The 452,645-nt window shown below is 64.2% G+C and carries 442 protein-coding genes, 11 tRNA genes and 3 pseudogenes (2 of these 456 cut by a window edge); 194 read left to right on the forward strand and 262 right to left on the reverse strand.

The features are described from left to right. The 3 genes in view from plsX to MIN45_RS00840 are tightly spaced (at most 55 nt apart) and all read right to left on the reverse strand, a layout consistent with a single transcriptional unit that may run on beyond the window. Positions 1-852, reverse strand: the 5' portion of a protein-coding gene (gene plsX / locus MIN45_RS00830; RefSeq protein WP_286292741.1) for a phosphate acyltransferase PlsX. It extends 219 nt beyond the left edge of the window; only the first 852 of its 1,071 coding nucleotides appear in the window; it begins with the start codon at positions 850-852; its stop codon lies off the left edge, out of view. Between the two features lie 55 nt (positions 853-907). Beyond that, the gene (gene rpmF, locus MIN45_RS00835) at positions 908-1,102 is read right to left on the reverse strand and encodes a 50S ribosomal protein L32 (RefSeq protein ID WP_286292742.1); all 195 of its coding nucleotides are present in this window, start codon (positions 1,100-1,102) and stop codon (positions 908-910) included. 2 nt (positions 1,103-1,104) lie between these two features. Then, positions 1,105-1,623 carry a YceD family protein gene (locus MIN45_RS00840; protein WP_286292743.1) on the reverse strand — a complete coding sequence of 173 codons (519 nt, stop codon included), beginning with the start codon at positions 1,621-1,623 and terminating at the stop codon, positions 1,105-1,107. 76 nt (positions 1,624-1,699) lie between these two features. Here MIN45_RS00840 and MIN45_RS00845 point away from each other — a divergent pair, with 76 nt between their 5' ends. Continuing rightward, positions 1,700-2,284 (forward strand): Maf family protein, encoded by a 585-nt coding sequence (locus MIN45_RS00845; protein ID WP_286292744.1) that lies wholly within the window; start codon positions 1,700-1,702, stop codon positions 2,282-2,284. Further along, positions 2,281-2,790 carry a Smr/MutS family protein gene (locus tag MIN45_RS00850; protein WP_286292745.1) on the forward strand — a complete coding sequence of 170 codons (510 nt, stop codon included), beginning with the start codon at positions 2,281-2,283 and terminating at the stop codon, positions 2,788-2,790. Before MIN45_RS00845 ends, MIN45_RS00850 begins: the two co-directional genes overlap by 4 nt. Here MIN45_RS00850 and MIN45_RS00855 read toward each other — a convergent pair. The 8 genes from MIN45_RS00855 to MIN45_RS00890 all read right to left on the reverse strand — a co-directional run bounded on the left by MIN45_RS00855 (position 2,763) and on the right by MIN45_RS00890 (position 9,965). Further along, positions 2,763-3,572, reverse strand: coding sequence for an undecaprenyl-diphosphate phosphatase (locus MIN45_RS00855; protein WP_286292746.1), 810 nt, complete (start codon positions 3,570-3,572; stop codon positions 2,763-2,765). The genes MIN45_RS00850 and MIN45_RS00855 overlap by 28 nt on opposite strands. After that, positions 3,569-4,594, reverse strand: a complete 1,026-nt coding sequence (gene truD / locus MIN45_RS00860; protein WP_286292747.1) for a tRNA pseudouridine(13) synthase TruD — start codon at positions 4,592-4,594, stop codon at positions 3,569-3,571. Before truD ends, MIN45_RS00855 begins: the two co-directional genes overlap by 4 nt. Beyond that, on the reverse strand, positions 4,591-5,070 hold the full coding sequence (gene ispF / locus MIN45_RS00865) for a 2-C-methyl-D-erythritol 2,4-cyclodiphosphate synthase (protein ID WP_286292749.1): 480 nt from the start codon (positions 5,068-5,070) through the stop codon (positions 4,591-4,593). Before ispF ends, truD begins: the two co-directional genes overlap by 4 nt. Next, positions 5,067-5,759, reverse strand: coding sequence for a 2-C-methyl-D-erythritol 4-phosphate cytidylyltransferase (ispD, locus tag MIN45_RS00870; protein ID WP_286292750.1), 693 nt, complete (start codon positions 5,757-5,759; stop codon positions 5,067-5,069). The genes ispF and ispD overlap by 4 nt, the downstream gene beginning before the upstream one ends. Before the next feature lie 165 nt (positions 5,760-5,924). Next, the gene (locus tag MIN45_RS00875) at positions 5,925-6,197 is read right to left on the reverse strand and encodes an FtsB family cell division protein (protein WP_286292751.1); all 273 of its coding nucleotides are present in this window, start codon (positions 6,195-6,197) and stop codon (positions 5,925-5,927) included. Then, positions 6,194-7,474 carry a phosphopyruvate hydratase gene (gene eno / locus MIN45_RS00880; protein ID WP_286292752.1) on the reverse strand — a complete coding sequence of 427 codons (1,281 nt, stop codon included), beginning with the start codon at positions 7,472-7,474 and terminating at the stop codon, positions 6,194-6,196. Before eno ends, MIN45_RS00875 begins: the two co-directional genes overlap by 4 nt. Positions 7,475-7,497: 23 nt before the next feature. Then, positions 7,498-8,331, reverse strand: coding sequence for a 3-deoxy-8-phosphooctulonate synthase (gene kdsA, locus MIN45_RS00885; protein ID WP_286294081.1), 834 nt, complete (start codon positions 8,329-8,331; stop codon positions 7,498-7,500). Beyond that, entirely contained in the window at positions 8,328-9,965 is a 1,638-nt protein-coding gene (locus tag MIN45_RS00890) for a CTP synthase (protein WP_286292754.1), read from the reverse strand. The genes kdsA and MIN45_RS00890 overlap by 4 nt, the downstream gene beginning before the upstream one ends. 106 nt (positions 9,966-10,071) lie before the next feature. On the opposite strand from MIN45_RS00890, the gene hflD reads away from it, so the two are divergent. The 6 genes from hflD to mutM are packed head-to-tail and all read left to right on the forward strand — an operon-like array spanning position 10,072 to position 15,387. Continuing rightward, positions 10,072-10,701, forward strand: a complete 630-nt coding sequence (gene hflD / locus MIN45_RS00895; protein WP_286292756.1) for a high frequency lysogenization protein HflD — start codon at positions 10,072-10,074, stop codon at positions 10,699-10,701. Beyond that, positions 10,691-11,614 carry an ABC transporter ATP-binding protein gene (locus MIN45_RS00900; protein WP_286292757.1) on the forward strand — a complete coding sequence of 308 codons (924 nt, stop codon included), beginning with the start codon at positions 10,691-10,693 and terminating at the stop codon, positions 11,612-11,614. Before hflD ends, MIN45_RS00900 begins: the two co-directional genes overlap by 11 nt. After that, positions 11,611-12,366, forward strand: a complete 756-nt coding sequence (locus tag MIN45_RS00905; protein WP_286292758.1) for an ABC transporter permease — start codon at positions 11,611-11,613, stop codon at positions 12,364-12,366. Before MIN45_RS00900 ends, MIN45_RS00905 begins: the two co-directional genes overlap by 4 nt. Next, complete coding sequence (locus MIN45_RS00910) at positions 12,363-13,730, forward strand: GldG family protein (protein ID WP_286292759.1); 1,368 nt, start codon at positions 12,363-12,365, stop codon at positions 13,728-13,730. The genes MIN45_RS00905 and MIN45_RS00910 overlap by 4 nt, the downstream gene beginning before the upstream one ends. Then, positions 13,730-14,575, forward strand: a complete 846-nt coding sequence (locus tag MIN45_RS00915; protein WP_286292760.1) for a DUF4340 domain-containing protein — start codon at positions 13,730-13,732, stop codon at positions 14,573-14,575. Before MIN45_RS00910 ends, MIN45_RS00915 begins: the two co-directional genes overlap by 1 nt. Then, entirely contained in the window at positions 14,575-15,387 is an 813-nt protein-coding gene (gene mutM / locus MIN45_RS00920) for a bifunctional DNA-formamidopyrimidine glycosylase/DNA-(apurinic or apyrimidinic site) lyase (RefSeq protein ID WP_286292761.1), read from the forward strand. The genes MIN45_RS00915 and mutM overlap by 1 nt, the downstream gene beginning before the upstream one ends. Here the strand turns inward: mutM and MIN45_RS00925 are convergent. The 6 genes from MIN45_RS00925 to MIN45_RS00950 all read right to left on the reverse strand — a co-directional run bounded on the left by MIN45_RS00925 (position 15,384) and on the right by MIN45_RS00950 (position 21,041). Then, a complete protein-coding gene (locus tag MIN45_RS00925) occupies positions 15,384-16,220 on the reverse strand; it encodes a hypothetical protein (RefSeq protein WP_286292763.1) in 837 nt (278 codons plus the stop codon). The two genes, mutM and MIN45_RS00925, sit on opposite strands and share 4 nt — an antisense overlap. A 127-nt stretch (positions 16,221-16,347) precedes the next feature. Continuing rightward, complete coding sequence (locus MIN45_RS00930; RefSeq protein WP_286292764.1) at positions 16,348-17,562, reverse strand: NAD(P)/FAD-dependent oxidoreductase; 1,215 nt, start codon at positions 17,560-17,562, stop codon at positions 16,348-16,350. Positions 17,563-17,686: 124 nt separating this feature from the next. After that, the gene (locus MIN45_RS00935) at positions 17,687-18,223 is read right to left on the reverse strand and encodes a response regulator transcription factor (protein ID WP_286292765.1); all 537 of its coding nucleotides are present in this window, start codon (positions 18,221-18,223) and stop codon (positions 17,687-17,689) included. Then, on the reverse strand, positions 18,216-19,544 hold the full coding sequence (locus MIN45_RS00940; protein ID WP_286292767.1) for an ATP-binding protein: 1,329 nt from the start codon (positions 19,542-19,544) through the stop codon (positions 18,216-18,218). The genes MIN45_RS00935 and MIN45_RS00940 overlap by 8 nt, the downstream gene beginning before the upstream one ends. Before the next feature lie 352 nt (positions 19,545-19,896). Then, positions 19,897-20,382, reverse strand: coding sequence for a GlcG/HbpS family heme-binding protein (locus tag MIN45_RS00945; protein ID WP_286292768.1), 486 nt, complete (start codon positions 20,380-20,382; stop codon positions 19,897-19,899). After that, the gene (locus MIN45_RS00950; RefSeq protein WP_286292769.1) at positions 20,379-21,041 is read right to left on the reverse strand and encodes a class II aldolase/adducin family protein; all 663 of its coding nucleotides are present in this window, start codon (positions 21,039-21,041) and stop codon (positions 20,379-20,381) included. Before MIN45_RS00950 ends, MIN45_RS00945 begins: the two co-directional genes overlap by 4 nt. Before the next feature lie 56 nt (positions 21,042-21,097). Between MIN45_RS00950 and MIN45_RS00955 the strand changes: the two genes are divergently transcribed. The 9 genes from MIN45_RS00955 (at position 21,098) to MIN45_RS00995 (ending at position 29,728) form a co-directional block, all read left to right on the forward strand. Continuing rightward, positions 21,098-21,184: transfer RNA gene (locus tag MIN45_RS00955), tRNA-Leu, on the forward strand. Between the two features lie 88 nt (positions 21,185-21,272). Beyond that, positions 21,273-22,580: a trigger factor gene (gene tig / locus MIN45_RS00960; RefSeq protein ID WP_286292771.1), complete on the forward strand. Its 1,308-nt coding sequence runs from the start codon at positions 21,273-21,275 to the stop codon at positions 22,578-22,580. Positions 22,581-22,585: 5 nt separating this feature from the next. Beyond that, positions 22,586-23,212 (forward strand): ATP-dependent Clp endopeptidase proteolytic subunit ClpP, encoded by a 627-nt coding sequence (gene clpP, locus MIN45_RS00965; RefSeq protein ID WP_286292773.1) that lies wholly within the window; start codon positions 22,586-22,588, stop codon positions 23,210-23,212. 105 nt (positions 23,213-23,317) lie between these two features. Then, positions 23,318-24,592, forward strand: coding sequence for an ATP-dependent Clp protease ATP-binding subunit ClpX (gene clpX / locus MIN45_RS00970; RefSeq protein WP_286292775.1), 1,275 nt, complete (start codon positions 23,318-23,320; stop codon positions 24,590-24,592). Between the two features lie 169 nt (positions 24,593-24,761). Further along, a complete protein-coding gene (gene lon / locus MIN45_RS00975) occupies positions 24,762-27,158 on the forward strand; it encodes an endopeptidase La (protein WP_286292776.1) in 2,397 nt (798 codons plus the stop codon). A gap of 122 nt (positions 27,159-27,280) precedes the next feature. After that, complete coding sequence (locus MIN45_RS00980; protein WP_286294082.1) at positions 27,281-27,604, forward strand: HU family DNA-binding protein; 324 nt, start codon at positions 27,281-27,283, stop codon at positions 27,602-27,604. A 14-nt stretch (positions 27,605-27,618) separates the two neighbouring features. After that, positions 27,619-27,694: transfer RNA gene (locus MIN45_RS00985), tRNA-Val, on the forward strand. Positions 27,695-27,700: 6 nt separating this feature from the next. Continuing rightward, positions 27,701-27,777, forward strand: a tRNA-Asp gene (locus MIN45_RS00990). Between the two features lie 70 nt (positions 27,778-27,847). After that, positions 27,848-29,728: a SurA N-terminal domain-containing protein gene (locus tag MIN45_RS00995; RefSeq protein ID WP_286292777.1), complete on the forward strand. Its 1,881-nt coding sequence runs from the start codon at positions 27,848-27,850 to the stop codon at positions 29,726-29,728. An 8-nt stretch (positions 29,729-29,736) separates the two neighbouring features. Here MIN45_RS00995 and xerD read toward each other — a convergent pair whose 3' ends face one another. The 10 genes from xerD to MIN45_RS01045 form a co-directional block, all read right to left on the reverse strand. Beyond that, the gene (gene xerD / locus MIN45_RS01000) at positions 29,737-30,624 is read right to left on the reverse strand and encodes a site-specific tyrosine recombinase XerD (RefSeq protein WP_286292778.1); all 888 of its coding nucleotides are present in this window, start codon (positions 30,622-30,624) and stop codon (positions 29,737-29,739) included. Next, a complete protein-coding gene (locus MIN45_RS01005) occupies positions 30,617-31,087 on the reverse strand; it encodes a methylated-DNA--[protein]-cysteine S-methyltransferase (RefSeq protein ID WP_286292779.1) in 471 nt (156 codons plus the stop codon). Before MIN45_RS01005 ends, xerD begins: the two co-directional genes overlap by 8 nt. A 52-nt stretch (positions 31,088-31,139) precedes the next feature. Next, positions 31,140-31,496 (reverse strand): 50S ribosomal protein L19, encoded by a 357-nt coding sequence (gene rplS / locus MIN45_RS01010; protein WP_286292780.1) that lies wholly within the window; start codon positions 31,494-31,496, stop codon positions 31,140-31,142. Beyond that, positions 31,480-32,247, reverse strand: a complete 768-nt coding sequence (trmD, locus tag MIN45_RS01015) for a tRNA (guanosine(37)-N1)-methyltransferase TrmD (RefSeq protein ID WP_286292781.1) — start codon at positions 32,245-32,247, stop codon at positions 31,480-31,482. The genes rplS and trmD overlap by 17 nt, the downstream gene beginning before the upstream one ends. A gap of 15 nt (positions 32,248-32,262) precedes the next feature. Next, entirely contained in the window at positions 32,263-32,781 is a 519-nt protein-coding gene (rimM, locus tag MIN45_RS01020) for a ribosome maturation factor RimM (protein ID WP_286292782.1), read from the reverse strand. Next, the gene (gene rpsP, locus MIN45_RS01025) at positions 32,778-33,044 is read right to left on the reverse strand and encodes a 30S ribosomal protein S16 (protein WP_286292783.1); all 267 of its coding nucleotides are present in this window, start codon (positions 33,042-33,044) and stop codon (positions 32,778-32,780) included. The genes rimM and rpsP overlap by 4 nt, the downstream gene beginning before the upstream one ends. 110 nt (positions 33,045-33,154) lie before the next feature. Then, positions 33,155-33,349: a rubredoxin gene (gene rd, locus MIN45_RS01030; RefSeq protein ID WP_286292785.1), complete on the reverse strand. Its 195-nt coding sequence runs from the start codon at positions 33,347-33,349 to the stop codon at positions 33,155-33,157. A gap of 42 nt (positions 33,350-33,391) precedes the next feature. Further along, on the reverse strand, positions 33,392-37,093 hold the full coding sequence (locus tag MIN45_RS01035) for an FAD-dependent oxidoreductase (RefSeq protein WP_286292789.1): 3,702 nt from the start codon (positions 37,091-37,093) through the stop codon (positions 33,392-33,394). A 108-nt stretch (positions 37,094-37,201) separates the two neighbouring features. Beyond that, a complete protein-coding gene (locus MIN45_RS01040) occupies positions 37,202-37,579 on the reverse strand; it encodes a DnaJ family domain-containing protein (RefSeq protein ID WP_286292792.1) in 378 nt (125 codons plus the stop codon). Between the two features lie 7 nt (positions 37,580-37,586). Next, positions 37,587-38,609 carry a tryptophan--tRNA ligase gene (locus MIN45_RS01045; RefSeq protein WP_286292794.1) on the reverse strand — a complete coding sequence of 341 codons (1,023 nt, stop codon included), beginning with the start codon at positions 38,607-38,609 and terminating at the stop codon, positions 37,587-37,589. Positions 38,610-38,720: 111 nt separating this feature from the next. Between MIN45_RS01045 and MIN45_RS01050 the strand changes: the two genes are divergently transcribed. From MIN45_RS01050 to MIN45_RS01065, 4 genes are all read left to right on the forward strand, one after another. Continuing rightward, the gene (locus tag MIN45_RS01050; protein ID WP_286292797.1) at positions 38,721-39,206 is read left to right on the forward strand and encodes a hypothetical protein; all 486 of its coding nucleotides are present in this window, start codon (positions 38,721-38,723) and stop codon (positions 39,204-39,206) included. Positions 39,207-39,212: 6 nt separating this feature from the next. Further along, on the forward strand, positions 39,213-41,090 hold the full coding sequence (gene speA, locus MIN45_RS01055; RefSeq protein ID WP_286292800.1) for a biosynthetic arginine decarboxylase: 1,878 nt from the start codon (positions 39,213-39,215) through the stop codon (positions 41,088-41,090). Between the two features lie 8 nt (positions 41,091-41,098). Beyond that, positions 41,099-41,977: an NAD(P)-dependent oxidoreductase gene (locus tag MIN45_RS01060; RefSeq protein ID WP_286294084.1), complete on the forward strand. Its 879-nt coding sequence runs from the start codon at positions 41,099-41,101 to the stop codon at positions 41,975-41,977. Between the two features lie 132 nt (positions 41,978-42,109). Continuing rightward, on the forward strand, positions 42,110-42,934 hold the full coding sequence (locus MIN45_RS01065; RefSeq protein ID WP_286292801.1) for a hypothetical protein: 825 nt from the start codon (positions 42,110-42,112) through the stop codon (positions 42,932-42,934). Between the two features lie 39 nt (positions 42,935-42,973). On the opposite strand, the gene nirK is transcribed toward MIN45_RS01065, so the two are convergent. Continuing rightward, on the reverse strand, positions 42,974-44,119 hold the full coding sequence (gene nirK / locus MIN45_RS01070; protein ID WP_286292803.1) for a copper-containing nitrite reductase: 1,146 nt from the start codon (positions 44,117-44,119) through the stop codon (positions 42,974-42,976). Between the two features lie 86 nt (positions 44,120-44,205). After that, entirely contained in the window at positions 44,206-46,251 is a 2,046-nt protein-coding gene (locus tag MIN45_RS01075) for a putative bifunctional diguanylate cyclase/phosphodiesterase (protein ID WP_286292804.1), read from the reverse strand. Positions 46,252-46,356: 105 nt separating this feature from the next. On the opposite strand from MIN45_RS01075, the gene MIN45_RS01080 reads away from it, so the two are divergent. Next, positions 46,357-47,103 carry a phosphate-starvation-inducible PsiE family protein gene (locus MIN45_RS01080; protein WP_479691240.1) on the forward strand — a complete coding sequence of 249 codons (747 nt, stop codon included), beginning with the start codon at positions 46,357-46,359 and terminating at the stop codon, positions 47,101-47,103. A 44-nt stretch (positions 47,104-47,147) separates the two neighbouring features. Here the strand turns inward: MIN45_RS01080 and MIN45_RS12465 are convergent. Then, positions 47,148-47,357, reverse strand: a pseudogene (locus MIN45_RS12465) (SixA phosphatase family protein); the annotation flags it as partial. Then, on the reverse strand, positions 47,344-48,222 hold the full coding sequence (locus MIN45_RS01090) for a F0F1 ATP synthase subunit gamma (RefSeq protein ID WP_286292806.1): 879 nt from the start codon (positions 48,220-48,222) through the stop codon (positions 47,344-47,346). The pseudogene MIN45_RS12465 and the gene MIN45_RS01090, both read right to left, overlap by 14 nt. Positions 48,223-48,323: 101 nt before the next feature. Between MIN45_RS01090 and MIN45_RS01095 the strand changes: the two genes are divergently transcribed. Then, positions 48,324-50,063: a methyl-accepting chemotaxis protein gene (locus MIN45_RS01095; protein ID WP_286292807.1), complete on the forward strand. Its 1,740-nt coding sequence runs from the start codon at positions 48,324-48,326 to the stop codon at positions 50,061-50,063. Here MIN45_RS01095 and MIN45_RS01100 read toward each other — a convergent pair. The 8 genes from MIN45_RS01100 to atpD are packed head-to-tail and all read right to left on the reverse strand — an operon-like array spanning position 50,044 to position 55,610. Further along, complete coding sequence (locus MIN45_RS01100) at positions 50,044-51,558, reverse strand: F0F1 ATP synthase subunit alpha (protein WP_286292808.1); 1,515 nt, start codon at positions 51,556-51,558, stop codon at positions 50,044-50,046. The two genes, MIN45_RS01095 and MIN45_RS01100, sit on opposite strands and share 20 nt — an antisense overlap. Beyond that, the gene (locus MIN45_RS01105) at positions 51,555-52,298 is read right to left on the reverse strand and encodes a F0F1 ATP synthase subunit B family protein (protein WP_286292811.1); all 744 of its coding nucleotides are present in this window, start codon (positions 52,296-52,298) and stop codon (positions 51,555-51,557) included. Before MIN45_RS01105 ends, MIN45_RS01100 begins: the two co-directional genes overlap by 4 nt. Before the next feature lie 8 nt (positions 52,299-52,306). Continuing rightward, positions 52,307-52,582 (reverse strand): F0F1 ATP synthase subunit C, encoded by a 276-nt coding sequence (locus tag MIN45_RS01110; protein WP_286292813.1) that lies wholly within the window; start codon positions 52,580-52,582, stop codon positions 52,307-52,309. Next, complete coding sequence (locus MIN45_RS01115; protein WP_286292816.1) at positions 52,579-53,286, reverse strand: F0F1 ATP synthase subunit A; 708 nt, start codon at positions 53,284-53,286, stop codon at positions 52,579-52,581. The genes MIN45_RS01110 and MIN45_RS01115 overlap by 4 nt, the downstream gene beginning before the upstream one ends. Next, on the reverse strand, positions 53,270-53,554 hold the full coding sequence (locus MIN45_RS01120; protein ID WP_286292818.1) for an ATP synthase subunit I: 285 nt from the start codon (positions 53,552-53,554) through the stop codon (positions 53,270-53,272). The genes MIN45_RS01115 and MIN45_RS01120 overlap by 17 nt, the downstream gene beginning before the upstream one ends. Continuing rightward, the gene (locus MIN45_RS01125) at positions 53,547-53,861 is read right to left on the reverse strand and encodes an AtpZ/AtpI family protein (RefSeq protein WP_286292820.1); all 315 of its coding nucleotides are present in this window, start codon (positions 53,859-53,861) and stop codon (positions 53,547-53,549) included. Before MIN45_RS01125 ends, MIN45_RS01120 begins: the two co-directional genes overlap by 8 nt. Further along, complete coding sequence (locus tag MIN45_RS01130; protein ID WP_286292822.1) at positions 53,858-54,250, reverse strand: F0F1 ATP synthase subunit epsilon; 393 nt, start codon at positions 54,248-54,250, stop codon at positions 53,858-53,860. The genes MIN45_RS01125 and MIN45_RS01130 overlap by 4 nt, the downstream gene beginning before the upstream one ends. Continuing rightward, on the reverse strand, positions 54,225-55,610 hold the full coding sequence (atpD, locus tag MIN45_RS01135) for a F0F1 ATP synthase subunit beta (protein WP_286292824.1): 1,386 nt from the start codon (positions 55,608-55,610) through the stop codon (positions 54,225-54,227). The genes MIN45_RS01130 and atpD overlap by 26 nt, the downstream gene beginning before the upstream one ends. Positions 55,611-55,732: 122 nt before the next feature. Here atpD and MIN45_RS01140 point away from each other — a divergent pair, with 122 nt between their 5' ends. The 3 genes from MIN45_RS01140 (at position 55,733) to MIN45_RS01150 (ending at position 58,210) form a co-directional block, all read left to right on the forward strand. Beyond that, positions 55,733-56,980 carry an RNA-guided endonuclease InsQ/TnpB family protein gene (locus tag MIN45_RS01140; protein ID WP_286292825.1) on the forward strand — a complete coding sequence of 416 codons (1,248 nt, stop codon included), beginning with the start codon at positions 55,733-55,735 and terminating at the stop codon, positions 56,978-56,980. Positions 56,981-57,069: 89 nt separating this feature from the next. Continuing rightward, positions 57,070-57,633, forward strand: coding sequence for a hypothetical protein (locus MIN45_RS01145; protein ID WP_286292826.1), 564 nt, complete (start codon positions 57,070-57,072; stop codon positions 57,631-57,633). A gap of 13 nt (positions 57,634-57,646) precedes the next feature. Continuing rightward, on the forward strand, positions 57,647-58,210 hold the full coding sequence (locus tag MIN45_RS01150) for a hypothetical protein (protein WP_286292827.1): 564 nt from the start codon (positions 57,647-57,649) through the stop codon (positions 58,208-58,210). Here MIN45_RS01150 and MIN45_RS01155 read toward each other — a convergent pair. Together MIN45_RS01155 and MIN45_RS01160 are read right to left on the reverse strand one after the other, a co-directional pair. Further along, positions 58,195-58,854: a TMEM165/GDT1 family protein gene (locus MIN45_RS01155; RefSeq protein WP_286292828.1), complete on the reverse strand. Its 660-nt coding sequence runs from the start codon at positions 58,852-58,854 to the stop codon at positions 58,195-58,197. The two genes, MIN45_RS01150 and MIN45_RS01155, sit on opposite strands and share 16 nt — an antisense overlap. 6 nt (positions 58,855-58,860) lie before the next feature. Next, complete coding sequence (locus tag MIN45_RS01160) at positions 58,861-59,805, reverse strand: ZIP family metal transporter (protein WP_286292830.1); 945 nt, start codon at positions 59,803-59,805, stop codon at positions 58,861-58,863. Positions 59,806-60,065: 260 nt separating this feature from the next. Between MIN45_RS01160 and MIN45_RS01165 the strand changes: the two genes are divergently transcribed. Further along, positions 60,066-60,404: a DUF3135 domain-containing protein gene (locus MIN45_RS01165; protein ID WP_286292831.1), complete on the forward strand. Its 339-nt coding sequence runs from the start codon at positions 60,066-60,068 to the stop codon at positions 60,402-60,404. Here MIN45_RS01165 and dnaE read toward each other — a convergent pair. From dnaE to MIN45_RS01220, 11 genes are all read right to left on the reverse strand, one after another. Beyond that, positions 60,395-63,868 (reverse strand): DNA polymerase III subunit alpha, encoded by a 3,474-nt coding sequence (dnaE, locus tag MIN45_RS01170; RefSeq protein ID WP_286294087.1) that lies wholly within the window; start codon positions 63,866-63,868, stop codon positions 60,395-60,397. The genes MIN45_RS01165 and dnaE overlap by 10 nt on opposite strands. Before the next feature lies 1 nt (position 63,869). After that, entirely contained in the window at positions 63,870-64,436 is a 567-nt protein-coding gene (gene rnhB, locus MIN45_RS01175) for a ribonuclease HII (protein WP_286292833.1), read from the reverse strand. 5 nt (positions 64,437-64,441) lie between these two features. After that, the gene (gene fabZ, locus MIN45_RS01180; RefSeq protein WP_286292834.1) at positions 64,442-64,885 is read right to left on the reverse strand and encodes a 3-hydroxyacyl-ACP dehydratase FabZ; all 444 of its coding nucleotides are present in this window, start codon (positions 64,883-64,885) and stop codon (positions 64,442-64,444) included. 23 nt (positions 64,886-64,908) lie between these two features. Then, positions 64,909-65,415 (reverse strand): OmpH/Skp family outer membrane protein, encoded by a 507-nt coding sequence (locus tag MIN45_RS01185; protein ID WP_286292835.1) that lies wholly within the window; start codon positions 65,413-65,415, stop codon positions 64,909-64,911. Between the two features lie 37 nt (positions 65,416-65,452). Beyond that, positions 65,453-67,732 (reverse strand): outer membrane protein assembly factor BamA, encoded by a 2,280-nt coding sequence (gene bamA / locus MIN45_RS01190; protein WP_286292836.1) that lies wholly within the window; start codon positions 67,730-67,732, stop codon positions 65,453-65,455. Positions 67,733-67,757: 25 nt separating this feature from the next. Continuing rightward, positions 67,758-68,471 (reverse strand): phosphate signaling complex protein PhoU, encoded by a 714-nt coding sequence (gene phoU, locus MIN45_RS01195; protein WP_286292837.1) that lies wholly within the window; start codon positions 68,469-68,471, stop codon positions 67,758-67,760. Between the two features lie 58 nt (positions 68,472-68,529). Next, positions 68,530-71,280, reverse strand: a complete 2,751-nt coding sequence (gene prsT / locus MIN45_RS01200; RefSeq protein ID WP_286292839.1) for an XrtA/PEP-CTERM system TPR-repeat protein PrsT — start codon at positions 71,278-71,280, stop codon at positions 68,530-68,532. Next, a complete protein-coding gene (gene prsR / locus MIN45_RS01205) occupies positions 71,280-72,635 on the reverse strand; it encodes a PEP-CTERM-box response regulator transcription factor (protein WP_286292840.1) in 1,356 nt (451 codons plus the stop codon). Before prsR ends, prsT begins: the two co-directional genes overlap by 1 nt. Next, positions 72,632-74,713 (reverse strand): XrtA/PEP-CTERM system histidine kinase PrsK, encoded by a 2,082-nt coding sequence (gene prsK, locus MIN45_RS01210; RefSeq protein WP_286292841.1) that lies wholly within the window; start codon positions 74,711-74,713, stop codon positions 72,632-72,634. Before prsK ends, prsR begins: the two co-directional genes overlap by 4 nt. Position 74,714: 1 nt before the next feature. After that, complete coding sequence (locus MIN45_RS01215; RefSeq protein WP_286292842.1) at positions 74,715-76,106, reverse strand: TIGR03013 family XrtA/PEP-CTERM system glycosyltransferase; 1,392 nt, start codon at positions 76,104-76,106, stop codon at positions 74,715-74,717. Positions 76,107-76,200: 94 nt separating this feature from the next. Next, entirely contained in the window at positions 76,201-76,659 is a 459-nt protein-coding gene (locus MIN45_RS01220; protein ID WP_286292843.1) for a Crp/Fnr family transcriptional regulator, read from the reverse strand. Positions 76,660-76,742: 83 nt separating this feature from the next. Here MIN45_RS01220 and tviB point away from each other — a divergent pair, with 83 nt between their 5' ends. Genes tviB through bioD form a run of 5 tightly spaced genes read left to right on the forward strand, consistent with a single transcriptional unit; the run spans position 76,743 to position 81,392 of the window. Next, positions 76,743-78,020: a Vi polysaccharide biosynthesis UDP-N-acetylglucosamine C-6 dehydrogenase TviB gene (tviB, locus tag MIN45_RS01225; protein ID WP_286292845.1), complete on the forward strand. Its 1,278-nt coding sequence runs from the start codon at positions 76,743-76,745 to the stop codon at positions 78,018-78,020. Then, entirely contained in the window at positions 78,017-79,027 is a 1,011-nt protein-coding gene (locus MIN45_RS01230; RefSeq protein ID WP_286292846.1) for an NAD-dependent epimerase, read from the forward strand. The genes tviB and MIN45_RS01230 overlap by 4 nt, the downstream gene beginning before the upstream one ends. Continuing rightward, on the forward strand, positions 79,024-79,536 hold the full coding sequence (gene mobB / locus MIN45_RS01235; RefSeq protein WP_286292847.1) for a molybdopterin-guanine dinucleotide biosynthesis protein B: 513 nt from the start codon (positions 79,024-79,026) through the stop codon (positions 79,534-79,536). The genes MIN45_RS01230 and mobB overlap by 4 nt, the downstream gene beginning before the upstream one ends. Beyond that, positions 79,520-80,764, forward strand: coding sequence for a molybdopterin molybdotransferase MoeA (gene moeA, locus MIN45_RS01240; protein WP_286292848.1), 1,245 nt, complete (start codon positions 79,520-79,522; stop codon positions 80,762-80,764). Before mobB ends, moeA begins: the two co-directional genes overlap by 17 nt. Continuing rightward, complete coding sequence (gene bioD / locus MIN45_RS01245; RefSeq protein WP_286292849.1) at positions 80,757-81,392, forward strand: dethiobiotin synthase; 636 nt, start codon at positions 80,757-80,759, stop codon at positions 81,390-81,392. The genes moeA and bioD overlap by 8 nt, the downstream gene beginning before the upstream one ends. 88 nt (positions 81,393-81,480) lie before the next feature. On the opposite strand, the gene MIN45_RS01250 is transcribed toward bioD, so the two are convergent. From MIN45_RS01250 to MIN45_RS01265, 4 genes are read right to left on the reverse strand one after another with little or no spacing between them, the layout of a single operon-like run. Then, positions 81,481-82,485, reverse strand: a complete 1,005-nt coding sequence (locus MIN45_RS01250) for an NAD(P)H-dependent glycerol-3-phosphate dehydrogenase (RefSeq protein ID WP_286292850.1) — start codon at positions 82,483-82,485, stop codon at positions 81,481-81,483. An 8-nt stretch (positions 82,486-82,493) separates the two neighbouring features. Beyond that, positions 82,494-82,949 (reverse strand): protein-export chaperone SecB, encoded by a 456-nt coding sequence (gene secB / locus MIN45_RS01255; protein ID WP_286292851.1) that lies wholly within the window; start codon positions 82,947-82,949, stop codon positions 82,494-82,496. A gap of 9 nt (positions 82,950-82,958) precedes the next feature. Beyond that, positions 82,959-83,411, reverse strand: a complete 453-nt coding sequence (locus MIN45_RS01260; RefSeq protein WP_286292852.1) for a rhodanese-like domain-containing protein — start codon at positions 83,409-83,411, stop codon at positions 82,959-82,961. Positions 83,412-83,436: 25 nt separating this feature from the next. After that, on the reverse strand, positions 83,437-83,760 hold the full coding sequence (locus tag MIN45_RS01265; RefSeq protein ID WP_286292853.1) for an ArsR/SmtB family transcription factor: 324 nt from the start codon (positions 83,758-83,760) through the stop codon (positions 83,437-83,439). 95 nt (positions 83,761-83,855) lie between these two features. On the opposite strand from MIN45_RS01265, the gene MIN45_RS01270 reads away from it, so the two are divergent. Then, on the forward strand, positions 83,856-84,980 hold the full coding sequence (locus MIN45_RS01270) for a murein hydrolase activator EnvC family protein (RefSeq protein ID WP_286292854.1): 1,125 nt from the start codon (positions 83,856-83,858) through the stop codon (positions 84,978-84,980). Positions 84,981-85,072: 92 nt separating this feature from the next. Then, entirely contained in the window at positions 85,073-86,383 is a 1,311-nt protein-coding gene (locus MIN45_RS01275) for a S41 family peptidase (RefSeq protein ID WP_286292855.1), read from the forward strand. Positions 86,384-86,460: 77 nt separating this feature from the next. On the opposite strand, the gene MIN45_RS01280 is transcribed toward MIN45_RS01275, so the two are convergent. After that, complete coding sequence (locus MIN45_RS01280) at positions 86,461-86,955, reverse strand: DUF934 domain-containing protein (RefSeq protein WP_286292856.1); 495 nt, start codon at positions 86,953-86,955, stop codon at positions 86,461-86,463. After that, positions 86,942-88,591: a nitrite/sulfite reductase gene (locus MIN45_RS01285; RefSeq protein WP_286292857.1), complete on the reverse strand. Its 1,650-nt coding sequence runs from the start codon at positions 88,589-88,591 to the stop codon at positions 86,942-86,944. Before MIN45_RS01285 ends, MIN45_RS01280 begins: the two co-directional genes overlap by 14 nt. A 220-nt stretch (positions 88,592-88,811) precedes the next feature. Between MIN45_RS01285 and nhaD the strand changes: the two genes are divergently transcribed. Beyond that, complete coding sequence (nhaD, locus tag MIN45_RS01290) at positions 88,812-90,182, forward strand: sodium:proton antiporter NhaD (RefSeq protein WP_286292858.1); 1,371 nt, start codon at positions 88,812-88,814, stop codon at positions 90,180-90,182. Positions 90,183-90,231: 49 nt separating this feature from the next. Here nhaD and MIN45_RS01295 read toward each other — a convergent pair whose 3' ends face one another. Together MIN45_RS01295 and MIN45_RS01300 are read right to left on the reverse strand one after the other, a co-directional pair. Continuing rightward, the gene (locus tag MIN45_RS01295) at positions 90,232-91,461 is read right to left on the reverse strand and encodes an AmpG family muropeptide MFS transporter (RefSeq protein ID WP_286292860.1); all 1,230 of its coding nucleotides are present in this window, start codon (positions 91,459-91,461) and stop codon (positions 90,232-90,234) included. Continuing rightward, entirely contained in the window at positions 91,445-92,221 is a 777-nt protein-coding gene (locus MIN45_RS01300; protein WP_286292862.1) for an exodeoxyribonuclease III, read from the reverse strand. The genes MIN45_RS01295 and MIN45_RS01300 overlap by 17 nt, the downstream gene beginning before the upstream one ends. 88 nt (positions 92,222-92,309) lie before the next feature. On the opposite strand from MIN45_RS01300, the gene pilB reads away from it, so the two are divergent. From pilB to MIN45_RS01335, 7 genes are read left to right on the forward strand one after another with little or no spacing between them, the layout of a single operon-like run. Further along, positions 92,310-94,034 carry a type IV-A pilus assembly ATPase PilB gene (gene pilB, locus MIN45_RS01305; protein ID WP_286292863.1) on the forward strand — a complete coding sequence of 575 codons (1,725 nt, stop codon included), beginning with the start codon at positions 92,310-92,312 and terminating at the stop codon, positions 94,032-94,034. Positions 94,035-94,037: 3 nt separating this feature from the next. Beyond that, positions 94,038-95,270, forward strand: coding sequence for a type II secretion system F family protein (locus MIN45_RS01310; RefSeq protein ID WP_286292865.1), 1,233 nt, complete (start codon positions 94,038-94,040; stop codon positions 95,268-95,270). Then, positions 95,270-96,136 (forward strand): prepilin peptidase, encoded by an 867-nt coding sequence (locus tag MIN45_RS01315; protein WP_422732668.1) that lies wholly within the window; start codon positions 95,270-95,272, stop codon positions 96,134-96,136. Before MIN45_RS01310 ends, MIN45_RS01315 begins: the two co-directional genes overlap by 1 nt. Continuing rightward, on the forward strand, positions 96,137-96,742 hold the full coding sequence (gene coaE, locus MIN45_RS01320) for a dephospho-CoA kinase (protein ID WP_286292866.1): 606 nt from the start codon (positions 96,137-96,139) through the stop codon (positions 96,740-96,742). Positions 96,743-96,746: 4 nt separating this feature from the next. Further along, positions 96,747-97,895, forward strand: a complete 1,149-nt coding sequence (gene hemW / locus MIN45_RS01325; protein WP_286292867.1) for a radical SAM family heme chaperone HemW — start codon at positions 96,747-96,749, stop codon at positions 97,893-97,895. Between the two features lie 47 nt (positions 97,896-97,942). After that, positions 97,943-98,584, forward strand: coding sequence for an orotate phosphoribosyltransferase (gene pyrE / locus MIN45_RS01330; protein WP_286292869.1), 642 nt, complete (start codon positions 97,943-97,945; stop codon positions 98,582-98,584). A gap of 30 nt (positions 98,585-98,614) precedes the next feature. Next, on the forward strand, positions 98,615-99,655 hold the full coding sequence (locus tag MIN45_RS01335) for a DUF4124 domain-containing protein (RefSeq protein WP_286292871.1): 1,041 nt from the start codon (positions 98,615-98,617) through the stop codon (positions 99,653-99,655). On the opposite strand, the gene argB is transcribed toward MIN45_RS01335, so the two are convergent. Genes argB through coaBC form a run of 4 tightly spaced genes read right to left on the reverse strand, consistent with a single transcriptional unit; the run spans position 99,599 to position 104,569 of the window. Further along, positions 99,599-100,510: an acetylglutamate kinase gene (argB, locus tag MIN45_RS01340; protein ID WP_286292873.1), complete on the reverse strand. Its 912-nt coding sequence runs from the start codon at positions 100,508-100,510 to the stop codon at positions 99,599-99,601. The two genes, MIN45_RS01335 and argB, sit on opposite strands and share 57 nt — an antisense overlap. Then, positions 100,511-102,919: a phosphomannomutase/phosphoglucomutase gene (locus MIN45_RS01345; protein WP_286292874.1), complete on the reverse strand. Its 2,409-nt coding sequence runs from the start codon at positions 102,917-102,919 to the stop codon at positions 100,511-100,513. Positions 102,920-102,921: 2 nt separating this feature from the next. Then, positions 102,922-103,380 (reverse strand): dUTP diphosphatase, encoded by a 459-nt coding sequence (gene dut / locus MIN45_RS01350; protein ID WP_286292875.1) that lies wholly within the window; start codon positions 103,378-103,380, stop codon positions 102,922-102,924. Beyond that, positions 103,346-104,569 carry a bifunctional phosphopantothenoylcysteine decarboxylase/phosphopantothenate--cysteine ligase CoaBC gene (gene coaBC, locus MIN45_RS01355; protein ID WP_286292876.1) on the reverse strand — a complete coding sequence of 408 codons (1,224 nt, stop codon included), beginning with the start codon at positions 104,567-104,569 and terminating at the stop codon, positions 103,346-103,348. Before coaBC ends, dut begins: the two co-directional genes overlap by 35 nt. A gap of 15 nt (positions 104,570-104,584) precedes the next feature. Between coaBC and radC the strand changes: the two genes are divergently transcribed. Next, the gene (radC, locus tag MIN45_RS01360) at positions 104,585-105,262 is read left to right on the forward strand and encodes a RadC family protein (protein WP_286292877.1); all 678 of its coding nucleotides are present in this window, start codon (positions 104,585-104,587) and stop codon (positions 105,260-105,262) included. Here the strand turns inward: radC and MIN45_RS01365 are convergent. Continuing rightward, positions 105,259-106,152, reverse strand: coding sequence for a phosphoribosylaminoimidazolesuccinocarboxamide synthase (locus MIN45_RS01365; RefSeq protein WP_286292878.1), 894 nt, complete (start codon positions 106,150-106,152; stop codon positions 105,259-105,261). The two genes, radC and MIN45_RS01365, sit on opposite strands and share 4 nt — an antisense overlap. A 65-nt stretch (positions 106,153-106,217) precedes the next feature. Here MIN45_RS01365 and djlA point away from each other — a divergent pair, with 65 nt between their 5' ends. Genes djlA through MIN45_RS01380 form a run of 3 tightly spaced genes read left to right on the forward strand, consistent with a single transcriptional unit; the run spans position 106,218 to position 109,124 of the window. Then, entirely contained in the window at positions 106,218-107,054 is an 837-nt protein-coding gene (djlA, locus tag MIN45_RS01370) for a co-chaperone DjlA (protein WP_286292880.1), read from the forward strand. A gap of 43 nt (positions 107,055-107,097) precedes the next feature. Further along, a complete protein-coding gene (locus MIN45_RS01375) occupies positions 107,098-107,427 on the forward strand; it encodes a DUF6763 family protein (RefSeq protein ID WP_286292883.1) in 330 nt (109 codons plus the stop codon). Next, a complete protein-coding gene (locus MIN45_RS01380) occupies positions 107,424-109,124 on the forward strand; it encodes an alpha-amylase family glycosyl hydrolase (RefSeq protein WP_286292884.1) in 1,701 nt (566 codons plus the stop codon). The genes MIN45_RS01375 and MIN45_RS01380 overlap by 4 nt, the downstream gene beginning before the upstream one ends. On the opposite strand, the gene MIN45_RS01385 is transcribed toward MIN45_RS01380, so the two are convergent. From MIN45_RS01385 to MIN45_RS01400, 4 genes are read right to left on the reverse strand one after another with little or no spacing between them, the layout of a single operon-like run. Then, positions 109,121-110,332 carry a glycosyltransferase family protein gene (locus tag MIN45_RS01385; RefSeq protein ID WP_286292886.1) on the reverse strand — a complete coding sequence of 404 codons (1,212 nt, stop codon included), beginning with the start codon at positions 110,330-110,332 and terminating at the stop codon, positions 109,121-109,123. The genes MIN45_RS01380 and MIN45_RS01385 overlap by 4 nt on opposite strands. Positions 110,333-110,361: 29 nt before the next feature. Beyond that, a complete protein-coding gene (locus MIN45_RS01390; RefSeq protein WP_286292887.1) occupies positions 110,362-110,925 on the reverse strand; it encodes a Uma2 family endonuclease in 564 nt (187 codons plus the stop codon). Continuing rightward, entirely contained in the window at positions 110,888-113,767 is a 2,880-nt protein-coding gene (gene uvrA, locus MIN45_RS01395; protein ID WP_286292888.1) for an excinuclease ABC subunit UvrA, read from the reverse strand. Before uvrA ends, MIN45_RS01390 begins: the two co-directional genes overlap by 38 nt. 6 nt (positions 113,768-113,773) lie before the next feature. After that, positions 113,774-114,364, reverse strand: coding sequence for a HupE/UreJ family protein (locus MIN45_RS01400; RefSeq protein ID WP_286292889.1), 591 nt, complete (start codon positions 114,362-114,364; stop codon positions 113,774-113,776). A gap of 121 nt (positions 114,365-114,485) precedes the next feature. Here MIN45_RS01400 and MIN45_RS01405 point away from each other — a divergent pair, with 121 nt between their 5' ends. From MIN45_RS01405 to trhA, 3 genes are read left to right on the forward strand one after another with little or no spacing between them, the layout of a single operon-like run. Then, positions 114,486-115,877, forward strand: a complete 1,392-nt coding sequence (locus tag MIN45_RS01405; protein ID WP_286292890.1) for an MFS transporter — start codon at positions 114,486-114,488, stop codon at positions 115,875-115,877. Between the two features lie 3 nt (positions 115,878-115,880). Further along, positions 115,881-116,369: a single-stranded DNA-binding protein gene (gene ssb, locus MIN45_RS01410; RefSeq protein WP_286292891.1), complete on the forward strand. Its 489-nt coding sequence runs from the start codon at positions 115,881-115,883 to the stop codon at positions 116,367-116,369. An 18-nt stretch (positions 116,370-116,387) separates the two neighbouring features. Further along, positions 116,388-117,080 carry a PAQR family membrane homeostasis protein TrhA gene (trhA, locus tag MIN45_RS01415; protein WP_286292892.1) on the forward strand — a complete coding sequence of 231 codons (693 nt, stop codon included), beginning with the start codon at positions 116,388-116,390 and terminating at the stop codon, positions 117,078-117,080. Here trhA and MIN45_RS01420 read toward each other — a convergent pair. Genes MIN45_RS01420 through sucC form a run of 3 tightly spaced genes read right to left on the reverse strand, consistent with a single transcriptional unit; the run spans position 117,047 to position 120,707 of the window. Then, positions 117,047-118,672, reverse strand: coding sequence for an NAD+ synthase (locus MIN45_RS01420; RefSeq protein WP_286292894.1), 1,626 nt, complete (start codon positions 118,670-118,672; stop codon positions 117,047-117,049). The genes trhA and MIN45_RS01420 overlap by 34 nt on opposite strands. Then, complete coding sequence (gene sucD / locus MIN45_RS01425; protein WP_286292895.1) at positions 118,669-119,538, reverse strand: succinate--CoA ligase subunit alpha; 870 nt, start codon at positions 119,536-119,538, stop codon at positions 118,669-118,671. The genes MIN45_RS01420 and sucD overlap by 4 nt, the downstream gene beginning before the upstream one ends. Continuing rightward, complete coding sequence (gene sucC, locus MIN45_RS01430; protein ID WP_286292897.1) at positions 119,535-120,707, reverse strand: ADP-forming succinate--CoA ligase subunit beta; 1,173 nt, start codon at positions 120,705-120,707, stop codon at positions 119,535-119,537. Before sucC ends, sucD begins: the two co-directional genes overlap by 4 nt. 65 nt (positions 120,708-120,772) lie before the next feature. Between sucC and MIN45_RS01435 the strand changes: the two genes are divergently transcribed. The 3 genes from MIN45_RS01435 to MIN45_RS01445 all read left to right on the forward strand — a co-directional run bounded on the left by MIN45_RS01435 (position 120,773) and on the right by MIN45_RS01445 (position 124,092). After that, positions 120,773-122,377 (forward strand): two-component system sensor histidine kinase NtrB, encoded by a 1,605-nt coding sequence (locus tag MIN45_RS01435; RefSeq protein ID WP_286292899.1) that lies wholly within the window; start codon positions 120,773-120,775, stop codon positions 122,375-122,377. Beyond that, a complete protein-coding gene (locus MIN45_RS01440; RefSeq protein WP_286292901.1) occupies positions 122,374-123,735 on the forward strand; it encodes a sigma-54-dependent transcriptional regulator in 1,362 nt (453 codons plus the stop codon). Before MIN45_RS01435 ends, MIN45_RS01440 begins: the two co-directional genes overlap by 4 nt. A 96-nt stretch (positions 123,736-123,831) precedes the next feature. After that, positions 123,832-124,092, forward strand: coding sequence for a ComEA family DNA-binding protein (locus MIN45_RS01445; protein ID WP_286292904.1), 261 nt, complete (start codon positions 123,832-123,834; stop codon positions 124,090-124,092). A 45-nt stretch (positions 124,093-124,137) separates the two neighbouring features. On the opposite strand, the gene MIN45_RS01450 is transcribed toward MIN45_RS01445, so the two are convergent. The 12 genes from MIN45_RS01450 to MIN45_RS01505 form a co-directional block, all read right to left on the reverse strand. Next, positions 124,138-124,467, reverse strand: coding sequence for an integration host factor subunit alpha (locus MIN45_RS01450; protein ID WP_286292907.1), 330 nt, complete (start codon positions 124,465-124,467; stop codon positions 124,138-124,140). A 4-nt stretch (positions 124,468-124,471) separates the two neighbouring features. Further along, complete coding sequence (gene pheT, locus MIN45_RS01455) at positions 124,472-126,862, reverse strand: phenylalanine--tRNA ligase subunit beta (protein ID WP_286292909.1); 2,391 nt, start codon at positions 126,860-126,862, stop codon at positions 124,472-124,474. A 13-nt stretch (positions 126,863-126,875) separates the two neighbouring features. Then, the gene (pheS, locus tag MIN45_RS01460) at positions 126,876-127,883 is read right to left on the reverse strand and encodes a phenylalanine--tRNA ligase subunit alpha (RefSeq protein ID WP_422732678.1); all 1,008 of its coding nucleotides are present in this window, start codon (positions 127,881-127,883) and stop codon (positions 126,876-126,878) included. An 18-nt stretch (positions 127,884-127,901) separates the two neighbouring features. Further along, entirely contained in the window at positions 127,902-128,255 is a 354-nt protein-coding gene (gene rplT / locus MIN45_RS01465) for a 50S ribosomal protein L20 (protein WP_286292911.1), read from the reverse strand. Positions 128,256-128,296: 41 nt separating this feature from the next. Further along, positions 128,297-128,494 (reverse strand): 50S ribosomal protein L35, encoded by a 198-nt coding sequence (rpmI, locus tag MIN45_RS01470; protein ID WP_286292912.1) that lies wholly within the window; start codon positions 128,492-128,494, stop codon positions 128,297-128,299. A 31-nt stretch (positions 128,495-128,525) separates the two neighbouring features. Next, positions 128,526-129,050, reverse strand: a complete 525-nt coding sequence (gene infC / locus MIN45_RS01475; protein WP_286294091.1) for a translation initiation factor IF-3 — start codon at positions 129,048-129,050, stop codon at positions 128,526-128,528. A gap of 12 nt (positions 129,051-129,062) precedes the next feature. Further along, positions 129,063-131,003, reverse strand: a complete 1,941-nt coding sequence (gene thrS, locus MIN45_RS01480; protein ID WP_286292913.1) for a threonine--tRNA ligase — start codon at positions 131,001-131,003, stop codon at positions 129,063-129,065. Between the two features lie 60 nt (positions 131,004-131,063). Continuing rightward, positions 131,064-131,140, reverse strand: a tRNA-Val gene (locus MIN45_RS01485). Positions 131,141-131,192: 52 nt separating this feature from the next. Continuing rightward, positions 131,193-131,699 carry a hypothetical protein gene (locus MIN45_RS01490; protein WP_286294092.1) on the reverse strand — a complete coding sequence of 169 codons (507 nt, stop codon included), beginning with the start codon at positions 131,697-131,699 and terminating at the stop codon, positions 131,193-131,195. Continuing rightward, positions 131,699-132,241: an FMN-binding protein gene (locus MIN45_RS01495; protein WP_286292914.1), complete on the reverse strand. Its 543-nt coding sequence runs from the start codon at positions 132,239-132,241 to the stop codon at positions 131,699-131,701. Before MIN45_RS01495 ends, MIN45_RS01490 begins: the two co-directional genes overlap by 1 nt. Positions 132,242-132,253: 12 nt before the next feature. Then, on the reverse strand, positions 132,254-133,624 hold the full coding sequence (locus tag MIN45_RS01500) for a porin family protein (RefSeq protein ID WP_286292916.1): 1,371 nt from the start codon (positions 133,622-133,624) through the stop codon (positions 132,254-132,256). Positions 133,625-133,740: 116 nt separating this feature from the next. Further along, positions 133,741-134,232 (reverse strand): DUF5063 domain-containing protein, encoded by a 492-nt coding sequence (locus MIN45_RS01505; RefSeq protein WP_337250349.1) that lies wholly within the window; start codon positions 134,230-134,232, stop codon positions 133,741-133,743. A gap of 51 nt (positions 134,233-134,283) precedes the next feature. Here MIN45_RS01505 and thiD point away from each other — a divergent pair, with 51 nt between their 5' ends. The 4 genes from thiD to MIN45_RS01525 are packed head-to-tail and all read left to right on the forward strand — an operon-like array spanning position 134,284 to position 136,392. Beyond that, the gene (thiD, locus tag MIN45_RS01510) at positions 134,284-135,048 is read left to right on the forward strand and encodes a bifunctional hydroxymethylpyrimidine kinase/phosphomethylpyrimidine kinase (protein ID WP_337250350.1); all 765 of its coding nucleotides are present in this window, start codon (positions 134,284-134,286) and stop codon (positions 135,046-135,048) included. 2 nt (positions 135,049-135,050) lie between these two features. Continuing rightward, entirely contained in the window at positions 135,051-135,680 is a 630-nt protein-coding gene (gene thiE, locus MIN45_RS01515) for a thiamine phosphate synthase (RefSeq protein ID WP_286292922.1), read from the forward strand. Continuing rightward, positions 135,677-136,099 (forward strand): thiosulfate oxidation carrier protein SoxY, encoded by a 423-nt coding sequence (locus MIN45_RS01520; protein WP_286292924.1) that lies wholly within the window; start codon positions 135,677-135,679, stop codon positions 136,097-136,099. Before thiE ends, MIN45_RS01520 begins: the two co-directional genes overlap by 4 nt. Beyond that, entirely contained in the window at positions 136,099-136,392 is a 294-nt protein-coding gene (locus MIN45_RS01525; protein ID WP_286292925.1) for a thiosulfate oxidation carrier complex protein SoxZ, read from the forward strand. Before MIN45_RS01520 ends, MIN45_RS01525 begins: the two co-directional genes overlap by 1 nt. Before the next feature lies 1 nt (position 136,393). On the opposite strand, the gene rsfS is transcribed toward MIN45_RS01525, so the two are convergent. The 5 genes from rsfS to MIN45_RS01550 are packed head-to-tail and all read right to left on the reverse strand — an operon-like array spanning position 136,394 to position 140,151. After that, a complete protein-coding gene (gene rsfS / locus MIN45_RS01530; protein ID WP_286292926.1) occupies positions 136,394-136,741 on the reverse strand; it encodes a ribosome silencing factor in 348 nt (115 codons plus the stop codon). Continuing rightward, on the reverse strand, positions 136,738-137,370 hold the full coding sequence (gene nadD, locus MIN45_RS01535; RefSeq protein ID WP_286292928.1) for a nicotinate-nucleotide adenylyltransferase: 633 nt from the start codon (positions 137,368-137,370) through the stop codon (positions 136,738-136,740). The genes rsfS and nadD overlap by 4 nt, the downstream gene beginning before the upstream one ends. After that, entirely contained in the window at positions 137,371-138,633 is a 1,263-nt protein-coding gene (locus MIN45_RS01540; protein WP_286292930.1) for a glutamate-5-semialdehyde dehydrogenase, read from the reverse strand. It abuts the gene before it with no gap. Beyond that, complete coding sequence (gene holA, locus MIN45_RS01545) at positions 138,630-139,670, reverse strand: DNA polymerase III subunit delta (RefSeq protein WP_286292933.1); 1,041 nt, start codon at positions 139,668-139,670, stop codon at positions 138,630-138,632. The genes MIN45_RS01540 and holA overlap by 4 nt, the downstream gene beginning before the upstream one ends. Beyond that, entirely contained in the window at positions 139,660-140,151 is a 492-nt protein-coding gene (locus tag MIN45_RS01550) for an LPS-assembly lipoprotein LptE (RefSeq protein WP_286294094.1), read from the reverse strand. The genes holA and MIN45_RS01550 overlap by 11 nt, the downstream gene beginning before the upstream one ends. Positions 140,152-140,220: 69 nt before the next feature. Between MIN45_RS01550 and glyQ the strand changes: the two genes are divergently transcribed. The 4 genes from glyQ (at position 140,221) to MIN45_RS01570 (ending at position 144,704) form a co-directional block, all read left to right on the forward strand. After that, positions 140,221-141,123: a glycine--tRNA ligase subunit alpha gene (glyQ, locus tag MIN45_RS01555; RefSeq protein WP_286292935.1), complete on the forward strand. Its 903-nt coding sequence runs from the start codon at positions 140,221-140,223 to the stop codon at positions 141,121-141,123. 151 nt (positions 141,124-141,274) lie between these two features. Beyond that, positions 141,275-143,353, forward strand: a complete 2,079-nt coding sequence (glyS, locus tag MIN45_RS01560; RefSeq protein ID WP_286292937.1) for a glycine--tRNA ligase subunit beta — start codon at positions 141,275-141,277, stop codon at positions 143,351-143,353. Continuing rightward, positions 143,350-144,084 carry a lysophospholipid acyltransferase family protein gene (locus tag MIN45_RS01565; protein ID WP_286292939.1) on the forward strand — a complete coding sequence of 245 codons (735 nt, stop codon included), beginning with the start codon at positions 143,350-143,352 and terminating at the stop codon, positions 144,082-144,084. Before glyS ends, MIN45_RS01565 begins: the two co-directional genes overlap by 4 nt. Next, positions 144,081-144,704, forward strand: a complete 624-nt coding sequence (locus tag MIN45_RS01570) for a hypothetical protein (protein ID WP_286292940.1) — start codon at positions 144,081-144,083, stop codon at positions 144,702-144,704. The genes MIN45_RS01565 and MIN45_RS01570 overlap by 4 nt, the downstream gene beginning before the upstream one ends. Here MIN45_RS01570 and MIN45_RS01575 read toward each other — a convergent pair. Both MIN45_RS01575 and MIN45_RS01580 read right to left on the reverse strand, forming a co-directional pair. Beyond that, positions 144,686-145,246, reverse strand: a complete 561-nt coding sequence (locus MIN45_RS01575; RefSeq protein WP_286292942.1) for a Uma2 family endonuclease — start codon at positions 145,244-145,246, stop codon at positions 144,686-144,688. The two genes, MIN45_RS01570 and MIN45_RS01575, sit on opposite strands and share 19 nt — an antisense overlap. Positions 145,247-145,257: 11 nt before the next feature. Beyond that, the gene (locus MIN45_RS01580; protein WP_286292945.1) at positions 145,258-145,503 is read right to left on the reverse strand and encodes a hypothetical protein; all 246 of its coding nucleotides are present in this window, start codon (positions 145,501-145,503) and stop codon (positions 145,258-145,260) included. A 65-nt stretch (positions 145,504-145,568) separates the two neighbouring features. Here MIN45_RS01580 and moaB point away from each other — a divergent pair, with 65 nt between their 5' ends. Further along, positions 145,569-146,084 (forward strand): molybdenum cofactor biosynthesis protein B, encoded by a 516-nt coding sequence (moaB, locus tag MIN45_RS01585; protein ID WP_286292947.1) that lies wholly within the window; start codon positions 145,569-145,571, stop codon positions 146,082-146,084. Between the two features lie 20 nt (positions 146,085-146,104). Continuing rightward, positions 146,105-146,788 carry an NnrU family protein gene (locus MIN45_RS01590; protein WP_286292949.1) on the forward strand — a complete coding sequence of 228 codons (684 nt, stop codon included), beginning with the start codon at positions 146,105-146,107 and terminating at the stop codon, positions 146,786-146,788. An 84-nt stretch (positions 146,789-146,872) separates the two neighbouring features. On the opposite strand, the gene MIN45_RS01595 is transcribed toward MIN45_RS01590, so the two are convergent. Next, positions 146,873-147,994: an RNA-guided endonuclease InsQ/TnpB family protein gene (locus MIN45_RS01595; RefSeq protein WP_286292951.1), complete on the reverse strand. Its 1,122-nt coding sequence runs from the start codon at positions 147,992-147,994 to the stop codon at positions 146,873-146,875. Positions 147,995-148,095: 101 nt separating this feature from the next. On the opposite strand from MIN45_RS01595, the gene MIN45_RS01600 reads away from it, so the two are divergent. The 3 genes from MIN45_RS01600 to MIN45_RS01610 are packed head-to-tail and all read left to right on the forward strand — an operon-like array spanning position 148,096 to position 151,547. Beyond that, the gene (locus MIN45_RS01600) at positions 148,096-148,467 is read left to right on the forward strand and encodes a DUF423 domain-containing protein (RefSeq protein ID WP_286292953.1); all 372 of its coding nucleotides are present in this window, start codon (positions 148,096-148,098) and stop codon (positions 148,465-148,467) included. Continuing rightward, positions 148,460-151,093, forward strand: a complete 2,634-nt coding sequence (gene pepN, locus MIN45_RS01605; protein ID WP_286292954.1) for an aminopeptidase N — start codon at positions 148,460-148,462, stop codon at positions 151,091-151,093. Before MIN45_RS01600 ends, pepN begins: the two co-directional genes overlap by 8 nt. Before the next feature lie 4 nt (positions 151,094-151,097). Further along, a complete protein-coding gene (locus MIN45_RS01610; protein WP_286292956.1) occupies positions 151,098-151,547 on the forward strand; it encodes a phosphate-starvation-inducible PsiE family protein in 450 nt (149 codons plus the stop codon). 59 nt (positions 151,548-151,606) lie between these two features. Here MIN45_RS01610 and MIN45_RS01615 read toward each other — a convergent pair whose 3' ends face one another. Next, the gene (locus tag MIN45_RS01615; RefSeq protein ID WP_286292957.1) at positions 151,607-152,758 is read right to left on the reverse strand and encodes an endo alpha-1,4 polygalactosaminidase; all 1,152 of its coding nucleotides are present in this window, start codon (positions 152,756-152,758) and stop codon (positions 151,607-151,609) included. A 176-nt stretch (positions 152,759-152,934) separates the two neighbouring features. Here MIN45_RS01615 and MIN45_RS01620 point away from each other — a divergent pair, with 176 nt between their 5' ends. The 4 genes from MIN45_RS01620 (at position 152,935) to pstB (ending at position 157,568) form a co-directional block, all read left to right on the forward strand. Beyond that, positions 152,935-153,981 carry a PstS family phosphate ABC transporter substrate-binding protein gene (locus MIN45_RS01620; RefSeq protein WP_286292958.1) on the forward strand — a complete coding sequence of 349 codons (1,047 nt, stop codon included), beginning with the start codon at positions 152,935-152,937 and terminating at the stop codon, positions 153,979-153,981. A 95-nt stretch (positions 153,982-154,076) separates the two neighbouring features. Continuing rightward, on the forward strand, positions 154,077-155,459 hold the full coding sequence (gene pstC / locus MIN45_RS01625; protein ID WP_286292960.1) for a phosphate ABC transporter permease subunit PstC: 1,383 nt from the start codon (positions 154,077-154,079) through the stop codon (positions 155,457-155,459). Next, the gene (pstA, locus tag MIN45_RS01630) at positions 155,452-156,723 is read left to right on the forward strand and encodes a phosphate ABC transporter permease PstA (protein WP_286292961.1); all 1,272 of its coding nucleotides are present in this window, start codon (positions 155,452-155,454) and stop codon (positions 156,721-156,723) included. Before pstC ends, pstA begins: the two co-directional genes overlap by 8 nt. An 11-nt stretch (positions 156,724-156,734) precedes the next feature. Continuing rightward, positions 156,735-157,568, forward strand: a complete 834-nt coding sequence (gene pstB, locus MIN45_RS01635) for a phosphate ABC transporter ATP-binding protein PstB (RefSeq protein ID WP_286292963.1) — start codon at positions 156,735-156,737, stop codon at positions 157,566-157,568. 56 nt (positions 157,569-157,624) lie between these two features. Here pstB and MIN45_RS01640 read toward each other — a convergent pair whose 3' ends face one another. From MIN45_RS01640 to mshL, 10 genes are all read right to left on the reverse strand, one after another. After that, positions 157,625-158,284 carry a PilZ domain-containing protein gene (locus MIN45_RS01640; RefSeq protein WP_286292964.1) on the reverse strand — a complete coding sequence of 220 codons (660 nt, stop codon included), beginning with the start codon at positions 158,282-158,284 and terminating at the stop codon, positions 157,625-157,627. Next, positions 158,281-158,955 (reverse strand): prepilin-type N-terminal cleavage/methylation domain-containing protein, encoded by a 675-nt coding sequence (locus MIN45_RS01645; protein ID WP_286292965.1) that lies wholly within the window; start codon positions 158,953-158,955, stop codon positions 158,281-158,283. Before MIN45_RS01645 ends, MIN45_RS01640 begins: the two co-directional genes overlap by 4 nt. Beyond that, positions 158,927-159,496 (reverse strand): type II secretion system protein, encoded by a 570-nt coding sequence (locus tag MIN45_RS01650; RefSeq protein ID WP_286292966.1) that lies wholly within the window; start codon positions 159,494-159,496, stop codon positions 158,927-158,929. Before MIN45_RS01650 ends, MIN45_RS01645 begins: the two co-directional genes overlap by 29 nt. Further along, positions 159,489-159,833 carry a hypothetical protein gene (locus MIN45_RS01655; protein ID WP_286292967.1) on the reverse strand — a complete coding sequence of 115 codons (345 nt, stop codon included), beginning with the start codon at positions 159,831-159,833 and terminating at the stop codon, positions 159,489-159,491. The genes MIN45_RS01650 and MIN45_RS01655 overlap by 8 nt, the downstream gene beginning before the upstream one ends. Beyond that, positions 159,811-160,392 carry a hypothetical protein gene (locus tag MIN45_RS01660; RefSeq protein WP_286292968.1) on the reverse strand — a complete coding sequence of 194 codons (582 nt, stop codon included), beginning with the start codon at positions 160,390-160,392 and terminating at the stop codon, positions 159,811-159,813. Before MIN45_RS01660 ends, MIN45_RS01655 begins: the two co-directional genes overlap by 23 nt. Positions 160,393-160,414: 22 nt before the next feature. After that, on the reverse strand, positions 160,415-161,725 hold the full coding sequence (locus MIN45_RS01665) for a hypothetical protein (protein ID WP_286292970.1): 1,311 nt from the start codon (positions 161,723-161,725) through the stop codon (positions 160,415-160,417). Between the two features lie 122 nt (positions 161,726-161,847). Further along, positions 161,848-163,056 (reverse strand): type II secretion system F family protein, encoded by a 1,209-nt coding sequence (locus MIN45_RS01670; protein WP_286292972.1) that lies wholly within the window; start codon positions 163,054-163,056, stop codon positions 161,848-161,850. A 1-nt stretch (position 163,057) separates the two neighbouring features. After that, the gene (locus tag MIN45_RS01675) at positions 163,058-164,755 is read right to left on the reverse strand and encodes a GspE/PulE family protein (protein ID WP_286292973.1); all 1,698 of its coding nucleotides are present in this window, start codon (positions 164,753-164,755) and stop codon (positions 163,058-163,060) included. Next, positions 164,752-165,471, reverse strand: a complete 720-nt coding sequence (locus MIN45_RS01680) for a tetratricopeptide repeat protein (protein ID WP_286292974.1) — start codon at positions 165,469-165,471, stop codon at positions 164,752-164,754. Before MIN45_RS01680 ends, MIN45_RS01675 begins: the two co-directional genes overlap by 4 nt. Continuing rightward, the gene (mshL, locus tag MIN45_RS01685) at positions 165,468-167,036 is read right to left on the reverse strand and encodes a pilus (MSHA type) biogenesis protein MshL (protein ID WP_286292975.1); all 1,569 of its coding nucleotides are present in this window, start codon (positions 167,034-167,036) and stop codon (positions 165,468-165,470) included. The genes MIN45_RS01680 and mshL overlap by 4 nt, the downstream gene beginning before the upstream one ends. 107 nt (positions 167,037-167,143) lie before the next feature. Here mshL and MIN45_RS01690 point away from each other — a divergent pair, with 107 nt between their 5' ends. From MIN45_RS01690 to MIN45_RS01705, 4 genes are all read left to right on the forward strand, one after another. Further along, complete coding sequence (locus MIN45_RS01690) at positions 167,144-167,773, forward strand: DUF2959 domain-containing protein (protein ID WP_286292976.1); 630 nt, start codon at positions 167,144-167,146, stop codon at positions 167,771-167,773. A 70-nt stretch (positions 167,774-167,843) separates the two neighbouring features. Next, on the forward strand, positions 167,844-169,547 hold the full coding sequence (locus MIN45_RS01695) for a VWA domain-containing protein (RefSeq protein ID WP_286292978.1): 1,704 nt from the start codon (positions 167,844-167,846) through the stop codon (positions 169,545-169,547). Between the two features lie 2 nt (positions 169,548-169,549). After that, on the forward strand, positions 169,550-170,221 hold the full coding sequence (locus MIN45_RS01700) for a hypothetical protein (protein ID WP_286292980.1): 672 nt from the start codon (positions 169,550-169,552) through the stop codon (positions 170,219-170,221). Beyond that, positions 170,218-170,874, forward strand: coding sequence for a hypothetical protein (locus tag MIN45_RS01705; protein ID WP_286292981.1), 657 nt, complete (start codon positions 170,218-170,220; stop codon positions 170,872-170,874). The genes MIN45_RS01700 and MIN45_RS01705 overlap by 4 nt, the downstream gene beginning before the upstream one ends. Here the strand turns inward: MIN45_RS01705 and ubiB are convergent. The 8 genes from ubiB to MIN45_RS01745 form a co-directional block, all read right to left on the reverse strand. Continuing rightward, positions 170,850-172,487 carry a ubiquinone biosynthesis regulatory protein kinase UbiB gene (gene ubiB / locus MIN45_RS01710; protein WP_286292982.1) on the reverse strand — a complete coding sequence of 546 codons (1,638 nt, stop codon included), beginning with the start codon at positions 172,485-172,487 and terminating at the stop codon, positions 170,850-170,852. The genes MIN45_RS01705 and ubiB overlap by 25 nt on opposite strands. Continuing rightward, positions 172,484-173,086 carry a ubiquinone biosynthesis accessory factor UbiJ gene (locus MIN45_RS01715; RefSeq protein WP_286292983.1) on the reverse strand — a complete coding sequence of 201 codons (603 nt, stop codon included), beginning with the start codon at positions 173,084-173,086 and terminating at the stop codon, positions 172,484-172,486. The genes ubiB and MIN45_RS01715 overlap by 4 nt, the downstream gene beginning before the upstream one ends. A gap of 138 nt (positions 173,087-173,224) precedes the next feature. Then, entirely contained in the window at positions 173,225-173,977 is a 753-nt protein-coding gene (gene ubiE / locus MIN45_RS01720; RefSeq protein ID WP_286292984.1) for a bifunctional demethylmenaquinone methyltransferase/2-methoxy-6-polyprenyl-1,4-benzoquinol methylase UbiE, read from the reverse strand. A 15-nt stretch (positions 173,978-173,992) separates the two neighbouring features. Further along, the gene (locus MIN45_RS01725) at positions 173,993-174,337 is read right to left on the reverse strand and encodes a DUF2442 domain-containing protein (protein ID WP_337250352.1); all 345 of its coding nucleotides are present in this window, start codon (positions 174,335-174,337) and stop codon (positions 173,993-173,995) included. Further along, a complete protein-coding gene (locus tag MIN45_RS01730) occupies positions 174,259-174,507 on the reverse strand; it encodes a DUF4160 domain-containing protein (RefSeq protein WP_286292986.1) in 249 nt (82 codons plus the stop codon). The genes MIN45_RS01725 and MIN45_RS01730 overlap by 79 nt, the downstream gene beginning before the upstream one ends. A gap of 2 nt (positions 174,508-174,509) precedes the next feature. Continuing rightward, positions 174,510-175,829: an ATP-dependent protease ATPase subunit HslU gene (gene hslU / locus MIN45_RS01735; RefSeq protein WP_286294096.1), complete on the reverse strand. Its 1,320-nt coding sequence runs from the start codon at positions 175,827-175,829 to the stop codon at positions 174,510-174,512. Between the two features lie 2 nt (positions 175,830-175,831). Beyond that, complete coding sequence (gene hslV, locus MIN45_RS01740; RefSeq protein ID WP_286292988.1) at positions 175,832-176,377, reverse strand: ATP-dependent protease subunit HslV; 546 nt, start codon at positions 176,375-176,377, stop codon at positions 175,832-175,834. 52 nt (positions 176,378-176,429) lie between these two features. After that, complete coding sequence (locus MIN45_RS01745) at positions 176,430-177,254, reverse strand: glycosyltransferase family protein (protein ID WP_286292990.1); 825 nt, start codon at positions 177,252-177,254, stop codon at positions 176,430-176,432. Between the two features lie 139 nt (positions 177,255-177,393). Here MIN45_RS01745 and glf point away from each other — a divergent pair, with 139 nt between their 5' ends. From glf to MIN45_RS01760, 3 genes are read left to right on the forward strand one after another with little or no spacing between them, the layout of a single operon-like run. Continuing rightward, on the forward strand, positions 177,394-178,560 hold the full coding sequence (gene glf, locus MIN45_RS01750; protein ID WP_286292992.1) for a UDP-galactopyranose mutase: 1,167 nt from the start codon (positions 177,394-177,396) through the stop codon (positions 178,558-178,560). Then, a complete protein-coding gene (locus tag MIN45_RS01755) occupies positions 178,557-179,450 on the forward strand; it encodes a glycosyltransferase family 2 protein (RefSeq protein WP_286292994.1) in 894 nt (297 codons plus the stop codon). Before glf ends, MIN45_RS01755 begins: the two co-directional genes overlap by 4 nt. 9 nt (positions 179,451-179,459) lie before the next feature. Beyond that, a complete protein-coding gene (locus MIN45_RS01760; RefSeq protein WP_286292995.1) occupies positions 179,460-180,851 on the forward strand; it encodes a glycosyltransferase family 2 protein in 1,392 nt (463 codons plus the stop codon). Here MIN45_RS01760 and MIN45_RS01765 read toward each other — a convergent pair. From MIN45_RS01765 to MIN45_RS01780, 4 genes are all read right to left on the reverse strand, one after another. Next, positions 180,831-182,498, reverse strand: coding sequence for a glycosyltransferase (locus MIN45_RS01765; RefSeq protein WP_286292996.1), 1,668 nt, complete (start codon positions 182,496-182,498; stop codon positions 180,831-180,833). The genes MIN45_RS01760 and MIN45_RS01765 overlap by 21 nt on opposite strands. A 103-nt stretch (positions 182,499-182,601) precedes the next feature. Then, positions 182,602-184,491, reverse strand: a complete 1,890-nt coding sequence (locus MIN45_RS01770; protein WP_286292997.1) for an LTA synthase family protein — start codon at positions 184,489-184,491, stop codon at positions 182,602-182,604. After that, on the reverse strand, positions 184,488-187,991 hold the full coding sequence (locus MIN45_RS01775; protein ID WP_286292998.1) for a glycosyltransferase: 3,504 nt from the start codon (positions 187,989-187,991) through the stop codon (positions 184,488-184,490). Before MIN45_RS01775 ends, MIN45_RS01770 begins: the two co-directional genes overlap by 4 nt. A 4-nt stretch (positions 187,992-187,995) precedes the next feature. Next, complete coding sequence (locus MIN45_RS01780; RefSeq protein WP_286292999.1) at positions 187,996-189,126, reverse strand: class I SAM-dependent methyltransferase; 1,131 nt, start codon at positions 189,124-189,126, stop codon at positions 187,996-187,998. On the opposite strand from MIN45_RS01780, the gene MIN45_RS01785 reads away from it, so the two are divergent. After that, positions 189,125-190,183, forward strand: a complete 1,059-nt coding sequence (locus MIN45_RS01785) for a glycosyltransferase family 2 protein (protein WP_286293000.1) — start codon at positions 189,125-189,127, stop codon at positions 190,181-190,183. The genes MIN45_RS01780 and MIN45_RS01785 overlap by 2 nt on opposite strands. 152 nt (positions 190,184-190,335) lie before the next feature. Here the strand turns inward: MIN45_RS01785 and MIN45_RS01790 are convergent, their stop codons facing one another. From MIN45_RS01790 to MIN45_RS01820, 7 genes are all read right to left on the reverse strand, one after another. Next, positions 190,336-191,343 (reverse strand): GNAT family N-acetyltransferase, encoded by a 1,008-nt coding sequence (locus MIN45_RS01790; protein WP_286293001.1) that lies wholly within the window; start codon positions 191,341-191,343, stop codon positions 190,336-190,338. Beyond that, positions 191,333-192,067 (reverse strand): PIG-L deacetylase family protein, encoded by a 735-nt coding sequence (locus tag MIN45_RS01795; RefSeq protein WP_286293002.1) that lies wholly within the window; start codon positions 192,065-192,067, stop codon positions 191,333-191,335. Before MIN45_RS01795 ends, MIN45_RS01790 begins: the two co-directional genes overlap by 11 nt. Before the next feature lie 22 nt (positions 192,068-192,089). Then, entirely contained in the window at positions 192,090-193,289 is a 1,200-nt protein-coding gene (locus MIN45_RS01800; RefSeq protein WP_286294097.1) for an ABC transporter ATP-binding protein, read from the reverse strand. Positions 193,290-193,294: 5 nt separating this feature from the next. Beyond that, the gene (locus MIN45_RS01805) at positions 193,295-194,104 is read right to left on the reverse strand and encodes an ABC transporter permease (protein WP_286293003.1); all 810 of its coding nucleotides are present in this window, start codon (positions 194,102-194,104) and stop codon (positions 193,295-193,297) included. After that, positions 194,104-195,036, reverse strand: coding sequence for a peptidylprolyl isomerase (locus MIN45_RS01810; protein ID WP_286293004.1), 933 nt, complete (start codon positions 195,034-195,036; stop codon positions 194,104-194,106). Before MIN45_RS01810 ends, MIN45_RS01805 begins: the two co-directional genes overlap by 1 nt. Positions 195,037-195,150: 114 nt before the next feature. Next, positions 195,151-196,842, reverse strand: a complete 1,692-nt coding sequence (locus MIN45_RS01815) for a hypothetical protein (RefSeq protein ID WP_286293005.1) — start codon at positions 196,840-196,842, stop codon at positions 195,151-195,153. Positions 196,843-197,149: 307 nt separating this feature from the next. Further along, on the reverse strand, positions 197,150-197,431 hold the full coding sequence (locus MIN45_RS01820) for a hypothetical protein (protein ID WP_286293006.1): 282 nt from the start codon (positions 197,429-197,431) through the stop codon (positions 197,150-197,152). A gap of 451 nt (positions 197,432-197,882) precedes the next feature. Here MIN45_RS01820 and rph point away from each other — a divergent pair, with 451 nt between their 5' ends. Further along, positions 197,883-198,611 (forward strand): ribonuclease PH, encoded by a 729-nt coding sequence (gene rph, locus MIN45_RS01825; protein WP_286293007.1) that lies wholly within the window; start codon positions 197,883-197,885, stop codon positions 198,609-198,611. Beyond that, positions 198,608-199,207, forward strand: coding sequence for an RdgB/HAM1 family non-canonical purine NTP pyrophosphatase (rdgB, locus tag MIN45_RS01830; protein ID WP_286293008.1), 600 nt, complete (start codon positions 198,608-198,610; stop codon positions 199,205-199,207). The genes rph and rdgB overlap by 4 nt, the downstream gene beginning before the upstream one ends. Here the strand turns inward: rdgB and MIN45_RS01835 are convergent. From MIN45_RS01835 to uvrD, 5 genes are all read right to left on the reverse strand, one after another. Continuing rightward, entirely contained in the window at positions 199,204-199,764 is a 561-nt protein-coding gene (locus MIN45_RS01835; protein ID WP_286293009.1) for a Uma2 family endonuclease, read from the reverse strand. The genes rdgB and MIN45_RS01835 overlap by 4 nt on opposite strands. Before the next feature lie 13 nt (positions 199,765-199,777). Next, complete coding sequence (locus MIN45_RS01840; RefSeq protein ID WP_286293010.1) at positions 199,778-200,281, reverse strand: metal-dependent hydrolase; 504 nt, start codon at positions 200,279-200,281, stop codon at positions 199,778-199,780. After that, complete coding sequence (locus MIN45_RS01845) at positions 200,281-201,738, reverse strand: NAD-dependent succinate-semialdehyde dehydrogenase (protein WP_286293011.1); 1,458 nt, start codon at positions 201,736-201,738, stop codon at positions 200,281-200,283. The genes MIN45_RS01840 and MIN45_RS01845 overlap by 1 nt, the downstream gene beginning before the upstream one ends. Further along, positions 201,735-201,899, reverse strand: coding sequence for a hypothetical protein (locus MIN45_RS01850; RefSeq protein WP_286293012.1), 165 nt, complete (start codon positions 201,897-201,899; stop codon positions 201,735-201,737). Before MIN45_RS01850 ends, MIN45_RS01845 begins: the two co-directional genes overlap by 4 nt. 69 nt (positions 201,900-201,968) lie before the next feature. Then, positions 201,969-204,119, reverse strand: coding sequence for a DNA helicase II (gene uvrD, locus MIN45_RS01855; RefSeq protein WP_286293013.1), 2,151 nt, complete (start codon positions 204,117-204,119; stop codon positions 201,969-201,971). Between the two features lie 83 nt (positions 204,120-204,202). On the opposite strand from uvrD, the gene MIN45_RS01860 reads away from it, so the two are divergent. After that, positions 204,203-204,535 carry a YgaP family membrane protein gene (locus tag MIN45_RS01860; RefSeq protein ID WP_286293014.1) on the forward strand — a complete coding sequence of 111 codons (333 nt, stop codon included), beginning with the start codon at positions 204,203-204,205 and terminating at the stop codon, positions 204,533-204,535. Between the two features lie 90 nt (positions 204,536-204,625). After that, on the forward strand, positions 204,626-205,042 hold the full coding sequence (locus MIN45_RS01865) for a CBS domain-containing protein (protein ID WP_286293015.1): 417 nt from the start codon (positions 204,626-204,628) through the stop codon (positions 205,040-205,042). On the opposite strand, the gene MIN45_RS01870 is transcribed toward MIN45_RS01865, so the two are convergent. Next, entirely contained in the window at positions 205,024-205,461 is a 438-nt protein-coding gene (locus MIN45_RS01870) for an FxsA family protein (protein ID WP_286293016.1), read from the reverse strand. The genes MIN45_RS01865 and MIN45_RS01870 overlap by 19 nt on opposite strands. Positions 205,462-205,514: 53 nt before the next feature. Here MIN45_RS01870 and cutA point away from each other — a divergent pair, with 53 nt between their 5' ends. The 7 genes from cutA (at position 205,515) to MIN45_RS01905 (ending at position 211,795) form a co-directional block, all read left to right on the forward strand. Next, positions 205,515-205,841 carry a divalent-cation tolerance protein CutA gene (gene cutA, locus MIN45_RS01875; protein WP_286293018.1) on the forward strand — a complete coding sequence of 109 codons (327 nt, stop codon included), beginning with the start codon at positions 205,515-205,517 and terminating at the stop codon, positions 205,839-205,841. After that, positions 205,823-207,634 carry a protein-disulfide reductase DsbD gene (gene dsbD, locus MIN45_RS01880; RefSeq protein ID WP_286293019.1) on the forward strand — a complete coding sequence of 604 codons (1,812 nt, stop codon included), beginning with the start codon at positions 205,823-205,825 and terminating at the stop codon, positions 207,632-207,634. The genes cutA and dsbD overlap by 19 nt, the downstream gene beginning before the upstream one ends. A gap of 227 nt (positions 207,635-207,861) precedes the next feature. Beyond that, a complete protein-coding gene (aroQ, locus tag MIN45_RS01885; RefSeq protein WP_286293021.1) occupies positions 207,862-208,305 on the forward strand; it encodes a type II 3-dehydroquinate dehydratase in 444 nt (147 codons plus the stop codon). Positions 208,306-208,309: 4 nt separating this feature from the next. Then, positions 208,310-208,777 carry an acetyl-CoA carboxylase biotin carboxyl carrier protein gene (gene accB / locus MIN45_RS01890; protein ID WP_286293023.1) on the forward strand — a complete coding sequence of 156 codons (468 nt, stop codon included), beginning with the start codon at positions 208,310-208,312 and terminating at the stop codon, positions 208,775-208,777. A 16-nt stretch (positions 208,778-208,793) separates the two neighbouring features. After that, positions 208,794-210,140 (forward strand): acetyl-CoA carboxylase biotin carboxylase subunit, encoded by a 1,347-nt coding sequence (accC, locus tag MIN45_RS01895; RefSeq protein WP_286293024.1) that lies wholly within the window; start codon positions 208,794-208,796, stop codon positions 210,138-210,140. A gap of 156 nt (positions 210,141-210,296) precedes the next feature. Continuing rightward, positions 210,297-211,166 (forward strand): 50S ribosomal protein L11 methyltransferase, encoded by an 870-nt coding sequence (gene prmA / locus MIN45_RS01900; protein WP_286293025.1) that lies wholly within the window; start codon positions 210,297-210,299, stop codon positions 211,164-211,166. Positions 211,167-211,288: 122 nt separating this feature from the next. Next, positions 211,289-211,795 carry a DUF3426 domain-containing protein gene (locus MIN45_RS01905; protein ID WP_286293028.1) on the forward strand — a complete coding sequence of 169 codons (507 nt, stop codon included), beginning with the start codon at positions 211,289-211,291 and terminating at the stop codon, positions 211,793-211,795. Positions 211,796-212,005: 210 nt separating this feature from the next. Here the strand turns inward: MIN45_RS01905 and MIN45_RS01910 are convergent. Together MIN45_RS01910 and MIN45_RS01915 are read right to left on the reverse strand one after the other, a co-directional pair. Beyond that, a tRNA-Ser gene (locus MIN45_RS01910) sits at positions 212,006-212,096 on the reverse strand. Positions 212,097-212,138: 42 nt separating this feature from the next. Then, positions 212,139-213,761, reverse strand: coding sequence for a L,D-transpeptidase family protein (locus MIN45_RS01915; RefSeq protein WP_286293029.1), 1,623 nt, complete (start codon positions 213,759-213,761; stop codon positions 212,139-212,141). 53 nt (positions 213,762-213,814) lie between these two features. Here MIN45_RS01915 and mepK point away from each other — a divergent pair, with 53 nt between their 5' ends. Beyond that, positions 213,815-214,381, forward strand: coding sequence for a peptidoglycan L,D-endopeptidase MepK (gene mepK, locus MIN45_RS01920; protein ID WP_479691241.1), 567 nt, complete (start codon positions 213,815-213,817; stop codon positions 214,379-214,381). A gap of 13 nt (positions 214,382-214,394) precedes the next feature. Here mepK and MIN45_RS01925 read toward each other — a convergent pair whose 3' ends face one another. The 5 genes from MIN45_RS01925 to metH all read right to left on the reverse strand — a co-directional run bounded on the left by MIN45_RS01925 (position 214,395) and on the right by metH (position 220,154). Then, positions 214,395-214,850 (reverse strand): NfeD family protein, encoded by a 456-nt coding sequence (locus MIN45_RS01925; protein ID WP_286293031.1) that lies wholly within the window; start codon positions 214,848-214,850, stop codon positions 214,395-214,397. Beyond that, positions 214,847-215,797: an SPFH domain-containing protein gene (locus MIN45_RS01930; protein ID WP_286293033.1), complete on the reverse strand. Its 951-nt coding sequence runs from the start codon at positions 215,795-215,797 to the stop codon at positions 214,847-214,849. Before MIN45_RS01930 ends, MIN45_RS01925 begins: the two co-directional genes overlap by 4 nt. A gap of 86 nt (positions 215,798-215,883) precedes the next feature. Continuing rightward, a complete protein-coding gene (locus MIN45_RS01935; protein ID WP_286293035.1) occupies positions 215,884-216,072 on the reverse strand; it encodes a hypothetical protein in 189 nt (62 codons plus the stop codon). Then, a complete protein-coding gene (locus MIN45_RS01940; protein WP_286293037.1) occupies positions 216,072-216,332 on the reverse strand; it encodes a cupin domain-containing protein in 261 nt (86 codons plus the stop codon). The genes MIN45_RS01935 and MIN45_RS01940 overlap by 1 nt, the downstream gene beginning before the upstream one ends. A gap of 153 nt (positions 216,333-216,485) precedes the next feature. After that, entirely contained in the window at positions 216,486-220,154 is a 3,669-nt protein-coding gene (gene metH / locus MIN45_RS01945; protein ID WP_286293040.1) for a methionine synthase, read from the reverse strand. A 142-nt stretch (positions 220,155-220,296) separates the two neighbouring features. Between metH and MIN45_RS01950 the strand changes: the two genes are divergently transcribed. Next, positions 220,297-220,734 carry a hypothetical protein gene (locus tag MIN45_RS01950; protein ID WP_286293042.1) on the forward strand — a complete coding sequence of 146 codons (438 nt, stop codon included), beginning with the start codon at positions 220,297-220,299 and terminating at the stop codon, positions 220,732-220,734. A gap of 27 nt (positions 220,735-220,761) precedes the next feature. Then, entirely contained in the window at positions 220,762-221,358 is a 597-nt protein-coding gene (locus tag MIN45_RS01955; protein ID WP_286293045.1) for a hypothetical protein, read from the forward strand. A 268-nt stretch (positions 221,359-221,626) separates the two neighbouring features. Here the strand turns inward: MIN45_RS01955 and rplI are convergent, their stop codons facing one another. The 23 genes from rplI to MIN45_RS02070 form a co-directional block, all read right to left on the reverse strand. Continuing rightward, the gene (gene rplI, locus MIN45_RS01960; protein WP_286293046.1) at positions 221,627-222,076 is read right to left on the reverse strand and encodes a 50S ribosomal protein L9; all 450 of its coding nucleotides are present in this window, start codon (positions 222,074-222,076) and stop codon (positions 221,627-221,629) included. Between the two features lie 26 nt (positions 222,077-222,102). Then, a complete protein-coding gene (locus MIN45_RS01965) occupies positions 222,103-223,002 on the reverse strand; it encodes a DUF2232 domain-containing protein (protein WP_286293047.1) in 900 nt (299 codons plus the stop codon). Positions 223,003-223,022: 20 nt separating this feature from the next. After that, positions 223,023-223,250: a 30S ribosomal protein S18 gene (gene rpsR, locus MIN45_RS01970; RefSeq protein ID WP_286293048.1), complete on the reverse strand. Its 228-nt coding sequence runs from the start codon at positions 223,248-223,250 to the stop codon at positions 223,023-223,025. Positions 223,251-223,269: 19 nt separating this feature from the next. Beyond that, positions 223,270-223,689 (reverse strand): 30S ribosomal protein S6, encoded by a 420-nt coding sequence (rpsF, locus tag MIN45_RS01975; protein WP_286293049.1) that lies wholly within the window; start codon positions 223,687-223,689, stop codon positions 223,270-223,272. A gap of 191 nt (positions 223,690-223,880) precedes the next feature. Further along, the gene (gene manA / locus MIN45_RS01980) at positions 223,881-225,116 is read right to left on the reverse strand and encodes a mannose-6-phosphate isomerase, class I (protein WP_286293051.1); all 1,236 of its coding nucleotides are present in this window, start codon (positions 225,114-225,116) and stop codon (positions 223,881-223,883) included. 51 nt (positions 225,117-225,167) lie between these two features. Then, entirely contained in the window at positions 225,168-226,334 is a 1,167-nt protein-coding gene (gene ftsZ / locus MIN45_RS01985) for a cell division protein FtsZ (protein ID WP_286293054.1), read from the reverse strand. Positions 226,335-226,381: 47 nt separating this feature from the next. Next, positions 226,382-227,617 (reverse strand): cell division protein FtsA, encoded by a 1,236-nt coding sequence (gene ftsA / locus MIN45_RS01990; RefSeq protein ID WP_286293057.1) that lies wholly within the window; start codon positions 227,615-227,617, stop codon positions 226,382-226,384. Beyond that, positions 227,610-228,329, reverse strand: coding sequence for a cell division protein FtsQ/DivIB (locus MIN45_RS01995; protein ID WP_286293058.1), 720 nt, complete (start codon positions 228,327-228,329; stop codon positions 227,610-227,612). The genes ftsA and MIN45_RS01995 overlap by 8 nt, the downstream gene beginning before the upstream one ends. Further along, positions 228,316-229,239 carry a D-alanine--D-alanine ligase gene (locus tag MIN45_RS02000; protein WP_286293060.1) on the reverse strand — a complete coding sequence of 308 codons (924 nt, stop codon included), beginning with the start codon at positions 229,237-229,239 and terminating at the stop codon, positions 228,316-228,318. Before MIN45_RS02000 ends, MIN45_RS01995 begins: the two co-directional genes overlap by 14 nt. Then, positions 229,236-230,141, reverse strand: coding sequence for a UDP-N-acetylmuramate dehydrogenase (murB, locus tag MIN45_RS02005; protein WP_286293061.1), 906 nt, complete (start codon positions 230,139-230,141; stop codon positions 229,236-229,238). The genes MIN45_RS02000 and murB overlap by 4 nt, the downstream gene beginning before the upstream one ends. Further along, complete coding sequence (gene murC, locus MIN45_RS02010) at positions 230,138-231,517, reverse strand: UDP-N-acetylmuramate--L-alanine ligase (RefSeq protein ID WP_286294098.1); 1,380 nt, start codon at positions 231,515-231,517, stop codon at positions 230,138-230,140. The genes murB and murC overlap by 4 nt, the downstream gene beginning before the upstream one ends. Before the next feature lie 43 nt (positions 231,518-231,560). Beyond that, positions 231,561-232,637: an undecaprenyldiphospho-muramoylpentapeptide beta-N-acetylglucosaminyltransferase gene (murG, locus tag MIN45_RS02015; protein WP_286293062.1), complete on the reverse strand. Its 1,077-nt coding sequence runs from the start codon at positions 232,635-232,637 to the stop codon at positions 231,561-231,563. Continuing rightward, positions 232,625-233,788, reverse strand: coding sequence for a putative lipid II flippase FtsW (gene ftsW / locus MIN45_RS02020; RefSeq protein WP_286293063.1), 1,164 nt, complete (start codon positions 233,786-233,788; stop codon positions 232,625-232,627). The genes murG and ftsW overlap by 13 nt, the downstream gene beginning before the upstream one ends. Further along, positions 233,770-235,119: a UDP-N-acetylmuramoyl-L-alanine--D-glutamate ligase gene (gene murD, locus MIN45_RS02025; protein WP_286293064.1), complete on the reverse strand. Its 1,350-nt coding sequence runs from the start codon at positions 235,117-235,119 to the stop codon at positions 233,770-233,772. The genes ftsW and murD overlap by 19 nt, the downstream gene beginning before the upstream one ends. 6 nt (positions 235,120-235,125) lie before the next feature. Then, positions 235,126-236,202 carry a phospho-N-acetylmuramoyl-pentapeptide-transferase gene (mraY, locus tag MIN45_RS02030; protein ID WP_286293065.1) on the reverse strand — a complete coding sequence of 359 codons (1,077 nt, stop codon included), beginning with the start codon at positions 236,200-236,202 and terminating at the stop codon, positions 235,126-235,128. Continuing rightward, positions 236,202-237,551, reverse strand: a complete 1,350-nt coding sequence (locus MIN45_RS02035) for a UDP-N-acetylmuramoyl-tripeptide--D-alanyl-D-alanine ligase (protein WP_286293066.1) — start codon at positions 237,549-237,551, stop codon at positions 236,202-236,204. Before MIN45_RS02035 ends, mraY begins: the two co-directional genes overlap by 1 nt. Beyond that, complete coding sequence (locus tag MIN45_RS02040) at positions 237,542-238,981, reverse strand: UDP-N-acetylmuramoyl-L-alanyl-D-glutamate--2,6-diaminopimelate ligase (protein ID WP_286293067.1); 1,440 nt, start codon at positions 238,979-238,981, stop codon at positions 237,542-237,544. Before MIN45_RS02040 ends, MIN45_RS02035 begins: the two co-directional genes overlap by 10 nt. Continuing rightward, entirely contained in the window at positions 238,981-240,696 is a 1,716-nt protein-coding gene (locus MIN45_RS02045) for a peptidoglycan D,D-transpeptidase FtsI family protein (protein WP_286293069.1), read from the reverse strand. The genes MIN45_RS02040 and MIN45_RS02045 overlap by 1 nt, the downstream gene beginning before the upstream one ends. Beyond that, positions 240,693-240,968 carry a cell division protein FtsL gene (gene ftsL / locus MIN45_RS02050; RefSeq protein ID WP_286293071.1) on the reverse strand — a complete coding sequence of 92 codons (276 nt, stop codon included), beginning with the start codon at positions 240,966-240,968 and terminating at the stop codon, positions 240,693-240,695. Before ftsL ends, MIN45_RS02045 begins: the two co-directional genes overlap by 4 nt. After that, the gene (rsmH, locus tag MIN45_RS02055; protein WP_286293072.1) at positions 240,965-241,885 is read right to left on the reverse strand and encodes a 16S rRNA (cytosine(1402)-N(4))-methyltransferase RsmH; all 921 of its coding nucleotides are present in this window, start codon (positions 241,883-241,885) and stop codon (positions 240,965-240,967) included. Before rsmH ends, ftsL begins: the two co-directional genes overlap by 4 nt. 11 nt (positions 241,886-241,896) lie before the next feature. After that, complete coding sequence (mraZ, locus tag MIN45_RS02060; protein WP_286293074.1) at positions 241,897-242,355, reverse strand: division/cell wall cluster transcriptional repressor MraZ; 459 nt, start codon at positions 242,353-242,355, stop codon at positions 241,897-241,899. Positions 242,356-242,557: 202 nt separating this feature from the next. After that, the gene (locus MIN45_RS02065) at positions 242,558-243,151 is read right to left on the reverse strand and encodes a CPBP family intramembrane glutamic endopeptidase (protein ID WP_286293075.1); all 594 of its coding nucleotides are present in this window, start codon (positions 243,149-243,151) and stop codon (positions 242,558-242,560) included. Further along, complete coding sequence (locus MIN45_RS02070; protein ID WP_286293076.1) at positions 243,136-243,984, reverse strand: SPOR domain-containing protein; 849 nt, start codon at positions 243,982-243,984, stop codon at positions 243,136-243,138. The genes MIN45_RS02065 and MIN45_RS02070 overlap by 16 nt, the downstream gene beginning before the upstream one ends. Positions 243,985-244,139: 155 nt before the next feature. Between MIN45_RS02070 and MIN45_RS02075 the strand changes: the two genes are divergently transcribed. From MIN45_RS02075 to glnA, 5 genes are all read left to right on the forward strand, one after another. Then, the gene (locus tag MIN45_RS02075; protein WP_286293077.1) at positions 244,140-245,684 is read left to right on the forward strand and encodes a gamma-glutamyltransferase family protein; all 1,545 of its coding nucleotides are present in this window, start codon (positions 244,140-244,142) and stop codon (positions 245,682-245,684) included. Between the two features lie 44 nt (positions 245,685-245,728). After that, positions 245,729-246,772 carry a tRNA (5-methylaminomethyl-2-thiouridylate)-methyltransferase gene (locus MIN45_RS02080; protein ID WP_286293078.1) on the forward strand — a complete coding sequence of 348 codons (1,044 nt, stop codon included), beginning with the start codon at positions 245,729-245,731 and terminating at the stop codon, positions 246,770-246,772. Next, on the forward strand, positions 246,769-246,999 hold the full coding sequence (locus MIN45_RS02085) for a sulfurtransferase TusA family protein (RefSeq protein ID WP_286293079.1): 231 nt from the start codon (positions 246,769-246,771) through the stop codon (positions 246,997-246,999). Before MIN45_RS02080 ends, MIN45_RS02085 begins: the two co-directional genes overlap by 4 nt. Before the next feature lie 301 nt (positions 247,000-247,300). After that, positions 247,301-248,500, forward strand: a complete 1,200-nt coding sequence (locus MIN45_RS02090; RefSeq protein WP_286293080.1) for a cation diffusion facilitator family transporter — start codon at positions 247,301-247,303, stop codon at positions 248,498-248,500. A gap of 103 nt (positions 248,501-248,603) precedes the next feature. Then, positions 248,604-250,013: a glutamate--ammonia ligase gene (gene glnA, locus MIN45_RS02095; RefSeq protein WP_286293081.1), complete on the forward strand. Its 1,410-nt coding sequence runs from the start codon at positions 248,604-248,606 to the stop codon at positions 250,011-250,013. A 55-nt stretch (positions 250,014-250,068) separates the two neighbouring features. Here the strand turns inward: glnA and MIN45_RS02100 are convergent, their stop codons facing one another. Together MIN45_RS02100 and MIN45_RS02105 are read right to left on the reverse strand one after the other, a co-directional pair. After that, the gene (locus tag MIN45_RS02100; protein WP_286293082.1) at positions 250,069-251,088 is read right to left on the reverse strand and encodes a sensor domain-containing diguanylate cyclase; all 1,020 of its coding nucleotides are present in this window, start codon (positions 251,086-251,088) and stop codon (positions 250,069-250,071) included. Then, entirely contained in the window at positions 251,085-252,044 is a 960-nt protein-coding gene (locus tag MIN45_RS02105; protein WP_286293083.1) for a helix-turn-helix transcriptional regulator, read from the reverse strand. Before MIN45_RS02105 ends, MIN45_RS02100 begins: the two co-directional genes overlap by 4 nt. 171 nt (positions 252,045-252,215) lie before the next feature. Between MIN45_RS02105 and MIN45_RS02110 the strand changes: the two genes are divergently transcribed. Further along, the gene (locus tag MIN45_RS02110; protein ID WP_286293084.1) at positions 252,216-252,842 is read left to right on the forward strand and encodes a TRAP transporter TatT component family protein; all 627 of its coding nucleotides are present in this window, start codon (positions 252,216-252,218) and stop codon (positions 252,840-252,842) included. Positions 252,843-252,913: 71 nt separating this feature from the next. Here MIN45_RS02110 and MIN45_RS02115 read toward each other — a convergent pair whose 3' ends face one another. From MIN45_RS02115 to glnK, 3 genes are all read right to left on the reverse strand, one after another. Beyond that, positions 252,914-254,194, reverse strand: a complete 1,281-nt coding sequence (locus tag MIN45_RS02115) for a porin (protein WP_286293085.1) — start codon at positions 254,192-254,194, stop codon at positions 252,914-252,916. An 82-nt stretch (positions 254,195-254,276) separates the two neighbouring features. Next, the gene (locus tag MIN45_RS02120) at positions 254,277-255,527 is read right to left on the reverse strand and encodes an ammonium transporter (RefSeq protein WP_286293086.1); all 1,251 of its coding nucleotides are present in this window, start codon (positions 255,525-255,527) and stop codon (positions 254,277-254,279) included. A gap of 48 nt (positions 255,528-255,575) precedes the next feature. Then, complete coding sequence (gene glnK / locus MIN45_RS02125; protein ID WP_286294099.1) at positions 255,576-255,914, reverse strand: P-II family nitrogen regulator; 339 nt, start codon at positions 255,912-255,914, stop codon at positions 255,576-255,578. A gap of 191 nt (positions 255,915-256,105) precedes the next feature. Between glnK and glnL the strand changes: the two genes are divergently transcribed. From glnL to MIN45_RS02150, 5 genes are all read left to right on the forward strand, one after another. Further along, positions 256,106-257,173 (forward strand): nitrogen regulation protein NR(II), encoded by a 1,068-nt coding sequence (glnL, locus tag MIN45_RS02130; RefSeq protein ID WP_286293087.1) that lies wholly within the window; start codon positions 256,106-256,108, stop codon positions 257,171-257,173. After that, positions 257,163-258,578 (forward strand): nitrogen regulation protein NR(I), encoded by a 1,416-nt coding sequence (gene ntrC / locus MIN45_RS02135; protein ID WP_286293088.1) that lies wholly within the window; start codon positions 257,163-257,165, stop codon positions 258,576-258,578. The genes glnL and ntrC overlap by 11 nt, the downstream gene beginning before the upstream one ends. Positions 258,579-258,716: 138 nt before the next feature. Next, the gene (gene nirB, locus MIN45_RS02140; RefSeq protein ID WP_286293089.1) at positions 258,717-261,269 is read left to right on the forward strand and encodes a nitrite reductase large subunit NirB; all 2,553 of its coding nucleotides are present in this window, start codon (positions 258,717-258,719) and stop codon (positions 261,267-261,269) included. A 3-nt stretch (positions 261,270-261,272) separates the two neighbouring features. Further along, complete coding sequence (gene nirD, locus MIN45_RS02145) at positions 261,273-261,638, forward strand: nitrite reductase small subunit NirD (protein ID WP_286293090.1); 366 nt, start codon at positions 261,273-261,275, stop codon at positions 261,636-261,638. Then, positions 261,635-262,549: a PhzF family phenazine biosynthesis protein gene (locus MIN45_RS02150; RefSeq protein WP_286293091.1), complete on the forward strand. Its 915-nt coding sequence runs from the start codon at positions 261,635-261,637 to the stop codon at positions 262,547-262,549. The genes nirD and MIN45_RS02150 overlap by 4 nt, the downstream gene beginning before the upstream one ends. A gap of 44 nt (positions 262,550-262,593) precedes the next feature. Here MIN45_RS02150 and MIN45_RS02155 read toward each other — a convergent pair whose 3' ends face one another. Beyond that, complete coding sequence (locus MIN45_RS02155; RefSeq protein ID WP_286293092.1) at positions 262,594-265,218, reverse strand: nitrate reductase; 2,625 nt, start codon at positions 265,216-265,218, stop codon at positions 262,594-262,596. A 247-nt stretch (positions 265,219-265,465) separates the two neighbouring features. Here MIN45_RS02155 and MIN45_RS02160 point away from each other — a divergent pair, with 247 nt between their 5' ends. The 4 genes from MIN45_RS02160 to MIN45_RS02175 all read left to right on the forward strand — a co-directional run bounded on the left by MIN45_RS02160 (position 265,466) and on the right by MIN45_RS02175 (position 269,549). Further along, complete coding sequence (locus MIN45_RS02160) at positions 265,466-266,923, forward strand: NarK family nitrate/nitrite MFS transporter (RefSeq protein ID WP_286293093.1); 1,458 nt, start codon at positions 265,466-265,468, stop codon at positions 266,921-266,923. A 56-nt stretch (positions 266,924-266,979) separates the two neighbouring features. Continuing rightward, positions 266,980-268,671 carry a bifunctional protein-serine/threonine kinase/phosphatase gene (locus MIN45_RS02165; protein WP_286293094.1) on the forward strand — a complete coding sequence of 564 codons (1,692 nt, stop codon included), beginning with the start codon at positions 266,980-266,982 and terminating at the stop codon, positions 268,669-268,671. 307 nt (positions 268,672-268,978) lie between these two features. Then, positions 268,979-269,146, forward strand: coding sequence for a hypothetical protein (locus MIN45_RS02170; protein WP_286293095.1), 168 nt, complete (start codon positions 268,979-268,981; stop codon positions 269,144-269,146). Positions 269,147-269,156: 10 nt separating this feature from the next. Next, positions 269,157-269,549, forward strand: coding sequence for a cupredoxin domain-containing protein (locus MIN45_RS02175; RefSeq protein WP_286293096.1), 393 nt, complete (start codon positions 269,157-269,159; stop codon positions 269,547-269,549). A 48-nt stretch (positions 269,550-269,597) separates the two neighbouring features. On the opposite strand, the gene MIN45_RS02180 is transcribed toward MIN45_RS02175, so the two are convergent. Both MIN45_RS02180 and MIN45_RS02185 read right to left on the reverse strand, forming a co-directional pair. Continuing rightward, positions 269,598-269,671: transfer RNA gene (locus tag MIN45_RS02180), tRNA-Cys, on the reverse strand. A gap of 48 nt (positions 269,672-269,719) precedes the next feature. After that, a tRNA-Gly gene (locus MIN45_RS02185) sits at positions 269,720-269,795 on the reverse strand. A 67-nt stretch (positions 269,796-269,862) separates the two neighbouring features. Here MIN45_RS02185 and MIN45_RS02190 point away from each other — a divergent pair. The 3 genes from MIN45_RS02190 (at position 269,863) to MIN45_RS02200 (ending at position 273,287) form a co-directional block, all read left to right on the forward strand. Further along, a complete protein-coding gene (locus MIN45_RS02190) occupies positions 269,863-270,399 on the forward strand; it encodes an O-acetyl-ADP-ribose deacetylase (protein WP_286293097.1) in 537 nt (178 codons plus the stop codon). A gap of 145 nt (positions 270,400-270,544) precedes the next feature. Continuing rightward, positions 270,545-271,945 (forward strand): RNA-guided endonuclease TnpB family protein, encoded by a 1,401-nt coding sequence (locus MIN45_RS02195; RefSeq protein WP_286293098.1) that lies wholly within the window; start codon positions 270,545-270,547, stop codon positions 271,943-271,945. 16 nt (positions 271,946-271,961) lie between these two features. Further along, positions 271,962-273,287, forward strand: coding sequence for a M18 family aminopeptidase (locus MIN45_RS02200; protein ID WP_286293099.1), 1,326 nt, complete (start codon positions 271,962-271,964; stop codon positions 273,285-273,287). 2 nt (positions 273,288-273,289) lie between these two features. Here MIN45_RS02200 and MIN45_RS02205 read toward each other — a convergent pair whose 3' ends face one another. From MIN45_RS02205 to gatC, 11 genes are read right to left on the reverse strand one after another with little or no spacing between them, the layout of a single operon-like run. Continuing rightward, the gene (locus MIN45_RS02205; RefSeq protein WP_286293100.1) at positions 273,290-273,691 is read right to left on the reverse strand and encodes a GIY-YIG nuclease family protein; all 402 of its coding nucleotides are present in this window, start codon (positions 273,689-273,691) and stop codon (positions 273,290-273,292) included. 8 nt (positions 273,692-273,699) lie between these two features. After that, positions 273,700-274,977 carry a phosphoribosylamine--glycine ligase gene (gene purD, locus MIN45_RS02210; RefSeq protein WP_286293101.1) on the reverse strand — a complete coding sequence of 426 codons (1,278 nt, stop codon included), beginning with the start codon at positions 274,975-274,977 and terminating at the stop codon, positions 273,700-273,702. Positions 274,978-274,998: 21 nt separating this feature from the next. Then, complete coding sequence (locus MIN45_RS02215) at positions 274,999-275,427, reverse strand: YMGG-like glycine zipper-containing protein (RefSeq protein ID WP_286293103.1); 429 nt, start codon at positions 275,425-275,427, stop codon at positions 274,999-275,001. Continuing rightward, positions 275,414-276,070 (reverse strand): GxxExxY protein, encoded by a 657-nt coding sequence (locus tag MIN45_RS02220; protein WP_286293104.1) that lies wholly within the window; start codon positions 276,068-276,070, stop codon positions 275,414-275,416. The genes MIN45_RS02215 and MIN45_RS02220 overlap by 14 nt, the downstream gene beginning before the upstream one ends. After that, positions 276,070-277,773, reverse strand: a complete 1,704-nt coding sequence (locus tag MIN45_RS02225; RefSeq protein WP_286293105.1) for an Hsp70 family protein — start codon at positions 277,771-277,773, stop codon at positions 276,070-276,072. Before MIN45_RS02225 ends, MIN45_RS02220 begins: the two co-directional genes overlap by 1 nt. A gap of 3 nt (positions 277,774-277,776) precedes the next feature. Next, positions 277,777-278,391 carry a nucleotide exchange factor GrpE gene (locus tag MIN45_RS02230; RefSeq protein WP_286293106.1) on the reverse strand — a complete coding sequence of 205 codons (615 nt, stop codon included), beginning with the start codon at positions 278,389-278,391 and terminating at the stop codon, positions 277,777-277,779. Further along, complete coding sequence (locus tag MIN45_RS02235; RefSeq protein ID WP_286293107.1) at positions 278,378-278,683, reverse strand: DnaJ domain-containing protein; 306 nt, start codon at positions 278,681-278,683, stop codon at positions 278,378-278,380. Before MIN45_RS02235 ends, MIN45_RS02230 begins: the two co-directional genes overlap by 14 nt. 12 nt (positions 278,684-278,695) lie before the next feature. Next, positions 278,696-280,465 (reverse strand): tetratricopeptide repeat protein, encoded by a 1,770-nt coding sequence (locus MIN45_RS02240; protein WP_286293109.1) that lies wholly within the window; start codon positions 280,463-280,465, stop codon positions 278,696-278,698. A 1-nt stretch (position 280,466) separates the two neighbouring features. Then, on the reverse strand, positions 280,467-281,903 hold the full coding sequence (gene gatB, locus MIN45_RS02245) for an Asp-tRNA(Asn)/Glu-tRNA(Gln) amidotransferase subunit GatB (protein WP_286293111.1): 1,437 nt from the start codon (positions 281,901-281,903) through the stop codon (positions 280,467-280,469). 24 nt (positions 281,904-281,927) lie between these two features. Continuing rightward, positions 281,928-283,379 (reverse strand): Asp-tRNA(Asn)/Glu-tRNA(Gln) amidotransferase subunit GatA, encoded by a 1,452-nt coding sequence (gatA, locus tag MIN45_RS02250; RefSeq protein ID WP_286293112.1) that lies wholly within the window; start codon positions 283,377-283,379, stop codon positions 281,928-281,930. 23 nt (positions 283,380-283,402) lie between these two features. Next, positions 283,403-283,690, reverse strand: coding sequence for an Asp-tRNA(Asn)/Glu-tRNA(Gln) amidotransferase subunit GatC (gene gatC, locus MIN45_RS02255; RefSeq protein ID WP_286293113.1), 288 nt, complete (start codon positions 283,688-283,690; stop codon positions 283,403-283,405). 114 nt (positions 283,691-283,804) lie between these two features. Between gatC and MIN45_RS02260 the strand changes: the two genes are divergently transcribed. From MIN45_RS02260 to MIN45_RS02320, 13 genes are read left to right on the forward strand one after another with little or no spacing between them, the layout of a single operon-like run. Then, positions 283,805-284,848 (forward strand): rod shape-determining protein, encoded by a 1,044-nt coding sequence (locus MIN45_RS02260; RefSeq protein WP_286293114.1) that lies wholly within the window; start codon positions 283,805-283,807, stop codon positions 284,846-284,848. A 12-nt stretch (positions 284,849-284,860) separates the two neighbouring features. Beyond that, positions 284,861-285,733 carry a rod shape-determining protein MreC gene (gene mreC, locus MIN45_RS02265; RefSeq protein ID WP_286293116.1) on the forward strand — a complete coding sequence of 291 codons (873 nt, stop codon included), beginning with the start codon at positions 284,861-284,863 and terminating at the stop codon, positions 285,731-285,733. Next, positions 285,717-286,205: a rod shape-determining protein MreD gene (gene mreD / locus MIN45_RS02270; protein WP_286293117.1), complete on the forward strand. Its 489-nt coding sequence runs from the start codon at positions 285,717-285,719 to the stop codon at positions 286,203-286,205. Before mreC ends, mreD begins: the two co-directional genes overlap by 17 nt. 1 nt (position 286,206) lies before the next feature. Further along, positions 286,207-288,042: a penicillin-binding protein 2 gene (mrdA, locus tag MIN45_RS02275; RefSeq protein WP_286293118.1), complete on the forward strand. Its 1,836-nt coding sequence runs from the start codon at positions 286,207-286,209 to the stop codon at positions 288,040-288,042. Next, positions 288,039-289,157 (forward strand): rod shape-determining protein RodA, encoded by a 1,119-nt coding sequence (gene rodA, locus MIN45_RS02280; RefSeq protein WP_286293119.1) that lies wholly within the window; start codon positions 288,039-288,041, stop codon positions 289,155-289,157. Before mrdA ends, rodA begins: the two co-directional genes overlap by 4 nt. Further along, positions 289,157-290,137 (forward strand): lytic murein transglycosylase B, encoded by a 981-nt coding sequence (gene mltB, locus MIN45_RS02285; protein WP_286293120.1) that lies wholly within the window; start codon positions 289,157-289,159, stop codon positions 290,135-290,137. Before rodA ends, mltB begins: the two co-directional genes overlap by 1 nt. After that, positions 290,134-290,874: a septal ring lytic transglycosylase RlpA family protein gene (locus MIN45_RS02290; RefSeq protein ID WP_286293121.1), complete on the forward strand. Its 741-nt coding sequence runs from the start codon at positions 290,134-290,136 to the stop codon at positions 290,872-290,874. The genes mltB and MIN45_RS02290 overlap by 4 nt, the downstream gene beginning before the upstream one ends. Before the next feature lie 17 nt (positions 290,875-290,891). Then, on the forward strand, positions 290,892-292,052 hold the full coding sequence (locus MIN45_RS02295; protein WP_286293122.1) for a D-alanyl-D-alanine carboxypeptidase family protein: 1,161 nt from the start codon (positions 290,892-290,894) through the stop codon (positions 292,050-292,052). Beyond that, positions 292,045-292,893, forward strand: a complete 849-nt coding sequence (locus MIN45_RS02300) for a D-amino acid aminotransferase (RefSeq protein WP_286293123.1) — start codon at positions 292,045-292,047, stop codon at positions 292,891-292,893. Before MIN45_RS02295 ends, MIN45_RS02300 begins: the two co-directional genes overlap by 8 nt. Further along, positions 292,890-293,153, forward strand: coding sequence for a YbeD family protein (locus MIN45_RS02305; RefSeq protein ID WP_286293124.1), 264 nt, complete (start codon positions 292,890-292,892; stop codon positions 293,151-293,153). The genes MIN45_RS02300 and MIN45_RS02305 overlap by 4 nt, the downstream gene beginning before the upstream one ends. Further along, positions 293,150-293,821 (forward strand): lipoyl(octanoyl) transferase LipB, encoded by a 672-nt coding sequence (gene lipB, locus MIN45_RS02310; protein ID WP_286293125.1) that lies wholly within the window; start codon positions 293,150-293,152, stop codon positions 293,819-293,821. Before MIN45_RS02305 ends, lipB begins: the two co-directional genes overlap by 4 nt. Continuing rightward, positions 293,805-294,800, forward strand: a complete 996-nt coding sequence (gene lipA, locus MIN45_RS02315; protein WP_286293126.1) for a lipoyl synthase — start codon at positions 293,805-293,807, stop codon at positions 294,798-294,800. The genes lipB and lipA overlap by 17 nt, the downstream gene beginning before the upstream one ends. Beyond that, positions 294,797-295,654 (forward strand): NAD(P)-dependent oxidoreductase, encoded by an 858-nt coding sequence (locus MIN45_RS02320; RefSeq protein ID WP_286293128.1) that lies wholly within the window; start codon positions 294,797-294,799, stop codon positions 295,652-295,654. The genes lipA and MIN45_RS02320 overlap by 4 nt, the downstream gene beginning before the upstream one ends. Here the strand turns inward: MIN45_RS02320 and MIN45_RS02325 are convergent, their stop codons facing one another. From MIN45_RS02325 to MIN45_RS02340, 4 genes are read right to left on the reverse strand one after another with little or no spacing between them, the layout of a single operon-like run. Continuing rightward, entirely contained in the window at positions 295,655-296,230 is a 576-nt protein-coding gene (locus MIN45_RS02325) for a DUF2780 domain-containing protein (RefSeq protein ID WP_286293130.1), read from the reverse strand. It abuts the gene before it with no gap. 35 nt (positions 296,231-296,265) lie between these two features. Further along, positions 296,266-296,466: a hypothetical protein gene (locus MIN45_RS02330; RefSeq protein ID WP_286293132.1), complete on the reverse strand. Its 201-nt coding sequence runs from the start codon at positions 296,464-296,466 to the stop codon at positions 296,266-296,268. Continuing rightward, the gene (locus MIN45_RS02335) at positions 296,463-296,981 is read right to left on the reverse strand and encodes a SprT-like domain-containing protein (RefSeq protein ID WP_286293133.1); all 519 of its coding nucleotides are present in this window, start codon (positions 296,979-296,981) and stop codon (positions 296,463-296,465) included. Before MIN45_RS02335 ends, MIN45_RS02330 begins: the two co-directional genes overlap by 4 nt. Positions 296,982-296,984: 3 nt before the next feature. Next, positions 296,985-297,434 (reverse strand): DciA family protein, encoded by a 450-nt coding sequence (locus MIN45_RS02340; RefSeq protein ID WP_286293134.1) that lies wholly within the window; start codon positions 297,432-297,434, stop codon positions 296,985-296,987. A 133-nt stretch (positions 297,435-297,567) separates the two neighbouring features. On the opposite strand from MIN45_RS02340, the gene secA reads away from it, so the two are divergent. The 4 genes from secA to MIN45_RS02360 all read left to right on the forward strand — a co-directional run bounded on the left by secA (position 297,568) and on the right by MIN45_RS02360 (position 303,902). Next, complete coding sequence (gene secA / locus MIN45_RS02345) at positions 297,568-300,318, forward strand: preprotein translocase subunit SecA (RefSeq protein WP_286293135.1); 2,751 nt, start codon at positions 297,568-297,570, stop codon at positions 300,316-300,318. After that, positions 300,318-301,538 (forward strand): bifunctional glutamate N-acetyltransferase/amino-acid acetyltransferase ArgJ, encoded by a 1,221-nt coding sequence (argJ, locus tag MIN45_RS02350; RefSeq protein WP_286293136.1) that lies wholly within the window; start codon positions 300,318-300,320, stop codon positions 301,536-301,538. The genes secA and argJ overlap by 1 nt, the downstream gene beginning before the upstream one ends. After that, entirely contained in the window at positions 301,507-302,481 is a 975-nt protein-coding gene (locus tag MIN45_RS02355) for a Nudix family hydrolase (RefSeq protein ID WP_286293137.1), read from the forward strand. The genes argJ and MIN45_RS02355 overlap by 32 nt, the downstream gene beginning before the upstream one ends. Before the next feature lie 116 nt (positions 302,482-302,597). Then, the gene (locus tag MIN45_RS02360; RefSeq protein WP_286293138.1) at positions 302,598-303,902 is read left to right on the forward strand and encodes an HDOD domain-containing protein; all 1,305 of its coding nucleotides are present in this window, start codon (positions 302,598-302,600) and stop codon (positions 303,900-303,902) included. A 10-nt stretch (positions 303,903-303,912) separates the two neighbouring features. Here MIN45_RS02360 and MIN45_RS02365 read toward each other — a convergent pair whose 3' ends face one another. The 3 genes from MIN45_RS02365 to MIN45_RS02375 form a co-directional block, all read right to left on the reverse strand. Continuing rightward, on the reverse strand, positions 303,913-304,713 hold the full coding sequence (locus tag MIN45_RS02365; RefSeq protein WP_286293139.1) for a lytic transglycosylase domain-containing protein: 801 nt from the start codon (positions 304,711-304,713) through the stop codon (positions 303,913-303,915). A 103-nt stretch (positions 304,714-304,816) separates the two neighbouring features. Continuing rightward, positions 304,817-305,431 carry a guanylate kinase gene (gene gmk / locus MIN45_RS02370; protein WP_286293140.1) on the reverse strand — a complete coding sequence of 205 codons (615 nt, stop codon included), beginning with the start codon at positions 305,429-305,431 and terminating at the stop codon, positions 304,817-304,819. Positions 305,432-305,433: 2 nt separating this feature from the next. Next, positions 305,434-306,300, reverse strand: coding sequence for a YicC/YloC family endoribonuclease (locus MIN45_RS02375; protein WP_286293142.1), 867 nt, complete (start codon positions 306,298-306,300; stop codon positions 305,434-305,436). Between the two features lie 53 nt (positions 306,301-306,353). On the opposite strand from MIN45_RS02375, the gene MIN45_RS02380 reads away from it, so the two are divergent. After that, positions 306,354-307,259: a serine/threonine protein kinase gene (locus MIN45_RS02380; protein ID WP_286293143.1), complete on the forward strand. Its 906-nt coding sequence runs from the start codon at positions 306,354-306,356 to the stop codon at positions 307,257-307,259. Positions 307,260-307,279: 20 nt separating this feature from the next. On the opposite strand, the gene MIN45_RS02385 is transcribed toward MIN45_RS02380, so the two are convergent. The 7 genes from MIN45_RS02385 to hfq form a co-directional block, all read right to left on the reverse strand. Next, a complete protein-coding gene (locus MIN45_RS02385) occupies positions 307,280-307,720 on the reverse strand; it encodes a RipA family octameric membrane protein (protein ID WP_286293146.1) in 441 nt (146 codons plus the stop codon). Positions 307,721-307,752: 32 nt separating this feature from the next. Beyond that, positions 307,753-309,045, reverse strand: coding sequence for an adenylosuccinate synthase (locus MIN45_RS02390; RefSeq protein ID WP_286294100.1), 1,293 nt, complete (start codon positions 309,043-309,045; stop codon positions 307,753-307,755). Between the two features lie 14 nt (positions 309,046-309,059). After that, the gene (locus MIN45_RS02395) at positions 309,060-310,247 is read right to left on the reverse strand and encodes an ATP phosphoribosyltransferase regulatory subunit (RefSeq protein ID WP_286293148.1); all 1,188 of its coding nucleotides are present in this window, start codon (positions 310,245-310,247) and stop codon (positions 309,060-309,062) included. 77 nt (positions 310,248-310,324) lie between these two features. Continuing rightward, a complete protein-coding gene (gene hflC / locus MIN45_RS02400) occupies positions 310,325-311,200 on the reverse strand; it encodes a protease modulator HflC (protein WP_286293149.1) in 876 nt (291 codons plus the stop codon). After that, complete coding sequence (hflK, locus tag MIN45_RS02405; protein ID WP_286293150.1) at positions 311,200-312,363, reverse strand: FtsH protease activity modulator HflK; 1,164 nt, start codon at positions 312,361-312,363, stop codon at positions 311,200-311,202. Before hflK ends, hflC begins: the two co-directional genes overlap by 1 nt. Before the next feature lie 65 nt (positions 312,364-312,428). Further along, the gene (gene hflX / locus MIN45_RS02410; RefSeq protein ID WP_286293151.1) at positions 312,429-313,715 is read right to left on the reverse strand and encodes a ribosome rescue GTPase HflX; all 1,287 of its coding nucleotides are present in this window, start codon (positions 313,713-313,715) and stop codon (positions 312,429-312,431) included. Between the two features lie 26 nt (positions 313,716-313,741). Beyond that, positions 313,742-313,990, reverse strand: coding sequence for an RNA chaperone Hfq (gene hfq, locus MIN45_RS02415; RefSeq protein WP_286293152.1), 249 nt, complete (start codon positions 313,988-313,990; stop codon positions 313,742-313,744). A gap of 153 nt (positions 313,991-314,143) precedes the next feature. Here hfq and ispH point away from each other — a divergent pair, with 153 nt between their 5' ends. Further along, entirely contained in the window at positions 314,144-315,088 is a 945-nt protein-coding gene (gene ispH, locus MIN45_RS02420; protein WP_286293153.1) for a 4-hydroxy-3-methylbut-2-enyl diphosphate reductase, read from the forward strand. On the opposite strand, the gene MIN45_RS02425 is transcribed toward ispH, so the two are convergent. Continuing rightward, complete coding sequence (locus MIN45_RS02425) at positions 315,085-316,851, reverse strand: potassium channel family protein (protein ID WP_286293154.1); 1,767 nt, start codon at positions 316,849-316,851, stop codon at positions 315,085-315,087. The two genes, ispH and MIN45_RS02425, sit on opposite strands and share 4 nt — an antisense overlap. Before the next feature lie 6 nt (positions 316,852-316,857). After that, positions 316,858-317,241: a DUF6394 family protein gene (locus MIN45_RS02430; protein ID WP_286293155.1), complete on the reverse strand. Its 384-nt coding sequence runs from the start codon at positions 317,239-317,241 to the stop codon at positions 316,858-316,860. Between the two features lie 138 nt (positions 317,242-317,379). On the opposite strand from MIN45_RS02430, the gene MIN45_RS02435 reads away from it, so the two are divergent. Both MIN45_RS02435 and xseA read left to right on the forward strand, forming a co-directional pair. Beyond that, on the forward strand, positions 317,380-317,775 hold the full coding sequence (locus MIN45_RS02435) for an RNA-binding S4 domain-containing protein (protein ID WP_286293156.1): 396 nt from the start codon (positions 317,380-317,382) through the stop codon (positions 317,773-317,775). Beyond that, complete coding sequence (gene xseA, locus MIN45_RS02440; RefSeq protein WP_286293157.1) at positions 317,775-319,133, forward strand: exodeoxyribonuclease VII large subunit; 1,359 nt, start codon at positions 317,775-317,777, stop codon at positions 319,131-319,133. Before MIN45_RS02435 ends, xseA begins: the two co-directional genes overlap by 1 nt. A gap of 51 nt (positions 319,134-319,184) precedes the next feature. Here xseA and MIN45_RS02445 read toward each other — a convergent pair whose 3' ends face one another. The 3 genes from MIN45_RS02445 to MIN45_RS02455 form a co-directional block, all read right to left on the reverse strand. Next, positions 319,185-319,787, reverse strand: coding sequence for a c-type cytochrome (locus MIN45_RS02445; RefSeq protein WP_286293158.1), 603 nt, complete (start codon positions 319,785-319,787; stop codon positions 319,185-319,187). 42 nt (positions 319,788-319,829) lie between these two features. Further along, positions 319,830-320,804 carry a malate dehydrogenase gene (locus tag MIN45_RS02450; RefSeq protein WP_286293159.1) on the reverse strand — a complete coding sequence of 325 codons (975 nt, stop codon included), beginning with the start codon at positions 320,802-320,804 and terminating at the stop codon, positions 319,830-319,832. Positions 320,805-320,890: 86 nt separating this feature from the next. Beyond that, positions 320,891-322,072: a DesA family fatty acid desaturase gene (locus MIN45_RS02455; RefSeq protein ID WP_286293160.1), complete on the reverse strand. Its 1,182-nt coding sequence runs from the start codon at positions 322,070-322,072 to the stop codon at positions 320,891-320,893. On the opposite strand from MIN45_RS02455, the gene MIN45_RS02460 reads away from it, so the two are divergent. Next, positions 322,071-322,238 carry a hypothetical protein gene (locus MIN45_RS02460; RefSeq protein ID WP_286293161.1) on the forward strand — a complete coding sequence of 56 codons (168 nt, stop codon included), beginning with the start codon at positions 322,071-322,073 and terminating at the stop codon, positions 322,236-322,238. The two genes, MIN45_RS02455 and MIN45_RS02460, sit on opposite strands and share 2 nt — an antisense overlap. A gap of 1 nt (position 322,239) precedes the next feature. Continuing rightward, positions 322,240-322,374, forward strand: a complete 135-nt coding sequence (locus MIN45_RS02465) for a hypothetical protein (protein ID WP_286293162.1) — start codon at positions 322,240-322,242, stop codon at positions 322,372-322,374. 17 nt (positions 322,375-322,391) lie between these two features. Here the strand turns inward: MIN45_RS02465 and MIN45_RS02470 are convergent, their stop codons facing one another. Together MIN45_RS02470 and argS are read right to left on the reverse strand one after the other, a co-directional pair. Next, positions 322,392-322,961 carry an SPOR domain-containing protein gene (locus MIN45_RS02470; RefSeq protein ID WP_286293163.1) on the reverse strand — a complete coding sequence of 190 codons (570 nt, stop codon included), beginning with the start codon at positions 322,959-322,961 and terminating at the stop codon, positions 322,392-322,394. After that, positions 322,962-324,719 (reverse strand): arginine--tRNA ligase, encoded by a 1,758-nt coding sequence (gene argS / locus MIN45_RS02475; protein WP_286293164.1) that lies wholly within the window; start codon positions 324,717-324,719, stop codon positions 322,962-322,964. Between the two features lie 272 nt (positions 324,720-324,991). Here argS and MIN45_RS02480 point away from each other — a divergent pair, with 272 nt between their 5' ends. From MIN45_RS02480 to MIN45_RS02525, 10 genes are all read left to right on the forward strand, one after another. Further along, entirely contained in the window at positions 324,992-325,306 is a 315-nt protein-coding gene (locus MIN45_RS02480) for a hypothetical protein (RefSeq protein ID WP_286293165.1), read from the forward strand. 54 nt (positions 325,307-325,360) lie between these two features. Further along, a complete protein-coding gene (locus MIN45_RS02485) occupies positions 325,361-325,804 on the forward strand; it encodes a hypothetical protein (RefSeq protein WP_286293166.1) in 444 nt (147 codons plus the stop codon). Between the two features lie 15 nt (positions 325,805-325,819). Further along, positions 325,820-326,170: a hypothetical protein gene (locus MIN45_RS02490; RefSeq protein WP_286293167.1), complete on the forward strand. Its 351-nt coding sequence runs from the start codon at positions 325,820-325,822 to the stop codon at positions 326,168-326,170. Between the two features lie 19 nt (positions 326,171-326,189). Further along, positions 326,190-327,866: a DUF4384 domain-containing protein gene (locus MIN45_RS02495; RefSeq protein WP_286293168.1), complete on the forward strand. Its 1,677-nt coding sequence runs from the start codon at positions 326,190-326,192 to the stop codon at positions 327,864-327,866. After that, positions 327,863-328,168 carry a hypothetical protein gene (locus MIN45_RS02500; protein ID WP_286293169.1) on the forward strand — a complete coding sequence of 102 codons (306 nt, stop codon included), beginning with the start codon at positions 327,863-327,865 and terminating at the stop codon, positions 328,166-328,168. Before MIN45_RS02495 ends, MIN45_RS02500 begins: the two co-directional genes overlap by 4 nt. 20 nt (positions 328,169-328,188) lie before the next feature. Then, positions 328,189-328,749: an OmpA family protein gene (locus MIN45_RS02505; protein WP_286293170.1), complete on the forward strand. Its 561-nt coding sequence runs from the start codon at positions 328,189-328,191 to the stop codon at positions 328,747-328,749. 1 nt (position 328,750) lies between these two features. Beyond that, entirely contained in the window at positions 328,751-329,446 is a 696-nt protein-coding gene (locus MIN45_RS02510) for a head GIN domain-containing protein (protein WP_286293171.1), read from the forward strand. Next, entirely contained in the window at positions 329,427-329,894 is a 468-nt protein-coding gene (locus MIN45_RS02515) for a hypothetical protein (RefSeq protein ID WP_286293172.1), read from the forward strand. The genes MIN45_RS02510 and MIN45_RS02515 overlap by 20 nt, the downstream gene beginning before the upstream one ends. Continuing rightward, on the forward strand, positions 329,891-331,048 hold the full coding sequence (locus MIN45_RS02520; RefSeq protein WP_286293173.1) for an O-antigen ligase family protein: 1,158 nt from the start codon (positions 329,891-329,893) through the stop codon (positions 331,046-331,048). The genes MIN45_RS02515 and MIN45_RS02520 overlap by 4 nt, the downstream gene beginning before the upstream one ends. Before the next feature lie 297 nt (positions 331,049-331,345). Next, on the forward strand, positions 331,346-332,560 hold the full coding sequence (locus MIN45_RS02525; protein WP_286293174.1) for an autotransporter outer membrane beta-barrel domain-containing protein: 1,215 nt from the start codon (positions 331,346-331,348) through the stop codon (positions 332,558-332,560). A gap of 52 nt (positions 332,561-332,612) precedes the next feature. Here MIN45_RS02525 and MIN45_RS02530 read toward each other — a convergent pair whose 3' ends face one another. After that, a complete protein-coding gene (locus MIN45_RS02530) occupies positions 332,613-335,426 on the reverse strand; it encodes a caspase family protein (RefSeq protein WP_286293175.1) in 2,814 nt (937 codons plus the stop codon). 26 nt (positions 335,427-335,452) lie between these two features. Here MIN45_RS02530 and MIN45_RS02535 point away from each other — a divergent pair, with 26 nt between their 5' ends. From MIN45_RS02535 to MIN45_RS02550, 4 genes are read left to right on the forward strand one after another with little or no spacing between them, the layout of a single operon-like run. Further along, complete coding sequence (locus MIN45_RS02535; protein ID WP_286293176.1) at positions 335,453-336,439, forward strand: alpha/beta fold hydrolase; 987 nt, start codon at positions 335,453-335,455, stop codon at positions 336,437-336,439. 7 nt (positions 336,440-336,446) lie between these two features. Beyond that, entirely contained in the window at positions 336,447-337,268 is an 822-nt protein-coding gene (locus MIN45_RS02540) for a sigma-70 RNA polymerase sigma factor region 4 domain-containing protein (RefSeq protein ID WP_286293177.1), read from the forward strand. A 40-nt stretch (positions 337,269-337,308) separates the two neighbouring features. Next, on the forward strand, positions 337,309-338,166 hold the full coding sequence (locus tag MIN45_RS02545; protein WP_286293178.1) for an anti-sigma factor: 858 nt from the start codon (positions 337,309-337,311) through the stop codon (positions 338,164-338,166). Then, entirely contained in the window at positions 338,163-339,944 is a 1,782-nt protein-coding gene (locus MIN45_RS02550; protein WP_286293179.1) for a M48 family metalloprotease, read from the forward strand. The genes MIN45_RS02545 and MIN45_RS02550 overlap by 4 nt, the downstream gene beginning before the upstream one ends. A 29-nt stretch (positions 339,945-339,973) precedes the next feature. Here MIN45_RS02550 and MIN45_RS12410 read toward each other — a convergent pair whose 3' ends face one another. The 3 genes from MIN45_RS12410 to MIN45_RS02565 form a co-directional block, all read right to left on the reverse strand. Continuing rightward, positions 339,974-340,216 (reverse strand): DDE-type integrase/transposase/recombinase, encoded by a 243-nt coding sequence (locus MIN45_RS12410; RefSeq protein ID WP_422732669.1) that lies wholly within the window; start codon positions 340,214-340,216, stop codon positions 339,974-339,976. A gap of 560 nt (positions 340,217-340,776) precedes the next feature. After that, positions 340,777-341,229 (reverse strand): hypothetical protein, encoded by a 453-nt coding sequence (locus MIN45_RS02560; RefSeq protein WP_286293180.1) that lies wholly within the window; start codon positions 341,227-341,229, stop codon positions 340,777-340,779. Between the two features lie 79 nt (positions 341,230-341,308). Beyond that, on the reverse strand, positions 341,309-342,256 hold the full coding sequence (locus MIN45_RS02565; RefSeq protein ID WP_286293181.1) for an HNH endonuclease signature motif containing protein: 948 nt from the start codon (positions 342,254-342,256) through the stop codon (positions 341,309-341,311). A gap of 103 nt (positions 342,257-342,359) precedes the next feature. Here MIN45_RS02565 and MIN45_RS02570 point away from each other — a divergent pair, with 103 nt between their 5' ends. Beyond that, complete coding sequence (locus tag MIN45_RS02570; RefSeq protein WP_286293182.1) at positions 342,360-343,739, forward strand: integron integrase; 1,380 nt, start codon at positions 342,360-342,362, stop codon at positions 343,737-343,739. 3 nt (positions 343,740-343,742) lie between these two features. Next, positions 343,743-344,510, forward strand: a complete 768-nt coding sequence (locus tag MIN45_RS02575; protein WP_286293183.1) for a Nif3-like dinuclear metal center hexameric protein — start codon at positions 343,743-343,745, stop codon at positions 344,508-344,510. Positions 344,511-344,555: 45 nt separating this feature from the next. On the opposite strand, the gene pntB is transcribed toward MIN45_RS02575, so the two are convergent. From pntB to MIN45_RS02590, 3 genes are all read right to left on the reverse strand, one after another. After that, entirely contained in the window at positions 344,556-345,950 is a 1,395-nt protein-coding gene (pntB, locus tag MIN45_RS02580) for a Re/Si-specific NAD(P)(+) transhydrogenase subunit beta (protein ID WP_286293184.1), read from the reverse strand. A gap of 12 nt (positions 345,951-345,962) precedes the next feature. Continuing rightward, positions 345,963-347,534 (reverse strand): Re/Si-specific NAD(P)(+) transhydrogenase subunit alpha, encoded by a 1,572-nt coding sequence (locus tag MIN45_RS02585; RefSeq protein ID WP_286293185.1) that lies wholly within the window; start codon positions 347,532-347,534, stop codon positions 345,963-345,965. Positions 347,535-347,713: 179 nt separating this feature from the next. Beyond that, a complete protein-coding gene (locus tag MIN45_RS02590) occupies positions 347,714-348,790 on the reverse strand; it encodes a mitochondrial fission ELM1 family protein (protein ID WP_286293186.1) in 1,077 nt (358 codons plus the stop codon). Positions 348,791-348,974: 184 nt separating this feature from the next. On the opposite strand from MIN45_RS02590, the gene MIN45_RS02595 reads away from it, so the two are divergent. Genes MIN45_RS02595 through MIN45_RS02605 form a run of 3 tightly spaced genes read left to right on the forward strand, consistent with a single transcriptional unit; the run spans position 348,975 to position 355,024 of the window. Continuing rightward, positions 348,975-349,886 (forward strand): sulfotransferase domain-containing protein, encoded by a 912-nt coding sequence (locus MIN45_RS02595; protein WP_286293187.1) that lies wholly within the window; start codon positions 348,975-348,977, stop codon positions 349,884-349,886. Between the two features lie 4 nt (positions 349,887-349,890). Next, entirely contained in the window at positions 349,891-350,853 is a 963-nt protein-coding gene (locus MIN45_RS02600; protein ID WP_286293188.1) for a hypothetical protein, read from the forward strand. Between the two features lie 46 nt (positions 350,854-350,899). Continuing rightward, entirely contained in the window at positions 350,900-355,024 is a 4,125-nt protein-coding gene (locus MIN45_RS02605) for a DEAD/DEAH box helicase (RefSeq protein ID WP_286293189.1), read from the forward strand. Here MIN45_RS02605 and MIN45_RS02610 read toward each other — a convergent pair. From MIN45_RS02610 to aroB, 4 genes are read right to left on the reverse strand one after another with little or no spacing between them, the layout of a single operon-like run. Then, positions 355,021-356,487 carry an SLC13 family permease gene (locus MIN45_RS02610; protein WP_286293190.1) on the reverse strand — a complete coding sequence of 489 codons (1,467 nt, stop codon included), beginning with the start codon at positions 356,485-356,487 and terminating at the stop codon, positions 355,021-355,023. The two genes, MIN45_RS02605 and MIN45_RS02610, sit on opposite strands and share 4 nt — an antisense overlap. Beyond that, positions 356,484-357,542: a uroporphyrinogen decarboxylase gene (gene hemE, locus MIN45_RS02615; RefSeq protein WP_286293191.1), complete on the reverse strand. Its 1,059-nt coding sequence runs from the start codon at positions 357,540-357,542 to the stop codon at positions 356,484-356,486. The genes MIN45_RS02610 and hemE overlap by 4 nt, the downstream gene beginning before the upstream one ends. Before the next feature lie 15 nt (positions 357,543-357,557). Next, a complete protein-coding gene (locus MIN45_RS02620) occupies positions 357,558-358,952 on the reverse strand; it encodes an SPOR domain-containing protein (RefSeq protein ID WP_286293192.1) in 1,395 nt (464 codons plus the stop codon). Beyond that, positions 358,927-360,015 (reverse strand): 3-dehydroquinate synthase, encoded by a 1,089-nt coding sequence (aroB, locus tag MIN45_RS02625; RefSeq protein WP_286293193.1) that lies wholly within the window; start codon positions 360,013-360,015, stop codon positions 358,927-358,929. Before aroB ends, MIN45_RS02620 begins: the two co-directional genes overlap by 26 nt. 101 nt (positions 360,016-360,116) lie before the next feature. On the opposite strand from aroB, the gene MIN45_RS02630 reads away from it, so the two are divergent. Together MIN45_RS02630 and MIN45_RS02635 are read left to right on the forward strand one after the other, a co-directional pair. Next, positions 360,117-360,263, forward strand: a complete 147-nt coding sequence (locus MIN45_RS02630; protein ID WP_286293195.1) for a helix-turn-helix domain-containing protein — start codon at positions 360,117-360,119, stop codon at positions 360,261-360,263. A 20-nt stretch (positions 360,264-360,283) separates the two neighbouring features. Next, complete coding sequence (locus MIN45_RS02635; RefSeq protein ID WP_286293196.1) at positions 360,284-360,592, forward strand: zinc ribbon domain-containing protein; 309 nt, start codon at positions 360,284-360,286, stop codon at positions 360,590-360,592. An 80-nt stretch (positions 360,593-360,672) separates the two neighbouring features. Here the strand turns inward: MIN45_RS02635 and aroK are convergent, their stop codons facing one another. Together aroK and MIN45_RS02645 are read right to left on the reverse strand one after the other, a co-directional pair. Further along, positions 360,673-361,194 carry a shikimate kinase AroK gene (gene aroK / locus MIN45_RS02640; protein WP_286293197.1) on the reverse strand — a complete coding sequence of 174 codons (522 nt, stop codon included), beginning with the start codon at positions 361,192-361,194 and terminating at the stop codon, positions 360,673-360,675. A gap of 83 nt (positions 361,195-361,277) precedes the next feature. Next, on the reverse strand, positions 361,278-361,727 hold the full coding sequence (locus MIN45_RS02645) for a hypothetical protein (protein WP_286293198.1): 450 nt from the start codon (positions 361,725-361,727) through the stop codon (positions 361,278-361,280). A 178-nt stretch (positions 361,728-361,905) separates the two neighbouring features. Here MIN45_RS02645 and MIN45_RS02650 point away from each other — a divergent pair, with 178 nt between their 5' ends. The 5 genes from MIN45_RS02650 (at position 361,906) to mtoX (ending at position 365,204) form a co-directional block, all read left to right on the forward strand. Further along, the gene (locus MIN45_RS02650) at positions 361,906-362,679 is read left to right on the forward strand and encodes a hypothetical protein (protein ID WP_286293199.1); all 774 of its coding nucleotides are present in this window, start codon (positions 361,906-361,908) and stop codon (positions 362,677-362,679) included. Between the two features lie 68 nt (positions 362,680-362,747). Next, complete coding sequence (locus MIN45_RS02655; RefSeq protein WP_286293200.1) at positions 362,748-363,392, forward strand: TetR/AcrR family transcriptional regulator; 645 nt, start codon at positions 362,748-362,750, stop codon at positions 363,390-363,392. Positions 363,393-363,405: 13 nt separating this feature from the next. Beyond that, positions 363,406-363,681 (forward strand): DUF4242 domain-containing protein, encoded by a 276-nt coding sequence (locus MIN45_RS02660; protein ID WP_286293201.1) that lies wholly within the window; start codon positions 363,406-363,408, stop codon positions 363,679-363,681. A gap of 3 nt (positions 363,682-363,684) precedes the next feature. After that, positions 363,685-363,867 carry a (4Fe-4S)-binding protein gene (locus tag MIN45_RS02665; protein WP_286293202.1) on the forward strand — a complete coding sequence of 61 codons (183 nt, stop codon included), beginning with the start codon at positions 363,685-363,687 and terminating at the stop codon, positions 363,865-363,867. 44 nt (positions 363,868-363,911) lie between these two features. Further along, complete coding sequence (gene mtoX / locus MIN45_RS02670) at positions 363,912-365,204, forward strand: methanethiol oxidase (RefSeq protein ID WP_286293203.1); 1,293 nt, start codon at positions 363,912-363,914, stop codon at positions 365,202-365,204. A gap of 22 nt (positions 365,205-365,226) precedes the next feature. On the opposite strand, the gene MIN45_RS02675 is transcribed toward mtoX, so the two are convergent. The 7 genes from MIN45_RS02675 to MIN45_RS02705 form a co-directional block, all read right to left on the reverse strand. Continuing rightward, positions 365,227-365,652 (reverse strand): YqaA family protein, encoded by a 426-nt coding sequence (locus MIN45_RS02675; RefSeq protein WP_286293204.1) that lies wholly within the window; start codon positions 365,650-365,652, stop codon positions 365,227-365,229. Positions 365,653-365,712: 60 nt separating this feature from the next. Continuing rightward, positions 365,713-366,540: a multicopper oxidase domain-containing protein gene (locus MIN45_RS02680; RefSeq protein WP_286293205.1), complete on the reverse strand. Its 828-nt coding sequence runs from the start codon at positions 366,538-366,540 to the stop codon at positions 365,713-365,715. A gap of 1 nt (position 366,541) precedes the next feature. Then, positions 366,542-368,245, reverse strand: coding sequence for a multicopper oxidase domain-containing protein (locus tag MIN45_RS02685; RefSeq protein ID WP_286293207.1), 1,704 nt, complete (start codon positions 368,243-368,245; stop codon positions 366,542-366,544). Positions 368,246-368,264: 19 nt separating this feature from the next. Next, positions 368,265-368,879, reverse strand: coding sequence for a hypothetical protein (locus MIN45_RS02690; protein WP_286293210.1), 615 nt, complete (start codon positions 368,877-368,879; stop codon positions 368,265-368,267). 181 nt (positions 368,880-369,060) lie between these two features. Beyond that, positions 369,061-369,134: transfer RNA gene (locus MIN45_RS02695), tRNA-Met, on the reverse strand. Between the two features lie 52 nt (positions 369,135-369,186). Next, complete coding sequence (locus tag MIN45_RS02700; protein ID WP_286293213.1) at positions 369,187-370,011, reverse strand: thermonuclease family protein; 825 nt, start codon at positions 370,009-370,011, stop codon at positions 369,187-369,189. A gap of 4 nt (positions 370,012-370,015) precedes the next feature. Beyond that, on the reverse strand, positions 370,016-370,369 hold the full coding sequence (locus tag MIN45_RS02705) for a hypothetical protein (RefSeq protein WP_286293215.1): 354 nt from the start codon (positions 370,367-370,369) through the stop codon (positions 370,016-370,018). 163 nt (positions 370,370-370,532) lie between these two features. Between MIN45_RS02705 and MIN45_RS02710 the strand changes: the two genes are divergently transcribed. After that, positions 370,533-372,026, forward strand: coding sequence for a putative bifunctional diguanylate cyclase/phosphodiesterase (locus MIN45_RS02710; RefSeq protein ID WP_286293216.1), 1,494 nt, complete (start codon positions 370,533-370,535; stop codon positions 372,024-372,026). On the opposite strand, the gene MIN45_RS02715 is transcribed toward MIN45_RS02710, so the two are convergent. Together MIN45_RS02715 and MIN45_RS02720 are read right to left on the reverse strand one after the other, a co-directional pair. After that, positions 372,001-372,786, reverse strand: coding sequence for an enoyl-ACP reductase FabI (locus tag MIN45_RS02715; protein WP_286293218.1), 786 nt, complete (start codon positions 372,784-372,786; stop codon positions 372,001-372,003). The genes MIN45_RS02710 and MIN45_RS02715 overlap by 26 nt on opposite strands. Before the next feature lie 43 nt (positions 372,787-372,829). Then, positions 372,830-373,768, reverse strand: a complete 939-nt coding sequence (locus tag MIN45_RS02720) for an AEC family transporter (RefSeq protein WP_286293220.1) — start codon at positions 373,766-373,768, stop codon at positions 372,830-372,832. 54 nt (positions 373,769-373,822) lie between these two features. On the opposite strand from MIN45_RS02720, the gene pyrF reads away from it, so the two are divergent. Further along, positions 373,823-374,536 carry an orotidine-5'-phosphate decarboxylase gene (gene pyrF, locus MIN45_RS02725; RefSeq protein ID WP_286293222.1) on the forward strand — a complete coding sequence of 238 codons (714 nt, stop codon included), beginning with the start codon at positions 373,823-373,825 and terminating at the stop codon, positions 374,534-374,536. A gap of 49 nt (positions 374,537-374,585) precedes the next feature. On the opposite strand, the gene MIN45_RS02730 is transcribed toward pyrF, so the two are convergent. Further along, the gene (locus tag MIN45_RS02730; RefSeq protein ID WP_286293224.1) at positions 374,586-376,763 is read right to left on the reverse strand and encodes a TonB-dependent receptor; all 2,178 of its coding nucleotides are present in this window, start codon (positions 376,761-376,763) and stop codon (positions 374,586-374,588) included. Positions 376,764-377,022: 259 nt separating this feature from the next. On the opposite strand from MIN45_RS02730, the pseudogene MIN45_RS02735 reads away from it, so the two are divergent. Together MIN45_RS02735 and MIN45_RS02740 are read left to right on the forward strand one after the other, a co-directional pair. After that, positions 377,023-377,631, forward strand: a pseudogene (locus tag MIN45_RS02735) (sulfite exporter TauE/SafE family protein); the annotation flags it as partial. A 78-nt stretch (positions 377,632-377,709) separates the two neighbouring features. Beyond that, entirely contained in the window at positions 377,710-378,663 is a 954-nt protein-coding gene (locus MIN45_RS02740; RefSeq protein ID WP_286294101.1) for a sigma-54 interaction domain-containing protein, read from the forward strand. A 59-nt stretch (positions 378,664-378,722) separates the two neighbouring features. Here MIN45_RS02740 and MIN45_RS02745 read toward each other — a convergent pair whose 3' ends face one another. From MIN45_RS02745 to MIN45_RS02800, 12 genes are all read right to left on the reverse strand, one after another. Beyond that, a complete protein-coding gene (locus MIN45_RS02745; RefSeq protein ID WP_286293226.1) occupies positions 378,723-379,943 on the reverse strand; it encodes an argininosuccinate synthase in 1,221 nt (406 codons plus the stop codon). Between the two features lie 93 nt (positions 379,944-380,036). After that, positions 380,037-380,288, reverse strand: coding sequence for a hypothetical protein (locus MIN45_RS02750; protein ID WP_286293228.1), 252 nt, complete (start codon positions 380,286-380,288; stop codon positions 380,037-380,039). Between the two features lie 80 nt (positions 380,289-380,368). Then, positions 380,369-381,655, reverse strand: a complete 1,287-nt coding sequence (locus MIN45_RS02755) for a flagellar hook-length control protein FliK (protein ID WP_286293229.1) — start codon at positions 381,653-381,655, stop codon at positions 380,369-380,371. Between the two features lie 53 nt (positions 381,656-381,708). Further along, complete coding sequence (gene fliJ, locus MIN45_RS02760) at positions 381,709-382,155, reverse strand: flagellar export protein FliJ (RefSeq protein WP_286293231.1); 447 nt, start codon at positions 382,153-382,155, stop codon at positions 381,709-381,711. Beyond that, positions 382,152-383,504, reverse strand: a complete 1,353-nt coding sequence (fliI, locus tag MIN45_RS02765) for a flagellar protein export ATPase FliI (protein WP_286293232.1) — start codon at positions 383,502-383,504, stop codon at positions 382,152-382,154. Before fliI ends, fliJ begins: the two co-directional genes overlap by 4 nt. Continuing rightward, complete coding sequence (fliH, locus tag MIN45_RS02770; protein WP_286293233.1) at positions 383,501-384,328, reverse strand: flagellar assembly protein FliH; 828 nt, start codon at positions 384,326-384,328, stop codon at positions 383,501-383,503. Before fliH ends, fliI begins: the two co-directional genes overlap by 4 nt. Continuing rightward, the gene (gene fliG / locus MIN45_RS02775; protein ID WP_286293234.1) at positions 384,315-385,316 is read right to left on the reverse strand and encodes a flagellar motor switch protein FliG; all 1,002 of its coding nucleotides are present in this window, start codon (positions 385,314-385,316) and stop codon (positions 384,315-384,317) included. Before fliG ends, fliH begins: the two co-directional genes overlap by 14 nt. After that, positions 385,303-387,081: a flagellar basal-body MS-ring/collar protein FliF gene (fliF, locus tag MIN45_RS02780; protein WP_286293235.1), complete on the reverse strand. Its 1,779-nt coding sequence runs from the start codon at positions 387,079-387,081 to the stop codon at positions 385,303-385,305. Before fliF ends, fliG begins: the two co-directional genes overlap by 14 nt. A 28-nt stretch (positions 387,082-387,109) precedes the next feature. Beyond that, positions 387,110-387,424 carry a flagellar hook-basal body complex protein FliE gene (fliE, locus tag MIN45_RS02785; protein WP_286293236.1) on the reverse strand — a complete coding sequence of 105 codons (315 nt, stop codon included), beginning with the start codon at positions 387,422-387,424 and terminating at the stop codon, positions 387,110-387,112. Between the two features lie 99 nt (positions 387,425-387,523). Beyond that, positions 387,524-388,852 (reverse strand): sigma-54-dependent transcriptional regulator, encoded by a 1,329-nt coding sequence (locus MIN45_RS02790; protein ID WP_286293237.1) that lies wholly within the window; start codon positions 388,850-388,852, stop codon positions 387,524-387,526. 20 nt (positions 388,853-388,872) lie between these two features. Beyond that, positions 388,873-390,087 carry a sensor histidine kinase gene (locus tag MIN45_RS02795; RefSeq protein WP_286293240.1) on the reverse strand — a complete coding sequence of 405 codons (1,215 nt, stop codon included), beginning with the start codon at positions 390,085-390,087 and terminating at the stop codon, positions 388,873-388,875. Between the two features lie 97 nt (positions 390,088-390,184). Continuing rightward, the gene (locus MIN45_RS02800; protein WP_286293242.1) at positions 390,185-391,561 is read right to left on the reverse strand and encodes a sigma-54-dependent Fis family transcriptional regulator; all 1,377 of its coding nucleotides are present in this window, start codon (positions 391,559-391,561) and stop codon (positions 390,185-390,187) included. A gap of 239 nt (positions 391,562-391,800) precedes the next feature. On the opposite strand from MIN45_RS02800, the gene MIN45_RS02805 reads away from it, so the two are divergent. The 3 genes from MIN45_RS02805 to MIN45_RS02815 all read left to right on the forward strand — a co-directional run bounded on the left by MIN45_RS02805 (position 391,801) and on the right by MIN45_RS02815 (position 394,050). Then, the gene (locus tag MIN45_RS02805; RefSeq protein ID WP_286293243.1) at positions 391,801-393,045 is read left to right on the forward strand and encodes an HlyC/CorC family transporter; all 1,245 of its coding nucleotides are present in this window, start codon (positions 391,801-391,803) and stop codon (positions 393,043-393,045) included. Positions 393,046-393,122: 77 nt separating this feature from the next. Further along, positions 393,123-393,704 (forward strand): FHA domain-containing protein, encoded by a 582-nt coding sequence (locus tag MIN45_RS02810; protein WP_286293244.1) that lies wholly within the window; start codon positions 393,123-393,125, stop codon positions 393,702-393,704. After that, positions 393,694-394,050: a PilZ domain-containing protein gene (locus MIN45_RS02815; RefSeq protein ID WP_286293245.1), complete on the forward strand. Its 357-nt coding sequence runs from the start codon at positions 393,694-393,696 to the stop codon at positions 394,048-394,050. The genes MIN45_RS02810 and MIN45_RS02815 overlap by 11 nt, the downstream gene beginning before the upstream one ends. Here the strand turns inward: MIN45_RS02815 and MIN45_RS02820 are convergent. Beyond that, complete coding sequence (locus MIN45_RS02820; protein WP_286293246.1) at positions 394,022-395,296, reverse strand: multifunctional CCA addition/repair protein; 1,275 nt, start codon at positions 395,294-395,296, stop codon at positions 394,022-394,024. The two genes, MIN45_RS02815 and MIN45_RS02820, sit on opposite strands and share 29 nt — an antisense overlap. A gap of 75 nt (positions 395,297-395,371) precedes the next feature. On the opposite strand from MIN45_RS02820, the gene MIN45_RS02825 reads away from it, so the two are divergent. From MIN45_RS02825 to MIN45_RS02835, 3 genes are read left to right on the forward strand one after another with little or no spacing between them, the layout of a single operon-like run. Then, entirely contained in the window at positions 395,372-395,581 is a 210-nt protein-coding gene (locus MIN45_RS02825; protein WP_286293247.1) for a putative signal transducing protein, read from the forward strand. Position 395,582: 1 nt separating this feature from the next. Then, complete coding sequence (locus tag MIN45_RS02830; protein ID WP_286293248.1) at positions 395,583-397,322, forward strand: autotransporter assembly complex protein TamA; 1,740 nt, start codon at positions 395,583-395,585, stop codon at positions 397,320-397,322. After that, positions 397,319-400,573: a translocation/assembly module TamB domain-containing protein gene (locus MIN45_RS02835; RefSeq protein ID WP_286293249.1), complete on the forward strand. Its 3,255-nt coding sequence runs from the start codon at positions 397,319-397,321 to the stop codon at positions 400,571-400,573. The genes MIN45_RS02830 and MIN45_RS02835 overlap by 4 nt, the downstream gene beginning before the upstream one ends. A gap of 134 nt (positions 400,574-400,707) precedes the next feature. Here MIN45_RS02835 and MIN45_RS02840 read toward each other — a convergent pair whose 3' ends face one another. Beyond that, complete coding sequence (locus MIN45_RS02840; protein WP_337250361.1) at positions 400,708-402,042, reverse strand: IS4 family transposase; 1,335 nt, start codon at positions 402,040-402,042, stop codon at positions 400,708-400,710. Positions 402,043-402,372: 330 nt separating this feature from the next. Between MIN45_RS02840 and dapA the strand changes: the two genes are divergently transcribed. Genes dapA through purL form a run of 3 tightly spaced genes read left to right on the forward strand, consistent with a single transcriptional unit; the run spans position 402,373 to position 407,694 of the window. Next, positions 402,373-403,248, forward strand: coding sequence for a 4-hydroxy-tetrahydrodipicolinate synthase (dapA, locus tag MIN45_RS02845; RefSeq protein ID WP_286293252.1), 876 nt, complete (start codon positions 402,373-402,375; stop codon positions 403,246-403,248). A 4-nt stretch (positions 403,249-403,252) separates the two neighbouring features. Beyond that, positions 403,253-403,831 (forward strand): outer membrane protein assembly factor BamC, encoded by a 579-nt coding sequence (gene bamC, locus MIN45_RS02850; protein WP_286293254.1) that lies wholly within the window; start codon positions 403,253-403,255, stop codon positions 403,829-403,831. Next, positions 403,828-407,694: a phosphoribosylformylglycinamidine synthase gene (purL, locus tag MIN45_RS02855; RefSeq protein WP_286293255.1), complete on the forward strand. Its 3,867-nt coding sequence runs from the start codon at positions 403,828-403,830 to the stop codon at positions 407,692-407,694. The genes bamC and purL overlap by 4 nt, the downstream gene beginning before the upstream one ends. 135 nt (positions 407,695-407,829) lie before the next feature. Here the strand turns inward: purL and amoB are convergent, their stop codons facing one another. The 9 genes from amoB to tusD form a co-directional block, all read right to left on the reverse strand. Next, positions 407,830-409,074 carry a bacterial ammonia monooxygenase, subunit AmoB gene (gene amoB / locus MIN45_RS02860; protein ID WP_286292489.1) on the reverse strand — a complete coding sequence of 415 codons (1,245 nt, stop codon included), beginning with the start codon at positions 409,072-409,074 and terminating at the stop codon, positions 407,830-407,832. A 49-nt stretch (positions 409,075-409,123) separates the two neighbouring features. Beyond that, positions 409,124-409,867 carry a bacterial ammonia monooxygenase, subunit AmoA gene (gene amoA, locus MIN45_RS02865; protein ID WP_286292490.1) on the reverse strand — a complete coding sequence of 248 codons (744 nt, stop codon included), beginning with the start codon at positions 409,865-409,867 and terminating at the stop codon, positions 409,124-409,126. 134 nt (positions 409,868-410,001) lie between these two features. Beyond that, positions 410,002-410,823: a bacterial ammonia monooxygenase, subunit AmoC gene (gene amoC / locus MIN45_RS02870; RefSeq protein WP_286292491.1), complete on the reverse strand. Its 822-nt coding sequence runs from the start codon at positions 410,821-410,823 to the stop codon at positions 410,002-410,004. A gap of 196 nt (positions 410,824-411,019) precedes the next feature. Next, the gene (locus MIN45_RS02875) at positions 411,020-412,690 is read right to left on the reverse strand and encodes a formate--tetrahydrofolate ligase (protein ID WP_286293256.1); all 1,671 of its coding nucleotides are present in this window, start codon (positions 412,688-412,690) and stop codon (positions 411,020-411,022) included. A gap of 140 nt (positions 412,691-412,830) precedes the next feature. Further along, positions 412,831-413,178 (reverse strand): DUF5335 domain-containing protein, encoded by a 348-nt coding sequence (locus MIN45_RS02880; RefSeq protein WP_286293257.1) that lies wholly within the window; start codon positions 413,176-413,178, stop codon positions 412,831-412,833. A gap of 68 nt (positions 413,179-413,246) precedes the next feature. Then, positions 413,247-413,579 (reverse strand): TusE/DsrC/DsvC family sulfur relay protein, encoded by a 333-nt coding sequence (locus tag MIN45_RS02885; protein ID WP_286293259.1) that lies wholly within the window; start codon positions 413,577-413,579, stop codon positions 413,247-413,249. Further along, positions 413,573-413,857, reverse strand: coding sequence for a sulfurtransferase complex subunit TusB (gene tusB, locus MIN45_RS02890; RefSeq protein ID WP_286293261.1), 285 nt, complete (start codon positions 413,855-413,857; stop codon positions 413,573-413,575). The genes MIN45_RS02885 and tusB overlap by 7 nt, the downstream gene beginning before the upstream one ends. A gap of 1 nt (position 413,858) precedes the next feature. Next, positions 413,859-414,212 carry a sulfurtransferase complex subunit TusC gene (tusC, locus tag MIN45_RS02895; RefSeq protein WP_286293263.1) on the reverse strand — a complete coding sequence of 118 codons (354 nt, stop codon included), beginning with the start codon at positions 414,210-414,212 and terminating at the stop codon, positions 413,859-413,861. Beyond that, a complete protein-coding gene (tusD, locus tag MIN45_RS02900; protein WP_286293264.1) occupies positions 414,212-414,619 on the reverse strand; it encodes a sulfurtransferase complex subunit TusD in 408 nt (135 codons plus the stop codon). Before tusD ends, tusC begins: the two co-directional genes overlap by 1 nt. Positions 414,620-414,648: 29 nt before the next feature. Here tusD and MIN45_RS02905 point away from each other — a divergent pair, with 29 nt between their 5' ends. Continuing rightward, positions 414,649-416,064, forward strand: a complete 1,416-nt coding sequence (locus tag MIN45_RS02905; RefSeq protein WP_286293265.1) for a beta-barrel assembly-enhancing protease — start codon at positions 414,649-414,651, stop codon at positions 416,062-416,064. Here the strand turns inward: MIN45_RS02905 and MIN45_RS02910 are convergent. The 3 genes from MIN45_RS02910 to MIN45_RS02920 form a co-directional block, all read right to left on the reverse strand. Then, positions 416,061-417,278: an FAD-dependent monooxygenase gene (locus MIN45_RS02910; protein ID WP_286293266.1), complete on the reverse strand. Its 1,218-nt coding sequence runs from the start codon at positions 417,276-417,278 to the stop codon at positions 416,061-416,063. The genes MIN45_RS02905 and MIN45_RS02910 overlap by 4 nt on opposite strands. Before the next feature lie 156 nt (positions 417,279-417,434). Beyond that, positions 417,435-417,710: an RNA recognition motif domain-containing protein gene (locus tag MIN45_RS02915; protein WP_286293267.1), complete on the reverse strand. Its 276-nt coding sequence runs from the start codon at positions 417,708-417,710 to the stop codon at positions 417,435-417,437. Between the two features lie 322 nt (positions 417,711-418,032). Beyond that, positions 418,033-418,518, reverse strand: coding sequence for a DnaJ domain-containing protein (locus tag MIN45_RS02920; protein WP_286293268.1), 486 nt, complete (start codon positions 418,516-418,518; stop codon positions 418,033-418,035). 42 nt (positions 418,519-418,560) lie between these two features. On the opposite strand from MIN45_RS02920, the gene MIN45_RS02925 reads away from it, so the two are divergent. The 7 genes from MIN45_RS02925 (at position 418,561) to MIN45_RS02955 (ending at position 426,339) form a co-directional block, all read left to right on the forward strand. After that, positions 418,561-420,723, forward strand: a complete 2,163-nt coding sequence (locus MIN45_RS02925) for an ABC transporter substrate-binding protein (RefSeq protein WP_286293270.1) — start codon at positions 418,561-418,563, stop codon at positions 420,721-420,723. A gap of 48 nt (positions 420,724-420,771) precedes the next feature. Next, on the forward strand, positions 420,772-421,023 hold the full coding sequence (locus tag MIN45_RS02930) for an antitoxin (RefSeq protein WP_286293271.1): 252 nt from the start codon (positions 420,772-420,774) through the stop codon (positions 421,021-421,023). Positions 421,024-421,030: 7 nt separating this feature from the next. Then, positions 421,031-421,426, forward strand: coding sequence for a PIN domain-containing protein (locus MIN45_RS02935; RefSeq protein ID WP_286293273.1), 396 nt, complete (start codon positions 421,031-421,033; stop codon positions 421,424-421,426). Then, entirely contained in the window at positions 421,423-422,400 is a 978-nt protein-coding gene (locus MIN45_RS02940; RefSeq protein ID WP_286293275.1) for an ABC transporter permease, read from the forward strand. Before MIN45_RS02935 ends, MIN45_RS02940 begins: the two co-directional genes overlap by 4 nt. Next, positions 422,397-423,728, forward strand: a complete 1,332-nt coding sequence (locus tag MIN45_RS02945; protein ID WP_286293276.1) for an ABC transporter permease — start codon at positions 422,397-422,399, stop codon at positions 423,726-423,728. Before MIN45_RS02940 ends, MIN45_RS02945 begins: the two co-directional genes overlap by 4 nt. Before the next feature lie 164 nt (positions 423,729-423,892). Beyond that, positions 423,893-424,723 carry a phosphoserine phosphatase SerB gene (gene serB, locus MIN45_RS02950; RefSeq protein ID WP_286293277.1) on the forward strand — a complete coding sequence of 277 codons (831 nt, stop codon included), beginning with the start codon at positions 423,893-423,895 and terminating at the stop codon, positions 424,721-424,723. Beyond that, entirely contained in the window at positions 424,720-426,339 is a 1,620-nt protein-coding gene (locus tag MIN45_RS02955; protein ID WP_286293279.1) for an ABC transporter ATP-binding protein, read from the forward strand. The genes serB and MIN45_RS02955 overlap by 4 nt, the downstream gene beginning before the upstream one ends. Here the strand turns inward: MIN45_RS02955 and MIN45_RS02960 are convergent. The 3 genes from MIN45_RS02960 to MIN45_RS02970 all read right to left on the reverse strand — a co-directional run bounded on the left by MIN45_RS02960 (position 426,322) and on the right by MIN45_RS02970 (position 431,041). Further along, a complete protein-coding gene (locus tag MIN45_RS02960; RefSeq protein WP_286293280.1) occupies positions 426,322-427,203 on the reverse strand; it encodes an ANTAR domain-containing protein in 882 nt (293 codons plus the stop codon). The two genes, MIN45_RS02955 and MIN45_RS02960, sit on opposite strands and share 18 nt — an antisense overlap. Further along, the gene (locus tag MIN45_RS02965) at positions 427,196-429,433 is read right to left on the reverse strand and encodes an ATP-binding protein (protein WP_286293281.1); all 2,238 of its coding nucleotides are present in this window, start codon (positions 429,431-429,433) and stop codon (positions 427,196-427,198) included. The genes MIN45_RS02960 and MIN45_RS02965 overlap by 8 nt, the downstream gene beginning before the upstream one ends. Before the next feature lie 66 nt (positions 429,434-429,499). Continuing rightward, entirely contained in the window at positions 429,500-431,041 is a 1,542-nt protein-coding gene (locus MIN45_RS02970; RefSeq protein WP_286293282.1) for a LysM peptidoglycan-binding domain-containing protein, read from the reverse strand. Between the two features lie 82 nt (positions 431,042-431,123). Between MIN45_RS02970 and MIN45_RS02975 the strand changes: the two genes are divergently transcribed. The 10 genes from MIN45_RS02975 to asd all read left to right on the forward strand — a co-directional run bounded on the left by MIN45_RS02975 (position 431,124) and on the right by asd (position 437,982). Then, positions 431,124-431,864 carry a methyltransferase domain-containing protein gene (locus MIN45_RS02975; RefSeq protein ID WP_286293284.1) on the forward strand — a complete coding sequence of 247 codons (741 nt, stop codon included), beginning with the start codon at positions 431,124-431,126 and terminating at the stop codon, positions 431,862-431,864. Then, on the forward strand, positions 431,851-432,333 hold the full coding sequence (gene rnhA, locus MIN45_RS02980) for a ribonuclease HI (RefSeq protein ID WP_286293285.1): 483 nt from the start codon (positions 431,851-431,853) through the stop codon (positions 432,331-432,333). Before MIN45_RS02975 ends, rnhA begins: the two co-directional genes overlap by 14 nt. Further along, the gene (gene dnaQ / locus MIN45_RS02985) at positions 432,314-433,021 is read left to right on the forward strand and encodes a DNA polymerase III subunit epsilon (protein ID WP_286293286.1); all 708 of its coding nucleotides are present in this window, start codon (positions 432,314-432,316) and stop codon (positions 433,019-433,021) included. Before rnhA ends, dnaQ begins: the two co-directional genes overlap by 20 nt. Positions 433,022-433,066: 45 nt before the next feature. Next, positions 433,067-433,154, forward strand: a tRNA-Ser gene (locus MIN45_RS02990). A 27-nt stretch (positions 433,155-433,181) separates the two neighbouring features. Further along, on the forward strand, positions 433,182-433,823 hold the full coding sequence (locus tag MIN45_RS02995) for a response regulator (RefSeq protein WP_286293287.1): 642 nt from the start codon (positions 433,182-433,184) through the stop codon (positions 433,821-433,823). A gap of 16 nt (positions 433,824-433,839) precedes the next feature. After that, a tRNA-Leu gene (locus tag MIN45_RS03000) sits at positions 433,840-433,926 on the forward strand. Between the two features lie 34 nt (positions 433,927-433,960). Next, positions 433,961-435,145, forward strand: coding sequence for an aminotransferase class V-fold PLP-dependent enzyme (locus tag MIN45_RS03005; protein WP_286293288.1), 1,185 nt, complete (start codon positions 433,961-433,963; stop codon positions 435,143-435,145). A gap of 64 nt (positions 435,146-435,209) precedes the next feature. After that, positions 435,210-436,175, forward strand: coding sequence for a 2-hydroxyacid dehydrogenase (locus MIN45_RS03010; protein WP_286293289.1), 966 nt, complete (start codon positions 435,210-435,212; stop codon positions 436,173-436,175). 5 nt (positions 436,176-436,180) lie between these two features. Further along, positions 436,181-437,134 carry a hypothetical protein gene (locus tag MIN45_RS03015; protein ID WP_286293290.1) on the forward strand — a complete coding sequence of 318 codons (954 nt, stop codon included), beginning with the start codon at positions 436,181-436,183 and terminating at the stop codon, positions 437,132-437,134. Then, positions 437,131-437,982: an archaetidylserine decarboxylase gene (gene asd, locus MIN45_RS03020; RefSeq protein WP_286293291.1), complete on the forward strand. Its 852-nt coding sequence runs from the start codon at positions 437,131-437,133 to the stop codon at positions 437,980-437,982. The genes MIN45_RS03015 and asd overlap by 4 nt, the downstream gene beginning before the upstream one ends. 56 nt (positions 437,983-438,038) lie before the next feature. On the opposite strand, the gene MIN45_RS03025 is transcribed toward asd, so the two are convergent. From MIN45_RS03025 to pncC, 11 genes and pseudogenes are all read right to left on the reverse strand, one after another. Then, entirely contained in the window at positions 438,039-439,346 is a 1,308-nt protein-coding gene (locus MIN45_RS03025; RefSeq protein ID WP_286293293.1) for an OprO/OprP family phosphate-selective porin, read from the reverse strand. A 183-nt stretch (positions 439,347-439,529) separates the two neighbouring features. Next, positions 439,530-439,620: transfer RNA gene (locus tag MIN45_RS03030), tRNA-Ser, on the reverse strand. Between the two features lie 95 nt (positions 439,621-439,715). Then, positions 439,716-439,895: pseudogene (csrA, locus tag MIN45_RS03035) on the reverse strand (carbon storage regulator CsrA); the annotation flags it as partial. A 107-nt stretch (positions 439,896-440,002) separates the two neighbouring features. Continuing rightward, complete coding sequence (locus tag MIN45_RS03040) at positions 440,003-441,226, reverse strand: aspartate kinase (protein ID WP_286293294.1); 1,224 nt, start codon at positions 441,224-441,226, stop codon at positions 440,003-440,005. 9 nt (positions 441,227-441,235) lie between these two features. Beyond that, entirely contained in the window at positions 441,236-441,463 is a 228-nt protein-coding gene (locus MIN45_RS03045) for a type II toxin-antitoxin system HicA family toxin (protein ID WP_286293295.1), read from the reverse strand. Next, positions 441,460-441,663, reverse strand: coding sequence for a type II toxin-antitoxin system HicB family antitoxin (locus MIN45_RS03050; RefSeq protein ID WP_286293297.1), 204 nt, complete (start codon positions 441,661-441,663; stop codon positions 441,460-441,462). Before MIN45_RS03050 ends, MIN45_RS03045 begins: the two co-directional genes overlap by 4 nt. Beyond that, positions 441,660-444,266, reverse strand: coding sequence for an alanine--tRNA ligase (gene alaS, locus MIN45_RS03055; protein ID WP_286293299.1), 2,607 nt, complete (start codon positions 444,264-444,266; stop codon positions 441,660-441,662). The genes MIN45_RS03050 and alaS overlap by 4 nt, the downstream gene beginning before the upstream one ends. Beyond that, positions 444,263-444,715, reverse strand: a complete 453-nt coding sequence (locus MIN45_RS03060) for a regulatory protein RecX (protein WP_422732679.1) — start codon at positions 444,713-444,715, stop codon at positions 444,263-444,265. The genes alaS and MIN45_RS03060 overlap by 4 nt, the downstream gene beginning before the upstream one ends. Next, the gene (recA, locus tag MIN45_RS03065; protein WP_286294106.1) at positions 444,712-445,749 is read right to left on the reverse strand and encodes a recombinase RecA; all 1,038 of its coding nucleotides are present in this window, start codon (positions 445,747-445,749) and stop codon (positions 444,712-444,714) included. Before recA ends, MIN45_RS03060 begins: the two co-directional genes overlap by 4 nt. A gap of 32 nt (positions 445,750-445,781) precedes the next feature. Beyond that, positions 445,782-446,336, reverse strand: a complete 555-nt coding sequence (gene thpR / locus MIN45_RS03070; RefSeq protein WP_286293303.1) for an RNA 2',3'-cyclic phosphodiesterase — start codon at positions 446,334-446,336, stop codon at positions 445,782-445,784. Then, positions 446,317-446,802, reverse strand: coding sequence for a nicotinamide-nucleotide amidase (gene pncC / locus MIN45_RS03075; RefSeq protein ID WP_286293305.1), 486 nt, complete (start codon positions 446,800-446,802; stop codon positions 446,317-446,319). Before pncC ends, thpR begins: the two co-directional genes overlap by 20 nt. 73 nt (positions 446,803-446,875) lie before the next feature. On the opposite strand from pncC, the gene MIN45_RS03080 reads away from it, so the two are divergent. The 3 genes from MIN45_RS03080 to mutS all read left to right on the forward strand — a co-directional run bounded on the left by MIN45_RS03080 (position 446,876) and on the right by mutS (position 450,530). Further along, a complete protein-coding gene (locus MIN45_RS03080) occupies positions 446,876-447,250 on the forward strand; it encodes a hypothetical protein (protein WP_286293307.1) in 375 nt (124 codons plus the stop codon). Positions 447,251-447,318: 68 nt separating this feature from the next. Next, positions 447,319-447,927 (forward strand): hypothetical protein, encoded by a 609-nt coding sequence (locus tag MIN45_RS03085; RefSeq protein WP_286293308.1) that lies wholly within the window; start codon positions 447,319-447,321, stop codon positions 447,925-447,927. Positions 447,928-447,953: 26 nt separating this feature from the next. Then, entirely contained in the window at positions 447,954-450,530 is a 2,577-nt protein-coding gene (gene mutS / locus MIN45_RS03090) for a DNA mismatch repair protein MutS (protein WP_286293309.1), read from the forward strand. Between the two features lie 21 nt (positions 450,531-450,551). Here the strand turns inward: mutS and MIN45_RS03095 are convergent, their stop codons facing one another. Further along, positions 450,552-451,175 (reverse strand): hypothetical protein, encoded by a 624-nt coding sequence (locus MIN45_RS03095; protein ID WP_286293310.1) that lies wholly within the window; start codon positions 451,173-451,175, stop codon positions 450,552-450,554. A 143-nt stretch (positions 451,176-451,318) separates the two neighbouring features. Here MIN45_RS03095 and MIN45_RS03100 point away from each other — a divergent pair, with 143 nt between their 5' ends. Both MIN45_RS03100 and MIN45_RS03105 read left to right on the forward strand, forming a co-directional pair. Further along, positions 451,319-451,846, forward strand: coding sequence for a PAS domain-containing protein (locus MIN45_RS03100; protein ID WP_286293311.1), 528 nt, complete (start codon positions 451,319-451,321; stop codon positions 451,844-451,846). Between the two features lie 10 nt (positions 451,847-451,856). Beyond that, positions 451,857-452,645, forward strand: the 5' portion of a protein-coding gene (locus tag MIN45_RS03105) for a methyl-accepting chemotaxis protein (protein WP_286293313.1). Its footprint extends 732 nt past the window's final position; the window shows 789 of its 1,521 coding nt (coding positions 1-789); its start codon is at positions 451,857-451,859; the stop codon falls past the right edge of the window.

Here is a 452,645-nt window from a genome sequence, read left to right on the forward strand (position 1 = left end):
CCGCGGGTCGAAACGTTGCTTGAAGCCACGCAATACCGGCAGCGCCATCAGCCCCACCAGCCGGGCGTAGAGGTTCTTCTGAAAACCCTCCCTGAGCGCCTGGCCCAGCAGCCGCGCCAGCCCCTCGATGGTCTTGAGGGCGACGTTGCCGACGAAACCGTCGGTCACCACGATGTCCACCTGGCCGGTGAAGATGTCGTCGCCTTCCACGTAACCGATGAAGTTGAGATAGGAGCTGGAAAGCAGACGGGCGGCCTGCTTCACCTGTTCGTTGCCCTTGATCTCCTCCTCGCCGATGTTGAGGAGTCCGACCCGGGGGGAATCGACGTTCTCCACCGCCCGTACCAGCTCGTAGCCCATGACGGCGAACTGGTACAGATGTTCGGCGCTGCAATCGACGTTCGCCCCCATGTCGAGGATATGAGTACAGCCATTGGCCGCCGGCAGGGTGACGATGATGGCGGGGCGGTCGATGCCGGGAATCGTCTTCAGCACGAACCGCGCCGTGGCCATCAGGGCGCCGGTGTTGCCGGCGCTGACACAGGCGTCGGCCTCACCGTCGCGCACCAGATTGAGGGCGACGCGCATGGAGGAATCCCGCTTGTTGCGAAGCGCCCGGGAGGGAAGATCGTCCATTGCCACCACCTCGGAGGCATGGTGGATCCGCAGGCGGGGGTGGTCCGACCGGCCGTGGGCGGCCAGGCTTTCCCGCAACACGGCGTCCTGACCCACGAGGATCAGCTGCAGCTGCGGGTACTGGCGCAGGCAATCGAGCGCCGCGGGCACGGTCACCTCAGGACCGTGATCGCCGCCCATGGCGTCGATGGCGATCACAGGCGCCTGTTTAGACATGAACGAACCCCCTCCCTGACCGCTTCATCATCGTGACCGTGTTTTCCCGCCGAGCTTATTCTTCTTCCACCTCTTCCTGTCTGACCGCGATCACCTGGCGGCCGCGGTAGTAGCCATCGGGACTGACGTGATGGCGCCGGTGGGTTTCCCCGGTCAGCGGATCCTGGGACAGTGCCGGGTTCTTCAGGCTGTCGTGGGCGCGGCGCATGCCGCGCTTGGAACGGGTCTTGCGATTCTGTGGTACCGCCATCTCTAACCTCTCTGTCGGTCTTGCTTTGTCTTCAACCGGGCCAATGCCGCGAACGGATCGTCGGCCGCCACTGCTTCCTCCACACCGGCATCCGCCGAACAGGTCTTGGCAGGCTGGCAATGGGCGTGCTTGGGGATGTCGGGAATCGCCAGGATCAGCTCGTCCTCGACGATGTCGGAGAAGGGAATCCGATCTTCCTCCAGCAACAGCGGCTCGAACGCCTCCGGAAGCCGGTCACCCTCTTCGATGGAAGTGACCACGCCCAGACTGACCGGACTGTCCACGGCGATCCGAAGCGGCGCCAGACAGCGCTGGCAAATCACTTCCAGTTCGCCACGCACAAAACCGGTGACGGCCGCCACCCGGTCCCGGCGCTCGAAACGCAGATCCACCGTCACCACCTCGTCGGGATTGGTGATCATCCCTACCAACCGGGGCAGCCGAGCCAGCGGCAACCTACCCACCCAGCGACGCCCTTTGGCGACACACTGAAGCGGGTCGATCAATTCCGGCAAACGCATTGGCATAATTTGGGAATGATACCGATTTTGGCAAAAACCTGTCAAAATAATATCTTTAGTCCACCTGGATGAAACGATGCCGCCGCTGGTCCTCGCCTCCGGTTCCCCCTATCGCCGCAGCTTGCTGGCCAGGCTCGGGCTGCCCTTCGAATGGGCCGCTCCGGAAATCGACGAAACCCCACACTTCAACGAGGCCCCCGAGCAGCTGGCGAGCCGGCTGGCGGCCGCCAAGGCCCGGGCCCTGGCGGCGCAGTTTCCCGAACACCTCATCATCGGTTCCGATCAGGTCGGCCTGCTCGGGGGCCGCAAACTCAGCAAGCCCGGCGATTTCGAAACCGCCCGGGAACAGCTGCTGGCCGCCGCCGGCCGCACCCTGAGCTTTCACACCGGCGTCAGTGTCCTCAACAGCCGCAGCGGCCGTCAGTTAAGTGCGGTGGATACCTGCCGGGTCCATCTGCGGCCGCTGACCGCCGCCCAGATCGAAAATTACCTGCGCCGCGAGCAGCCTTACGACTGTGTCGGCGCCTTCAAGTCCGAAGGGCTCGGCATCGCGCTGATCGCCCGCATCGAAGGCGATGACCCCAATACCCTGGTGGGCCTGCCGCTGATCCAGCTGATCTCCCTGCTGCAACGCTTCGGCATCGACGTGCTGGCGGCATGAATATCGACGACGAAGACATCGAACTGTTCCGCCGTGCGGTGGCCGGCATCGAGCCGCTGCCAGCCGGCAAGCGGGGCCGGGCCGTGCCGGTGACCAAACCGGCAAGCCGCCGGCAACCGTCTCCAGAAGCGGGGACGGAGGCGGAACCGGCCCTGTCTCTGGGCGACACCCTGCGCTATCTGCGCCCGGGCGGCGACCAACGCCTGCTGAAACGCCTGCGGCAGGGCCGTATCCCGCCACGGGCCGAACTGGATCTCCACGGCTGCACCCGCACCCAGGCCAAGCCGCTGCTGGATCATTTCCTGGCCGAATGCCTGGCGGACCGCATCCGCTGCGCCCTCATCGTCCACGGCAAGGGCTGGCGCTCCCCGGACTTCAAACCGGTGCTGAAAAGCGCCCTTGACCAATGGCTGCGCCAGCATCCCCAGGTGACCGCCTTCTGCAGCGCCAGGCCGAAAGACGGCGGCAGCGGCGCCCTCTACGTGCTGCTGGGCCAGAAGAAGTAGAGCAGCACGCCGCCGAGCAGCAGCCGGTAGAGGACGAACGGCATCATGCCGACCCGTTCGAGCAGACGCAGAAACCAGCCGATGCAACCGTAGGCCGCCAGTGCCGAGGTGGCGACCCCGAGCAGCAGCAGATCCCAGTCCACCGTATCGCCGGACTGGATGAGATCCACCGTTTTCACCCCACCGGCCAGGAGGATGACCGGAATCGACAGCAGAAATGAGAAACGCGCGGCACTGAGGCGGTCGTAGCCCAGAAACAGGGCCCCGGTGATGGTGATGCCGGAACGGGAGGTGCCGGGGATCAGGGCGACCGCCTGGAACACGCCGACGATCAGGGCGTCGCGCCAGGTCAGCCGGTCCAGACTGCGCCGCCCCCGGTGCCAGCGTTCGGCGATTCCCAAAAGCAGTCCGAAGACGAGGGTGGCGGCGGCGATCACTTGCGGGGTGCGTAGATACGCTTCGATCCCGTCCTTGAGCAGCAGCCCCGCCAGCCCGACCGGCACGGTGCCGATGAGAACGCCCCACCCCAATACCGCATTGGGGTTGGAACGGCGCGTCTTCAGCGCACGCAGCCAGTCCGAGGCGATGGCCGCGACCTCGCGCCGAAAGTAGACCAGCACTGCGATCAGGGTGCCCACATGCACCGCCACATCGAAGGCCAACCCCTGATCGGCCCATCCCAGCAGCCTGGGCACGAGAATCAGATGGGCCGAACTGGAAATCGGCAGAAATTCGGTCAAGCCTTGGAGCAGCGCCAGCCAGAAGGCATGGGTACAGGTCACGGTATCTCCTCCCCGGTTTCGATCAGTTCATGAACCAGCCCGGTAGCGTAACTGCCGGCCGGCAGGGTAAACGACAGCCGCAACGCCGCCGGTTCCTCCCATTCCCAGCGCAAATCCCGCACCCGCACCCGCAGGGGCCGCCGCTGCATCTTGGCCTCCCGCACCAGCGCCGCGGCCAGATCCGGCCACAGGGAAACGGCCCGGTGCTCCCAGGCGCCCGCCTCTCCGACGGCGCCCTCCCCCTCGCCCCACAGGGGACCTGTGGGATGCAGCGCCAGGCGGGCCATCCGCGCTTCGATTTCGGCATCGATCCCTTCAGCCCGGAAAAAGGCGCCGCCGCCGTCGAACATGAGCAGGTCGCCGGGCAGCGCCCGGTCCCAGCATCCGGCCTCGACCCGCAGGGCCAGCACCTGGTTGAAGATCACCGCCCGCGCCGCCGACAGATACAGGCCCCGGTGGTGGCGGCTGCGGACCTTCTCTCCCTGCAGCATCGCCACCGCCCTTGCCAGATTGCCGCCCCCGTGACCGAAGCGCTGGGGGCCGAAGTAATTGGGCATTCCCCGGCGGGCGATCTGTTGCAAGCGGGCTTCGAACGCGGCCCTGTCGCCATCGAAGCCCTGCAATCGCAGGCGGAAACGATTACCCTGCAAAGCGCCTTTGCGCAGCCGCCGGCGGTTGCGGGTCCAGCGCAGCACCGCAAAACCGTCCCCCCGGCAGCCGTCCCACGGCAATTCCCGTCTGCCCGGCAAGTGGACGCAGAACCACTGCCAGGTCAGCGCGTGACGGTCCTTGAGACCGGCATAGGACACCTGCCGCCGCGGCACACCGGCGAAACGGGCCAGTTCCATGGCCACGTCCTCGGTGTTGCGGCCGCGCTTTTCCACCCACAGGAAAACGTGTTCCCCTTCCCCTGAAGGCGTGAACCCCAGGATTTCCTCCACCTGGAAATCCTCCGCCGCCTGCTTGACCTGGGCCCGGCCCAAAGGCGGCCCGAAGGTGCGGGGACAGGTGGGCGGTTTCAACGGCCTGCCAGCAACGCCACCGCCTGGGCGGAAATTCCCTCCCCCCGGCCCTCGAAGCCCATCTTCTCGGTGGTGGTGGCCTTGACATTGACCGCCTCCGCCTCCAGCCCCAGATCGGCGGCGATGTTGGCCTGCATCTCGGGGATGTGGGGCACCAGCCTGGGGGCCTGGCAGACGATGGTGAGATCCACGTTGACCGGCCGCCAGCCCTTTTCCGCCAGCAGCGCGCGCACCCGCCGCAACAACAGGCGGCTGTCCACCCCCTTGTACGCGGCGTCGGTATCGGGAAAGTGACGGCCGATGTCGCCCAGGGCCGCCGCCCCCAGCAGGGCGTCGCACAGGGCGTGGAGAGCCACGTCGCCGTCGGAATGGGCCGCCAGGCCCCTGTCGAAGGGAATCCTGACGCCGCCGAGGGTGACGTGATCGCCGGGCTGGAAGCGGTGGGCGTCGTAACCTTGTCCGACTCGGAAGTTCATGTCTGTTGCCTCAGATAGAACTCGGCCAGAGGCAGATCCTCCGGCCGGGTGATCTTGATGTTGCCTGGATGGCCCTCGACGATCTTAGGGCGGCGCCCGGCCCATTCCACCGCGCTGGCCTCGTCGGTGATCGTCGCCCCGGCCGCCAGCGCCCGTTCCAGGGACTCGGTCAGCGGCCGGTAGCGGAACAGTTGCGGCGTCAGGGCGCGCCAGATGCGGCTGCGGTCCACGGTGGCGACGATGTCGCGACCCTCGACCTCCTTCAGGGTATCCACCGACGGCAACGCCAGGATGCCGCCGACCGGATCGCCCTCCAGCTCGGCCAGCAGCTTCTCCACATCGTCCGGGCGCAGGCAGGGACGGGCAGCGTCGTGGACCATGACCCAGTCGTCAGGCCGCGCTTCTGCCGCCAACGCCCGCAACCCGGCCAGCACCGAGTCGGCCCGCTCGGCCCCACCGATCGCGGTCATCACCCTGGGATCGAAGGCCGCCGGCAAGGCAGGCCAGCGCGGGTCGTCCGCCGCCAGGGCGACGACGATGCGCTCGACCGCCGCCACCGCCAGCAGGCGTTCGATCGTATGCTGCAGCACCGGCTTGCCAAGCAGGGTCAGATACTGTTTGGGAATCGCCGCCCCCATCCGTTTGCCGCTGCCGGCAGCGGGAATGACGGCGAAACAGCGAGCCTTCATGTCTCTTTCACGAATCCGTTGCTATGGGCGCCGTGGCAACCCTGCGATGGTCGTGGGAGACGGATTCCGGGGACGCCATGAACCCATCCCTGGGGGCTCGGTACTCGGCCATCCAGGCCAAGTACGCCCCTCCATCCGTTTCCCACGACCATCCTCCCGCAAGGCTCACTGCGGCACCACCATGACATAGATCTCGCCGCGCCGGATCATCCCCAGATCGCGCCGGGCCCGTTCTTCCACCGCGGCCAGATTGTGCTTGAGATCCTGCACTTCCGCCTCCAGGGCGCGGTTGCCCTCCTCCTGCTCGGCCACCTGGGATCGCAGCGCGCTCACCCGGGCTTGGAGACGGCGGTTCTCGACGAAGCCGCCGTCCCCGAACCACAGCCGGTACTGCAGAGCCAGCAGCAGCCCGGCGAGGATCAGAAGCGCCGCTCTCACCGCAAGTGCGGGAAGGCGCTGCGCCCCGGATAGACCGCCTTGTCCCCCAGCTCCTCCTCGATCTTGAGCAGGCGGTTGTATTTGGCGATACGGTCGGAACGCGACAGGGAACCGGTCTTGATCTGGCCGGTGCCCCAGGCCACCGCCAGGTCGGCGATGGTGACATCCTCGGTTTCTCCGCTGCGGTGGGAAATCACCGCGGTGTAGTCGGCATCGTGGGCCATACGCACCGCTTCCAGGGTTTCGGTCAGGGTGCCGATCTGGTTCACCTTGATGAGGATGGAATTGGCGATGCCCTTGTCGATGCCTTCCTGCAGGATGGCGGGATTGGTGACGAACAGGTCGTCGCCCACCAGCTGGATCCTGCCGGCTAGCTTGTCGGTGAGGATCTTCCAACCGGCCCAGTCGTCCTCGGCCATGCCGTCCTCGATGGAGATGATGGGATAACGCGCGACCCAGTCGGCCAGATAGTCGGCAAAACCTTGGGAATCATAGCTTCGGCCCTCCGATTCCAGCACGTACTTGCCGTCCCGGTAGAATTCCGAGCTGGCCACGTCCAGCCCCAGCATGATGTCCTCGCCGGCCTTGTAACCGGCCTTGTCGATGGCCTCCAGGATCACCTGCAGGGCCTCCTCGTTGGAGGACAGGTTGGGGGCGAAGCCGCCCTCGTCGCCGACGGCGGTGTTGTAGCCTTTCGCCTTCAGCACGCTTTTGAGGTGGTGGAACACCTCGGCGCCGTAACGCAGGGCTTCGCGGAAGCTGGGCGCCCCCACCGGCAGGATCATGAACTCCTGGAAATCGACGTTATTGTCGGCATGGGCGCCGCCGTTGATGATATTCATCATCGGCACCGGCAGGCGGAATTCGTTGTCCTTGAGATAGACGTACAGCGGCACGTTGCCGTCGAGGGCGGCGGCATGGGCGGCGGCCAGGGATACCGCCAGGATGGCGTTGGCCCCCAGGCGGCCCTTGTTGTCGCTGCCGTCCAGTTCGATCATCCTGCGGTCCAGGGCGGCCTGGTCGGCGGCGTCCATCCCCACCAGGGCGTCCTTGATCTCGCCGTTGACGTTGGCGACCGCCTTGAGCACCCCCTTGCCCAGATAGCGCTTGGGATCGCCATCGCGCAGCTCCACCGCTTCGCGGGCACCCGTGGAAGCCCCGGAAGGCACCTTGGCGCAGCCGATGACGCCGGAGGCCAGCTTCACCTCGGCCTCGACGGTGGGATTGCCGCGGGAATCGAGAATCTCTCGGGCGTGAATGTCTACGATTTTGGCCATGTCGTCTCCTTGTTGTGTCGGAATCAAACCTGTTCTTCGAGCCACTCGCCCTGTTTGACCGTACGGTCGAGGGCCATGAGGGTTTCCAGCAGCGCCTCGATGCGGTCCAGGGGCCAGGCGTTGGGACCGTCGCTGAGGGCCTTGTCCGGATCGGGATGGGTTTCCATGAACACCCCGGCCACCCCCACGGCCACCGCCGCCCGCGCCAGCACCGGCACGAACTCGCGCTGGCCGCCGGAGGCGGTCCCCTGACCGCCCGGCAGCTGCACCGAATGGGTGGCGTCGAACACCACGGGACACCCGGTCTCGCGCATCACCGCCAGCGAACGCATGTCCACCACCAGGTTGTTGTAGCCGAAGGTGTAGCCGCGCTCGCACACCAGGATGCGGTCGTTTCCCACCGCCTTGGCCTTGGCGACCACGTGCTTCATGTCCCAGGGGGCCAGGAACTGGCCTTTCTTGATGTTGACCGGCAGTCCCTGGCGGGCCACGTTCTGGATGAAGTCGGTCTGGCGGCACAGGAAGGCCGGGGTCTGGAGCACGTCCACCACCGCGGCCACCTCCGCCAGCGGGGTGTATTCGTGCACGTCGGTGAGCACCGGCACGCCGATCTGCCGCTTCACTTCGGCGAGGATTTCCAGCCCCTTTTCCAGCCCCGGACCGCGGAAGCTGTCCTTGGAGGAGCGGTTGGCCTTGTCGAAGGAGGACTTGTAGATGAAGGGAACACCCAAGCGGGCGGTGATTTCCTTCAGACGCCCGGCGGTGTCCAGGGCCAGCTGCTCGCTTTCGATCACGCAGGGGCCGGCGATGAGAAACAGGGGGCGGTCGAGCCCCGCTTCGAAACCACAGAGATTCATACGCATGCGGTCCTCTCTTGCTGCGCCAGGGCCGCCCGGACAAAGCCGATGAACAAGGGATGCCCCCGACGCGGGGTGGAAGTGAATTCGGGATGGAACTGGCAACCGAGGAACCAGGGATGATCGGGGATCTCGACAATCTCCACCAGCCTGCCGTCCTCCGACACGCCGGACACCTTGAGCCCGGCCCGTTCCAGGGGCTCCCGGTAGGCGTTGTTGAATTCGTAGCGGTGGCGGTGACGCTCACGGATCAGATCCCGGCCATAGAGGCGATGGGCCAGCGTCCCGGGCTGCAGGCGGCAGGGCTGGGCACCGAGGCGCATGGTGCCGCCAAGGTCGGTGTGGGTGTCGCGACGCTCGACACGCCCGGTGGCGTCCTGCCATTCGGTGATGAGGGCAATGACCGGATGGGGCGTGCTGGGATCGAATTCGGTGCTGTGGGCGCCTTCGAGTCCGGCCACGTGGCGGGCGTATTCGATCACCGCCACCTGCATCCCCAGGCAGATCCCCAGATAAGGGATTTTCTGCTCCCGGGCGAAGCGGGCGGTGGCGATCTTGCCCTCGACCCCGCGCTGGCCGAAGCCGCCGGGCACCAGAATGGCGTCGCACCCCTCCAGCACTTCCGTCCCCCGGGATTCCACGTCTTCGGAATCCACGTAACGGATCACCACCTGGGTGCGGGTGTGGATGCCGGCGTGCACCAGAGCCTCGTGCAGGGATTTGTAGGCGTCCACGTGGTCCACGTATTTGCCGACGATGGCGACCGTGACCTTGTGCGCCGGGTTCTCAAGGGCCCGCATCACTTCTTCCCAGGCCGACAGATCGGCAGGATCAGCCTGGAGCCGGAGTTTGTCGAGGACGATCTCGTCCAGGCGCTGGTCATGGAGCAGCAAGGGGATGCGGTAGATGGAATCGGCGTCCACCGCCGAAATCACCGCCTCCTCCGGCACGCTGGTGAACAACGCGATCTTCTTGCGCTCGCTGCGCGGCAGCCCCTTTTCGCTGCGGCACAGCAGCACGTCCGGCTGGATGCCGATGGCGCGCAGTTCCTTGACCGAATGCTGGGTCGGCTTGGTTTTCAATTCCCCGGCCGAGCGCACGTAGGGCACCAGGGTCAGGTGAACGAACACCGACCGTCCCGGCCCCAGTTCCATCCCCAGCTGGCGGATCGCCTCCAGGAAGGGCTGGGACTCGATGTCGCCCACGGTGCCGCCGATCTCGATCAGGGCCACGTCGTACCCTTCGGCGCTGGCCTGGATGGCGGCTTTGATCTCGTCGGTGATGTGGGGGATGACCTGGACCGTCCCGCCCAGATAGTCGCCGCGGCGCTCCTTGCGGATCACGCTCTCGTAGATACGGCCGGTGGTCCAGTTGTTCCGGCGCCCCATGGTGGTGGAGACGAAACGCTCGTAATGGCCCAGATCCAGGTCGGTTTCGGCCCCATCCTCGGTGACGAACACCTCGCCGTGCTGGTAGGGGCTCATGGTACCCGGATCGACGTTGATGTAGGGGTCGAACTTGGCCAGGGTCACCTTCAGGCCCCTGGCCTCGAGAATGGCCGCCAGCGACGAGGCAGCGATGCCCTTGCCCAGGGAGGACACCACCCCGCCGGTGATGAAGATGTATCTGGTCATGAATGTCCCAAGCGCGAACAAACGAGGTATTTTACCCGCTGGCACCGGCGGCGTCACGGCTTGACAATCTTGCTTCCACCACCGTCGAACGGGTATCTTATTGGCCATGCTGCAATCCACCCGCAATCAAGCCATCGCCCTGGCCGGCCTGAGCCAGGCCATCGATCTGGTCCAGCAGGTCGCAAAGACCGGCGAGCCCGACGAGGGCGCGATGGCTACCAGCATCGCCAGCGCCCTTAAGATCGATGCCGCCAGTGTCGAGGACGTCTACGGCGGACTGAAGAATCTGCACCCCGGGCTGGAAGTGCTGCGCCGCCAGCTGGGCGCCCAGGGCCAGATCGACCCCGAACACGCCCGTTACAGCGCCCAGCTCATGCTGCTGCAGGGCAAGCTGAGCGCCGATGCCGAGGCCCAGAAAGGGGTGCGGGCCGGTGTCGAACGGGCCGCCGCCATCGCCGGCGACCAGGATGTGCCCGACGAGACGGTGCTGGAGATCCTTGCCGACACCTACCATCAGAACATCAGCCCCCTGGGGCCGAGGATCATCGTCACCGGAGAGCGCCGGCACCTGAGCGAACGCAGCAATGCCTACCGCATCCGCGCTCTGCTGCTGGCGGGGGTGCGATCCGCCCTGCTCTGGCGCCAGTGCGGCGGCGCCCGCTGGAAGCTCCTGTTCAACCGCAAGCGCCTGCTCCACGAAGTCGATTCTCTGCTGCAGGAAATCGATGCTGATTGAAGCCAGCCATCTTTACCGCTTCTACGGCAACACCTGCGCCGTGGCCGACCTGTCCCTGACCCTGGAGAAAGGGGAGATCCTCGGCTTTCTCGGCCCCAACGGTGCCGGCAAGTCCACCACCATGCAGATGCTGTGCGGCACCCTGGCCCCCAGCGCCGGGGAGATCCGCATCAACGGCATCGACCTGCTCGACCGCCCCAAGGAGGCCAAGCACCATCTGGGCTACCTGCCGGAGCTCCCGCCCCTGTACCGGGAGCTGACGGTGGACGAATACCTGAACTACTGCGGCCGTCTCCACGGCCTGCGCGGCGCCGCGCTGATCCGCGCCCGGGACGAAGCCAAGGCCCGCTGCGGCTTGGCGGAGGTGGGCGGACGCCTGATCGGCAACCTGTCCAAAGGTTACCAGCAGCGGGTCGGCATCGCCCAGGCGATCCTGCATTCGCCGCCGGTGGTGGTGCTGGACGAGCCCACCGTCGGCCTCGACCCGATCCAGATCCGCGAGATCCGCAGCCTGATCCGTGACCTGGGGCGCGAGCACGCGGTGCTGCTGTCCACCCACATTCTCCCGGAGGTGCAGGCGGTTTGCAGCCGGGTGATGATCGTCCATCAGGGCAAGGTGGCCCTCAACGCCCCCATCGACGAACTGGAACGTCACATGCGCGCCTCCAGCCTCGTCCTGGTGACCGAAGCCCCGGCGGATCCGGCTGCCCTGCAGGCTGTCGAGGGCGTCCACGACGTCCGCCCCCTGGAAGGCGGCCACCGTTACGAGGTCTTCCACGACAAGGACCGCAACCCCGCCCCGGCCCTTGCCGCTTTGGTGGTGGAAAAGGGCTGGGGGCTTTTGGAGCTAACGCCGGTGCGCCATTCCATCGAGGAAATCTTCGTGGACATCACCCGGCAGGAGGCCGCATGAACACCCTGGTCATCGCCGCCCGCGAACTGCGCAGCCTGTTCCTGTCGCCGCTGGCCTGGTCGATCCTGGCGGTGGTGCAGTTCCTGCTCGCCTATCTGTTCCTGGCCCAGCTGGAATACTTTCAGCAGATCCAGCCCCGTCTGGCGATGCTGCACGAGGCCCCGGGGGTCACCGACCTGGTGGTCGTCCCCCTCTACGGCAACGCCGGGGTGATCCTGCTGCTGGTCACTCCCCTGCTGACCATGCGCCTGATCGCCGAGGAACGCCGCAACCGCACCTTGAGCCTGTTGCTGGGCGCCCCGGTCTCGGTCACCGAGATCATCCTCGGCAAATATCTGGGAATCCTCGGCCTTTTGGGGGTCATGGTCCTGCTGACCACACTGATGCCCCTGTCGCTGGCCTTCGGCACCCATTTGGACTGGGGCAAGCTGGCCGCTTGCGTCCTGGCCCTGAGCCTGTTGCTGGCCACCTTCGCCGCCATCGGCCTGTATCTGTCCACCCTGGCGAGCCAGCCCACGGTGGCGGCGGTGGGCAGTTTCGGCGCCCTGCTGCTGCTGTGGATCATCGACTGGAGCGCCGCCATCGGCACCGAGAAGGGTGAACTGCTCAGCGCCCTGTCGCTGCTGCACCACTACGAGAACCTGCTCAAGGGGCTGGTGAGCAGTGCCGACCTCAGCTATTTCGCCTTGCTGATCGCCGCCTTCCTGACCCTCAGCGTCCGCCGTCTCGACTACGATCGGCTGCAGAAATGAAGCTCGACCGCCATCTCCACCAGCAAATCCGCCTGCAGAACTGGCTGTTCACTATTTTGTTCCTGGTGCTGATCGGCCTGCTGGGCTGGCTGTCGCAGCATTACGCGACCGCGTGGGACTGGACCGCCAGCGGCCGCCACACCCTGTCCGAGGCCAGCCGCAAGGTGCTCGACACTCTGAAGGGGCCGGTGACCATCACCGCCTACGCCCGGGAGGAGAACCAGGAGGTGCGTGAGCGCATCCGCGACCTGGTCACCCCCTACCAGCGCCGCAAGCCGGATCTGACTCTGGTGTTCGTCAATCCGGACCTTCATCCCGACAAGGTGCGGGAGCTGGGCATCACCATGGACGGTGAGCTGGTGATCGAATACCAAGGGCGCCAGGAAAAACTCACCGATCTCAGCGAAGCCGGCCTCACCAACGCCCTGCTGCGCCTGGCCAGCAGCGAGCAGCGCACCCTGGTGTTCGTCACCGGCCACGGCGAGCGCGATCCCCTCGGGGACGCCAACTTCGACCTGGGCCAGTTCGGCCACGCCCTGCAGCAGCGCGGCTTCAAGATCGAAACCTGGAATCCGGTCCAGCATCCCAAGCTGCCGGAGGGCGTCACCGCCCTGGTCATCGCCAGCCCCCAGACCGCCTACCTGCCCGGCGAGGTGAAGCTGCTGCGCGATTACCTGGAGAAAGGCGGCAACCTCTGGTGGCTGCTGGAACCCGGCGACCTCAAGGGGCTCGAACCCCTCGCCGAACAACTGGGGATCGAGCCCCTGCCCGGCACCATCGTCGATCCCAGCGGCCAGATCCTGGGCATCGCCGATCCCACCTTCGTGCTGGTGGCGCAGTATCCGCCGCATCCGATCACCCGCAACCTGCGCAACCTCAGCCTGTTCCCGGGGGCGCGGGCGCTGGAGAGCGGCGGCGAATCCGCGTTCCACCCCACCCCCTTCCTCGAAACGCTGCCGCGCACCTGGACCGAGACCGGCCCCCTGGAAGGAGAGATCCGCTTCGATCCCGACCAGGGCGAGCGCGAGGGCCCCCTGACCCTGGGCCTGACCCTGACCCGTGAATTCCAGCGTGAGGGCGAGAAGGAACCGGTGCGCCAGCGCATCGTGGTCGTCGGCGACGGGGACTTTCTCACCAACACCTATCTGGGCAACGGCGCCAACCAGGACCTGGGGCTGAACACGGTCCAATGGCTGACCCATCAGGACCGTTTCATCGACATCCCCGCCCACACCGCCCCGGACACCCAACTGAACCTCTCGCCCCTGGCGCTGACCCTGATCGCCTTCGGCTTCCTGCTTCTGCTGCCGGTAGGGCTGCTGGCCTGCGGCGGCATTCTCTGGTGGCGGCGCAGGAGGGCCTGATGCGCCACGGCTGGCTCACCATCGCGGCACTGTTCCTGCTCGTCGCCGGGCTCGGCGGCTGGGTGTGGTGGCTGCAACACCAACCGCAGGAGAAGAGCAAACCGGCGCTGGCCGACATCGATCCTGAAACCGTCCGCCACATCACCGTCCGCCACAGGGAGACGGAAATCGTATTCGAACGCAGCGACGGCGGCTGGCGGATGCGCCAACCCTACGAAGCCCGGGTCGACAGCTACCGTATCGAGCAGGTGCTGGCGCTGCCCAAGACCGAAAGCCAGGCCAGCTACCCGGTCAGCGGGGATGGTTTGCGCAAGTTCGGCCTCGAGCCCCCGCGGGCGGAAGTGGTGCTGGAGAAGGTGCCTTTCCGCTTCGGCAATCAGAATCCCATCGACTTTCGCCGCTACGTCCAGACCGCCGACGGCCGGGTCCATCTGATCGAAGACACCCTGTTCCATCTGCTGACCTCCCCCCCCACCGACTGGATCGACACCCGCCTGCTGCCCGAAGGCGAACTGCAGGAACTCGTGCTGCCCGGCTGGCACCTGTCCCGGACCAAGACGGGCGGCTGGCGCGCCGAACCGGAACTGGCCCCGGAGCGCCTGCAGCACTGGATCGATGAATGGCGGCTGGCCCGCGCCATCCAGATCACCCCCTTCGAAGGCCCGGTGCCCGCAGACAAAGCGGAAATCCGGATCCGGTCGGTGGGCCGGGAGATCCGCTTCCTGGTGCTGCAACGGGAGCCGGAGCTGATTCTGCTGCACCCGGAGCGGAAGCTGCGTTACCACTTCTACGGCCGGATCGGCCACCGGCTGCTGCAACCGCCGGAACCGGCATCCAAGGACTGATGCCGGAACTGCCGGAGGTCGAAACCACTCGGCGTGGTCTCGAGCCTCACCTGTGCGGGCGTCGCATCGTTTCCGCCCAGGTGCGCCAGCCGCGGCTGCGCTGGCCGGTTCCGGAAGATCTGGCCGGGCAGGTCTGCGGCCGGACCGTCCGGGCGCTGAAGCGGCGGGGCAAATACCTGCTGTTGCAGCTGGAAACCGGTCACCTGATCGTTCATCTGGGCATGTCCGGCAGCCTGCGCCTGACCGACACATCCACCTTCGGCAGACACGATCACGTCATTTTCACCCTGGACGATGACCGCCGTTTGGTGCTGCGCGATCCGCGCCGCTTCGGCGCGGTGCTGTGGTGGCCGGGCCCGGTTGAAGCGTACCCGCTGCTTCGGGATCTGGGGCCGGAACCGCTGGGTGCGGACTTCGACGGCGCCTGGCTTTATCGCCGTTCCCGCGGCAGCCGGCGCGCGGTCAAGCAATTCCTCATGGACCAGCACGTCGTGGTGGGGATCGGCAACATCTACGCCAACGAGGCGCTGTTCGCTGCCGGCATCGACCCCCGCCGCCCGGCCGGCCGCATCGGCCGCCGGCGTTACGACCGTCTCGCCGCGGCGGTCAAGGCGGTCCTGGAACGGGCCATCGACCAGGGAGGGACGACCCTGCGGGATTTCGTCAACGACAAAGGCCAGCCGGGTTACTTCCAGCTGGCCTTGCAGGTATACGGGCGCGAGGGGCAATCCTGTCCCTGTTGTCACACGCCCATCGAGCGCATCACGCTGGGGCAGCGGGCCACGTATCTGTGCCCGCGCTGCCAGCGCTAGAGGTTCAGCTCCTCCTCCAAATCGAGCGGTTCCTCCCCGGACGGCGCCGTCTCCTTGGAGGACCCGACGCCCGGCACTTCGATGCCCTCCTCCATTTCTTCCAGCTTGTCCTCAAAGCGGGAGCCGGTATCGATGCTGACCGAGGCCCGCGGGGACAGGGTCAGCTTCTGGCCCACGGCGGCGAACTGAAAACTCAGTTTGGCCTTGAGGGTCCGGGGACCGGCGATCAGATACCGTTTCTTGGCCTTGTTGTCGAACAGGGCCGAATCCATCGCTTCTCCCACGGTGTACTCGAAAGGCCCGGCGATCGTATCCTCACCGCCACCCTGGATGAACAGCCCCTCGTAACGAAGCCGGCTGCCGGTGGCCACACCGACCCCGTCGGCAGTGGCGAAGAAACCGCCGATCTTGGCCCGCGCCATGACCCGCCCGTTGGGTCCCGGGGGGAAGGTGTGCTGAAATTCGATCACCACTTCCGGCTGCAGGGAAACCGGTTTTTGCGCCTCGTCACCGGTTTCGGCAAGCGGTCGGGTTTCGGCTTCTTCCACCGGAGAAACCGCCGCTGTGGCCTCCGGTTGCGCCAAAGCCACGAAAGTCACGTTGTGGATGCTGAGAATGTCTCGCTTGGCATCGCTGTAGCAGACCTGCGGCACTTTGCCTACTTCGCTGGCTTCGATCCTGACACCGGGATACTCACCGGCGATTTCGATGCAGGTCTGACTGTCTTCCTCCGGCACCAGACGCTGCCCTTGAATCACCACTTCAAAGCCGTTCCCGGCCAGGCTCCAGCCCAATACCAGCAGCGCCCCCGTACGGGCGACGAATCTCGACATAGCGACAATCCCCCAACTTTATTCGTTAGTCCGTTCGAAAACTATAGCCGATGCCGCCTGGATCCGCACCCCCAAACGCAGATGCCGGGCATGATCCCGGCATCTGCAATCCCCTTTATGAGATTTCTCAGGCCAAGGGCCACATCGGCGTGTCGCCACCCTTGAGGAGCACGTTCCAGTAGTACCAGGGCAGGAAGTACTTTTTGAACCAGTACATGCTGCGGCGTTCCTTGCTCTGGTCGATGGGGAAGGTCTCCTTGGGCTTGAGGTTGTAGTCGAACTCCGCCAGCACCAGCTTGCCGTAACCGGTGATCAGGGGGCAGGAGGCATACCCGTCGTAGGCGGCGATGCCCTGCCCGCCTTCGAGATCGGTGACCAGATTGCTGACCACCACGTAGGTCTGGCTGCGGGCGGCGGCGGCGGTCTTGGAGTTGGGGGTGTTGGTGCAGTCGCCCAAGCCGTAGACGTTGGCGTATTTGACATGGCGCAAGGTGTGCTTGTCCACGTCGACCCAGCCACCTTCGCCTGCCAGGGGCGAGTCCTTCAGGAAGGCCGGCGCCCGCATCGGCGGGGTGACGTGGAGAAAATCGAAAGCGTGGGTCTGGCGGTCGCCGCTGGCCACGTGCTCGAAGGTCGCTTCCTTCTTCTCCGGATCGACGGCCACCAGATGGTGCTGGAAGTGGGTTTCGATCGCCTTGCGCTTCAGCACCTCGTTCAAGGTCTTGGAATAACGCTTGACCGGGAAAATGCCGGGGGCGGCGGCGAAGAACATCAACTTGGTCTTGCCGCGCACGTTGCGTTTGCGCCAGGCGTCGTCGGCCAGATAGGTGATCTTCTGCGCCGCACCGGGACATTTGAAGGGCGGCTTCGGCTGGGTGAAGATGGCCGTCCCGCCGCCAAAGCCCTTGATCGCCTCCCACACCCGCGGCGCCAGGTCGAAGTCGTAGATGGACTGGGCGACGTTGGCATTGAGGGCCTCCTGCAGGCCGGGAACCGCATCCCAGGCGATCTCGATGCCCGCGGCGATCACCAGGTATTCGTATCCGACCGTCTTGCCCGTGGCGGTGGTCAGACGGTTGTTGTCCGGATCGAAGCTCGACACCGCCTCCTGGATCCAGACCACCCCCTCGGGCACGACTTCCTTCATCGGCCGCCAAGTGGCCTTGGGTTTCATCTCCCCGGCACCGACCAAGGTCCAGCCGGGCTGGTAGTAATGCACGTCCTTGGGCTCGAGGACGGCCACGTCCAGGGTTTCGTCGTATTTCTTCAGATGGGATGCGACCGCCAGCCCGGCGGTGCCGCCGCCGACGATGACGATCTGATGGGAAAGGGTATCCGCCATATTTTCAAGCCTCCAGATTCTTGTTTTCGATACCGAAGCAATCGGCCGTATTATCTATGCTTTTACGCTATCTGCATAGAACGATAAGCGATCAAAAACGACGCCGCTTATTCCGCTCCCATGGTCATTCCCGCACCGGACGCTTGTCAAGCTTGCGTTGTAGGGTGCGGCGGTGCATCCCCAGAGCGCGGGCGGCGGCGGAAATGTTGCCGCCGTGTTCCATCAGCACCTTCTGCAGATATTCCCACTCCATGCGTTTGACCGACAGCGGCTTTTCCTTGATCTCCACACTGGGATCGCCGGATTCCTTGTACAGCGCAGCGACGATCTCGTCGGCATCCGCCGGCTTGGTCAGGTAATGGACGGCACCCAGCTTGATGGCCTCCACCGCAGTGGCGATGCTGGCGTAGCCGGTAAGCATGACGATCCGGGTGTTGATGTCCAGCGCCTTGAGCTTCTGCACCAGGACCAGGCCGGAATCGTGGCCGATACGCAGGTCGATGACGGCGTATTCCGGCGTCAGGCGGGTCGCCTGGGCCAGCCCCTCCTCCAGGGTGCGGGCAACGATCACCTGGAAGCCGCGCTTGCCCAGGGCCCGTTCCAGCACCTCGCAGAACACCTCGTCGTCATCCACGAGCAACAGTCGCGGCAGGTCAGTCATGGGAATCCTCCTCGACCGGCGTCAACAAAGGCAGGCGGATCCGGGTGCAGGTGCCCTGATCCGGCATGGGTTCCATCAGGATCTCGCCACCGAGGCGCTCGACCGTGGCATAGGCCAAAAACAGCCCGACCCCCAGACCGCGTTTCTTCGAGGCCACCGGCCGCCGCCCCAGCACCTCCCGCAGATCGGGGGTGATACCGGGGCCGCGGTCGATGATCGCCAAATCGAGCCAGGCGTGGTTCCAACGGGCCTGCAGCAGCACCGGCTCGGTCGAAACCTCGGCGGCGTTGTTGAGGATGTTCAGCAATGCATGGGTCAGCGTCTGCTCGGCGAGCAGCGCCGCCTTTTCGGGACCGCCTTCGAGCTGGAGTTTCAACCGGGCGCCGGGACGCTGCTGACGCCATTGTCCCACCAGGTATTCGAGATACCGGCGCACCTGCTCCCGGTGGCCTCCTTCGGCGCGGGCGTGGCCGGCCGAGGCGGACATGACCGCCAGGGCGTTCTTGCAGCGTTCGATCTGGTCCTTGAAGATCAGCAACCGCTGGCGCAGGGACCGGTCTTCCGGGCGATCGTAGTCCTCCAACAACTCCTGCAGCAGGATCGCCATGGTCCCCAGCGGGGTGCCCATCTCGTGGGCGGCGCCGGCCGCCAGGGTCCCCAAAGCGATGACCTGTTCGTCCCGCAGCGCCTGCTCGCGGATCTCCGCCAGGCGCCGTTCCCGTTCCCGCAGGGTATTGGCCATCTCCACCACGAAATAGGCCACCAGCCCGGCGCTGAAGACGAACCCCACCCAGGTGCCGAAGGCGTGCAGCTCGAAACGCCGGCCCTCGATCTCCTCCGGCGGCAGCAGCCGGGTGTCCCTGACCTCCATCACCGGCAGCGACGGCAGCGGGTGGAAATGGAAGATCAGCAGGGTATAGCAGCCGCAGGTCAGCAGCATCATCAACCAGGTGAACTGCTGGGGCAGGACCGTGGCGGTGATGATCAGCGGCAGAAGCAGAAACCAGGCCATGGGATTGGTGGCTCCGCCGGCGAAGTACAACAGGCCGGTGATGCCCATGGCGTCGAGACACAGATGGCCGAAAAGCTCCCACTCGGTCACCGGCCTTTCGTGCTGGAGACGGAACCAGGTCAGGCAGTTGAGCGCCACGGTCATGGCGATGATGCCCATGAGCGAATCGGTTTCCAGGGGGACGCCGACACCGAAGAGGGTCACCAGAATGATGAGAAGCTCGGCGACGATCAGCAGATTGCGCAGCAGAAACAGGGAATGCAGGTTGCGGCGTGCGGCGTCGGCCGAATCAAGCGGCAGCTGAAACATGACAGCGCTTTTGGTTCATAAAGATGAGAGGGCGGGGGTGCGACAATTTGTCACATTCCCAAACCCGGCCATAACCACTATCCTTTAACTCGACGGTAATGCTCATTACCTCCTGTCTCGCTTGTCTCGGCAGACAGTCTATTTCCTCCTCTTGATGCAGGGAGCCTGCTCCCTGCAGATTTCTTTTTTCCGGATGTGGTCTTCCTGCGACAATTTGTCGCATTCCCAACGACTTCATGGATTGCTATGATGCAATCGTGTTCGGTTATGACCGGACTTGCATTGCATGACAGTAGTGCGATACTCCTCCTCTTTGACAGCAGGGCGTTTCACCCTGCTGTTTTTTTATGCCTCAGTCTCGGCCGCGCAGGGCCCGCAGCCCTACCCGGGCGCAGGCTACGTCCAGCATCGCCCCTGGCGCCCCGCCGACACCGATGGCACCGACCACTTCCTTGTCTTCCCTGATCGGCAGGCCGCCGCCGAGCAGCAGAATTTTCTCGTTCATGGCTCCAAGCGCCTGGATCTTGGGATTCTTGGCCACCCGCTCCACCAGCTCGTGGGTGGGATGGCGCAGGGTCAAGGCGGTATAGGCCTTGCGCCAGCTGCTGTCGATGGTATGGGGTCCGGCCTGCTCGTCCCGCAGCAGCGCCAGCAAGTTTCCGTGACGGTCCACCACCGCCACCGACACGGCATAGCCTTTGCCCCGGCAGGCGCGCTGCGCCGCCTGGGCGGCCTTCTGCGCGCCTTCCAGGGTGATGCTTTTCTGTTCGACGGTCTCAACTGCCTGAACGTTCACGAAAAACGCCACGCCCAACAGCCCCAGCAAACATTTCTTCATCGCTCACCTCCTATTTCCAGTGTCAATGCCCGAGCCAGAACCGTCGTCAGCAAGGTCCCAGCCCGGGACAACGAGATACCATAGGCCAGAATACCATCCTCGTGGCCGGCCATTACGATGACCCCGGCCTGGGGCCGGCATCGCACCCGGGCCATGACCGCCCGGGCCAGCGCCGGGGTTCCGTAACCGGCCGTCGGCGGGGTAAGCCCCAACCCCAACGCCTCGCCGCAGTGCCAGATTTCCGGGCTGTGGCCATGGAAGACCGCCGTCACCTGCGGGGCGGCCCGATACACGGCCGCATGGGTCAGGGCCTCCGAGGAAGGCGGATGGACACCGCAGGCGACGATGCGGTTGGCCTCGATCTCCGCCGCCGTGACCAGGCAATAGTCCTCGACGCCGAGGCGGTCCCGGCCGCCGGTCTGGGTCGCGCTGATGACGAAGCCGCCGGGAACCCGCTGGCTGACGTTGCCGAACGCCAGGCCGCCATAGCGCGCCGGATCCTGACCGATCATGCCGAGACGGCGCAGGATCCGGCGCCAGGACTCCAGGCGGGGATAACCGGGCCACCGAGGCGCCCGGCCACGGCTGAAGTCCAGGCGGTAGCGGATGACGCCTTCGCCCAGAACCGCGTCCGCCGCCGGTAAGGACTTGACTGGCATGGGAAATCCGCTAAGCTAGCAGGCTGCCAGCCGGAAGCCGGACGGCACGTACCCTTGCGAATGTGGCGGAATTGGTAGACGCGCTGGATTTAGGTTCCAGTGGGCATAGTCCCGTGAGAGTTCGAGTCTCTCCATTCGCACCAATCATCCAACAGCCTCTGACGCCCCGCAGCATTTCGAATTTTCCACGCAATTTCCAACCAACCCGATCCATTCCGAGGTACATCCATTATGCAGATTTCCGTCGAAAACACATCCGACATCGGCCGCAAACTGACCATCGAGGTTCCCGAGGAAAAAGTGCAGGCCGAGGTCGACACCCGCCTGAAATCCCTGGCCCGGCGGGTGAAAGTGGACGGTTTTCGACCGGGCAAGGTTCCGCCCCGCATCGTCCGCCAGCGTTTCGGCAAACAGGTCCGCGAGGAAGTTGTCTACGATCTGATCGGCGCCAGCCTGCGTGAAGCCATCGAGGCCCAGGAACTCAAGATCGCCGGCGAACCCAAGATCACCCCCACGGAACTGGCCGAAGGCAAGGGCCTCAAATTCGAGGCCGAGCTCGAGGTCTATCCGGAGATCGAACTGGCCGCCATCGAGGAACTGGAGATCGCCAAGCCGGTCTGCGAGATCACCGAAGCCGACGTGGAGGCGATGATCGAAAAGCTGCGGGAGCAGAAAAAGACCTGGGAGACCGTGGACCGGCCGGCCCAGGAAGGCGACAAGGTCACCCTCACCTTCGAGGCTCTGCGTGACGGTGAACCGGTCGGCGAGGGCAAGGTCGAGCACTTCGAGGTCGAACTGGGCGCCGGCAAGATGATTCCCGGCTTCGAGGACAAGTTGATCGGCGCCAGGGCCGGCGACCACCTGGAATTCGAGCTGACCTTCCCGGAGGACTACCACGACGAGGATCTGGCCGGCAAGACCGTGCTGTTCAAAGTCGACGTGGAGAAGGTCGAGGAAGGGCGGCTGCCGGAAGTCGATGCCGAATTCGTCAAGGAATACGGCGTCGAAAGCGGCGATGTGGAGGAATTCCGCCGCGAGGTGCGCGCCAACCTGGAGCGGCAGCTGCACACCGCCCTGAAGGAAAGGATCAAGGAACGGGTGCTGGACGCCTTGTTCGAGAAGAATCCGATCCCGGTGCCGGAAGGGTTGGTCAAACAGGAAATGCAGCGCGCGCTGCAACCGCTGGCCGAAGCCCTGAAGCAGAATCCACAGCTGCTCGAGCAGCTGCCCCTGGACAATCTCAGGGAAAGCGCCAGGAAACGGGTCGCTCTGGGGCTGCTGCTGGCGGAGGTGATCCGCGCCAACGATTTGAAGGCCGACCCGGAAAAGGTTCGTGAGGCGGTCGAGGAACTGGCGCAAAGTTATGAGGATCCGCAAGCGGTGGTCGAATGGTTTTACGACAACTCGGAACAACTGGCCCAGATCGAAAGTCAGGTACTGGAAGAGCGTGCCATCGAATGGATTCTGGAACACGCCAAGGTCACCGAAGAACCGGTGAAGTTCCAGGATCTCATCAATCAGCAACAACAGGCAGCCTGATCTCCATGCAACATCCATCCAATCCCATCCTCGACCAGCTCATCCCCATGGTGATCGAACAGACGCCGCGGGGTGAGCGGGCCTTCGACATCTATTCACGTCTGCTCAAGGAACGGGTGATCTTCCTGGTCGGTCCGGTGGAGGACCACATGGCCAACCTGGTGGTCGCCCAGCTGCTGTTCCTGGAGTCGGAAAACCCCGACAAGGACATCCATCTCTACATCAACTCTCCGGGCGGGGTGGTCACCGCCGGGCTTGCCATCTACGACACCATGCAGTTCATCAAGCCCGACGTCAGTACCATGTGCATGGGCCAGGCCGCCAGCATGGGCGCCCTGCTGCTGGCGGGCGGCGCCGCAGGCAAGCGCTACGCCCTGCCCCATTCGCGGGTGATGATCCACCAACCGCTGGGCGGCTTCCAGGGTCAGGCCAGCGACATCGACATCCACGCCCGCGAGATCCTGCAGACCCGCGACCGTCTCAACCGCATCCTGGCCAAACACACCGGCCAACCGCTGGAGAAGATCCAGCAGGACACCGACCGCGATTACTTCATGAGCGGCCAGGAAGCCTTGGAATACGGCCTGATCGACAGAGTGCTGACCTCCCGGGCCAGGCTCCAGGAGGAATGACGGCGGGGGTTTGGAAATTTTCCGCATTCGGGTATATGCTGATACCATCCGACCCCAACGTGGCGTGCGGGATTTCCGGTTTTTCATTCTTTTTCGAGGTAACCCATGAGCGACGCCAAGCGCGGTAAAGATCGAGAGGGCAAGTTGCTGTATTGCTCCTTCTGCGGCAAGAGCCAGCACGAGGTCCGCAAACTGATCGCCGGCCCGTCCGTGTTCATCTGCGATGAATGCGTGGACCTGTGCAACGACATCATCCGCGAAGAACTACAGGAGAATCCGGAGGACAGCGGCGACCGCCTACCCAAGCCGAAGGAAATCAAGGCGGTGCTGGACGAATACGTGATCGGCCAGGAGGAGGCCAAGAAAGTCCTGTCGGTGGCGGTCTACAACCACTACAAGCGGTTGCGCACCCAGACCGGCCGCAAGGACGAGGTCGAGCTGTCCAAGAGCAACATCCTCCTCATCGGTCCCACCGGCTCCGGCAAGACCCTGCTGGCGGAAACCCTGGCGCGCCTGCTCGACGTCCCTTTCACCATCGCCGACGCCACCACCCTCACCGAGGCCGGCTACGTGGGCGAGGACGTGGAGAACATCATCCAGAAGCTGCTGCAGAAGTGCGACTACGACGTGGAACGGGCCGAGTCGGGCATCGTTTACATCGACGAGATCGACAAGATCTCCCGCAAGGCGGACAACCCCTCCATCACCCGGGACGTGTCCGGGGAAGGGGTGCAGCAGGCGCTGTTGAAACTGATCGAGGGCACCGTCGCTTCGGTGCCGCCCCAGGGCGGGCGCAAGCACCCGCAGCAGGAGTTCCTCCAGGTCGATACCTCCAACATCCTGTTCATTTGTGGCGGCGCCTTCGCCGGGCTGGAGCGGATCATCCGCCAGCGCTCGGAGAAAGGCGGCATCGGCTTTTCCGCCGAAGTCAAGAGCAAGGAGGATTCCCGCAGCGTCGGTGAGATACTGTCCGAGGTCGAGGCCGAGGACCTGATCCGTTACGGCCTGATCCCCGAGTTCGTCGGCCGCCTGCCGGTGGTCGCCACCCTGCGGGAACTGGACGAAGACGCCCTGGTGCGCATCCTCACCGAGCCCAAGAACGCCCTGGTCAAGCAGTACAAGAAGCTGTTCGAGATGGAGGGCTGCGAACTGGAGATCCGCGAGGACGCCCTGCACGCCATCGCCCGCAAGGCCATGGAGCGCAAGACCGGCGCCCGCGGCCTGCGCACCATTCTCGAAGCGGTGCTGCTCGACATCATGTACGAACTGCCCTCGAGCGACAACATCACCAAGGTGGTGATCGACGAGAGCGTCATCAACGGTGATTCCAAGCCCTACCTCATCTACGAAAACGACAAGCAGCGGGCCTCGGCCCAGTAAAACGGTCATCCTGCGCCGGACCCGCCCGGGTCCGGCCCCACCCGCCGGAACCCGGCGCCGCTTTTCCCGATCCAAGCGGAAACTTGTATTTCTCCGGCCGATTGCCCATATTTAACGTAAACGGCCTGATTTCCCCTCATCTTCCACTACCATTCGGAAACGTACCCGTATGACCACATCCCAATTCATTCCTGTCCTGCCTCTGCGCGACGTGGTGGTCTATCCCCACATGGTCATCCCGCTTTTCGTCGGCCGCAAAAAGTCCATCGAGGCCCTCGACGCGGCCATGCGCACCAATAAGCAGATCTTCCTGGTGGCACAAAAGGACGCCGAACAGGACGATCCCGGCTTCGACGACATCTACCGCATCGGCACCTTGGCCACCATCCTGCAGCTGCTGAAGCTGCCCGACGGCACCGTCAAGGTGCTGGTGGAAGGCAACCAGCGAAGCCGGGCGGAAAGCTACGAGGAGATCGACGGCACCTTCGTCGCCCACGCCCTCCCGCTCCACGACCACTGCAGCTGCAGCGATCAGGAGCTGGACGTGCTGATGCGCACCGCGGTCAGTACCTTCGAGCAGTACGTCAAGCTCAACAAGCGCATTCCCCCGGAAGTGCTCAATTCCCTGAGCGGCATCGACGAGCCGGGACGGCTGGCGGACACCATCGCCGCCCACATGAACCTCAAGCTGGAGGAAAAGCAGGCCATCCTGGAAACCGCGGACGTGGCCGAACGCCTGGAGAAGCTGATCCTGCAGATGGAAAGCGAGGTGGACATCCTCGAGATGGAGCAGCGCATCCGCGGCCGGGTCAAGCAGCAGATGGAGAAGAACCAGCGCGAATACTATCTCAACGAGCAGATGAAGGCGATCCAGAAGGAACTGGGCGAGCTGGACGATGCACCGAACGAAATCGAGGAATTGGCCCAGAAGATCGCCAAGGCCGGCATGCCCAAGGAGGCGCGGGAAAAGGCCGAGGCCGAGCTCAACAAGCTCAGGATGATGTCGCCCATGTCGGCGGAAGCCACGGTGGTGCGCAACTACATCGACTGGATGGTCAGCCTGCCCTGGAAGAAGCGCACCAAGGTCAGCGACGATCTGAAAAAGGCCGAAGAGATCCTCGACGCCGACCACTACGGCCTGGAAAAGGTCAAGGAACGGATCCTGGAGTACTTGGCTGTGCAACAGCGGGTCAGGAAGATGAAAGGCCCGATCCTGTGCTTGGTGGGCCCGCCCGGGGTCGGCAAGACCTCCCTGGGGCGCTCGATCGCCAAGGCCACCCACCGCAAGTACGTGCGCATGGCCCTGGGAGGGGTGCGCGACGAGGCCGAAATCCGCGGCCATCGCCGCACCTACATCGGCTCGATGCCAGGCAAGATCGTCCAGAATCTGGCCAAGGTCAAGTCGCGCAATCCGGTGTTCATGCTCGACGAGATCGACAAGATGGCCATGGATTTCCGCGGCGATCCGGCCTCGGCCCTGCTGGAAGTCCTCGATCCGGAGCAGAACAACGCCTTCAACGACCATTATCTGGAGGTGGATTTCGATCTCTCCGACGTGATGTTCATCGCTACCGCCAACACCCTGAACATCCCGCCGGCCCTGCTCGACCGCATGGAGGTCATCCGCCTGCCCGGCTACACCGAGGACGAGAAGCTGGCCATCGCCAAGCGCTACCTGGTCCCCAAGCAGGTCAAGCAGAACGGCCTCGAGGAGGACGAAATCCATTTCAGCGACGGCGCCATCCTCGACATCATCCGCCATTACACCCGCGAAGCCGGGGTACGTAACCTGGAACGGGAAATCGCCGGGATCTGCCGCAAGGTGGTCAAGAACCTGCAGGCCAAACCGGCCAAGGGACCGGTACGGATCACCGCCCGCAACCTGGAGAAATATCTGGGCGTGCCCCGCTACCGCTACGGCCGCGCCGAGGAATCCAACCAGGTGGGGCAGGTCACGGGGCTGGCCTGGACCGAGGTCGGCGGCGAACTGCTCACCATCGAAGCGGTGGCGGTTCCCGGCAAGGGCAAGCAGATCTACACCGGCAAGCTCGGCGACGTGATGCAGGAGTCGATCCAGGCGGCCATCACCGTGGTCCGCAGCCGCGCCGAAGTGCTGGGCATCGATCCGGACTTCTATCACACCAAGGACATGCACATCCACGTCCCCGAAGGGGCGACGCCCAAAGACGGCCCCAGCGCCGGCATCGGCATGTGCACCGCCCTGGTCTCGGCCCTGACCGGCATCCCGGTGCGCTGCGACGTGGCCATGACCGGCGAGATCACCCTGCGCGGCGAGGTCCTGCCCATCGGCGGCCTGAAGGAAAAGCTGCTGGCGGCTCACCGCGGCGGCATCCGCACCGTCGTCATCCCCCGGGAGAACGAAAAGGACTTGGCGGAGATTCCGGCCAACATCAAGCAGAATCTTGAGATCGTGCCGGTGCGCTGGATCGACGAGGTACTGACCAAAGCCTTGGAATACCAGCCCACGCCGCTGGAACCCAAGGTCGAAGCCCCGCAGGCCAAGACTAAAGGCAAGCGTAATCCCAAAACGGTGACGGCTCACTGAAAGCGCCGCGACGGAAAACGTCCGCTGGTGGCCATGGACGGCCGCTGAGGCGTTAATCCATGCGGGTCCGCGCTTGACGGGCTATGGGCAGGCTGCTATAAATCCTCGGCAGCGCAAGCCCTATCGCTGATCGCACGCAATCGTTCGCTAAATTTTCATCTCAAGGGGGATCCATGAACAAATCCGAATTGATCGACGCCGTTGCCGACAAGGCCAATCTGACCAAGGCCGACGCCGCCCGCGCCGTGGACGCTTTCATCGATACCGTCACCGAAGCGCTGAAGAAAGGGGACAGCGTCACCCTGATCGGCTTTGGCACCTTCACCATCAAGGAACGGGCCGAGCGCCAGGGCCGCAATCCGCGCACCGGCGAACCGATGATCATCAAGGCGGCAAAAATTCCTGCATTTAAGCCTGGCAAAACGCTGAAAGATGCAGTACAATAATTAACTCGTTGAGGGGGTGCTTAGCTCAGCTGGGAGAGCATCGCCCTTACAAGGCGAGGGTCGCAGGTTCAATCCCTGCAGCACCCACCAGTTCCCGGAGCGGTAGTTCAGCTGGTTAGAATACCGGCCTGTCACGCCGGGGGTCGCGGGTTCGAGTCCCGTCCGCTCCGCCATATTATTCTTCAAGCCCCGCTTAACCGCGGGGTTTTTTGTATCCGTCGTTTGGACCCAAGGATTAAACCGATGCTGCAAACGATCCGAGACCGCGCCCAAGGCATCTTTGCCTGGATCATCCTGATTCTCATCATCGTCCCCTTCGCTCTTTGGGGCATCCAGAACTACTTCGACACCGGCCGGGAGAAACCCATCGCCGTGGTCGGCGACCGGGAGTTCTTCGAACGCGACCTCCTGCGCCTGTACGAGAACCAGTACGCCCGTTTTGCCGATCAGTATCCGGAGGAAGAACTGAAAAAACAGGCCCTCGAACGCCTCATCGATGACGAGGTGCTGTTCCAGGCCGCGGTGGAGAAAAAACTGGCGGTCAGCGACGCCCAGGTGGCCCGGTTCATCCGCGGCCTGCCCTTCTTCCAGACCGACGGCCGCTTCGACGAGGAAAAATACCACCGCCTGCTGGCCGGCCAGGGCCTGACCACCACCGCCTTCGTCGCCCAGGTGCGCCGCACCCTGCTGATGGAACAGCTGCGCCGCAGCATCACCGATTCCGCCTTCGCCACCGAAGCCGAGGCCAGACGCTTCTACCAGCTGCAGAATCAACAGCGCAAGATCGCCTATCTGATCCTGCCTTCGTCCGAGGAAGGGATCGAGGTCGGGGATGCCGAAATCCAGACCTATTACGACGCCCACCGCGACCAGTTCCGCACTCCCGAAAAGGTGGCGGTCGAATACGTCAAACTGTCCATCGACGACATCGCCAAGACCATCCAGCCCACAGAGGATGAACTGCGCCAGTACTACGAGGAACAGCAACAGGCCTTCGCCACGCCGGAAGAGCGCCGCATCCGCCACATCCTGATCACGGTCAAACCGGATGCCTCCCCGGAGGAGAAACAAAAGGCCCTGGAGAAGGCCAAGGCCGTACGCCAACGGCTGCTCCAGGGCGAGGATTTCGCGCAAGTGGCCAAGGAAGTTTCCGACGATCCCGGCTCCAAGGCCAAAGGCGGGGATCTGGGCTTCGCGCGCAAGGGGCTGATGGAGAAGAACTTCGAGGAAGCCGCTTTCTCCCTGCCCAAGGGGGAGATTTCCGAACCGGTGGAAACCCCCTTCGGTTATCACCTGATCCAGGTGACCGAAATCAAGCCGGCCAGGGTCAAGCCCTTCGAAGCGGTCAAAGACGAGATCGCCCAGGCGATCAAGCGCCAGCAGGCGGAAGCCAAGTTCTATGAACTGGGAGAACAATTGGCCCAGCTCGCCTACGAAAATCCCCAGAGCCTGGAACCGGCCGCAGAAGCCCTGGGGCTGAAGATCCAAACCACGCCCCCGTTCACCCGCGATCAAGGGGAAGGCATCGCCGCCAATCCCAAAGTGCGCGCCACCGCCTTCAGCGCGGAGGTGCTCGAAGGCAACAACAGCGAGCCTGTCGAACTGGACGACGGCACCGTCGTGGTCCTGCGGGTCAGGGAACACCAACCGGCCCAGCCGCTGCCTTTGGAAAAGGTGCGCGACCGGATCGTCACCGAACTGAAACGCCAAAAGGCCCGCCAACGGCTGGCGCAGCAGGCCGAAGCGTGGCTGGCGCGTCTGCAGCAGGGGGAAACCCTGGCGCAACTGGCCGCTCAGGCCAAGGCGGAGGTGAAGACCGCCACCGTCCGCCGCAACGCCCCGCCGCCTGAACTGGCGCCGGTGGTCACCGAGCTGTTCAAGGCGTCGAAACCCGGCACCGCCAAGCCCAGCTTCGTCCGTGCCGAGCTTCCCGACGGTCGCCAGACGCTGGTGCAGATCCTCGAAGTAAAGGCGGGCGACTACGCTGCCCTGTCTCCGCAGGAGCAGAAGGCGCTGCGGACCAATCTGGCCCGCCTGTTCGGTCTCATGACCTTCAAGGAATACCTGCAGCAGCTGCGCGACCAAGCCAAGATCCGCATCCACTGGCCGCAAGACCAGGAATGACTCGCAGGCTAGCCCCGGGGATGGAAACGCTCGTGCAGCGCCTTCAGGCGCGCCTGGGCCACGTGGGTATAGATCTGAGTGGTGGACAGGCTGCTGTGACCCAACAGCAGCTGCACCACCCGCAGATCGGCCCCGTGGTCGAGTAGGTGGGTGGCAAAGGCATGGCGCAGGGTATGGGGTGACAAGGGTTTGTCGATGCCGGCCTTGCGGGCGTAGCGTTTGATCAGCTGCCAGAAGGCCTGACGGGTCATGGCCCCACCGCGGTGGGTGACGAACACCGCCTCCGCCGACCGCCCCTTGAGGATCAGCGGCCGCCCCTCCTGCAGGTACCGCACCAGCCAGGCCAGCGCCTCCTCCCCCAGCGGCACCAGCCGCTCCTTGTCGCCCTTGCCGAAAACGCGCACCAGCCCCTGCTGCAGATCCATCTGCTCGAAACGCAGCCCTGTCAGTTCCGACACCCGCAGCCCCGTGGCGTACAGGACTTCCAGCATACAGCGATCCCGGAGTCCCAGGGGATCGCTCACGTCCGGCGCCTCCAACAGCCGCTCCACCTCGGCCTCGCTCAGGGAAGCCGGCAGGCTGCGCCCCAGATAGGGAGATTCGATCCCGGCACAGGGATCGGCCTCCAGCAGACGTTCGCGCACCAGATAGCGGTAGAATTTGCGCAGGCTCGACAACAGGCGGGCGCTGGTCCGGCGGCTGGCACCGTCGTGGAGACGCTGGCTCAGATAGGCGGCGATGTCGCCCTGGCTCGCCTCAGGCAAGGGCTTGTCGAGCCAGGCGGCGAACCGTTTCAGATCGCTGCGGTAAGCCGCCAGGGTGTTGGCGCTCAGCCCCTCCTCCAGCCACAGGGCATCGACGAAACGCTGGATCAGTGCTACATTGTCTTCAGCCATGCCAACCCTCGTGCGCGAGCAGCCACTTTTTGATTTCAAGGCGCGGACCCCGCGTGGCGCCACAATAGCCCCCTAGCCCGGTGGCGGCGACCACCCGATGACAGGGCACCGCCACCGGACAGGGGTTGGCCCGACAGGCGGCCGCCACCGCCCGGGGCGAAGTCTGCAGCTGTGCCGCCAACGTGCCGTAGGTGCGCACCTGGCCGGCGGGAATTCCCAGCAGCGCGCCCCAGACCCGATGCTGAAAGGGGGTACCGGTCAACCGCAGGGGAAAGTCGAAACCACAGGTGGGATCGATTTCGAAGTAATACCGCAGCGCCCGCAAGACACGATGGACCGAGGTGGCATCCACATTCCTTTCCCTGAAGTCCGCCTGCAACCGCCACGACAGGCCGGTCACGGCACCGCCCTCCACCTGGACTTGCAGCAGACCGCAGGGGGTCTGGAGAAGGAAAGCCGTCACCTACGAAAAACGGGCGCGTGAGGCGCCCGTTTTCACCTGATCGATCCGGCTTCTAGATCTTTTCCTTGATGCGGGCTGCCTTGCCACGCCGTTCCCGCAGGTAGTACAGCTTGGCGCGGCGCACCTTGCCGCGGCGCTTGACGCTGATTTCCTGCACCAGCGGGCTGTAGAGCGGGAAGACCCGCTCGACCCCTTCGCCGTGGGAGACCTTGCGCACCGTGAAGGCGGAATTGAGGCCGCGGTTGCGTTTGGCGATCACCACCCCTTCGAAGGCTTGCAGCCGTTCCCGGTTGCCTTCCTTCACCTTCACCTGCACCACCACGGTGTCACCGGGACCGAATTCGGGAATCGGCTTGTTGCCCAGCTTCTCGCGCTGTTCCTGTTCCAGTTGTTCAATGATGTTGCTCATCGTCGTCCCCTTGGGTTGTCATCTCTGTCTTGAATTCTTCCAAAAGCTGCCGCCGGGTTTCGTCCAGTTCCAGGCGCGCCAGCAGATCGGGCCGCCGCAGCCAGGTCCGCCCCAGAGCCTGCTTGAGGCGCCAGCGGGCGATGGCCCGGTGGTCGCCGCTGAGCAATACCTGCGGCACCCGCCGGCCGTTGATCTCCTCCGGACGGGTGTAGTGGGGATGATCCAGCAACCCCGCCACGTGGGAATCCTGCCGCGCCGACTCCTCGTGGTGCAGCACCCCCGGCAGCAGGCGGGTCACCGCATCGATCACCACCAGCGCCGCCAGCTCACCGCCGGAGAGGACATAGTCGCCGATCGACCATTCCTCGTCGATCTCGCTCTCCACCAGGCGCTCGTCGATCCCCTCGTAACGCCCGGCCACCAGGATCATCCGAGGCCGCCGGGAGAACGTCTCGACAGCGGCCTGATCCAGCTTCCGCCCCTGGGGCGAAAGGTAGATCACCCGGGCCGGCCGGGCGTCGGCCTCCCGCGCCGCGCGGATGGCCGCGCGCAGCGGCTCGACCTTCATCACCATCCCCGGCCCGCCCCCGTAGGGACGGTCGTCCACGGTGCGGTGGCGGTCGCGGGTGAAATCGCGCGGATTCCAGGTCACCAGCTCCGCCTGCCCCCGTTCCAGCGCCCGCCCGGTGACGCCGTAGCGGCTCGCCCCCGCGACCATCTCCGGAAACAGGGTGACGACGTCGAAACGCATCGGTCCGCTTCCGGGTCAGTAATCCGGATCCCAGTCCGCCTCGATCACGCCGGCTTCCAGGTCCACCCGGCGGATGACCCGATCGCGAATCCAGGGAACCAGGATTTCCCGGCCTTCCGGCCCCTCCAGCACCAGAACGTCGTTGGCGCCGGTTTCCATCAGGCGGATTACCCGCCCGAGCACCCGGCCCTCCACATCCCGCACTTCCAGGCCGATGAGGTCGTGCCAGTAGTATTCACCTGCCGGCAACGGCGGCAACTGGCTACGGGCCACGAAAATCCCGGCCCCGCGCAGGGCTTCGGCCTGTTCTCGGCTCTCGACGCCCTCGAGGCGAGCCACCACCGTCTTTCCCTGACGCCGGCCTTCCAGCGGCCTGACCTGGCGGGTTTCACCGCGGTAGCGCAGGCGCCAGGGGGAATAGGACAAAATGTTTTCGCGCGGCTGGGTGTGGGAATAGACCTTCACCCAGCCGCGCACACCGAACACACCGGAGATCTCTCCGAGGAGGATCTCCCGATCCGTCGCCGTCCTCAAACCTCCTGCTGGGCGCTTTGCATCTTGCGCCATTCCTTGAGCAGGCTCTTGACCCGGTCGGTCAGCTGGGCACCCTGATTCTGCCAGTACGCCAGCCGTTCCATGTCCAACCGCAGGCGGTCGTCACCGCCCTCGGCCAACGGGTTGAAATAGCCAAGCCGCTCGATGTGGCGGCCATCGCGCTTGGCCCGCTTGTCAGCCACCACCACGTGGTAGAAGGGCCGTTTCTTCGCGCCGCCGCGCGCCAGACGAATCGTCACCATAAATCGCTGTCTCTCTCGTTAGTTCCGAAGGTTGAATCAAACTGTCAAGTCCCAGGTCAATCGGCATATTTTACCGATTTGGCCAAACAAGTTAAGCCTTTTCTGGAGACTTACTCTTCCAGCGGTTCGAAATCGTCCTTGGTCACGCCGCATTCCGGGCAGACCCAATCGTCGGGAATGTCCTCGAAACGGGTTCCCGGCGGCAGGCCGCTGTCGGGGTCGCCCTCGGCTTCGTCATAGATGTAGCCGCAGACCACACAGACGTATTTCTTGTATTCCACTTGCAGGGTCACTTCGCTCTTCATCGCCACTTCACTCGGTCGTTGGGAACGAAGATTCGACCCGGATCAATCGGCCGGGTTCTCCAGCACATAATCCAGCCACAGGTCGGTAAGCTTTTCCTGCACCGTGTTCTGGCGCAGGCGGGCGTGGAGGTGGTCGAAGTCCACCCGGTCCAGCGCCTGATCCTGGTTGTAGCAGGAATAGACGAAGTATTCCCTGCCGCTTTCCGGGTCCACGTGGCGGCACAGGCACTGGCCGCAGACACCCTTGAGCATGCACTGCATCGGCGAGTTGATGGAACCGATGGCGGTGTGCTGCTTCTTCAGGTACGGAGCCAGCACGCCGTAACGGGCCTCCTTGACCGCCTTCATCATGCGGTCGGAACCGATGACGATCAGATGGTCCACGTCGTCGAAGTGGATCGGCGTCGCTCCCAGCTCACCCTTGGCGTAAGCCAGCATGGCTTCGACGATGTTGCCTTTGAAGGTCTTGTCCTGGGGCCGGGTGGGACGGATCGGCTCGTTACCGGGCAGGTCGTCCACCGCCCAGACGATGACGTCGGAGGCTTCCTCGATTTCCCGCACCTTGAACACATCCGAAGACCTGCGGTAACCGGCGAAGTACAGCACCTGGTTGCCCGCCGCCTTCAGGGCCTTGCCGATGGAGAACAGCACCGCGTTGCCCAGACCGCCGCCCACCAGCAGCACCGTGCGCCCGGAGGGAATCTCGGTGGGGGCGCCGGTCACCCCCATCACCACCAGGGAATCGCCCGGCTGCCACAGGCCGCAGAGTTTGGAGGAGCTGCCCATCTCCAGCACGATCAGGGACACGATGCCCCGCTCCTTGTCCACCCAGGCGCCGGTCAGGGCCAGACCCTCGGACGCCAGACGGGTGCCATGGCGCAGCGGCGCCTGGGACTCGAAGTTCTGGATGCGGTAGAACTGGCCCGGGGCGAAGTGCTTGGCCGCCATCGGCGCCTTGACCACGATCTCGACGATGTTGGAGGTCAGGCGGATCACCTCGACGATGTGGGCCAACAACAGATCGTCCAGTTTGGCGCGGAACCCGGCCCAGAGCCGGTCGCGCTCGGGCTGGGCGGCCGGATCGAGCGTTTCCAGCTCCTTCTGAAACAGGCGCACGATGTGGGGATAGCTGTCCTTGGCCGAGGCCATCGCCCGCACCACGTTCCCGGCGTAGATCGGATTGTTGTCGCCGTAGAAGGTGATGAACTTGCCGTAACGCTGGTAGGAAGTGAAGGGCGCCGGCCGGCTGATCTTGGGCCAGAGGAAATCGTCTTCCACCGGCTCGAGGTCCGGGACGTGATCGACCCATTCCGGCACGAAGGGCTTGTAGAACTTGCCCTGCATCTCGAAGGTGCCGGGATGCTCCTCCTCGTATAGAGTGTTGGGCGAGGTGCCGGCGGCGACCATCAGACTGCGCAGCGGCACTTCCACCACCTCGTCGGTGGCCTGCCAGCGGCCGTCGACCTCGGCCATCTTCTGGAATCTGACCGCCTTGAGGTGGCCGTATTGGTCCTGCACCGCCTCCAGCGGGCTCATGCCCTCGGCCAGCAGGATGCCCTCCTCCAGGGCCTCGCGGATCTCCTCGTGGTTCTCGCGGTAGGCGGGCGAGTTACGCATGCCGCGGCGGTAGAACACCGTCACCCCGCCCCACCGGTTCAGCAGCGGCAGGAAATCCGGTTTCTCGCCTTCGGCCTCGGCGCGCCGGCGCTCGGCGCGAACGGCGCGACCGTGCTCCAGAAACTCGTCGAGGATCTGCAATTCCTCCTCGTCGTAACGGCTGCGCACGGCCTCCTCGCCCCGTGCCGCCACCAATTTTTCGTAGCGCTGCAGAATCTTCTCCACCTGCACCGGATAGTAGGCCATAAGCTCGGTGGCGGTATCGATGGCGGTCAGCCCCCCGCCGATGACCCCTGCCGGCAGACGCACCTGCAGGTTGGCCAGGGAGGAGAATTTGGCCGCCCCGGACAGCTGCAGCGCCATGAGGAAGTCGGAGGCCTTGCGGATGCCGCGGATCAGGTTGTTCTTGAGGGGAATGATGGTGGGCTTGCCGGCCCCGGCGGCGATGGCGATGTGGTCGAAACCCAGGTCCCAGGCCTCGTTGATGGTCAGGGTGCCGCCGAAGCGCACCCCGCCGTAGCAGCGGAAGGTGCGGCGCCGCGCCAGGCTCAGATAGATCACCTTGAGGAAGTTCTTGTCCCAGCGCACGGTGATGCCGTACTCAGCCACCCCACCGAAGCCGAGCATCACCCGGTCGGCCAGGTCCTCGTAGAGCGTATCGAAATCCTCGATCGGCTGCGGCGGGGTTTCCAGATCCCCCACCAGTTCCCTGGGCAAGGGCTCGATCTTGAGGCCGTCGACGCCGACCACCCCGAAACCCTCGTTGGCCAGATAGTGGGCCAGGGTATAACCGGCCGGCCCCATCCCCACCACCAGCACGTTCTTGCCGTTGTAGGGCAGCTGGTAGGGACGCCTGACGTTGAGCGGGTTCCAGCGGGTCAACAGGTCGTAGATCTCGAAACCGTAGGGGAGGTGGAGAACGTCGGTGAGGACGTTGGTCTCGATCTCGGGAATGTTGACCGGCTCGGTCTTCTGATAGATGCAGCCCTTCATGCACTCGTTGCAGATGCGGTGGCCGGTGCCGGGGCACATGGGGTTGTCCACCATGATCAGGGCCAAAGCGCCGATGTCGTCCCCCTGGCGCTTGACCCAGTGCATCTCGGAAATCTTCTCCTCCAGCGGGCAGCCGGTGACCGGGTTGCCGAAGGGGCCGGTCTTGTAACCGCCCTTCTTCTTGTCGCGCATCCCCTTGGAGCAGGAGTCGGTGTCGCGTTCGTGGCAGTAGATGCAGTGGTCCACCTCGTAGAGCACCGGGCGCAGGTTGCGGTAACGGTTGTCGGTGAGGTGGAAACCGTCGCGGCGGCGATAATGGCCTTCCGGCGTGGCCCAGGCCCGATAGGCGCCCTTGTCCACGAGCGCGTGAGGGACCAGATGATTGACGTCGGTGCGGGCCGGAGTCCTGAAGCTGATCCAACCGGCCACTTCCCGTTGCAGCTCGGGATGACGGGCGGCGGCGAAAGTCCAGCGCAGCACCAGATCGTAGAGGGATGCGACCAAAGCCGCATCTTCCTGTCGCAACGCCTCGGCGAACAACCGTGCGGCCTCGGGATGGGATTGGATACGCCGGCGCAGGGCGGCGGCTCGATCTTCCAGCGGGCTGAGATCACCGCTTTCCGCCAACCGCGCGGCTTCCTCGCTCAGATCCTGAAGCTGGAGCGCCAGCCCGGCCACGGCCCGCTCACGGTCCTTCAGATCGTCGCTCAGGGCCTCCAGCAACGCCTGGAAACGGTCCCGGAGGGCGGCGACGTCCCAGTCCTCCGGCTTCTCGCGCTTGAAGCGCTTGGGTGCGGCTTTGGTGACGATGGCATCGCGGTAGCGCAGCACGGTGCGTACCTCTTCCACCACCTTTTCCATCTGCCGCCTGCGGGCGTCCTCGATGTGGAACAGGCGGGCGACAAAATCCCCCAGGTAAGGGGCCATGCGCACCAGCAGGTCGGAAACCTTCTCCGGCGCCATGCCCTCCCCCCGACAAGCGCGGTATTCGTCGAACTCGCGCAGCAGCCCCGGATCGCGCGCCTCCACGTGACGGTCGAACGCGGCGACGAGATCCTCAAGACGATGGGGGTCGTAGAGATCGGCGTAGGTGAAGCCTTCGATGCCCAGCTGCCAGCTTGCGTGCTCTGCCATGTCACTCCTTCAAGTCGGTTATAGAACCGCCCCACAGAAATGGAGGGCGCTAATCAAACGATCAATTATAACGCGTAGGGCGGCCAACGGCTTCGACGACACGGAAATTCAACGTTCATCCCCGTTGCCCAGGCGCTCGGCCAGCGCCTGCAGATAGCGCTCCTGCAATAGCAGATCGTCTCCGCGCAGCTCCCCGAGCCGTTGCAGGAGCAGCTTCAGGCGGCGGCGGGCGTCGGCGGCGAGGGATTCACTGGCCAGCCCCTCGGCCAGAAGGCGGTGGACATCGGCGATCTCACGGCGCAGCTGCACTTCCTCCGGGACGTAACCGGCGTTCTTGAGGATCCGGTAGGCCATACGCAATTCCGGCGGCACCCCGGGCAGATCCTCCGCCGGCAGCGGCCTGCCGGCGCCGGGAAGATCGTCGAACGCACCCTGGGCCATGGCCTCCTGAATGCGCTCCTCGGCAAGCCGGTCCCAGAACCGCATGATCGCCTCAGGCCAGCGGCGCGATGCCCACCGCCTCACGGATCTCGCGCATGAAGGGACGGGCCACCTCCCGCGCCCGCTCGCCGCCCTGGCGCAGCACCTGTTCGATCCGCTCCGGATGCTGGATCAGCTCTTCGTAGCGGGTCCGGGCCTCCTTGATGTGCGCGTTGATGTATTCGAACAGCAGCTGTTTCATCTCGCCCCAGGCGATGCCTTCTTGATAGCGTTTGCGCAGCGCCTCGACCTCCTCCTTGGTGGCAAAGGCCTGGTAGATGCTGAACAGGGTGCAGGTGTCCGGATCCTTGGGCGCCTCCGGCGGCAGGGAGTTGGTCTTGATCTTCATGATCAGCTTGCGCAGGCGCTTTTCCGGAGCGAAGATGGGAATGGTGTTGTCGTAGCTCTTGCTCATCTTGCGCCCGTCCAGCCCCAGCAGCACCGCGGTTTCCTCCTGGATCACCGCCTCGGGCAGCACGAAATGGCGGCCGTAGATGTGATTGAAACGGGCGGCGATGTCCCGGGCCATCTCGATATGCTGGATCTGGTCCCTGCCCACCGGCACCTTCCTGGCCTTGAACAACAGGATGTCGGCGGCCATGAGGATCGGATAGCAGTACAATCCCATGGTGATGCCCTTGTCCGGGTCTTTCTCCCCCCTGTCGAGGTTCTCCTGCACCGCCGCCTTGTAGGCGTGGGCCCGGTTCATCAGCCCTTTGGCGGTGACACAGCTGAGAATCCAGGCCAGCTCGGTGATCTCCGGCACGTCCGACTGGCGGTAGAACACGGCGTTGTCGGTGTCGAGCCCCAATGCCAGCCAGGTGGCGGCGATCTCCAGGGTGGACTGGCGGATCCGCGCCGGTTCCTGGCATTTGATCAGGGCGTGGTAGTCGGCGAGGAAATAGAACGGCTTGACGTTGGGATCACGGCTGGCCTCGATGGCCGGCCGGATGGCGCCCACGTAGTTGCCCAGGTGGGGGGTGCCGGTGGTGGTGATGCCGGTGAGGACGATTTCCTTTTCGCGTGTGTCGGTCATGATGGCCTCGGTTGCAAACGATCCGGCCTATTATAACCGCCGCCCGCAGTGCACGAATCCCCTATCCGGCGGTCTGATATAATCGTTCAGACGCTCAACACTTTCACCGCCATGGCGCTCGCTCACGAAGACCTCGAACAGATCCGCAAGCTGATCCGCGAGGAAGTCGATGCCCGGATTTCCCCGGTCCAGGCCACCGTCAGGTACGACTTGGAACTGCGCGAACGGCTGGTGCGGCTGGAAGAGGAGCTCAAACATCAGCGGGAACTGATGGAGCAGGGCTTCCGGCTGATGGAACAGCGTTTCGCCCAGATCGACAAGCGCTTCGAACAGATCGAGAGGCGTCTCGACCAAGTCGACAAGCGTTTTGAACAGGTCGAGAAGCGCTTCGAGCAAATCGAGAAGCGGATGGAGCTCATGGAAAACCGCATGGAGCTCATGGAGAAGCGTATGGAACTCATGGAAAACCGCATGGATTCGCTGGAACGGCGTATGGAAAGCTGGGAAGCCCGCTTCGAACGCTTCATGCGCTGGTCCTTCGCCACTACCCTCACCGTCGGCGGCCTGGTGGTCGCGGCGATCAAATACCTTCCCTGAGCCTCCATGGACTGGAGCCTGCGGGACACCCGCGAGACCTACGCCCTCCCTCACTGGAGTGACGGCTATTTCGACATCGACGACAAGGGACGCCTGACCGCCCGGCCCTGGCGCGACCCGGCCCGCGGCGAGATTCCCCTGGCGGAGGTGGCCGCCGCCGCCGAGCGCGAGGGGCTGGCCCTGCCGGTGCTGGTGCGCTTCACCGACATCCTTCGCGACCGGGTGCTCCGGCTGTCGCAGGCCTTTGCCACCGCCTGCAGCGAGTACGGCTTTCAGGGAACCTACACCCCCGTCTATCCCATCAAGGTCAACCAGCAGCGAAGCGTGGTGGAGGCGATCCTCCACGCCCCGGTCCCCCGCATCGGCCTCGAGGCCGGCAGCAAACCGGAACTGCTGGCCCTGCTGGCGCTGGCCCCCCGGGGCACGCAGGTCATCTGCAACGGCTACAAGGACCGCGCCTACGTCCGTCTGGCCCTCATCGGCCGCCGGCTGGGACTGGACGTGCACATCGTGGTGGAAAAGTCTTCCGAGCTGGACCTGATCCTGGCCGAAAGCGAAGCCTTGGGCATCGAACCGCGCCTGGGGGTGCGGCTGCGGCTGGCCTCGGTCACCTCCGGCAAATGGCAGAACAGCGGCGGCGAGAAGGCCAAGTTCGGACTCCCCCCCGCCGGCGTGCTGGCCCTGGTGGAAACGTTGCAGGGCCACGGCCGGCTGGACTGGCTCACCCTGATGCATTTCCACGTCGGCTCCCAGGTCACCGACATCCACGAGCTCAAGAAGGCCCTGCGCGAGGCCGGGCGTTATTACGCCGAGCTGCGCCGTCTCGGCGTTCCCGTCACCTGCGTCGATGGCGGCGGCGGTCTGGGCGTCGACTACGAAGGCACGCGCTCCAACGACTTCTGCTCGGTCAATTACACCCTGGAGGAATACGCCCACACTCTGGTACGGGCTTTCACCGAGATCTGCGCCGAGGCGCATCTGCCCCACCCCGATCTCGTCACCGAATCGGGCCGGGCGCTGACCGCCCATCACGCGGTGCTGATCACCGACGTCACCGAGGTGGAGACGGTTCCCGCCACGCCGCCGCCGGCCACCGGCGACACCCCGGCGGTGCTGGCGGACCTGCGCCGCGCCCTCGACCGCCTCGACCACGGCGGCCCGGTGGCCACCTTCCACGACGCCTGGTTCGACCTCCAGGAGGCCCGCACCCTCTATACCCAGGGCAAGCTCACCCTGGCCCAGCTGGCCGAGGCCGAACAGCTCAGCCAGATCGTCGCCCGGCGGGTGCGCGAGCGCCTCGACATCCGCCTGCGCGCCCACCGCGACCTCCTCGACCACCTCAACGACCGCCTCGCCGACAAGGTCTTCTGCAACTTCTCGGTGTTCCAGTCCCTGCCCGACGCCTGGGCCATCGGCCAGATCTTCCCGGTGGTGCCCCTGCAGCGCCTGGACGAGCCGCCGACGCGCCGCGGCCGCATCATGGACCTGACCTGCGATTCCGACGGCACCCTGAACGGCTACGTGGACCGCCAGAGCGTCGAGACCACCCTGGCCCTGCACGCCATCGCCCCTGGCGAACGCTACCTGCTCGGCTTCTTCCTGGTGGGCGCCTACCAGGAAATCCTCGGCGACATGCACAACCTGTTCGGGGACACCCACTCGGTCAACGTGGAACTGGACGACGACGGCCGCTGGCACCTGAAGGAACCGCTGCGCGGCGATCTGGCCTGCGACCTGCTCCGCTACGTCCACATCCAGCCCGAAGCCCTGCAACGGGCCTTCCGCAAGAAGCTGGCCGAGGCCGAACTGCCCCCAGCCCAACGCCGCGCCTTCGAAAACGAACTGGTTTCCGGTCTCAACGGCTACACCTACCTGGAGGATTGAGGATGACGCTGCGAACCGGTTTCATCGGCCTCGGCGCCATGGGCGCCCCCATGGCCCGCAATCTGGCCCGGGCCGGGCTGCTGACCGCGGTGTGGAACCGCACCCCGGCCAAGGCGGCCGAACTGGCGAAGGAACTGGACGTGACCGTGGCCGCCGATCCGGCTGATCTGGCCCACCGCTGCGACGCGGTCTGCCTGTGCGTCTCCGCCGACGCCGACGTGCTCGAAACCATCGACGCCCTGCTGCCGGGGCTGCGACCGGGCACGGTGGTGATCGACCACTCCACCGTCAGCAGCGAAACCGCTCGTCTGGCGGCGGCGAAGATCCGCGCCGTCGGCGGCGATTTTCTCGACGCCCCGGTTTCCGGCGGCGTCGAGGGGGCCCGGGCCGGCACCCTGGCGGTCATGGTGGGCGGCGAGGCGAACACCCTGGAAAAAGCCCGCCCGGTGCTGGAGGCGGTCGGCGGCCGCATCGCCCACATGGGCGACGTGGGCGCGGGACAGGCCACCAAGGCGGTCAACCAGGTGCTGTGCGCCGGCATCAACCAGGCCGTGTGCGAGGCCCTGGCCTTCGGGCGCGCCCTGGGCCTGAACCTGGACAAGGTCATCGACGTGATCTCCAAGGGCGCGGCGGGTAACTGGTTCCTGGAAAAACGCGGCCCGACCATGATCCAAGGCAGCTTCGAGCCCGGCTTCAAGCTGTCCCTGCACCACAAGGACCTCCAGATCTGCCGGGAGATGGCCCGGCACCGAGGTGCGGAGGTGCCTTTGGTGGAAAAAACCCTGGCGGACTATCGCCGCCTGATGGCCGAGGGTCACGGCGAGGAAGATATTTCCGCCCTGCTACGATTGTGGTATCAGCCTGACGGAAATTGTCAGAAAAATTGACAACCCGCCGGCCTCAAAGCACCTGATATAAAATAAATCAATATGCTACTAAAATTGGCGCAATTTATGCTTTAACATAGCTGTAGGGATAGAGGGCACTCAGAAACTCAGGATGAAGTTCTAGGAGTGCCAATGAAACATTACTACCTGATCCCCGGACTGACCGCGTTGCTTTTGTTGACGCAAACGCCGGTACAGGCCATCACAATCGATGGCGATCTGAACGACTGGATCGCCACCCCCCAGGGCGAAGCCAGCGACTGGCAGCCGCTACGCAATACGACCTCCTACACGATCGAGGATCAAAACACCTCTTACCTGAATCCAGGCTACGGCGGCCAAAATTACGATGCCGAAGCCATCTATGTGGAAATCGACGGCGGCACGCTGTACATCGCCATCGTGACCGGGTTGAGCCCGAATTCCAGCGCATGGCCCGCCGGCGACATCGCCATCGATTTCGGTGACGACGACAGCTTCGAATACGGCATCGTGGTCCTGGGAGATACGAGCAATCCTCGCGGCGGGCTGGGCTCAGCCGGCGAGATATATCAGGTCACCGAATGGAACTACGGACTCTGGACCGCCCCTGCCAACTACGATCCATCCGGCAGCTCATTGTACAAATCCGCACATCCGACGACTGTCAAATCGGGGGAACACGAAGGGACTGCCAGAATGGTTTATCAGAAGGCCCTTTATAATGACAACGAGATCACCCAGTTAGGCAAATTCGCTGGCGATCATTATGTGATCGAAACCGCTATCGACGTTTCGGTCTTCGACCCCTCGCTGTGGGGACAGAAGTTCAACGTTCATTGGACGATGGCCTGCGCCAACGACTGGATCGAAGTCGATCCGGTTCCAGAACCACCGGTAGCCCTCTTGTTTGGCGCCGGCCTCGGCTTGCTGGGATGGTCCCGCTATCAAAGCAAAAGACGCGCCCACCGATCGTAATCGCCGGAAGCGGTGATCTCCACCGACATCCAGGTAGAACTAGTGCATCCGCTTCAACCGCACCGGTCCCACGTCCAGGATTTCGGAATCCGCCTCGGGGGTTGCCAACAGCGGCAGCGGCGCGTAAACGGCCGGGTCCTCCGGCCCCTCTACTTTCAGGATGCCCCAAGCGCCGCGGTCGATACGGCTGAGGGCGTGGTCCACCAACACGTAGTCGCCCGGTACGTCCAGGTGCAGTTCCACCATCGAAGCCCCGCCAGCGGGAATCAACGTGGTCTGGACGTTGCGCAGGACCGGTTCGGTGGCGGCCTCGGGCCACACCTTGCTGAAAATCTCGCCGATGATGTGGAACGAGGAAATCTTCGCCACCCCGCCGTTGCCCAGGAAGATGCGGATCCTCTCTCCCACTTTGGCTTTGAGCGGATGCGCCACCAGGGCCCCGACCCGGCCATTGAAGATGATGTACTCGGGCCGTTCCTCGAACATCTTGCGGCCGTCGAAGGGCTGGAACCCCTTCGCCCCGATGACCCCCTTGGTGTACAGCTCGCCCTGCATCACGTAGAACTCATGGTCCACCGGCGGCAGCCCCCCTTCCGGTTCCACCAGGATCAGGCCGTACATGCCGTTTGCGATATGGGTGGGCGGATTGCCGGCGGCGCAGTGATAGACGTACAACCCGGGATTGAGGGCCTTGAAACGAAAGCCTTTGGTTTCCCCCGGCTTCACCTTGGTCAGCACCGCACCACCCCCCGGGCCCGTGACGGCATGGAGGTCGATGTTATGCGCGTGGCTGCTGCTTTTGTCGTTGCGCAGGGTCAGTTCGACGGTATCTCCCACCCGCACACGGATGAAGGGACCGGGAACAGTGTCGTTGAAGGTCCAGTAGTGGAAGCGGATGCCAGGAGCGATTTCCGAAACGACCTCCCGCGCCACCAGATCGACCCTGACGGTCTTGGGTGGACGATCACCCACCGGAGGCGGCAGGTCGTCCGGGCGCCTGGCGACGTCGGCGACGGTTTCGTAATCCTCGGGGTGGATGGCCTTGTGGAGATGGAAACTGTCGCCGGGGCCGAAAGTGACCAGTTCCTCCCCGCCATGCGGCGCCCCCATGTCCCCGTGACCAGTGCCGGCCCACGCGCTTCCCGCCAACAGCCACCCCAAAAGCAAACCGATCGTCTTTGTCATGTTCTTTTCCTCCTCTGCAACCTAAGAGGTTTCAATTTAGCACCGCCGCAAAGGAAACGGCATGACCTCGATCAAACGAACCACCATCAATCACAAGTTCTGAAGGGCTCCCGACACAACAGCCTCTCGAATTCGGCGGCCGGCTGGGGACGGCTGAAACGGAATCCCTGGACGCTGTCACACCCCAGACGGCAGAGAAACTGCAGCTGGGCCTCGGTTTCCACCCCCTCGGCCACCACCTGCAGGCCGAACACCTGTCCCAGCTCGATCACCGCCTTGACGATGGCCTCGTCGTTGGGATCGCCGGGCACGTCGCGCACGAAACTGCGGTCCACCTTGAGCATGGAAACCGGCAGCTGCTTGAGATAGGCCAGGCTGGAGTAGCCGGTCCCGAAATCGTCGATGGCGAAGTTCACCCCCAGACTCCGGAGCCATTGCAGGGTCGCCATGATTTCGTCGGTGTGCTGCAGCAGGACCGATTCGGTCAACTCCAGCTCCAGCCAGCGGGGATCGATCCCGGTGTCGGCCAGCACGCGGACGATACGGTCGCGGAAATCCGGGCGGCGGAAATCCATCGCCGACAGGTTGACCGCCACCGGAATCTCCCCCAACCCCCGGCGCTGCCATTCAAGGTTTTGGCGACAGACCTCCTCCAGTACCCACTGGTCGATGGGGACGATCAGACCGATCTCCTCCGCCAGCGGGATGAAATCCCCTGGAGAAATCCAGCCGTCCTCGGGATGGCGCCAGCGCAGCAGCGCCTCGGCGCCGCAGATGCGGCCGTCGGCAAGACGGACCCGGGGTTGATACCAGAGCTCGAACTCCCCCTGTTCCAGCGCCTGCCGCAGACGGTTTTCCAGCCGCAGGCGGGCCCGCACCCGGGCGTTCATCGCCGGGGTGAAGAAGCGATAGGTGTCACGCCCGGCTTCCTTGGCATGGTACATGGCGACGTCGGCGTGCTTGACCAGGGTGTCGATGTCCCCGCCGTCATCCGGATACAGCGCCACACCGATGCTGAAAGAAGCCCGCACCTGCTGGCCCTGTAGCGCGATGGGCTCGGCCAGGGCGGTCTGGATCTTTTCGATGACCGAAACGATATGATCCAATCGGCGAACATGAGGCAGGACGATGGCGAACTCGTCGCCCCCCTGGCGGCTGACCGTGTCGTCTTCCCGCAAACAGTTCCGCAGGCGGCGGGCGATCTCCTGCAGAAAGCGGTCGCCGACCCCGTGGCCGAGAGAATCGTTGACGTGTTTGAAATTGTCCAGGTCCAGATAGAGCAGCGCCACCTGCCGGCCTTCCCGGTGGGCCTCGCCGATCGCCTGCTGCAGCCGGTCGCGGAGCAGCACCCGGTTGGGGAGCAGGGTCAGAGGGTCGTGATAGGCGAGGAATTCGACCTGGGCGTAGGCGTCCTTCAGGGAGCTGATGTCGGTGAAGATGGCGACGAAGTTCTGAACCTGACCCTGTTCGTCGTGGATCACGCTGATCGACAGCCATTCGTGGTATTCCCGCCCATCCTTGCGACGGTTGATGATCTCTCCTTCCCAGTGGCCGGTGGTCTTGAGCGCCCGCCACATCTGCTGGTAGAAGGCACGATCGTGGCGGCCCGAGGACAGGAAACGGGGATTGCGCCCCAGCACCTCTTTGGCGCCGTAGCCGGTGATGCGGGTGAAGGCCGGGTTGACGGCGACGATGCGGTTGTCGCGGTCGGTGATCAGGATCGCCTCGTTGCTGTGTTCGAACAGTTCGCCGTAAAGCCGTAGCTTGTTTTCCCGCTCCCGGGCCGTGGACAGGTCCACCACCTGAACCACGAAATGCGAAACGCTGCCGTCGGGGTGACGCACCGCCGCCACCGCCACCCGAACCTCGATCAAATGCCCCTGCTTGTGGCGGTAACGCTTTTCGTAGATCGCCGTGTCCATTTCCCCCCTGTGGACAGCATCCAGAAACCGGCGCGTGATGGCCTGGTCTTCCTCGGGGGTGACGTCGTAGACGTCCATCTGCAGCAACTCGCGCTCCTCGTAGCCCAGCATCCGGCAATAGGCAGGATTGGCCGCCAGCCAGCGCCCCTCGGGCGACCCCAAAGCCAGACCGTGCGGGGCGTGTTCGAAAATCCAGTCCACCTCTTTCATCGGAACTTGCGTCTCGCCATGTACACCCCCAAAAACAAAACAGACCACAATGTGTCAGCAGTTATGATTTTAGCCGGATAGACAAGTTCATCAGGATAGTGCTCTATGCCGAAACGATCCGACAGACGCAGCCTGAGCGATTTCCTTTTCGAAACCCGCGCCGAGGAATGGCAGGCGCTGGGTTTCTATGCCCGTTTCGAGCAGGTGGTGGCGGTCACCGTCACCGTCATCATCTCGGTGGTGATCGTCTTCGCCCTGCTGGCGCTGGTTCGCGAAGTGGTCGCCGGCCTCGTCTTCGGAGGGCTGGAGCCGCTGAATCAGGAGGCGCTCAAACGCCTGTTCGGTATGATCATGACGGTGCTGATCGCGATGGAGTTCAAGCATTCCATCATCAAGGTCGCCGGGCGCCGGGAGAGCATCATCCGGGTACGGACGGTGGTGCTCATCGCCCTGATGGCCCTGGCGCGGAAGTTCATCATTCTGGATGCGGAAAAGATGTCCGCCGCCACCCTGGCGGCCCTGTCGCTCGCCCTGCTGGCCTTAAGCGTCGCCTACTGGCTGATCCGGGAACAAGACCTGCGCCTGGCTCAAAGGTCCTCGGGCAAGTCCCGGGGCCGGACCCGCTCCAGGAACCGCCCCTTCCCGGGTCCAAGATCCGCCCACCCCCCGGAAACCGCCAGCCGCAGCAAAGCGGCGGTGGGAAGCAGCTTCTTCCCCGGCAACGCCAGCGGCCCGCACAAGGCAAGCGCCAGTTCCTCCAGACCGGGATTGTGGCCCACCACCAACACCCTGCGGGCGGTTTCCAGGCAGGACCGCAGCACCGCCAGCAAATCCGACACCGAAGCCTCGTAGAGGCGGGGCTCCCAGCGAATCACGCCGGGATCAATCCCCAGCTCCCAGCAGACCGCCTCGGCGGTCTGGCGCGCGCGGCGGGCCGGGGAGGCGAGAATCCGGTCCGGGATCCATCCCTGGCGCCGCATCCACCGCCCCATGCGCGGCGCATCCCGCTCGCCGCGGCGGTTCAGGGGGCGCTCGAAATCACCGGGCGCGTCCGTATCCCAGGCGGACTTGGCATGGCGCAGCAGCCAAAGCTCACGTATCGGCATCGCGCTTCTCCGTTTGCAACAGGGCTTCGAAGCCGGCTACCACTTCCAGCAACTCGGCGGTGATCTGTTCCTGGCGCTGTTGCTGATAGGCGCTTTGCAGCCGTTCCAAATGCCGGCGGATGTTCCTTTCCGCCTGCTGCATGGCCAGCAGCCGCAGCCCGTGCTCACCGGCTAGCGATTCGGCGCAGGCGCGGTACAGGGATACGAACAAATACTGGCGCACCAGGCCGCCCAGCAGAACCGATACCGGCGCCGAGAAGGCCGGCAGGGACCGCCCCGGCCAGGGATGGCGGCCCAGATGGCGGAAAAAACTTTCCTCCAAAGGCAAAAGGCGCAGCTGCACCGGTACTGGACGCCCCCGACCACGGGGGCGCTGGTGAAACAGGTCCACCGTCGTCACCCCCTCCCGGTGCCAGGACTCGATCTTCTCCAGGATCTGGCGCACCGTGGCGGTGATAGCCGCGACCGAGCCCGGCACGAAAAAACACTCTTCCACGGCGATCCCCCGCGCCTCCAGGGCGCTCTCCGCCCGGGCGCCCACCACCAGGATACGGGCCTCCCCCGCCAGGGCCGCCTCGGCGAACGCCACCAGGTTTTCATTGAAGCGGCCACACAGCCCCTGGTCCGAGCCGAAGACCAGCGCCGCCCGTCTGCCCTCCCGGTAGCGCCAGCGCGGCAGCCCACCGCGGCGGATGAGGCCACTCAATCCCAGCTCCACAGTATGGGCATAGTGCGACAGGGCTGCCGCCGCCTGCTCGTACTGGTGAATGCTCACCGCCGCCAGCACCTTCATGGTACGAACGATGTCCGCCAGACGGCTGCCGACCTCGATGGCCCGCTGCAAAGTTTCCAAAGTCTGCGTCACTTTTTCGTCCGGCCGGAGGCAAAAATTCCAGAATGGGCTAAGGTTAATTTGAGAGCCATCACAAAAACCTGTCAACAAAAATCGATAGTCCGGAGAGTCTCATGTTTCTCAAGCAGTCCATCGGCATACGCCTGTTTAAGATCGTGTTTGCCGCCTTCGTGCTCGTCGCCTGCCTGCTGCTGGTCCTGTACTGGCAGCAGCAGCGCCGGGCCGCGATCGCCCAACAGGTGGACGCGGCCCGCAAGGTGGTGACGATGGCCGAATCGGTGCGCCACCGGGTCAGCCGCCTGTGGGACCTGGAAGTCATCACCCCGGAGAAATTGCGCGAATTCGACGCCATCGCCAACCCCCAGGAACGCCGCCGGAAAATCCTGGCCACGGTGCCGGTGGTGGTGGCCTGGAAGGTGATCCAGGACAAGGTCGCCAGGGAAGGATTCGAACTGCGCACCCCCCGGCCCAACGCCCGCAACCCGAAAAACGAACCTACCCCGCTGGAACGCCAGGCGTTGGAATACTTCGCCAGCCATCCCAATGCCGACGAATATGTGGTGTTCGACGACGAAGCCAACGCCGTACGCTATTTCCGACCGGTCCGGCTGGAACAGCAGTGCATGATCTGCCACGGCGACCCGGCCACCTCCCAAGCGTTGTGGGGCCGCAGCGACGGTCGTGACATTCTCGGCTATCCCATGGACGGCAAGCGCCCCGGCGATCTACACGGCAGCTTCGAAATCGTCGCCTCCCTGGACGAGGCGATGGCCGCGGTGCGCAACAACATGCTCAAGGCGGGTCTAGGCATGACGCTGGCCATCGGCCTGTTCGGCTGGGTTTTCTACCGCCTCACCCAGCACATGATCAGCCGTCCCCTGCAGGCCATGGGCGATCAGCTCCAGGCCATCGGCGACGGCGATCTGACGGTGCAGCTGGACGTCAACAGCGAAGACGAAGTCGGCGCCATGGCCCGCCACATCAACGCCTTCTCCAGCCGCATCCGCCAGCTGGTCAACGATCTTCAGGCCACCATCTCCCACCTGAACCGGGCCGCCGGCGAAATGGCGGGGATCGCCCAGGAAACCGAGGCCAAGGCGGAGAAACAGCACCGAAACACCGAGCACACCACCGCCTCCATCCAGGAGCTGAGCGCTTCGATCCAGGAGGTGGCCCAGACCACCTCGGAGGCGGAAGCCCGCGCCCGGGAAACCGATGCCGAAGCCAAGCAGGGCCACGAGGTGGTCACCGCCGCCACCGGGCAGATCCGGGCGTTGGCCGGGGAGATCGACCAAGTCACCGAGGAGCTCCACAAGCTGGAGGCGGACAGCAAGAACATCGGCGAGGTGCTGGAAATCATCCGCGGCATCGCCGACCAGACCAACCTGCTGGCCCTCAACGCCGCCATCGAGGCCGCCCGCGCCGGCGAGCAAGGCCGCGGTTTCGCGGTGGTGGCCGAGGAGGTCCGCACCCTGGCCAGCCGCACCCAGGAGTCCACCGCCCAGATCCAGGAAACCATCGACGAGCTGCGCAACCGGGCCCGCTCGGCGGTGGAGATGATCGAGCACAGCCGCGAAAGCGCCCACCAGGGCGCCGAGCGTACCGAAGCGGTGGACGAGGCCCTGAGCAACATCATCGCCATGGTGGAAGCCACCGGGGCGCTCAACACCCAGATCGCCACCACCATCGAACAGCAGAGCGCGGTGAGCGAGACCATCAACCGGAGCGTGGACGAAATCAACCAAGGCAGCCTCGAGGTCTGTCAGAAAATGGAGGAAACCCTGCAGGCCACCGAGCAACTGCGGCAGACCGCCGCCCGTCTGGAGGAGGCCGTCAACCGCTTCCGGACCTGAGCGGTGCGATCGCCTGCTGCGCCAGCTGCAACAGATGCTGGCGCAGCCCTTCCGTCAGCGGCTCGCCGGCCTCGATGCGGCGGGCCGTTTCCTTCTGCGCCTGGACGGCGGCGCGAATGCGACGCTCGGCCGGCCGCGCCGCCTCCAGGGGCAAATCGTCGAACAACCCGGCATTGAGCGCCAGCAGCACCGTCAGCTGTTCCAGCGGCGTCAGCAGGTCGCCCTCCTCCTGTTTGAGAATCTCCCGCACCCGCCGCCCCCGCTCGATGGCCAGGCGGGTGCGTTCGTCCAGCCGGGTGCCGAAGCGGGCGAAGGTTTCCAGTTCCTCGTACTGGGCGTAGGCCAGCTTCAGCTCGCCCACCACGGCCCGGTAGGCCGGCAGCTGGGCCTTGCCCCCCACCCGCGACACCGAGCGGCCCACGTCCACCGCCGGCAGTTCGCCGCGCTGGAACTTCTGCGGTGACAGGTAAAGCTGGCCGTCGGTGATGGAGATCAGGTTGGTGGGAATGTAGGCGGAAAGGTTCTGGGCCTGGGTTTCGGCGATGGGCAGGGCGGTGAGGCTGCCGCCGTCCTTGAGATGGGTGGCCCGTTCCAGCAGGCGGGCGTGGAGGTAGAACACGTCGCCGGGATAGGCCTCCCGCCCCGGCGGCCGCCGCAGCAGCAGCGACAGCGCCCGGTAGGCGTCGGCGTGGCGGCTGAGGTCGTCGTAGATCACCAGCACGTCGCGGCCCTGGGCCATGAACCACTCGCCGATGGCGGTGGCGGCGTAGGGAGCCAGGTATTGCAGCCCGGAGGGGGTCTCACCGCCGGCGTTGACCACCACGCAGTATTTCATCGCGTCCCGCTCCCGCAGCCGGGCGATGGCGCGGGCCACCGTCTGGGCCCGCTGGCCGATGGCGCAGTAGATGCAGATGACGTCCTGGTCGTGCTGATTGAGCAGGGTATCCAGGGCGAGGGTGGTCTTGCCGGTCTGGCGATCGCCGAGGATCAGCTCGCGCTGGCCGCGGCCGATGGGAACGAGGGCGTCGATCACCTTGATGCCGGTCAGCAGCGGCGCCGTCACCGGCGCCCGGGCCAGGATCGGCGGCGCCTCGCGCTCCACCGGCCAGCGTTCGCCGGCCTCGAGGGGGCGGCCGTCGTCCAGGGGCCTTCCCAGGGGATCGAGTACTCGTCCCAGCACCCGGGGCCCGACCGGCACATCCAGCACCCGGCCGCTGCGGCGCACCGGCATCCCGGCCTGAACCGCGGTTTCCGGATCCAGCAGCACCACCCCGACCGCGGCGGGATCGAGGTCGAAGGCTACCCCGGCGGCGCTGCGGCCGCAATGCACCACCTCCATCGCCTTGACGCCGGGCAGCCCCTGGACCTGGGCCACGCCGAGCTCGATGTGCCGCAGCCAGCCGATCTCCTCAGGCTCAAGCCGGAACCGGAAGGCCTCGATCTGCGCCCGCAGCCGGTCACCGTGCTGGCGCAGCAGCTCCCGCAGTTCGCTCATGACGGCAACGTTTGCAAAAAGCGCTGCAGTTCGGCCTCCAGCTGCTCCAGCCAGGCCGCGAGATTCCAGGACCACACGCGTTCCCCGGCTTCCAGGGCGATGCCCAGGATCAGCGCCTCACGCTCGACGAACCGCACCTGGACATCGGGGTTGAAACGCCGCAACGCGGTTTCGATGCGGCGGCGCAGGTCCGCATCCAGGGGCTGGGCCGTGGCGACGGTCCACTGGCGGGAGCCGGACTCGGTCAGCAGGCGTTGCAGCTCCGGCGAGGTTTCCAGCCGTTCCAGGAACGTCTCCACCAGGCAGGCTTCCAGACGACGGCCGGCCAGCTCCGCAAAGGCCTTGCGTCCCAGGGCGATGAGCTGCTCCCCCAGCAACCGCTCGAGATCGCGGGCCAGCTGCTGCTGCTCCCGCGCCAGCGCCTCGAGCCACTGGCGCCGCTTTGCCTCCACTTCCAGGCGGGCCTGATCGAGCAGTGCCTGGCGCTCGCGTTCGGCTTCCTGCCTGGCCTGCTCCAGCAGCTGCCGGCTCTGCTGCTCCACTTCCTCGAGACGGTGGCGGTAGGTGGCGATGAGGCGCTCGGCCTGGGCCTTGAGGTGACGGGCCTCCTGCAACTGGCGTTCGATGTGGGCCTGACGCGCGGCCATGGCGGTGACGATGGGGCGATAGAGGAAACGCTTGAGCAGCGCGGCGAGGACGAGAAAGTTGACGATCTGAGCGACGACCGTCAGCCAGTCCACCTGCATCCTCAAGGCCCGGTGGACAGGAAGTGATCCCAGTAGGGATTGGCGAACAGCAGGATCATGCTGATGACGAAGCAGTAGATGGCGGTGGACTCCACCATCGCCAGACCCACGAACAGGGTCCGGGTGATGGTGTTGGCCTCGTCCGGCTGCTGGGCGATGGCGAGCAGGGCCTGGGCCACCGCCCGCCCCTCCCCCAGTGCCGGCCCGATGGCCCCCAGGCCCATGGTGAGCCCGGCGGTGAAGATGGAAACCATGGCGATCAGCGTTTCGGCGTTCAAGGCGATTCCTCCCGTGTTCGCAGCCGGGCCAGGCGTTCCTGCTGCACCCGGCAGCCCGAAGCGATATAGACCAGGGCCAGAATAGCGAAAATGTAGGCCTGAATGAAGCCGGTCAGCAGCCCCAGAAGCTGCATCACCACCGGAAAGAAGAACGGCACCAGGGTGATCAGCACCGCCCCGATCACCGCCCCGCTCATGAGGTTGCCGTACAGGCGCACCGCCAGGGCCAGGGTGCGGGAGAACTCGCCGATGACGTTGAAGGGCAGCATCAGCGGATGAGGTTCCAGGTACTGGCGCAGATAGGCCTTCAGCCCCACCTCGCGAATCCCGAACCAGGGCACGGCGACGAACACGCACAGGGCCAGGGCGGTGGTGGTGGACAGGGAGGCGGTGGGCGGCAGGTAACCGGGCACCGGCGCCAGCAGATTCGACAGGGCGATGAACAGAAACAGGGTGCCGACGAACCACAGATACCGGTCCGGGTCCTGATGGGTCACCTCCCGGATCTGGTTGCGGATCACCTCCACCAGCGCCTCCAGGAAATTCTGCCAGCGCCCGGGCCGGAGCGTCGGACGGATGCGGCGGGTCGCCAGCCACGATCCTGTCACCAACAGCACCATCACCCCCCAGGTGTAGAGGAGGGTGGCGCTCAATTTGAAAGGGCCGTACTGCCAGAAGACGATTTGATCAGGATTGAATGGCATCATGTCTCCGCTGCCGCCACACCAGAAAAAACCGCATCGCCACAAAACCCGCCAGGACGGCCGCCAGCCGCCGCCAGTCCCCGGCCATGAGGCCGGCCATCACGCCAATGGTGACGGCCGTGCGCACCGCAAAGCTGACCAGCATAGTCAGCACCGGATGGTGGGCCGCCGGCAGGCGTTTCACCGTCCACCACAGACCGCCGTAGAAGAACGCGCCCAACCCCAGCCCGGCGGCGAACAGCGCCGGCCACAGCCAAGATTCAGTCATCGCGGCGGCTCTCCCGCCTAATCCACTGCCAGGCGTTGTAACAGCCCAAAGCGACGCCAAGGAACAAAAACGTCAGGGTCCAGGAGGGGGGGCCGGGAAACCTGCGGTCGAGCCACCAGCCCAGGGCGATCCCCAGCAGGGTCGGAATCGCCACCGACCAGCCCACCAGCCCGAACATCCCCAGGCCGAACCACAAACCGCGGCGACCTTCACGCTCGGCCTTGAGGCGGCGCCGGACCTTCTTGTCCACCTCGCGCAGCAGGCGCGCTTCGTCTTCCGGGGGATCGGGTCTGGAAGCGTCGCTCATTGCAACACCGTTTTGAGCTGGCCGTATTGCCTCAGAATGCCGGCCTCCAGACGCGCCAGGGCGCTGCGCGTCGCCTGTTCGGCCTCGTTGAGCTGGCGAATCTCCTGCGCCAGCGCCGCCTGCAGGATTTCCAGCCGGTCTCCGGCCACCGCCTTGAAGGTGGACACCCGCACCTCGAAGCCGCATTTGACCAGCACACCCTCGTCCACGGCCACGTAAGCGGTTCTGCCGGCCGGGGTGACGTAACTCAGCACCCCCGGCACCAGGGGGGCGATGAAGTCCACGTGACGGGGCTCAAGGCAGAAATGGCCGTCGACCGCCTCGGCCCGCACCTTGACGGTCTCGGCCTCCAGCAGCACCCGCTCAGGCAGCAGCACGTAAAGCTTCATCGATGCGTCCGATCATGTACAGCGCCTGTTCCGGCACGTCCTCCAAGGCGTCGTCGAGGATGCGCTCGCAGCCGTCGAGGGTGTCCTCCAAGTCTACCATCACCCCCGGCCTGCCGGTGAAGTGCTCGGTGGTGAAGAAGGGCTGGGTGAGGAAACGCTCCAGACGCCGGGCGCGGTTGACGGTGCGGCGGTCGGCCTCCGACAGCTCCTCCAGCCCCAGCATGGCGATGATGTCCTGCAGCTCCCGGTATTCCGCCAGCACCCGCCGCACCTCGCGGGCAATGCGGTAATGACGCTCACCGACGATGTGGGGATGGAGCAGCCTGGAGCTGGACTGGAGCGGATCCACCGCCGGGTAGAACCCCTGGGCGGCGCGCTGGCGCGACAGCACCACCGAGGCCGACAGATGGGCGAAGGTGGCGGCGGCGGCCGGATCGGTGAAATCGTCGGCGGGAACGTACACCGCCTGGATCGAGGTCATGCTGCCGTGGACCGTGGAACAGATGCGGTCCTCCAGTTCCGCCAGCTCCCGGGCCAGGGTGGGCTGGTAGCCGACCCGCGAGGGAATCCGCCCCAAAAGCCCCGACACCTCGGTGCCGGCCTGGATGAAGCGGAAGATGTTGTCGATGAGCAGCAGCACGTCCTGGCGGCGCTCGTCACGGAACCATTCGGCGATGGTGAGGGCGCTGTGACCGACGCGGAAACGCACCCCCGGCGGCTCGTTCATCTGTCCGAACACCAGCACCGTGTTGCCGAGCACGCCGGTTTCGGCCATGGTGCGGTGCAGCTCCTCGGCCTCGCGGCAGCGTTCGCCGATACCGCAGAAGACGCTGGCGCCCCGATAGCGCCCCATCATGTTGTGGATCAGCTCGGTGATCACCACCGTCTTTCCCACCCCGGCCCCGCCGAACAGGCCGGCGGTGCCGCCGCGCTCCAGGGGCACCAGCAGGTCGATGATCTTGATGCCGGTGAAGAACTGCTCCGGCCTGACCCGGCGCTGCGCCAGCGGCGCCGGGGTCCGGTGGATGATGCGCCGTTCATCGCTGTCCACCCGTCCCCGGCCGTCGAGGGGGCGGCCGAAGACGTCGAGCATCCTTCCCAGCACCGCCTCCCCCACCGGCACCCGGATCGGCCCGCCCCGGTCGCGCACTGGATCCCCCCGTTCCAGCCCCTGGGTGTTGGCGAAGGCGATGCAGCGGGCTTGATGCGGGTCCAGGTGGATGGCGACCTCCAGCGGCACACCGGGCGCGGCACCGGCCTCCAGCCACTGCCGCAGCGGCGGCACCCCGTCCGGGAAAGCCACCTCCACCACGCTGCCGCGCACGGCGGTCACGGTTCCTGTCGCTTCGGGTGCTGTCATCGTCTTCGGCTCCAGTGCTACCAAGGTTGCGCCGCAGTGCGTAACCTTACATCGCGCAGCGATTTAGGTGGTGGTGAAGCGGCGCTATCGCCCGTCAGGGCGATCAGTATACAATTCAAGCCATGGCCCATCGTAAAGTCACCTATCGGTTGTATCCCACCCCGCGCCAGATCGAGGCGCTGGAGCGGCAGCGCTGGGTCCATTGCCTGCTGTGGAACACGGCGCTGGACGAACGCCGCAGGGCCTGGCAGGAAGATCGGGTTTCCCTCTCCTTTTCGGACCAGTGCAAGGCATTGACCGGATGGCGGGCGCAATCGTCCTTGCTGCGGTCGGTCAACGCCCAGTCCGAACAGGTGACGTTAAAGCGTTTAGGTTTGGCCTTCCAACACTTCTTCCGCCGGGTGAAGCGCGGTGAGACGCCGGGGTTTCCCCGCTTCAAGCCGCTGCATCGTTTCAAAGGATGGGGTTACAAGACCCACGGAGATGGCTGGCGGCTGCTTTCCGGTCCTGGGATGAAGCACGGCAAGTTGCGCCTGTCGGGGGTGGGCGAGATGCGCATCCGGGGCAAGGCCCGGACGGTCGGTGAACCCAAAACCTGCGAGATTATGCACCGCCGCGGCAAATGGTACGCCTCGGTCACGGTCGAATGCGAGCCTGAACGGCAGGGCGGGAAGCGGATTGGCGGTCTGGACTGGGGTTTGGAGACGTTCGCCACCATCGCCTCATCGGAAGGGGTGGAACGGATCGAAAATCCCCGGCATTTGCAGAGCTCCCTGGAGCAAATCCGCACCGTGCAAAAACGCATCTCCCGCAAGGAGGAAGCGGCGAAACAGGCCAGCGGCAAATTGAAAGGCTTTCCCATCTCCAAGCGTTTGAGGAAGGAATACGCCCTTTTGGGCAGGTTGCATGAAAAGGTGGCCAACCAGCGCCGGGATTTTCTCCACCAGACCAGCGCCCGGCTGATCGCCACCTTTGCGGTTTTGGGGCTGGAGGCATTGAACATCCGGCGCATGACGGCAAAGGGAGGGTCGTACAAACGCGGTTTGAACCGCAGCATTCTCGATGCCGCAGGCGGCATGCTCCATCAGATGCTCGGGTACAAAGCGGAAGAGGCTGGTGCCTTAGCGATGGAAGCAGACCCCCGGCGGCTCAAACCCAGCCAGCGTTGTCACCGCTGCGGCAGGCTGGAGAAAAAGCCCCTGTCGCAGCGCTGGCATGATTGTCCTTGTGGGGCGTCTTGTTCACGCGATGAGAACGCCGCCAGGGTGCTTATGGCCTGGGTCATGGAACAGATTGGCGGCCGGGAACCGGCCGAGGCGTGGAGGGAGGTAAGACCGGCAAGCCCTTTGGGCGAACCGGCGCTCCCGTAGAAGCGCGAAACTCCCGCCATACCGTTAAGCTGGCGGGAGTAGTTCATCATGCCCTTTCGAATCATAACAACAAGATCCGGAGGTTGCCCATGGAAAACGACCGTCTCACCCTGGCCGCGATCCTGGCTTTGGTGCGCGCCACCCTCACCCTCCTGCTGGCTTCGCTGGTGTCGCGCCTGGCGCCCCAGGCCGGTTTCGGCCCCAAGCTGATCACCGCGATGCTGACGCTCATCAGCTTTCTGCTGTTCGCCTACATTTTCACCACCTTCCGGCGTCTGCTCGCCGAGCGCTGCCGCTTCCACGGCGGCGACCTGTTCATCGCCGGCCTCATCGGCCTCAACGGCCTCGCCGCCGCGTTGACCGTGGGCGGCCTGTTCGTCCCCGGCCTGGCCGACACCTTCGCGCTCAAACTGGTGTCGGTGGCCTTCGGGCTGCTGCTGAGCGGCTTCGCCCTGCAGCTGCTGCTGCGCCTCGACGATCCGCTGTTCGGCCTGCGCAAGCTCTACGCGGGCCTGCTGACCGTGGCCGGCCTGGGGATCGCCTCCCTGAAGCTGGCCGGCGTCGGGGTCATTTTCGGCGCCGTGGCCGACATCCTGCTGGCGGTGATCTTCGTCCGCGCCGGCAGCCGGGCCACCGATCCGTCCGAAACCTGAGAGGAGGAATCCCATGAAACACGACCGTCTCATGCTCGCCGCCATTCTCGCCTTCATCCATGCCGTGACCAGCCGCTTCTTCGTGGCCTTCACCCGGGAGATCACCCGGGCTGACGCCGGCCCACTGCTGACCGCGGCGCTCCTGGCCCTGGTCAACTTCGTGCTGTTCGTTTTCCTGATGACCACCTTCAAGCGCCTGCTCAACGAGCGCTACCAGTTCACCGACGCGGATCTGCCCATCCTGGCGCTCATCGGCCTGCAACTGGTCGGCATCGTCCTGGTGCTGTTGCCCCTGGCCGGCATCGGTTACGGTTCATTCCTCTGGATCATGCGGCTGATGGGGATCGTTTCCGGCCTGGCCTGGCTGGGGCTGGCCTGGCGGCTGTGGAACCTGCCGCCCGAAACCATCAAGATGCTGCGGCCCTATACGGTGGCGATCGCCGCCATGGGGATCAGCTACGCCTCGGTGGTCCTGGTGGGGCTGGGCTCGCTGCTGGGCATCGTGGCCGACATCCTCCTGGGGGTGATCTTCATCCAGGAAACCGGCAAACCGGAACCGGGTCAGATCGAGGCCTGAAACGCCTCCCAGCATTGCCGCAACCAGGCGCCGATCCGCGCCCAGGGCTGGGTGTGCAGCAGGACCAGCGTCGCCAGGATCAGAAAGACGATCCCGCCGAGGCGGTGGATCCAGGTGAGCGACAGATAACGCAGCAGGGTGCGGCCAGCCGCCACTCCCAGGGCCGAAGTCGCCGCCAGGGCGGCGGTGGCGCCGGCCCACACCGCCTGGGGCGGCGAGGCGAGGCTGAGACCGGCGACGGCGAGCTGGGTCTTGTCGCCGAATTCGGCCATGAAGATGAGGGCGAAGGTAGTGAAGAAGATGCCGTGGCCGCTGCGTGCGGCCACCACCTCGTCCCCGTCCGCTTCCTCGCCGGCCGTCAGGGCGTGAATCCCGAAACCGGCAAACAGCAGCCCCACGGCCAGCCCCACCAGCCACCGCGGCAGCCAACCCGCCACGGTAGCGCCGAAGACAACCGCCAGAGCGTCGAGCAGGGCGAAGGCCACCACCGCCCCCAGCAGCACCGGCCAGGGCCGGTGGCGGGCGGCCAGGGTCATGCACACCAGCTGGCTCTTGTCGCCGAATTCGGCCAGGAACACCAGCGCGAACGCGGCCGCTGCCGCCAGCGTCTCCGACCGCCCCCAGGTCAGCCAGTCCGCTTCCACCAAGCCTCAGCCCAGGGTGCTTTCCAGCACCGTCATGACCGCGAAACCGATCAGAACGCCGAAGGTGGCGATGGAGGAACGTTCCTTAGCGTGCATTTCGGGAATGATTTCGTAGGCGATGACGTAGAGCATGGCCCCGGCGGCGAATCCCATCGCCAGGGGCAGCAGGGTGTGGAACACCGTCACCAGGGTCACCCCCAGAAAGCCGCCGACCGGCTCCACCAGGCCGGAGATCAGGGCGATCGCCACCGCCTTCCAGGGCTTGTAACCGATGGTGAGCAGCGGCAGGGCCACCGCCAGCCCCTCGGGAATGTTCTGGGCGCCGATGGCGATGGCCAGCAAGGTGCCGTTGTTCCAATCGCCACTGCCGAAGCTGACCCCCACCGACAGGCCCTCGGGGAAATTGTGCAGGGTGATGGCGGCGACGAACAGCCATACCCGCCGCAGGGTCGCGCCGGTTTCCTGGTCCGCGGCGAACAGCTCGTGGGGAATGGTGCGGTCGGCCCAGTCCAGAAACCAGGCCCCCAGCAGCATGCCGGCGATGACGAGGTAAACCCCCTTGCCGGGCCACAGTTCATTGCCGAATTCCACTCCCGGCTCCACCAGGGAATAGGCGGTCGCCGACAGCATGATGCCCGCCGCCATGCCCATCATAAAGTTGACGGTGCGAAAGGAGATTTCCCGGAACAGCACCGCCGGCAACGCCCCGAGCACCGTGGCCAGCCCGGCGAGGAAACTGGCGAAGAAGCCCACCACCACGGTGATCCCGAAGACGAGGTAGAGCAACCCGAAGACCACGATCTGGCTGAGCGCGAACACGCCGGCGGCAGCGGCGATCTGCCCGGCCAGGGGCCAGGATCGGACCCGGCGGTACCACGGCTGGGCTTCCAACCCGTACCGCCAGGTTTCCAAGTGATGTTCCCACCGCTGCTGCAGGGCTGTCCAGTTCATCGACGCCTCCTCGCTGATTCGGGTTTGGATTTCGCTAAAAGCATACCCGATGTGGGATTTGGGATCGAATCCTAGGAAACGACGGACGCAAATTCCCATACTGTCCAGCGCCGTTGTCAGAATTTTTTACCATACCGCCCGCACGCCCGCTCCACGACGCCGGGCCGAGGCGGCAAAATTTTGATCCTATTGACAAATTCGCGCATCGGCACGAAAGTCGCTTCCACCGCTTGCAGGAAGACCACGACTGGAAGGGAAACATGCGACCGCGACCCCAGGATCAGGATTTCGACTTCGAGGCTTGGATGCGACTGGCCCGGAGCGATCCGGAGGGTTTCGAAGCCCGCCGCCGCCAGCTGATCGAGGCCCACATCGCCGCCCGCCCCCCAGAGGACCGGGAACGCCTGCGCCGCCTACAGTGGCGCATCGACCGGGAGATTCAGCGTCACGGGAATCCGCTGGGAGCCTGCGTTCATCTGCATCGGTGGATGTTCGACAGCCTCGCCCGTCAGCAGCAGGCCCTTGAAACCCTGCTGAACGGCGCCTCCGCCACACCCCGGCAAACCGCCCGGGTGGTTCCCCTGCGACCTCAGCGGTAACGCAGCGACACCGCCTCCGCCCCCCAGAGCCGGCGCAGTTCCTGGAGCAAGTCGTCGCTCGGGCTGACCTGCCACGCCTGACCGAGACGTAAACAGGCCCGGGCCTCGGCGTTGGCGTAGTCGATGAACAGGGGGCAACGGCCGCCCCGGTGCTTCTCCAGTACCGCGGCCAGGCAGGCGACCGCCTCGCGGGGATCGACAACCTCAGGCCAGCGCAGCCACAATCCCTTGGCGAAATGGGCCCGGGCGTCGGCCACGGTCCAGAGCTGTTCGGCCACCAGCCGCAGCTGACCGCTGTAATCGTCGCGGCCGAGCTCGCCCTTGACCACCAAGATGGCGTCCTTGGCCAGCCATTCCTGGCACCCTTCCAGCACCTCGCTGAAGATCGCCGCTTCCAGCCGCCCCTGCCCATCCTCCAATGTGAGGAAAGCCATCCGCTTGCCCTGCTTGTTCTGACGGGTACGGATCTCGGCCACCAACCCGGCAACCACCGCCTCGACACTGGCGGCGCCGGGCTGATTGAAGCGTTCCTCGAGCGGTCCCAAGGGGGCGGTGACGAAGTGGGCCAGCTCCTCGCGGTATTCATCCAGGGGATGGCCGCTGAGATAGAAGCCGAGGACCGTCTTTTCCTCGCTCAATTGCCGGCGCAACGGCCAGGGCGGCACCGGCGTGGTGGCCGAAGGCACCACCGGCATATCCTCCGCCCCCCCGCCGAGGCCGAACAGGTCGTTCTGCCCCAGGGCGGCGCTGCGGTGGTACTGCTCGGCCGCTTGCAGGGCGGCCCCCAGATCTTCCAGCAGCTGGGCGCGATGGTCGCCAAGATGATCCAGGGCCCCGGCGCGGATCAGGGCTTCCAGCACCCGGCGGTTGGCTTTGCGCAGATCGATGCGGCGGCAGAAGTCGTACAGGTCCTTGAAGGGACCGGCCTGCCTGCGGGCGGCGAGGATGTCCTCGATGGCCGCCTGCCCCACGCCCTTGACCGCCCCGAGGCCGTAGCGGATGGCGCCGTCGTCCTGGACGCTGAAGCGATAGTCGGAGTGGTTGACGTCCGGCGGCAGCAGGGTCAATCCCAGTTGGCGGCATTCCTCCACGAAACCCACCAGCTTGTCGGTGTTGTCCATGTCCGAAGACAGCACCGCGGCCATGAAGGCCGCCGGATAATGGGCCTTGAGCCAGGCGGTCTGGTACGACACCCAGGCGTAGGCGGCCGAATGGGACTTGTTGAAACCGTAGCCGGCGAACTTCTCCATCAGGTCGAAGATGTACTCGGCGGTTTCCCTGTCCACCCCGCGTTCGGTGGCGCCCTCGACGAAGATGGCGCGCTGCTTGGCCATTTCCTCCGGTTTCTTCTTTCCCATGGCGCGGCGCAACAGGTCGGCGCCGCCCAGGGTGTAGCCGGCCAGGTCGCGGGCGATCTGCATCACCTGTTCCTGGTACAGGATCACGCCGTTGGTGGGCTTGAGGATCGGCTCCAGAGCCGGATGGGGATAGTTGGCCTTGGCGCGGCCGTGCTTGACGTTGATGTAGTCGTCCACCATCCCCGACTGCAACGGGCCGGGACGGAACAGCGCCACCAGGGCGATGATGTCCTCGAAGCAGTCCGGCTGCAGCCGCCGGATCAGATCCTTCATGCCACGCGATTCCAGCTGGAACACCGCGGTGGTGCGGCAGTTTTTCAGCAGCGCGAAGGTTTCGGGATCGTCGCGGGGGATGCGGTCGATATCGAGGGAGGGCTCGCCCCGGGCGGCGCGCTGGCGGTTGACGGTTTCCACCGCCCAGTCGATGATGGTGAGGGTGCGCAGTCCCAGGAAGTCGAACTTGACCAGTCCCGCGGCTTCCACGTCGTCCTTGTCGAACTGGGTGACCACGCCCTCCTCGCCTTCTTCGCGGTACAGCGGGGTGAAGTCGATGAGCTGGGAAGGCGCGATCACCACCCCACCGGCGTGCTTGCCGGCGTTGCGCGCCACCCCTTCCAGGGATTTGGCCAGGTCGATGAGAGCGCGGATCTCCTCGTCCTGTTCGTAGAGCTGGCGCAGCTCCTCGCTTTCCGCCAGGGCCTTGTCGAGGGTCATGCCCAGCTCGAAGGGAATCAGCTTGGCGATGCGGTCCACGAAGCCGTAAGCGTGCCCCAACACCCGGCCGACGTCGCGCACTACCGCCTTGGCGGCCATGGTGCCGAAGGTGATGATCTGGGACACCTTGTCGCGGCCGTATTTCTGCGCCACGTACTCGATCACCCGGTCGCGGCGCTCCATACAAAAATCCACGTCGAAGTCGGGCATGGAGACGCGCTCGGGGTTGAGGAAACGCTCGAAGAGGAGATCGAATTCCAGCGGGTCCAGATCGGTGATCCTCAGGGCGTAGGCCACCAGGGAGCCGGCGCCGGAACCGCGCCCCGGCCCCACCGGAATGCCGTTGGCCTTGGCCCACTGGATGAAGTCGGCGACGATGAGGAAGTAACCGGGGAAACCCATCTGGACGATGACGTCGATCTCGGTCTGCAGCCGCTGCCAGTAGGCGTCGGCCCGGTCCCTGGGAAGCGCGCCGGACTCGAAGCGCCGTTCCAGACCGCGGCGGCTTTCTTCGACGAAGAACTGGTCCAGGGTCATCCCTTCCGGCACCGGAAACAGGGGCAGGCAGGGCTTGCCCAGTTCCAGTTCCAGATTGCAGCGCTTGGCCACTTCCACGGTATTGGCCACCGCTTCGGGCAGGTCGGCGAACAGCGTGGCCATTTCCTCGGGGCTTTTCAGGTACTGCTGCTCGCTGTAACGGCGCGGACGCTTGGGATCGTCCAGGGTCCAGCCCTCGTGGATGCAGACCCGGGCCTCGTGGGCCTCGAAGTCCTCGGGGGTCAGAAAACGTACGTCGTTGGTGGCCACCACCGCCACGTCGCGGGCGGCGGCCAGATGCAGGACCGCCTCCAGATAGTCCTCCTCCTGCGGGCGGCCGGTGCGCTGGATCTCGAGGTAGAAACGGTCACCGAAGGCGGCGAGCCAGCCGTCGAGCGCCCTGGCCGCTTCCCTTTCCTTGCCCGCCAGCAGCCAGCGGCCCACATCCCCTTCCCGGCCGCCGGACAGCGCCAGCAGCCCCTCGGCGTTGGCGAGGATCCAGTCGCGTTCCACCAGCGCCCGTCCCAGGCGCTGACCCTCCAGATAGGCCCGCGACAGCAAGGCGGTGAGGTTGCGGTAGCCGGCGTGGTTCTGCACCAGCAAGGTGAGGCGGTCGGGCTCGCGGGGGTCGTCGGGATTGCGCACCCACAGGTCGGCGCCGACGATGGGTTTGATGCCGCCGGCCTCGGCGGCGCGGTAGAACTTGATGAGGGCGAACAGATTGGCCTGGTCGGTCAATGCCACCGCCGGCATGCCCAACTCGCGGCAGCGGGCGATCAAAGGCTTGATCCGCACCAGGCCGTCGCTGAGGGAATACTCGCTGTGGAGGCGCAGGTGGACGAAGGACGGGGCCATGTCAGTCACGCAGCGTTTCCTTGACGGGACGGAACGAACGCCGGTGCCAGGGGGACGGCCCGAGGTTCCGCAGCGCCTGGCGATGGGCCGCGGTGGGATAGCCCTTGTGGACGGCGATACCGTAACCGGGCACCAGACGGTCGAGCAACTGCATCTCGCGGTCGCGGGCTACCTTGGCCAGAATGGAGGCGGCGGCGATTTCCGGGACGCTGGCGTCCCCGCCGATCACGGTTTCCACCGGCATGGGCAAATCGGGGGCGTGGCGGCCGTCCACCTGGACCGCGGCCGGTCGCAGCGCCAGTCCGGCCACCGCCCGCCGCATCGCCAGCAGGCTGGCCTGGAGGATGTTGAGGCGGTCGATCTCCGAAGGCTCGGCCCGGGCCACGCACCAGGCCAGCGCCCGGGTTTCGATATCGCCCGCCAGGGCCTCGCGCCTTTTGGCCGTCAGCTTCTTGGAATCGGTCAACCCTGCGACGGGCCGGGCCGGATCGAGAATCACGGCAGCGGCGAACACCGCCCCTGCCAGACAGCCGCGCCCGACTTCGTCCACTCCGGCCCGATGGTCCATCGGCGTCAGTGTTCGGCTTCGGCCGCCGCGCACATGATCTCGGCGCTGGCGACGAATTCACCGTCCACTTCGGCGCGGCAGGCGAAAGCCCAGATGTTGCGCTTGTGGCGCAGATACTCCACCTGCAGCTGCAGCTGGTCCCCGGGCACCACCGGCCGTTTGAAGCGAGCCTTGTCCAAACCGACCAGGTAATAGATGAAATTCTTGCCGGCCAGGATGTCCGGCGCGCTTTCCGAGGCCAGAAGCCCTGTAGCCTGCGCCAGCGCCTCCATGATCAGCACCCCCGGCATGATCGGCTCGCCCGGGAAATGGCCCTGGAAGAAAGGCTCGTTGTAGGAAACGTTCTTGATCGCCACCAGGCGTTTGCCCGGTTCGCATTCGATGACCCGGTCCACCAGCAGGAAAGGATAGCGGTGGGGCAGGTAGCTCATGATCTTGTGGATGTCCAAAGGCCCGGTCTCCCTCGATTGGATTATTTCATCTTCGCCAGGCGTCGCTGCACCTTGTCGGTCACGTCCACGCGGTCGCTGGCGTAGACAACCCCGTCGGTCAGCAGGAGATCGTAGCCCTCCTCCTTGGCCAGGGATTTGATGGCCTCGAACACCTGCCGTTGCAGCTTGCCCAGCTCCTCGTTGCGGCGCAGATTGAAGTCCTCGCGGAATTCCTCCTGGGCGCGCTTGAGCTCCCGCTGTTTGGAGAGGATCTCCCGCTCCAGCTTGCGGCGCTCGGCATCGCTCATCACCGCCGCGTCGCGGGACATCTTTTCCTCCAATTTCTTCAGCTCCTTCTGCATCGCCACCAAGCGCTTATCGCGCGGGGCGAATTCCTTCTCCAGACGTTTTTTGGCCGCCTCCGCCTGGGGCGCCTGCTGCAGCACCCGGGCAACGTTGACGAAGCCGATCTTGATTTCCGCCGCCTGCGCCAACGAACTGACACTGAGCAACAGGGCGGTCAGGCCGCCGATCCAGATACGTCGCATCGTTTTACTCCTCAAAGATTGAAACATTCACACATCGTCAGAATCCGGCTCCGAAAGAGAACTGGAACACCTGCTCGTCATCCTGGCTTTTGGCGTTCAAAGGCTGGGCCAGGCTCACCTCCAGAGGGCCGAAGGGTGACAGCCACTGGGCCGAAATGCCCGCGGAATAACGCAGGTCCCCCGGCTTCAGACTGTCTTTGAACACGTTACCGGCATCGAAAAACACGCCCATGCGAAACGCGGAACTGAACTCCTCGCTCAGGAACGGCACCGGAAAGAACAGCTCCGCCCCACCGACGAGCTTGACGTTGCCGCCGAAGGGATTGTTGTTGGAATCCCGCGGACCCAAGGTGTTCTGGCGGAAGCCGCGCACCGATTTTACCCCACCGGCGAAGAAGTGTTCGAAGAAAGGCAGTTCGTCGGTGCCGCCGTAACCGTCGCCGTAGGCGAAATCCCCGTGCAGGGAGAAGATCAGATCCCGGGTCCAGGGGAAGAAATACCGCCCCCGGGCACGGATTTTATAGTATTCCAGATCGACGAAGGGCAGCGAGCCCAGCAGAGACAAGGAGTGACGACCGCCACGGGTAGGAAAAACCGCTTTGTCACGGGTATCGTGCACCCAGGTCATCCCCAGCGTCATGACGCCATAGGTCTCACCATGCTGTTCTATGAAATCGAGGATCTCGTCCGAAGTGTCGCCGCTGGTCTTGAGTTCCGTACGGCTGAAATCCATGTTGGCGTTCAGCCGGTCCCATTCCGACATCGGAATGCCGCCGCTCAAACCCGCCGCCAAGGTGTTGGTGGTGTAATTGGCGATGTTGGCATTGTCGGCGTCGATACTGCGGTAACTGACGTGGAAGCCTGCACCGATGCCATCCAGGGTGAAATAGGGGTCGTAAAGATTGACCCGATAGATGGTCGACACCTGACTGTTGTTGAATTCGAAGCTGACCTGCTTGCCGGTGCCGAGGAAATTGGTCTGGGACACGCTGGCGTTGAAGATCAGCCCCTGCACCTGGGAGAAGCCGATGCCGGCGCTGAGGTTGCCGGAAGGCTGTTCGGTCACTGAGAAATTGAGGTCGATCAGATCCTCCGCCCCCGGCACCTGCGGAGTTTCGACGTTGACCTCCTTGAAGTAGCCCAGGCGCTGGATACGCTGCTTGGACTGTTCGATCTTGGTGGACTGGGCCAGGGCCGCTTCCATCTGGCGCATCTCCCGCCGCACCACCTCGTCCTGGGTGCGGGAATTGCCCTTGATGTGGATCCTGCGTACGTAGACCCGACGACCGGGGTCGACGAAGAAGGTCAGCTTGACGGTCTTTTTGGCCTCGTCGATTTCCGGCACCATGTTGACGTTGGCGAACAGGTAGCCCTCGTCCCCGAGGCGTTTGGTGATGGCGTCGATGGATTCAGTCGCCGCCTTGCGGGAAAACACCTCCCCCGGCCCCAGCTTGAGCAGTGCGGTCAGTTCGTGGGGCGGGACGATCAACTTGCCGGTCAGACGCACCGATTCGAGGCGGTAGACATCGCCTTCCCTGACGTTGATGGTGATATAGATGTCGCGCTTGTCCGGAGTGATGGCCACCTGGGTGGATTCGATCTCGAACTTGAGATAGCCACGGTCCATGTAGAAGGAGCGCAGGCGTTCCAGGTCGGCGGCCAGCTTCTGTTTGGAATACTGGTCGTTCTTGGTGTAGAAGGACAGCCAGCCGGTGGTGCCGAGCTCGAATTGGTCGAGCAAGGTGTCGTCGTCAAAGGCACGGTTGCCGACGATGTTGATGCGCTTGATCTTGGCGACCTTGCCCTCGGCGATCTTGATCAGGATCGCCACCCGGTTGTGGGTGATCGGAGTCACCTCGGTCTTGATCTTGACGCCGTACTTGCCGTGGCTGAAATACTGACGCCGGAGCTCGCTTTCGATCTTTTCCAGCAGGCGGCGGTTGAAGATCCGCCCCTCGGCCAGGCCGACGCTTTCCAGCGCCTTGGTCAAATCCTCGGTCTTGATGTCCTGGTTGCCGACGATCTTGATCGCGGCGATGGAAGGCCGCTCCACCACCTCGATCACCAGCACGTTGCCCTCGCGCGCCAGACGCACGTCCTTGAAGAAACCGGTCTTGAACAAGGCCCGGATCGCGGCGGCGGCCTTCTTCTCGTCGAGGGTCTCGCCCGGCTTGACCGGCAGGTAGTTGAAGACGGTGCCGGCCGCGACCCGCTGCAGGCCCCGGATACGGACGTCCTCCACCACGAAAGGCTCCCACGCCAGCAGGCTGCCGGCCCAAAACCAGACCAGCCAGCCGAATGTGCGCAGGCGCTTCATACCGGAAACGCGACAGGATGAGAGGTTATCGCTGGACTTCCTGTTCCAGCTGCTCGAGGCTGATGTGGCGGACATCCTTGCCCTTGACGTAGTAGATGAGGTATTCGCAGATGTTGCAACTGCGATCGCCGATGCGCTCCAGGGAGCGCGCCGACCACATGATGTCGAGGGCGATGGGGATGTTGCGGGCGTCCTCCATCATGTAGGTGATCTGTTGGCGGACGATGGTTTCGTATTCTTGGTCGACGACCTTGTCTTCCTCCACCACCTTCAGCGCCAGATCCACGTCCATGCGGGCGAAAGCGTCGAGGGCGTCGTGCAGCATGGAACGGACCTGCCGGGCCAGCTGCTCCAATTCGCCGAGCTGGTTCTTGCGCGGCTGGCGGGTACCGAGATCGAGCGCCTGCCGGGCAATGCCGCGAGCCTCGTCACCGATGCGTTCAAGATCGGCGATCATCTTGATGACCGCCAGCACGAGGCGCAGATCGCGGGCGGCAGGCTGGCGCCGCGCCAGGATCTCGGTGCATTTTTCGTCGATCTCCACCTCCATGGCGTTGACCTTGTAATCGTTGGCGATCACCTCCTCGGCCAGGGCCACGTCGTTCTCCAACAGAGACCTGACCGCGTCGGCCACCTGGGATTCCACCATACCCCCCATGACCAGAACCCGGTGGCGCAGACTTTCCAATTCCTGCTCGAACTGCTTGGAGATATGCTGGTGCACCTGTTCCCCTGCCATATGTTTTCCCTGCCCGCGGACAAATAGGCGCCCATTGTATGCTGTTCGAAGGGGATTCTCAATCGACGTTCAGGCGCCTGAGCAGCGCTTCCGCCTGCTTCCGCTCGGGGAAAGCGGGATGGCGCTCGAGCAGACGTTTCAGTTCCAGCTTCGCCTCGTGCGTGCGGCCGGCCGCGGCCAGGGCCTCGGCCCAATGCAGCCGGATGGTCGGAAGGTGTGGCGCCTTCACCGCCGCCTCTTGCAGGATCGGCAGCGCTTCGTCGACGCGCCCCTGGCGTAGATAGACCCAGCCCACCGTGTCCAGGATCTCCGGCCGATCCTGAGCGATCGTCTGCAGGCGGCGGGCGCTTTCCAGCGCTTTGGGATCTCCGCTCTGTTGATACAGCCAGGTCAGATTGTTGCGCGCCACCACGTTCTTCGGGCTGGCGGCCAGCACTTTCTCATAGGCTGCGATCGCCGCCTGCAGCCGGCCGTCGGCCTGCTCCGCCAGTGCCAAGCGCAGCCAGGCACCGGTATCGTCCGGATGTTTGGCGAGCCAGTCCTGCAGGAAGCGGCGCGCCTCATCGGCCTTACCCAGCTGGCGTTTCAGGAAGAAAAGTTGCTGCGCCGTCAGCGGCCCGGGCTGACGCTGGTGGGCTGCTTCCAGAGCTTTCAGAGCTGTTCCGTAGTCCTTTTGCGCCAAGGCCACCTGCCCGGCCCAGAAATGGCCTTCGGCCCGCTCTGGGAAGCGGGATTGCAATTCCTTGGCTGCAGCCAGCGCCTCATCGTAACGTTTCTGTTCGAGCAGCAACCGCAACCGGGCCACTACCGCCGGGATGAAATCCGGCTTGGCTTGCAGGGCCCGTTCCCAGGCGGCCAGGGCCGCCTCGGGCGCATCGTTCCTTTGTTCGGCGACCCCAAGCCAGTACAGGGCCATCGCATTGTCGGAGCGCTTCGCCACCAACCGGCGCAGGGTTGCGGCGGCGCTGGCGGGCTGCCCCGCCGCCAGCTGCCCCTGAGCGGTCAGCAACAGCGCCAGCGGATGATCGGGGTGTTTCTCCAGCACCGGCCGCAACACGCCGACCGCCTCGAGCCCCTGGTTACGAGACAGGTGATAACGGGCCAGCATCACCGCCGGCTCCGGCCGCTGCGGGGCGCTATCGTGGGCCTTCTCCAGATAATCCCGCATCGCTTCGAGATCCTTGCGGGCCTCGGCGACCTGAGCCAGCCCGATCAGAGCCGTGACGTGCTTTGGATGACGCTGGAGGATCGCCCGGTAAAAGGATTCGGCTTCGTCGAGCTCGCCCTGGGAAAGCTTCAGCCGAGCCAGATTCAACCGCGCGGTGACATAATCTGGGAAACGCGCGAGCGCCTCGCGCCACTGGCGCTCGGCCCCGGCCTTGTCCCCCTTGGCCATCAGCACCCCGGCGATCAGATTGACCGGCATCGGATTGTCGGGCATCGCCGCCGCCATCCTTTTGGCCACCGCCAGCGCCTCGTCGTAACGCTTCTGGTGCAGGCGGGTCAGAACCAACATGACGTCGGCCTGGACCAGCTCCGGCTCCAGAGAGACGGCCTGTTCCAGCTCACCCGCCGCCGCTTCCAGATCGCCGCCGCCAATCTGCCCCAGCGCCAGCTGGGTGCGGATGACAGCGATATCCGGCGCCAGTTCCGCGGCCCGCCCCAGCAGCTCGGTGGCGCGATCGAACTTGCGCTGCTGCAGGTAGGCGCTGCCCAGCAACGCCAAAAGCTGGGGATCGTCCGGATGGCGATCGAGGTAGGGTTCCAGCAGGGCGACCGCATCCTCGGGCCGGCCACGTTTCAGCTTCACCGCCCCCAGCACTTTGGCCACCGCCACCTGGTCCGGCTGCCTGGCCCGTACCGCTTCCAGGTATTCCTCCGCCGCCGCCAGTTCGTTCTGGCGGTAGGCGATCAGACCCAGCAACAGCTTACTGGGCAGGTGGGAAGATGCCTGGCTGATCACCCGGGTCAAAGCCTCCTTGGCCTGGTCCAGCCGTCCCTCCCGGAACGCCAGCAATCCCTGGAGATAATGCAGCAGGGGGGCGTTCGCGGCGATCCCGGCGGCCTTTTCCAGATCGGCGGCCGCCTCCCGGGTGCGCCCCAGGGCGATCGCCACCGCAGCCCGTCCCAGCAACGCCTGCACGTTTCCGGGCTGAGCCTCCAGTGCCTGGGTCGCGGCGGCGTGGGCGCCTTCCAGATCGCCCAGCTGACGCTTGGCTTCCATCGCGATCAGGTAGGCGGCAGACGGCGTTTTTTCACCCTGCAGCAACGGCTCGACTTCCTTCAGGGCCCGTTCCGGCTGGCCCTGCGCCAGGGCCAGCCGGGCCAGCCCCAGACGTCCTTCCGGCAACTGCGGCGCCAGCTTGAGGGCGGCGGCGAACTCCCGGCCGGCCGCCTCCAGCTCCCGGCGCTGCAAATGGGCCTCACCCCGCAGGGCGTGGAGTTTGGCCTTGAGCGCCGGCTCTCGGGCCTGGTCCGGCTGGATCCCGTCCAGCACCTTACGGGGCCGGTTCTGCAACAGATAGGCCCTGCCGAGCGGCACCAGCCAGCGTTCCGGCGCCAGACCGCCGTCACGGGCCTTCTCCAGCTCCTTCACCGCCCCGGCGGCGTCTCCCTGGCGCAGGTAGGTCTGCCCCAGCAGCAGCCGGGCCTCGGCGTCCAGGGGATTTTCCCGCAGGTGATTCTTGAGCTGAATCACCGCCGCCCGCAGTTTGCCCTGTTCCAGATAGGCTTGGGCTTCCCGCAGGTAGTTTTCCTCAGCCCAGGCGATCGCAGTGAAAAGACCGGCGGCGACAAGTAAACGGCGCATCACGAAACCTTCAAGTTGTGTCTGTCCAGCAAAGCATACAGGGTCGGGCGAGTCACATCGAGAATCTCCGCCGCTTTGGCGACCTTGCCGTCGGCGGCGCTCAGGGCCGCCGCCAGAGCCTGGCGCTCGGCTTCTTCGCGCGCCTCTTTCAGAGTCAGCAGCCGGCGGGTCGTTTCCGGCGGGCTCAGCTTGAGGTCCTCCGCCCGGATCTTCGGCCCCTGCGCCAGAGCCACGGCGGTCTTGACCCGCCCCTGGAGCTCACGCACGTTGCCGGGCCAATCGTAGGCTTCGAGGGCGGCCAGGGCGGATTCGTCGAAGTCGAGCAGATCGCGTTTCATCTCATGATTGTAACGATGAAGGAAGGCGCGGGCGAGCACGGCGATGTCCTCCCGCCGCTCCCGCAGCGGTGGGAGCTCGATGACGGATTCGTTGATGCGGAAATAGAGATCCTGGCGAAACTTTCCCTGGGCGATCAGCGCCTCCAGATCCTGGTTGGTGGCGCAGACGATGCGCACGTCCACCGGGATCGGCTTGCGCCCGCCGATGCGCTCGATGGTGCGCTCCTGCAGGAAACGCAGCAGCTTGGGCTGGAGGCTGGGGGGCATGTCGCCGATCTCGTCCAGGAACAGGGTACCACCGCCGGCCATCTCGATCTTGCCGATGGTCTGCTTGGCGGCATCGGTGAACGCGCCCTTTTCGTAGCCGAACAGCTCGGCCTCGAGCAGGGTCTCCGGAATCGCAGCGGTGTTGATGGCGATGAACGGCCCTTCCCGACGCCTGCTGAGATTGTGCAACGCCCGCGCCATAACCTCCTTGCCGGTGCCGCTCTCACCCAGCAGTAACACGCTCAGATCGGTGGCCGCCAGCCGCTCCAGCAGCCGGCAGATCTCCACCATCCTGGGACTGGCGGCGATCACGCCGTCCAGCGGGTGATTCACCTGGGACCGGGCAAGCTTGCGGTTCTCCTCCTCCAGCTCGTAGAGGCGCATCGCCCGTTCGACCACGAAGGCCAGCATGTCCGGTTCCACCGGCTTCTGGTAGAAGTCGTAGGCCCCCATGCCGATGGCGCGAACGGCGTTGTCCACCTGATCGTTGCCGGTGATGACGATGACCTTGGTGTTGGGGCTGTGGCGGAGAATGGCCTCCAGGGTGGCGAACCCCTCGCTGACGCCCCCGGGATCGGGCGGCAGACCGAGATCCAGCGTCACCACCGCCGGCGGACGCTTCTTCACCACCGCCAGGGCGGATTCCCGGTCACTGGCGGTGACCACCTTGTAGCGGTCGGCGAAATTCCATTTGAGCTGGCTCTGCAGGCCGGGATCGTCCTCGACGATCAACAAAGTGAAATCGCTCACGTAGGCACCTTCTTGTCGGAATCGATCCTGTTCGCTGACACGGCCAGGGGCAGAACGAAACGGAAACAGGTTCCCTCCCCGGGCGTGCTGCGGACCACCAGGTCCCCTCCCAGCTGGCGGGTGTACTCCCGGCTTTCGTAGGCGCCGATACCCATTCCCGTCAGCCCTTTGGTGGTTTCGAAAGGTTTGAACAGGCGCTGGCGGATGAAGGCCGCGTCCATACCCGGACCGTTGTCTTCCACTTCAATGATAGCCTGCCGTTCCTGCCTTGCCAGTCGCACTCGCACCCAACCGTGCTTTCCGGCCGCCTCCTGGGCGTTCTGGATCACGTGTTCGAACGCCGACGCCAGGCGGTCCGCATCGCCCTCGACCCACAGATCTCCACGGGCTTCGCAGACGAACCGAGGCCGGGGCAACTGCCCGGCCCGGGCCGAAACCACCTCCTCGAGCAGAGGGCGCAGGGCGATCCGTTTGGCCCGCTCGGCCTTCCCCATGCTCTTGAGCTGCTCCAGCAGTCGGCTCATCTTGCCGACGGCGTGTTCGACCGTCGTCATCGCATCGCGAACGAATTCCGGATTGCCGGCATGGCGCTCGGCATTGCGCACCACCAGGGACAGCTGGGCGATCAAATTCTTCAGATCGTGCACCACGAACGCCGACAGGCGGTTGAAACCCTCGAACTGGCGCGCCTCCAGCAACCGGGCGGCGGTTTCCTCCAGGGCCAGGAAGCCGGCGGCCTGGCGGCCGGCGGTCTTGAGCACGTCGATCACTTCCCAGTTGCAGTCCAGGGGGATCAGCGGACGCAGCAACAGCACCACCCCCCACAGTTCGTGGCCATGGAACAGCGGCACCAGTAGCCAGGCGTCGCGACAGTCCGCCAGCCACGGCGGCCGGGACAGTCCTTCATAGAGTTCGGGAAACCGCTGCAGCTCGTCCAGATCGACGACCCATTCCCGCCGTTTCATGAAGGCGATGACAGGATCATCCGCCTCGATCCACGGGATCTCCACCCCGGAACCGCCCCGGTCGGCCCGTTGCAGGTAATGCCCGCTGTCGCTGCGGACCCACAGCGTTCCTCCCGGGCTTTCCACCAATTCCGCCAGCGCCCGAATGACTCGCTCTCCCAGCGGCATGCCGTCGTCGCCCTGGGATAGGGCGGCGGTGATCCGTAGCCATTCCTTGCGATAATCGTAACGGTAATTGAAGAAATGCTTGTTTAGGAAGATCCGCAGCCGTGCCCGCAGCTGGCCGGAGAACAGCAGCACCGCCAGCAGCACCAGGGCCGCGACCAGGAACACCGCCTGCAGCACCCGCCCCCATTCCCCGCCGTAGAGGCGCACGTAGTAGCCGGCGGCCGCCATCGTCAGTAGATACAGGCCGGCCCCGAACAGGGCGGTGGAATGAAAGACCACGTCGCGAGAAACGAAGGCGTCGATCGACCAGTCCGGATTGCGCACCGCCGACACCGCCAGCAGCGGCACCAGTAGGGCACTAATCAATCCGCGCGCCTGCCACAGTTCGGCATTGATGCGCTTGAACAGGAGGGCATCGGCATACAGATAGAATTCGTAGGCGAACAGGGTCCCCAGCGCCAAGCACAGGAACTTGACCGCCCAGCGCCGCTCCGGATGGAGGTTGCGGTACAACTGTTCCAGCAGCACCAGCCCGGTCAACGCCAGCAGCAGCTGGCCCATCAACGGCCATTCCGTCACCTGCCAGGCCCCCAGGAAACCGTCGACCCAGGGGGCGCTCCAGTGATAGGCCAGCAGCGCCCCCCCCAGGGCGTAACTGGCGAAACGCCAGCGGCGCAGCCGGCCGCCGTCGGGGAGAATCTGCCACAGAAACGCCAGCCACAGCAGCAGGTGTGCGGTTTCCAGCGACCATAGCCAGACAAGGGGTACGCTGTGATAGGCCAGCTGCCAGGCGTTCACCGCCGCCCACAGGGCCGTGCCGGCGATGGCCAGCAGCAACAGACCGCCGCGCCGCCGGCCGCGCCACCCGGCCGCCAGCGTCAACCCCAACACCAGATAGGCGGCGGCCCCGATGCCATAGCTGATCGCACCGACCCAGCCGTTCACCTCAGCGCGCCCCCTTGCCCCACAGCACCACCTCCACGGTTCGCAGCAGGATCAGAAAATCGAGGAACAGACTGTAGTTCTTGACGTAATACAGATCGTACTGGAGCTTTTCCAGGGTGTCCGCCTCGTTCTCCGCGTAAGGGTAGCAGACCTGGGCCCAGCCGGTGATGCCGGGCCTGACCCGGTGGCGTTCGGAGTAATAGGGGATGGTCTCGGCGAAGCGCTCGACGAACTCGGGCCGTTCCGGGCGTGGCCCCACGAAGCTCATGTCGCCCCGGAAGACGTTCCACAGCTGTGGCAACTCGTCGATCCGGGTCTTGCGGATGAAGCGCCCCACCCGGGTCACCCGGTCGTCGTTGGCCTTGGCCATTCTGACACCGTCCTTCTCCGCATCCGGGCGCATGCTGCGGAACTTGAGCACCTGGAACAGGCGCCAGTCCTCGCCCACGCGGGTCTGACGATAGAAGACCGGATGCCTGCCGCGGCTCTCGATCTTGATCGCCGCCGCGGTCGCCAGCATCACCGGCCAGGCGACCGCCAGCAACGCCAGGCTGGCGCCGATGTCGAACAGGCGCTTGACGAGCATGCCGCTTTTCATCCGGAAACCGTCGGAGAACACCAACCAGCTGGGATGCAGGCAGTCGATCTTGACGATGCCGGCCTCGCGCTCGAAGAAGGTCAGCAGATCGACGACGTCGAAGCCGCTCATCTTGCAGTCGAGGATCTCGTCCACGGGAAAGCCCCGGCGGCGGTCGTCCGGCGCTACGACGATCTCGTCGATGTCCTCCCGGGCGGCAAATTCCCGCAGCGGCACGTCTAGGCTCACCAGACATTCCGCAGGCACCCGGCAATCCTCCTGCCCCATGCGCACGAAGCCGGCGAAGGTCAGATTGCCGTATGGCAGGCGGCGCCGGAAGTCCAGAATCTTCCTAGCTTTGTCCCCGGCACCCAGGACCAGGATGCGGCGGCGCAGGCGCCGGTTGTCGACCAGACGGTAAAACAAATAGCGCAGCAGCAACGTGGTGGTGAAGGAAACCAGCAAGGCGAAACCGAACACGCCACGGCCGACGAACAACTCGGGGAAAGCGTAAAACACCAGGCTCATCGCCACCGCCGCCAGGAAGATACTGACCCCCAGCCGTAGCACCAGATTGGCGGCGTTCCACTGGGCGGCGCGCTGGTACAACCCGGCCCCCACGTTGCAGACCAACATCGTGGCGGCGAAGAGGAAGGCCACCAGCAGCCAGTCGTCCTCCGGGCGCCAATCGCTGCTACGGAGGAAACGCAGGCTGCCTCCGATGTAGATGGCCCCCAGGTACAACAGGAATTCCACCACCATCAGGCCGAGATAGGCGGTGGAAACGTAATGACGAAAGATGCGTATGGTCGGCATGATGATTGGTTCTTGTCCAGAAAGGTCGCGTGGTGCAGCGGCAGGTAAAGGACTTTTATGCTAACAAAAAACTTAAGCGTAACGGCGAAGAGGCTCAGACCTCATCGTAACCTCGGGACCGCAGCCCCCAGCTGAACAATGACAGCATCTTACTGTCGGTGCGCCGCAGGCGGGCAGCCAGCACCTCGGCCAGATGGCGATAAAAGCGCGCACCTGCTTCCGGGTGGCTTTCCAGATAGGTCAGCAGCACCGCCGCATCGATTTCCGCCACCTCACCGTCGCTCAAGGCGACGACGTCGGCTCCATGGGCCTGACCGTCGATCAAGGCCAGCTCCCCCACCACGTCCCCCACATTCAGAACCTGAAAACCGATGCGCACGACCCGGTCTCCCAGGCTCAGGGAGCCGGTCACCTGCAGCTGTCCCGCCACCACCACGAAGACTTTCCCGCAACGCTCCCCTTCCCTTACAATGACGTCATTGATTCGGAAGACGCGCCGGCGCCAGTGGCGTCCCTCCTGCAGCTCCCCCTGGCGGATCAAGCTTTCCAGCATGGCCATGTCCCGATACAACGAATTTCCGACTACCCTTAAATCATAGCCGCAAACCACCCAGCTCACACGATAGAGGAGGAAACATGCTTTCACTGGACAGGGTCCACATCGGCGTCGTCGGCCTGGGATACGTCGGCCTGCCGTTGGCGGTGGAGTTCGGCCGCCGTTATCCGACCACCGGCTTCGACATCAACCGTGATCGCATCGAGGAACTGCGCCGGGGCATCGACCGCTCCCTGGAAGTGGAGTCGGAAGAACTGCAGCGCGCCGAGCGGCTGCGCTACACCTCCGACCCGGACGACCTGGCCTCCTGCAACGTCTACGTGGTCACCGTCCCCACCCCCATCGACCGCCACAAGCGCCCCGACCTGACCCCGCTGGTCTCGGCCAGCGAAACCGTCGGCCGGGTCCTGGCGCCGGGGGACGTGGTCATCTACGAATCCACCGTCTATCCCGGCGCCACCGAGGAGGTCTGCGTCCCGGTGCTGGAACGGGAATCCGGACTCAGATTCAACCAGGACTTCTTCGCCGGCTACAGCCCCGAGCGCATCAATCCCGGCGACAAGGAACACCGGGTCACCAACATCGTCAAGGTGACCGCTGGCTCGACCCCGGAAGCGGCGGAATTCATCGACCGGCTCTACCGCAGCGTGATCACCGCCGGCACCCACAAGGCCAGCAGCATCAAGGTGGCGGAAGCGGCCAAGGTGATCGAGAACACCCAGCGCGACGTCAACATCGCCCTCATCAACGAGCTGGCGGTGCTGTTCAACAAACTGGGACTGGACACCCTGGAAGTGCTGGAGGCCGCCGGCAGCAAGTGGAATTTTCTGCCTTTCCGGCCGGGACTGGTGGGCGGCCACTGCATCGGCGTCGACCCCTACTACCTGACCCACAAGGCTCAGGAGATCGGCCACCACCCGGAAATCATCCTCGCCGGCCGCCGCATCAACGACTCGATGGGCGAATACGTGGTCGCGCGGGTGGTCAAGCTCATGAACCAGCGCCGCATCCACGTCTGCCAGGCGGACGTGCTGATCCTCGGGGTCACCTTCAAGGAGAACTGCCCCGACATCCGCAACACCCGGGTCATCGACATGGTGCGGGAGCTGGAAACCTACAACGCACGGGTGGCGGTCCACGATCCCTGGGCCCACGCCGACGAGGCCCGGGCGGAACTGGGTATCGAGCTGATCGAACGCCCCGAACCCGGCCGTTACGACGCCATCATCCTCGCCACCGGCCACGACCAGTTCCGGGAAATGGGCGCCGCGGCCATCCGCGCCTTCGGCAAGCCGAACGCGGTGCTGTTCGACGTCAAGGGCATCCTTCCCAAGGATCAGGTGGACGGGCGGCTATGAAGATACTGGTCACCGGCACCGCCGGCTTCATCGGCTCCTTCGTTGCCCACCGCCTGCTCGACCGCGGCGACGAAGTGGTCGGCTTCGACAACGTCAACGACTATTACGACGTCCGCCTCAAGGAGGACCGCCTCGCCCGCCTCAAGGCCCGGGCGGGCTTTACCGAGGTCCGCGCCGATCTGGAGGACCGCCAGGCCGTCGCGGCCGCCTTCCGGAAACACCGGCCACAGCGGGTGGTGCATCTGGCGGCCCAGGCGGGTGTGCGCTATTCCCTGGAGAATCCCCACGCCTACATCGACGCCAATCTGGTGGGATTCTGCAACATCCTCGAGTCCTGCCGCCACGGCGAGGTCGAACACCTGGTCTACGCCTCGTCCAGCTCGGTCTACGGCGCCAACACCGAAATGCCGTTCTCGGTCCACCACAACGTGGACCATCCGGTGAGCCTCTACGCCGCCACCAAGAAGGCCAACGAGCTGATGGCCCACACCTACAGCCATCTGTACGGCCTGCCGACCACCGGCCTGCGATTCTTCACCGTCTACGGCCCCTGGGGGCGGCCGGACATGGCCCTGTTCAAGTTCACCCGCAACATCCTCGAAGGCCGCCCCATCGACGTCTACAACCACGGCCACCACCGGCGGGATTTCACCTACATCGACGACATCGTCGAGGGCGTGGTCCGCACCCTCGATCATGTGGCCGAACCCGATCCGGACTGGTCCGGCGACCGCCCCGATCCGGGCACCAGCCGCGCCCCTTACCGGATCTACAACATCGGCTGCCACAATCCGGTGGAACTGATGCGCTTCATCGAGGTCCTCGAAGACGCCTTGGGCAAAAAGGCGCAGAAGAACTTCCTGCCGATACAGAAGGGTGACGTACCCGCTACCTACGCCGACGTCAGCGATCTGATGCGGGACGTGGGCTACGCCCCTTCGGTGACCATCGAGGAAGGCATTCCCCGGTTCGTGGCCTGGTATCTGGAGTACTACGGCAACCGATGAGTGAGGTTCCCCTGCTGGGACTGGCCGCCTTCAGCGGCACCGGCAAGACCACCCTGCTGACCCGCCTGATCCCCTTGCTGAAGGCCGAGGGACTTAAGGTCGGGCTGATCAAGCACGCCCACCACGCCTTCGACATCGACCACCCCGGCAAGGACAGCTACGAGCTGCGCCGGGCCGGGGCCACGCCGGTGATGGTGGTCTCCCGGCGGCGGCGGGCGATCGTGTACGACTATCCCGACGAGGGCGAGGTGGATCTGTTCTCCCAGCTGGCCTATCTGGATGCCGCCGGCCTCGACCTGATCCTGGTGGAAGGCTTCAAGCGCGCCCCCATCCCCAAGATCGAGCTGCACCGCCCGATCTTAGGAAAACCGCTGCTGTTTCCCGAAGATCCCCATGTCATCGCGGTCGCCAGCGATGCACCCCTGCCCTGTCCCTGTCCGCTGCCGCAACTCGATCTCAACCGGCCACCGCAGATCGCCGCCTTCATCCGCCATGACTTCCTCCGCTGATCCCTGCCGCTCCCCCGGGCTGGTGCCTCTGGCGCAGGCTTTGGAGCAGATATTGAGCGGCATCGCGCCCTTGCCGGGCGACGAATGGGTCCCCGTGCACGATGCCGGCGGCCGCATCCTGGCCTGTGACCTGCAGGCCCCGATGCCGCTGCCCGCCTTCACCAATGCGGCGATGGACGGTTACGCCGTCAGGGCACAGGACCGCGGCCGGCTGAAGGTCATCGGCACCGCCTGGGCGGGCAAAGCGTTTCCGGGCCGGGTCGAGGCGGGCACCTGCGTGCGCATCTTCACCGGCGCCCCCCTGCCGGAAGGGGCCGACGCCGTGGTCATGCAGGAGCAGGTCGCGCGGGAAGGGGATACCGTCATCCTCAGCGCCCCGGTGCGCCCGGGGGAGAACGTACGCCACGCCGGCGAGGACCTCGAACGCGGCGCGGTGCTGCTCTCCAAAGGCAAGCGGCTGCAGGCCGCCGACCTGGGGCTGCTGGCCGCCGCCGGGGTGAGCCAGGTACCGGTGTGCCTGCGGCCCCGGGTCGGCTTCTTTTCCAGCGGCGACGAACTGCGCCCGCTGACCGAAACCCTGCAGCCGGGGCAGATCTACGACAGCAACCGTTACACCCTCGAGGGACTGCTGCGGGAACTGCCCGTCGTCGCCTGCGATCTCGGCGCCCAGCCGGACGATCTCGAACGCCTGGGCGCCTGCCTGCGCCTGGCCGCAGAACACACCGACGTCCTCATCAGCACGGGCGGTGCTTCCGTAGGCGAGGCGGACCTGCTACGGCAGGCCCTGATCCAGGCCGGGGGGGAAATCCACCTCTGGCGCCTGGCCCTCAAACCCGGCAAGCCTTTGATCTTCGGACGAGTGGGCAGGACCTGGTATTTCGGCCTGCCGGGCAATCCGGTGTCGGTACACGTGACCTTCCGCCAGCTCGTCCGCCCGGCCCTGTGGCGCCTGGCCGGCGGCCGGCCGTACCGTACCCTGCGCCTGCAGGTTCCCTGCACCCACCCTCTGAAGAAAGATCCCGGCCGCCTGGAGTTCCAGCGGGGACGGCTGCACTACGGTGACGACGGAAAGCTGGCGGTCACCGCCCTGAGCCGCCAGGGCTCGCACCAACTCGCCGCCCTCAGCCGTGCCAACTGCTACATCGTCCTGCCGGCCGACAGCCGCGGGGTGAACGCCGGGGAGACCGTCACCGTGGAACCGTTCACCACCGATCTGGTCGATGACTGACGGGCTTTTCGTCACCGGCACGGACACCGGCGTCGGCAAGACCTGGGTGGCCTGCCGCCTGTTGCGCCACGTGGTGGGGCGCGGCGTGGCGGTGCAGGTCCGCAAACCGGTGGAAAGCGGCTGCCGCCAGGGGGATGCCGGCCTGGTTCCCGCCGACGCCCTGGCCCTGCAGCGCGCCGCAGGCAGCGACGAACCGCTGGCGGCCATCTGCCCTTACCGCTATGCCGCCGCCGCCTCGCCGCCACGGGCGGCGGCTTTGGCGGGAAAGACTTTGTGTCTGCAGGAACTAATAGCCGCCTGCCGCCCGCACAAGGGGCGCTGGCGCCTGGTGGAAGGTGCCGGCGGCTTCTGTTCCCCCATCGCCGCCGACGGCCTCAACGCCGATCTGGCCGCCGCCCTGGGGCTGGCGGTGCTGGTGGTCGCCCCCGACCGCCTGGGAGCCATCAATCAGGTGTTGCTGACGCTGGAAGCCATCGAACGCCACGGCCTGACGGCAGCCGCCGTCTTCCTCAACGCCATCGAGCCCCCGCCTCCGCAGCTGAACAACGCTGCCGAACTGCGGCAGTGGACCTGTGTGCCGGTCGTCGGCCAGATCCCGGCGCTGGCGGATCTCGTCGTCAGCCGCTAAAGCCGATCAGGGGAAAAAGGGGGCGGGTCATGGGTTTTCGGGGCGTACCCGGCCTGGATGGGCGGGTTTCGAGCGTCCAGGGATGGATTCACAGCGCCTCGGGCTTGGGTTCGCGCAACAGCAGATTGCGCACCGCGGTCTGGGGCGCCACGCCCTCATAGAGCAAGGCATGGACCTGTTCCACGATCGGCATCTCCACCCCATGGTGGCGGGCCAGGTCCCGGATTAGCCGGGCGGTGCCGATGCCTTCGATCTCCTGGCCGATTTCCGCCTTCACGGTTTCGATATCGTGCCCCTGCCCCAGCCCCAGACCGAGACGGCGGTTGCGCGACTGGTCGTCGGTGCAGGTCAGAATCAGATCCCCGACGCCGGCAAGCCCCATCAGGGTCTTGGGCTTGGCCCCCAGGACGTCGCCCAGACGCATCATCTCCGCCAGCCCCCGGGTGACCAGGGCCGCCCGGGCATTGGCGCCGAACCCCATACCGTCGGACACCCCGGCAGCGATCGCCAGGACGTTCTTGACCGCCCCGCCGAGCTGGACGCCCAGCAGATCGTCGTTGGTATAAACCCGGAAGAAAGGATTGCGCAGCAGCGCCGCCACCGCCTCGGCGAAGGCCATGTCCGGGGAGGCGGCGGTGATTGCCGTCGGCAGCCCCTTCATGACCTCGATCGCAAAGGTGGGCCCCGACAGGGCGGCCAGGGAAGCCTCGGGGCCGAAACAGTCACGGGCCACCTGGTGCAGAAAACGGCCGCTGTGCGGGTCCAGGCCCTTGGTTCCCCAGACCAGCCGGTAAGGCGGCTGCAGGCAGGAGCGCAGCTTGGCCAAACAGGCGGCGAAAGCGTGGCTCGGCACCGCCAGCAGCATCAGCTCGCGCCCCGCTGCGGCACGCGCCAGATCCGCCTCACAAACGATGGCGTCGGAAAGCGGCAGGCCGGGCAGATAGCGGTCGTTGCGGCGGGTTTCGGCGATCGCTTCGATGCGCTCGGCGCTGCGGTCCCACAGACTGACGGAAAAGCCGTTGCAGGCGATCAGATGGGCCAGTGCGGTTCCCCAGGAACCGGCCCCGAGCACACAGACCGAGGAGATCGCCATCAGAGCGCTCAGTTGGGCTTGGAAGCCGCCTGCTGCTGGGCCTCTTGCTGCATCTTCTGGGCGTAGATGGCCTCGAAGTTGACCGGCGGCAGCACCATGGGCATGAAACCGCCCTTCAAGGACAGGTCGGACACCACCTCACGGGCGTAGGGAAACAGCACGTTGGGACAGTAGATGCCAAGCAGCGGCCCCATTTCCTCCTGGGCGAATCCCTGGATGGCGAAGATGCCCGCCTGGGCCACTTCCACCAGATAGGCGGTCTTGTCGCCCAGCTTGACGGTGACTGTCACCGTCAGCACCACCTCGAACAAATTTTCCTCCGCCAGCGGCGCAGCGCTGCTGGAGAGGTTGAACTCCACCTCAGGCTCCCATTTCGCCCGGAAGATATCCGGGGAGTTGGGGGTCTCGAAGGAAACGTCCTTGACGTAGATTTTCTGGATCGCAAACTGTTTTTCTTCCGCCATGTAAAATCCTTATTCGCCTTGTTTCGATTTGACCACCGGCAGACCGCCCTCTTCCCAGGCCGTCATACCCCCTTTCATCAGATAGACTTTGGGAAAACCGGCGGCGACCAGCTTCCTGCAGGCCGTGATCGCCCGGTTTCCGGACTGGCAGGTGACGATGACCGGCCGCTCCCGGTATGGGTCCAGTTCTCCCAGTTTCTTGTCCAGATCCCCCACGGGGATCAGCACCGCATCGGCCACGTGCCCCTTGACCCACTCGTGAGGCTCGCGCACGTCGAGAACCACGGCGTCTTCATCGTTGATCAGCAGCACCGCCTGTAGCGGGGTGATCACCTGATACTTGCGCAGCAGACTCTCGACCAGATCCCGGATCAGCAGCACCATCACCACCACGAAAGCGATAACCAGGTACAGATGATTCCCGACGAATTCAAACAGCCGTTCCAAGGTTATTCCGTCCATGTCGTTGTCCGTTTCTCTGTGTCAGTCAATCGATATTGGTGGACCCGTCGTGCTGGCAAAAGACGTCCCGGATCATCTCGATCAGCTTCAGGGTGCGCTGATCGTCGATGCGATAGAAGACGCGATTGGCCCGCTTGTCGAAGGTCAAAAGCCCTTTGTCCCGTAAGACGGCAAGGTGCTGGGAAACGTTGCTCTGAGTCGTCCCCACCTGCGCGACGATCTCCTGCACGCTGGCCGGCCCGCGCCCTAGGATGCATAAGATTTTCAGCCGCAAGGGATGCGACATCGCCTTCAGGCATTTGGCCGCCTTGGCGATGTCCTCCTCCCCGGCGATCAGCGTTTCACTCATTAAAGCCCTCGCGCGCTTCCCCCCCGCTGGGATCGGCGGTTTTCAACACGAATCGGGTATTATAACGATTTCCCCATCCCTGCCCCAGCCAAACCGTGATCGTCCGTCGCCTCCTCCCGGCCCTGCTGGCCCTGTCGCTGCATCCTCCCGGCGGGTGGAGCAAAACGTCCGCCCCGTCGATCCCCGCCCAACGGCTCACCCGGGAAATCCGGCACCTGGCCGACGAGCAGCGCCAGGCGGAAACCGAACTGGCCCGAGCCGAAAAGCAAATCGCCCGGCTCAACCACCGCCTCGGCGAGCTGGAACAGGAACGCCACCGACTGCAACGACGACAACGGCAGCTGCACCGGGAACTGGAAACCCTGCACCAAAAGCTCCGCGACCGGCGCCGCCGGCTGGCAGCCCAGATTCGCGCCGCTTACCTGCTCCAGCGCCACGGCGGCCTGCCGCTGCTTTTCAGCGACCGCAGCCCCGGCGAGATCCAACGACTGCTGGTCTATTACCGCCATCTGACCCAGGCTCAGGCCACCGGCCTGCGACAGCTGCAGACCCAACTGCGCCGCTTGCAGACCCTGGAGGCGCGCAACCGGCGGCTCCTCGCCCGCCTGGAGACGCTGGCGGGCGAACGCCGGGAAACCCTGGCCGCCCTGAAACGACAGCAACAGGCGCGCCGCCAGGCACTCACCGCGCTGCAGCGGCAACTTGCCGACCGCCGCGCCCGCTTGCGCAAGCTCAAGGCGGACCAGAACCGGCTGCAACACCTGGTGCGCTCGGTCAGCCGGACAGCAGAGGCTTCCGCACCCAAGACGGATTTTCTTCATCGCAAGGGCAAGCTGCCGTGGCCGGTCGCCGGCAGACTGGCCGTCCGCTTCGGCGCCAGACGCGGCAGCGGCCGCTGGGAGGGCGTGATCCTGAAAGCGCCTTCAGGCACTCCGGTAAAGGCGGTCCACGCCGGCAAGGTCATCTTCGCCGGCTGGATGCCGGGCTACGGCAACCTGCTGATCATCCGCCACGATCACGGCTTTCTGACGCTGTACGGTTTCACCCGCGAGCTGTACAAGCAAGCCGGCGACCGCGTCGAGGCCGGGGAAACAATCGCCACCGTGGGCAACAGCGGCGGGCGCACCCGTCCCGGCCTCTATTTCTCCATCCGCCGCGGCAGCCGGCCCGTCGATCCGGAACGCTGGTGCCACGGCGCCAGACACGGGCGGAGAGGCTGAAGACGGGGAAAATGTGTCATACTAACAGGCGGTTGAAAACGCCTCTGTCAGGTCTTTCAACCTCGCCAAGAATTCGAATGAAGGAAGCATCGATGCGTAGTACCAAAAGCAACCTGTTCCTGCTGGCCCTGGGCACCTTCCTGGGCATCCTGTTGGGTACCTGCGGCAGCGTTCTGGCCGAGCGCGGCGCCCGCCAGGCCGATACCATCCCCTTCACCGAACTTAGGACCTTCACGGAAGTCTTCAGCCGCATCGAAAGCGACTACGTGGAGCCGGTGGAAGATAAAACGCTGCTGGAGAACGCCATCCGCGGCATGCTCTCAGGGCTCGACCCCCATTCGGCCTATCTGAGCCCGGACGAGTACAAGGAGCTGCGCATCGGCACCACCGGCCAGTTCGGCGGCCTCGGCATCGAAGTGGGCATGGAGAACGGCTTCATCAAGGTCATCTCCCCCATCGACGACACCCCGGCGCAACGGGCCGGCATCAAGGCGGGCGACCTGATCATCCGCCTCGACGACAAGCCGGTCAAGGGCATGACCCTGCAGGAGGCGGTCAAGATCATGCGCGGCAAGCCCGGCACCAAGATCACCCTGACCATCGTCCGCGAAGGGGTGGACAAACCGCTCAAGATCACCCTCACCCGGGCGGTCATCAAGATCAAGAGCGTCAAACACAAACTGCTGCAGCCCGGCTACGGTTACGTGCGCATCACCAGCTTCCAGTCCCGCACCGGGGAACAGCTGCACAAGGCGATCGCCGAGCTGAAAAAGGAGGGGGCGCTCAAAGGGCTGATCCTCGATCTGCGCAACAATCCCGGCGGGGTACTGAACGCCGCGGTGGCAGTCAGCGATGCCTTCCTGGAATCGGGCAAGATCGTCTATACCGACGGCCGGATCGAAGAAGCCAAGATGGAGTTCAAGGCCACCCCGGGCGATCTCATCAAGGACGTGCCGATGGTGGTGCTGATCAACGCCGGTTCGGCCTCGGCTTCGGAAATCGTCGCCGGCGCCCTGCAGGACCATCACCGCGCCATCGTCATGGGACAGAAATCCTTCGGCAAGGGCTCGGTGCAGACCATTCTACCGCTGAGCAACGGCGGTGCCATCAAGCTCACCACGGCGCGTTACTATACCCCGTCGGGACGATCGATCCAGGCCGAAGGCATCGTGCCCGACATCGTTCTGGGCATCGTGCGCCTGGAGCCGGTCAAAGAGGCGGAGGAGTTCAAACCGATCACCGAAGCCAGCCTGAGCCGTCACCTGGAAAACGGCGCCCGGAAGGAAAAGCAGGAAAAGGACGGCCGCAAGGAAAGCGAGGCCCTGCTCAGGGACTACTACCTGCACGAGGCCCTGAACGTCCTCAAGGGCATCAACATCGCCAGGGAAGCCGGCAGGCGGTAACGCAAAAGGGGGGCGATGTCGCCCCCTTTTTTCCGGCCAGGAACCGGATCGGTATACACCGATCCGGTTTTTTATTTTCAGGCCGACAGCCGTCGCTGCTGCATCAGTCCCGGCCCGTCGGCGGCCGGCTGGTATTTCACCGAGAAGGTTTCGAAAGCCTTCAGGGCGTCCTCGAGGGATTCCGGACCCCGGTATTCGAAGGCGTTGACGCCGACCCGGGCCAGATAGAACATCTGGTCGTAGAGGAAATCGCCGCCGACCCGGATCTCCCCCGTGAAGCCGTAGCGCTGCCGCAGCAGACAGGCGATGGAAAAGGCCCGGCCGTCGGCGAAACGCGGCAGCTCCAGCATCACCATCTGGATCCGGGGCAGATCCGGGGCCAGCACGCCGAGTTCCTCCGGCGCCTGGCAGTCGAGACGCACCCCAACCTCGCCCTCGCGCTGCAGCAGCGATTCCCGTTCCACCAGCCAGCGGCTGAAGGGGACGGTCACCTTGCCGTTGGGGGGCACCACCTCGTCGCTCAGATGCACCCAGGCGTCTTCGATGATCTGCCGGTCCTTAATGATTCGCATAGACACGCTCCTTGAACGGGGTCACGCCCACGCGGCGCACGGTGGCCAGAAACGGCTCGTCCTCCAAGCGCAGATCCACGTAGGTCTTGATGAGGGTTTCCACGGTGTCGGCCACCTGATCCTTGGCCACCGCCGGCCCCAGGCGCTCGCCGAGGCTGGCGTCATCGGCCGACGAACCGCCGAGGGTGATCTGATACCACTCCTCGCCTTTCTTGTCGACGCCGAGAATGCCGATGTGGCCGACGCTGTGGTGCCCGCAACCGTTCATGCAGCCGGACAGGTTGACGCGGATATCGCCCAGATCGTAGAGGTAGTCGAGATCCTCGAAGCGCCGATAGATATCCCCGGCCACCGAAATCGAGCTGGCATTGGCCAGGGCGCAGTAGTCCAGCCCCGGACAGCAGATCATGTCGGTGAGCTTGCCGATATTGGGGGTGGCGAGGTCGATCTCCTTGAGCGCCTGCCACAATTCGAACAGATCGGTCTGGCGGACGTCGGCGAAGACCAGATTCTGGGTGTGGGTGGTGCGGGTGACGCCGAAGCTGTAGCGCTCGCACAGATCGGCCACCCGCTCCAGCTGCTCGGAAGTCAGGTCCCCGGGAGCCACCCCGGGCGGCTTGAGGGACAGGAACACCACCCGGTAACCGGGTACTTTGTGCGCTACGGTGTTGTGAGCGTACCAGGCGGAAAATTCCGCCTGCCGGCTGCGCTCGTCTTCCCAGGTCTTTTCCGCCGCGTCGGGATCGTATTGCGGCCTGACGAAGCGGGCTTGATACCAGGCGATGATGTCCTCTTCCAGGGGAAAGGTGCCTTGGATTGCTTGCCATTCCTTCTCCACCGCCTCACGGAAGGCCTCGACCCCCATTTCCTTGACCAGGATCTTGATCCGGGCCTTGAACTTGTTGTCGCGGCGACCGTGGAGATTGTAGACCCGCAGGATGGCCTCCAGATAGGTGAGCAGATCCCGCTTGGGCAGGAACCGCCGGATCACCTTGCCGATGATGGGAGTGCGCCCCAGACCGCCGCCGACGATGACTTCGAAGCCCACCTCACCCACCGCGTTCCTGACCAGGCGCAGGCCGATGTCGTGGACCCGCACCGCCGCCCGGTCACTGGGGGCGCCAGTGACGGCGATCTTGAACTTGCGGGGCAGAAAGGCGAATTCCGGATGCAGGGTAGACCACTGGCGGATGATTTCGCAATAGGGGCGCGGGTCCTCGACCTCGTCGGCGCAGACCCCGGCGAGGGGATCGGAGGTGGTGTTGCGGATACAGTTGCCGCTGGTCTGGATCGCGTGCATCTGGACGCTGGCCAGATCTTCGAGAATCGCCGGCACCTCCTCGACCTTGGGCCAGTTGAGCTGGATGTTCTGGCGGGTGGTGAAGTGGACGTAACCCTTGTCATAAGTACGGGCGATATGGGCGATCATGCGCAGCTGCCGGGCCGCCAGATGGCCGTAGGGCACGGCGATGCGCAGCATCGGCGCATGGCGCTGGATGTAGAGACCGTTCTGCAGCCGCAGGGGCAGATATTGTTCTTCGGTCAGCTTGCCTTCGAAATAGCGGCGGGTCTGGTCGCGGAACTGGGCTGCCCGCTCGTCGACCAGACGCTGATCGTGTTCGTCGTAAGTGTACATGGTTTGGCTGTCCCGCAATCCTGACTGGGACACTCGATTATGCGCGGCTTCGTTATGAAAAAAAACACTGGAAACGGGATATTTCCAAAACGAATCGTAATAACATCCGCTTTGGACTTCCGCCGGGCAGCTAAAATTGCCTATGATATACGGCTTGTTGCGCTTGCGTTCAATTCGTCACCGAACGAAAAAATCCTAACACGTTGAAGGGGGATCCACCTTGATCAGGTTCATACTCGCACTCATCACCCTGCTGGCGGTGCCCGGCATCGCCGCCGCCTCCCAGTGGGAAACCCTGAACATGGTCGCCACCGAACGCGGCCTTTACTGCGTGCTCATCTTCGTCATCGCCTACGTGCTGGTGATGGCGGAAGAGTTCACCGAACTGAAAAAATCCAAACCGGTCATCATCGCCGCCATCATCATCTGGGGGGAAGTGGCCTACATGGCCGCCACCCAGGGACCGGAAAGGGTCGAACAACTGGACGGCGCCATCGTCCACCATCTGGCGGAATATGCGGAGCTGATGCTGTTCCTGCTGGTGGCCATGACCTACATCAACGCCATGGCCGACCGCAACGTCTTCGAGCGTCTGCGTTCCTGGCTGCTGAGCCGCAACTTCGGCTACCGCAAGCTGTTCTGGATCACTGGCGTCATCACCTTTTTCCTGTCCGCGGTGGCCGACAACCTGACCTCGGCGCTGCTGATCGGCGCGGTGGTGCTGGCGGTGGGCAAGGACAACCCCCGCTTCGTCGCCCTGGGGCTCATCAACCTGGTGATCGCCGCCAACGCCGGGGGGGCTTTCAGTCCTTTCGGTGACATCACCACCCTGATGGTATGGCAGGCGGAGAAAGCCACCTTCTTCCAGTTCTTCGAACTGTTCATTCCCTCGGTGGTCAACTATCTCGTTCCGGCCATCGCCATGAGCCTGGCGGTTCCCGACAAGATGCCGGAACAGTCCACCAGCGGGCTGGTGCCCCTGAAGATCGGCGCCTACACCGTCTGCGGCCTGTTCGGCGTCACCATCGCCCTGGCCGTCAGTTTCCACCAGTTTCTCCACCTGCCGCCTTTCATGGGAATGATGCTGGGCTGGGGCATCCTGGCCATCTACGGCTACTGGATCAAGTTCCAGGAACACGATCTTCTTCACGAGCAGCGTTTCGACATTTTCGACATGGTCCGGGATGCCGAATGGGACACCCTGCTGTTCTTCTTCGGCGTCATCTTCTGCGTCGCCGGCCTCGACCACATCGGCTACATGGATCTGGTGGCGGAATGGATGTACGGCGATCTGGGACCGACCGTGGCCAACATTCTGGTCGGTTTCCTGTCCGCCATCGTCGACAACATCCCGGTGATGTTCGCGGTGCTGACCATGGATCCGGAGATGGATCTCTATCAGTGGCTGCTGGTGACCCTGACCGCCGGCGTCGGCGGCTCGATGCTGTCGATCGGCTCTGCCGCCGGGGTGGCGCTGATGGGGATCTCGAAGGGCAAATACACCTTCTTCTCCCATCTGCGCTGGAGCCCGGCGATCATGGCCGGCTATTTCGCCAGCATCGCGGTCCATTACTGGCTCAACGCCCCGTAACCGCTTTCGCAGAAAACCGCCACGAACCCCGGCCAAGCGCCGGGGTTTTTCATGCCAGCCAGCGGCGGAAACGTAGCAGTACCAGCAGGCCCGGCAGCGCGATCAGGGCGCAGAAGAGGAAAAACCCCGGCCATCCCAGCCATTCGGCCAAAAGCCCCGTGGGGGCGGCGACGATCACCCGGGGAATCCCCATCAGGCTCGACAGCAAGGCGTACTGGGTCGCAGTGAAACGGCGGTCGGTCTGACTGGCCATGAAGGCGACGAAGGCGGCGGTTCCCAGTCCGGCCGACAGGTTCTCGAAGGTCACCACCCCCATCAGCCCGATCAGATCGCGCCCCCACCAGGCCAACAGGGCGAAACCGGCGGTGGACAGCGCCTGCAGTACCCCGAAGCCCCATAGGGAGGCGTACAGGCCCAGACGCAGGATCAGCACGCCGCCGATCAGGCCACCGGCGATGGTGGCCCAGAAGCCGAACAGCTTGACCACCGCCCCGATCTCGGTCTTGCTGAATCCCAGATCGAGATAGAAGGGCATGGTCATGTGGCTGGCCATGGTGTCGCCGATCTTGTAGAGCAGGATGAAGGCCAGGATCCAGACCGCATCGTCACGGCGGAAGAACGCCAGGAAAGGCTGAACCACCGCCTCCGCCAGGGTCCTGGGGGCACCGTGGACGCTCTGCGGCTCACGGGCCCACAGCGTGATCACGGCCCCGGTCGCCATCAGCAGACCGCACAGGGCGTAGACTTGGCGGAAACCGATGAAATCGGCCAGGATCAGCCCGCCGCCGGACGTGAGCAGCATTCCCAGACGATAACCGTTGACGTACAACGAAGCCCCCAGCCCCTGTTCCAGATCGGCAAGAGACTCGCGCCGGTAGGCGTCGATGAGGATGTCCTGGCTCGCCGACAGGAAAGCGACCAGCAGGGCGACCAGCACCACTCCCCAGGGCGCATGGGCCGGATCCACCCACCCCAATCCTGCGATGGCCCCGGCCAGGCTCAGCTGCACCAGCAACAGCCAGCCCCGCCGCCGCCCCAACAGCGGCAGGGCGTAGCGGTCGAACAGCGGTGCCCACAGGAACTTGCCGGTATAAGGCAGGCCCACCAGGGCGAACAGGCCGATGGTGGCCAGATCGACCGCGGACTCGCGCATCCACGCCTGCAGCAGGGAACCGGTGAGCAACAGCGGCAGGCCGCTGTAGAAGCCCATGAAAAAGGCCACCACCATGCGGCGGCTCCACAGCACCCGCCAGGGACGGGACTCAGAAGGGGTAGTCATAATCGATGATCAGGGGCGCGTGATCGGAAAAACGCTGTTCCTTGTAGATCTCCACCCGCCGGATCCTGTCCTTCAGGGAAGGGGAGACGATCTGATAGTCGATACGCCAACCCACGTTCTTCTCCCAGGCCCGGCCCCGGTTGGACCACCAGGTGTACTGGTCCGGTTCCTGGTTGAGGACACGGAAGGCGTCCACCCAACCCTCCTGTTCCAGGACCCGGTCCATCCAAGCCCGCTCCTCGGGCAGGAAACCGGAGCGGTTCTGATTGGCGCGCCAGTTCTTGATGTCGATCTTCTTGTGGGCGATGTTGAAGTCGCCACAGAAAATGTAATCGCGGCCGCTGCGGGCGCATTGGCGCAGGAATTCGAGAAACCGTTCCAGAAAACGGAACTTGAACGCCTGCCGTGCCTCCCCGGAAGTGCCGGAGGGAACGTAGACCGAAGCCACGCTCAGGCGTCCGAAGCGGCCTTCCAGATAGCGTCCCTCCACATCCATCTCGGGCCAGCCGAAACCGTAGATGACCTCGTCCGGTTCCTTACGGGCATAAAGGGCCACGCCACCGTAGCCCTTCTTGTTCCGGGCCGGATAGTAATGACAGTGGAACCCCTCGGGCCAGAAGACCGGATCCTGCAGCTGCGGCAGCTGGGCCTTGATCTCCTGGAGGCAGACCAGATCGGCGTTCTGCCCGGCCAGCCAGGTGAAGAAGCCCTTCCGGGCCGCCGCCCGGATGCCGTTGACGTTCAAGGTGATGACGCGCATGGACGCTCCCGGGAAGTGGACAAAGTCACCATATCATCTATAGTTAAAAACACCTAAATCCTGACATATCAGCCCCGGAAACCCAAATATGGCGACAGCGACGGCAACGCCCCCACTCCTCAGCGGCCTGGCCCGGTGTCTGGTCGATGCCGGGCTGCTGACCGAAGAAGCGGCCGGCCAACACCAGGAACAGGCACGCAGGCAGCAGATCCCGTTGAGCGCCTATCTGGTCGCCAACAAGGTCCTCGCGCCGCTGGAAATCGCCCGTACCGCCTCCCAACAGTTCGGGGTCCCCCTGTTCGATCTGAACGCCATGGACATGGCACAGGCCCCGATCGATCTGGTGAGCGACAAGCTGATCCAGAAACACCACGTGTTGCCTCTGTTCCGGCGCGGCAGCCACCTGTTCGTGGCCGTTTCGGACCCGACCAATTTCCAGGGACTGGACGAGATCAAGTTCCACACCGGTCTCAATACCGAAACCGTGGTGGTGGAGGAGGACAAGCTCGCCAAGGCCATCGACGTCGCCCTGGAAGCGGCCGACAGCAGCATGCAGGAGCTCCTCGACGAGGATCTCGACAACCTCCAGGTCACCAGTGAAGAGGAAGAAACCGCCGCGGCCAGCGTCAGCGAATCCGACCTGGAAGACGCCCCCATCGTCCGCTTCGTCAACAAGGTCCTGCTGGATTCCATCAAGAAGGGAGCCTCCGACATCCACCTGGAACCCTACGAAAAGAACTTCCGCATCCGCCTGCGCATCGACGGCATTCTGCACGAGGTCGCCTCCCCCCCTCCCTCCCTGGCGACCCGCATCATCTCCCGCATCAAGGTGATGTCGCGCATGGACATCGCCGAACGCCGCCTGCCCCAGGACGGGCGCATCAAGATGAAGCTGTCGCGCAACAAGGCTATCGATTTCCGTGTCAACACCTGCCCCACGTTGTTCGGGGAGAAGGTGGTGCTGCGTCTCTTGGACCCCACCAGCGCCCAGATCGGCATCGACAAGCTGGGCTTCGAGCCGGAACAGCAGGAACTGTTCCTCAAGGCCATCCACAAACCCTACGGCATGATCCTGGTCACCGGCCCCACCGGCAGCGGCAAGACGGTGACCCTCTACACCGCCCTCAACATCCTCAACACCCCGGACCGCAACATTTCCACCGCCGAAGACCCGGTGGAAATCACCGTCCCCGGCATCAATCAGGTCAACGTCCACCCCAAGGCCGGTCTGACCTTCGCCGAGGCCCTGCGCGCCTTCCTGCGCCAGGACCCGGACATCATCATGGTGGGGGAAATCCGCGACCTGGAAACCGCCGAAATCGCCGTCAAGGCGGCTCAGACCGGCCACATGGTGCTCTCCACCCTGCACACCAACGACGCCCCCCAGACCCTGAACCGCCTGGCCCAGATGGGGGTACCGCCGTTCAACATCGCCTCGTCGATCAACCTGATCCTGGCCCAGCGGCTGGCCCGGCGCCTGTGCGAATACTGCAAGCAGGAAGCCCAACTCCCGCCAGAGGTCTTGGTCAAGGCGGGATTCCGGGAGGACGAGCTGGACGATCTGATTCTCTTCGGCGCCAACCCGGAAGGCTGCGACCACTGCACCAAGGGTTACAAAGGCCGGGTGGGCATCTACCAGGTCATGCCCATCTCCGCCCCGATCCAACGGCTGATCCTCGAAGGTGCCAACGCCATGCAGCTCGCCGATCAGGCCCGTCAGGAAGGGATCAACGACCTGCGCGCTTCGGGCCTCAACAAAGTCCGTGAGGGGATCACCACCCTGGAAGAAATCGACCGTGTGACACAGGAATAAGCCATGGCAGCCAAAGCAGCAGAGAAGGAAACCCTGGAAATCTTCACCTGGGAGGGGCTCGACAGAAACGGCAAGCGCGTCAAGGGCGAGCAGCCCGGCAAGAGCGAAACCCTGGTCAAAGCCCAGCTGCGCCAGCAAGGCATCAAGCCGGTCAGGGTCAGGAAGAAACCCAAACCCCTGTTCGGCACCCGCAAGAAGAAGATCACCACCAAGGACATCGCCGTCTTCAGCCGCCAGCTGGCCACCATGCTCGCCGCCGGGGTGCCGCTGGTGCAGGCGTTCGACATCGTCGGCCGCGGCCATGAGAATCCCGGCATGCAGGAACTGCTGCTGGGGATCAAGGCCGACATCGAGGCCGGCAGCACCCTGACCGAAGCCCTGAGAAAACACCCCCTCTACTTCGACGAGCTGTTCTGCAACCTGGTGGAAGCCGGGGAACGGGCCGGGGTGCTGGAAACCCTGCTGGACAAGATCGCCACCTACAAGGAAAAGACCGAATCCCTCAAGGCCAAGGTGAAAAAGGCCCTGACCTATCCCGCCGCGGTGGTGGTGGTCGCCTGCATCGTCACCGCCATCCTGCTGATCTTCGTGGTGCCGCAGTTCGAGGAGCTGTTCAAGGGCTTCGGCGCCGATCTTCCCGCCTTCACCCAGCTGGTGATCGAAATGTCCCGCTTCATGCAGGCCAACTGGTACTATCTGCTCGGGGCCCTGGTCGCCGCCATCTTCGGTTTCAACTACGTCTACAAGCGCTCCCAGACCTTCCGCCATTTCCTGGACCGGATGTTCCTGAGAATCCCCATCATCGGCCCGCAGATCCTGCACAAGTCCGCCATCGCCCGCTTCGCTCGCACCCTAGCCACCATGTCGGCCGCCGGCGTGCCGTTGGTGGAGGCGCTGGAGTCGGTGGCCGGGGCCGCCGGCAACGCCGTCTACAGCGACGCCATCCTGGAGATCCGCGAGCAGGTCGCCACCGGCCAGCAGCTGCAACAGGCGATGCGCCAGACCAATCTGTTCCCCCACATGGTGGTGCAGATGGTCGCCATCGGGGAGGAATCCGGCTCCATCGACAGCATGCTGTCGAAAGTGGCTGACTTTTACGAAGAAGAAGTGGACAATGCCGTCGACAACCTCAGCAGCCTGATGGAACCGATGATCATGGCCTTCCTCGGCATCGTCGTCGGCGGCCTGGTGGTCGCCATGTATCTGCCGATCTTCAAACTGGGATCCGTCGTCTGATGCTGGCGCTGCTGCAGCAGGTTCCGGCCCTGTTCTACGGCGCCGTCTTCGTTCTCGGCCTGCTGGCGGGCAGTTTCCTCAACGTGGTCATCCACCGCCTGCCGGTGATGCTGGAGCGCCGCTGGCGTCAGGAATGCCGGGCCTTTCTCGGCCTCCAGGAAGAGCCGGTCACGGAGCGCTTCGATCTGGTCCAGCCGGCTTCCCGTTGCCCCCACTGCGGCCATCCGATCCGTGCCTGGGAGAACATCCCCCTGCTCAGCTGGCTGCTGCTGCGGGGCCGTTGCAGCCAGTGCCGGGCACCGATCTCCCTGCGTTATCCCGTGGTCGAGTTGTTGACCGCCCTGCTGTCGCTGGCGGTCGCCTGGCGTTTCGGCGTCTCGCCCCAGACGCTGTGGGGGCTGGCGCTGACCTGGAATCTCGTCGCCCTCAGCGCCATCGACATCGACCACCAGCTGCTCCCCGACGCCATCACCCTGCCCCTGTTGTGGCTGGGGCTGCTGCTCAACGTCGCCGGCCTGTTCACCGATCTGCGTTCGGCGGTCATCGGCGCTGCGGCCGGTTATCTGATCCTGTGGAGCGTGTATCAGGTCTTCCGCCTGCTCACGGGCAAGGAGGGCATGGGGTACGGGGACTTCAAACTGCTCGCCGTCTTCGGCGCCTGGCTCGGCTGGCAGATGCTGCCCCTGATCATCCTGATCTCCTCCCTGGTGGGCGCGATCACCGGCATCGCCCTGATCCTGCTGTTGGAGCGGGACCGCGGCCAGCCCATCCCCTTCGGCCCCTATCTGGCGGTGGCCGGCTGGGTCGCCCTGCTCTGGGGCCGGGAATTGACCCAGTGGTATCTGCGCCTGACCGGCATCGCCTGAATGCTGAAGATCGGCCTGACCGGCGGCATCGGCAGCGGCAAGAGCACCGTGGCCCGGCTGTTTCAACGTCACGGCGTTCCTGTCATCGACACCGACGAGATCGCCCGCGACCTGGTGCGGCCGGGCCGTCCGGCCCTGCGCGCCCTGGTCGATGCCTTCGGCCCCGACATCCTGACCGCAGACGGTGAACTGGACCGGGCCCGCCTACGCGAGATCGCCTTCAACGATCCTGCCGCCAAGGCCCGCCTGGAGGCCATCCTCCACCCCCGCATCTTCTCGGAACTGGAACGCCGCCTGCAGGCGCTCGAAGCCCCTTATGTCATCATCGCCATCCCCCTGCTGGTGGAGACCGGCGCTTGGGGGCGGGTCGATCGGGTTCTGGTGGTGGACTGCCCCGAAGCCCTCCAGATAGAACGGGTCAGACGCCGCGACGGCTGGGACGAGGCGCTGATCCGCCGGGTTCTGGCCAGCCAGGCCGGCCGCCTCGAAAGGCTGGCGGTCGCCGACGACGTCATCGTCAACGACCGGGATCTGGCCCATCTGGCGCGCCAGGTGGCGGAACTCCACCGTCTGTATCTGCGTCTCAGCGGAACGGACGATCCCTGAAGACATGCTGCAGACCCCGCCCCTGAGCCTGTACGTCCACCTGCCCTGGTGCGTGCGCAAATGCCCCTACTGCGACTTCAATTCCCACCCGGTAGCCGGGAAATTGCCGGAGCGCGCCTATGTCGAGGCCCTGCTGGCCGATCTGGACCAGGATCTTGAAACCCTCGAGGTACGGCCGCTGATCGCCATCTTCTTCGGCGGCGGCACCCCCAGCCTGTTCTCCCCGGAAGCCTTCTCCCGCCTGCTGGCGGGCATCCGGGCCCGGCTGCCCTGGGCCGACGACATCGAGATCACCCTCGAGGCCAACCCCGGCACGGTGGAAAGTACCAAATTCGAGGCTTTCCGGGCGCTCGGCGTCAACCGGCTGTCGCTGGGCGTCCAGTCCTTCCAGGACGACAAACTCCAGCGCCTGGGACGGATTCACACGGCCGCAGAGGCCGTCCAGGCGGTGGAGACCGCCCGGCGGGCCGGCTTCGAACGCATCAACCTCGATCTGATGTTCGGCCTCCCCGGACAGACGCCGGCCGACGCGCGCCACGACCTCGACACCGCCCTCGCCCTGGAACCGGCTCACCTGTCGTGGTATCAGCTGACCCTGGAACCCAACACCCTGTTCGCCAAACATCCCCCGCCGCTGCCCGACGACGACCGCCTGTGGACGATCCAGACGGCCGGCCTGGAGCGTCTGGCCCGGGCGGGCTTCGAGCGCTACGAGATTTCAGCCTACGCCCGCCCGGGCCGGCGCTGCCGCCACAACCTCAACTACTGGCGCTTCGGCGACTATCTCGGCATCGGCGCCGGGGCCCACGCCAAGCTGACCTTCGCCGCCGAAAACCGGATCGTCCGCAGCCATAAGATCCGTCACCCGTGGCATTACCTGGAGAAGGCCGGGACGCCCACCCGCCTCGGCGGCCACCAGGACATCGCCCCCGCCGAGCGGCCGCTGGAGTTTCTGATGAACGCCCTGCGGCTGCGGGAGGGCTTTTACCGCGGCGAATTCGAAGCCCGCACCGGCCTGCCCTTCTCCCACCTGGAGCCGGCACTGGCCCCCCTGCTGGAACAGGGCCTGCTCGAGGGCGATGGCGACACGCTCCGCTGCAGCGACACCGGCTGGAATTTTCTCGATACCGTGCTGGCCCGTCTCACCACCTGAGCGATACGCGGTAAGATAGGCGCTCATCAACCCGATTCTCGTCACCGATGTACCCCTATCAACGCCAATTCATCGAGTTCGCCATCCAAGCCGGCGCCCTGCGCTTCGGCCGCTTCCAGCTCAAATCGGGCCGGATCAGCCCCTATTTCTTCAACGCCGGCCTGTTCAACAGCGGTAAGCGCCTGCGCCGGCTCGGCGGTTTCTACGCCGACGCCCTGGAAAACAGCCCCTTGAGCTGCGACATGCTGTACGGACCGGCCTACAAGGGCATTCCCCTCGCCTGCGCCACCGCCATCGCCCTCGCCGAACGTTACGACAAGGATTACCCTTACGCCTTCAACCGCAAGGAGGCCAAGGACCACGGCGAAGGCGGGCTGATCGTCGGGGCCCCGCTGCAGGGCCGGGTATTGATCGTCGACGACGTCATCACCGCCGGCACCTCGGTGCGCGAATCGGTGGAAATCATCCGCCGGGCCGGCGCCGAACCCTGCGGCGTGCTGATCGCCCTCGACCGGGAGGAGCGGACCGACGACGGCCTGTCCGCCATCGCCGCCATCGAACGGGATTACGGCCTGCCGGTGCAGGCCATCGTCACCATGGGCGACGTCATCGCCTGGCTGGCCGAAAGCGGGCGTTTCCAGGCGGAGCTGGAAGCCATCCGCGCTTACCGCCGCGACTACGGCGCTTGATCGGCCGCAGGAAACGGCTACGCTTAAAGTATGCATCGTATCGCCCTGCTCGTCCTCGGCATCGTGTTGGCCGCACCCGCCTTCGGTGGAAAAGACGGCGCCAGGCTCTACCGTTGGGTGGACGCGAACGGCAAGGTCCACTATTCCGATACGATCCCGGCGGAAGCGGCCCGCCAGCGGCGCATCATCTACGACAAGCAGCAGCTGCGCAAACTCGAGGTCGTCGACAGACCCAAAACCCCCGAGGAGCTGGCCCGCGAGGCCCGCCTCGCCCGGCTGCGCCAAGAGGAAAAGCGGCTGCTGGAGGAACAGCTGGCCCGCGACCGCGCCCTGCTGCGCACCTATCGCAGCGAGGAGGACCTGCAGCTCGCACGGCAAGGACAGCTGAACACCATCGACGCCCGCATCCGGGTCCTGAAGACCAACCGCAAGCGCCTCGCCGCCCTGTTGCAGCAGAAGATCCACAAAGCGGCACAAATAGAACGCGACGGCCGCAAGGTTCCCAAGGCGCTGGCCGGGGAAATCGCGGCGATCCGGCAGCAGATCCGCCTGACGGAGGAAAAGATCGCCAGCGAGAGAAAAAGCCGCGAAACCCTGGAACGCAAGTTCACCCAGGCTCTGGAACGCTTCCGCCGCCTGCGCCGGCACTTCCAGGCCGCCGCGGTGGCCACCACCCGTCCTGACAGCCAGCCTTCGGCCAGGCAGCGGATCATCCTCAGCGTCGCTTCCTGCCGCCCCCGCATCGACTGCGAGCGGGCCTGGCAGCTGGCACGCATCTACGTGCAGACCCACGCCACCACGCCCATCTTCATCGACAGCCCCACCCTCATCCACACCCAGGATCCCCGCCAGGACGACGACATCTCCCTGACCGTCGCCCGTATCCGCGGCGAGAAAAAGGACACGCTGTTTCTGGACGTGCGCTGCAAACTCTCCAGCGTCGGCCAGGCACTGTGCCACAGCGACAAGGTCAGACAGCTGCGGGCGGAATTTCCGCCCTTCATCGAAGCGGGCCTAAGCCTTGCCTCCCAGCAGGGTGCCGATGCCCCGGTCGGTGAAAAGTTCCAGTAGCACCGCGTGCTCGATCCGGCCGTCGATGATGTGGACGCTGCGCACGCCGCCGGCGATGGCGTCCAGGGCGCAGCGGATCTTGGGAATCATGCCGCCGGAAATGGTGCCGTCGGCGATCAGCCTCTCCACCTCCGCGGCGGTCAGACCTGTCAGCAGTTCTCCGTCCTTGCCCAGCACCCCGCGGGTGTTGGTCAACAGGATCAGCTTTTCCGCCTGCAGCACCTGTGCGATCTTGCCCGCCACCAGATCGGCGTTGATGTTGTAGGACACCCCGTCCTCCCCGACCCCGATGGGAGCGATGACCGGAATGAAATCGCCGTGGACGAGCATGTCCACCACGGCAGGGTCGATGCGCTCCACCTCGCCGACGTGCCCCAGGTCGATGATCTCCGAAGCCTCCGCCACGGGATCTTTCGGTCTCAGCACGATCTTGCGGGCCCGGATCAGGCCGCCGTCCTTGCCGGTCAGGCCCACGGCATGGCCGCCGTGCTGGTTGAGCAGATTGACGATTTCCTTGTTGACCAGGCCGCCGAGGACCATTTCCACCACGTCCATGGTCTCCCGGTCGGTCACCCGCATACCCTCGACGAAACGGCTGGTCTTGCCCAGGCGTTCCAGCAGGCGGCCGATCTGCGGGCCGCCGCCGTGCACCACCACCGGATTGATACCCACCAGCTTCAGCAGCACCACATCGCGGGCGAAGCTGTGCTTGAGGCTATCGTCCACCATCGCGTTGCCACCGTACTTGATGACGAGGGTCTTGCCCCGGAAACGGCGGATGTAGGGCAAGGCTTCGATCAGAACGTGGGCGATCTGATCGGCGTAGCGTTCGGACAACGGTTTCTGGCTTTCCATTCACTTTTCTCCCTGGTCAAATGGCAACGGCAACGCCAGCTCGAGGGTTTCGAACCAGTCCCGGAACCGTCCCTGGATGCGTTCCAGCGCCGCGGTATCGTCGGCCTCGAAACGGAATTGCAGCGCCGGGCGGGCGTAGGCCGCCCGTACCGCCCCCCAGCCTGTGGCGAAATCGATGCGCACCCCGAAACCGGCATCGACCTTGGCATCGTCGAAGAACCTGTCCGCCGTCTGCTGGAGTAGTTTCAACGTGCGCTCGGTTTCCTCCAGCGATTCCAAAGGGGTCTCCAGATAAGGGGTGACGACGCTCTGGGGCAGTCCGGCGAAGAGCTCGTCCGAGGTCAGGGGATCGGCCGAGAGCACCTCCACCAGCCGGGCGGCGCCATAGATGGCGTCGTCGCTGCCGATCCAGCGTTCCCGGAACCACAGATGGCCGCTGAAGCTGCCCCCCAGCGCCGCCCCGGTTTCCTGCAGTTTGGCCTGCAGCTGGCACGGCAAAGGCAATGCCGTCACCGGCCGGCCGCCGTGCTGGACCACGTAGCGGGAAGCATGGCGGCTGCACTCGGTGTCGAATACGATGTCGCTCCCCGGCTCCCGCGACAGCACGTCCCCCGCCAGCAACATCAGCACCCGGTCGGCGGGCACCCAGCGTCCCTGGGCGTCGACCACCGCCAGGCGGTCGCCGTCGGCGTCGAACGCCAGGCCCAGTTCGGCCTCGCCGTCGGCCGCCACCCGCCGCCCCAGGGCTGTGAGCGCGTCCTGCCGGGCCGGGTCGAACAGCCCCTCGCTGTGGATTTCCTCCACCTCGCACCCCAGGGTGCGCAGCAGGGCAGTCACCGTCTCGCCGACGGTACCGACACCGCGATCGACGATGACCTTGAGCGGCCGGCCGAGCTGGACGTCGTCCATTACCGTGCCGATGTAGTCGGCCAAAAGGTCGCGGTTTTCCACCTGCCCCATCCCGCTGGCGAACCGTCCTTGCGCCAGACGCTGCCGCAGTTCCAAAAGACGCTTGCCGGACCAGGCCTCCCCGGCGATGGTCAGCTTGAGGCCGCCGTATTCCAGCGGGCAGCTCCCGCCCGTGACCACTAGGCCGGAGCGGACGTTGAGGTAATGGCAACCGAAGTGGACCAGGGGGGCGGGAACGGCGCCGAGATCGATGACGTCCCGACCGCTGGCGCACAACCCCTCGACAAGCGCGGCGGCCAACGCCTCGCTGCCCTCGCGCCGGTCCCGCCCCACCACCACGGCCTGCTCGCCCTGGGCCTGGATTTCGGTGCCGATCGCCTGGCCGAGGGCCTGAAACACCTCCACCGGCAGTTCCGCAAGCGGCGCCCTGAGGTCGCAGGGTTGGAAAACGCGCTTTGCGGGAACCTGGATGGTCGTCTCGGACACCTCCACATCCCCGGATCCGGTACTGTCCGCACTCACCTTCACAGCACCGGAATCGGTTCGGGTTTTTCGCTCGACCTCCCGACGTAACGCCTCGTCCTCCTCCTTGAGTTCCGCACGGTCCACAGGAGGCGACAAAAGCAGCAACCGGTCAATCAACGGTTGCAGTTCTTTCGCTTTGAGCGGATAAAATTCCTGCCTTCTCCCCAACCGCCAATCATCGAGGAAGCGCAGCAGCATGGCCACGTCCGCCTGCAACGACCGGCTGATCCGGCGCCATCCGAAATATCCAGTCAACACGATGACCGCCACTGCCGCCGCCCACAAGACCAGCGCGTAAACAGGCCCCGAATCCTTCCCAACCGGCCAATAGACGATCTCCCATTCCGTTCCTGGCACCTGAATCCTGCCCTCCGGCGTCATACCTTTGAGCGCAGCATCGCCACGAAACGCCAGCATCGCCTTGCCCTGCATCAGGGCGTAGGCGCCAGTGGGGGGCGGTGTCAGATCGCGCTGTAGCCATTTCGGGTCCAGCGCCACCAGCAGCACCGCCAGCGCCTGGTCGCCGCTGCGGATCGCGCGGGCGAGAGCCAAATGCCGCTGAGGGGAGCCGAGACCGTGCATCGCCAATGGCGGCGCGGCGCTCACGGCCCGTTGGGCCAGGTCCAGATCGGCGAAACTGAGCACGCCCTGGCCGACATCGGTGCCTACGGGAAGCAGACGCACCCACAAGGCGTCCGGGAGCATCCGTTGCAACCGGGCTTCGATGGCGTCCCAGGGCTGCCCGGCCAGCTCGGTTTCCCAGCGGGGATCGCGCGCCAGGGCATCGACCAGCTGCTGCGTCCCCTCGGCCCGGGCGCCGATCTGGGCGGCGACCGCCTTGGCGTAGGCGGCCCAGTGCGATGCCTGGTCTTCCTGGGCCTGACGCCAGGAGAAGAAATACACCCCGCCCACCGTCAGCGTCAGCGCCAGCACGGCGACGATGAGAAGGACAATCAACCAGCGTGCCAGACCCATGGTCAATGCCGCCCGGTATGCCCGAAACCGCCACTGCCCCGCCGGCTGGGCGTGAACTCGGTCACGGTTTCGAACGCCACCTGCACCACCGGCACGAACACCATCTGGGCGATGCGCTCTCCCACCTCGATGGTGAAAGGCTCGGAACCCCGATTCCAGCATGACACCATCACTTCGCCCTGATAGTCGGAATCGATCAGCCCCACGAGATTGCCGAGAACGATGCCGTGCCTGTGGCCGAGGCCGGAACGGGGCAGCAACACCGCCGCCAGGGAGGGATCGCCGATGTGAATGGCCAGGCCGGTGGGGATCAGGGTGGTTTCCCCGGGCGCCAGGGTCAGCGGCGCCTGCAGGCAGGCTCTCAGATCCAGTCCGGCCGCCCCCTCGGTGGCGTAGTGCGGCAGGGGAATCTCCCGGCCCAGACGGTCATCGAGAATCTTCAGTTCGATTTTCTTGTCCATAACGTTCGCCGATCAAGGTTATCAGTCGCCGGGCCAGCGCCTTCTTGGAGGCCGTACCCAAATCCCGTTCCCCGCCGGGCCAAAACACCCACAGGGTGTTGTCGTCCCGGTCGAATCCCTGGCCGGGACCGACCGGGTTGGCGGCGATCAGGTCCAATCCCTTGCGCGCCAGCTTGTCCCGGGCGTATTCCCGCACCCGTTCGGTTTCGGCGGCGAAACCGACAGTGAAAGGGCGCGGCCGATGGGTGGCGACGGCGGCCAGGATGTCCGGGGTCCGGACCAGCTCCAGCTGCAGCCGGTCGCGGTGCTTCTTGAGCTTCTGCCCCGCTACCGTCACCGGGGCGTAGTCGGCCACCGCCGCCGCGCCGATGAAAACGTCGCAGTCGGCCACCCGCGCCATCACCTGTTCATACATCTGCGCCGCGCTTTCCACCGCCACCACCGCGACACCGGCCGGTGAGGGCAGAGACACCGGACCGCTCACCAGCACCACCTCGGCCCCGGCTTCCCGGGCGGCCTGGGCCAGGGCGTAGCCCATCTTGCCGGAGCTGCGGTTGCTGAGGAAACGCACCGGATCGATGGCCTCTCGGGTCGGGCCGGCGGTGATCAGCACCCGCCGCCCCGCCAGCGGCCCGCCCCGCCAACAGGCTTCGAGGTGTTCGAAAATCTCAGCCGGCTCCAGCATCCGTCCCGGCCCTGCCTCGCCACAGGCCTGAGCACCCTCGGCCGGTCCCCAGATGTCGACGCCCCGCTGCCGCAGCACGGCGACGTTTTCCCGGGTCGCCGGATGCTGCCACATGACCCGGTTCATCGCCGGCGCCACGGCGACGGGCGCTTCGGTCGCCAGGCACAGAGTGGTCAAAAGATCATCGGCCATGCCTATTCTGAGTCTAGCCAGAAAATCGGCGCTCGCCGGGGCGATCACCACCTGTTCGGCCCAGCGCGCCAGTTCGATATGCCCCATGGCCGCCTCCGCCCGGGGGTCGAACAAGCCGGTCCGCACCGGCCGGCCCGACAGAGCTTGCAGGGTCAACGGCGTGATGAAGCGGGTGGCGGCCTCGGTCATCACCACCTGGACCTCGGCGCCGGCCCGCCGCAGCAGGCGCACCAGCTCGGCGGTTTTGTAGGCGGCGATGCCGCCGGTGATACCGAGCAGAATCCGGCGCCGGGACAGTGTTCGAAATTCCATCTATGCTTGCAGACTATGAAAACGATTCGCGACTGGCCCGAGGGCAAGCGCCCCCGGGAGAAACTGCTGCAACGCGGGCCCCAGGCCCTGTCCGACGCCGAGCTGCTGGCGATTTTCCTGCGCACCGGCATCCCGGGCAAGACCGCCGTGGACCTGGCCCGCGAACTTTTGGCCCGCTTCGGCTCCCTGCGCGCCCTGCTGCAGGCCGACGCCAAGACCTTCACCGCCTGCAAGGGACTGGGCAGCGCCAAATACGTGCAACTGCAGGCGGCGCTGGAGATGGCCCGCCGTCATCTGTACGAGAGCCTGCAGCGGGGCAAAGCCCTGACCTCGCCCCAGGTGACCCGCGCCTTTCTGGTGCGCCAGCTGCGCGATCAGCCCTACGAGGTCTTCGCCGCCCTGTTTCTCGACACCCGCCACCGCCTGATCGCCTACGAACCGCTGTTCCGCGGCACCATCGACGGGGCCAGCGTCCATCCCCGCGAGGTGGCGCGCCGCGCCCTGGAACTGAACGCCGCCGCCGTCATCTTCGCCCACAACCACCCCTCCGGCGACCCCAGCCCCAGCGGTGCCGACCGCCAGATCACCGCCCGTCTGGTGCAGGCGCTGGGGCTGTTCGACATCCGCGTGCTCGACCACGTCGTGGTCGGCGACGGGGAAACCTTTTCCTTCGCCGAACACGGCTGGCTTTAGCCCTCCCCCAGCAGACGCCGCTGGGCCTCGCGGTACTTCTCCGCGGTCTTGGCGATGATCTCCGGCGGCAGCCGGGGGGCCGGGGGCCGTTTGTTCCAACCGATGGATTCGACGTAATCGCGCACGAACTGCTTGTCGAAGCTCGGCGGGCTGACGCCGACCCGGTACCGCTCCGCCGGCCAGAAACGGGAAGAATCCGGCGTCAGGGCCTCGTCGATCCAATACAGCTCGCCTTTCTCGTCGAGGCCGAACTCGAACTTGGTGTCGGCGATGATGATGCCGCGCTCCAAGGCGTAGGCGGCCGCCTCGGTGTAGATCCGCAAACTGACCTGGCGCACTTTTTCGGCCGTTTCCCGGCCCAGCAGTTCGACGGTGCGCTCGAAGTCGATGTTCTCGTCGTGGGTGCCGATCTCGGCCTTGGTGGAAGGGGTGTAGATGGGCTCGGGCAGTTTCTCGGCCAGGCGCAGCCCCGGCGGCAGTTCGATGCCGCAGACCCCGCCGGTGCGCTGATAATCCTTCCAGCCGGAACCGATCAGGTAGCCGCGCACGATGGCCTCCACCGGCAGCGGCTTCAGGCGGCGCGCCACCACCGCCCGGGTTTCCACCTGGTCGCGCTCTGCCGCGTCCGGGAGAATGTCCGCCAGCGGCACGTCGAGCAGATGGTTGGGGATCAGGTGCGACAGGCGCTGGAACCAGAAGCTGGACACCGCCGTCAGCACCTGCCCCTTGCCGGGGATCGGATCGGGGAACACCACGTCGAAAGCGGACAGCCGGTCGGTGGTGACGATCAGCAGGCGCTCGGCGTCGATGGCGTAGATGTCGCGGACCTTGCCGCGACCCAGCAGCTCGAGGGACCGGAGATTGGATTCGAACAGGGTCTCGGGGGGCATGGGCGTTTTTTCCTGGTCGGGCAAACGTGTCATAATGCTGATTTTACTGGAGATTGCAAGCACCAATGAGCTGGTTAGGCAAAGTCTTGGGCGGCACCTTCGGCTTCATGCTCGGCGGTCCCCTGGGCGCGCTGCTGGGCGCCGCCGTCGGCCATCAGTTCGACCGCGGCCTGGGCGAGTTCCAATCCCTGCCGCGCATGGACGCAGGACAACAGGAACGCATCCAGATGGCCTTCTTCACCGCCACCTTCTCGGTCATGGGCCACCTGGCCAAGGCCGACGGCCGCGTCACCGAGGAGGAGATCGCCGTCGCCCGTCAGATCATGGACCGCATGGACCTGCCGCCGCATTTGCGGGAAACCGCCATCCGCCTGTTCCGCGAGGGCAAGTCGCCGAACTTTCCCCTCGACGCCACCCTCGACCAGTTCCGCCAGGAAGTGGGGCGGCGCGCGTCGCTGATCCGCCTGTTTCTGGAGATCCAGCTCCAGGCTGCCTACGCCGACGGCCGTCTCCATCCCACCGAGGAGCGCCTGCTGCTGCACATCTGCCAGCGGCTGGGCTTCTCCCGCTTCGAGTTTCAGGCCCTGCGCGCCTTCATCGAAGCCCAGCTGCGTTTCACCCAGGCTTACGCCCAGCATCAGTACCAGCAGCGCCACGGTCACCGTCCGCCCCCCCGGCGCCAGCAGCCCAGTCTGAGCGATGCCTACGCCCTGCTCGGCGTCTCTCCCGATGCCAGCGACGCCGAAATCAAAAAAGCCTACCGCCGCCTCATGAGCCAGCATCATCCCGACAAGCTGGTGGCCAAGGGCCTGCCGGAGGAGATGGTCAGGATCGCCACCGAAAAAACCCAGAAGATCCGCGAAGCCTACGAGATCATCCGCAACCATCGGCAACACCGTTGAGCTGTGCTAGATTAAGCGGAAACCCCTCGATACGGAGGCTGCCATGAACGAACTCGATCCGATCGTCGGCAACTGGTATCTGGATCTGGAAACCGATCAGAAATTCGAGGTCGTCGCCGTCGACGAGGATTCCGGCGCCATCGAAATCCAGTACCACGACGGCAACATCGACGAACTGGACTTCGACGCCTGGCAGGAGCTGAACCTGGAACCCATCGAGCCCCCGGAGGACTGGGCCGCCCCCCTGGACGACGTGGAGCCGGACGACATTCCCTATTCGGAGATGGGTCTGGAGGAGGGCGGCGAGGAATGGGAGGACGGGGACTTCCCTGCCCGCGGCGATGACGACGCCTTCCACGAAGAGCGGGAATGAACGGCCGTTTCCCCTCCGAATACCGCCAGCGCATCCGCAACCGCCTGGCATTCCTCTACGGCGAGGCGCAGGCCGACGCGCTCACCGACCACCTGTTGGAAAAGCTGGCCGGCTTCGCCCCGGAAACCCATCCGGCGCCGCCCTCGCTTTGGCGCGAGCGCGACCTGCTGCTCATCACCTACGGCGACAGCATCCGCAGCCGGGATGAAACGCCGCTGCGCACCCTGCACCGGTTTTTGACCGCGCATCTGGGCGATGCGGTCAGCAGCGTCCACATTCTGCCCTACTTCCCCTACAGCTCCGACGACGGTTTTGCGGTCATCGACTATCTGCGGGTCAATCCCGCACTGGGCGACTGGCCCGACGTGGAGGCCATCGCCCGCGACTTCCGCCTGATGACGGATCTGGTCATCAACCACGTCTCCAGCCGGCACGCCTGGTTCCAGAACTATCTGCGCGACCTGGACCCGGGCCGCGACTATTTCATCGAAGTCGATCCCGGCACCGATCTGTCACAGGTGGTCCGCCCCCGCACCACCCCGCTGCTGACCCGTTTCGAAACCGTGCGCGGCCCGCGCTGGCTCTGGACCACCTTCAGCCCGGACCAGATCGACGTCAACTTCCAGAACCCCAAGGTCCTGTTCGAATACCTGGACATTCTGCTGTACTACCTGGGCAAAGGCTCCCGGATGATCCGCCTCGACGCCATCGCCTACCTGTGGAAGAAGATCGGCACCCCCTGCATCCATCTGCCGGAAACCCACGAGGTGGTCAAGCTGCTGCGGGACGTGGTGGCGCAGGCGGCCCCGGACACCCTGCTCATCACCGAAACCAACGTCCCCCACCGGGAGAACATCAGCTATTTCGGTCAGGGGGACGAGGCCCACGTGGTCTACCAGTTCCCCCTGCCGCCCCTGGTGCTCCACGCCCTCTACACCGGCGATGTCGGCTATCTCAACCATTGGGCGGCGAACCTGGAACCGCCGCCCCCGGGCTGCACCTTCCTCAACTTCCTCGCCTGCCACGACGGCATCGGCCTGCGGCCCCTGGAGGGGATCGTCCCGCCCGAGGAGATCGACCGCCTGGTGGCCGGGATGCAGGAACTGGGCGGGCTGGTTTCCTGGCGCGCTACCCCCGACGGCGGCCGCGCCCCCTACGAGCTCAACATCGCCTGGTTCAGCGCCATGCAGGGCACCGCCAAGGGCCGCGACGGCCTGGCCGTCGAACGGCACCGCTGCGCCCACGCCATCATGCTGGCGCTGCAGGGCATCCCCGCCTTCTACATCCTCAGCCTGCTGGGCACCGAAAACGACCGCGAAGGCGTCGAGCAAACCGGCGCCCCCCGGGCCATCAACCGCCACAAATGGGACCTGGACGCGCTCCAGGCCCGCCTGGCCGATCCCCACTCCCCCCAGGCCCGTGTGTTCACCGAGCTGCGCCGTCTGGCCGGACTACGCCGCCGGCAGCCAGCCTTCCACCCCGACGCCCCGCAGCAGGTCCTCGACCTGGATCCTGCCATCTTCGCCGTCCGCCGCCAGACGGAAAGCCAGACTCTGCTGGCGTTCCACAACGTCACCGCCACCCCCCGCCTGATCCCGCTACCCGGCGGCCAGTGGCACGAGCTGTTGAGCGGCGAACGGGTGGAGGCGGAAATCGCCCTGCCGCCCTATGGGGTAGCTTGGCTGGCGCTGGCCTAGGCGTTGTCCTCCTCGACCGCCTGGTAAAGCCGTTCGAGGAAATCGGGCAGAGCGCTCACCACCCGGTTCCAGCTGGGAATGAAAGGGGTTTCCATCGGGTTTTCCAGAAACTGTTCGCCGGCGAGCCAGATGTGCTGGGCGAACAGTTCCACCATCTGCTCCTCGGCGTGACGGTCGAAAGCCAGGCCGTTGATGCGGGCTTCGCTGTAGTAGCGATCGACGAAATCCAGGGCGATGCGGTAGTAGGTGGCCTTGAGGGCGCGAAAGGTTTCCTGGTGGAGGACACAGCCCATGGTCGCCAGTTTACGGTAGAGCGCCTTGCAGATGTCCATGCTCATCTTCGCCAGGCCGGCCTCCGGATTGTCCTGGGACACCGGCTGGTGCTTGTGGTCGTAGGCGTCGGCGATCTCCACCTGACAAAAATGGCTGTGGGCCTGGTTGCGGTGGACTTCCGACAGCACCCCGATCTCCAGGCCCCAGTCGCTCGGGATGCGGATCTCCCGCACCACGTCCACGCGCATGGAGAACTCCCCCGCCAGGGGATAGCGGAAGCTGTCGAGGAATTCCAGATAGTCCAGCGGGCCGATGACGGTCTTCAGCGCCCGCACCAGGGGCGTCAGCATCAGCCGGGTGACGCGGCCGTGGATGCGGCCGTCGGCGACGCGGTAGTAATAGCCCTTGCAGAAACGGTAGTTGAGGGCCGGATTGGCCACCGGATAGAACAGTCGCGCCGGCATCTCGCGGCTGTAGGTGAGAATGTCGCAATCGTGCAGGGCGATGACGTCGGCCTTGCCGGAGGCGATGACGTAGCCGTAACAGTACCAGACGTTGCGTCCCTTGCCCGGCTCCTGGGGCGCCAGCCCCTGGGAGGCGAGCAGCTGGTCCAGTTCCCGCAGGCGCGGCCCGTCGTGCCACAGGATGCGGTGATGCTGGGGCAGGCGGTCGAAAAATTCCCGGGCGTGGCGGAACTGGTCCTCGTCGGCCCGGTCGAGTCCGATGACGATCTCGTTCAGATACGGCACCTGGGCCAGTTCCTCCAGGATCGCCGGCAGCGCCCGGCCTTCCAGCTCCGAATACAGCGACGGCAACACCAGCGACATGGGCCGGTGGCGGGAGAAGCGGATCAGCTCCTCCTCCAGATCCTCAAGCGGCCGGTCCGACAGACGGTGCAGCGTGGTAACGACGCCGTTCTGAAAGAAATCTCCCATTCACTCCTCCCCGTTACATCCCCAGCCGGTCAAAACACGTCTTCATACAGCTCACCCATGCCGATGGTCAATTCCAGGGCGGCCAGCGGGATCTCCCCGTCGTCGGCGTCGTAGCCGTGCAGCAGCCAGTCGTCACCGAAACGGCGATAGACATCCACCGCGATGCGATTCGGATCGATGAGCCAGTATTCCTGCAGATCGGGCGACTGGCGGTAGCAATGGAACTTGCGGCCGCGGTCGAAAAGCTCGGTGGAAGGGGAGACCACCTCGGCGACGAACAGGGGGTGACGCTTGTAGAGGCGCTCGTCCCGGTCGCGCCGGTCGCAGGTGACGAACACGTCGGGATAGAAGAAGGCGTCGGCGGCATCGATGCGCAGTTTCATGTCCGCCATGAAGGTGCGGCAGGGGGTGCCGCGCAATTTTGCCTTCAGGAAACTGGCCAGATTCAAGGCCACGATGTTATGGCGGTCGGTGCCGCCTACCATGGCCCAGATCTCACCGGCCAAGTATTCGTGCTTGATCTCGAAGCTTTTCTGCTCGAAGTCGAGGTATTCCTCAGCCGTGAGCCTGGATTCTCGCTTGACCGCGGTCATCGCACGCCTCCGCAGACGTTTGCCGCCATTCTAACAGTTTGGGACGGAGAAAACGGCCGGTATGGGAAGCCGGGTTTTCCGCCACCTGCCACGGCGTTCCGGCGGCGATCACCCGGCCGCCGCCGGCCCCGCCCTCCGGGCCCAGATCGACGATCCAGTCGGCGGTCTTGATGACATCAAGGTTGTGCTCGATGACGATCACGGTATTGCCCTGGTCGCGCAGGCGGTGCAGCACCGCAAGGAGCTGGCGGATGTCGTGGAAATGCAGGCCGGTGGTGGGCTCGTCGAGGATGTAGAGGGTGCGGCCGGTGTCGCGCTTGGACAGCTCGCGCGCCAGCTTGACCCGCTGGGCCTCGCCGCCGGAGAGGGTGACGGCGTTCTGCCCCAGGGTGATGTAACCCAGCCCCACGTCCATCAAGGTCCGAAGCTTGCGTGCGATGACCGGCACCGCGTCGAAGAAGCCCAGGGCCTCCTCCACGGTCATTTCCAGAACCTCGTGGATGGTCTTGCCCTTGTAGCGAATCTCCAGGGTTTCGCGGTTGTAGCGCTTCCCCTTGCAAACGTCACAGTGGACGTAGATGTCCGGCAGGAAGTGCATCTCCACCTTGATGACGCCGTCCCCCTTGCAGGCCTCGCAGCGCCCGCCCCTGACGTTGAAGCTGAAGCGCCCCGGGGTGTAGCCGCGGGCGCGGGCTTCGGGGGTGGCGGCGAACAGCTCGCGGATGGGGGTGAAGAGGCCGGTGTAGGTGGCCGGATTGGAACGGGGCGTGCGGCCGATGGGGCTCTGGTCGATGTCCACCACCTTGTCCAGATGCTCGAGGCCGTCGATGCCGTCGCAAGGCGCCGGGGTCAGGTCGGCGCCGTTGAGGCGGCGAGCCACTGCCGGATACAGGGTGTCGTTGACCAGGGTGGACTTGCCGGAACCGGAAACGCCGGTGACACAGGTGAACAGGCCGACGGGGAAGGCCACGTCGATACCTTTGAGATTGTTGCCGCGGGCACCGCGCACCACCAGCTGACGCTTGGGGTCGGGCGGCCTCAGGGAATTCGGCACCTCGATGCGTTCGGCCCCACTCAGATAGCGGCCGGTGAGGGACTCGGGCACGGTGCAGACGGCCTCGGGCGGGCCTTCCGCCACCACCCGTCCCCCGTGAACGCCGGCGCCGGGACCGATGTCCACCACGTGATCGGCGGCGCAGATGGCGTCCTCGTCGTGCTCCACCACGATCACGGTGTTACCCAGATCGCGCAGGTGGATCAGGGTGTCGAGCAGGCGCTGGTTGTCGCGCTGGTGCAGGCCGATAGAGGGCTCGTCGAGGACGTACATCACCCCCACCAGCCCGGCACCGATCTGGCTCGCCAAGCGGATGCGCTGGGCCTCCCCGCCGGAGAGGGTGTCGGCGCTGCGGTCGAGGCTCAGATAGTCGAGGCCGACGTTGACCAGGAACGACAGACGGGTGCGGATCTCCTGGACGATCTTCTCCGCCACCCGGCCGCGCCGCCCCGGCAGGCGCAGATCCTCGAAAAAGGCCAGACAGTCGCGGATCGACAGGGCGGTCAGCTGCGGCAGACTGCGGTCGGCGACGAAGACGTGGCGCGCCGCCAGGCCCAGGCGGGTGCCGCCGCACTCGGGACAGGGCCGCGAGGCCAGATACTTGGCCAGTTCCTCGCGCACCACGTTGGAATCGGTCTCCCGGTAGCGCCGTTCCATGATCGGGATCACCCCCTCGAAGGGATGGCGCTTGACCTTGCCGCGGCTGCCGAAGTAGCGGAATTCGATCACCTCCCCGCCGCTGCCGTGGAGGATCACCCGGCGTACGGCCTCGGGCAGCTGTTCGAACGGCATTTCGAGATCGAACCCGTAGTGGGCCGCCAGGGAGCGCAGCAGGGCGAAGTAGAAGGCGTTGCGCCGGTCCCAGCCGCGGATCGCCCCCGCGGCCAGGCTCAGCTTGGGATTGGGGACGATCTTGTCGGGATCGAAATAGGGCTGCATCCCGAGGCCGTCACAGGCCGGACACGCCCCCTTGGGATTGTTGAAGGAGAAGAGGCGCGGCTCCAGTTCCTCCAGGGCGTAGCCGCATTCGGGACAGGCGTACTGATCGGAGAAGGTCAGCACCTGGGTGGGATCGTCCATACTCACCACGGTGACGATGCCGCCGGTGAGCTTGAGGGCGGTTTCCAGGGATTCGGCCAGCCGCGGGCCCAGATCGTCGCGGATGCGGAAGCGGTCCACCACCACCTCGATGGTGTGTTTTTTGCGCAGGTCCAGCCGGGGCGGGTCGTCCAGGTCGTAGATCTCACCGTCGATGCGGGCCCGGATGAAGCCCTGGCCGCGCAATTCCTCCAGCAACTGCACGTATTCCCCCTTGCGCGCGCGCACCACCGGCGCCAGCAGCATCCACCGGCTTCCCGCCTCCAGGGCGAGGATCGCGTCCACCATCTGGCTGACGGTCTGGGCCTCCAAAGGAAGGCCGTGTTCGGGGCAGCGGGGGGTGCCGGCGCGGGCGAACAGCAGGCGCAGGTAGTCGTAGATTTCCGTCACCGTACCCACGGTGGAACGGGGGTTGTGGGAGGTGGATTTCTGCTCGATGGAGATCGCCGGGCTCAAGCCCTCGATGTGGTCCACGTCGGGCTTTTCCATCATCGACAGAAACTGGCGCGCATAGGCCGACAGCGACTCCACGTAGCGGCGCTGCCCCTCGGCATACAGGGTGTCGAAGGCCAGCGACGACTTGCCCGAGCCGGACAGCCCGGTGATGACGATCAGCTTGTCGCGGGGCAGATCCAGATCGATGTTCTTGAGGTTGTGGGTGCGGGCCCCACGAATGCGGATGTGATCCATACCGGCTCAGAGCATCTCCATCGGCATCAGCAGTTCGTAGAGGATGTGGACCCCGATCCCGGCCACCCCAGCGCCGAGGTAGCGGAGCCACCGGTCCCCGGAAGGCAGGCGCTCGGCGGTCAGGCCGATGGCGACCCCGGTCAGGTGCATGGCGACGGTGCCGGTGACGAAGCCGAGGGTGAACCAGACCGGCTCGGCCACTTCCGGCATCTCGGTGCCGTGGGCATGGCCGTGGAAGATGCCGAAAAAGCCGGCCAGCCCCAATCCCACCGCCACGGGGATGTGGCCGTGGGCCGCCAGGGCGATGCCGAGCAGGATCACCGACAGGGTGATGCCCAGCTCCACGAACGGCCAGTAAATCCCCAGAATGCCCAGGACCCCGCCCAGAATCATGCAGCTGACGAAAGCCGCCGGCACCAGCCAGATCGCCCGCCCACCGAGCTGGGCGCTGAGAATGCCGACGCTGACCATCGCCAGCAGATGGTCCAGCCCCAGAATCGGATGCAGCAGCCCCGAAGTGAAGCCGCTGCCGCCGGCGGCATGGGCCTCGGCCAGCCCCGGCAGCCACAGCAGACAGACGATCGCAGTACGCAGCAAATCCCGTTTCAACACAACCGGTCCCCCTACATCGAAATCGACCATTTTAACAAGACTGTCCCGGACCGGCGCCGTTCCCCTTCTGTTAAAATGACCCGATCCATCGACCAACCGAACACCCATGACCCGAACCGAAAAACGCGCCGCCGTCGGTCTGGCGCTGATCTTCGCCCTGCGGATGCTGGGGCTGTTCATGATCCTGCCGGTGTTCGCCCTGTTTGCCGGCGAGCTGGAAGGCGCCACCCCCAAACTGGTGGGGCTGGCCATCGGCGCCTACGGCTTCACCCAGGCACTGCTGCAGATTCCTTTCGGGCTGCTGTCGGACCACATCGGCCGCAAAACCGTGATCGCCGCCGGCCTGCTGCTGTTCGCTGCCGGCAGCGTGGTGGCCGCCGAGGCCCACGACATCTGGCAGGTGATCGCCGGCCGCGCCCTCCAGGGTAGCGGCGCCATCGCCGCCGCGATCATGGCCCTGGCCGCGGACCTGACCCGGGAGGAACAGCGCACCAAGGTCATGGCCATGATCGGCATGAGCATCGGCCTGGCCTTTGCGGCGTCGATGGTGGCCGGCCCGGTGGTGGGTCACTGGCTGGGATTGTCCGGCCTGTTCTGGAGCACCGCCGCGCTCGCCGTGCTGGGGCTGATCATCCTGGTCACCGTGGTGCCGACACCGACGGTGGTACGCTTCCATCGAGATGCCGAGGTCCAGCCGGCCCGCTTCACCAGCGTGCTGACCCATGCCGACCTGCTACGCCTGGATTTCGGCATCCTGTGCCTGCACGCCATGCTCACCGCCACCTTCATCGCCGTGCCGCTGGCCCTGAAACAGTACGCCGGCCTGCCGCCGCTGCGCCACAGTTATGTCTATCTGCCGGTGATGGCGGCGTCCATCGTGCTGATGGTGCCCCTGGTGATCGCGGCGGAAAAGCGCCACAAGATGAAGGTGGTGTTTCTGACCGCCATCGGCCTCATCGCCCTGGCCCAGCTCGGCCTGCTGCGCTACCACACCGAGCTGGCCGGCATCGTCGCCGGGCTGCTGGTGTTCTTCACCGGCTTCAACTTGCTCGAGGCGCTGCTGCCGTCGCTGATCTCCAAGACCGCGCCGGTGGATCTCAAGGGCACCGCCATGGGGGTGTATTCCAGCAGCCAGTTCTTCGGCGCCTTCCTCGGCGGCGCCCTGGGCGGCTGGGTCCACGAACACTACGGGCTGGCGGCGGTGTTCGCCGCCTGTGCCGCCCTGGCGGGCCTGTGGGGCCTGGTCGCCCTGGGGATGAAACCACCCCGGCCGGTGAGCAGTCTATTGCTGCACGTCGAGGTGAGCGACCGGCGTCAGGCGCAGAAACTGGCCCACAAACTGCGCAAGCTGCCCGGCGTGGTCGAGGCGGTGGTGGTCCCGGAAGAAGGGGTCGCCTATCTGAAGATCGACAAACAGCGGGTGAACCGCGAGCGCCTGGAAGCCCTGGTCGCCCGCTTCGCCCCCTCCTCCCCCGAACCCCAACCGATGGAGAGTTGAACCATGGCCTCAAGAGGCGTCAACAAAGTCATCCTGCTCGGCAACCTGGGCGCCGACCCGGAAACCCGCTACATGCCCAGCGGCGATGCGGTCACCACCCTGCGCGTCGCCACCAGCGAAACCTGGAAGGACAAACAGACCGGCCAGCAACAGGAACGCACCGAGTGGCACCGGGTGGTGCTGTTCGGCCGCCTGGCGGAAATCGCCGCCGAATACCTGAAGAAGGGCCGCCAGGTCTATATCGAGGGCCAGCTGCGCACCCGCAAATGGCAGGGCCAGGACGGCCAGGACCGCTACACCACCGAAATCGTCGCCCGCGAGATGCAGTTGCTCGGCGGCCGCGGCGGCGACAGCGGCAGTGCCTCGTTCCCTGCAGGCGACCACGGCCAGCCCGCCCCGCGTCCCCAGGCCCCGCAGCGGCCGGCGGCGCAACCGGCCCCGAGCGCCCCGCCTGTGGACGACGGCTTCGAGGACGACGACATTCCGTTCTAGGACGGACCGCGCCATCGGATGGATATCCAGCCGGTTCCCGGTTTCACCCATCCGGTCAGCTCCCTCACCCACCTGATCGGCGCCGGGGTTTTCGCCCTACTGGCGGTTCCCCTGTGGCGCCGTTGTGGCGGCTGCCGGCTGTGCCGCATCACCACGGCGGTGTTTTCCTTCACCGTGGTCCTGTTGCTGTCCATGAGCGGCGTCTATCACCTGCTCGCCACCGAAGGGACGGCCCACGAAGTGTTCCTGCGTCTCGATCACGCCGCCATCTTCGCCCTCATCGCCGGCAGCTTCACGCCGCTGCAGCCGCTGTTCTTCCGCAGCGGCTGGGGGCGCTGGGGGGTGTTGGCGCTGGTGTGGAGCCTGGCCATCGCCGGCATCGCGCTGAAGGTGACCTTCTTCGACGCCATCCCGGAAGCCCTGGGGCTGAGCCTGTATCTGGGGCTGGGCTGGCTGGGGCTGGGATCGGGCATCGCGTTAGGGCGGCGTCACGGCTTCCGCTTCATCGCGCCGCTGGTGTGGGGCGGGCTGGCCTACACTCTCGGCGCCGTCGCCGACTTCGCCCGCTGGCCGACGCTGGTGCCGGGCGTGGTCGCCCCCCACGCAGTCATGCACCTGGGGGTTCTGGGCGGGATCGGCTGTTTCTGGTGGTTCTTCTATAGCCGCCTGCCGCAGCGTCACCCGGCCCGGAAACCGTTGGTGATGGGATAGCGCCGGTCACGCCCGAAGGCCCGCGGTGTGATCCGCACCCCGGGCGGGGCCTGGCGGCGCTTGTACTCGTTGCGTTCCACCAGGTTGACCACCCGCCGCACCACCGCTTCGTCGAAGCCGGCGGCGACGATTTCCTCCACCGACAGGTCCTGCTCCACGTACATCTCGAGAATCGGATCGAGCACCGCATACGGCGGCAGGCTGTCCTCGTCCTTCTGATCCGGGGCCAGCTCCGCCGAGGGTGGCCGCACCAGCACCCGCCCGGGGATGATCTCCCCTTCGGCGTTGATGTGCTCGGCCAGGGCGTAGACCTTGAGTTTCATCACGTCCTTGATCGGCGCGAACCCCCCGGCCATGTCGCCATAGAGGGTGGCGTAACCGACGCTCATCTCGCTCTTGTTGCCGGTGGACAGCACCAGGCGGCCGAACTTGTTGGAGATCGCCATCAGGGTGACGCCGCGGCAGCGGGCCTGGATGTTCTCCTCGGTCACATCCCAAGGTCTGCCGGCGAACTCCTTTTCGAGCATTTGCAAAAACGCCTGGAAGGCCGGCTCGATGGGGATGACCCGGTAGTTCACTCCCAGATTGTCGGCCAGGGCGCGGGCATCGGCCAGGCTGATTTCCGAAGTGAAGCGCGAGGGCATCATCACCGCTTCGACGTTCTCCGCCCCCAGGGCTTCGGCCGCCAGGCACAGCACCACCGACGAGTCGATGCCGCCGGACAGGCCCAGCACCGCACCGTTGAAACCGTTCTTGCGGGTGTAATCGCGAATCGCCAGGACGATGGCCCTACGGATGCTGGGGATTTCCCCGGCCACCGGCGTCACCAGCCCCCCCTCCGGCACGACCCGTTCCCCGTCCCAGCGGAACTCGGCCACCTCCAGCGCCTCCTCGAACTCCGGCAGCCGCCGCACCACCCGGCCCTCCCAGTCCATCACGAAGGAGGCGCCGTCGAACACCAGTTCGTCTTGGCCGCCGATCTGGTTCACGTACGCCACCGGCACCCCGGTGGCGGCGATGCGGGCGTGAACCGTGGCTTCGCGCTCGGCGATCTTGCGGACGTGGAAGGGGGAGGCGTTGAGGTTGACGACGAGGCGGGCGCCAGCGCGCACGCTGGCCTCCACCGGGCCGGGATGCCAGATGTCCTCGCAGATCGACAGCCCCACCGGCACGCCTCGGATGAGGCACAGGCCCGGTTCCTGGCCCGGCTGGAAATAGCGTTTTTCGTCGAAGACCCCGTAGTTGGGCAGGCACCGCTTGCGGTAGAGCAGCCGGATCTCGCCGTCGCGCAGAACCGCGGCACTGTTGTACAGCCGCCCGTCGCACCGTTCGGGAAAGCCGACGATCAGCTCGATCCCGCCCACCTGACGGCGGATGCGCTCGAGGCCGTCTCGGCAGGCGCGGAGGAAATCCGCACGCAAAAGCAGATCCTCGGGCGGATAGCCGGACACCGCCAGTTCCGTGAACACCGCCACGTCGGCCTGCAACGCGTCGCGGGCCCGTTCGGCGGCGGCGACGATCTTGGCGACGTTGCCGTCGATGTCCCCCACCAGATAATTGAGCTGGGCCAGCGCCACGCGCAGCCGGGTCATGACAGCGCCTCCTTCATGCGCCGGCCCATGTCCGTGGGAAGATCCACCACGGCGACTCCGGCCCGGCGCAGGGCCGTCACCTTGGCCTCGGCGGTCCCCCGCCCGCCGCTGACGATGGCGCCGGCGTGCCCCATGCGCCGACCGGGGGGCGCGGTGCGGCCGGCGATGTAGGCCACTACCGGCTTGGTGACGTGGTGTCGGATGTATTCGGCCGCCATTTCCTCCTCCTCGCCGCCGATCTCCCCCACCAGGATGATGCCACGGGTTTCCGGGTCGGCTTCGAACAGGGCCAGGGCGTCGATGAAGGTCATGCCGTGGATGGGATCGCCGCCGATGCCGATGCAGGTGCTCTGACCCAGTCCCTCGCGGGTGGTCTGCCACACCGCCTCGTAAGTCAGGGTACCGGAACGGGAGACGATGCCGACGCAGCCGCGGCGGTGGATGAAACCGGGCATGATGCCGATCTTGCATTCGTCCGGGGTGACGATGCCGGGACAGTTGGGACCGATGAGGACGCAGTCGTAGTCCTTCAGCGCCGCCTTGACCCTGAGCATGTGCAGGGTGGGAATGCCCTCGGTGATGCATACCACCAGGCGCAGGCCGCAATCGGCCGCCTCCAGGATGGCGTCGGCGGCGAACGGGGGCGGAACGTAGATGACGCTGGCCTCGGCGCCGGTTTCCCGCACCGCCTCGCGCACGGTGTCGAACACCGGCAGCCCCAGATGGGTCTGACCGCCGCGCCCCGGCGTCACCCCGCCGACCAGCCGGGTGCCGTATTCCAACGCCTGCCGGCTGTGGAAGGTGGCCTGTCTGCCGGTGAACCCCTGACAGATGACCCGGGTGTTGCGATCGACCAGCACGCTCATGACAGTTCTCCTTTGGCCGCGGCGACCACTTTCCGGGCCGCCTCCAGCAGATCGGCGGCGGGGACGATAGCCAGTTGCGCCTCCTGCAGCAGGCGGCGGCCGGTGTCGGCGTTGGTGCCTTCCAGGCGCACCACCACCGGCACGCTGACGTGCACTTCGCGGACCGCGTCGATCACGCCTTCGGCGATCAGATCGCAGCGCACGATGCCGCCGAAGATGTTGACCAGAATGGCCTTGACCTTGGCGTCGGAGAGGATGATCTTGAAGGCCTCGGCGACCCGCTCGGCGGTCACCCCGCCGCCCACGTCGAGGAAATTGGCCGGCTCGCCGCCGCACTGTTTGACCAGGTCCAGGGTCGCCATCGCCAATCCGGCGCCGTTGACCATGCAGCCGATGTCCCCGTCGAGGGCCACGTAGCTGAGGCCGTGTTCGCGGGCGCGGCGCTCCTTCTCGTCCTCCTGGGTAGGATCGCGCAGGGTTTCGATGTCGGGGTGGGCGTACAGGGCATTGTCGTCGAAATTGAGCTTGGCATCGAGCGCCACCAGATCGCCGTCCGCCGTCACCGCCAGCGGATTGAGCTCGATCTGGCTGGCGTCCTTGTCCCGGAACAGCCGCTGCAAACCGTCGAGGATCTGGACGAAGCGGCGGGCCTGGGCGGCGTCGAGCCCCATGGCGAAGGCCATTTCCCGTCCCTGGTAGGGCTGAAAGCCGGCGGCCGGATGGAGGTGGAAGCGCCGGATCGCCTCCGGCTGCCGGCGCGCGACCTCCTCGATGTCCATGCCGCCGGAGGCCGAACCGACCACGCCGATGCGCTCAGCGCTGCGGTCGATCGTCAGGCTGAGATACAGCTCGCGGGCGATGTCGGTGGCCCGCTCCACCAGCACCCGATGGACCGGCAGGCCGCGGGCGTCGGTCTGGGCGGTCACCAGACGCTTGCCGAGCAACCGGGCGGCGGCTTCGGCCACTTCCTCGGGCGTGCGGGCCAGCACCACGCCACCGGCCTTGCCGCGGGCGCCGGCGTGAATCTGGGCCTTGACCAGCCAGGGTCCGGGAGACAGCGATTCGGCCGCCTGCCGCGCCGCCGCCGCGGTTTCGGCCACCTCCCCTGCCGGTACCGGAATGCCATATTCGGCCAACAGGGACTTGGCCTGATATTCGTGGATGTTCATGGCAAGCCGCCTATAATTTGCAAAGTGTCACCATTCTATGCCAACACCCGCATCGAGGCGAGTCCATGACCGACAGCGCCGCCTATCTGCAACCCTGCCCGCACTCGGCCTACCGGATCGAAACCGCGCCGGCCTGGCGGCTGTTGCGCGTGTTCGCCCTGTATCAGCTGACGGCCGCCTCCCTGCTGCCCATCCTCTTCTTCACCCATCGCGGCCCCGCCCATCTGGGTGCCTATGCCCCGGATCTGTTCAGCGCCTTGGCCGCCGTCTATGCCGCCGCCACCTGGTTCAGCCTGCCGCTGTTGTGGCTGCGCCGTCCCGGTTACCGCTGGCAGGCCGCCGGACGTCTGGGACTGGACCTGGTCGTGCTCCCCGGCGTCATCTATGCCTGCGGCGGGCTGGGAAGCGGCTTCGGCATCCTGCTGGCGGTGTCGGTGGCCGCATCAGGGCTGTTGATCGGCGGCCGCTGCGCCCTGGGTTATGCCGCCCTGGCCGCCCTGGCGGTGCTTGGAGTGGAAGGCTACGCCGACTGGCGCGGCGGTTTCGAGGCGAGCCACTACACCTATGCCGCCATGCTCGGTATCGCCTATTTCGCCATCGCCGGCCTGGCCGTCGCCCTGGCCCAGCGGGCCGAAGAGAGCACCGCCCTGGCCGAACGCCGGCAGGTGGACCTGGCCAATCTCCAGCGCCTCAACGCTTTCATCGTCCAGCACCTGCAAGCGGGGATTCTGGTTCTGGACGACCAGCGCCGCCTCCGCCTCACCAATCAGGCCGCCCTGGCGCTGCTGGGGCTGGCGCAGCCGCCCAGGGATGCCAGCGGGCTGCCCGGACTGCTCAGCGCCAGCCTGCGGGAATGGCAGGCCCGGGGCGACCCAGAACACCAGGCCGTGCTGACGACCGATCACGGCCCGCTGCATCTGCGGGCCAGCCGCCTGTCTCTGGAGGGGGAGACCCTGACCCTGGTCTTCCTGGAAGACGACCGCCTGCACCAGAGACGGGTCCAGGAAAGCAAGCTCACCTCCCTGGGCCGCCTCACCGCCGGCATCGCCCATGAAATCCGAAATCCCCTGGGCGCCATCGGCCACGCCGCCCAGCTCCTGGAGGAAAGCCCCCATCTGGATCCCCAGGATCTGCGCTTGGTGGCGATCATCCGCAAGCACGTCCGCCGCGTGGACGAAACCATCGACAATGTCCTGCAGCTCTCGCGGCGCAGCGCGGCCAAACGCCAGCGCCTGGAACTTTGCGCCTGGCTGCAACGCTTCCGCACCGACTTCGAAGAGGAAACCCGCAACCGATCCGTCGAGCTGGAGCTGCCCGATGCGGAGATCTCCGCCCTGGTCGATCCCGGCCAGCTCAAACAGATTCTGAGCAATCTGTGCAGCAACGCGCTCAAATACGGGGGCGGTGCGGTCCGGATACGCCTGACTCAGGAAGGCCGACATCCCTGCATCGAGGTGATCGACCAGGGCCCCGGCATCGCTACCGAACACCTGTCCCAGATCTTCGAACCCTTTTTCACCACCTCCGGCAGCGGCACCGGACTGGGTCTCTACATCGCCCGGGAACTGGCCCAACTCAACCAGGCCCGGCTGGAATACGACAACGGCCCCCAAGGCAGCCGCTTCCGCATTCTTCTCACCCCCATCAACGAGGTCATCCTGGCGCCATGACTCAATCCACCGCCCTTGTCGTCGACGACGAACCGGACATCCTCGAACTGCTGGAACTGACGCTCGCGCGCATGAACGTCCAGGCCCGCTGCGCCGCCACCTTGGAAGAGGCCAAGACCTGGCTCGAGCGGGAATCCTTCCAGCTCTGTCTCACCGACATGCGCCTGCCGGACGGCGACGGCATCGACCTGGTCGCCTACATCCAGGAACGCTTTCCCGACCTGCCGGTGGCGGTCATCACCGCCCACGGCAACATGGAGGCGGCAGTGCGGGCGCTGAAGTGCGGAGCCTTCGACTTCGTTTCCAAACCGGTGGACCTGCAAATCCTGCGCAAACTGGTGGGCAGCGCCATTCAGCTGACCGATGCCCCCAAAGACCGCCGCTCCCGCGACTTGCTGCTGGGGAATTCAGCGCCGATGCGCGACATCCGCGGCAAGATCGCCAGGCTGGCGCGCACCCAGGCGCCAGTGTTCATTCACGGCGAATCCGGCACCGGCAAGGAGCTGGTGGCAAGGCTGATACACGCCAAAAGCCCGCGGGCCGACAAGCCCTTCGTCGCCGTCAACTGCGGCGCCATTCCGGCGGAACTGATGGAAAGCGAGTTCTTCGGTCACAGGAAGGGAAGCTTTTCCGGCGCGGTCGCCGACCACCTAGGTCTGTTCCAGGCCGCCGACGGCGGCACCCTGTTTCTCGACGAGGTCGCAGATCTCCCCCTGCACCTGCAGGTCAAGCTGCTGCGGGCGATCCAGGAAAAGCGCGTCCGCCCGGTCGGCGGCCACGAGGAGATCGCCGTGGACGTACGCATCCTCTCGGCCATCCATAAGAATTTGAAGGCCCTGGTGGACGAGGGCCGCTTCCGCCAGGACCTGTATTACCGCATCAACGTCATCGAACTGACCGTCCCACCCCTGCGTCAGCGCCGCGAGGACATTCCCCTGCTGGCCGACCGCATCCTCACCCACATCGCCCACGTCAACGGCCTGCCTCCCCTGATGCTGACCGAGCGCGCTCTTGAGGCGCTGTGCCGTTACGATTTCCCGGGCAACGTCCGCGAACTGGAGAACATCCTGGAACGGGCCGCCGCCCTGTGCGAGGGGGAAATCCTCGACGCCGACGATCTGCACCTCCCGCCCCCCTCGGCCCCCGTCTCCGGCATCTCCCCGAAGGACGCCCCCCCCCTGCCCGAGGGCCCCTTCTCGCTGGAGGACTATCTGGGGGAAATCGAGCGACGCGCCATCCTCGACGCTCTGACGCAGACCCGCTGGAACCGTTCCAAGGCTGCCCGCCGTCTGGGGATGACGCTGCGGCAACTCAAATACCGGTTGCAGAAATGGGGACTCGACGGCGGGGAGGACTGACACGGCCAAAACGGCCGATGTGTGACAGGCCTCACGGAAGATCCGGATCGCAGCGACTACCTTTCCTCAAGAACCCTATCAGAAAGGAGGAACGCAATGCGTCGAATCATCCCGTCCGTTATGCTCTCGGCCACGCTGCTGCTCGCCAGCCCCTTTGCGCTGGCGGTCAACATCAACAAGGCCGATGCCGCCGCCATCGCCGAGGAACTCAAAGGGGTCGGCAAAACCAAAGCGGAAGCGATCGTCAAGGAGCGGCAAAAGAACGGGCCGTTCAAGAACGGCGAGGATCTCGCAGCCCGGGTCAAGGGGATCGGACCTGCGACCGTGGCGAAGAACAAGGACAGGCTGCAGTTCTAAGGTACGAAAGGGAAGGTGGACCCTCCTCACCTTCCCTTCCCGCCCTCAGAAGTCCTCATCCTCAACCTGTTGCGCGGCGGCAACCCGGTGCGAATAGGATGCGATCCGGCTTTTGAGTTTTTGACCGGCCTTGAAGGTCACCACCCGCCGGGCGCTGACGGGAATTTCCTCCCCCGTCTTGGGATTGCGTCCGGGCCGTTCGTTCTTGTCCCGCAGGTCGAAGTTGCCGAATCCTGACAGTTTCACCGGCGTCCCCGCCTCCAGGGTCCGCTTGAGCTCCTCGAAGAACAGGTCCACCAGCGCCTTGGCTTCCTTGCGGTGCAATCCGATATCCTCGAACAGTTTCTCGACGATGTCGGCTTTGGTCAGGGTCATGGGATCAACTCCTCAGTTTGGCGGCGAAGCGCTGTCGCAAGGTTTCGATCACCCGGGTCACGGTGCGGTCGACCTCCTCGTCGGTCAGGGTGCGTTCCGGATGCTGCAGCACCAGACCGAGGGCGAGACTCTTTTCCCCGGCTTCAAGGCCGGCGCCGTGATAGACATCGAACAGAATCACATCGACCAGCCATTCACCGGCCGCCTCCCGTACCGCCGCCACGACCGCGCCCGCCGGCACTTCCTCCTCGACGACGATGGCGAGATCCCGGCGCACCGAGGGGAAGCGGGAAAGCGGCCGGAAAACGGGAACCTTTCTGTCCTCCAGCACCGCCTGAGCCATTTCGAAGAGGAACACGTTCGTCTCAATACCCAGCATCTCCGCGATCTGCGGATGCAGCATCCCCAGCCAGCCGACCACCCGGCCCGTGGCGGTTTCGACCAAAGCGGCGCTTTGACCGGGATGCAGGGCCGGATGACGGCGGGCCTCGAAAGTGAAATCCCACCGCCCGGTGGCCGAAAGCAGGGCCTCCACATCTCCCTTGAGGTCGTAGAAATCCAGCGGCCGCGCCTTCACCCCCCACTGTTCCGGCCACACCGGGCCGCAGGCGATCACCGCCAGCATCTTTTCCTGCCGGATGTCCTCCCCCTCGCGGTGGAAACGCAAACCAGCCTCGAACAGGCGCACCCGGCTCTGCTGGCGGTTGAGGTTGTGACGCAGGGCCTGCAACAGGCCCGTCCACAGGGTGGTGCGCATCACCGCCATGTCGGCGGACAAGGGATTGGCCAGGACCACCGGCGTCAGATCCGGCGCCAACATCTCCTGCAAAGCGCGATCGACGAAACTGTAGGTGATGGTCTCTCGGTAATCCCGGTCACCCAGCAAGGCCCGCACCCGGGCGAGCGGCAGCCGCCCTTCGGGAACCGGCTGTAGGGTCATGGGCAGGCGGGGCGCGCGCACTGGCAGGTTCTGGTAACCGGCGATCCGGGCCAGCTCCTCGATCAGGTCCGCCTCGATATGGATGTCGAAGCGAAAGCTGGGCGCCGTCACCTGCCATTCATCCTCCGCCGCCGGCGCAATCTCCATCCCTAAACGCCGCAGGATCTCCTCCACTTCGGCGGCCTCGAAGTCCATTCCCAGCAGGCGGGAGATCCGACGCCGGCGCAACCGAATCGGAGACCTCTGCGGCAGATGCTCGGCGGCGAGGACCTCTACCACCGGCCCCGGCTCGCCGCCGGCGATCTCCACGATCAGCCGGGTGGCGTATTCGATCGCCCGCGGTTGCAGTTGCGGATCGACCCCCCGTTCGAAACGGTGAGAGGAATCGGTGTGCAGGCCGTGGCGGCGAGCCTTGCCCATGATCGCCTCGGGGGCGAAGAAGGCGCATTCCAGGAAAATGTCGGCGCTGCCATCGTTCACTGCCGAATCGCGCCCGCCCATGATACCCGCCAGCGCCAGCGGGCGCCGGGCGTCGGCGATCACCAGCTCGTCACCTGTCAGGGTGATTTCCTGATCGTTGAGCAGCGCCAGCTTTTCCCCGGCCTTGGCCTGCCGCACCCGGATGCCGTCTTCGATCCCGGCGGCGTCGAAGGCATGCAAAGGCTGCCCCAGTTCCAACAGCACGTAGTTGGTGATGTCCACCACCGCCCCCAGGCTGCGCAGACCGCTGCGGCGCAGACGTTCCTGCATCCACATCGGCGTCGGCGCCTGGGGGTCGATGCCCTTGATCAGGCGGCCCAGGTAACGGGGGCAAGCGGCCCGGGCTTCCGCCGCCACCTCGACCGGCAGCACATCCCGGTGACAGGCCGGCACCGGCTCGACCGCCCGCAGCCGCCAGTCGATGCGGTTGAGCACCGCCACCTCGCGGGCGACGCCCTCGACGCTGAGACAGTCGGCCCGGTTGGGGGTGAGATCCACTTCGATGACCTGATCGTCGAGCTGCAGCCAAACCCGCAGGTCCTCGCCCACCGGGGCGTCGGCCGGCAGCTCCCACAAGCCTTCGGCAGCTTCGGCCAGCCCCAGCTCCTTGGCCGAACACAGCATGCCGAAGGATTCGACCCCGCGCAGTTTCGACTTGCGAATCTTGAAACCGCCCGGCAGCACCGCGCCGATGGTCGCCAGCGGCGCCCTCATGCCGGGATGGACGTTGGGGGCGCCGCAGACGATCTGCAAGGACTCGCCTCGGCCGACGGAAACCCGGCAGACCCTGAGCCTGTCGGCATTGGGATGAGGCTCGACGGCGACCACTTCGGCGACCACCACGCCGGAGAACGGGGGCGCGGCCGGCTCCACGGCGTCCACCTCCAACCCCGCCATGGTCAGCTGTTCGACCAGGCGTGCGGTATCGACTGGCGGATTGACGTGCTCTCGGAGCCAGGCTTCGCTAAAGCGCATAAGAAATTTGGTCTCAGTGGAATTGTTCGAGGAAACGCAGATCGTTTTCGAAGAACAGGCGCAGATCGCCGATACCGTAGCGCAGCATCGCCAGGCGCTCGACCCCCAGGCCGAAGGCGAAACCGCTGTAGCGTTCGGTGTCGATGCCGACGGCTTCGAACACCTTGGGATGGATCATGCCGCAGCCCATGACCTCGAGCCAGCCGCTCTGACCACAGACCCGGCAGCCTGCGCCGCCGCAGAGGACGCAGCTGATGTCCACCTCGGCGGAGGGCTCGGTGAAAGGGAAATAGGAAGGGCGGAAACGGACCTGAACGTCCTGCTCGAAGAACACCCGCAGAAACTGGTCGAGGGTGCCGCGCAGGTCGGCGAAGCTGACGTCCTCGTCCACCAGAAAACCTTCCACCTGGTGGAACATGGGGGTGTGGGTGAGATCGGAATCGCAGCGGTAGACCCGCCCCGGGGCGATGACCCGGAAAGGCGGCCGCCCCGCTTCCATCACCCGGATCTGCACCGGCGAGGTGTGGGTGCGCAGCAGGGTGTGGGCGTCGATGTAGAAGGTGTCGTGCATCGCCCGCGCCGGGTGATGGGGCGGGATGTTGAGGGCCTCGAAGTTGTGGTAGTCGTCCTCGATTTCCGGCCCCTCGGCGACCTCGAACCCGGCACCGGCGAAGATGCGCTCGATCCGCTCCAGGGTCGCGGTCACAGGATGCAGCCCGCCCAGTCCCGGACCCCGCCCCGGCAGGGTGACGTCGAGGGCCTCGCGGGCCAGCCGGGCTTCCAGCTCGGCCCGCTGTAGTACCTGCCGGCGTTGTTCCAGCGCTTGCTGAAACCGCTCCCGGGCGGCATTGATGACCTTACCGGCCGCCGGCCGCTCCTCCGGCGGCAACCGGCCCAGGTTCTTCATCTGCTGGGTGAACAGGCCCTTCTTGCCCAGATAGCGGACCCGCACCTGTTCCAGCTGGGACAGGTCGGCGGCCTGCTGCACGGCCGCCAGGGATTCGTCGAGCAGGGATTGCAGCGCGTCGCTCACTGCGCCTTAAGCCTGCGCGGCGGCGACTTTCGCCAGTTCGGCGAAGGCTTCCTTGTCGTTGACCGCCATGTCGGCCAGCACCTTGCGGTCGATGGCGATGTCGGCCTTGTGGAGCCCGTTCATGAAGCGGCTGTAGGACAGGCCGTGCTCGCGGGCCGCGGCGTTGATGCGGGTGATCCACAGGGACCGGAACTGGCGCTTGCGCTGCTTGCGGTCGCGATAGGCATACTGGCCGGCCTTGATGACCGCCTGCTTGGCGACCCGGAACACCCGGCTGCGGGCGCCGTAGTAACCTTTGGCCTGTTTGAGAATCTTCTTGTGACGACGACGGGCGATAACTCCGCGCTTGACTCGTGGCATGGCTTCAATCCGCTCCTACGGTTCGGGATGGAGGACTTCGATCAGCTGTAAGGCAACAGCTGTTTGGCTTCGCGCACGTCGGACGGGCTCAGGTAGGCCGGCCGGCGCAGATGGCGCTTGCGCTTGGTGGATTTCTTGGTCAGGATGTGGCGACGGTTGGCATGGTTGCGCTTGAACTTGCCGGAACCGGTCCGGGTAAAGCGCTTGGCCGCCCCACGGTTGGTCTTCAGTTTTGGCATCGTCTGCTCCTTAAAAACGGGATAAACTCACTCACTTCTTTTTCTTCGGCGCCAGCACCATCACCATTTGACGGCCTTCCATCTTGGGATGCTGCTCGACCACCGCGTATTCTTCCAGATCCTTCTCGATCCGCTTCAAAAGCTCCATGCCCAGTTCCCGGTGGGCCATCTCGCGGCCGCGAAAACGCACCGTCACCTTGGCCTTGTCGCCGTCTTCCAGGAACCGGACCAGGTTGCGCAGCTTGATCTGGTAATCCCCCTCGCCGGTCCCGGGGCGGAACTTGACTTCCTTGACCTGGATCTGCTTCTGCTTCTTCCTCGCCGCCTGCAGCTTCTTGCTCTGCTCGAAGCGGTACTTGCCGTAATCCATGATCCGGCACACCGGCGGATCGGCCTGGGGGGCGATCTCCACCAGATCCAGCCCGGCGTCCTCGGCGGCCCGCAAGGCTTCGGCCAACGACACGACGCCGATCTGCTCGCCATCCGCACCGATCAGGCGGACCTTGGGGGCGCGGATATCCCGGTTGCGGCGGGGTTCTGTTACTTTGGTAGCGATGAGGCTCTCTCCTCAGCTGGTTGTTGTTTCTTGTTCATCCACGACGACGGCCTTGGCCGCCACCTGCGCCTGAAGCCAGGCGGCCACATCGTCCAGATTCATGGCGCCCAGATCCTTGCCCTGCTGGGTACGGACGGCCACCTGGCGGGCGGCCATTTCCTTGTCGCCGACGATCAGCAGATAGGGCACCCGGTGCATGGAGTGCTCGCGGATTTTATAGCCGATCTTCTCGTTTCTCAAGTCCGATTCGATCCGAAAACCTTGAGCGGTCAGGAATTTTTCCACCTCCAGGGCGTATTCGCGCTGATTGTCGGTGATGTTGAGCACCACCGCCTGCACCGGCGCCAGCCATAAGGGCAGCAGCCCGGCATAGTGCTCGATGAGAATGCCGATGAAGCGCTCCAGCGACCCCAGGATGGCGCGGTGCAGCATCACCGGCGTCTGCCGCGAGCCGTCCTCGGCCACGTAGCTGGCTCCCAGGCGCCCAGGCATGGAGAAGTCCACCTGGATGGTGCCGAGCTGCCAGACCCGGCCCAGGCAGTCCTTGAGGGCGAACTCGATCTTGGGACCGTAGAAAGCCCCTTCCCCCGGTTGCAGATCCCACGCCAATCCCTTGCGGTTGAGGGCTTCCTCCAGCGCCTTTTCCGCCTTGTCCCAGATCTCGTCGCTGCCGACGCGGTTCTCCGGGCGGGTGGACAGCTTGACCAGAACCTCGTCGAAACCGAAGTCGCGATAGACCTCGAACAGAAGGTCGATGAACCGGGACACCTCGTCCTGGATCTGCGCCTCGGTGCAGAAGATGTGGGCGTCGTCCTGGGTGAAGGCGCGCACCCGCATCAGCCCGTGCAGGGTACCGGAAGGCTCGTTGCGATGGCAGGAACCGAACTCGGCCATGCGCAGCGGCAGGTCGCGGTAGCTCTTCAGACCTTGGTTGTAGATCTGCACGTGGCACGGGCAGTTCATGGGCTTGATGGCGTAGTCGCGGTTCTCCGAGTGGGTGGTGAAGATCATGTCGCCGAACTTGTCCCAATGCCCCGACTTCTCCCACAGGGAGCGGTCCACCACCATCGGTGTCTTCACCTCCTGGTAGCCGTTTCGGCGCAGCTTGTCGCGGATGTACTGCTCGATGGTCTGATAGATGCGCCAGCCCTTGTCGTGCCAGAACACCATCCCCGGCGCCTCTTCCTGGATGTGGAACAGATCGAGCTGTTTGCCGAGGCGGCGGTGGTCGCGCTTCTGGGCTTCCTCCAGGCGGCGCAGGTAATCCTTGAGCTGTTTCTTGTCGGCCCAGGCGGTGCCGTAGACGCGCTGCAACATCTCATTGCGGGCGTCGCCGCGCCAGTAGGCCCCGGCCACCCGGGTCAGCTTGAAAGCCTTGAGCTTGCCGGTGTCGGGCACGTGGGGACCGCGGCACAGGTCGGTGAAATCCCCCTGGGAATAGAGGGAGATGACCTCCCCTTCGGGAATCTCCTCGATGATCCGGGCCTTGTATTCCTCCCCCTGGCGGCGGAAAAACTCGATCGCCTCCTCCCGCGGAACCTCCCGGCGCTCGACCGGCAGGGCGGCCTTGGCCAGCGCCTGCATCTTCTTTTCGATCTTGTCCAGGTCTTCCGGGGTGAAGGGGCGCTCGTAGGCGAAATCGTAGTAGAAGCCATCCTCGATGACCGGCCCGATGGTGACCTGTGCCTCGGGATACAGCTCCTTGACCGCCTGAGCCAGCAGATGGGCGGTGGAATGGCGCACCACCTCCAACCCTTCTTCCTCGCGGGGGGTGACGATCTGCACCCGGGCGTCATGATCGATGACGTGGCTGAGATCGACCAGGCGGCCGTCCACCTTGCCGGCCACGGCGGCCTTGGCCAGGCCCGGACCGATGGCCTCGGCCACTTCTTTGACCGTCACCGGATGGTCGAAAGCCAGTTGTTTTCCGTCGGGCAGCGTAATCGTCGGCATGGCCGTGTCACCACACAAAAAATAAAAGCATCGCCGGGCGATGCTTCTTGTTCGAGAAACTGGTAGGCGCGATTGGATTCGAACCAACGACCCCCACCATGTCAAGGTGGTGCTCTAACCAACTGAGCTACGCGCCTAAAGAGATTAAAAATTATGAATCAAAAACCCAGGTTTGTAAACCCTAAGTTTTCAGCGTTTCCGGTGCCAAGGACGGGGGCGGCCGACAGGCCGCAGCAGCGATCCGCCGATGCACAGCACCAGCAGCAGCAACGCCCCCTCCAGGGCCAGAAAGGTTCCCACCTTCAGCCAGGCGAAGGCCGGATGGACGAAACGCACCAGCCAGCCGGCCGCCTCGTTGGCGACGGCGCTGAAAAACGCGGTGGCGCCCAGGCCGATCTTCAGCCACACCGGCAACTCCGTCATGAGCAGCAGATGCACCAGGGTCATGGCCAGCATCCCCTGGGCGAAGAGATGGAAGTGGCTCACTTCCAGCAGGCTCTGATAGGAACGGGGCGGGCGGAATTCGGCCTCGTTGCCCAGATAGTAGTCCACCACCGATGCCGGACTCAGATCCATGTGGTTGAAGTACATCAACGCGGCGCTGACGGCGAACAGCACCAGATATCCCAGAAACAGCAGGATGCAGGTATGGAGCAAGACCTTGCGGTAGTGCTCGCCGCTGACGAAGAAGCGCATCACTCCCCCTTCCCCGCGATCGCCACCCGGTACAGCGCCAGCACCTTGCGCACGCTGTCCAGCGCCGCCCGGGAACTCAAAGTGGCCCCGCTGATACCGTCTATTCCGGCGCCGAGACGCAGGTCGTCCAGGGGAACGTCCCGCAGCCGGGCGAACCAGCGCTGCGGCGGTTGGTATTCCGGCGGCTCGTGAAAGGCCAGCACCTCGACCTGTTTCAGTTCTCCGTTTGCATCCAGCACGATGAGCAGCGTTTCCGGCTTGGTGCGCACGGTATGGGTTTCGATGGCGGCATAGCCGACGATCCGGCCATCGCGCTTGCCCACATACAAGGTGTACAGACTCGATTCCAGCTTGACCCGGGCCAGGCGTTCGATCGCCCGGCGCTGCGCCTCGGTCAGAAACAGGGTTTTCATTTCGACCGCGACCTCCTTGCCGAAGGCCAGCGCCATCGCTTCCTGCTTGCTGTAATAGACCCGGGCCGGGCTGGCAGCCGAGAAGACTGCCAGCACCAGGCCCAGCCAAAGCGTGACGATACGCCGCATAAAACCCCTGTGTCAGAAAATGAAACCCAGCCCCAGATTGAACTCGTCCGCCACCTCGCCCTGATCGGCATCGATGTTGCGGTAGTCGGCCTTGATGACCACGTTGGGAATCGGCTTGTAGTTTACCCCGATCTGCCATAGACGGCGGTCGAGATTGCCGTTCCGGGTGAAACCACCGGCGACCTCCGCCTGGGTGTCCCAGCGTTCGTAGCGGAAGAAGGGCGCCAAGTACTGGGTCGACCGGGGCAGGATCCAGGGCATGATGTCGTAACCGGCTTCCGCATACCAGCCGAACTGCTCGCGGCCGACCGCCTCGCCCACCGCCCGACTGACCTTGCCGGCATCGCCGATGTGGCTCCAGGCGCCCAGCGCCCGCATTTCCAGGCCGCGGTACTTCCATTGCAGGTGGCCCTCATAGAGTTGGGTCAGCACCGCGGCGCTGCCGATCTCATCCTGGCCGGAATGGCCGATGTAGGCCGAGCCACCCACGGTCAGGCCAGTCAGCTGAGGTACCTGGTAATCGATCCGCCCCACCCAGGCCAGATTTTCCGCCTTGGCCTTGCTCGCCCCCTGGCGGCCGCTGCGAATTCCCCGGGCGGAGAATCCCGTGGCGTCCAGGCCATTGACCACATAGGTGGTATAACTCAGCCCCGGCAGGATTTCTCCGAACAGCCCCAGCCCCATCTCACGCCAGGTGGAGGGAATGATGCGCTGCTCCACCTCCGGGCGGTTGTTGCCGAAGAAGAACGGCGGCTCGTGGATCGGGTTGAGGAATCCCATGGGCATCAACACCATCCCAGCCCGAATGTTGGCATGGGGATCGAGAAAGAGATCGAGGGCGGCGAATTCGACCGACACCTCACCCTTCTCTTCGGAACCCTCTCCGGTGGTCCCATGCTCGAATTCTATCTCGCTGTTGAACAGGATCCAGTCGTTGAACTTGTAGCCGGTGTAAAGCACCAGGCGGACGAAGTCGGCGTTGTCCTTGTTGCCGTTCTGGTCGCCGGTGAAAACCTGGTAGCGCCCTTCGCCGTAGCCGCCGATCGACAGCCCGCGGCCCACCTGATAGACCTTCGAGGCCGCCGGCCCCAAACCGTACATGCTCTTGTACTTGGGCTCCTCAGGAATCACCAGCAGAGTGCGCATCTTTTCCAGCTCCTGGGCCAGGATGCCGGTTTCCCGCTTGAGTTCCTTGACCTCCTCGGGCGTGACCTTCGCTTCGACTTTTTCTTTCTCTGCCAGCTTGGCTTTGAGGGCTTCGATCTCCTTTTGCTGTTGCTGGACGATCTCCCACAACGCCTCAGGCGATGGCATGGGCGCCGCCTGTGCCGTCCCCGCCAGAGCCAGGGCCAAGGCGGCTGTGACCGGGCGTGATGTCTTCATCGCGAACCTCCCTTATCCATTGTCACAAATAAAGCGAGCGCTGATTTTAATTCAAATGATAATTGTTATCAAATTCATTGATTATTGGGTGCGTATTCCAAAAGAGCAGTCATCGGTCAGGCAAAGCGCGGCAACAAGACCTTCAGATGACAGCGGGCGTCATGCAGATGCTCCCGCCAGTGGAGGACGTAACCGGTGTACCACAGCTGCACCGCAGGCAGGGGATCGGCAGGGTCGTCCCGGTACAGCGCCAATCCCCGGCCGAGCTCGAAGTAAATATCGGTCAAGTCGTCGGCCAGGCTGCCGCTATGATCGTCAGGATCGGCCGCATCGTCGCCAGGCAGGGGATAACCGTCCCAGTCTCCGAGAAAGTCCTTGAGGCGGCAGAACATGGCGAAACGAAAATCCAGATCGGGCAGGGCGAAAAACTGGTACGCCAAATCCAACCGCAGCCGGCGCATCTCGGCGTCGAGCTCCTCCAGCTGCGTCCCGATGGTCTGCAGCCAGGGCAGGCGCTGATAATCTTCCATGTGATCGACGGTCCGGCAAAAGGCGCCAACCACGCCCAGGAGCTTGGTATAATCGTTATCCACTGTTTCGGCATCCACCTTAAGCGCGATCTCAATCCAAGTTTAGACGATCCCGTCAGGATCCCCAGCTTGAAACCCACCGTTCTCGCCATTTCCGGCCACGATCCCACCGGTGGCGCCGGCATCCAGGCCGACATCGAGGCCATCGTCAGCCAGGGCTGTCATCCCGGCACGCTCGTCACCTGCCTCACCGCCCAGGACACCCGGAACGTCCACCGCCTCTATCCGCAATCCCCCGCCACCCTGGCGGAACAATGGCAGCGGCTGACCGCGGACATTCGCTTCGACGCGGTCAAGATCGGGCTGCTGGGATCGGCGGAGATCGCCGCCTTGGTGGCCGATAGGCTGCGCCAGGCGCCTGCCGTGACCGTGCTCGACCCCATCCTCAAGGCCGGCGGCGGCTCGGAACTGGCCGACGAGGCGCTGATCGACGTCTTGCTCGGCGAGCTTATCCCGCTGGCTACGGTGCTGACGCCCAACCTCGACGAAGCCCGGCGCCTGACCGGTGAAGCCCTGCCCTCACGCTGCGCCGAGTCCCTGCTGGCACGGGGCTGCCAGGCGGTGCTGATCACCGGGGGCGACGAACCCACACCGTTGATCTACAACACCCTGTATCTCCCCGGCAGCCACAAGACCTTCACCTGGGAGAAGCTGCCCGCCAGCGCCCACGGTTCCGGCTGCACCCTGGCCGCCGCCCTGGCCGCCCTGCTGGCGCGGGGGCTGGAACTGGAAGAAGCGGCCCGCAAGGCCCAGCAATACACCTGGAATGCGATCAAATACGGCTTCCGCCCGGGTCAGGGACAGCCGATTCCCGAGCGTTTGTTCTGGAGCTGAGCATGCCCCTCCTCTTCCCGTCCACCGGCCTCTACGCCATCACCCCCGCCCTTGACGGCGATTTCGACCGCTGGCTGGAACGCATCGAGGCGGCGCTGCAGGGCGGCGCCCACGTCCTCCAGCTGCGGGACAAACAGGCCCGCCTGACACCCGGCCAGGCGGCCGCCGTGGCGGCATTGTGCCGCGAATACGCAATCCCGCTGATCGTCAACGACGACGTGGAACTGGCGCTGAGAATCCGCGCCGACGGCGTCCACCTGGGACGCCACGACGCCCCCCTGGAGCACGCCCGCCAGCGCCTGGGGACAGGTGCGATCGTCGGCGTCTCCTGCTACGCGGCGCTGGAACGGGCCCGTCGGGCCGAGGCCGCCGGAGCCACCTACGTCGCCTTCGGCGCCTTCTTCCCCTCGACTTCCAAACCGGAAGCTGTACCTGCGCCTTTGGCGCTGCTGGCGCGCGCCCGCAGCCGGCTGCGCCTGCCCATCGTCGCCATCGGCGGAATCACGCCGAACAACGCCCGGCAGCTCCTCGAAGCCGGCGCCGACCTGGTCGCCGTCATCGGCGCCCTGTTCACCGCAGCCGACCCCCGGGCCGCGGCACAGGCATTCAACCGGCTCTGGCCCACGCGATGAAGCAACGCTGGAGCCGGCGGCGCTGGCTGCAACTGCTGTTGCTGGGAGGTCTGGGCAGATTGCGGCCGGGATGGAGCGCCGCGACCCCGCTGCCGCAGGCCGTTTACGAGCTGACCTTCGGCGAGGAGGCCAAATTCCATTATGGCGTCGGCCTGTCCCTGCCGCGCCGGGCCGAATCGCGCCAGGCGGTGCCGGTCAGCGTCGACTGCCGGCTGCAGGAAACCGATCTGATCGCCCTGTTCGTCACCCCTTCTCCTACGCCGCTGGCCGCCCGCTTCCTCCTGTCTCCGCGGACCCGCCCGCAGGTACGCACTCACCTGCGCCTGTATCAAGACAGCGAGATCGTCGCCGTCGTCCGCGCCCGCGGGCGCTATTTCCACCAAAGCGCCAAAATCGACGTTTCCCAGGGCTGTCGCTGATGCGCATCGAACATCGCAGCCTGCGGCACCGCGACGGCAGCGTGGAAATCCGGCTGTATTTTCCCGGGCACGCGGCCTGGACCAGCCACGACAAACCACCGTCCCGGTATCTGGCTTATCTGGCGGTGCTGGCAGGGGGAAAACTTCTGGTGGAAAGTCATCTGGGACCGGCCATCGCGCCGGAACCCTTCTTCAGCTTCCGTTTCGATGGGGTCGAACCCGGCAGCCGCCTGCGGATCGAATGGCGCAACAATGCCGGCGAAGGCGGCGCCACGGAGATCGAACTGCCCTGATTCAGGCGTTTTCGCCGGCTTCCTCCTCCACCTGCCAGAGCTTTTCCAGCTGGTAGAAGTCACGGGTTTCCGGCAACATCACGTGGACGATGACGTCCCCCAGGTCCACCAGCACCCAGTCGCGCGAGCGCTCCCCCTCCACGCCGAGGGGCTTGATGCGGTGCTCGGCCAGCTTTTCCACCACGTTGTCGGCCAGGGCGTGAACGTGGCGCTCGGAGGTGCCGGAGGCCACCACCATGTAGTCGGTCACCGAGGTTTTGCCGCGCACGTCCAGCACGGTGACGTCGCGGGCCTTGAGGTCGTCGAGGGCGTCGAGCACCCAGTCGAGAACAGGATCGTCGGGTTTCATGCAAGCTCCGTCGAAGTGGATTCAAGCAGCCTTAAGACCGTATCAGGCAACAGATAACGGGGGCTTTTGCCTTCCTGCAGGCACCGGCGGATGAAGGTACCGGAAATCTCCAGCCGGGTCACCCTCAGGAAATGGATTCGACCCCCGGGAGCGCGCCGCAATTCCCCCGGATCGTCACAGCGGCGCCGCCGGAGCTCCGGCGCCAGCGCCGCCGGCCAGTCGGGTCGGTAGCCCGGCCGGTCCATGACCAGCAGATGGGCCAGCTGCGGGATTTCCCGCCAGTGGTGCCAGCCCGGCAGCCCCAAGAAGGCGTCCAGCCCCAGGATCAGAACCAGCGGCACGTCCCCCAGCTCCGCCCGCAGCGAGTCCAGGGTGTCGATCATGTAGGAGGGACCGGGCCGCTCCAGCTCCCGGGTGTCGAGCACGAAACCGGGCGGGGCGTCGGCCAGAGCCGCTTCCAGAAACCGGCGCCGGTGCGCGGCGGAAAACCGTGGCGGGCGGCGATGGGGCGGCTGGCGGCAGGGAACGAAGCGGAGCTGATCCAGCCCCAGGGCTTCCTGCACCTCCAGGGCGGTGCGCAGATGGCCGTAGTGGACCGGGTCGAAGGTGCCGCCGTAGATCCCGATCATTCAGGTACGGATCTGGCCGTCGCCGAGCACGACGAACTTCTGCGTCGTCAGCCCCTCCAGCCCCACCGGGCCGCGGGCGTGCAGCTTGTCGGTGCTGATGCCGATCTCCGCCCCCAGGCCGTATTCGAAACCGTCGGCGAAGCGGGTGGAGGCGTTGACCATCACCGAACTGGAATCCACCTCGCGCAGGAAACGGCGGGCACGGCCGTAGTCCTCGGTAACGATGGCGTCGGTATGCCCGGAGCCGTAGCGGTTGATGTGGTCGATGGCCTGATCCAGGCCGTCCACCACCCGGATGGCGAGAATCGGCGCCAGGTACTCGGCGCGCCAGTCGTCCTCGGTGGCGGGCCGGCAGTCGATGATCGCCCGGGTGCGCTCACAGCCGCGCAGCTCCACCCCGTGGCGGGTGTATTCTTCGGCCAGGCGCGGCAGCAGCCCGGCTGCGACCGCCTCGTGCACCAGCAGCGTCTCCATGGCGTTGCAGACCCCGTAGCGCTGGGTCTTGGCGTTGACGGCGATGCGGACGGCCTTGCCGGCATCGGCGCGCTCGTCGAGATAGACGTGGCAGACCCCGTCCAGGTGCTTGATGACCGGAATGCGCGATTCGGCGACGATGCGCTCGATCAGGCCCTTGCCGCCGCGGGGGACGATGACGTCCACGTACCGGTCCAACCGCAGCAGTTCCCCTACCGCCGCGCGGTCGGTGGTTTCCACCACCTGGACCGCCGCCTGCGGCAGACCGGCGGCTTCCAGGCCGGTGCGGATGCAGGCCGCCAGGGCCTGATTGGAGTGGATCGCCTCGCTGCCGCCACGGAGGATGCAGGCGTTGCCCGCCTTCAGGCACAGGCCGGCGGCATCGACGGTGACGTTGGGACGGGACTCGTAGATGATGCCGATCACCCCCAGCGGCACCCGCATCCGGCCCACCTGGATACCGGAAGGACGGTACTTGAGATCGCTGATCTCGCCGACCGGATCGGGCAGCGACGCGATCTGGCGCAAGCCCTCGGCCATGGCGGCGATGCGGGCGTCGGTCAGGGTCAGACGGTCGAGCAGCGCCTCGCTCAGGCCGCGTTCGCGCCCGGCGATCAGATCGCGTTGGTTTTCCATCTGGATGCGCTCGCGGCCGGCTTCGATGGCCGAGGCCATCGCCAGCAGGGCGTCATTCTTGGCCCCGGTGGCGGCCCGGGCCACGGCGGTGGATGCCTCGCGGGCCTGACGGCCCACGGTCTGCATGTAGGCGTGAATGTCGTCGATGGTCATGGCTCACTCGCTTCGCTGATCGTTATGGGAATCTCACCACTGGCCAGGATCAGGCACAGATCGCGCAGCCCTTCCCAGGAATCGCCCGCCGCCTGGCCCTTGATGCAGGCGTCGATCCGGGCCGCCAGCCGCAGCGCCCGGTGCAGCAACGCGGGCGCCAGGCGCTGGCAGGCCGCCTCCAGCCGCGGCCGGCGCCGGGCCCATATCCCCAGGCGCCGGCAGCTTTCAGCCACCGGCAGGCCCCGGCGGCGGTCGTCCTGCAAGGCCAGCAGGGTGCGGATTTCACGGGTGACCGACCATAATACCACGGCGGGGACCGTCCCTTCCGCCCGCAAGGTGCTCAGGATGCGGTCACAGCGTCCCGGCTGGCCGGCCAGCCAGGCTTCCGTCAGGTCGAAGACGTCGAAACGGGCGCTGTCGGCGACCATCCGCGCCAGGTCTTCGGCCTCGATGGTCGTCTCGCCGCAGAGGACATGGAGTTTGTCGATCTCCTGGGCCGCCGCCAGCAGGTTGCCCTCGGTACGCAGGGCCAGCAGCTGCAGGGCGTCGCCGCTCAAGCGCAGGCCGCAGGCGGCAGCGCGGCGTTCGAGCCAGGCCAAAAGATCGCGGCCGTGCAGGGTGCGGGTCTGCACCGCCAGGCCGATCCTTTCCAGCTTCTGGAACCATTTGGCCCGCATCGCCGCCGGCGGGGCGTTTTCCAGCACCAGCAGCAGGATCGTGTCCGGCGGCGGCGCGTCGCTGTAGCGCCCCAGCACCCGCGCGCCCTCCTGGCCCACCTTACCCTCCGGAACGCGCACGTCGAGCAGGCGGCTGCTGGCGAACAGCGACAGCGCCTCGGTTTCGGCCGCCAGGTCGTTCCAGTCGAATCCCGGCAGGACGCTGAAGACCCGGCGCTCCCCGATGCCGTGCCGGCGGCAGGCGCGGCGGATGGCGTCGGCGGCTTCGGTCAGCTGCAGCGGCTCGTCGCCGTAGAGCAGATAGACCGGCGCCAGTTCCCGCTTCAGCCGGGAAGCCAGCTGGGGATAGTCAATCCGCATGTTCCAGGGCGCGCTGCAGGCGCCGCAGCAGGGTCCGGGCCGCCTCGCGGCGCATTTCCTCGCGGATCAGGCTTTCCTCCTCGGCCTTGCCGATGGCCTGCAACTGGGTATTGAGATAGATGCGCCGCAGGGTGATGGTCTGAAGCGGCAGCAGCGGTTTGCCGTCTGCCGTGCGGGCTTCGAAGCGGACCTTATAGATCAACTCGAACTCGATGGCCTTGCCGTGCTCGTCCAGGGACACCACTCGGCGGCGCTGGTCGATGCCGTGGATGACCACCACGCTGCCGGCCTGGGACGGATCGCCCGTCAGCCGCCCTTCCACCAGCGCCAGAAACATGGCCAGGTCACGGGCGAAGGGATGATCGAGGCCGATTCCCTGCAGGGCGACGACCCGTTTGTCCGGCGGCAGCTCGACCGCCCCGCGCAAATGGAAACCACACCCCGCCAACAGCAGGACGATGAGCAACGGCATGAGACGCATCACGGCGCAATATCCCACTTCATGGACAAAACCGTATAATACCCGCTTTTAATCGACAGGCCAGCGACCGTGAGCCACCCGCAAACCTTCCAGGAACTGATCCTCGCCCTCCAGGACTACTGGGGCCGTCAGGGCTGCGCCATCCTCCAGCCCATGGACATGGAAGTGGGCGCCGGCACCTTCCACCCCGGCACCTTCCTGCGCGCCATCGGCCCCGAACCCTGGCGCACCGCCTACGTCCAGCCCTCGCGCCGCCCCACCGACGGCCGTTACGGCGAAAACCCTAACCGGCTGCAGCACTATTACCAGTTCCAGGTGCTGCTCAAGCCCTCGCCGCTGGAAATCCAGGACCTGTATCTGCGCTCCCTGGAGAAATTGGGCTTCGATCTCCTGGAGCACGATGTCCGCTTCGTGGAGGACAACTGGGAATCCCCCACCCTCGGAGCCTGGGGCCTGGGCTGGGAGGTGTGGCTCGACGGCATGGAGATCACCCAATTCACCTACTTCCAGCAGGTAGGCGGGCTCGACTGCCGCCCCGTGTCCGGCGAGATCACCTACGGCCTGGAACGCATCGCCATGGTGCTGCAGAACGTCGAAAGCGTCTTCGATCTGATCTGGGCCAGAAACGGCGACCAGGTCATCACCTACGGCGACGTGTTCCACCAGAACGAGGTGGAGATGTCGGCCTACAATTTCGAATACGCCGACGTGGATTTCCTACTGCGTGCCTTCGACCATTACGAGGCCGAATGCAAAAAACTGCTGCAAGCCGAGCTTCCCCTGCCGGCCTACGACCAAGTCCTCAAGGCGTCCCACACCTTCAACCTGCTCGACGCCCGTCACGCCCTGTCGGTGACCGAACGTCAGCGCACCATCCTGCGGGTGCGGGAACTGGCCCGCGGGGTCGCCCACGCCTATTACGAGCGCCGCAAGGCGCTGGGGTTCCCCATGTTGCGGGAAGAAACGGCATGATCACCACGCTTGCTGGCCTTGGGGAAGCAGGTGCAGCACTTCGGGGTGTAAGCGGCCTGGACGGCCGCTTTCAAGCCTCCAGGGAAGGATTCACGGCCTCCCCGAAGTGTTGTACCTGCTTCCACACCCCTTCTGCTATCCGAGGATTGGTATGAACACCCGCGACCTGCTGTTCGAACTGGGCACCGAGGAACTGCCGCCCAAAGCTCTGCACCGCCTGATGACCGCCCTGCGCGACGAAACCGCCTCCCGCCTGGAGCAGGCCGATCTCGCCTTCACCACCATCGACGCCTACGCCGCCCCCCGCCGCCTGGCCCTATTGGTCCACGACCTGGCCGAACGCCAGCCGGACAAGACCGTCGAACGCCGCGGCCCGGCCCTCAAGGCCGCCTTCGACGCCGACGGCAAACCGACTCCGGCGGCGCTGGGCTTCGCCAAAAGCTGCGGCGTCGCCGTCGAGGACCTGGAGACTTTGGAAAACGCCAAGGGTGCCTGGCTGCTGTGCCGCATTCACCAGCCCGGCAAAGCGGCGGCGGAACTGATCCCCGACATCCTGCGCCAGGTTCTGGCCACCCTCCCCATTCCCAAGCGCATGCGCTGGGGAGCCGGCGAGGCCGAGTTCGTGCGTCCGGTTCACTGGGCGGTGCTGCTGTTCGGCGAGGCCGTGATCGAAACGGAGATGCTCGGCGTCGCTACCGGCAACGCCACCCGTGGTCACCGCTTCCACTGCCCCTGGCCGCTGACCGTGACCCAACCGGATCACTACGCCCAGCTGCTGCTCGGGGAAGGCCGGGTGATCGCCGATTTCGGGGAACGCCGTGAGCACATCCGCCAGCAGGCGGAAAAGCTGGCCCGGGAACACGGCGGCTGCGCCCACATCGACCCGAACCTGCTCGACGAAGTCACTGCCCTGGTGGAATGGCCGGTGGGACTGGTGGGCGCGTTCGAGGAGCGCTTCCTCGAACTGCCCAAGGAAGTGCTGATCACGGTGATGCAGTCGCACCAGAAATACTTTCCGGTGTTGGACTCCAGCGGCGCCCTGCTGCCCAGGTTCGTCACTTTCGCCAATCTCGACAGCAGGAACCCGGACACGGTCCGGGCCGGCAACGAGCGCGTCATCCGCCCGCGCCTGAGCGACGCCGAGTTCTTCTGGAACCAGGATCGGAAGATTCCCCTGGAACGGCGCCTGGACAAGCTCGCCGGCATCATTTTCCAGAAGCGCCTGGGCACCCTGCTGGACAAGACCCGGCGGCTGGAGAAACTGGCCGAATGGCTCGCCCCTCACGTGGGTGCCGATCCCGCCAAGGCCCGCCGCGCCGCCCGGCTGGCCAAGACCGACCTGGTCACCGACATGGTGGGGGAATTTCCGGAGCTGCAGGGCATCATGGGGCGTTATTACGCCCAGGCCCAGGGGGAAGACCCGGAAGTCGCCGCCGCCCTGGAAGAGCAGTACCTGCCCCGCTTCGCCGGCGACCGGCTGCCCAAGACCCCGGCCGGACGCACCCTGGCGCTGGCGGACAAGCTCGACACCCTGGTGGGCATCTTCAGCATCGGCCAGGTGCCGACCGGCACCAAGGATCCTTACGCCCTGCGCCGCGCCGCTCTCGGCATCATCCGCATCGTCATCGAAGGTGGGCTGGAACTGGATCTGAAACAGATACTCGGTGAGACGGCCAATCTCTACCGCCACGATTTCGATCCCGAGGCCACCACCGCCCAGGTCTTCGACTTCATCCTCGAGCGCCTGCGCGGCTATCTGGCCGAGCGCGGTTTCCGTCCCGACGAGTTCGAGGCCGTGGCCGCGGTGGCGCCGGCCGGTTTGCTCGACTTCCTGCGCCGCATCGAGGCGGTCCACGCCTTCCGCCGGCTGCCGGAGGCCGAAGCCCTGGCCGCCGCCAACAAGCGTATCCGCAACATTCTGCGCCAGGCACAGCTGCCGCTGGACCAAGCAGGCAACCCGGACCCCGGGCGCTTCGACACCGAGGCCGAGCAGGCCCTTTACCGGGAACTGCTGGCCGCCCGCACCGACGTCGAGCCGCTGCTGGCCAAACACGACTACACCGCCGCCCTCAAGCGCCTGGCCCGGCTGCGCGATGCGGTCGATGCCTTCTTCGACCAGGTGATGGTGATGGTGGAGGACGCTCAGGTGCGCCGCAACCGCCTCGATCTTCTGGCCCAGGTAGCACGCTTGTTCCTACGGATCGCCGACATTTCGAGGCTTCAGGGATGAAAAAACGCCCCACGCCCCTCATCCTCCTTCGCTCGGCCCTGTTCCTGCTGGTCCAAACTGCGATCACCGTGGCGCTGACACCGGTGGTGCTGGCGGTTTCCACCCTGCCCCGCTACGAATACCGCTACCGCCTGGCGCGCCTCTGGGCCGGTTCGATCCTCGCCGCCCTGCGCTGGATCTGCGGCATCGACTGGGACATCCGGGGGCTGGAGAACATTCCGCAGCGAGGTGGCATCGTCCTCAGCAAGCATCAGTCCGCCTGGGAAACCCTGATGCTGTTCCTGCTGTTTCCCCGTGCGGTCTTCGTCCTCAAACAGGAACTTCTGAAGATCCCCTTCTTCGGCTGGTGCCTGGCCCGCTACCATCACATCGCCATCGACCGCAGCAAACCGAAAAAGGCGATGGTGGCGTTGATGAAACAGGGATTGCAACGCCTCAGGGAAGGCCACTGGATCATCATCTTCCCCGAGGGCACCCGGGTCGCGCCCGGGGAGCGGCGCCGCTACGCCGGTTCCGGCGGGGCGCTGGCGGCCCGCGCCAAGACGCCCGTAGTGCCGGTGGCCCACAACGCCGGCGAATTCTGGCCCCGCAACAGCTTCGTCAAATATCCCGGCACCATCACCCTGGTCATCGGCCCGGTGCTGGACGGGGCCGAACTGCCGGCCGAGGAGATCAACCGAAGGGCGGAGGAATGGATCGAGGCGACCATGGAGGAAATCTCCCACCCATGACTCGCATCCAGAAACAGACGCTCCTTTACACGCTGCTGACTGCCATTATCTTCGTCGGCGGTTATTTTTTTCTGCGCGCCGCCTACCATCTGGCCGAACCGATGCCCTTCACCCAGGAAATCGTCCTGGTAGTGCTCGGCACCCTGGCCACCATTCTCATCACCGCCATCCTGCTCAACAAGCAGACCGAGGTGGAGCTGACCAAGGAACAGAACATCAAGTTCCTGGAGCTCAAATCCTCCATTTACATGGATCTGCTCCACTATCTGGAAGGACTGTTCCACCAGCCGCAGGTGACCGAAGACGACGTCGTCCGCCTCCAGTTCCTGACCCACAAACTGGCCATCTCCGCCAGTCCGGGCGTGCTGCAACGCTTCCAGCAGGTGCTGCGGATCTTTGCCGCCGCCGTCCGCGACCACCGCTTCGACCACCGCGAGCGGGACGATCTCCACGAGGCCCTAGCGGAGCTGACCATCGCCATCCGCCGCGACCTGATCGGCGAACTGGATGCGGAAAGCTGCATCAGCGCCCAGGAAATCGAGCGCAGGGTACGGGCCAACAATGCCGCCACGGCGGAGACGTACGACCATTATCAGAACGATTACAAGACATCCAAATAGATCTCCGCCAACGGCAACCGAACATCCACTGAGGCGAGCGCCACAGCCTCGTCCCCGGCTTCATAGACATCCAGTTCCGCCCATCCCCCGCGGCCGCGGCGGTAGACCTCCACCCGGATTTCCTCGGGAGAAACCAGCACGTATTCCCGCAGGCTGGACAGTTTTTGATAATTGAGGCGCTTCTCGCGCCGGTCGATGTTTTCGGTCGAGGGGGACAGCACCTCCACGATCAGCACCGGCTCGCTGAGAAACACCCCCTGGGGCGGCAGCGGCTCACAGCTGACCGCCACATCCGGATAATAAAAGGTATCGGCGGCCTCGACGTGGACCTTCATGTCGCTCATGTAGGCGGTGCAGGGCGTGCCGCGCAGGTGGTTGCGCAGGGCGGCGGCAATGTTGAGGGTCACCACGTTGCGGGCCCGGGTCGCCCCCACCATGGCGAACACCTGGCCGGCGACGTACTCGTGGCGGATGGCGCTGGCTTGTTCCCCGCTCAGGTAGTCCGCCACGGAAACCGTTTCGATCAAGGCATGTTGCGTCATCGCTGGCATCCTCAGGCGAAAAACTGCTTGAGCATCTTCTCCACCATCCCCCAGGTGACGAACGGCGGCTTTCTGGCGACGCTGACCACCAGCACGTCCTCTTCGAAGCGGTAGGTTCCTTCCAACCCCTTGCCGGCGAAGTGCCCCTCCACCTGGTCGGCGACGAAATGGACCGCATTCTCCCGCGCCATGCGGGCAGCCTTGTTGAGAAGGATTTCCGGATGCTCTTTGAGTGGAATCTGGAAGGTGCGTGCCATGATCTCGCGCATGTGGTTGAATTTAACGCTAGCATAATCATTCCCGACCGGAGTGCAACCACGACATGAACGACCGTCCATTCATTCCCCTTGCCATCGCCGTCCTCACCGTCTCCGACACCCGCACCGAGGAAACCGACACCTCCGGCCGGCTGCTGGCAGAACGGCTGCAAAGCGCCGGCCACCGGCTGGCGGAGAAGCGCATCGTCCCCGACGACATCTACCGCATCCGGGCGGCGGTCTCAGGCTGGATCGCCGATCCCGAGGTCAACGCCGTCCTCACCACCGGCGGCACCGGCGTCACCGGCCGCGACGGCACCCCCGAGGCGGTCGCCCCCTTGCTGGACAAGGTGCTCGACGGCTTCGGCGAGGTGTTCCGCATGATTTCCTATCGGCAGATCGGCACCTCCACCATCCAGTCCCGGGCCCTGGCCGGGGTGGCCAACGGCACCTACGTCTTCTGCCTGCCGGGATCGAGGAACGCCTGCGCCACCGCCTGGGACGAGCTGATCCAGGCGCAACTGGACTACCGCACCCGGCCCTGCAATCTGGTAGAGTTGATGGACCGCCTGCACGAATAACACGAATACGGAGGGCCGCCATGCTCCTGTTGATTCTCGCTTCCCTGTTCTTCCTGGGACTTCACTTCGGCGTCGCCGCCACCCCGCTGCGCGACCGGCTCATCGAACGCTTCGGCCCGGTCCCCTACCGCATCGGCTTTGCGGCCTTGGCGCTGCTGGGACTGGTCTTCCTGGTCTATGCCTGGCGCCAGGCGCCTTTCATCAACCTGTGGGGGTCGCCGGCGATCTTCCGCTATCTGGCGGTGGCGCTGATGCCGCTGGCTTTCTTTTGCATCGTCGCCGGCCTCACCACCCCAAACCCCGCGCGCCTGGGACAGGAAAACGCCCTGACCGAGGATTTCCGACCCACCGGCATCCTGCGCATCACCCGCAATCCGGTGCTGTGGGGCATCGCTCTGTGGGCCCTGCTGCACCTGCTCGCCAACGGCGACGTGTCCTCGGTGATCTTCTTCGGCACCTTCCTGGCGCTGGCCGTGGGCGGCAGCTTCGACATCGACCGCAAGCGCCTCAGGCGGTTCGGTGAGCGCTGGCGGCGGTACATGGAACAGACCTCGAACCTGCCGCTCCAGGCCGTCCTCCAGGGCAGGCAGAAGCTGGTCTGGAAGGAGATCGGCGGGTGGCGCATCGCCCTCGCCCTGGTGCTGTACTTCGGCTTCCTCCACGGGCACGCGCGCCTGTTCGGCGTCTCACCCCTGGGGTTGTGATTGACATCCTCCCCGCCCTAAAGGGCGGGGATTCCTGACACCCAAGGCATCAGGATGGTTCACGCTTCACAGACAGCCGCCCAATCAGGCCGGAGCCGGATCAGGTCTTACGCCGTCTCCACGTGCGGTCACGGCCTGCCCGGCCGCCAAAATATTGATGGCCGCGTTAAGGTCGCGGTCCATCACGTTGCCGCAGTCACATTCCATCTGCCGTTTCTCAAGCGGCATGGAGTAAAGCTGACCACAGCGGCAGCACATTTTCGTGCTCGGAAAGAAACGATCCACCTTGACCACCTGCTTGCCGTGCATGATCGCCTTGGCTTCGATGGTTCGAATGTACCCACCAATGGCGGCGTCCTGAAGGCTGCGGGCCAGGTTGTGGTTTTTAACCAAACCGCGCAGGTTCAGGTCCTCCAGGTAGATGACATCGAAGCGATTGACGAGCATCCACGCCAGCTGGTTTTGATGGTCTTTCCGGCAGTTGGCGATCTTTTCGTGGACTTTGGCCACGCGTCTTTTTGCCCTTTCGTAGCACTTGCTACCCTTTTGCTTGCGGGCCAGAAGCCGTTGGACCCTGGCGAGCTTCTTCAGGTAGCGCTTGAGATAGCGGGGGTTGTCGATCTTTTCGCCGTTGGCGAGGGTCGCCAGCTTCTCAAGACCGAAGTCCAGGGCGGTCTCCTTGCCGGTCTTGGGGAGCGGGGCCGGGGTCAAGTCCAGCACCAGCGAGACGAAGTAATGCCCGGATGGTTTGCGGATGAGCGTCACCGTGGTCGGCTCGACCGGCACCCTGCGGGACCATTTGACCTTGAGCCGTCCCAGCTTGGCGATCAAAAGCCTTTGATTGCCGACCTCGAACCGGAAAGCCGAACGGGTGTATTCAGCAGACTGGGTGCCGGTCTTGCGCTTGAAGGACGGATATCCGCTGCGTTTCTCGAAGAAGTTACGGAAGGCGGTTTGTAGATGGCGCAGCGACTGCTGCAAGGGGACCGAGGAGACTTCGCTTAGCCAAGCAAAATCCGGGTCGCGCTTGAGCCGAGTCAAAGCGGCGCTGGTCTGGGAATAGGTCATCCGCTCACCTCTGGTGAAGGCGGCGTTGCGTTCGTGCAGGAAATGGTTGTAGACGAAACGCACGCAGCCGAATGTCCGGGCCAGGAGGCATTCCTGTTCCGGAGTCGGGTAGCAGCGGAAAGTCCAGCGCAACTTCATGGTTTACGTTCTAACTCAGGAGATTGTAAGATGCAACAACTTAACGGAGGCCGCGCTTTCCTCCCCCGCCTGAAGGCGGGGGAGGAAAGCGCGGGAAACAGATGAACCGGCAGCTGTTGGGACTGGCGGCCGGGCTGGCGGGCGTGGCGGTGATGCTGGGGGCTTTCGGCGCTCACGGCCTGCAGGCGCGGGTGTCGGAACATTTCCTGAGCGTGTGGCAGACCGCGGTGCGCTATCAGATGTGGCACGCCCTGGGGCTGGGCCTGATCGCCGTGGCGGAACCGGAACTGCCAGGGCTGCGCTGGAGCGTGCGCTTGATGCTGCTGGGAATCGTGGTATTCTGCGGCACCCTGTATCTTCTGGTGCTCAGCGGCTGGCGCTGGCTGGGGATGATCACCCCCCTCGGCGGCCTGGCGCTGATCGCCGCCTGGTTGTGGTTGGCCTGGCAATGTTGGAGAGGAAACGATGCGTGAAGGGACCCCCAAAGCGATCCGCCTTGAAGACTATCGCCCACCGGCCTACTGGGTGGACCGGGTCGCGCTGGAATTCGATCTCGACGCCGACACCACCCGGGTGCGGGCCCACCTGGAAGTGCGCCGGAATCCGGCATCAAGCGACCCCAATGATCTGATCCTCGACGGCGAGGATCTGGAACTCAGGGCCATCCGCCTCGACGGCCGGCCGCTGGAACCGGACCGCTATCGCCTCGAAGCCGACCGCCTGATCCTGCCCGGGGCGCCCGAACGCTTCCACCTGGAAACCGAGGTACTGATCCACCCGGCGGCCAACACCCGCCTGGAAGGGCTGTACCTCTCCGAAGGGATGCTCTGCACCCAGTGCGAGGCCGAGGGATTCCGCCGCATCACCTGGTTTCCCGACCGCCCCGACGTCATGGCCCGTTACCGGGTCACCCTGAAGGCCGACAAGGCCCGCTATCCGGTGCTGCTGGCCAACGGCAACCTGCTCGATGCGGGAGATCTCGACGACGGCCGCCACTTCGCCGTCTGGGAAGACCCCTTCCCCAAGCCCAGCTATCTGTTCGCCCTGGTGGCCGGAAGGCTGGAGAAACAGACCGACACCTTCATCACGATGTCGGGCCGTGAGGTGCTGCTGGAACTGTACGTCGAATCCCACGATCTGGACAAGTGCGCCCACGCCCTGGACAGCCTCAAACGGGCGATGGCCTGGGACGAGCGGAAATACGGGCGTGAGTACGATCTGGACCGCTACATGATCGTCGCCGTCAGCCATTTCAACATGGGGGCGATGGAGAACAAAGGGCTCAACCTGTTCAACAGCCAGTGCGTCCTCGCCCGCCCGGAAACCGCCACGGACGACGACTTCGAGCACGTTCTCGCCGTGGTCGGCCACGAATACTTCCACAACTGGACCGGCAACCGCATCACCCTCAGGGACTGGTTTCAGCTCTCCCTCAAGGAAGGATTGACAGTCTTCCGCGAGCAGCAGTTCTGCGCCGACGAGGCATCAAAGGCGGTGCGCCGAATCGAGGACGTCGATCTGCTGCGCACCCGCCAGTTTCCCGAGGACGAGGGCCCCCTCGCCCATCCGGTGCGGCCGGATTCGTACATCGAGATCAACAACTTTTACACCATGACGGTGTACGAGAAGGGCGCGGAAGTCGTCCGCATGCTCTGCACCCTGCTGGGATGGGAACGCTTCCGCAAGGGCATGGACCTCTATTTCGAACGCCACGACGGTCAGGCGGTCACCTGCGAGGATTTCCTCAAGGCGATGGAGGATGCAGGCGGCGTCGATCTCTCCCAATTCCTGCGCTGGTACACCCAGGCCGGCACCCCGCATCTGGAGGTAGCCTGCCATTACGACGCCGAAGCCCGCACCTTCCAGCTCGACATCAACCAGTGGTGCCCGCCGACCCCGGGACAGCCGGAGAAGGAACCGTTCCTGATTCCGGTCACCGTCGCCCTGCTCGATCCCGAGGGGCGGGAGCTGCCATTGCAGCTGGAGGGGGAGACCGCCCCTCAGGGAAGCGAACGGGTATTGGCCTTGTCCGAGGCCCATCACGCCTTTCGCTTCGTCAACGTGGACCGGCCGCCGGTGCTGTCGATCCTGCGCGACTTTTCCGCCCCGGTGAAGCTGGTTCTCGACCGGCCTCTGGATCAGTGGCACTTCCTCTGGCGCCATGACACCGACCCCTTCAACCGCTGGGACGCGGGCCAGACCCTGATCTCACAGGTGTTGCTGGCGCAGATCGCACGCAAGGCCGCCGTTCTCGATCCCCGCCTGGTGGAAGGCTTCGCGCCTCTGCTCCAGCAGCCGCTGGCAGACCGCGCCTACACCGCCCTGCTGCTGCGGCTGCCGGAGGAAGACTATCTGGCCGAACAGATGGACGTGATCGACGTGGACGGCATCCACCGGGCACGGGAAACCGCCCGCCGGGAACTGGCCGCCACGCTGCGGGAAGACTGGCTGACCTGCTATCACGCCCACCACCGCCCCGAGGAATGGGCCGACACCTCGACCGCTGCCATCGGCCGGCGGCGGCTGAAGAACACCTGCCTGGCCTATCTGGCATCCCTGGACGATCCGGCCAGCCACGACCTGGCCCTGCAGCAGTACCGCACCGCCCGCTGCATGACCGACCAGCTGGCCGCGCTGCGGGCCATCGTCTTCGACGCCCATCCGGCCAAGGCGGAAACCCTGGCGGATTTCTACGAGCGCTGGCGGCACGAGCCGCTGGTCATCGATAAGTGGTTCGCCCTCCAGGCCGCCGATCCCTCCCCCGGCGCCCTGGAACGGGTCAGGAAATTGCTGGCCCATCCGGATTTCGATCTCAAGAACCCCAACCGGGTGCGCGCGGTGCTGGGGGTGTTCGCGCGCCAGAATCCGGTTCACTTCCACGCCAGGGACGGCGCCGGTTATCAGCTGCTGGCCGACTGGCTGCTGAAACTGGACCGGATCAATCCCCAGGTCGCCGCCCGCCTGGCCCAACCGCTCACCGCCTGGCGCCGCTACGATCCCCAGCGGGTGCGACGGATGCAGCAGGCGCTGGAACGGCTGCGCCAGGCCGACATTTCCAAGGATCTGTTCGAGATCGTCACCAAGGCCCTGGAGGGCTGACGCCGTGCCCAGCCTCCCGCTCAAGGCGTTTTTCCGCTTCACCGACGCGGTGTTCGCGGTGATGCTGGCCTTCCTGTCCCTGGCGATCCTGCTCGGGGTCGGCAAGCTGTTCCTGCACCTGTGGCCGCTCATCAAAAGCGGGGCCATCACCGGCAGCTACATCGACATCATCACCGACGTGCTGTCGCTGTTCGTGATCATCGAACTGGCCCGTTCCCTGGCCGAATACTTCCACGTCCAGCGCCTGCGCCTGACCTTCATCGCCGACGCCGCCATCGTCTCGGTGCTGCGCGACGTGATGATCGGCCTGTTCCAGAAGAGCCTCACCATCGAACTGATCCTGTCCTTGAGTGCTCTGCTGCTGGTGCTGGGGGCGCTTAGAACCTCGGCGGTACTGGTGTTCCAGCGCGAGCGGATGATCGATCGATCTTTGAGAGGCGAGAATAAGTGTTGAACCAAATACCGATGATGGCCAAGTCTCCCTTGAGGCAGGACTTGCATAACGCAATTCGGTCAAATATCTCCGCAGGACAACTTCCAGTCATCCAAATCCCACGTCCTGATCTGCCAAAGGAAACCTAAACGCTGCGCCTCAGGACAGATAGCACGAGCTTGCCACCGTCCTTGTCTGCGCCGGTCAACATACGTGACACCCCATACGGCCTTGCCTGCCGTCACGAAAGGCAGCAAGCGGTCGCACTCATCGTATTCGAAACATTGTTCGTTGAGGGCCCAGTCGAAGTCGGGTTCCAGTTCCTCCACCAGCTCCAAGGCATTCTTCAGCGCCACCGCCAATCCCCGCTCATGGGCCCAACGGGCAAGAAAACGGTTGTAACGAAGCTGATCCTCCCGGGTCAAAGGAAAACCGGAGCTATTGCCGTAAGCATCCACGTTGTCCGGTTCCACTCCGTCACAGCCTTTGGCCTTGGCTAAATCCAAGCGTCGCTGCATGATAGAGGCAAGCACGTCGATCTGACGGACGTCCAACCACCATTCCCCGTACCAACCTTCCAGAGGCTCCCCCTTGACCGAATCAGGAAAAGAGCCGGCATCGGGACGCCAGTTCTCAAAGCTACCGGCACTGAAATAACAGACGACCTTTTTCCCCTCGCGATGCAGCGCTGCGATTGTTGTCGTCGGTGTATCGAACAAATCGATATCGAAGATCTGACTGTCGTCATCTGTATCGAGCTGACCGGTCAATTGCCAGTGCCACGTATCCTGGGGACCAGGACGCCAGATAGGCCCTTGATTCACTGTAGGGGCAGACGACCTAACCATATTCCAATCTGCGTCTAAATCCATAGCTACCGCTACCATGGAGTCTGCTCCCGCCAGATCCGACTTTGCCACCTGCCAATCTATGAACAAATCATTCCCGAAAACCTCCACAACACCGACATATTCCCACTGCCACCCGTCTCCTAGATAGCGGTATAACAATCCGTTTTCCAGCAAGTACTCTGCTCCGATTTCCCCTAGGGGGAAACCCGTCGTGGCATCCGCATCGCTGTCCACATAAACTTGATGATGGCGGGCAACCTCACCCTCCTCTGTAATCGAAAACCGATAGAATGCGCCTATCTGCCTAACCTGGAGCGAAAGGCTGGCAGCCTGAACCGAAGCCACTCCCCAAAGACACAACCACAACCACCGTTGACGCATGATCCTGACCTGCAATGTTGTTAACGCTGCGTGATTAATATTCTAACTTACTGATAAGCAACGGTTGTGATGCATTTCCCAATTTCAAAAGTACCCTGGCATTTCTGTCACAATCCAGTAACAGAAGCGCTTTATCCTGTGTGCTCTCAAGATCGACTGACAGCAGGAGGCAGACGATGAAACTGCTCAAGACCGCAACCGTTGCCGCCGTGGGGCTGCTGGCGGTGCAAGCCCTGGCCGCCGGCCGCGATTACATCTACGTGGTCGGGTCCTCGACCGTCTATCCCTTTACCACCACGGTGGCCGAACACTTCGGCAAGGCGACCGGATTTCCCACCCCTAAGGTGGAGTCCACCGGCACCGGCGGCGGTATGAAGCTGTTCTGCGCCGGCGTCGGCGTCCAGCACCCGGACATCGAGGACGCCTCGCGCCGGATCAAGAAATCCGAATTCGAGCGCTGCCAGAAGAACGGTGTCAAGGACATCGTCGAGGTCAAGATCGGCTACGACGGCATCGTTCTGGCCCACTCGCGCAAGGCGCCGCTCAAGTGGGACCTGACCCGCCGTCAGATCTTCCTGGCCCTAGCCAAGCAGATTCCCAACCCCGAACAACCGGGCAAGCTGATTCCCAACCCCTATCAGAAGTGGAGCCAGATCGACCCCTCCCTGCCTAACATCGCCATCAAGGTTTACGGCCCGCCGCCCACCTCCGGCACCCGTGACGCCTTCGTGGAACTGGCCATGGAAGGCGGCTGCAAGACCTTCGGCTGGATCAAGGCCCTCGAACACGAGGACAAGAAACGTTACAAGGCCATCTGCCACGGCATCCGCGAGGATGGCGCCTACGTGGAGGCGGGCGAGAACGACAACCTGATCGTGCAGAAACTGGAGGCCGATCCCAACACCCTCGGCATCTTCGGCTACAGCTTCCTCGACCAGAACATCGACAAGATCGCCGGCGCCCGGGTGGACGGTGTGGCACCGACCTTCGAGAACATCGCCGAGAGCAAATATCCGGTGTCGCGGCCGCTGTTCATCTACGTGAAGAAGGCCCACGTGGGCCTGATCCCCGGCATTCCCCAGTTCCTGAACGAGTACACCAGTGAAAAGGCCTGGGGCGACGAGGGTTATCTGACTGACAAGGGCCTGATTCCGATGCCCCAGGAAGAACGGGAGAAATACCGCAAGATCGCCCGGGAACTGATCCCGCTCAAGTCACTGTAAACCTCGGCCGTTCCCGTGGGCCCTCGGCGGGGATGCGTCCAGCATTCCCGCTGTTTGCTTTACAATAGCGACTCCCGTTCAACACCATCGCAGCCATGCAACCACAAACCCTGTTCTGGCTTCTTCTGGCGCTGTCCGCCTATGGCTACTATCTTGGCCGCAAGCAGGCGCTGACGGTCAGCGGCGGCAAGATCCGCACGCTCCATTCGCTGCCGGACTATTACGGTTACTACGTCGCCCTCTGGTGCGCCCTGCCGGCGTTGGCGATCCTCAGTCTGTGGCTGTTGCTCGACGACAAACTCATCCTCCAGTGGGTTCTGGCGGAACTGCCGCCAGCCTACCGGAATCTCCCGCAGGACCGCCTCTCCCTGACGGTGAACGTGATCTACAATCTCCTCGCCGGGGAACGTCAGGCCGGCGACGTGGACCCGGCCTTGGTTCAGGCGGCGGAACACTACCGCCAACTCAAAAGCCTGGGATACCAGGCCCTGACGGTGCTGGTCCTGGCCGGCGCCACTGCGGCCCTGACTTGGGCCCGCCGGCGCATCTCCCCCAAGCTTCGGGCCCGCAACCGGGTGGAAACCGTCATCCGCATCGCCCTGCTGCTCAGCTCGGTGCTGGCCATTTTCACCACCATCGGCATCGTCCTGTCGGTGCTGTTCGAAGCGCTGCGCTTCTTCGAAATGGTGTCGCCGCTGGAATTCCTCTTCGGCCTCAAGTGGAGCCCGCAGATCGCCCTCCGCGCCGACCAGGTGGGCGCCTCCGGCAGCTTCGGCTTCATTCCCCTGTTGGTGGGCACCTTGCTGATCACCGCCATCGCCATGGCGGTGGCCGCGCCGCTGGGACTGTTGTCGGCCGTCTATCTGTCGGAATTCGCCCGCACCCGCACCCGCGCCATCGTCAAACCCCTGTTGGAGGTGCTCGCCGGCATCCCCACCGTGGTGTACGGTTTTTTCGCCGCACTGGTGGTCGCCCCCTGGCTGCGAGACTTCGGCGCCCAGCTGGGCCTGACCATCTCCTCGGAAAGCGCTCTGGCCGCCGGTCTGGTGATGGGGATCATGATCATCCCCTTCGTGTCCTCGCTCGCCGACGACGCCCTCACCGCCGTCCCCCGCTCCTTGCGGGAGGGGGCTTACGGCCTGGGGGCGACTCAAGCGGAAACCATCACCGGGGTGTTGCTGCCGGCGGCGCTGCCGGGGATCGTCAGCGGCATGCTGCTGGCGGTGTCGCGCGCCATCGGCGAGACCATGATCGTGGTGATGGCCGCCGGCATGACCGCCAAACTCACCCTCAACCCCCTGGACTCGGTCACCACCATCACGGTGCAGATCGTCTCCCTGCTGGTGGGCGACCAGGAATTCGACAGCCCCAAAACGCTGGCGGCCTTCGCCTTGGGGTTGACCCTGTTCGTCATCACCCTGGGGCTCAACCTCGTCGCCCTTCACGTGGTCAGAAAGTACCGGGAGCAATATGAATAACACCCTGGAAACCGTCCGCGCGGGTCTGGCGCACCGGCGCCGCCGGGAAACCCGCTTCCGCTGGTACGGCCGCATCGCCATTTTCGTTTCCCTGGCCTTCCTGGCCCTGCTGCTGACCAGCATCTTCGCCCGCGGCTACAAGGCCTTCTGGCAGACCGAAATCGCCGTCGATGTCCATCTCGATCCCGGCGAACTGGTGCCCCCGACGCCGGAACACTTGGCCCAGGCCGACCTGACGGGCCTGGTCAAACGCGCCTTGCGGGAAGCGTTTCCGGCAGTGAAAAGCCGGCGTCAGAAGCGCGCCCTCTACCGCCTGGTCAGCTCCGCCGCGCCCTACCAGCTGCGCGACTACGTCCTCGCCCATCCGCAGGCGATCGGCCGCACCGTGCGCCTGTGGCTCCTGGCGGGGGCGGACGTGGACATGTACATGAAAGGCTATTTCGACGCCAGCGCCCCGGAATCCGAGCGCCGTCTCAAGGATTACCAGATCGCCTGGCTGGAAAGGCTGAAACGGGAAAACCGCCTGCGGCTGCGTTTCAACCGCTGGTTCTTCCTCAACGGCGATTCGCGCGAACCGGAACAGGCGGGCATCCAGGTCGCCCTCAGAGGCTCGATCTACATGATGCTGGTCACCTTCGCCCTGTCGTTCCCCCTCGGCATCGCCGCCGCCGTCTATCTGGAGGAATTCGCGCCGCGCAACAACGTCTGGGTGGACCTGATCGAAATCAACATCAACAACCTGGCGGCGGTGCCCTCGATCGTCTTCGGCCTGCTGGGGCTGGCGGTGTTCCTGGGATGGTTCGGTCTGCCGCGTTCCACGCCGCTGGTGGGCGGGCTGACCCTGACCCTGATGACCCTGCCCACGGTCATCATCGCCAGCCGCGCCGCCCTCAAGGCGGTGCCGCCGTCGATCCGCTACGCCGCGCTGGGGATCGGGGCCTCGCCGGTGCAGACGGTGTTTCACCACGTCCTGCCCCTGGCGCTACCGGGCATGCTCACCGGCGCCATCATCGGCATGGCCCGGGCCCTGGGCGAGACCGCGCCGCTGCTGATGATCGGCATGGTGGCCTTCATCGTCGATCCGCCCCGGGGACTGCTCGATCCGGCCACCGCCCTGCCGGTGCAGATCTATCTGTGGGCCGACAGCCCGGAACGGGGCTTCGTGGAGCGCACCTCGGCGGCGATCGTCATCCTGCTGGTGTTTTTGGGTATCATGAACCTGGCCGCCATTCTGCTGCGCAAACGACTGGAACGTCGCTGGTAAGGGAGATTTCAATGAGCACCGTGATCGCCGAACGCCATACCGCCCCGGAAACCGACGGCCACCGCACCGTCGGCGACTACACCATCGCCGATCCGCGCATCGCCTGCCGCAACGTCAACGTCTTCTACGGCGACAAACAGGCGCTGTTCGACATCAACCTCGACATCGGCCAGCGCGAGGTCATCGCCCTCATCGGCCCCTCCGGCTGCGGCAAATCCACTTTCCTGCGCTGTCTCAACCGCATGAACGACATCATCGAGGGCTGCCGGGTCGAAGGCGACATCCGCCTCGACGGTCAGGACATCTACGCCCGGGAGATGGACCCGGTGCTGCTGCGGGCCCAGGTGGGCATGGTGTTCCAAAAGCCCAATCCGTTCCCCAAATCGATCTACGACAACGTCGCCTACGGCCCACGCATCCACGGCCTGGCGAAGAACCGCACCGAACTGGACGAGATCGTCGAAACCTCCCTGAAACGCGCCGGTCTGTGGAAGGAGGTGAAGGAGCGCCTCGACCATCCCGCCACCGGCCTGTCCGGCGGCCAGCAGCAGCGCCTGTGCATCGCCCGCACCATCGCGGTCAATCCCGAGGTGGTGCTGATGGACGAGCCCTGCTCGGCCCTCGATCCCATCGCCACCGCCACCATCGAGCAGCTGATCGACGAACTGAGCGAGCGCTACACCATCGTCATCGTCACCCACTCGATGCAGCAAGCCGCCCGCGTGTCCCAACGCACCGCCTATTTTCACATGGGCAAGCTGATCGAAGTGGGCGAAACCTCGCGAGTCTTCACCAACCCGCGCCATCCCCTGACCGAGGATTACATCACCGGGCGGTTCGGCTGAGGGCCGGTGACACCACGACCCGACATGTCGGTAGCGGAAGTGGTCCGGCCGAAGGCCTAAACCTGCTTCCCCAGCGTCTGGCGCAGATATTCCAACACGTCGAACACGGTGGCGAAATACTGCCCCTGGGCGCTGGCATAGCCGCTGCGGCCCGGCACGGCGGCGATGGTCAGCGGCTCCGGGCCGTCGATGCGCACCGCGCCCTGACGATCCACCAGCACCTGCGCCGGCAGGCGATGGTTCAATTCCGCCAACCGGCCCAGCCAGGCATCGACCGCCTCCCGCAGCAGCCATTGACGGCGCAGCAGCTCGCGTTCCCCGGCGTCACGGCAGCCTGCCAACACCATTTCCTCAGCCATCGAGCGGGCCGCCGCCTTCACTTCCGCCGGGTCTTGTTCGGCCTCGCGCAGCAGTTCTTCCACTTCCGGCGTAACGCTCAAAAACATCGCGCCATAACGCCACAACCCGGCGGCCTGCTGACGCCGGTAACAGATCACTGCCCGGCCTTCCACCTCACAGCCACTGACCCGTAATCTGAAGCCTACCCTGGCGGTGGGCTTCAGATCGTCATGATGGGCGACGAACGCCATGCCGTTCGGGCTCAGATCCTCCAGGCGACACCACTGCTGAGCGGAAGCAGGTTTCCAGCCGCTGCGGTGGACTTCAACCTGCAAGCCCGGCAGAGGAAGCCGAGGATCGTGGCGTTGATCGCTCATAACCTTACACAAGGCACATAGGTCTTTTCCAGGTGGTAAGCCGCGTCTTCGATGCTGACCCGAACATCACCAGAGTTGGCCTTGCCGTCGTCGAGCTTGTTATCCAGAATGGTTGCCACATCCCCGGGAACCCCCTGAAAGCAAAGCACAGGACCACGCATGTTCCAGACGCTATGCTGGATCCCCATCAACCCCCCAAAAGCATGAGTCGGCTGATCCGTGCCCGATCCCGCCAGCAATCCGGCCGCCCGCAGATGCTTCCAGAACAGGCGGGATTCATCGCTTTCATTCGTACTGTTCCACTTCCCATTGATGTAACCATCACCTCCATTTTTTCCGGCATTGAATCTCTTGTCTATCCCCAAATGCTCCGAAGCCTTTTTGTCATCGCCCGGCAAGGCTTTGTAGCGGTCCTGGTAAGCCAGCACCGCCGCGGAGACCTCCTTGACGGCGTTTTGCAGACTGGCGATCTTGGCGTTCTTGACGATCTCCTGGCCTTTCATGACGCCGCCGAGCAGCAATCCGACGACGACCAGCACGATGGCGATTTCCACCAGCGTGAAGCCACCCTGCCCGCCTTTCGTTCCCAAGCTCGTTTTCATCGTACTCACCTCTTTGATTGTCAGAATGACGATTAACGGATCAGCCTCCCTGACCACTTTCTGCTCCATCTTTCGCACACAGCCCTGCCAGAACCGCCCGGTTCTTCAACACGGCGGGGTTCACCCAGGCGACGACGTCGTCGAAGCGCTCCGGCCGGGGGAACGCCTTGACGAAATCGGCGTCCCCGTCGCGGTTTTCCCGCTCGGCTCCGCTGTCGTAGCGGAACCTGCCTTCCGAAACCACGACCGCCGTTACCTGCGCCGCCAAAGCGCCCTTTTCGTCTCTCACCCGAATGTCGTTTCCTGGATCGCAGGGATTGGTCTTGGGCGCGGTCCGGTAGCGCCAGGGACGCCCCCAGGGATCGGTCTCCGGGACGCCCAACGCCTGCCAGGGAAGCGTGTCTTTGCCGACAGGGCCGGGAAGCGTTTCATGGATGAGGGCATAGCCGTACAGCGCTTCGGTGATGACGGCCAGCTGCCGTTTGGCTTCCCGTTCCTTCTGGAACCGGGACTGTTTGGCCAGGGGAACCAGCATCCCCCCCATCATCAGGCCGAACGCCGTCAGCACGATGGCCATCTCCACCAGGGAAAAACCCGTCTGCCTATTCATCCGTCAGATCCTTCACGACCAGGGCGCCGCCAGCCCGCAAACGGGCCGTCTGTCCGGGGCGCAGCCGGAGACGGCGGCCGCGCCACAACAGCGTCTCGGCGCCTGCTTCCAATCTGGGACGCAACGCCGGCTCTCCCTCCCGATAGAGCCGCCCATCGAACCAGAACAACGGCTGCCTGCCTTCCGCCCGTAGCCAGCCGTTGGCGCGCAATCCGACCGCTGCGGCAGCCTCCCCAGCCTCTGGTGAAACAGGAGAGGATTCCAACTGTTGGCGTTGAGCCGGGGTGAAGAACAGCCGTCCCAGCGCCTGCACCTCAGGGGCCGTCTGCAGGATCATCAGGCCCATCATCAGCGTCGTTCTTATCGGTTTCATAACGGGAAAACCCATACCACTCCAACTGGCATCTACCCTCCAGATTGACCGCCAACGGGGCCGGCGGGTCGCTGCGGCGAACGATCCGGCAGGCACGCAGGTCGAAGATCCCGAGATTCGACGATTCCAACGCCTGCCAAAAAGCCAGCAAGATACCTTCATGCACCAGCCCCAGTTGCAAATCGATATCGACGCGCCACAACCGAATGCCTTCTTGCTCTTCAATGGATGCCTGCGGTTTCAGGGTATATTTCAGTACCGGCACCTGCAGTTCCGGCACCAGCGCTTCGACCGTCGCGATCCAGTCCAGACGCCTGCCGCTCCCGCCGCTTCGGGGCCACAAGCGCTGAAATCGCGCCCCGGAGGATTCAACGATGGCCAGAGCTTCGGTCCTTTCTTCCAGGGTATCTTCCAATGATTCCAGCACATGTTGCTGACGCCGCAGCTGGTCTTCGGCCCGCTGTAACCGCCCCCAGGCGCCATAACCCACCATTCCCGCGACCGTCAGTGCTGTCAGCGCCACGACCCAGGGAAACCAGCGTTTCCTACTCCCCTTCATCGGCAGAAACCAGGGAAACTTGAATCTTGAAGGTCGCCATCCCTGCATTTCCTTCCTGCCCGGCACCGATTTCCCCGGACAGGGAAACCCCCTCCGTCAGGGGCGGATCGCTTTCCAGCAACCGGGCGGCGGTCAATCCGGGCTGGCTCGCCAGCGCCTGAAGCAGGTGGTTCAGGCCAAGGGCAAGACGGCGCGGATCTGCGGTGGAAGGATGGGTCAGGGTCAAGATCACGCGCATCTCCTCTTCCTCTTCTTCCTCCCCCTGCTTTTCCGGCTCCCAGACCAGATCGGTCAGCGTCCAGCGGGGAAAGCGGTCCAGCACCTGCGCCAAGGGTTCCAACACGCGCTCCGGCGTGATGCGCTCCTGCCGGAGGCGGTCGTAACGCGTCAGAAAATCCTCTATCTGCCGGGGGGTGAAGCCATCCACCGAAGGAACGGGGGGCATGCGTTCCAGACTGCGCCGCAGCGCCCCCTGCTCGCGCGCCAAACGCGCGGCTTCCTGCGCCAGCGTCTGCGACCGCTCCCAGGCATATCCGGCATAGAGGCCCGATCCCAGCAGCGCCAACAGGGACACGCCATAGGCGCCGGCGGGGAAAAACGCCGCGCCTTGCCGACAGCGATAATAATGGGGTCGCCGCCAGATCTGTCTCCCCAGCAGGCAGGCGGCCGCACCGGGCAGGTCGTTTGCCGCCAGCGGATATTCTTCCACCTGCCAACCGGGGGCTTCGGTGGCTGCAGCGAGTTCCTCAAGCAGGGCCGGCGCGGCCGCAAACTGAATCTTCTTCTCCTCCGGAAGATGCAGCAGGCGGCTCAGATAGCGCCAGGTGCGATCGCTCTCCTCGACGACCTCCTCCACCAGCGCCTCCCGGCGGGAGACCAGGGTCAGGCGGCTGAAGGCAAGCCGTCCGCCCCGGATGAAATCGTGGCGCAAGGCCAGGGCTTCGGCATGGGCATAAACCAGCAGCCGCAACCCCTCGAAACGCTTCGGCAACAGCGCATCTTCCACCAGCTGCGGCAGCGACCAGAGCCCCAAGACCTGCACCCGCCAGTCCGCTAGGCATGCCAACCATCCTTCCAGCACCCGGGAGCCACGAATGGCGGTGAACAACATCTGATCGTCGCGCCGCCCGGAAGACTCTCGCCCCAATTTCTCAGTCCGCACCCAAGCCACATCCTGGAACAGCTGACGCGCCCTGCGCCTGGCCAATGCCTGATGGTCCCTGCCGCCCACATGGGGTAAATGCTCCAGACGGAACTCCTCTTCGATCAGGTCCACCACCAGCCTCAGCTTTCGCACCGATTTCCAAGCAGGGGGACGCCGAGCCGGAGCTTCCCGGCCTTCCCATACGCACGCCCAACGACCCAGGCCGGTCCGATACAACCGCTGACAGTCGTTGCCGAGATACAGCACCCAGGCCATCAGAACTCCAGTTGACTGATGAGATCGTAAATCGGCCCCATCACCGAGAGCATCACCCAGCCCATGAGAGCGCCGATAAGCAGGTTGAGCGTCGGTTCGATCAGGGCTTGCATACGCTCGATGGCTTCGTCCACATTGCGGTGATAGAAATAATCCACATTGGCCAGCGCCTTTCCCAGATCGCCGGTGCGCTCGCCGATCTTGATCAGGCGGATCACCAGACGGGGGAACAGACCGGTATCCTCCAGCGCCTGGCTGACCGCCTCGCCGCGGGCGATCGCCTCCCGGGCCTGGGCCAGTCCCCTGGCCACGCAGGCGTTGCCCACCACGCCGACACACAATTCGAAGCATTCCAGCACCGGCACCCCCGCCTGGAACAGCAGGGCCAGGTAATGCGCGAAGCGGGCCATGACCAACTTTTCCAGCACCGGTCCGAGCAGCGGCAGGCGCAGTTTGAGGGCATCGAACCGGAGACGGGCCGAAGCGCTCCTGGCCAGGATGAAACGCGCCAACACCAGGCACGCTACCGGCACGCCGAGCAACCAGGGCCAGTAGGCCGCCATGGCGTGGGAGACGGCGATCAAAAGCCGGGTATGCCAGGGGATCTCTCCTTCCATCGACAGGATGAAGCCGGTCACCTGGGGAACCACATACACCATCATGAAAGTCACCGCTCCCAGAACGATGAGGCTGGAGAACGCAGGATAGGCGAGCGCCTTCTTGGTGCGGGCGATCATCTCGTCCTGCCATTTGAGGGATTCGGTCAAATGGGCGAGCACCGATCCCAGCTCACCGCTATGTTCCCCGGCACGGATCAGGTCGACGAACAGCGCCGAGAACACCTGAGGATAAGCGGCCAGCGCATCGGAGAAGGCGCTGCCCGCCTCGATTCTCTCCGCCACCCCGCTGACCACGTCACGCAGCTTCCCCGGCGGCAGGGTCTCGGCGTAGTCCCGCAGGGCCTCGAGCACGCCGATACCGGCATTGACCATCTGTTCCAACTGGAAGCAAAAGTGGATCAACTCGCGTCGCCCCACCCGCGCCCTGAAACCCGGAGAACCGCGCCGCTCGCGCACGACCCGGGCGCGGATCAGGGTCAGCCGCCGGGCGCTCAGGCGCGCTTCGAGCATGTCCTCGTTATCGGCCTCCGCCAGACCATGGCAACGGCTGCCTTGGGAATCGACGGCGGTATAGCGGTAACGGGGCATCTCATCCTGCCGGAGTCAGATTGGTCACCCGGCGCACCTCCGCCAGGGAGGTCACCCCTGCGGCCACCTGGCGCAGGCCGTCTTCGGCCAGCGAACGGTAGCCCTTACGCCGGGCGGCCTGTTCGATTTCCGGCATCGACGCCCCTTTGGCCACCAAGGCATCGAGTTCGGCATCGAAGGGAATCGCCTCCATGATCAGAGTACGCCCCCGGTATCCGTGAAATCGACAGTCGGCGCAGCGTCCGGCCTCATAGATGACCCTGGCCTCATCCGGCTCCCAGCCCCAGCGGGCCTGATCCTCCAGGGAAGGGAGCACCGGCCGGCGGCACTTGGCACAAAGCCGCCGCACCAGACGCTGCGCGACGACGCCGATGAGGTTGCCTGCGATCAGCTCGGTGGAAACCCCGATGTCCCGCAGGCGGACCAGCGCCCCCACGGCCGAGTTGGTATGCAGCGTGGAAAACACCTGGTGTCCGGTCATGGCGGCCCGAAGCGCCATGGTAGCGGTCTCCTGATCGCGGATCTCGCCCACCAGGATCACGTCCGGGTCCTGGCGCAACAATGAACGAATCCCGCCGGCGAAATCCAACTTGGCCGCTGAATTCAGGGAAGTCTGCCGCGCCCCGGGCAGCGGATATTCCACCGGATCCTCCAGAGTCATGATGTTGACCCCTTCATTGTTGATGTAAGCGAGCAGGGAATAGAGCGTCGTGGTCTTGCCGCTGCCGGTAGGCCCGGTGAGCAGCAGCAGCCCCTCGGGGCGACCGGCCATGGCTTTCAGGAGCGCCAGGGTATCGGCGGCCACGTCTAGCCGGTCCAGGGGCACGATCCCTTTGCGCTTGTCGAGAATGCGCAGCACCAGGTTTTCGCCATGAAGGGTGGGATGGGTGGCGGCGCGGAAATCGATCTCACGGCCGGCGACGATGAGCTGGATGTGGCCGTCCTGGGGGCTGCGGGTTTCGGCGATATTCATCTGCGCCATCACCTTGAGCCGCACCAGCATGCCCGACCAATAGCGCTTGTGCAGCACCCGCACCTGATGCAGCACCCCGTCGATGCGGTAACGGATACGGAGGAAGCCTTCCTCCGGCTCGAAGTGGATATCGGAGGCGCCCTGGCGCACCGCATCCGCCAGCAGAGCGTCCACCAGGCGCACCAGCGGGTGACTGTAGCGCTCGCCGTCCAGCCCCAGCTCGGTCTCCTGGTCACCGGTTTCCAACTCACGGAGAATGCCGCCAAGGGACAATTCGTAGCCGTAAAAGCGGTCGATCGCCTCTTCCAGTTCGGCTTCTCCGGCCAGCACCGGTTCGATTTCCACCCGTCCTCCCAGAAGCACGCTAAGACGGTCGAGGGTGACGATGTCGAATACGTCCACCATTGCCACCTTGAGCGTGCCCGCCTCGGCGTCATAGGCCATCGGCACCACCCGCAGACGACGAGCGGTTTCCTGGTCTATCAGCTTGAGGGCTTCGGCGTCCGGCACCCAGGTCTTCAAATCGACGCTTTCCTGCCCCAGAGAGCGTCCCAAGTGGTCGCGGATGACCTCTTCCGTGACGAAACCGAGCCGGACGAGGATCTTGCCCAAGGGCTCTCGCCCAGGGCTGTTCTTCTGTTCCAGCAGGGCGATCTCCAGCTGATCGGGCGTGAGGATGCCTTCCTCGATCAGCAATTCCCCCAAGCGCTTCTTCTGTTGGGTCACCGGGCTGCCTCCTCCAATTGGCGCAAGCGCCGGACCGCTACCTCCGGGTCGAAGGCGGCCTTGCGCCGCCGGGCCGACTGCAAGGCTTCGGTGTAGAAACGGCGCGCCAGGCGATACTGTCCCAAGTGATCCAGGCTCACCGCCAGATCGTAGCTGTAATCCGGATGGGTCAGATCGATGCGATGGGCATGGAAGTAGGCTTGCTGGGCCCTTGGCCAGTCGTTGCGGCGAGCATACAAGTCGCCGAGCACGGCGTACAACCAGGCGGTGTCGTTCCGCTCCGAAGCCGACTGTTCCAGTGCCGCCAGCAGAGGCTCATCTTGCGGATGCAATACCGCCAGGCCCGCCAGTGCCAGCAGTTCGCCCGGTCGCAACACGAGCGCCTGGCGATAACCCCGATCGGCCACGTCCCAGCGCCCCAGTTTCAGGGCGGCCGCAGCCAGCCCCAACCAGGCATCGACGGCATCCTGCCGCCACCTGAGGGCTTGGGAAAATGCCCGGTACGCCGTCTTCCAATCCCCCCGCCCATAAGCCGCCCGTCCCTGCCCGACCCAGCAAGCCGCCGTTTCCGCCCGGGGCGAACGCACGATCTTCAAGGTACCAGCACGGATCTCCTCCTCGGCTGCGCTTTCTTCAAGCGGCGGCGGGCAGTCAGCCTGAGCGGGCGATGCCCCCCAAACCACCAACAACAGCAGCAGTACCTTCACCCTGTTCATGGCGCCGAAGTCGCCTTCAGAAATCCGCGGTAATCCTTGAGATCCCCCTTGAGGCTGGCGCTGCGGATCACTGTGGGGCGAATGAAGATCACCAGCTCGGACTTGCGGCTTTGATCGTTCTTGTAACTGAACAACGACCCCACATAGGGAATGTTCGAGAGTCCGATGACGCCCTGGGTCGTGCGGTCGACATCGTCCTGCATCAACCCGCCGATGATACCGATGTGACCGTTATGGAGACGCAGCATCGACTCCATTTCCTGCACCTCGATCCGTGGCACCTGGCTTTCGGTGCCTGCCTGGGCCAGCATGGGGTTCGGATCTTTGACGAAACCCGTAATACGGGAAATGGTGGGACGCACGTGCAACAACACGTTGTCCTGGTCGTCGATGGCCGGGGTGACGCTCATCACGAAACCCACCGGCACCGTATGAGGCGTGGTTTCGGTGGTGGTGACGCTGACCCCCTGGGTCTGATTGGTGTCCACCTCGACGGTGAAATAAACCTGGTTCTCCACCACCCGCAACACCGCCGTCTGATTGTTGACCACCATCAGCTTGGGACTGGAAATGACCCGGGTGTCCCCGAATTCACTCAGCAGTTTGACCGTGGCGGCCAGATCCTTGCCGGCATAGGCGACAGTCAACGCCGGCGGGCCGGAAAGGGCCTGCCCGAGCATGTTCTGGACGATGTCGATCTTGCGCTTGTCGCTGCCCAGTTTGACGTTGACCGCCTCCCAATCGACCCCGGCCTGATAACGGTCGTTGAGACTCACGTCCACCACGGTGGCCTCGATCAACACCTGGCGCTGCGCCCGGCGCAAAACCTGATTCAGATAACGGCGGATCTTGCGGTGCTGGCGGGCGGTGGCCTTGATACTGAGCAGGCCGCTTTCGGGATGGGCGATGATCGGCGCCTGTCCCGGTGCTTTTCCACCGCCCTGCTGCGGCAGCGCGACCCCGAGGATGGCGGCGATGTTGGCCACCAGCCGATCCCAGAAATGATTCTTGGACTGACTGGCCACCTTGGTGGCGGATTCGTTGTCGCTTTCGCCGTCCTGTCCCTCGTCCTCGCTTCCGATCTTGTTGGAAACGCTGACCTGGTTGACGCTATCGCGGACGATGTTCACGTAAGGAACGGGATAGTGCTCGAAATAGGGAGTATCCGGCTCTACCTTGAGATAATTTCCTTGCAGCCGGTAACGCAGACCCAACTGATCAGCGATGCGGGCGAGGATCTGCTCCAGAGTCTGGTCAATGGCATTGAGGGTCACCTGACCTTCCACACCGGGCACCAAGTCCAGATTCAATCGGGCGTCACGCGCCAGGGCAAACAAGAACCGGCGTACCGGCACGTCGGTCACCACCGCGGAAAATCGCCTCGATGGAGGACGTCCCGTCGCTTCCGGCAGCGGCGGCAATGGCGTTACCGGCACCGGCGCCTCACCCGCCGCCACCGCAGGCGACTGCAGATGGCGGGCCGGTTGCGGCCCCAGCGCCTGCTGCCCGGCACAACCGGCCAAAAAACCTGTAAACAGGAACCCGATCACAATTTTGCCTTTCATATCCACAAACGTAGTCCAGTCCCGCAGGTTTGCAAGACGCCTTGCCCGCCTCCCGATCTATGGGCTATAGTCCGGGCTGATCCCTCGTTGTCATCTACGCCACAGCCATGCCTTATCTGTTCCTGCTTTTCCTGCTGACGTCCTGCTCCACCGCCTATTACGGGGCCATGGAGCAGATCGGCTTCCACAAGCGCGACATCCTGGTCCACCGGATCGAAAAGGCCCGGGAGGAGCAGGCGGAGACCAAGGAACAGTTCAAGACCGCACTGGAGAAATTCGCCGCCCTGACCGACTTCCACGGCGGCGACCTGCAAGACAAATACGAGGAACTGAACGCCGCCTACGAGGCCAGCGCGGAGAAGGCCGAGGCGGTCAGGCGGCGCATCGCCGACATCGAGGACGTGGCCGAAGCCCTGTTCGAGGAGTGGGAGGAAGAACTCGGGCAGTACCACAACGCCGCCATGCGGGCCCAAAGCGCCCGTCAGCTGGCGGAAACCAAACACCGCTACCGGCGCCTGATCACGGCGATGAAACGGGCCGCCGCCAAAATGGACCCGGTCCTGGCGATGTTCCACGACCGGGTGCTGTTCCTCAAACACAATCTCAACGCCCGCGCCATCGCCTCCCTGCAGGGAGAGCTGGACCAGATTCAGGACAACGTCGCCAGTCTCATCCGGGAGATGGAACGCGCCATCGCCGAGGCCGACACCTTCATCCGCGCCATGCAGCAAAGCTGAACGGCGGTGTTTCCGCCGCTTTCACCGTTCTAGTCTATGCTTCAGTAAAAAACCGAAGGATGGACCATTCGTGCGTTCGCTTGCCGTACTGCTGCTTCTGCTCTGGTCGGCCGCCGTCTCTGCAGCCGACGAGGTGCGCGTTCTCATCGACGTCTCCGGCAGCATGAAACAGACCGACCCGCAGAACCTGCGGGTCCCGGCCCTCAAGCTGCTGCTGGAGCTGCTGCCGCCGGGGACCCGCGCCGGGGTATGGCTGTTCGCCGACCACCCCGAACCGCTGCTGCCGCCGGCCCTGGTCGATGACGCCTGGAAACGGCAGGCGACCGCCGCCAGCGCCAGGATCCATTCCCGCGGCCGTCACACCGATATCGAGGCCGCCCTGCGAGCCGCCACCGCCGGCTGGGACAAAGCCCCCGAAGACGGCCACCGCCATCTGATCCTGCTCACCGACGGCATGGTGGACGTGGAAGGCGATGCGGCCGCCGACCAGGCCTCCCGTGAGCGCCTGCTGGGCCGGTTGCTGCCCGGACTGCAAAACCGGCAGGTTCACCTCTACACCATCGCCCTGTCCGACCAGGCCGACCATGCGCTGCTCAAACAGCTGGCGGTGGCCACCGACGGCTGGAACGAAACCACCCGCTCGGCCGAACAGTTGCAGCGTGTCTTTCTCAAGATTTTCAGGAAGGCGCTCCCCCGCGATGCCGTACCGCTGGAGGGAAACCGGTTCAAGGTGGACACCAGCGTGCGGGAATACACCTTGCTGGTGTTCCATCAGCCGGACAGCCCGGAAACCGAACTGGTCAAGCCCAGCGGCGAGCGCTGGACCGCCGCCCGACATCCCGACAACGTTCGCTGGCACCGGGAAAGCGGCTACGATCTCGTCACCGTCACCAACCCCATGCCCGGGGAATGGCAGCTGGTGGCCAAGGCCGATCCCGACAACCAGGTCATGATCGTCACCGATCTCAAGCTCAAAGTGCCCCCCCTGCCCAACTACGTGCTCGCCGGGGATTCCCTCTCCCTTGTCGCCGAGCTGACCGAGCACGGCAAACGCATCACAGCGGCCAATTTCCTGCGCCTGGTCGATTTCCAGTTCCGACGGGACGCCGCGGCAGAACCCGTCCCCCTGTTCCCGGGCGAGGAGACGGGCACCTACACCCAGACGGTGACGGATCTGGAATCGGGCACCTACACCCTACAGGTCACCGCCAGCAGCAGGACTTTCGAACGCCGCTGGGAACAGAGCGTGGAGGTCATCGCCAATCCGGTGCGCCTGGAAACCACCCTGCCCCACCGCCCCGGCGAAGACGCCGTGCTGCGCCTGATTCCCGATCCCACGGTGATCGATCTGCACAGCTTTCACGCCACCGCCGTGTTGGGGAACGGCGACAGCCGGCCATTCCAAGCCATCGGCGAAGGCCAGTGGGAAAGCAGGATTCCCGTGGGAGAAACCCCGGTCACCGTCAACCTGCAGGTGGAAGCCACAGACAGCCAGGGACACTCCCTGCCGGTCGCCTTCCCTCCCCTGAGCCTCGAAGTGCAGCCGGAGGAAACCCCCGCCGAAGAGGAAGCCACGGCGGAGGAGGAAATGGACGAGGAAGCCCTGGAAGAAGAACTGCTGGAGGAGGAGACGGAAAGCGGGCGCTGGTGGGCTGCGGCCGCCATCGCCGGCGGCGCCAATCTGACCCTCGCCCTCGTCGGCTTTCTGCTCTGGCGCTGGCTGCAACGCCGGACCAGGAAACGACATGAAGCGCTGCTGCAACGACTGGCCTGAAGATGATCGACACCCAAACCCTGACCCTCGCCTTTCTCGTCGAATCGGTCGCCCTGCTGCTTCTGGTCCTGGGCTGGATCCTGCACACCTGGCTGCGGCACCAGCGCCAGGAAACCGAAGCCGCCCGCCGCCTGATCTCCCAGGTGGAAAAAACCGCACCGGATCATTCCGCCGCCCTGGGGGAGCTGCTGGCGGCCTTCGAACAACTGCCGCAAGACCAGCAGGAGGCGCTAACCGGCGAACTGATCGAGCGCGAGAAAGCCCTTTATCACCAGATCCTCCAGCTTTTTCTCACCCGCGACAGCCGCAGGCTGGGCCAGCTGGAAGGCCGCATCCGCGCCCTCCAGGAGCCCTACCGGCAACTGCTGAAGGAAGTCGCCGCCGCCCCGAAACCCGAGGCCGATCCCCGCCCCCTGCAGGAGGCCCAACGGCGAATCGAAGCGCTTCAGGCAGAGACGCAGCAACTCGCCGACCAGCTGCAGACGGCGCTGGAAACCATCGACGCGCTGTCGTCCGAATACACCCGCATGTTCGCCCCCGACCGCAGCCGCGAGGAGCTGGAGGCCAGCCGCCGGCGCATCGTGGAGATGTTGAAACGCAACGAAGCCAGGACGCAGCCACGACCGGTGACGACAGAGGATGACGACCTGATCATTGAGGTGAGCGAATCATGAACGCAACGACCTGGATTCTGGCGGCCGAGCTGGGCCTGCTGCTGATTCTGGCCCCCGGCGGGCTGCTGTTTCTGACGTTGCGGCGCAAACGACGCCGGGACGCCGCCCTGGAAGCCCTGCTCAACCGGCTCGAAACCACCCTGCCGCAACGCCGCGCCCATTACCAGGCATGGCTGCAGCGGCATCTGGCGCTGGACGAATCCAATGCCGACGCCATCGCCGGCCAGTGGCTCGAAGCGGAAAGGCAATTCTGGCACGCGGCGGTCGCCACCCAACTGCAGCAGGACACCGGGGCGCTCGACCAGCTGCCCGATCCCCTCCACCGCTGTCTCGACCGGTGGCTGGAAAGCCTCTCGCAACATTTGCCCCTCTCTGCCGGAGAAGCAGAGAAAGCGGCGCCTGAAGAAACCATCTCCGAAACGGTGGAAAACGCTGCAGCGCCTCCCCCGGCGGAGGAGCCTTCCCTGGAAGACGACGAAGAAATCGAAGTTTTCTCAGATACGAGCGAACCGCCGGAGGAAACGCCCGCCGTCCCGGACGAACCCGCGCCGGAAGACGAGGCTGAAGCCGATAGCGAAAACGAGCCGCCAGAAACGGAACCCAACCCTGCCATTGCGGCCGAGGTTGATCAGTCCGATCCCCCCTCCCAATAGGCGCGCAGCACCATCACGCCTCCCAGCCCGGCCAACCCCAGGGTCAGGGGCGACAGCAGCCCCACCCCGATGAGCACGCTGGCGGAAATCATCATCGCCCCGCCGCCGATGGCGGCGACGGTGCGGCGCTGCTGGCGACGCTGATGGCGCTGCCAGGACTCCAGCTGGGGCAGTTGCAAAGGCAGCTGGCCATGGCTGGCCTGATCCAGCAGACGCAGGGCCCAGGTGGGCATTTCCGGCAACTGCTCGGCCCACTGCGGCAGCTGCCGCCAGGTCTTGTGCAGCAGGGTACGGGGATGGACACGACGCCTGAACCAGTCCTCCAGGAACGGCTTGGCGGTCTGCCACAGGTCCAGTTCCGGATAGAGCTGGCGTCCCAGGCCCTCGATCTGGAGCAGGGTCTTCTGCAACAGCACCAGCTGGGGCTGGACTTCCATGCGGAAACGGCGCGCGGTCTGGAACAGGCGCAGCAGCAGCTGGCCATAGGAAATCTCCCCCAGGGGTTTGGCGAAAATGGGCTCGCACACCGCCCGGATCGCCCCCTCGAACGCCTCCACCCGCACGTCCGCCGGCACCCAGCCCGAGGCCACGTGCATTTCGGCCACCCGGCGATAGTCACGGTTGAAGAAGGCCAGCAGGTTGGCGGCGAGATAATACTGATCGGCTTCCGACAGGCTGGCGACGATGCCGAAGTCCACCGCCATGTACCTGGCCGGGAAACGGGGATCGACGAACACGTTGCCCGGGTGCATGTCGGCGTGGAAGAAATTGTCGCGGAACACCTGGGTGAAGAAGATCTCCACCCCGCGCTCGGCCAGCAGCTTGAAATCCACCCCCGCTTCTCGCAGCGCACCGACATCGGTGACCGGGATGCCGTGAATGCGCTCGATCACCAGCACCTGCGGCCGGGTCCAGTCGAAATACACCTTGGGAACGTAGAGGATCTCCGAATCCTCGAAATGACGCCGTAGCTCCGCGGCGTTGGCGGCCTCGCGCACCAGATCGAGCTCGTCGTGAAGGGTCTTGTCGAACTCGGCCACCACCGCCCGGGGGCGCAGCCGCCGGGCCTCGGGGATGAAACGTTCCACCAGGGCGGCGAACAGCGCCATCAACGCCACGTCTTCCCGGATGCGGGCTTCGATACCGGGGCGCAGCACCTTGACCACGACCTCCTCCCCGCTGTGGAGCCGGGCGGGATGGACCTGAGCGATGGAGGCCGAGGCCAGCGGGGTTTCATCGAACTCGGCGAAGATCTCGGCGACCGGGCGGCCCAGCTGCGCCTCGACAACGGCGCGCGCCTGACTGCCGGGAAACGGCGGCACGCGGTCCTGGAGCTTTTCCAGTTCGTCGGCGATGTCGTCGGGGAGCAGATCGCGGCGGGTGGACACCGCCTGGCCGAACTTGACGTAGATCGGCCCCAGCTCTTCCAGAACCCGGCGGATGCGCTCGCCACGCGGCCCCCGATGACGGCGGCGCCAGGCATTGGGGGACAGCCAGCGCAGAAAACGCACCGGCCGCAGCCACGGCAGGCCAAGGATCAATTCGTCCAGACCGTAGCGCAGCAGGATGCGCTGGATCTGCAGCAGACGCCAGAAGGAACGCAGCGGATTCACGCCGTCCTTTTCTCCTGCAGACGTCGGATGCGCGCCTCCAGGCGCTCCACGTCATCGCGCAGCGCCCCGATCTGGCGGTACAGGTTTTCCGCTTCCAGCGGCGCCGGCAGGACGCGGGTTTCCTCCTGGAGGAAGTCGGCCAGGTTCCACTGGAAACTGCGCCAGGCATGGCGGTGCCAGGCAACGACGCCCCGCAGCAGGTCGGCAGGCCTTTCCCCGGCCAGGTCGGTAAGCCAGCGTTCCCAATCCAGATCGAGACGGCGCAACAGGTTCTGCAGGCGCTTGGCGGTGTCCATGTCCCCCTCGACCTGCACCGCACCCTGGAACAGGCCGGTTTCCGGGCGCTCGGCCAGCAGCAGGCGCAGGAAACCGAAGGGGGTGCCGCGCAGGATCACCTCGGGATCGCTGGGGGATTCGGCCAACACCAACACGGTTTCATCGGTCGGACTGAAGCAGAAACGCAGCGGAAACGGCCGCAGCTCCACCACGATGATCTTGCCCGCCAGCGGCTCGAGCAGCCGCGAAGCCCTGGGATCGAGCGCCAGCAGCCGGGCGACTGCCGCTTCCAGGGTCTGGGAGGCCAAAGCGCGGGCCAGCATGTCACGCTCTCCCCGGCACGGGTGGCGGGAGCGTGGTCCGGGGGGACGCTGTGAATCCATCCCTGGACGCTCGATATTCGGCCACCCAGGCCGAATACGCCCCCCGGACCACGCTCCCGCCACCCACTACCGCCGACATCAGAACTTGTACCCCCGGTGGATGGCCACCACCCCTTGGGTGAGATTGAAGTATTCGACCCGCTTGAAACCGGCCTTGCTCATCATGCCCTTGAGGGTGTTCTGATCCGGGTGCATACGGATGGATTCGGCCAGATAACGGTAACTGTCGGAATCGCCGGCCACCAGCTTGCCCATCAGCGGCAACAGCTTGAAGGAATAGACGTCGTAAACCTTGCTGAACCATTCGGTGGTAGGCTTGGAGAATTCCAGCACCAGCAGACGGCCGCCGGGTTTGAGCACCCGGTACATGGAAGCCAGAGCCTTGTCCTTGTCGGTGACGTTGCGCAAGCCGAAGGCGATGGTGATGCAGTCGAAGGTGTCGTTTTCGAAGGGCAGACACTGGGCGTCCACCTGAACGTAGCGCACGCCGCGGACGATCCCTTCGTCGGTGAGGCGGTCGCGGCCGCGGCGCAGCATGGCGGCGTTGATGTCAGCCAGCACCACCTCGCCTTTGTCCCCCACCCGGGGGTGGAACAGCCGGGTCAGGTCGCCGGTGCCTCCGGCCAGATCCAGCACCCGCTCGCCGTAACGCACCTGGCTGAGAAAGATGGTCAGGCGCTTCCACAGGCGGTGGATGCCGAAGGACATCAGATCGTTCATCAGATCGTACTGGTCCGCCACCGAATCGAACACGTTGCGGACCAGCCTGGCCTTTTCCGTGACCGGAACCTGGCGGAAGCCGAAGTGGGTGGTTTGCTTGTCGTCGCTCATTCGTTCCTCGATCAATCACGCCGCGTGTTCGCGGCTAGACAGTGGCACGCCATGACGCCACAGTTCGTATTCACTGATATCCGCCTCGTCGTTCCAGCTGACCGCATAGCCACCCGGTTCGATTCGCACCTGCCGGAAAAAATCCGGGTCCTGAAGACGGCGAAAGGCCGGCAGCTCCAACAATGGTCTTACATCGTAAAGACGCACGCTTCCATCGGTGAAAATCACTTTGAGACGGAAATCCTCACAGGGCTCAACGGCCGTGATTCTGGGAATCCTATTCATGGCAACGGAGGCAACTTCTCGAAAGTCTGGCGTTCCCACATGCGTTTCAATGCCATCCGATGCATGCGACCCCATTCCGCGATCAAGCGAACCGCCCGCGACGGCAAATTGCCCTCCATCATCTCCAACGTGTCGATAGTGATCAAACCATGGCGATCACCATAAACAGCGTGAAAATGCGGCGGCGGATGATCCCGAAAATACATTTTGATCACAATGCCATAAAAACGGCTGATCTCCGGCACAGCTACAGAATATACCGGCTCAGATCCTCGTCCTGGGCCAATTCCCCCAGATGCCCGTCCACGTAGGCGGCGTCGATGGTCACCGTCTCGCCGGCCAGCTCGGGAGCCTTGAAGGAAATTTCCTCCAGCAGTTTCTCCAGCACCGTGTGCAGGCGGCGGGCGCCGATGTTTTCCACCGTTTCGTTGACCTGCCAGGCGATCTCGGCGATGCGGGCGATGCCGTCGGCGGTGAATTCCAGCCCCACCCCCTCGGTGGCCATCAGTGCCTTGTATTGCTCGGTGAGGGATGCGTCGGGCTCGGTGAGAATGCGGACGAAATCCTCCACCGACAGGGCGCTCAGCTCCACCCGGATGGGGAAGCGGCCCTGGAGTTCGGGAATCAGATCCGAGGGCTTGGCCAGATGGAAGGCGCCGGAGGCGATGAAGAGGATGTGATCGGTCTTGACCATGCCGTACTTGGTGGTCACCGTGCTGCCCTCCACCAGCGGCAACAGGTCGCGCTGCACCCCCTCGCGGGAGACGTCGGCGCTGGCGCCCATCTCCGAGCGGCGGCAGATCTTGTCGATCTCGTCGAGGAAGACGATGCCGTGCTGTTCCACCCGCTCCAGGGCGCGGAACTTGATCTCCTCCTCGTTGACCAGCTTGGCGGCCTCCTCCTCCCTTAACGCTTCGAGGGCATCCCGAATCTTCATCTTGCGGCGCTTGGTCTTGCCGCCGGCCAGATTCTGGAACAGGCCCTGGAGCTGGCTGGTCATCTCCTCCATCCCCGGCGGGGCCATGATCTCCACCCCCATGCGCGGGGCCTGGACCTCGATCTCGATCTCCATGTCGTCGATCTCCCCGGCCCGCAAGCGGTCGCGGAAACGCTGACGGGCGGCCGATTCCCTGTCCGCCGGGGTTTCCGTCCAGCTCGACGGCGGCGGCACCAGCACGTCGAGGATGCGCTCCTCGGCGGCGCGTTCGGCCCGCGCCCGGACCTTCTCCATCTCCGCCTCGCGGGTCTGCTTGACGGCCACTTCCACCAGATCGCGGATGATGGATTCCACGTCGCGGCCCACGTAGCCCACCTCGGTGAACTTGGTCGCCTCCACCTTGATGAAAGGGGCGTTGGCCAGCCGCGCCAGGCGACGGGCGATCTCGGTCTTGCCCACCCCGGTGGGGCCGATCATGAGGATGTTCTTGGGGGTGATCTCGTCGCGCAGCGCCTCCGGCACCTGGCTGCGGCGCCAGCGGTTGCGCAGGGCGATGGCCACGGCGCACTTGGCCTCCTGCTGGCCGATGATGTGCTTGTCGAGCTCGTGGACGATTTCGCGGGGGGTCATGGTCATGGGCGCGACTCCAGCTCCTCGATGGTGAGGTTGTGGTTGGTGTAGATGCAGATGTCGGCGGCGATGTGGAGGGATTTTTCCACGATCTCGCGCGCCGGAAGCTCGGTGTTCTCCAGCAGGGCCCGGGCCGCCGACAGGGCGTAGAAACCGCCGGAGCCGATGGCGATGAGATCGTGCTCGGGCTGGATCACGTCGCCGGTGCCGGAGATGATCAGCGAGGACTTGGCGTCGGCGATGGCCAACAGCGCCTCCAGCCGCCGCAGGGCGCGGTCGGTGCGCCAGTCCTTGGCCATCTCCACCGCCGCCCGCACCAGATTGCCGCGGTGCTTTTCCAGCTTGCCCTCGAAATGCTCGAACAGGGTGAAGGCATCGGCGGTGGCGCCGGCGAAACCCGCCAGCACCTGATCGTGATACAGGCGCCGGATCTTGCGGGCGTTGCCCTTCATCACCGTGTTGCCCATGGAAACCTGGCCGTCGCCGCCGATGACCACGCGGTCGCCGCGGCGGACGGAGAGGATGGTGGTGCCTCGGATGGGGTCCATCAGTTTTCCTGAAAGTGTGCAAAGCATCATTATACCTTCACCAAGGGGAGGATCAGAGCCACTTCCAGCCGTAATGACGGAAGAAACGCCAAGCGGAACGGACGAACCACCAGCGGTGGCGCCAGCCCTTGCGTGCCGCACCACCTCCCAGATGGGTGACGATAAAATCCGGAACGTAAGCGATCCGCGTCACCTGATGGGCTCGGAGCGAGAAATCGAAATCCTCAAAATACATGAAATAATCCGGATCGAAACCGCCTGTCCTGTGCCAGACCTCGCCACGCATCAGCATGCAGCAGCCGCTGACCAGTTCCAGATCGAATCGCGGCAGATCCCAGTCGAGATCCCGCATTTCATATCGGTCCAGGATATGGACGAAATACTGCTGCAACCACACTGGGAAGAACCCCCTGAGCGCCAGCACCAGAAGAGATGGATGACGCTTACATAGATAAAGCGGTTTTCCCTCTGCGTCCAGGGCCCGAGGAACCACCAGCCCGACAGCAGGATGATCATCCAGAAAATCCAAAGCGGCTGTCAGCGCATCAAGCTGAAGATACACATCCGGGTTGAGGATCAGTCGATAATCCTTCTTCGCCGTGCCTACCATGTTGTGGCCACGGCCGTAACCCAGATTGGCTCCGTTGCAACGCAGCCTCACCGCCAGTCCGTTCGCTTGCCAACGATCGACCAGTGCCTGGAGACCGGCAACATAGGCGCCGCCAGAATCGTTGTCGACGATCACTACATCGACCGCTGCCACCAGTCGCCCAACCACTTTCTGGGCCGCCTGCTTCAAACACACCAACGTCTGTTCCAGAACGGGCAACGGAGAGCGATGAACCACAATGGACACCACTAGATTCGGTTTGACCATGGCCTCCTTATGCCGCTCTCTGACTTGCCAGCTTGTCAAACGCACGCAAAACTCCGACAATGAAACGCTGCTCTGTCTGCACTCCCCATCCGACCCGACTCCTGAGATCACCAGCAACAACTTGGCCCTATCATCCAGAATGTTCGACTACATCATCATAGGGGCTGGTTTCGCCGGCGCCGTAATCGCCGAACGGCTGGCCTCGGAACGAAATGCCAGTGTACTCCTCGTTGAGAAGCGGCCTCACATCGGTGGCAACTGCTACGATCGTTATGATGACCACGGTGTTCTGATTCATGAATACGGCCCGCATCTGTTCCACACGTCCAATGCCGAAGTGTTCCACTATCTCAGCCGTTTCACCGACTGGATCGAATATCAACACCGGGTACTCGCCGTGGTCGACGGGCAGAAAGTTCCCTTGCCGTTCAACCTGAACGCATTACATCGTCTGTTTCCCGCATCCCTGGCAGATTCACTCGAACGCAAGCTCATCAAGCGTTACGGATTCGATATCAAGGTTCCTATTTTGGAATTGAAAAAGGAAGAAGATCCTCAACTCAAGTTTCTAGCTGACTTCATTTACAACAAGGTTTTTCTAAAATACACAGTCAAACAATGGGCCTGCCCCCCCGAAGATATCGCCCCTGAAGTCACTGCGCGAGTGCCTGTCTTTATTTCCCGAGATGATCACTATTTCCAGGACAAATATCAGGTCGTTCCCAAGCACGGTTATACTCGGCTGTTCGAACGCTTGCTCGGTCACCCCAATATCAAGCTGTTGCTTAACACTGATTACAGAGAAATCTTACGACTCGATTTCGACACCGCTGAAATCCAACTGTTTGGCCAGTCGTTTTCCGGACACCTGATCCATACAGGGATGATCGACGAATTGTTCGATTACCGCTTCGGCGAACTTCCTTACCGCTCACTCAAATTCCGTTTCGAACACTTGCCGCAAGATCTTTTCCAGGAAGTCACCACCGTAAATTATCCGGAAAATTACGATTTCACCCGGATCACCGAATTCAAACACATCACCCGGCAAAAACTACCCGGAACCACGATTGTCAGAGAATACCCCCAGGATTACGACCGTTTGAAAAATGGGCGGAATATCCCCTACTATCCCATATTCAAGGACGAGAATACCGCAAGATATCGGCAATATGCCAATTTCGCCCGCCGTTTTCCGAAAATCACGTTGGTAGGGCGCCTGGCAGAATATCGCTATTATGACATGGACGATATCGTCGCCCGCGCGCTGGAGGTCTACCGTACCCGGTTCGCCACCCAAACATGAGCACTGGAAAGCGCCTCAGCATCGTCTTTCTCAATTACAATCGTCTCCATGAGACCAAACAGACGGTGGAGCACCTACTGGCTCTATGTCAAGGTCGCGATGACGTGGAGATCATCGCCGTGGACAATGGCTCCACCGACGGGACTGCTGAATATCTGCATGCCCAAGATTGTATCCGCACACTGCTCCTGAGCGCCAATCGGGGAATTGCCGGTTATAATGAGGGTTTCCGATTGGCCCGTGGTGATTATCTACTGGTGTTGGACGACGATTCCTGTCCCCGGGATGCCGCCACGCTCGACCGGATCATCCAAACAATGGATGACAATCCCGACCTGGGCGTGCTCGCCTGTCATATCGAGACACCGGCCGGTGCCCCTCAAAACAGTTGGCACCTGCCGGACTCAACAACCCCGGCTCCCTCCCCTTTCTTCATCGGTTGCGGCTTCGCTATCCGTCGCCAGTTGTTCGAAGCCATCGGCTGGTACCCGACTTCGTTCTTTCTCTACCAGAACGAAATCGAGGTCAGCTTCCAGGTACGCCAACGCGGCTACCGGATCGAATACCGACCGGACTGTCGGGTGATTCACCGGGGTACTCCCTGTCAACGTCCCGGTTGGCGGCGTGTCTATTTTCCCACCCGTAACACCTTGTGGCTGATTATGCGTTATTACCCCGGACCGCAAGCCGGCTATTTGCTGGTTTCGCGCCTGCTCATCGGCCTGGGACGCGCGCTGCAGTTCGGCGAACTTGGCGCCTATTTCAAAGCCGTCAGAGACGCGTTCGCACAACCGGTCATCCGCAGCTCCCTTCCTCCTGACGTGCGTCGGCAAAGTCGAGCATTCTGGCGCCAAAACAGCATTCTGCACCATTTGCTTGGAAAAGCCTGATCCGACTTTATGAAATCTTCCCCAAAGGTTCTGGTCATCATCGTGACCTGGAACAAAAAAGATCATGTCCTCGCACTATTGGATTCCTTGGGAAACTTGGATTATCCTCGTGAATTGCTGGATATCGTGGTCGTGGACAATGCCAGTCACGACGGAACAGTGGAGGCATTACAGGATCGCCGGGATCTGCACTTGATCCGCAATCCGGAAAATCTCGGGGGCAGCGGCGGTTTCAATACCGGCTTGGCTTGGGCTTTCTCCCAACCTCCGGGCAGCTATGACTATCTTTGGCTGCTGGATAACGACGTTCAGGTCCATAAACATGCCCTCTCGGCCCTCGTCGAGCTGCTGGAAAATCAAGATGAAATCGCCGTGGCAGGCTCCACCATGATGCAGCTCGACTATCCTTGGCGCATCAACGAAATGGGGGCGGACGTGGATCGAACCTACGGCACGCTCATTCTCCATCGCCACATGCATGACTTGCCAGCCTGGAAAGACATCCCGATAGAAACGCTCCGCGGCAGCGATCTTGATCTCGTGGATCATTTGAGCGATTGCCCGCCGTGGACCACGGTGGATTACGTCGCCGCCGCCTCACTGCTGGTTCGCGAACCGGTCGCCCGTCGAGCTGGACTTTGGGACGACTTTTTTATCCATTACGACGATGTGGAATGGTGTCTGCGCATCGCCAATGCAGGTCATAAAATCGCCGTGGCGACAAACTCGATCATTTGGCATCTTTCCGCCTTGGCCAAAGTTCCCACATGGGTACTCTATTACGACAACAGGAATGTGCTCTACCTATTGGAAAAGCATGGTGTCCCTGGTGCCATAACAAAAACGAAACACCGAATCCGCCTGAAATCGTTTTACTATGCCGTCATCGGCAAATTGGACCTCGCCGACCTTCACATCCAGGCGTTGCGGGATTACCGTCAGCGCATAAAGGGCAAACGAGACATTCGCCTGAACGAGTGCTATTACCCTATCGGCGAGCTGGAAGATCTGTTGCTACGCGCCGACTTCAAAAAGATTCTGATCCCCTGGAATCTGCAACTGAACGCGCTGGATCTTCCCGCATGCATCAGCCGCATCCAACGGCAACGGCCCGATCTGGAAATCACCATTCTGACACCCGATCACGCCCCTCACAGTCCTTGGGCGGGCCGATTCACGAACCATAAGAAACTATTCCGGTTCAGACCGATCCGTTGGATCGGTTACCTGAATCCTAGAAAAAAATACGATCTGATCCTGCAAAGCGATTACGAAATCCATCCCGCCTGGTCTTGGTTCGCAAAGCGGGTTCTGTTTGTCAACAACGAACATTGCAGTTTACGGGAATCCCCCTCCCCTTCTCAGCTTGCCCGGCATTTGTTATCCCTGGCCAGAAACTGAGCTCACGGCCAACTCATAGTACTCACTGGATTGGGATAGATTGGGGTTATAGGCGGGGTCCCCTTTCCGTAACCATTGGCCCCAGCGGGCTAAAAATTTGCGGCGTTCGCTTTCGGTAAAGGTGACATCTGAAAGTTTCTCTCCACGAAACACAGCTGAAGGCACAAAGACAATGCGCCACCCTCGCGCCAATGCCCGGAGAGCGAAATCCAGCAGTGCATATGGCCCCTGGAAATCCGGATCTAACCCTTCCAGCTGATTCCATACCTCACGGCGGATAGCGACGCAGTAAGGATCAGGTGCGCTGAGATTGCGTTCGATAGCCGTCACGGCCATATACCCGGGTTCGGTCACGGGAAAACCTCGATAAGGACGCAATATCCGACCTGCGGCGGTCAAAACCGCACCGGCGTAGACCAAACGATCCGCAGCATCCACGGTTTTCCCGGTCACTATCCCGACACCTTCCAATGCCAGCCAACTGACCAGCTTCTGTTCCGTTTCCGGCTTGACGGGCACAACAGTGGCGCGACGGATCAGCAGATACGGACTTCTGCCGCTGGAATCCACCATCGCCATCACCGCATTCCGGTATCCTCCCGGTATCTTCTCCGGTGGCAGGAGAATCCGCTGTATGGATTTCTGTGACGGCAATGGCAGACGAACCTGATAATGGCCACGCCACAAATCATGCCTTTCGATGACCTTCGCCGTAATACCGCGCCGCTGCAAGGCATCTTGCAAAGCCCGCCTTCCCGCATCGAAAGCATAAGCCTTGGATTCATCGTTCAATGCCACCGAGGCGCCGTGTTGGCGCCAGTGATATAACACCCTAGGAATATGGCGAATCCGGTCGGTATATTCCATGCAGCGCAGGATCAAATCGTAATCCTGGGAACCGTCATAAGCGCTGCGCAGACCGCCCACCTGCTGGACCAAACGTCTGCGATAGGCCATCAGGTGAAAGATATAATTGCCCGACAACAACGTCTCCGGCGACCAGTCCGGCTTCATCAAGTGCATGAACCGTTTGTTTCCAGGTGACAACATGTCACGGTCGGAATAGATGATGTCCACTCCCGGGTCGGTGTCGAGCACCTCCGCCACTGACTGAACGGCGTCCCAAGCCAGGCGGTCGTCGTGGTCCAGAAAGACGATAAATTCCCCACGAGCCTGGGCGATGCCCAGATTGGTGGCACCGGAAATGCCTAAGGGAGACGCCGCGGAAAAGATCCGGATTCGGGGATCGCGACACAGCGGCGATGCCAAGACCGCTTTGGTTTCAGGTCTGCGGGAAGCGTCGTCAACCAGAATCCATTCCCAATAGGGCGAAGTCTGCATGCGCACCGAGAGGATGCATTGCCTGAGGATTTCCGCCGGCGTGTCGCGTACCGGCGTGACGATGGAAATCGCCGCATTGGGTGCTGTAGCCTGCCGATGGCGCTCAAACCACTGTGTCTGCGTGACAATAGTGTTGTGCTCGATCCAGAGCTGATAATCGGGCCATTCACTCTCCGCCCAATGCCGCAACAAGGTTTCATTGGGCACCGCCGATGGATATAAGCGCAACCAGCGCCACTGCGATGGTGAAGCTGTCAGCGGACGCAGGCAGGCGCCGATGAAACGGCGGCAGGCGCGACGGAACACGATCTATCGCTCCGGCAAGCGTCGCCGGGGACCCTCCGCCTCCAAGCGCAGGAGGATCCCATCCTCAACGAGAGTCAAGCCTTCCACTACACGCCCCCGTCGGTCAATGCCAGATCCTGTCCTCGACTTCCAATTGATGGACATGGGCCATGAAAGCATGCAATGCCTTGAGGTCGGCAGCGTAACTGCCGGTGAAAAAACGGGGCAGCCCTCCATGGATACCCTGCTCGTCGATGATAAACGTCTCATCGCCAAACGAAGCCACGCCGTTCTCACCTTTTTCTAAACCGAAAGGAGGATCGAACAGGGAATGTCCCATGAAAGGATTTTCCGGTATGGTGATGCCCAAATAATGGAGAAGGGTCGGGGTAAAGTTGACGCTGGTCGCATAACGGGCGTCGAAACGGGAAGGCAATTCCCGGCCTGGATCGTAGATGATTAGCGGAATCTGATCCACGAACGTCTTGACATAGGGATGTTTGAACCGGCTATCTTTGCGGTCAAACGCGGCAACGAAGGGACGGTCATGGAAATGGGCATGGTCGGCGGTGAAGATTACGATAGTGTCGTCAAAATACTGTGATTGTCTGAAATATTGCCAAAACGTTCCAAATGCATCATCGAGGTTATGAATGGTGTTCAGTGACGCATTTTTCCCGTCTCCATAGACGACCCCATCCTCGGGCACGTCCAGGAAGGCATGGGTTCCCAAATTGTAAATGCCGATGAAAAAGGGCCTGGTGGTTTTGTCATTCTCCACGGATGCCAGCAGCGCAACAAGCGCGCGAAACAACTGATGATCCGAAATCGCATTGGGGCGGATCGGTTTTTCCCCGGGCAAATAGCGACCGAGGAATTCATCGGCCATGAACACATGGTCAAAGCCCAAGGTGTAGAGCATCTCGTCCAGGAAAGTCGTTTTCTTCAACTGTGAAGTTGCAAAGGCGGTAACATAACCGGCCGTCCTTAGAATCTCCGGAAGGCACAGATAGTGGCTGCGGGGAAGGTTCTCGTAATTGTCGTGCCAGCCACCGACCCCACCGTATTTGGGATAGAGAGAGCACAACTGACCATGCAGTCCCCGGTACGTGGCCGCAGTGTGGTTGTAATAATTGTCCACGACCATTGCGTTTTGGGAAAAATCGACCAAATTGGGAGTCAAACCGGGATAGTCCTGGCTGTACACGTTGGTATTGCGGGCGGAGTAGCCTTCCGTGAAAAAAACGATGATGTTGGGCGGCCTGATACCCGTTCCCACAGATGGAAAGGGCGGAGGCGGATGGCTTCCCTTTCTGATCAGCGGATATTCACGACCGTCGTCGTAGTGAAAGCCATACCGTGCCGCAACGGCCAGAATGTCTGTATCGATCTTTTCACCCTGATGCGGGCTGGCCATTGTCTGCCAGATGGTACTGATCAGTGCGGTAAGTGGCGGTGTTTCGGTAAGGCGGTTCTCCCGAAGCAGACGCTGTGCTGCTGTAGAAGGGGACCTCTTGGCCTCCAAGACGGGCAGCAAGGGCACGGTAATGAGGACGGCAACAGAGAACAGGGGAACCATCGCCAGCGGGCGCGGGCGGCGGCCGTATTTCTCCAGCAAGTAGAGGACGGCTGTCAAACACAGCCCCACGACACCCACCAACAAAAACAAATTTGCATTTCTTTGCAGTAACAGGTCGATATGGTTGATGTTTTCCAGTGCCAACGGTGGCAAGAAACTGCCGGATTTATAATAGGAAACGATCTGCACCAGATAGCCGGCGAATACCAGGGCCACCAAAGCGTATCCCAACAACCGCAGCAGGAGCCGCGCTGCCAATAGATTTCTCAGGATCAGAATGAGTGCCAAATACTCGGCCACATAAGGATAAAAAGCGCCTAAGGCCGCTTTCCCCTTCTCATACCAACCAGAAAATTCAGCAGGCCATGTCAGCTGGGATAAAAACACAGCCATCCAAATGCCGAAGATAATGGCTGCGAAAAACGATGATTTCATGATCCGATCGCTCCGCCTTCGCTAGAAACACGCCAGGGTCTGGTCACCCGCGGCTGGAAGCTCAGGGAAAAATCACACCGCTCCAGCGTGAGATTGGGATTGTAGGCCGGATCGGCGCGTAACAGAGAACCCCAGCGCCGCTGCATGATCTCGATTTCCCGTTGGAAACGGCGTTGTTTTTCCGGCGTGTCCTCATAGCCGCGGGTGGCCGACTCGTGATGAAACAGCCGCGCCAATGGCGTCCAGACATTGCGGTAACCGCGATTGTGGATCTTCAGACACAGATCCACGTCGTTGAACGCGACTTTGAGTCCCTTTTCGTCGAAACCACCCACTTCCAGGAATACATCCCGCCGCACCAGCAGACAGGCGGCCGTCACCGCCGTCAGATGTTGGGCCAGACGCAATCGCCCCATCTGCCCCGGCGTCTCCGGAGGCCACCCGACCCACGGATGACCGGCCACGCCTCCGATTCCCAGGATAATGCCAGCGTGCTGGATGCGCCCGTCCGGATAATAGAGCATCGCCCCTACCGCGCCGGTTTCAGGATGGAGGGCATGAGCAACCATTTCCTGCAGCCATTCACGCTCGAGTATCTCCAGATCGTTGTTGAGAAAGCCAAGGATTTCTCCCTGCGCATGGCGAACGGCAAAATTGTTGATGGCGGAAAAGTTGAAAGGTTCATCATACCGCAATACCTGAAAGCCCTGGCGCCGGGACAACTCATCAAGATAGGCCAGGGATTGCGGGTCCTGCGAACGGTTGTCGACCACGATCACTTCATAATCGGGATACTCGGTTTTCTCCACCAGCGTTTCCACACAGCGGGACAGCAACTCATAACCGTCGCGGGTGGGAATGATCAGGCTGACTTTTGGGGGGTGCGTCGGCACACGGAAACGAACCCGGCAATGGCCGCCAGGCAAGGATTCCACCTCAGCGGGCAAAGAAAGGCGTTGCAAATGCTCCTGCACCGCCCGCACCGCCGCCCGGGCAGGATAGGACTTCTCGTCCGGCGCTTTGGCGGTGGAACCGGAAACAGCCCGCCAGTGATAGAGAATGAAGGGGACATGGCGAATTTGCTCAGGCGACAGCGTTTCCGTGACCCGCAATGCCAGATCCCAATCCTGACTGCCTTCGAATCCCTCCCGAAAGCCGCCACAGGCACGGACCGCATCAGCCCGATAAACACTTAGATGATTGAAATAATTTTGGCCCAGCAACAGCAAGGGATTCCAATCCGGTTTGAAATATGGATCGAAGTGGCGGCCCAGCTCATCAAGCTTATCCTCGTCGCTGTAGAGCAGCACTGCATGGGGATGAGCCGTGATCTCCTCGGCCATCAGATAAAGGGCATGCTCCGCTAGCTCGTCATCGTGATCCAGCAGCGCGATGTAGTCGCCTGTCGCCATCGCCAGCGCATCGTTCGAGGCTACGGAAATATGTCCATTGCAGTCCCGATAGCGGACCCGGATGCGCGGGTCCCGACGCCGATATTCCTCCAACACCCGCCTGACCTTGGGGGAGTGGGAGGCATCATCCACAATGCACAACTCCCAATGAGGATAGAGCTGATTCAGTACCGAATCGAGTGCGGCCCGCAACCAATGCACATCCGGATCATGCACCGGCATCAGGATGGAAAATGTTGGTATATTCCGCATCGAAATGATGCGCTTGCGGATTGCCTCACGGTCCGCCTCGGTCAGCCGACCGTACAGGCGGAACCAGGATTGGTACGCATCCCAATGTCGTCTTTGAACGGACTCGACCAACTGCCGCCTGGCCTCCAGCTTGCCGGGGCCGCACCAGGCACGGATCAGACGCACCGTCTCCCGGGCCCATGTGTCCGGTTGTCTCAACCACGAGTCCATCTCAGGCCTGAACAGCCTGGTTGCAGCAAGCAGACTGCCGATCTCGGTCACTTCCAGCCGCTTGATACGGAACTCCCCCGGCGCATGGCGGGGGTCGAATCGCCAGCCCTGCACCGCATCCGGCAAACGCACCACCCGCTCGAACCGGTTCCCGGATCCTGTCGGCAGCAGCGTGAAACACTGACACTCGTTGAAACCGTCACCAGTATCGTAATAGATCGTCGGCGGGGAGTCGCTATTGCCTGCCATCGTCAGGCTGACCCGCACCCAGCGGGAGGGAATCGGGCCGGGAAATCCAAGGTGAAAATGAGGGTCCGGCCCCTGGGCACGGAATCGTCCGCCGCCAAGGTCTTCGACCTGGTGCACCGGCATCAGGTGAGGTATGCAAGAACGGTGACGGACGAGCTGGTGCAGCCGCCTCAGCCTACGTCCAAGCATCCGCACCGGGGCGGATATCCGCCAGCTGGTGGATTGCATGACCTCCCGGTACGCCGTCTGCCAGTGCGCAATCTCCCGGCGCGACGCCGCCAACATCGCCTCCATGTCCTCGATCCGGCGCTGACGCGCTTCCAGCTCCTTCTCGCGCTCTGCCAGCAATCGTTTCAGATTGTCGGCATGGGTCTGGGTCATGGCCTGGATACGGTCCTTTTCCGCCAGCAGCTTCTCCAGATTCTCCCCGTGAATCCGGGCCTGGGCCAGCGACCGATCCCGCTCCGCCAGCAGCTTCTCCAGATTCTCCCCGTGGACCCGGGCCTGGGCCAGCGACCGCTCCCGCTCCGCCAATAGCTTCTCCAGATTCTCTCCGTGAATCCGGGCCTGGGCCAGCGACCGTTCCCGCTCCGCCAACAGCTTCTCCAGGTTGCGGATATGGGCTTCGGTCGCCTCGAATCCCCGGTGGGCATGGACCAGCAGCGCCACCCGGCTTTCCGCCGACCAACGGCGATCCCATTTGGCGTACAAAAGCCGCAGCGCGGTGTAACGCTTGTCATCCTTGCCGTGAACGCCGGAACCGTCGTCGGCCGTCAAGCGGTAGAAAGCCGTCACCCGATCCAAATGGTAGAAATCGGTATGGCGGGCCACCTGCAGCCAGAAATCCCAATCCTCATAGACTTCGAACGCTTCATCGAAGCGGCAGCCATCCAGAAGGGCTCTATCGAACAGAACCGCATGGATGGGAATGAAATTAACCCCCATCAACTTCACCGGTTCATACGGCTCGTTGTAGACATGGGTTTCCCGCCATTCGCCATTGATCCGCTCGACGCACTGGACACCCGCATAGGCGGCCTTTTCCCGGTGCTGGGTCAGGGCCTCCACCAAACCGGCCACGTGTTCCGGAGCGAGCCAATCGTCATCATCGAGAAACCCGAGATACCGCCCCCGGGCGGCACCCAACCCCGCGTTGGCAGCAGCGGCCCGCCCGCGCCCCGGTTGCAGATCGAGATACCGCATCTCCGTAAACCGGGAACGGAAAGGTTCGAGCACTTCCCTCACGTCACAACCGCCATCGTTGACGACGATCACTTCCAAGCGAGGATAGGTCTGCCCAGCCAGGGAACCAAGCGCCTGCCGCAGCAGTTGGGGGCGGTCCTTGGTTCTGACAATTATAGAAACGGGATAAGACATGAGGTCAACGCCTGCGCAAAACAAACACTAGTTCATGCGTCCTAAGTGACTTTTCATTACCGAAACCGGAATCCACTAGCATCCGAATAAGGCGTTCCCCCAAAGGCGTCGCCGGCATTTGATTCCTAATTACATGCTCTATACGCATCCCAGAATCCTCAAATAAATGGGCAATGGAATCCTCTGTAAACCAACGAAGATGCGTTACACACTTCAGACCATAGGGGATATAATCCCATCTACCTCTTGCCTGATCCATAATCACGGACCAATGCCCAACATTAGGAATACTGATGAGCATCGATCCTTTCTGAGACAGAAGATTCCTAAGAGAAGACAATACGCGCCATGGATTTATGGTATGCTCAAGGACATCACCACATAAAATAAAATCGAACTGATTCTGTTTCATGCTGGAAGAGAAGGATTCTATTGAAACTGTATGAACCTCGTGATAAAAGGGCATAGCCTGTTGCGCCAGCACTGGATTAGGCTCGATACCAACCACTATTGAATGTGGATACCGCTTCTCCTGCTTCAGCCAACGACCGAATGCCCCTCCTCCACAACCAACGTCCAGAATCGTCCTGGCGCTAAGGGGAACCAGTCCCCAAAGGTCAGGACGGGGCTGACTCGCATATCCGCAAAACCGATGCACAAGCGCCCCTTTGCAAACAACCACAGGAACGTCAGCGTTTACATGTCGATCACAGCGATAAAGAATACAACCTGTATCATGAGCCGATTTCAACAACATTGGCTTATACGGATGAAGCGCCAGCAGCTCTGATACTTCAAGGAATGTGGTAATCGTTGTATAATTAACAGGCAAATCCGCCACTTGTTCTTCGGAAGATGTGACATTATAAACAGGAACAGCAGCAACGGCATCACTGTCTTCCTTTAAAGTCCGCAACATTTTGTTCAGCGCCATTCGGGAAACGATTACCTGAGGATCTTTGACCAATAATAAATATTCACCCGATGACGAGGGAAGCGGCTTCCCGGGAAGGTAGTCGTGCCACACCACCCCTTTCAACTGCTTACGAGTTATGTTCCTACAGAAACGATAAGAAAACTCAACTTCCTCGATTTCGGATGAATACCCAATAGGCCAAAAAACCTGTATTGACATGGACATCTCCATCATCACTGTGAATTATTACACAGACCAGCTTCTACCAGGACTCATAAACTCACTGTCCAGCCAATCCGGCACGACCGAATGTATAATCGTCGACAATAGCAGATCAATCCATCCTGATTCATTGCCCAACTCCCCTCTATCCATACGAATCATAAAATCAAAAAACATCGGATATGGGCGAGCTATTAACATAGCCTTGGAACAGTCAAGAACAAAATGGGTGCTTCTTATTAACCCGGATGCACGTCTACTTCCCGGATGCCTTGAAAACATGGCAAATGCCACAAAACTCCTTGACACTCCACTACTGGGACCAAGATTTTACTGGGACGATAACTGCGATTTTCGCATGCCGCCAGCACTTGGGGACCATCCAAGCCTGTATGCATCCTGCTGCATGGCACAGCAGAACAAACTTGAGGCAAGCCTACTAGATTCCGAATGGCAAATCCACCATGATTATTTTTGGAAGCAAACCTCCCCCTTTCAAGAGCCATTTCTTTCAGGCGCATGTATGCTCGTGAATACCGATTGGTTCCAGAAAGCCAATGAACCAGTATTCGATGAAGATTATTTCTTATATTATGAGGACACTGATTTATGTTTAAGAATCATGAAGCACGATATGATGCCGATCGTCGTCCCAAGCGCCGGGGCCGTGCATTATTTCAATCAAGCCCCGGACTCCGAAGAAAAAAAACAAGATTTAATGGAAAAGTCAAGAATAACATATTATAAAAAGCATTTTGGGAGCATACCTCGCCTTCCTAAAATCAACTGGCTTCCCGCAAAACCAATCCCAGACCTTGACATTGCAGGGACTCCCCCGGAATTTCCGTGCAACTTCCCGCTTAACCCCTTAACTTTGGAACTCGCAATGAATCCATGGTTTGTTCCCTTCATACAGACGGATATTTCCCCTCCGGGGCTTCGGCTTCCGAATGAAGTTTGGAAACGGCTGGCCCCTGGACCCTATTTTGCCAGGATACGCCATCCGCAACTTGGGACATTAAAAAAATGGCGATTTGTTAAACCTACCATTTGATAAAATCAACCCAAACCCAACTAAAACTCGTTACCGCTTTTTACCTAAATAGTTTGACCGTCTTCGGCACATTGAAATAATCAAGGACCTAGAAAAACAATAATTTGCCCGCATATCGTTCATTAAAAAGTCAGCAGGCCAACAACTTTATTCTAAAATAAATCGGAATCCGCCATGGTGTAATATAAATTGTTAAGCATCCATACGCTTTTCATGGAAGGATCGAAGCATCTGCCGGCGGGAATGATTCCTAGCGGATCTTCAATGACCTTAAAACCCACCCACCTCAGAACGGTGTGGCAATTGCCTGCACTAGACACCCATGTCTTTACCCTTGACCATCCGTAAAATTTCCATTCCTGAATCAGGCTGGATATAAACGACAAAGCTTCCCCCACACCGGATGGCAATACCAAGTCCACAAGAACCCCTTCGTCACCGTTATCCAGTGCGACAGAATAACCTGAAATAAAACGGGACCACCACCTCCCGGCACCCCATATATGATAATTCTTTTTAGGATGACTCAAAAAGCGCCATTGAACAAACCGGCGGTCACGGCGCATCCAGAAAGGGAGTATACTATCCATCTCGGCTGCCAAACGGTCAAGTCTGGCATCCCCCTGTTCCATATAACGGATCACACCCGGCCTCTTCAATAACAGGGGCTTTTCTCTCAAATCAATCTCAAGACAAACCGGGCGATTCAATTCATTGTATTGGAGCATGTACCGGCCTAACAGAAAATGCCTAACCCCTGGAAACCCATAAAGAAAAACCGCACGACCCGGACCACAAAAACAATGGATGAAATGCTCTACAGTGCGCACATATACGCCACGCCGCCCGCCAATCCGGCCCCGATAAGAAGGATGGGACATATTGTCCACCATGTGGACAACCTCGTGGCGCGATCCGGAAATGGAGGCGACATATGGAATACCACCAAACATGGCAGCCAAATCACCGGAAACATGTTCAGCCACAATCGCACGATGACCGAACTCTCCAAAGAACTTCCACCGCAACATTTCGGCATCAGCATCCGATCCGAAGGCCGCCCGCCACAACGCCAACACCTTTGGTTCATCTTCCGGCGTTAAAGGTCGCAAACAAAACTGTGACAGTTCAATCGCCCGGGAAGACGGATCATCCCTCATAGGCCTCCCTACTCCAGAACGGTGCCAGCATTTTTTTCACCACGCCCGGAAATGCCGTACCAAGATAAGCAGAAAAATCAAAAAATGCCTCCACATAACGCACCTCAGCAGGCAACGTGTAGGTTCTCATGCGGTTAAGGGAAAGGATTTTTCCCGCATAATCGTTCTCAGCCATCTGGCTACTGTAAACCTCCATCAAACGTCGCTTTTCATCGATGACCGGGGAAATGTCGATCAGGCGGTTGACCCGGCCTGCGGCAGTGATCTCATACGACCACAAATTGCCCTTCCACCTTTTGGCCGCCTCCCACACCGCATATGCAGCGACCCGATGGTCCGGGTGATATTCCATCGGCGAAGGAAAGAGAATCGTCCGGGGTGCATAGCGGTGCACCGCCATGCCTATCTTCTCGATCAACTGCGGATCGGCGCGCAGCCCTCTGTCAGGCAGACGCCAGAATTCTAGCGCCGAAACCCTCAAATCGCGCGCCACCTTGCGGGCCTCCTTCTCTCTGCGCAGAATCAGGTCGGACCGGTTCCCTTCCCCCCCTAGCGCACCGTCAGTCAGCACCACTATGACAACCGGAATGCCATGCTCCCGGGCTAACAACAGGCTCCCTCCCATACCGAACGTCTCATCATCCGGGTGGGGCGCAAATATCAACCAGGGGCCGGAAGGCAGCGGGGAGACGGAATAAGGAATCAAATCTTGCTCTACCAGCACGATAGATCTCCAGATCCTACCATCATTCAGGAGAGCGCCATTCATGCGCCATCCAGCAGACACCGACAGCCTTCATCGGCTGACGCACCTGGAAAGGCAGACAGGAAAGACGGCTGTCGTAAACATGCACCCCCGTTGCATCAATCAACCATACATCCAAGGAATACTCCCCGGACAACAGGGGCAACGAAGGAATCTCATAGATGATTCCAACCCGCCCGTTGCCCATATCGATCAGGATTCTGTCATCCGCCTCGGTACTGGCGCCAAAACACTGAATGCCATCATTGCGTTTGAGCACCACCCCGACATGTACGTCCTCAAGCGGCAGATCTCCACGATAAGCCACTATCTCCACGGAGAAGGGTTCCCCTGTCTTGAAACGGGGCGGCTCCCCACGTAGTTCCTTCCCAATCAGACGGACGGTTTCCAGCCAGGCGCGTTTCCCCGCGGCGGTTTCCTCAGCCACATCGACTTCGCAGGCCGGATTCGGTGTAGCCCCTTCCCGGCTTCGCACATAATCCTGATAGGCATCCACCACCTCGTCCGCCGGACCGGCCAGGCGGATTCGCCCGTGGTCCAGCCATATGGCGCGGTCACAGAGATGGCGCACTTGATACAGCACATGGGAGCAAAACAGCAAGGCCTTGCCCCGCCGACGGAAATCGGTCATCCGGTCCATGCACTTCTTCTGAAAATGCACATCCCCCACCGCCAGGGCCTCGTCGACGATGAGAATGTCAGGATCGGTGCAGGTCAAGACCGAAAAAGCCAACCGGACATACATGCCCGAGGAATAAGTCTTCAAGGGCTGGTCGATGAATGCCGCCAATTCGGAAAACTCGATGATTTCAGGTATGAGCGCTTCGGCTTCGGCCTCATCCAGTCCTTGCAGCGCCAAGCCCAAACGAATGTTCTCCAGACCGCTGAAATCCGGATGGAACCCCGTCCCTAGTTCAAGTATCGCAGATACCCGCCCCTGCACCGTCAGGCGACCGCTCGAGGGAGAAATGGTTCCGGCCAGTATTTTCAACAAGGTGCTCTTGCCGGCGCCGTTGTCACCGACCACACCCATGGTCTCACCCCGGTGCAGTTCGAAATTGATGTCCTGTAACGCCACAAAAGGGGTATGACGGGGCCGTCGAAACAGCATCTCCAGCAGGCTGTCGAGGGGACGGGCATAACGGCGGTACACCTTCCCCAGGTGCTCAGCGACGATCATGGCGGTCACAGGAAATCCTTGGCCCGTTCCAACGCCTTGTCAAAGAACCACGCCGACAACAAAATCAGGACGATGCAGGCAAGCGACAGCCACCAGAACCCCTCCGGCGGGGCCGTCCCTTCCAGCAAAATGGCACGATAGGCCGAAACGAGCCAAAAAAAGGGATTGATGCGCTCCACCCATAACCACCGCTCGGGGATCATATTGGCGGGATAGATGATCGGGGTGGCGAAAAACGTCAGCGTCAGCCCCATCTGCAGGAGTTTCGGCAGGTCCTGGATGAAAACCGCCAGAATACTCAAAATCCAGACCAGACTGGTGGTCAGCGCCAAGCGCACGAGCACCAGCAGCGGCAGCAAAAACCACCACCCGGAGGGGAACCCGCCCGCCAGCCAGACCGCCCCCAACACCAACGCCAGTCCGATAGACTCGGTCACTAGGGTGTTCAGCACCTCCACCAGGGGCAGCAAGATACCCGGAAAACGTACGTGCAGCAGGAGCGCCCGATTCGCCCGCAGGACATGGACACTCCCCAGAAGCGACTGCTGCAACGCGTTGAAAGGCAACAACCCCGCCATTAGATAAAGCGCGAACCCTCCGATCCCGGCATCGCTGTCGAAACGCACTTTGAGCAAATAACCGAATACGATGGTATAAAGCCCCAGCAGAAACAGGGGCTCTACCAGTAACCATCCCGCGCCCAGCAAAGTGCCCTGGGTCTGCTGACGCAGATGGCGCACGCTCAGCTGCCAGAGCGCCCGGCGGAAACGCCATGAAGAAACCGCCAGGTCACGCAGAAAACCGGGATATCTCATCACTCCTGTGGATGCAGAGGCTTGGCCAGCGATTCAGCCGGCCCTGGGGACGCCATGCCCAGCTCCCCTCGCAAGGACTCCAGCTTCTCCTGCACATAGGGTTCCAACACCTTCTTCTCCACCGCAATGGGGCGGCGCTTGCGAAGGGATTCCAGATACTGCCTGACCCGGTCCTCCCGGTAGTCCCGCTCCAGTTTCCGCAGAATGGCCGCTTTGGCTTCCTCGAAAGGAATGGGTTCGGCCGGCTTTTTGGCCTCCACCCTGGCCACATGGAAACCGTAGCGGCTTTCGAAGACGGGGCTGATCTGCCCCGGCTTCAGGCCGAACACGACCTTGGCGAATTCGGGAACCACCTGCTCCGACGACACCCATCCCAAATCGCCGTGATTGTGCTGCGCCGACGGATCCTCCGAGTAACGATCCGCCAGCGCGGCAAAGTCCTCGCCGGCCAGCAGCCGGGTACGGATTTCTTCGGCCAGTTTGCGGGCTTCCTCCTTGGAGCGCTTACCCTTCCAGCGGATGAGAATGTGGGCGACCCGCACCCGCGCCGGACGCACGAAATCGTCATAGTGCGCCTTGTGGTATTCGCGCGCCGCCTGGGTCAGATCGGGGACCGGCTGCCTGCGGAGGGCGTCCAGCCTGGCCAGGGCCAGACGCCGCTCGATGAAATTCTCGATCTCCGCCTGCAGGCGCTCGTCCCGGTCCAACCCCAGTTCACGGGCCTCCGCCGCCAGAACCCGGTTGAGATACAGGTGAGAGAGCACCTCGCGCGTGCGCTCCGGATCCTTCAGCAGCTGGTATTGCCCCCGGGGGGGGGCCGAGGAAATATGCACGTCGAAATTCAGCAAGGGGACGTTGATCTGACCGTCGCCGATGACCTCGGCCTGCCAATCGGCGGCTGTTCCCAGGGTGCACCAGGCCAGCAGACACATCGTCAATCCCGTTTTAACCATAGCAACTCCGGTTTCCACGTTCACAAAAGGGGGAAGGCGGGCCCTCGGGCCCGCCTTCCTCGCAAGGGATTCCCTCTATTCGGGAATTTGTCATTAAGGAGCAGTAGGCACAGTAGGCAGATACCGGACGAAACGGTGGTCAATGGTCTCGCCGAAGCTCGAACCAACGGGGTTGTTGCCCCGCAGGGCGGCAAAGCCGATCACAGGAACTCCACAGTAGTTTTCCATCGCAGTCCCTGTGAGGTTATCCGCTGTACCATCGGTGGAGCTGAAGAATACTGTATCGTCGCTCAAGTTAGTCTCGGTGAGGCAATAGGTCTTAGAGCTGTCGCCGAAGCTCAGGCTCATCCAGCCGGCGACGAAGTCCGTGCCTGTGTTGACCAGCTGGTTGTTGTCCGAACCCAGCACCGAGCTGGCCTGACCGTTGAAAGTCAGAACGTTGACCTCACGGGTCAGCACCGTACCGGTGGTCAGGACCGGAGAGACGCCGAATTTCGATTCCGCTTCCTGCTCCTCGCGGTCATAGGCGGCGATGGTCACGGCCACATCCTTATCCTGATTGATGAAGCAGGTATCCTTCCCTTCTTTTGTAGGGTCCGTCGAAGTGCCGTTCTTGTCAGTACCGTCCTGATTGCAGTCTTCCGTGTACTGGCCGTTGAAAATGCCATGCTTGCGCATCGGGAAGGTGATCACCCAGTCGGTGGCGCCGTCATACTGCGGGTCGATGAAGTAATCGTTGACCACCGTCTGGGCCATCAGCACGTGGGAGATGGGGAAAGGATTGTTGCCGGAAGCGGGGGTGTTGCTGTCCCCGTCGTTGAGCGTCGCATCGACAGCCTGGGGCCAGGTCGTCACCGTCGCCCCTGCAGCAACCGCCGGATTGAGGATCAACGAATCCGTCACATTACCGGAAGCCAGAGAGGGCCTCAGGAAGTTCTGCGCATCGTCCGGGCGATAGTGCTGGTCTTGGGTGCTCCAGTCGTCGATGGCCGTCACCTGGGCCACATAGGCCGCACCGGTGGCGTTGTTCAGAAAGATGGCATGGCCGTACAGGCCGCCGGTCGGCGCGCTCAAACCGGCAACGTTATCCGTACCGCCCCAGTTGGCAACAGATGCATTGTTTCCCGTGCCACCGGCGGTGACTCCGTTGGTCCAGGCCGCAGTGACGACGCTGCAGTCGGCGGGCTTGCCGTCGCTGCCATGTTTCAGGCCGGAAACTACCTTTTTGTCATTGGTCGTGTCAGTTTGACCATCACCGTTCATGTCGACCCAGGTATCGTTCGGGATGACGCCGACTTCCAGCACTTCGATGTAGCCTTCCCGCGCGTCCGCATCGGTCACGTCGGGATAGGCAGTGTTCATGGGCCAACCACGGGTGGGATCGTTGAGCACGCCGGTAACCTGCCCTTGGTCGGTGTTGAAGGTCACCTCGGCGTCATTGGCGGGCAGCGTACAGGTGTTGTCGTCGCTGGTCAGGTTGGCCTTGCCGTCCACGTTGCGGATAACCCCGGTCCATACGTCGTAAGGCGACATATAAATGTTGAAATCGAGAACGTCCTGGGAATTGCCGCTTTCACGGAAGCGGATCTTGACGATCTTGTATTCGTTTTTGGTGTTGACGAGGTGGATGTTGGTCTGGAAGTTGTTGTTGACGTTGTAATAGGGATAGAGCAGTACCTGCCCCAGGCCATCCGGGTTCACATGCACCGCCTGGGCATTGACGCCCCCGGTGGCACCTGCCACCAACATTGCTGCTGCAAGCTTGGTCAGTTTCAGCTTTTTCATGTCTTGACTCTCCTCAAGTTCAAGGTTTCAGGATCCTTAAAAAGTTCCCCAATTTCACTTGACCCCCACGCCATGCCGGACGGCACACGCAGGCAATCTCATGAGCTCATAGCTCTGCCGCACGAGCCTCCTTCCCCTGCAGCAGATTCAGTTCCCAGCATGGTGGTTCCAAAAAGCGCCTCATGCATTGATTTTCATCCTAGCACAGTTAGGCCAAAACGCAACAAGTACTCCATGACAATTGCCAGAATGCCCCTGCTCAGTCAAAATCCTATCCCTGCCGACTAGTTGCGAAATAACAACACCTTTATTGTCCAGGCAGGTACCACCAGTCCCCACCTTCATAAACCCAGCGTTCATACACCGGGGTGGTGGAAACCATCGGCTTGCCGATGCGGGGCACCATCAGCCGACTGGTGACCAGGACGGTCACGTCGCAAACGTCTGCCTTGGGGCAGGCGACCTTGTCAACCCTGGCGTCCTGCCAGATACCGACACCGAAAATACCGCGCTTCCAGCGTTCGAAGGGCTTCAGCCGGCGGTAACCGGGTGACAGATAGCCGTAAGCTGCCTTCAGATCCCCCTTCACAAGCGCATCCCAGCGAGCCTGCGCCCGACGGGAAACCATCTCTGCCGGATTGCCACTGGAATGCAACGAAGCGCATCCCCCCATGACCAGTGTCATGACGAGCAAAACGCCCGCTTTCCCTTTTTTCAGCCGTCTATCCCTCATCCTCGACTTGCCTCAGTTTAACCGGCCGAAGATTCTAACACCAATTCTCAGGAAGTGATGAATCGGCGATCACGCAAGCAAGCCCCAGCTTCCAAACAATGGTAGACCAAACCCTGTGTCAATTCCATGAAACGGCGGACCAATGTTCCGCTCGGCATACTGGATTCACAAGTATAGCGCCTCAGCGCAACTTTTCCACCCAGCGCCCGGCAGCCCCCGCCGCCGACAGGGAGCTATGAGAATGATGCCGCCCCGAAAAGCATACGGGGTATACTTTCTCACTTCCCAACCTCACCAAGGAACCCCCATGCGACCCAGCGGCCGAAAGCCCGACGAACTGCGACCGATCCGTTTCACCTGCCACTACACCAAGCACGCCGAAGGCTCGGTGCTGGTGGAGTTCGGCGACACCCGGGTGCTGTGCACCGCCAGCGTGGACGAACGGGTACCCCCTTTCCTGCGCGGCCAGAACCAGGGCTGGGTCACCGCCGAGTACGGCATGCTGCCCCGGGCCACCCACGAACGCACCCACCGCGAGGCCAGCCGCGGCCGCCAGCAGGGGCGCACCCTGGAGATTCAGCGCCTCATTGGCCGGGCCCTGCGGGCGGCGGTGGACCTCAAGGCGCTGGGAGAACGCACTATCATCGTCGACTGCGACGTGCTCCAGGCCGACGGCGGCACCCGCACCGCCGCCATCACCGGCGGCTTCGTCGCCCTGGCGCTGGCGGTGGAGAAGCTGCTGCAGGAAGGCAGGATCCACAAGAACCCCCTCCACGGCCAGATCGCCTCGGTGTCGGTGGGCATCTACCGCGGCGTGCCGGTGCTCGATCTCGACTACGTCGAGGACTGCGAGGCCGAAACCGACATGAACGTGGTCAAGAACGACGGCAACGCCTACGTGGAGATCCAGGGCACCGCCGAAGGCCACCCCTTCCGCCGCGACGAACTGGAAGCGATGCTGGATCTGGCCGACAAGGGCATCGCCGAACTGCTGGAACACCAGCGCCAGGCGCTGACCCTGGCGGGCGTGGCATGAGCGCCGTGCGTCTGGTCCTGGCCAGCGGCAACCGCGGCAAGCTCCGCGAGATTCAGGCCCTGCTCGCCCCGCACGGGGTCAGGGTGCTGCCCCAGACCGCCTTCGCGGTGACCGAAGTGGAGGAAACCACCCCCACCTTCGTGGAGAACGCCCTCCTCAAGGCCCGCAACGCCGCCCGATACACCGGTCTGCCGGCCCTGGCGGACGATTCCGGCCTGGAAGTGGAGGCCCTGGCCGGCGCCCCCGGGGTGCATTCGGCCCGCTATGCCGGCCCCGGCGCCGACGACCGCCTTAACAATACCAAACTGCTGGAGGCGCTGGCGGAATTCCGGGGCGAGGAGCGCCGCGCCCGGTTCCGCTGCGTGCTGGTGCTGGTGCGCCACCCCTTCGATCCCAGCCCGCTGATCGCCGAAGGCACCTGGGAAGGCCGGATCGCCGAGGAGCCCAGGGGGGAAGGCGGCTTCGGCTACGACCCGCTGTTCTGGCTGCCGGACCGCGGCTGCACCGCCGCCGAACTGCCGCCGGAGGAGAAGAACCGCCTCAGCCACCGGGGCCAGGCGCTGCGCCAGTTGCTGGCCCGCTGGCCGGCGCTCTAGCCGCTGCTGCAACGCACGCCCCGGTACGCCTCGTCCAGCGCCAGGCTCAGACCGACCGAAGCCAGCTCCATCCGCTCCCCGGGACCGTAGATCGCCAGATCCCAGCCCGTGACACTGCGGCGGTACAGTTCCGCCCGCGGCCGCGCCTGCTCCAGCAGCAGGTATTCCCGCAGCGTCGGGATGGCCTGATAGGCCAGGCGCTTGACGGTGCGGTCGCGCTGGGCGGTGGTTTCCGACAGCACCTCGACGATCAGCACCGGCCGCTCCAGATAGAAATCGTGGTCGTCGCCGGGATCGCAGCCGACCACCACGTCGGGGTAGAAGAAGCAGCCGTCCACGTGGACCTTCATGTCGGCCATGAACACTTCGCAGGGGGTGCCCCGCAGATGGGCGTGCAGCAGGCCGAACACGTTCCCGGCGATGCGGCCGTGGTTGCGGCTGGCGCCGACCATGGCCACCACGTCCCCGTGTTCGTACTCGTGGCGGATGTCGGAATACCGCTCGCCCTCCAGGTATTCCTCGACGCTCAGCCTGACGTTGCGTTTGACGATGGGCATGGGCCGTCTTCCGTCAGCGGATGGACCGCCCCAGTATAAACGCGCCCAGACAGGGCAGCCAGATCCACGCCAGCTCGCTTTTCAGCACCGTCCAGCCGCGCGGGCCGAAGAAGGCCCGCACCCCCAGCGGCGGCACCTCCAGGGGACGGAAAGGAAAGAAAAAGCGCTCGTTGCTAAACGGCGACAGAAAGGCGATCCCCAGACCGCCGTTGGTCATGGCGTCCAGCAGCGGATGGGACAGGGTGGAGAGGAACAGAAACAGAAACACGGTGGCCCCGCCCCCAAGCAGCCCGGTCAACCCAGCCGCGAGCAACAGCGCGAAAACGACCGAATGACTGAAACCGCGGTGGCCGAACAGGTGACCGTAGGGAATGCCGAGGAAGTAGCCGAGGGCATCCAGGTCCGGCGCCACCGCGCAGAGCATCCCCAAAGCGACCGTCTGCGGCGTCAGGGCGCCGGCGGGGAACCAGGCGCTGAGGGCCAGGGGGACCGCCGGATGGGAGAAGACGCTGGCCATCACTCGAGCCCGAGGCAGACGTACTTGATCTCTAGATATTCCTCCAGGCCGTATTTCGAACCCTCGCGTCCGAAACCCGACTGCTTCATGCCGCCGAACGGGGCGACTGGCGTGGAGATCACGCCAGCGTTGACGCCTACCAGCCCGCATTCCAGCGCTTCGGCAACCCGCCAGACCCGGCCCAGGTCGCGGGAATAGAAGTAGCCCGCCAGGCCGTAGTCGGTGGCGTTGGCCAGTTCGATCGCTTCCGCCTCGTCGCGGAAGGGGATCAACGGCGCGACCGGGCCGAAGATCTCCTCCCGGAAGAGCGCCATCTCCGGCGTCACCCCGGCCAGCACCGTGGGCGCATAGAAATTGCCGCCCAGGGGATGACGCCCGCCGCCGACCAGAATCTCCGCCCCCTTGGCCACGGCATCGGCGACCAGGCGCTCCACCTTGGCGACCGCCGCCGCGCTGATCAGGGGGCCGACCCGAGTCCGGGGATCGAAACCGTCACCCACCCGCAGCTTCGCCACCTCGGCGCTGAAACCCGCGGCGAAGGCGTCGTAAACCGCCTCGTGAACGAAGATCCGGTTGGCGCACACGCAGGTCTGGCCGCTATTGCGGAACTTGGCCTGCAGCGCCCCCCGCACCGCCGCTTCCGGATCGGCGTCTTCGAACACGATGAAGGGCGCGTTGCCGCCCAACTCCAGCGACAGGCGCTTGAGGCTCGGCGCCACCTGGGCCATCAGCTGCCTGCCGACAGCGGTGGAGCCGGTGAAGCTGAGCTTGCGGATGAGAGGATGGCGCACCAGTTCCCCGCCGACCACCTGCGCCGGCCCGGTGACCACGTTGAACACGCCCGCCGGCAGACCGGCGCGCTCGGCCAGTTTCGCCAGCGCCAGGGCGGTCAGAGGGGTCTCCGCCGCCGGCTTGACCACCACGGTGCAGCCTGCCGCCAGGGCCGGGGCACACTTGCGGGTGATCATCGCCAGGGGAAAGTTCCACGGCGTGATGGCGGCGCAGGGACCGACCGGCTGCTTCAGCACCACGATCCGGCGCCCCGGCCAGGGGGAAGGAACGGTGTCACCGCAGGCCCGCTCGGCCTCGGCCGCGAACCAGTCCACGAAACCGGCGCCGTAGGCCACCTCGGCGCGCGCTTCCGCCAGCGGCTTACCGCATTCCGCGGTCATGATCCGGGCCAGGTCGTCGGCGTGCGCCTGGATCACCCCGTGCCACCGCAGCAGCCGTTCCTTGCGCGCGGCGGCGGTCAAATCGCGCCAGGCCGGCCAGGCGGCCGCCGCCGCTTCGACGGCGCGGCGGGTTTCCGCCGCACCCAGCGCCGGCACCCGGCCGATCTCACCGCCGTCGGCCGGATTGTGGACCGCCAGGGTGGCACCATTGTCGGCACCGACCCAGCGGCCGCCGACGTAGCAATGGTCGCGCACCAGGGCAGGATCCTGCAGGGTCAGGTTCACGGCCAGATTCGGGAAAAGTCGAACGCGATGCGGCAGTCGCCTGCCAGATCGAAATCGAGGGTTTCGTTCACCGCGTCGGCCCGCTTGACGAAACGGCCATCCCGGAGCCGCCAGACCCTGGCTGTTCTGAGATCGGGATAGACCAGCACGTAATGCGCCACCCCTCCCAGCGGCGGTAGTCCTCCCAGGTGTAATGGGGCAGCAGTTCCGGTGCGATCATCTCCACCTCCTCAGGCAGCCGGTTCCAGGTTAGCATACGCCAGCATCAGCCACTTGACGCCTGCGCCGTCGAAGTTCACCTGCACCCGGGCGTTTTTGCCTTCCCCCTCGCACTGCAGCACCGTGCCTTCACCGAAGGCTGCGTGGACCACCCGCTGCCCCAGCCGCAGACCGCTCGCTTCGGCGGCTGCCGGAGTGACGGCCGCAGGACGGGTGATGCGGGCGGTTTCGCGGATCTGCTCCAGGTGTGCGGCGGGGATCTCGCGCAGGAAGCGGGATTCGCGCGGATAGGTCTCCCGGCCGTAGAGGCGGCGGCATTCGGCGTGGGTCAGGTACAGCTTTTCCATCGCCCGGGTCATGCCGACGTAACACAGGCGGCGCTCCTCCTCCAGGCGGCCGGCGTCCTCGAGCGACTGCAGGGAGGGAAACAGCCCCTCCTCCATCCCCACCATGAACACCAGGGGGAATTCCAGCCCCTTGGCCGCGTGCAGGGTCATGAGCTGCACGCTGTCCTCGTTCTCACCGGCCTGGGTTTCACCGGCTTCGAGGGCGGCGTTGGCGAGAAACGCCTCCAGGGGCGACAGGTCCTCGTCCTCGTGGCCGAGGGCGAACTGGCGGGCGGCGTTGACCAGTTCCTTGAGGTTCTCCACCCGCACCTCGCCCTGATCGCCCTTTTCCCTGGCGTAGTGGGCCAGCAGCCCCGTTCCCTCCACCACCTGCCTGACCTGATCCGGCAGGGACAGAGCGGCGGTGGCTGCGTCGAGGGCATCGACCAGCTGCAGGAATTTCCCCAGGGCGTTGCGGGCCCGGGCCGGCAGGTCATGGGAGCGGCACAGGGATTCGGCGGCCCGCCACAGGGAGAGGCCCTGGGCGCGGGCGTGTTCGCGCACCGCATCGAGGGTGCGGGGGCCGATGCCGCGGGTGGGCAGGTTCACCACTCGTTCGAAGGAGGGATCGTCGTCGCGGCTGGCGAGCAGGCGCAGATAGGCCAGGGCGCTCTTGATCTCGGCGCGCTCGAAGAAGCGCAGGCCGCCATAGACCCGGTAGGGGATGCCGGCGGCGAGCAGTTGTTCCTCGAACAGGCGCGACTGGGCGTTGGAACGGTAGAGGATCGCCGCCTCGCTGCCGCGGCGGCCGGATTCCAGCCACTGCTGGATGCGGCCGACGACGAAACGGGCCTCGTCGAGGTCGTTGAAGGCGGCATAGACCGAAATCGGCTCGCCCCTGGCGCCGGCGGTCCACAGCTTCTTGCCCAGGCGACCGGCATTATGGGCGATGAGGGCGTTGGCGGCATCGAGAATATGGCCGGTGGAACGGTAGTTCTGCTCCAGCCGCACCAGGCGGTGACCGGGGCAGTCGGCCTGGAAGCGGCGGATGTTCTCGACCCGGGCCCCGCGCCAGCCGTAGATGGACTGGTCGTCGTCGCCGACCACGAACAGGTTGTCGCGCGTCTCGGTCAGCAGGCGCAGCCAGGCGTACTGGATGGTGTTGGTGTCCTGGAATTCGTCCACCAGCACGTGGCCGAAGCGACGGCGGTAGTGTTCCAGCAGCGACGGGCGGTCGCGCAGCAGCTCGTGGGCCCGCAGCAGCAGCTCGCCGAAGTCCACCAGACCGGCGCGCCGGCACTGGCGCTCGTATTCCTGGTAGATGTCGAGCATCTGGCGCTCGAACAGGTCGCCGGCGACGATGTGCTCGGGGCGGCGGCCTTCGTCCTTCTGGGCGTTGATGTACCACTGGATCTGCCGCGGCGGCCAGCGGCCCTCGTCCAGCTTCATTTCCCGCAGGATGCGGCGGATCAGGCGGTACTGGTCGTCGCTGTCGAGCACCTGGAAGCCGTCGGGCAGGCCGGCCTCGGCGGCGTGGCGGCGCAGCAGGCGGTGGGCGAGGCCGTGGAAGGTGCCCAGCCACATGCCGCGGGTGTCGATGCCCAGCAGGTCCTCCACCCGGCCGCGCATCTCCCGCGCCGCCTTGTTGGTGAAGGTGACCGCCATCAAGGCGTGGGGGCGCATGCCCTCCACCTGCATCAGCCAGGCCAGACGGTGGACCAGCACCCGGGTCTTGCCGCTGCCGGCGCCGGCCAGCACCAACACCGGCTGCAGGGGGGCGGAGACGGCTTCGCGCTGGGCGTCGTTGAGGGGATCGAGGATTGCGGTGATGTCCATGGCACCTTATTTTACCGGATCGGTCCCCCACCATTTGCGATATACTAGCGGGCAGTTTCACAACCGCTTGTGGAGGCACCGCTATGGAATTCGATTTCAAGCGCATGTTCCAGTACGAACGCAACGTCGGCGACCGGGACCGCCAGATCCGCTACGGCGTCGGCGCCCTGTCCATCCTGATCTCGCTGTTTCTGGGCAGCATCCCGCTGCTGCTGCTGGGCATCGGCCTGCTGGCATCCGGCTTCACCCGCTTCTGCCCGATCTACGCCGCGATGGGCAAGAGCACCCTGCCGCCGTGCTGCGCCGGCAAGATGAAAGAGGAAGAGTCCCACGGCTGCTGCGGCGGCGAGGAAAAGAAAGCCGAAGCCGGTCAGCACGGCTGCTGCGGCGGCGAAGGCCACGGACACGCCCACTGACCCCATCCTCCGCGCAGGGACGCGCGCCTTCCTCATTCCCCGCCTCGACTATACTTGTTCCCGACAAACTGGGAACGAGGTCATACTTCCATGCGCATCGGCGACATCATGGCCCGCCCCGTCAAGGCGGTGGACATGGACGCAAGCCTGCGTCTGATCAAGGGCATCCTGGAAAATTCCGGCTTTCATCATCTGCCGGTGGTGGAGGGCAAGCGCCTGGTCGGCCTCATCACCGACCGGGACGTCTCCCACATGATCAGCCCCTACGTCGGCACCCCGTCGGAAACCGAACGCGACCGGGAAACCCTGAAAAAGCGCGCCCACCAGATCATGCGCCGCGATCCGCCCTGCGTGCGCCCGGAAACCTACATCGACGCCGCCATCGCCCTGCTGCTGGAATACAAGCTCACCGCCCTGCCGGTGGTCAACCGCCACCGGGTGCTCAAGGGCATCGTCACCTGGCGCGATCTGCTGCGCCACCAGTTAGATCAGTCGCGGCGCCGATAGTCCCCCTCGATCACCGTCGGCCCCCGGCCACCCGCGCCCTGCCCGGAGGGCGGGCGCTGAATCAGCCAGCGCTTGAGCACGTATTGGGCGATGCGCCGCCGGGTCGTCGGCAGCAGGCACAGAAAACCCAGAAAGTCGGTGAAAAAACCCGGCGTCAGCAGCAGCGCCCCGCCCACCAACAGAATCGGGCCCTCGACGATCTCCAGAGCCGGAATCTTGCCCTGGGCCAGGGACTGCTGCAGCCGGAACCAGGTATGGAAGCCCTCGATGCGCAGCAACCAAGCCCCCAGCACGGCGGTAAACACCACCATGGCGATGGTGGGAATGGGGCCGATGATACCGCCGATCACCAGCAGCAGATAGATCTCGATCAGCGGGACGATGAGAAAGACGAGGAAAAGCAGGCGGAAGGGATTCATGATTTTAAGTATGATGATGCGGTTGTCGTTCGATCCATTATGACATTTTCCCCATGCCCACACACTACCGCATCGTTCTGTGCACCTGCCCCGATCCGGACACCGCCACCGGGCTGGCCCGCCGGCTCGTGGAAGAACGGCTGGCCGCCTGCGTCAACGTCGTCCCCGGGCTGACCTCGGTCTACGCCTGGCAGGGCAGGATCGAAACCGACCGCGAAGTCCTGCTGCTGGCCAAGACCCGCGCCGACCACTTCGAGGCCCTGGCCGACTGTCTCCGCCGCCATCATCCTTATGAACTTCCGGAAATCGTCGCGGTCCCCATCGAACAGGGCGATTCCCCTTATCTGCAATGGATCGATTCATGGCTCGACGCTTCCTGATTCTGCTGCTGTTTCTGGCGCCGCCGCTGCTACAGGCGGCCAACCCGCTGGAAAAGTTGGGCTTAAGTCTGTTCCAGGACGCGCTGCTGCCGGCGGACGAAGCCTTCCGCCTGCAGGCCGAGGTGCACGACCCGGATACCGTCGTCCTGCGCTGGCAGATCGCCGACGGCTACTATCTCTACCGCGACCGGCTTCGCGCCGAGTCGCAGACCCCGGCGGTCGCCCTCGGCCCGCTGCGGCTGCCGCCCGGCCTCCCCAAGACCGATCCTGAATTCGGCAGCGTGGAAATCTATCACGGCCAGGTGGCAGGCATCCTGCCGCTGCGGCAACGCCCGCCGGACGGCACCGCGTTGACGCTCAAAGTCCACTATCAAGGCTGCGCCGAAAAGGGCATCTGCTACCCGCCCATCGTCAAGACCGTGCGTCTGACCCTGCCGCCGCTGCCCCAGACCGCACCGGCCACCACCACCCCCGATACGGCCGCCCCGCTGGCGGAGCAGGACCGCATCGCCCGCGCCATCGGCAACCAGAGCTTCTGGCTGACCCTGGCGAGCTTCCTCGGCTTCGGCATCCTGCTGGCGTTCACCCCCTGCTGCTTTCCGATGCTGCCGATCCTGTCGGGCATCATCGTCGGCCACGGCCACCGCATCACCACCGCGCGGGCGTTCCTCCTGTCGCTGACCTACGTGCTGGCCTCGGCCCTGACCTACACCGCCTTCGGGGTGCTGGCGGGCCTGTTCGGCGCCAATCTGCAGGCGGCCTTCCAGCATCCCTGGGTCATCGCCGCCTTCGCCGCCCTGTTCGTGGCCCTGGCCCTATCCATGTTCGGCCTCTACGAACTGCAGATGCCCGCCAGCTGGCAGACCCGCCTCAGCCGCCTCCAGGGTCACGGCGGCAGCCTGGTCAACGCGGCGGTGATGGGGGTGCTGTCGGCCCTGATCGTCGGCCCCTGCGTCGCCGCCCCTTTGGCCGGGGCGCTGATCTACATCGGCCAAACCGGCGACGCCCTGCTGGGCGGCGCGGCCTTGTTCGCCATGGGGCTGGGCATGGGGTTGCCCCTGCTGGCGGTCGGCACCTCGGCCGGCCGCCTGCTGCCCAAAGCGGGGCTGTGGATGAACACGGTCAAGGCGGTGTTCGGGGTGGTGATGCTGGGGGTGGCGATCTGGATGCTGGAGCGCATCCTGCCGCCGGCGCTCACCCTGCTGCTGTGGGCGCTGTGGCTGATCGTGCCGGCCATTTACCTGGGCGCCGCCACACCGCTGCCGGAGACGGCTTCCCACAGCCGCCGGTTGGGAAAGGCCCTGGGCGTGGTGATGCTGACCTACGGCATCCTGCTGCTGGTGGGGCTGGCCGCCGGCAGCCGCGACGTCTTCCAACCCCTCAAGGGGCTGACGGTCCAGGCCGGGATGCCGGCGGCCGCCCCCCTGCAGCCGCAGACCGTCGCCTCGCCCGCCGAACTCGACCGCGCCCTGACCCAAGCCCGGGGCCACTGGACGATGCTCGATTTCTATGCCGACTGGTGCATCTCCTGCAAGGAGCTGGAGCACCAGACTTTCACCGATCCCGGCGTCCGCCGGGCCCTCGCCCCCCTGAAGCTGCTCAAGGCCGACGTCACCGCCGACAGCGAAGCCCAGCGGCGCCTGCTGCGGCGGTTCGACCTCGTCGGCCCGCCGGCGTTGATCTTTTTCGATCCCCAGGGGCGCGAATGCCGCGCGGCGCGGCTGGTCGGCTACGTCGATGCGGAGGCCTTCCTGCGTCATCTGCAGAGTCTGCCCCGGCGCTGCCCCGCCTGAGGGAGCAGGATTTCTTAAATTTATCCCAGCCGAGGCGGGAGGCAGGTGGTCTGATTCGAAAGCCTCGCCGGCAGGGAGGCCGGCGTGGAGCCTACAGGGACGTATTGACGGCGTCTTTCGAAGCAGACCCCCTGCCTCCTCAGCCCTTACCCGAGCAACCGCCGTTCTGGACAAAATCCAGCCATTTCTGCACAATAACCCGGCTTTTTCCACCTTTTCCTCACACGATGGCGCGCATTTCCGTTCTCAACGGCCCCAATCTCAACCTCCTCGGCACCCGCGAACCAGAGGTTTACGGCACCACCACCCTGGCTGACATCGAACGGCGCCTGCGCGAACAGGCCCGGCGTCAGGGGCACGACCTGGACTTCCAGCAGAGCAACGCCGAACACGTTCTGGTGGAAACCATCCACGAGGCCTGGCGCCGTCAGGTCGCCTTCATCCTCATCAATCCGGGCGCCTTCACCCACACCAGCGTGGCCCTGCGCGACGCCTTTCTGGCGACCCGCATACCCTTCATCGAGGTGCACCTCTCCAACGTCCACGCCCGCGAACCGTTCCGGCATCACTCCTACCTGTCCGACATCGCCCAAGGCGTCATCTGCGGGCTGGGGGCCCTGGGATACGAACTTGCGTTGCAAGCCGCCATTCACCACATCCGCGAGACCTGAGGTTATGGACATTAGAAAAATTAAAAAACTGCTCGAACTGCTCGAAGACACCAGCATCGCCGAAATCGAGATCCACGAGGGGGAGGAGTCGGTCCGCATCACCCGCGTCAGCCAGACCCAGCAGACCGTGGTCCAGGTGCCGGCGCCCGAGATCCAGCCGCCCCCGCAGCCGGCCCAGCCGCCCACCCCGGCGGCAGAGGCCCCGGCCGCCGAAGCCGCCGGCGAGGAGGAACTGAAGGGCCACATCGTCCGCTCCCCCATGGTCGGCACCTTCTACCGTGCTCCCGCCCCCGGGGCCAAACCCTTCGTCGAGGTGGGCCAGCACGTCAACGTCGGCGACACCCTGTGCATCATCGAGGCGATGAAGATCCTCAACCAGATCGAGGCGGACAAATCCGGCGTCGTCACCAAGATCCTGGTGGAGGACGGCCAGCCGGTGGAGTACAACCAGCCGTTGTTCGTGATCGAATAAGACAGGGATGCCCAACATGCTCGACAAGATCGTCATCGCCAACCGGGGCGAGATCGCCCTGCGCATCCTGCGCGCCTGCCGCGAACTGGGGGTGCGCGCCGTCGCCGTCCACTCCGAGGCCGACCGCGACCTCAAGCACGTGCTCATGGCCGACGAGTCGGTGTGCATCGGCCCGCCGCCGTCCTCCGACAGCTATCTCAATATCCCCGCCATCATCAGCGCCGCCGAGGTCACCGATGCGGTCGCCATCCATCCCGGCTACGGCTTTCTCGCCGAAAACGCCGATTTCGCCGAACGGGTGATCCAGAGCGGCTTCATCTTCATCGGCCCGCGGCCGGAAACCATCCGCCTGATGGGGGACAAGATCTCCGCCAAGGAGGCCATGAAGCGGGCCGGGGTGCCCTGCGTGCCCGGCTCCGACGGCCCCCTGAGCGACGACCTGGACGAGAACCTGCGCCTGGCGCGGGAAATCGGCTTCCCGGTCATCGTCAAGGCGGCCGCCGGCGGCGGGGGACGCGGCATGCGGGTGGTGCACTCGGAGGCGGCGCTCGCCAACGCCATCACCATCACCCGCAGCGAGGCCCGCACCGCCTTCGGCAGCGATGAGCTCTACATGGAGAAATTCCTGGAGAAGCCACGCCACATCGAGATCCAGGTGCTGGCCGACAGCCACGGCAACGTCATCCACCTGGGGGAACGCGACTGCTCCATGCAGCGCCGCCACCAGAAGGTCATCGAGGAGGCCCCGGCCCCGGGCATCACCGAAGACCAGCGCCGCTTCATCGGCGAGCGCTGCGTCGAAGCCTGCCGGGAGATCGGCTACCTGGGGGCCGGCACTTTCGAGTTCCTGTACGAGGACGGGGAGTTCTACTTCATCGAGATGAACACCCGCATCCAGGTGGAACATCCGGTCACCGAGATGGTCACCGGGGTGGACCTGATCAAGGAACAATTGCGCATCGCGGCAGGCGAACCTTTGTCCTACGCCCAGGAAGACATCGTCATCCGCGGCCACGCGGTGGAATGCCGCGTCAACGCCGAGGATCCGGAAACCTTCATGCCATCCCCCGGCCCCATCGAGCAGCTGCACGTGCCCGGCGGCCCCGGCATCCGGGTGGACACCCACATCTACGCCGGCTACAAGGTGCCGCCCTATTACGACTCGATGATCGGCAAGTTCATCGCCCACGGCGAAACCCGCGACAGCGCCCTGGCGCGGATGCGCACGGCCCTGAGCGAAACCATCGTCACCGGCATCAAGACCAACGTCCCGCTGCTGGCGCGCATCGTCAGTGACAGCGGTTTCCGCGCCGGCGGCCAGACCATCCACTATCTGGAAGACCTGCTCGGCTTGCGGGAATGATGAGAATCCTCAGGCGGCGGGAGACGGTCTGCAGGGCGTACTCGGCCTGGACGGCCGAGTATCGAGCGTCCAGGGATGGATTCACAGCGTCCCCGCAGACCGTCTCCCGCCGCCTGCGACCCTGTGGTTGGATTAAACATACGGAACGGAACCACGATGGCCTGGCGTCAGCTCTCCTTCACCCTGCCACAAGCGCTGGCCGATGAGGTCAGTGACCGTCTGGACCTGCTCGGCGCCCAGGCGGTCACCTTCTCCGAGGGCGACGACGAGGAACTGTTCGAGCCGCTGCCGGGCGAAACCCCGCTATGGCAGCAGACCCGCGCCACCGCCCTGTTCGATCCGGACACCGACACCCACGCCATCGCCGACCGGCTCCAGGCCGAATTCCCCCAGCTCCAGGACTGGCTCCACGAAACCCTGGCCGACCAGCCCTGGGAACGGGCCTGGCTGGAACACTTCCAACCGCTGAATTTCGGCCGCCTGTGGGTCTGTCCCAGCGGCCAGACCCCATCCGATCCAGACGCCGTCTGCCTGACCCTCGACCCCGGCCTGGCCTTCGGCACCGGCACCCACCCCACCACAGCCCTGTGCCTGGAATGGCTCGCCGAGGCGCCGCTGGCCGGCAAAACCGTGATCGACTACGGTTGCGGCTCCGGCATCCTCGCCATCGCCGCCCTACTGCTGGGGGCCGAGCGGGCCGTCGCCTGCGACATCGATCCCCAGGCCCTGAGCGCCACCTGCGACAACGCCCTCAAGAACCGGGTCGCCGACCGCCTGCACTGCTGCGACCCCGACCGGATGCTCATGGAAGCGGCCGACATCGTCATCGCCAACATCCTCGCCGGCCCGCTGGTGGAACTCGCCCCCCGCCTGACGGCCCTGACCAAAAGCGGCGGCCGGCTGGTGCTCTCCGGCGTGCTCGAAAGCCAGCTGCCGGCGGTGAGGCAGGCTTACCGGGAACACTTCGACTTCGACATACCGGCGGTGCTGGAAGGCTGGGGACGGCTGCACGGTCTAAAATACTAACGTACTTCCACTGCACCCAGGGGGGACGGTCTATCGCATCGAGGCCCAGTGGCTACCTGCTGGAATTGCCGGAGCCGGGCCGCGCCCAGGAAACGACGGTGGAAATTGCGGAGGAAACCCCGATGAAGGAATCCCCCCTGCCCGAGGCCGAAGACGCCGCCCCCTCCGGCGGCGGCCACTGGTACTGGTTTGCTGCCGTGCTCGGCGTGCTGCTGCTGGTCCAGATCTTCCTGGCCGCGAAAGACCGGCTGGCGCAGATCCCGCAGCTGCGCCCCGTGCTGGAAACCCTCTGCCACGGCCTCGGCTGCCGGCTGCCGCCCTTCCGCAGCCTGAACGAAATCCAGGTGGTGGACCGTGCCCTCTATCCCGCCAGGGACCGGGCCGACGCGTACGATTTCCATCTGGTCATCGTCAACCAGACGCCCTACCCCCAGCCTTATCCGCTCCTGAAACTGACCCTGACCGCCCTGGACGGCACCCCCATCGCCGCCCGCATCTTCAAACCGGAGGAATACTTGAAGACCCGCAATCCACCCCTGATGCCTCCTTACCGGATGATCTTCGTCGAACTGCGACTGGCCGCCCCCAAACGGGAGGTGGGCGGCTTCCAATTCGAGCTTCTGTCATGACCCTGCCCAACCTGCGCCTCAAACGCTACGAAGACCACCGTCTGCACCAGAGCCATCTGTGGGTGTTCAGTACGAGGTGGACATCCGCGCCGCATGATGGCGGGATAGCGGGGTGAGTCCGAAGTGCGGTTACCTGGGCCGGAAGGCCCGGTAAAGACGGGATTACAGGCACAAAAAAGCCGGATTCAGAAAACCGGCGTTTCTGTGTTTTGGCGGAGAGGGAGGGATTCGAACCCTCGGTGCGCTTGCGCGCACACCTGATTTCGAGTCAGGCCCGTTCGGCCAGCTCCGGCACCTCTCCGAGAACTATGCTATTTTACACGACCGGGTCGAAATTTTCCTCTCAGTTCTCCACCAGGCTCAATGCCACGGCCTTCTCGGCCGCTTCCTCGCCGAGGGCACGGAGGACCTCGCCGTCGCGGCGGTAAAGATCAGGACGGAACTCGACCTGCCCTTCCGCATCGACGGCAGCGGTCAGATACAACAGATAGATGGGCATCGGCCGCTCCAGCACGATGGGCCGGGTTTCTCCCTGCGCCAGCAGAGCTTCGATCCGCTGCCGGTCCCAGCCGGGGCCGTTGGCGTGCAACAGCGCCTGCGCCAGTTCCAGGGCGTGGGCGACCCGGACGCAACCGTGGCTGAAAGCGCGGCGGGGTTTGTGGAACAGCGCCTGGCTGGGAGTGTCGTGCAGATAGACGTGGTAACGGTTGGGGAACATGAACTTGACCCGCCCCAGGGCGTTGTCCGGGCCGGGGCGCTGGCGCAGGATATAGGGAAAGTTCCGCGGTGTGATCGCGGTCCAGTCCACGGTCGCAGGATCCACCACCTGGCCGTCCGGGGTGAGCAGATCCATGTGGTGACGCTGGAGAAATCCGGCAGGATCCTGCACCAGCCTGGGCGCCAGCTCCCGGCGGGCGATGCTGCGGGGTACGGTCCAGGTGGGGTTGAACACCAAATACGTGATGCGGTCGTGAAAGATGGGGGTGGGGAAGCGGGGGCGGCCGACCTGCACCGCAGCCTGCCAGATCGTGCGGCCGCCTTCGATCCACCGCAATCGGAAAGCGGGCACCTCAACCCGCAGATAGGTCCGTGGCAGGGCGTAATGCAGCCAGCGCAGACGCTCCAGGTTCACCCGCAGTTGGGCGGCGCGCCGCCCGGCCGGCACGTTCAGAGCCTGGCGGGTGCGGCGTCCGACCACACCGTCCGCCTCGAGGAAATGCCGGGTCTGGAAGCGCCTGACCGCCGCTTCCAAAGCTTCATCGAAAAGGGAATCCTCTCCAGCGTCCCCCGGCGCCAGATCCCCGCTCACAATCAGCCGCCGGCGCAGGATCGCCACCCGCTCACCGCGCTCCCCGAGCCGCAGGGACTTTCCCGGCGGCAGCGCCGGCCAGCCTCCCTGGCGGGCGAGGCGGCGATAGCGGAGAAACGCTTCACGCAGCGCGGCATAACCGCCCGTCGGCAGCAATTCCTGCAGATAGGCGCTGATCTCCCCCTGCGCCAGCACGGCGGTCAAACGGGCCGGACTTAAGGGCAGGGACACCCGGGGCGCGAAGTTCCAGCCGGGAAACAACCGCCCGGGATCGGCCTTTCCCGTCGCCAGATGCAGCGCCAGGGTCAGAAAGGCGTCGGTCGCCAGCAGCTCGCGGTCCAGCGGCGCCAGTTTTCCTTGCGCCAGGCGGGTGCGGTGGTAGTCGTCGGGGTTCAGCCCCTCGTCCCCGGCCCGCTCGATCCATGCCCGCAAGGCCCGCAACATCTGCGGCCGGTCCCAGAACGGCCGGAAGCCGGCCTGCTCGTAGACCGCCGTCAGCAATTGCGGCTCGGTCACCCGCTCGCTGGCGACCTGGAGAATATGGTCACCGGCCACCAGCTCGAAACGCTGCTCGATGGTTGCCGGGGACAACCCGCCCAGGGCCGTACCGGCCAGCAGCCAGAGAAAGCAACCCCAAGCGCTTGCACTTCGAAACAAATCCGTCATACTCAGAAATGGAAATTTCGTCACACTTCCTCGACCTTCGATCCATGAAGCACAGCCTCCGTTCGCGACCGAACCCTTCCCGGCGCCGGTTTCTGACTGGCATGGCCGCCGGCGCCGTCACCCTTGCCGCCCTGCGCCCGGCCCGCGCCCGTAGCGCCAAACCCCGGGAACTGGCGTTCTTCCACCTGCACACGGAAGAACGCCTGCGGGTGGAATACCACGACGGCCATCGCTATCTGCCCGACGCCCTGGGGGAGATCAGCCACTTTCTGCGCGATTTCCGCACCGGCGAGGTCCACGCCATCGACCCGGGGGTGCTGGACATCCTTCACGCCCTGCAGCAGGGGACCGCCAGCGGCGACCGTCCCTTCCACATCATTTCCGCCTACCGCTCCCCGGCCACCAACGCCATGTTACGCAAACGCAGCAAGGGCGTCGCCAAACACAGCTATCACATGCAGGGCCGCGCCATCGACATCCGCCTGCCGGGGGTGGCGCTTCATCACCTCTACCGCGCTGCCCTGGCTTTGAAGCGCGGGGGCGTAGGGCTCTACACCCAGTCCAACTTCATCCATGTGGACACCGGCCGGGTGCGGACCTGGGGCGCTTGAGGGCCGCCAACGCTCACGACTCCGCCAACGGTTCCACTTCCAGCACCAGTCCCCGCACCCGGCGCACCTTCACCGCTGTGCCTCGGTCCAGGGGGCGGCGGGCCACCGCCGGCCACAGGGAACCGACCACATAGACCTCCCCGCGGCCGTGCTGCGGGATCGGAGTGCGCACCTCCCCCACTTCACCCACCAGTGCCTGCAAGCGCCGGTTGAGCAGGGGCCGACTGCTTTTGAGCGGGCGACGCCGCAGGCGCCACACCGCTACGGCGATGCTGGCCACGGAAAGGACGGCGAAGGCCCCGAGCTGGTACTGCCACACCGGAGTCAGCAGCGACACCAGCCCGGTCAACAGCGCCGCCACCCCGAACCAGAGGAAGAACTCCCCCGGAATCAGGATCTCCAACAGCACCAGCAGCAGCGCCAGGCTGGCCCAGAACCAGAAGTTCCACAGGGGCAGCTGCCAGCTCATCGGCGGCTACCGAAAGGGGGTGGTTCCGGTTCCTCCCGCTTCTCCTGGCCCAGCGCTTCCTTGGCCAGTTCGGCGACCCCGGCGATGGAACCGATGACCCCGGAGGCCTCCAGCGGCATCATGATCAGCTTCTGGTTATCGGCGACAGCGATGTCCTTGAGGGCCTCCACGTACTTCTGGGCCACGAAGTAGTTGATCGCCTGTACGTCACCCTTGGCGATGGCCTGGGACACCATCATGGTCGCCTTGGCCTCGGCCTGGGCCAAGCGCTCGCGGGCCTCGGCCTCGCGGAAGGCCGCTTCCTTCTCGCCCTCGGCCTGGAGAATGGCGGCCTGTTTTTCCCCTTCCGCCTTGAGGATTTCCGCCTGCCGCTGGCCCTCGGCCTCGAGAATCTGGGCCCGCTTCTCACGCTCGGCCTTCATCTGCCGGGCCATGGCGTCCACCAGGTCCTTGGGCGGGGTGATGTCCTTGATCTCGACGCGGGTGATCTTGACCCCCCAGTTCATGGTGGCGTCGTTGACCACGGTCAGCAGGCGCTCGTTGATGGCGTCGCGGTTGGACAGCAGCTCGTCCAGGTCCATCGCCCCCATCACGGTGCGGATGTTGGTCATGGCGAGATTGAGGATGGCCAGCTCCAGGTTGTTGACCTCGTAGGCGGAGCGAGCCGCGTCGAGCACCTGGTAGAACACCACACCGTCCACCTGGACCATGGCGTTGTCCTTGGTGATGACCTCCTGGCTGGGGATGTCGAGCACCTGCTCCATCATGTTGACCTTGCGTCCGACCCGTTCCACGAAGGGCACGATCAGATGCAAGCCGGGCGAAAGGGTGCGGGTGTACTGGCCGAAGCGTTCCAGGGTGTATTCCCAACCCTGGGGCACCAGCTTGACGCCGGCGAAGATGATGGCCGCCGCCACGAGCAGCAGCACGATGAAAAACGTGGACATGGGCACCTCCCGTCGGGACTGTCGGATTTGCAGGCCGGTTCGCCTGCTCCTCTCAAATATAGCCCGTTTCGGAAAGGCCAGGGACTTCAGTCGCTTTTGGAATCCTGGCGGTCGGTCTCGGCGAAGTGACGCAGCAGGAATTCCTCGTCCGCCGGCGACAGGTCGAAGCGGCGGGCCGCCTCCTGCACGGTCCTGGCCGAATGGTCCTGCTGCTCCGCCAGCCAGCGGACGGCTTTGCGCAGGTTCTCGCCCTCGGGCAGCAAACCGTTTGGCATCAGCCGAAGGTGTAATGCTTGCGAATCCGCTTGTGCACCTTCCAGACGCAGTCCAGTCCCTTGGGACAGGTGACCAGATCGCCGGGGCCGATCTTGACGGTCTGGTCGCCGGCCTCGATGGTCACCTCGCCCTCCAGCACCAGGAAGGTTTCCCGTTCGTTATAGTGCCAGGGGAATTCGGACGGTTCCTTCTCCCAGACGGGACACTGCTGCATGGCGGCGGTTTCCTGGGGAGAGGGTTTGCGGACTTCGATTTTCATAAGTTCACCTCCTCTTCGTGACATGGTTCTAGTAGCGCCGGGAGGACGTGTATGGGGATGTCAGCGGCCCGGATGGCCGCTGTCAAGCCCTCCAGGGATGGATTCACGGCGTTCCCCATACACGTCCTCCCGGCGTCTTCCTGGAACAGCGCTTCAATCGGGCGTGTAGGCTAGATTCGGCGCCAGCCATTTCTCCGCCTCTTCCAACGTCCAGCCCTTGCGGCGGGCGTAGTCTTCCACCTGGTCGCGGCCGATTCTGCCCACGTTGAAATAGACGGCCTGGGGATGGGAGAAATACCAGCCGCTCACCGCCGCCGTAGGCACCATGGCGAAGCTTTCGGTCAAGACGAGACCGGCGTTCTTTTCCGCCTGAATCAGATCGAACAGGGTGCGCTTTTCGGTATGGTCCGGGCAGGCCGGATAGCCCGGGGCCGGGCGGACGCCGCGGTATTTCTCCGCGATCAGGTCCTCGTTGGAAAGCTGCTCGTCCGGCGCGTAACCCCAGAACTCGCGCCGCACCCGCTCGTGCAGGTGCTCGGCGAAGGCCTCGGCCAGGCGGTCCGCCAGGGCCTTGAGGAGGATGGCGCGGTAGTCGTCGTGCTCGGCCTCGAAACGTTCGATGTGCCTGTCGATGCCGATGCCGGCGTTGACCGCGAACGCCCCGATCCAGTCCTGCACGCCGCTCGCCTCGGGAGCGATGAAGTCGGCAAGGCAGTAGTTGGGCTGACCGGCAGGCTTGCGGTGCTGCTGGCGCAGGTGGTGAAGCATCACCTCCCCAGCCCCGGTCTGGACGGCGATGTCGTCACCGCGGCTCTGGGCGGGAAACAGGCCGAACACCGCCCGCGCCTTGAGCCATTTTTCGGCGACGATCCGTTCCAGCATCCGCCGGGCGTCGGCCAGCAGCCTGCGGGCCTCGGCGCCGACGATCTCGTCGTCGAGGATCTTCGGATAGCTGCCGGCCAGCTCCCAGGCGTGGAAGAACGGGGTCCAGTCGATGTAGGGCACCAGCCGGTCCAGGGGATAGTCGTCGAGGACGTGGATGCCCGGCCGCTTCGGTGCCGGCGGCCGATAGCCGGTCCAGTCGTCCTGGAAACGGTTGCGCCGCGCCTCGAAGATGGGTAGCAGCTGGGTGCGGTCCTGCTTTTTGGCATGGCGCTCGCGCACCTGATCGTATTCCTGCTTGAGCCGGGCCAGGTAGGGCTCGCGCAGCTCGGCGCTGAGCAGGCTGCCGGCCACCCCCACGGCGCGGGAAGCGTCGGTGACGTACACCACCGGCCCCGAATAGTGGGGATCGATCTTGACCGCGGTGTGGACCCTGGAGGTGGTGGCGCCGCCGATCATCAGCGGGATGTCGAACCCCTGCCGCTCCATCTCCTTGGCCACATGAACCATCTCGTCCAGGGACGGGGTGATGAGACCGGACAGGCCGATGATGTCCACCTGCGCCTCTTTGGCCTTGTGGAGGATCTGGTCGGCGGGCACCATCACCCCCAGGTCCACCACCTCGAAGCCGTTGCATTGCAGCACCACGCCGACGATGTTCTTGCCGATGTCGTGGACATCGCCCTTGACCGTGGCCATGAGGATCTTGCCGGCGGTCTCCCCCTCCTTGCGCTCGGCCTCCAGATAGGGGAACAGATAGGCCACCGCCTTCTTCATCACCCGGGCGGATTTGACCACCTGGGGCAGGAACATCTTGCCGGCCCCGAAAAGATCCCCGACCACGTTCATCCCCGCCATCAGGGGCCCTTCGATCACCGCCAGGGGGCTACCGAGCTTGCGGTAGGCCTCCTCGGTGTCCTCGTCGATGTGGTCGGTGATGCCCTTGACCAGAGCGTGTTCGAGGCGCTTTTCCACCGGCCAGCTACGCCATTCGGCGTCCTCCTTGGCGGTCGCGGCGCCTTCGCCGCGGTATTTCTCCGCCATTTCCAGCAGGCGCTCGTCGGCGTCTGGGCGGCGGCACAGGATCACGTCCTCGATGGCCTCGCGCAGGTCCCGGGGCACTTCTTCATAAATGGCCAGCTGCCCGGCGTTGACGATGCCCATGTCGAGGCCGGCTTTGATGGCGTGGTAGAGGAACACCGCGTGAATGGCCTCGCGCACGTAGTCGTTGCCGCGGAAGGAGAAGGAGACGTTGGAGATGCCGCCGGAGGTCTTGGCGTGGGGCAGATCCCGCTTGATCGCCGCCACCGCCTCGATGAAGTCCAACCCGTAACGGCGGTGTTCGGGAATGCCGGTGGCAACGGCGAACACGTTGGGATCGAAGATGATGTCCTCGGGCGGAAAATCGAGCTTTTCCCGCAGCAGCCGGTAGGCGCGGGTGCAAATTTCTACCTTGCGTTCGAAGGTGTCGGCCTGGCCCTGCTCGTCGAAGGCCATCACCACCACCGCCGCCCCGTATTTCCGCGCCAGGCGGGCGTGTTCCAGGAAGGTTTCCTCGCCCTCCTTCAGGGAAATGGAGTTGATGACGCCCTTGCCCTGGATGCACTGCAGGCCGGCCTCGATCACGGCCCACTTGGAGGAGTCGATCATCACCGGCACCCGGGCGATGTCGGGTTCGGCGGCCACCAGATTGAGAAATTTGACCATCGCCGTCTTGGAGTCGAGCATGCCCTCGTCCATGTTGACGTCGATCATCTGGGCGCCGTTTTCCACCTGCTGCTTGGCCACCTCCAGGGCGGTGTCGTAGTCCTCGGCCTGAATCAGGCGGCGGAAACGGGCCGAACCTGTGACGTTGGTGCGCTCGCCGATGTTGACGAACAGGGAATCGGCATCGATGTTGAGTGGTTCCAACCCGGACAGCCGGGTGGCCACCTTAGGCTTGGGTACCTGCCGCGGTGACAGACCGGCCACCGCCTCGCCGATGGCGCGGATGTGGTCCGGGGTGGTGCCGCAACAGCCGCCGACGATGTTGAGAAAGCCAGCCTCGGCCCACTCGCGGATCTCTGCGGCCATGTCTTCCGGGGTCAGGTCGTAGCCGCCGAACTCGTTGGGAAGCCCCGCGTTGGGATGGGCGGAGACGAAGGCATCCACGTAGCCGGAGATCTCCTCCACGTACTGGCGCAGCTCGTCCGGCCCCAGGGCGCAGTTGAAGCCGAAGGACAGGGGCCGGGCGTGGCGCAGGGAATTCCAGAAGGCTTCTGCGGTCTGGCCCGACAGGGTGCGGCCGGAGGCGTCGGTGATGGTGCCGGAGATCATGATCGGCAGCTGGCTGCCGGTGCGCTCGAAATGGTCCAACACCGCGAACACCGCCGCCTTGGCGTTGAGGGTGTCGAACACGGTCTCGATCAGGATCAGATCGGCGCCGCCTTCGATCAGCCCCGCCAGGGCCTCGGCGTAGGCGTCCACCAGCTCCCTGAAGGTGACGTTGCGGAAGCCGGGATCGTTGACGTCGGGGGAGATGGAGGCGGTGCGGTTGGTGGGACCGAGCACCCCGGCGACGAAGCGGGGCTTGTCGTCGGTGGCAAATTCATCCGCCGCCTGCCGGGCCAGGCGCGCCGAGGCCAGGTTGATCTCCCGCGCCAGATTCTCCATCCCGTAGTCCGCCAGGCTGATGCGGTTGGCGTTGAAGGTGTTGGTTTCGATGATGTCGGCCCCGGCCTGGAGATAGCGGCGGTGGATCTCGCCGATGATCTCCGGGCGGGTCAAGGACAGAAGGTCGTTGTTGCCCTTCAGATCCGAAGGCCAGTCGGCGAAACGCGCGCCGCGGTAGTCGGCCTCGGTCAGGCCGTACCTCTGGATCATGGTGCCCATGGCGCCGTCGAGAAGCAGGATGCGGCGCTGCAGTTGCTGGCGGATGCGGGTGGAAACGGAATCGGTCATGGTCGATCGCGGTCTTGTATGGATGGAACCGGGGAACTTTACCACGGGTTTTCGGGAGGATTGCCTCAATTTTTACCGGCAGTTTTGCGATAATGACAACGGTTTGCACAACCAAAAGAACGATCCAGCCAGGAGAACTACCATGCACAAACCCATCAGTCTCGTCTTACTCGCCGCCCTTCTGGGCATCGCCAGCGTGAGCCAGGCGGTTACGATCCGCAAACAGGCCGCCGCCGCCGACAAGAGCGACCGCAATCCGGTCTGTCTTCAGGACGCCAAGCCCATCCTGGGCAAATGGACCCTGGTGGAAGTCGCCCCCCGGGCGACCGGTCAGCGCATCGCCGAGAACCGCACCTGGGATTTCCGTCCTGACGGCACCCTGGTGACTTCCGGCTACAACCGCCACTTCAAACGCAACGACACCCAGACCTTCCACTACGAGATCGAAAACTGCATGATCGTCAGCGATGTGCCCGGCCGTCCCGGCAAGAAGCTGCGTTACCGGGTCTACGACCTGCAGAACGACCGCATGGTTCTGCAGGGCGGTGTCGAAGGTTTCTACTTCTTCAAGCGTCAATAACCTTTTCCAGTCTGGGAGGCTACAACCATGTCCAACGAAACCGAAACGCTTCAGAGCAAGTACAAAAGCGATCTCATCATGTGGGCCGGGATCGGCGTGGTGAGCGTCATCTTCATCGTCATCTTCTCGGTCTTCACCACCACCTCGCCCATCGACCTGGCCAAGAAGATCCTCAGCGCCATCCTGATCATGTTCCTGCCCGGTTACGTGATCGTCAAACTGTATCTGGACGATCTCAAACTGAGCCGGAACCCGGCGGTGGACAAGTTCATCCTCTCCTTCGGCCTGTCGATGGTGACGGTGCAGTCGCTGTCGTTTCTGGTCAACTACTTCGCCGTCTATGGCGAAAACCTGGACCAGGAAGTGAGGATTCAGGTCGAGAACCTGATCCCACCGATGATCGTGACCCTGGTGATCGCCACTGCCGTGGGCCTGAAGTTCTTCTCGAACAAGATCGCCGCCCAGTGGGAGAAGCTCAACGGCTGGTTCCAAGCCAAAATGGGCGAGATGGGTTCAACCCTGCTGCTGGTACTCGCCACCGCCCTGGCCCTGGCCACGCTGCTGGGCATTCTGCGGTTGACCCTCTACATCGCCATGAAGGTCATGGGGATCCAACCCTACTGAGCTTTCCAAACTACTTTGGAACCAGAACAGGCGGGCCTGCAGGCCCGCCTTTTTCATTCTCCAGTACAGCCAGCCTACAATACTGGCGATTCGTGGATTTGATCCACATCAAAACGCCGACCGGCCAAGATCCTATAATTGGAGCCAGACGTGTTGCAGCCATCGTGACGGGGTGGATTTGAAGGCGGTCAGAGACTGTGGCCGCCTTTTCTGTACAAAAAAGGCGGATCTTGCGATCCGCCTTTTCGCTTCCGGATACCGGGGAGGCTCAGGCTTCCGGCTGCACCACCACTTTGACGGTGGCGGTAACGTCCGGATGGAGCCGCAGCTCCACCTCGTATTCGCCGGTCTGGCGCAGCGGCCCTTCCGGCAGCAGCACCTCCTGACGCGATACCGACACCCCGGCGGCGGTGATGGCCTCGGCCAGATTCTGGGTGCCGATGGAACCGTAGAGCTTGCCTTCCGGACCTGCCTTCTGGGTGATGACCACCTCCAACTCGGCCAGTTTTTCGGCCCGCTCCCGGGCCGCTTGCAACGCCTCGGCGGCCTTGCGTTCCAGTTCCGCCCGGCGCTGCTCGAACTCGGCAATGCGCTCGGGCGTGGCCCGTACGGCCTTGCCCTGGGGAATCAGGTAGTTGCGGGCATAGCCGGGCTTGACGTCAACCCGGTCGCCCAGATCGCCCAGATTGGCGATTTTTTCAAGCAGAATCACTTCCATGGGTCTTGTACCTCGAAGTCAATGAATTATTCAGCCGGCAAAAAACGGCTGCGCCAGTCGAACCAGGCATCGCTCAGGCCCACCAGCGCCAGCGGCAGGAAAACGTGGGGCACCAGCGCCATCAGAATGTAAAGGCCATAGAGCCAACCGCGCATGTTGCGGGCGGCGAGGATGGCGTGCAGGACGGCGACGCCGGCGAACACGTAGAGGACGAAAAGCACGATCCCTACGTTCACCAGCACCTCGTGCAGCTTGCCGTCGGCAAACGTCCCCAGCACCACCAGGGCGAGCGTGAACCAGGCCAGGGAGGGGCGCAAGCGCAACGTCAGAAATTCCCGGCGGAAACCACCGGGATTGTAGAGCAGCGCCTGCCACCAGCGTCCCCAGATCAAACTCAGGGCCAGACTGGAAACCATCCCGGCCGCCATGATGCCGGTCATGTAACGAGTCATGGTCACCAGCTGCGGCTGCCACAAAGCGGTGTCGACACCGGCCTGGCGCCAGACCGGCCCGAACACGGCCTGGAGGCGCTGATACCAGAAATCCGCCGGATCGCTCACAACGGCGTACACCAGAATCACCCCGGCCATGCCGATCACCGTCAGCAGGGCCAGCGTCAGCCCCAGGTCGCGGCTCAGGCGCAGAAACAGGGCCGTCCCCCACACCGGCAGCCACAGCAGCAGACCGTAGGCGGCGGGAAAGATGAAATTCCCCAACACGATGGCCCCTAAAAGCCCTGCGGCCAGACCTGCCGCCAGCAGGGTGTTGAGCCCTTCGCGCCAGCCCAGACGCAGGGTCACCAGCGCCACCACCGCCGCCGCCAGCAAGCTCAGGGGCGGAAACAGCAGCGACAGCATCAGGGCGGTCGCTGCCACCGCGATGGCCTGCATCCGGCCCTGCATGATGAAGCTGGCGAGAAAGCGCATCGACACTGCCGCAGGCTGGCTTACTTGTGGGCGTCACAATACGGCAGCAGCGCTAGATAGCGGGCCCTTTTGATGGCCTTGGCGAGCTGCCTTTGATACTTGGCGCTGGTACCGGTGATGCGGCTGGGGACGATCTTGCCGGTCTCGGTGATGTATTCCTTCAGGGTGTCGAGATCCTTGTAGTCGATCTCCTTGACTCCCTCCGCGGTGAAGCGGCAGTACTTACGGCGTCGGATGAAACGTGCCATGGTTTACCTCGTGTTCGATTCAGGATTCGCTGGGTTCGCCTGCGGGGGCTTTGGCCTCGGCCGGCTTCTCTTCGGCCGAAGACGGCGAAGATGCGGGCCGGCGCTCGGCCGCCTCGGCTTCCTTGGGTCTAGCCATCGGCGACGGTTCGGTGACCGCCTCGTCGCGCTGGATGATCAGCTCGCGCAGAATGGCGTCGTTGAAGCGGAAATGGCTCTGCAGCTCGGCGATGGTTTCCTGATCGCACTCGATGTTCATCAGGATGTAATGGGCCTTGTGCAGCTTTTGGATCGAATAGGCCAACTGACGCCGGCCCCAGTCTTCCAGCCGGTGGATCTTGCCGCCCTTGTCCTCGATCATGGCGCGGTAGCGCTCGAGCATGGCGGGCACCTGCGGACTCTGGTCCGGATGGACCAGGAACACGATTTCGTAGTGTCGCATAATGGCTCCTTACGGTTTGAACAGCTTTCTACCCGATGTAGTAAAGCAAGGAGCGAATGGGAACATTCGCCGTGATAAACGGTTAATTGTAGCCGCTTGAGGACAGGGAAACAATGGCCGGAAAGTCCCATCATCCATCTGCCGGAGGGGGCTGGGAAGGGGCTGCCGGAAACTGACAGACGCCAGGCACCTCAGCGCCGGCAGGCTCCCTGATAGAGGATTACAGGCTCGACGGCCTCGAAACGGCACGAAAACCCGTGAGGAATGAGATAGGACTGGCCGCAGCGCAACGAAATCCTCCCCCGGCTCCAGGTGATCTGGCATCGGCCTTCGAGCACGATGCCGAGGCGCAGGGCTCCCGAGGCGTCGAAAACGTCTCCGCCAGCCAGCTCGATACGGCTGAGGCGAAACTCGTCCACCGGGACTTCATAGACGGCCTCCATGCCGTGCGACACCGGCCGCAGGATTTCCGCCGGCCGCCCCTCGAACCTGACGATCTCCAGCAGCGCCGGCACGTCCACGTGCTTGGGGGTCAAACCGCCGCGCAGGACATTGTTGGAGTTGGCCATGATCTCCACCCCCACTCCCTGCAGGTAGGCGTGGAGTTCGCCGGCGGCCTGAAAGATCGCATCCCCCGGCCGCAGACGGAGAAAGTTGAGCAGGAAGATGGAAAACAGCCCCCGGTCGTGATGGCCCGCCTGGGAGTAAAGTTCATCGGCCCACAGGAACCAGAATTCCCGCTGTTCTTTCGACCACGGGCCTTCCCGCTGCAGCCGCTGCAGCACCGGCCCGAGCAGGGCGTCCACTTCGGCCTGGGGCAAGGTCATCAGCGTCTCGTAGAAGCGCCTCAGGCCGCATTCCCGCAGCCGCCGCAGCAATCCCGCCCATTCGGGAATGCGCGCCAGTTCCGCCTCGATCTCCGCCTCGGGGCGAAAGCCCTTGAGGGCATAGAAGGGCGTCAGGGCGCTCAGAAGTTCCGGCTTGTGGTTGCGGTCGCGGTAATTGCGCCGGGGCGAATCCAGCGGGACGCCCTGCGCCTCCTCCCGCGCGTAGCCGGCCTCCGCCTGCCGCCTGTCGGGATGCACCTGGATCGACAACGGCCGGGCCGCCGCCAGGATCTTGAGCAGAAACGGCAGCTGGCCATGATACTTGTCGGCCAGCTCCCCCAGCAATTGCGTCGGTGCGGCGGCCAGCAGCCGGTCCAGCGGCACCTTGACGCCATCGATCACCGCCTGGGCCGGCAGATCGGGATGGGCCCCGATCCACAGTTCGGCGAAGGGTTTGCGCTCGGGATTGGGGATTCCCAGCAGCCGGGGGATGTAGTCGGGATCCCCCCAGGCGTAGTGCTGCACCCCGCAGAACAGGGGCAACGGGGCCGGATCACGGCGGAAAGCGGTGATCGCCCGCTCGATTCGGTCCTGCATCATGGCGCTCCAGCTTTGGTATAGGAGGCCCCGGCCGGGGCCTCCGTATGCCCGTCAGTCCGCCTGCCGGCGCAGGAAGGCGGGAATGTCGAGGTAGTCGAGATCGTCCTCCTGGGCGGCCGGCGTGCCGCTCGGCACGTTGAGCTTGCGCACCCGTTCCGGCTGGCGCCGGATCACCGCCGGGCGGTCGAGCTCCTCGTAGTCCACCTCGCCATCGGCCTTCTTTTCCACCAGCCGCACCGGCGGTTCGGCCGCGCTGCGACCGCCTTCCAAGCCGGTGGCCACCACGGTGACGCGGATCTCGTCCTGCAGCTCCGGATCGATGACGGTGCCGACGACCACCACCGCATCCTCGGAGGCGAACTCCTTGACCGTATTGCCGACGATGTCGAACTCGCCGATGGACAGGTCCAGACCGCCGGTGATGTTGACCAGGATGCCCTTGGCGCCCTGGAGGTTGATGTCCTCCAGCAGGGGGCTGGCGATGGCGCTTTCGGCCGCCTTGCGGGCCCGCTCCTCACCGCTGGCGCTGCCGGTGCCCATCATCGCCATGCCCATCTCCGACATCACGGTGCGCACGTCGGCGAAGTCCACGTTGATGAGGCCGGGACGGGTGATGAGCTCGGCGATCCCCTGCACCGCCCCCAGCAGCACGTCGTTAGCGGCGGCGAAGGCCTGCAACAGCGACGCCTGGCTGCCGAGCACCGGCAGCAGCTTCTCGTTGGGGATGGTTATGAGGGAATCGACGTAGCGGCTCAGTTCCTCGATGCCCTGCTCGGCGATGGCGCGGCGCTTGTTGCCCTCGAAGGGGAACGGCTTGGTCACCACGGCCACCGTCAGCACGCCCATGTCCTTGGCGATCTCAGCGAACACCGGCGCCGCACCGGTGCCGGTGCCGCCGCCCATGCCAGCGGTCAGGAACACCATGTCGGCCCCCTGGATGAGCTCCTGGATGCGGTCACGGTCGTCCATCGCCGCCTGCTTGCCCACTTCCGGGTTGGCCCCGGCGCCCAGCCCCTTGGTCAGTTCGGCGCCGATCTGCAGCACGTGCTTGGCCGCCGACTTGCGCAGGGCCTGGGCGTCGGTGTTGGCACAGATGAACTCGACCCCCTCGATGTTGCTGTTGACCATGTGGTCCACCGCATTGCTGCCACCGCCACCGATGCCGATCACCTTGATGACGGCGTTCTGCCCGTAATCGTCCACCATTTCAAATTTCATGGTATTGCTCCTCTCCTCTAGGCTTGTTTTCGACACGACAAAAATCGTCAAAAATTCCCCTGAAACCATCTGCACATTCGCCGCCACAGCGCCCGCAGGCCGGAAACCTCGTCGTCCAGCCCCGGCAGCCGCTGATGCTGGCGGCCGAACAGCAGCAGCCCCACACCGGTGGCATAGGCGGGATTGCGGATCACATCGGTGAGCCCGGTGACGTGGCGCGGCATTCCTAACCGCACCGGCATGTGGAAGATTTCCTCCGCCAGTTCCACCAAGCCCGCCAGCTTGGCGCTGCCGCCGGTGAGCACCACCCCACCGGGAATCAGATCCTCGAAGCCGCTGCGGCGCAGCTCGGCCTGGATCAGCATCAGCAGCTCCTCGCAGCGGGGCTCGACGATCTCGGCCAGGTTGTGGCGCGAGATCCGCCGCGGCGGGCGGTCGCCGATGCTGGGCACTTCGATCACGTCGTCGATGTCCGCCAGCTGGGTCAAGGCGCAGGCGTGTTCGATCTTGATGCGTTCGGCGTGATGGGTCGGGGTGCGCAGGGCGACGGCGATGTCGTTGCTGATCTGGTCCCCGGCGATGGGGATCACCGCGGTGTGGCGAATGGCGCCGTCGGTGTAGATGGCGATGTCGGTGGTGCCGCCGCCGATGTCCACCAGGCACACGCCGAGGTGGCGTTCGTCCTCGCTCAGCACCGCATGGGCCGAGGCCAGCTGTTCGAGGATGATGTCCTCCACCTCCAGACCGCAGCGGCGCACGCATTTGACGATGTTCTGGGCCGCGCTCACCGCCCCGGTGACGATGTGGACCTTGGCCTCCAGGCGGATGCCGGCCATGCCCACCGGCTCTTTGATGCCGGTCTGGCTGTCGATGATGTATTCCTGGGGCAGGACGTGGAGCAACTTTTGGTCTGCGGGGATCGCCACCGCCTTGGCGGAATCGAGCACCCGCTCCACATCGGCTGGCGTCACCTCTTTGTCCTTGATGGCGACGATGCCGTGGGAATTGAGACTACGGATGTGGCTGCCGGCGATGCCGACATAGACCGAATGAATCTGGAACCCGGCCATCAATTCGGCCTCCTCCACCGCCCGCTGGATCGCCTGGACCGTGGACTCGAGGTTGACCACCACCCCCTTCTTGAGGCCGGTGGAGGGATGGGTGCCGATGCCGACGATCTCGATCTCGTCCTCTTCGGGATTGTATTCGCCGACGATGGCGGCCACCTTGGAGGTGCCGATGTCGAGGCCGACGAGGATGTTCTGGTCTTTGCGTTTAGCCATGCTGCGCTTGCGTGTGTTTCACTTCGGTGGCGGGCTCGCGCAGGCGGAGCGCGAAGCCATGGTTGTAACGAGCGTCCACGTAGCCGATGCGGCGGCGGACGTCCGCCGTCAGCTGCCCCAGCGCCCGCGCCACCCCTTCGAAGGCGGCCTCGGGACGCACCCGGCCGAGCACCAGGGTCATCCCCTCGCGGGTTTCCAGGCGCCAGCTGCGGCGCGAATCCACCTGCAGGCGGACGATGTGCCAGCCCAGGGGCGCCAGGGCTGCGCCCATGCAGCGGTAGGCGGTCAGCAGGCGGGATTCGTAGCCTTCCGGGCCGCTCAGCAGGGGGAGACCGGCATACTCGCGGACGTCGTCGGCCGGAGTGAACTTCTCTCCTCGGGCATTGAGCAGGGAGGCATTCCCCCAGCGTACCACAGGGCGCTGCTCCCGCAGCTCGATCTGAAAGGTCCGGGGCCAGATCCGCTCGGCCCGCGCCGCCGCCACCCAGGGAAGCCGGCGCACGGCAGCGGCCACAGCGGTCAGATCCGTCCCCCAGTAACCGCGCAGGTGCGGAACGACGGCCTCCTTCAGCGCCGCCATGCGGACGTGACGCAGCGGACCGACGATCCGCACCTGGGGCGGTCCACTGTCCATTTCCCGCATTCGTTCCACCATGGCTCCCATCATACCGATCAATGCCAGCCCCCACAGGACCGTTTTAGCGCGCGACACTGGTTTCCAGAATACGCCATACCAAACGCTCGAAATCCAGACCGGCCGCCTGCGCCGCCATCGGCACCAGGCTGTGGTCGGTCATTCCCGGCACGGTGTTGACCTCGATCAGCCACGGCCGCCCCTGACGGTCGCGGAACAGGTCCACCCGAGCCCAGCCGCTGACCCGCAACACCTCGCAGGCCCGAGCGGCCAGTTGCTGCAGCGCCCGCTCCCCGGCCAGGGGCAAACCGCAAGGACACAGATAGCGGGTGTCGTCGGCCCGGTACTTGGCCTCGAAGTCATAGAAGGCCCGCGGCGTTTCCAAACGGATCAGAGGCAGCATTTCGCCCTGCAGCATCGCCGCGGTATATTCCTCGCCGTCGATCCATGCCTCGGCCATCACCGGACCGTAGTCCCGGGCCGCTTCCCAGGCGGCCGCCAGTTCCGCCGCCGTCTCCACCTTGCTCATGCCGATGCTGGAGCCTTCCAGAATCGGTTTGACGATCAGCGGGAAACCCAGGCGGTCGGCACACGCCGCCAGATCGCCCGCCTCCCGGAGCACCACCCAGTCCGGCGTGGGCAGCCCGGCCCCGCGCCAGCACAGCTTGGTGGCCAGCTTGTCCATGCTCAAAGCCGATCCCAGCACGCCGCTGCCGGTATAGGGCAGCCCCAACGCCTCCAGCAATCCCTGCAGCACCCCGTCCTCGCCGCCGCGGCCGTGAACCAGGTTGAAGACCCGGTCGAAGCCCTTGCCGCCCAGGGCCGCCAACGGCCGGTTGCCGATGTCCACCGCGACGGCGTCCACCCCCTGGCGCTGCAGGGCTGCGGTCACCGCCCGGCCGCCGGTAAGAGAAATCTCCCGCTCGGCGCTGGTGCCGCCCATGGCCACCGCCACTTTGCCGAATTGCCGGGGATCGTCGATCTTCATGGGGCGACTCCGATGATGCGCACCTCCAGCTCCAGGAGGATGCCGAAGCGGGCCTCGACCTCGGCCCGGGCCAGCTCGATCAGATGCTCGATGTCGGCGGCGGTGGCGGTGCCGGTGTTGATGATGAAATTGGCGTGCTGCTGCGAGATCCTGGCACCGCCGATCTGCCGCCCCTTCAGGCCGCAGGCTTCGATCAGGCGGGCCGCATGGTCTCCGGGCGGATTCTTGAACACCGAGCCGCAATTGGGCCAGCGGGTCGGCTGGGTGCGGTTGCGGCGCGCCAGCAGCTCGCGGATACGGTGCTGGCCTGCGCCGATGTCGCCGCGCTGCAACTTCAGCCAAGCCCCCAGGAACCATTCCCCCGGCGGCCCCTCGACCTGGCGGTAACCGACCCGGTATTCCCGCGGGCTGCGGCGGTGAACCCGGCCGCGGCGGTCGAGCGTCTCCACCTCGTCCACCCACACCCAGGTCTCGCCGCCGAAGGCGCCAGCGTTCATCGCCAGGGCGCCCCCGAAGGTGCCCGGAATGCCGGCGAGGAACTCGGTCCCCCCCAGGCCGTGCAAGCTGCAGAAGCGGGCCACGTGGGCGCAGGGCACCCCGGCCTCCACGTACACCCGCCCGTCGGCCTCCAAACGCATGTCGCCCAGCCGTTTGGCGGTGACGATCACCGTCCCCGGCACGCCGCCGTCGCGCACCAGCACGTTGCTGCCCAGACCCAACCAGGTCAGGGGTTCGTCCGGGGGCAGCTGCCGCAGGAAGCGGATCAGGTCGTCACGGTCCGCCGGCTTGAACAGGCATTCTGCCGGCCCGCCCACCCGCCAGGTGGTGAAGGGCGCGAGCGGCACCCGGTATTCCAGGGTCCCCCGCAATTCGGCAAGGGCTGCCCGGGCGACCGCGTTCATGACCAGATCTCCTGCAATCGTGACGCCAGACGGCCGATGCTGCCCGCCCCCAGGGTCAGGACCACGTCCCCCGCCCGCAGCCGGGATTCGAGAACCGCCGGCACCTCCGCCAGATCCGCCACCTCGATGACCGTCTGCCCGGCCTCCCGCAGGGCCTGTGCCAGCGCCTCGCTGTCGGCGCCGGGACGAGGCGCCTCGCCCGCCGCATAGACCGGCAGCAACAGCAGCGCGTCCACATCGGCGAGCACGCGCACGAAATCGTCGAACAGCTCCGCGGTACGGCTGTAGCGGTGGGGTTGGAACACCAACACCTGGCGCCGCTGCGGCCACGCCTGGCGGGCGGCCATCAGAGTCGCCTCCAGTTCCCGCGGATGATGGCCGTAATCGTCCACCAGCACGATCTCCCCGCCTTTCCAGGGCAGATGAGCCACCTGGAAACGCCGGCCGATACCGGCGAACCCCGCCAGGGCCTTTTGGATCGCCGCGGCGCCGACCCCCAGTTCCAGGGCGATGGCGATGGCGGCCAGGGCATTGAGCAGATTGTGGCGGCCGGGCAGGTTGAGCTCCACCGGCAGCGGCCGCGCCAGCCCCCGGCCCTCGACCACGAAGCGGGTCTTCAGCCCCGACGGCTCGATCCGGCGAGCACGCAGGTCGGCCTGGGGATGGCAGCCGTAGGTCAGCACCGGCTTGTGGATCTGCGGCAGGATCTCCGCCACCCCCGGATCGTCCAGACACATCACCGCCAGACCATAGAACGGCAGCTGATGGAGAAATGCCACGAAGGTGTCCTGCAGCCGCCGCCAGTCGCCCCCGTAGGTGCCCATGTGGTCGCGGTCGACGTTGGTCACCACCGCCATGATCGGCGCCAGATGGAGGAAGGAAGCGTCGCTCTCGTCGGCCTCCGCCACCAGATAAGGGCTGGTGCCGAGCCCGGCATTGCTGCCGGCGCTGTTGAGACGGCCGCCGATGACGAAGGTGGGATCCAGCCCGCCTTCGGCCAGGATGCTGGCCACCAGGCTGGTGGTGGTGGTCTTGCCGTGGGTGCCGGCGATGGCGACGCCGAAGCGGAAGCGCATCAGCTCGGCGAGCATCTCCGCCCGCGAGATCACCGGAATCCGGCGGCGGCGGGCCTCGGCCCATTCGGGATTGGCCGGATCCACCGCGCTCGAAACCACCACCACGTCGGCGCCGACGACCTGGGCGGCGTCGTGCCCCACCTTCACCGCGACACCGAGGCTGCGCAGGCGCTGTAGCACCAGGCTGTCGCGGACGTCGGAGCCGGACACCCGGTAACCAAGATTGGCCAGCACTTCGGCGATGCCGCTCATGCCGACCCCGCCGATGCCGATGAAATGGATGCGGCCGATGGTCGCCATACGCTGCCGCACCGCATCGTTGCCGGCCGCCAATGGCCGGGCTTCAGGAACTTGGATTTTGGGTACCATCGATCTCTCCCAGACAAATTCGGGCCACGGTTTCAGTGGCGTCCAGACGGGCGGCGCGGCGCGCGGCGGCGCCCATCGCCCGCAGCCTCTGCGGCGCGCCCACCAACTCGGCGAGGGTCTGCGCCAGGCGGGCCGGGGTGAGCCGGTCCTGGGGCAGCAGCCGCGCCGCCCCGCGCTGCACCAAGTATTCGGCGTTGCGAGTCTGATGGTCGTCGATGGCGTGGGGATAGGGCACCAACACTCCCGCCACCCCGGCGGCCGCCAGCTCGCTCACGGTCATCGCCCCGGCGCGGCAGACCGCAAGATCCGCCCACCGCCACGCCGCCGCCATGTCGTCGATGAATTCGCTCACCCTGGCTGCGACGCCAGCCTGGCGGTAGGCGGCCAAGACCGCCGCCGCGTTCCCCCGGCCGCACTGGTGCCACACCTGCAGCGGCGACGAAACCCGGGCCAGCGCCCGGGGGACCACCTCGTTGAGGGTCTGCGCCCCCAGGCTGCCGCCGACCACCAGCAATCGCAGCGGGCCGTCGTGGGCCGGCTTCGGCCCCAGGGCGGCGATCTCACAGCGCAGCGGATTGCCGGTCCAGCAGGGTTTCAGGTCGTCGGCGAAGGTGCCCGGAAAGCCCTCCAGCACCCGTTTCGCCCAGGGCGCCAGCCAGCGGTTGGTGGTGCCGGGCACCCGGTTCTGCTCGTGGATCACCAGCGGGATTCCCTGCAGCCGGGCCATCAGCCCACCGGGGCCGGCAGCATACCCTCCCATCCCCAGCACCACCTGGGGACGGCGGCGGCGCAACACCCGCCCGGCCTGCCACAGGGCCCGCAGCAGCATCGCCGGCGCGCGCGCCAGCCTGCCCGCGCCCTTGCCCCGCAAGCCGCCGACAGCGATGGCGTCCAGGGGGAAACCGGCGGCGGGCACCACCCGGTGCTCCAGCCCCCGCGCGCCGCCCATCCACACCACCTCGTGACCGTGGTCGCGCAGCCACTCGGCCACCGCCAGGGCCGGAAACACATGACCGCCGGTGCCGCCGGCGAGAATCATCACCTGCGCCACGGCTTCCTCCCGGGCGTCGCCGCCAGCGTTTCCCGCGCCTCGGCATACACCCGCTGCACCAGCCCCAGGGCCACCAGGTCGCACAACAGAGCACTGCCGCCGTAACTGACCAGAGGCAGCGGCAATCCCTTGGTGGGCAGGACGCCGAGGTTGACCCCCATGTTGATGAGCGCCGTCAGCCCCAGCAGCAGACCGATGCCGTAGGCCAGCCAGGCGCCGAAGGCCTCACCGGCGCGGGCGGCCAGTTCGGCGGTGCGGAAGATACGCCACAGCAACGCTCCGAAGGCGACCAGGATCCCCGCCACGCCGATCCAACCCAGCTCCTCGCCGATCACCGCGAGGATGAAATCGGTGTGCCCCTCGGGCAGATAGAACATCTTCTGGACGCTGTTGCCCAGGCCGACGCCGAAAGGCCCGCCCCGGCCAAAGGCGACCAGCGCCTGCACCAGCTGATACCCTTCGTCACGCGCATGGGCCCAGGGATCGAGAAAACCGATCACCCGCCGCATGCGATAAGGCTCGAAGATCACCAGCAACACCGCACCGACGCCCACCAGGGCGAACAGGCCCAGCACCGGCAGGAGGCGGGCGCCGGCCAGGAACAACAGGGCGGTGGCGGCCGCCAGCAGCACGGCGGCGGCGCCGAAATCCGGCTCCCACAGCAGCAGCCCCACCCCCACCCCCAGCAGCACCAGGGGGCGCAGCAGCGCCAGGGACTCGCGCCGCAACGCCTCGCCGTGGCGCACCAGATAACCGGCCAGATAGATCATCGCCACCAGCTTGAACGGCGCCGACACCTGCAGCCGCGTGATTCCCAAGTCGAGCCAGCGGGTGCTGCCCTTGACCGTCACCCCGATTCCTGGCAGCTTCACCGCCACCAGCGCCGCCAGACCGAGCAGCAGCCACAGCGGCCCGGTCCGCTGCCAGAAACGCAGCGGGCAGCGCCACACCCCCCAGGCCAGCGCCACTCCCAGCCCCAGATGCAGCGCCTGTCGCACGGCGAAATCCAGCCCCCCGCCGTGCAGGTGAACCGAAGCCGAGGTCATCATCACCAGCCCCAGTCCGGTCAGCGCCGCGCTGAGCGCCAGCAACGGCCCGTCGCAGGCAGGGGCGGCGCGGGGGGAGATCAGGGTCACGCTGCCGACTGCCATCGCTGCACCAACGCAGTAAAGTGATCGCCACGGGCCTGATAGTCGCGGAACTGGTCGAAGCTGGCGCAGGCCGGCGACAGCAGCACCGTATCGCTGGCGCAGGCCTGACGCCGCGCCGCCGCCACCGCCTGATCCAGATCCTCCACCAATTCCACTGGAACCGCCGGCGCCAGGGCATCCGCCAGGCGCTGGCGGTCGCGGCCGTAGAGGATGGCCACCTTCACCTTGCCAGCGGCTGCGGCGCGCAGCGGGGTGAAATCCGCCCCCTTGCCGTCGCCGCCAGCGATCAGCACGATCGGCCCCGCCAGGCCGGCGATGGCCGCCTCGGTGGCGCCGACGTTGGTACCCTTGGAGTCGTTGATCCAGGTCACACCGTCGATCTCGGCCACCGTCTGCATCCGGTGCGGCAGACCGGCAAAGCCGCGCAGGGCGGTCAACGCCGCCTCCCTGGGGAGTCCCGCCGCTTCCGCCAATGCCAGCGCCGCCAGAGCGTTGGCCAGGTTGTGACGCCCGCGCAGGGGGATCTCCGTCGCCGCCAGCAGCGGTTCGCCGCGGCAGGCCAGCCAGGTCTGCCCCCCGTGGGACTGGAGGTGCCAGTCGGCCCCGGCATCGAGGCCGAATCGCACCAGCCGCTGCGGCTGCCGTCCGGCCAGCTGCATCACCTGACTGTCGTCGGCGTTGACCACCCGCCACCGGCTCCAGCGCAGCAAGCGGCCCTTGGCGGCGGTATAGGCGGCGAAATCGCGGTGATGGTCCAGATGGTCGGGACTGAGGTTGAGCACCGCGCCCGCCAGCGGCCGCAGATAACGGCTGCGTTCCAGCTGAAAGCTCGACAGCTCGAGTACGTATAGCTGACACGCATCGTCCAGCAATTCAAGCGCCGGCACCCCCAGATTGCCGCCGGCCCGTACCTGCAGACCGGAAGCGGCGGCCATCTCCGCCACCAGGGTGGTGACCGTGCTCTTGCCGTTCGAGCCGGTGACCGCCACCACCGGCGCGGCGGCGGCCACGGCGAACAAATCGACGTCGCTCACCAGGGCGACGCCGCGTTCCAGAGTGGCGCGGATCTCGGGACGGTCCAGCGGCACGCCGGGGCTGACCACCAGATGGGTGGCCCAGCTCAGGATGCTTGCCGAAAGGCCGCCGGTGAACACGCTGACGCCGGACAGCCGACGCACACTTTCAAGCCCGGGCGGCCGGTCACGGGTGTCCGCCGCCAGACAGTCGATGCCGCGGGCGTGCAGGTGACGCACCACCGACACGCCGGTGCGGCCCAGGCCCACCACCGCCACCCGCGGTTCACTCCCCAGCAAGGTGTCCAGTCCGGTCATCACGGCTCACCTCAGTTTCAGCGTTGCCAGTCCGATCAGCACCAGGATCACGGTGATGATCCAGAAGCGCACGATCACCTTGGGCTCGGGCCAGCCCTTGAGTTCGAAATGATGATGCAGCGGCGCCATGCGGAAGATGCGCCGTCCGGTGAGCTTGAAGGAAGCCACCTGGAGGATGACCGACACCGTCTCCATCACGAACACCCCGCCCATGATCATGAGCACGATTTCCTGACGCACCAGCACCGCCAGGATGCCCAGCGCCGCTCCCAGGGCCAGGGCACCGATATCGCCCATGAACACCTGGGCCGGATAGGCGTTGAACCACAGAAACCCCAACCCCGCCCCCACCAGGGCGCCGCAGAAAACCACCAGCTCACCGACCCCCGGTATGTACGGCACTGCCAGATAGTCGGCGAAATGGCTGTGGCCGGAAACGTAAGCGAACACCCCCAGGGCCCCGCCCACCAGCACCGTGGGCAGGATGGCCAGGCCGTCGAGACCGTCGGTGAGGTTGACCGCATTGCTGGTGCCGACCACCACCAGGCAGGTGATCGGCACGTATCCCCAACCCAGATCCAAACGGATGTCCTTGAAGAAAGGCACGATGTAGGTCCATTCCGCCGGCACCTGGGCGCTGCGATAGAGGAAAACCGCCGCCGCCAGCGCCACCACCGTCTGCCAGAACAGCTTCTGGCGTGCCGAGATCCCCTTGCTGTTGCCCAGCACCAGCTTCCTGTAGTCGTCGACAAAACCGATGACCCCGTAGGCCAGGGTCACCCCCAGCACCACCCAGACGAAGCGGTTGGCGAGATCGGCCCACAACAACGTGGTCACGGTGACCGCGATCAGGATCAGCAGCCCCCCCATGGTGGGCGTGCCGGCCTTGCTCAGATGACTCTGAGGGCCGTCGTCGCGGACCGGCTGACCGTAGCGCCCCAGGCGGCGGATCAATGACGGGCCGATGAGGAAGGACAGGATCAGCGCCGTCAGCACCGCCACGATGGCCCGCAGGGTCAGATATTGGAAGACCCGGAACGGTCCGTACCAGTCGCTCAGCCATTGGGTCAGGTCGTACAGCATCAGGCGGCCTCCAGCGCGCGGACCACGTGTTCCAATCCCTGGCTGCGGGAACCCTTGACCAGAATCCGGGCGCCGCTGTGCAGATGTTTGAGCGCCGCCTCGATCAGCGCATCACGGGAGGAAAACCACTGCCCCCCGCCGCCGAAGCTGGCCACCGCTGCCTTGGCGTCCTCTCCTACGGCGAGCAGATAGGCGACCCGGTGGCGGCGCGCCAGCCGCCCCGCCTGGCGATGCCAATAGGCGCTTTCCGGTCCCAGCTCGCCGAAAGCGCCGAGGACCACCCACGGTTCCCCACCCAGCGCCGTCAGGGTTTCCAAACCGGCAGCGAAGGAAACCGGATTGGCGTTGTAGCAGTCGTCGAGCAGCCAAGCGCCCTCCCGGGCGGGCAACGGCCGCAGGCGGCCAGGCACCGGGCGCAAGCCTTCCAGACCGACGCGGATGGCTTCCGGATCGCCTCCGGCCGCCAGGGCGGCGGCGATCGCGGCCAGCGCGTTGGCGACATTGTGGCGTCCGGCCAACGCCAGATCCAGGGAGAAGCGCTGTCCCAGTGCCTCGACCTCGAAGCGGTTGTGAAAGCGGCCGGCGGCGAACGCCAGCGGCGCCACCTCGACAGCGCGGACGTCGGCCTTGCCGAAGCCGAAGCTGAGAACCCGCCGCCCTCCGCTCAGGCGCCGCCACAGCTCGAAGAAGGAATCGTCGGCGTTGAGCACCGCAGTCCCATCGGACGGCAGCGCGGTCAGCAGCTCCCCCTTGGTGCGGGCGACCCCTTCGAGGGAACCGAAACCCGCCAGATGGGCCGGCGCTGCCTGGGTGATGACGCCGACGTCGGGTTCCGCCAGGCCGGCGCAGTAACCGATCTCACCGGGATGGTTGGCCCCCATCTCCACCACCGCATGGCACTGCGCCGCCGTCAGCCGCAGCAGGGTCAGGGGCACGCCGATGTCGTTGTTGAGGTTTCCGTGGGTTTTGAGCACCGCTGGTTCCCCGCCCAAGGCGGCGGCGATCATTTCCTTTACCGTGGTCTTGCCGTTGCTGCCGGTGACCCCGATCACCCGCCCTTGGAAGATGCGGCGGCGCCAGTGGCGCGCCAACTGCCCCAAAGCCATGCGGGTGTCGGGCACCTGCAGCTGCGGCAATCCACAGTCCACCGGCCGGGAGACCAGGGCGGCGGAGGCCCCGGCGGCGGCCGCCTGAGGGAGAAAGTCGTGGCCGTCGAAACGCCCGCCCCGCAGGGCGACGTACAAAGCCCCGCGCAGCGGCCGACGGGTGTCGGTGCCGACACCTTCGAAGCCCGCATCCTCTCCCAAAAGCCGTCCCCCGAGCACTGGGGCCACTTCGCTCAAACGCATGTCGCCTCCTCTGCCAAACGGTTCTGAATCCATTCGCGGTCGCTGAAGGGCAGGCGGCGGCCAGCGATTTCCTGCCAGGTTTCGTGGCCCTTGCCGGCCACCAGCACCACATCGCCCTCGCCGGCTTCGGCCAGGGCCCGGTCGATGGCCTCCCCCCGGTCGCGAACGATGCGGGGTGGACGCGCCATGCCGGCGGCGATGGCGGCGACGATCGCCGCGCCGTCCTCGGTGCGCGGATTGTCGTCGGTGAGGATCACCTCGTCGGCCAGACGCTCGGCGATGCGCCCCATCAGCGGCCGCTTGCCGCGGTCGCGGTCGCCCCCGCAGCCGAACACTACCCACAACCGCCCACGGCAGTGGCGCCGCAGACTGGTCAGCGCCATCTCCAGCGCCGCCGGGGTGTGGGCGTAGTCCACCACCACCAGGGGACGGCCCGGGGCCCGGAATCGTTCCATCCGCCCCGGCACCGGCGCAAGCCGCCCCAGGGCTGCGACGGCCCGGGGCAGCGGCCATCCCTGCGCCAGCAGCAGCGCCAGCACCGCCAGCGCGTTCTCCAGGTTGCCTTCCCCCAGCAGCCCTACCTGGGCCGGATGCGACGCTCCCTGGAAGACCGCTTCGAATTCGATTCCCTCGGGAGCGAAACGGACCTGCCGGGCCTCGACCACGGGAAACTCCACCGCCGGCCGGGTGCGCCAGGCATAACCGACGACCTTTCCCTCACACGCTTCCCGCATCGCCGGCCAGACGGGATCGTCGAGATTGATGACCGCCGCCTGCAATCCCGGCCATGCCAGCAGGCGGCGTTTGGCGGCGGCATAGCGCCGGAGGTCGCCGTGATAGTCGAGATGGTCGCGGCTGAGGTTGGTCCACACCGCCGCATCGAAGGCCACCTCCGCCACCCGGCCCTGATCGAGGGCGTGGGAGGAAACCTCCATCGCCACTGTGGTCACGCCGGCGTCCCGCAGCGCCGCCAAGCGGCGCTGGGTGGCGATCGCCGGGGCGGTGGTGTGGGCGGTGGGATGCAGGCTTCCGGGCCGGCCCCAGCCCAGGGTGCCCATCACCGCCCCGCCGAGCACCTGGGCCAGATAGAAACTGCAGGAAGTCTTGCCGTTGGTGCCGGTGACGCCGATGATCTCCATCCCCCGGCTGGGATGGCCGTAGAAGCGGGCCGCCAGCGCTTTGATGCGGCGGCCGAGCCCGGCCACCGCCACCGCTGGGATCGGAAGCGGCGGCACGGCGTCGCCGGGTTCGTGGAGCACCACCACCGCCCCGTTTGCCGCAGCCTCGGCGGCGAAATCCAGCCCATGACGCCGCCGTCCCGGCAGGGCGATGAAGGCGTCACCGGGCCGTACCTCGGCGACGTGTTCCGCCAACCCGGTGATCTCGACGTCCGGCCCGGCGACGTCGGGCAGCCAGTCGCGCAGCCGCATCAGAGTCGTCCTCCCGCGCGCGCCAGCAGCGGCGGCGCCGCCGGAACCTCGTCCGGAGGAATGCCGAGCAGGCGCAGCGCCAGCCCCATCACCCGGGAGAACACCGGCGCTGCCACTTGGCCGCCGTAATATTCCTTGCCCCGGGGTTCCTCGATCACCACCGCCAGCACCAGCCTGGGAGCGCTGGCCGGGGCCATGCCAACGAACAGAGCGCGGTAGCGGTCCTTGGCGTAACCGCCGGGAACGGCCACCTTGGCGGTCCCGGTCTTGCCGGCGACCCGGTAGCCGGGCACCCGGGCCCGGCGGGCGGTCCCCTGCGGGGTCACCACCCCTTCGAGCATGCGGCGCACCTGCCGCGCTGTTCCGGCGGGTAGAACCCGGCACGCCTGCGGATCCGTGGTGCGGGGCAGCAGGGTGAGGGAATGGAGCACGCCGTCGTCGGCCAGCGCCGTGTAGGCGCGCGCCAGTTGCAAGGTGGAGACGTTGAGGCCGTAGCCGAACGCCAGGGTGGCTTGTTCGAAGCGCCCTAGACCGCGGGCCACCGGCACGAAACCACCCGCCTCGCCGGGAAATTCGATGCCGCAGGATTCGCCGAAGCCGAAATCGCGCAGGCACGCGGTGAAGCGGCCGGGCGACAGACGCAGAGCCACCTGGGTAATGCCGACGTTGCTGGACTTGACCAGAATGCCGGTCAGATCGAGGACGTCGTGACGGTGGTGGTCGCGCACCACATGACGCCCCACCCGCAGCCAGCCCGGAGCGGTGTCGATGCGCTCGCCGATGCGGGCGACCCCTTCGCGCAGGGCGCAGGCCATGGCGAAGGGTTTGAGGGTGGAGCCGGGCTCGAACACGTCGGTGACCGCCCGGTTGCGCCAAGCGGCGCGGCGGCGGCCGTCGCGCAGATTCGGGTTGAAGGTGGGCTGGTTGGCCAGCGCCAGCACCTCGCCGGTCCTGGCATCGAGCAGAACCAGCATGCCCGCCTTGGCGTGGTGACGAGCCACGGCGCGCTTCAGTTCCAAATAGGCCCAGTACTGCAACCGCCGGTCGATGCTCAGGCGGACGTCATGTCCCGGCCGCGGCGCCTGCAGGCTCTCCACCGCCTCGATCAACCGCCCCTTGCGGTCACGGATGACCCGCACCCGCCCCGCCATGCCGGTCAGCTGGGTGTCGAAGCGGCGTTCCAGTCCCTCCTGACCGTGCTGGTCGATGTCGGTGAAGCCCAGCAGATGGGCCGTCACCTCGGCGGCCGGATAGTAACGCCGGAATTCAGGACGCAGGAACAGACCGTCGAGATCGAGGGCCAGAACCCGTTCCGCCAGCGCCGGGGCCAGCTGGCGTTTGAGGTAGAGGAACGCTTGCCGACGGTGGGTCTCGATCTTGTCTTCCAAATCCTGCGGCCGCATCCCCAACAACCGGGCGAGCCGGTGCAGCTGACCGGGTTCGGCGTGGAAGCGACGCGGATTGATGCACACCGCCTTGACCGGGGCGCTGAGCGCCAGCGGCACCCCTTGGCGGTCCAGCAGCCGCCCGCGGTGGGCCGGCAGAACCGCGGTGCGGATCTGCTGGCGGTCGCCGTAGCGGCGGTAGAAATCCCGCGCCCACACCTGGATGTAGAAGGCCCGCGCCAGAAGGCCGGCCAGCGCCAGGCCGAAGGTGCCCAGCAGCAGGTAGCGGCGCCAGGGAGCGACCAGGATTTGGGCGGCCCGGGCGCTCATCGTCTCGGCACCGTCAGATAGACGATGGCGTCCGCTTCCGGCGCCACCATGTCGAGACGCTGCTGCGCCAGGTGTTCGATGCGGGCCGGATCGGCCCAGACGTGCTCCTCCAGCAACAACTGCTCCCGCTCCACCGCCAGGGCGTCGAGGCGGCGGGTCAGGCGCTGGATTTCATTGAACAGCATGCGGCTGCGGTACTTGCCGTAAACTACCCCTATCGCCGATACGATCACCGCCAACCCCAGAATCCCTGTCAATAAGGCCAGCTTCATCGACGTTCGGCGACGCGCAGAACGGCGCTTCGGGCCCGCGGGTTGCGGGCGATTTCCAGGGCGTCCGGACGACGCTTGCCCAGATCCCGCAGCGGCAGGTCAGGTTCGGAAACCGCCACCGGCAGCTTGCGGGGCAGCGGTGCCGGACGGGAATGGCGGCGGATGAAGCGCTTGACGATGCGGTCCTCGAGGGAATGGAAGGCGATGACGACCAGCCGGCCGCCGGGCGCCAGCACTTCCAGGGACTGGGCGAGGGCCGCCTCCAGCGCCTCCAGCTCGCGGTTGACGTGGATGCGGATCGCCTGGAAGGTCCGGGTCGCCGGATGCTTGTGGCGCTCCCGCCGCGGGACGGCGCGCTCGACCAACTCCGCCAGCTGGCGGGTGGTCCGAAGCGGCGCTTCCACCCTCGCCCTGACGATGGCGCGGGCGATGCGGCGGGCGTAGCGTTCCTCGCCGTAGCGATGGATGACGTCGGCCAGCTCGCGCTCGTCGGCCTGCGCCAGCCACTCGGCGGCCGAAAGCCCCACGGTGGGGTTCATGCGCATGTCCAGCGGCCCTTCCTGCAGGAAGGCGAAGCCGCGGGCGGCGGTGTCCAGCTGCGGGGACGACACGCCCAGATCCAGCAACATGCCGGCCACGCGGCCGCAGAGGCCGGCCTCCCGCACCACCGCGCCGAGGTCGCGGAAATCCGCCTGCACCAGGGTGAAACGGGGGTCCCGGCGCAGCCGTTCCGCCTCGGCGGAAGCGACGGCGTCCGGGTCTTTGTCGAGGGCGACAAGGCGCCCTTCGGGTCCCAGCCGTTCAAGCATCGCCCGACTGTGCCCCCCCCGGCCGAAGGTGCAGTCGAGATAGACGCCGCCAGGCACGAGCGCCAACCCGCCCAGGGCGGCCTCGAGCATGACCGGCAGGTGTACCATCGCATCCATCGTCAAAGTTGCAAGTCATTCAAATCGGGGGAAGCGGCCAGATCTTCCAGGCTCTCTTCTTCCATCCACACATTGCGGCGCACGTCCCAGGCTTCCTCGTCCCAGATCTCGAACTTGGCGCCCACGCCGACCAGGGCCACGCTCTTGGTCAGATTGGCGTATTTACGCAGCGGCGTGGACAACAGGAAACGTCCCTGGCCATCCAGCTCCCCCTCCTGGGCATGCCCGATCAGCAGGCGCTGCAGACGCCGGGAACGGCGGTTCAGGCTGGGCAACGCCAACAGCTGACGCTCCAGCGCCTGCCACTGGCGCCAGGGGTACAGCCACAAACAACGGTTGTCGATGGCGATGGTGGCCACCAGACGCACGTCACCGAGCTCCGCCCGGTGGCAGGCCGGAATCGCCACCCGGCCTTTGCTGTCCAGATTCAGGATATGGATGCCGCGGAACGGATTCCCCACTGGCCTGCACAATTCCCCACGCGTTGTGGGCACTATAAAGAAGCCGCTCACCTTTCGTCAAGCATGACCGAAAAGCGACAAAGATCGGGAAAATCACGATAGCTGCAGGGCCGGAAAACGGCCTCTCTACGGGAAATCTCAGCCGCCCGGTGGCAGCTTCAGGCTCCCGGACCGGTGGCGTTCGTTTTTTGCGACCGGGCTCTCAGTCCGCAGCTACGTGCTGCTGCCGATACCCCAGAACCACCACCAGGAACGCGGCGAAATCGTAGAGGGAATGCACCAGGACCGGCACCAGCAGGTTGCCGTCACTCACCTGCAACAGCCAGCCGAGATAGATGCCGGTCAGCATCGCCAGAACGGTGTAAAGCAGCGTCACCGAATGCGCCAGCCCGAACAGCACGTTGCTGAGCAGCAGGGCCGGCCACGGCCCCCACCGGGATTCGAACCAGGGCTGCAGCACCCCCCGGAACAGCGCCTCCTCACAGATTCCCGCCAGGGCCGCCACGTAGGCCAGCTCATGCCAGCGGCACCGAGCCAGCAGCGGTCCCAGGGTCTCCAGCAACATCCGCTTGATGCGCTCCATCTGGGGGATTTCCAGCCGGTAGGCGACGCCGAAGAACACCAGCAGCGGCAGCGTGCCCAGCAGCCCCAGGCTCAACGCCCTTCCCTGCCAGCGCAGGCCCGCCAAAGGATTGCGGTCGAGCCACCAGCCCAGCAGCAACGCCACCACCAACAGCCCGCCTTCGAACACGGTGGCGAGGGCCAGGAAACGGCCTTTGCTCAACGGCTCAGCCATGCCGATTCCAGCTTCAGGGTTCGTTTCAGGTGAGCGGCCTCGCGTTTGGCCGCCTGCTGGCTCGGGAACGGGCCGACCCGCAGCCGATACCAGCGTTTGCCCTTGATCGTGACCGCATGGATTTCCGCCCTGACACCCTTGTCGAGGTAACGCTGGCGCAGCTTCTCCGCCGCCTGACGGTCGCCCAGGGAGGCGATCACCACGTACCAGCCGGCGGCAGGCTTCTTCGCGGCCGGGTGCGGCTTGGCCGCCGCTGCAACCTGTTGGCGACCTGCTTTCGCGGCTTTCAGGGATCCTTCCAGTTGCTCGAGGCGTGGGGAAAGCTCCTGCAACCCGGTTTCCAGCTTCGCTACCCGCGCCTTGAGATCCGCCAGCGCGCTCTCGTCGACCGCCGCAGGCGTCTGGCTTTGCCGGGCCAGTTCGTCGAGACGGGCGTTCAACTGGGCGATCTCGGAGCGCAAGGCCGCCTCGTCGGTCACCGGGGCTTCCACCTGCTCCTCCAGTAGGGCGACCGATTCCTGCAGCTGTTCGACCCGGTCGCCCTGACGCAGCAGCAACACCCAGAGAATCAGCACCAGCACCAGCGCGGCGCCGCCCAGACCGACCGCGACCCACAGCAGCCTGTCGTCGCCGCCACCGGCCGAAGGCGGCGGGCGCCGGGCGGTGAACACGTCATCCCCGGCCTTTCCCGGACGCTGGGAGGAGAGGCTCAGGCTGTCGTCCTCCGGCTCCCAGTCGTCGCCTTCCGCCGCCTGCCGTTCCTGACGCTTGCGCGTCACCTGGCGCAGACGTTCATCGAAATCGGCGCGAATGTCTTCACTGTCGTCGCTCATGCTGCCCTCTCCTGTCCGCTATCTGGCGCAAACATAACACAACCGCGACCGTCCCAAAACCTCGCCCCCGATTGCGCCCGAAGCCCGCCGGCAAGCGTCGAGAGGGGTGCAGGCAACGGCCGCCGGGCTTGTATAATGAGCTTTTTGCCCACGCTATGTCCACGTTACCCAAAGGCATCGTCGCCGCCGGCCATCCCGACACCGCCGCGGCGGCGACCGAGATCCTCGCCACCGGCGGCAACGCCTTCGACGCGGTGGTGGCTGCCCACCTGGCCGCCTGCGTTGTCGAGCCGGTACTGGCCTCCCTCGGCGGCGGCGGCTATCTGCTCAGTCACGACGGCCATCAGACCAGATTGTTCGATTTCTTCGTCCAGACCCCGGGGCGCAAACGCCCGCCGGAGGAGGTCGAATTCTTCCCCATCCACGCCGATTTCGGCACCACCCGCCAGGAATTTCACATCGGCCGCGGTGCCATCGCCACCCCGGGCGTGGTCCGGGGACTGTGGCAGATCCAGCGGCGCTTGGGCCGGCTGCCGATGACGGAGGTGGCACGTCCGGCCATCGATCTGGCGCGCCACGGGGTCGTGGTCAATGACTTCCAGGCCTACATCTTCGACATCGTCTCCCCCATCTACCGGGCCCAGTCGGAAACCTTCGCCACCTACCGAAGCCCGAAGCATCCGGACAGGCTGGTGCAGGCAGGGGAACGGTTGCGCCAACCACGCCTGGCCGACACCATCGAGGCGCTGGCCCGCGAGGGGGAAGTGCTGTTCTACGAGGGCGAGATCGCCGCCGCCGTCGCCGCGCTGTGTGCCGAAGGCGGGCTGTTGACCCGGGCCGATCTGGAGACCTATCCCGTCATCGAACGCCGGCCCCTGTGGCTGCGTTACCGCGACGCCGAAATCCTCACCAACCCCCCGCCCAGCTCCGGTGGCATCCTCATCGCCTTCTCCCTCGAATTGCTGTCTCATTTCGATTTGCACGCCCTGCGCTTCGGCGGTCCGGAACATGCCGGTCTGCTGACCGCGGTTCAGGATCTGACCCGGCAGGTCCGCCGCGACCTCGACCTGGACGACACCCGTCCGGGACGCAGGCCAGCGCTGCTGGCACCAACGGTCCTGACCCGTTACCTGGACCAGCTGGCCCATCATCCCCTCTGTCGCCGCGGCACCACCCACATCAGCGTCATGGATGCGGAAGGCAACTGTGCCAGCCTCACCACCAGCAACGGGGAAGGCTGCGGCTGGCTGATCCCGGGCACCGGCATCATGCTCAACAACATGCTCGGTGAGGCCGACCTCAACCCCCACGGTTTCTTCCAGTGGCCGTGCGACACCCGCATGACCTCGATGATGGCCCCCTCCCTGGCACGCCTGCCCGGGTGCACCGTGGCCCTCGGCTCGGGTGGCTCCAACCGGCTCAGGACCGCGATCCTGCAGGTGCTGGTCAACCTGATCGACTTCCGGATGCCTCTGGCGGAAGCGGTCGCCGCCCCACGCCTGCATCTGGAGGAGGGCGTCGTCAACCTGGAACCGGGTTTCGAGGAAACCGCCGTGGCCCGGCTGGCGTCCAACTACGCAGTCAAAGCCTGGCCAGCCCCCAACCTGTTCTTCGGCGGCGTCCATGCGGTCGCCCGCGGCCCCGAAGAATTCGAAGGGACCGGCGATCCGCGCCGCGGCGGCGTGTGCCGCCGGGTATGAGCAGGCGTGATAGAATTCCTGAACTTTAAGGACATAACCTGCACATGAGCCAACCACGCAAGGCAGTCGCCCTCATTTCCGGTGGCCTCGATTCCATGCTCGCCGCCCGGGTGATCATGGAACAGGGAATCCACGTGGAGGGCATCAATTTCTTCACCGGATTCTGCGTCGAGGGCCACACCCACGCGATCCGCAAGCGCGATCAGAAAAAACCCAAGCGCAACAACGCGCTGTGGGTGGCCGAGCAGTTGGGAATCAAGCTTCACATCATCGACATCATCGAGGAATACAAGGATGTGCTGATCAACCCCAAGCACGGCTACGGCGCCAATCTCAATCCCTGCCTCGACTGCAAGATCTTCATGGTCGGCAAGGCTTATCAGTGGATGCGGGAAAACGGCTTCGACTTCATCATCACCGGCGAGGTGGTCGGCCAGCGTCCCAAATCCCAGCGCAAGGACACCATGCCGGTGGTGGCGCGCGAATCTGGGGTCGGCGACCTGCTGCTGCGCCCCCTGTGCGCCAAGAATCTGCCGCCCACCAAGCCGGAGCGGGAAGGCTGGGTGGACCGGGAAAAGCTCTACGATTTCTCCGGTCGGACCCGCAAGCCGCAGATGGCGCTGGCCAGGAAGTTCGGTCTGGTGGATTACGCCCAGCCCGCCGGCGGCTGCTGCTTCCTCACCGACGAGAACTATTCGCGCAAGCTCGCCGATCTGTGGCAGGCCCGCGGCCGGCGCGATTACGAACTGGACGACATCATGCTGCTGAAGGTGGGACGCCACCTCCGCCCCCGCCCTCACTTCAAGCTCATCGTCGCCCGCGAGGAGGGGGAGGGCCGCTTCCTGCAAGGGTACAAAAACCGCTTCGTCCACCTGTTCCCCACCAGCCATTCCGGCCCCCTGACCCTGATCGACGGCCAACCCAGCGACGAGGACCTGGAACTGGCGGCCCGGATCGTGGCCCGCTACAGCCAGGGGCGCAACGCCGATCAGGTGACGGTCAAGGCGGTCATGCCCGGCGGAGAGGAAAAGGAATTCACCGCAGCCCCCCTCAAGCCCCACGAAATTCCACCGGAGTGGGTGTTGTGAGCCGGGAAAGCATCGATGCCAGGGGGCTTTTGTGCCCGCTGCCGGTGATCCGCCTCCAGGAGGCGGTCCGGGATTTTCCCCCGGGAACCGAAGTGGAGGTGATCGGCACCGATCCCGGCGTCCTTCACGACATTCCCGCCTGGTGCCGGGTCCACGGCCACCGGGTCGTGAAGACCGAGAAGGGCAGGGACGAATATAGGATCGTCCTGATCGTGGGAGAACAATGAAGCGATTGTCGGCTTCAAGCACGGCATCGGAGGATGGACCGCGGGGCGTACGCGGCCTGGACGGCCGCGTATCGAGCGCCCAGGGAAGGGTTCACCGCGTCCCCGTGGTCCGTCCTCCGATGCCACCCTCCCCATCCCGAACCGTCCAGATTGACATGGGGAAGTATGCCAGCTCGTCGGGGCCGGGAGCCGGTCTTCAGGGACGCTGTGGATCCATCCCTGGACGCTTGAACGCGGCCATCCAGGCCGCGTACACCCTGAAGACCGGCTCCCGGCCCCGATCAGACGCCGGTAGTACATCATGAACACCACCGACCTGCGCCAACAGCAGTCCCGCGCCAAACGCCGGGTCACCCTGGTGGGAGCGCTGGTCAACCTGCTGCTCGGAATCGGCAAGATCGCCGCCGGTTTCTATGGCCGCTCCCAGGCACTGATCGCCGACGGCATCCATTCCCTCTCCGATCTGCTGACCGACGTCCTGGTGCTGGCGACCCTGCGTATCGCCGGCCAGGCGGCCGACGAATCCCACCCTTACGGTCACGCCCGCTTCGAAACCATCGCCACGGTGCTGCTGGGGCTGGCGCTCATTGGCGTCGCCGGCGGGGTGGTGTGGGACGCGGCCCAGCGGCTCCAGGGGGAAGCCCCCCTGTGGCATCCCAACATCTGGGCCCTGGCGGCGGCGGCGGTGTCGATCCTGGCCAAGGAAGCCCTGTACCACTATACCCGCCACGTGGCCCTCAAGACCCGCTCGCGCCTGCTCCAGGCCAACGCCTGGCACCACCGCTCCGACGCCATCTCTTCGGTGGTGGTTCTGGCCGGGGTGGCGGGCGTACTGTACGGCTATCACTTCGCCGACGCGGTGGCCGCCATCGTCGTCGGCCTGCTGATCGCCAAGATCGGTTTCGGCCTGGTGATCGAAAGCACCCGCGAACTGGTGGACACCGCCCTGCCCGCCCACAAGGTCAAGGCCATCGAGGCGGCCATCCGCGACACCGAAGGGGTGCGCTCCCTGCACTCGCTGCGGACCCGGCAGATGGGCGGCGAGGCCCTGGTGGACGTCCACATCCAGGTACCACCGAACATCTCCGTCTCCGAGGGCCACGCCATCGCCGACAAGGTGCGCGACCGCCTGCTGCAGGAATTCGAGGACATCACCGACGTGACCGTCCACATCGACGCCGAACGCGATATCGACCAGCCTGCCATGAGGCTGCCCCTGCGGCGCGAGGTGGTCGAGCGCCTGTGCCGGGCCTGGCGTCATCTGCCCTATGCCGACCGGATCCAACGCATCCAGCTGCACTATCTCGGCGGCAAGGTTCACGTGGAGATCCATCTGCCGGTGCAACTGATCCAGAAGGGTGCCGACCCACAAAAGATCGCGGCGGAATTGCGCGCGGCGGTCAAACCCTTTAACTTTATCGGTTCGGTTCAGGTCCATTTCACGGCCGAACCGCCTGGCCGCACCAATACGGTGCATGATGCACCGTTTGTGTGCAACTGAGCGAGACGGTTTTTTCCAGGCCGGCCGCCAGCGTATGCTTTAACTGGTATGGTGTCTGCTAAAGACACCTTTTGTTGTCTTTTCATTCCAACGAGGTAACCCAATGTCCGTGGACAAGGTATTCGAAATCATCAAAGAAAAAGAAATCGAGTTCGTCGATCTGCGCTTCGCCGACACCAAAGGCAAGGAACAGCACGTCACGGTTCCGGCCCACACCATCGACGAAGACTTCTTCGAAAACGGCAAGATGTTCGACGGTTCGTCCATCGCCGGCTGGAAGGGAATCCAGGAATCGGACATGATCCTGATGCCCGATCCCGACACCGCCTTCGAGGATCCCTTCTTCGAATCCCCCACCCTGGTGCTGCGCTGCGACATCGTCGAGCCCAGCACCGGCGAAGGCTACGAACGCTGCCCCCGGTCGGTGGCCAAGCGCGCCGAAGCCTACATGAAGTCCACCGGCATCGCCGACACCGCCCTGTTCGGCCCGGAAAACGAATTCTTCATCTTCGACGACGTACGCTGGGGCGCCGATATCCACCGCTGCTTCTACGAAGTGGATTCCGAGGAAGCCAGCTGGAACACCGAAAAGGTCTACGAAGGCGGCAACATCGGTCACCGTCCCGGCCCCAAGGGCGGCTATTTCCCGGTGCCGCCGGTGGATCAGCTCCAGGACGTGCGCTCGGCCATGTGCGAAACTCTGGAGGAAATCGGCCTCAAGACCGAAGTGCACCACCACGAAGTGGCCACCGCGGGCCAGTGCGAGATCGGCGTCGCTTGCAACACCCTGGTGAAGAAGGCCGACGAGGTGCTGATCCTCAAGTACGTGGTGATGAACGTGGCCCATGCCTTTGGCAAGACCGCCACCTTCATGCCCAAGCCCCTGGTGGGCGACAACGGCAACGGCATGCACGTGCATCAGTCCCTGGCCAAGGACGGAAAGAACCTGTTCACCGGCGACCTGTACGGGGGTCTTTCGGAAACCGCTCTCTACTACATCGGCGGCATCCTCAAGCACGCCCGCGCCATCAACGCCTTCACCAACGCCTCCACCAACAGCTACAAGCGTCTGGTGCCGGGCTTCGAAGCACCGGTAATGCTGGCCTACTCGGCCCGTAACCGTTCCGCCTCCATCCGCGTGCCCTTCATCGCCAATCCCAAGGCCCGCCGCATCGAGGTGCGCTTCCCCGACTCCACCGCCAACCCGTACCTGGCCTTCTCCGCCATGCTGATGGCCGGCCTAGACGGCATCCTCAACAAGATCCATCCCGGCGATGCCATGGACAAGAACCTCTACGACCTGCCGCCGGAAGAGGAAGCCAACATCCCCAAGGTGTGCTTCTCCTTCGACGAGGCCCTCAAGGCGCTGGACGAGGACCGGGATTTCCTGAAGGCCGGCGGCGTCTTCACCGACGACATGATCGATGCCTACATCGAACTGAAGATGGAGGAAGTCACCCGCCTGCGGATGAGCACCCATCCGGTCGAGTTCGACATGTACTACAGCCTGTAAGGCTAAAACCAGCACCGGAACCGGACACCCCGCCACGTGGCGGGGTGTCTTCGTTTCAGCCCTCGCAAAGCCGCCAGCAGCGCCGCCCGTCCGCCTTGGCCCGGTACAGGGCCTGGTCGGCACGCCGCAGCAACCCGGCGGCATCGGCACCGTGCTCGGGATAACGGGCGATCCCGATACTCAATCCCACATGCTGCTCCGGCGGCACCGCCTCGGCCACCGTCTCGATCAGATCGGCCGCAAGCCGTGCATCGTCTTCGGGCGACGGTATGCTGCCGACGACGGCGACGAACTCGTCCCCTCCGAGGCGCACCAGCAGATCCCCCCGCCGCAGCCGGTGCCGCAGCACGGCGGCGACCTGTATCAGCAACCGGTCCCCGGCGATATGGCCGAAACGGTCGTTGATCCCCTTGAAACCGTCCAGATCCATCATGAACAGTGCCAGCGGGCGGGATTTGCGCCGCGCCTTGGCCAGGACCCGGGGCAGATAGACTTCCAGATACCGGCGGTTGGGCAGGCCGGTCAAAGGGTCGCGGTAGGCCAGCGCCGCGATCCGCCGCAGCCGGCAGTTGCGCCGTTGCAGATCCGCCCTGCGCGCCAGCGCTGCTTCCACCTCCTCCGGCAGATCCGCCAGCAGGGCCTGCCTTTCCGGGGTGAAGAAGTCCGCCGCCCGGGCATAGAACTCCATCACGCCGTACAACTCCCTCTCGAGGGTCAGCGGCAGCGCGCAAGCGGAGGAAAATCCCGCCACCGCCGCCCGGGGCGGAAGAGCGTCCCCCGGCCCGTGCCACTGGGGCGTGCCGGTCGTCACCGCCCGGCTTGCCAACACCGGCATCCCGATGTCGGGACACGGCCAGGCCTGAGTCAGCAGAGAAGCCGGTCGGGCGGCCGCCGCCACCGGCTTCAGCCGCGACCGCCGCCGCAGGCCGATCCAGGCCAGCTGGATTTCCCCGGTTGCCACCGCCGCATCGCAGATCTGCTGCCACAGTTCAGTTTCACTGCGAAACCGCGACAGCGCTTTCTGTATTTCCAGGCGCATCCGATAGAAGGCGATGAGGCCGGTGGTATCGCTCATAAGCGGAAAAACCTCCGCAACTCGCTTTTGGAGTGGATGTCGAGCTTGCGATAAATGTGGTTGACGTGGTTGGTGACCGTGGAGGGCGAAATGCCCAGGTCCCGCCCTACCTCTTTGTAAGTCCAGCCCTGGCTGAGGAGGAACGCCACCCGGCTCTCCGACACGCTCAGCACGTCAAGATGGTTCATGCGCCGCCCCCGCAGGAAAATCAGATCGTTCGGCAACGTGGAGGCATCGAAGTACAGGTGATCGATGAAGAAACTTTTGCGTCCCGCAGCGACAGCCTGCAGCACCGCCTCCGGCACGTGGGGGCCTTGCCACCCCGGCCACACCTCCCGCAGGAACGGCGCCAGGGCGAGAGATGCGTGATGGATGATTCCCTGACGGTCCATCACGGCGGTGACGCTCTGGTTGTCGCTGCCGGTTTCCTCGGCCAGAAGGGCCTGAAACAGCTTCAGCCGGTAAGCGGTCAGCAGATGCGGCGTCAGCGTCTGTTTGATCTGTCGGTCCCGCTCGGTGAAGGGCGGGTCATGCCGGTCACGATAGAAGGCGATGAAGGAGTACAGCCCCAGGTCCTTATGGACCAGTGCCGTGGCGGCGGCATGGACGACTCCGTAATGACGACCGAATTCCCGGTAGATGCGCAACTGCAGCAACTCCTCCAGGGAATGAAGGTCGCTCATCAGATACGTGCGCCCGGGATTCGCGACGATGGCCTCGTAAAGCCGGTCATCCTCGGCATAGGGATAATAGTGCTCCAAAACATCCGCAGGCAGATTGTGAAAATGGGCCGAATGCGGCATCCGGGTTTCCGCTTCCCCCTCGATCCACAACCCAGCGTTGAAGGGCAACACCTGACTGACGCAGGCGAATGCCGCCGTCTTGAAACGCCCTAGCGGAACCGTCTCGACGAGGCCATAGATCGACTGGATCTGCTGATTGATGGCTGCATCCATGAAAAACACTCGCGACTTTCGGAAAACATTCTTGGCATCCGTCCCATCTTCTCACAATGGGTTAAAACGACCCATTCCCATTGTCACCTGTCTTCATTCGGCAAAATTCCTTATAATCTGTTGCTTCGATGCAAAAACAATTGTTTTGGAGCAACAATGAAACCTGTCTCCATGCTCCGTACCGCACTGTTGGTCCTGCTGTTGGCCGTCCCCTTCCAGGCGTTCGCGGTTTCGGCCGACCGTATTGGGGCCCGCTGGGACGAAATCACCTACCACTGGCCCAAGGCCCGGCGTGAGGCCGGCCTGACCCGCCTGCTGGCGGAAATCCGCGCCCTGCGCCAACGACAGCCGGATCAGGCCGATCTTCTCATCTGGGAAGCGATCGTCACCGTCAGCCGCGCGAGCCTGTCCCCGAACCTGTCCGTTCTCGGGCAACTGAAGCAGACCCGCAAGCTGCTGGAGCAGGCCATCGCCCTCGACCCCCGGGCCCTCGACGGAGCGGCTTATCTGACCCTGGCCTGCCTGTATTACAAGCTCCCGGGCTGGCCGCTGTCCTTCGGCGACCGCCACAAGGCGGAAATCTATTTCCGCAAGGCCCTGGCGCTGAATCCGGACGGCATCGAAACCCATTACTACTACGCCCGCTATCTTCACGACCGCGGCGAGACCGCAGCCGCCCGGGCCCATTTCGAAAAGGTACTCCAGCTTTCCGGCGATCCCGACCAGCCCTATCTCGCACAGCGCCTGAAACGCAAAGCCGCCCAAAAGCTGGGCCGGCTGCTCGCATCCCGCAGCTGAACCCAGATACGAAAACGGCGCGGAACCGTCAGATTCCGCGCCGTCGTCTTTCTCCGCCGCGCAGCGGAGATTCAGAACATCACCACCGCATCCACGGCGAACAGCAGCTGGTCGTCCTGGCTGCCATCATCAAAGGGCTTGGTGTTTTCCGCCCAGTCGTAGCGGACTTCGGGGCGGATCTTGGCCCAGTGGGTGGGCTTGAAGTTGACCCCGAAAGTCATTTCGTAGAAGTTGGCGGATTTTCCGGGCCGTACTCCCTGACCACCATAGAGGCTGGAGACGCGCATTCCGCCCTCGTCCCGGAACCACTCCATGCGGGTGCCGAGCGAGAACATGTCGTTGACGTCATAGGTCAGATAGCCGTTGACGCCATACCAATGGGCGTCGTCATCGGTACCCGGCAGGTCTTCCCAACCGTGGTCGTGCTGCAGGGTGAAGTGCAGCGCGTCGGTGACATCGTAGTTCAACACGATGCTATAGAGGGAACGATCCTGATCGTCCAGATTGTCGTGGTAACCGGCCACGGTCCCGGTGATCGCCGTCAGGGCCACCGACAGGGCACCCGCCCCCTCGACGCCGTTGTCCCAGTTCAGGCCGCCGATGAAATTCCAGGCATCGTCGATATCGGCGGTGAAGCTGTCCCAGCCGTTGACCGCACCGACGGTGATGCTCAGATTGTTGATGAGCGGCATGGAGAACAGTGCCCCGGTGTGGGTGAAGGGTTCGCCGTACTGCATGGTATAGGCGTGGGAATAGAAGAAGTTGTCCGGCGCGGTGACCACCTCATTGCCAATGATGGTGTAGAAGTGCCCCAGTTTGGCGGTGATGCCGTTCAGCACCGGCGCGTACACTTCCAGATAAGCCTGCGGCAGGGCCATCTTGTTGAGATTGTGCATCGCATCGGTGTTCCCGACCCATTTCTGCTTGCCGGCGTCGGAAATTTCCAGACCGAGCGCCTGGGTGAAAGGTGAGTCGGTGCCGTACATGAAGTCCACCCGGCCACCGAGGTCCCAACCGCCGTCGGTGCTGACCGCGCGTTCGACGAACAGGTTGATCTGATTCAGCATCACGTGGTCGTAACGATAGTTGAAGGTGACCGGATCGTTGAGATCGTTGCGCGGATCTTCGAAGTTGTGGGTATAGCCGAAGTTGATCCAGCCGCCGGCACGCAGTCCCAGCGATTTCATGAACTGGGTTTCATTGATGTCGTAGCCGGTCAGGGCCTCGACCACACCGTCGGCGCTGTGAATCCGCTCCGGAATGACACCTTCCGTCAGTTCATGGGCGCCGGCGCCGGTGGCGGCAGCCAGGGCGATGGCCAGAACGGTAGGCTTGAAGACAGGTTTGTTCATCGCTTGATCCTCTCGATTGTTGAGTTTTTACAACTTTATGTTGCTTTTTGGCAAATAAGAATACCAGCCGAATGCCCAAAACTCAACGTCCGCTGCCGGTGAATTCTGGATAGGCCTCCATACCGCACTCGGCGTAGTCGGCGCCGTTGTATTCGTCTTCGGGACTGAGACGGATGCCGACGGTCAGCTTGAGCACATACCAGAAGATGAAGCTGGCGGCGAAAACCCAGGCGAAGATGGTCACGATGCCGATCAGCTGGGCACTCAGCTTGGCATCGGGATTGGACAGGCACACCGCCAGCAGCCCCCAGATGCCAACCACGCCGTGCACCGACAGCGCCCCGACCGGATCGTCGATGCGCAGCTTGTCGAACCCCATGATCGAGAACACCACGATGACGCCACCGACGGCGCCGACGATCGTCGCCAGCAGCGGAGCGGGCGTGAGCGGTTCGGCGGTGATCGCCACCAGCCCGGCCAGGGCGCCGTTGAGCATCATGGTCAGGTCCACCTTGCCAAACAGAAGCCGATCGGTCAGCAGCGCCGCCACGGCGCCGCCGGCAGCCGCCATGTTGGTGTTGACGATCACCCGGGCCACGGCGTTGGCCTCCTCGACGTTGGAAACCTTCAGCTCCGAACCGCCGTTGAAACCGAACCAGCCCAGCCATAGAATGAAGGTCCCCAGGGCCGCCAGGGGCAGGTTGCACCCCGGAATGGGGTGGATCTCACCTTCAGGACCGTACTTGCCGCGGCGCGGTCCCAGCAGCAACACCCCCGCCAGAGCCGCGGTCGCCCCGCACAGATGCACCACCCCGGAACCGGCGAAATCCAGGAAACCGAGTTCGTCCAGAAAACCGCCGCCCCACTTCCAGTAGCCCTGCAGCGGATAGATGAAACCGGTCATCACCACGGCGAACAGCAGGAAGGCGCCGAGCTTCATGCGCTCGGCCACCGCTCCCGAGACGATGGACATGGCGGTGGCGACGAAGACGACCTGGAAGAAGAAGTCGGCCATCACCGAATAGTAGACCTCGCCATTGCTCTTGAGCACTTCGTCGAGGGTGTGGTCCTCGCCGATCAGAAAACCGATGCCGGGCCAGACCGAATTGACCGCCGCATCGGGATACATGAGCTTGTAGCCGATCAGCAGGTACATGATGCAGGCGATGGCATAGAGGGCCACGTTCTTGGTCAGGATCTCAACCGTGTTCTTGGCCCGCACCAGCCCGGCCTCGAGCATGGCGAAGCCGGCGGCCATCCACATGACCAGCGCCCCCATGACCAGAAAATAAAACGTATCGAGCGCGTAGCTGACTTCTATCACTTTCTCCATTTTCTTCTCCTGATGTTTGATGCTTTATACGAGTACGCCGCTCGCCCCTTACAACGCATCCGCCCCGGTTTCCCCGGTTCGGATGCGGACGACCTCCTCCAGCGGCGTGACGAAGATCTTGCCGTCCCCGATCCTTCCGGTGCGGGCCGCCTGCTGGATCGCCTCCAGCACCGCCTCCAGCCGCTCGTCGGCGACGGCCACCTCAATTTTGACCTTGGGCAGAAAATCCACCACGTACTCGGCCCCCCGGTACAATTCGGTATGCCCTTTCTGGCGCCCGAAACCCTTGACCTCGGTCACCGTCAAACCGGCGATCCCGACCTCCGACAAAGCTTCCCGCACGTCATCCAGTTTGAATGGTTTAATCACAGCCGTGACCAGCTTCATCATCACACCTCGCTCCAGGATTGACAGACAATCCAGGTCAAGCAGCTATCGTGCCATAGAAAAACGGTCACGTTGCGCGTGCGCCGCCACCCTCCCGGCGCGCCCGCATGCACCGATCCGGTGCATGCGGACCTTCCGTCCGCCCCGTTATGCTGAAAAATATAGGCATTGCCTTTGCTTCTTATTTTCATATGAACCAGGAAAACCTTTATCGCCAGATTCTGGACAACCTCGCCAATGCGGTGCTGCTGTTCGACCGCGGGCTGCGGCTGCGCTTCCTCAACCCGGCCGGGGAAATGCTGCTCGACACCAGCGCCGTCAAGGCGCTCGGCCAACCGGCCACCGCCCTGTTCGGCGCCCTGGGACAGCATCTTGCCCGGAACCTGGGCACGACCCTCCAGACCGGTGCGCCGCTGGTCGAACGCCAGCTGCCGCTCCAGCTGGGGGAACGCACCCGGATGGTGCATTGCGCCATCACCCCCGTGTTCGAAGGGGACACGGTCGCGGCCGCCATCGTCGAGATCGAACCGGTGGAAAATTACAGCCACCTTTCCCGCGACCACCAGGCCCAACACCAGCAGGCCGCCGTCAACCAACTGCTGCGGGGGCTCGCCCACGAGATCAAGAATCCGCTCGGCGGCCTGCGGGGCGCCGCCCAGCTCCTCGCCCAGGAACTGGACACTCCCCAGCTGCGCGAATACACCGACGTCATCCTCCAGGAGGCCGACCGCCTCGGCGCCCTGATCGACCGCCTGCTGGCCCCCCACCGGCCACCCCGGAAACAGCCCCTCAACATCCATCAGGTATTGGAGCGGGTCCGCCAGCTGCTGGCGGCCGAATATCCGGCGTTGGCGTTCCACTGCGACTACGATCCCAGCCTGCCCCGCCTGGAAGGGGACTTCGACCAGCTCATCCAGGTGTTTCTGAACCTCGTCCGCAACGCCGCCCAGGCCGTGGCAGGCGAAGGGGAAGTCAGACTGCGGACCCGCATCGAACACCGCCTGACCATCCGCGGCCGGATGCACCGCCTGGTGCTGCGCGTCGACATTGCCGACAACGGCCCCGGCATCCCCGCCGAATTGGGCGAGCGGATCTTCTATCCCATGATCACCGGTAAGGCGGAGGGCACCGGCCTGGGGTTGTCGATCGCCCAGACCCTAGTCACCCGCCATGGCGGCCTGATCGAATACCGATCCCGCCCTGGCGATACCTGTTTTTCCGTCTATCTGCCCCTGGAGGATTCCTCCCGTGAGCCGTGAAATCTGGATCATCGACGACGATCAGTCGATCCGTTGGGTACTGGAAAAAGCCCTGAGCAAGGCAGGCTTCCGGGTCTGCCTCTTTGCCGAGGCCTCGGAGCCCGAACGCCTGCTGCGCCACACCCGCCCCGACGTCCTGCTGACCGACATCCGCATGCCGGGCACGGACGGCCTGACGCTGCTGCGGCAGATCCGGCAGCGCCACCCGCAACTGCCGGTCATCGTCATGACCGCCCATTCCGATCTCGACAGCGCCGTCGCCGCCCTCCACGGCGGGGCCTTCGAATACCTGCCCAAGCCTTTCGACCTCGACGAGATGGTGCAGGTGGTCCGGCGCGCCTGTCAGGAACCCGGCCTCGGAGAAACCTCCCCACCGCCGGAGGCCGACGCCCCGGAAATCATCGGCGCCGCGCCCGCGATGCAGGCCGTCTTCCGCGCAATCGGCCGGCTGGCGCGCTCGCCGGTCACCGTACTGATCACCGGCGAATCCGGCACCGGCAAGGAGCTGGTGGCGCGGGCGCTGCACCGTCACAGTCCCCGCGCCGGCGGACCGTTCATCGCCCTCAACATGGCGGCCATCCCCAAGGATCTGCTGGAATCGGAACTGTTCGGCCATGAGAAGGGCGCCTTCACCGGCGCCGACCAGCGCCGCAGCGGCCGCTTCGAACAGGCCCACGGCGGCACCCTGTTCCTCGACGAAATCGGCGACATGCCCGCCGAGCTGCAGACCCGCCTGCTGCGCGTCCTGGCCGAAGGGGAATTCTATCCTCTCGGGGCCCACACCCCCCGCAAGGTGGACGTGCGCATCATCGCCGCCACCCATCAGAATCTGGAGACCCTGGTCGCCGAGGGACGCTTCCGCGAAGACCTTTACCACCGCCTCAACGTCATCCGCATCCCCCTGCCGCCCCTGCGGCAGCGCCGCGAGGACATCCCCGCCCTGCTGCACCATTTCCTCAAGCGCGCGGCCACGGAACTGCAGACCGAACCCAAAACCCTGCGCCCGGACGTGGAAACCTTCCTGAGCCGGCTGGACTGGCCCGGCAACGTGCGTCAGCTGGAAAACCTGTGCCGCTGGCTGACCGTGATGGCGCCGGGCAACGTAGTCCACATGGAGGACCTGCCGCCGGAACTGCGCCGGCCCGCAGAACCCGCCGCCGAAACTGCGCCCACCACCGACCGCTGGACCGAGGCATTGGCCTGCTGGACCGAGCAGGCGCTGGCCGAGGGGCACCCCAACATCGCCAAGGAAGCGATCGCCGAAGCGGAACGCATCCTCATCCGCACCGCCCTGCACCATACCCGCGGGCGCCGCCAGGACGCCGCCCGGCTCCTCGGCTACGGCCGCAACACCCTGACCCGGAAAATCAACGAACTGGGGCTGGACGAAACAAGCGATGCCTGAATGGGTGCATCCGTCCGCCACGACTGCACCCATATGAGGCACGGAAGATCTCCCGCCCGCACAGACACCAGCCAAACAACATGGCACATATTTTGCTCAGACTATGCTTGGCAGCTAATTACCCAGAGAGAACGAGCAATGCAGCGCAAAAAACTGGTCATCATCGGCAACGGCATGGTCGGCCACCATTTTGTCGAAACCCTGGTGCAAAGCCCTGCCGCTCAGAGCTTCGACATCACCGTCTTCGGTGAGGAACCTCGTCCAGCCTATGATCGCGTCCATTTGACTTCCTGGTTCGAAACCCGCAACCCGGAGGCGCTCAGCTTGGCGTCCCTGGATTTCTACCGGACGCACGGTATCGACCTCCACCTGGGCGACAAGGCGATCAGCATCGACCGCACCCACAAGATCGTGCGCTCGGAGAAGGGCATCGAGGTAGCCTACGATATTCTGGTGTTGGCCACCGGTTCCTACCCCTTCGTGCCGCCGATCCCGGGCCACAACCAGGAATACTGTTTCGTCTACCGCACCATCGAGGACCTGGAGGCCATTACCCAAGCGGCCGGGGAAAGTCGGATCGGTACTGTGGTCGGGGGTGGCCTGCTGGGGCTGGAGGCCGCCAAAGCGCTACAAGACCTTGGGTTGGAAACCCATGTGGTGGAATTCGCTCCCCGCCTGATGGCGGTGCAGCTGGACGAGGACGGCGGCGCCATGCTACAGCGCAAGATCGAGGCTCTGGGAGTCGGGATCCATACCGGCAAGAACACCCGCAACATCACTCCCGGTAAATTCCAACGCCTGAAGATGGAATTCACCGACGGCGACGCCCTGGAAACCGACCTGATCGTGTTCTCCGCCGGCATCCGCCCCCGCGACGAACTGGCGCGCCAGACCGGCCTGGAGGTAGGGGACCGGGGCGGCATCGTCATCGACGATCAGTGCCGCACCTCCGATCCCGACATTTTCGCCATCGGCGAATGCGCCCTGTGGCACGGGCAGATCTTCGGCCTGGTCGCCCCCGGTTACCAGATGGCCCGGGTGGTGGCGGACCTGCTGAGTGGCAGGGAAGCGGCCTTTACCGGCGCGGACCTCTCCACCAAGCTCAAGCTCATGGGCGTCGAGGTGGGCACCATCGGCGACTCCCATGGCCGTACGCCGGGAGCCCACAGCTATGTGTACAAGAACGAAGCCGATGAAGTTTACAAGCGCCTGATCGTCAGTCAGGACAACCACAAGTTGCTGGGGGCAGTGCTGGTGGGCGATTCCAGCACCTACGACACCCTGCTGCAGTACTACCAGAACGGCATCGACCTGCCCCAGCCGCCCGACGCCCTGATCCTGCCGAACACCGAAGCGGCACCCACCGGTCTCGGCCCTGACGCCCTGCCGGAAAGCGCCACCCTCTGTTCCTGTCACAACGTGACCAAGGGCCAGGTCGTGGAACTGATCGACCAGGGGGTGGCGGCCCTGGCCGACATCAAAGCCGAGACCAAGGCTTCCACCGGCTGCGGCGGCTGTGCCGGTCTGCTCAAGTCGGTGGTGGATGCGGAACTGGCCAGGCGCGGCATCGAGGTCAACAAGGATCTCTGCGAGCATTTCCCTTACAGCCGTCAGGAGCTGTACCACATCATCCGCGTCGAGCAGATCCGCACCTTCGACGAACTGCTGGAAAAGCACGGCAAAGGACTGGGCTGCGACATCTGCAAGCCGGCGGTGGCCTCGATCCTGGCCTCCTACTGGAACGATTACGTCCTTTCGGACAAATACTTCAAACTCCAGGACACCAACGACTACCGCCTTGCCAACCTGCAGAAGGATGGTACCTATTCGGTGGTGCCACGTATTCCCGGCGGCGAAATCACCCCGGAGAAGCTCATCGTTCTCGGCGAGGTGGCCCGAAAATACAAGCTCTATACCAAGATCACCGGCGGCCAGCGCATCGACCTGTTCGGCGCCCGCCTGGAGCAGCTGCCCCACATCTGGCAGGAGCTGATCGATGCCGGCTTCGAGAGCGGCCACGCCTACGCCAAGGCGGTGCGCACGGTCAAGTCCTGCGTCGGTTCCACCTGGTGCCGCTACGGGGTCCAGGACAGCGTGGGCATGGCCATCTTCCTGGAAAACCGCTACAAGGGCATCCGCGCCCCCCACAAGATCAAGATGGCGGTCTCCGGCTGCACCCGCGAGTGCGCCGAGGCCCAATGCAAGGACATCGGCGTCATCGCCACCGAGAAGGGCTGGAACCTGTACCTGTGCGGCAACGGCGGCATGAAGCCGCGCCACGCGGACCTGTTCGCCACCGATCTGGACGACGAAACCCTGGTCAGGATCATCGATCGCTTCCTGGCCTTCTACATCCGCACCGCCGACCGCCTCCAACGCACCGCCGCCTGGATGGAGAACTTGGAAGGCGGTCTCGACTATCTCAGGGCAGTCATCGTCGACAACAAGCTGGGCATCTGCGCCGAACTGGAACGACAGATCCAGCACCTGGTAGAAACCTACGAGTGCGAATGGAAAAAGACCTTGGAGAACGAGGAGATCCTGAAAAAACGTTTCCGCTTCTTCGTCAACGCCGAAGGCAGCGACGACAATGTGGTCTTCATCGAGGAACGCGGCCAGATCCGCCCGGCGACGCTGGAGGAAAAGCGCCGCATCAAAGGCATTCCCATCGAACTGGAAAAGGCTTCTTGAAACATGACCGTAACCACGATGACCGAAACCTGGATCGACGTCTGCCGCGTCGAAGACCTGGAACCGGACGCCGGCATTTGCGCCCTGGTCGAGGGGCACCAGGTCGCCATCTTCTATCTGCCCAAGCTGGAGGAAGTGTTCGCCATCGGCAACTACGATCCCTTCAGCCATGCCAACGTGCTGTCGCGGGGGCTGACCGGTGACATCGGCGGCGAGCCGGTGGTCGCCTCCCCCGTTTACAAGCAGCACTTCAACCTCAGGACCGGCCGCTGCCTCGAGGACAAATCGATCTCGGTACCCTGTTACCCGGCGCGCATCACCAAAGGCCGGGTCCAGATCCAACTGTCTGCCCAGGGAGATCCAGTATGACCCGACAGAGCTATTACATTGCCGACGCCTTCACCAGCCAGCCGTTCAGCGGCGCCCAGATCGGCGTATTCCCCAATGCCGAAGGCATCAACGAACGGCAGATGTTGCAACTGGCCGGCGAACTCAACCTGCCCCAGACCATTTTCCTGCAACCGGGCGGCGAGGAGGCCACCTGGCGGGCCCGGATCTTCAACCCCCGGCGGGAGATGAACTTCGCCGCCCAGGCCATCGTCGCCGCCGGTTACGTGCTCGACCACATCGGCAGCGTCGGCTACGAAGACGACAGCAGCACCTGCAGCATCGCCACCCGCCGCGGGGTACTGCCGCTGTACTTCATCCGCGACAAGGACGAACTGAAACTGGTGACCTTCGCCATGACCGTGGAGCCGGTGGTCGACCGCTTCGCCCCGACCACGGAAGAGCTGGCCCCAATGCTGGGACTGCAAACCCAAGACATCGAAACCCAGCGCTTCACGCCCCGCATCGCTTCCACCGGCCGGCCGTTCTTGATCGTGCCGCTCAGAGACAGCGAGGCGGTGCGCCGGGCCTGCTTCGACTTCAAGGCCTGGGCGCAGTCCACCGCCCCGGCGACCGCCGCCCAGGAAATTCTGTTGTTCAGCGCCCGCACCCGTCGTCCTGACGTCGATTTCCACGCCCGTTTCGTCGGCCCGGAAATCGGCCCCAGGGAAGATCCTCCCGTGGGGGCGGGGATGCCGGCCTTCTGCGGCTATCTCTGCTCCCACGAGCATATCCGCAAAGGGACCTATGTCTTCACCGTCGAACGCGGTGTCGAAGGCACCCGCCGCAGTTTGCTCAGCCTGGAGATGGATCACCGCGGCCGCGACCGCTTGAACCTGCGCATCGGCGGCGAGGCGATCATCACGGCCGAAGGCGGCATTCGCACACCCTGATCTGAAAGCGATCGTGTATCGCCGAACCGGCCAGGGAGGGCCGGTCACTGCCCTCGCAGCAGTGCCTCCAGTTCCGGCCGACAGGCCCCGCACTTGCCTCCGGCACCCAGCAACCGGCCCAGCGCCTCCAAATCCTCCGCCCCTTGGTCCAGCGCCCGGCGCACCATCGCCTCGGTCACCTGAAAACAGGCACAGACGGTATTTTCAGCGCCAGCCTCTTCCACCAGGGCCACAATTCCAGCCCGCTGTCCGGCATCCAGATGATCCTGCTGCATCCACTCGATCAGGGGACGGCGGGCCGGTAGACGGGGGTCGGGACCCAGGCACAGGCAGGCTTCCAGATGGTTGTCCCGCAGCAGCGCGCCACGGTAACACCTCTGACGGGTGTCGCGGTATTCCACCCATTCCCCTTCCCCCAGCCACCGTTCCCAGTCGGGCACCGGACCACTGCCGGCCAGTTCGTAACGCCAGATTCCGGGCGCGGCCCGCAGGCGGCACCAGTAGCTCGGGGCGATTTCCGCCGCCGGCAGCGCCTTACGGCAGAGGACGAAGGCGTACCAGTCGCAAGCAAAAGGACGAATGGCGGCCGGGGCGTGTTTGGATTCCGGCTGGCCGGAAACCGGATCGATCACCGGCGGAACCAGGTCGTTGACCCAGGCACGGGCGGCGAAGGCTCCGTTCCAGTGCATGGGGACGAACAGACTGCCGCGGCGCTGGCGGTAGGAACAACGCACCCGCACCACGATGGCCCCACCCGTAGGCCCGGCCACTTCCGCCAGGCCGCCGTCTTCAAGGCCAAAGGCGGCGGCGTCGTGGGGATTGACTTCCACGAACGGCTCCGGATCGTGGCCGCTGAGGCTGGGGACGGCGCCGGTACGGGTCAGGGTGTGCCAGTGGTCGCGGACCCGGCCGCTGTTGAGGACGAAGGGCAACGACCGGGCGGCTGGATGGACCGGCGGCCGCGGGGTGACCGCCACGAACCGCGCCCGGCCGTCGGGGGTGGGAAAGCGGCGGTCCACGAACAAACGCAGGGTCCCCCGGGGGTTTTCCGCCGTCACCGGCCAGGCAAGGGGTTTCAAGCGCTCGTAGCGCTCGTCCGAAAGGTCGGCAAGGGCGCTGAGATCGAACAAGCGCCGACCTCGATTCAAAGCCGACAGGGCGGCGTGCTCGCGGAAGATCGCCGCCGGACCGTTGTAGGCGAAAGCCGAGCCGAACCCCATGGCCCGCGCCACCTGGCAGACGATCCACCAATCCGGGCGGGCTTCCCCCGGTGGCGGACGCAAAGGACGCTGGCGAGAGATGAGACGGACGGAATTGGTCACGGTGCCATCCTTTTCGCCCCAGGTGGCCGCCGGCAGCAAAACATCCGCCAGACGGGCGGTGTCGCTGTTGGCGACACAGTCGGACACCACCACGAAGCAATCCCTCAGGGCCCGGCGCACCTTGCCGGCTTCCGGCAGGCTGACCGCCGGGTTGGTAGCCATGATCCACAGCGCCTTGATCCGGCCTCCGGCCACGGCATCGAACAGCTCTACCGCCTTGAGGCCGGGCCGCTGCGGCATGGCGGGGGCATTCCAGAAATCCTGCACCTGCCGCCGTGCCTCGGGATCTTCGATCTCCCTGTGGGCCGCGAGCTGGTTGGCCAGCCCGCCCACCTCACGACCGCCCATGGCATTGGGCTGGCCGGTGAGGGACAGGGGAGTCGCCCCTGGTCGGCCGATGCGCCCGGTCGCCAGATGGCAGTTGATTAGGGCGTTGATCTTGTCGGTGCCGCTGGAGGATTGTCCCAATCCCTGGGAATAGCAGCTCACCACCCGCCCAGTGGCGGCGAAGCGTTGATAGAAACGGCGCACGTCCCCGGCTGAAAGCTCGCAACGCCAAGCCACGGCGTCGATGTCCGGCGCCGACTTCCGGGCGGCGGCCAGGGCCGCCTCCAGTCCCGCCGTATGGCGGGCGACGAAATCCCGGTCCATCGCGTCCTGCTCGGCCAGATAGACCAGCAGACCATTCCACAACACCGCATCGCTGCCCGGCGCCAGGGCCAGGTGCAGATCGGCGCTGGAGGCGGTGTAGGTGCGACGCGGATCGATGGCCACCACATACAAATCGGGATTGCGCTCGCGGGCCGCCTGCAGGCGGCGGAACAGCACCGGATGGCACCAGGCCGTATTGCTGCCGGCCAGCACCACCATTTCCGCCTGTTCGATATCCTCATAGCAGCCCGGCACCAGGTCCTCACCGAAGGCCCGCTTGTGGGCCGCCACCGCCGAGGACATGCACAGGCGCGAATTGGTGTCGATGTTGGCCGAGCCGATGAAGCCCTTCATCAGCTTGTTGGCCACGTAGTAATCCTCGGTCAGCAGCTGTCCCGAGACGTAAAAGGCCACGCTGTCGGGTCCGTGACGAGTGATGGCTGCCCGGAAGCGTTCCGCCACGGTAGCGACCGCCTGGCCCCAGGAAACCCGCCGCCCGCCGACATGGGGATACAGCAGGCGGTCAGGCAGCTCCAGGGTCTCGGCCAGGGCCGTACCCTTGGAGCACAGACGGCCCAGATTGGCGGGGTGATCGTCCAGGCCCGAAACGGTGACCGAAGCGGTGGTCCATTCCAGCTGCACGCCACAACCGACGCCGCAGTAGGGGCAGGTGGTGAAAACAGATGATGAATCCATGAAGTGACCATGATCCTGATTCCGGAAAAAATATTAGCATAATTCATGCCAGATATTGGAATTCCATGTGTTTTCCCGGCGGGAACCGACCACCCCCCTGCGCACCAAAGCGGTGCGAATTGCGCACCGTGGCGAACGGTGGCTGACACGATCCCGCTCCCTGCAATCATTCCATGAACCACAAGAAACTGGCATAGATAATGCTCATAAACCTATGACGACCCAACTCATGCAAGGGAGCCTTTCCATGTCCGAGCGTTTCCAGCTGTTCTCCTTCCACGGCAGGATGCGCATCCTGCATCTGACCTGGCTGGCGTTTTTCATCAGCTTCTTCGTCTGGTTCAACCACGCTCCGCTGATGGCCTCCATCCGCGAGGACTTCGGCCTAACCCCGCAACAGGTCAAGACCCTGCTGATTCTCAACGTCGCCATGACCATCCCGGCGCGCATCGTCATCGGCATGCTGGTGGACCATTTCGGCCCCAGAAGGATTTATTCCAGCCTGTTGATCCTGTCGAGCTTTTTCTGCTTTGCCTTCGCCTTGGCGCGAAGCTACGAGCAACTGGCGCTGACCCGCTTTCTACTGGGTTTCGTGGGCGCCGGGTTCGTCATCGGCATCCGTATGATCAGCGAATGGTTTCCAGCCCGTGAGGTGGGGCTGGCCGAGGGCATCTACGGCGGCTGGGGCAACTTCGGCTCGGCGGCCGCGGCCATGACCCTGCCTTCGCTGGCCCTGCTGTACGGCGGGGAAGCCGGCTGGCGCTACGCCATCGCCACCACCGGCGTCATCGCCCTGGTCTACGGCATGATTTACTTTTTCTCGGTCTCCGACACCCCCAGGGGCTCGACCTATTTCCGCCCCAAAAAGGCCGGCGCCATGGAGGTCAGCTCCGTGGGGGACTTTTTCTTCTATGTGCTGATGAACCTCCCCCTGTACCTGGCTTTGGGGCTCCTGATCTGGAAGCTCACCCATCTGGGCCTGTTCACGGTGATGACCGCCAACGTCCTGTATATCGTGCTGAGTCTGATGTACACCTACCAAATCTATCACGCCGTCCGCGTCAACCACCGGGTTTTCCGCGAACCGGTGCCGCCCCTGGACCGCTATAAGTTCAAGCAGGTGGCGATCCTGAACCTGGCCTACTTCATCTCCTTCGGCTCCGAATTGGCGGTGGTGTCGATGCTGCCCCTGTTTTTCAAGGACACTTTCGGCGTCAACCAGGTGCTGGCGGGGATGCTGGCCTCAGGATTCGCCTTCATGAACCTGGTGGCCCGTCCCAGCGGCGGCCTCATCAGCGACAACTTCAGCCGCAAGCACACACTGCTGGTACTGCTGGGCGGTCTGGGACTCGGCTACCTGGCTATGAGCCAGATTGACGCAAGCTGGCCCTTGTGGCTGGCGGTCGCCGCCACCATGGCCTGCTCCTTCTTCGTCCAGGCCACCGAAGGGGCGGTGTTCGCCCTGGTGCCCCTGATCAAGCGCCGCCTCACCGGCCAGATCGCCGGTCTCACCGGCGCCTATGGCAACGTCGGCGCGGTCACCTTTCTGACCGCCTATTCCTTCACCGAGGCCCACACTTTTTTCCTGATCATCGCCACCGCGGCCTTGGCGGGCATGGCTGCCTCCCTGTTCCTGGAAGAACCGAAAGGGCACATGGCGGAAACCCTGCCGGACGGCACGGTTCAAATGATCGAAGTCGAGTAAGCTCCACTCCTCCCCTCTGGCGCGGGGTTGGCCCGCGCCTTTTTTTAGATGAAACCATGAACGGCTACCAAATCCAGATCGGCCAGTTTTCCAGCGCCGGGCGCAAATCCGAAAATCAGGATTCCTTCGGAGTGCTGATTCCCGAAGGCCAGACCCTCACCTACAAGGGCATCGTCGCCGCCGTCGCCGACGGGGTGTCCGCCTGCGACGATCCCAAACTGGCCAGCGAGTGCTGCATCAAGAGTCTGCTGTCCGACTATTATTGCACCCCGGAAAGCTGGAGCGTGCGCACTTCGGTGGAAAAGGTGCTGGCGGCCACCAACCGCTGGCTCTACGGCCAGGGCGGCGAGGACCACGTGCTGGCCTCCACCTTGAGCGCTCTGGTGCTCAAGTCCACCAGCATCCACTTGTTCCATGTGGGCGACAGCCGCATCTACCGCCTGCGCCGGGGGGTGCTGGAACGTCTGACCCAGGACCATCTGTGGGGCGGAAAGCGGCACAGCCAGCTGGCGCGAGCCCTGGGAATAGACCTCAACCTGGACATCGATCACCGGGTACTGGCGGCCAAGGAGGGAGATACTTATCTCTTTACCACAGACGGCGTTCACGACTACCTCCAGGAAGTCGCCTTACTGACGACCCTCAAGGAGGAACACGATCCGGAGGCTGCCGCCCGCCGAATCGTGGAACAGGCCCTGGCCAGTGGCAGCACCGACAACCTCACCTGTCAAATCCTCCGCATCGACGCTTTGCCGAAGGCCGATGTCGCCGAATACCACCGCCACCTGACCGAACTGCCCTTCCCACCGCTGCTGGCGCCCGGCATGAAGTTGGACGGCTATCGCATCGTCCGCGAACTCAATGCCAGCAAGCGGGTGCAGGTTTACTTGGCCCTGGACGAGGCAAGCGGCGAAAAGGTGGTACTCAAGACCCCCTCCCCCAACTTCGACGACGACCCCCTGTACATCGACCTGTTCTCCCACGAAGAATGGGTCGGCAGCCGCATCGACAACCCCTACGTCATGCAAGTGCTGCGTCCCGATCGTATCCGGAGTTGCCTGTATTTGGTGTGCGAATACATCGAGGGCCAGACCTTGCGCCAGTGGCTGGAAGCCCATCCCAAGCCATCCCTGCGCCTGGTGCGCGACTTGATCTCTCAGATCACCCGGGGGCTGACGGCCTTCCACCGCCTGGAGATGGTGCATCAGGACCTGAAGCCGGACAACATCCTGATCGACGACCACGGCAGGATCAGGCTGATCGACTTCGGTTCGGTGCGGATCGCCGGGGTGGAGGAAATCGTCTCGCCCATCGAACGGATCAATCTGCTCGGCACCCGCCATTATGCCGCCCCGGAATATTTCCTCGGCTACGCGGGAACACCGCGATCCGACCAGTTTTCCCTGGCGGTGATCGCCTACGAGCTGCTCACCGGCCATCTTCCCTACGGGGACAAGTACGGCGAGGGCAGCGTCACGCGCCTCCGCTATACCTCAGCGCGGCGTTGGAACCCGGACATCCCGTTATGGCTGGATAAGGCTCTGGAAAAGGCCCTGAGTGTGGACCCGCAGCGCCGTTACGAAACCTTGTCGGAATTCGTCCACGATCTGGAGCACCCCAATCCCCGCTTCCTTCAGAAGACGCGTCAACCCTTGATCGAACGCGATCCGTTGGGATTCTGGCGTGCCCTGGCGCTGATCTCCCTGGGGATCAACGTAGGACTACTGTTGATTTTTCTGCTATCGTGATCCCCGACGCCAGTCAATCGCCTTGCAGGCAGAAATCCTGCCGCCGCTTCGGCTACGGCCGCAATACCCTGATCCGGAAAATCAACGAACTGGGGCTGGACGAACTTTATTTCACTTGCGCAATCCATTCCATTACCATGAATACGCATGGCCCGTTTCATCCCCATCATCCCTTGGTCTCCGGATGTGGCCTTGTGGGTGGAGCGGGTCGGACGTTTCGAATCCTTCTCCTTCCCCCCGGAACACCTCGGCAATGCCCGGACCATCCGCACCACCCTGGCCGGTAAGCTCCGGCCTTACAAATTCAGTGGAGGGCAATCTCCTCACCCGTCTGGCGCGCTGCTGCAACCCGGCTCCGGGCGATGCGGCGATCGGTTATCTGACCATCCATCACCGCATCACCATCCACCGGCGGGACTGCCCCAACATCGCCAGCCTGTCGCAACCCCGCCTTTTGGAGGCAACCTGGGAATGAGGTAACCCTTATGAAACTGCCAACGACACTGCTCTCCCTGCTCATGCTGCTTTCCACCCCGATGATCTTGGCCCAGCCGGCCATAAGAATCGAACTGGGCGACTTCCGTTTCCATCCGGACGAAATTCGCGTCCCACCGGGAGTGCCAATCGCATTGGAGCTGGTCAACACCGACACCATCACTCCCCACGACTTTATCCTCGAAGCTCCGGAAGCCGCTATCAACCTGCGCGTTGACGTACCTCCCGGCAAAACGGTGAAGGCAACGTTTACATCCCCTTCCACCCCCGGTATCTATCCTTTCTACTGCAGCAAGCGGTTTTTGTTCTTCAAAAGTCACCGGGCGCGGGGTATGGAAGGACGCTTGATCGTCCAGCCACGCTCAGAGCAACTACGGCAGTAGCGGAAACAAGGATTCCAGGTGGGATCTAGGGGTATGGTCAGGTGAAGATGGAGGCGGCGGTCGGAATCGAACCGGCGTACACGGCTTTGCAGGCCGCTGCATAACCACTCTGCCACGCCGCCTTGAGGACAGATGAAAAAAGCCGCATGGAAGCGGCTTCTTCCTGAACCTGGAGCGGGAAACGGGACTCGAACCCGCGACCCCAACCTTGGCAAGGTTGTGCTCTACCAACTGAGCTATTCCCGCGCTGAACGACCTGCTATTTTAAGCACCGGCGATTTTCTGTCAACCCCGATTTTCAAAGGAGGTGACCATGACCGATCCGGCCTGCAAGAAATTACGCCTGGTCAAGGGCGACATCACCCGCATGGAAGTGGACGCCATCGTCAATGCCGCCAATTCCTCCCTGCTGGGCGGCGGAGGCGTGGACGGGGCCATCCACCGGGCCGCCGGCCCCGAACTGCTGGAAGAATGCCGCAAGCTGGGCGGCTGCCCCACCGGCAAGGCCAAAGCGACCCAAGGCTACCGCCTGCCGGCCAAATACGTCTTTCACGCCGTCGGCCCGGTGTGGCACGGCAGCGACCGGGGCGAGGACGAACTGTTGGCCTCCTGCTACCGTGAATCTTTAAGCTTGGCAAAGGAATACGGCGTCCACACCCTCGCCTTCCCCGCCATTTCCTGCGGCGCCTACGGCTTTCCGGTGGAGCGGGCGGCGCGCATCGCCATCCGCACCCTGCGCGAAGGACTGCAAAGCCAGCCGCAGATCGAGGCGGTGTATCTGGTATGCTTCGACGATCGAACCTATCGCGCCTACCGCCAAGCCTTGAAGGAGTTAGAAACTGATGCTTGACAGTTGCTTTCAAATTTTTAATGGTTGCTTGTCATAAGCAAGATATATCGGGTATCGGCGATGGTGGTAACGTGAAGGAGGTCTGAAGGCAAAACGACTACCATCCGGTCATCGTTCCCTTTTTCATTAAATCATCCATCCTGACATGAAGATCACCCGCGTTCTCTACAGCAAGCGCCTCAACGCCGGCAAGTACGCTGCGCTGGAGGAACAGGCACGCCGTCTCGGGCGCATCCGCACCGAAGTGTGGCGGCGGTTCGGTTCCATCTCGGGGGTGGGTTTGACCGACCGTCAGGTACGGGATGCCTGGCTTCGTGAAGGCCGCCGGTTCGCTGTTCCCGCCAACGCCTGGAAGGAGACCCTGCGGGACGCGATGGCCGACATCAAGGCGCATCGGGAAGCCGCCAAGGTCAAAGTACGTCAAGCCATTCGCCGCCACATCCACGACGAGGAAGCACGCAAGCGGCTTTACACCCTGCTGAAGCAGGATGCGTGGACGAAAGACCCTTACCTGCGCCGCCTGATGCGCCGCTACTGGCGGCGCGGGCATAACCATACTCACAACCAGATCGTGGTGCGCTCGGACAGCTACACGGTTTTCGAGCAGGGCGGCCGGTGCTGGATCAAGGTGCCGGGGCTGGAACGGGGCAAGCGCATCGCCATCCCATTGGACACCACCATCGACCACGCGCCCAGCGGCACCCTGCGGCTGATACTGCGCGATGGCGTGGTGGAAGTACACGTTACTGTCGAGGCCCCGCTGGGCCGCCCCTGCGGAGACCGCGAGCTCGGCGTGGACAAGGGCTACACCGAAGCGTTCGTGGACTCCGACGGCGACCGTCATGGGGAGGCGTTGGGCACCCTGCTCCAATCGGAATCCGACTGCCTGAAGACGAAATACCAGCGCCGGGCCAAACTCCTCGCCATTGCGAAGAACACCAAAAACGAACGCAAGCGCCAGAACATCCTGCGCCACAACCTGGGGCGGAAAAAGTTGAACCGCCGGGCCGCCAGGGTGAAAGCCCGCATCCGCGACGAGGCGTTCAAAGCCGCCCATGCCGTGGTGGACAAGGCTGCCGTGATCGCAGCGGAGGACCTGACCGCGCCTATGTCCGGGCGCGCGTTTTCGAAGAACATGAACCGGCGTCTTGCCGCCTGGACCAAGGGCGTCCTGGCGGAGGCGCTGGAGACGGTATCTCAGCGTAGAGGTTCTACGCTCGTTCTCGTCAATGCCGCATACACCTCGCAAATCGATAGCCGCAACGGCTGCCTTCTGGGCAGGCGGCGTGGCGATCGGTTTTACTGTTTCGACGGGGCGGTGTTGCAGGCGGACGTGAACGCTGCGCGAAACGTGCTTGCAAGACTACGTGATCCTGAGATAGATCGCTGGACGCCGTACTGTCAGGTACGCGCCATCTTGCAGGCGCGGACTGAGCGCCTACGGTTGGGACTACTCAACCAGGACTCCAGTTGCAGATCTTCAGATCTTAAGGATCTATCAACGGAGAGCGAATCACCTAATGCGCAAATGTGTGCAAGTTTTTAGGAACAGGAATGCCCCGATGCCCTCGATTGATCCGGAACTGCGCCGCCCCGCCCAGCATCTGCTGCGCTTCATCGACTCCTCCCCCACCCCTTGGCACGCCGCCGCCGCCCTGGTGGAATGGCTGGAGGAAGAAGGCTTCAGCGCGCTCGACGAACGCAGCCCCTGGACCCTGGCACCGGGCGGGCGTCATTACGTGCTACGGGACGACTCCTCCCTGATCGCCTTCATCGTCGGCACCGACGACCCGGTCCGCGCCGGTTTCCGCCTCGTCGGCGCCCACACCGACTCACCCGGGCTGCGTCTCAAGCCCCGGGCGCCCCATACCGCCGATCCCATGCTGCGCCTGGGAGTGGAGATCTACGGCGGCCCGATCCTGGCCACCTGGACTGACCGCGATCTGAGCCTGGCGGGCCGGGTGGTGCTGCGGTCCGAGCCGCCGAGCGTATGCCTGGTGGACTTCGGCGAACCGCTGCTGCGGCTGCCCAACCTCGCCATCCACATGAACCGAAAGGTCAACGACGAAGGACTGAAGCTGGACAAACAGACCGAACTGCCGCTGCTGCTCGAGGTGCTCGCCGGCGAGCTGCCGCCGCAGGCGCGCTTCCGCCAACTGCTGGCCGAGCGGCTCGAGTGCGAACCGGACGCCATCGTCAGCTGGGAGCTGTCCGTGTACGACACCCACAAGGGGGCCTTCTGGGGACCGGCGCAGGAATTCATCGCCGCCGCCCGCCTCGACAACCTGGCCTCCTGCCATGCCGCCATCCGCGCCCTGATCGCCGAGGAGGAAACCGCCGCGACCCGCGTCTGCGCCCTGTTCGACCACGAGGAGGTGGGTTCGGAAAGCTTCAAGGGCGCCGCCAGCAGTTTCCTCCGCGACACGCTGGAACGCATCGGCACCGCCCTGGGGCTGGACGGCCCGGCCCGCCAGCAGGCGCTGGCGGCCAGCTTCCTCGTCAGCGCCGACATGGCCCACGCCTATCATCCCAATTTTCCCCAGGGCTACGACGGCGAACACAAAGTCCGAGTCAACGGCGGCCCGGTCATCAAGACCAACGCCAACCTGCGCTACACCACCGAAGCCCTGTCACAGGCTTTGTTCATCGGCTGGTGCGAGGAGGCCGAAGTGCCGTGGCAGCATTACGTCCACCGCACCGACCTGCCCTGCGGCTCCACCATCGGCCCCCTGACCTCAGCCCGGCTCGGGGTACGCAGCATCGACGTGGGCAATCCCCTGTGGGCCATGCACAGCGTGCGCGAGAGCGCGGGAGTCGTCGATCACGCCTGGATGATCCGGGTGCTGGAGCGCTTCTTCGCCTGCCCGCTACTGCCGGTCAGCGGTTGAGCTTAAAGCTTATTGTTCCACTCCGGTTCAAACCGTTGGATCAAGGGATTCTCAAATCCCTTGATCTGATCCACGTCCATCCCGTCCAGCCGCAACCGCACTTTGGGGATCCAGGCAAAAATCCGGACCGCTTGTCCCGCTTGCAGACAATTTTTAATCAAACCAACGATTCGCTCATTGGTTCCGGCCCCAACAAGTCCTTGATAGCGGCCCATCCGGTCTTTGAGTGTGGTCTTTTCACTCTCACAGATGCCAATGTATCGGATGCTATCGTTTACAACGAAGGCATAGATGGCACGCACATCCGCCAACCGTTCAAGGCGGAATCGGACCTGGCTTTTCAAGCTTGCATCCAAAGCGCAATATCCAGCCTCGGTGAAACCAAAAGCTTCAAGCTCTGCCAAGCAGCTCATTACCGCGCCAATGCCCGCCAGCCGATGTCCCGGCGGTATTGCACGCCGGGCCAGTGGATGCGCTCCACCCATTCGTAGGCTTTATGCCGGGCCTCGGCGACCGTTTTCCCCAGGGCGGTGACGCACAACACCCGGCCGCCGGCGGTGACCACCTTGCCGTCCACCAGCCGGGTACCGGCGTGGAACACCTTGAGGTCGTCGCGTTCCTCGGCAGGCAAGCCTTCGATGACGTCGCCGCTGCGGACCTTGCCGGGATAGCCCGCCGCCGCCATCACCACCCCGAGGGCGAAACGGGGGTCCCATTCGGGATTCAGGCCAGCCAGACCGCCTTCGACCCCGGCCAGGCACATTTCCGCCAGATCGCCGCGCAACCGCATCAGGATCGGCTGGGTTTCCGGGTCGCCCATGCGGCAGTTGAACTCCAGTACTTTGGGCTCACCGGCGGGGGTGATCATCAGGCCGGCGTACAGGAAGCCGGTGTAGGGCACACCGTCGGCAGCCATACCGGCGATGGTGGGATGAATGACCTGATCGAGGATGCGCCGCTGGATTTCCGGAGTGATGACCGGTGCGGGCGAATAAGCCCCCATGCCGCCGGTGTTGGGGCCGCGGTCACCGTCGAGCAGTGGTTTGTGGTCCTGGGAGGTGGCCAGGGTGAGGATGTTCTCGCCATCGGCCATGACCATGAAGCTGGCCTCCTCACCTTCGAGGAACGCTTCCACCACCACCCGGCGGCCGGCCTCGCCGAACACGCCGGCAGCCATCATGTCGCGCACCGCGGCGATGGCCTCGTCCTCGCTGCGGGCCACCACCACGCCCTTGCCGGCGGCCAGACCGTCGGCCTTGACCACGATGGGCGCCCCACAGCGACGGATGTGGGCGATGGCCGCCTCCGGCTCGGTGAAAGTCGCATACCGGGCGGTGGGAATGCCATGGCGCTGCATGAAGTCCTTGCAGAAGGCCTTGGAGCCCTCGAGGCGGGCGGCGGCCCGGGTCGGGCCGAAGCAGCGCAGCCCCCGCTGGCGGAACACATCGACGATCCCGGCCACCAGCGGCGCCTCGGGACCGACGACGGTGAGATCGATGCCCTCGGAAGCGGCGAAATCGGCCAAAGCGGGCAGATCGGTGGCGTCGATGGCCACGTTGTCGATGCCCGGTTCCAGGGCGGTGCCGGCATTGCCCGGCGCCACATAGACCCGCTTCACCCCGGAGGAGTGAGCCATCTTCCAGGCCAGGGCATGCTCACGGCCGCCACTGCCGACGATCAGTATTTTCAATGCACGTTCTCCCTTGTCGTATCAGTATCCTGGTGTGAATTTTTCGCCCTCGCAGACCTCGCGGATGCGGTCCTTCACCAGACGCCCTCCCTGCCAGATCCGCTCGTGGACCTTATGGCAATGGGTCTTGGCGTCGTAGCCCATCGGCCGGGCCTCGACCCGCTGCCAGCCGTCGGTGCTCTGGTAGGCCACCGGTCGGTTGCTCATCGCCGCCTCGCGGGCGGCCCGAGCGGCGATCTCGGTGGTGATCGCCCCCAGAGCGCTTCCCAGGGCGCCACCGATCACGGCACCGCGCCAACGGTTGTGTTTGTCGATCAAAGCCCCGGCCGCCGCTCCGATGGCCGCTCCGGTAGTCCCGCCCTGATAGGTGTAGGGGTTGGTGGTACAGGCGCCCGTCAGCATCAGAAAGCTGCCAAGCACGAATCCGGCGATCGTCTTACGCTGCCACATGGTTCTCCTCCGGTATCGTCGCGGGAAGCACCCAACCCAGTTCCACCGCCTCGCCGCCGCAATGCAGCCACAGGCCGGCATCCAGGCCGGCGAGGCGGACGATGGCGCTGAGATCACGGATGCACCGGGGAAGATTATCGACTTCCGTGAGGATCACGGCAAGGCGACCGTCAAGCAGCCAGTCGATGTGGTAAGGCGTCAGGAAGCGCCCGCCACCGTACTCGGCCTCCACCGCCACCTCGCTGCGGAAGGGCAGCGATCGGTTGGCCAGTTCGAGGGTCAGGGCCGCCCGATACACGGGCGCGCGCAATCCCGCCCCCAGTTCGTAACGCACCCGGCAGGCGGCCTGCCACACGCCCTTGGCCAACGCCTGCAAGCGGGCGTCCGCCGGGGCGGCATACTGCCAGGGGCGCGCCAGCAATGCCGCCAGACGGGCACCCAGCGGGTCCTCACCATCCAGCTGCCTGGCCCGCTGCAACAGGCGGCGGGCCAGAGCCGGCTCCCCTGCCTGCAGTTGCTCCAACGCTTGGCGCAACAGGACCCTGGCCTGGCGGCGGGCCTGTTCGGCGGTGCTGAAATCGCTGCCGCAACGAGGACAGACCGGATCGGTGAGGTGGGCGCGGCAGGCGGGACAGCGTTCCATCAGGATTCCAGGTAATAGAGAAGGTCTTCCAGGACTTCTTCGGCCCGGGAAACCGCCTGCCCGTCCCCGGTCGCCAGCGCCTCGCGCAGCGCCTGGCTGAAGGCCTGCAAGTCTTCCCGGTCTTCCCCTTCGACCTGGGGCAACAGCCGTTCGGCACGGGCGAGCAACGTTTGCGCCCGGGGAGGCGGGGCTGTTTCCCCCAGCAGACCGGCGACACGCTGCCGGGCGCCGTCGAGCGCCTGACGATCCAGCTGTGGCACGGCACGTTCGATGCGGACGCTTTTCTCCAGGCCGGTGGCCTTCTCCGTGGCCGTCACCTGAAGGATGCCGTCGGTGTCGAGATCGAAGCGCAGCACCACCGGATCGTCGGCCACCCCCCGCAGCCCTTCGACGCTGAACTCGCCCACCAGGGTGTTGTTGTCGGCCTCCGGATTCTCTCCCTGATAGACGCGGACATCCACGCGGGTCTGACCGTCGCGGACGGTGTAGAAGACCTCGCTCTTGGAGGCGGGCAGGGGCGTGTGCTTGCGGATCAGGGGCACGAATACGTTGGAATGCGGCCGGCCGTCCAGCTCTCCCAGAGCGCCGGTGCCGAAGGTGTAGGGGGTGACATCCACCAGCACCGAGGCCACCTGCTCCCCGGCGAGCATCCCCGCCTGCACCGCCGCCCCCATGGCGACGCACAGGTCCGGATCGACGGCGGCCTTGGGGGTCTGGCCGAGAACGGTCTCGAGGCGCTCGGTCACCAGCGGGGTGCGGGTGGCGCCGCCGACCAGCAGGACCTCCTCGATGTCGCCGCTGCCCAGCCCGGCGCTCTTGAGAGCGGTGTGGACCGCATCCAGAGTGCGGTCGAGATAGGGGGCGATGAGGGCCTCGTATTCGTCGCGGGCCACTTCCGTGTGGAGGTGCCAGGGGGCGCCGTCGCGTTCGAACAGGAATTCCTCGCGGATCTCCGCGAACGGGCGCTCGGAAAGCGCGTGCTTGGCCGTCACCGCCGCCCGCAGCAGGCGGGCCATGATCCTACGGTCCTGGCGCACGTCCACGCCGCTCTCCTGCTGGATCCGTTCCGCCAGCAGTTCCAGCAACTCACGGTCGAAGTCGTCGCCGCCCAGGCGGTTGTCGCCGTGGCTGGCGATCACCTCCACCACGCCGTGCTGGATGCGGACGATGGAGACGTCGAAGGTGCCGCCGCCGAGATCGTACACCAGCACCTGGCGGGCACGATCGAGATCGCTTTCGTACACCAGGGCGGCGGCGGTGGGCTCGTTGAGGAGCCGTTCCACCGTCAGACCTGCGATCTCACCGGCCTCGCGGGTGGCCTGCCGCTGAGCGTCGTTGAAATAGGCCGGCACGGTGACGACCGCCCGGGTCACCGGCCGCCCCAGATAATCCTCGGCGCGCTGTTTCAGGGTCCGCAGCAGGATGGCGGCAATCTCCTGGGGGGTGTAGTCCTGTCCCCCGAGGTGGAAGCGGGCGTCGCTGCCCATGTGGCGCTTGACGGACTTGACCGTACGCTCGGGATAGAGCGGATGCTGGTTGAGGGCCGGCTCACCCACCAGGAGCCGGCCCTGGTCGTCGATGCCGACCACGGAAGGCAGCAGCGCCTTTCCCGCCGCATCCGTCAGCACCCGGGGACGGCCGTTCTCCAGCACGGCGACCTCGGAATTGGTGGTGCCGAGGTCGATGCCGATGATGTCGGTCATGATTCACTCCTGTTCCGTTCGGTTGACGACGACTTCCGCCGGCCGCAGGATTTCCTCGCCCCAGCGGTAGCCGGGCCGGGTCTCGGCCACCACCTCGCCTGCCGGGCGGCCGACATCGTGCACCACTTCCGCCACCCGCATGCAACGGGGCTCGAAGGGCCGGTCGAGGGTTTCGAGGCGGTGCACGTCCATACCTGCCAGGGCCTGATCGAGGCGCGTCAGCGTCAGTCGCTGTCCTGCTATGATGGCCCGCAGCCGGTCGAGTTCCTTTCCCAGCAGCCAGCGCCTGAACCAACCGGGCCGCCAGCGTTCCAGGGCCTCGACCCCGGCGGCAAGGCGATCACGCCAGTCGAGCACTTCCCGCAGCAGGGGCTCGAGAGCGCGGCGTCGAGCGCGCGCGAGCGCGTCCTCGTGGCGGGTGCTTTCCCGCCTCAAGGTTTCCAGCGCCTGCTGCAGACTGGTGAGCGTTTGCCTGGCCTGGCGGCTCTCGCCGCGGACCTCGGTGCGCAGCGCCGCCATTTCAGTCAACAATTGGGCCAGGCCGACTTCCGTTTCCGGCGTTTCGGGGTGCTCTTCGAGCAGCTGCTCGAAGGCCGCCAACAATTCAGCTTTGTCCATCTTCCTGCACCTGTGCGCAGTCTCGCAACAACGCCCGCAGCTGCGCCAGGGAAGGCCGGCCGGCCGGCAACGCCGCGGCGATTTTCTCCGGTTCCGTCACGTGGAACAACTGGTAGTGGATACGGCTGCGTTCGTCTTTGATCTGCTCGTAGGCCCATTGGATCTGCTGGAACGCCTCAGGCTCCCGTTCAGGGGGATGCCGCCGCACCTGGTCCAGATAGGCGCGGCGGATGGTTTCGTCGCCGGCATCCGGCCCGATCTTCAGCACGGCATAAGGGTCTAAGGATTTCATTTCATTTCGATCTCACGCTTTTTTGAACCAGCCCGTCATCCATACACGGGCAGTTTCGAATATTTCCGCGGGCGACTGCGGAACCGGCGCGGCATCCGGCGTCTCCACCGGCGCCGGTGGAGCGGGATTGGCCGCCAGCAGGGCATCGATACGGGGGATCAGCCAATCCTGTCCCTGGACAGCTGCCGTTTCCGATGCCCTCACCAGTCGCTGCACCTCGATGAGATCCAGATTGCCGGGAACCCCGCGGCTCTTGGCCGCCAGGTCGAAATAAACCAGCCGGGGATCGCCTTCCCCCCAGGCCGGATGCCGGCGCACCAGATCCCGCAACCATTGCCAACACTCCAACGTCAGCAAACGCTCGCCCAGAGCTTGCAGTTCATCCCAAGTCCAGGGCAGCGTCAACGCGCACTTGAAGTAGCGCCTGCCGACTGAAAACAAACGCGAGACAGCTTCCGGATGATGCGCCGCCACCGCGGCCGCCTCGTCGAGCAGGGCCAACATCTGGGTCTTGTCAGGCGGCTGCCGGGAGGCCAGATCCATCGCCTGTTTCAACGCCTTGATTTGGGTCTGAAGTTCGGCTTCCGGCCGCCCCAGGCGGATCTGCAGCAGAGCGATGAGCCAGTCCCCCCAGGGCGCCGGCGCCTGCTCGCGGGCACGGTAAAACTGGATTTCCGCCGAGGCCAGTCCCGCCTGTCGGCGGATGATGCCTTCCAGGGCCAGCAAGCGGGCCCGGTCCTTAGGCGTCTCAGCCAAACGTTCGACGGCGGCCACTTCCTTGCGGGCCAGATCGCCGCGGCCGGCCGCCAGCTGCCTGCCCACCTGAGCGACGACGGCATCGAACAGGCGGCGGCGTGCCTTGCGGTCGAGAGGATTTCGGGCCAGGACCCGGCCGAACAGGCGGATGGCCTTCTTGTAGGCACCGCGCTCGAAAGCCGCCTCCGCCAGGGCGGCCAGAAAGGCATCATCCTCCGGGAACGTCTCCAAAGCCGCTTCCAGCACCTGGCGGCGGCGTTTGTGATTCCCGCACAGGCGGTAATAATCGGCCAGTTCCAGCCAACTTTGGCGGCATTCGGGATCCAGGTGGCAAGCCAGAACCAGGCTGGGTTCGATTTCCGCCGCCGTCGGGCCGAAATGCCGCCGCGCCAGCACGGCCCGGTGCCGGGCCACAGCCGCGGCCCTCAGGGAGTCGCCGCGGGTCTGATAGACCTTGCCCAGCTGGACCCAGGTCTGGAAGGCCTCCCGGGGATCACCGTAACGCTCCAGATGCAGCGCCCGCAGACGCAGGCGGTCCAGCTCGTCCAAAGGGCCGAAATGGCGCTCGTAATCCTCCCGGCACTGGGGGCAGTGAACCAGCAGCTGCTTCAGCAGATTCGGCCAGGACGGATCGTCATCCTTCCGGGCACGGGCTAACGCTTGGTGGAACAACGCCTCGGCGCCGGTCTTTGCAGGGCGCAGGGATTCCAGGAATGCCGGCGTCAGCCGGGCCGCTTCCCGGAAGGGCGAATCCTCCCCGATCCGGGCCAGCCGCTCCCCGACCCGGCGCTGATCCCGGGGATGCCAAGCCAACGCGGACAGCCACCAGCGCAGATCCCGGTAGGGGGAGCGAAAGGGAATCTGCTTGAGCGCCGCCTCCATGGCCGCATCGTCTCCCCGGCAGAAGGCCTCGAGGGCGGTCTGGGCGGCCGGCAAGTACCGCGCCAGGGGAGAATCGGCCGGCAAGGCGGCGATCGCCGCCTCGTCGCCGGCCAAAGCCAACAGCGCCTGCCGCCGTGCGTCCATCTCAGCCTTCCTGTAACTTCTTTCGTAGCAGTTCGTTGACCTGTTTGGGATTGGCCTTGCCGCCGGTGGCCTTCATCACCTGGCCGACGAAGAAGCCGAACAACTTGTCCTTGCCGGCGCGGTACTGTTCCAGCTGTTTGGGATTGGCGGCGATCACCTCGTCGATGATCTTTTCGATGGCGCCGGTGTCGGTGATCTGCTTCAAGCCCTTCTCCTCGATCAGGGTGTCGGCGTCCTTGCCCGTCTCCCACATCAGCTCGAACACCTGCTTGGCGATCTTGCCGGAGATGGTGTCATCGGCGATGCGCTTGAGGAGAGCGGCGAGGCGGTCGGCGCTTACCGGGCTCGCCGCGATGTCGAGGCCGGCCTTGTTGAGGGCGCCGGACAGCTCCACCATGACCCAGTTGGCGACCAACTTGGGATCGACGCCCGCTTCTTTGACCACCTGCTCGTAGTAGTCGGAAATTTCGCGGGTGGCGGTGAGCACCTCGGCATCGTACGGTTTGAGGCCGTACCGGTCGATGAAGCGGTGGTAACGCTGCTCCGGCAGCTCCGGCAGCTCCCGGCGTACTTTCTCGATGAAATCGTCGCTGATGACCAGGGGCAAAAGATCGGGGTCGGGGAAGTAACGATAGTCGTTGGCTTCCTCCTTGGTGCGCATGGGGCGGGTTTCATCCTTGTCGGCATCGTAGAGACGGGTTTCCTGGACGATGGTGCCGCCGGATTCCAGGACCTCGATCTGGCGTTCGATCTCGTAGGCGATCGCCCGCTCGACGAAGCGGAACGAGTTGACGTTCTTGATCTCGGTGCGGGTGCCGAATTTCTCCGTCCCCTTCGGCCGCACCGAGACGTTGGCGTCACAGCGGAACGACCCTTCCTGCATGTTGCCGTCGCTGATGCCGAGCCACACCACCAGCTGATGCAGCTTCTTCATGTAGGCGACCGCTTCTTGCGGCGAGCGCAGGTCCGGCTCGGAGACGATCTCCAGCAGCGGGGTACCGGCACGATTGAGGTCGATGCCGGTCAGGCCATGGAAATCCTCGTGCAGGGACTTGCCGGCATCTTCTTCCAGATGGGCGCGGGTGATGCCGATGCGCTTTTCCCGGCCGTCCAGATGGATCGTCAGATGCCCCCTGCCCACCACCGGCAGCTCGTACTGGCTGATCTGATAGCCCTTGGGCAGATCGGGGTAGAAGTAGTTCTTGCGCGCGAACACCGACCTTCGGGCGATTTCCGCCTCCACCGCCAACCCGAACCGGACCGCCAGGCGTACCGCCCTTTCGTTGAGCACCGGCAGGGTGCCGGGCATCCCCAGATCCAGGGCGCAGGCCTGGGTGTTGGGTTCGGCACCGTAAGCGGTGGAAGCCCCGGAGAAGATCTTGGATTTGGTAAGGAGCTGGACATGGATCTCCAGCCCGATGACAGGTTCCCATTCCATCGTGTCGATTCCTCTGCGATTGGTTCAGGCGAAGGCTTCCGGCAGGCGCCGGTGCCAGTCGGTCACCTGTTGATAACGGTGGGCGGCGCCCAGCAGGCGGGCCTCGTCGAAATAGTCGCCGATCAGCTGCATGCCCACCGGCAGGCCGTCGATGAAACCAGCCGGCAGCGACATGCCTGGCAGGCCGGCGAGGTTGACGGCGATGGTGTAGATGTCCGACAGATACATGGACAAAGGATCGCCGGTCTTCTCCCCGAGACGGAAGGCCGGGGTGGGGGTGGTGGGCCCGAGGATCAGGTCCACTTCCTCGAAGGCGCGTTTGAAGTCGTCGGCGATCAGGCGGCGGATCTTCTGGGCCTTGAGATAATAGGCATCGTAATAACCGGCCGACAGGGCGTAGGTGCCGATGAGGATGCGGCGCTTGACCTCGGCGCCGAAGCCTTCGGCGCGGGTGCGCAGGTAAAGATCTTCCAGATCCTTGGGATCGTCACAGCGGTAGCCGTAGCGCACCCCGTCGTAACGGGCCAGATTGGAGGAGCACTCCGAAGGGGCGATGACGTAGTAGGCCGGTACCGACAGGCCGATGTTGGGCAGCTCGATGTCCCGGAACTCCACCCCCAGTTTTCTATACTCGGCGACGGCCGCTTCCAGCACCCGGGCCATTTCGGCATCGAGATCCCGGAAGAACTGGGTCGGCAGGCCGATTTTCAGGCCCTTCAGATCCAGGTCGAGGGCGGCGGCGTAATCGGGCACCGGCGCGTCCACGCTGGTGGAGTCCCGTTCGTCGAAGCCGGCCATGGCCTGCAGCAGCAAGGCGCAGTCCTCGGCGCTGCGGGCCATGGGACCGCCCTGGTCGAGACTGGAAGCGAAAGCGATCATGCCCCAGCGCGACACCCGCCCGTAGGTGGGTTTGAGCCCGGTGATGCCGCAGAAAGCCGCCGGCTGGCGGATGGAGCCGCCGGTGTCGGTGCCGGTGGCCGCCGGCGCCAGACCTGCCGCCACCGCCGCCGCCGAGCCACCGGAGGAACCGCCGGGCACCCGCTCTAGATCCCAGGGATTGCACACCGGGCCGTAATAGCTGGTTTCGTTGGACGAACCCATGGCGAACTCGTCCATGTTGAGCTTACCGAGGAGCACGGTGCCGGCATCGGCCAGACACCGCACCACGGTGGCGTCGTAGGGGGCCGGGAAGTTGTCCAGCATCCGCGAGCCGCAGCTGGTGCGGATGCCGTCGGTGCAGAAGATGTCCTTCTGAGCCAGGGGAACGCCGGTGAGCGGCCCGCCTTCGCCCCGGGCGAGCTTTTCGTCGGCGGCCTCGGCATCAGCGAGCGCCCGTTCGGCGGTGACGGTGATGAAGGCGTTGAGCTGCGGCTGGTGGCGCTCGATGCGGGCGAGGAAATGTGCGGTCAGCTCGCGGCTGGAAAATTCCTTCCGTTGCAGTCCTTGGGCCAGTTCGGCCAGGGTTTTGGTGTGCATGGCGATCCTTGGAAACGGTAAGTTCATTCGATGACTTTGGGAACCAGATACAGGCCGTTTTCCACCGCCGGGGCGATGGCCTGGAACTTTTCCCGCTGGTTCGGTTCTGTGACCTCGTCGGGCCGCAGCCGCTGCGGCAGGTCGAGGGGATGAGCCATGGGCTCGACGGACTCGGTATCGACGGCATTCATCTGGGCGACGAAGTCCAGGATTCCGGACAGGTCATGGGCGTATTTCGCCGCCGCCGCGTCGTCGATGCCGATGCGGGCCAGCCAGGCGATCTGTTTGACTTCTTCGATGGAAAGAGACATGGCGGACTCCTGCTCGAAAGCGTTTTTCATGCAGCAATCGCATATCATAATCCATCCCTTGCCCGATCCCCTATCCGGTTGTTAAAGTAACGCCATTTTTCAGGTCCAAAGTCCATGTTCAAACGTCTGCGCGGCTTTTTCTCCAACGACCTTTCCATCGACCTCGGCACCGCCAACACGCTGATCTACATTCCCAGCCAGGGCATCGTCCTCAACGAACCTTCGGTGGTCGCCATCCGCGAGGACAAGCTTCGCGGCAACAAGACCATCGCCGCCGTGGGCCAGGAGGCCAAGCAGATGCTGGGGCGCACGCCGGGCAACATCACCGCCATCCGCCCCCTGAAGGACGGCGTCATCGCCGACTTCAGCGTCACCGAGAAGATGCTCCAGTTCTTCATCCACAAAGTGCATGAGAGCAAGCTGCTCAAACCCAGCCCCCGGGTGCTGATCTGCGTGCCCTGCGGTTCCACCCAGGTGGAACGGCGGGCGATCAAGGAATCGGCCCTCGGGGCCGGCGCCCGCGAAGTCTATCTGGTGGAGGAACCGATGGCGGCCGCGGTCGGCGCCGGCCTGCCGGTGGACGAGCCGCGCGGCTCGATGGTCATCGACATCGGCGGCGGCACCTCCGAGGTGGCGGTGATCTCCCTCAACGGCATCGTCTATTCCCAGTCGGTGCGCATCGGCGGCGACAAGTTCGACGAGGCCATCATCAACTACGTGCGCCGCAATTACGGCACCCTCATCGGGGAGGCCACCGCCGAGAAGATCAAGCACGCCATCGGCAGCGCCTATCCCGGCACCGAGGTCAGGGAAATCGAGGTCCGCGGCCGCAACCTGGCCGAGGGGGTGCCGCGCAGCTTCACCCTCAACAGCAACGAGATCCTCGAGGCCCTGCAGGAGCCGCTGGCCGGGATCGTCGGCGCGGTGCGGGTGGCCCTGGAGCAGACCCCGCCGGATCTGGGGGCCGACGTCGCCGAACAGGGCATCGTCCTCACCGGTGGCGGCGCGCTGCTTCAGGATCTCGACCGCCTGATCGCCGAAGAGACCGGGATGCCGGTCTCCATCGCCGAGGACCCGCTCACTTGCGTCGCTCGCGGCGGCGGCATCATTCTGGAACGGATAGACGCAAAGGGACCGGCCGCTTTCGCCCTGGAATGACGGCACCATACCTTGACCGCTAAACCCATCTTCACCCGCGGCCCGTCGCTGCCGGCCCGCCTGGCGTTGTGCGTGATCGCCTCGCTGACCCTGATGGCGGCGGACCACCACCACCGCCTCGATTGGGCGCGCCAGGCGCTGGCCTTCTGCGTCTATCCGGTCCAGTGGCTCGCCAGCGCCCCGGTCCGGGGCGCGGAAGCGCTGTCCGAACGGCTGGCCGCACACCAGGCGCTGGTGGCGGAAAATCAGGCCCTCAAACGTCAGGTCGCCGAACTCAAACGCCGCACCCTCAAGTACGAGGCGCTCAAGAAGGAAAACGACCGCCTGCGCGCCTTTCTGGACAACTCCTTCAAGCTGGGCGAGCAGATGCTGGTGGCCGAGCTGCTGGCGGTCAATCTGGCCCCCTACGAGCACCGGGTGCTGGTCAACAAGGGCAACCAGTTCGGGGTGCACGTCGGCCAGCCGGTCGTGAGCGTCGACGGGGTGGTGGGTCAGGTGGTGCGGGTCACGCCACTGACGGCGGAGGTGCTGCTCATCACCGATCCCAACCATGCCATTCCGGTCCAGGTCAACCGCAACGGCCTGCGTGCCATCGCCGTCGGCAGCGGCGAGTACGACCACCTCGAACTGCCCAACCTGCCCAACAACGTGGACATCCGTCCCGGCGACCTACTGGTTTCCTCCGGTCTCGGCGGGGTGTTCCCCCAGGGCTATCCGGTGGCCCGGATCACCACGGTCGAACCGCAGCCGGGCAAACACTTCGCCAGGATCCAGGCCAAACCGACCGCTGCCCTCGACCGCATCCGCGAAGTGCTCATCACCTGGAGCCAGAACACGCCCTCCCCGTTCCTGCCGGCGTCCCCCGCTGATGCAGCCCGCCCTTGACCGCAATCCTTACCCCCTGATCGCAGCGACCCTCGCCGGCGCGCTGTGGCTGCGGCTGCTGGCCCTGCCCGAGGCCATCGCCCCCTTCAATCCCGACTGGGTGATGCTGGTGCTGATCTACTGGAGCCTGGCCCTGCCGCAGCGGCTGGGAGTGGGACTGGCCTGGATCGTCGGCCTTTGGACCGATGCCGCTACCGCCAGCCTGCTGGGGCAGCACGCCCTCGTCTATGCGGTCGCCGCCTTCATCTGCGTCCGTTTCCACACCCGCCTGCGTATCTTTCCGCTCAGCCAGCAGATGCTGCTGGTCCTGGCCTTCCTGCTCGCCGCCCAGGTCCTGACCTTCTGTTTCGAGCTCCTGCAGGGACGAAGCGGACTGCCCTGGACCTACTGGCTCCCATCGCTGACGGGAACGCTGACCTGGCCGCTGGTTCTAAGCCTGTGCCGTTACCTGAAACGCCGCTACCTGGGCTGACATGGCGCATTTCCGGCTCAAAGATGCCGTTCATGAAAACCGTCTGTTCCGGCAGCGGATCCTGACGTCCGCCGCCGTAGTGCTGGCGCTGACCCTGGCGCTCGTCGCCCGTCTGGTCTACCTTCAGATCTTCGGCCACGAACACTACGCCATGCTGGCCCGCGACAACCGGGTCAAGATCGCACCCCTGCCCCCGACCCGCGGGCTGATCTACGACCGCCACGGCCGCATCCTGGCGGAGAACGTCCCGGTCTACAGCCTGGAGATCGTTCCCGAGCAGGTCGAGGACATGGAAGCGACCCTCGCCCGCCTGCAGCGGCTGCTTACCGTCACCCCGGAGGAGGTCACCCGTTTCCGCCAGCAGCTGCGGCGCCACCGGCGCTTCGACAGCATCCCTTTGAAGCTCCATCTGAGCGATGACGAAGTGGCGCGTTTCGCCGCCCGCAGGCCTTTCTTCCACGGCGTCGACATCCACGCCCGGCTGGTGCGTCATTACCCTTACGGGGAGCTGACCTCCCACGTGGTGGGCTACGTCGGCAGCATCGACGAACGCGAGCTCAAACGTCTCGACCCGACCGAATACCGCGGCACCACCCATATCGGCAAGGTCGGCATCGAACGCGCCTACGAGGGACTGCTCCACGGTCATACCGGCTACGCCGAGATCGAAACCAACGCCCGCGGCCGCGATCTGCGGGTGTTGCGTGAAGTCACACCCCGCCCCGGCGCCGACCTCCATCTAGGTCTGGACATCGATCTACAGCGTCTCGCCTACGAGGGCCTGGGGGAACACAACGGCGCCGTGGTCGCCATCGAACCGGCCAGCGGCCAGGTGCTGGCCCTGGTGAGCAAGCCGGGCTTCGACCCCAACGCCTTCGTCTACGGTATCCACCGCCAGGAATACCAAGCGCTGCAGCGCTCCCCCGACCGCCCCCTGTTCGACCGCACCCTGCGGGGCCGCTATCCGCCCGGCTCCACGATCAAGCCGTTCGTGGGGCTGGCGGGACTGGAATATGGGGTCATCGACGCCCGCCGGGAGATCTTCTGTCCCGGCTACTACCAGCTTCCCGGCGTCTCGCACCGCTACCGCGACTGGAAGAAATGGGGCCACGGTCAGATCGACCTCAAAGACGCCATCGCCCAGTCGTGCGACGTCTATTTCTACGATCTGGCTCACAACCTTGGCATCGACCGCCTCCACGACTTCCTGGACCGTTTCGGCTTCGGCCGCCGCACCGGCATCGATCTGGTGGGGGAAAAGGCCGGACTGTTGCCATCACGTGACTGGAAGCGCAAGGTTTTCCACCAGCCCTGGTATCCAGGGGAAACCCTGATCGCCGGCATCGGCCAGGGCTTTCTGCAGGTGACGCCCCTGCAGCTGGCCCGGGCGGTGGCCACCCTGGCCAACCGTGGCCGGCTCGTCCGCCCTCACGTCGCCGCCTACCAGGTCAGCGGGGAACGCTCGGTGCCGCTGTTCCCGGATCCCGACGAAGGCCGCGTTGCGCTCGCCCCCCGCCACCTCCGCACCATCGTCGACGCCATGATCGCGGTGGTCCACGGTCCCCGTGGCACCGCCCGCCGCATCGCTAAGGATCTGGACTTCCTCATCGCCGGCAAGACCGGCACCGCCCAGGTGTTCACGGTAAAACAGGACGAGGAATATCGGGCCAGCAAACTCGCCCGGGAACTCCACGACCACGCCCTGTTCATCGCCTTCGCCCCGGTGGACCACCCCAAGATCGCAGTGGCGGTGATCGCCGAACACGCCGGCCACGGCGGCTCGGTGGCCGCCCCCATCGCCCGCCGCATCATTCTCCATCATCTCAGGCAGCCATGAACGCCACCCTGGACACCTATTCGACCCAATCGCGCAGCCTGTGGCTGCGCCTCCACATCGATCCGTGGTTGCTGGGAGGGCTTTTGGCGCTGGCCGGCATCGGCCTGCTGATCCTTTACAGCGCCGGAGGTGGCAACCCGGTGCTGGTCTACAAACAGGCGGCCCGCCTCGGTCTGGCCTTCACGGTCATGCTGGCGCTGGCGCAGGTCCACCCCCGCACCCTTTATCGCTGGAGCCCTTATCTGTACGCTGCCGGCATCCTGCTGCTGGTCGCGGTGTTGGGGGTCGGGGATGTGGGCAAGGGCGCCCGGCGCTGGCTGGATCTGGGATTCGTCCGCTTCCAGCCGTCGGAATTCGTCAAGATTTTCACCCCCATGCTGGTGGCGCGTTTCCTGGCCCAGCAACCGCTGCCGCCGGGGCTGAAAACCCTGGCCTGGGCGGGGCTGTGGATCGCGCTGCCGGTGCTGCTGATCGCCAAACAGCCGGATCTGGGCACCGCCCTGCTGGTGGCCACGGCAGGTGGGGCGGTGGTGTTCTATGCCGGTATTTCCTGGCGGCTGCTGGCAGTACTCGGCGGCGCCGTTCTCGCCGCCCTGCCGGCCGTGTGGATGCTGCTGCACGACTATCAGCGCGACCGGGTGCTGATGTTCCTCAATCCAGAGCAGGATCCCCTGGGGCGCGGCTACCACACCATCCAGGCCAAGATCGCCATCGGCTCCGGCGGCCTCCGGGGCAAGGGCTGGCTCGGCGGCACCCAATCCCATCTGGAATTCCTGCCGGAACCGCACACCGACTTCATCTTCGCGGTACTGGCCGAGGAATTCGGCCTCATCGGCTGCACCGCCCTGCTGGGACTGTACCTGTTCATCGTCGGCCGTGGCATGGCCATGGCCCTGGAGGCTCAAGACACCTTCAGCCGCCTGCTGTGCGGCGGCCTGGCACTGACCTTTTTCGTCTACGTGTTCGTCAACGTCGGCATGGTCATCGGCCTGCTGCCGGTGGTGGGAGTGCCGCTGCCGCTGGTCAGCTACGGCGGCACCTCGATGGTCACCCTGCTGGCGGGCTTTGGTATCATGATGTCCCTGCACACCCATCGCAAACTGGTGCCTTCCTGATGAACGCTGCCGCCCGCTGCAACCTGCTCGCCCTGCTGTTGGCCGCCGCCCCGGCCTTCGGCCTCCCGCTCGACGAGCACCCCGAGGCTCGGCGCTTCATCGACACCCTGGTGGCCCGCCACGGCCTCGACCGCGACGCCCTCACCCAAGCGCTGGAACAGGCCCGGATCGACGCCGGTATCCTGAAAGCCATCCAGCGCCCGGCGGAAGGACTGCCCTGGCACCGTTACCGCAAGATCTTCCTCACCGAGAAGCGTATCGCCGGTGGGGTCGAATTCTGGCGCCGACACCGCCGGCTGCTCGATCAGGTGGCGCAAAAGTACGGCGTTCCGCCCGAGGTCGTGGTCGCCATTCTCGGGGTGGAAACCTTCTACGGCACCCGCACCGGCGGTTTCAGGGTGCTCGACGCCCTCGCCACCCTGGGGTTCGCCTATCCGCGCCGGGCCCCGTTCTTCCGCCGCGAGCTGGAACAGTTCTTCCTGCTGGCCCGGGAGGAGCGATTGCCGCCCACCGAACCGGTGGGTTCCTACGCCGGAGCGATGGGCTGGCCCCAGTTCATGCCCTCGAGCTACCGCCGCTATGCCGCCGATTTCGATGGCGACGGCAAGCGCGACATCTGGACCAACCCCGCCGACGTGGCCGCCAGCGTGGCCAACTACTTCGTCGAGCACGGCTGGCGGCGCGGCCAGCCGGTCGCCCTGCCCCTGCCGGCGGAGGCGGCAAAGCTCGGGGACGAGACCCTGGAGGCCAGATACCCCCTGGCGGAACTGGAAGCCAAGGGCTTGAAACTGCCGCCCCTGCCCGGGATGCAGGACCTGCGGGGAAATGTCGTCGTCCTCGACGGCGAATCCGGCCCGGAAGCGTGGCTGGGACTACCCAACTTCTACGTCATCACCCGCTACAACCGCAGCCGCCTCTACGCCATGGCGGTCCACCAGCTGAGCCAGGCCATCAGGCAACGCATGGAGGCCGCACGATGAAAAGCACGCTCTGGCCCCTCGCCTTGGTCCTCACCGGCTGCAGCCTCCAGCAGGCCGACGGCCCGCCCAGGCAGCTGCAGGATCTGAGCGCCGTCACCGACGCGGTGCCCCGTTACGAACCCTTCCGCCCGGCGCTCAACCCTGAAAGTTACCGGGTCGCCGGCAAACAGTACCGGGTCATGCGCAGCGCCAAAGGCTACCGTGCCCGCGGCATCGCGTCCTGGTACGGCAGGAAGTTTCATGGCCGTCCCACCGCCAGCGGCGAGCCCTACGACATGTACGCCATGACCGCGGCCCACCGCACCCTGCCGATTCCCAGCTACGTGGAAGTGACCAATCTGCGCAACGGCCGCAAGGCGGTGGTCCGGGTCAACGACCGCGGGCCGTTCCATCCAGGCCGACTGATCGACCTTTCCTACGCCGCCGCGGTCAAGCTCGGCATCGACAAAAGCGGCACCGCGCCGGTGGAGATCCGGGCGCTGGAGCCCCCCGCTGCGGCCGCCCGGGCCTGGCTGCTGCAGGTGGGGGCCTTCACCGCCCGCGACAACGCCGACCGGCTGCTGCAGCGGCTGAGGCGACACCACCTGCCCAACCCCCACCTCGCCGCCGTCAGCCGGGACGGCAAAACCTTATATCGCGTCCGCCTCGGTCCGCTGCGGTCGAAAACCGAGCTGGCCGCCCTGGACCGTAAACTGCGCCACCTCGGCCTCAACGCCACGCTGATCGTCAATCCATAAATTCCGAAAAATCCGCCATGCGACGACTTCTTCCGTTCCTGCTTCCCCTGTTGTGGCTGGCCCTGCCAGCCCGAGCGGTGATTCCGCCACCGCCTCAGCTGGCGGCCAAAAGCTATCAGCTGATCGATTTCCACAGCGGCAGCGCCCTGGCCGGCAAGGCGGCCACGACGCGCCTGCCGCCGGCGAGCCTGACCAAGATCATGACCGTCTATGTCGCCTTCCACGAGCTGGAACAAGGCAACCTCAAACTCGACGACAGGGTGACCGTCAGCGAAAAGGCCTGGCGGGCGCCGGGCTCGCGGATGTTCATCGAAGTGGGCAAGCAGGTCCGGGTCGAGGATCTGCTCAAGGGCATCATCGTCCAGTCGGGCAACGACGCCAGCATCGCTCTGGCCGAGCACATCGCCGGGGACGAACGCACCTTTGCCGAGCTGATGAACCAGCACGCCCGGCGCTTAGGGCTGACCGACACCCATTACGTCAACAGCACCGGCCTGCCGGACCCGGACCACTACACCACCGCTCGCGACTTAGGGATCCTGACCCGGGCGCTGATCCGGGAATTTCCCCAGTATTACCCATGGTTCGCGCTCAAGCGGTTCACCTACAACGGCATCACCCAGCATAACCGTAACCTGCTGCTGTGGCGCGACCCCACGGTGGACGGCGTCAAGACCGGCCATACCGAGGAAGCCGGTTACTGTCTGGTGACCTCGGCCAAGCGCGGTGACCAGCGCCTGATCTCGGTGGTGATGGGCACCGCCAGCGAGAACGCCCGCGCCAGCGCCTCCCAGGCGCTGCTGAACTATGGCTTCCGCTTTTTCTTCACCCGCCGGCTGGTGGACGCCGGCAAACCCCTGGAGGAAGTCAGGATCTACAAAAGCGCCCGCAAGACTCTGCCGGTCGGCGCCAGCGAGGCGGTGTACGTCACCATCCCCAAGGACAAGGCCGACGCCCTGGAGAGCGAAATCGTCGTGGAACCGTGGCTGACCGCTCCGGTCGCCAAGGGTCAGGCGGTCGGCGTGCTCAAGGTCAAGGTGGGGGACGAAACCATCGCCGAGCATCCCCTGGTCGCCCTGGAGGACGCACCCGAAGGGGGGCTGGTCAGCCGCCTCATCGACGAAGGCTGGCTGTTGTTCGATCAGTGGCGGACGGGGCGCGCCAATGGCGATGAATGATACACGCGCTTATCTCAACGGCCGTTTTCTGCCCCTGAGCCAGACCCGGGTGTCGGTGCTCGACCGCGGCTTTCTGTTCGGCGACGGGGTCTACGAGGTCATTCCCGCCTATGGCGGCCGCCTGTTCCGTCTCGACCAGCATCTCGAGCGGCTGGAAAACAGCCTGCGCGCCATCCGTCTCGAGCCGCCCCTGAGGCGGGCGCAGTGGCGGGAGATCCTGACCGAACTGCTCGACGGCGATGCCGACCAGGCGGTCTATCTCCAGGTGACCCGCGGCGTGGCGCCCAGGCGCGACCACGCCTTCCCCCCGGTCGTCGAACCGACGGTGCTGGCCTGGGCCTTCGCCATCGACACCGCCCCGCCCGCGCCGGCCAAAGCCATCACCCACGAGGACATCCGCTGGCAGTGGTGCCACATCAAGGCCATCACCCTGCTCGCCAACGTCCTCCTGCGCCAGGAGGCGGCGGAACGCGGCTGCCAGGAGGCGATTCTGATCCGCGACGGCCGCGTCACCGAAGGCGCCGCCAGCAACGTCTTCGCCGTCGTCGACGGCGTCATCGTCACCCCGGCCAAGGGACCGCACCTGCTGCCGGGCGTCACCCGCGACCTGATTCTGGAACTGGCCCGGGAACAGGGACTTCCCTGCCAGGAACGCGATCTGGACGCGGCCGAACTGGCCCGCGCCGGGGAAATCTGGCTTTCCAGCTCCACCCGCGAACTGGTGCCGGTGGTGACGCTGGACGGCGAGGCGGTGGGGGACGGCCGCCCCGGCCCGCTGTGGCGCCGTCTCTACCGGGCGTTTCAGGACTACAAGCGTCGTTTCCACGAGCAAGCGTCATGAGCCAGGTCACCGGACTGGAATTTCCCTGCGAGTGGCCGGTCAAGGCATTCGGGCCCGGCACCGAGGCTTTCGAACTGGACGTGGTGCGCATCGTCCGCCGGCACGCCGGCGACCTGCGTGAGAATGCGGTGACCACCCGTCCCAGCCGCAACGGCAAATACGCCGTGGTCACCGTCACCATCCGCGCCCGCAGCCGCGCGCAGCTCGAAGCCTTGTACACCGAGCTGCGGGCCCATCCCGACGTGGTCATGACCCTGTGAACACGGTACGGCTGCGCTGGCTGGGACGGCGCCCCTACCTGCCGGTGTGGCGGGCGATGCAGCGCTTCACCGCCGCTCGCACCCGGGAGACCGAAGACGAAATCTGGCTCCTGGAACACGAACCGGTCTACACCGTCGGGGTGCGCGGCGACCGCGCCCTGCGCCGCATCTGCGACATCCCGGTGGTCGCCACCGATCGCGGCGGTCTCATCACCTATCACGGTCCCGGCCAGCTGATCGCCTACCCGCTGCTGGATCTGGCGCGCCTGGGTCTGAGCGTGCGCGACCTGGTCACCGCCCTGGAAACCGTCACCATCGACGTGCTGCGCCAGTACGGCATCGCCGGCCACGCCCGCCGCGACGCCCCCGGCGTCTATGTGGACGGTGCCAAGATCGCCTCCCTCGGCATCCGGGTGCGGCGCTTCCGCAGTTACCACGGCCTCGCCCTCAACGTCGATCTGGACCTGGCCCCGTTCCAGCGCATCGACCCCTGCGGCTACCGCGGCCTGGCCATGACCCGGCTGGCCGATCTCGGCGTCGGCGCCGGGGTCCACGAGGTGACCGTCCCCCTTTTGGGCGCGCTGCTGAAGCGCCTGGGTCTGACGTCCGTTAGCACCCGCCTTGACAACCTGCCCGACGAGGACATCCGCCATGACCGACCCGCTTGACGAACTGCGCGCTCCCTCACGCCGCCGCCCCGACACCCATCAGCGGGGTGCTGCCAAACTGGCGCGGATTCCGGTGAAGGTGGAACCGGCCGCAGAACCCCTGCGCAAACCGGCCTGGCTGCGCATCCGCATCGCCAGCGATCCCAACGTCGTCCGGGTCAAGCGGCTGCTGCGCCAGCATCGCCTCAGCAGCGTGTGCGAGGAGGCCGCCTGCCCCAACCTGGGGGAATGCTTCGGCCACGGCACCGCCACCTTCATGATCCTCGGCGACCTGTGCACCCGCCGCTGCCCCTTCTGCGACGTCGCCCACGGCCGGCCGCAACCGCCCGATCCCGAAGAACCGCAGCACCTCGCCCGGGCCGTGGCCGAACTCGGGCTGCGCTACGTGGTGATCACCTCGGTCAACCGTGACGACCTGCGTGACGGCGGCGCCGCCCATTTCGCCGCCTGCATCGCCGCCCTCCGCGCCCGGGCCCCGGACACCCTCGTCGAGATCCTCACCCCGGACTTCCGCCGCCGCGAGGACAAGGCCCTGGCGCTGCTGGCCCGCCAGCCGCCGGACGTCTTCAACCACAACCTGGAAACCGTCCCCCGCCTCTACCGTCAGGCCCGCCCCGGCGCCGACTATCAGGGATCGCTGCGGCTGCTGCAGGCGGCCAGAGAAGCGTTGGCGGTTCCCACCAAATCCGGCCTGATGCTGGGGCTGGGGGAGACGGAAGCGGAAATCGTCGCCGTGCTCGAGGACCTGCGCCGCCACGGCGTGGAGATGCTGACTCTGGGGCAGTACCTGCAGCCGTCGCCGGACCACCTGCCGGTGCGCCGCTACGTGCCGCCGGAGGAATTCGACCGTCTGGCCGAACACGCCCGGGACCTGGGCTTCCGCCAGGTGGCCTCCGGTCCCCTGGTGCGCTCTTCCTATCACGCCGACCAGCAGGCCCGAGCCCTCTTTTCAGCCACTCCAAAAGGAGAAGAAAAATGAGCGATCGCCCCGTCATCGCCTGGCTCGGCACCGGCCTGATGGGCGCGCCGATGGCCGCCCGCCTGGCACGGTACGGATTCACCGTCCACGCCTGGAACCGCACCGCGGCGAAAGCCGAAGCGCTGGCCGCCGCCGGCGTCCGTCCCGAACCCACAGCGGCGGCCGCGGTGACCCCGGCCCGGATCGTGTTCACCACCTTCAGCGATCACCCCGCCACTGAAACCGTGCTGACGGGATTGCCGCTGGAGGGCAGAATCCTGGTACAGATGGCCACCGTCGGGGTGGAACAGAGCCGGCGCCTAGCGGCGCAGGTCGAGGCGGCAGGCGGGCGCTACCTGGAAGCGCCTGTCCTCGGCAGTATTCCCGAAGCCAGGGCCGGCACCCTGATCATCATGGCCGGCGGCCGCCAGACCGATTTCGAAACCGTGCAGCCGCTGCTGGCCATTCTCGGCAAGGAAATCCGCCTGATCGGCCCTGCAGGACAGGCGGCGGCCCTCAAACTGGCCCTCAACCAGCTCATCGCCACCCTGACGACGGCCTTCGCCACCAGCCTGGGCTTCGTGCAGAAACACCAGGTGTCGGTGGACACCTTCATGGACATCCTCCGCGCCAGCGCCCTGTACGCCCCCACCTTCGACAAGAAACTGCCGAGGATGCTGGCCCACGACTACGCCGATCCCAACTTCCCCACCGAACACCTGGTCAAGGACATCGACCTGTTCCTGGCCGAAGCCCAGGGCCTCGAAGGGAAACTGCCAACGGCCGCCGCGGCCCTGTACCGCCGGGCCCTGCAGCATCACCGTTTCGAGGACTATTCCTGTGTCTTCGAAACGGTGACCGGAAACGAGCCCTGATCAGCCGCCGACCAGCGCCGCTTGCAGAGCACTGGCCAGAGCGTTGCCACCGGTTTCCTTGACGTAATTCACCACCACGGGGATGAACTGACTGACCATGTCGGAAGACAGGTTCAGTTGCCTGAAACCCTGGATCAGATTGGCGGCCTGGTTCACCGTATCGCCGGCGCCCCCCATGAGCGAGGAGAGGCCGCCGCTTGTCTGGCCGGTCTTGGGGGCCGCCGCCATCAGCTGGTCCACGCCCGGCACCGATTGCTCCAAAGCCTTGAACTGTTCCGGCGCCATCCTTTGCCTGGCGGTCTGGAACAACAAGCCGGCACCGCCGGCGGCCTGCTCCGGTGCGACCCCCAGCTGCCGGGTCAACTGCTGTACCAGGGGGTGACCGGCGAGCGATCCGGCCGTGCGCAGGGCGGCTCCGCTGCGACCGGTGGTCTGGCTGACATCCGCTGCCGACCGGACGGCATTGCCCCAATCGTTCGCGCTTGCGGCCGCTGCTCCGGAATTTCCTCCCTGGCCAGCACAGCCTACGGCAAGACTCATTCCCGCCAGCGCGGGCAGAATGGCATATCGACGCATTTTTTGACTCCGTTTGGTTGATGCAAAAGGGGATTCTACCCCGCCCGTCGGGCAGGGCCCAACTCCGGCGCTTCGTCTTTGCCCCGCAGCCGCAACAAGGCCGGTGGCGTGTCATGACCGGAAGCCAGGCGCACCAGGTGACGGGCGAACAGGATCAATACCAAATTGACGGTAATAACGCCCCAGGTCAGACCGTCTACCCGGTCCAGGAGGCCGGCCAGCCGGTCCCAGTTCAAGCGCCCGTCCATTCCAGCCGCTGCCCGCAGAACTTGCAAACGTATTCCCGCTCCCCCCGCTGAATCCGACCGTGGCGGATCGAGGTCAGCGCGTGCTCGCGGCAGCCGCAGCGGTAGCGGAACCGTTGCAGGCGGCGGGCCTGGCCCCCAGCGACGTCGTAATCGTGACAGCGCTGCGGTTCCAGCCCGAACAGCCGCATCACCGCCTGCCATTCCGGTCCGTGCGGCTTGGCCCGCCTGCCGTATTGCCACCAGACCACCGCGTGGGCCAGTTCGTGGGCCACCACCGTATGCAGGAAGTCCTCCCAATTCTGCCGCAGCAGCACCGGATTGAAGCGCAGCCGCACCCCACTGCGGCCGGCGACCATCTGCCCGGCCGCCTTGCCCCTGAGGTCGAAAGCCACCTCGAAAGCCGGCAGTACCTGCCAGCGGAAATGCGCCCCCGCAAGCGCCAGCAATTCGCCGAGACGCTGATAGATTTGGGCGATCTGCGGTATCTCCGGTCGTGGTTCCATACTTCAATCCTTGTGCGACCGCCAGGTGTCCAGCAACCGCAGCAGCGAGGCGCGCACCGCCTCGTCCGCCACCCAGGCGACCTGCTGGCGCAGCTGGGCGACGATTTCCGGCGGCGGCAGGCGCGGTGGTGCCGCCTCTATAGCGGGCGGCCGTGACGGCGGCAGCACCCGGGCCCGCAGCCGGGTGACCGGTGCGATGGCCGCAAGCGCGGGCAGCAGGCGGGGCTGAAGATAGCGCAACTGCGTGGCCCAGGCCGGCGAATCGGTATAGAGGATCAACGTCCCATCGCGCCCGAACACGCAGGCCAGGCAATGATCGCGCAGGGCTGGCGGCAAACTGCGGCGCAGCGCTGTCAAAAGCCGCTGATGCAGCGCCAGGCGGGCCTGCAGACTGCGGTTTCCGGACGCGCTGCGCAGCCAGTCGCGCACCGGCCTGGGGGATTTTTCGGCCACCATTTCCTGAACGTTTTTAAGGTTGAAGCGTCCAAAAATGCGACGATCCGGTTTCCGGCCATCCTCAAGGGTAAGGTAAAATGGCGGGCAGTCCACGGGTCGCCGTTCCCATCAACCTCGGAATTTAAACACAATGCTAGGCAAGCTGGTCAAGAAAGTCATCGGATCGCGCAACGACCGCATCATCCGTCAGAAACGCAAGATCGTCGACAAGATCAACGCCCTGGAACCGCAGTTCCAGGCCCTGAGCGACGCCCAGTTGCGCGCCAAGACCGACGAATTCAGAAAACGCCACCAGGACGGCGAAAGCCTCGACGACCTGCTGCCGGAGGCCTTCGCCACGGTGCGCGAGGCCGGCCGCCGGGTGCTCGGCATGCGCCACTTCGACGTCCAGCTCATCGGCGGCATGGTGCTCCACGACGGCAAGATCGCCGAGATGCGCACCGGCGAAGGCAAGACCCTGGTGGCGACGCTGGCGGCCTACCTCAACGCCATCCCCGGCAAGGGGGTGCACGTGGTCACGGTCAACGACTACCTGGCCCGGCGCGATGCGGCGTGGATGGGCAAGCTGTACCAGTTCCTCGGCATGAAGGTGGGGGTGATCGTCAGCAACATGGACCAGGCTCAGCGCCGTGAGGCCTATGCCGCCGACATCACCTACGGCACCAACAACGAATTCGGCTTCGACTACCTGCGCGACAACATGGCCTTCAGCAAGGCCGAGCAGGTCCAGCGCGGCCACCATTACGCCATCGTCGACGAGGTGGACTCGATCCTCATCGACGAGGCCCGTACCCCGCTCATCATCTCCGGCCCCACCGAGGAACGCACCGATCTCTATGTGAAGATGAACGAACTGGTGCCCCAGCTGGAGCGCCAGGAAGGCGGGGAGAAGGAAGAGGAGGTCACCAAACCCGGCGACTACACCGTGGACGAGAAGACCAAGCAGGTCTTCCTCACCGAGCGCGGCCACGAGAAGGTGGAGAAGCTGCTGGTGGAACACGGCCTGATCCAGCCGGGTGAAAGCCTCTACGACGCCAACAACATCCGCCTGCTGCATTATCTCAATGCGGCCCTTAGGGCCCACGCCCTCTACCACCGCGACGTGGACTACATCGTCAAGGACGGCGAGGTCATCATCGTCGATGAGTTCACCGGCCGCATCATGCCGGGGCGGCGCTGGTCCGAGGGGCTGCACCAGGCCATCGAGGCCAAGGAGGGGGTGCCGATCCAGCAGGAGAACCAGACTCTGGCGTCGATCACCTTCCAAAACTACTTCCGCCTCTACGAGAAGCTGGCGGGGATGACCGGCACCGCCGACACCGAGGCGTACGAGTTCCATCAGATCTACGGCCTGGAAGTGGTGGTAATCCCGACCCACCGGCCGATGATCCGCAAGGACCACAGCGATCTGGTCTACCTCACCGCCAAGGAAAAGTACGACGCCATCGTCAAGGACATCGAGGACTGCCACAAGCGCGGCCAGCCGGTGCTGGTGGGCACCACCTCGATCGAAAATTCCGAGTACCTGTCCCAGCTGCTCAAGCGCCGCAAGATCCCGCACGAAGTGCTCAACGCCAAGCAGCACGAGCGCGAGGCCCACATCATCGCCCAGGCAGGCAGGCCGGGGGCGGTGACCATCGCCACCAACATGGCCGGCCGCGGCACCGACATCGTCCTCGGCGGCAATCTGGAGGCGGAACTGGCCCAGCTGGGCGAGGACGCCCCGGAGGAAGCCAAGGAGAAGGTGCGCCGGGAATGGCAGCAGCGTCACGACCAGGTGGTGGCTGCCGGCGGTCTCCACGTGATCGGTTCCGAGCGCCACGAATCGCGCCGCATCGACAACCAGCTGCGCGGCCGCTCCGGACGGCAGGGGGACCCGGGTTCGACCCGCTTCTACCTGTCGCTGCAGGACAACCTGATGCGGATCTTCGCCTCCGACCGGGTTGCCGCCCTGATGCAGCGCCTCGGCATGGAGGAAGGCGAGGCCATCGAACATCCCTGGGTCACTAAGGCGATCGAGAACGCCCAGCGCAAGGTCGAGGCCCACAACTTCGACATCCGCAAGCAGCTACTCGAATACGACAACGTCGCCAACGACCAGCGCAAGGTGATCTACGAGCTCCGCAACGAACTGCTGGAGGCCGAGGACATCAGCGACATCCTCGACGCCATCCGCCGCGACGTGATCGCCGAGGTGGTGGACAAACACATCCCACCTCAGAGCTTCGAGGAACAGTGGGACCTGGACGGGCTGGAACAGACCCTCAAAAACGACTTCGACCTCGACTTCCCGGTCAGGCAGCGCCTGGAGGCGGATCCCAACCTGCAGGTCGAGGACCTCAAGGAAGCGATCATCCAGGCGGCGGAGCAGCGCTACCAGGAGAAGGAACGGCAGGTCGGCCCCGAGGTCCTGCGCCAGTTCGAGAAATCGGTGATGCTGCAGATCCTCGACCACGCCTGGAAGGAACACCTGGCGGCCATGGACCACCTGCGCCAGGGCATTCACCTGCGCGGCTACGCCCAGCGCGATCCCAAGCAGGAATACAAGCGCGAGGCATTCCAGATGTTCAAGTCGATGCTCGACAACATCAAGCACGAAACCATCAGCACCCTGTCGCGGGTGCAGGTCCAGAGCGAGGCCGATGTGGAGGCCATCGACGAGCAACGCCGCGAGGAAATCCCGCAGGAAATGCACTTCGAGCACGCCGAAATCGCCGCCCTCGAAGAAGAGGAAGCCACGGCGCTGCTGGAGGAGGACAACGGCGGGGTGGCGGTGGAGCAAAAGCCTTTCGTGCGCGAGGGGCGCAAGATCGGCCGCAACGAACCCTGCCCCTGCGGCAGCGGCAAAAAGTACAAGCATTGCCACGGCAAGCTGAGTTGATGGCGGTCGGTCCCGATACCTTTCCGGCCATGCCGGCCATCGCCGGCATCCGCCTGGGCACCGCCCACGCCGGCATCCGCAAATCTGAGGCCGACGATCTCACGGTCATCGAACTGCCCCCGGGGGCCCAGGTGGCGGCTACCTTCACTCGCAACGCCTTCTGCGCCGCCCCCGTCCTCGTGGCCCGGGAACATCTGGCACGCGGCGGCGACATCCGCTGGCTGGTGATCAACGCCGGCAACGCCAACGCCGGCACCGGCGCCGAAGGGCTGGCAGCCGCCCGCGCCACCTGCGCCGCCCTGGCGGAACTGAGCGGCGGCAAGGCCGATCAGGTCCTGCCTTTTTCCACCGGCGTCATCGGCGAACCCCTGCCGGTGGCGAAGCTGACCGCCGCCCTGCCGGCCGCCCTCGCCCGGCTCGATGCCGCCGGCTGGGAAGCGGCGGCCCGGGCGATCATGACCACCGATACCCGCCCCAAGGGCGCGGCAGCCACCTGCAGCGTCGAAGGCCGGCCGGTCACGGTCGCCGGCATCGCCAAGGGCAGCGGCATGATCGCCCCCAACATGGCCACCATGCTGGCCTACGTGGGCACCGACGCCCACGTCGATCCGGCCGCGCTCCAGACCCTGCTCCGGGAAGCGGTGGCGGTCAGTTTCAACGCCATCACCGTCGATGGCGACACTTCCACCAACGACGCCTGCGCCCTCATGGCCACCGGCCGGGCCGGCCATTCCCCCCTGACCCCCGCCCATCCCGACTGGGGCGGGTTTGCCGCCGCGGTCACCCGGGTCTGCCGCGAGCTGGCCGAGGCCATCGTCCGCGACGGCGAGGGTGCGACCAAATTGATCCGCATCCGGGTGGAACAAGCCGCAGATGGGGAGGAAGCCCGCCGGGTCGGCTTCACCGTCGCCAACTCCCCCCTGGTCAAGACCGCCTGCTTCGCCGGCGACCCCAACTGGGGTCGGATCCTGGCGGCGGTGGGACGCGCCGGCATCGAGGGGCTGGACATCGGCCGGGTGGAGATCTGGCTCGACGAGGTGCGCATCGTCCGCGCCGGCGGCCGCGACCCGGACTATACCGAAGCGACCGGGCAGAAAGTGATGGCGCGCGACGAGATCGGCATCCGCATTCTGTTGGGCCGGGGACAGGCCGGGGCGGAGATCCTCACCTGCGACCTGTCCTACGACTATGTCCGCATCAACGCCGAATACCGCACCTGAGCTTCACGTCGCCGCCGGCGTGATCCGAGACGCCGGTGGGCGGGTGCTGCTGAGCCGGCGGCCGCAGCACGTCCACCAGGGGGGGCTGTGGGAATTTCCCGGCGGCAAGTGCGAGCCGGGGGAAACCGCCCGTCAGGCGCTGATCCGGGAGCTGGCCGAGGAACTGGGCATCGCCGTGACCGCCGCCGAACCCCTGATCCAGGTCCGCCACCGCTATCCGGACCGGTCCGTCCTGCTCGACGTTTTCGAGGTCACCGGCTTCGAAGGCGTCCCCGAAGGCCGGGAAGACCAACCCCTGGCCTGGGTGGCGCCGGAGGAACTGGACCGCCATCCCCTGCCGGCCGCCGACCGCCCCATCGTCACCGCCCTGCGGCTGCCGCCCTACTACCCCATTCTCGAAGGCGGGCGGACGGCGACACGTTATCGACGCTGGCTCGAGCACCTGCTGGCGACAGGCCACACGCTCATCTACTGGCGGGCCCGGGACCTCGATCCTGAAGCTTACCGCAGATTGCTGGGGTGCTTCCTGCCCCGGGCCCGGCAGGCCGGCGCCACGCTGATGGTGCGCGCCGACCTCGAACTTCCCCCCGCCCCGGGGCTGGGGCTGCACCTGGATCGCACCACCCTGGCACGCTGCCGCCAGCGGCCGGCGGGCTGGCGCCGGGTCGCTGCGGCCTGTCACACCCTGGCCGAGCTTCGCCAAGCCCAGTCCCTGGGTCTGGATTTCGCCGTCCTCTCCCCCGTTCTGGCCACGCCCACCCATCCCGAGGCCCGCCCCCTGGGCTGGGACAGCGCGCACGACTGGATGCAGCAGGTCAATCTTCCGGTCTACCTCCTCGGGGGGTTGCAGCAGCGGCATTTGTATCAGGCGCGCACCTGCGGCGCCCGCGGCCTGGCAGGCATCCGCACTTTTCTTCCGGAAGACGGATTCAACTACACTTAAGAAGACGAGCTATCAGCGCCACGCTAGAATTTTTCTTCCGAGTCTGCCATGCCACTGAGTTTCTGCGACAAAGAACCGCCCTGCCGAGCTGGAACGGCGCATTACAAGGTGTCTCCATGTTGAAACGCCTGTTGAAAAAAGCCGGCAGACCCGCCGGGCCCCGACGCAAACCGGCTGCCACCCTCACACCCAGACCGGTGACGTTGACGGAGCTGCAGCAACTGATCCCGATCCGCAATCTGCCCGAGGAGGAGCTGCGCGCCTTCTCCCTGAACCAGACCACGGAAACCTACGGCGCCGGCTCCATCCTGTTCGAAACAGGCACCTCGGAGGACACCGTGCTCTATCTGCTGAACGGCACGGTGACGATGATCCTGGGCGAAAACCAGGAATACGAGGTCGTCGCCGGCTCGGCCAAATCCCGTTTCCCCCTGTCCCACGGAGACGCCCACAAGGCCACCGCCGTGGCCAAAAGCGACGTCGAGGTGCTGCGGGTCTCCGCCCGCGTGATGCACAAGAATCTGGTCCTTGACGATGACCGCCTGTCGCGGCCGGAAAACTGGGATGTCCCGGCCTGGGTGCGCAAAACCACCCTCTATCAGGCTTTCTGCCAATATCTGACCGACGAGGAAACGAAACTGCCGATGCTGCCCGACATTGCCGTGCGCCTGCGCCGGGCCATCGACAGGGACGACATCGGTATCGCCGAGGCGGCCAGGATCGTCCAGCTGGATGCCAGCGTCGCCGCCCGTCTCATCCAGGTCGCCAACAGCCCCCTGTACCTGGCGGCCAGGCCGGTGACCAACTGCCTGGAGGCGGTCAACCGCCTGGGACTGAAAGCCACCTGCAATCTGGTGATGTCGTTGTGCCTGAAGGATTTGTTCCAGTGCCGCGACCCTCGGCTGCGGAAACGGATGCAAAGGATCTGGCGGGACGGGCTGCACCTCTCCGCCCTGACTTACGTGCTCGCCAAGGACAACCGCTGGCCCGATCCGGAAGAGGCGTTGCTGGCCGGGCTGACCTGCGAGATCGGCGCCATTCCCTTCCTGGTGTTCGTCAGCGACTTTCCCCGGGACCACTATACCGAGGAAGATCTGGACCGGACCCTGAAGGCCGTCTTGGGCCCGGTCGGGCACTACCTCCTGAAAACCTGGGGATTCGCCGACGAACTCACCCAGGTGCCGTTGCTGGCCGAGGCCTGGCACTACGACAGCGGCCCCGAACTGACTCTCAGCGACCTGGTGATGCTGTCGAAATTGCATCACTGCATGGAGCAGGGCCAACGGGACCAGGTTCCCATGATCAGCGCCATCCCGGCCGGCCAGAAACTGCGCGACGGCCGCCTGTCACCGGAATATTCCCTCAAAGTGTTGCACGAGGCCAAGACCGAGATCCAGGAAACGCTGGCGCTGCTGCGCTGAAGCCGCAGGTTCAGAAGCGCAGCGGCTGGGGGATCGCATGGCGCCGGCGGCGGTAGTCCGCCAGGATCTTCCGCACATAGAGGCGGGTCTCCCGATAGGGTGGAATGCCCCGGTGCCGCCGGACCGCCGCTTCCCCTGCGTTGTAGGCCGCAAGCGCAAGTCCCACGTCGCCTCTGAAATGGCGCAGCAGCCAGCGCAGATAGAGCGCTCCGCCGATCAGATTCTCCACCGGATCGAGCCGGTTCACCCCGAAACGCCGGGCCGTTTCCGGCATCAGCTGCATCAGCCCGTAGGCCAGCTTGGGAGACAGGGCAGTGGGATTGAAATCCGACTCGGCCTTGACGACCGCCACCACCAGACGGGGATCGACCCCCAGTTCGGCACCCAGCAGCTTCGCCCAGGCAACCACGCGGCGACGGTCGAAACGCCCGGGATCCCGGGTCAGGGGGCAACGCGGATCTGCGGCCGGCCGGAAACCGCGCAACCGCCGCACCATCCGCAGGGCGTAACCGTCCCCGTGGCGGGCGGCACGCCGAAACCATCCCAGAGCGATGCGGGGATCGCGCGCCACCCCCCGGCCGTTGAAACGGAGCCAGCCCAGACGGAACATGGCCCGGCGGTCGTGCAATGCGGCCGCAAGGCAGTAAAGGCGGTATGCCCGCCCCAGATCCTGCTGGCCTGCGGCCCCAAGTTCGAAGCTGCGGGCGGCCTGCCGCAAGCGCGCGGCGGGCAACCCATCCGCCCGGCTCCATGACGGCCAGGAGAGCAGCAGCAGACAACCCAGGAGAAGCCAACACTGCCAGGATTTCATCGCCATCCCCAAAGTGATCGCCTTGTCAATTCAATTAGCAAAATAGATACCACTCCACGAATTCCGGTGATCCGTCCCGACAGCTGTAAAAATTTCTGACAGCTCAGGCCAGCAGCTGCCTGAGCAGGTCGGTCAATGCCTCCCGTTGCCGTGACAGCCGCAGGCGGTCGGCGACGACGATGCTCTTGAGTTCGTTCAGGGCCTGATCGAAATCGTCGTTGACGACCAGAAAGTCGTATTCGTCGTAATGGGCGATCTCGGCCTTGGCGTCGCGCATGCGCCGGGCGATGGTTTCCTCGCTGTCCTGGCCGCGCCGGCGCAGGCGTTGTTCCAGCACCTCCCGGGAGGGAGGGAGAATGAAGATCGAACGGCATTCGGGCAGTTTCTCCCGGACCTGACGCGCGCCCTGCCAGTCGATCTCCAGGATGACGTCGTAGCCCCGTTCCAACTCGTCCAGCACCGGCTGGCGGGCGGTGCCGTAGTAATGGTCGAACACCCTGGCGTATTCGAGAAACGCCCCCTCTGCGATCATGCGTTCGAAGGTCTGGCGGGAAACGAAATGATAGTCGCGCCCGTCGACCTCACCCGGACGGACGGGACGGGTGGTATGGGAAACCGAGATGACCAGACGGTCCATCTCCTCCCGCAGGCGTTTGAGCAGACTGGTCTTGCCCGCCCCGGAAGGGGCGGAAACGATGAAAAGAGTCCCTTTGCTCATATTCATTCGATGTTCTGTACCTGTTCGCGCATCTGTTCGATCAGCACCTTCATCTCCAGGGCGCACTGGGTCAGGGCGGTGGAAGCGGCCTTGGCGGCCAGGGTGTTGGCCTCGCGGTTCATTTCCTGACACAGAAAATCCAGCCGCCGGCCCACCGGCGCATCTTGGGTCAGGAGGCGCTCGATCTCGTCCAGATGGGTCTCGAGCCGGTCCAGTTCCTCGCTGACGTCCAGCTTCTGAGCCAGATACACCAACTCCTGTTCGAAGCGGTCGCGGTCCGGCTCGGCGCAGACTTCCTCGATGCGGGCGGTCAGCTTCTCCCGCAGTGCAGCCAGGGCCTGCGGCAGGCGCTGCCGCGCTTCGGCCACCCAGCGGCGCAGTTCCTGCACCCGCTGGCGCAGGAACTGCGCCAGCCGCTCACCCTCCCGCCGCCGTACCGCAACCAGCTGCGTCAGGGCCTGGTCGAGCGCCTCCAGAACGGCGCCTCCCAATGTCTCCCGATCCACTTCCGGCTCCTTCAACACCCCGGGCCAGCGGGCCACATCGATCGGGGAAGGCGGCGTCGAGGCCGGCAGCTGGGTCTCGATGCCCACGAGCGCCCGCACCAGCGCGGTCACCAGCGGCTGGTTGAGCGCGAAGGTCCATTCCACATCCGGCAAAGGATCAAGACGCAGGGCGCATTCCACCTTGCCCCGTTTCAGCTGCCGGGAGACGCGTTGGCGGATCTCCGGCTCCAGGAAGCGGAAATTTTCCGGCAGCCGCGGGATCAGATCCAGGTAGCGGGAATTGACCGAGCGGATTTCCCAGCGCACCGCGTAAGGTTCCGCCCGTGCCTGAGCCTCGGCGAACGCCGTCATGCTTTTGATCATGGCCTCTTCCATCTATGCTTAAGGGACATGATGGTAAGCGCAATCCACCGCCGATGAAAGCCCAGTCCCCGGGACCGCCCCCCGAGCGCCCCTTCGACCACCTCCCCAGCGGGCTGGTGGTGGACCGATACGTCATCGAGCGCCCGCTGGCCGACGGCGGTTTCAGCGCGGTCTATCTCGCCCGGCGGCTGGAGGATATGACCCAGGTGGTGGTCAAGGAGTACCTCCCCCGCCGTCTCGCCTACCGCGACTGGAACGGCGCCGTGGTCCCCAACGACGAGGACTGCCGCAGCGCCTTCCTGCGGGGACGGAAACTGTTCGTGGCCGAGGCGCAGATGCTAGCGACCCTAAAGCATCCCAACATCGTCGAGGTCAACAGTTTTTTCCATGCCAACGCGACCGTCTACATGGTCATGAGCTACGATTACGGCAAACTGCTGTCCTGGCACCTGAAACACCGTCCCCGCCAGCTGAACGCCGCCTTCCTGCGACAGCTGGCCCTGGCGCTGCTGTCCGCCCTCGAATGCATCCACGGCCACGGTTTCGTGCATCTGGACCTGAAGCCGGAGAACATCCTCATCCGTCCCGACGGCAGCCCCCTGTTGCTCGACTTCGGCGCCGCCCGCCCGTTTCCCGCCGCCACCGACTGGCGTCGCCCGGGCAAGGTCCGCACCCCCGGATTCTCGCCTCCCGAACAGTATGGAAAGCACTGGCCCCTGGGCCCCTGGAGCGATTTCTACGGACTCGGGGCCACCCTGCGCTACTGCCTGGAACGACGCCCCCTGCCCGAAGCCTCCCGGCGCTTGAAGCAGGATTCGCTCACACCCCTCGCCACCACCTCGACGGGACGGCACCCGCCCCTCTTTCTCGAAGCCATCGACCGCTGTCTGGCGCTGGAGCCGGGAAAACGCCCCCAGACGGCGGCCGAACTGCGCACGTTGCTGGCTTCAGAAAGATAACCGGGGAAAGGGGGCTCACGTCAGGGCTGCAGGACGATCAGCAATTCCAGCACCAGCCATCCGGCCAGGATGGTGGCGAAAATCAGATGCATCAACACCCGGATCGGCAGTCCGGGTGGTGCCTCTTCCGTGAAGGGAACGAAATAGTCCGCCACCCCCAGCAGCTTCTCGCAGGCCAGGATCCGGCGGCACTTGAGGTCGTAGAACTTCTGGGTCCGGCTGTCGAGGATCCAGAACAGCACCGTGAGCACGATACCGAACAGGGCGATGTAGATGTGATAGGGATGCAGCTCGGCGATGGCGAAGGTGGCGGCCCCGACCACGGCGTTGATGGCGACGAAGATGGCAAAGCGCAGGTAACGCAGCCGGATGTAGGCCCGGGCGTTGATGCACGCCTGGCGGTAAAGCTCCAGTAGCACTTCGACGTCAATCTCGTCCAGATGGTGTTGATGAACTGTCATGGTTCCCCCCTTGTCTGTTCCAGAGCGGCCCTTCAGTCGAAGGGATGTTCCAGCACGATGGTCTGCTGGCGATCCGGCCCGGTAGAGAGAATGGTCACCGGTACCGCCAGCAGTTCCTCGATACGGCGGATATAAGCCCTGGCGTTGGCCGGCAGATCCTCCAGGCGGGTGAGACCGAAGGTGCTTTCCCGCCAGCCCGGCAGGGTTTCCAGAACCGGCTCGCAACGGGCGTAATCCTCGGCGCTCAGCGGCGGGTGGTCCAGTACCTGGCCGTCGAGACGGTAGGCCACGCACAGGGCGACCTCTTCCAGGCCGTCGAGCACGTCGAGCTTGGTCAGGCAGAGGCCCGACAGGCTGTTGAGGCGGGCGGATTTGCGCATCGCCACCGCATCGAACCAGCCGCAGCGCCGCGGCCGCCCGGTGGTGGCCCCGAATTCGTACCCCTTCTCCGCCAGATGCCGTCCCACGGCGTCGTGAAGCTCGGTCGGGAATGGCCCGTTGCCGACCCGGGTGGAATAGGCCTTGGTGATGCCAAGGACGTAGTCGAAATCCCGCGGCCCCACCCCGCTGCCACAGGCCGCCCCGCCGGCGGTGGTGTTGGAGGAGGTGACGAAGGGATAGGTGCCGTGGTCGATGTCCAGCAGGGCGCCCTGGGCCCCCTCGAACAGCAGGTCGGCGCCCTGACGGCGCAGGGCGTCGAGCCGGGCGCCCACGTCGATCACCAGGGGCCGCAGCTGCTCCCCCCAGGCCAGCAGTTCGTCCAGAGCGCGGACGGGATCGACCGCCGGCTGGTCGTAGAAGCGGGTCAGCATGAAATTGTGATACGCCAGCAACTCGTTCAGCTTCTCCGCCAGGCGCTCCGGATGGAACCAGTCGTCGGCGCGCAGGCTGCGTCGGGCCACTTTGTCCTCGTAGGCCGGCCCAATACCACGCCCGGTGGTGCCGATGGCCTTGGCGCCGCGGGCCGCTTCACGGGCGTGATCCAGAGCCACGTGCACCGGCAGCAGCAGGGGGCAGGCGGCGCTGATCCCAAGACGCGAACGGATCTCCACCCCGGCTTTTTCCAGGCTCTCGATCTCCGCCAGCAGATCCGGGGGGGACAGCACCACACCGTTGCCGATGAGGCACTCCACCCCCGCATGCAGAGCACCGGAGGGGATCAGGTGGAGCACGGTCTTGCGGCCGTCGATGACCAACGTATGGCCGGCATTGTGGCCCCCCTGGAAGCGCACCACCGCCCCGACCCGGTCGGTGAGCCAGTCGACGATCTTACCCTTGCCTTCGTCACCCCACTGGGTGCCGATGATGATGACGTTCTTTCCCATGCGCTTGTACAAGTTCAATCGGTTATCGGTTGTGTCAAGTAGCGACCGTCCTGCCGCACCAGACGCCAGTTGCAATCCGCCTCCGCTTCGGCCTGCCCCGGCAGGGCCTGGATCACCTGCCAACCCTCGGCCCGCAGCTGACGGATCGCCTCCAGCAGCTCGGGTTCGTCGCCCGCAGGCGCCCATACCCGGCGCCGCAGGCCATCGTCGGGAAGTGTCCCCAGGCGCATCAGCTGTTTGAGATCGGCGCTGAACCCCACCGCCGGCCGCGCCCGGCCGAACACGGCGCCGATGGCGTCGTAACGCCCGCCGCGGGCGATCTCCCGTCCCACGTTGGGCACCAGGGCGGCGAACACCAGACCGGTATGGTAGTGATAGCCGCGCAATTCGGCCAGATCGAAGTGGATCGGCAGGCCCGGATGCAGACGCCGCAGTGATTGCGCCACCCGGGCCAGGGAATCGATCGCCCCGGCGACCTCATCGCCGCTCAGGCAGGCCCGGGCCTCGAAAAGCACCTCGTCGTCGCCGTTGAGCGCGATCAGCGCCGCCAGCTGGGCCTTGAGCGGCGGTGGAATGTCGAGTCCGCCCAGGAAGGCGTCGAGATCGGGACGGGACTTGCGCTGCAGGATGGAAAACAGCGTCGCCTCGCTATCCTCGTCCAGGCCGGCGACCTGCGCCAGATGGCGATAGATCCCCACGTGCCCCAGGTCCAGATGGACATCGGTGATGCCGCTCTCGGCCAAAAGCGCCAGCATCAGGCGGATGATTTCCAGATCGGCCTCGAGACCGGCGTGACCGTAGAGTTCGGCGCCGATCTGCACCGGGCTGCGCGAGGGCTCGAGGGGATCGCCGTAGGCCCGCAGCACCGTGCCCACGTAACAGAGCCGGGTCGGTCCCTCCCGTTTGAGATTGTGGGCGTCGATGCGCGCCACTTGGGGAGTCATGTCAGCGCGCACTCCCAACAGACGACCGCTCAAGGGGTCGGTCAGCTTGAAAGTCTGCAGCTCCAGATCGTGACCGCCGGCGGTCAGGAGGGCGTCGAGGAACTCGATCAGGGGCGGCACCACTTGTTCGTATCCCCAGGCGCCGCAGGTGTCGAGCAGGCGGCGGCGCAGGGTTTCCAGACGGGCGGCCTCCGCCGGCAGCAGCTCTTCGACGCCGTCCGGCAGCAGCCAGCGGTCGGTGGGAAGTCCTTGAGGCATGGATGGCGACTCCGAATCTACAAACGAAGGCCGGTCCCGATTGCCATCGGAACCGGCACCCGATTCAGCCTGGACGCTCAGCGCTTCGGCTTCTCGTGCTTGAAGTAGCGGAAGAAGTCCGAAGCCGGCTCGAGGACGATCATGTCCCGCTCCTGGTCGAACGACTTCTGATAGGCGTTCAAACTGCGATAGAAAGCGAAGAACTCCTCGTTCTTGCCGTAGGCCTTGGCGTAGATGTCCGAGGCGACGGCGTCCCCTTCACCGCGGATCTTTTCCGCGTCGCGGCGGGCTTCGGCGATGATCACCTCACGCTGGCGGTCGGCGTCGGCCTTGATGCGCTCGGCCGCTTCCATCCCCTGCGAGCGGAACTCCTTGGCCACCCGGGCACGCTCGGAACGCATCCGCTCGTACACCGAGCTGGACACCCGCGGCGGCAGGTCGATACGCTTGATGCGAATGTCGATGATCTCGATCCCCAGCTTTTCGGCGATCGGCTGGGTCGCCTTAAGGAGGATCTGACGGATCACCTCGCGATCGGTGGACACCAGCTGGCGGATGGTGCGCTTGCCAAACTCGCTGCGCAGCTCGTCCTTGATGATCTGGTCCAGGCGGATGTTGGCCTGGCGCGGATCGCCGCCGACGGTGATATAGAACGTTTTGACGTTCTTGATCCGCCACTTGACGAAAGAATCGACGATGACGTTCTTCTTCTCCGAGGTCAAAAAGCGCTCCGGCTTCGAGTCCAGGGTGAGGATGCGGGCGTCGAACTTCTTGACGCTGTTCCACACCGGAACCGGAACCTTGAAGTGCAGGCCCGGCGCGTAGTCGTAGCGGACGATCTCACCGAAGCGGAACTTGATCGCCTTTTCGGTCTCGTGAACGGTGAACAGTGAGTTGTATCCGAGGAACAACAACAGGACCAGCAGGCCCAATCCCCATTTCGACTGTGCCATCAGCGTCCCCTCCCTTCACGACCACGCACCACCCGGCGCAGTGGCTGGCGCTGCAGCATCTGCTGGGCCGCCGCCGGCCCGCTGAGCACCGTCTGCGAATGGGGCAGGTTTGGCACCGCTGCCGCCTTGAGGCGGTCGAGCGGCAGATAGAGCAGATTGTTGCCCCCTTTCACGTCCACCATGATCGTCTCCGTCTTGCTGAACACCGCCTCCAGAGCGTCGAGATACAGACGGGTCCGGGTCACTTCCGGCGCCTGTTCGTACTCGGCCAGGATCTGCTCGAAACGGCTGGCCTCACCCTGAGCCTTGGCGATCATCTTCTGTTTGTACCCTTGGGCTTCCTCGAGGATGCGAGCGGCCTGGCCGCGGGCCTTGGGAATCACCTCGTTGGCATAGGCCTGGGCTTCGTTGATGAAGCGCTGTTTGTCCTCGCGGGCCTTGATGGCGTCCTCGAAGGCATCCTGCACTTCCTCCGGCGGCTGGGCGTCCACTAGGTTGACGGTTTCGACGGCGATGCCGGAACCGTAACTGTTCATGATCTGCTGCACCAGCTTCTTCACTTCGGCAGCGATCTCGCTGCGGCCTTCGGTGAGGACGAAATCCATGGTGTGCTGTCCTACGACCTCACGCAAGGCGCTTTCGGTCACTTCGCGCAGGGTCTTTTCCGGATCCTTGATGTTGAACAGGAAATCCCGGGCGCTGCTGACGGTGTACTGCACCGCCAGGCGTACGTCGACGATGTTCTCGTCCCCGGTGAGCATCAGGGCTTCCTGGGGCACCGACCCGACCCCGGTGCGGTAACCCAGTTCGAGGAAACGCTGGTGTTCCACATCGACGATGTCGACGGCCTCCACCGGATAGGGAACGTGCCAGTGCAGACCCGGCATCGTGGTTTCGGTGTAGCGCCCGAAACGGGTCACGACCCCGCGGTTGCCCTCGTCGACGATGTAGAAGCCGGACAACAGCCACAGGATGAATACGATGCCGACCAGTGCCCAGACGACGAAGGCCGATGCCGTAGCACCACCGCCGCCACCGCCGAACAGGCGGCCGATCTTTTCCTGCAGCGAACGAATGATTTCTTCCAGATCCGGCGGACTGCCGCCCGGCTCCTGACCGCTCCAGGGGTCTTTCTTGCCTCCACCCGGTTCATTCCAGGACATGGATTTGTGCTCCTGATTGTGATTCTTGGAAAATTGACCGCGCAGCGATCGCAAATGGCGCTAGTTTAGCATTTCAGTTCCGGTTCGAGCGCCTCATTATACCCGGCCAAGTGCCTGAGCACGCCCCTGTGGCGCTCGGGCAGCTCCACTTCCATGTTCCAGCCGCCGTCGGGATCGACCTCGTCGTGCAGGACTTTGCCCAGACGGAACAGGCGGGCGCGCACCCCCCCTTCCGCGGGAAGCAGATGCACACGGGCGCGGAAAACGTGCTCGCCCAGACGTTCGGCCAATGCCTCCTTCAGCAGCTCCAGGCCGGCGCCGGTGGCCGCCGACAGCCACACCCGCCGCGGCCGGCCCTGCGCGTCCCGCTCCAGCCGCGGCTGCCGGTCGAGGCGATCGATCTGGTTGTAGACTTCCAGCACCCGGTCCCGCACCACGCCGAGCTCATCGAGGACGTCGTACACCGCCTCGACGTTCTCCCGCCGGCGCGGATGGCTGGCGTCGATGACGTGCAGCACCACCTGGGCCTCGCAAGTTTCCTGCAGGGTGGAACGGAACGCGGCCACCAGCTCGTGGGGCAGGTGACGGATGAAACCGACGGTGTCGGCCAGTACCGCCGCGCCGCTGTCGAGCTCGATGCGGCGCAGGGTGGAATCGAGGGTGGCGAACAGCTGATCGGCGGCATAGACCCCCGAGTCGGTCAGCGCATTGAATAAGGTGGACTTGCCGGCGTTGGTATAGCCTACCAAGGCGATGGTGGGCAACTCCGCCTTCCTGCGGGCGCTGCGTCCCTGGGCGCGGTGCTTGTCCACCCGTTCGAGACGCTGGCGAATCTGGCGGATGCGCTGGCCGATCAGGCGGCGGTCGGTTTCGAGCTGGGTTTCCCCCGGACCGCGCAGGCCGATTCCGCCTTTCTGGCGCTCCAGGTGGGTCCAGCCCCGCACCAGGCGGGTCGAAAGGTGGCGCAGCTGGGCCAGCTCCACCTGCAGCTTGCCCTCGTAGGAACGGGCCCGCTGGGCGAAAATGTCCAGGATCAGGCCGGTACGGTCCACCACCCGAACCTGCAGTTCACGTTCCAGGTTGCGTTCCTGGCTGGGGGACAGGGCGTGGTTGAACAGGACCAGCTCTGCCTCGTGGGCGGCGACGGTCTGGCGCAACTGTTCCAGTTTGCCGCGGCCGATGAAGAAGCGGGGGTCGGGACGCTGGCGGCTGCCGGTCACGGTCGCGACCGGCTCGGCCCCGGCGGCCCGGGCCAGGGCGTCCAGCTCGGCGAGATCCTCTTCGTCGAAGGTGGTGGCGATGTGGACCAGAACGGCGCGCTCACCGGCGCCGGGACGCTCGAAAAGCTGCATCAACCGGTCGGACTATCGAGGTGCATTCACGCGCCGGGACCGCCTTCGTCCGGATTGCCGTGGGGGATGCGCACCGGCCGAGCCGGCACGATGGTGGAAATGGCGTGCTTGTACACCATCTGGCTGACGGAATTCTTCAGCATGATGACGTACTGATCGAACGAATCGATCTTGCCCTGTAGCTTGATCCCGTTGACCAGATAGACTGAGACGGGAATGTGCTCTTTCCGCAACGTGTTCAGGAACGGATCCTGTAGATTCTGGCCTTTGGACATCCGCAATTCTCCTTATTGTTTTGCCCGGGAAGGATGGTTGGTATTAAAACAGATTCTATTCAAATTGGCCATGCGCCATTATCATAGACGCTCTCCAGGTTGGAAAGTTTTCCCTCAACCCTTCCATCAGCCATTTTCCAAGGTTCAATATCCATGCAAATTCTGCTCGCCAATCCTAGAGGTTTCTGCGCCGGCGTCGACCGGGCCATCGAAATCGTCGAACGCGCCATCGACGCCTTCGGCGCGCCGGTCTACGTGCGTCACGAAGTGGTCCACAACCGCTACGTGGTCGACAACCTGCGCCGACGCGGGGCCATCTTCATCGAGGAACTGCACGAGGTCCCGGAGGGCGCCACCCTGATCTTCAGCGCCCACGGCGTTTCCAAAAAGGTGCAGGAAGAGGCCGAAAGGCGCAATCTCAAGGTTTTCGACGCCACCTGCCCCCTGGTGACCAAGGTTCACATCGAGGTCCACCGCCTCGCCAGGGAAGGGCGGGAAATCATCTTCATCGGCCACGCCGGCCACCCGGAGGTGGAAGGCACCATGGGTCAGTACCAGACCGACAACCCCAAAGGCGGCATCTATCTGGTGGAAACCCCGCAGGACGTGGACAAGCTCCAGGTCAACGACCCGGACAATCTCGCCTACGTGACCCAGACTACGCTGTCGATGGACGACACCAAGGCCATCGTCGAAGCACTAAGGCGCCGTTTCCCCAACATCGTCGGCCCCAAGAAGGAAGACATCTGCTACGCCACCCAGAACCGCCAGGACGCGGTGAAGAAACTAGCCGGACAGTGCGACGTGGTCCTGGTGGTCGGCTCCCCCAACAGCTCCAACTCCAACCGCCTGAGGGAAATCGCCGAAAAGTTGGGCCGACCGGCCTATCTGCTGGACGATGCCGCCCAGCTGCGGCGCGAGTGGGTCGAAGGCGCCCGCACCGTCGGGGTCACCGCCGGCGCCTCGGCGCCGGAAGTGCTGGTCCAGCAGGTCATCGCCCGGCTCAGGGAATGGGGCGGCGAGACGGTGGAGGAAACCCCCGGTGTGGAGGAAAAGGTGGTGTTCTCCATCCCCAAGGGGCTGCGCCAGTCCGCCTAGGCGCCCGCTCCGGACGAGGCCGGCGACCAGCACAGGGCGGAGACGCCGTAGCGCCGGCGGTACAGCCAGCGCAACAACCAACCGTGGGGCAGGTCGCGACCGGTCACCACGTAAAACAACAGGTGTTCGTTGTTGAGGGTCGCCTCCAGCCAGGTGAGCGCCGCCTCGGTGCCGCACAGCAGCAACTCGTCGTCCGGTTGCACTTCCATGTCGTCCTCCGGCAGAAACGCCAGCCTCTCATCACGACTGCGGATGACGAAGGGAACGATCGCCAGACGCGCATCCCGTTCCCGTGGATCGCGCAGCAGATCCCCCAGGCGGATCCGGGCGCCTTCGCCCCAAGCCCGATACAGGGCGGGCGCGTGTTTTTCGGACAACACCACCGATCCGAGCTGCGGCCACTCGTCGCCGATCGTCTCTTTGAGGCGAATCAGCAACCGTTCCATGAACTGGACATCGAGACGGTGACGGCGCAGTAGGAAGCTGAAGAACGGCCGCAGCAACGGCGCCGTGATCATGAACAGAATCTTGCGCGCCGTCACCAGCGACGGCTGCATGATGATGTCGGCATTGGCGGCGTTGAACGCCACCTCGTTCTGGTGGCGGTTCTGGCGCACGATCATGAATACCCCGGGGTTGAGCCCCCGGGCGTTGATGATGATGCTGAGGTTGTGACCGTCGTCGTCGTTGGCGGCCACCACCCCGACCGCCTTGCGAATCCCTGCCGCCTTGAGGGTCTTGGCGGTAGCCCGGCCGCGAATGTAGATGTCGATGTCCTCTTCCGGGGGATGCGGGTCGATCACTGCCGTTTCCACTCCGAAATTGTGCAGCACATGATTGACTTCCCGCCCCATGCGACCGTAACCACAGATAATCCAGCGCCCCGGCGGCGGCAGCCTTAAACGCATGTCGAGGGTCATGCCCCGGGCGTGGGCCAGCCACTCGTTGAGCACGTAAAGCGGCGGGTTGACGATCGCCGCCCCCAGCCCCCGGGCGAACACCTTGAACGGATCCACGAAATGGGTGTCGCGCCCCAGGGTGGCCAGGGTCTCCTCATGGAACTGGGAAGCCGACACGGCGATGATACGAATGTTGGGGTTGAGCAGACGGGAGACGGCGGCGATCTTGAGATTGACCTCCTCGTCGTGGGTCAGGGCGATCACTCCCTTGCAGTTGGGGGCCTGCACCCCGGCGTCGATGAGAAAGCGGGGCACGCTGGCATCGCAGCACAACCCCGGCATCGGCACATTGTAGTCGCGCAGCCTCAACGCCCGGATGCGGTTTTCGTCCTTGTCCAGCACCACCGCCGGAATGCCGGCGTCGCTCAATCCCCGGGCCAGCAGGCTGCCGGTGTCGCCGAAGCCGCAGAGGATGTAGTAATCCTCGCTGATGCGCCGTACCGCGGCGATGAAATGCCATTCCTCCCGCGCCAGCTGAAAGAAGCGGTTCTGCAACAGACGGATGATGGCGCCGATGGAATACAGCCAGGTGATGACGGTGACGAACAGGCAGACGATGGCCCACAGGCGTTGGGCGTCGCTGAATTCCTCGGGAATCTCGCCGAAACCGGTGGTGGTGGCGGTGTACATGACGAAGTAGAAGGCATGGAAGATGCTCATCGGCTCGCCGTCGCGGCCAGGGATGAGCGCCATACCGAGGATCGCCACCGCATAGACGCAGATGAGCACCAGGATGGGGGTGCGCATCTCGCGCAGGATGATGAAGATGACCGGGTTGTTCGCCGGTCTCGGACGGATCGCCATGACCGGTCAGCGCCGCAGCATCAGGGTCTCGGCTACCACCATCACCACCGACACGATGTTGGCCACCAGCGCCCCGCCGCTCAGGGAAACGATGCTGGCGGTCACGTCCGGGGTCATCCCCGTTTCGGTCACGTGGACCACCACGGTCCAGTAGATGGCCGCCGCGATCAATTCCAGATCCGCCACCAGGCTGGTGGAGAGGAGAATGGCGCCGATCTGGGTCCGATCCCCCAGCTTCAGGCCGGTGGCGATGAGGTTGACCACCACCAGCACGAACAATTCGTAGGCGTTGTGATATTGGGGATTGTCCATCTCGCCGAGGAAAAAGCCGAAGTTGAGGGTCAACGCCAGGACGATGAAGAAACCGAAGATGACTTTTTCCAGATTCATGCGCTACCTCGCGGCCGGTTTGGGAAGGGCGCATTATCGCGCGTTTGCCGCCACAGCGGAATCCGTTCGCTCCGATCCCATGACGCTGGAGGTCAATCGGTTATCATAGCCCGGTCGTTCATTTCCACCATGAAGCCCATGTCCGAATCCTCCCAACGCATGCGCCTGGACAAATGGCTCTGGGCCGCCCGTTTCTTCAAGACCCGCACCCTGGCCGCCGAGGCCGTCAAGGGCGGCAAGGTCCATGTGAACGGGCAACGGGTCAAGCCCAGCAAGGAAATCGGCGTCGGCAGCCGGATCGAGATCACCAAGGAACCCTACACCTGGGAGATCACCGTGGTCGCCCTCGAAACCCGGCGGCGCCCGGCCAAGGAAGCGGTCCTGCTCTACGAAGAAACCCCGGAAAGCCACGCCCGCCGCCAGGAAGAAGTGGCCCGCCGGCGCGCTCAGCGGGAGGCCGCAGGCCACCCCCAGCGCCGCCCGGACAAGAAACAGCGCCGCCTGATCCACCGCTTCAAGCGGGGGGCGGACTGATGGCGGAGGTCGTCGATCCGTCCCGTCAGGTGCGGGACGTTTACAGCGTCTCGCGCCTCAACCGCGAGGTCAAATGGCTGCTGGCAGATAGCTTTCCCCGACTCTGGATCGAGGGGGAGATCTCCAATCTGGCCCGTCCGGCTTCCGGCCATTGGTACTTCAGCCTCAAAGACGCCAAGGCCCAGGTGCGCTGCGCCATGTTTCGGCGCCACAATCAAAACCTCGGTTTCGTGCCGGAAAACGGTCTCCAGGTGCTGGTAAAAGCCCAGGTGAGCCTGTACGAACCGCGGGGAGACTACCAACTCCTGGTGGAGACCATGGAGCCTGCCGGCGACGGGGCCCTGCGGCGGGCCTTCGAAGACCTCAAGCAGCGCCTGGCGGCCGAGGGACTGTTCGCCGCCGAACACAAACGTCCCCTCCCCGCCTGGCCGGAACGCATCGGCGTCATTACCTCGCCGACGGGGGCTGCGATCAGGGACGTGCTGACGGTGCTGCGACGGCGCTTCGCCGCCCTGGAAGTGATCCTCTACCCGTGTCAGGTCCAGGGGGAACAAGCCGGGAGGGAAATCGTCGCCGCCCTGGAGCGCGCCAACCGCCACGGCGTCTGCGACGTGCTGCTGCTGGTGCGCGGCGGCGCCTCCCTGGAAGATCTCTGGCCTTTCAACGGGGAACAGGTCGCCCGCGCGATCCGCGCCAGCCGGATCCCGGTCGTCACCGGCATCGGCCACGAAATCGATTTCACCATCGCCGATTTCGCCGCCGACCATCGCGCCCCGACCCCTTCCGCCGCAGCCGAAACCGTCAGCCCGGACGGCGAGGCGGTCACGATCCAGATCCGCCGCCTGCGGGAAAGCCTGCACCGGGCCGTGCAGCGGCAGCTGGGGCGACTCGAGCACAATACGGCGTGGCTGGCACGCCGGCTGCACGTGCTCCATCCCCGGCGGCGGCTGAGCGATCACGCCCAGCACCTTAACGAACTGGAGGCTCGGCTGCGGCGGGCGCAGAGCCGTTACCTCCAGGAACGGCGGCAACCATGGCACCTTCTCCGCCATCAACTGCTGCGCCACCACCCGCAGCAACGACTGCAGCGGCACCGACAATCCTTGACCACCCTGCGGCAGCGCTTGCATCAGAGTCAGGCGCAACGCCTTTCCCTGGCCCACACCCGCCTGGGCACACTCAGCCGGACCCTGGCGACGGTCGGTCCGCTGGCGACGCTGGAACGAGGCTACGCCCTGGTCACCGATACGCAGGGACACGTCCTCACCGCCGCGGACCAGGTCCGTCCCGGGGATGCCGTCGAGGTGCGGCTGGCCCGGGGACGACTGCACTGCCGGGTGGAAAAAACCGGGCGTTAAAAAGGCGCCCCTCGAAGGACGCCTTTGCCTGGACTTGCGGCTGATGTCGGATCAGTCCTTCACCACGCTCAACCCCACCTTGCTGGCGTAATAGGCGGAAACGTTCTTGACGTCCTCTTCCGACAATCCCTGCACCATGGACTGCATGACCGGGTTGGCGCGCTTACCGGTTTGATAGTCCTGGATGGCCTTGACCAGATAGCTTTCGTACTGACCGGCCAGACGCGGGAAGTTGGGTGCCGGCGGGTTGCCGTCCTCGCCGTGACAACTGGCGCACTTGGCGGCCACCTGCTTGCCCTTGTCCACGTCACCGGTGACCGGCCCTTCCTGTTCCTTACCCTCCAGCTTGGTCAGATAGGCAGCGATGTCGGCGATATCCTGTTCGCTCAGGCTGCCGGCGTTGCCGTTCATGCTGGCATGCTTGCGGGCTCCTGTTTTGTAGGTCTGCAGGGCGCTGACGAGATAAGGCTCGGTCTGACCGCCGATCTTGGGCACATGATAGCTGGGATAGGCGTTGGAGTAGCTGGGAATGCTGTGGCAACCCCGGCAGGCATAGAATTTTTCCTTGCCGGCGACCGGATCGCCTGCCGCCTGTACCGTACCTGCCGCCAGCAGCCAGACACCGGCCGCTCCCAAAAAGGTTTTCTTGTTCATGGATTTGTCACTCCCCCAAACGGACAAAAAACAACCTGTCAATTATAACAATTCCCGCACCGCATCTCGCTCTTCCAGCAGCTCTTTCTCGGTCGCGGCCAGATGCTCACGGCAAAAATCGTCCAGTTCCAGGCCGGAAACCACCTGCCAGTCCCGCTGCCGCGTGGTCACCGGGAAGGAAAACACGATGTCCCTGGCGATGCCGTAACTGCCGTCGCTCCAAACCGCCATGCTGACCCAGTCGTCTTGCGGGGTGCCGAACACCCAGTCGCGCATGTGTTCGATGGCGGCATGGGCCGCAGACCCGGCACTGGAGCGCCCTTCCAGATCGATGATGTTCTCGCCCCGATGCTGGACCTGGGGAATGAAAGTGTTCACGTACCAATCCCAGGGCACCTGCTCCAACGCCGGCCGCCCTTCCACCTCGGCATGCAGCAGATCGGGAAACATGGTGGCGGAATGGTTGCCCCAGATGGAGATGCGCCGCACCGCCGTGACCGGCACCTGACACCGGGCCGCCAGCATGCTGCGGGCGCGGTTGTGATCGAGGCGGGTCATGGCGGAAAATTGGCGGGGATCCAGATCGGGGGCGTTGTGAATGGCGATCAGGGCGTTGGTGTTGACCGGATTGCCGACGACCAAAATGCGGGCCTCCCTGGCCGCGACCCGATTGAGCGCCCGCCCCTGTTCGGCGAAGATGCGGGCGTTGGCCTGGAGCAAGTCCTTGCGCGCCATCCCCGGCCCTCGGGGACGGGCGCCGACCAGAAACACCAGGTCGGCATCGGAGAAGGCTTCGTCAGGGACATGGGTGGTCGTCACCCCCGCCAGCAACGGGAAGGCACAGTCGAGCAATTCCAGGGCGACGCCCTGCATCACCCGATCCATCGCCTCCACATCGAGCAGATGCAGGATCACCGGCTGCTGCGGTCCCAGCAATTCTCCTGCGGCGATACGGAACAGCAGGGAATAACTGATCCGTCCGGCGGCCCCGGTCACTGCAATGCGTATCGGCGTCATCTCGCCCCCATCAGTGTGTGCCAATCCCCAATTACTTTACCTTTACCCGAAAGATTTGACAAAACGGGTAGCACAAGCCTTTACAGTCAGACCGCAGCTTGCAGGCGATAGCCTCGCAGCAGCGCGGCGAATTCCCGCAGGGTGTCGATGCCGCTCTGCTCCGCTTCCTGACACCACCTCTTAAGCTGTTGAAGACGCGCTTCCGGGTGGGGCAGGTTGCGCGCCCAGATCGTCTTGAGGCGGTTCTTGAAATCGTAGACCGTCTCCAGCGTGTCGCTGGCCTCGATGGCCCGCTGCAGCAACCGCTCCCGCTCGCCGTCGAGCGTGAGGTCCTCCCGCACCAGCAGCGGCCTGGCCTGGCGGAACAATCGGCGCAGGTAGCGATCGGCGCGGCGGGACTCCAGACGCAGGACCGGGAGAATCACCTTGCGGGCGTAGAGGGTCAGTACGTGGAAACGGTTGCGCATCAGCGCCTTGACCGTCTCGGCGCTCGGCTCGCCAGCGGCGGCCTCGATCCTCACCTTGGGTGCAACCCGCTTCACCCTGGCCAGCCCGAACAACGACAGCAGGCGGATGTACAGCCACCCCAGATCGAATTCCCACCAGCGCAGGGAGAGCTTGGCCGAGGACGGGTAGGCGTGATGGTTGTTGTGCAGCTCCTCGCCACCGATGAGGATGCCCCAGGGGATCAGATTGGTGGCCGCATCCTCGGTTTCGAAATTGCGGTAGCCGACGTAATGCCCCAGGCCGTTGATCACCCCGGCGGCCCACACCGGAATCCACAGCATCTGCACCGCCCACACGGTCAGACCCAGGACACCGAAACAAACCAGATCGATCGCCAGCATCAACGCGATGCCCAGATCGCCGATGCGGGGATGACTGTAGATGTGACACTCGAGCCAGTCGTCGGGCGTCCCCCAGCCGTACTGCTCGATAGCTTCACGATCGGCGCGGACCTGGTTGTAAAGCTCAGCCCCTTCGAACAGCACCTTCCGGATGCCGAGCACCTGGGGGCTGTGGGGATCCTCCTCGGTTTCACAGCGGGCGTGATGCTTGCGGTGGATCGCCGCCCAGTCCTTGGTGCGCATGCCGGTGGTCAGCCACAGCCAGAAACGGAAAAAATGACTGACCAGGGGGTGCAGATCCATGGCCCGGTGGGCCTGGCAACGGTGAAGGTAAAGGGTGACCGAGACGATGGTGACGTGGGTGAGGGCAAGGATGACGAGCAGGTAACCCCACCAGGGGAGTTCAAAGAGTCCAAACATGAAGAAAAAACCGGAAATCAAAAATGAAACAAGCCGCCCTGAAGGCGGCCTTTCTCAATGCGGAAACATTCAGAAAGCACGTTCGAGTGTAGCCCAAAGCCACACCTGCCACAAGGGAAACTTCAATAACGATCTTAAAACGGCCGATAGCCGTAAACCGCGTTAAGATGATGCAGGAATGCGTGGCGCTGGTGTCGGCCAGAGCAGGGCGGGCGATCCGCGCGGTATCGTCGAGCCGGACCGCCTCGACGATACCCCGGCGCCGCGGCACTGCATCCCAGCAATCCGACCGCCACCCCTAGCGACAGGAACCCGCGTATCATCGCTTCGCCGTCTGGACCACGCTGTCGATGCGGTGCCGGCGCAACCGGGTGCGAATCCGCTCCACCTCGGTCATGGAGGTGAAAGGCCCCAGCCGCACCCGGTACCAGGTCGCCCCCCGCACCTGGGCCCGCTCGATCTGTGCTTCGACCCCGAGCAACGCCAGCTGCGCCTTGAGCCGGTCGGCATCGCGAAAACTGCGAAACGATCCAGCCTGAACGAAATAACGCCCTTTGGAGGCCCGCCCCAACTGTTCCTCGCGCTTGCGGGTGCGGACCTCGCCTTCCGGCACGATGACCTCCTTTTCCGGCAGGAGGGTATAGAAGGTAAAGCGCGGTTCCTTGGCCTTGCCGCCTTTTTCGGCCGCCTCCGGCCGAGGGGTTGCCGGGGGCTTCTTCGCGGCCGGCGCAGGGGGCGCCTCCCGGGACAGGTCATAGAGGAAGTAGCCGAAACCGCCGAGCACCGCCAGCACTGCGCCCCAGAGCCACCAGGGCGCCCGCCGTTCCCGCCGCGGTGGACGGCGGGAACGGGAGGCGGGGCGGCGGCGGGGCGGCGGACGGCGGGCCATCTACATCGACTCGGGTGCGCTGACGTCCAACAACCCCAGACCGTTGGCAATCGTCTGCCGCACCGCCGCGATCAGGCACAGGCGGGCATTGCGCAAGGCGGCATCTTCCACCAGGAAGGTATGGGCGTTGTAATAGGTATGGAATTCGGCCGCCAGCTCACGCAGATAGTGGGTCAACTGATGGGGCTCGCGCAGCAGGGCGGCGCGCTCGACCACCTCCGGATAGCGCCCGAGAGTGGCGAGCAGCGCCTGCTCGTGGGATTCGGTCAGACGGGGCAGGTTCTCCAGCCCGGCCTCCCGGTCCCATTCCCAGCCCTTCTCGCGCAACTGGCGGAACACGCTGCACACCCGCGCGTGGGCGTACTGGACGTAATAGACCGGATTGTCGTTGGACTGGGACACCGCCAGCTCCAGGTCGAAATCCAGGTGCTGTTCCGGCTTGCGCATCACGTAGAAGAAGCGGGCCGCGTCCTTGCCGACCTCCTCCCGCAGCTGGCGCAGGGTGACGAATTCCCCGGCGCGGGTGGACATGGGCACCTTCTCCTTGCCGCGGTAAAGGACAGCGAACTGCACCAGCCTGACCTCCAGGACGTCCGGATCGGCCCCCAGGGCCTGGATCGCCGCCTTCAGCCGGGGCACGTAACCGTGGTGGTCGGCGCCCCAGACGTCGATCAGATGTTCGAATTCCCGTTCGAGCTTGTCCAGGTGATAGGCGATGTCGGAGGCGAAATAGGTGTACTGGCCGTTGTCGCGCACCACCACCCGGTCCTTCTCGTCCCCCAACCGGCTGGAGGCGAACCAGACGGCGCCGTCCTTCTCGTACAGCCAGCCGCCCCGGCGCAGCGTCTCCAGCGCCTGCTCGACCCGCCCGGCGCGGACCAGGTCCCGCTCCGAGAACCACTGGTCGTAGTGGACGCCGAAGGCTTCCAGGTCTTCACGGATATCGGCCAGGATCGCCTGCAGGCCGGTCTGGAAAACGTCCTCGTAAGCCGCCTCCCCCAACAGCTGTCTGGCCCGCACGATCAGGGCGTCGATGTAGGTTTCCTTGTCCCCTTCCGGAGCGTCCGGCGGCAGACCGGCGAGCACTTCGGCCGCCGGGCGACGGTAGCGGTCGCCGACGCGCGCGTGCAGCGCCTGGGCGATGTCGCGGACGTAATCACCGCGGTAACCGTTGGCTGGAAACGGCACCGCCTCGCCACACACCTCCAGATAGCGCATCCAGATGCTGACGGTAAGGATGTCCATCTGGCGGCCGGCGTCGTTGACGTAATATTCACGGTGCACCCGGAAGCCGGTGGCGGCCAGCAGATTGGCGACGCTGGCCCCGTAGGCGGCGCCGCGGCCGTGGCCGACATGCAGGGGCCCGGTGGGGTTGGCGGAGACGAACTCGATGTGAATGCGCCGCCCCCGGCCGATGTCGCTGTGGCCGAAGCGCCCGCCCTGTTCCAGGATCCGGCCGACGATGGCGAACTGGGCCGCCGGATCGATGAAGAAATTGATAAAGCCGGGACCGGCGATCTCGACCCTGCGAATCCACGCTTCCCGGGGCAACGCCACGACGATGGCCTCCGCCAATTGCCGGGGCGGTTTCCCCGCTGCCTTGGCCAGAACCAAAGCGACATTGGTGGCGAAATCCCCGTGCGCGGCATCGCGGGCGCGGTCCACTTTGACGACGGCCCGAACGTCGGACGGCAACACGCCCTGCCGTTGCAGGCGCTCGACCGCCTTCTCCAACAAACTTCGCAGCTGGTCTTTCATGCTCTCTAACTGAAAAAAGGTAACTATTATCTTTGAAACCGGCCATGACTACAAAAAATGAGCCCTACCCGACCGGCGCCACGACACAGGGACAACCCAAGAAAAAGAATATGGATATGAAAAATTATTATCTATATGGCTGGCAGAAAAAACAGAACAGGTCCGTGTATCACAGGCGAGTGAGATGTTCAGCTAACGAACATTGAGACTCGATCACAACCAAACAGACCGAAAGGCAACCTACAGACTGATTTCAAACAGGAGATACGATCATGACCAAGACCATCACTGCACTGACCGCCGCTATCGTGGGTTTGACCCTGGCTTCTGGCGCCATGGCCGCCGGCTCTAAAATCAAGAACTCGACCATCACCAACAAGTCCACGGTCAAGAACGCCGCCAACCTCGCCATCAGCACAGGGATTGGAAAGGCAGAAGCCAACCAGGGCAGCATCAAGATCAAAGGCTCCACGGTCAAAAACTCGACCATCACCAACAAGTCCACGGTCAAGAATGCCGCCAACCTCGCCATCAGCACCGGCCTCGGCAGCACCAAGGCCAACCAAGGTTCGATCGACATCGAATAATCAGGAAACGTAACGGGGCCAAGGATGGCCTCATTTTCCTTGGAGGATCTCCCCATGTGGACACGAATTCTGATTTTCCTTATAAGTATCGGCCTGGCATTCACCGGAATAAAAACCGTTCTCGCAGCCGGCTCTAAGATCAAGAACTCGACCATCACCAACAAGTCCACGGTCAAGAACGCCGCTAACCTCGCCATCAGCGGCGCCGGTAAGGCAGAAGCCAATCAAGCCAGCATCCAGGTCAAAGGCGCCCGTCTGAATAATGTCACGGTCATCAATCGGGCCAAGGTCACCAATTCCGCCAACGCCGCCATCAGTGCAGGCGGCACTGCCCGGGCCAATCAGGGATCGGTGGTAATCAAGCGATCTCTGAACGGAGTGACTGTCGTAAACAATGCTAACATCAAGAATTCTGCTAACGTCGCTGTAGATGTCATGGGAACCGGTGGCTTATTGGGCACCAATGAATCCAATCAGGGTTCTATTGTGATCAAATGATTTGAGATAGATACCATGACTTACCGCAACCTCCAATCGATCGCCAATAGATTGACATTGTGTTCTTTGGTGCTAGCGCTTGGCGCCGTCCCTCCCGTGATGGCCAACGATCTCAACGATGGCATTGCTATCGACGACCCGATCGATGATTCACTCAAGCCTACCCTAAACGTCCCCTTCATTCTTATGAAAGCCAAGGCAGCTGAATTAAGAGCCAAGAAAGGCTTGAAATCTTCACGCCCGGTCATCACTCAGGGTGAACAGGGACAGGGAAATATCACTTTCGGTATTGGCAGTAAAATTGCGCCCGGCACTACAATCATTAACTCATCTGAGATCAAAAACTCTAATGCTATATCCCGCTGAACCGATACGGTGATACCTCATGAAAGCCTGCCTGCCCTCTTTCCTATACCCGCTTCGCCACGTTCTGTTATCCACCGGGATACTCTGCTTCATCTCTGCCTGCGGTATTAATCCCCAGGATGTGGATCTAGATTTAAACACTTCCTTACCTGAAGTTAAAACTACCGTCTTTAGCGAAGCAATCCATAATCTAGGCCGTCTCAATGCCATCTATGGCAGGGATCCGCTCTATATCATGGCGAAGCCAGCCTTCGATCGTACCGGCACCTCTCTTCCCACCCAAGGTGAGATTCCCCAAGATATTTCGGAAATGGTGAAAAGCACCCTGAACGCCATCGGAGGCGGTATCTGGTATGTACCATACGATCCGGAATTCATGCTCAATACCGCCCAGACCGGCTATTCGGAATGGGGTGACAAATTGCTACCCAATGTAGTCCTGGTGGGAGGACTGACCGAATTCGACCGAGGTCTGGTTACCAAGGAGGAAGGGGCTGACGTCAGTGGCAGCGCTGAAGAATTGGGAGTCCCCATGGGGCTTGACTTCGAGGATACTCGCAAAAGTTCTCTAGCCCGCATTACGCTCGATTTCAATTTATTGGATTTCAAAACTTTCACCGGCATTCCCTTCATGCAGGCGGTCAATTCCATTCAGGTTCACAAAGGGCTCGGCGTCGATCAGCTGGGATTCACCGTCTACGGCCAAACCCTGGGGCTTCGGGGCAATATCAAGAAAATCCAAGGACGCCACGCCGCCACCCGCCTGCTGGTCCAGCTCAGCATCCTGCAAATTATTGGCAAATACCAGAAACTTCCCTATTGGCGGCTGATTCCCAATGCCGAACCGGATCCGGTAGTCCTCGATGCCCTGCGCGACGAGTTTTACCGACTGGAACAGCCGGACCGGATCGCCAAAATCCAGGAGCTACTGTATCTGTATGGAAAAGACGTGGAAATCACCGGCAAACTTGATGCGAAGACCCGAACAGCCATCTCCCAGTTCAAGCAAGAAAAGAACCTCTCGGCTCCAGATATAAGCGAAGAAATTTACTTGGCGTTGTTCGAAAGCGTTCCCCTGGATCGGGAGACGCTCGCACGCCGCCAACGGGTTGACAGACTGCTGGCCGCCTATAACCAACGCTTGCGTGAACTGGCCTTCCAGGCCCAGGCGGCTCCGACCGCCGCCGTCGAACCGCAAACGCCGCCACCCAAAGCGACACATCGTATCGGGCAGAAGAAATCGCAACCGACAGAGCCCAAGAAGAAATCCCTGGGCGAAGTGCGGGTATGGCTGAGCAAATCGGCTTACCAGATCGGTGAGCCGCTGGAAATCTTCTTCGAAGTGACCGAACCGATGTTCGTACGAATCATCACCATCAATTCGGTGGGAAAGATGGCCACCCTGTTTCCCAACCCCTATCAGAATGACAATTTTGCCCGCCCAGGAAAAGTCTATCGGATTCCACCCGCCAATGCCCCGGTGAAATTGACGGTGGGGGCTCCCGTGGGGACAGACACCATTTATGCCATCGCCTCGGTCAACCCCATCCCCGCCGATTCCCTTCCTCTGGATGACCAGGGACACGTGATCACTGAAGGAATAGAGAAGCGTTTCGCCTTTGCCGAAGAAGCGTTTCAGATTCTGCCCAGCAGCGCCAGCCAAGCCGCGGTAGAAACGGGGGGAGATCAGCCATGAAAAAGCGTGTCCTGCTTCTCATCATCGCCCTGACAGGGCTGACAGCCTGTGAAACCGCCCCTGTCCGCCGGGAGGACTACATCGCCCAGCATCCGGAATGGGATCCGGAAACGGTGCGCCTGATCCGGGCCGGCATGATCGCCAAGGGCATGACCAAAGAACAGGTTCGGGCCGCCTGGGGGCGACGCTGCTATACCTGCCAGGGAACCAAGAAAGGCGATTGGGGTGAATCCTGGGAATATCGGACCCAAGTGGTGTTTTTCGGCCCGGATGGCCGTGTAACAAGGTGGGAACCGAAATGAACAACCATATGAGGTTAACGATGACCAAGAAAGCGACTCATACGCAATGGTTATTCCGGATTTTTGTACTGGGACTGACCATTCTGCCCCCCATTGTCTATGGGGAAGAGGTCAAATTGTTCCAGAACCCACCTTCTGCGGAAGAGATGGGAAAACTGCTCTTCCCTGAGAAAGCCGCCAAACCCAAGACCCGATCCCTGGCTTTCAGTCCGGTGGAAGCGCAAAGCGCTCCCAAAGAGTCGATCGCCATCGCCCTGCCGATTCAGTTCGACTTCAACTCCGCCACCATTCGGGACGATGCCAAACCGTTTCTGGATGAAATCGGCCGAATGCTGACCATGGCGCAATTTCGCAGAGAGCGCCTGCTGATCGAAGGACATACCGATGCCATCGGCTCGGAAAGCTACAACGACTGGCTTTCTCGCCAGCGGGCCAAGGCAGTCAAACAGTATCTGGTCAGCCATTTCGACATCGCTCCGGACCGACTGCGCGTGGTTGGCCGCGGGGAACATCGGCCCCTTCCCGGCAAGGACCCCAACGATCCGCTCAATCGCCGGGTCGAACTTCATCGGATGAACTGACATGCGTACCCACTGGCTTTCATCCTTGTTATTTCCGCTGTTGATCGCCCCCGCGGCGGCCGGCACCAATACCGGCAAGATCGTGATCGACGGCATCGAGTACGGCCAAGGGATCACGCAGGGCGATCACCGCTTCGCCACGGAACAGCGCCGGCTGCCCTGTTTCGATCACATCCGCCTTGAGGCCAGCATCGATCTGGAATACACACCCGGCAAACGGTGCGAAGTCATCCTGGAGGGGGACAGCAATCTGTTACCCCTGATCGAAACCCGAGTGACGGGCGGCGGGCTTCAGATCCGTACCCGCCGTTCCTTCCAGACTGATGGCGTCCTGCGGGCCCGTGTGACCAGTCCCGATCTTCGGGCGCTGACGGTTCAGGGCTCAGGAGACGTCTATCTGCATGGCATTCATTCCCCTGAACTGTCCGTAAAAGTGGCCGGCAGTGACGACATTCGCGGGGAAGGCCGGGTCGGACGCCTGGATCTGACCGTCGATGGCAGCGGTGATCTGGATCTGGGGCGGCTGCGGGCCGAAACGGTAAAGATCCGGCTGCGTGGATCCGCCGATGTGATTGTCCACGCCAGCCAGCGCTTGGAAGTGGACCTGTCCGGGGCGGGAGATGTTTCCTATTACGGCCATCCTGCCCAAGTGATCACGCATATTTCGGGAGCCGGGGATGTGGAAGCAATGGACTGATCCAATGTGGTGGCCCCTCATCCTGCTACTTGTGCTGGCAACCGAAGGGAAAGGAAGTCCTTTCCTGGTCAGGACCACCCTGGATTTCCAGACCACCTCCCCAAAGCCTCAAAAGCCACCGCCCCGTATCAGACGAAACAAATTAGATCGCTCCTACCGATCCAAAGGCTGGTTCAAAGTAGCCGGTTATTCCGGATCGAAGTATTTTTACGGCACCGTTCAAATAGTAAACCGCTCCAAGGTCGCCGGTTATGTATACACCCAGAACCCAGTAAAGGAAACCCCTAGAAAATCACAAAATTATCAAAAACCTCAGAACAAAGAAAAGGGCGCTCATGAAGAAAATAGGCAGAAGTACATTTACGGAAAAATAATCAAGAAAGGATTGATTCAGGCCTTTGATAAACAGGGCAATCTTTACCGCCTGACCATTCTGAAACCGCCTTGAAGTGGAAACCGCCCGGCAGCGCAGAAAGCGGGATATTTCTCTATCTGCTCACCTTTTCCCTACCGCTGCCCATCGACCTGGGTCTGCTCGGACTGGCCATTTGCGGCAGTCATACCGCCTTGAGCCGGACCCCTCGTTTTTCCTACCCGGCACGGCTCGGCCTACCTCCTTTTCTCCTGGCAGTCGGGCTGGGTTGCCTGCTCAGCCCGGATCAGACCAGGGCCTTGCACCTGATGCTGGCTTTGATTCCCGCCACCCTGATCTATCTATTGCTGGCGGGGTACTTCGAGCGCCGCCACACATCCACCCTGGCCTGGGTACTGACCACCTTCCCCCTGGGTCTGGGCGGTTGGCTGCTGATCACCGCCATCCTGCACCCCGATCAGTCGCCTTCCGAATGGATAACCGCCAGTGGTCTGACAGCCTTCCGGGTTCCCAACGACACCGTCCTGTTCGCCATTTTGCTGCCTTTTCCACTCGCTCTGCTTGGAGGAGTCGGTCATCGCAGCCGTTGGCTCTGTTGGAGCGCGTTGGCTGTCGTTCTCCTGCTCGCGGTGATCTATCGCAGCCGCCTGACACTTCTGGTCAGCACCGTGACGGTCGGCACTTTCTTCCTTTTGGCAGGAACCCCGTACCGGCGACGATTGCTCCGGAGACTGGCCTTTCTGGCCGTTTCCATCCTGGTGCTCGACGGTGTGCTGGGATTCCGCCTGTCCGGAAAGTTCCTGTCAACCTGGAGCAGCCGTCTGCCCCTGTGGCTGGCGGCCTGGCACATGTTTCTCGACGCACCGGGGCTTGGCCACGGTACAGGCAGTTATCTCGGCCTGTATCGGCAATACCTCGATCCTGCCGATTTGCCCGCCTGGATCGTCTTCGACCAACGGCTCACCCCCTGGGCCCATAATCTGTATCTGGAGCTGCTGGCAGAACTGGGATTGGCCGGTTTCTTAAGTTTCTTGGGTCTCGTTTCCCTGCCATTAAGAAACCTGCTCGCTTTTCAAGAAAAAACCATATTCGGATATGCTTTTATTGCTGCCTTCGTCGGTTTCTCCATTGCTGCCCTGTTCGAACTCAGTCTGTGGCGCCAATGGGTAGGGTTGACTTTGCTGACGATAATTGGTTGGATGAGCAGCAATCAACATTGCAGCAAATGAAAATAAAAATCGAGTGGGAGGTAGGTTATGAGAAAAACACGCCGATCATCTGCGCTTCTCGGGAAAATAACCACCGCGGGACTGGCAGGATTATGCGGTACCATCGCCCTGTTGACCCCTGACTGGCGCCAACAGCTTCTTGCTGCTTATGATACCCCCGATACTCCCCCACCAACCGAGCAGCAACCTCCCTCACCAACCGAGCAGCAACCTCCCTCACCAACCGAGCAGCAAAATCCCTTACTACTGAAGGTGAGGCAGCAGCAATCCCTCAATCTTAATCAAACCGAAAAAACCATGGCCGTCGTGATGTTCGAGGCCTGCAGCGAACGCAACGAGCAATTGGAAGAACAATTCCGCACCCGCTGCAATCGCCTGGTCGGAACTGCACTGGATGAAACCGCAAATCCTGCGGAAGTGGGCAACGCCCTCTTCCGGGTCGCGCCTGAACAGCTGCTGGTATATGGTCTGCAGGCCACCCGCACCATGGCCAGCAACATCAATGTGGTCAATACCTCAATCCTGGGACGCCTGCAAACTCTGCACGCCGGTCTGGACTCGGTCCGGTTCGCCGGTATTCAGCTCTACAAGGACGGTCAGCCTCTGCGCGGCGGCAATGCCGGCAGCGAGGCTTTCGGCAAGCTGGGAGTCTGGCTAAACGGCAGCTATCATTTAGGGGAAGTGGACTCCACCCGGGATGTCAAGGGCTTCACTTTCAAAAATTGGAGCGTGACCGCCGGGGCCGACTACAAGATTCTGGAATCGCTGATCGTGGGGGGTGCCTTTACCTACATCACTTCCGATAACGATTTCAAGCACAAAGGAGGGGAGTCAGACAACGACTCTTACATCGGCTCTCTTTATGGCTCTTTCTATCCCATTGAGAACCTTTACGTGGACGTGTTGGGCACCTACGGCCACATCAATTTCGACATAGACCGCAAGATCAGCTACCGCCTTGCCTCCTCCACCGATCCTGACAACTTCGATGTGGTGGATACCAAGGCCAAGGGTGACACTGATGGCCGCCAGTGGGGCCTGACCCTCAGCACCGGCTACAACCTCCATTGGCAGTCGGTCAAGTTCACGCCTTACGCCCGTTTCAGCTATCTCAAGCTGGACATCGACAATTACCGGGAACGGGGCGGTCAGGGTTGGGCCATGCGCTTCGACAGTCAGGACATCGAATCGATGAAGAGCATCGTGGGAGGACGTCTAGCCTATGCCATCAGCCTGCCGTGGGGGGTGGTGGTACCCCAGGCGCGGGGGGAATGGCACCACGAATTCCGCGATCCCAGTCGTACCATCAAAGCCAGTTTCGTGGGGGACCCGCTCGGCCAGAAATTCTCCATTTTCGTACCTCATCCCGATGAAGACTATGCCATCTTCGGCGGCGACCTGACCGCCACCTTCGCCCAGGGAATTTCCGCCTTCGTCGGTTATGAAGCTCTGGTGGGCTACGACCGCATCAGCAGCCACCGCATCACCCTGGGCGCCCGCGTCCAGTTCTGATCCTTACCGCAGGCCCCACGCCCCGGGCGTGGGGCCCCTTCTTACAGCCCAGCTACAGCCCGGCCTGTACCGTACCGGGCACTGGCACGAAGAAGAATTCTCCCGCCTCGTGACCGGCATGACGGATCGGCGCGAACTCCGGAACCTGATGGAAATCCTGTTCCCGCGCCGCATCGGCTACCAGCGCGGATACCTGCGCATACAGGCGGAACGATTCCAGAACGCCATCATTGCGTTCCAAAGCCTGAATCAACGCCTTGGCGAACACCGAATGGTTGCCCCCCCCGCTATCGAGCACCGGACTCAGGCCGCCGGAAGTCAGTGCCATGCGCGACTTTGCCTTGAGCATCAGCTTGATCCACTCGGCTTTTTTCTCCGGGCTCATGCCCGCTTCCAGCCGCGCCACCGAACTGCGCGTCAGCGATCCTGAATAACAGGAATCGGCGATAACCATCACATGGGCGGCATTCATGATTCGCAACAGGTCGGTGACATCCTGATTGGAAATCCAGTTGGCGGTATTCTCCATCTCCGCATCCACCGGCAGCCAGAATCCCCGCTGGGTGACTTTTTCCAGAGTACCGTGCCCGGCATAGTAGATCAGCAGGTTGTCCTTTTCGGTCAGAATCTTGCGGTACTCGTTGAGTGCCTTGAGGATGTCGTAACGCGTGGCATCAAGCAGGACCTTGGTCTGGAAACCATAGCGGGTACGCAGTACCCGGGCCAGCGCCTTGGCGTCGTTGATCGGCGTATCGAGCACCGGCAGATGCCGGTAAGCATTGTTGCCGATAATCAAGGCGTAATAACGGCCGAAAATTTCCCGTGGCAGGGAATCGACCACACGCCTGGACAATTCTTCCTCCACCTCGGAACCCGCCTTGAGCGGGACCGGCGCCGCAGTCTGAGTGTCACGCAGAATGATGAATTCCAGTTCGCTGCGGCGACTGGCCCGATCGATCGCCACCAGCCGGACGGGCGTCTTTTCACCCTTGAGCGGTATCTTTACCTTAAAGGTGCCGCTAGGATCGACCGGAAAGTCCTGATCGTTGACCAGAAAAGCCAACAGCCCTGTTTCCGTCTGTACCCGGCCGACCACGGTCCTCGCCTCCACCAGCCCACGGGTGACCACCATCAGGCTTCCCCGCTGGGGACGCAGTGGAGGATCGATGATCTCGATCCTGGGACCACCGGCGGCTTTGGTTTCCGCCCGCGCCACCAGCGGAACCGGCTGCTCTCTGGCCTGGCGTTTCAGATCAGCCAGCTGTGCCTGCAGCTGCCGTATCTGCGCCTGCTGGCGGGCCAGTTCCATCTGCTTGGCCTGCAACTGGCTGGACAGCAGGGCCAGTTCCGCTTCGCCGGTGTGTCCGTCTCCCTTTTTCCGGGCCAACTGGCGCTTGAGGGCTTCGATGCCCTGACGTTGCGATAAAAGCTGGCGGTTGGCCACCTGCAATTGCTGCTGCAGGTCCTGAATCGCCTGTTCCTTCTCCGCCAGGGTACGGTTCAAAGTCTGCAATTGCTCGGCTTGGCTCTGAACCTTTTGCTGAACACCGCTCAGACGTTGCGCCAACCGGGCCAGTTGGCGCTGACGGTCGGCCAGTTTGCTCGCCAGACTCTGATTGAGACGCTGCAGACGAGCCATTTCCGCCTGCACATCGCTCAAGGCCTGGCGGCTACGTGCCACTTCCGCCTGCTTGGCGGCCAACTGCGCTTGCAGGCGGCGCCAGTCCACCGAATCGGTCTGACCGCTGGCTTTTTTCTCCGCCACCTGGCGCTTCAGTGCTTCCAGCCGTGCTATCTGGTCGGCCAACTGCCGGTTGCCCTGGGTGACCCGCTGCTGCAAGCGTTGCAGGCGCTGGCGGCTCTGATCCAATTGATGTCGGAGATCTTCCACCGTTCGATTGCGCTGCGCCAGCTCCTGCTCCAATTGCTGAATACGGCTTTCTTTGGCCTGAATGGTCTGGGAGGTACTGGTCTGCAGGGTGTGAAGCTGCTGGTTCTGACGTTGCAATTCCTTTTCCAGCAATCCCACCATCTGTTCCTTCTCCTGCAGGCGGCGGATCTGCTCTTCAAGCTTTTGCTTCAGCGCGGAACCGCTTCCTGCCGGCAAACGTTGCAACTGTCGCCGCAATCGCTGAATCTCCCGTCGGCCGGCCCGGACCTGGGCCTGGTAACGCCGCAGCGTCTTTAGGGTCTGTCGGTGCTCTGACTGCAGCATGGCCAGTTTCTCCCGCAGCCCGGCGGCCTCCCGACGGTATTTGTCCGCATCCTGTCGCAAGGCAGCCATCTTGCGCTCATAGACTTCCACCGAAGCGGCAAAGGCGATGTCGGTCTTGTCGAGACCGGAAGCCCTGCGATACCAGTTGAGCGCCGCCACCGGATCCCTGGGCACACCCAGGCCCTTTTCATAGAGGAAGCCCAGGTTGATCATGGCAGGCGCATAACCCTGTTCCGCCGCTTTGCGGTACCAGTGGGCGGCGGCTTGGTAGTCCGGCGTCAGACCAAGCCCCTTTTCGTAGATTTCACCCACATAGGTCTGGGCCTTGGCATCTCCGGCCCTGGCCTGGGGCAACCAGATCTTCAGGGCCGTGGCATAATTGCTGCGATCGTGGGCCACGTACTCGCCGCCGCGGATCTCACAATCGATGGCTGTGGTCCGGACGGCCTTGCGGGCAGCCAGATAGGTCATATGCTGCCCCAACTGCCGCACCTGGGCCGGCAACAGGCAATCCACCACGTACAATTTGTCCACCTGTCCGGGACCGACGGCCACCTCGTCCATCGGCGTGGAGGCACAACCGGCCAGCATACCGGTCAAAAAGGCGGCGCCGGACAGCCACAACTGGGCAAGCCAACGCGATGCTTTCATCCTCGGATCTCCAAATTCGCCTTCATATGAATAAGGACGTACTTCCGGCGGGACAATCCATCCTCAGAGCCATCATACTCCCTTGGATCATCCTCGCCAGCATCGGTTGCAGCGGCTGCAACCCTCGTTACGCCCGGCTCGACCGCCAGGCGGAAAAACTGAGATTCCACAGCGGCTGGGTTGAGGGTTCCGGATTCCGCCACCGGATCTACTTTCGCGCCTCCGGTGACGGCGATCCGGAACCGTTATGGGTCTTTCTCGAAGGAGACGGTCTGGCCTGGCTGTCCAGCGATCGCGTCGCCCGCGAGCCGACCCCCCCGCACAGCTGCCTGCTGACCCGGATGGCCGAAACCCCGGAGAACGTGGTCTATCTGGGCCGCCCCTGCTACCACGGACAGGCCCAGGCGCCAGGCTGCCATCCCCTCCTGTGGACCCAAGACCGTTACGCACCCACCGTCGTCGCCAGCATGAAGGCTGCTCTGCAGGCACTGACGGATGACTTCCGCCGACCTGTCATCCTGGTGGGTTACAGCGGTGGCGGCACGCTGGCCATGCTGCTGGCCGCCCGCCTGCCCTCCGTGATCGGCGTCATCACGCTGGCGGGAAATCTGAACGTGGCCGCATGGCGCCGCCTGCATGGATACAGCCTTCTGGCGGGTTCTCTGGACCCCGCGCGCCAGCCGCCCTTGCCCGATGACATTTTTCAGATTCATATCGCCGGCCAACTGGACGATAATATCCCGGCAGACTTGATAGCCACCGAGGCGGCACGCCAGCCGAACGCCCGCCTTCTGATCGCTCCCGGCATGAGACACGGCTGCCCGGCGGAGGAAATATGGCGTGCCGTCGTGACCGCCGCCACGACACTGGTACCTCGAACCGGCAAAAAACAGGAGCAATGTCCGTGCATGAAGGGTAATCACAACAACGACCAAAGGAATCCCGGTCATGATCTGTGTACAGGCCCTTCATCCGGCAGCAGTGCCTTGCCCCCCCAGGAACCTGCAGGATGAAACAGCAATGACGACACCCATCCCGGAACTGCGCTTCCCTCTGTCCGAACAAGCTGCCCGCAACCTGGTCTTCAGCCATTGGGACCTGTTGCAACACTTGGCCCGACGCCGTTTCCCCAACGACGACAACACGGCCCACCTGGCCCTGGACTTCGTCTTGGAAAAGCTCCAGGAAGAGGGCTGGCACCGCATTCGCAGCTGGGAAGGCAAAGGAAAGTTCACCACGTTTCTCGGCGTGCTGACCGGCCGCCTGATGACCGACTACGTGCGCAAAATATATGGCCATCAGCGCCCCCCCAAGTGGCTGACCGAGAAGAAAGATCCGATCTGGCGGGAGGCCTATCGCATCCTGATCCTGGATCGTTTCGAGCGTCAGGAAGCCGTCTCTCTCCTGGAAACCAACCACCCGGACCGGGACCGCACCACCCTGGAACGTATCGTCTCCGAGGTCATCGGCCACTGCCCGCCCCGGCACCGTTATCAGGACAGCCAGGGGATCGCCATCGACCATATCGCCGAACCGGCCAGCGAGGCGCCCACACCGGAAGCGGAACTGGAACCCCACCCCCGGGCGCTGCTGGAAGCCCTGGAGAGCTACATCCGCGGAGAGGGCGACCTGCCTGATGAGGCCCGCCCCCTGTTGGAAAAGCTGCAGACCCATCTGGAACTGAGCGATGAAGAGCGTTTGCTGCTGCGGTTGCGCTTCTGCGAGGGCATGAAGATGGCCCAGATCGCCAAACTGCTGGGAATCAAGGGCGATCCATACAAGCGCCTTAACAAAATTTTGACCCGCCTCAGACAAGCTTGTGAAGCGGCCGGCATCCTTTAATTCTTAACTCTGAATCGATGCGATGAACGAAAACGCCCCTATGAAAGAAAACGAACGGCTGATCAGCCTGCTGGGCCTGGCGGCCACCCGCCGGGAGGAAACCGAAGACCACCATCCGCCGCCGGAAGTGCTGGCAGCCTTCATCGAACAGCGCCTGCCTTCCTCCCGGCGGCAGGCGGTCCTCGCCCATCTGAACCGCTGCGAATGCTGCTATCAGGAATGGCTGCACAGCGCGGCCGCCCTGGAAGAAGCCCAACCGGAAGAGACGCCGATCCATCGGCCTGCGTGGTGGCAGCGCTTGTGGGAGCGCCTGCGCCCCCGCCCCTGGCTCATCCCCCTGACGGTGGCCGTGACCGCCGGTTTGGCGGTGGCCGTGGTACTGGTCCAGCAGCCGATGGCAGGCGAATGGCCGCCCCGCCAAATCATCGCCGCTCTGCCCAAGGGACATAAAATCCCTTACGACCGACTCCCGCGCCTCGAAGCACCGTTTGCTTTCAACGACACAGCGGTCGATCCGGCCAAGGACGCAGTCTCCCAGGGGCTGCGAGACGCCCGCTTCTGGATCGAACATCCCAACCAGGTGGACCTGAGGGACGAAACCCACGACACACCGGAGAAACGGGCCTACCGCAGCTTGGGCCAATGGCTGCTGTTGGCCTGGGCCATGACTCAGAAGGAAGACTCCGATCCGAATGTCTGGCAAGTATTCCAGCAATACGGCCAAAGCCTGGCGGCGGAATTTGGGAAACTGCCGCCATCCTCCCAGCGGGATCAGGCCCTGGCGGACCTGCGCGAAGTCCAGACCATGATGGAAGCTTTGGCCGAAGCGCCGGGCTCTGCCCAGCGGACCCGTCTGCAACGCAAACTGCGCCTGATCATCGGCCGATGGCAAGGTTGATTCTTATCCTCCTGACCCTGACTGGGCTGTTGGCGGCAGGGACGGCCGCCGCCGTCCCCACCGAGGACAGCATCGATTTCTATGTGGAAAGCTACGGCGCACTCACACCGGAAGACGATCCTCGAATCGCCATCGCCTATCGGGTGTTCGAACGGGTACGGGCCGCCGCCGACCAGTCCCGCCACCGGACCCCGAGGCTGGTGGTGATCGGCGGCGACACCAATGCCTGGGCCATCGCCCTGCCCAGCGGCCACATCGTTCTGTCTCGCAAGGCGGTGACCTTGTGCTTCAAACAGGCCGACGAGAATCTGGCCCGCACCCGCCTCGCCTTCGTTCTCGGCCACGAGCTGGCCCATCTGGCCCACGACGACTACTGGCACGAAGAGGTGGAGCGGTTTCTGGCCGATTCGCCGGACACCCAACGCATCGCGCATTTCCTGGATCAGAACTTCGAGGTCCGGGAAAAGGAACTGGCCGCCGACGACAAAGGGTACATCTACGCCGCCATGGCCGGTTATCCCGTCCACCTTCTGCTGGAGCGGAACGATACCAAGACCGATTTCTTCACGTTCTGGATGCAGCAGACCCAGGCCCGTATCAGCGCCTCCCATCCCTTCCCGGAAGATCGGGCCGCCCTGCTGCGGGAACGCCTGCGCATGCTGCAGGAGAAAGTCGCCTTCTTTGACATGGGGGCACGCCTCGCCCACTTCGGCCGTTGTAGCGACGCTATCTACTTCCTGCGGGAATTCCAACAGGTGTTCCCAGGCCCTGCGGTGCTCAACGACCTGGGCTTCTGCGCCCTGCAGCAGGCCCGCCAGGCTATGCCGCCCCGGCAGGCGCACTTCTACTGGCTGCCGTTCCTGCTTGATCTGGACACCCGCATGCCCCGGACCCGGGCCGGGCTCCCTGAAGACGAATACCGTTTCCTGAAGCACTTCCCGTTGAACGGGACGGCGACTGGCTACCTGCGCGATGCCGCCGACTATCTGAAGCGGGCCACAGAATCCGCCCCCGACTACCTGCCCGCCCGCATCAATCTGGCCACCGTTCAACTCTACCTTGGCCGCCCCCATCAAGCCCGGGCCGTACTGGCCGAGGCGTTAAGGCTCGCACCGGACGATTGGCAGGCCCAGATGCTGGATGCACTGGCGCTTTACGAGCAAAGCGATGCTGACATCGATTTGTGGTCCGCAGCGGTCAAACGACTGGAAACCCGTGCCGACATGCCACCGGCCTGGCGTTACAACCTGGCCCGGCTGTTGGATATACGCCCTCGCAACAGCGACGCCGACCAACACTGGAATCAGCTGGCCACCCTCGTCCCCCGTTTGCCTCGTTTCATCCGGGAACAGGTCTGCCGCCACCAGCGGGTCCAGCCTCAACCCCAGTGCCTGACCACCCCACCGGCCGGTAGGAACGTCCCTTTACCCTGGTCATGGCCGATCCCGCAGGCTGGCGGTACCCTGGTCACCCCTTCCCTTCGCGCCCGCCTGTTCGCCGGCTGGGAGTCGATTCCCTTCGACTGGTTCCGGGCCAAGCTTTATGGCTTCATCCACCGGGCACCCCATCACACCGCGGAGGTGATGGAAATGGATCAGTATCTTCAGCTGCAGGTGACCCGCACCGGCCTACCGAGCAGCGAACAAGCAGTCGCCCGTGCCTGTCCCCGGCCGCTGCACCACCGGCGGATTTTCCAGGGAACCGTGGTCACCTGCAACAACTGGGCGGTGTTGCTCCGTGACGGCCATCCCCGCGAAGCCTGGTGGATCTCCCGGTAACCCTCTATCTATTGGGTCCCGTGTGATTGTCAAGCTCCGTGAGAAGGTGCGGCCGGTCGGTTCACGCTTCCCGAGGCGGAGAAGCGGTCGGTAAACTCTTTGCCGTTGTCGGTTAGGGCCTTGGTGATTGTGAAGGGAGCCTTGGCGATCAGGCGCTCGAGGAAGGCGGCGGCGACCCTGGCTTCCTTGGTGGGATGGATTTCCAGGTAGACCCAGCGGGTGGCCCGGTCGATGGCGACGAAAAGATAACGGCCCCGGGTTTCATCCGGCATCTTCCCCTTCCCGGGCGGCGATCAGTTCCTTGAGATTGGAGAGGCCATGGCGACGCAGCAGCCGGTCCAGGGCCGAGCGGGACATCTCGGTGATGGATGAAGCGATGAACGACCGCCAGCAGGTCGTCCAGGGGCAACAGCAGGGTTTCGCGCAGACAGACGACGATCGCTTCCTGCTGCGGGGTTAGGGTGGCATGGATGCGATGGGGCCGGTGCGAGGCGTCCTCGACCGAATCGCGCTGGCGCCACTTGCGGATGGTATGACGGTGAACCCCATATTTTTTGGCCAGGACCGTGGCCGGCAGCTTGGAGTTCTGGATCTCCCGGCGGATCTCGGGCGTGGTGCGGGCTTTCTTGTGGAAACGAGAGACCCAGGCTTCCTCCTCGTCCGTCAAGCTTGAGTCGTCTTTCCGGCCTGGGACTCTGCCATCAGCTCGCTCAGAACATCCCAGGCATGGAACAAAGGATAGCTCCTCTTGGGGAAACGATTGAATTCACTTGACGCAAAAAGCAGAGCGACGATAGGAGCAACGCTTTTTGCGGTCAAGTGGAATGATTTGTTAGCATTTGGTAGCTTCATAGCGTATATGAGCAGCCACTAAAAACAATGGCAGACCTAACACCAAATTATTAAAATCGATTGAAAATGAACCCCATTCGGAATACTCATTTTCAATAGGAATGTTATTTGAGATAAGTGACAACACTGATATAAAAGCCCCCATAAATATGAAGCGCCAGTTCCATTTACATTGCAAAACATCATGCTCTTTAATATATAGAATTCTGTAACCTAAATGCCAAATAGAATAAATTGAAATTCCACTTAACAATAACAATATTACAAGGACTGTGCTCCCAAGGCTTGGATAGGAATAAGCACCCCATATTACCACAGACGCTCCTAACAAATACAGGATTGTAATGAGCAATACAAAGAAACCAATTTCAAATGACAATAAATATTTACTAAATTTCCTGACCTTCATGCCTGATGAAAATGCTAACGTCATGGGTCACTTGCCGACAAGACGCAAGCCCGAAGGGCGCAGCGGATTGGCGGTCAAGTGCACCCTATTGTTAGGCAAATTGTTACCTCTTTGCCCATGTATATTTAAGAGGATAAGGTGTATTATAATAATCACCAATAAACCCAGCTCCTAAAGCGAGTGGAGTTGCGTCTAAAATCAATTTCTTTTGTTCTTTAAAAATATTTTTAATTAATAGTAGCGCCGCAATAAAACTACTACCCAAAAAAGTATTTGTATAAGATGAAACCCCGTACATATGAAATGTGCTAGCGATAAACCTAATTACAATATTCTTGGAACTGGCAAATGCTTCTCTATTTGCTATCCCATTTTCGACCGGTCCTTTTTTAAAAATAAATCCTCGCATACAATAGCATATTGCACCTGGCTTTATTAAATTTTTAATTTCTTTTTTTGTCCAGATAGCTCCAAGCTCGATAGGCGCATATTTCAAAATTAAATCGTCTATGGCATACATATAAACATAGTGAATTTTTTGAGCAATATCCCATCGAAAGTGATCATAAATTGTGACATAATCGGACTTTTTTACTTCATTATTTTGAAAATTTAGAATTCCCTCCTCTGTCATTATTTTTTGCGACTTGAGTTCTTCAAAAAGATGATTCCTAAATTTAATTCTGTTTTTCTTAAATAATAAAGGAAGTTTTTGATGATTGATAAAAGTCCACATCGCTTGATCTAAATTATTGCCAGGCAACATTGCATACGATGCTCTTTTTTTAACTTCTTCTTCCCATTTCTTCTTAAATTTTTTCAATCTTTCAGGCGTGAGATTTTGAGATAAAGAATGCTTAGTATGCGCTTCATCGTGACAATTTTTACATAGAACAACTAAATTATTCTCAGCATTATTGGAAGGATTTTGATCTATATGGTGAATCTCAACAGGTTCCCCTTTTTCACGACATACACAACATGTAAATGCAGATTTATAAAGTATGGTGGTCTTCAAGCTAGGTGGAACGGATTTTCTTGTCGTGTTCATTTCGTATAAAAATGCCTAACAGTGAAATAGACAGAATCTATGTCATCAAGACTAGACAGACTCTGTCTAGTCCCCTACCATCATCGGCATGACCGACCCTAGCATGCGAAAAAGTTCCAAGTCAAGCATCCCTGTCAAGCCCTATTCCAACTGGCAGCGCTATCTCGATCTACTGGAACGGCATCAGGTGCCGGAGCGCTGCCGGCGGTGGTACGTCCGTCACGTCGAGGCGTTTCTGGCTGCTTTCCCCGGGCGCAGGCTTCGGGAAATCGGGCACGACGAGCTGGGCGATTATCTGGCCCGGCTAGCCAGCAACACCCGGGGCGACTGGCAGTTGCGTCAGAAAGTGGACGCGATCCGTCTGCTGCTGGTGGAGTTGGCAGGCAATCGCCAGGCAATGACGATTGACTGGAACTATTGGGCTGAAATGGGAAAAGCGATTTCCCAGGATCACCCCACACTGGCCCGTGAGCTGCCGCCTGAGACGCTGTTGCGCAAAGCGGTGCAGCCGGAGGATTTGCCGGAGGCGGCCCGCGAGGCAGTGGTCCGGATGGTCAGAATCCTGCGCACCCGGCACTATTCCATTCGCACTGAAGCGGCTTACCGGGACTGGGTACTGCGTTTTCTCGCCTTCACCGGCCGTCCGCCGGAGGCGCTGGGGGCTGGAGATGTCAGCGCATTCCTGTCCCATCTGGCGCTGGAAAAGCGGGTTTCCCAAAGCACCCAGCGGCAGGCGCTGAACGCCCTCAATTTCTTTTTCCGGCACGTGCTGGCGCAGGAGCTGGATCTGGGCGAGGGGTTTCGCCCTGCCAAACGCGGTCGCCGCCTGCCGGTGGTATTGAGCCGTGATGAAGTCGCCCGCCTGCTGGACAAACTGGAAGGGCTGGCGCAGCTCATGGCCGGGCTGCTGTACGGCACCGGAATGCGCCTTATGGAGTTGATCCGCCTGCGGGTACAGGACGTGGATTTCGGACGCCAGCTGATCGTGGTGCGCGACGGCAAGGGACGCAAGGACCGGGTCGTTCCCCTGCCGCAGCGCTATCGTGACGCCCTGCGCCAGCACCTGGACATCCGCCGCCGTCAGTTCGAGCAGGACCGGATCGAAGGTCCGGTATCCGTCTATCTGCCCGATGCGCTGGCGCGCAAGTATCCCAATGCCGCCACCGACTGGCGCTGGCAGTACGTGTTCGCCTCCAGCCGTCTGTCCCACGACCCGCGCTCCGGCCAGCGGCGCCGCCATCACATCCACGAGAACACGCTGCAAAAGGCGATCCAGAAAGCCGCCCGGCTGGCCGCCATTCCCAAACGGGTCAACTGCCACGCCCTGCGCCATTCCTTCGCCACCCACCTGCTGGAGGCCGGCTACGATATCCGCACGGTGCAGGAACTGCTCGGGCATGCGGACGTTTCCACCACCATGATTTATACTCACGTGCTCAACAAACCCGGCCTGCCGCCGGTGATCAGCCCGGCGGATTTCTGAACGATGGCGATACGGCGCGACGACCTAACGGCTTTCTTCGAAGAACTGCTGCAACCGGACCGGTTCCCGGACTACGGCCCCAACGGCCTGCAGATCGAGGGCTGTGAAAGCATCGAAAGGATCGCTTTCGCCGTCTCGGCCACGGTGCGATCGGCCGAGGCGGCCGTGGCAACCGGCGCCCAGGCGTTGGTGGTCCATCATGGCCTGTTCTGGAAGTTCCACGGCCCCCGCCCCCTGACCGGCCCCTTCGCCCGCCGGGTCTTCCCCCTGGTCAGGAACGAGGTCAACCTGTATGGCTACCACCTGCCGCTCGACGCCCACCTCGAGGTGGGCAACGCCGCCGCCCTGGCCCGGCGCCTGGGGATGAGCGGCTGGGAACCCTTCGGGGATTATCAGGGAGTCAGCACCGGCGTCCAGGGGGAACTGCCCGAGCCCTGCCGGCCAACGGCGCTGCGGCAACGGCTGAAGGCGATTCTCGATCACCCGGTTCTGCTCGCCTCCCCCGATCCAAAGGCCCCGATCCGCACCCTGGGCATCATCACCGGCGGCGCCAACGGCGAATGGCGTCAGGCCCTGGCGGCGGGGCTGGACGCTTACCTGACCGGGGAGATGAGCGAGCACGACTGGCACGAAAGCCAGGAGGCGGGCATCCACATGTTCGCCGGCGGTCACCACGCCACCGAACGGTTCGGCATCCAGGATCTGATGGCCAGGGTGCAGGCGGGCTTTCCGGTGGAATGCGTCTATCTGCCCTGCGACAATCCGGCCTGAAAAGGACGCCGGAACACAACGCTTTTGCGTTCCGGCGTTGAGAGGCTATGACTGCTTTAATGCGCCGAGCACCTTCTCCAGACTGTCCTTGGCGTCCCCGAACAGCATCCGGGTGTTGTCGCGGAAGAACAGGGGATTGTCCACGCCGGCATAGCCGGTGGCCATGCTGCGCTTGAGGACGATGCAGGTCCTGGCCTTCCAGACCTCCAGCACCGGCATGCCGGCGATGGGGCTGTCGGGGTCCTCTTCGGCGGCCGGATTGACGATGTCGTTGGCACCGATGACCACCGCTACGTCGGTTTCGGGAAACTCCTCGTTGATCTCGTCCATTTCATAGACGATGTCGTAGGGGATCTTGGCCTCGGCCAGCAGCACGTTCATGTGCCCCGGCATCCTTCCAGCCACCGGATGGATGGCGAAGCGCACGTCCACCCCCTTCTCCCGCAGGGTCTTGACGATCTCGGCGACCACGTACTGGGCCTGGGCCACCGCCATACCGTAGCCGGGCACGATGATGACTTTCTTGGCGTTTTCCAGCAGAGCGGCGGCCTCTTCCGGGTCGACGGCCTGCACCTCGCCTTCCACCTTGGCAGCGCCCGCACCGCCCTCGGTGCCGAAACCGCCGGCGATGACGCTGAGGAAGTTGCGGTTCATCGCCCGGCACATGATGTAGCTGAGGATGGCCCCGGAGGACCCCACCAGGGCGCCGGTGACGATGAGCAGGTCGTTGGAGAGCATGAAGCCGGTGGCCGAGGCCGCCCAGCCCGAGTAGCTGTTGAGCATCGACACCACCACCGGCATGTCCGCCCCGCCGATGGCCATCACCATGTGCACCCCGAAGGCGAAGGCGATGAGGGTCATCAGGATCAGCGGGATCAGGCCGATCCCGATGCTCTCGGCGTTGAGGAACCACTTGCCCAGCAGGATCGCCGCCGCCAGCAACGCCAGGTTGATCCAATGCCGTCCCGGCAGCAGCACCGGCTTGCCGGAGATCTTGCCGCACAGCTTGCCCCAGGCGATCACCGAGCCGGTGAAGGTCACCGCCCCGATCAGGATTCCGAGATAGATCTCCGTCTCGTGGATGGTCTTGGCCACCCCTTCGAAGGCGGCGGTGGGATCGAGATAGTTGGCATAACCGATCAGCACCGCCGCCAGGCCCACCAGGCTGTGGAGGATGGCCACCAGCTCCGGCATCTGGGTCATCTGCACCTTGCGGGCCACGTAGATGCCCACCGCTCCGCCGACGGCCATGGCGGCGATCACCAGGCCGTAGGCGTTCACCCGCTCCGACAATACCGTGGCGATGATCGCCAGGGCCATGCCGACGATGCCGAACAGGTTGCCCATGCGGGCGGTTTCCGGGTGACTCAGGCCCTTGAGGGCGAGGATGAACAGAATGGTCGCGGCGATGTAGGAAACGATAATGACGCTCTCTGGCATGTCACACCTCCTTTATTGTCCTTTTTTGAACATGCCGAGCATGCGTTGGGTCACCCAGAAACCGCCGAAGATATTGACGCTGGCGATCAGCACCGCGACGAAGGCGAGCAGTTTCAGGACGATGCCCGGTGACGAGATCTGGATCAGGGCACCGATGACGATGATGCCGGAAATGGCGTTGGTGACGCTCATCAGCGGCGTGTGCAGCGCCGGGGTGACGTTCCAGATCACCATGTAGCCCACGAAGCAGGCCAGCACGAACACGGTGAAGTGGGACAGAAACTCCGGCGGCGCCACCAGTCCCAGGCCGTACAGTCCCAGGCCGGCCAGGGCCATCAACCCCAGGGTGATCCATTCCTGCGGAATCCGCTTCTTTTCCGCCTCCGGTTTCTTTTCCTTCACCGGCGGCGGCGTGGCCGGTTTCTTTTCTTCCTTGGAGACGGGAATCGGTGGCGGCGGCCAGGTGATCTGGCCTTCCTTGACCACGGTGGCGCTGCGGATCACCACGTCGTCCATGTTCACGTGGATGATGCCGTCCTTCTCCGGACAAAGCTCGCCCAGCAGATGGCGCAGGTTGGTAGCATAGAGCTGGCTGGCGGTGGTGGGCATGCGGCTGGGCAGGTCGGTGTAGCCGACGATGGTGACCCCGTACTTCTTCACCACCTTGCCCGGCTCGGTCAGTTCGCAGTTGCCGCCCTGCTCGGCGGCCAGATCGACGATGACGCTGCCGGTCTTCATCGATTCCACCATGCCGGCGGTGATCAACGTCGGCGCCGGCTTGCCGGGAATCAGGGCGGTGGTGATGATGATGTCCACCTCCTCGGCCTGGCGGGCGAACAGCTCCATCTCCTTCTTGATGAATTCCTCCTTGACCTCCTTGGCGTATCCCCCTTCGGTCTTGACCGCCTCGTCGTCCATTTCCACCTGGAGGAATTCGGCGCCCAGGCTTTCCACCTGGTCGCGCACTTCGGGACGGACGTCGAAGGCGCGCACGATCGCGCCCATGCCCACCGCCGCCCCGATGGCGGCCAGCCCGGCCACCCCGGCGCCGATGACCAGCACCTTGGCCGGGGGCACCTTGCCGGCGGCGGTCACCTGACCGGTAAAGAAGCTGCCGAAATGCTCGGCGGCCTCGATCACGGCCCGGTAGCCGGCGCAGTTGGCCATGGAGCTCAAGGCGTCCATCTTCTGGGCGCGGGAGATGCGCGGAATGCAGTCCATCGCCAGCACCGTGGCCTTCCTGGCGGCGAACTGTTGCAACAGCGCCTGATTCTGGGCCGGCCAGACGAAGCCGATCAGCGTCCCCCCTTCCCGCAGCAGCTCAACTTCCGGGCCGCAGAAGGGATGGATCTCGGGCGGGCGGACCTTGAGGACGATGTCGGATTCGGCCCACAGCAGGCGGGCGTCGTCGATGATTTCCGCCCCGGCCTCACGATAGGCATCGTCAGGGAAGTTGGCCGCTTCCCCGGCGCCCTTCTCGACGGCAACCGTAAATCCCAGCTTTCGCAATTGCTCGGCCACCTGGGGAGTCGTCGCCACCCGGCGCTCCCCCTCGTGGACCTCTCTTGGTACCCCGATTCTCATGACGTTCTCTCTCCCCTTTGGTATTTGTTCTTGGTCGCAAACGATCCCGCCGACGGCGAAGATCAGGCGCCATCGTAGGCACAAAGGGGAAAGCAGGTCAAGCAGGCAAATGGCAGACGCTCAGCGCCTATCGATTCGCTTTTGCAGGGCTTCCTAGGGCCGGGTAAAGGTGGAAGGCGTCAGGAAAAAGCGGCGTTCAGCAGCGGTTGAATCCGGGGCTGTTCCCGAAACAGGGCGCGGACGCGTCTCGTCGCCCGCTCGATGTCGGTCAGCGACGGGGGATTCAAGGGGGTGACGGGCCGGGCCGTCTCCCCCAGCCAGACAAGCCGGCCTTCGATCACCAGCTGGCGGTGGACCAGGGAAAGATCGCGGGTCAGACGCTTGGGCAGCCAGTCCATGGCCCAGCGATAGAGCGCCGCCCGCAGGCGTTGGGGATGCCAGTCCCAGAGGGGACGACGAACCGCCTCCAGATCGAACAGATGGACGGGCTTGCCGGTAGCGCAGGCTTCAGTCAACATGGACAGACTGTCGCAGGTCACCACGATTTCGTCCGCCAGCGCCAGATAGGCGAAATAGGGGTTGTCGGGATCGTCGCGGCGCCATTGATAGGCGTACACGGGCACTTCGACGTTTTCCAGAAACGCCTCCAGCACCCCGCGGCGGGTGCGGGCGCTGGTGGTCACCAGCAGGCTGCCCCCCTTGCTCGCCGCCAGCGCCTGGGCCTGCCGCGCCAGCTCCCGGGCCGCGGCGGCATCCATCACGTAAGGGCCGCTGGAACCACCGATCAGCACCGCCACCTTCGGCCCGGGCAAATGGGCGAGCCGATCCTGCCAGCGGGCGGCCTCCCCGGCCAGCCGCTGCGGCATCACCCGGTGCAGGGTGGTGGAGTTGTGGAGCACGTTGGGCCGCCGCGGCAGGCGGTACTGGGGGGTGGTGATCACCAGATCGAAACGATCGAGGCGGTTGAACGGTCTACCGATATGGACCAGCCGCACCCGGTGGCCGTCGCGGGCGGCCTCGCGCTGAATCCAGCGGCAGATGGCCTCGTTGCGGGCGGAGGCGGAAACGATCAGGTCCGGCCACGGCGGGGTGAGCGGGTCGGAGCGCAGGCGGTCGATGGCGGCAAGAGAAGCGCCGAGGAGCAGATAGGGAACCCCCCGGCGGTAGGTAAAACGCTTGACCTCGAACGGCCAGCCGAGCGCTTCGGCCAACGCCAGGATCTGATTGTTTTCACCGGCACGGTGATTCAACAGCACCCAAACCCGTGGCGCGACCGTGGCAGCCGATTGTGACTGGCGTCTCATCACCGTTTACCCCATCATTCCCTTGTCGCTTAAGGAGGCGGTAGAGAGTATAGCAGACAAAAAACAACAAATTGTATTTTTTTTGCAAATCCACTACAGTCTATCCGAAATTTCCTCAACCCGAACCCGACGGCCCATGTACAACCTTTGGAAAATCCTCTCCCGGCAACTGACCCTGAAACTGGCCTTCTTCCTCCCGGAAGCACGCAAGATCGCTCTGGAGCGCTATCTGCGCGGCAGGGAGGAGGCGCGCAAACTGCGCCTTTGCGATGCGGTCATCGTCTCCTACGGCAAAAGCGGCCGCACCTGGCTTCGGGTGATGTTGTCGCGTTTCTACAAAACCCGGCACGGCCTGCCCGGCGACCAGCTGATCGGCTTCGACAACCTGCACCGCAAGGACCCGGCCATCCCCAAGCTGTTCTTCACCCACGACAACTATCTGAAGGACTACACCGGCCACCGCAATTCCAAGCAGGACTACTACGGCCACAAGGTGGTGCTGCTGGCCCGCGATCCCCGCGACGTGGCCGTGTCCCAGTTCTTCCAGTGGAAATTCCGCATGCGCCCGGCGAAGAAGAAGCTCAATCAGTACCCGCCCCACGGGGCCGACATCTCCCTGTACGATTTCGTCATGCACGAAACCGCAGGCCTTCCCAAGATCATCGACTTCCTGAACCTGTGGGCCCGGGAGATGCCCAAGATCGAGGAATTCCTGCTGGTGCGCTACGAGGACCTGCGCGCCGACACCCCCGGCCAGCTGCGGCGCCTGACGGAATTTCTCGGCACTCCCGGCACCGAGGAACAAATCCGGGACGCGGTGGACTACGCCTCGGTAGAAAACATGCGCAAGCTGGAGCAGGAGAAGAAATTCTGGCTCAGCGGCAGCCGCATGGTCCCCAAGGACAAGTCCAACCCCAACTCCTACAAGGTCCGGCGCGCCAAGGTGGGCGGCTGGCGCGACTATTTCGACGACGAGCAGGTGGCCCGGATCGACGAACTGGTGGAAAGCCGGCTCGATCCGGTCTACGGCTATACCGAAGCGAGGTGACCCCATGAGCGAAACCAAAGACTACTGCGTCTTCGTCCACACCAACCACAAGCAGTGGATCGGCGCCCTGGTGGCCCAGTATTCGATGAAGCGCAACTCGGCGAATCCCGACAAGTTCGACGTGCGCATCATCCACCACAAGGATTACCCTTTCTTCCAGGAGATGGAAGGCAAACCCTTCCTGCGCGACGGGGTCGAGCGCATCTGGCGCAACGACGACCTCCAGTCCTTCACCCCGCTGCGCTTCATGCCGCCGGAGCTGATGGGTTACCGGGGCCGGGCGGTGGTGGTCGATCCCGACATCTTCGCCGTCGGCGACGTGTGGGAACTGCTGTCGCGCGACATGCAGGGCAAGGCGATCCTGTGCCGGCCCCGCTCCGGCCCCAAATGGTGGCTCGACCGATGCTACGCCTCCAGCGTCATGCTGCTCGACAACGCCAAGCTGACCCACTGGCGCTGCGAGGAACGGTTCCGCGCCATGTTCGACTTCAAGCTCGACTACATGGACTGGATCGGCCTGCGCAAGGAGCCCAAGGACAGCATCGGCCTGTTCGAGCCGGAATGGAACGACTTCGACAGGCTGACCCCCACCACCAAGTTGCTCCACAACACCCGCCGTCTCACCCAGCCCTGGAAGACGGGCCTTCCCATCGACTGGACCCCGGCGGATCGCTTCCGCCTGTTCCCGCCCATCGGCTGGCTGATGCGCGCCCGCCGGCGTCTGCTCGGCGACCACGCCTTGCTGGGCCGCTACGTGCGCCATCCCGACCGCAACCAGGAACGCTTCTTCTTCGGCCTGCTCAAGGAATGTCTGGAAAAGGGCATCGTCACCGAGGAACTGTTGCGGGAGGAAATGGCCCAGAACCACATCCGCCACGACGCTTTCGAAGTGCTCGACAAGACCCCGCCCCTGGGCCCGCCGGGCGATCCGCTCAACCTGGGCTGGAATCTGCAGCAGGCGGCCTGACCCGGCCGGACGCCGCCCCGGACACCCGGGGCGGCCTGTCGCAGCCATGCCTTTCCCCCACCGCTTCCATCCCGCCGTCTCCACCTGGTTCCGCAGGACGTTCACCGCCCCCACCTCCTGCCAGCTGCAGGCCTGGGAGGCGCTGAGCCGCGGCCGCCACGCCCTCGTCGCCGCCCCCACCGGCGCCGGCAAGACCCTGGCCGCCTTTCTCGCCGCCATCGACGATCTGGTGCGCCGGGCCGAGGCCGGCACCCTGGCCGATTCGGTCCAGGTGCTCTACGTCTCTCCCCTCAAGGCCCTGAGCCACGACGTGGAGAAGAATCTGAACCAGCCCCTGCAGGCCATCCAGCAGCAGCTGTCCCCGGCTTCCCCCGTCCGCGCCCAGTGCCGTACCGGCGACACCAGCCCCGCCGCCCGCCGGGCGATGGCCAAACGCCCGCCCCACATTCTGGTCACCACCCCGGAATCCCTGTACATCCTGCTCACCTCCGACGGCGGCCGACGCATGCTCAGCACGGTCCGGACCGTCATCGTCGACGAGATCCACGCGATCATCGCCGACAAGCGCGGGGCCCATCTGGCCCTGTCCGTGGAGCGCCTGCGGCACCTGACCGGGCACGAATTCACCCGCATCGGCCTGTCCGCCACCCAAAGGCCGCTGGAAACCGTGGCCCGTTTCCTTCTGGGGAGCATCCCCCTGGAGCACTGCGCCCTCATCGATGCCGGCCACCTGCGCCGGCTCGACCTCGACATCGAACTGCCGGATCTGCCCTTGGAGGCGGTGCTGTCCCAGGAAGCGGCCAGATCCATCCACGACCGCATGGCCGAGCTGATCGGCCGCCACCGCACCACCCTGATCTTCGTCAACACCCGCCGTCAGGCGGAACGGGTCGCCCGCGCCCTGAGCGAGCGCCTGGGGGAGGACCAGGTCACCGCCCACCACGGCAGCCTGTCGCGCCAACAGCGCCTCGAGGCCGAGAACCGGCTCAAGGCCGGGCAGCTCAAAGCCCTGGTGGCCACCGCCTCCCTGGAACTGGGCATCGACATCGGCGACGTGGACCTGGTGTGCCAGCTCGGCGTCACCGACTCGGTCGCCACCCTGCTGCAGCGGGTCGGCCGCGCCGGCCACGGCCCGGGCCGCCGTCCCAAGGGGCGGCTGTTCCCCACCACCCGCGACGAGCTGGTCACCGCCCTGGCCCTGATCGACGCCGTGCGCCGCGGCGAACTGGAAACCTGCGCCATCGCCCGCCCGCATCTGGACGTGCTGGCCCAGCAGATCGTCGCCGCGGTGGCGATGGAAGACTTTTCCGAGGACGACCTCTACGCCCTGGTGCGCCGCGCCGCCCCCTACCGCGATCTGCCCCGGGAAACCTTCGATCAGGTCGTCGCCATGCTCGCCGAAGGCTACGCCACCCCCCGCGGGCGCCGCGGCGCCTACCTGCACCGCGACCGCATCCAGAAACGCCTCCGACCCCGCCGCGGCGCCCGCCTGACCGCGGTCACCTGCGGCGGGGCGATCCCCGACACCGCCGACTACCGCGTCATCCTGGAACCCTCCGGCGAGGTCATCGGCACCGTGGACGAGGATTTCGCCATCGAAAGCCTCGCCGGCGACATCTTCCAGCTCGGCAACAGCAGCTGGCGGGTGCTGCGGCTGGAAAAGGACGGCCTGCGGGTCGAGGATGCCCAGGGCCAGCCGCCCACCATTCCCTTCTGGTTCGGCGAAGCCCCGGGACGCAGCGCAGTGCTGGCCAACGCAGTGTCGCGGCTGCGGGAGGAAATATGGATGGGTGGTTGGGAGGTGAGGCGGGAGGACGGGTCTCAGGGCGTTCGCGGCCCGGATGACCGCGATCTGAGCCCCCAGGGAAGGGTTCACGGCGTCCCTGAGAACCGCCCTCCCACCTCACCTACCTCAGAACCGGAAATCGGCCTCCAGGTCAATCCCGAAGCCGTGCGCCAGGTCGTCGATTACCTCACCGCCGCCGCCAAGGCCCTGGGCACCATGCCGACCCGGGAGCGCATCGTCCTGGAGCGTTTCTTCGACGAAGCCGGCGACCTGCATCTGGTGATCCACAGCCCCTACGGCAGCCGCCTCAACCGCGCCTGGGGCCTGGCCCTGCGCAAACGTTTCTGCCGCAGTTTCAACTTCGAGCTCCAGGCCGCCGCCACCGAGGACGCCCTGCTGCTGTCGCTGGGATCCGGCCAAAGTTTTCCCCTGGAAAGCGTAAAGGCGTTTCTCAGCAGTGCCAGCGTCCGCCACCTGCTCACCCAGGCGGTCTTCGACAACCCCCTGTTCACCGCCCGCTGGCGCGCGGTGGCGACCATCTCCCTGGCGGTGCGTCGCTTCCGCGCCGGCAAACGCACCCCGCCCTATCTGGTGCGCATGGAAGCCGAAGACCTGGTCACCGCGGTGTTCCCCGACCAGCTCGCCTGCCTGGAAAACATCCAGGGCGACCGGGAGATCCCCGATCACCCCCTGGTGCGGCAGGCCATCGACGACTGCCTGCAGGAAGCGATGGACGTCGAGGGTCTGGAGGCCGTCCTGCGCGGCATCGAAACCGGCGCCATCGAGGTGGTCGCGCGGGAGACCGTGGAGCCCTCCCCCCTGGCGGCGGAAATGGTGGGGGCGCGGGTGTACGCCTTCCTCGACGGCGCCCCCCTGGAGGAACGGCGGGTGCGGGCCGTCTCCCAGCGGCGCTGGCTCGACCCGGCCGAGGCCGGCGACCTGGCCCGCCTCGATCCCCAGGCCATCGAACGGGTCCGCGCCGAGGCCCGGCCCCAGCCCCGTGACACCGAGGAGCTGCTCGACGCCCTCCTGGCCTGCGGCTACCTGCTGGATACGGAGATCGAGCCCGGCTGGCGCCCCTGGCTGACCGAACTCCAGGCCGCCGGGCGCGCCTGCCGCCTGGGACCGCGCTGGATCGCCGCCGAGCACTGGCCCCGCTGGCGGTCGATCTCTCCGGAAGCGCCCCAACCGCTTCCGCCACTGCCGCCGGAGCTGGCGGCCGAAACCTGGGAACCGGAGGAAGCCCTGACCGCCATCGTCCGCGCCCGCCTTGGCATCACCGGCCCGGTCACCGCCGACGAACTGGCCTCGGAAACCGGCATCGGGGCGGCAGCCGTGGAACAGGCCCTGCTGCGGCTGGAACAGGAAGGCAGCGCGCTTCAGGGCGATTACGGCTGGTGCGAACGGGGGCTGCTGGCCCGCATCCACCGCCTCACCCTGCGAAAACTGCGGGCCGAGATCGAGCCGGTGCCGTCCGCCCGTTTCCTGGCCTTTCTGCGGCGCTGGCAGCACCTTCATCCCGACACCCGGCTGCGCGGCCCCGACGCCCTCAAGGCCATCCTGGAACAGCTGGAAGGCTTCGAGGCGCCGGCGCCGGTGTGGGAACGGATTCTCCTGCCGGCCCGCCTGCCGGACTACGACCCGGCCTGGCTCGACCGCCTGTGTCAGTCGGGCCGTTTCGTCTGGGCCCGCCTGACCCCGAACGGCAGACGCACCCCGGTGCGCAGGCTGCCCGTCGCCTTCCTGCCGCGCCGCTGCCTGACTCTGTGGCTCGAATCCGACCGCCCCGCCTCCCTGTCGCTCCCCGCCCTGCGGGTGCTGGAAACCCTGACCCGGGAGGGCGCCCTGTTCTTCGACGAACTCCAGGAACTGACCCGGCTGCTGCCGAGCCGGCTGGAGGACGCCCTGGCGGAACTGGCCGCCCAGGGGCAGGTCAGTTGCGACAGCTTCGAGGGGCTGCGGGCGCTGCTGCTGCCGGAGGCCAAAAAACGCCGCTACCGCCGCCTGCTTTCCGGCCTGGAAAACGCCGGCCGCTGGCAGCGATTGCGCCCGGCCGGGACGGATGCCGATGCGGTGGAACACCGCGCCCGGGTCCTGCTGCGCCGTTACGGTGTCGTCTTCCGTGCCCTGGCCGCCAGGGAAGCCGCCATGCCGCCGTGGCTGGAGCTGGTCCGGGTCTACCGCCGTCTGGAGGCGCAGGGAGAAATCCGCGGCGGCCGCTTCGTCGCCGGCCAGTTCGGAGAACAGTTCGCCCTGCCGGAGGCGGTGACGCTGCTGCGCCGGACGACGGAGGACACAACGCCCGCCGCGCCCGGCGCCGGCGATCCCCTCGCCCTGGTCACCGGCATCCTGCCCGGCCTGGACCGCACCGGCGAGCCGGCCTAGCCGCCCACCTCCTCGAACAGCAGTGGAATCAAGCCCGAGGTCACCGCCACGACCACGGCAATGCCGACCAGGTTCAGGAGCAGGCCGGTCTTCACCATGTCGCCGATGGCCAGCCGGCCGCTGGCGAAGACGATGGCGTTGGGGGGCGTGGCCACCGGGAACATGAAGGCGCAGGAGGCCGACAGGGCCGCCGGCAGCATCAGCCACACCGGCTCCAGGTGCAACACCCGGGCGAGGGAGGCCAGCAGCGGCAACACCAGCTGGGTGGTGGCGGTGTTGGAGGTCAGCTCGGTGAGGAAGGTCATGCCGGCGGCCATCAGGGTCACCGCCCCGAGGCGCCCGATCCCGGCGAAATTCCCCAGACGCGCCGCCAGCCAGGCCGACAGGCCACTGTCGACGAACCCGGACGCCAGGGCGAAACCGCCGCCGAACAGGATCACCACCCCCCAGGGCAGACGGGAAAAGACGGTGGCATCGAGCAGCGTGGTGCGGCCGCCGTCCTCCCGGCGGGCGGGGAGGAGAAACAGCAATACCGCCATGGCGATGGCCACGGTGCCGTCGTCCACCATTCCGCCGTGAGGCAGCCAGGACTGCCAGCCCGGCAGACGGAGATTTCCCAGGGTGACGCCCTTGCGGGTCAGCCACAACAGGGCGGTGGCGGCGAACACCCCGGCCACGGCCTTCTCCTCCCGGCCCATGGGCCCCAGGGCCGCCCGCTCCGCCGCCACCACCCCGGCCAGGTCCACGCCGGACTCCAGACGGCGCAGATAGACCAGAGCCAGATAGCCGACCAGCACCGCCAGCAGCGTCGCGCCCACCGGCAGCCCCACCAGCGTCCAGCGCAGGAAGTCCACCTCGACGCCAGTGGCTTCCTGATACAGGCGTGCGAACACCAGATTGGGAGGACTGCCCACCAGGCTCATGACCCCGCCCAGGGAGGCGGCGTAGGCCAGCGCCAGCAGCAGGGCGACGGCGAAACACCGGGCCTGTTCGGCAGGCAGCAACGCTTCGAAACGGGACAGCACCGCCGATGCGATGGGCAGCATCACCAGGGTCGAGGCGGTGTTGGAGATCCACATGGACAGGAAGGCGGTGGCGCAGACGAAGCCGGCCAGCACCGCCACCGGCCTGCCGCCGAACACCCCCAGCACGCCCAGGGCGATGCGGCGGTGCAGTTGCCAGCGTTCCAGCGCCTGGGCGATGAGAAAGCCGCCCAGGAGCAGGAACACGGTGGCGTTCATGTATTTGGCCGCCACCGCCTTGGTGGCGGCGATTCCCAGCAGCGGAAACAGCACCAGCGGCAGCAGCGCGGTGACCGCCAGCGGGATGGCCTCGGTGAGCCACAGACAGGCCATCAGTCCGGCCACCGCCGCCATCGCCCCGGTTTCGGGACGGCCCAGTTCCACCCCCCACCACAGGGCGGCGAAAACCGCGGCGGACAGCAGCAGCCGGTAGGGCTTCACCGGTGCCAGGCGGGACTCAGTTCGTGGACCGCCTCGACCATCGCGGTGACGTGGTCGGGGTTCACGTCCGGCAGGATGCCGTGCCCCAGGTTGAAGACATGGCCGCTGCCCGACCCGTAATTTTCGAGGATGCGGCCGACCCGTTCCCGGATGGTGGTCGGCGAGGCGTACAACGTGATGGGATCAAGATTGCCCTGCAGAGCGACCTGCTCCCCGACCCGGCGGCGGGCCTGGCCGAGATCGCAGGTCCAGTCCAGCCCCAGGGCGTCGAAACCGGTTTCGGCCTGCAGCTCCAGCCACTGCCCGCCGCCCTTGGTGAACAGGATCGCCGGAACCCGGCTTTCCCCGGCGCCCAGCTGCAGGCGCTCGCGCACCTTGCGGGCCGCCGCCAGGGCGAAGTCGCGGTAATCCTCGGTGGGCAGCACCCCGCCCCAGGTGTCGAACAGCATCACCGCCTGGGCGCCGGCGGCGATCTGGGCGTTGAGATAGTCGGCCACCGCCTCCGCGAGCTTGTCGAGCAGTCGCCGCATGAGATCGGGACGATCGTAGAGCAGGGTCTTGACCTGCCTGAAGTCGCGGCTGCCCCGGCCCTCCACCATGTAGGTGGCCAGGGTCCAGGGGCTGCCGGAAAAGCCGATCAGCGGCGCCCTGCCGTTCAGTTCCCGGCGGATCAGACGCACCGCCTCCATGACGTAACCCAGGTCGGTTTCCGGATCGATGCGGGGCAAGCGCTCGATGTCGGCCTCGCTGCGAACGGGCCGGGCGAAGCGCGGCCCCTCCCCCTCGGCGAAGGACAGGCCCAGCCCCATGGCGTCGGGAATGGTGAGGATGTCGGAAAACAGGATCGCCGCATCGAGACGGAAACGGCGCAGCGGCTGTAAGGTGACCTCACAGGCCAGTTCCGGATTGGTGCACAGGTTCATGAAGCTGCCGGCCTGCTCGCGCACCCTGCGGTATTCGGGCAGATAGCGGCCGGCCTGGCGCATGAACCAGACCGGGGTGCGGGGCACGGGACGACGCAGCAGGGCGTCGATGAAGACGAAGGATTCAGGCATGAATGGTCCTTGAGGCTAGGGTTGAGAAGATTGGAGGGCGCGGATTTCCTTCTGCACCGAACGCAGGCGCCGCAGCCAGGGCTTCTTGAGACCCGGCGGCAGCTTCGCCTGGGCCTGACGTGCGGCCTCCAGGGTCGGAAACACGCCGTAGAGCAGTGGATACCAGGCGCGCCCCCGGCGCTGTTTGCGGTAATAGGCCAGCGGCTGCAAACCGGGATGTTCGCGCACGAAGCCGGCAAGATCCTCCAGCTTGTCGAAAGCGGCGATCTGCAGGGTGAAATGCCGTTCGGGCTGCTGCAGCAGCCAGTCGCTCGTGTGGACACCGAGGCTGACAAGGATTTCCGCCGGTGTCAGCGGCTGCGCCTCGGCTGTGGCGATCTTCGCCACCGGCTCCGCTTCGGGCGCCGCATCCGGCGGGGGGCTTTCCGCCACCGGCTCTGTCACCGTCTCCGGGGAAGGCGGCGCCGGAACGGTTTCTGCAACCGCCGCCGGGAGCTGCGGTGCGGCTTCGGAAACCTGCGGTTCGGTTTCGCCGGCGACGACCTGGGGTTCTGCGGCCACCGGCGACGGTTTCGCGGCGGGTTCGACCGCCACGGCGGCCGGCGCCTTCGCCTGCCTCTTTTCCCCGACCGAACGCTGCTGCCAGTAGGTCAGGGCGACGGCCACGGCGACGAGCGACGCCAGGGCGATGTAAACCGGCTTGGCCAGCGCCTGGCGCCAGCGCAACGGCGGCTTGCCGATACGCGCCTGGGTTTGCTCGCGGATGCGGGCGGGAATGCCGTGGCTGCGGTGGTAGATCTCCCGGACCAGGGCCTCGTCCACCGCCCCCTGCCCGGCCCGAACCCACAGGGCCTGGACGTAGTCCCGCGTCTGGGACAGGTCCAGCGGCGGCAGTTCGATCACGTGCCCCTCCTCGATGGCCCAGGCGTCGGTGACGGTCTTGACGTGCAGATCGTCCGGCCGCAGGGTGACGACGACCCGCAATGCCGGATGGTGCGCCGCCAGCCGGCAGACGGCATCGAGCACGCCGGGCAACAGGTCGCCGCCATCGTCGATGGCGAGGATGACCAGCCCCCCGCCGGCTTCCCGCTGCGCCAGGGCCCGGTCCAGTTCACCGGCATTCTCCAGCCCCAGGCACTCGGCCAATTGCTGCTGCACCGCCTCGAAACTCAATTCCTCCCCGCCCTGCAGGCGGCAGATCCGCCATCCGTCCTGCTGGGCCTGCTGCAACAACCGCAGCAGGGTGGATTTGCCGATTCCCTCGGGCCCGGAAACCAGCAGCGGGCGCGGCAGATTGGCCAGCAGGTGCAGCAGCAGATCGAACTTCTGCTGCCGCTCGGGAGACAGAAAATCGAATCCCGGCTGGGAGCGCCCGGGGGGCGTTTCAAGCACCGCTTCTGCCGTACTCATGCAAAGTCGCTTCCAGTGATTCCCGGGGGACCGGACGGGGAAGGGTGGCGCGGCCGATTTCCTCCAGCAGAATCAGCCGGATCTGGCCATCGCGGTTCTTTTTGTCCACCGCCATGTGGCGCAGAAACGCCGCCCCGTCCATCGCCGCAGGCGGCGTGGTGGGAAGCCCCGCCCGCGCCAGCAGGGACTCGATCCGCTGCACGTCGCGGCGGGGCAGCAGACCGAGGCGGGCGGACAGATCCGCCGCCTGGCACATGCCGATGGCGACCGCCTCTCCGTGCAGGTAACGCCCGTACCCCATTCCCGCCTCGATGGCATGGCCGAAGGTATGCCCGAAATTGAGAATGGCCCTAAGCCCCCCTTCGCGCTCGTCGGCCGCCACCACTTCCGCCTTGTTGCGGCAGGAACGCTCGACCGCATAGGTCAGAGCATCGGGGTCACGTCGCCGCAATGCCTCGATGTGATCCTCCAGCCAGGTAAAGAACGGGGCGTCACGGATCAGACCGTATTTGATCACTTCGGCGATCCCGGCCTGAAGTTCCCGCTCGGGCAGGGTGTCGAGGGTGGCGATGTCGGCGATGACCGCCCGGGGCTGGTGAAAGGCCCCGATCATGTTCTTTCCCAGCGGGTGGTTGACGCCGGTCTTGCCACCGACGGAGGAATCCACCTGGGCCAGCAGGGTGGTCGGCACCTGGATGAAATCGATCCCGCGCTGATAGCAGGCGGCGGCGAAACCCACGATGTCGCCGATCACTCCGCCCCCCAAGGCGACCAGGGTGGCGTTACGGCTGTAGCGGCGTTCCAGCAGGGCATCGAAGATGCGGTTGACGGTTTCCAGGGTCTTGTGGCGTTCCCCGTCGGGTAGCACCAGGGCGGCTTCGTCGGGCAACCCGAGCGTGGCCAGCAAGCGCTCCAGATACAGGGGGCCGACGACGTCGTTGGTCACCACCATGACCTGCTCGCCGCCGATATGCGGGGTGAACAGATCCCGCCGGGACAGCAGGCCGGTGCCGATGTAGATGGGATAGCTGCGCGCCCCCAGATCGATGGTCAGCGTTTTCATCTGTTTCCCGCGCAGGTTTCCCCCGCCTTCAGGCGGGGAAGGAAATCGCGGCCTCCGTTAAGTTGTTGCATCTTACAATCTCCTGAGTTAGAACGTAAACCATGAAGTTGCGCTGGACCCTCCGCTGCTACCCGACTCCGGAACAGGAACGCCTCCTGGCCCGGACATTCGGCTGCGTGCGTTTCGTCTACAACCATTTCCTGCACGAACGTAACGCCGCCTTCACCAGAGGTGAGCGGATGACCTAGAGGACCTGAACCTGCGCGGTTTGGTTAAAAACCACAACCTGACCCGCAGCCTTCAGGACGCCGCCATGGGTGGGTACATTCGAACCATCGAAGCCAGGGCGATCATGCACGGCAGGCAGGTGGTCAAGGTGGATCGTTTCTTTCCGAGCACGAAAATGTGCTGCCGCTGTGGTCAGCTTCACTCCATGCCGCTTGAGAAACGGCAGATGGAATGTGACTGCGGCAACGTGATGGACCGCGACCTTAACGCGGCCATCAATATTTTGGCGGCCGGGCAGGCCGTGACCGCACGTGGAGACGGCGTAAGACCTGATCCGGCTCCGGCCTGATTGGGCGGCTGTCTGTGAAGCGTGAACCATCCTGATGCCTTGGGTGTCAGGAATCCCCGCCCTTTAGGGCGGGGAGGATGTCAAGAATTCCTGTAAGCCTGGATGATTTTCTTGACCGCCTGACGGCTGGCGCATTCGCCGGTGTTGAGGGTGCAATCGGCGATGGATTCGTACAGCGGCGCCCGCACTGCCAGCAGCTCCGCCAGGCGTTTTTTCGGGTTCGAGGTCCGCAGCAGCGGCCGGTGGGTGTCACGGGCGGTGCGTTCCAACTGCTTTTCCACCGGGCAATACAAGTAAACGACGAACCCGTGATCCTGCAACAGCCGCCGGTTCTCCTCGCGCAGGATGATCCCCCCGCCGGTGGCCAGCACGATGTCGCTCAACGTCACCAGATCGCGCAACACCTCCGTTTCCCGGCGCCTAAAGCCTTCCTCGCCTTCGTATTCGAAAATGGTCGGAATGTCCACGCCGGTGCGGGTCTCGATCTCACGGTCGCTGTCATAGAACTGTTTTCCCAGCTCCCGCGCCAGCAGGCGGCCGACGGTGGTCTTGCCGGCCCCCATCGGACCGACCAGATAGATGTTGCTGGACTGGCTGCTCATGGCCCCGACAAAAACAACGAGGCCGGGCAAATCCCGGCCGTTAAACACTAACCCCCATCCGGAGACAGGTCAATGCCTGACGCTCACGGCTGTTTCACGTCGTTCAGCGCCAGCCCCGTCAGTTTCCAGTTTTCCTGGTCCGCCAGGTCGCCGCCGGTGTGCTTGATTTCGCATACGTAGTTCTTGCGTATCATCGCCTCACCCGGCTCGCTTACATCCACGCGGGATTTGACCAGAAAACGGCCGAAGCCGATGTCCCAGGAGTGGTAATCCTTGTTTTCGAAAGTCAGGCTGGCCTCATCGTCGAAGCGCTCGCGGACATAGCGGTTGCACTGCAACAGCGCCATGGCGGTGCGGTTGTCGTGCACTTCGGTCACCTGACCCGATTTGGAGGGATCGCCGGTAAAAAGGTCCGCTTCGAGCGTCTTGAAGACGAACGGCACGATGGCCTTGTTCAAAATGACGTAAAGGGCAACGATATAGATTGCCAGCAACAACATCGAGTATTTGTTGCGCACCAATTTTTCGAACATGATTCCTTAACTCCAGTCTTCAACCCAATCGTTAATTCGACGCCGGCCGTGGCGGCAAGTTTCTCTCCCCAGGGAAAGGGGAAGGATACCGCCTTGCCACCACCTTGGCCAGCATGCTTGAGCCGGGCCCGATTCCGAGGTAACTTAGCTCCGGTTAGAGCCACGTGCAGGAAAAGCGATGTTCCGTCAAGCCGTCAGAAACAGCGTCCACGATCTCATCATCACCGCCATCACCTTCGTCGGGATCGCCGGCTGTCTCTATCTGGATTCGTTTCACGACCTCGAACTGCAGAACGCCCTGGGAAAATGCGCCTGGGTCGTCCTCATCGGCGTGTTGTTTTGGGAAAGCAATCTGGTGCGGCTACAGGTTCTGATCGCGGTCGCCTTCGCCACCGCCGGCGAGCACTTCGCCTCCGGCATGATGCACGGCTACATCTACCATTTCCACAATATTCCCGCCTACATCCCCCCGGGACACGGCCTGGTCTATCTGACCGCCGTCGCCATGGCCCGCTCGCCCCTGTTCCAGCTGTGGCAGAAACCGGTCACCTGGGGGGTGCTGCTGGTCATGGGATTGTGGTCCTTGTGGGGGGTGACCTTCGCCGAACGCGGCGACTGGGTCGGCATGCTGCTGTTTCTGGTCTACGTTCCCTGTGTGCTGTGGGGCCGCGCGCCGCTGGTCTATCTGGCGGCTTTCTTCGTCACCACCCATCTGGAGCTGATCGGCACCGCCCTGAAAACCTGGACCTGGGTGCCCATCGATCCGGTGCTGTCGCTGCCCCAGGGAAACCCGCCCAGCGGCGTCGCCGCCTGGTACTGCCTGGTGGATGCAGTGGCGCTGTTCGGCGCCAACTGGCTGATCCTGCAATGGCAGCGCCTGCAGACCCTGCCGGCTACCTTCAGACAATGGCTCTCGGCGCCGGAATGGGTGCACGTGGCTGCAGAAGACTGACCCGAGGGGGCGATGCCCCCTTTTCTTTTGCTTGTGTTTCGAGACGACCGGTCGTATCATCCCTGCCCATGAATGCAGCAAACCCCAAAGAAGCCAAAAAACGCCAGCTGCTCGATGAAGGCGTCCGGCTGCTGCTGGCCCGGGGCTATCACGGCACCGGCCTGCAGGAGATCCTCTCCCGGGCAGGGATTCCCAAAGGCTCCTTCTACCACTATTTTCCCAGCAAGGAAGCCTTCAGCGCGGCGGTGATCGAACATTACATCGAGCCTTTCATCCAGCAACTGGATCACCACCTCGGCCAAAACGCGGCCACGCCGCTCCAGGCGCTGCAAGACTACTTCCGCGCCCTGATCGAGGAACTCCAGGGCAACGATTTCAAAGGCGGCTGCCTGCTGGGCAATCTGATGGGAGAGGTGGGAGACACCAGTGCGCTGTGCCGCCAGGCGCTGCAGCGCGCCCTCCACCGTTACCGCGACAAGATCGCCGCGATGCTGGCCCAGGCCCAGGCGGCCGGCCTCGTCCGCCGGGACCGGACGGCGGAGGAACTGGCCGACTGCATCGTCGACAACTGGCAGGGAGCGTTGCTGCGGATGAAGGTCGAACGCAGCACCGCGCCCCTGGAACGCTTCATGGATCAGATTTTCCGGGAACTGTTGCCCGGAGAGGCGGCCGGCCCAGAGACCGGCCTTCACCCTGCGTCAAGCGAAACCTGAAAGGAGAACGACCATGCCCAAGTACGTCATCGAACGGGAGATCCCCGGCGCCGGCGACCTGTCGCCGGAGGAGCTGACCGCCATTTCGCAGAAGTCCTGCGGCATCCTGCGAGAAATGGGGCCCCAGATCCAATGGGTGGAAAGCTATGTCACCCAGGACAAGATCTATTGCGTCTATATCGCCCCCAATGAAGAGGCCGTGCGCGAACATGCGGCCAAGGGCGGCTTTCCCGCCGACCGCATCAGCGAGGTGAAGACGAAGATCGATCCCACCACGGCGGAGGGCTGAGCCATGAAGATCCACTGGGACGAAGCACGCTGTTGCCACGCCGGCATCTGCGTGAAGGAACTGCCGCAGGTGTTCAAGGTCGAGGACGGCCGGCTCGAGATCGACGCCGAGGCTGCCCCAGAAGCGGAAATCCGCCGGGTGGTCGGCATGTGTCCCGCCGCCGCACTTGCCATCGAAGAAAAATGACCCTCGGGCGGGCACTGCCCGCCTTTTCCCTGAAGAGGTACACCATGATCCGAATCTTACTGCTGAGCCTGGGCCTCCTGGCCGCCGCCCTCCCTGGCAGCGCCGATGAAACGCCGCTGTCCCCCTACATGCCCAAGATCGTCGGCCAGGAGGATTTCATCTACGTCTGGACCCTGGGCATCGAGGGGCTGGGAGACGGCTCGGACAAGCTCGTCACCATCGACGCCAATCCCAACTCCAAGACCTTCGGCAAGGTCATCCACAGCGTTTCCGTGGGCGGCCGTCACGAGGCCCACCACTCCGGCTTCACCGACGACCGCAACTATTTGTGGGCCGGCGGCCTGGACACCAGCAAGATCTTCATCTTCGACGTCCACACCGATCCGGCCAGGCCGAAGCTGGTCAAGGTGATCGACGACTTCGTGGAGAAAAGCGGCGGCGTGGTCGGCCCCCACACCACCTACGCCCTGCCCGGCCGCATGATCATCAGCGGGCTGTCCAACGACAAGGACTACGGCGGCCGCACCGCCCTGGTGGAATACACCAACGACGGCCGGTACGTCGCCACCTATTGGATGCCCACCGACGACAACCTGCAGGGCGCCGTCAAGATCGGCAAGCATGCCGACGGCTACGGCTACGACGTCCGCGCCCTGCCCCGCCTCGACATCATGCTGACCTCCTCGTTCACAGGTCACCGCAACTACATGCGCGATCTGGGGGAACTGATGCAGGACAAGCAGGCGATGCAGGAATTCGGCAACACCATGGTGCTGTGGGACCTGCACGACCGCAAGCCCAAACTGATCTTCGACGTGCCGGGCGCGCCGCTGGAAATCCGCTGCGCCTGGGAACCGAACCACAACTACTGCTTCACCAGCACCGCCCTGACCGCCAAGATCTGGCTGGTGTATCTGGGCGATCAGGGGAAATGGCACGCCCAGGCGGTGGCGGACATCGGCGATCCCGCCAAGATCCCCCTGCCGGTGGACATCTCCATCGAAAGCGACGACCGGCGCCTGTGGGTGACCACCTTCATGGACGGCAGCGCCCGCCTGTTCGACATCTCCGACCCGTTCCACCCGAAGCAGATCTATCAGAAAAAGATCGGCGCCCAGGTGAACATGGTGTCCCAGAGCTGGGACGGCAAGCGGGTCTATTTCAGCTCATCGCTGCTGTCGAAGTGGGATAAGAAGGGCAAGGACAACGAACAGTTCGTCAAAGCCTACCGCTGGGACGGCAGGGAATTGACGCCCCTGTTCCAGATCGACTTCCTCAAGGAGAAGCTGGGACGCCCCCATCAGATGCGTTTCGGCGCCTACGCGCTCTATCGATGACACCCGAAGGCCAGGGACGGCCTCACCCCAGCCACCAGACCAAAGCCGCATAGCGCAGCCCCTTGCCGGCGGCGATCAGCGCCAAACCGGGCAGCCAGGGCAGACGCAGCCAGCCGGCCGCAAGGCACAATCCGTCGCCGATCAGCGGCAGCCACGACAACAGCAGCACCGGCAGGCCGTAACGACGCACCTTCGCCAACGCCGCTTCCGGCACCTTGCGGGCCAGAAGCCGCTGCGGCGACCATCCCTTCGCCAACATCCAGCCCAGCCACCAGGTCGTCATCGCCCCCAAGGTGTTTCCCAGGGTGGCGCTGAACCACAACGGCAGCGCCGCTTCCGGCGTCTGCAGCACCCACCAGGCCAGCAACGCCTCCGAACCGCCCGGCGCCAGAGTGGCCGACACGAAGGCGCTGACGAACAGCGCCGACAGGGGAAAGGATTCGATCATGCGCCCGTCAAAAAGCCCTCGCGGTGGAGGGCTTTATTTCAGTCCGGAAGAGAGAAAAGTTCAGCTGGACGAGCCTGCGGCTGTCAACGACCGGATCAGTTTGATCAGCCGGCAGAAGAGCGCCATGATCCGTTCGAACAGATAAGCGTTCAGCTCCCGACCACTCATGCCGAGGAAACGCCGTCCCACCCAGTCGAACAGATAGGGAGCGCCGAGCACCGCCAGCACCAGACCGAGGACCAGCAGGCCCGACAGTAGGGGGCGGCGACCGGATTCCGGCGTCTGTGCCGTAGCGTCCGCCGCCACTACCCCACCCATCTCGCCATGATCCGGATAGACGACCGCCGGCGGGGTGATGCCGGCGATTCCAGGTAAGTCGCCGCTACCGTCACCGACCACCAGCTCGGCCTTCATGCCTTTCTCGGTGTGCTGGGTGATGTCACAATGGACCAGATAGGTCCGGTCTTCGGCCGGGGCGATGAAGGTTCCGGTCACCTCGCCGGGACCGGTCACCTCCAGGTGGAACATGCCGCGGGGATAGACTTCCTCGGGCAGACCGTGGAGCATCCACTGATGGCGGATCTGGTCCTCGTTGACCAGGGTGACGGTGACCCGGGCACAGGGCTCGACCTGCCACTTGCGCCGGTCGTAACCGAACATGGTGCCGGGAAAGTCGCGTGAATATTTGTGGCCGGCATGGACGGTCAGTTTCACGTCCTCCGAAATCCGGCGGCAGCCCGGCGGCAGTTGGTCGGTGTTGTATCCCATCACCATCTTACCGCCCATGTCCATGAGCATGCGACCGTGGTTCATCATCGGCATCTTCGCTGCCCAGACGGGCAGAGCCAACAGCACCCCCCACAAGATCCAGAGGCCAGTCCGTTTCATCTTATGATTTCTCCAGAACGTAGCGGCAGAACAGCTCACGGGCACGTTCACGATTGGAAAACAGCACATAGGCGAGAAGGCCGATCAACAGCCCGATCCAAAAACGCCTCCACGGGGAAGCCTCCTCCCCGGCTTCCGGCGGTTGGACCGTTTCCTGACTGCGGGCTTCGGGATCGCCCAGGCTGTCCCATTCGTCGATGTTCTGCCAAACCGGCAGTTTGCGCTGATAGAAAGCTTCGGTGAAATAGCGGCTGAGGTCGACGCCCTGCACCTTGGGAACGTCCCCTGGCCCCAGATAGGACTTGTAGACGATGGCGCTGATGTTGCCGCCCGGGTTCATGCCGTCGGTGGTGATGCCGCGCTCGACGTGATCATGGACCACCCAGATTCCCTGGCCGTAATTGTGCAGGCCGTCGTCGGTAGTGGTGAGCTTGAGATCGACACGTTGGGCGGGGGCAAGATCGAAGATGTCCCGCATGATCCGGGCTTGGGGATTGACGGCGACCCCGTCATAGTGGGTGATGGTCGCCTTGTGGCCATGGGTGTGGACCGCCAAAAGCTCGCTCTGGGCGTTGAGCATGCGGAGTTTGATGTTCTGATCCGGCTCGACCACCAGCAGGGATTCCCGCAGAGTGTAGGGGAAGGAACGGCCGTTGAGCAGGAAGTAGTCCTCGGTGGCGTCGGTCAGGTCGTATTCGCGGTTCATGCGTTTGGCGATGACCCGCGGATCGTTGGAGGACTGGACGATCTGGTGCAGTTCCTTGTCCACCGCTTGATAGACCAGATCGTATTCCTGATCGTATTCTTCCCGGATTGCCTTGGCGGGGTGGCGGACCTTACCGGCACCGACGTTCAGGGTTTGCACCCAGTTGTTCGGGCGATTCTCCTCCACCACCAGCATCCCGATCAGCCCCATCGCCAGGTGGGTATGGGTCTGAACGTGACAGTGATAGATGAAGGTGCCCGGCTGGCGCGGGGTGATGTCGTAGGTCCGTGCTTGCCCGGGAATGATGAAGCCTTCGCTGGTCTGGGGTACGCCGTCGTTGCCCTCCCCTTTGGCATCGACGTAGGGATGATCCACACCGTGAAGGTGAATGGTGTGGGGAAAGTAATGGGTGTTCTCGAGCACGATCCTGACCGTGTCCCCCTGCTCCACCCGAATCGTCGGCGACGGGGGACGCAGCAGCGGATTGGCTTCGATGCTGTGGGCGTCCTTGGTCGCCATGCCGCGGACCTTGGGCGCGAAGACCCAAAAGGCTGGCTTGATCCCGGGGGCGATGGCGAAGCCGTGAACCGGTTCGGTGGTATCCGGAGAGGCGCCGTTGAGTTCCGCGACCTCCAGCTTGATGATGATCTCGTCCGGATCCCCGTCCCCGTCGCGGTCGTTGCGCTTGATGACGCTGTCGGCCGCCAACCGGGTCTTCATCAGGGTCGGCATGGAGATGTTGTTGGTTCCCTTGACGAAAGCAGCGATGTCATAGGGATTGTCCGGCAGACAGACACGCTCTTCCTCGATTTCCACCCCGTCGATCTTTTGGGCGTCACGCCACCGAACAGGGCGCTCTGGAGGACAGAAAGGCTCCGGCGCTGCCGCCTGGGCGGGCTTGGCATGGGCGTCCGGCATTGATGAGACGTCCGCCGTCACGGCAAAAGAGAAACAGAGGGCGAAAACGCCCCCTGCCAAAGTCACACGGTATCGCTGCATGGAGTTATTGCTTTGGTCTTTAGAGGTTCTTGAATTTGCCCAATACCCCATCCACTGCAGCGCGGAAACCGGCATGGGACAGGTACAGAATGTAAACGAGCGCCAGTAGCACGATACCGACGATCATGTAAAGGCGCATCTGGGAACCGCTGTCGACGCCCACGAGCAGCTCCAGATGGTTTTCGTATTCCTTGCCGTTGGGATCGACCAGCTTGACCTCGACTTCATAGTTCCCCGGCTGTTCGAAATCCACCACGGTCTCCAGAATACCGCCACGCATCTTTTTCGGCGGCACCTCGGCAATCACCGTCCCGTCGGACTCGCGGACCACCTTCAAAGCCAGCCTCATTTCCTTGATTTTCTGATCCAGTTCCCGCGTCGCACCAATGGAAGTGGTCCCTTCCTTGGATTCATAGTCGAACACCAGGTTGGTACGGCCCAGGCCAGGCATCTGGGTACAATACTTGCGGTCGCCGGTCAGCTGGGGTTGATAGGCGGAAAACATCAGGGTGAAATCACCGACACTGATGCGGCAGAAATCACCGCCGCCGCCACCGCCGCCATCGGCGAAAGCCGGCGTCAGGGAAGCGAATCCCAGAATCAACGCGACGAAAAATTGGAATAAACTGCGCATAGCTCCTCCACTCTCTAGCTAGGTTATTATGGAATACGGGCTCTTCGTATTGTGCCAAATCAGGCACGACAAATGAAGGCCGCTATCCACTTTACCAAATCACGGCGTGGAAAAGCCAGCATCAGGAAATGTTTATATGAACCGGCAACGACGCGGTGGGGGGAGACGAAATCATGAGAAGTGGCTACGGGTGGACTCGAACCACCGACCCCAGCATTATGAGTGCTGTGCTCTAACCAGCTGAGCTACGTAGCCGTCACAAGGAAGCGCATATTATTCCCGGAGCGGTTTTCAGTGTCAAGCCTCGCTAGCGGTCCAGCACGATCAGGGCGCTGGGATGGCGCACCAGGATCGAGTGCTGGCGCCCCCGCCTGGACGGCCAGCCACGCACCTCGACTCGGTGGCCGAGATAGGATTCCAGGGGCGGAAACCAGCGTAAATTGGCCCGGGGAATGGTCACATAGAGATCGGCGGCGAACGACAACCGGACATACTTGCGCCCCGGCTTGACAGCCTTGGGCACCCCCACCAATCGCTGCCAGCCGTGCAGACGCTTGCGGCGCAGAATCTCGATCGGCTTGGGCGCATAGGCATCCATCCCCCAGATTCCCCGCCGGGCCTGCTCCGCTTGCTGCTGGGCTTCGAGAATCGCATCGGCATATTTGAGGTTGGGCGGGTGAATGTTGGCGATCGCCCATCCCAGGGCGACCAGCTGCAGGTTCACGTGCAGGCCGTCGTGGCGGAACAGGTAGGCCAGGGTACGCCCGTATTTGTCATGCCGTTCCACGTCATACTCCAGCCTCACCCGCCGCCCCTCGAGCAGGGTCTCCAGCTGCCGCTTCGCTGCCTCCCCGCCCGGCTCGCCGCGCTTGCGCTCGGTTTCGATCTCCGGGGTGTTGATATTGAGGAGGCGCACTTTGCGCCCGTCGGCAAGGCGGACGGTATCTCCATCGTAAATGTAGGCGACTTGGTGATAGCGGGGGCGGCGCTCCAGCTGCAGCACCGCGGCGTCCGCCGCCAGCGGCCTGTCGCTGAAATGATAATTCCCCTGGGAATCGCGCCATTGAAAAACGGCCGCCGCGGCGGCCGTCATCAGGAACAGAAAGACTGCGGCGAGGAAACCGCGGATCATGGCCTCAGGCCGCCGCCGAAGCCCCGGCCGGCTTGCCGTTGATCCGGGCGGCGACCGCCTCGAGCTGACGCAGCTGGGCATAGCCCGCATTGGTCAGCTCCATGCCGCCTTTCAGTACGGTCTGGACCAGACCGGGCAGGCGATAGACCAGATAGCACAGATACGCCGTCACCGCGACGGCGACCGGCAGGCCCGCCAGGGCCGGCAACCCTACCAGCCCCAAGGCCCTGACCAGCAAAGTCACCGCGTCCAGCGGCAACAGCAAAAAGGCGCTGAAGTAGGTCAGAACGAAGAAGGAATACAGCAGCAAAGTGATGAATTCGAACAGACGGATCAAACCGAGATTAAGCCATTTCATGGTCGATGCTTATCCTCAAAAGCGATTGGCGACACACCGGGATCCCCGGATCCAAGATTTAAGCTGGAAATTATAGCATCCCGATCTCCCCGGGCCGGTGGTTTTGTCCCCTTGAATCCGCCTGCTGGATTAGAATGAGGTTCCCGATACGGCGAGGACCTCCATGGAAGTCCGTCTTTCAACCTATCGACTCGCCCGCTTGGCCACCGCTCTGGACATCGCGATCATCGGGCTGTTGTCGGTACTGGCGCCGCTTCTTTGGCGTCAAACCGGTCCTTTGTCCACCGTTCTTTTCACCCTGCTTTGTCTGGCCTCGCTGGCACGCGCGATGCTGACGCATCTGACCCTGCGAAGGCTCGAGTGGCAGGCCCATCACGATCCGGTCACCGGTCTGCCGAACCGGCGCCTCTTCTACCACCGGACCGGCCCGCTGCGCCAAGGGCGGCAGGCCGCCATCCTGTTGCTTCAGATCGACCGTTTCCGCCTGTTCCTCAGCAATCTGGGGCACTCGGCCTGCGATCGCCTGCTCAGGGCCGTCGCGAACCGTCTGGCGGCGGTGGTTCCGGAAAAGGACGCCCGTCTTTACCAGCTGGAAACCGATACCTTCGCGCTGGTTCTCCATGAAGGCGCCACCACCCAGACCGCCCGCCGCCTGATCGAGGCGCTCCACCGCCCCGTCCATGTCGATCACCGGGAATTCTGGGTTTCGGTCAGCATCGGCATCAGCCGTTATCCCGCTGACGGCCAAACCCTGCCCGCCCTGATACGGGCGGCGGAACTGGCGCTGCGCCAGGCCCAGCGCCGTGGCGGCGGCACCTGCTGTCGCTACCACCCGCAACTGGAACCCACGCTCGGCCAACCGCTGGCGCTGGAAGGCTATCTGCGGCACGCCATCGAATACGGTGAACTGGAACTGTACTTCCAGCCCCAGGTCCGTCTCGATGACGGCGGCCTCCTGGGGGCCGAAATCACCCTACGCTGGCATCATCCCCAACACGGGCTGCTGCCTCCGGAGCGGTTCATTCCCTTGGCCGAGGAAACCGGTCTCATCGGCCCGATCACCCAATGGCTGCTGGAACAGGCGCTGTGCCAACTGGAACGCTGGCGGGAAAACGAATTCGCCCATCTGCGCCTGGCGATCAACATTTCCGCCTACCAGTTCCATCAGCAGCGCCTGCCGGAACTGCTACAGGCCGCCCTAAAGCGCCATCCGGTCGATCCGGGAAAACTGGAGCTGGAAATCACCGAAACCGCCGCCATGTTCGACGTGGAGCACGCGACCCGCATCCTGCGGCAACTGAAGGACCTCGGCATCCGCCTTGCCCTTGACGACTTCGGCACCGGCTATTCGTCCCTGAACCACCTGCGCCGTTTTCCCCTCGACACCCTCAAGATCGACCAGAGTTTCGTCCGCCCCATGTCGGCAGATGCCGGCAGCAAGGCCATCGTCCACGGGATCATCCAGCTGGGCCACAGCCTTGGGCTGACCACGCTGGCAGAGGGCATCGAAACCCGGAGCCAGTGGGAAAGCCTGCGCCGATCCGGCTGCGACGAGGGCCAGGGTTATCTGTTCGGCAGGCCGATGCCGCTGGCGCAGTTCGAAACCAGGCACCGCCAGGCGCGTAATACGGTCAAGCCCCGAACGCCAGCCCCATGATGTTGTAACCGGCATCGACGTACACCACCTCACCGGTGATCCCGGAGGCCAGATCGGAGCACAGGAAGGCGGCGGCGTTGCCGACCTCCTCGATGGTGACGTTGCGACGCAGCGGCGAGGCGTTTTCGGCCTTGCTGAGCATCTCCCGGAAATTGCTGATGCCGGAAGCCGCCAAGGTCCGGATGGGCCCTGCGGAGACGGCATTGACCCGCACCCCCTGCGGCCCCAGGGAGGCGGCCATGTAGCGTACGTTCGCCTCCAGGCTGGCCTTGGCGACCCCCATGACGTTGTAATTGGGAATCACCCGTTCGGCCCCCAGGTAGCTCAGGGTCAGCAGCGCGCCGCCGGAACGCAGCATGGCGCGGCCGGCCTTGGCCAGGGCGGCGAAGCTGTAGGAACTGATGTCGTGGGCGATGCCAAAGGCCTCCCGGTCCACCGATTCCAGGTAATCCCCCTCCAGCGCGCGGCGCGGAGCAAAGGCCACCGAATGGACGATGATGTCGAGACCGTCCTTCCAGTGGGGCTTGAGATACTCGAACACCCCCTGAATCTGCTCGTCGCTGCTCACGTCACAGGCGACGGTGAGATCGGAACCGCATTCCCGCGCCAGCTTCTCCACCCGATCCTTGAGCTTGTCGTTCTGATAGGTGAAGGCCAGCTCCGCCCCCTCCCGGCGCATGGCTTGAGCGATGCCCCAGGCGATGGAACGGTTGCTGGCCAATCCTACGATCAACGCACGCTTGCCTTGCAAAAAACCCATGTGATTCCTCCGGTTTTTAGTTGTCGGTCCCCAAACCAGACTATTATCTTGTACCCGAGGAACCGATGCCAGCATGGCAAAGTTCGAACCACAGCGGCAGGGTCAGCATCGCCAGCACCGTCGTCGTCGTGACCAGAACGGCGTAAAGGCGGCTGTCGAGGCCGAAACGGTCGCACAATACCACCCCGAACAACATGCTCGGCATCCCTGCCTCCAGCACTAGAGCCACCGCCTTTTCGCCCCCGAAACCCAACGCGCGCACCAGGAACGCGGCGATCAGCGGCATCAGCAACAACCGCAAGCCGATCACCCCGAGGGCCAAAGGCAACAGCTGCCGTCCCAGCCCCCGCCAGCGCAGCGCCAGTCCCAGGGACAACAGCATCAGGGGCGTCACACCGCGGGCCAGCAGATCGAAAAAGCCCAGCCACCAGGCCGGCCACTGCCAGCCGCTGAGGTTGACGCCGATGGCCACCGCCGCCGCCCACAGCGAAGGCACCCGCAGCAGGGTCGCCATGTGGTTCCCGCCGCCCTGCCCGCCCAAAGACTGGGCCACGAGCACGCCCACGGTCATGACCAGGGGCGTGAAGGCGAACAGATCCAGCTGAATGACCAGCTGACCTGCCCAGTCGCCGAAGGTTTCCAACAGGACGGGCAACCCCAGAAAGGTGACGTTGGGGAAACTGACCGCCAACCAAACCGCTCCCGCCTGCCGCCGTTCGGTTTTCCTCCCATACAGCCACAACGCTCCCAGCAGTCCACCCGTTCCCATGACCGCAAGGCCGAACAGGGAGATCCGCAGGCTCTCCCAACCCAGGGGCGCCCGGCTCATGAGCTTGAGGATGAGCGCAGGCAGAAACAGATAATAGACGACCGCCGTCAGCACCCGCCGGGTCTGGTCGCCATCCACTCCCCCGGGGCGCAGCCGCCGCCAGGCCGCACCACAGAGGATCAACAGGAACATCTGCCCCAGGACCGTCAGCATGGGTGTTTTTCCGGTATCATGAGTGCCTCTTTAAAGCCAACGACCGAACGAACGATGCCCTGCAAACCGATCCCCCCCCAGGACCGCCTCATCGTCGCCCTCGATCTGCCCGACCACGCCCAGGCCCGCGAACTGGTCGAGCGCCTGGGCGGGACGGCCACATTCTATAAGATCGGCCTGGAACTGTTCATGGCCGGCGATTACTTCGCCCTGATCGACTGGCTCACCGCCCGGGGCAAGAAGGTGTTCGCCGATCTCAAGTTCTACGACATTCCCGCAACGGTGGAACGGGCGGTGCGGGCCTTGAGCCGCACGCCGGTGACCTTCGCCACCGTTCATGGCGACCCTGCCATCATGGCCGCCGCCGCCCGCGGCAAAGGCGCAACGCTCAAGATCCTGGCCGTGACCGTCTTGACCAGCCTGGACGAAGCTGCGCTCAAGGCGATGGGATACGCCTCGGACCTCGAAACCCTGGTGCGCCGGCGCGCCCGCCAGGCCGTGGACGCGGGCCTCGACGGGGTGATCGCTTCCGGCCGGGAAGCGCAGCTGCTCCGCCGGGAATTGGGAGACGATCCCCTGATCGTCACCCCGGGCGTGCGCCCGCAGGGATCGCCGGCCGGCGATCAGAAACGGGTCGTCACCGTGGAGGAAGCCTTCGCCAACGGCGCCGATTACATCGTCGTCGGCCGCCCCATCCGCGACGCTCACGATCCCAAAGCGGCCGCCGAGGCCATCCAGCAGCAGATCGCCACCCTGTTCCAGAATTAAAAAAGGCCCGCCGGAAGGCGGGCCAGACCGAGAGGATGACCGGCCGGAATCAGAAGGTGTAGTTGAGGGTCACGTAGTAATTGCGCCCCGGGTTGGGCACCCGGTTGCCGACGCCGATGCGGCTTTCGCGCACCCGGTTGATGCCGTTGACGTGATCGGCGTACTTGTTGTCGAAGACGTTGTCCACCCCGAAGGCCAGCTTCAGCCCCTGCACGTACCGGTAGGAAGGCTGGTACTGCAGCCGCAGGTTGACCACGCTCCAGTCGGAAGTCTTGCGTTCGTTGTTGTAGCGGGCCACCTTGTCCTGACGCAGGGCCCCTACGTATTCCCCGGAGAAGGCGAAATCCCAGATGGAATAGGTCAGGCGCACCCGGCCGTTGAGGGGGGCGATGCGGTAGAGGTTGTCATCCTTCCCGCTGAGCTTCTCCCCCCGGGTGTAGGTCATCAGACCGTCCACCCGCCAGTGATCGCCGACAGCAAAACCGCCCTGCATGTCCACCCCGTAGAGCTGGGCATCGATGTTGCTCCAGCGCAAGGCGCAATTGGTCGTGTTGCCGCCGGGATTGTTGGGACAGCCGTTGGGCAGCACCATGTTGAGGAACATGTTCCACTGCATCGCCGTCAGGCCGAGATCGGCGGGATTGACCGCCTGCCCCTGGATGTAGTCGTTGACGTAGCGGTAGAACGCCCGCGGCTCGAAATAGACGTTCTGCAACACTCCGAGAGTGGGCAGATTAAGGTCGAAACCGGCCACGGCCTCGTAGGATTTTTCGCTGTCGAGGCCGATGTTGCCCACATAGACCCGGCCGTCCGCCAGCCCGCCGGTGGATTCCAGCGGCAGCCAGGTGTAGCGCTGCTGATAGGTGGGGGCGTGGGTCTTGCGCGCCAGCCCCAGAGCCAGGTTGAGGTTGTCGTTGAGACGATAGTTGAAATCCAGGGCGATATCGACATCGTGCTGGTCCTGACGCCGGTCGGCGGCGTTGAAACGGTCACGCAAAATCGCCCCTGCCCCCGTTCCTGCCGGCGTACCGTCCACCTTGCCGGCGTCCATGTAAGTATAGCGGTAGCGGACCCCGGCGTTGACCGTCAACCGCTCCAACGGTTCGCCGCGCCATTCGGCATAGGCGCCGTAGCGGTTGCGGTTGACGTCGTTGTAAAGATTGACGAAAAAGGCGGCGTCGTTGGGATTGGTGACCTTGGCATTGTGGGTCGCCAGATCCCCGTCCACGCCCACCTCAAGCTCCCCGCCGCCGATGTCCGACCACACCAGCGCCGCCTTGTAGCCGGCGGCCACCACGTCGGTGTTGTTCTGGCGCCAGCGCGCCGGATCGGATGGGGCGTTGCGCATGTGGTAGTTGGTCATTTCGTGGTCGGCGTCCTGGAAGAACATCGCCGTCTTCAGCTTGACCGTGTCGCTGAGCCGCCAGGCGTAGTCGGCGTTGACGGTATCGGTGCGAATCCAGCGGATGTCCATGGGCAGCGAGGGCGTGCCGGCACTACCGGTGAACTTATGATTGTAGGCGGCCCCGAACTCGTGACCGTCGCGCCGGAACCCGAAACCGGCCTGGTAGGTCTGGCGGTCGTAGCTGGTGTACTTGACGTTGCGGTTGTCTTTGTAGCGGTAGTTGTCCCCGTCCTCGTGGGAGGCGGAAAAGTGGAAACGGTAGTTCTGGTTGGCCACTCCCGCCATGCCGCCGCCGTAAAGCCCGTTGTTGACCTGGCTCCAGCCGAAGGTGCCGAACAGCTGCGGCTTCCATGCCTTCGAATCGGTGAACTCGGCCCGGCGGCTTTCGGCGACCACCGCCCCACCCATGGTTTCCAATCCCACCGAAACCGGCGTCACGCCCCGGTAAACCTTGATGGAGCGGATCAGCGCCGAAGGGATGGCGCTCATGCGCGAGTCCATGGAATTGGGACCGGCGTTCTTCAGGGCCATGCCGTCGACGTTGACGGCGACCCGGTCACCATACAGGCCACGGAACTGGGCGATGCCGGTCAGGGGACCGTTGCGGTTGACGTTGCCGCCGGGAACCCGCTTGAGCAGATCGGCGGCGTCCAGGGTGCCTACGGTGCCAGGCTGCAGCGCTGTCGTCCCCGGCTCCATGGTTTCCCCTTCCACCACCAGGGTGGGCAGCTCTTCATATTCCGCCAGGGCCGGCTGGCACTGCAGGAGAACGGCCGCCGCGATCGCCGAGAGAGAGAATTTCTGATCGTATGTCGTTCTCATCGAGATTTTCTCCAGAAAATAATCCATCCAACCTAAAGGATTTAGCAAACATAATGCCATATGACATACCATCATGATTGGAAAAGGTTTTCGACCCGCGAGGCCATCCCCAGGACGCCAAGAAATGTGTGATATGCCACAGTCCATGTGGCATATCACACACCAGCCGCAGCCCCCCATGTTCCGCCGCAGTTGTGATATGTTTGCCCCCATGGAATGGTTGCAGAACCTGAATCCCGTCTACGCGGTCGCCTTCCTCATGGGGCTGTTCAGCAGCCTGCATTGCATAGGTATGTGCGGCTCCATCATCGGTACCCTGACCCTGAGCCTGAGCGGCAGAATCCGTGAGCGCAAACGCCGCATCACCCCCTTCGTGCTCAGCTACAATCTGGGACGGATCGCCAGCTACGCCACCGCCGGGCTCATCGCCGGCAGCCTGCACTACGTGCTCGACCTGCCTTTCGGCAATGGCCGCGGCTACCGTATCCTGCAGCTTGCCGCCGCAGTGGTGATGACCGGCGCCGGGCTCTACATCGCCGGCTGGTTTCCGCGCTTCGCCTATCTGGAACGGATCGGCGCCCGCCTGTGGCGGCGCATCGAACCTTACGGACGCAGAATCCTGCCGGTCACCAATCTGTCCCAGGCGTTCCTGTTCGGCATGATCTGGGGCTGGCTGCCCTGCGGTCTGGTCTATGCTGCCCTGGCGCTGGCGGCGACGGCCGGCAGCCCCACTCGTGGCGCCCTGACCATGATCGCCTTTGGGGCGGGAACTTTGCCGGCGGTCATGGGGGTCGGTATAATGACCGGATGGATGGCCCGCCTGGCACAGATGCGGCGCTTCCGTCACTTCGCCGGCATCGTCATGATTCTACTGGCGTTGCTGGCGGCCTTCCCGGAATTGAATCCGTGGGTTATGCGACAAATACAAAAAAACGGGGTGGACCTGATGGAAAAATTCAGCAACCTGATCGGCCAGGCACCCAATTTCGAAAGCCTGCTGCGCGCCGCCAAGATGGTGGCCGCCACCGACGTCACCGTGCTGATCTCCGGAGAAACCGGCACCGGCAAGGAGGAGTTGGCCAACGCGATCCAGCAATCCAGCCCCCGGGCCAACAGACCGTTCATCACCATCAACTGCGCGGCGCTGCCGGAGTCCCTGGCCGAATCGGAGCTGTTCGGCCACCGCAAGGGGGCGTTCACCGGCGCCACCACGAACCAGCGGGGCAAGCTCCAGGCTGCCGACGGCGGCACCCTGTTCCTGGACGAAGTCGATTCCATGCCCATGCCGCTTCAGGCCAAGCTGCTGCGCTTTTTGGAAACCGGTGAATGCCAGCCGGTCGGGGCGACGGAAACCGAACGGGTCGACGTCCGCATCATCGCCGCCACCAACGCCGATCTGGAAAGGAAGATCGACTGTGGCGAATTCCGCAAGGATCTTTATTATCGTCTCAACGTCGTGCCCCTGGAGATCCCGCCCTTGCGCGAGCGCCTAGAGGACATTCCCCTCCTGGCCCGGCACTTCCTCGAGAAAGCGGCCGCTGCCCACGATCTGCCTCCGGCCAGGCTGGGCAAGAGCGCCTTGCGCGCCCTGGCCGACTACGGCTGGCCCGGCAACGTCCGCGAACTGCGCAACGTCTGCGAACGTCTGGCGATCCTGCTGCCGGGACAGACCATCGAAGCCACCAATCTGCCGGTGGAGGTCACCGCCACCCGGAGAACCCTTGCGGCGGTGGATGGCATCCACCTGCCTGCGGACGGTCTTTCCCTGGAACAGGTGGAGATCGAGCTGATCCGCCAGGCCCTGGCCCGTACTCGCGGCAACCGCAGCCGTTCGGCCCGGCTTCTGGGTATCAGCCGCGACACTCTGCTGTATCGGATGCAAAAATACGGCATCAGCTGAAGGCCGACGCAGCACGTAAGCAGAAGGGCGGGAAAATCCCGCCCTTCTTCATTTGAAGTTCAGAACTTGAGCTGGCCCTTGCGCGCCGCGATCCGAAGCCGCAGAGCGTTGAGCTTGATGAAGCCTTCGGCATCCTTCTGATCGTAAGCGCCGGCGTCGTCCTCGAAGGTGGCGATGGTGGGATCGAAGAGGCTGTTTTCCGACTTGCGCCCGACCACGGTGACGTTGCCCTTGTATAGCTTGAGCCGGACCACGCCGTTGACGCCGGCCTGAGAGGCGTCGATCATCTCCTGCAGCATCTTGCGCTCCGGGCTCCACCAGTAACCGTTGTAGATCAACGTGGCGTAGCGGGGCATCAACTCGTCCTTGAGATGGGCCACCTCCCGGTCCAGAGTGATCGACTCGATGGCCCGGTGGGCCTTGAGCAGGATCGTCCCGCCAGGGGTTTCGTAGCAACCCCGCGATTTCATCCCCACATAGCGGTTTTCCACCAGATCGAGGCGGCCGACGCCGTGCTCGGAACCAATACGGTTGAGCTGCTCCAACAACCGAGCTGGAGACAAAGGCTGGCCGTCGATGGCGACCGCATCGCCGCGCTCGAAGGTCAATTCCAGATAGCGCGGCCGGTCCGGCGCCTTCTCCGGCGCCACCGTCCAGCGCCACATGTCTTCCTCCGGCTCGGCCCAGGGATCTTCGAGAATGCCGCCTTCGTAGGAAATGTGCAGCAGGTTAGCGTCCATCGAATAAGGGGAAGCCTTGCCCCGTTTCATTTCCACCGGAATGCCGTGGGCCTCGGCATAGGCCAACAGCTTTTCCCGGGAGTTGAGGTCCCATTCACGCCAGGGGGCGATGATCTTGATGTCCGGTTTCAGCGCGTAGGCGCCCAGTTCGAAGCGGACCTGATCGTTGCCCTTGCCGGTGGCACCGTGGGAGACGGCATCGGCACCGGTTTCTTCGGCGATTTCGATCAGGCGCTTGGCGATCAAAGGGCGGGCGATGGAGGTGCCGAGCAGGTATTCCCCTTCGTAGGTGGTGTTGGCGCGGAACATGGGGAAGACGAAATCGCGCACGAACTCCTCGCGCAGATCGTCGATGTAAATCTCCTTCACTCCCAGCGCCTTGGCCTTCTCCCGCGCCGGTTCCAGTTCCTCGCCCTGACCGATATCGGCAGTGAAGGTCACCACCTCGCAACCGTAGGTTTCCTGCAGCCACTTGAGGATGACCGAGGTATCCAGACCGCCGGAATAGGCCAGCACGACTTTGTTGATGGACGTCGACATGGATCGCTTTGCTCCTGCTTGAGAAACCTTCGCATTATACCGGAAACGACACGACCGCCCGAAGGCGGCCGTAATCCGTCACGCCCGAGACGGTCAGGCCAAGCGTTCGCGCAGGCGCTGATAGGCGTTGCGCAGTTCCTCGCCGACGATCTTGAGCTTCTCGACCGTCTCCTCCGCCACTTCCTTGGTTTCGTCAAGGATTTCCTCGACCTTGGGACGGAACTGCTCCCATTTCTTCTCGGCCTCCTCCCATTCCTCCTGAAGCTCCATCTTGGCCAGGTGCATCTTGACCTTCAGTTCGTCGCGTTCCTGTTCCAGTTTTTCGAGCAGTGTTTTCAATTCCATGGGACTCCCCCGTGAGGTTGGATTCACCGGAATAGATGGGGACAGTGGAGCGGGAAATCAAGTCGAAGGACGCATTCCCTTCAGGCATAGAGACTGACGAGCCGGTTTCCCATCGCCTTCGGGGCATCCTCATTCGCCTGAAGCGATTCCTCACCGCTGCCCATCGCCGTCAATGCCTCAGAACGGCGGTCATGGTGCCGGGAGGTATCCTGTTGCGCCGGTGACTGCTCCTGCCCCTGCCAGGCATCGGCGCTGACTTCTACCTGGCCCAAGGTCATCTGTTGGGCAGCCAACGCTTCCCGCAGGCGCGGCAATGCCGCCTCGATGGCCTCGCGGACGACGGCATGTTGGGCGTTGAACTGAATGTGGGTCTGATCGTCCTGAATCTGAATCCGGACCTCCACCGGCCCCAGATGCCGGGGATGAACCCGTAGTTCGGCAACCTGCAGCGAGCGGTCCGCCATCCATACCAGACGTTCGCCCAGCTCGTCGCCCCATCCCGGATGGCCCACCGGGCGATCGACGACGATATCGGCCGGCGGGGCGAATGCCTGTCCGCCCGGCAGCGGGGAACGTGGTATCTGTCCCTCCAGCGGCAACCGGAAAGGCATCGTCCCGCCCTCCATATCCGACTGCCCGGGCGGCGCCACGGAAGGCTGGCTGTCATCGCCCATAGCGCTGTGTTCCACTTCCCTTCCGGCAGGCTCCATAGTGACGGTCAGCGACGACACTTGGTTCATTCTGACCGGGGCTTCGGGTTCGGATCGAGCATCCTCCCCGGAAGACAGCGGCATCGGCATCGCCGCGGCAACCTCCGGAACAGGACTCCGGCTCGTGGCGTCTTCACTTTCCACATCGACGGTCGCCGTTTCCCTCTCCTCAGACTCGAAAGCGACGAACCGCACCGCCTCCAGCCCGTCGTCCCGGACCGCCTCGAGCGGCAGGGGAATCGAATCCGCAACGGTATCGCTCAGGACGTCACCGTCCTGGTTTTCATCTGTATCCTTGTCCGAGAACCATTCGCCAAGCGTCCTCTCTCCTGGCACTGTCACCTCGGCAGGTGTTTGCGCCTGCGGTATCAGCGCTTCCAGATAATGCCGCAGCGCATCGAGCTGGGCGAGAAAATCCGGCTGTTGCAGTTCTTCGGCGGGAACTCCAAAATCCTGCAACCACGATTGCAGATTCGGATTGTCCAGCCCCGGCTGGCCTTCCTGCACCGATGCCACGATCTCTTCAAGATGGTCCAGCAGCAATTGCCGGAACCCGTCCGCCGGCGTCTCCTGTCCCCCGGCTGCAAGGCCACCTGTCTCCGGCATCAGGCCGGAAACCAGGGAAGCCAGCAGACCGCTTGCGTCAAGCTGTAGCATGGGAGCCTCTCGTCGAAAACACTGTCACTCAAAATCAAGCAACATATGCGCCATCACCATTTCGGCTTCGGTTTGCGAAACCGGCTGGCGCTCCGGTCATCCAGCTCGTTCTGCAACCGTCGCTCCAGCGCGTGGATTTCCTGGCGTTCGAGTTTGTGCTGAAACTTCTCGACGCCCCGATGGCGGCAATGGACCTGACGCCAGCTGCGTTCCAGTTCGGCATGCCGTTGCCGCAGGCGGACCAGTTTTTCCTCCTGTTCCTGAATCGCACGCCCGAGATTGGCCAGGAAGGCGCGGTACTCGTGCAACAGCGCCCCTCGCACGGCGCCTCCCTGCCGGGGCAGCTCGCCGCTGTACTGGCGCCGGAACTGCTGCAATGCCTCCAGCTGGGCCTGGGCCTGGCGCAATTCCTCGGCGGCCCGATTCATGGCCTTGGCCACTTCGTCCTCCTGACGGCGGATGAATTCCTTGACCGGTTGCAGGCGGTGGCTACGGTTCATGCTTCGCCCATCAGAGCTTCCAAGCTCTGAACGCTGGTTTTGAGGTCCACCGCTTCGTTCATCCCCTGCTGGAGAAATTCGGCGATCTTCGGCTGCAGGGCGATGGCCTGGTCGATGCGGGGATCGGAGCCGGCCTGATAAGCGCCCAGGGTGATCAGATCGCGGTTGCGCTGATACAGGGAATAGATCTGCTTGAGGCGGCGGGCCAGTGTCAGTTGGTTCTCCGGCACGATGTCGGCCATCACCCGGCTGATGGAGCTTTCGATGTCGATGGCGGGATAATGGCCGGCCTCGGCCAGCTCCCGCGACAGAACGATATGGCCGTCAAGAACCCCCCGGGCGGCGTCGGCGATGGGATCGTTGGTGTCATCGCCCTCGGCGAGCACGGTGTAAAAGGCGGTGATGGAACCGGTTCCCCGCTCCCCACAGCCGGCCCGTTCCACCAACCGCGGCAGTTTGGCGAACACCGATGGCGGATACCCCTTGGTGGCCGGCGGCTCGTCGATGGCCAGGGCAATTTCCCGCTGAGCTTGGGCGTAACGGGTCAAAGAATCCATCAACAGCAGCACGTTCATGCCCTGATCGCGGAAATGCTCGGCGATGGTGGTCGCCAGCATCGCCCCGTGAAGCCGTGTCAGCGGCGGCTGGTCCGCCGGCGCCGCCACCACCACCGCCCGCGCCAGGCCGTCAGGCCCCAGGATCTTGTGGACGAAATCGTTGACCTCCCGGCCCCGTTCGCCGATCAGGCCGACCACCACCACGTCGGCGTTGGTGTAGCGGGTCATCATCCCCAAAAGCACGCTCTTGCCCACCCCGGTACCGGCGAACAGCCCCATGCGCTGGCCGCAGCCGATGGTGAGCAGGGCGTTGATGGCCCGCACGCCGACATCGAGCGGCTCGACCACCGGCTGGCGCAGCAACGGATTGAGGGGACGCCCCTGCAACGGCCGGCTGGTTTCGCAGGTAAGCGGTCCCTTGCCGTCGATGGGCCGGCCGCTCCCATCCAGCACCCGCCCCAGCAGTCCCCTGCCGACCCAGGCAGCGCTGACCCCACCGGTGGGAATGACCCGGCAACCGGGTTCCAGTCCGTAAACGTCCCCCACCGGCATCAGGTACAGGTGTTCCTGGGCGAAGCCCACCACCTCGGCCTCGATACGCTCGCGGCCGCTGGTTTCCACCCAGCACTTGCCTCCCACCGGCGCTTGGCAGCCGACCGCCTCCAGGGTCAGCCCCACCATGCGCGCCAGACGGCCTTCCACCTGCAACGGCGGCGGCTGTCCCAGGCGCTGGCGATAGCGCGCCAGGCGCTGCCGCCAGAGGCCGTTGCGATCGGCGGCGGGGCGGTTCATGCCTGCTTCTCCTTGGGCTGGTCTTCGATCCGTTCCCCGCCCAGTGCGGTGGCGATGGCCGCCGCCAGACGGGTTTCGACGGTGGCGTCGATGCGGGAAACATCCGTCTCCACCCGGCACCCGCCACGCGTGATCAGCGGGTCCTCGACGATCTCCCACGGCACCCGCACCTGATCGAGACGCAGGGCCTGGCGCACCCGTTCGGCATCGTCGGGATGCATCGCCAGGGTGACGGTGCGCTGCGACAACGGCAACAGGGATAGCGCCTCGCGCACCACGGCGACGATCTGGCCCGGATCGGCCTTCAACTCACGGCGCACCAGCTGTCTGGCCACTGCCATCGCCAGGGTGACCAGTTCCCGCTCCACCTCCTCGTCCAATTGCGCCAGCGGCTGACTCAGGCAGTCCATCACATCTTTCAGGTAACCGGCTTCCTCCGCCAGGACCTTCTCCATTTCGGCGCGGGCGGCTTCCCGACCTTCGCGCTCTCCCTTCTCCCGGCCTTCCCGGTAACCCTGCTGAAACCCCTTGTCGTAGCCCTCCTTGTAGCCTTCCTGACTGCCCTTGTCGAAACCTTCGCGGTAACCGGCTTCGCGCCCGGCCGTTGCTGCCTCCTCGAACGCCTGGCGCTGCATCGCCTCCAGTTCCTCGGCGGTCGGCACCGGCGGGGGCTCAGGATCCGGCGTCTCCGCCGCAGCGGTGTCCGCCAGGTCCTTGGCCAAGGCTTCGGCGAAGTCGCCTTCACCATCCACTTCCGGCAGTTGCCAGGGGGATGCCTGCGCCAGCTCCTCGGGAGAGAAAGCTTCGGTGTCAGATGAGTTCATCGCCGCCTCCGCCTAAGGCGATCTCACCCGCATCGGCCAACCTGCGAGCGATCTGCAGGATTTCCTTCTGGGCCGCTTCCACTTCGCTGAGCTTGGCCGGCGGCGCCGCTTCCAGATCGTCACGCAGCATCTCCGCCGCCCGCCGCGACATGTTGGCGAAGATTTTTTCCTTGAGTGCCTCGTCGGCGCCGCGCAGAGCCAGCAACAGGGTATCGGTGGAAACGTCGCGCAGTAATGTCTGGATGCTGCGGTCGTCAAGCTTGGCCAGGTCGTCGAAAACGAACATCTTGTCCTGGATCAATTGGGCCAGATCCGGGGCTTTGTCCTCCATCTGTTCCATGATCTGGGCTTCGACGACGCTTTCGGTCATGTTGAGGATTTCAGCGGCCCGATCGATGCCGCCGATCGTAGAAGACTTCATGGTCTTGCCCGACAGCTGTTTCTCCATGATCGCATCCAGTTCTTTGAGGGCGTCCGGCTGCACCGCTTCCAGCGAAGCGATGCGCATGACGATGTCGGGACGCATCATTTCCGGCAGAAATCCGAGTACCGCCGCCGCCAGGGGTGGATCGAGCATCGACAGGATGATGGCGATGATCTGCGGGTGTTCCAGGCGGATCAGTTCGGCAATGGCGCGAGGCTCCATCCATTTGAGCTGTTCAATGCCACGGCTGTTGCGGCTGAGGAGAATCCGGTCGATGACGGTGCCGGCCCGGTCCTCACCCAGCGCATCGGTCAGCACCTGGCGGATGTAATCGTCAGAATTGAGTCCCAGCGCAGTCTGGTCACGGATCTGCTCGAGGAACTGCTCCACCACTGCCTCGACCATTTCACCGCGAATGTTTTCCAGACTCGCCATGGACATCCCCAGCAGTTGCACCTCCTTGGGCTCCAGATGTTTGAGCACGGCCGCGGCGTGTTTCTGTCCCACCGCCAGCAGCAGCAGGCCGGCTCGGTCGGTGCCGCTCAGATCGTCAATTGCCGCCATCTTCCACAATCCAATTCTTGATGACCTGCACCACCCGATCCGGGTCCTCGTCGATCAGGCGGCGCACGAACTCCAGACGCTTCTCGTAGCTCTGGGGACCCTCCAGAAGCAACAGCGCCTCACTTTCGGCCTCCAGGGACAGGGGCTCGCCGTTTTCGTCGACGGCCACGTCCCCTTCGGTGCCTTCCTCTTCGTTTTCTTCTTCGGCGCCCTCATCTTCTTCCCCGCCTTCCTCTTCTTCCGGCGGCTGCGGCAGGAAGGCCCGCAGCACCGGGCGCAACACCGCGAACACCAGGACCAGGATGACCAACAGGGCCAGCAGATACTTGCCCAGTTGCCAGACCCAAGGCTGCTGCCACAAGGGCACCGGCGGCGGGGCGATTTCGGAATTGCCGTGGAAGGCGATGTTGGTCACCGTCACCCGGTCGCCCCGGCTGGCGTCGTAACCCACCGCCTGCTTCACCAGTGCGGTCAAGCTGTTGAGCTCTTCCTGGGTGTAGGGACGGTAGATCACGCTGCCGTCCGGCTGGGTGACGGGGATGTTGTCCACCGCCACCGCCACCGTCAGACGGCGGATTTCCCCCATCGCCTGACGCACGTGACTGACGGTGCGGTCCAGCTCGTAGTTGCGCACCAGCTTGTCCTGAATTTCCACCGGCTGTTTTTCCTCCCCGTTCCCCGAGCCCTTGGCGATTTCCGGTGAGGTGCCGGCGGCCGGGGGTTGGTTGGTGAGTGCGCCCGGCACCCCCTGGACCGCATCGTAACGCTCGCGCTTCTGTTCCCGCTGCTCGCTGCGCAGGGCCGGCAGATCGGGATTGTAAAGTTCCTCGGTACGTTCCACCGCGGTAAAGTCGATGTCGGCGGATACCTGGGCCCGCATCGCATCCCGCCCCACAAGAGGGATCAGCAGGGTTTCGAGGCGCTCGAGCAGGTGATCCTCGACCTTCCTCTTGTACTCGAACTGTTTTTCCGGCAGGGACAGGTCGTCCTTCTTTTTCTCCGGCGAATTGAGCAGGTGACCGTACTGGTCCACCACCGTAACCCGCTGCGGATCCAGCCGCGGCACGCTGGAGGAAACCAGATGGACGATGGCCTTGACCTGTTCCGGCCCCACTTCGTGATGGGGGGCCAGTTCCAGCAACACCGAGGCGCTTGGCGGCTTGCGCTGGCGCACGAACACCGATTCCTTGGGCAGGGCCAGGTGCACCCGCGCCGCCCGCACTCCGTCCAGGGTCATGATGGAACGGGCGATCTCGTTCTCCAGCGCGTGTTGAAACCGGGCCCGTTCCAGCGCCCGGCTGACGCCGAATCCCGGGTCCTTCTCCAGAATCTCGAAACCGCCTTCGTCCCGGTGCGGCAACCCCTGCGCCGCCAGGCGCAGCCGCAGCTCGTGGACTTCCCCGGCCGGAACCATGATGGTGCCGTGGCGGCGGTCGATGCGGTAATCGGCCTGCAGGCGCTCGAGGGCCTCGAGAATCTCACCGGCCTGGGCTTCGTCCAGGTCCAGATAGAGCGGCTTGTACTCGGGCCGCTGGGCCCAGAGCAGCACCGCCACGCCAAGGGCGAACACCAGCGCCAGCACGCTCAGCAGGCCGATGCGCCGTCCCCAGGACAATTCCCGCCAGGTACGGATGACCGGATTGACCGCCTCGAGGTCCATCGTCCCCGTTTCCGCCGGCGCCAGTTCCCGGCTTTCGGCGGCCGTCAGTGCCTGCTCCTGAGCCGGTTCCGGCACCCCGCCGTCGCCTGTTTGTGCCAGTTCCATGGATTTTCGCCTTCAGTCCGTCACCAGATCACATCTGCATGTTCATGATGTCTTTGTAGGCCTCGACCAGCTTGTTGCGAACTTCCACCATCGCCTGGAAGGAAACACTCGCCTTCTGCAACGACACCATCACCTCGGCCAGGGGCACGTCGGTCTCCCCGGTTTCGAAGGCCCTGGCCAGTTCGCTGGCCTGCTGCTGGGTTTCGTTGACGGTGTCGATGGAATTCTTCAGCAAAGCGGCAAAATCGGTGGCCGGGGTTTCCTCGCCGCGCTTCTGCTGGGTGGCCTGACCCTGCTGCACCCGCATCTGCGCCAGAACTTCGTTGACATTCATCTGACTCATCGCTCACTGCCTCGTCGCTGTGCTTGAATCGTTCTCCGTCCGCCACACGGCAAAAGACGGACCGTCTGCATCAAGCTTAGCAGTTTCCGTACCACTGCATCAGCAAGGCAGCGGGATCCCCGCTTCACGCATCTTGGCCAGCTTGTACCGCAACGTCCTCGGGCTGATCCCCAGGCGCTTGGCAGTGGAGGCGCGGCTGCCGTTTTCCTGCTTCAGGGTTTCGAGGATGATCTGCTCCTCCATCGAACGCAGCCCCTCGTCCAGACGTGCCGGACGGGAATCCGACGCCGGCGGCAGCGGCGTCAGAACTTCGCCGTCGTCGAACACCAGCGCCTCGGGGCCGATTTCCCCGCCACCCGCCAGAATCAGCGCCCGCTGGATCACGTTTTCCAACTCGCGGACGTTGCCGGGCCAGTGATAATGCTGCAGCTTGGCCAGGGCGGCGGCGTTCAGCTGCGGCAGGGATTTGCCGCCGGCATGCCGCGCCAGCAGCGCCTGTGCCAGCGCCGGGATGTCTTCACGGCGCTCCCGCAGCGGCGGCAGCGACAGGGGGAACACGTTGACGCGGTAGAACAGATCTTCCCGGAAGCGGCCGGCGTTGACCTCCTCACGCAGATTGCGGTTGCTGGTGGCGAGGATGCGCACGTCAAGCTTCAGGGTGCGGCGGCCGCCGAGGCGCATCACCTCCCGCTCCTGCAACACCCGCAGGAGCTTGACCTGCAGCGACGGGGCCATCTCGGAGATCTCGTCCAGCAGCAGGGTGCCGCCCTGGGCCAGTTCGAACTTGCCCGGGGTGGCCTGGATCGCGCCGGTGAAAGCGCCTTTTTCGTAACCGAACAGCTCCGCCTCCAGCATCTGCTCCGGAATCGCGGCGCAGTTGATGGCAAGGAAAGGTCCACGGCTGCGCCGGGAATGGCGGTGCAGATAACGGGCGATGACCTCCTTGCCGCTGCCGGATTCCCCGAGGATGAGGACGCTGGCGTCGGTGGGCGCGACCCGCTGGGCCAGTTCGTAGACCCGGCGCATGGCCGGCGACTTCACCGCCTCCTGATGGGCGTGGGTCGCCAGGGCCAGATATCGCTTGACCTGTTCCACCAGCACCGCGGCCTCGAACGGCTTGACCAGGTAATCGTTGGCCCCGGCACGGATCACTTCCACCGCCTGCTCGATGGTGCCGTAGGCGGTCATCAGCAGCACCGGCAGGTCCGGCCAGCGGCGCCGGATGTTCTCCAACAGGGCGCGGCCGTCCATGCGCGCCATCTTGATGTCGCTGATCACCAGACGCACCGGCCCGCGTTCCAGACACGCCAGGGCCTCGACGCCGTCCGCAGCGGTGGCGACCCGCCATCCTGAAAGCGTCAGGGTTTCCCGAAGCGCTTCGCACAGTGCCTGGTCGTCTTCGACAATCAATACATCCCAGTCAGACATCTTACCTTCTCCTGTCATCGTCACAGCATCGGCAGCGGCCGGCTTTGAAAATCCTTACCGCTGGCCAGCGGCACCGCCTGCGAGGCCAGCGGCAGATGAATGCGGAAGGTCGTGCCCCTGCCCGGTTCGCTGTCGCAGCTCACCCGCCCACCGTGGGCCTTGACGATGCCGTCGACCACCGCCAGCCCCAGACCGGTGCCGTTGGGGCGGGTGGTGTAGAACGGCTCGAAAATGCGCGTTCTGACCGCCGCTTCGATACCGGGGCCGTCGTCGCTGACGCTGAGACACAATCCGTCCACGCCGGCCAGTCCGGCTTTGACCTGGACCCGCCCCCGTCCCTTGAGCGCCTCCAGGGCGTTGGTGAGTAGGTTGAGGCAGGCGCCCGACAGCGCCTCGGCGTTGCCGAGGAAAATCTCGTCGTCACAGTCGCTGACGATTTCCAGCTGCACGTCGGTGGTGGCGAAATGCGGTTCTGCGGCCTCACGCAACCGGCGCAGGAAATCCCCCACCCGGATCCGGTCGGTCACGAAGCGTCCCTCGCGGGCGAAGATCAGCATGTCGTTGACCTGGCGTTCCAGATGGCGCAGCCGTTCCAAAATCCGCCGGCTGAAACGCTGGCGCTGGCTTTCGTCCAGACAGGGACTGCCCAATTGTGAGGCGTACAGCATCGCCGCCGACAGAGGGGTGCGGACCTGATGAGCCATGCTCGCCACCATTTCCCCCATCGCCGACAGACGTTTGTGTTGATCCACCAGATCCTGGAGGGCGCGCATTTCGCTGATGTCGGCAAGCAGCAGGATCTGCCCCGGCATTTCTCCCAGGGAACGCGCCGAGATGCTGACGATACGGCCGTTGCGAAGACGGCGCTCGTGGGGATTGTCGCAGCCGGCGGCGAAACTGCGGGCGATGATGTCGTCCCAGCGTTCCCCCAGCAGCGGTTCCCCCAGCAATTGCACCGCGGCCGGGTTGCACTCGACCACCACCCCCTTGTCGTCGATCACCACCACCCCGCCGGGCAGAGCCTCCAGCAGGCGCTGCAGCTTGTTGGCAAGCTGCTCCTTCTCCATCAAAGTCTTGAGACGCTCGCTGCGGGCGGCAGCCAGCTCCCGGTTCAGGCGCGCGACCTGGTTCTCCAGTTCGCGGTAGGAGTCCGTCAGGGTCTGGGACAGCTGGTTGAAGACCTCGAAGGCCTGCTTGAGCTTTTCCGGACTGTTCAGGGTGTCAAGATCGATCACGGCTCACTCACAGCGGTTCATCCGTTTCCACAGGGATGAATGCAGGAGTGATGCCAAAAATTGGCCTTTTATAGATCAGCCGGTTACGAAAAGGCCGTCAAATTTCCGCCGCGTCCTCGCCGCGAAGACCGTATTTGCGCAGCTTCTCCACCAGGGTGGTGCGGCGCATTTTCAGGCGCTTGGCGGCGTGGGCGACGACACCGCCGGTCTCCTCCAGGGCCTGGCGGATCAGCGCCTTCTCCAGACTGCTGATATGCTGCTTGAGATCGAGCCCTTCCTCCGGCAGGGTCGCTGCAGGCGCGGCGGACGGCCGCGGGGACTCCATCGGCGTCTTCGGTTGTGGCGCGGCGTCGACTTTACGCAGGATCTTCTCCGGCAGGTCGGAGACATCGACCACGCCGTAGGGATAGAGAACCGCCAAGCGCTCGATCAGATTGGCCAGCTCACGGACGTTGCCGGGCCAGTCGTAGCGCTTGAGGACTTCCAGGGCCGCGGCGGTGAGGCGCACCGAGCCACGCTTCTCGTTTTCGATCCGTGCGATGAGATCGGCGACCAGTGCCGGGATGTCCTCACTCCGCTCACGTAAGGCCGGCACCTCGATGGGGAAGACGTTGAGACGGTAATAGAGGTCCTCACGGAAGCGGCCGGCGCGGATCTCCTCCTCGAGATTGCGGTGGGTGGCGGCGATCACCCGCACGTCGCACTGGATGCTGCGGTTGCTGCCGACCCGCTCGAAACAGCGCTCCTGCAGCACCCGCAGCAGCTTGACCTGCATGCTGAGGGGCATGTCACCGATTTCGTCGAGAAACAGGGTGCCGCCTTCGGCCATCTCGAAGCGCCCCTGGCGGGCACTGAGGGCGCCGGTAAAAGCCCCCTTCTCGTGACCGAACAACTCGCTTTCCAGCAGTTCCGCCGGGATGGCGCCGCAGTTGACGGGGACGAAGGGCTTGTTGCGCCGTGACGAGTGATAGTGCAGGTTGCGCGCGACCACTTCCTTGCCGGTGCCCGACTCCCCCAAGATCAACACCGTCACGTCGGTGTCGGCTACCTGCTCGATGAGACGCCGGGTCTGGCGGATGGCCGGACTGTCGCCGGAGAGGCTGCGGAACAGTTCCATCGGACGGCGCGGTTTCTTCGTTCCCCGCTCGCGCAGCAGGCGTTGCAGCAGTTCGGTCAGGAGCGGATACGTGGTGGGCCAGTCCAGCGTCGCGGTCACGTCTGCCGCCACCCCGGTCGGCAGAACCCCTCCCTCCCCGCGGCGGCGCAGCACCACCACCGGGGTGGCAGGGCTGTGGCGTTTCAGGGCCTGGACCGTCTTGGCCAACCCCTGGGAAGTGGCGATGATGGCGGTACGGAAGTCTCCGGCTTCAGGCAGGGTTTGCTCGAGCTCGTCGGGAGCCGCGGCGACCACCGGATATTCACAGAATTCCAGGATAGCCTGGATCTGGCGGCGGTCCTCCGTCTCGGGCGCCACCAACAGTATCGATTGCAAATTCATAGCCGGCTAACAGAATGACTCGTTCGCAGCGGGCAAAGTAAAGCATCCCGAACCGGCAAAGTCAAAAATCCGTCACCCAAAACTTCGCCATCTATTCCAGCTGCCTCCTCAATCAATCCCTATGCTTGTCCGATCACACGGCAAAACTTGACATCACTCCCACCGCGCCTTAGAAAACAGATTCCCTTTGTTTTCATGGAGTGGCCCCGCCTTTGTTGAACGACCTTCCTTTGAGCGTATTGTTCAGCGCCTTGGGGGTTCTGATCCTGCTTTCGGCCTTCTTCTCCGGTTCGGAAACCGCCCTGATGGCCCTCAACCGCTACCGCCTGCAGCATCTGGCCAAGCAGAAGCACCCCAGCGCCCTGCGCGCTCAGAAACTGCTGCAACGTCCCGACCGCCTGATCGGGCTGATCCTGCTGGGCAACAATTTCGTCAACATTCTCGCCTCCTCTCTGACCACGGTGATCGCCCTGCGGCTCTACGGTGAGGCCGGCATCGCCATCGCTGCCGGAATTTTGACCCTGGTGATCCTGATCTTCGCCGAGGTGGCCCCCAAGACCCTGGCCGCCACCCACCCGGAAAAGGTGGCCTTCACTGCGGTCTGGATCCTGCTGCCGCTGCTGCGGCTGCTGTATCCCCTGGTGTGGCTGGTCAATCTGATCACCAACCTCTTTCTACGCCTGCTGGGGATCCGCCTGAAGCAATCCCCGGCCAACGTGCTGTCGGCGGAGGAGCTGCGTACCGTGGTCGCCGAGGCCGGCGCCCGTCTGCCGGAGCGGTATCACAACATGCTCCTGACCATCCTGGATCTGGAAAGCGCCACGGTGGAGGACGTGATGATACCGCGCCAGGAGATCTGCGGCATCGACCTCGACGACCCCATCGAAACCATCATCGAACAGATCAAAAACAGCCGCCATACCCGCCTGCCGGTTTTCAAAAAGAGCATCGACAACGTCGTCGGCCTGCTTCATCTCCGCAAACTGCTGCCGAAGATCCCGGCCGACGCCTTCGACAAGGAAACCTTGCGCCAGAACCTGGACGAGATCCATTTCGTGCCGGAAAACACGCCCCTGCACCAGCTGCTGGTGGATTTCAAGAAGCACCATCAGCGCTTCGCCCTGGTGGTGGACGAATACGGCGACGTCATCGGCCTGGTGACCTTGACCGACATCATCCAGGAACTGGTGGGCGAGCTGACCGAGGACGCGAGTCTGGTGCAGCAGCAGAAAGACGGCAGCTACATCGTCGATGCCGGCATCTCGATCCGGGAACTCAACCGCATCACCGGCTGGGAGCTGCCCACCACCGGCCCCAAGACCCTCAACGGTCTGATCATGGAACACCTGGAAACCATCCCCAGCCCCGGCACCAGCCTGCGTCTGAACGGATTCAAGGTCGAAATCCTGGAGATGGAAGGCAACGTGGTCGGCAAAGTGCGAATCTACCCGCAGAAATGAGCGGATAGCGGCCCGCATCGCCGGCATGGTCTATACTTTTCGAAAAAAAGCCAACACCTGCCAGTTAAGGGGCACGCATGGCGAAGCTGACCGTCAGTTTCCACGGCAATCCGCTCGAGATCCATCATTGCCACGAAGGCGTCCTGACCATCGGCCGGGATCCCGACAACACTATCCGCATCGACAGCCCGGCGGTGGCCGGCAAACAGATCATCATCGACCTGGAACACCCCTCCGGTCCGCAGCTGTTCTGCGAAGCGGGCACCCAGCCGGTCAAGGTCAACGGCCATGTCGTCGATCAACATTCCCTCCGTGACGGCGACCACATCCAGCTAGGGGAACACACGCTGCTGTTCCACGACGACGGCCCGGCGGACACCCATGCTCCGAAGCCGCCTCCGGAGGCCACCCTGCAGTTTCTCAACGGCAAGAACATCGGCCGCATCGTCCCCCTGAAACGCGCCCTCACCCGTCTCGGCAAGGCCGGCGACAGCATCGCCGTGGTCGCCCGCCGCAAACAGGGCTTCTATCTCTCCTGCCTGGAGCAGGGCGAGGCCATCTGTCTCAACGGCGAGCCGCTGGGAGACCGGACCGTCGCCTTGAGGCCGGGCGATGTCATCGAGATCAACGGCAACCGGCTGCTGTTCGATGTCATCTGAAGACAAACGGCGTTATCACCGTATCCTGTTCCAGGCCCCCGCCCGCTTCCACGACGAGGGACGGGATTTTCCCTGTACCATCGTCGATCTTTCCCTGCAGGGCTGTCTGCTGCAGGCCGACGCCGCCCTCCCCCAACGCGGGCGCCTGGAAATCCAGCTGGCGCCCGGCCACCGCATCACTCTGCACCTGCGCCGGGTTCACCACCAGGGCGGGCGGACCGGTTTCGCCTGTGACCATATCAGCCTGGAGGATCTGAGCGCGTTGCGCCGCCTGGTGGAACTGAATCTCGGCGACAGCGCGCTGCTGGAACGCGACTTCAAGGCGCTTTGTCCGGCACCCGGGTAAGCACGTCGTCCCGGCGGCTCGCCTGCAACCGCCGCTTTTCCACCGCCACCGCCCGGATACGCGCCTGACGTAGCTCGATTCCCAGCGCCTCCCCCTTGAGCCCCTTGGCCACCAGCTCACCGGCCCTGACCGCCAGCGCCGCCCGCCGCAGCGCCCGCCACCAGTCGGCCTGGGGATAGGGTTTGTCCTCCCAGCCCTTGCGGCCGCGCACGTCTGCCTCGCAGGCCTTGAGAAACGGTTCGAAATCCCGATCCTCGTGCAGGACATCGAGCTGATAGAGCACCTCGACGATAGTGGCGGGCTTGAGCTCGAAGACCCGGTGGCACAGACCGTGATACTGCATGACCTTGCGGGCGAGACGGTGGTAGGCACGCGGCGCCTTCAGGCGTTGACACAACTGCGCCAGCGGCTCGAGGCCGCGCTGTTCGTGGCCGCGATGACTGGGCCACATCTCCGGCGGGGTCAGACCCTTGCCCAGATCATGGGTCAGGGCGGCGAAACGGGTGACAGTGTCGGGCGTCAGCCGCGCCGCGGCGGTCAAAGCCATCAGGGTATGGATGCCGGTGTCGATCTCCGGATGCCACTGCACTGGCTGGGGCACCCCGAAAAGCCGCTCGATCTCGGGAAACAGGCGGGCGTTGGCGCCGCACTCGCGCAGCACCTCGAAAAACCGCGCCGGCGTCCTTTCCGCCAGCGCCTTGACCAGCTCCTGCCAGACCCGCTCCGGGGTCAGGGCATCCACCTCGCCGGCGGCCACCATCTGCCGCATCAGCGCCATGGTTTCCGGCGCCACCCGGAATCCCAGATGGGCCAGCTTGGCGGCAAAGCGCGCCACCCGCAGCACCCGCAAAGGGTCTTCCACGAACGCCTCGGACACGTGGCGCAGCACGCGGTTCTTCAGATCCCGAAGCCCCCCGTAAGGATCGATGAGACGGCCGTCCGGCGTCATCGCCATGGCGTTGATGGTCAGGTCCCGACGCTTTAGATCCTCCTCCAGGGTCACTTCCGGCGAGGCGTGGACCACAAAGCCACGATGGCCTGGAGCCACCTTGCGCTCGGTCCGGGCCAGGGCGTACTCCTCGTGGGTCTCGGGGTGGAGGAAGACGGGAAAATCCCTCCCGACCCGCTTGAAGCCACGCCTTTCCATACTTTCCGGAGTTTCGCCGACGACCACCCAGTCGCGTTCCTTTACCGGCATCCCCAGCAGCTTGTCGCGCACCGCCCCCCCGACCAGATAGACTTCCATTTGTCGCATCCCTTTGCAGCCGACCTCACATCCAGATATTCTAAACCGCCTTGCAGCAGCCGACGCCGCCCATCCATGCAACCCGTCTACGAAGCCGGCGACATTCTCGAAGCCCACATCGTCAAGGGATTCCTGGAACAATGGGGCATCGAGGTCCACATCAGCGGCTATTATCTCCAGGGCGGCATCGGTGAATTGCCGGTCAGCGGCCTGGTGCGCCTGTGGGTTGCCGACGAAGCGGTGGCACGCGCCCGGCAAGCGCTGGCGGCCTATCACGACACCTGAAATGCGATGGTGGATCCTGGTTCTGGCCGTCTGGTCCGGCCTTGCCAACGCGGCAGCACGCCCACGCCTGCACATCGCCATCGAAGGTGAAGCGGTGCCCGAACTGCAGGCGAACATCCGCGCCCATCTGTCAGTAGCGCAGCTACCCTGTTCCACACCGCTCGCCCGACTGCAAAGCCTGCGGCGTCGTACCGAACGCGAAGTAAATGCCGCAGCCCGCGCGCTGGGCTACTATCACGCCCGAATCACAATGTTGCGATTCTTTCGTAATGAGGGATGCTGGCAGCTGAAACTTGGCATCATACCCGGTCCCAGAACCCGATTCGGCCCTATTCACATTGAACTCATCGGGGAAGCCGCCAACGACCCGGCATTCGACCAGCTACGTCGCTTTCCTCCCATCCATCCCGGCCAACCGTTGGATCACGCAGACTATGAAAAACTGAAACTGGCATTCAGGATGCTGGCGCTAAAACGGGGTTATTTCGATGCCCGCTTCATCGTTCACGAACTGAAGGTCGATCCTGCCAAAAATCTGGCGACAGTCCACCTGTGCTTTGATTCCGGCCCCAGGTATCACATCGGGCCGATCAAAATCGAACAGGATTTTTTGGCGCCGAACTTCATCCGTCGCTACTTGACGATCAAGCCTGAACAACCTTATGAGTCGCAAGCAATCGCGGAGCTCCATAAAACTTTACGCCAATTGGATCTTTTCGAGGAGATTAAAATATACACAGAACCTGTATCCGAGCCCACACCCCAAGTACCGATCAACATCGTCTTGACTCCCAGGAAACGCCATCGATACAACTTTGGCATCGGGTACAACACCAATACCGGGCCCTGGGTAAAATTCGGTTATGAAAACCGTCGCCTCAACCGTTATGGACACCGCTTCGGCGCTCATCTCAAGCTCTCGTTCATAGATCCATCAGCGGCTCTCAGCTATTTCATCCCGTTGGGGAACACGCCCAATGAGAATCTACGCCTCAATGCCGGTTACCGAAACGAGCGACTCAGCACTTATACTTCCCACCAAGGCACCTTAAACGCCATATACAATCATCCCCGTGGTCACTGGCAGGAAAGCCTGAGCCTGGGAATAGAATTCGAACATTCGGATTTCAAAGACGGCAAGCCTTTCTCGACCCTGCTATTGACACCTGCGGGGCACTGGGTCGGACGCAAGCTCCAACAGGACGGTCACATCGTCACCCATGGACACCGGCTCGATCTTGGTCTAAGTGGAGGCATGAACTTATATGAAAGAAGCGGTTATCTCAAATCCGATCTGTGGGGTAAATACATTTTCTCGCTACCCTGGTCAGCCCGCCTTCTCCATCGCTGGCAAATAGGAGCCATTTATGCGCCGAACTTCGAGCATGTTCCTGCCAGCGTACGCTTCTATGCCGGGGGCAACGATTCTCTGCGCGGTTACCGTTATCGCAGTCTAGGCCCGAAAGACGAACAAGACAAAACTGTTGGCGGCCGTTTTCTTGGCCTTTTGAGCCTGGAATACGAACAGCGAGTCTATAAGCAGTGGGGCGTTGCCGTTTTCTTCGACGCTGGCAACGCTTTCGATCGACTGACAGACATTGAAACACTGAGCCGCTTCGGGACCGGTATCGGCATCCGCTGGTTCTCACCCGTGGGTGTCGTCCGGCTTGATTTCGCCACCCCGGTCATTCGTGACACCCCCCAGTTGCGCTTTCACTTTAGCGTCGGTCCAGAACTGTGAAACGGGTTCTTTTTTCCATTCCTGTATTTTTGATTATAACCCTGCTCACTTTGCCAATGACCGAGACTGGCACCCGACTGCTGTTCCTGGTGTTGCAACGCATTCACCCGTCCCTGAAGGTACACGACGTACGTGGCACCTTGACAGGGAAACTACGACTTGAAGGCGTACGTTACATCACCGAGGATTTTCATTTTGAATCCAAAATTTTGGCGCTTGTCTGGCATCCCCGTGCTCTGATACAAGGGCGGCTTCACATCGTCACAGTAGCGATGAATCGGGTAACGCTAACACTCCCACCCAACAGGAGGTCCAACCCACCCTCAGCTGTTGAGGAGCTGCCCCAGGTCAGTCTACCCCTCCGTGCCACTCTGGAACACTTTACGATCTCCGACCTGCGCATTCGTCAGGGAAACGACAAACCGTTGACGATAAAGCGCTTCACCCTAAGCGCCAGTTTCGATGGCCCTCACCTCACTCTTGCCCGCAGCAATCTCGACCTGAGAGACTTTCATCTTGCCGCCCATGGAAAAATAACCTTAGAAGCGCACTATCCCCTGCTTGTCCAATTCAAGTGGCGCCATTGCCTTGACACGTGCGACTGGCAGGGAGAGGGCCACCTAGACGGCGACCTGACTCGGCTGGTATTACGGCACCAACTCACTACTCCATTCCGAGTCGATACCAGAGGCATTTTGACCCACCTACTGACTCCAGCACCTGGTTTCGATATCGCAACACGCTGGCAAGCATTTTCCTGGCCTCTGGACAAAAAAATTTGGCACACCCATGATGGGCAGATCCATCTTGTCGGAACCCATGCCGCCTACCAGCTACGACTGACAACGCGATTAGAAGGTCCCAGCCTGCCACCGGCCACCGTGATACTGAACGGGAACGGCAGCACCCAATCCCTCCAGATCACTCGATTGAACATACGGGGAGATATCGGTGATCTATCACTTCAAGGCAAGATTTCCTGGCAACCCCTATTGGCCTGGCACCTTACCATTCAGGGGCAGCATATCAATCCTGCAACGTGGCAGCCGGAATGGCCTGGCGAATTGACTACGGCAATAGAAACCTCGGGTCAAGCACCACTACCGCTTGCCTGGCAACGGCTTGAAGCCACGATTGATGTCAACCAGCTCAAGGGACGTCTGCGTGGCCAATCCTTGGAAGCGACCGGACGTCTGCAGATTCGGGGACACATCATACGTACCGACGACTTCCAATTTGGATGGGGACAGAACCGGATCGAAGTGTACGGCAGCAGCACTGCCAAACAGCTGAATCTAAGCTTTCGTCTCCACCTGCACCAACCACAACTTTTCACCAGTGGGCTTCAGGGGCATCTGGATGGCATTGGGCGTATAACCGGGATTTCAGACAATCCGGAAATTGCCCTGCATTTGCGCAGCCGCGGCCTGGCATGGCAACAAGAAAACATGCACCTTTCAATACATTCCCTGAAATTGCACGCCAAACTGCGCCCGGACGATCCTGACTCCTATTTTCAGCTGACACTGGATAGGGTACGTATGGATCGATTGGAATTGCATCGTTTAATCGTAACCGGTCAAGGTTCGCTGACACAACATCACGCAAGCCTCCAGGCCATTGACGATCAGGCCAGAAAGGCTCTCGTCACTGTCCATGGCGGCTATCGCGACGGTGTCGCGCAATGGGAAGGAAAAATACAAAAACTGCCCTTGGCGATGGGGCAACCGTTTTTGCCCTCCACCTTCAAACTAGGAGGATCATTTGAGGCGGAGTTTTTTTATCAACAACGTGGCGAACAGCGCAGCGCGTGGCTTCAATGGCACATTCCCCGGGCCACCCTTACCCCCCAGGCCGAAAGCCACACACCCTTACGCTTGTACTTGCATGACGGTCATGGCCATATACAGGTCGACCAGACGATCCTGCAAGCGGACCTGCTCCTTCCCTTTCCACAACGAGGGCAAATCCAAGCCAAATTGCGTACCGACCTCGACAACCGTATCCTGGCAGGAACGACGGAATTCCATATTACCGACCTGAAAGAGATACAAATTTTCATACCCCAACTGGAGACAGTTCAAGGTCGTGTGGAGGGCCATCTTCAAGTGGCCGGTAACTACGACCACCCTCAGATCAAGATCGATTTGCATTTGACCGATGGCAGCGCCAAGGTGCCGGCAGCCGGACTCGCACTCGACCAAATTGAACTTCATCTCAACAGCGATTCGGACAAAAGCTTAATAATCAACGGACTTGCCCATTCCGATCCTGGCATACTGCGAATCAATGGTCACCTAACACTAGAGGATGTCCCCCTCTTGACCTTGGTACTGACAGGCAAACGCTTCACTATCTCCAACCTGCCTGAGGCTCAGATACAAATTTCTCCCTCACTCGAAATCAAGGCTCGAGAGCGACACATCAACGTCCAAGGCAAAGTTGAACTGCCTTACGCCCGCTTGGAAATAAAAAAAGCACTACTGCCCGAACAAAACCCAGACCTGGTAACAGTTTCAGAAGACGAGATCATCATCGGCCAAGAACCCAGAAAAAAATCACTGCCATTCTTCCTGGATGCCAAGATACAAGTTCGGCTTGGCGATGTGGTTTTTAAGGGTTATGGCGTCAAAACCAAGCTGGCTGGCGAATTTCGCTTGAGACAGCATAATCTCGTTACCCACGCGGAAGGTGAAATCCAGATGGTAAAAGGAAAATTCGAAGCCTATGGCCAAAAACTGCAAATATCACGGGGCCGTTTGATTTTTAACGGCCCGGTTCAAAACCCTATGATTGACCTGCATATCGTCAGACAAATCAAAAACAAAGACATTACAGTAGCGATGGAAATTTCCGGTTTCGCCGACGATCCCAAGCTCATGCTGCACAGCACCCCTCCGTTGCCGGATCAGGAAATCCTATCTTACCTGCTCACCGGCCGAAGCACATGGGGTGAAGGACAAGAGCCAAATACGGAAGCAGCACTCACCAAGGCGGTTGCATCGCTTGGCATCAGCTACCTCAATCGTCTTGGATTGGTCAAAATTGCCCGGATTACCATGGAAGAAAATTCTCTGATTCTTGGGAAATATTTAGTTCCAGACCTTTATGTCGGTTATGCCGTCGATATTTTTACCGGCCTGGGAGAGGCAATCATCCGTTATCGGCTTTATCGTAATCTGGAATTAGAAGCCCGTTCAGGTCGTGGCCAAGAAAGCTTATCAATCGATTACAGTCTTGAAACCGACTGATCTGCTAATTTCCGGGCCAGGGATGTTCTGAGTGAGAGGATGACAGGATTCCGAGCCAGAAAGATGATTCTTGACAAACACCGGACCGGTCTTGAACCCACCCTATTACCCACATCTCCTGCAACTCATAGAAATCAATGTCTTATCCGTTTTTTCTGCGGGAACTTGATCTCGGCCGTCTGGATGGCAGTCACGGCCTCCACGTAGGCGCTCAGTTTGGTCATGCCCTGCCACAAGGCTTTGGGGCCGGGCGGGGGATCGTTCTTGCGTCCCAGCCAGCCGCCAAAGCCAGCTACGAGACGGACGATCGTGCCCAAATCCGGCGGCTTCGAGGGTGGTGGGGTGCGATGGTGGATGGCCCAGGCGGTCTGCCATTCTTCGACAGAAAACACCACTTCACAACACCACTCGGGATGTTCCCGCCCGAGCGTCATCAGCATCAGGATGCGCCAGGCGACGATCAGATACAGCACCAGGGCCCGTTCCAGGCGTTCCCGGGTGCGAAGTTGCAAGGCTTCGATGCGGCAGCCGCTTTTGAGAATACGGAAGTAGACTTCGATCCACCAGCGTTTGCGGTACCATTCGATGCGCGCTCTGGCCTGTTCCAGGGTGGTGATTGGCTCATTGGTGATCAGACACCATTCGACCGCTTCCCGTCCTTCGGGGGGCGCCTCTTCCCAGGCCAGGATGACGGTGACTTTTGGACCTGGGCCGTTTCGGGTTTTCAGTTCGAGCCGGGCGACTCGGAGCGTCTGTGTGACCTGCCGGGCCGGGCGGTTGCCGCTGGCCGGAAGGTCGAAGGCGATCGTCCCCAGCACCGGCTGGGCTTCGACCGCGGCCCGCAGTTTGCCATCCAGGGGGTCGTTGAGCTTGCGGTCGTGTCGTACCCGGATCAGGTAATCGGCGGCAAAGCCCAGTTGTTCGGCCCGGTCGATCAGGGCCCGAAGGTCGCCTTCCCGGTCGGCGACATACACCAGCCGGGTCTCAGGCGCCAGGGCGGCCAGCTCGGCCACCCGCTCATAGCCTTCCACCCAACGCAGGCTCTCGGCCAGGTCCGGCTCCCCCTTGGGAAGACGCGCCCAGTGCCAGCAGTCGGTCACCCCCAGGGCCACCCCCGCCTCACTGATCACCAACGTCGGATGCAGGTACAACCCCTGGCGTTTCTCATAGTTCAACCGTCCCAACCCAGCCATTGACGGCCGCCCGGAATAATCCAGCTCGGTGGTATCCTGCAGGCACAGCACCCGCGACTGCTGCCGGATCCGTTCCAGGGTGGGCACGCTGTGGGCCCGCAACACCTCCCGAAAATCCAGCCTGGGATTGTCCAGCAACCGGTAGGCTGCCTTGGTCTCCGCCCAACCGCCCCCGCAAACGCTGGGAATGCTCGCCATCGGGTCGCTTGCCATCGCTTCTATCACCTGACACAGCCGCCGGTTCAGGCGGGCATCGCCCAGCGCCAGGTAAAAAATTCTTGTTCAGCCCAGCTCATGTCAACGCTTATCCAGAAAAATCAACATCTTACTACAGGGGTGGGAGATGTGGGTAATAGGGTGGTCTTGAACCGTTCAAGCAACCCGGTCAGATTCTCCTCCAAATTGGTTTCGCATGCTTTCGTTGTCACACTGTCCGTCCCATCTGTGCGGGTATGCCACCTCCACCACCCTTCCCTCATACACCAACTTCGATCATAGCGCCTTCGCCAGGCTTGGCCTGGCGCAACGAACGGGCACATCCGCTGTCTTGTCTTTTCCAGCCCGCTCCAGTACTATTTCCTATTTTCATCTTAGGGTCGAATCGCCATGATCCAAGGCAGCATCGTCGCACTGGTCACGCCCATGAATCCCGACGGCAGTCTCGACGAGGTCAGCTTGCGGGAGCTGGTGGAATGGCATGTTGCCGAAGGCACCGACGCCATCGTCGCCGTCGGCACCACAGGCGAGTCGGCCACCCTCGATGCCGCCGAGCACTGCCGGGTGATCCGCTGGACCGTGGAGCAGGCCAAAGGCCGGATCCCTGTCATCGCCGGCACCGGCTCCAACTGCACCCGTGAGGCCATCGAACTGACCCGCGAAGCCAGGGAAGCCGGCGCCGACGCCTGCCTGCTGGTAACGCCCTACTACAACAAACCGACCCAGGAAGGTCTTTACCGCCACTATCGGGCCATCGCCGAGGCGGTGGCCATTCCCCAGATTCTCTACAACGTGCCCGGCCGCACCGCCTGCGACCTGCTGCCGGAAACGGTCGCCCGCCTGGCGAAAGTTCCCAACATCGTCGGCATCAAGGAAGCCTCCGCCGACACCCCCACACGGGCGCGGCAAATCCGCACCCTGTGCCCGGATTTTCCCATCTATTCCGGGGACGACGCCACCGCCCGGCAGGTCTGCCTCGAAGGCGGGGCCGGGGTGATCTCGGTGACCGCCAACGTCGCCCCCCGTAAGATGCACGAAATGATCGCCGCCGCCTGCGCCGGGGACGCAGCTGCCGCTGAACGCCTCGACGCACCGCTGGCCGGTCTGCACCGCAGCCTGTTCATCGAATCCAACCCTATCCCGGTCAAATGGGCGCTGCACGAAATGGGAAAGATTCCGGCCGGCATCCGCCTGCCTCTGACCTGGCTCTCCGCCTCCTGTCACGACGAGGTACGTCAGGCCCTGTGCCAGGCAGACGCGCTCTGAGGCCATGACGCGCCTTTTCCTTGTCCTGCTGATCCCCCTCGCTTTTGGTAGCTGCAGCTGGCTGGTCTCGGACAAGGAAAAGGAATTGCTGGCGGTTCGCCCCCTGCCCCCTCTCAAATTACCGCCAGCCTCCCGCGCCGTTCCCACCCTGGAAGCCGTCAAACCGCCGCCCGCGGTTCCGAAACCGCCTCGGGCCGATGCCGCAGCCACACTCGACACGCTTTACCTGGATCTGCAGCAACCTTTCGCCGACGCCTGGATCCACATCCTCCAGGCACTCGACCAGCTGCAGCTGGAAATCATCGGCCGCGACCCGGAGCGGGGCGTGCTTCGCATCATCGAAAGCGCGGCCGAGACTGAACTGGCACAGGACCGGGGTCTATGGGAGGACCTGCTGTACTTCTTCGGCAAAGGCGCAAAATTGCGGGAACGGGAATATCAGTTGGTTCTGCAGCCGGCTGATGGCCATACCCGCTTGTTCCTTCTCGATGCCGACGGCCATCCGCTGCAGGACGAACGCGCCCGCCGACTGCTGAAGCGCCTGCAACGAACCCTGGCCACGATAGAAATAGAAACAACATGATCGTACTGGAACTGCCGGGCGCCGCCGCCCTCTCCCCTTTTCGCCGCGACAAGCTGCTGCAGACCCTGCAGGCACGGATCCCGTCCATCCGCCACCTTGCCGCCCGCTACGTGCACTACCTCGAATGCCAGCGGGAACTGCTTCCCGAAGAACGCAGCCGCCTGGAGCGGCTGCTGAGTCCCCAACCTGCCGCCGAGGCAGGTTTCGACGGGCGGCATTTCTGGGTGCTTCCCCGCCCCGGGACCATTTCCCCCTGGTCGAGCAAGGCGACCGACATCCTACACACCTGCGGCCTGACGGTGGTGACCCGCGTCGAACGCGGCGTGGAATACTGCATCGACGCCGACCAGCCGCTGACCAAACCCCAACTCCAGCCCCTCTACGACCGTATGACCGAAGTGCTGCTGGCCGAAGGCGAGGAAGCGGAAATCTTTTCCCACCGCCCGCCGGCGCCCCTGGTCGCCATTCCCCTGCTAGCCGAAGGCCGCAGCGCGCTGGATCGCGCAAACCGGGAGATGGGGCTGGCGTTGTCCGCCGATGAAATCGATTATCTGCTGGAGCGCTTCACCGAGCTTGGCCGCGATCCCACCGACGCCGAACTGATGATGTTCGCTCAGGCCAATTCGGAACATTGCCGCCACAAGATCTTCAATGCCTCCTGGACCATCGACGGCCGGCCGCAGGATAAATCCCTGTTCCAGATGATCCGCAACACGACGGAAAAAAGCCCAGCCGGCATCCTCTCCGCCTACAAAGACAACGCCGCGGTCATCGAAGGGGCGGTCACGCCAGTCTTCCTGCGCGATCCCGAGGGCCATTACCGCTATCGTGAGGAAGCGGCCCACATCCTGATGAAGGTGGAAACCCACAACCATCCCACCGCCATTTCTCCGGACCCAGGCGCAGCCACGGGCGCCGGTGGGGAGATCCGCGACGAAGGGGCCACCGGCCGCGGCGGCTATCCAAAAGCAGGGCTGACCGGTTTTTCCGTCTCCCATCTGCGCATCCCCGGCTGGCATCAGCCCTGGGAAGAAAACGACCCCGGCAAACCCGGCCGCATCGTCTCCGCGCTCGAGATCATGATCGAAGGTCCCATCGGAGCGGCCCGCTTCAACAACGAGTTCGGCCGCCCCAATCTGGCCGGTTACTTCCGCACCTTCGAACAGCAGGTGCCGGACAGCGATGGCCGGGAGTGGCGCGGTTATCACAAGCCCATCATGCTTGCCGGCGGGATGGGCAACATCCGCCAGGAACACATCGAAAAGCAGGAAATCCCTCCCGGAGCACTGATCATCGTTCTCGGGGGACCTGCGATGCTCATCGGTCTGGGGGGCGGTGCGGCTTCCTCCCAGTCCTCCGGGGAATCGGCCGAGGAGCTGGATTTCGCCTCGGTGCAGCGGGCCAACCCGGAGATGCAGCGCCGTTGCCAGGAGGTCATCGAACATTGCCGCGCCCTGGGGAAGGACAACCCGATCCTCTCGGTCCACGACGTCGGCGCCGGCGGCCTGTCCAACGCGGTCCCCGAAATCATCCACGACTGGGACCGGGGTGGTAAATTCGAGCTGCGCCAGATCCCCTGCGCCGATTCCAGCCTGTCGCCGATGCAGATCTGGTGCAACGAGTCCCAGGAACGCTACGTCTTCGCCATTCATCCCCAGTCTCTGGCACGTTTCGAACAGATCTGCGCGCGCGAACGTTGTCCCTTCGCGGTCATCGGCTGCGCCACGGGCAAGGAGATCCTGCGGGTCCACGACAAGCTGTTCGACAATTATCCGGTGGACATCCCCATGGACCTGCTGTTCGGCAAACCGCCGCAGATGCACCGTGATGTCCGCCACTTGCCGACCCGCGCCCGAACGCTCGACACCCCTCCACCTGACATCCGGGAAGCGGCCTACCGAGTGCTGCGCTTTCCCACCGTGGCCAGCAAAAGCTTTCTGATCACCATCGGCGACCGTTCCATCACCGGCCTGGTGGCCCGCGACCAGATGATCGGACCGTGGCAGGTGCCGGTGAGCGACGTGGCGGTCACCGCCGCCGGTTTCCGCACCTACCGGGGCGAGGCCATGGCCATGGGGGAACGCACCCCGGTGGCGGTGCTCGACGCCCCGGCCGCCGGTCGTCTCGCCATCGGCGAAGCGTTGACCAACATCGCCGCCGCCCTGATCGAGCGTCTGGGCGACGTCAAGCTCTCAGCCAACTGGATGGCCGCCTGTGGTCATCCGGGCGAAGACGCCGCTCTGTTCGACACCGTCAAGACCGTCGGCATGGCGCTGTGCCCGGAACTGGGCATCGCCATTCCGGTGGGCAAAGACTCACTGTCGATGAAGACCGTCTGGCGCGATGAGGGGGGGGAGAAGGTGATGACCGCACCGGTTTCCCTGATCGTCTCCGCTTTCGCGCCAGTCAGCGACGTGCGCCGTACCCTTACCCCCCAATTACGGCGTGATCCCGACACCCATCTGCTGCTGCTCGATCTGGGGGGCGGCAAGAACCGCCTCGGCGGTTCGGTGCTGGCCCAGGTTTACGACGCCTTGACGCTGGAAAACCATCCTGCGGCGGATCTTGACGATCCGGCCCGTCTGCGGGCCTTCTTCAGCGCCATCCAGGCGCTCAACCGCCAGGGCCTGCTGCTGGCCTACCACGACCGTTCCGATGGCGGACTGTTGGCCTGCCTGTGCGAAATGGCCTTCGCCGGCCGTTGCGGTCTCGACATCGACTTGACACCCCTGGGAGACGCCCCCCTGGCGATCCTCTTCAGCGAGGAACTGGGGGCAGTGATCCAGGTCCGCAGCATCCACCTCGACGCAGTCCTTGAAATCCTGACGTCCCACGGTCTGATTGATCACTGCCATCCATTGGGCACCCCGAACCTGGAAGGACGGATACGCTTTCGACATCAGGGCCAAACGCTGCTGGAAGAGAACCGCCGCGATCTCCACCAGGCCTGGACCGAGACCAGCTACCGGATGCAGGCGTTGCGCGACAATCCCCAATGCGCCCGCCAGGAATTCGAGAACCTTACCGATGACCAAGACCCCGGTCTTCACGTCAGGCTCAGTTTCGATCCGGCCGAGGACATCTGCGCCCCGTTCGTCCATACGCGCCGTCCCAAAGTGGCGATCCTGCGGGAACAGGGCGTAAACGGCCACGTCGAGATGGCGGCGGCTTTCGAGCGCGCTGGTTTCGAGGCCGTCGACGTCCACATGACCGATATTCTCGGCGGCCGCGGTCTGGACGCGTTTTCAGGGCTTGCCGCCTGCGGCGGTTTCTCCTACGGTGACGTTCTGGGTGCCGGTTCCGGCTGGGCCGCTTCCATTCTGTTCAACCCTCGGGCCCGTGACACCTTCCAGAACTTCTTCGCGCGAGAGGAAACCTTCAGCCTGGGTGTTTGCAACGGCTGCCAAATGCTGTCCCAGCTCAAGGAGCTCATTCCCGGCGCACAGCACTGGCCCCGCTTCCACCGCAATCTGTCGGAACAGTTCGAAGCCCGCCTGTCCCTCGTGGAAGTGCTTCCCTCGCCTTCCATCCTGCTGCAGGGAATGGCAGGCTCCATTCTCCCTGTGGCCGTCGCCCATGGAGAGGGGCGCGCGGTATTCGATCCGCAGGATCAGACCCAAGCCCCGGTATCGCTGCGTTATGTGGACCATTACGGCAACCCGACCGAAACCTATCCCTTCAATCCCAACGGTTCTCCAGGCGGCATCACCGGCCTGACCACCACGGATGGCCGTGTCACCATCATGATGCCCCACCCCGAGCGCTGCTTCCGTAGCATTCAGCATTCCTGGCATCCCGAGGACTGGGGAGAAGATGGGCCCTGGCTGCGCCTGTTCCGCAACGCCAGGAAGTGGCTCGGATAAGATCGATTCATTTTCTATCGAGCCGGTGTTTCTGCCGGCTTTTTTATACCCACTAAAAAAGCCCCCTCATCAGAGGGGGCTTTGAGTTGGGTATTGTTGTTATTGTTATGCGGTGACCGCGCCGCGGTCCCTTCCTTACATGAAGGTCGGGATCAGCGGAGCGTCAATCATCACCATCTGGCGGTTGCCGGCATCGTCATAGAAGAACAGCATACCACCCATCCGGCTGTCCGGGTCGTAGATGATGTCGGCCAGACGATACACTTCCCAGGCAGCGTCCGATGCGGTCACTTCGAGCGTCTTGGTTTCGCCCGGAGCGATCGGATCGTTCGGCACCACGGTCAGACCTTCGTCCGCCAGCAAGTCTTCCGGATAGCCGGTGTCGTCTTCGCAAACTTCCGGATTCATGAAACGCACGTTGGCGGTCATGAATTCGCACAGCTGGACCGGACGATCACCATTGTTGGTGACGGTCAGCACCATCTTCATGGCACGGCCCGGTACACGGTAGGTGGCTTCGTCCACCTTGACGTCCACAGTCGGGGTGGGCATCTGGATCGGCTTGATGCCACGCAGCACACCCGCCTGCAGCGGAATGGTCACCGGATACTTGCTCTGGGTGCTGCTGTAGCCGAAGATCACCAGCAGAAGGGTGGCGGCGCCAAACAGCATGCCCACCTTCTTTTCGGTCGGGGTGATCAGTTCGTCACCACGGCCGGCATTGACCATCACCATGCGCGGCAGGAACACCGGCTTGCGCACGAAGTAGAGGATCCACGCCAGACCGATGGCATACCACAGCACGTGCCAGAACACGGTGTTGCCCGTGTTGTAGGTTTCCAGGTCGACGGTCTGTCCGGTCAGGGTGGTGATCGGGTTCTTGAACTCGCTCAGCTTCCCTTCAACGATCACCCATTTACCCGGACCGATGATCGGACCACCGCCTTCGACGTTCAGCATCGGGTGAACGTGCCATTCACCCCCGCGGCGGGCTTTGAGCACCACGCGGAAGGCATAGGTGTTGCCGATTTCCAGCCGCACCGAACGCGGCACAAAGGTGTCGCCGATGTAGGATTCCTTGCGGATGAACACAGGCCCAGGAATCCCGACGTTCAGGAACGACACTTCGGGCGGATCCACGGACTCAGGCCAGCCTGAAAAAACGTGGAATTTGCCACTGATTTCCATCTCTTCGTTGACCTTGACCTGGTCAGTAGACCAGTTGAGGTCGAACCAGTGGATGGTACGCATACGCAGGAACGCCGCCTGCGACTTTTCACCGTGGGCAGAAGCCGCCGGGGTGTACATCACCGCCGCCGCCAGGGTCATCAGCAGGCCGACCAGCGACCAGCGGGTGAGCCTATCTCTTATCGTTTTCATCTATTTCCTCCTCAGATGTGTCTGTCGATGTCGATGCGCGCAAAATCCATCAGGTCTTCTTGATGAATTTCACGGTGCCGAACCAGCGGCCCACAAAGTGCCACATGAAGTAGATCAGAATGGACATGAACCCGGCAAAGAAGGCAGACACCGGAACCACGTCCTTACCGAAAGTACGCAGGGTACCCTTTTCCACCATGCGGATGTATTCCGGCGTACCGGTACGCACATAGTGGTAACCCTGAATGTCGGCAATCGACATCAGCATGCCGTTGTATTCCACCGGCACGTGCAGCGGGCCAATGACCGGCCAGTTGCCCGGGTACATCAACAGACCCCAGCCCAGACCACCAATCACGGCGGTGAACAGGAAGCTGCCGGACATCATCAGCACAACATCAAGGAAAATCGCCATGTGGACCGCGGCGGTCGGGAAGCAGAAGTTGATCGGGAAATAGGTCCAACCCCAGAAGTTGAAGTAGCGGTTGATCCATTCACCGAGCAAAATCCCCAGAACACACACCGTGGCACCCCACGGCAGACGCAGGCGCTCCCACAAAACAGCCTGAACCGCCGCCGGGAAGGTGATCATGACGATCGGATACACCGTCACCCACAGACGACGGTCTTTCCAGTCGGACCAGAAGTCCCAGTCACCCATGGTCAGCATGCCATGGATGTGGTAGGAACCGGTCAGTACCATAAACAGGATGAACAGGCCCAGGTAGTCTACCCACCTGGAGGCCTGGACTGCTTCGGCGTGTGACCGAACAACAGATGCAGCAGTGCTCATTATTTACCTCCAAAGTCGCTTGTTGTTGCTTTACCACCAGCCTTTAAGACCGGCTTCTCTTCGCCTCCCTGGCAGGGAGGCCACCAGCGCCCCGGCGGCCTCCCTCAACAAACATCCAGCAAGCTAGATGTCGATCAGTCCATCCACTGAGCCTGGTCTTCGCCGACGCGGGCGACCGCCTGGTCGTAAACCTCACCGCACAGCGGCTTGCCAATCAGATTCAGGAAGCTGGCAAACACCTGAAGCAGCAGCCCCAGAATCGCCAGCGCAAACCACCCAAACACCACAAATCCGTAGTGCAGCGGCGCCACAAACAGCTCTTCCATGAACCAGAAAGTGTGACCCCATTCGTTCAGACCCACGTTCGGCAGAATCATGAACGGCCCCACCACCGAAATCAGATACGGCAGCGACAGACCCTTCTTCTGGTAATTCCAGTACGGAAGACGGGTGTGCGCATAAATAAACGCCGCAAAGCCAGTGATGATGTAGATCGGGTAGCTCAGATAGAACTCGATAATGTGGCTCGGCGTGAAGTCCGTGTCACGAACGATGGTCTGATGCCAGGTGCCGTCCTGTTCGGTGAAGTAGCTCGCACCCCAGTAAATCGCCCACGCATAGGCCACCAGCCAGACAAGATGGGTGAAATTGCGGCGCAGCTCTTCTCGCGTCCCGGCAATCGCTTCCACATTGCGATCACGGGTCCGCCACAGATAGCCCCACAGCACCGAGGCCGTAATAACCTCAGCCACAATCTCGATGTACAGGAAGTTCATCCAGTAAGTCTCAAATTCCGGCGCAAAAGAGTCCAGGCCAGCACTCCAGCCGTAAACCCCTTCGTACCATCGGACCCAGGCGTAAAACACCGAATAAATCGCGATCGCAAACACCAGCCAGCGCACGTTCAGAAGCGGGGCTTCCTGCTCTGCGCCAACAGCTTGAGTCGTTGCAGCCATTGAGTTACCTCCTTTAAGTTCACTCAATCTAAGTTTTCGTTGGGTTTCGCTCCATCCCTAAACGCTCCACCTGCAAACCCTAAAGCTCACAGGCGACCTCCTTCCTTCGGTATCCGCCAGTCTAGCATCGGCTTGGGGGTTGTCAAGAGGCTCTGCGGCATATCCCACAGCCGTCTGCGGGATATGCCGGCACGGATCAGAATAGCCCGCTGATCTGCCCGTTTTCATCGATGTCTATGCGCTCTGCCGCCGGCGATTTCGGCAACCCCGGCATGGTCATGATGTTGCCGCAGATAACGACGATGAATTCGGCCCCGTAGGCCGGACGCACTTCGCGGATGGTGACCGTGTGGCCGGTGGGCGCCCCCCGCAGCTCCGGGTCGCAGGCGAAGGAGTACTGGGTCTTGGCCATGCAGATGGGGAAATGGCGGCACTCCCGGTCCAACGCCTCGATCTGGCGTCTGATTCTGGAATCGGCGCTGACGCCGGCGGCGCCATAGAGTCGGGTGGCGATGGTTTCGATCTTTTCCCATAAGGGAAGATCGTCTTCATAGAGGAAACGGAACTGATTGGGTGCGCTTACCAGATTCACCACCTCGCGGGCCAGCGCCTCCACGCCTGCGCCGCCTTCGGCCCAGTGCCTGCAGACGACGGCTTTTCCGCCGATGGCGGCCACTTTTTCCGTCAACAGACAAATCTCGGCCTCGGTATCGCTGACGAAATGGTTGATGGCCACCACGCACGGCAGGCCGAACTGTTCGCGGATGTTGCGGAAATGGCGCTCCAGATTGGTGAAACCGGCCTCCAGGGCCGCAAGGTTCTCCTCCTGGAGTGCATCCTTGGACACACCACCGTGCATCTTCAGCGCCCGCACGGTAGCGACCAGCACTACGGCATCGGGGCGCAGCCCGGTCTTGCGGCATTTGATGTCGATGAACTTCTCCGCCCCCAGATCGGCGCCGAAGCCGGCCTCGGTGACCACATAGTCGGCCATTTTCAGGGCGGTTTTGGTGGCGATGGCGGTGTTGCAACCGTGGGCGATGTTGGCGAACGGCCCGCCGTGGACGAAAGCCAGATTGTTCTCCAGGGTTTGGACCAGATTGGGACGGATGGCGTCCTTGAGCAGGGCCGCCATCGCTCCCTGGGCCTTCAGATCGCGGGCGAAGACCTTGCCACCGTCACGGGCGTAGCCGACCAGCACCTTTCCCAGCTGGCGCTTGAGCTCACCGAGATCGTTCACCAGACACAGGATGGCCATGACCTCGGAGGCGACCACGATGTCGAAACCATCCTCCCGCGGCACACCGTTGACGCGCCCTCCCAGACCTTCGACGATCTGGCGCAGATTGCGGTCGTTCATGTCGATGACCCGCTTCCATGCCATCTGCCGCACGTCCAGATCCAGAGCGTTGCCATGGTGAATGTGGTTGTCCGCCAGCGCCGAGAGCAGATTGTGGGCCACGCCGATGGCGTGAAAATCCCCGGTGAAATGCAGGTTGATGTCCTCCATCGGCACCACCTGGGCCCGGCCACCGCCGGCCGCCCCGCCCTTGATGCCGAAACAGGGCCCGAGGGAAGGCTCGCGCAGACAGATCAGGGCTTTTTTGCCGATCCGGTTGAGGGCATCGCCCAGCCCCACGGTGGTGGTGGTCTTGCCTTCTCCGGCCGGCGTCGGGCTGATGGCGGTCACCAGGATCAGCTTGCCGTCGGGACGGTCATGCAGGGACTTGATGTAATCGAACGACAGCTTGGCCTTGTAATGGCCGTAGGGATCGAGGTGCTGAGGTGCGATGCCGAACCGATCCTGCGCCAGTTCGACGATGGGCCGCAGGGTGGCCTGGCGGGCGATTTCGATATCCGAAAGCATAAACGGCGTGCCTCCCGAACAGGGTCTGATAATTGGACGAATTGCCTGGAAGCGCACAGGGTAGGGGATGACCGCCCAGAACGCAACGGGCCCGTCCGGCGGCGGACGGGCCCGTCTGGGTCATCGGCAGGAAACGGAAATCAGACGCACTTGTCGGGCGGCGGCAGCTTGAGCACTTCCTTCAGCTTGGCGATGTGGCGCACGCCGTCAGCGCCGACCACCTCGATGCTGCGCAATCCTTCGACACTGTCATCGACATAGACCTCTTTGGGATGAGGAACCAGATGATCGACGCCTTCGAGCACGAACTCGATCACATCGTCCTTGGGATCGTAGCTGACGCCGTAGAAAGGCACCCATTCCGCCTCGATCTGATCGCCCAGGTTGATCGAGGCCACTTCGATTTCCGCCGTCTCCGCCTTCAGGTGTTTGGAAACGTGATCGAAATACGCTTCCCACTCGGATTTGGGTAAAGCACGCGTTGCCATCTTCATTTTCCTCCGTTGATGAAGCTCATCTGCAAACATGGGGGCACGCCGCTGAAAACCCAACCCCGTCAAAGACAGTGGGGCGGCTTGGGCAAACCGGCCAGCTTGCAGGCGTATTTCAGCGGCCCCCGGGGAAACAGCCGGTGCAGATAACGGCTGTTGCCTTTTTCCTCCCCTAACACCTGAGCCACCGCCTTGACGAACACCCGCATGTTGGGGAAATGCCCGTATGCCAGATAATGCTTGCGCACGAAACGGACGATCTCCCACCGAGCCGCGTCCAGCTCGATGTCCTCCGCGGCGGCCAGCTGCGCCGCCACCGCTTCGTCCCAGTCGTGCAGGTCCACCAGAAACCCTTCCTCCGTGGTTTCGACGACTCGTCCCGTTTTTTCGATCACCATGACAGAATACGCATGCAGGCTACCGTCAAATCGACGAATTCCTCGTAATCGATCACCCTGACAGCCTCCGCACCGGGCGGTTCGACCCCACGGGCGACCAGATCCGGCGCCAGGGCGGCGATCCCGGCGCCGGTGTCCTGCAGCCGTCCCAGCAGCGGGTGCCTCAGGCCATACACCCCGTCTCCCAGCAGCAGCACCCGATCCCCGTCCCCCAGGCGCGGGCACAGGCTTTCCCAGACCGGACCCGGCGGCTGTGACAACAGATGCAGCACCCCCATCTCAGTCCCCCACGATCCGATCGTAACCGCCCCACCATTGCGCCAGCGCTCCCTCGGCAACGAGGCCGACCGGCAGGATCAGCCGCTCGGGCGTCAACCCCCGCCGTTGCAGCGATTCCTGCCCCACCCAGATTTTTTCGATCCCGTAAAGGCCGAGCCCCTGCCACAGGTCCGGCAGCCGACGCTGACCGATCCGCGCCGGCTGCTGCCCGGGCGCCAGGTGCCACACCCCGTCGTCCAGCAGCAGCACTTCCACCGTCTGGTCGAAAGCCGCCAGGGTCAGGAGCAGATCCAGCGCCTCTCCGCCGCCGCTGTCGGCATAGGGGGGATGACGGAACACGTACAGAAAGCGCATCAGCCGAAACTCAGCCAGCGGTCGCTATCCAGCACCGACTCGGCCAGCAACGCCAACCCCGCCACCCGGAATCCCGGTGCCAGGCCCCTTGCCCCCCGGGCCCGCCAGACCCCCCGGCGCTGGGCAGCGGCGGAGCAGACCACCAGATCCACGCCGTGACGCTCGGCCAGCACCGACCAGCGTCCGATGCGGTCGGGCTCGTCCGCCGGCGGCTCGGCGCCGGCGAGGGCATGATACACTCCGTCCCGATAGAAGAACACCCGCCGCAACCGGTGCCCCCTGCGCAGCAGGGCCTCGGCGAAGCAGAACGCCCGGTCGGCGGCCGCCGTGTAAGGTGGCGTGTTGACCTGCAGGGTGTAGGTCAGGAACCGATCGGTTTCGGCGCAGGTCTTTTGGTCATCCAGCATCGCTCGTCTCGATTCTTATGGCGCGAATCATGATCCTCTGGCTGCTGCTCGCCGGCCAGGCGTCGGCCAACCTGCCGCCCCTGCCCGACATGGGAGCGGCTTCCGATGCCCTCATCAGTCCGGCCGAAGAGCGCCGCCTGGGGCAAGCCTTCTTCCGCAGCCTGCACCAGCACCTGGACATCAGCACCGACCCGGAAATTCAAGATTATATCGCTTCCCTGGGGACACGGTTGACCCGCGCCAGCGACGCCAGCGGGCGGCCGTTCCACTTTTTCGTGGTGATGCAACCGGAAATCAACGCCTTCGCCGGCCCCGGCGGCTACATCGGCGTCCACTCCGGCCTGATCCTGGCGACCCGCAACGAGAGCGAGCTGGCTTCGGTGATGGCCCACGAAATCGCCCACGTCACCCAGAATCACCTCAAGCGCGCCATCGCCGCCGCCAAGCGGCTGACCCTGCCGATGGCGGCGGCGATGCTGGCGGCCATTCTCATCGGCACCCAGTCGCCCCAGGCGGCTCAGGCGGCGCTGATCGCGCTCCAGGCCGGCAGCCTGCAGCACCAGATCAACTTCACCCGCAGCCACGAGCAGGAAGCCGACCGCATCGGCCTGCAGATCCTCGCCGAAAGCGGCTTCGACCCCCGGGCGATGCCGAGCTTCTTCGAACGTCTGCAGCAAAACACCCGCTTTAGCGGCGCCCACGTCCCCGAATTCCTCCGTACCCACCCAGTCACCAGCAGCCGCATCGCCGACACCCGCGCCCGTGCGGCGGAATTCCCCTATCACCAGTACACGGATTCCTTCGCCTATCAGCTGACCAAGGCAAAACTCCAGGTTCTCAGCAGCGACGACCTCGACGCCTTGCGCCGGGCGTTCGCCAACCACGCCCGCCAGGGAACGATCTGGCAACGCGCCGCCGCCCGCTATGGCATGGCGCTGATCGACCGGCGCCAGCATCGGTTCTCCCGCAGCGCCAGAATTTTTGCCCAACTGCTGGCCTGGTTCCCGGAGCAGCCCCGCTTTATCCATGGTCTGGCCAGCGTGGAGCTGGCCCAAGGCCGGACGGAAGCGGCTCTGGCGCGCTACCGCCAGGCGTTGCGGCGCTTTCCCGCCTCTTCCGTGCTCCGGCTGGAATACGCCAAGGCGCTGCTGGAAAGCGGCCGCTTCGAAAGCGCCCGCCAGATCCTAGGCGACCATATCCTGGAACGGGGCCAGCGTCATCCCGTTCTTTTCAAATATCTGGCCCAGGCGTATTCGGGGCTGGAACAAAGGGCGGAAGCCCGCCGTTACCTGGCCGAGTACGCCTATGCCCGCGGCGATCTGGAGGACGCCCTGCGGCACATGCGGGCCGCGGTCAGACTGGCCCGCGGCGACCGCATCCTCAGCGCCATCACCCGTCAGCGGCTGCGCGAGTTCCTGGCCGAGAAGCAGGCCCGCGAGCGTTAGGTCGTCAGGGACTCTCCCCGCGCCAGGCGCGGCAGGTTGCCGTCCAATCCCATGGCGTAACGCATCACCGCCAACCGTGCCGGATAGAGACGCTGGGCCAGAGACAGGCCGAGATTGCGCACCAGCTTCAGCGGCAGCGAGGCGTTGCTGAAGACCCGGTAGAACAGATCCATCGTGGTCATCATGGTCAGGTTGTCGCGCCGGCGCATGGCCTCGTATTCCTGCAGTACCTTGAGGGCGCCGATGTCCCGGCCGGCCTGATGAGCGGCCGCCAGCACCTGGGCCAGCGCGGCGGCATCGAGCAGGCCGATGTTGACCCCCTGGCCCGCCAGGGGATGGATGGTATGGGCGGCGTCGCCGACGAGCGCCACCCCAGGCTTGACGTAACGCTGGGCGTGCTGGCGCCGCAACGGGAAACTGCCGCGGTCGAGGATCCGCACCACATCACCCAGCTCCCGGGGGAAGGCTGCGTACAGGGCATCGAGCAGCTCCCCGTCACCGAGCGCCTGCAGCCGGCGGACCTCTTCTGGCTTCTGATACCACACCAGCGAGGCGTGCGGTCCCGGCAGCGGCAGGAACGCCTGGGGGCCCTCGGGGGTGAAACGCTGCCAGGTGATGTCCTGCTGGCCATAGGCGGTTTCCACCGTCAGCACCAAGGCCGACTGTTCGTAATCCCAGGCGGTGACCCCGATGCCGGCCGCCTGGCGCGCCTGGGAACGGGCGCCGTCGGCGGCCACCAGCAACCGTCCCTGCAGCGACCGTCCGTCTTCGAGCACGATCTCGCAGCCTTCGGGGCCGTAATCGATGCGCCGGGGGCGGACCGGACACAGGCGTTCCACGTTGTCCAGCGCTGCCAGGCGCTCCCATACCCCCAGTTGCACCAGGCGGTTCTCGATGATGTAGCCCAGTTCCGGATACTGGACGTCGCGGCTGCGGAACTCGGTGCCATCGGTCATCTCCCAGACCTTCATGCGCCGGAATGGACACAGGCGCATGGCGGCGATGTTCTCCCACGCACCGATCCCTTCGAGGATGCGCCGCGAGGCGATGCTGATCGCCGACACCCGCAGGTCCAACGGCTGCGCCGGATCGAACGGCTGGGGACGGCGGCCCTCGATCACCGCCACTTTCAGGGGTGTCTGCCCCAGGGAGGCGGCCAGCGTCGCCCCGACCATCCCGCCGCCCACGATGATGACGTCATAGGTATCGGCCATGTTTCCTCACCTTGTTCGATGTTGCCCGTCCGCAGCCTACCCAAGCCCGCCCCCCAATGCAACAGGCCCGCAGCGGACGAACCGGCTGCGGGCCTGTCTGGGCGCCATCCCGGGATCAGGACAGCAAAGCGTCTGAATCGCCTAAAGCATCAGCTTTCAGGAGAATTCGCGGCGCGGACGGAAGTCGTCGCGGGGACGGGCTTCGTTCACGCGCAGCGAACGACCTTTGAGATCCTGGCCGTTCAGACTCTGGATGGCGGTTTCTGCTTCCGAGTCCACCGGCATTTCCACGAAGCCGAAGCCTTTGGAACGGTCAGTGTAGCGATCCTTGATGATGCGAACCGAAGACACTTCGCCGAACTGGGCGAACGCATCGCGCAGCTCATCTTCGCTCAACTGATAGGACAGATTGCCAACATAAATATTCTTCATTGCTATACCCTTAACGGAAAAAGCGCACCATTTTCGTCATGATTCGCCAGACCGGCCAATGGTGCGAAGACCGGCCTGCCGAGTTCCGGGCGGTCGCCCGTGAGCAGACGCATACGACCCGGCCCGCGCCCGGCGGGGGCAGTGAGCGAAGACGCAGCGAAAAACGGATGCAAAAACAGGATTCCTCTCGCGGAGGGGGCGGGCCCAACGGGGGCCACGGGAAGTCCGGTCTGCGAACCGGAGAAGGCGGGGGAAAGACTCATAAAACGCAAAATCGAACGTATGGGCACAGCCTAGTGAACAACCGGGGAAAAGGCAAGGATTATTTTGCCTCCCGCAGCAAAATTTCCTTGGCGCGGTTGATCTGGGCGGCGAGAAAGTCGGAACCGCCGCGGTCGGGATGGACCTTCTGCATCAGACGCCGATGGGCGGCGACGATCTCTTCCCGGGATGCGCCGGGCCGCAATCCCAGGATTTCATAAGCCTGGGCCACGGTTTCCGGCATCGCCTGCCCGCCCGCCGCATCGGCGGTTTCCGGGCCGGCCCACCGTTGCAGCAGACGCTCGATGAGCGGCCAGAGACGCGGCAGATACGGCAGTATCCGCGCGGCCAACGCCGTCAGCGCCCCCAGCAGGGGCAGCAGCCAACTGTGAGCCAGCAAGGCTAGCAGGAGCAACAATCCCAGCGCCGCCAGCCCGCCCTTGCCCTTCAGGGTCTGCGCCACTTCCTGCGGCGGGGTGCGCAGGAACCAGCGCAGCCCCCACAGCAGCGCGCCCAAAACCAACAGCAGCAGCAACGCCCGGATCACGGCCATCCTCCCTCAGTCGCGGCGATGGTATAGTAGCGGCCCATGAAGCTCACCCATTTGCTGTTGATCGCCCTGTGGATTATAGCGGCCCCGGGCTGTCAGGGGCCGCTCAACGATCCCTATCCCGCCCGCGAATGCCGGGCCAACATTTTCTACACCTCCTTCAGCGAGCGCCCCAAGCACCTGGATCCGGCGGTGGCCTACAGCAGCGACGAATACCGCCTGATCGCCCAGATCTACGAACCGCCGCTCCAGTACCATTACCTGAAGCGGCCCTACACCCTGGCGCCGCTGGCGGCCAGCGAACTGCCGCAGGTGCGCTATTTCGACGCCACCGGCCACGAACTGCCCGCCGACACCCCGGCGCGGCGCATCGCCTACAGCGAATGGCGCATCCGCATCCGCCCCGGCATGCGCTACCAACCGCATCCGGCCTTCGCCCGCGATGCTGAGGGGCGGTTGCGCTACCGCCGCCTCAGCGAGGAAGATCTGGAAGACATCGCCTTGCCGGCCGACTTCCCCCATCAGGCCAGCCGCGAGGTCACGGCGGAAGATTTCGTCTATCAGATCAAACGCCTGGTCCACCCCCAGATCCACTCCCCCATCGCCGGGCTGATGCAGACCTACATCGTCGGCCTCAAAGATTTCGCCCAGGCCATGCGGCAACGCTACGAGCGGGAAAAACCGGCCGGTTTCTTCGACGTCCGCCCCTATGCCATAGAAGGCGTGAAGGTGGTGGACCGCTACACCTACACCATCCGCATCTACAGCAAATATCCCCAGTTCAAGTATTGGCTGGCGATGCCGTTCTTCGCCCCCATACCCTGGGAGGCGGATGTGTTCTACCACCAGCGACCGCTGATCGAGCGCAACCTGACCCTGGACTGGTTCCCGGTGGGCAGCGGCCCTTACCTGCTGCTGGAGAACAATCCCAACCGCCGCATGGTGCTGGCCAGGAATCCCAACTTCCACGGCGAGACCTATCCCACCGCCGGGGAAGCGGGCGATGCCGCCCGGGGCCTTCTCGCCGACGCCGGCCGCCCCCTGCCCTTCATCGACCGCATCCACTACATCCGCGAACGAGAATCGATCCCCGCCTGGAACAAATTCCTCCAGGGCTACTACGAAGGCTCGGGGATCGGCTCCGACAGTTTCGAGCAGGCGATCCGCTTCTCCAACGGCGGCCAGGCGGAACTGACCCCGGCGATGCAGGCCAAGGGGATTCAGCTGCGGACTGCGGTGGCGCCGTCGATCTTCTATCTGGGCTTCAACCTGCTCGACCCGGTGGTCGGCGGCCTCGACGAGGCCCACCGCAAGCTGCGCCAGGCCCTTTCCATCGCCATCGACTACGAGGAATACATCGCCATCTTCGCCAACGGCCGCGGCATTCCGGCCCAGGGGGTGCTGCCGCCGGGGATCTTCGGCTACCGCCCTGGCCCCGAGGGCATCAATCCCTACGTCTATCGCTGGCAGGACGGCCGCCCGGTGCGCAAACCCATCGCCGAGGCCAAGCGCCTGCTGGCCGAGGCCGGCTTCCCCAACGGCCGCGACCCGAAGAGCGGCGAGCCGCTGCTGCTCTATTTCGACGTTCCCGGCGGCGGACCTGATGACAAGGCCCGCCTCAACTGGTACCGCAAGCAGTTCGCCAAACTGGGCATCCAGCTGGTGGTACGCGCCACCGACTACAACCGCTTCCAGGAAAAGATGCGCACCGGCGCCGCCCAGATCTTCACCTGGGGCTGGAACGCCGACTACCCCGACCCGGAGAACTTCTTCTTTCTGCTCTACGGCCCCAACGGCAAGGTCAAGTCCGGTGGCGAAAACGCCGCCAACTACGAAAACCCCGAGTTCGACCGCCTGTTCGAACGCATGCGGACCATGGACGACGGCCCCGAGCGCCAGGCGATCATCGACCGGATGCAGAACATCGTCCGCCGCGACGCCCCCTGGGTGTTCGGCTTCCACCCAAAGAACTTCGCCCTGTACCATCAGTGGCTTTACAATCTGAAACCGAACCTGATGGCCAACAACACCGTCAAATACCTGCGTCTGAATCCGGACCTGCGCGCCGAACTCAGGGCCCGCTGGAACCGTCCCCTGTGGTGGCCGCTGCTCGTGCTCCTGGCGGGACTGGTGCTGGCGGTGATCCCCGCCTGGCTGCGTTACCGCAAACGAATGCAAGCGACCGCGTTGCCGAAGAATTAACCCAGGAATATACTCTCCGGTATATACGCATTCTGTGAGGCCAGATACATGAAAACCACGAAAGTTTTTCGGAGCGGCAATTCCCAAGCCATTCGCCTGCCCAAAGAGTTTCGTCTCGACTGCGACACCGTCACCATCCACCGCGAGGGACGCCGTCTGATCATCGAGCCTGTGGAAGACTGGGCCGGGCGGTTGTATGCGGTCCTGGAAGATTTTTCCGACGATTTCATGGCGGAAGGCCGTGATCACCCCCAACCCCAGGTGCGCCCGGAACTGGAAAGCCTGTTCGACGATAACTGACTACCTATTGGATACGGACACCTGCATCTTTCTGATCCGCCACCATCCGCCGGAAGCGCGGGAACGTTTCCAGGCCATCGGGCCGACGCATCTGTTCATCTCTACCGTCACGCTGTTCGAACTGGCTTACGGCGCCGAACGCAGCCGCAGGCAGGCGCACAACCGCGCCTGCCTGCAGCGCCTGGTGGCGCTGTTGAATCTCGTTCCCTTCGATACCGAAGCCGCCTGGACGGCAGCCCGTCTCCGGGCCGAACTGGCCGCAGCCGGCACCCCCATCGGCCCTTACGACGTTCAGATCGCCGCCATCGCCCTCAGCCGCAACATGACGCTGGTATCCAACAATCTGCGGGAATTCCGCCGTATCGCCGACCTGCGCAGCGAAACCTGGGTATTGCCGGCATGACCGCCTACCTGCTCCGCCGTCTGCTCAACGCCGTCCCCATCCTCATCGGCGTCAATCTCATCACCTTCGTGCTGTTCTTCGTGGTCAACCCGCCGGACGCCATGGCGCGGATGCAGCTGGGACAGAAATACGTCACTCAGGAAGCCATCGAGCAGTGGAAGCACGATCACGGCTACGACCTGCCGCTGCTCTACAACGAGCGGGCCGAAGGGACGGCGCGCTTCACCCGCACCATCTTCTTCCAAAAGTCGGTGAACCTGTTTCTGTTCCGCTTCGGCCGCTCCGACAGCGGCCGCGACATCGGCGCCGACATCCGTCAGCGCATGTGGCCGTCGTTGGCCATCGCGGTGCCGACCCTGGTCCTCGGGCTGGCGGTCAACATCACCTGCGCCCTGCTGCTGGTGTTCTTCCGCCGCACCTATCTGGAATGGAGCGGGCTGGCTCTGTGCGTGGGATTGATGTCGATCTCGGCGCTGTTCTACATCATCGCCGGCCAGTACCTGTTCGGCAAACTCATGAAGCTGGTGCCGATCTCCGGTTACGACACCGGGCTGGCGGCGCTCAAGTTCCTGATCCTGCCGGTGACGGTGGGCGTGGTGTCGGGCATCGGTTCCGGGGTGCGCTGGTACCGCACCCTGTTTCTGGAGGAGATCGAGAAGGACTACGTCCGCACCGCCCGCGCCAAAGGGCTGTCGGAGCCCCGGGTGCTGTTCGGTCACGTGTTCCAGAACGCCCTAATCCCCATTCTCACCGGGGTGGTGACCATTCTGCCGCTGCTGTTCATGGGCAATCTGCTGATGGAGTCGTTCTTCAGCATTCCAGGACTGGGCAGCTACACCATCGAGGCCATCCAGCGCCAAGATTTCGCCATCGTCCGCGCCATGGTGTTTCTGGGCTCGGTGCTGTACATCGCTGGCCTGATCCTCACCGACATTTCCTATACCCTGGTGGACCCGCGGGTGCGGCTGCAATGACCTGGGTGCCGCTGTGGACCGATGCCCTGCTGTATCTGCTGCTGGCCGCGCTGGCGGCCCTGGCGCTTTACGCCCGGCGCCAGGAACATCTGCGCCGTCCCTGGCGCCGGGTGGTCCGCAGCCGGGTGGCGATGGTGTCCCTGGTGGTCCTGGCGGCCTTCAGCGCCATCGGCCTGCTCGACTCGCTGCATTTCCGCGCCCCGGACAGCGGCGAGGTGCTGAGCCTGTTCGACCGTCTGGCCACGCCGCTGCGCACCCACATGGAGAAGACCTATTCGGCGCCCTTCGCCACCCATCTCTACAGCCGCGAGTGGCTCGTGGTCGAGGGCAGGCGGGTCTGGACCCATCCCCGCTTGCGCTACGGCGGCGCCCATCTGCGCGACCCGGCGGAGAAATGGCCCGACATCGCCCGCACCGCCGCCATCGGCGCGCTCAAAGGGTTGGTGGTGTGGAGCGGGGCTTTCCTCGCCGTCGCCCTGGCCCGCCGCGGCCGCCCATCCCGGGATTTTCCCTGGAAAACGGTGGCCGCTACCGTCGCCGTGCTGTCGATCGGCGGTTTCGCCGTTGCCGGGCTGAGCCTCAAATACCACGTCCTGGGCACCGACAAGGTGGGTGAGGACGTGCTCTACCAGAGCCTCAAAAGCATCCGCACCGGGCTGGTTCTCGGCACCCTCACTACCCTGGTGATGCTGCCCTTCGCCATCGCCCTGGGGGTGCTGGCGGGCTATTTCCGCGGCTGGGTGGACGACGTGATCCAGTACCTCTACACCACCCTCAACTCCATCCCCGGCGTCCTGCTCATCGCCGCCGCCATCCTCATGCTGCAAGTGTACATGGCCACCCACGCCGAGTCCTTCACCAACGTGGCGGTGCGGGCGGATCTGCGCCTGTTCTTCCTATGCCTGATCCTGGGCGTGACCAGCTGGACCGGCCTGTGCCGCCTGCTGCGGGCGGAAACCCTGAAGCTACGGGAGATGGAATACGTCCAGGCGGCCCGCGCCTTGGGCGTGTCCCACGGGCGCATCCTGGTGTGTCACATCGTCCCCAACCTGTTCCATATCGTGCTGATTTCCGTGGTGCTGGATTTCAGCAGTCTGGTGCTGGCCGAGGCGGTGCTCGCCTATGTCAACATCGGCGTCGATCCCACCACCTACAGCTGGGGCAACATGATCAACAGCGCCCGCCTGGAACTGGCGCGCGAGCCGGTGGTCTGGTGGACCCTGGCCGCCGCTTTCCTGTTCATGTTCAGTTTCGTGCTCGCCGCCAACCTGTTCGCCGACGTGGTGCGCGACGCCTTCGATCCCCGCCGCGCGGAGGAAAGCGGATGACGCAGGCAGGCGGCCCACAAAGCTCGTTCAGGGTTCCGGGGGCCGGGCCGCGGGGCATACCCGGCCCGGATGGCCGATTACCGAGCGCCCAGGGAGGGGTTCACAGCGTCCCCGCCGCCCAGGCCCCGGCTCCCCATCCATCCGTTCCACAACGATAACCACCCATGCACCGAACCACCCTGATCCACACCGACACCCTCACCCCGGACCAGCGCGCCCGGCTCCAGTCCCTCGGCAGCCTGACGTCCCGTGGCGACCACTTCCTGCTGCGCCACCAAACTCCACTGGATCCGGAAGCCCTGGCCGGCGAACTGGGCTGCGACGTCAACACCCTGCCGCCTGACTTCGACCCGGAGCGGGTCAGGCTGGTGGTCAGCGATCTGGATTCCACCCTCATCGGCATCGAAACCATCGACGAGCTGGCCGCCGAACTGGATCTCAAGGAACGGGTCGCCGCCATCACCGAACGCGCCATGGCCGGCGAACTGGATTTCACCGCCGCCCTGCGGGAACGGGTGGCGCTGCTGGAAGGGCTGGCGCGCGAACGCCTGGAACAGGTGTTCGCAACCCGGATGCTGCCGGCGATCCAACCCGGCGCCCGCGAAACCCTGGCCTGGCTCAAACGCAAGGGGATCACCTTCGCGGTGGTGTCGGGCGGTTTCACCTTCTTCCTGGAACGCCTGCAGCGCCATCTGCCCATCGACGACTTCCGTGCCTGCCGCCTGGAAATCCGCGACGGGCGCCTGACCGGCCAAGTGATTCCGCCCGTGGTCGACAAACACGTCAAGGCGGCCTACGTGGAGGAACTGCGCCGGCGACTGGGACTGAGCCCACAGCAGGTGGTGGCGGTGGGAGACGGCGCCAACGACGTCCCCATGCTCCGGCAGGCCGGCCTCGGCATCGCCTATCACGGCCACCCCATCGCACGCGCGCACGCCGATGTCCGCATAGATTACGGCGACTGGCACACCCTGCGGCAGTTATTGACGCCATGAACGACGCGGTGCTGCAGGTTCAGGACCTGGCCATCGCCTTCCGCCAGGAAACCGTGGTGGACCGGATCGGCTTCCAGGTGCGGCGGGGCGAGACCTTCGCCCTGGTGGGGGAATCGGGCTCGGGCAAGTCGGTCACCGCTCTGGGGGTGATGCGTCTGCTGCCGCCGGCGGCCCGTTATCTCGACGGCCGCGCTCATCTCCACGGCGAGGACCTGCTGCGCCTGCCGGAATGGCGCATGAACCGCATCCGCGGCCGCCGCATCGCCATGATCTTCCAGGATCCCATGACCTGCCTCAACCCGGTACGCACCGTGGGGGAACAGATCGGCGAGGTGCTGACGCTGCATTTCGGCCTGCGCGGTACCGAGCGCCGCCGCCGGGTGCTGGAACTGCTGCACCAGGTGGGCATTCCCGAACCCGACCGCCGCATCGACAGCTATCCCCACCAGCTGTCCGGCGGCCAGCGCCAGCGCGTCATGATCGCCATCGCCCTGGCCGGGGAACCGGACCTGCTCATCGCCGACGAGCCCACCACCGCCCTTGACGTCACCATCCAGGCCCAGATCATGGCCCTGCTGACCCGTCTGCAACGGCAGCGGCAAATGGCGCTGTGGCTCATCACCCACGATCTGGGACTGGTGGCGGACGTGGCCGACCGCGCCGCGGTGATGCAGCGGGGACGGATCGTGGAGACCTTCGAACGCCGGGGCGATGAACTATTCGAACGGCCGCAGCATCCTTACACCCGCAAACTGCTGGCCGCCCTGCCGCAGCTCGAGGCCGCCCGCAGCCGCCGTGTGGAAACCACCCCGCCGCTGCTGCAGGTGCGCGATCTCAGGGTATGGTATCCGATCCGCAAGGGCCTGCTGCGGCGGGTGAAAGGCTATGTCAAGGCGGTGGACGGGGTCTCCTTCACTCTGGAACAGGGGCGCACCCTGGCGCTGGTGGGCGAATCCGGCTGCGGCAAGACCACCCTGGGGAAGGCGATCCTGCAGCTGATCCCCGTCACCGGCGGACGGATCTACTTCGACGGCGAGGAGATCTCGACGCTGCCCCGCAAACGCCGCTGCCGTGACCTGCAGATCGTGTTCCAGGACCCGTTCTCGGCCATGAACCCGCGGCTGCTGGTGGGAGACATCGTCGCCGAGGGCCTGATTTCCCTGCGGCCGGAACTGTCCCGCCAGGAACGCATCGACCGGGTGGAGACCCTGCTGACCCAGGTCGGCCTGCCGCCGAAGGCCCGGCTGCGCTACCCCCACGAGTTTTCCGGCGGCCAACGCCAGCGCATCTGCATCGCCCGCGCCCTGGCGGTGGAACCCAGGCTGATCGTCTGCGACGAACCCACCAGCGCCCTGGACGTGTCGGTCCAGCGTCAGATCCTCGACCTGCTACGGGACCTGCAGCGGCGTTTCCGGGTCAGTTACCTGTTCATCAGCCACGACCTGGCGGTGGTGGCGGAGATCGCCCACCAAGTGGCAGTGATGCGGCAGGGGAGGATCGTCGAGCTGGGCGAGACCGGCCAGGTACTGTTCGAGCCCCGCCATCCCTACACCCGCACGCTGCTGGAGGCGTTGCCGGGCAAGGGGCTTCTGCCCCGGTCAGCTCCTGACGCCTGAAAAGCCGCGCCGGGCGAGCAGCTCGGCCAGCAACGCGGCGACTGTCCGCAGGAACGCCAACTGCGAGGCATCCCAGCGGCAGCGGGGGACACAGGCCAGCACCAGCGCCCCGTACAGAACGCCGCACTTTTCCAGCGCGACGGCACAAAGATCGTGCGGCAGGCGACTTACGCCGGTACCCCCTGAATCCGGACACACCGGATGCAGCACCCGGCGTTCGACCAGCTGGCCCAGATCGAGTCCCGACGGCCGACCGTCCTCCCATTCCAGATCGATCCGGGCCAAAGGCCGCAGCGCCGCGGTCTCCCCCGCAACCGCGAAGATCCCGCCTCCACGCAGCGTCGCCCAGGGCAAGGTCAACAGCCGCTGCAGGACGATCCGACCGGTCCGGGGCAAAGGGGCCGGATCGTCCAGCAAACGCACCAGTTCGTACAGACAATCCTGCTCAGCAATCAACCGGGCATGCTCCCGCTCCAGCCGTTGGTGCCGCAACGCCTGCCGCCAGCGCACCCCCAGCCATTCCCATGCCACCGGCTTGACGATGAAATCCACCACCCCGAGGCGGAAAAAGGCTTCCAGCTGCGCCGCCGTCACCTGCCTTTCGGTCAGGACGACGAGCGCCGGTGGGACGGCGGCGGCCGCCCGGATCGCCGCCAAGGCATCGCCGTCCGGAAGCTCCGGGTTAACCAGAATCCCGTCGGGTTGGAGTTGGACGATGCTTTCCCGCAGCGCCTGGCAGGTCTGCACCCCGTACGAACGAAAACCCGCCTCGCGCAGGCTTTCCTCCGCCAGCAGGCAGGTCATGGGATCGACATCCGCAACCAGGATCAACGGCACAGGGGCACCAACCTCCGCCTCAGCCATGGCGGGCCACTCCGAACAGGCAACAAACCCGACGATAACCCGCCCAAAGCCGGGCCAGGCAAGCAGGATCGGCCGCTGCCGTATCTTTTTCCAGTTCGGTCAGAATCGCCACCAGATCCCGAATGCCGAGATGGACACAAGCCGAGCGGAAGCCGTGCGCCACCTGCCGGACCCCGGCGTCGTTCCCCTCTCTGCGGGCCTGCTCCAGGGTCTGCAACCACTGCCGCCCCTGCAGGCGGAACAGGGACAGCAGACGTTCGAGCAGCCCGGCCTGACCGGCTTCCAGGCGCTGCAGCTGGGCCAGGGTATCCGGATCGAACAGGGCTCCCTGAGCCTGCCCGCGCCCGGCTTCGGCGACCTCCGCAAGCACCGCCTTCTCCGCCAACCAGCGCTCCAGGCAGGCCCGCAGGCGCTCCAGCGTCACCGGCTTGTGGAGGCAACCATCCATGCCGGCACGACGGCAGCGAGTCTCGATACCGTCGCTCACGTCGGCGGTCACCGCCACGATCGGCGTGTTCCGCCCGGGATAACGCTCGCGCAACGTCCGGGCGATTTCGAAACCATCGACACCGGGAAGCTGGCAGTCCAGCAACACCAGATCGTAACGGCCGCGCTGCCAGCGGGGCCAGAGGGTATCGGCGTCCGCCACCGCCTCCGCCTCACAACCCAGATGCTTCAGCATCTCCGTCAGCAGCGCCCGGTTGAGGCGGTCGTCCTCCACCACCAGCACACGTCCTTGAAGACATTGCGATGGCGCTTCGGCATCTGTTCTCGTGGGCGTTCGGGCGGGCGGCGCTTCCGGCAACGGCAATACCACCGTAAAACAGCTGCCCCGGTGCAGTTGGCTGGTCACCGAGATCGTTCCGCCCATGGATTCGACCAGCTGCCGACAGATGCTCAGGCCCAGACCGGTACCACCGTGGCGCCGGGTCGAGCCACCGTCCACCTGGGTGAAGGGCTCGAAGATACGTTCGCAGTCTTCCGCCTGCAGGCCGATGCCGGTATCGCGGACTTCGAAACGCACCCGATCGCCCTCTCCGGCCACGGTCACTTCCACCTTTCCCCATTCGGTGAACTTGAGGGCATTGTGCACCAGATTGCTGAGAACCTGGCGGATCCGCCCCGCATCACCGTGGTGCCAGGCGGGCAAATCCGCCGGATAGCGGTAACTCAGGGCCAGATTCTTGGATTCCGCCAGGGGCCGGTGCAGTTCGACCACCGAAGCCACCAGGGCGGACAGATCGAAAGGGCGGCAGCGAAGTTCCAGGCGACCGGCCTCGATCCTGGCTACGTCGAGCAGGTCTTCGATCAATTGGAGCAGCGCCTGGGCGGCCTCCCGGGCCAGACGGACGTAATGCCGGGTTTCGCTGCGAAGCTCTCCGGCCAGCAACAGTTCCATGAAACCGAGGATGGCGTTGAGAGGAGTGCGCAATTCGTGACTCACGTTGGCCAAAAAACGGGATTTGGCCTGACTGGCCGCCTCCGCTTTCTGCGCCAGCGTGTGGGCATGGCCGATCATCTGACGCAGGGACTCGGTCCGCTGCGCTACCTGAGCTTCCAGATCGGCCCGCGCCCGTCGTTCCTGTTGGAGATCGTGCTGCAGACGGCCGAGCGCCTCGGCCAAGCGGCGTATCTCCACGGGACACCTGGGCGGCAGCGGTGGCACGGCCCGCTCTGTGGTCATAGCGAATGCCAGATGTTGCAGCGGCTGGCGGAGGCGACGGGCCAGCCACAGGACCAGACAGGCCGCCAGCAGCGACGCCGCCGCACTCGCCAACAGAGCGACGGCCAGATAGTGCCGGGCGTGACGATGGAATTCCGCCAGCGACATCCCCAGTTCCAGATACCCGGCGATCTGCCATGGCATCCCGGAACGAGCGGCGAAGACCGGCAGGCGCAGCGGCAGCCGATCCTGCCCGGAGAGCAATGCCTGCCACCACGCAGGCACCCCGGTCTGTTCCCGGGGGATCAGACGGGCAGGCGCCCCCTCCGTGCGGACGAGCGCTCGGCCCTCGGTATCGTAGACTCCGGCATAATCCAATTGCGAGGACTCCGTCAGAACGGTCAGGACGCGGCTCAAGGAGGCCGCCTCCTCCTGGCGCAGGACCGTGGCGGCCAGAGCGGTGACGGCCGTGCCCAAGGTGCGTGTATTTTCCAGGGTGCGGCGATAGTCGTCACGCAGCGCGCTCATCCCCATGCCCCCCGCCACGGTCAGGGTAATGCAGATCACCAGAAGCAAAATCCGGGCCAGGAGGTACGATGCCAGTCTCACTCGCGCTGGGGCCGCCGTCTCCGCTCAGCTCGAAGCCTGTTCGACGTAGAGCTTGAGGCGCTGACCAGGGTGAATGGTACGGTGGACCTGATTCCACGAACGCAGATCCTGCAGCCGAACGCCGAAACGGCGGGCGATCTCATACAGGGAGTCCCCCTTGCGCACGGTATAAAGGACAGGGGCGGTACCGCCGCGGATCTTCAACCGCTGCCCCGGCCGCAGGGGAGCGCGGGGATCGAGGCCGTTCCAGCGCGCCAGCTGCCTGACCTTGACGCCGTAGCGGCGGGCGATCTGCCACAGCGTGTCGCCACGGCGGACCACGTGCACCCGGCGCACCGGTGCGGAACGTCGCTTCAGCGGCGGCGGCCGCAGCCGGGCCAGCACGGCCGACTTGGGCGCGACCGGAACCAGCAGCTGCTGCCCCGGATAGATCCGGTGACTGCGCAGGCGGTTGGTCTGCTTGATCACCGCCACCGGGGTGCCATAGCGATGGGCGATCTGGCTGAGGGTCTCGCCGCGCCGGACCTGGTGGCGGGCCCAGCGCACCCGCTCCGATTGCGGCAGTTCGGCCAGCCGTGCCTCGAACAGCTCGACCTTCTCCAACGGCAGGATCAGGCGGTGGGGACCGCCGGGAGCCGTCACCCAGCGCCGGTAACCGGGATTGAGACGGTAAAGCTCCTCTAGGGGCATCTCCGCCAGTTTCGCCGCCAGGGTCAGATCCAGCTGGGAGTCGAGTTCCACGACCGCGTACAAGGGGCGGTTGGGAATCGGCTCCAGGGCGATGCCGTAATCCCTGGCATGGGCGAACAGACGCGCCACCGCCAGCAGTTTGGGCACGTAAGCCCGGGTTTCCCGGGGCAGGCGCAGGTGCCAGAAGTCCGTCGGCCGGTGCAGGCGGCGGTTGCGGCGGATCGCCCGCATCACCGTCCCTTCGCCGGCGTTGTAGGCAGCCAGGGCCAGGAACCAGTCCCCGTGAAAATCGGTGTGGAGCTTCTTCAGGTAACGGATCGCGGCGCGGGTGGAGGCATGGACGTCCCGGCGCAGGTCGATCCACCAGTTCTGCTTCAGGCCGTACAGGCGCCCGGTGGAGGGAATGAACTGCCACAGCCCGGCGGCACGGCGGTGGGAATAGGCATCGGGCTTGAAGGCGCTCTCGACCACCGGCAGCAGCGCCAGTTCTCCGGGCAGATGCTGGCGTTCGATCTCGGTGACGATGGTGTAGAGATACGGCCGGGCCCGGCGCTGCACCCGGTCGACGTATTCCGGATGGGCCAGGTACCAGCGCAGCTCGGCGTCGATGCGCGGATGGTCGATCTCCGGAAGGCGGTACAGCGAGAACAGGCGGCGCCAAAGATCGTCCGGCGCCTGCGCCGCCGCCCCTTCCCCCGCGGCCGCTTCCCTGGCGGGTTCGGCGACCGGCTCGCGCAGAGTGACCCGCAACGGTGGAATCTCAGGTTTCCCGGCAGCAGCAGACGGCGCCGCCGGCTCGGGTTTGATCGCCTGCTGACTGCAGGCGGTCAGCAGCAGGCCGGCACAACCAGCTGCGACAACCCCCAACCTTCTCATCGTAACCTCCCCCGTTCGACGATCGCTTATTTTCAAACGCTTTCCGGGTATTATAGGGTAAACGACTTCCGCCGCCACCTCCGTGCCGAACCAAAATTCCCGTCTCAGCGCCCTGCGCGCCTGGTACCGGGCCCCGCTGGGACGCAAGATCCAGCGCCTGGAAAGCCAGTACCTCAGCCGCGCCATTCAGGTTCCCTACAGCTTCACGCTGGTGCAGCTGGGGGCGACAGGCTGGGAGAAGCGTTATCTGGACAGCGGTTACTGGCGCCGCTTCGTCATCGTCGATGAAGGCGTCTTTCCCCGGACCCCCTTTCGCACCATTGCCGCCCATCTGGACTCCCTGCCGCTGGCGAGCGAATGTGTCGATGTTCTCATCCTTCCCCACACCCTGGAGTTCACCACCGACCAGCACCAGCTCTTGCGCGAGTCCGAACGGGTGTTGAAGCCGGAGGGACAGTTGTTCGTCCTCGGCTTCCACCCCTGGAGCTTCTACCGCCTCTACCGCTGGCTGCCCGGGCGGCGCCACGCGATCCCCTGGAGCGGCCGGGCCATCACCCACCGGCGCTTGCTGGACTGGCTCAGTCTGCTCAATTTCTGCTGCGAGGTCACGGCGTGGTACGATTTCCGCCTATTGCACCCCTGTGAGGAAACGGGCCGCTGGCACAGCCTCGGGGCCCCGCTGTGGGCGGTCGCCTACGCGGTCCGTGCGATCAAACGCACCTACACGGCCATCCCGCTCGAGCCGGCCGCGGAATCCAGCCTCAGCTGGGTTCCCGGTATGGTCGAGCCCACCATCCAGAGAAGGAAGAATGCCCGACGCTGATGCCGAAGTCGTGGAAATCTTCACCGACGGGGCCTGCCGCGGCAACCCCGGCCCCGGCGGCTGGGGCGCGATCCTGCGTTACCGCGGCCGGGAAAAGGAACTCTACGGCGCCGAACCCCACACCACCAACAACCGCATGGAGCTGATGGCGGCGATCCGGGCGCTGGAGGCGCTGAAACGCCCCTGCAAGGTGGTCCTCAGCACCGACTCCCGGTACCTCCAGAAGGGCATCAGTGAGTGGCTGCCCAACTGGGTCCGGCGTAACTGGAAGACCGCCTCCGGCACGCCGGTGAAGAACGTCGACCTGTGGCAGCGCCTGCGGGAGGCGATGGCGCCGCACGAAGTGTGCTGGGAATGGGTCCGCGGCCACAGCGGCCACCCGGAGAACGAGCGTGCCGACCGGCTCGCCAACAAGGCCATCGACGAACTGTTACGGCAAGGAGAATCCCGTGCGCCAGATCGTGCTTGACACCGAAACCACCGGCCTCGATCCCGCCCAGGGCCACCGCATCATCGAGATCGGCTGCGTGGAACTGGTGGACCGCCGCCTGACCGACAACCGTTACCACGTCTATCTCAATCCGGAGCGGGAGATCGACCAGGGGGCCGTCGACGTCCACGGCATCGACAACGCCTTCCTCGCCGACAAGCCTCGATTCGCCGACATCGTCGACGACTTTCTCGCCTTCGTCAAAGACAGCGAGGTCATCATCCACAACGCGCCCTTCGACGTCGGCTTCATCAACGCCGAGCTCGCGCGCCTGGGATCGGACTACGGCCGCCTGGAGGACTACTGCACCATCTTCGACACCCTCACCCTCGCCCGGCGCAAGCACCCCGGCCAGCGCAACAGCCTCGATGCCCTCTGCAAGCGCTACCAGATCGACAACAGCCACCGCGAGCTCCACGGCGCCCTGCTCGACGCCGAGATCCTCGCCGCGGTCTATCTGGCCATGACCGGCGGCCAGGTCACTCTCGGCCTCGACACTCTGCCGGCCGACACCGCCGCTGCGGGCAGCGCTTCCCGGGCCAGCCGCCCGCGGCCGGCTTTGAAACGCGTCACCTGCCCCGAGCCCGAACTGGAAGCCCACCGCCAGCGCCTTCAGGCCATCGACCAGGCCAGCGGGGGCAACTGCCTGTGGCTCAGGTACGGGTGAGACTGGCGCATCCCGGGGGCTTGGGATATGCTTATGTGCGAAATCGGAGAGGTGGCTGAGCGGTTGAAAGCACCGGTCTTGAAAACCGGCGAGGGGAGACCCTCCGTGGGTTCGAATCCCACCCTCTCCGCCAAATAAGAATTACAACTCCTCCATCCCCATGATCAAAGTCATCGTTGCGGACGATCACGAACTGGTCCGCAGCGGCATCGAATACATCCTCGGCGAGGATCCAGAAATCCAGATCGTCGGCAGCGCCGCCACCGGAGAGGAACTACTCCGGCAGGTCAGGGAAAAGGCCCCCGACGTCGTGATCGTCGATGTCAACATGCCCGGCATGGGTGGGGTGGAAGCCTGCCGCCGGATTCGCAGCCATCATCCCGACGTCCGTCTCATCGCCCTCAGCGTCTACACCGGCGGCCCCATTCCCCGTCACCTGATCGAAACCGGCATCGACGGCTACCTCTCCAAGCATTGCCCGCCACAGGAAATGATCCAGGCGGTCAAGAGCGTGTACCGTGGCAAACGCTATCTGAGCGCCGATGTCGCCACCCACCTGGCCCTGGAAAACGCCGACAGCCACCCCTCCCCTTTCAGCCTGTTGTCGAAGCGGGAGATGGAGGTGACGCTTCTGACCCTGCAGGGAAAATCCATCCAGGAGATCGCCGACCTCCTGTCCGTCAGTTCCAAGACCGTCTGCACCTACCGCTACCGCATCTTCGAAAAGCTGGGCATCCGCAACGACGTGGAACTGACCCGCCTGGCGGCCAAATACGGCTTGCTAAACGGCAATAGCGGCTGAAATAATAAACGGTCGCGCCTCGGTGGTGGAATTGGTAGACACACGGGACTTAAAATCCCGAGGGGGCAACCCCGTGCCGGTTCGAGTCCGGCCCGAGGCACCACCGTTTCTCACCAACCAACAAGGACTGACAATCAATGGCAGGTCGTAACCATCTCTACGTTCCCGGCCCCACCAACGTGCCGGATTCCGTCCTCAGCGCCATGCACGTGCCGATGGAGGACCATCGTGCCCCCGATTTCCCCAACCTGGTCAAGCCGCTGCTGGAGGATCTGAAGAAGATCTTCCGCACCGAGACTGGTCAGGCGTTCATCTTCCAGGCCACCGGCACCGCCGGCTGGGAGGTGGCGATGTGCAACACCCTCTCCCCGGGCGACAAGGTGCTTTCCTACCGTTTCGGCCAGTTCAGCCATCTGTGGATCCAGTCGGCCCAGCGTATGGGGCTGGACGTGGAATACCACGAAGTGCCCTGGGGCGAGGGCGTCCCCCTGGATCACCTGGAACAGCGGCTGCGCCAGGACGCGAACCACGAGATCAAGGCCCTGCTGATCTGCCACAACGAGACCGCCACCGGCGTCACCAACGATCTCAAGGCGATCCGCGACGTGCTCGACCGCACCGGCCATCCGGCCCTGTTCATGATCGACGGGGTCAGCGCCATCGGCAGCATCGAATTCCGCATGGACGACTGGGGCATCGACGTGGCCCTGACCGGGTCCCAGAAAGGCATGATGCTGCCGGCCGGCAACGCCTACGTCTGCTTCAGCCAGAAGGCGCTGGAAAAACGGCACGAGGCCAGGCTGCCGCGAAACTTCCTCAACATCGAGGACATGATCCAGCAGAACAAGGACGGCTACTTCCCCTACACGCCCAGCACCCCGATGCTCCACGGCCTGCGCCGGGCCATCGACCTGATGCTGGAAGAAGGACTGGACAACGTTTACGCCCGCCACCACCGTCTGGCCGAAGGGGTGCGCCGCGCGGTGCTCGACGGCTGGGGTTTGGAGCTGTGCGCCCGCGATCCCAAGTGGTATTCCGACACCGTCTCCGCCATCGTCGTCCCCGAGGGCTTCGACGCCCGCGACGTGATGAAGGTGGCCTACTACCGCTACAACCTGTCCCTGGGCGGGGGGCTTTCGGAAGTGGCCGGCAAGGTGTTCCGCATCGGTCACCTGGGGGACGTCAACGAGCTGATGCTGGCCAGCGCCATCGTCGGCGCCGAGATGGCGATGCGCGACGTGGGCATCGACGTCAAGCCCGGCAGCGGCATCGCCGCGGCGATGGAATACTGGCGCGACACCGCCCCGCCGCTGGAGGCATGATGCCGGCCCGATCCTGTCACCGACAAGCCGCCTCGTGCGGCTTGTCTCGCTTTGGGCGACCGTCATGACCCGCATTCTTCTGACCGCCCGCTGGCCACAAGCGGTGGAGGCCGAACTGGCCCGGCGCTTCGAGGTCGCTTTCAATCCGGACGACCATCCCTTCAGCCGCGAGGAACTGAAACAGGCCCTGCAGAACTACGAGATCGTCTGCCCCACGGTGGTCGATCCCCTCGACCGGGAGATGCTGAGCGTCGAGCCGCTGCGCTGCCGCCTGCTGGCCAACTTCGGCGTCGGCGTCAACCACATCGACCTGGAGACGGCCCGGAAACGCGGTATCACGGTCACCAACACCCCCGGCGTGCTGACCGACTGCACCGCCGATCTGGCCATGACCTTGCTGCTGATGACAGCTCGCCGCGCCGGCGAAGGGGAACGCCTGGTGCGCGCCGGGCGCTGGCAAGGCTGGCGTCCCACCCAGCTGCTCGGCACCAATGTCACCGGCAAGACCTTGGGGATCGTCGGCATGGGCCGCATCGGCCGCGCTGTGGCCCGCCGCGCCCGGCACGGCTTCGGCATGCGCATCCTGTACGTCCATCCCCGCCCCCTGGCGCCGGAAGATCTGGCCGGCCTGGAAGCACAGGCCTGCGACAGCCTCGATGCGATGCTGCCCCAGTGCGACTTCGTCTCCATCCACTGTCCCGGTGGGGCCAAAAATTACCACCTGATCGATGCCGACCGCCTGTCGCGGATGAAACCCGGCAGCTTCCTCGTCAACACCGCCCGTGGCGACGTGGTGGACACCGACGCCCTCATCGCCGCTCTCGACCACGGCCCCCTGCGCGGCGCCGGCCTCGACGTTCACGAAAACGAACCCAACGTCGATCCCCGCCTGCTGCAGCGTGAGGATGTGGTCCTCCTGCCCCACCTGGGCAGCGCCACGCAGGAAACCCGCGAGGCCATGGGGAGGCGGGTGCTGGCCAACCTGACGGCCTTCCTCGCCGGCCGCGAGCCCCCGGACCGGGTGGTGTGATACCTATGTGGCCCCCCGACCGCCTGCCCCTGCCGCTTGCGCGTCTGACCGAACTGGCGCGAAGGCTCGAGCCGGTCTTCCGCCGCCGCTGCACCGAGCTACAACTGGAAACCGACCTGACCCCGCAGCTTGGCCCGGTCTATCTACCCCTGGCAGCCTGGATCGCCAAACACCATACCCTGGGTGCGCAGGTGATCGGCATCAACGGCGCCCAGGGAACCGGCAAGTCCACCCTCACCCGGCTGCTGCAGACCCTGCTGGAGGCAGGCTTCGGCCTGCGGGCCGCAGGCCTTTCCATCGACGACATCTATCTGACCCGCGCCGAACGCGAACGCCTGGCCCGCACCGTCCACCCCCTGCTGATCACCCGCGGCGTCCCCGGCACCCACGACGTGGCGCTGGGCATCCGCACCCTCGAGACCCTGAAAAACGCCGGTCCCGGCGACCGGATTCCGATTCCCGCCTTCGACAAAGCCATCGACGACCGCAAACCCCGGGAGCACTGGCTGGTGTGGGAGGGACGGTGCGATCTGGTGCTGTTCGAGGGCTGGTGCGTCGGCGTGGTGCCGGAGCCTGAGGATCGCCTCGAGGAACCCGTCAACGATCTGGAGCGCGAGGAAGACCCGGACGGCCGCTGGCGCCGTTACGTCAACGACCAGCTCAAGGGACCGTACCAGGCGCTTTTCGCCCTGCTCGACCGTCTCATCATGCTCAAGGTGCCGAGCATGGAATGCGTGTTCCGCTGGCGGGCGCAGCAGGAGCGGCAGCTGGCCCAGATGCGCAAAGGCCGGCCGGAAACTGAACTTCGAATCATGGACGAGGCCCGGCTGCGCCGTTTCATCCAGCACTACGAACGGTTGACGCGCTGGATGCTGGCGGAAATGCCGACCCGCGCCGACATCGTCCTGCACCTGGGGGAAGACCATCAGATCCACCGCATTCAACTCAATCGCCCATGAAAGCCCTCAAAGACACCCTGTTCGTCCTGCTCCAATACCTGCTGCCCCACCACGCCCTGTCGCGCCTGGTGGGGAAAATCACCCACTGCCGCTGGCGGCCGCTGAAGAACATCCTGATCCGGTTGTTCATCCGGGCCTACGGCATCGACCTGGAAGAAGCCGCCAGCGCCGACCCGGACGACTATGCCTGCTTCAACGATTTTTTCACCCGGGCCCTGAGATCCGGAGCCCGCCCCCTGCCGGACGATCCCAATGCCGTCGTCAGCCCCGCCGACGGCAGAATCAGCCAGATCGGCCGGCTGACCGGCCAGTGGCTGATCCAGGCCAAGGGCCGGGATTTTTCCGCCGCCGCCCTGCTGGGGGACGAAGCGCTGGGCGCCGCCTTCACCGACGGGGAATTTGCCACCGTCTATCTGTCCCCGCGCGACTACCACCGGGTTCACATACCCTATCGCGGCCGCCTGCGGGAGATGATCCACATTCCCGGACGGCTGTTCTCGGTCAACGACGCCACCGCCGAGGGGATGGATAACCTTTACGCCCGCAACGAGCGGGTGGTGTGCCTGTTCGACACCGACGCCGGTCCCATGGCGGTGGTGCTGGTGGGAGCGCTGCTGGTAGCCAGCATCGAAGTGGTCTGGCACGGGGTGGTGACGCCGCCCACGGGACGTGACATCCGCCGCTGGCGCTACGACGATGAGGAGATCGTCCTGGAACGGGGCGCGGAACTGGGACGGTTCAACATGGGCTCGACGGTGATCGTGCTGTTTCCCCAAGATGCGGTCGAGTGGGTGCGGGAGGCGGGACAGGCCGTCCGCATGGGGGAAATCCTCGGTCGAAGGTGCTGAAAAAAAGCCCCGTCCTGGGACGGGGCTGGAATTTCCGGAGAGGATGACTGGAAAGATCAGAAGGTCAGCTGGGTGCGGACCTGGAAGATGTCCAGATCCTCGGCCTGCTTGATGCGGCTGTTGTTGAGCTGGTGGGTCCAGTCGAACATCAGGCGAATGTTGGGATTCAGGTACCAGTTGAGGGCCATGGTGAAGTCCTGAGCCCGGCCGCCTTTGATGTCCTGATCGTTGAGATCGATCCAGGCGTAACGGGCCGCCAGTTCCCAGGCGCCAAGGCCACCCTGGCTAAGACTGAAGTACCGATGGGGCTTCAAGCGTTTGAACTCGCCATCCTTGAGCTTGTAAGCCGCTGCCCGCGACTCCCCCGTCAAGGACCAGGTGGCCTGGACGTGGAAACCATCGAAATCCAGGTCGCTCAGACCCTTTTTACGTTCCACCATGGCATGGGTATATTCCCCTTCCAGGGCGACCGGACCGTAAACGAACGCCGCCTCGGCGCCCACCAGGGCCGTGTTGTCCACGTTGTCCATCGTTCCGGAATCGACAAGTTTAAGATCGGATTGGTGGGTGCTTTCATAGTTGAAACGCTGTTGACGGTTATCGTTGGGCTCACGATAAGCCCCGCGCACCCCCAGATGCACTACCTTTTCCTGGTCGTGAAGCGGCGCAAGAATAAAGCGTCCCGCGGTTCCCCAGCCTTCGTCATTGCCCTTGCCGATACTCTCGCCATACAAACCGGCCGCGGCAAACCAGTAATGGCCGTGGGTCTGCATACGCACCCCCAGGGCACGGTCGACCACCGCTTCTGCAAAACCGTAATCCAGCGCCCTTTCGATGAAGGGGATGTCGTTGGAACTCATCTCCACTTCCAGGCTGTAAGGCTGTTTCTGGTGACCGAAGCCGATGAAGTCCAGACCATAGGATTTCAGGCCGGTGTAAGCCACCCATAAGTCTTTGATATGGGTCTTGTTGCCGGCGAAGTCGTATTCGGCGGTGTACTTCCAGTCGTGGTAGAGCACCCCTTTGGCATAGAGACGGCCGCGGCGGATTTCCAGACCGTCGTTGGGGTCCACACCATTGACACGCCCCTCATCATGATAGGCGGCCTGGGCGTGAAGCCGTCCACCGATTCTCATCTTGAAATCACCGTCGGCGGTTTTGAACTGCAGCCCTTTTTTCAAGCTGACCTCCACGTCGTTCTTGGTCAGCGGTTCCTGCTTCTTCAACAGGCGGTCGTATTGATCACGGGTAATGGCGCCGTTGGCGAGCAAGATGTCGAGCAGTTCCCGATCCGCCGCCACCGCGCTTTGGCCTGCCAACACCAGTCCCAACATGGCGGTGACCCCGGTTTTCTTCAATCGCATGAAAATCCCCCTGTCGTCGTCGGATAACAAATGCGCGACAAGGATAGGGGGGGATTGTTAAGAACAGGTGACGATCTTGTGACGGTTTTGTGACAACGGCCAGACCGGGCGGCCGCGAATCAAATCATAGGGACATAAAAAACCCCGCGGGCAAAGGGACCAACGGGGTTTTTCCATAGTTTATGGCGGAGAGGGAGGGATTCGAACCCTCGATGGGCTTTTGACCCATACTCCCTTAGCAGGGGAGCGCCTTCAGCCGCTCGGCCACCTCTCCGGGATTGCGTGCGGTTATTCGACTTCCGGACCGGCCTCCAGATCGGAGGAATCGACGTCCGGCGTCTCCGGCTCGGAAGAAGGCGACTGCTGGACAGCGGCTTCCGATCCCTGTTCACGCTTGATGCGTTCGTAGATTTCCTCACGGTGGACGGCGACGTCCCGGGGGGCGTTGACGCCGATACGAACCTGATTGCCTTTGACGCCCAACACGGTGACGGTGATGTTGTCACCGATGACCAGCGTTTCCCCTACTCTGCGGGTCAGTATAAGCATACGGATCGTCCTTTCTGTTGCCTTTGGGCCAGCTCCTGGCGTGACGCGTCCAGCGCGACCGCAGTCCGAAGCCGATTATAACACCGCCATTTTCTACGGCAAGGCCGCTATGCCTGCGCCTTGTCCAATTCGAAGGCATCATGCAAGGTGCGTACCGCCAGTTCCAAGTATTTCTCGTCCAGGACCACGGAAATCTTGATCTCGGACGTGGAGATCATGCGGATGTTGATCCCCTCCTGGGCTAGGGCCCGGAACATCTTGCTGGCGATGCCGGCGTGGGAGCGCATCCCCACCCCCACCAGGGATACCTTGACGATGCGGTCGTCGCCGGTGACCTTGCGGGCGTTCAGGTCTTGCCGCACCCGCTCCAGAATCTCCAGCGCCTTGGGATAGTCGTTGCGGTGCACGGTGAAGGTGAAGTCGGTGGTGTCGTCCTCGGCGACGTTCTGGACGATCATGTCCACCTCGATGTTGGCGTCGGCGACCGGGCCGAGAATAGCGGCGGCGATGCCGGGACGGTCGGGCACGCCCTCCACGGTCAGCTTGGCCTCGTCGCGGTTGAAGGCGATGCCGGAAATCAGGGCCTGTTCCATGTCCTCTTCCTCGTAGGTGATCAGGGTTCCGGGGCCGTCGTCGAAAGTGGACAGCACCCGCAAGGGAACGTTGTACTTGCCGGCGAACTCCACCGCGCGGATTTGCAGCACCTTGGAGCCGAGGCTGGCCATCTCCAGCATCTCCTCGAAGGTGATGCGGTCCAAACGGCGGGCCTTGGGCTCCACCCGCGGATCGGTGGTATAGACGCCGTCCACGTCGGTATAGATGCGGCATTCGTCGGCCTCGAGGGCGGCGGCCAGGGCGACGGCAGTGGTGTCGGAGCCGCCGCGGCCGAGGGTGGTGATGTCCCCTTCTTCGCTCACTCCCTGGAAACCGGCCACCACCACCACCCTGCCCTGGTCGAGATCGCGGCGGATTTTGGCGGTGTCGATGTCGAGAATCCGCGCCTTGGTGTGAGCGGCGTCGGTGAGGATGCGCGCCTGAGCGCCGGTGTAGGACACCGCAGGACAATCACGGGCCTCCAGCGCCATGCACAGCAGGGCGATGGTGACCTGTTCACCAGTGGACAGGAGTACGTCCAGCTCGCGGGGGTTGGGACGTTCCTGCATCTGTTTGGCCAGACCCAGAAGGCGGTCGGTCTCGCCACTCATGGCCGACACCACCACGACGATGTCGTCGCCACTGCGGCGGGCTTGGACGATCTTGTCGGCAACGTGCTGAATCCGCTCCACGGTACCGACGGAGGTGCCGCCGTATTTGTGTACGTACAATGCCATAGGAATCCTTCAGAGCAAGGTCTTGAATGTCTCCACGTCGATGCGTGCTTGCTTGAGAATATGAGCCAGGGTGGAACGTTTGATCGGTTTATGCGCCGGCACGGTCAATCTGAGCACATCACCTTGAATGTGTTTTTGCAACCGGATATGGCTGCCACGCTGACGCACCACGATCCAACCATCGCGCTGCAACGCAGCGATCACCTGCGGGTAGCCCAGGCTGGGCACCTTGGTCATAAGGCAATCTCAGCCACTTCCGCATAGGGATGCTCGAGCCGGTCGTCCTCCAGCGGTTCTAGATACAGCTCGATGGCTTCACGAATGTTTTTCAGGGCTTCTTCCTTGGTCTCGCCTTCACTGATACAGCCGGGCAAGGCAGGTACATAGACGGTATAACCACCTTCCTCACTTGGTTCGAGCACGACTTTCAATTTCATAGCTTTTCCTTGACCCAGTCCACCACGCTCGCTAATGCCTGATCCAGTTTTTCCGGCGCGCTGCCGCCGGCCTGGGCGAAGTCCGGCCGGCCGCCCCCTTTGCCGCCCACCTGGCGGGCGACGAAGTTGACCAGTTCCCCGGCCTTGAAACGGCCGGTCAGGTCCTTGGTGACCCCGGCCACCAGGGTGACCTTGCCGTCCTTCTCCGTCGCCAGGACGACGACCGCCCTGCCGAGCTTGTTCTTGAGCTGATCCAGGGTGTTGCGCAGCGCCTTGGGATCGCCGCCCTCCACCTTGGCGGCCAGCACCTTGACGCCATCGACCTCGACCGCCCGGGAGGCCAGGTCGCCGCCGGCCTGGGCCGCTAGTTTGGCCTGCAGGCGCTCCAGTTCCTTTTCCAGCCGGCGGCTGTGTTCCAGGCTCTGGCGCGCCTTGTCCACCAGCTTGTCCGCCGGGCTGCGGAACAGCTCGCCCAGGGTCTGCAGGGTACGGTCGGCCTGCTGGGCCCAACGCACGGCGTATTCGCCGGTCACCGCCTCGATGCGGCGCACCCCGGCGGCGACCCCACTCTCGCCGGTGATCTTGAAGAAGCCGATGTCGCCGGAGCACTTCGCGTGGGTGCCGCCGCACAGCTCCACCGAGAAGTCGCCGACCTTGAGAACCCGGACCCGGTCGCCGTATTTCTCCCCGAACAGGGCGATGGCGCCGGCGGCGAGCGCGGCATCGTAGGCCATGACCTCGGCGCTCACCTCCAGGTTGCGGCGGATCTGCTGGTTGACCAGGCGCTCGATTTCCTCGAGCTGCGTCCGGGTCAGAGGCTCGAAGTGGGAGAAGTCGAAGCGCAGCCGCTCCGGCTCCACCAGCGACCCCTTCTGCTGCACGTGCCCGCCCAGCAGCCGGCGCAGGGCGGCGTGGAGCAGGTGGGTGGCGGTGTGGTTGAGGGCGGTGGCGTTGCGCGCTTCCTCGTCCACCTCGGCCACCACGGCGGCGCCCCGGCTCAGCGTCCCCTGGACCACGTGGCCGAAGTGGAGCCAGGTGTCGCCCTGCTTTTTGGTGTCCTCGACCCGGAACAGGGTGCCGTCCCCGGCGCGGATCAGGCCCTTGTCGCCTACCTGACCGCCCCCCTCGGCGTAGAACGGGGTGCGGTCGAGGATGACCACCCCCTCGTCGCCGGCCTCGAGCCGCTCGGCCTCGGCATCGTCCTTCAGCAGCGCCAGCACCTTGGCCTCGCAGCGCAGGGTGTCGTAACCGACGAAGCGGGTCTGGGCGTGGATGGGGATGACCTTGTGGTGACCGGCGTCGAAGCCGCTGGCGGCCCGGGCGCGCTGGCGCTGTTTCTCCATTTCGCGCTCGAAGCCTTCCAGATCCAGTTCGAGGCCGTGCTCCAAGGCGAAATCACGGGTCAGATCCACCGGGAAGCCGTAGGTGTCGTAGAGGCGGAAGATCAGCTCGCCGGGAAGGCGTTTGCCCTGAATTTTCCTGAGGCTGTCCTCGAGGATCTTCATGCCCTGTTCCAGGGTTTCGGCAAAACGCGCCTCCTCGCGGCGCAGCACCTGTTCGATCGGGTCGCGTTTTTCCACGATTTCGGGATAGGCGTCTCCCATCACCTCGCCCAGCGGCGCCACCAGTTTGTAAAAGAACAGGTCACGGCAGCCGAGGCGGTAGCCGTGGCGCACCGCGCGGCGGATGATGCGGCGCAGCACGTAGCCGCGGCCTTCGTTGGCGGGCAGGATGCCTTCGGCCACCAAAAAGGTGCTGGCGCGGATGTGGTCGGCGATGACTTTCAGGGAACTGCTGGCAAGGTCGCTGCTGCCGACGATGGCGGCGGCGGCCTCGATCAGGTGGCGGAAAATGTCGATGTCGTAGTTGCTGTGGACACCCTGCAGCACCGCGGCGATGCGCTCCAGCCCCATGCCGGTGTCCACCGAGGGTTTGGGCAGAGGTCGCAAGGTGCCGTCGGCGGCCCGGTCGTACTGCATGAACACCAGGTTCCAGATCTCCACGTAGCGGTCACCGTCGGCCTCGGGCGTTCCGGGCGGCCCGCCGGGGACTTCCGGGCCGTGGTCATAGAAGATCTCGGTGCAGGGGCCGCAGGGGCCGACATCGCCCATGGACCAGAAGTTGTCGTGGACGCCGATGCGCGAAAAGCGCCTGGGGTCGACCCGGATCTCGTCGAGCCAGATCGAAGCCGCCTCGTCGTCCTCCTCGTAGACCGTCACCCACAGCTTCTCCGGCGGGATCTCCAGTTCTTTGGTCAGGAACTCCCAGGCATAACCGATCGCCTCGCGCTTGAAGTAGTCGCCGAAGCTGAAGTTGCCGAGCATCTCGAAGAAGGTGTGATGCCGGGCAGTGTAGCCGACGTTCTCCAGATCGTTGTGCTTGCCGCCGGCGCGCAGGCACTTCTGGCACGAGGCGGCACGGGTGTAGGGCCGGGTCTCGCGCCCGAGAAAGACGTCCTTGAACTGGACCATGCCGGCGTTGGTGAACAGCAGGGTGGGATCGTGCTCCGGCACCAGCGGGCTGGAGGGGACGATGGTGTGGCCCTGGCGGCGGAAATAGTCCAGGAACTGGGTTCGGATCTCGGCTGTTTTCAGAAATTTCATGGTTTGTCCAACACGCTGCGAATCTGCTCGCTGTCGAAGCCGCGCTGGGCCAGAAAACGCCAGCGGCGGGCATACTCGTTGCGGTCCGAAGCCGGCCCGTCACCGAACTTGTGCCGGCAGGCGCGCGCGGCGGCCTCGAACCAGTCGGGGGCCAGCTCGGCCAGCACCGCCTCGATCACGGCGTCGTCCACCCCCTTGCCGCGCAGCTCGAAGCGCACCTTGAGCGGCCCGTGACCACGCTGGAGGCGGCTGCGCACGAAGCTCTCCACGAAACGGGCATCGTCCTGCCAGCCGCGGGCCTGGAGCGCGTCGATGACCTCCCGGGTCAATCCGGCATCGAAGCCCCGCGCCGTCAGCTTCTGCAACAACTCCTGAGCGCTGTGCTCGCGGCGTGCCAGCAGCCTCAGGCAAAGATCGACTATTTTAGCGCGATCCTCGCTTCGACTCAGCCTTCTTTCTCCTCGGCCCGGGCCGCTCCACCGGTTTCGGCAGGCACCCCGAACACCTTCTCGCGGATCTGCCGCTCCAGGGTCTCGGCCAGTTCCGGATGCTCCTTCAGGTACTGACGGGCATTGTCCTTGCCCTGGCCGATGCGTTCCTTGCCGATGCTGTACCAGGCGCCGGACTTCTGCACCAGGCCGTGCTCGACCCCCAGATCGATCAGCTCGCCCAGCTTGGAGATGCCTTCGTTGTAGAGGATCTCGAACTGGGCGGTGCGGAAAGGCGGCGCCACCTTGTTCTTGACCACCTTGACCTTGGTCTCGTTGCCGAGAATCTCATCGCCCTTCTTGACGGCGCCGGTGCGGCGGATGTCGAGGCGCACCGAGGCATAGAACTTGAGGGCGTTGCCGCCGGTGGTGGTTTCCGGGTTGCCGAACATCACGCCGATCTTCATGCGGATCTGGTTGATGAAGATCACCAGGGCGTTGGAGCGCTTGATGTTGGCGGTGAGCTTCCTGAGGGCCTGGGACATCAGCCGCGCCTGCAGCCCCACGTGGGCGTCGCCCATGTCCCCCTCGATCTCGGCCTTGGGGGTCAGCGCCGCCACCGAATCCACCACGATCACGTCCACCGCGCCGGAGCGCACCAGCATGTCGACGATCTCCAGGGCCTGCTCGCCGGTATCGGGCTGGGAGATCAAAAGATCGTCCAGGTTGACGCCCAGGCGCTCAGCGTAAGCCGGATCGAGGGCGTGCTCGGCGTCGACGAAAGCCGCCACCCCGCCCTGCTTCTGGGCCTCGGCGATGGTGGACAGGGCCAGGGTGGTTTTCCCTGAAGATTCAGGACCGTAGATCTCGACGATCCGCCCCTTGGGTAGGCCGCCGATGCCGAGGGCGATGTCCAGGGCCAGGGACCCGGTGGGGATGGCCTCGATGTCGCGCACCAGCCCGGCATCGCCCATGCGCATCACCGACCCCTTGCCGTATTGCTTCTCGATCTGCTGCAAGGCGGCGCTCAGGGCCTTGCGTTTGTTTTCGTCCAGCATGTCAGTCTCCATAGCAGGAAATGGGGGAATTATGGCACAGCCTCGCGGCTGCGGGGCCAGCGGCCGAGGATAGTGTAGCGGGAACCCTGGTCGTCGCGGTCCGATTTGACCAGGACGAAATCGCGCACCGGCCAGCGGACCGGTTCGATCTGCCGTTCCCCCACCCGGCGTCGCACCTTGCGCGCCAGGGTCAGATGGGGGCGGAAGGGACGCTTCTCCGGTTTGAACCCCAGCTTGCGCACGCCGCGTTTGAGCTGGTTCACCAGTTCGGCCACCGGCTCCGGCACCTCGGAGGCGGTCAGACATAGGACGGCGGGGCGGACCCAATGTTCCAGGCGGTCGAGGACGATTTCGCAGGACGCCAAGGCAAGGCGGTCGGCCAGGGCCTTGAGGTCATCGAGGGTCTCGTCGGGGACGTCTCCCAGAAACAGCAGGGTGATGTGCAAGTTCTCCTGCGGCACCGGCCGCCCCTGATCCAACCCCAGCTCCCCGCGCATCCGCTCGACCGCCTCAATCACCGCCTCGTCGGGCCAGAGGGCGAAGAACAGGCGGTTTTTGGAGGGTTTATTCGCTTCGGCAGACATCCAGAATGCCCTGCAAGGCGGTCGCTACCGCCTGGCGGCGCACCGCCTCACGGTCACCGTTGAAATGATACCAACGGGCTACCGGTGCCTGTCCCTTCATCTGCCAGGCCAGCCATACCGTGCCCACCGGCTTGTCCGGCGTCCCCCCCGAAGGTCCCGCGATCCCGCTGACCGCCACCGCCACTCCAGCGCAGCTGTAGGCCAGCGCTCCGGCGGCCATCTCCCGCACCGTCTCCTCGCTCACCGCCCCGAAACGTCCCAGCGTCTCCGCCCTCACGCCCAGCATCTCCATTTTGGCCGCGTTGCTGTAGGTGACGAAACCGCGGTCGAACCAGCCGGAGCTGCCGGGCACGTCGGTGATGCACTTGGCGATCCAGCCGCCGCTGCAGGACTCGGCCGTGGCCAACAGCAATCCTCGGCCGCGCAGCCGCTCCCCCACCAGCCGGGAAAGTTCGGAAAGGTTCATTACCCACAAACACTATGAAACGAAAAGCAAGGTAGAATGGTACATCTAGGTTAACAAATCTTGAACCGATCTTATGAAGCATCTCCTCCTTGCTTTCTGCCTGCTCATGCCCCTGTTCACACAAGCGGACGAATCCATTTATCCCGCGCGGACTTATCCATTGGCACCCCCCCCGGCTGCCCAGCAGCATACGGACCGCCACGACACCAACGTCGCCACCGAGCTCCTTGCCGGCTTTGCTAGCTTTCTGGTCACGCCGGTCTATGGGGCGTTCAAGCTTACCTTCGCCGGGCTGGGGGCGTTGACCGGCGGACTGGCCTGGGCCTTCACCGGCGGGGATGAGCGGGTCGCCCGGGAAATCTGGCAAACCACCATGGGCGGCACCTACGTCATCACCCCCGATCATCTGGCCGGGCGCAAACCGGTGCGTTTTATCGGTGATCCCTGAGCTCTCTTCCCGGCAAATGGAACGCTAGACTTATGGTTTTGTGTCCGGCCAGACAAGTTCTGTGACCGATGAGCTCTTCCGTTCTCGACCTGTATGACAGACTCCGCACCGCCCCCAACGATGAGGCGCGGGCCAGGATCATTGCCGAGGCCTTCGAGGCGCTGGAGGAGCGTTATCCCCATCTTGGGGACATGGCCACCCGCACCGATCTGGGCAAAACGGAACTGCGCCTGGTCAAGGAGATCGAGCAGGTGCGACTGGAGACGGAGACGATCCGTTCCGAACTGAAGGAAACCGAGCTGCGCCTGATCAAGGAAATCGAACAGGTGCGCACGGAAACGGAGACGGTCCGTTCCGAACTGAAAGAAACCGAGCTGCGCCTGATCAAGGAAATCGAGCAGGTGCGTGCGGAAACGGAGGCGGTCCGCTCCGAACTGAAGGAAACCGAGCTGCGCCTGATCAAGGAAATCGAGCAGGTGCGTGCGGAAACGGAGGCGGTCCGCTCCGAACTGAAGGAAACCGAGCTGCGCCTGATCAAGGAAATCGAACAGGTGCGCGCGGAGCTGAAGGTGGACATCGCCAACAGTCACACGGCCTGGTTGAAATGGAGTTTCCTGTTCTGGCTGAGCCAGTTCGGCGCCATCGTGTTGCTGCTGTGGCGGATATGGCCACGGTGAGTTCCGATTCTTAGCCGTCCGGGCGCATGACCCCGACCCTTCCCCTCGAACGCCATACCCCCATGATGCAGCAGTACCTCCGCCTCAAGGCGGCGTACCCCGACACGCTGCTGTTGTACCGTATGGGGGACTTCTACGAGCTGTTTTTCGACGATGCGGTCAAGGCCGCCCGCCTGTTGGATCTGACCCTGACCTCCCGGGGCGAATCCGCCGGCCAGCGGGTACCGATGGCCGGGATTCCCTATCACGCTCTGGAGAACTACCTGGCCCGCCTGCTGAAACTGGGCGAGTCGGCGGCGATCTGCGAACAGATCGGCGATCCGGCCAAATCGAAGGGGCCGGTGGAACGCAAGGTGGTGCGGGTGGTGACGCCGGGCACCGCCACCGACGAGGCCCTGCTGGAGGAGCGCCGCGACAATCTGCTGCTGGCCGTCGCCCCCGCCGGGAACGGCATCGGCTTGGCCCACCTGGAACTGAGCTGCGGCCGCTTCGCCGTGCAGCAGGTGGAAAACGAGGCGGCCCTGGCGGCGGAACTGGAGCGTCTGGATCCGGCGGAAATCCTGGTGCCGGAGGACTGGAACCTGCCCGCCTGTCTGGCCGAACGCAGCGGCATCACCCGCCGCCCGCCGTGGCACTTCGACCCCGCAGGCAGCCGCCGCCTGCTGCTGGCGCAGTTCAAAACCCGCGATCTGGCCGGCTTCGGCTGCGAAGGGCTGGATCTGGCGGTGGCCGCCGCCGGCGCCCTGCTGCAGTACGTGCAGGAAACCCAGCGCAGCGCTCTGCCGCATCTCACCGGACTGCAGGTGGAAAGCGCCGCCGACACCATCGGCCTGGACGCAGCCAGCCGCCGCAACCTGGAACTGGACCGGCATCCCTCGGGCAAACGGGAATTCACCCTGCTGGGAGTGCTCGACGCCACCGTCACCGCCGCCGGCGGCCGTCTGCTGAAGCGCTGGCTCCACCGCCCCCTGCGCGACCGCGCCGCCATCGAGGCCCGTCTGGACGCGGTCGAAATCCTGATCGAAACCGAGCGCTACGAGACCCTACGCGAAGCGCTGCGCCGGACCGGCGACATCGAACGGGCGGCGGCCCGGATCGCCCTGGGAACCGCCCGCCCCCGGGATCTGGTGCTGATCCGCCAGACCCTGGAGACCCTGCCGGACCTGCGCAGCCTGCTGGCCGACTCCGACCCCACCCGCCTGCACCAGCTGCGGGCTGAGTTGGTAGATCTTCCGGAAGTGCAAACGCTGCTGGAACGGGCCCTCGTCGCCGAACCGCCGGCCCTGATCCGCGACGGCGGCGTCATCGCCCCCGGCTACGACGCCGAGCTCGACGAGCTGCGGCGCCTGAGCCAACACGGCGACGACTGGTTGCTGGAACTGGAGCGGCGCGAACGCGAACGTTCCGGCATCGCCAGTCTCAAGCTGCGCTACAACAAGGTCCACGGCTATTATCTGGAAATTCCCCGTACCCAGAGCGAGCGGGTGCCGGCCGACTACGTCCGCCGCCAGACCCTCAAGAACGTCGAACGCTTCATCACCCCGGAGCTGAAAGCCTTCGAGGACAAGGTCCTGAGCGCCCGGGAGAAAGCGTTGGCGCTGGAAAAGGCCCTGTACGAACGGCTGCTGCAGACCCTGGCGCCCCAGGTGCCGGCCATCCAGGCCCGCGCCCGTGCCCTGGCGGAGCTGGACGTGCTCGCCAACCTGGCCGAACGGGCCGTCGCCTGCGACTGGCACCGGCCCCAGCTGACGGAGACACCGGGCATCCACATCGAAGCCGGCCGCCATCCGGTAGTGGAACGCCAGGTAGAGAATTTCGTGCCCAACGACCTGGAACTGAATCCCCAGCGCCGCCTGCACATCGTTACCGGCCCGAACATGGGCGGGAAGTCCACATATATGCGCCAGAACGCCCTCATCGTGCTGATGGCGCACCTGGGCAGCTTCGTCCCCGCCGGGCGGGCGCTCATCGGCCCGGTGGACCGCATCTTCACCCGCATCGGCGCTTCCGACGATCTGGCCTCGGGACGTTCCACCTTCATGGTGGAGATGACCGAAACCGCCAACATCCTTCACAACGCCACCGAGCACAGCCTGGTGCTGCTGGACGAGATCGGCCGTGGCACCAGCACCTTCGACGGCCTGTCGCTGGCGTGGGCGGTGGCCGAAAGGCTCTTGGGAAAAAACCGGGCCTTGACCCTGTTCGCCACCCACTATTTCGAACTCACCGCCCTGGCCGGGCAGCTGGAAGGCGCCGTCAACGTCCACCTGGAGGCGGCCGAATACGACGGCCACATCGTGTTTCTCCACAGCGTGCGCGAGGGCCCGGCGAGCCAGAGCTACGGCCTGCAGGTGGCGGCCCTGGCCGGAGTGCCGCAGGATGTGATCGAGCGGGCGCGGCGCAAACTGGCAGCGCTGGAAAACCGACGTGGCGATACGGCAACCCCACCGCCGCAGCTGGATCTTTTCACCCAGCCGGTGGACGCCTGGCTCAGCGAGCAGCTGCGACGGCTCGACCCGGACGACCTGACCCCGCGTCAGGCTCTGCAGCTGTTGTACGAATGGAAAGAAAGGCTGGAGAAAACCGCCGGCGCCCGTTCCTGACGAGCGCCGGGATCTGGAGAATCAGCGCCGCCGGGTGCGTTTGGTCTTGTTGGCGCGCTGGCGGTTCAGATGGCTCAATTGCGCTTCGGCCTCCTCGGCCAGCTCCTCGATCACTTCTTCTTCCGCCTCGGCTGCAGCGGCTTCGGCCTCCGGATCGGCAGCCGCCTCCGTCTCGCCTTCTTCAAGGGCTTCTTCCGCCTCGACCGGCGCTTCGCCAGCCTGCGCTTCCTCGCGCCGCGACCACCAGAAAGCCAGGGCGATGGCCCCCAGGGCGATCAACAGGGCGGTGTAAGGCGGGGAAACGTCGCCCGGCGTGCCCTGGGGACGGGGCGTGCGCTGCGCTACCCGTTCCCCGGAGGCTTTAGGTGCTGCGGGTGTCACCGGCGCCGCCGGGGTTTCCTGCACCATCTGAGGTCCGACCTTTTCGATCAACTCCGGGTCCTGATAGATCACTTGCGGCGTGAACGTGGCCGCCGGATAGTCGGGATCGGCTTCGGTGGCGGGGGCAACGGGCCCGGCCGCGGCCGTTTCCGCCTGGTAGATCACTTCGGGTTCGAAATGGGCCGCTGGGTATTCCCCTTCGGCCGCCATCGACGGCGAACCTGCGACGAGCAGGGCCGCCAAACACAGGATCTCGTGACGCATGAATTCGTTCTCCTTGTGTCTTGGTCTTTATCGTTATCGACATCCCAAGGATAAGCTCCCCAACGCCCGGACGCAACGCCGGCAGGCGGCGGATTTTGGACTACACTTGCCAGTAAACGCCTTTTCAAGGGAGAGCAATCACGATGCGCGAACGACCGACCCCCAAAAACCACGAGATCAAACTCGGGGAAGAGGAATTCATCGTCAGCAAGACCGATACCAGCGGCAAGATCACCTACGCCAACCGGGTGTTCATGGAGATCTGCGGCTATAGCGAGCGGGAGCTTTTGGGGGTGCAGCACAACATCATCCGCCACCCCGACATGCCGCGGGCGGTGTTCCGGCTGCTGTGGGACACCCTCAAGGAAAAGAAGGAGTTCTTCGGCTTCGTCAAGAATCTGTGCAAAGACGGTTCCTACTACTGGGTGTTCGCCAACGTCACCCCCGACATCGATAACAACGGCCAAGTGGTGGGTTACTACTCGGTGCGGCGTCAGCCGCCGATTTCCGCCATCCGCACCGTCGAGCCCATCTATCAGGAAATGCTGCGGATCGAGAAAAGCGCCGGCGGCATCAAGCAGGGTATCGTCAAGGCCCAGGCCTATCTGCAAGACCTGCTTGCCGCCAAGGACACCGATTATGAAAAATTCGCTCTGGAACTCTACGGTTGAAGGAAAAGCCATGACCGACAAAAGCCAACGTTACCAATACCAACCGTTTCTGCGGACCCAGATCGCCTTGCTGAGTGCGGCCGTCGTGCTGCTGCCGCTCGTCTTTGCGATCTGGCAGGGATTCAGCCGGGGCTGGGACTGGACACTGGCGCTGCTGCCGCTCGCCATGGCGGCCGTCGCCTGGTTCTGCCATCGCACCATCAAACGTTATCTAGATGCCATCATTCAAGTTCATCAGATATTGAAGCGCTGCCGTCGGGGTGAATTTCATCACCGCGTCACTCACGTCCATGCCCTGGGAGAGGTGGGGCAGATGGCCTGGGAACTGAACGAGTTCCTCGACCTGTGCGAGGCCTATTTCCGCGAGATGACCACCGTGTTCACCCGTGCCGGCAACGGCGATTTCCACCGCCGCGCCTTCGGCCACGGGCTGCCGGGACAGATGCGCCGGAGCCTGAAGTACGCCAACCTGGCGCTGGAGACGATGCAGAAGAACCACGAGCACCAGCTGGCCACCCGCCTGTCCCATAATCTCCACGACCTCAACACCGGCAATCTGGTCAGCAACCTCAAACTGTGTCAGAACGACATGGTCCAGGTCACCCAGATCCTCGAAGACGTGGTGAAGATCGCCGACGAGAACGCCACCGCCGCTTCCGAGAGCAAGGCGGGGGTGGACGAGGTGCGCGAAGCGGTGGGCAACATTGCCGGCAAGGTGGCCTCCGCCGCCCGCATCATCAACGACCTGAGCGAGAACAGCAAACAGGTGATCAACTCCCTGTCGATCATCACCGAAATC

Origin of the sequence: Methylomarinovum tepidoasis (assembly GCF_030294985.1) — a bacterium.
Lineage (GTDB): Bacteria > Pseudomonadota > Gammaproteobacteria > Methylococcales > Methylothermaceae > Methylohalobius > Methylohalobius tepidoasis.

Coding starts and splice junctions, on each gene's coding strand:
- rpmF (WP_286292742.1), bottom strand. CDS start 1,102: ATGGCGGTACCACAGAATCGCAAGACCCGTTCCAAGCGCGGCATGCGC.
- MIN45_RS00840 (WP_286292743.1), bottom strand. CDS start 1,623: ATGCGTTTGCCGGAATTGATCGACCCGCTTCAGTGTGTCGCCAAAGGG.
- MIN45_RS00845 (WP_286292744.1), top strand. CDS start 1,700: ATGCCGCCGCTGGTCCTCGCCTCCGGTTCCCCCTATCGCCGCAGCTTG.
- MIN45_RS00850 (WP_286292745.1), top strand. CDS start 2,281: ATGAATATCGACGACGAAGACATCGAACTGTTCCGCCGTGCGGTGGCC.
- ispF (WP_286292749.1), bottom strand. CDS start 5,070: ATGAACTTCCGAGTCGGACAAGGTTACGACGCCCACCGCTTCCAGCCC.
- ispD (WP_286292750.1), bottom strand. CDS start 5,759: ATGAAGGCTCGCTGTTTCGCCGTCATTCCCGCTGCCGGCAGCGGCAAA.
- eno (WP_286292752.1), bottom strand. CDS start 7,474: ATGGCCAAAATCGTAGACATTCACGCCCGAGAGATTCTCGATTCCCGC.
- kdsA (WP_286294081.1), bottom strand. CDS start 8,331: ATGAATCTCTGTGGTTTCGAAGCGGGGCTCGACCGCCCCCTGTTTCTC.
- MIN45_RS00890 (WP_286292754.1), bottom strand. CDS start 9,965: ATGACCAGATACATCTTCATCACCGGCGGGGTGGTGTCCTCCCTGGGC.
- hflD (WP_286292756.1), top strand. CDS start 10,072: ATGCTGCAATCCACCCGCAATCAAGCCATCGCCCTGGCCGGCCTGAGC.
- MIN45_RS00900 (WP_286292757.1), top strand. CDS start 10,691: ATGCTGATTGAAGCCAGCCATCTTTACCGCTTCTACGGCAACACCTGC.
- MIN45_RS00905 (WP_286292758.1), top strand. CDS start 11,611: ATGAACACCCTGGTCATCGCCGCCCGCGAACTGCGCAGCCTGTTCCTG.
- MIN45_RS00910 (WP_286292759.1), top strand. CDS start 12,363: ATGAAGCTCGACCGCCATCTCCACCAGCAAATCCGCCTGCAGAACTGG.
- MIN45_RS00915 (WP_286292760.1), top strand. CDS start 13,730: ATGCGCCACGGCTGGCTCACCATCGCGGCACTGTTCCTGCTCGTCGCC.
- mutM (WP_286292761.1), top strand. CDS start 14,575: ATGCCGGAACTGCCGGAGGTCGAAACCACTCGGCGTGGTCTCGAGCCT.
- MIN45_RS00925 (WP_286292763.1), bottom strand. CDS start 16,220: ATGTCGAGATTCGTCGCCCGTACGGGGGCGCTGCTGGTATTGGGCTGG.
- MIN45_RS00930 (WP_286292764.1), bottom strand. CDS start 17,562: ATGGCGGATACCCTTTCCCATCAGATCGTCATCGTCGGCGGCGGCACC.
- MIN45_RS00935 (WP_286292765.1), bottom strand. CDS start 18,223: ATGACTGACCTGCCGCGACTGTTGCTCGTGGATGACGACGAGGTGTTC.
- MIN45_RS00940 (WP_286292767.1), bottom strand. CDS start 19,544: ATGTTTCAGCTGCCGCTTGATTCGGCCGACGCCGCACGCCGCAACCTG.
- MIN45_RS00945 (WP_286292768.1), bottom strand. CDS start 20,382: ATGAAGAAATGTTTGCTGGGGCTGTTGGGCGTGGCGTTTTTCGTGAAC.
- MIN45_RS00950 (WP_286292769.1), bottom strand. CDS start 21,041: ATGCCAGTCAAGTCCTTACCGGCGGCGGACGCGGTTCTGGGCGAAGGC.
- tig (WP_286292771.1), top strand. CDS start 21,273: ATGCAGATTTCCGTCGAAAACACATCCGACATCGGCCGCAAACTGACC.
- clpP (WP_286292773.1), top strand. CDS start 22,586: ATGCAACATCCATCCAATCCCATCCTCGACCAGCTCATCCCCATGGTG.
- clpX (WP_286292775.1), top strand. CDS start 23,318: ATGAGCGACGCCAAGCGCGGTAAAGATCGAGAGGGCAAGTTGCTGTAT.
- lon (WP_286292776.1), top strand. CDS start 24,762: ATGACCACATCCCAATTCATTCCTGTCCTGCCTCTGCGCGACGTGGTG.
- MIN45_RS00995 (WP_286292777.1), top strand. CDS start 27,848: ATGCTGCAAACGATCCGAGACCGCGCCCAAGGCATCTTTGCCTGGATC.
- xerD (WP_286292778.1), bottom strand. CDS start 30,624: ATGGCTGAAGACAATGTAGCACTGATCCAGCGTTTCGTCGATGCCCTG.
- rplS (WP_286292780.1), bottom strand. CDS start 31,496: ATGAGCAACATCATTGAACAACTGGAACAGGAACAGCGCGAGAAGCTG.
- trmD (WP_286292781.1), bottom strand. CDS start 32,247: ATGCGTTTCGACGTCGTCACCCTGTTTCCGGAGATGGTCGCGGGGGCG.
- rpsP (WP_286292783.1), bottom strand. CDS start 33,044: ATGGTGACGATTCGTCTGGCGCGCGGCGGCGCGAAGAAACGGCCCTTC.
- rd (WP_286292785.1), bottom strand. CDS start 33,349: ATGAAGAGCGAAGTGACCCTGCAAGTGGAATACAAGAAATACGTCTGT.
- MIN45_RS01035 (WP_286292789.1), bottom strand. CDS start 37,093: ATGGCAGAGCACGCAAGCTGGCAGCTGGGCATCGAAGGCTTCACCTAC.
- MIN45_RS01040 (WP_286292792.1), bottom strand. CDS start 37,579: ATGCGGTTCTGGGACCGGCTTGCCGAGGAGCGCATTCAGGAGGCCATG.
- MIN45_RS01045 (WP_286292794.1), bottom strand. CDS start 38,609: ATGACCGACACACGCGAAAAGGAAATCGTCCTCACCGGCATCACCACC.
- MIN45_RS01050 (WP_286292797.1), top strand. CDS start 38,721: ATGGCGCTCGCTCACGAAGACCTCGAACAGATCCGCAAGCTGATCCGC.
- speA (WP_286292800.1), top strand. CDS start 39,213: ATGGACTGGAGCCTGCGGGACACCCGCGAGACCTACGCCCTCCCTCAC.
- MIN45_RS01065 (WP_286292801.1), top strand. CDS start 42,110: ATGAAACATTACTACCTGATCCCCGGACTGACCGCGTTGCTTTTGTTG.
- nirK (WP_286292803.1), bottom strand. CDS start 44,119: ATGACAAAGACGATCGGTTTGCTTTTGGGGTGGCTGTTGGCGGGAAGC.
- MIN45_RS01075 (WP_286292804.1), bottom strand. CDS start 46,251: ATGAAAGAGGTGGACTGGATTTTCGAACACGCCCCGCACGGTCTGGCT.
- MIN45_RS01080 (WP_479691240.1), top strand. CDS start 46,357: ATGCCGAAACGATCCGACAGACGCAGCCTGAGCGATTTCCTTTTCGAA.
- MIN45_RS01095 (WP_286292807.1), top strand. CDS start 48,324: ATGTTTCTCAAGCAGTCCATCGGCATACGCCTGTTTAAGATCGTGTTT.
- MIN45_RS01100 (WP_286292808.1), bottom strand. CDS start 51,558: ATGAGCGAACTGCGGGAGCTGCTGCGCCAGCACGGTGACCGGCTGCGG.
- MIN45_RS01115 (WP_286292816.1), bottom strand. CDS start 53,286: ATGCCATTCAATCCTGATCAAATCGTCTTCTGGCAGTACGGCCCTTTC.
- MIN45_RS01120 (WP_286292818.1), bottom strand. CDS start 53,554: ATGACTGAATCTTGGCTGTGGCCGGCGCTGTTCGCCGCCGGGCTGGGG.
- MIN45_RS01125 (WP_286292820.1), bottom strand. CDS start 53,861: ATGAGCGACGCTTCCAGACCCGATCCCCCGGAAGACGAAGCGCGCCTG.
- MIN45_RS01130 (WP_286292822.1), bottom strand. CDS start 54,250: ATGAAGCTTTACGTGCTGCTGCCTGAGCGGGTGCTGCTGGAGGCCGAG.
- atpD (WP_286292824.1), bottom strand. CDS start 55,610: ATGACAGCACCCGAAGCGACAGGAACCGTGACCGCCGTGCGCGGCAGC.
- MIN45_RS01140 (WP_286292825.1), top strand. CDS start 55,733: ATGGCCCATCGTAAAGTCACCTATCGGTTGTATCCCACCCCGCGCCAG.
- MIN45_RS01145 (WP_286292826.1), top strand. CDS start 57,070: ATGGAAAACGACCGTCTCACCCTGGCCGCGATCCTGGCTTTGGTGCGC.
- MIN45_RS01150 (WP_286292827.1), top strand. CDS start 57,647: ATGAAACACGACCGTCTCATGCTCGCCGCCATTCTCGCCTTCATCCAT.
- MIN45_RS01160 (WP_286292830.1), bottom strand. CDS start 59,805: ATGAACTGGACAGCCCTGCAGCAGCGGTGGGAACATCACTTGGAAACC.
- MIN45_RS01165 (WP_286292831.1), top strand. CDS start 60,066: ATGCGACCGCGACCCCAGGATCAGGATTTCGACTTCGAGGCTTGGATG.
- dnaE (WP_286294087.1), bottom strand. CDS start 63,868: ATGGCCCCGTCCTTCGTCCACCTGCGCCTCCACAGCGAGTATTCCCTC.
- rnhB (WP_286292833.1), bottom strand. CDS start 64,436: ATGGACCATCGGGCCGGAGTGGACGAAGTCGGGCGCGGCTGTCTGGCA.
- MIN45_RS01185 (WP_286292835.1), bottom strand. CDS start 65,415: ATGCGACGTATCTGGATCGGCGGCCTGACCGCCCTGTTGCTCAGTGTC.
- bamA (WP_286292836.1), bottom strand. CDS start 67,732: ATGAAGCGCCTGCGCACATTCGGCTGGCTGGTCTGGTTTTGGGCCGGC.
- phoU (WP_286292837.1), bottom strand. CDS start 68,471: ATGGCAGGGGAACAGGTGCACCAGCATATCTCCAAGCAGTTCGAGCAG.
- prsT (WP_286292839.1), bottom strand. CDS start 71,280: ATGCGCCGTTTACTTGTCGCCGCCGGTCTTTTCACTGCGATCGCCTGG.
- MIN45_RS01215 (WP_286292842.1), bottom strand. CDS start 76,106: ATGCCGACCATACGCATCTTTCGTCATTACGTTTCCACCGCCTATCTC.
- MIN45_RS01220 (WP_286292843.1), bottom strand. CDS start 76,659: ATGCTGGAAAGCTTGATCCGCCAGGGGGAGCTGCAGGAGGGACGCCAC.
- tviB (WP_286292845.1), top strand. CDS start 76,743: ATGCTTTCACTGGACAGGGTCCACATCGGCGTCGTCGGCCTGGGATAC.
- MIN45_RS01230 (WP_286292846.1), top strand. CDS start 78,017: ATGAAGATACTGGTCACCGGCACCGCCGGCTTCATCGGCTCCTTCGTT.
- mobB (WP_286292847.1), top strand. CDS start 79,024: ATGAGTGAGGTTCCCCTGCTGGGACTGGCCGCCTTCAGCGGCACCGGC.
- moeA (WP_286292848.1), top strand. CDS start 79,520: ATGACTTCCTCCGCTGATCCCTGCCGCTCCCCCGGGCTGGTGCCTCTG.
- bioD (WP_286292849.1), top strand. CDS start 80,757: ATGACTGACGGGCTTTTCGTCACCGGCACGGACACCGGCGTCGGCAAG.
- MIN45_RS01250 (WP_286292850.1), bottom strand. CDS start 82,485: ATGGCGATCTCCTCGGTCTGTGTGCTCGGGGCCGGTTCCTGGGGAACC.
- secB (WP_286292851.1), bottom strand. CDS start 82,949: ATGGCGGAAGAAAAACAGTTTGCGATCCAGAAAATCTACGTCAAGGAC.
- MIN45_RS01260 (WP_286292852.1), bottom strand. CDS start 83,411: ATGGACGGAATAACCTTGGAACGGCTGTTTGAATTCGTCGGGAATCAT.
- MIN45_RS01265 (WP_286292853.1), bottom strand. CDS start 83,760: ATGAGTGAAACGCTGATCGCCGGGGAGGAGGACATCGCCAAGGCGGCC.
- MIN45_RS01275 (WP_286292855.1), top strand. CDS start 85,073: ATGCGTAGTACCAAAAGCAACCTGTTCCTGCTGGCCCTGGGCACCTTC.
- MIN45_RS01280 (WP_286292856.1), bottom strand. CDS start 86,955: ATGCGAATCATTAAGGACCGGCAGATCATCGAAGACGCCTGGGTGCAT.
- MIN45_RS01285 (WP_286292857.1), bottom strand. CDS start 88,591: ATGTACACTTACGACGAACACGATCAGCGTCTGGTCGACGAGCGGGCA.
- MIN45_RS01295 (WP_286292860.1), bottom strand. CDS start 91,461: ATGACTACCCCTTCTGAGTCCCGTCCCTGGCGGGTGCTGTGGAGCCGC.
- MIN45_RS01300 (WP_286292862.1), bottom strand. CDS start 92,221: ATGCGCGTCATCACCTTGAACGTCAACGGCATCCGGGCGGCGGCCCGG.
- pilB (WP_286292863.1), top strand. CDS start 92,310: ATGGCGACAGCGACGGCAACGCCCCCACTCCTCAGCGGCCTGGCCCGG.
- MIN45_RS01310 (WP_286292865.1), top strand. CDS start 94,038: ATGGCAGCCAAAGCAGCAGAGAAGGAAACCCTGGAAATCTTCACCTGG.
- MIN45_RS01315 (WP_422732668.1), top strand. CDS start 95,270: ATGCTGGCGCTGCTGCAGCAGGTTCCGGCCCTGTTCTACGGCGCCGTC.
- coaE (WP_286292866.1), top strand. CDS start 96,137: ATGCTGAAGATCGGCCTGACCGGCGGCATCGGCAGCGGCAAGAGCACC.
- hemW (WP_286292867.1), top strand. CDS start 96,747: ATGCTGCAGACCCCGCCCCTGAGCCTGTACGTCCACCTGCCCTGGTGC.
- pyrE (WP_286292869.1), top strand. CDS start 97,943: ATGTACCCCTATCAACGCCAATTCATCGAGTTCGCCATCCAAGCCGGC.
- MIN45_RS01335 (WP_286292871.1), top strand. CDS start 98,615: ATGCATCGTATCGCCCTGCTCGTCCTCGGCATCGTGTTGGCCGCACCC.
- argB (WP_286292873.1), bottom strand. CDS start 100,510: ATGGAAAGCCAGAAACCGTTGTCCGAACGCTACGCCGATCAGATCGCC.
- MIN45_RS01345 (WP_286292874.1), bottom strand. CDS start 102,919: ATGGGTCTGGCACGCTGGTTGATTGTCCTTCTCATCGTCGCCGTGCTG.
- dut (WP_286292875.1), bottom strand. CDS start 103,380: ATGGACAAGAAAATCGAACTGAAGATTCTCGATGACCGTCTGGGCCGG.
- coaBC (WP_286292876.1), bottom strand. CDS start 104,569: ATGGAATTTCGAACACTGTCCCGGCGCCGGATTCTGCTCGGTATCACC.
- radC (WP_286292877.1), top strand. CDS start 104,585: ATGAAAACGATTCGCGACTGGCCCGAGGGCAAGCGCCCCCGGGAGAAA.
- MIN45_RS01365 (WP_286292878.1), bottom strand. CDS start 106,152: ATGCCCCCCGAGACCCTGTTCGAATCCAATCTCCGGTCCCTCGAGCTG.
- djlA (WP_286292880.1), top strand. CDS start 106,218: ATGAGCTGGTTAGGCAAAGTCTTGGGCGGCACCTTCGGCTTCATGCTC.
- MIN45_RS01375 (WP_286292883.1), top strand. CDS start 107,098: ATGAACGAACTCGATCCGATCGTCGGCAACTGGTATCTGGATCTGGAA.
- MIN45_RS01380 (WP_286292884.1), top strand. CDS start 107,424: ATGAACGGCCGTTTCCCCTCCGAATACCGCCAGCGCATCCGCAACCGC.
- MIN45_RS01385 (WP_286292886.1), bottom strand. CDS start 110,332: ATGGGAGATTTCTTTCAGAACGGCGTCGTTACCACGCTGCACCGTCTG.
- MIN45_RS01390 (WP_286292887.1), bottom strand. CDS start 110,925: ATGACCGCGGTCAAGCGAGAATCCAGGCTCACGGCTGAGGAATACCTC.
- uvrA (WP_286292888.1), bottom strand. CDS start 113,767: ATGGATCACATCCGCATTCGTGGGGCCCGCACCCACAACCTCAAGAAC.
- MIN45_RS01405 (WP_286292890.1), top strand. CDS start 114,486: ATGACCCGAACCGAAAAACGCGCCGCCGTCGGTCTGGCGCTGATCTTC.
- ssb (WP_286292891.1), top strand. CDS start 115,881: ATGGCCTCAAGAGGCGTCAACAAAGTCATCCTGCTCGGCAACCTGGGC.
- trhA (WP_286292892.1), top strand. CDS start 116,388: ATGGATATCCAGCCGGTTCCCGGTTTCACCCATCCGGTCAGCTCCCTC.
- MIN45_RS01420 (WP_286292894.1), bottom strand. CDS start 118,672: ATGACCCGGCTGCGCGTGGCGCTGGCCCAGCTCAATTATCTGGTGGGG.
- sucD (WP_286292895.1), bottom strand. CDS start 119,538: ATGAGCGTGCTGGTCGATCGCAACACCCGGGTCATCTGTCAGGGGTTC.
- sucC (WP_286292897.1), bottom strand. CDS start 120,707: ATGAACATCCACGAATATCAGGCCAAGTCCCTGTTGGCCGAATATGGC.
- MIN45_RS01435 (WP_286292899.1), top strand. CDS start 120,773: ATGACCGACAGCGCCGCCTATCTGCAACCCTGCCCGCACTCGGCCTAC.
- MIN45_RS01440 (WP_286292901.1), top strand. CDS start 122,374: ATGACTCAATCCACCGCCCTTGTCGTCGACGACGAACCGGACATCCTC.
- MIN45_RS01445 (WP_286292904.1), top strand. CDS start 123,832: ATGCGTCGAATCATCCCGTCCGTTATGCTCTCGGCCACGCTGCTGCTC.
- MIN45_RS01450 (WP_286292907.1), bottom strand. CDS start 124,467: ATGACCCTGACCAAAGCCGACATCGTCGAGAAACTGTTCGAGGATATC.
- pheT (WP_286292909.1), bottom strand. CDS start 126,862: ATGCGCTTTAGCGAAGCCTGGCTCCGAGAGCACGTCAATCCGCCAGTC.
- rplT (WP_286292911.1), bottom strand. CDS start 128,255: ATGCCACGAGTCAAGCGCGGAGTTATCGCCCGTCGTCGTCACAAGAAG.
- rpmI (WP_286292912.1), bottom strand. CDS start 128,494: ATGCCAAAACTGAAGACCAACCGTGGGGCGGCCAAGCGCTTTACCCGG.
- thrS (WP_286292913.1), bottom strand. CDS start 131,003: ATGCCGACGATTACGCTGCCCGACGGAAAACAACTGGCTTTCGACCAT.
- MIN45_RS01490 (WP_286294092.1), bottom strand. CDS start 131,699: ATGCGCTTCTTCGTCAGCGGCGAGCACTACCGCAAGGTCTTGCTCCAT.
- MIN45_RS01495 (WP_286292914.1), bottom strand. CDS start 132,241: ATGCGGCGTATCGTCACGCTTTGGCTGGGCCTGGTGCTGGCAGTCTTC.
- MIN45_RS01500 (WP_286292916.1), bottom strand. CDS start 133,624: ATGAAGACATCACGCCCGGTCACAGCCGCCTTGGCCCTGGCTCTGGCG.
- thiE (WP_286292922.1), top strand. CDS start 135,051: ATGCCCCTCCTCTTCCCGTCCACCGGCCTCTACGCCATCACCCCCGCC.
- MIN45_RS01520 (WP_286292924.1), top strand. CDS start 135,677: ATGAAGCAACGCTGGAGCCGGCGGCGCTGGCTGCAACTGCTGTTGCTG.
- MIN45_RS01525 (WP_286292925.1), top strand. CDS start 136,099: ATGCGCATCGAACATCGCAGCCTGCGGCACCGCGACGGCAGCGTGGAA.
- rsfS (WP_286292926.1), bottom strand. CDS start 136,741: ATGAAACCCGACGATCCTGTTCTCGACTGGGTGCTCGACGCCCTCGAC.
- nadD (WP_286292928.1), bottom strand. CDS start 137,370: ATGATCGGGATCTACGGCGGCACCTTCGACCCGGTCCACTACGGCCAT.
- MIN45_RS01540 (WP_286292930.1), bottom strand. CDS start 138,633: ATGACCATCGACGACATTCACGCCTACATGCAGACCGTGGGCCGTCAG.
- holA (WP_286292933.1), bottom strand. CDS start 139,670: ATGCGGATTGACTATCCCCAGCTGGCTTCCCGGCTGAAGCGGGAACTG.
- MIN45_RS01550 (WP_286294094.1), bottom strand. CDS start 140,151: ATGCGTCTCATGCCGTTGCTCATCGTCCTGCTGTTGGCGGGGTGTGGT.
- glyS (WP_286292937.1), top strand. CDS start 141,275: ATGAACACCCGCGACCTGCTGTTCGAACTGGGCACCGAGGAACTGCCG.
- MIN45_RS01565 (WP_286292939.1), top strand. CDS start 143,350: ATGAAAAAACGCCCCACGCCCCTCATCCTCCTTCGCTCGGCCCTGTTC.
- MIN45_RS01570 (WP_286292940.1), top strand. CDS start 144,081: ATGACTCGCATCCAGAAACAGACGCTCCTTTACACGCTGCTGACTGCC.
- MIN45_RS01575 (WP_286292942.1), bottom strand. CDS start 145,246: ATGACGCAACATGCCTTGATCGAAACGGTTTCCGTGGCGGACTACCTG.
- MIN45_RS01580 (WP_286292945.1), bottom strand. CDS start 145,503: ATGGCACGCACCTTCCAGATTCCACTCAAAGAGCATCCGGAAATCCTT.
- moaB (WP_286292947.1), top strand. CDS start 145,569: ATGAACGACCGTCCATTCATTCCCCTTGCCATCGCCGTCCTCACCGTC.
- MIN45_RS01590 (WP_286292949.1), top strand. CDS start 146,105: ATGCTCCTGTTGATTCTCGCTTCCCTGTTCTTCCTGGGACTTCACTTC.
- MIN45_RS01595 (WP_286292951.1), bottom strand. CDS start 147,994: ATGAAGTTGCGCTGGACTTTCCGCTGCTACCCGACTCCGGAACAGGAA.
- MIN45_RS01600 (WP_286292953.1), top strand. CDS start 148,096: ATGAACCGGCAGCTGTTGGGACTGGCGGCCGGGCTGGCGGGCGTGGCG.
- pepN (WP_286292954.1), top strand. CDS start 148,460: ATGCGTGAAGGGACCCCCAAAGCGATCCGCCTTGAAGACTATCGCCCA.
- MIN45_RS01615 (WP_286292957.1), bottom strand. CDS start 152,758: ATGCGTCAACGGTGGTTGTGGTTGTGTCTTTGGGGAGTGGCTTCGGTT.
- MIN45_RS01620 (WP_286292958.1), top strand. CDS start 152,935: ATGAAACTGCTCAAGACCGCAACCGTTGCCGCCGTGGGGCTGCTGGCG.
- pstC (WP_286292960.1), top strand. CDS start 154,077: ATGCAACCACAAACCCTGTTCTGGCTTCTTCTGGCGCTGTCCGCCTAT.
- pstA (WP_286292961.1), top strand. CDS start 155,452: ATGAATAACACCCTGGAAACCGTCCGCGCGGGTCTGGCGCACCGGCGC.
- pstB (WP_286292963.1), top strand. CDS start 156,735: ATGAGCACCGTGATCGCCGAACGCCATACCGCCCCGGAAACCGACGGC.
- MIN45_RS01640 (WP_286292964.1), bottom strand. CDS start 158,284: ATGAGCGATCAACGCCACGATCCTCGGCTTCCTCTGCCGGGCTTGCAG.
- MIN45_RS01645 (WP_286292965.1), bottom strand. CDS start 158,955: ATGGAGCAGAAAGTGGTCAGGGAGGCTGATCCGTTAATCGTCATTCTG.
- MIN45_RS01650 (WP_286292966.1), bottom strand. CDS start 159,496: ATGAATAGGCAGACGGGTTTTTCCCTGGTGGAGATGGCCATCGTGCTG.
- MIN45_RS01655 (WP_286292967.1), bottom strand. CDS start 159,833: ATGATCCTGCAGACGGCCCCTGAGGTGCAGGCGCTGGGACGGCTGTTC.
- MIN45_RS01670 (WP_286292972.1), bottom strand. CDS start 163,056: ATGCCCCGTTACCGCTATACCGCCGTCGATTCCCAAGGCAGCCGTTGC.
- MIN45_RS01680 (WP_286292974.1), bottom strand. CDS start 165,471: ATGAACAGGGTGAAGGTACTGCTGCTGTTGTTGGTGGTTTGGGGGGCA.
- mshL (WP_286292975.1), bottom strand. CDS start 167,036: ATGAAAGGCAAAATTGTGATCGGGTTCCTGTTTACAGGTTTTTTGGCC.
- MIN45_RS01690 (WP_286292976.1), top strand. CDS start 167,144: ATGCCTTATCTGTTCCTGCTTTTCCTGCTGACGTCCTGCTCCACCGCC.
- MIN45_RS01700 (WP_286292980.1), top strand. CDS start 169,550: ATGATCGACACCCAAACCCTGACCCTCGCCTTTCTCGTCGAATCGGTC.
- MIN45_RS01705 (WP_286292981.1), top strand. CDS start 170,218: ATGAACGCAACGACCTGGATTCTGGCGGCCGAGCTGGGCCTGCTGCTG.
- MIN45_RS01715 (WP_286292983.1), bottom strand. CDS start 173,086: ATGCTGGCCCGCGCTTTGGCCTCCCAGACCCTGGAAGCGGCAGTCGCC.
- ubiE (WP_286292984.1), bottom strand. CDS start 173,977: ATGAGCGACGACAAGCAAACCACCCACTTCGGCTTCCGCCAGGTTCCG.
- MIN45_RS01725 (WP_337250352.1), bottom strand. CDS start 174,337: ATGGGGTCGCATGCATCGGATGGCATTGAAACGCATGTGGGAACGCCA.
- hslU (WP_286294096.1), bottom strand. CDS start 175,829: ATGACCCCCCGCGAAATCGTCCACGAGCTCGACAAGCACATCATCGGC.
- hslV (WP_286292988.1), bottom strand. CDS start 176,377: ATGGACCCCATCCGAGGCACCACCATCCTCTCCGTCCGCCGCGGCGAC.
- MIN45_RS01745 (WP_286292990.1), bottom strand. CDS start 177,254: ATGGTCAAACCGAATCTAGTGGTGTCCATTGTGGTTCATCGCTCTCCG.
- glf (WP_286292992.1), top strand. CDS start 177,394: ATGTTCGACTACATCATCATAGGGGCTGGTTTCGCCGGCGCCGTAATC.
- MIN45_RS01755 (WP_286292994.1), top strand. CDS start 178,557: ATGAGCACTGGAAAGCGCCTCAGCATCGTCTTTCTCAATTACAATCGT.
- MIN45_RS01760 (WP_286292995.1), top strand. CDS start 179,460: ATGAAATCTTCCCCAAAGGTTCTGGTCATCATCGTGACCTGGAACAAA.
- MIN45_RS01770 (WP_286292997.1), bottom strand. CDS start 184,491: ATGAAATCATCGTTTTTCGCAGCCATTATCTTCGGCATTTGGATGGCT.
- MIN45_RS01775 (WP_286292998.1), bottom strand. CDS start 187,991: ATGTCTTATCCCGTTTCTATAATTGTCAGAACCAAGGACCGCCCCCAA.
- MIN45_RS01785 (WP_286293000.1), top strand. CDS start 189,125: ATGGACATCTCCATCATCACTGTGAATTATTACACAGACCAGCTTCTA.
- MIN45_RS01780 (WP_286292999.1), bottom strand. CDS start 189,126: ATGTCAATACAGGTTTTTTGGCCTATTGGGTATTCATCCGAAATCGAG.
- MIN45_RS01790 (WP_286293001.1), bottom strand. CDS start 191,343: ATGAGGGATGATCCGTCTTCCCGGGCGATTGAACTGTCACAGTTTTGT.
- MIN45_RS01800 (WP_286294097.1), bottom strand. CDS start 193,289: ATGATCGTCGCTGAGCACCTGGGGAAGGTGTACCGCCGTTATGCCCGT.
- MIN45_RS01805 (WP_286293003.1), bottom strand. CDS start 194,104: ATGAGATATCCCGGTTTTCTGCGTGACCTGGCGGTTTCTTCATGGCGT.
- MIN45_RS01810 (WP_286293004.1), bottom strand. CDS start 195,036: ATGTGTCTGCTGGCCTGGTGCACCCTGGGAACAGCCGCCGATTGGCAG.
- MIN45_RS01815 (WP_286293005.1), bottom strand. CDS start 196,842: ATGAAAAAGCTGAAACTGACCAAGCTTGCAGCAGCAATGTTGGTGGCA.
- rph (WP_286293007.1), top strand. CDS start 197,883: ATGCGACCCAGCGGCCGAAAGCCCGACGAACTGCGACCGATCCGTTTC.
- rdgB (WP_286293008.1), top strand. CDS start 198,608: ATGAGCGCCGTGCGTCTGGTCCTGGCCAGCGGCAACCGCGGCAAGCTC.
- MIN45_RS01835 (WP_286293009.1), bottom strand. CDS start 199,764: ATGCCCATCGTCAAACGCAACGTCAGGCTGAGCGTCGAGGAATACCTG.
- MIN45_RS01840 (WP_286293010.1), bottom strand. CDS start 200,281: ATGGCCAGCGTCTTCTCCCATCCGGCGGTCCCCCTGGCCCTCAGCGCC.
- uvrD (WP_286293013.1), bottom strand. CDS start 204,119: ATGGACATCACCGCAATCCTCGATCCCCTCAACGACGCCCAGCGCGAA.
- MIN45_RS01860 (WP_286293014.1), top strand. CDS start 204,203: ATGGAATTCGATTTCAAGCGCATGTTCCAGTACGAACGCAACGTCGGC.
- MIN45_RS01865 (WP_286293015.1), top strand. CDS start 204,626: ATGCGCATCGGCGACATCATGGCCCGCCCCGTCAAGGCGGTGGACATG.
- MIN45_RS01870 (WP_286293016.1), bottom strand. CDS start 205,461: ATGAATCCCTTCCGCCTGCTTTTCCTCGTCTTTCTCATCGTCCCGCTG.
- cutA (WP_286293018.1), top strand. CDS start 205,515: ATGCCCACACACTACCGCATCGTTCTGTGCACCTGCCCCGATCCGGAC.
- dsbD (WP_286293019.1), top strand. CDS start 205,823: ATGGCTCGACGCTTCCTGATTCTGCTGCTGTTTCTGGCGCCGCCGCTG.
- aroQ (WP_286293021.1), top strand. CDS start 207,862: ATGGCGCGCATTTCCGTTCTCAACGGCCCCAATCTCAACCTCCTCGGC.
- accB (WP_286293023.1), top strand. CDS start 208,310: ATGGACATTAGAAAAATTAAAAAACTGCTCGAACTGCTCGAAGACACC.
- accC (WP_286293024.1), top strand. CDS start 208,794: ATGCTCGACAAGATCGTCATCGCCAACCGGGGCGAGATCGCCCTGCGC.
- prmA (WP_286293025.1), top strand. CDS start 210,297: ATGGCCTGGCGTCAGCTCTCCTTCACCCTGCCACAAGCGCTGGCCGAT.
- MIN45_RS01905 (WP_286293028.1), top strand. CDS start 211,289: ATGAAGGAATCCCCCCTGCCCGAGGCCGAAGACGCCGCCCCCTCCGGC.
- mepK (WP_479691241.1), top strand. CDS start 213,815: ATGAAGCACAGCCTCCGTTCGCGACCGAACCCTTCCCGGCGCCGGTTT.
- MIN45_RS01925 (WP_286293031.1), bottom strand. CDS start 214,850: ATGAGCTGGCAGCTGCCCCTGTGGAACTTCTGGTTCTGGGCCAGCCTG.
- MIN45_RS01930 (WP_286293033.1), bottom strand. CDS start 215,797: ATGTCCACGTTTTTCATCGTGCTGCTGCTCGTGGCGGCGGCCATCATC.
- MIN45_RS01935 (WP_286293035.1), bottom strand. CDS start 216,072: ATGCCAAACGGTTTGCTGCCCGAGGGCGAGAACCTGCGCAAAGCCGTC.
- MIN45_RS01940 (WP_286293037.1), bottom strand. CDS start 216,332: ATGAAAATCGAAGTCCGCAAACCCTCTCCCCAGGAAACCGCCGCCATG.
- metH (WP_286293040.1), bottom strand. CDS start 220,154: ATGACCGATTCCGTTTCCACCCGCATCCGCCAGCAACTGCAGCGCCGC.
- MIN45_RS01950 (WP_286293042.1), top strand. CDS start 220,297: ATGCACAAACCCATCAGTCTCGTCTTACTCGCCGCCCTTCTGGGCATC.
- MIN45_RS01955 (WP_286293045.1), top strand. CDS start 220,762: ATGTCCAACGAAACCGAAACGCTTCAGAGCAAGTACAAAAGCGATCTC.
- rplI (WP_286293046.1), bottom strand. CDS start 222,076: ATGGAAGTGATTCTGCTTGAAAAAATCGCCAATCTGGGCGATCTGGGC.
- MIN45_RS01965 (WP_286293047.1), bottom strand. CDS start 223,002: ATGCGCTTTCTCGCCAGCTTCATCATGCAGGGCCGGATGCAGGCCATC.
- rpsR (WP_286293048.1), bottom strand. CDS start 223,250: ATGGCACGTTTCATCCGACGCCGTAAGTACTGCCGCTTCACCGCGGAG.
- rpsF (WP_286293049.1), bottom strand. CDS start 223,689: ATGCGACACTACGAAATCGTGTTCCTGGTCCATCCGGACCAGAGTCCG.
- manA (WP_286293051.1), bottom strand. CDS start 225,116: ATGATGCAGGACCGAATCGAGCGGGCGATCACCGCTTTCCGCCGTGAT.
- ftsZ (WP_286293054.1), bottom strand. CDS start 226,334: ATGAAATTTGAAATGGTGGACGATTACGGGCAGAACGCCGTCATCAAG.
- ftsA (WP_286293057.1), bottom strand. CDS start 227,617: ATGGCTAAACGCAAAGACCAGAACATCCTCGTCGGCCTCGACATCGGC.
- MIN45_RS02000 (WP_286293060.1), bottom strand. CDS start 229,239: ATGAAGATCGACGATCCCCGGCAATTCGGCAAAGTGGCGGTGGCCATG.
- murB (WP_286293061.1), bottom strand. CDS start 230,141: ATGAACGCGGTCGCCCGGGCAGCCCTTGCCGAATTGCGGGGGACCCTG.
- murC (WP_286294098.1), bottom strand. CDS start 231,517: ATGGCGACCATCGGCCGCATCCATTTCATCGGCATCGGCGGGGTCGGC.
- ftsW (WP_286293063.1), bottom strand. CDS start 233,788: ATGGCAGTCGGCAGCGTGACCCTGATCTCCCCCCGCGCCGCCCCTGCC.
- murD (WP_286293064.1), bottom strand. CDS start 235,119: ATGACCGGACTGGACACCTTGCTGGGGAGTGAACCGCGGGTGGCGGTG.
- mraY (WP_286293065.1), bottom strand. CDS start 236,202: ATGCTGTACGACCTGACCCAATGGCTGAGCGACTGGTACGGACCGTTC.
- MIN45_RS02035 (WP_286293066.1), bottom strand. CDS start 237,551: ATGCGTTTGAGCGAAGTGGCCCCAGTGCTCGGGGGACGGCTTTTGGGA.
- MIN45_RS02040 (WP_286293067.1), bottom strand. CDS start 238,981: ATGCGGCTGCGCGACTGGCTGCCCGACGTCGCCGGGCCGGACGTCGAG.
- MIN45_RS02045 (WP_286293069.1), bottom strand. CDS start 240,696: ATGAGCGCCCGGGCCGCCCAAATCCTGGTCGCTCCCTGGCGCCGCTAC.
- ftsL (WP_286293071.1), bottom strand. CDS start 240,968: ATGAAGCTGGCCTTATTGACAGGGATTCTGGGGTTGGCGGTGATCGTA.
- rsmH (WP_286293072.1), bottom strand. CDS start 241,885: ATGGTACACCTGCCGGTCATGCTCGAGGCCGCCCTGGGCGGGTTGGCG.
- MIN45_RS02065 (WP_286293075.1), bottom strand. CDS start 243,151: ATGGCTGAGCCGTTGAGCAAAGGCCGTTTCCTGGCCCTCGCCACCGTG.
- MIN45_RS02070 (WP_286293076.1), bottom strand. CDS start 243,984: ATGAGCGACGACAGTGAAGACATTCGCGCCGATTTCGATGAACGTCTG.
- MIN45_RS02075 (WP_286293077.1), top strand. CDS start 244,140: ATGTCCACGTTACCCAAAGGCATCGTCGCCGCCGGCCATCCCGACACC.
- MIN45_RS02080 (WP_286293078.1), top strand. CDS start 245,729: ATGAGCCAACCACGCAAGGCAGTCGCCCTCATTTCCGGTGGCCTCGAT.
- MIN45_RS02090 (WP_286293080.1), top strand. CDS start 247,301: ATGAACACCACCGACCTGCGCCAACAGCAGTCCCGCGCCAAACGCCGG.
- glnA (WP_286293081.1), top strand. CDS start 248,604: ATGTCCGTGGACAAGGTATTCGAAATCATCAAAGAAAAAGAAATCGAG.
- MIN45_RS02100 (WP_286293082.1), bottom strand. CDS start 251,088: ATGAGCGATACCACCGGCCTCATCGCCTTCTATCGGATGCGCCTGGAA.
- MIN45_RS02105 (WP_286293083.1), bottom strand. CDS start 252,044: ATGGATGCAGCCATCAATCAGCAGATCCAGTCGATCTATGGCCTCGTC.
- MIN45_RS02110 (WP_286293084.1), top strand. CDS start 252,216: ATGCTCCGTACCGCACTGTTGGTCCTGCTGTTGGCCGTCCCCTTCCAG.
- MIN45_RS02115 (WP_286293085.1), bottom strand. CDS start 254,194: ATGAACAAACCTGTCTTCAAGCCTACCGTTCTGGCCATCGCCCTGGCT.
- MIN45_RS02120 (WP_286293086.1), bottom strand. CDS start 255,527: ATGGAGAAAGTGATAGAAGTCAGCTACGCGCTCGATACGTTTTATTTT.
- glnK (WP_286294099.1), bottom strand. CDS start 255,914: ATGAAGCTGGTCACGGCTGTGATTAAACCATTCAAACTGGATGACGTG.
- glnL (WP_286293087.1), top strand. CDS start 256,106: ATGAACCAGGAAAACCTTTATCGCCAGATTCTGGACAACCTCGCCAAT.
- nirB (WP_286293089.1), top strand. CDS start 258,717: ATGCAGCGCAAAAAACTGGTCATCATCGGCAACGGCATGGTCGGCCAC.
- nirD (WP_286293090.1), top strand. CDS start 261,273: ATGACCGTAACCACGATGACCGAAACCTGGATCGACGTCTGCCGCGTC.
- MIN45_RS02150 (WP_286293091.1), top strand. CDS start 261,635: ATGACCCGACAGAGCTATTACATTGCCGACGCCTTCACCAGCCAGCCG.
- MIN45_RS02155 (WP_286293092.1), bottom strand. CDS start 265,218: ATGGATTCATCATCTGTTTTCACCACCTGCCCCTACTGCGGCGTCGGT.
- MIN45_RS02160 (WP_286293093.1), top strand. CDS start 265,466: ATGTCCGAGCGTTTCCAGCTGTTCTCCTTCCACGGCAGGATGCGCATC.
- MIN45_RS02165 (WP_286293094.1), top strand. CDS start 266,980: ATGAACGGCTACCAAATCCAGATCGGCCAGTTTTCCAGCGCCGGGCGC.
- MIN45_RS02175 (WP_286293096.1), top strand. CDS start 269,157: ATGAAACTGCCAACGACACTGCTCTCCCTGCTCATGCTGCTTTCCACC.
- MIN45_RS02190 (WP_286293097.1), top strand. CDS start 269,863: ATGACCGATCCGGCCTGCAAGAAATTACGCCTGGTCAAGGGCGACATC.
- MIN45_RS02195 (WP_286293098.1), top strand. CDS start 270,545: ATGAAGATCACCCGCGTTCTCTACAGCAAGCGCCTCAACGCCGGCAAG.
- MIN45_RS02200 (WP_286293099.1), top strand. CDS start 271,962: ATGCCCTCGATTGATCCGGAACTGCGCCGCCCCGCCCAGCATCTGCTG.
- MIN45_RS02215 (WP_286293103.1), bottom strand. CDS start 275,427: ATGTGGCAGCGTAAGACGATCGCCGGATTCGTGCTTGGCAGCTTTCTG.
- MIN45_RS02220 (WP_286293104.1), bottom strand. CDS start 276,070: ATGGAACGCTGTCCCGCCTGCCGCGCCCACCTCACCGATCCGGTCTGT.
- MIN45_RS02225 (WP_286293105.1), bottom strand. CDS start 277,773: ATGACCGACATCATCGGCATCGACCTCGGCACCACCAATTCCGAGGTC.
- MIN45_RS02230 (WP_286293106.1), bottom strand. CDS start 278,391: ATGGACAAAGCTGAATTGTTGGCGGCCTTCGAGCAGCTGCTCGAAGAG.
- MIN45_RS02235 (WP_286293107.1), bottom strand. CDS start 278,683: ATGAAATCCTTAGACCCTTATGCCGTGCTGAAGATCGGGCCGGATGCC.
- MIN45_RS02240 (WP_286293109.1), bottom strand. CDS start 280,465: ATGGACGCACGGCGGCAGGCGCTGTTGGCTTTGGCCGGCGACGAGGCG.
- gatB (WP_286293111.1), bottom strand. CDS start 281,903: ATGGAATGGGAACCTGTCATCGGGCTGGAGATCCATGTCCAGCTCCTT.
- gatA (WP_286293112.1), bottom strand. CDS start 283,379: ATGCACACCAAAACCCTGGCCGAACTGGCCCAAGGACTGCAACGGAAG.
- gatC (WP_286293113.1), bottom strand. CDS start 283,690: ATGTCTCTTTCCATCGAAGAAGTCAAACAGATCGCCTGGCTGGCCCGC.
- MIN45_RS02260 (WP_286293114.1), top strand. CDS start 283,805: ATGTTCAAACGTCTGCGCGGCTTTTTCTCCAACGACCTTTCCATCGAC.
- mreD (WP_286293117.1), top strand. CDS start 285,717: ATGCAGCCCGCCCTTGACCGCAATCCTTACCCCCTGATCGCAGCGACC.
- mrdA (WP_286293118.1), top strand. CDS start 286,207: ATGGCGCATTTCCGGCTCAAAGATGCCGTTCATGAAAACCGTCTGTTC.
- rodA (WP_286293119.1), top strand. CDS start 288,039: ATGAACGCCACCCTGGACACCTATTCGACCCAATCGCGCAGCCTGTGG.
- mltB (WP_286293120.1), top strand. CDS start 289,157: ATGAACGCTGCCGCCCGCTGCAACCTGCTCGCCCTGCTGTTGGCCGCC.
- MIN45_RS02290 (WP_286293121.1), top strand. CDS start 290,134: ATGAAAAGCACGCTCTGGCCCCTCGCCTTGGTCCTCACCGGCTGCAGC.
- MIN45_RS02295 (WP_286293122.1), top strand. CDS start 290,892: ATGCGACGACTTCTTCCGTTCCTGCTTCCCCTGTTGTGGCTGGCCCTG.
- MIN45_RS02300 (WP_286293123.1), top strand. CDS start 292,045: ATGAATGATACACGCGCTTATCTCAACGGCCGTTTTCTGCCCCTGAGC.
- MIN45_RS02305 (WP_286293124.1), top strand. CDS start 292,890: ATGAGCCAGGTCACCGGACTGGAATTTCCCTGCGAGTGGCCGGTCAAG.
- lipA (WP_286293126.1), top strand. CDS start 293,805: ATGACCGACCCGCTTGACGAACTGCGCGCTCCCTCACGCCGCCGCCCC.
- MIN45_RS02320 (WP_286293128.1), top strand. CDS start 294,797: ATGAGCGATCGCCCCGTCATCGCCTGGCTCGGCACCGGCCTGATGGGC.
- MIN45_RS02325 (WP_286293130.1), bottom strand. CDS start 296,230: ATGCGTCGATATGCCATTCTGCCCGCGCTGGCGGGAATGAGTCTTGCC.
- MIN45_RS02335 (WP_286293133.1), bottom strand. CDS start 296,981: ATGGAACCACGACCGGAGATACCGCAGATCGCCCAAATCTATCAGCGT.
- secA (WP_286293135.1), top strand. CDS start 297,568: ATGCTAGGCAAGCTGGTCAAGAAAGTCATCGGATCGCGCAACGACCGC.
- argJ (WP_286293136.1), top strand. CDS start 300,318: ATGGCGGTCGGTCCCGATACCTTTCCGGCCATGCCGGCCATCGCCGGC.
- MIN45_RS02355 (WP_286293137.1), top strand. CDS start 301,507: ATGTCCGCATCAACGCCGAATACCGCACCTGAGCTTCACGTCGCCGCC.
- MIN45_RS02360 (WP_286293138.1), top strand. CDS start 302,598: ATGTTGAAACGCCTGTTGAAAAAAGCCGGCAGACCCGCCGGGCCCCGA.
- MIN45_RS02365 (WP_286293139.1), bottom strand. CDS start 304,713: ATGAAATCCTGGCAGTGTTGGCTTCTCCTGGGTTGTCTGCTGCTGCTC.
- gmk (WP_286293140.1), bottom strand. CDS start 305,431: ATGAGCAAAGGGACTCTTTTCATCGTTTCCGCCCCTTCCGGGGCGGGC.
- MIN45_RS02375 (WP_286293142.1), bottom strand. CDS start 306,300: ATGATCAAAAGCATGACGGCGTTCGCCGAGGCTCAGGCACGGGCGGAA.
- MIN45_RS02380 (WP_286293143.1), top strand. CDS start 306,354: ATGAAAGCCCAGTCCCCGGGACCGCCCCCCGAGCGCCCCTTCGACCAC.
- MIN45_RS02385 (WP_286293146.1), bottom strand. CDS start 307,720: ATGACAGTTCATCAACACCATCTGGACGAGATTGACGTCGAAGTGCTA.
- MIN45_RS02390 (WP_286294100.1), bottom strand. CDS start 309,045: ATGGGAAAGAACGTCATCATCATCGGCACCCAGTGGGGTGACGAAGGC.
- MIN45_RS02395 (WP_286293148.1), bottom strand. CDS start 310,247: ATGCCTCAAGGACTTCCCACCGACCGCTGGCTGCTGCCGGACGGCGTC.
- hflC (WP_286293149.1), bottom strand. CDS start 311,200: ATGGCACAGTCGAAATGGGGATTGGGCCTGCTGGTCCTGTTGTTGTTC.
- hflK (WP_286293150.1), bottom strand. CDS start 312,363: ATGTCCTGGAATGAACCGGGTGGAGGCAAGAAAGACCCCTGGAGCGGT.
- hflX (WP_286293151.1), bottom strand. CDS start 313,715: ATGCAGCTTTTCGAGCGTCCCGGCGCCGGTGAGCGCGCCGTTCTGGTC.
- hfq (WP_286293152.1), bottom strand. CDS start 313,990: ATGTCCAAAGGCCAGAATCTACAGGATCCGTTCCTGAACACGTTGCGG.
- ispH (WP_286293153.1), top strand. CDS start 314,144: ATGCAAATTCTGCTCGCCAATCCTAGAGGTTTCTGCGCCGGCGTCGAC.
- MIN45_RS02425 (WP_286293154.1), bottom strand. CDS start 316,851: ATGGCGATCCGTCCGAGACCGGCGAACAACCCGGTCATCTTCATCATC.
- MIN45_RS02430 (WP_286293155.1), bottom strand. CDS start 317,241: ATGAATCTGGAAAAAGTCATCTTCGGTTTCTTCATCGTCCTGGCGTTG.
- MIN45_RS02435 (WP_286293156.1), top strand. CDS start 317,380: ATGTCCGAATCCTCCCAACGCATGCGCCTGGACAAATGGCTCTGGGCC.
- xseA (WP_286293157.1), top strand. CDS start 317,775: ATGGCGGAGGTCGTCGATCCGTCCCGTCAGGTGCGGGACGTTTACAGC.
- MIN45_RS02445 (WP_286293158.1), bottom strand. CDS start 319,787: ATGAACAAGAAAACCTTTTTGGGAGCGGCCGGTGTCTGGCTGCTGGCG.
- MIN45_RS02450 (WP_286293159.1), bottom strand. CDS start 320,804: ATGACGCCGATACGCATTGCAGTGACCGGGGCCGCCGGACGGATCAGT.
- MIN45_RS02460 (WP_286293161.1), top strand. CDS start 322,071: ATGAAGAAAAAACCGGAAATCAAAAATGAAACAAGCCGCCCTGAAGGC.
- MIN45_RS02455 (WP_286293160.1), bottom strand. CDS start 322,072: ATGTTTGGACTCTTTGAACTCCCCTGGTGGGGTTACCTGCTCGTCATC.
- MIN45_RS02465 (WP_286293162.1), top strand. CDS start 322,240: ATGATGCAGGAATGCGTGGCGCTGGTGTCGGCCAGAGCAGGGCGGGCG.
- MIN45_RS02470 (WP_286293163.1), bottom strand. CDS start 322,961: ATGGCCCGCCGTCCGCCGCCCCGCCGCCGCCCCGCCTCCCGTTCCCGC.
- argS (WP_286293164.1), bottom strand. CDS start 324,719: ATGAAAGACCAGCTGCGAAGTTTGTTGGAGAAGGCGGTCGAGCGCCTG.
- MIN45_RS02480 (WP_286293165.1), top strand. CDS start 324,992: ATGACCAAGACCATCACTGCACTGACCGCCGCTATCGTGGGTTTGACC.
- MIN45_RS02485 (WP_286293166.1), top strand. CDS start 325,361: ATGTGGACACGAATTCTGATTTTCCTTATAAGTATCGGCCTGGCATTC.
- MIN45_RS02490 (WP_286293167.1), top strand. CDS start 325,820: ATGACTTACCGCAACCTCCAATCGATCGCCAATAGATTGACATTGTGT.
- MIN45_RS02495 (WP_286293168.1), top strand. CDS start 326,190: ATGAAAGCCTGCCTGCCCTCTTTCCTATACCCGCTTCGCCACGTTCTG.
- MIN45_RS02500 (WP_286293169.1), top strand. CDS start 327,863: ATGAAAAAGCGTGTCCTGCTTCTCATCATCGCCCTGACAGGGCTGACA.
- MIN45_RS02505 (WP_286293170.1), top strand. CDS start 328,189: ATGACCAAGAAAGCGACTCATACGCAATGGTTATTCCGGATTTTTGTA.
- MIN45_RS02510 (WP_286293171.1), top strand. CDS start 328,751: ATGCGTACCCACTGGCTTTCATCCTTGTTATTTCCGCTGTTGATCGCC.
- MIN45_RS02515 (WP_286293172.1), top strand. CDS start 329,427: ATGTGGAAGCAATGGACTGATCCAATGTGGTGGCCCCTCATCCTGCTA.
- MIN45_RS02525 (WP_286293174.1), top strand. CDS start 331,346: ATGGCCGTCGTGATGTTCGAGGCCTGCAGCGAACGCAACGAGCAATTG.
- MIN45_RS02530 (WP_286293175.1), bottom strand. CDS start 335,426: ATGAAAGCATCGCGTTGGCTTGCCCAGTTGTGGCTGTCCGGCGCCGCC.
- MIN45_RS02535 (WP_286293176.1), top strand. CDS start 335,453: ATGAATAAGGACGTACTTCCGGCGGGACAATCCATCCTCAGAGCCATC.
- MIN45_RS02540 (WP_286293177.1), top strand. CDS start 336,447: ATGACGACACCCATCCCGGAACTGCGCTTCCCTCTGTCCGAACAAGCT.
- MIN45_RS02545 (WP_286293178.1), top strand. CDS start 337,309: ATGAAAGAAAACGAACGGCTGATCAGCCTGCTGGGCCTGGCGGCCACC.
- MIN45_RS12410 (WP_422732669.1), bottom strand. CDS start 340,216: ATGCCGGATGAAACCCGGGGCCGTTATCTTTTCGTCGCCATCGACCGG.
- MIN45_RS02560 (WP_286293180.1), bottom strand. CDS start 341,229: ATGACGTTAGCATTTTCATCAGGCATGAAGGTCAGGAAATTTAGTAAA.
- MIN45_RS02565 (WP_286293181.1), bottom strand. CDS start 342,256: ATGAACACGACAAGAAAATCCGTTCCACCTAGCTTGAAGACCACCATA.
- MIN45_RS02570 (WP_286293182.1), top strand. CDS start 342,360: ATGCGAAAAAGTTCCAAGTCAAGCATCCCTGTCAAGCCCTATTCCAAC.
- MIN45_RS02575 (WP_286293183.1), top strand. CDS start 343,743: ATGGCGATACGGCGCGACGACCTAACGGCTTTCTTCGAAGAACTGCTG.
- pntB (WP_286293184.1), bottom strand. CDS start 345,950: ATGCCAGAGAGCGTCATTATCGTTTCCTACATCGCCGCGACCATTCTG.
- MIN45_RS02585 (WP_286293185.1), bottom strand. CDS start 347,534: ATGAGAATCGGGGTACCAAGAGAGGTCCACGAGGGGGAGCGCCGGGTG.
- MIN45_RS02595 (WP_286293187.1), top strand. CDS start 348,975: ATGTACAACCTTTGGAAAATCCTCTCCCGGCAACTGACCCTGAAACTG.
- MIN45_RS02600 (WP_286293188.1), top strand. CDS start 349,891: ATGAGCGAAACCAAAGACTACTGCGTCTTCGTCCACACCAACCACAAG.
- MIN45_RS02605 (WP_286293189.1), top strand. CDS start 350,900: ATGCCTTTCCCCCACCGCTTCCATCCCGCCGTCTCCACCTGGTTCCGC.
- hemE (WP_286293191.1), bottom strand. CDS start 357,542: ATGCCTGAATCCTTCGTCTTCATCGACGCCCTGCTGCGTCGTCCCGTG.
- MIN45_RS02620 (WP_286293192.1), bottom strand. CDS start 358,952: ATGAGTACGGCAGAAGCGGTGCTTGAAACGCCCCCCGGGCGCTCCCAG.
- aroB (WP_286293193.1), bottom strand. CDS start 360,015: ATGAAAACGCTGACCATCGATCTGGGGGCGCGCAGCTATCCCATCTAC.
- MIN45_RS02630 (WP_286293195.1), top strand. CDS start 360,117: ATGAAGTTGCGCTGGACCCTCCGCTGCTACCCGACTCCGGAACAGGAA.
- aroK (WP_286293197.1), bottom strand. CDS start 361,194: ATGAGCAGCCAGTCCAGCAACATCTATCTGGTCGGTCCGATGGGGGCC.
- MIN45_RS02645 (WP_286293198.1), bottom strand. CDS start 361,727: ATGTTCGAAAAATTGGTGCGCAACAAATACTCGATGTTGTTGCTGGCA.
- MIN45_RS02650 (WP_286293199.1), top strand. CDS start 361,906: ATGTTCCGTCAAGCCGTCAGAAACAGCGTCCACGATCTCATCATCACC.
- MIN45_RS02655 (WP_286293200.1), top strand. CDS start 362,748: ATGAATGCAGCAAACCCCAAAGAAGCCAAAAAACGCCAGCTGCTCGAT.
- MIN45_RS02660 (WP_286293201.1), top strand. CDS start 363,406: ATGCCCAAGTACGTCATCGAACGGGAGATCCCCGGCGCCGGCGACCTG.
- MIN45_RS02665 (WP_286293202.1), top strand. CDS start 363,685: ATGAAGATCCACTGGGACGAAGCACGCTGTTGCCACGCCGGCATCTGC.
- mtoX (WP_286293203.1), top strand. CDS start 363,912: ATGATCCGAATCTTACTGCTGAGCCTGGGCCTCCTGGCCGCCGCCCTC.
- MIN45_RS02675 (WP_286293204.1), bottom strand. CDS start 365,652: ATGATCGAATCCTTTCCCCTGTCGGCGCTGTTCGTCAGCGCCTTCGTG.
- MIN45_RS02680 (WP_286293205.1), bottom strand. CDS start 366,540: ATGAAACGGACTGGCCTCTGGATCTTGTGGGGGGTGCTGTTGGCTCTG.
- MIN45_RS02685 (WP_286293207.1), bottom strand. CDS start 368,245: ATGCAGCGATACCGTGTGACTTTGGCAGGGGGCGTTTTCGCCCTCTGT.
- MIN45_RS02690 (WP_286293210.1), bottom strand. CDS start 368,879: ATGCGCAGTTTATTCCAATTTTTCGTCGCGTTGATTCTGGGATTCGCT.
- MIN45_RS02700 (WP_286293213.1), bottom strand. CDS start 370,011: ATGATCCGCGGTTTCCTCGCCGCAGTCTTTCTGTTCCTGATGACGGCC.
- MIN45_RS02705 (WP_286293215.1), bottom strand. CDS start 370,369: ATGAAATGGCTTAATCTCGGTTTGATCCGTCTGTTCGAATTCATCACT.
- MIN45_RS02710 (WP_286293216.1), top strand. CDS start 370,533: ATGGAAGTCCGTCTTTCAACCTATCGACTCGCCCGCTTGGCCACCGCT.
- MIN45_RS02715 (WP_286293218.1), bottom strand. CDS start 372,786: ATGGGTTTTTTGCAAGGCAAGCGTGCGTTGATCGTAGGATTGGCCAGC.
- MIN45_RS02720 (WP_286293220.1), bottom strand. CDS start 373,768: ATGCTGACGGTCCTGGGGCAGATGTTCCTGTTGATCCTCTGTGGTGCG.
- pyrF (WP_286293222.1), top strand. CDS start 373,823: ATGCCCTGCAAACCGATCCCCCCCCAGGACCGCCTCATCGTCGCCCTC.
- MIN45_RS02730 (WP_286293224.1), bottom strand. CDS start 376,763: ATGAGAACGACATACGATCAGAAATTCTCTCTCTCGGCGATCGCGGCG.
- MIN45_RS02740 (WP_286294101.1), top strand. CDS start 377,710: ATGGAAAAATTCAGCAACCTGATCGGCCAGGCACCCAATTTCGAAAGC.
- MIN45_RS02745 (WP_286293226.1), bottom strand. CDS start 379,943: ATGTCGACGTCCATCAACAAAGTCGTGCTGGCCTATTCCGGCGGTCTG.
- MIN45_RS02750 (WP_286293228.1), bottom strand. CDS start 380,288: ATGGAATTGAAAACACTGCTCGAAAAACTGGAACAGGAACGCGACGAA.
- MIN45_RS02755 (WP_286293229.1), bottom strand. CDS start 381,655: ATGCTACAGCTTGACGCAAGCGGTCTGCTGGCTTCCCTGGTTTCCGGC.
- fliJ (WP_286293231.1), bottom strand. CDS start 382,155: ATGAACCGTAGCCACCGCCTGCAACCGGTCAAGGAATTCATCCGCCGT.
- fliI (WP_286293232.1), bottom strand. CDS start 383,504: ATGAACCGCCCCGCCGCCGATCGCAACGGCCTCTGGCGGCAGCGCCTG.
- fliH (WP_286293233.1), bottom strand. CDS start 384,328: ATGAACTCATCTGACACCGAAGCTTTCTCTCCCGAGGAGCTGGCGCAG.
- fliG (WP_286293234.1), bottom strand. CDS start 385,316: ATGGCGGCAATTGACGATCTGAGCGGCACCGACCGAGCCGGCCTGCTG.
- fliF (WP_286293235.1), bottom strand. CDS start 387,081: ATGGAACTGGCACAAACAGGCGACGGCGGGGTGCCGGAACCGGCTCAG.
- fliE (WP_286293236.1), bottom strand. CDS start 387,424: ATGAGTCAGATGAATGTCAACGAAGTTCTGGCGCAGATGCGGGTGCAG.
- MIN45_RS02790 (WP_286293237.1), bottom strand. CDS start 388,852: ATGTCTGACTGGGATGTATTGATTGTCGAAGACGACCAGGCACTGTGC.
- MIN45_RS02810 (WP_286293244.1), top strand. CDS start 393,123: ATGGCGAAGCTGACCGTCAGTTTCCACGGCAATCCGCTCGAGATCCAT.
- MIN45_RS02815 (WP_286293245.1), top strand. CDS start 393,694: ATGTCATCTGAAGACAAACGGCGTTATCACCGTATCCTGTTCCAGGCC.
- MIN45_RS02820 (WP_286293246.1), bottom strand. CDS start 395,296: ATGGAAGTCTATCTGGTCGGGGGGGCGGTGCGCGACAAGCTGCTGGGG.
- MIN45_RS02825 (WP_286293247.1), top strand. CDS start 395,372: ATGCAACCCGTCTACGAAGCCGGCGACATTCTCGAAGCCCACATCGTC.
- MIN45_RS02830 (WP_286293248.1), top strand. CDS start 395,583: ATGCGATGGTGGATCCTGGTTCTGGCCGTCTGGTCCGGCCTTGCCAAC.
- dapA (WP_286293252.1), top strand. CDS start 402,373: ATGATCCAAGGCAGCATCGTCGCACTGGTCACGCCCATGAATCCCGAC.
- bamC (WP_286293254.1), top strand. CDS start 403,253: ATGACGCGCCTTTTCCTTGTCCTGCTGATCCCCCTCGCTTTTGGTAGC.
- purL (WP_286293255.1), top strand. CDS start 403,828: ATGATCGTACTGGAACTGCCGGGCGCCGCCGCCCTCTCCCCTTTTCGC.
- amoB (WP_286292489.1), bottom strand. CDS start 409,074: ATGAAAACGATAAGAGATAGGCTCACCCGCTGGTCGCTGGTCGGCCTG.
- amoA (WP_286292490.1), bottom strand. CDS start 409,867: ATGAGCACTGCTGCATCTGTTGTTCGGTCACACGCCGAAGCAGTCCAG.
- amoC (WP_286292491.1), bottom strand. CDS start 410,823: ATGGCTGCAACGACTCAAGCTGTTGGCGCAGAGCAGGAAGCCCCGCTT.
- MIN45_RS02875 (WP_286293256.1), bottom strand. CDS start 412,690: ATGCTTTCGGATATCGAAATCGCCCGCCAGGCCACCCTGCGGCCCATC.
- MIN45_RS02880 (WP_286293257.1), bottom strand. CDS start 413,178: ATGGCAACGCGTGCTTTACCCAAATCCGAGTGGGAAGCGTATTTCGAT.
- MIN45_RS02885 (WP_286293259.1), bottom strand. CDS start 413,579: ATGGTGATCGAAAAAACGGGACGAGTCGTCGAAACCACGGAGGAAGGG.
- tusB (WP_286293261.1), bottom strand. CDS start 413,857: ATGGGGGTGCTGCATCTGTTGTCACAGCCGCCGGGTCCGGTCTGGGAA.
- tusC (WP_286293263.1), bottom strand. CDS start 414,212: ATGCGCTTTCTGTACGTGTTCCGTCATCCCCCCTATGCCGACAGCGGC.
- tusD (WP_286293264.1), bottom strand. CDS start 414,619: ATGCTGGATGACCAAAAGACCTGCGCCGAAACCGATCGGTTCCTGACC.
- MIN45_RS02905 (WP_286293265.1), top strand. CDS start 414,649: ATGATCCTCTGGCTGCTGCTCGCCGGCCAGGCGTCGGCCAACCTGCCG.
- MIN45_RS02910 (WP_286293266.1), bottom strand. CDS start 417,278: ATGGCCGATACCTATGACGTCATCATCGTGGGCGGCGGGATGGTCGGG.
- MIN45_RS02915 (WP_286293267.1), bottom strand. CDS start 417,710: ATGAAGAATATTTATGTTGGCAATCTGTCCTATCAGTTGAGCGAAGAT.
- MIN45_RS02925 (WP_286293270.1), top strand. CDS start 418,561: ATGAAGCTCACCCATTTGCTGTTGATCGCCCTGTGGATTATAGCGGCC.
- MIN45_RS02930 (WP_286293271.1), top strand. CDS start 420,772: ATGAAAACCACGAAAGTTTTTCGGAGCGGCAATTCCCAAGCCATTCGC.
- MIN45_RS02940 (WP_286293275.1), top strand. CDS start 421,423: ATGACCGCCTACCTGCTCCGCCGTCTGCTCAACGCCGTCCCCATCCTC.
- MIN45_RS02945 (WP_286293276.1), top strand. CDS start 422,397: ATGACCTGGGTGCCGCTGTGGACCGATGCCCTGCTGTATCTGCTGCTG.
- serB (WP_286293277.1), top strand. CDS start 423,893: ATGCACCGAACCACCCTGATCCACACCGACACCCTCACCCCGGACCAG.
- MIN45_RS02955 (WP_286293279.1), top strand. CDS start 424,720: ATGAACGACGCGGTGCTGCAGGTTCAGGACCTGGCCATCGCCTTCCGC.
- MIN45_RS02960 (WP_286293280.1), bottom strand. CDS start 427,203: ATGGCTGAGGCGGAGGTTGGTGCCCCTGTGCCGTTGATCCTGGTTGCG.
- MIN45_RS02970 (WP_286293282.1), bottom strand. CDS start 431,041: ATGAGAAGGTTGGGGGTTGTCGCAGCTGGTTGTGCCGGCCTGCTGCTG.
- rnhA (WP_286293285.1), top strand. CDS start 431,851: ATGCCCGACGCTGATGCCGAAGTCGTGGAAATCTTCACCGACGGGGCC.
- MIN45_RS02995 (WP_286293287.1), top strand. CDS start 433,182: ATGATCAAAGTCATCGTTGCGGACGATCACGAACTGGTCCGCAGCGGC.
- MIN45_RS03005 (WP_286293288.1), top strand. CDS start 433,961: ATGGCAGGTCGTAACCATCTCTACGTTCCCGGCCCCACCAACGTGCCG.
- MIN45_RS03010 (WP_286293289.1), top strand. CDS start 435,210: ATGACCCGCATTCTTCTGACCGCCCGCTGGCCACAAGCGGTGGAGGCC.
- MIN45_RS03015 (WP_286293290.1), top strand. CDS start 436,181: ATGTGGCCCCCCGACCGCCTGCCCCTGCCGCTTGCGCGTCTGACCGAA.
- asd (WP_286293291.1), top strand. CDS start 437,131: ATGAAAGCCCTCAAAGACACCCTGTTCGTCCTGCTCCAATACCTGCTG.
- MIN45_RS03025 (WP_286293293.1), bottom strand. CDS start 439,346: ATGCGATTGAAGAAAACCGGGGTCACCGCCATGTTGGGACTGGTGTTG.
- MIN45_RS03040 (WP_286293294.1), bottom strand. CDS start 441,226: ATGGCATTGTACGTACACAAATACGGCGGCACCTCCGTCGGTACCGTG.
- MIN45_RS03045 (WP_286293295.1), bottom strand. CDS start 441,463: ATGACCAAGGTGCCCAGCCTGGGCTACCCGCAGGTGATCGCTGCGTTG.
- MIN45_RS03050 (WP_286293297.1), bottom strand. CDS start 441,663: ATGAAATTGAAAGTCGTGCTCGAACCAAGTGAGGAAGGTGGTTATACC.
- alaS (WP_286293299.1), bottom strand. CDS start 444,266: ATGAAATTTCTGAAAACAGCCGAGATCCGAACCCAGTTCCTGGACTAT.
- thpR (WP_286293303.1), bottom strand. CDS start 446,336: ATGTCTGCCGAAGCGAATAAACCCTCCAAAAACCGCCTGTTCTTCGCC.
- pncC (WP_286293305.1), bottom strand. CDS start 446,802: ATGAACCTTTCCGAACTTTCCCGGCTGGTGGGGGAGCGGCTGCGCGGC.
- MIN45_RS03080 (WP_286293307.1), top strand. CDS start 446,876: ATGAAGCATCTCCTCCTTGCTTTCTGCCTGCTCATGCCCCTGTTCACA.
- MIN45_RS03085 (WP_286293308.1), top strand. CDS start 447,319: ATGAGCTCTTCCGTTCTCGACCTGTATGACAGACTCCGCACCGCCCCC.
- mutS (WP_286293309.1), top strand. CDS start 447,954: ATGACCCCGACCCTTCCCCTCGAACGCCATACCCCCATGATGCAGCAG.
- MIN45_RS03095 (WP_286293310.1), bottom strand. CDS start 451,175: ATGCGTCACGAGATCCTGTGTTTGGCGGCCCTGCTCGTCGCAGGTTCG.
- MIN45_RS03100 (WP_286293311.1), top strand. CDS start 451,319: ATGCGCGAACGACCGACCCCCAAAAACCACGAGATCAAACTCGGGGAA.